The sequence below is a fragment of the Enterobacter sp. 50588862 genome (genome assembly GCF_001462935.1).
Taxonomy (GTDB): Bacteria; Pseudomonadota; Gammaproteobacteria; order Enterobacterales; family Enterobacteriaceae; genus Enterobacter; species Enterobacter bugandensis.
The window spans coordinates 1-461,373 of record NZ_LNHM01000007.1 but is presented as its reverse complement, the minus strand read 5'-3'; the positions used below and the strand labels follow the sequence as shown (position 1 = coordinate 461,373).

415 protein-coding genes, 8 tRNA genes, 11 pseudogenes, 1 riboswitch and 1 other annotated feature (1 of these 436 only partly in view) are annotated in these 461,373 nt (G+C 54.7%); of the genes and pseudogenes, 178 read left to right on the top strand and 256 right to left on the bottom strand.

What is annotated here, in order from left to right:
* Together rsmF and APT89_RS02640 are read left to right on the top strand one after the other, a co-directional pair.
* Positions 1-925, top strand: partial view of a 16S rRNA (cytosine(1407)-C(5))-methyltransferase RsmF gene (gene rsmF, locus APT89_RS02645; RefSeq protein WP_204376005.1) — the 3' portion only. The gene continues 524 nt to the left of window position 1, outside the view; the window shows 925 of its 1,449 coding nt (coding positions 525-1,449); its start codon lies off the left edge, out of view; it ends in the stop codon at positions 923-925.
* Positions 926-1,030: 105 nt separating this feature from the next.
* Positions 1,031-1,270, top strand: a complete 240-nt coding sequence (locus tag APT89_RS02640; protein ID WP_041909472.1) for a YebV family protein — start codon at positions 1,031-1,033, stop codon at positions 1,268-1,270.
* A 34-nt stretch (positions 1,271-1,304) separates the two neighbouring features.
* Here APT89_RS02640 and pphA read toward each other — a convergent pair whose 3' ends face one another.
* Positions 1,305-1,949: a protein-serine/threonine phosphatase gene (pphA, locus tag APT89_RS02635; RefSeq protein ID WP_041909471.1), complete on the bottom strand. Its 645-nt coding sequence runs from the start codon at positions 1,947-1,949 to the stop codon at positions 1,305-1,307.
* Positions 1,950-2,117: 168 nt separating this feature from the next.
* Between pphA and APT89_RS02630 the strand changes: the two genes are divergently transcribed.
* A complete protein-coding gene (locus APT89_RS02630; RefSeq protein ID WP_041909470.1) occupies positions 2,118-3,059 on the top strand; it encodes a VirK/YbjX family protein in 942 nt (313 codons plus the stop codon).
* 172 nt (positions 3,060-3,231) lie between these two features.
* Positions 3,232-4,103 (top strand): annotated as a pseudogene (locus tag APT89_RS24695) (benzoate transporter).
* Positions 4,104-4,544: 441 nt separating this feature from the next.
* Here APT89_RS24695 and APT89_RS02615 read toward each other — a convergent pair.
* Genes APT89_RS02615 through yobA form a run of 3 tightly spaced genes read right to left on the bottom strand, consistent with a single transcriptional unit; the run spans position 4,545 to position 6,142 of the window.
* Positions 4,545-4,883: a YebY family protein gene (locus tag APT89_RS02615; RefSeq protein WP_028013604.1), complete on the bottom strand. Its 339-nt coding sequence runs from the start codon at positions 4,881-4,883 to the stop codon at positions 4,545-4,547.
* A gap of 16 nt (positions 4,884-4,899) precedes the next feature.
* Positions 4,900-5,769, bottom strand: coding sequence for a copper homeostasis membrane protein CopD (gene copD / locus APT89_RS02610; RefSeq protein WP_041909468.1), 870 nt, complete (start codon positions 5,767-5,769; stop codon positions 4,900-4,902).
* Position 5,770: 1 nt separating this feature from the next.
* Complete coding sequence (yobA, locus tag APT89_RS02605; RefSeq protein WP_041909466.1) at positions 5,771-6,142, bottom strand: CopC domain-containing protein YobA; 372 nt, start codon at positions 6,140-6,142, stop codon at positions 5,771-5,773.
* A 136-nt stretch (positions 6,143-6,278) separates the two neighbouring features.
* Between yobA and APT89_RS02600 the strand changes: the two genes are divergently transcribed.
* From APT89_RS02600 to exoX, 3 genes are all read left to right on the top strand, one after another.
* Positions 6,279-6,509, top strand: coding sequence for a DNA polymerase III subunit theta (locus APT89_RS02600; protein ID WP_008500465.1), 231 nt, complete (start codon positions 6,279-6,281; stop codon positions 6,507-6,509).
* 110 nt (positions 6,510-6,619) lie between these two features.
* The gene (locus tag APT89_RS02595) at positions 6,620-7,270 is read left to right on the top strand and encodes a nitrilase-related carbon-nitrogen hydrolase (protein ID WP_041909464.1); all 651 of its coding nucleotides are present in this window, start codon (positions 6,620-6,622) and stop codon (positions 7,268-7,270) included.
* A 24-nt stretch (positions 7,271-7,294) separates the two neighbouring features.
* Positions 7,295-7,957 (top strand): exodeoxyribonuclease X, encoded by a 663-nt coding sequence (exoX, locus tag APT89_RS02590; RefSeq protein WP_025756911.1) that lies wholly within the window; start codon positions 7,295-7,297, stop codon positions 7,955-7,957.
* Here exoX and ptrB read toward each other — a convergent pair.
* Positions 7,954-10,014, bottom strand: a complete 2,061-nt coding sequence (gene ptrB / locus APT89_RS02585; RefSeq protein WP_041909462.1) for an oligopeptidase B — start codon at positions 10,012-10,014, stop codon at positions 7,954-7,956. The two genes, exoX and ptrB, sit on opposite strands and share 4 nt — an antisense overlap.
* Positions 10,015-10,099: 85 nt before the next feature.
* Positions 10,100-10,750, bottom strand: a complete 651-nt coding sequence (locus tag APT89_RS02580; RefSeq protein ID WP_041909460.1) for a tellurite resistance TerB family protein — start codon at positions 10,748-10,750, stop codon at positions 10,100-10,102.
* A 170-nt stretch (positions 10,751-10,920) separates the two neighbouring features.
* On the opposite strand from APT89_RS02580, the gene purT reads away from it, so the two are divergent.
* A complete protein-coding gene (purT, locus tag APT89_RS02575) occupies positions 10,921-12,099 on the top strand; it encodes a formate-dependent phosphoribosylglycinamide formyltransferase (protein WP_041909459.1) in 1,179 nt (392 codons plus the stop codon).
* A 41-nt stretch (positions 12,100-12,140) separates the two neighbouring features.
* Here the strand turns inward: purT and kdgA are convergent, their stop codons facing one another.
* The 3 genes from kdgA to zwf all read right to left on the bottom strand — a co-directional run bounded on the left by kdgA (position 12,141) and on the right by zwf (position 16,343).
* Complete coding sequence (gene kdgA, locus APT89_RS02570; protein WP_014884307.1) at positions 12,141-12,782, bottom strand: bifunctional 4-hydroxy-2-oxoglutarate aldolase/2-dehydro-3-deoxy-phosphogluconate aldolase; 642 nt, start codon at positions 12,780-12,782, stop codon at positions 12,141-12,143.
* A 39-nt stretch (positions 12,783-12,821) separates the two neighbouring features.
* Positions 12,822-14,633, bottom strand: coding sequence for a phosphogluconate dehydratase (edd, locus tag APT89_RS02565; RefSeq protein ID WP_041909456.1), 1,812 nt, complete (start codon positions 14,631-14,633; stop codon positions 12,822-12,824).
* Between the two features lie 234 nt (positions 14,634-14,867).
* Positions 14,868-16,343 carry a glucose-6-phosphate dehydrogenase gene (gene zwf / locus APT89_RS02560; RefSeq protein WP_028013613.1) on the bottom strand — a complete coding sequence of 492 codons (1,476 nt, stop codon included), beginning with the start codon at positions 16,341-16,343 and terminating at the stop codon, positions 14,868-14,870.
* A gap of 358 nt (positions 16,344-16,701) precedes the next feature.
* Here zwf and APT89_RS02555 point away from each other — a divergent pair, with 358 nt between their 5' ends.
* Together APT89_RS02555 and pyk are read left to right on the top strand one after the other, a co-directional pair.
* Positions 16,702-17,571, top strand: coding sequence for a MurR/RpiR family transcriptional regulator (locus APT89_RS02555; RefSeq protein ID WP_041909454.1), 870 nt, complete (start codon positions 16,702-16,704; stop codon positions 17,569-17,571).
* 139 nt (positions 17,572-17,710) lie between these two features.
* Positions 17,711-19,153, top strand: a complete 1,443-nt coding sequence (gene pyk, locus APT89_RS02550; protein WP_028013616.1) for a pyruvate kinase — start codon at positions 17,711-17,713, stop codon at positions 19,151-19,153.
* A 48-nt stretch (positions 19,154-19,201) separates the two neighbouring features.
* Here the strand turns inward: pyk and lpxM are convergent, their stop codons facing one another.
* From lpxM to znuA, 3 genes are all read right to left on the bottom strand, one after another.
* On the bottom strand, positions 19,202-20,173 hold the full coding sequence (gene lpxM, locus APT89_RS02545) for a lauroyl-Kdo(2)-lipid IV(A) myristoyltransferase (RefSeq protein WP_028013618.1): 972 nt from the start codon (positions 20,171-20,173) through the stop codon (positions 19,202-19,204).
* Between the two features lie 120 nt (positions 20,174-20,293).
* A complete protein-coding gene (mepM, locus tag APT89_RS02540) occupies positions 20,294-21,613 on the bottom strand; it encodes a murein DD-endopeptidase MepM (RefSeq protein WP_028013619.1) in 1,320 nt (439 codons plus the stop codon).
* Between the two features lie 15 nt (positions 21,614-21,628).
* A complete protein-coding gene (gene znuA, locus APT89_RS02535; RefSeq protein ID WP_041911996.1) occupies positions 21,629-22,573 on the bottom strand; it encodes a zinc ABC transporter substrate-binding protein ZnuA in 945 nt (314 codons plus the stop codon).
* Positions 22,574-22,650: 77 nt separating this feature from the next.
* Here znuA and znuC point away from each other — a divergent pair, with 77 nt between their 5' ends.
* Together znuC and znuB are read left to right on the top strand one after the other, a co-directional pair.
* Positions 22,651-23,406: a zinc ABC transporter ATP-binding protein ZnuC gene (gene znuC / locus APT89_RS02530; RefSeq protein ID WP_028013621.1), complete on the top strand. Its 756-nt coding sequence runs from the start codon at positions 22,651-22,653 to the stop codon at positions 23,404-23,406.
* Complete coding sequence (gene znuB, locus APT89_RS02525; protein WP_041909449.1) at positions 23,403-24,188, top strand: zinc ABC transporter permease subunit ZnuB; 786 nt, start codon at positions 23,403-23,405, stop codon at positions 24,186-24,188. Before znuC ends, znuB begins: the two co-directional genes overlap by 4 nt.
* 52 nt (positions 24,189-24,240) lie before the next feature.
* Here znuB and ruvB read toward each other — a convergent pair whose 3' ends face one another.
* The 6 genes from ruvB to aspS all read right to left on the bottom strand — a co-directional run bounded on the left by ruvB (position 24,241) and on the right by aspS (position 29,496).
* The gene (gene ruvB / locus APT89_RS02520; protein WP_028013623.1) at positions 24,241-25,251 is read right to left on the bottom strand and encodes a Holliday junction branch migration DNA helicase RuvB; all 1,011 of its coding nucleotides are present in this window, start codon (positions 25,249-25,251) and stop codon (positions 24,241-24,243) included.
* 8 nt (positions 25,252-25,259) lie between these two features.
* Entirely contained in the window at positions 25,260-25,874 is a 615-nt protein-coding gene (gene ruvA, locus APT89_RS02515; RefSeq protein WP_028013624.1) for a Holliday junction branch migration protein RuvA, read from the bottom strand.
* 80 nt (positions 25,875-25,954) lie between these two features.
* Positions 25,955-26,476, bottom strand: a complete 522-nt coding sequence (gene ruvC / locus APT89_RS02510) for a crossover junction endodeoxyribonuclease RuvC (RefSeq protein WP_060571705.1) — start codon at positions 26,474-26,476, stop codon at positions 25,955-25,957.
* A 34-nt stretch (positions 26,477-26,510) separates the two neighbouring features.
* Positions 26,511-27,251, bottom strand: a complete 741-nt coding sequence (locus APT89_RS02505; protein ID WP_003859747.1) for a YebC/PmpR family DNA-binding transcriptional regulator — start codon at positions 27,249-27,251, stop codon at positions 26,511-26,513.
* A 27-nt stretch (positions 27,252-27,278) separates the two neighbouring features.
* Positions 27,279-27,722, bottom strand: a complete 444-nt coding sequence (gene nudB, locus APT89_RS02500; protein ID WP_041909447.1) for a dihydroneopterin triphosphate diphosphatase — start codon at positions 27,720-27,722, stop codon at positions 27,279-27,281.
* A gap of 1 nt (position 27,723) precedes the next feature.
* Positions 27,724-29,496: an aspartate--tRNA ligase gene (gene aspS / locus APT89_RS02495; RefSeq protein ID WP_041909445.1), complete on the bottom strand. Its 1,773-nt coding sequence runs from the start codon at positions 29,494-29,496 to the stop codon at positions 27,724-27,726.
* 264 nt (positions 29,497-29,760) lie between these two features.
* On the opposite strand from aspS, the gene APT89_RS02490 reads away from it, so the two are divergent.
* Genes APT89_RS02490 through cmoB form a run of 5 tightly spaced genes read left to right on the top strand, consistent with a single transcriptional unit; the run spans position 29,761 to position 33,342 of the window.
* The gene (locus tag APT89_RS02490) at positions 29,761-30,327 is read left to right on the top strand and encodes a hydrolase (protein WP_041909443.1); all 567 of its coding nucleotides are present in this window, start codon (positions 29,761-29,763) and stop codon (positions 30,325-30,327) included.
* Entirely contained in the window at positions 30,324-31,142 is an 819-nt protein-coding gene (locus APT89_RS02485; protein WP_060571704.1) for a DUF72 domain-containing protein, read from the top strand. The genes APT89_RS02490 and APT89_RS02485 overlap by 4 nt, the downstream gene beginning before the upstream one ends.
* A 52-nt stretch (positions 31,143-31,194) precedes the next feature.
* A complete protein-coding gene (locus APT89_RS02480; RefSeq protein WP_028013630.1) occupies positions 31,195-31,590 on the top strand; it encodes an MAPEG family protein in 396 nt (131 codons plus the stop codon).
* 40 nt (positions 31,591-31,630) lie between these two features.
* Positions 31,631-32,374 (top strand): carboxy-S-adenosyl-L-methionine synthase CmoA, encoded by a 744-nt coding sequence (gene cmoA / locus APT89_RS02475; protein ID WP_041909439.1) that lies wholly within the window; start codon positions 31,631-31,633, stop codon positions 32,372-32,374.
* Positions 32,371-33,342 carry a tRNA 5-methoxyuridine(34)/uridine 5-oxyacetic acid(34) synthase CmoB gene (gene cmoB, locus APT89_RS02470; protein WP_028013632.1) on the top strand — a complete coding sequence of 324 codons (972 nt, stop codon included), beginning with the start codon at positions 32,371-32,373 and terminating at the stop codon, positions 33,340-33,342. Before cmoA ends, cmoB begins: the two co-directional genes overlap by 4 nt.
* Positions 33,343-33,462: 120 nt before the next feature.
* On the opposite strand, the gene cutC is transcribed toward cmoB, so the two are convergent.
* Together cutC and APT89_RS02460 are read right to left on the bottom strand one after the other, a co-directional pair.
* Positions 33,463-34,206 carry a copper homeostasis protein CutC gene (cutC, locus tag APT89_RS02465; protein ID WP_041909437.1) on the bottom strand — a complete coding sequence of 248 codons (744 nt, stop codon included), beginning with the start codon at positions 34,204-34,206 and terminating at the stop codon, positions 33,463-33,465.
* A gap of 78 nt (positions 34,207-34,284) precedes the next feature.
* The gene (locus tag APT89_RS02460) at positions 34,285-34,845 is read right to left on the bottom strand and encodes a VOC family protein (RefSeq protein WP_041909435.1); all 561 of its coding nucleotides are present in this window, start codon (positions 34,843-34,845) and stop codon (positions 34,285-34,287) included.
* 239 nt (positions 34,846-35,084) lie between these two features.
* Between APT89_RS02460 and argS the strand changes: the two genes are divergently transcribed.
* Complete coding sequence (argS, locus tag APT89_RS02455) at positions 35,085-36,818, top strand: arginine--tRNA ligase (RefSeq protein ID WP_028013635.1); 1,734 nt, start codon at positions 35,085-35,087, stop codon at positions 36,816-36,818.
* Between the two features lie 34 nt (positions 36,819-36,852).
* Here argS and bglB read toward each other — a convergent pair whose 3' ends face one another.
* The 16 genes from bglB to APT89_RS02375 all read right to left on the bottom strand — a co-directional run bounded on the left by bglB (position 36,853) and on the right by APT89_RS02375 (position 55,220).
* Positions 36,853-37,992, bottom strand: coding sequence for a beta-galactosidase BglB (gene bglB, locus APT89_RS02450; RefSeq protein ID WP_041911995.1), 1,140 nt, complete (start codon positions 37,990-37,992; stop codon positions 36,853-36,855).
* A gap of 4 nt (positions 37,993-37,996) precedes the next feature.
* Positions 37,997-39,580: an MFS transporter gene (locus tag APT89_RS02445; RefSeq protein WP_041909434.1), complete on the bottom strand. Its 1,584-nt coding sequence runs from the start codon at positions 39,578-39,580 to the stop codon at positions 37,997-37,999.
* Between the two features lie 263 nt (positions 39,581-39,843).
* Positions 39,844-40,236 (bottom strand): flagellar protein FlhE, encoded by a 393-nt coding sequence (flhE, locus tag APT89_RS02440; RefSeq protein WP_028013640.1) that lies wholly within the window; start codon positions 40,234-40,236, stop codon positions 39,844-39,846.
* Positions 40,233-42,311 carry a flagellar biosynthesis protein FlhA gene (flhA, locus tag APT89_RS02435; protein WP_045631222.1) on the bottom strand — a complete coding sequence of 693 codons (2,079 nt, stop codon included), beginning with the start codon at positions 42,309-42,311 and terminating at the stop codon, positions 40,233-40,235. Before flhA (APT89_RS02435) ends, flhE begins: the two co-directional genes overlap by 4 nt.
* Positions 42,304-43,452: a flagellar biosynthesis protein FlhB gene (flhB, locus tag APT89_RS02430; protein ID WP_041909432.1), complete on the bottom strand. Its 1,149-nt coding sequence runs from the start codon at positions 43,450-43,452 to the stop codon at positions 42,304-42,306. Before flhB (APT89_RS02430) ends, flhA (APT89_RS02435) begins: the two co-directional genes overlap by 8 nt.
* A gap of 148 nt (positions 43,453-43,600) precedes the next feature.
* Entirely contained in the window at positions 43,601-44,245 is a 645-nt protein-coding gene (cheZ, locus tag APT89_RS02425; RefSeq protein WP_028013643.1) for a protein phosphatase CheZ, read from the bottom strand.
* Positions 44,246-44,255: 10 nt separating this feature from the next.
* A complete protein-coding gene (cheY, locus tag APT89_RS02420; protein WP_008500431.1) occupies positions 44,256-44,645 on the bottom strand; it encodes a chemotaxis response regulator CheY in 390 nt (129 codons plus the stop codon).
* A 17-nt stretch (positions 44,646-44,662) separates the two neighbouring features.
* A complete protein-coding gene (locus tag APT89_RS02415; protein ID WP_014884341.1) occupies positions 44,663-45,712 on the bottom strand; it encodes a protein-glutamate methylesterase/protein-glutamine glutaminase in 1,050 nt (349 codons plus the stop codon).
* A complete protein-coding gene (cheR, locus tag APT89_RS02410; protein WP_014884342.1) occupies positions 45,709-46,575 on the bottom strand; it encodes a protein-glutamate O-methyltransferase CheR in 867 nt (288 codons plus the stop codon). The genes APT89_RS02415 and cheR overlap by 4 nt, the downstream gene beginning before the upstream one ends.
* 19 nt (positions 46,576-46,594) lie before the next feature.
* A complete protein-coding gene (gene tap / locus APT89_RS02405) occupies positions 46,595-48,196 on the bottom strand; it encodes a methyl-accepting chemotaxis protein IV (protein ID WP_060571703.1) in 1,602 nt (533 codons plus the stop codon).
* Positions 48,197-48,240: 44 nt separating this feature from the next.
* Positions 48,241-49,908, bottom strand: coding sequence for a methyl-accepting chemotaxis protein II (gene tar, locus APT89_RS02400; protein ID WP_060571702.1), 1,668 nt, complete (start codon positions 49,906-49,908; stop codon positions 48,241-48,243).
* 84 nt (positions 49,909-49,992) lie between these two features.
* A complete protein-coding gene (locus APT89_RS02395; protein ID WP_045631224.1) occupies positions 49,993-50,955 on the bottom strand; it encodes a Csu type fimbrial protein in 963 nt (320 codons plus the stop codon).
* Entirely contained in the window at positions 50,952-53,336 is a 2,385-nt protein-coding gene (locus APT89_RS02390) for a fimbria/pilus outer membrane usher protein (RefSeq protein WP_047362801.1), read from the bottom strand. The genes APT89_RS02395 and APT89_RS02390 overlap by 4 nt, the downstream gene beginning before the upstream one ends.
* Positions 53,312-54,073 carry a fimbrial biogenesis chaperone gene (locus tag APT89_RS02385; protein WP_045260435.1) on the bottom strand — a complete coding sequence of 254 codons (762 nt, stop codon included), beginning with the start codon at positions 54,071-54,073 and terminating at the stop codon, positions 53,312-53,314. Before APT89_RS02385 ends, APT89_RS02390 begins: the two co-directional genes overlap by 25 nt.
* 17 nt (positions 54,074-54,090) lie before the next feature.
* The gene (locus APT89_RS02380) at positions 54,091-54,639 is read right to left on the bottom strand and encodes a Csu type fimbrial protein (protein WP_028013649.1); all 549 of its coding nucleotides are present in this window, start codon (positions 54,637-54,639) and stop codon (positions 54,091-54,093) included.
* Between the two features lie 8 nt (positions 54,640-54,647).
* A complete protein-coding gene (locus tag APT89_RS02375) occupies positions 54,648-55,220 on the bottom strand; it encodes a Csu type fimbrial protein (RefSeq protein ID WP_028013650.1) in 573 nt (190 codons plus the stop codon).
* 432 nt (positions 55,221-55,652) lie between these two features.
* On the opposite strand from APT89_RS02375, the gene APT89_RS02370 reads away from it, so the two are divergent.
* Entirely contained in the window at positions 55,653-56,912 is a 1,260-nt protein-coding gene (locus APT89_RS02370) for a dicarboxylate/amino acid:cation symporter (protein ID WP_041909418.1), read from the top strand.
* 95 nt (positions 56,913-57,007) lie between these two features.
* On the opposite strand, the gene cheW is transcribed toward APT89_RS02370, so the two are convergent.
* The 6 genes from cheW to flhD (APT89_RS02340) all read right to left on the bottom strand — a co-directional run bounded on the left by cheW (position 57,008) and on the right by flhD (APT89_RS02340) (position 62,440).
* Entirely contained in the window at positions 57,008-57,511 is a 504-nt protein-coding gene (cheW, locus tag APT89_RS02365; protein ID WP_041909416.1) for a chemotaxis protein CheW, read from the bottom strand.
* 19 nt (positions 57,512-57,530) lie between these two features.
* A complete protein-coding gene (gene cheA / locus APT89_RS02360; protein WP_060571701.1) occupies positions 57,531-59,567 on the bottom strand; it encodes a chemotaxis protein CheA in 2,037 nt (678 codons plus the stop codon).
* A gap of 4 nt (positions 59,568-59,571) precedes the next feature.
* Positions 59,572-60,501, bottom strand: coding sequence for a flagellar motor protein MotB (gene motB / locus APT89_RS02355; protein ID WP_060571700.1), 930 nt, complete (start codon positions 60,499-60,501; stop codon positions 59,572-59,574).
* Positions 60,498-61,385, bottom strand: coding sequence for a flagellar motor stator protein MotA (gene motA, locus APT89_RS02350; protein ID WP_008500417.1), 888 nt, complete (start codon positions 61,383-61,385; stop codon positions 60,498-60,500). Before motA (APT89_RS02350) ends, motB (APT89_RS02355) begins: the two co-directional genes overlap by 4 nt.
* Positions 61,386-61,508: 123 nt before the next feature.
* Complete coding sequence (gene flhC, locus APT89_RS02345; protein ID WP_013096051.1) at positions 61,509-62,087, bottom strand: flagellar transcriptional regulator FlhC; 579 nt, start codon at positions 62,085-62,087, stop codon at positions 61,509-61,511.
* Between the two features lie 2 nt (positions 62,088-62,089).
* Positions 62,090-62,440 (bottom strand): flagellar transcriptional regulator FlhD, encoded by a 351-nt coding sequence (gene flhD, locus APT89_RS02340; protein ID WP_028013654.1) that lies wholly within the window; start codon positions 62,438-62,440, stop codon positions 62,090-62,092.
* A 795-nt stretch (positions 62,441-63,235) separates the two neighbouring features.
* Between flhD (APT89_RS02340) and uspC the strand changes: the two genes are divergently transcribed.
* Positions 63,236-63,664, top strand: coding sequence for a universal stress protein UspC (gene uspC, locus APT89_RS02335; protein ID WP_047362802.1), 429 nt, complete (start codon positions 63,236-63,238; stop codon positions 63,662-63,664).
* Positions 63,665-63,679: 15 nt separating this feature from the next.
* Here the strand turns inward: uspC and otsA are convergent, their stop codons facing one another.
* From otsA to araF, 5 genes are all read right to left on the bottom strand, one after another.
* Positions 63,680-65,104: an alpha,alpha-trehalose-phosphate synthase gene (otsA, locus tag APT89_RS02330; RefSeq protein ID WP_028013656.1), complete on the bottom strand. Its 1,425-nt coding sequence runs from the start codon at positions 65,102-65,104 to the stop codon at positions 63,680-63,682.
* The gene (gene otsB / locus APT89_RS02325; RefSeq protein ID WP_060571699.1) at positions 65,079-65,882 is read right to left on the bottom strand and encodes a trehalose-phosphatase; all 804 of its coding nucleotides are present in this window, start codon (positions 65,880-65,882) and stop codon (positions 65,079-65,081) included. Before otsB ends, otsA begins: the two co-directional genes overlap by 26 nt.
* 176 nt (positions 65,883-66,058) lie before the next feature.
* Entirely contained in the window at positions 66,059-67,039 is a 981-nt protein-coding gene (araH, locus tag APT89_RS02320) for an arabinose ABC transporter permease AraH (protein ID WP_032644894.1), read from the bottom strand.
* Between the two features lie 14 nt (positions 67,040-67,053).
* Positions 67,054-68,568, bottom strand: a complete 1,515-nt coding sequence (gene araG, locus APT89_RS02315) for an L-arabinose ABC transporter ATP-binding protein AraG (RefSeq protein ID WP_028013659.1) — start codon at positions 68,566-68,568, stop codon at positions 67,054-67,056.
* A 71-nt stretch (positions 68,569-68,639) separates the two neighbouring features.
* Entirely contained in the window at positions 68,640-69,629 is a 990-nt protein-coding gene (araF, locus tag APT89_RS02310; protein WP_008500409.1) for an arabinose ABC transporter substrate-binding protein AraF, read from the bottom strand.
* A 787-nt stretch (positions 69,630-70,416) separates the two neighbouring features.
* Here araF and APT89_RS02305 point away from each other — a divergent pair.
* Positions 70,417-70,920, top strand: a complete 504-nt coding sequence (locus APT89_RS02305) for a non-heme ferritin-like protein (protein WP_028013660.1) — start codon at positions 70,417-70,419, stop codon at positions 70,918-70,920.
* Positions 70,921-71,083: 163 nt separating this feature from the next.
* Positions 71,084-72,427, top strand: coding sequence for an anaerobic C4-dicarboxylate transporter (locus tag APT89_RS02300; protein ID WP_028013661.1), 1,344 nt, complete (start codon positions 71,084-71,086; stop codon positions 72,425-72,427).
* Between the two features lie 40 nt (positions 72,428-72,467).
* Here the strand turns inward: APT89_RS02300 and APT89_RS02295 are convergent, their stop codons facing one another.
* The 3 genes from APT89_RS02295 to APT89_RS02290 form a co-directional block, all read right to left on the bottom strand.
* Positions 72,468-72,719: a DUF2766 family protein gene (locus tag APT89_RS02295; protein WP_008500405.1), complete on the bottom strand. Its 252-nt coding sequence runs from the start codon at positions 72,717-72,719 to the stop codon at positions 72,468-72,470.
* A 110-nt stretch (positions 72,720-72,829) separates the two neighbouring features.
* Positions 72,830-72,913, bottom strand: coding sequence for a stress response protein AzuC (gene azuC / locus APT89_RS23935; protein ID WP_014884364.1), 84 nt, complete (start codon positions 72,911-72,913; stop codon positions 72,830-72,832).
* 118 nt (positions 72,914-73,031) lie between these two features.
* Complete coding sequence (locus tag APT89_RS02290) at positions 73,032-73,670, bottom strand: RpiB/LacA/LacB family sugar-phosphate isomerase (protein ID WP_060571698.1); 639 nt, start codon at positions 73,668-73,670, stop codon at positions 73,032-73,034.
* A gap of 254 nt (positions 73,671-73,924) precedes the next feature.
* On the opposite strand from APT89_RS02290, the gene yecR reads away from it, so the two are divergent.
* The 3 genes from yecR (at position 73,925) to tyrP (ending at position 76,421) form a co-directional block, all read left to right on the top strand.
* The gene (yecR, locus tag APT89_RS02285) at positions 73,925-74,263 is read left to right on the top strand and encodes a YecR family lipoprotein (protein ID WP_041909409.1); all 339 of its coding nucleotides are present in this window, start codon (positions 73,925-73,927) and stop codon (positions 74,261-74,263) included.
* 203 nt (positions 74,264-74,466) lie between these two features.
* Positions 74,467-74,964 carry a non-heme ferritin gene (gene ftnA, locus APT89_RS02280; RefSeq protein ID WP_028013664.1) on the top strand — a complete coding sequence of 166 codons (498 nt, stop codon included), beginning with the start codon at positions 74,467-74,469 and terminating at the stop codon, positions 74,962-74,964.
* A gap of 245 nt (positions 74,965-75,209) precedes the next feature.
* Positions 75,210-76,421 carry a tyrosine transporter TyrP gene (gene tyrP, locus APT89_RS02275; protein WP_060571697.1) on the top strand — a complete coding sequence of 404 codons (1,212 nt, stop codon included), beginning with the start codon at positions 75,210-75,212 and terminating at the stop codon, positions 76,419-76,421.
* A 34-nt stretch (positions 76,422-76,455) separates the two neighbouring features.
* Here the strand turns inward: tyrP and APT89_RS02270 are convergent, their stop codons facing one another.
* Positions 76,456-77,124 carry a YecA/YgfB family protein gene (locus tag APT89_RS02270; protein ID WP_049001195.1) on the bottom strand — a complete coding sequence of 223 codons (669 nt, stop codon included), beginning with the start codon at positions 77,122-77,124 and terminating at the stop codon, positions 76,456-76,458.
* Positions 77,125-77,539: 415 nt separating this feature from the next.
* On the opposite strand from APT89_RS02270, the gene APT89_RS02265 reads away from it, so the two are divergent.
* The 7 genes from APT89_RS02265 to APT89_RS02235 all read left to right on the top strand — a co-directional run bounded on the left by APT89_RS02265 (position 77,540) and on the right by APT89_RS02235 (position 83,522).
* Positions 77,540-78,661, top strand: a complete 1,122-nt coding sequence (locus tag APT89_RS02265; protein WP_028013667.1) for a branched-chain amino acid ABC transporter substrate-binding protein — start codon at positions 77,540-77,542, stop codon at positions 78,659-78,661.
* A gap of 100 nt (positions 78,662-78,761) precedes the next feature.
* Positions 78,762-79,676, top strand: coding sequence for an ABC transporter permease subunit (locus APT89_RS02260; protein WP_060571696.1), 915 nt, complete (start codon positions 78,762-78,764; stop codon positions 79,674-79,676).
* An 11-nt stretch (positions 79,677-79,687) separates the two neighbouring features.
* Positions 79,688-80,962, top strand: a complete 1,275-nt coding sequence (gene livM / locus APT89_RS02255) for a high-affinity branched-chain amino acid ABC transporter permease LivM (RefSeq protein WP_060571695.1) — start codon at positions 79,688-79,690, stop codon at positions 80,960-80,962.
* On the top strand, positions 80,959-81,834 hold the full coding sequence (locus APT89_RS02250; protein ID WP_048956507.1) for an ATP-binding cassette domain-containing protein: 876 nt from the start codon (positions 80,959-80,961) through the stop codon (positions 81,832-81,834). The genes livM and APT89_RS02250 overlap by 4 nt, the downstream gene beginning before the upstream one ends.
* Positions 81,831-82,547 (top strand): ABC transporter ATP-binding protein, encoded by a 717-nt coding sequence (locus APT89_RS02245; RefSeq protein WP_048956505.1) that lies wholly within the window; start codon positions 81,831-81,833, stop codon positions 82,545-82,547. The genes APT89_RS02250 and APT89_RS02245 overlap by 4 nt, the downstream gene beginning before the upstream one ends.
* A 161-nt stretch (positions 82,548-82,708) precedes the next feature.
* Positions 82,709-83,068: a hypothetical protein gene (locus tag APT89_RS02240; protein ID WP_060571694.1), complete on the top strand. Its 360-nt coding sequence runs from the start codon at positions 82,709-82,711 to the stop codon at positions 83,066-83,068.
* A gap of 1 nt (position 83,069) precedes the next feature.
* Complete coding sequence (locus APT89_RS02235; protein ID WP_028013673.1) at positions 83,070-83,522, top strand: DUF3828 domain-containing protein; 453 nt, start codon at positions 83,070-83,072, stop codon at positions 83,520-83,522.
* A gap of 280 nt (positions 83,523-83,802) precedes the next feature.
* Here APT89_RS02235 and APT89_RS02230 read toward each other — a convergent pair.
* The 6 genes from APT89_RS02230 to uvrY form a co-directional block, all read right to left on the bottom strand.
* Positions 83,803-83,889 (bottom strand) — tRNA-Leu (locus tag APT89_RS02230).
* Positions 83,890-83,901: 12 nt separating this feature from the next.
* Positions 83,902-83,975 (bottom strand) — tRNA-Cys (locus APT89_RS02225).
* A gap of 46 nt (positions 83,976-84,021) precedes the next feature.
* Positions 84,022-84,097, bottom strand: a tRNA-Gly gene (locus APT89_RS02220).
* A 152-nt stretch (positions 84,098-84,249) separates the two neighbouring features.
* Entirely contained in the window at positions 84,250-84,798 is a 549-nt protein-coding gene (gene pgsA, locus APT89_RS02215; protein ID WP_041909393.1) for a CDP-diacylglycerol--glycerol-3-phosphate 3-phosphatidyltransferase, read from the bottom strand.
* 56 nt (positions 84,799-84,854) lie between these two features.
* Positions 84,855-86,687 (bottom strand): excinuclease ABC subunit UvrC, encoded by a 1,833-nt coding sequence (gene uvrC, locus APT89_RS02210; protein ID WP_041909391.1) that lies wholly within the window; start codon positions 86,685-86,687, stop codon positions 84,855-84,857.
* Positions 86,684-87,340, bottom strand: a complete 657-nt coding sequence (gene uvrY, locus APT89_RS02205) for a UvrY/SirA/GacA family response regulator transcription factor (protein ID WP_013096026.1) — start codon at positions 87,338-87,340, stop codon at positions 86,684-86,686. Before uvrY ends, uvrC begins: the two co-directional genes overlap by 4 nt.
* A 370-nt stretch (positions 87,341-87,710) precedes the next feature.
* On the opposite strand from uvrY, the pseudogene APT89_RS24760 reads away from it, so the two are divergent.
* Both APT89_RS24760 and APT89_RS02200 read left to right on the top strand, forming a co-directional pair.
* Positions 87,711-87,779: pseudogene (locus APT89_RS24760) on the top strand (hypothetical protein); the annotation flags it as partial.
* A gap of 25 nt (positions 87,780-87,804) precedes the next feature.
* The gene (locus tag APT89_RS02200) at positions 87,805-88,029 is read left to right on the top strand and encodes a DUF2594 family protein (RefSeq protein ID WP_014832453.1); all 225 of its coding nucleotides are present in this window, start codon (positions 87,805-87,807) and stop codon (positions 88,027-88,029) included.
* Between the two features lie 66 nt (positions 88,030-88,095).
* Here APT89_RS02200 and sdiA read toward each other — a convergent pair whose 3' ends face one another.
* The 9 genes from sdiA to APT89_RS02155 form a co-directional block, all read right to left on the bottom strand.
* A complete protein-coding gene (sdiA, locus tag APT89_RS02195) occupies positions 88,096-88,818 on the bottom strand; it encodes a transcriptional regulator SdiA (protein WP_028013675.1) in 723 nt (240 codons plus the stop codon).
* A gap of 221 nt (positions 88,819-89,039) precedes the next feature.
* Positions 89,040-89,792 (bottom strand): L-cystine ABC transporter ATP-binding protein TcyN, encoded by a 753-nt coding sequence (gene tcyN, locus APT89_RS02190; RefSeq protein WP_028013676.1) that lies wholly within the window; start codon positions 89,790-89,792, stop codon positions 89,040-89,042.
* The gene (gene tcyL / locus APT89_RS02185; RefSeq protein ID WP_028013677.1) at positions 89,789-90,457 is read right to left on the bottom strand and encodes a cystine ABC transporter permease; all 669 of its coding nucleotides are present in this window, start codon (positions 90,455-90,457) and stop codon (positions 89,789-89,791) included. The genes tcyN and tcyL overlap by 4 nt, the downstream gene beginning before the upstream one ends.
* Positions 90,458-90,478: 21 nt before the next feature.
* Positions 90,479-91,465, bottom strand: a complete 987-nt coding sequence (gene dcyD / locus APT89_RS02180; RefSeq protein WP_060571693.1) for a D-cysteine desulfhydrase — start codon at positions 91,463-91,465, stop codon at positions 90,479-90,481.
* Positions 91,466-91,571: 106 nt separating this feature from the next.
* Positions 91,572-92,372: a cystine ABC transporter substrate-binding protein gene (gene tcyJ / locus APT89_RS02175; protein WP_028013679.1), complete on the bottom strand. Its 801-nt coding sequence runs from the start codon at positions 92,370-92,372 to the stop codon at positions 91,572-91,574.
* Positions 92,373-92,458: 86 nt separating this feature from the next.
* A complete protein-coding gene (fliZ, locus tag APT89_RS02170; protein WP_060571692.1) occupies positions 92,459-93,010 on the bottom strand; it encodes a flagella biosynthesis regulatory protein FliZ in 552 nt (183 codons plus the stop codon).
* A gap of 54 nt (positions 93,011-93,064) precedes the next feature.
* Positions 93,065-93,784 carry an RNA polymerase sigma factor FliA gene (locus APT89_RS02165; protein WP_014170714.1) on the bottom strand — a complete coding sequence of 240 codons (720 nt, stop codon included), beginning with the start codon at positions 93,782-93,784 and terminating at the stop codon, positions 93,065-93,067.
* A 129-nt stretch (positions 93,785-93,913) separates the two neighbouring features.
* On the bottom strand, positions 93,914-95,119 hold the full coding sequence (gene fliB, locus APT89_RS02160) for a flagellin lysine-N-methylase (protein WP_045631536.1): 1,206 nt from the start codon (positions 95,117-95,119) through the stop codon (positions 93,914-93,916).
* 62 nt (positions 95,120-95,181) lie between these two features.
* Positions 95,182-96,006 carry a flagellin N-terminal helical domain-containing protein gene (locus APT89_RS02155; protein ID WP_047362882.1) on the bottom strand — a complete coding sequence of 275 codons (825 nt, stop codon included), beginning with the start codon at positions 96,004-96,006 and terminating at the stop codon, positions 95,182-95,184.
* Positions 96,007-96,405: 399 nt separating this feature from the next.
* Here APT89_RS02155 and fliD (APT89_RS02150) point away from each other — a divergent pair, with 399 nt between their 5' ends.
* From fliD (APT89_RS02150) to amyA, 4 genes are read left to right on the top strand one after another with little or no spacing between them, the layout of a single operon-like run.
* Positions 96,406-97,830: a flagellar filament capping protein FliD gene (fliD, locus tag APT89_RS02150; protein WP_045631645.1), complete on the top strand. Its 1,425-nt coding sequence runs from the start codon at positions 96,406-96,408 to the stop codon at positions 97,828-97,830.
* A 21-nt stretch (positions 97,831-97,851) separates the two neighbouring features.
* Complete coding sequence (gene fliS / locus APT89_RS02145) at positions 97,852-98,256, top strand: flagellar export chaperone FliS (RefSeq protein WP_045260346.1); 405 nt, start codon at positions 97,852-97,854, stop codon at positions 98,254-98,256.
* 5 nt (positions 98,257-98,261) lie between these two features.
* On the top strand, positions 98,262-98,636 hold the full coding sequence (gene fliT, locus APT89_RS02140; protein WP_045260347.1) for a flagella biosynthesis regulatory protein FliT: 375 nt from the start codon (positions 98,262-98,264) through the stop codon (positions 98,634-98,636).
* Between the two features lie 52 nt (positions 98,637-98,688).
* A complete protein-coding gene (gene amyA, locus APT89_RS02135) occupies positions 98,689-100,176 on the top strand; it encodes an alpha-amylase (RefSeq protein ID WP_047367839.1) in 1,488 nt (495 codons plus the stop codon).
* 102 nt (positions 100,177-100,278) lie between these two features.
* Here the strand turns inward: amyA and yedD are convergent, their stop codons facing one another.
* Positions 100,279-100,692: a lipoprotein YedD gene (gene yedD, locus APT89_RS02130; RefSeq protein WP_045260349.1), complete on the bottom strand. Its 414-nt coding sequence runs from the start codon at positions 100,690-100,692 to the stop codon at positions 100,279-100,281.
* Between the two features lie 74 nt (positions 100,693-100,766).
* Positions 100,767-101,081, bottom strand: a complete 315-nt coding sequence (fliE, locus tag APT89_RS02125) for a flagellar hook-basal body complex protein FliE (RefSeq protein WP_013097729.1) — start codon at positions 101,079-101,081, stop codon at positions 100,767-100,769.
* A 228-nt stretch (positions 101,082-101,309) separates the two neighbouring features.
* On the opposite strand from fliE (APT89_RS02125), the gene fliF (APT89_RS02120) reads away from it, so the two are divergent.
* The 14 genes and pseudogenes from fliF (APT89_RS02120) (at position 101,310) to rcsA (ending at position 112,843) form a co-directional block, all read left to right on the top strand.
* Complete coding sequence (fliF, locus tag APT89_RS02120) at positions 101,310-102,989, top strand: flagellar basal-body MS-ring/collar protein FliF (protein WP_060571691.1); 1,680 nt, start codon at positions 101,310-101,312, stop codon at positions 102,987-102,989.
* A pseudogene (gene fliG, locus APT89_RS02115) lies at positions 102,982-103,979 on the top strand (flagellar motor switch protein FliG). Before fliF (APT89_RS02120) ends, fliG (APT89_RS02115) begins: the two are co-directional and overlap by 8 nt.
* Entirely contained in the window at positions 103,972-104,679 is a 708-nt protein-coding gene (fliH, locus tag APT89_RS02110) for a flagellar assembly protein FliH (RefSeq protein WP_060571690.1), read from the top strand. Before fliG (APT89_RS02115) ends, fliH begins: the two are co-directional and overlap by 8 nt.
* Complete coding sequence (gene fliI / locus APT89_RS02105; RefSeq protein ID WP_023330814.1) at positions 104,679-106,049, top strand: flagellar protein export ATPase FliI; 1,371 nt, start codon at positions 104,679-104,681, stop codon at positions 106,047-106,049. Before fliH ends, fliI (APT89_RS02105) begins: the two co-directional genes overlap by 1 nt.
* Positions 106,050-106,070: 21 nt before the next feature.
* Complete coding sequence (gene fliJ / locus APT89_RS02100) at positions 106,071-106,514, top strand: flagellar export protein FliJ (protein ID WP_006811155.1); 444 nt, start codon at positions 106,071-106,073, stop codon at positions 106,512-106,514.
* Positions 106,511-107,743 (top strand): flagellar hook length control protein FliK, encoded by a 1,233-nt coding sequence (gene fliK / locus APT89_RS02095; RefSeq protein WP_060571689.1) that lies wholly within the window; start codon positions 106,511-106,513, stop codon positions 107,741-107,743. Before fliJ (APT89_RS02100) ends, fliK begins: the two co-directional genes overlap by 4 nt.
* 106 nt (positions 107,744-107,849) lie before the next feature.
* Positions 107,850-108,320: a flagellar basal body-associated protein FliL gene (gene fliL, locus APT89_RS02090; RefSeq protein ID WP_021241388.1), complete on the top strand. Its 471-nt coding sequence runs from the start codon at positions 107,850-107,852 to the stop codon at positions 108,318-108,320.
* A gap of 4 nt (positions 108,321-108,324) precedes the next feature.
* Positions 108,325-109,329, top strand: coding sequence for a flagellar motor switch protein FliM (gene fliM, locus APT89_RS02085; protein ID WP_028013703.1), 1,005 nt, complete (start codon positions 108,325-108,327; stop codon positions 109,327-109,329).
* Complete coding sequence (gene fliN / locus APT89_RS02080) at positions 109,326-109,739, top strand: flagellar motor switch protein FliN (RefSeq protein ID WP_003859592.1); 414 nt, start codon at positions 109,326-109,328, stop codon at positions 109,737-109,739. Before fliM (APT89_RS02085) ends, fliN (APT89_RS02080) begins: the two co-directional genes overlap by 4 nt.
* 2 nt (positions 109,740-109,741) lie before the next feature.
* Positions 109,742-110,116, top strand: coding sequence for a flagellar biosynthetic protein FliO (gene fliO / locus APT89_RS02075; RefSeq protein WP_045260352.1), 375 nt, complete (start codon positions 109,742-109,744; stop codon positions 110,114-110,116).
* Positions 110,116-110,853, top strand: coding sequence for a flagellar type III secretion system pore protein FliP (gene fliP, locus APT89_RS02070; RefSeq protein ID WP_028013705.1), 738 nt, complete (start codon positions 110,116-110,118; stop codon positions 110,851-110,853). The genes fliO (APT89_RS02075) and fliP (APT89_RS02070) overlap by 1 nt, the downstream gene beginning before the upstream one ends.
* 9 nt (positions 110,854-110,862) lie before the next feature.
* Positions 110,863-111,132 carry a flagellar biosynthesis protein FliQ gene (gene fliQ / locus APT89_RS02065; protein ID WP_008500315.1) on the top strand — a complete coding sequence of 90 codons (270 nt, stop codon included), beginning with the start codon at positions 110,863-110,865 and terminating at the stop codon, positions 111,130-111,132.
* A 7-nt stretch (positions 111,133-111,139) separates the two neighbouring features.
* Positions 111,140-111,932 (top strand): annotated as a pseudogene (fliR, locus tag APT89_RS02060) (flagellar biosynthetic protein FliR); the annotation flags it as partial.
* Positions 111,933-112,219: 287 nt separating this feature from the next.
* Positions 112,220-112,843 carry a transcriptional regulator RcsA gene (gene rcsA, locus APT89_RS02055; RefSeq protein ID WP_013097740.1) on the top strand — a complete coding sequence of 208 codons (624 nt, stop codon included), beginning with the start codon at positions 112,220-112,222 and terminating at the stop codon, positions 112,841-112,843.
* 102 nt (positions 112,844-112,945) lie between these two features.
* On the opposite strand, the gene dsrB is transcribed toward rcsA, so the two are convergent.
* On the bottom strand, positions 112,946-113,134 hold the full coding sequence (gene dsrB / locus APT89_RS02050) for a protein DsrB (protein ID WP_013097741.1): 189 nt from the start codon (positions 113,132-113,134) through the stop codon (positions 112,946-112,948).
* 128 nt (positions 113,135-113,262) lie between these two features.
* Here dsrB and yodD point away from each other — a divergent pair, with 128 nt between their 5' ends.
* Both yodD and APT89_RS02040 read left to right on the top strand, forming a co-directional pair.
* The gene (gene yodD, locus APT89_RS02045; protein WP_028013707.1) at positions 113,263-113,490 is read left to right on the top strand and encodes a YodD family peroxide/acid resistance protein; all 228 of its coding nucleotides are present in this window, start codon (positions 113,263-113,265) and stop codon (positions 113,488-113,490) included.
* Positions 113,491-113,791: 301 nt separating this feature from the next.
* A complete protein-coding gene (locus tag APT89_RS02040) occupies positions 113,792-114,592 on the top strand; it encodes a mannosyl-3-phosphoglycerate phosphatase-related protein (RefSeq protein ID WP_045631638.1) in 801 nt (266 codons plus the stop codon).
* Here the strand turns inward: APT89_RS02040 and dgcQ are convergent.
* The 3 genes from dgcQ to APT89_RS02025 all read right to left on the bottom strand — a co-directional run bounded on the left by dgcQ (position 114,577) and on the right by APT89_RS02025 (position 117,526).
* Entirely contained in the window at positions 114,577-116,277 is a 1,701-nt protein-coding gene (dgcQ, locus tag APT89_RS02035; RefSeq protein ID WP_045631637.1) for a cellulose biosynthesis regulator diguanylate cyclase DgcQ, read from the bottom strand. The two genes, APT89_RS02040 and dgcQ, sit on opposite strands and share 16 nt — an antisense overlap.
* Before the next feature lie 73 nt (positions 116,278-116,350).
* Positions 116,351-116,533, bottom strand: coding sequence for a YodC family protein (locus APT89_RS02030; protein WP_028013710.1), 183 nt, complete (start codon positions 116,531-116,533; stop codon positions 116,351-116,353).
* 78 nt (positions 116,534-116,611) lie between these two features.
* Positions 116,612-117,526: a DUF808 domain-containing protein gene (locus APT89_RS02025; protein ID WP_169804339.1), complete on the bottom strand. Its 915-nt coding sequence runs from the start codon at positions 117,524-117,526 to the stop codon at positions 116,612-116,614.
* A 175-nt stretch (positions 117,527-117,701) separates the two neighbouring features.
* On the opposite strand from APT89_RS02025, the gene yedA reads away from it, so the two are divergent.
* Positions 117,702-118,616 carry a drug/metabolite exporter YedA gene (yedA, locus tag APT89_RS02020; protein WP_028013712.1) on the top strand — a complete coding sequence of 305 codons (915 nt, stop codon included), beginning with the start codon at positions 117,702-117,704 and terminating at the stop codon, positions 118,614-118,616.
* Here yedA and APT89_RS02015 read toward each other — a convergent pair.
* The 3 genes from APT89_RS02015 to APT89_RS02005 all read right to left on the bottom strand — a co-directional run bounded on the left by APT89_RS02015 (position 118,588) and on the right by APT89_RS02005 (position 121,238).
* Complete coding sequence (locus APT89_RS02015; RefSeq protein ID WP_060571688.1) at positions 118,588-119,079, bottom strand: very short patch repair endonuclease; 492 nt, start codon at positions 119,077-119,079, stop codon at positions 118,588-118,590. The genes yedA and APT89_RS02015 overlap by 29 nt on opposite strands.
* A complete protein-coding gene (locus APT89_RS02010) occupies positions 119,060-120,475 on the bottom strand; it encodes a DNA cytosine methyltransferase (protein ID WP_041909349.1) in 1,416 nt (471 codons plus the stop codon). Before APT89_RS02010 ends, APT89_RS02015 begins: the two co-directional genes overlap by 20 nt.
* 61 nt (positions 120,476-120,536) lie before the next feature.
* Positions 120,537-121,238 (bottom strand): phosphohydrolase, encoded by a 702-nt coding sequence (locus APT89_RS02005; RefSeq protein ID WP_060571687.1) that lies wholly within the window; start codon positions 121,236-121,238, stop codon positions 120,537-120,539.
* Between the two features lie 285 nt (positions 121,239-121,523).
* Between APT89_RS02005 and ompC the strand changes: the two genes are divergently transcribed.
* Entirely contained in the window at positions 121,524-122,690 is a 1,167-nt protein-coding gene (ompC, locus tag APT89_RS02000) for a porin OmpC (protein WP_048956479.1), read from the top strand.
* Positions 122,691-122,747: 57 nt separating this feature from the next.
* Here the strand turns inward: ompC and APT89_RS01995 are convergent, their stop codons facing one another.
* Positions 122,748-123,611: an N-acetylmuramic acid 6-phosphate etherase gene (locus APT89_RS01995; protein WP_060571686.1), complete on the bottom strand. Its 864-nt coding sequence runs from the start codon at positions 123,609-123,611 to the stop codon at positions 122,748-122,750.
* A 165-nt stretch (positions 123,612-123,776) separates the two neighbouring features.
* Here APT89_RS01995 and APT89_RS01990 point away from each other — a divergent pair, with 165 nt between their 5' ends.
* On the top strand, positions 123,777-125,393 hold the full coding sequence (locus APT89_RS01990; protein WP_060571685.1) for a sensor histidine kinase: 1,617 nt from the start codon (positions 123,777-123,779) through the stop codon (positions 125,391-125,393).
* On the top strand, positions 125,390-126,109 hold the full coding sequence (gene dcuR / locus APT89_RS01985; protein ID WP_060571684.1) for a two-component system response regulator DcuR: 720 nt from the start codon (positions 125,390-125,392) through the stop codon (positions 126,107-126,109). The genes APT89_RS01990 and dcuR overlap by 4 nt, the downstream gene beginning before the upstream one ends.
* Here dcuR and APT89_RS01980 read toward each other — a convergent pair.
* Entirely contained in the window at positions 126,090-127,052 is a 963-nt protein-coding gene (locus tag APT89_RS01980; RefSeq protein ID WP_060571683.1) for an FAD:protein FMN transferase, read from the bottom strand. The genes dcuR and APT89_RS01980 overlap by 20 nt on opposite strands.
* A gap of 58 nt (positions 127,053-127,110) precedes the next feature.
* On the bottom strand, positions 127,111-129,891 hold the full coding sequence (locus APT89_RS01975) for a flavocytochrome c (RefSeq protein WP_060571682.1): 2,781 nt from the start codon (positions 129,889-129,891) through the stop codon (positions 127,111-127,113).
* Positions 129,892-130,502: 611 nt separating this feature from the next.
* Here APT89_RS01975 and APT89_RS01970 point away from each other — a divergent pair.
* Entirely contained in the window at positions 130,503-132,011 is a 1,509-nt protein-coding gene (locus APT89_RS01970; RefSeq protein ID WP_023325580.1) for an anion permease, read from the top strand.
* 53 nt (positions 132,012-132,064) lie between these two features.
* Entirely contained in the window at positions 132,065-133,714 is a 1,650-nt protein-coding gene (fumA, locus tag APT89_RS01965) for a class I fumarate hydratase FumA (protein WP_060571681.1), read from the top strand.
* On the opposite strand, the gene APT89_RS01960 is transcribed toward fumA, so the two are convergent.
* Positions 133,703-134,596, bottom strand: a complete 894-nt coding sequence (locus APT89_RS01960; protein WP_072201647.1) for a LysR family transcriptional regulator — start codon at positions 134,594-134,596, stop codon at positions 133,703-133,705. The genes fumA and APT89_RS01960 overlap by 12 nt on opposite strands.
* A 107-nt stretch (positions 134,597-134,703) precedes the next feature.
* Here APT89_RS01960 and APT89_RS01955 point away from each other — a divergent pair, with 107 nt between their 5' ends.
* The 3 genes from APT89_RS01955 to APT89_RS01945 all read left to right on the top strand — a co-directional run bounded on the left by APT89_RS01955 (position 134,704) and on the right by APT89_RS01945 (position 138,363).
* Entirely contained in the window at positions 134,704-135,999 is a 1,296-nt protein-coding gene (locus APT89_RS01955; protein WP_060571679.1) for a serine hydrolase domain-containing protein, read from the top strand.
* A gap of 261 nt (positions 136,000-136,260) precedes the next feature.
* Positions 136,261-137,556, top strand: a complete 1,296-nt coding sequence (gene tcuC / locus APT89_RS01950; protein ID WP_060571678.1) for an MFS transporter — start codon at positions 136,261-136,263, stop codon at positions 137,554-137,556.
* Positions 137,557-137,571: 15 nt separating this feature from the next.
* Entirely contained in the window at positions 137,572-138,363 is a 792-nt protein-coding gene (locus APT89_RS01945) for a substrate-binding domain-containing protein (RefSeq protein WP_060571677.1), read from the top strand.
* On the opposite strand, the gene APT89_RS01940 is transcribed toward APT89_RS01945, so the two are convergent.
* The 20 genes from APT89_RS01940 to flgB all read right to left on the bottom strand — a co-directional run bounded on the left by APT89_RS01940 (position 138,338) and on the right by flgB (position 157,319).
* A complete protein-coding gene (locus APT89_RS01940; RefSeq protein WP_041909325.1) occupies positions 138,338-139,237 on the bottom strand; it encodes a LysR family transcriptional regulator in 900 nt (299 codons plus the stop codon). The genes APT89_RS01945 and APT89_RS01940 overlap by 26 nt on opposite strands.
* A gap of 100 nt (positions 139,238-139,337) precedes the next feature.
* On the bottom strand, positions 139,338-139,859 hold the full coding sequence (locus APT89_RS01935) for a chemotaxis protein CheW (protein WP_060571676.1): 522 nt from the start codon (positions 139,857-139,859) through the stop codon (positions 139,338-139,340).
* A complete protein-coding gene (cheA, locus tag APT89_RS01930) occupies positions 139,856-141,811 on the bottom strand; it encodes a chemotaxis protein CheA (protein ID WP_060571675.1) in 1,956 nt (651 codons plus the stop codon). The genes APT89_RS01935 and cheA (APT89_RS01930) overlap by 4 nt, the downstream gene beginning before the upstream one ends.
* Positions 141,798-142,703 carry a flagellar motor protein MotB gene (motB, locus tag APT89_RS01925; protein ID WP_060571674.1) on the bottom strand — a complete coding sequence of 302 codons (906 nt, stop codon included), beginning with the start codon at positions 142,701-142,703 and terminating at the stop codon, positions 141,798-141,800. The genes cheA (APT89_RS01930) and motB (APT89_RS01925) overlap by 14 nt, the downstream gene beginning before the upstream one ends.
* Positions 142,700-143,596 (bottom strand): flagellar motor stator protein MotA, encoded by an 897-nt coding sequence (gene motA / locus APT89_RS01920; protein ID WP_041909317.1) that lies wholly within the window; start codon positions 143,594-143,596, stop codon positions 142,700-142,702. The genes motB (APT89_RS01925) and motA (APT89_RS01920) overlap by 4 nt, the downstream gene beginning before the upstream one ends.
* An 84-nt stretch (positions 143,597-143,680) precedes the next feature.
* The gene (gene flhC / locus APT89_RS01915) at positions 143,681-144,256 is read right to left on the bottom strand and encodes a flagellar transcriptional regulator FlhC (RefSeq protein WP_041909315.1); all 576 of its coding nucleotides are present in this window, start codon (positions 144,254-144,256) and stop codon (positions 143,681-143,683) included.
* Positions 144,257-144,258: 2 nt separating this feature from the next.
* Entirely contained in the window at positions 144,259-144,609 is a 351-nt protein-coding gene (flhD, locus tag APT89_RS01910) for a flagellar transcriptional regulator FlhD (protein WP_041909314.1), read from the bottom strand.
* A 361-nt stretch (positions 144,610-144,970) separates the two neighbouring features.
* A complete protein-coding gene (gene fliA, locus APT89_RS01905; RefSeq protein WP_041909313.1) occupies positions 144,971-145,696 on the bottom strand; it encodes an RNA polymerase sigma factor FliA in 726 nt (241 codons plus the stop codon).
* A 158-nt stretch (positions 145,697-145,854) separates the two neighbouring features.
* A complete protein-coding gene (locus tag APT89_RS01900) occupies positions 145,855-147,480 on the bottom strand; it encodes a methyl-accepting chemotaxis protein (protein WP_041909311.1) in 1,626 nt (541 codons plus the stop codon).
* A 75-nt stretch (positions 147,481-147,555) separates the two neighbouring features.
* Complete coding sequence (gene flgL / locus APT89_RS01895) at positions 147,556-148,446, bottom strand: flagellar hook-associated protein FlgL (RefSeq protein ID WP_047362925.1); 891 nt, start codon at positions 148,444-148,446, stop codon at positions 147,556-147,558.
* Between the two features lie 10 nt (positions 148,447-148,456).
* Complete coding sequence (gene flgK / locus APT89_RS01890; protein ID WP_060571673.1) at positions 148,457-150,097, bottom strand: flagellar hook-associated protein FlgK; 1,641 nt, start codon at positions 150,095-150,097, stop codon at positions 148,457-148,459.
* A 107-nt stretch (positions 150,098-150,204) separates the two neighbouring features.
* Positions 150,205-151,125, bottom strand: a complete 921-nt coding sequence (gene flgJ / locus APT89_RS01885; protein ID WP_060571672.1) for a flagellar assembly peptidoglycan hydrolase FlgJ — start codon at positions 151,123-151,125, stop codon at positions 150,205-150,207.
* On the bottom strand, positions 151,125-152,252 hold the full coding sequence (locus APT89_RS01880; RefSeq protein ID WP_041909304.1) for a flagellar basal body P-ring protein FlgI: 1,128 nt from the start codon (positions 152,250-152,252) through the stop codon (positions 151,125-151,127). The genes flgJ and APT89_RS01880 overlap by 1 nt, the downstream gene beginning before the upstream one ends.
* A 1-nt stretch (position 152,253) precedes the next feature.
* Positions 152,254-152,940, bottom strand: coding sequence for a flagellar basal body L-ring protein FlgH (locus APT89_RS01875; protein WP_041909302.1), 687 nt, complete (start codon positions 152,938-152,940; stop codon positions 152,254-152,256).
* A 64-nt stretch (positions 152,941-153,004) separates the two neighbouring features.
* Entirely contained in the window at positions 153,005-153,787 is a 783-nt protein-coding gene (gene flgG / locus APT89_RS01870) for a flagellar basal-body rod protein FlgG (protein WP_060571671.1), read from the bottom strand.
* 21 nt (positions 153,788-153,808) lie between these two features.
* Positions 153,809-154,546 (bottom strand): flagellar basal body rod protein FlgF, encoded by a 738-nt coding sequence (locus tag APT89_RS01865; RefSeq protein ID WP_060571670.1) that lies wholly within the window; start codon positions 154,544-154,546, stop codon positions 153,809-153,811.
* A gap of 9 nt (positions 154,547-154,555) precedes the next feature.
* On the bottom strand, positions 154,556-155,758 hold the full coding sequence (gene flgE / locus APT89_RS01860; RefSeq protein WP_041909296.1) for a flagellar hook protein FlgE: 1,203 nt from the start codon (positions 155,756-155,758) through the stop codon (positions 154,556-154,558).
* A gap of 23 nt (positions 155,759-155,781) precedes the next feature.
* Positions 155,782-156,489, bottom strand: coding sequence for a flagellar hook assembly protein FlgD (locus APT89_RS01855; protein WP_041909293.1), 708 nt, complete (start codon positions 156,487-156,489; stop codon positions 155,782-155,784).
* 8 nt (positions 156,490-156,497) lie between these two features.
* Positions 156,498-156,902 carry a flagellar basal body rod protein FlgC gene (flgC, locus tag APT89_RS01850; RefSeq protein WP_041909291.1) on the bottom strand — a complete coding sequence of 135 codons (405 nt, stop codon included), beginning with the start codon at positions 156,900-156,902 and terminating at the stop codon, positions 156,498-156,500.
* Between the two features lie 6 nt (positions 156,903-156,908).
* Complete coding sequence (gene flgB / locus APT89_RS01845) at positions 156,909-157,319, bottom strand: flagellar basal body rod protein FlgB (protein ID WP_041909289.1); 411 nt, start codon at positions 157,317-157,319, stop codon at positions 156,909-156,911.
* 237 nt (positions 157,320-157,556) lie between these two features.
* Between flgB and flgA the strand changes: the two genes are divergently transcribed.
* The 3 genes from flgA (at position 157,557) to APT89_RS01830 (ending at position 159,082) form a co-directional block, all read left to right on the top strand.
* Complete coding sequence (flgA, locus tag APT89_RS01840) at positions 157,557-158,255, top strand: flagellar basal body P-ring formation chaperone FlgA (protein WP_041909287.1); 699 nt, start codon at positions 157,557-157,559, stop codon at positions 158,253-158,255.
* A 72-nt stretch (positions 158,256-158,327) separates the two neighbouring features.
* The gene (gene flgM / locus APT89_RS01835; protein WP_041909285.1) at positions 158,328-158,621 is read left to right on the top strand and encodes a flagellar biosynthesis anti-sigma factor FlgM; all 294 of its coding nucleotides are present in this window, start codon (positions 158,328-158,330) and stop codon (positions 158,619-158,621) included.
* A gap of 17 nt (positions 158,622-158,638) precedes the next feature.
* Positions 158,639-159,082 carry a flagella synthesis protein FlgN gene (locus tag APT89_RS01830; RefSeq protein ID WP_045629778.1) on the top strand — a complete coding sequence of 148 codons (444 nt, stop codon included), beginning with the start codon at positions 158,639-158,641 and terminating at the stop codon, positions 159,080-159,082.
* Positions 159,083-159,218: 136 nt separating this feature from the next.
* On the opposite strand, the gene fliT (APT89_RS01825) is transcribed toward APT89_RS01830, so the two are convergent.
* Genes fliT (APT89_RS01825) through fliD (APT89_RS01815) form a run of 3 tightly spaced genes read right to left on the bottom strand, consistent with a single transcriptional unit; the run spans position 159,219 to position 161,476 of the window.
* A complete protein-coding gene (gene fliT / locus APT89_RS01825) occupies positions 159,219-159,539 on the bottom strand; it encodes a flagellar protein FliT (protein ID WP_060571669.1) in 321 nt (106 codons plus the stop codon).
* Positions 159,532-159,939: a flagellar export chaperone FliS gene (gene fliS / locus APT89_RS01820; RefSeq protein WP_041909279.1), complete on the bottom strand. Its 408-nt coding sequence runs from the start codon at positions 159,937-159,939 to the stop codon at positions 159,532-159,534. Before fliS (APT89_RS01820) ends, fliT (APT89_RS01825) begins: the two co-directional genes overlap by 8 nt.
* Before the next feature lie 43 nt (positions 159,940-159,982).
* Positions 159,983-161,476 (bottom strand): flagellar filament capping protein FliD, encoded by a 1,494-nt coding sequence (gene fliD / locus APT89_RS01815; protein ID WP_060571668.1) that lies wholly within the window; start codon positions 161,474-161,476, stop codon positions 159,983-159,985.
* 300 nt (positions 161,477-161,776) lie between these two features.
* Between fliD (APT89_RS01815) and APT89_RS01810 the strand changes: the two genes are divergently transcribed.
* Positions 161,777-163,234 carry a flagellin N-terminal helical domain-containing protein gene (locus APT89_RS01810; protein WP_060571667.1) on the top strand — a complete coding sequence of 486 codons (1,458 nt, stop codon included), beginning with the start codon at positions 161,777-161,779 and terminating at the stop codon, positions 163,232-163,234.
* A 178-nt stretch (positions 163,235-163,412) separates the two neighbouring features.
* Here APT89_RS01810 and APT89_RS01805 read toward each other — a convergent pair whose 3' ends face one another.
* From APT89_RS01805 to APT89_RS01790, 4 genes are all read right to left on the bottom strand, one after another.
* Positions 163,413-163,862, bottom strand: a complete 450-nt coding sequence (locus tag APT89_RS01805; protein ID WP_045629782.1) for a hypothetical protein — start codon at positions 163,860-163,862, stop codon at positions 163,413-163,415.
* Between the two features lie 419 nt (positions 163,863-164,281).
* Positions 164,282-166,177 (bottom strand): methyl-accepting chemotaxis protein, encoded by a 1,896-nt coding sequence (locus tag APT89_RS01800; protein ID WP_045629783.1) that lies wholly within the window; start codon positions 166,175-166,177, stop codon positions 164,282-164,284.
* A 19-nt stretch (positions 166,178-166,196) separates the two neighbouring features.
* Positions 166,197-167,360, bottom strand: coding sequence for a methyl-accepting chemotaxis protein (locus APT89_RS01795; protein ID WP_060571666.1), 1,164 nt, complete (start codon positions 167,358-167,360; stop codon positions 166,197-166,199).
* A 113-nt stretch (positions 167,361-167,473) separates the two neighbouring features.
* Positions 167,474-167,965 carry a DoxX family protein gene (locus APT89_RS01790; RefSeq protein ID WP_045629785.1) on the bottom strand — a complete coding sequence of 164 codons (492 nt, stop codon included), beginning with the start codon at positions 167,963-167,965 and terminating at the stop codon, positions 167,474-167,476.
* Positions 167,966-168,420: 455 nt separating this feature from the next.
* Between APT89_RS01790 and APT89_RS01785 the strand changes: the two genes are divergently transcribed.
* On the top strand, positions 168,421-169,242 hold the full coding sequence (locus APT89_RS01785) for a winged helix-turn-helix domain-containing protein (RefSeq protein WP_045629786.1): 822 nt from the start codon (positions 168,421-168,423) through the stop codon (positions 169,240-169,242).
* On the top strand, positions 169,208-169,732 hold the full coding sequence (locus APT89_RS01780) for a hypothetical protein (protein ID WP_047362960.1): 525 nt from the start codon (positions 169,208-169,210) through the stop codon (positions 169,730-169,732). The genes APT89_RS01785 and APT89_RS01780 overlap by 35 nt, the downstream gene beginning before the upstream one ends.
* Positions 169,733-169,735: 3 nt before the next feature.
* On the opposite strand, the gene fliR (APT89_RS01775) is transcribed toward APT89_RS01780, so the two are convergent.
* From fliR (APT89_RS01775) to fliF (APT89_RS01715), 13 genes are all read right to left on the bottom strand, one after another.
* Positions 169,736-170,515 (bottom strand): flagellar biosynthetic protein FliR, encoded by a 780-nt coding sequence (gene fliR, locus APT89_RS01775; RefSeq protein WP_041909263.1) that lies wholly within the window; start codon positions 170,513-170,515, stop codon positions 169,736-169,738.
* Positions 170,515-170,784: a flagellar biosynthesis protein FliQ gene (gene fliQ, locus APT89_RS01770; RefSeq protein WP_041909262.1), complete on the bottom strand. Its 270-nt coding sequence runs from the start codon at positions 170,782-170,784 to the stop codon at positions 170,515-170,517. The genes fliR (APT89_RS01775) and fliQ (APT89_RS01770) overlap by 1 nt, the downstream gene beginning before the upstream one ends.
* Positions 170,785-170,793: 9 nt before the next feature.
* Positions 170,794-171,492 (bottom strand): flagellar type III secretion system pore protein FliP, encoded by a 699-nt coding sequence (gene fliP / locus APT89_RS01765; protein WP_047363020.1) that lies wholly within the window; start codon positions 171,490-171,492, stop codon positions 170,794-170,796.
* A 29-nt stretch (positions 171,493-171,521) separates the two neighbouring features.
* On the bottom strand, positions 171,522-171,890 hold the full coding sequence (gene fliO / locus APT89_RS01760; protein ID WP_041909258.1) for a flagellar biosynthetic protein FliO: 369 nt from the start codon (positions 171,888-171,890) through the stop codon (positions 171,522-171,524).
* The gene (gene fliN, locus APT89_RS01755; RefSeq protein ID WP_041909256.1) at positions 171,890-172,273 is read right to left on the bottom strand and encodes a flagellar motor switch protein FliN; all 384 of its coding nucleotides are present in this window, start codon (positions 172,271-172,273) and stop codon (positions 171,890-171,892) included. The genes fliO (APT89_RS01760) and fliN (APT89_RS01755) overlap by 1 nt, the downstream gene beginning before the upstream one ends.
* Before the next feature lie 7 nt (positions 172,274-172,280).
* Positions 172,281-173,273, bottom strand: a complete 993-nt coding sequence (gene fliM / locus APT89_RS01750) for a flagellar motor switch protein FliM (RefSeq protein ID WP_041909255.1) — start codon at positions 173,271-173,273, stop codon at positions 172,281-172,283.
* A gap of 5 nt (positions 173,274-173,278) precedes the next feature.
* The gene (locus APT89_RS01745; RefSeq protein ID WP_041909253.1) at positions 173,279-173,785 is read right to left on the bottom strand and encodes a flagellar basal body-associated FliL family protein; all 507 of its coding nucleotides are present in this window, start codon (positions 173,783-173,785) and stop codon (positions 173,279-173,281) included.
* A 129-nt stretch (positions 173,786-173,914) separates the two neighbouring features.
* Positions 173,915-174,964 (bottom strand): flagellar hook-length control protein FliK, encoded by a 1,050-nt coding sequence (locus APT89_RS01740; protein ID WP_060571665.1) that lies wholly within the window; start codon positions 174,962-174,964, stop codon positions 173,915-173,917.
* On the bottom strand, positions 174,961-175,410 hold the full coding sequence (gene fliJ, locus APT89_RS01735) for a flagellar export protein FliJ (protein WP_041909249.1): 450 nt from the start codon (positions 175,408-175,410) through the stop codon (positions 174,961-174,963). The genes APT89_RS01740 and fliJ (APT89_RS01735) overlap by 4 nt, the downstream gene beginning before the upstream one ends.
* Before the next feature lie 12 nt (positions 175,411-175,422).
* Positions 175,423-176,787: a flagellar protein export ATPase FliI gene (fliI, locus tag APT89_RS01730; RefSeq protein WP_060571664.1), complete on the bottom strand. Its 1,365-nt coding sequence runs from the start codon at positions 176,785-176,787 to the stop codon at positions 175,423-175,425.
* A complete protein-coding gene (locus tag APT89_RS01725) occupies positions 176,784-177,488 on the bottom strand; it encodes a flagellar assembly protein FliH (RefSeq protein ID WP_060571663.1) in 705 nt (234 codons plus the stop codon). The genes fliI (APT89_RS01730) and APT89_RS01725 overlap by 4 nt, the downstream gene beginning before the upstream one ends.
* On the bottom strand, positions 177,475-178,461 hold the full coding sequence (fliG, locus tag APT89_RS01720) for a flagellar motor switch protein FliG (protein WP_041909243.1): 987 nt from the start codon (positions 178,459-178,461) through the stop codon (positions 177,475-177,477). Before fliG (APT89_RS01720) ends, APT89_RS01725 begins: the two co-directional genes overlap by 14 nt.
* A complete protein-coding gene (gene fliF / locus APT89_RS01715; RefSeq protein ID WP_041909241.1) occupies positions 178,461-180,140 on the bottom strand; it encodes a flagellar basal-body MS-ring/collar protein FliF in 1,680 nt (559 codons plus the stop codon). Before fliF (APT89_RS01715) ends, fliG (APT89_RS01720) begins: the two co-directional genes overlap by 1 nt.
* A 263-nt stretch (positions 180,141-180,403) precedes the next feature.
* Between fliF (APT89_RS01715) and fliE (APT89_RS01710) the strand changes: the two genes are divergently transcribed.
* The 8 genes from fliE (APT89_RS01710) to APT89_RS01675 are packed head-to-tail and all read left to right on the top strand — an operon-like array spanning position 180,404 to position 187,354.
* On the top strand, positions 180,404-180,727 hold the full coding sequence (fliE, locus tag APT89_RS01710) for a flagellar hook-basal body complex protein FliE (RefSeq protein ID WP_041909239.1): 324 nt from the start codon (positions 180,404-180,406) through the stop codon (positions 180,725-180,727).
* A 16-nt stretch (positions 180,728-180,743) separates the two neighbouring features.
* Complete coding sequence (locus APT89_RS01705; RefSeq protein WP_041909237.1) at positions 180,744-181,598, top strand: CheR family methyltransferase; 855 nt, start codon at positions 180,744-180,746, stop codon at positions 181,596-181,598.
* Complete coding sequence (locus APT89_RS01700; protein ID WP_041909235.1) at positions 181,595-182,644, top strand: protein-glutamate methylesterase/protein-glutamine glutaminase; 1,050 nt, start codon at positions 181,595-181,597, stop codon at positions 182,642-182,644. Before APT89_RS01705 ends, APT89_RS01700 begins: the two co-directional genes overlap by 4 nt.
* Positions 182,645-182,662: 18 nt before the next feature.
* Positions 182,663-183,049, top strand: a complete 387-nt coding sequence (gene cheY, locus APT89_RS01695) for a chemotaxis response regulator CheY (RefSeq protein WP_041909233.1) — start codon at positions 182,663-182,665, stop codon at positions 183,047-183,049.
* Positions 183,050-183,054: 5 nt separating this feature from the next.
* A complete protein-coding gene (gene cheZ, locus APT89_RS01690; protein ID WP_041909231.1) occupies positions 183,055-183,693 on the top strand; it encodes a protein phosphatase CheZ in 639 nt (212 codons plus the stop codon).
* An 18-nt stretch (positions 183,694-183,711) separates the two neighbouring features.
* Complete coding sequence (flhB, locus tag APT89_RS01685) at positions 183,712-184,857, top strand: flagellar biosynthesis protein FlhB (RefSeq protein ID WP_060571662.1); 1,146 nt, start codon at positions 183,712-183,714, stop codon at positions 184,855-184,857.
* Complete coding sequence (gene flhA / locus APT89_RS01680; RefSeq protein WP_060571661.1) at positions 184,857-186,950, top strand: flagellar biosynthesis protein FlhA; 2,094 nt, start codon at positions 184,857-184,859, stop codon at positions 186,948-186,950. Before flhB (APT89_RS01685) ends, flhA (APT89_RS01680) begins: the two co-directional genes overlap by 1 nt.
* Entirely contained in the window at positions 186,947-187,354 is a 408-nt protein-coding gene (locus APT89_RS01675) for a flagellar protein FlhE (protein WP_041909225.1), read from the top strand. The genes flhA (APT89_RS01680) and APT89_RS01675 overlap by 4 nt, the downstream gene beginning before the upstream one ends.
* A 70-nt stretch (positions 187,355-187,424) precedes the next feature.
* Here the strand turns inward: APT89_RS01675 and APT89_RS01670 are convergent, their stop codons facing one another.
* Positions 187,425-188,102, bottom strand: coding sequence for a class I SAM-dependent methyltransferase (locus APT89_RS01670; RefSeq protein WP_060571660.1), 678 nt, complete (start codon positions 188,100-188,102; stop codon positions 187,425-187,427).
* Positions 188,103-188,417: 315 nt separating this feature from the next.
* Complete coding sequence (traF, locus tag APT89_RS01665; RefSeq protein ID WP_060571659.1) at positions 188,418-189,623, bottom strand: conjugal transfer protein TraF; 1,206 nt, start codon at positions 189,621-189,623, stop codon at positions 188,418-188,420.
* A 550-nt stretch (positions 189,624-190,173) separates the two neighbouring features.
* Between traF and mtfA the strand changes: the two genes are divergently transcribed.
* Positions 190,174-190,971 carry a DgsA anti-repressor MtfA gene (mtfA, locus tag APT89_RS01660; protein ID WP_041909219.1) on the top strand — a complete coding sequence of 266 codons (798 nt, stop codon included), beginning with the start codon at positions 190,174-190,176 and terminating at the stop codon, positions 190,969-190,971.
* Here mtfA and APT89_RS01655 read toward each other — a convergent pair.
* Entirely contained in the window at positions 190,968-192,179 is a 1,212-nt protein-coding gene (locus tag APT89_RS01655) for an MFS transporter (RefSeq protein WP_060571658.1), read from the bottom strand. The two genes, mtfA and APT89_RS01655, sit on opposite strands and share 4 nt — an antisense overlap.
* Positions 192,180-192,317: 138 nt before the next feature.
* On the opposite strand from APT89_RS01655, the gene APT89_RS01650 reads away from it, so the two are divergent.
* From APT89_RS01650 to APT89_RS01625, 6 genes are all read left to right on the top strand, one after another.
* Entirely contained in the window at positions 192,318-194,060 is a 1,743-nt protein-coding gene (locus tag APT89_RS01650; protein WP_060571657.1) for an IucA/IucC family protein, read from the top strand.
* A complete protein-coding gene (locus tag APT89_RS01645) occupies positions 194,060-195,007 on the top strand; it encodes a GNAT family N-acetyltransferase (RefSeq protein WP_060571656.1) in 948 nt (315 codons plus the stop codon). The genes APT89_RS01650 and APT89_RS01645 overlap by 1 nt, the downstream gene beginning before the upstream one ends.
* Positions 195,004-196,746, top strand: a complete 1,743-nt coding sequence (gene iucC, locus APT89_RS01640) for an IucA/IucC family protein (protein WP_060571655.1) — start codon at positions 195,004-195,006, stop codon at positions 196,744-196,746. Before APT89_RS01645 ends, iucC begins: the two co-directional genes overlap by 4 nt.
* Positions 196,743-198,068, top strand: coding sequence for a lysine N(6)-hydroxylase/L-ornithine N(5)-oxygenase family protein (locus tag APT89_RS01635; protein WP_060571654.1), 1,326 nt, complete (start codon positions 196,743-196,745; stop codon positions 198,066-198,068). The genes iucC and APT89_RS01635 overlap by 4 nt, the downstream gene beginning before the upstream one ends.
* Positions 198,069-198,094: 26 nt before the next feature.
* Positions 198,095-200,284, top strand: coding sequence for a TonB-dependent siderophore receptor (locus tag APT89_RS01630; RefSeq protein ID WP_060571653.1), 2,190 nt, complete (start codon positions 198,095-198,097; stop codon positions 200,282-200,284).
* Between the two features lie 164 nt (positions 200,285-200,448).
* A tRNA-Asn gene (locus APT89_RS01625) sits at positions 200,449-200,524 on the top strand.
* 54 nt (positions 200,525-200,578) lie between these two features.
* Here APT89_RS01625 and APT89_RS01620 read toward each other — a convergent pair.
* The 4 genes from APT89_RS01620 to APT89_RS01605 form a co-directional block, all read right to left on the bottom strand.
* The gene (locus APT89_RS01620; protein WP_045629798.1) at positions 200,579-200,911 is read right to left on the bottom strand and encodes a type II toxin-antitoxin system PemK/MazF family toxin; all 333 of its coding nucleotides are present in this window, start codon (positions 200,909-200,911) and stop codon (positions 200,579-200,581) included.
* Positions 200,912-201,169: an AbrB/MazE/SpoVT family DNA-binding domain-containing protein gene (locus APT89_RS01615; RefSeq protein WP_041909206.1), complete on the bottom strand. Its 258-nt coding sequence runs from the start codon at positions 201,167-201,169 to the stop codon at positions 200,912-200,914.
* Positions 201,170-201,445: 276 nt separating this feature from the next.
* Positions 201,446-202,405 carry a quinone oxidoreductase family protein gene (locus tag APT89_RS01610; protein ID WP_045629799.1) on the bottom strand — a complete coding sequence of 320 codons (960 nt, stop codon included), beginning with the start codon at positions 202,403-202,405 and terminating at the stop codon, positions 201,446-201,448.
* Positions 202,406-202,453: 48 nt separating this feature from the next.
* The gene (locus tag APT89_RS01605) at positions 202,454-202,843 is read right to left on the bottom strand and encodes a RidA family protein (RefSeq protein ID WP_045629800.1); all 390 of its coding nucleotides are present in this window, start codon (positions 202,841-202,843) and stop codon (positions 202,454-202,456) included.
* A 141-nt stretch (positions 202,844-202,984) separates the two neighbouring features.
* Here APT89_RS01605 and APT89_RS01600 point away from each other — a divergent pair, with 141 nt between their 5' ends.
* Positions 202,985-203,905: a LysR substrate-binding domain-containing protein gene (locus APT89_RS01600; protein WP_060571652.1), complete on the top strand. Its 921-nt coding sequence runs from the start codon at positions 202,985-202,987 to the stop codon at positions 203,903-203,905.
* A 48-nt stretch (positions 203,906-203,953) separates the two neighbouring features.
* Here APT89_RS01600 and cbl read toward each other — a convergent pair whose 3' ends face one another.
* On the bottom strand, positions 203,954-204,904 hold the full coding sequence (gene cbl, locus APT89_RS01595; protein WP_041909200.1) for an HTH-type transcriptional regulator Cbl: 951 nt from the start codon (positions 204,902-204,904) through the stop codon (positions 203,954-203,956).
* A 96-nt stretch (positions 204,905-205,000) separates the two neighbouring features.
* Entirely contained in the window at positions 205,001-205,918 is a 918-nt protein-coding gene (gene nac, locus APT89_RS01590) for a nitrogen assimilation transcriptional regulator NAC (RefSeq protein WP_060571651.1), read from the bottom strand.
* 320 nt (positions 205,919-206,238) lie between these two features.
* Here nac and APT89_RS01585 point away from each other — a divergent pair.
* A tRNA-Asn gene (locus tag APT89_RS01585) sits at positions 206,239-206,314 on the top strand.
* 134 nt (positions 206,315-206,448) lie between these two features.
* Here APT89_RS01585 and ldtA read toward each other — a convergent pair.
* From ldtA to APT89_RS01570, 3 genes are all read right to left on the bottom strand, one after another.
* Positions 206,449-207,345, bottom strand: a complete 897-nt coding sequence (ldtA, locus tag APT89_RS01580) for a L,D-transpeptidase (protein ID WP_060571650.1) — start codon at positions 207,343-207,345, stop codon at positions 206,449-206,451.
* Between the two features lie 61 nt (positions 207,346-207,406).
* On the bottom strand, positions 207,407-210,100 hold the full coding sequence (locus APT89_RS01575; protein WP_060571649.1) for a cation-transporting P-type ATPase: 2,694 nt from the start codon (positions 210,098-210,100) through the stop codon (positions 207,407-207,409).
* A gap of 47 nt (positions 210,101-210,147) precedes the next feature.
* Complete coding sequence (locus APT89_RS01570) at positions 210,148-210,579, bottom strand: universal stress protein (protein WP_045629804.1); 432 nt, start codon at positions 210,577-210,579, stop codon at positions 210,148-210,150.
* Positions 210,580-210,974: 395 nt separating this feature from the next.
* On the opposite strand from APT89_RS01570, the gene APT89_RS01565 reads away from it, so the two are divergent.
* Genes APT89_RS01565 through APT89_RS01555 form a run of 3 tightly spaced genes read left to right on the top strand, consistent with a single transcriptional unit; the run spans position 210,975 to position 216,084 of the window.
* Positions 210,975-212,060, top strand: a complete 1,086-nt coding sequence (locus tag APT89_RS01565) for an efflux RND transporter periplasmic adaptor subunit (protein ID WP_060571648.1) — start codon at positions 210,975-210,977, stop codon at positions 212,058-212,060.
* On the top strand, positions 212,060-215,122 hold the full coding sequence (locus tag APT89_RS01560; protein ID WP_060571647.1) for an efflux RND transporter permease subunit: 3,063 nt from the start codon (positions 212,060-212,062) through the stop codon (positions 215,120-215,122). The genes APT89_RS01565 and APT89_RS01560 overlap by 1 nt, the downstream gene beginning before the upstream one ends.
* The gene (locus tag APT89_RS01555; RefSeq protein ID WP_060571646.1) at positions 215,119-216,084 is read left to right on the top strand and encodes an acyltransferase; all 966 of its coding nucleotides are present in this window, start codon (positions 215,119-215,121) and stop codon (positions 216,082-216,084) included. The genes APT89_RS01560 and APT89_RS01555 overlap by 4 nt, the downstream gene beginning before the upstream one ends.
* Here the strand turns inward: APT89_RS01555 and pagP are convergent.
* Entirely contained in the window at positions 216,081-216,656 is a 576-nt protein-coding gene (pagP, locus tag APT89_RS01550; protein ID WP_041909188.1) for a lipid IV(A) palmitoyltransferase PagP, read from the bottom strand. The genes APT89_RS01555 and pagP overlap by 4 nt on opposite strands.
* Before the next feature lie 255 nt (positions 216,657-216,911).
* On the opposite strand from pagP, the gene shiA reads away from it, so the two are divergent.
* The 3 genes from shiA (at position 216,912) to APT89_RS01535 (ending at position 221,541) form a co-directional block, all read left to right on the top strand.
* Positions 216,912-218,228: a shikimate transporter gene (shiA, locus tag APT89_RS01545; RefSeq protein WP_060571645.1), complete on the top strand. Its 1,317-nt coding sequence runs from the start codon at positions 216,912-216,914 to the stop codon at positions 218,226-218,228.
* Positions 218,229-218,301: 73 nt separating this feature from the next.
* On the top strand, positions 218,302-219,756 hold the full coding sequence (locus APT89_RS01540; protein WP_041909184.1) for an AMP nucleosidase: 1,455 nt from the start codon (positions 218,302-218,304) through the stop codon (positions 219,754-219,756).
* A gap of 18 nt (positions 219,757-219,774) precedes the next feature.
* Entirely contained in the window at positions 219,775-221,541 is a 1,767-nt protein-coding gene (locus tag APT89_RS01535; RefSeq protein ID WP_060571644.1) for an aminopeptidase P family protein, read from the top strand.
* A 142-nt stretch (positions 221,542-221,683) separates the two neighbouring features.
* Here the strand turns inward: APT89_RS01535 and APT89_RS01530 are convergent.
* Both APT89_RS01530 and emmdR read right to left on the bottom strand, forming a co-directional pair.
* Positions 221,684-221,759, bottom strand: a tRNA-Asn gene (locus tag APT89_RS01530).
* Positions 221,760-221,862: 103 nt separating this feature from the next.
* Positions 221,863-223,317 carry a multidrug efflux MATE transporter EmmdR gene (gene emmdR / locus APT89_RS01525; protein WP_120787280.1) on the bottom strand — a complete coding sequence of 485 codons (1,455 nt, stop codon included), beginning with the start codon at positions 223,315-223,317 and terminating at the stop codon, positions 221,863-221,865.
* A gap of 161 nt (positions 223,318-223,478) precedes the next feature.
* Between emmdR and APT89_RS01520 the strand changes: the two genes are divergently transcribed.
* Positions 223,479-223,554, top strand: a tRNA-Asn gene (locus APT89_RS01520).
* Positions 223,555-223,717: 163 nt separating this feature from the next.
* On the opposite strand, the gene APT89_RS01515 is transcribed toward APT89_RS01520, so the two are convergent.
* The 4 genes from APT89_RS01515 to dacD form a co-directional block, all read right to left on the bottom strand.
* Positions 223,718-224,053 carry a DUF496 family protein gene (locus APT89_RS01515; RefSeq protein ID WP_028013754.1) on the bottom strand — a complete coding sequence of 112 codons (336 nt, stop codon included), beginning with the start codon at positions 224,051-224,053 and terminating at the stop codon, positions 223,718-223,720.
* Between the two features lie 159 nt (positions 224,054-224,212).
* Complete coding sequence (locus APT89_RS01510) at positions 224,213-225,271, bottom strand: FUSC family protein (protein WP_028013755.1); 1,059 nt, start codon at positions 225,269-225,271, stop codon at positions 224,213-224,215.
* A gap of 92 nt (positions 225,272-225,363) precedes the next feature.
* Entirely contained in the window at positions 225,364-225,837 is a 474-nt protein-coding gene (sbmC, locus tag APT89_RS01505; protein ID WP_041909176.1) for a DNA gyrase inhibitor SbmC, read from the bottom strand.
* A 119-nt stretch (positions 225,838-225,956) separates the two neighbouring features.
* Positions 225,957-227,123 (bottom strand): serine-type D-Ala-D-Ala carboxypeptidase DacD, encoded by a 1,167-nt coding sequence (dacD, locus tag APT89_RS01500; RefSeq protein ID WP_060571643.1) that lies wholly within the window; start codon positions 227,121-227,123, stop codon positions 225,957-225,959.
* Positions 227,124-227,321: 198 nt separating this feature from the next.
* Between dacD and sbcB the strand changes: the two genes are divergently transcribed.
* The gene (gene sbcB / locus APT89_RS01495) at positions 227,322-228,758 is read left to right on the top strand and encodes an exodeoxyribonuclease I (RefSeq protein WP_153656654.1); all 1,437 of its coding nucleotides are present in this window, start codon (positions 227,322-227,324) and stop codon (positions 228,756-228,758) included.
* Positions 228,759-228,817: 59 nt separating this feature from the next.
* Here the strand turns inward: sbcB and plaP are convergent, their stop codons facing one another.
* The 4 genes from plaP to APT89_RS01480 form a co-directional block, all read right to left on the bottom strand.
* Positions 228,818-230,176: a putrescine/proton symporter PlaP gene (gene plaP / locus APT89_RS01490; RefSeq protein ID WP_028013759.1), complete on the bottom strand. Its 1,359-nt coding sequence runs from the start codon at positions 230,174-230,176 to the stop codon at positions 228,818-228,820.
* Positions 230,166-230,228, bottom strand: a complete 63-nt coding sequence (gene yoeI, locus APT89_RS23930; RefSeq protein ID WP_099458931.1) for a membrane protein YoeI — start codon at positions 230,226-230,228, stop codon at positions 230,166-230,168. The genes plaP and yoeI overlap by 11 nt, the downstream gene beginning before the upstream one ends.
* Before the next feature lie 219 nt (positions 230,229-230,447).
* Positions 230,448-231,377 (bottom strand): LysR substrate-binding domain-containing protein, encoded by a 930-nt coding sequence (locus APT89_RS01485; RefSeq protein WP_045629811.1) that lies wholly within the window; start codon positions 231,375-231,377, stop codon positions 230,448-230,450.
* A 41-nt stretch (positions 231,378-231,418) separates the two neighbouring features.
* On the bottom strand, positions 231,419-232,243 hold the full coding sequence (locus APT89_RS01480; protein WP_028013761.1) for an SDR family oxidoreductase: 825 nt from the start codon (positions 232,241-232,243) through the stop codon (positions 231,419-231,421).
* A gap of 175 nt (positions 232,244-232,418) precedes the next feature.
* Between APT89_RS01480 and hisL the strand changes: the two genes are divergently transcribed.
* The 9 genes from hisL to hisIE all read left to right on the top strand — a co-directional run bounded on the left by hisL (position 232,419) and on the right by hisIE (position 239,635).
* On the top strand, positions 232,419-232,469 hold the full coding sequence (gene hisL / locus APT89_RS23925; protein WP_001364200.1) for a his operon leader peptide: 51 nt from the start codon (positions 232,419-232,421) through the stop codon (positions 232,467-232,469).
* Positions 232,445-232,568, top strand: a sequence feature (His leader region). It overlaps the preceding gene by 25 nt.
* 45 nt (positions 232,569-232,613) lie before the next feature.
* Positions 232,614-233,513 (top strand): ATP phosphoribosyltransferase, encoded by a 900-nt coding sequence (hisG, locus tag APT89_RS01475; RefSeq protein ID WP_000886595.1) that lies wholly within the window; start codon positions 232,614-232,616, stop codon positions 233,511-233,513.
* A gap of 5 nt (positions 233,514-233,518) precedes the next feature.
* On the top strand, positions 233,519-234,823 hold the full coding sequence (gene hisD, locus APT89_RS01470; protein WP_060571870.1) for a histidinol dehydrogenase: 1,305 nt from the start codon (positions 233,519-233,521) through the stop codon (positions 234,821-234,823).
* A complete protein-coding gene (gene hisC, locus APT89_RS01465) occupies positions 234,820-235,881 on the top strand; it encodes a histidinol-phosphate transaminase (protein WP_060571642.1) in 1,062 nt (353 codons plus the stop codon). The genes hisD and hisC overlap by 4 nt, the downstream gene beginning before the upstream one ends.
* Positions 235,878-236,945: a bifunctional histidinol-phosphatase/imidazoleglycerol-phosphate dehydratase HisB gene (hisB, locus tag APT89_RS01460; protein ID WP_028013764.1), complete on the top strand. Its 1,068-nt coding sequence runs from the start codon at positions 235,878-235,880 to the stop codon at positions 236,943-236,945. Before hisC ends, hisB begins: the two co-directional genes overlap by 4 nt.
* Entirely contained in the window at positions 236,945-237,535 is a 591-nt protein-coding gene (gene hisH / locus APT89_RS01455) for an imidazole glycerol phosphate synthase subunit HisH (protein ID WP_028013765.1), read from the top strand. Before hisB ends, hisH begins: the two co-directional genes overlap by 1 nt.
* On the top strand, positions 237,535-238,272 hold the full coding sequence (gene hisA / locus APT89_RS01450; RefSeq protein WP_060571641.1) for a 1-(5-phosphoribosyl)-5-[(5-phosphoribosylamino)methylideneamino]imidazole-4-carboxamide isomerase: 738 nt from the start codon (positions 237,535-237,537) through the stop codon (positions 238,270-238,272). Before hisH ends, hisA begins: the two co-directional genes overlap by 1 nt.
* Complete coding sequence (gene hisF, locus APT89_RS01445) at positions 238,254-239,030, top strand: imidazole glycerol phosphate synthase subunit HisF (protein ID WP_041909169.1); 777 nt, start codon at positions 238,254-238,256, stop codon at positions 239,028-239,030. The genes hisA and hisF overlap by 19 nt, the downstream gene beginning before the upstream one ends.
* The gene (hisIE, locus tag APT89_RS01440) at positions 239,024-239,635 is read left to right on the top strand and encodes a bifunctional phosphoribosyl-AMP cyclohydrolase/phosphoribosyl-ATP diphosphatase HisIE (RefSeq protein ID WP_045260396.1); all 612 of its coding nucleotides are present in this window, start codon (positions 239,024-239,026) and stop codon (positions 239,633-239,635) included. The genes hisF and hisIE overlap by 7 nt, the downstream gene beginning before the upstream one ends.
* Positions 239,636-239,675: 40 nt before the next feature.
* Here hisIE and wzzB read toward each other — a convergent pair whose 3' ends face one another.
* A complete protein-coding gene (wzzB, locus tag APT89_RS01435; RefSeq protein WP_060571640.1) occupies positions 239,676-240,656 on the bottom strand; it encodes an LPS O-antigen chain length determinant protein WzzB in 981 nt (326 codons plus the stop codon).
* 192 nt (positions 240,657-240,848) lie between these two features.
* On the opposite strand from wzzB, the gene APT89_RS01430 reads away from it, so the two are divergent.
* Positions 240,849-241,853, top strand: a complete 1,005-nt coding sequence (locus APT89_RS01430; protein ID WP_041909163.1) for an NAD-dependent epimerase — start codon at positions 240,849-240,851, stop codon at positions 241,851-241,853.
* A 51-nt stretch (positions 241,854-241,904) separates the two neighbouring features.
* On the opposite strand, the gene ugd is transcribed toward APT89_RS01430, so the two are convergent.
* From ugd to APT89_RS01255, 36 genes are all read right to left on the bottom strand, one after another.
* Positions 241,905-243,071, bottom strand: a complete 1,167-nt coding sequence (ugd, locus tag APT89_RS01425; protein WP_041909161.1) for a UDP-glucose 6-dehydrogenase — start codon at positions 243,069-243,071, stop codon at positions 241,905-241,907.
* Between the two features lie 225 nt (positions 243,072-243,296).
* Positions 243,297-244,703: an NADP-dependent phosphogluconate dehydrogenase gene (gndA, locus tag APT89_RS01420; RefSeq protein ID WP_028013772.1), complete on the bottom strand. Its 1,407-nt coding sequence runs from the start codon at positions 244,701-244,703 to the stop codon at positions 243,297-243,299.
* A 208-nt stretch (positions 244,704-244,911) separates the two neighbouring features.
* Entirely contained in the window at positions 244,912-246,024 is a 1,113-nt protein-coding gene (locus APT89_RS01415; RefSeq protein ID WP_041909159.1) for a glycosyltransferase family 4 protein, read from the bottom strand.
* Positions 246,025-246,098: 74 nt separating this feature from the next.
* Positions 246,099-246,968 (bottom strand): rhamnosyltransferase, encoded by an 870-nt coding sequence (locus APT89_RS01410; protein ID WP_060571639.1) that lies wholly within the window; start codon positions 246,966-246,968, stop codon positions 246,099-246,101.
* Positions 246,969-246,981: 13 nt separating this feature from the next.
* Positions 246,982-248,070, bottom strand: a complete 1,089-nt coding sequence (locus APT89_RS01405) for a glycosyltransferase WbsX family protein (RefSeq protein WP_041909156.1) — start codon at positions 248,068-248,070, stop codon at positions 246,982-246,984.
* Complete coding sequence (locus APT89_RS01400) at positions 248,067-249,233, bottom strand: O-antigen polymerase (protein WP_071993713.1); 1,167 nt, start codon at positions 249,231-249,233, stop codon at positions 248,067-248,069. The genes APT89_RS01405 and APT89_RS01400 overlap by 4 nt, the downstream gene beginning before the upstream one ends.
* On the bottom strand, positions 249,230-250,450 hold the full coding sequence (locus APT89_RS01395; RefSeq protein ID WP_041909152.1) for an oligosaccharide flippase family protein: 1,221 nt from the start codon (positions 250,448-250,450) through the stop codon (positions 249,230-249,232). The genes APT89_RS01400 and APT89_RS01395 overlap by 4 nt, the downstream gene beginning before the upstream one ends.
* A 62-nt stretch (positions 250,451-250,512) precedes the next feature.
* On the bottom strand, positions 250,513-251,061 hold the full coding sequence (gene rfbC / locus APT89_RS23080) for a dTDP-4-dehydrorhamnose 3,5-epimerase (protein ID WP_041909150.1): 549 nt from the start codon (positions 251,059-251,061) through the stop codon (positions 250,513-250,515).
* A 3-nt stretch (positions 251,062-251,064) separates the two neighbouring features.
* Complete coding sequence (gene rfbA / locus APT89_RS01390) at positions 251,065-251,943, bottom strand: glucose-1-phosphate thymidylyltransferase RfbA (protein ID WP_041909149.1); 879 nt, start codon at positions 251,941-251,943, stop codon at positions 251,065-251,067.
* Positions 251,944-251,995: 52 nt separating this feature from the next.
* Positions 251,996-252,895 (bottom strand): dTDP-4-dehydrorhamnose reductase, encoded by a 900-nt coding sequence (gene rfbD / locus APT89_RS01385; RefSeq protein WP_041909148.1) that lies wholly within the window; start codon positions 252,893-252,895, stop codon positions 251,996-251,998.
* A complete protein-coding gene (rfbB, locus tag APT89_RS01380; RefSeq protein ID WP_041909146.1) occupies positions 252,895-253,980 on the bottom strand; it encodes a dTDP-glucose 4,6-dehydratase in 1,086 nt (361 codons plus the stop codon). The genes rfbD and rfbB overlap by 1 nt, the downstream gene beginning before the upstream one ends.
* Positions 253,981-254,082: 102 nt before the next feature.
* Positions 254,083-255,969 (bottom strand): polysaccharide biosynthesis protein, encoded by a 1,887-nt coding sequence (locus APT89_RS01375; protein WP_041909144.1) that lies wholly within the window; start codon positions 255,967-255,969, stop codon positions 254,083-254,085.
* Positions 255,970-256,007: 38 nt separating this feature from the next.
* The gene (locus tag APT89_RS01370; protein WP_022648623.1) at positions 256,008-256,568 is read right to left on the bottom strand and encodes a PglD-related sugar-binding protein; all 561 of its coding nucleotides are present in this window, start codon (positions 256,566-256,568) and stop codon (positions 256,008-256,010) included.
* Positions 256,561-257,604 (bottom strand): MraY family glycosyltransferase, encoded by a 1,044-nt coding sequence (locus APT89_RS01365; RefSeq protein ID WP_041909140.1) that lies wholly within the window; start codon positions 257,602-257,604, stop codon positions 256,561-256,563. The genes APT89_RS01370 and APT89_RS01365 overlap by 8 nt, the downstream gene beginning before the upstream one ends.
* The gene (locus APT89_RS01360) at positions 257,604-258,554 is read right to left on the bottom strand and encodes an NAD-dependent epimerase/dehydratase family protein (protein WP_082632938.1); all 951 of its coding nucleotides are present in this window, start codon (positions 258,552-258,554) and stop codon (positions 257,604-257,606) included. The genes APT89_RS01365 and APT89_RS01360 overlap by 1 nt, the downstream gene beginning before the upstream one ends.
* 375 nt (positions 258,555-258,929) lie before the next feature.
* Positions 258,930-259,826 (bottom strand): GalU regulator GalF, encoded by an 897-nt coding sequence (gene galF, locus APT89_RS01355; RefSeq protein WP_041909139.1) that lies wholly within the window; start codon positions 259,824-259,826, stop codon positions 258,930-258,932.
* 176 nt (positions 259,827-260,002) lie between these two features.
* Entirely contained in the window at positions 260,003-261,394 is a 1,392-nt protein-coding gene (gene wcaM, locus APT89_RS01350; protein ID WP_041909137.1) for a colanic acid biosynthesis protein WcaM, read from the bottom strand.
* 12 nt (positions 261,395-261,406) lie between these two features.
* Entirely contained in the window at positions 261,407-262,627 is a 1,221-nt protein-coding gene (gene wcaL, locus APT89_RS01345) for a colanic acid biosynthesis glycosyltransferase WcaL (protein ID WP_060571638.1), read from the bottom strand.
* Positions 262,624-263,904, bottom strand: a complete 1,281-nt coding sequence (gene wcaK / locus APT89_RS01340; RefSeq protein ID WP_041909132.1) for a colanic acid biosynthesis pyruvyl transferase WcaK — start codon at positions 263,902-263,904, stop codon at positions 262,624-262,626. The genes wcaL and wcaK overlap by 4 nt, the downstream gene beginning before the upstream one ends.
* A 17-nt stretch (positions 263,905-263,921) precedes the next feature.
* Positions 263,922-265,400, bottom strand: a complete 1,479-nt coding sequence (gene wzxC, locus APT89_RS01335) for a colanic acid undecaprenyl disphosphate flippase WzxC (protein ID WP_041909130.1) — start codon at positions 265,398-265,400, stop codon at positions 263,922-263,924.
* A gap of 1 nt (position 265,401) precedes the next feature.
* A complete protein-coding gene (wcaJ, locus tag APT89_RS01330) occupies positions 265,402-266,796 on the bottom strand; it encodes an undecaprenyl-phosphate glucose phosphotransferase (protein WP_041909129.1) in 1,395 nt (464 codons plus the stop codon).
* Between the two features lie 46 nt (positions 266,797-266,842).
* Complete coding sequence (gene cpsG, locus APT89_RS01325) at positions 266,843-268,213, bottom strand: colanic acid biosynthesis phosphomannomutase CpsG (RefSeq protein ID WP_041909126.1); 1,371 nt, start codon at positions 268,211-268,213, stop codon at positions 266,843-266,845.
* 109 nt (positions 268,214-268,322) lie between these two features.
* Positions 268,323-269,759: a mannose-1-phosphate guanyltransferase gene (gene cpsB / locus APT89_RS01320; RefSeq protein ID WP_028013792.1), complete on the bottom strand. Its 1,437-nt coding sequence runs from the start codon at positions 269,757-269,759 to the stop codon at positions 268,323-268,325.
* 3 nt (positions 269,760-269,762) lie between these two features.
* Positions 269,763-270,986, bottom strand: coding sequence for a colanic acid biosynthesis fucosyltransferase WcaI (gene wcaI / locus APT89_RS01315; protein ID WP_045260413.1), 1,224 nt, complete (start codon positions 270,984-270,986; stop codon positions 269,763-269,765).
* The gene (locus APT89_RS01310) at positions 270,983-271,462 is read right to left on the bottom strand and encodes a GDP-mannose mannosyl hydrolase (protein ID WP_072201675.1); all 480 of its coding nucleotides are present in this window, start codon (positions 271,460-271,462) and stop codon (positions 270,983-270,985) included. Before APT89_RS01310 ends, wcaI begins: the two co-directional genes overlap by 4 nt.
* Positions 271,463-271,464: 2 nt before the next feature.
* On the bottom strand, positions 271,465-272,430 hold the full coding sequence (fcl, locus tag APT89_RS01305; protein WP_024908102.1) for a GDP-L-fucose synthase: 966 nt from the start codon (positions 272,428-272,430) through the stop codon (positions 271,465-271,467).
* A gap of 2 nt (positions 272,431-272,432) precedes the next feature.
* Complete coding sequence (gene gmd / locus APT89_RS01300; protein ID WP_003863514.1) at positions 272,433-273,554, bottom strand: GDP-mannose 4,6-dehydratase; 1,122 nt, start codon at positions 273,552-273,554, stop codon at positions 272,433-272,435.
* Positions 273,555-273,578: 24 nt separating this feature from the next.
* A complete protein-coding gene (gene wcaF, locus APT89_RS01295) occupies positions 273,579-274,127 on the bottom strand; it encodes a colanic acid biosynthesis acetyltransferase WcaF (RefSeq protein ID WP_041909117.1) in 549 nt (182 codons plus the stop codon).
* A 15-nt stretch (positions 274,128-274,142) separates the two neighbouring features.
* Positions 274,143-274,889, bottom strand: coding sequence for a colanic acid biosynthesis glycosyltransferase WcaE (wcaE, locus tag APT89_RS01290; RefSeq protein ID WP_041909116.1), 747 nt, complete (start codon positions 274,887-274,889; stop codon positions 274,143-274,145).
* A 16-nt stretch (positions 274,890-274,905) separates the two neighbouring features.
* Positions 274,906-276,126, bottom strand: a complete 1,221-nt coding sequence (wcaD, locus tag APT89_RS01285; protein WP_028013797.1) for a colanic acid polymerase WcaD — start codon at positions 276,124-276,126, stop codon at positions 274,906-274,908.
* Entirely contained in the window at positions 276,101-277,318 is a 1,218-nt protein-coding gene (gene wcaC, locus APT89_RS01280; RefSeq protein ID WP_045629829.1) for a colanic acid biosynthesis glycosyltransferase WcaC, read from the bottom strand. The genes wcaD and wcaC overlap by 26 nt, the downstream gene beginning before the upstream one ends.
* Entirely contained in the window at positions 277,315-277,806 is a 492-nt protein-coding gene (gene wcaB / locus APT89_RS01275) for a colanic acid biosynthesis acetyltransferase WcaB (protein ID WP_047363155.1), read from the bottom strand. Before wcaB ends, wcaC begins: the two co-directional genes overlap by 4 nt.
* On the bottom strand, positions 277,806-278,648 hold the full coding sequence (gene wcaA / locus APT89_RS01270) for a colanic acid biosynthesis glycosyltransferase WcaA (protein WP_060571637.1): 843 nt from the start codon (positions 278,646-278,648) through the stop codon (positions 277,806-277,808). The genes wcaB and wcaA overlap by 1 nt, the downstream gene beginning before the upstream one ends.
* A gap of 116 nt (positions 278,649-278,764) precedes the next feature.
* On the bottom strand, positions 278,765-280,927 hold the full coding sequence (gene wzc, locus APT89_RS01265) for a tyrosine-protein kinase Wzc (protein ID WP_041909110.1): 2,163 nt from the start codon (positions 280,925-280,927) through the stop codon (positions 278,765-278,767).
* A gap of 2 nt (positions 280,928-280,929) precedes the next feature.
* On the bottom strand, positions 280,930-281,373 hold the full coding sequence (wzb, locus tag APT89_RS01260; RefSeq protein ID WP_045629833.1) for a low molecular weight protein-tyrosine-phosphatase Wzb: 444 nt from the start codon (positions 281,371-281,373) through the stop codon (positions 280,930-280,932).
* 6 nt (positions 281,374-281,379) lie between these two features.
* Positions 281,380-282,519: a polysaccharide export protein gene (locus APT89_RS01255; RefSeq protein ID WP_014170829.1), complete on the bottom strand. Its 1,140-nt coding sequence runs from the start codon at positions 282,517-282,519 to the stop codon at positions 281,380-281,382.
* A 692-nt stretch (positions 282,520-283,211) separates the two neighbouring features.
* Between APT89_RS01255 and APT89_RS01250 the strand changes: the two genes are divergently transcribed.
* The gene (locus APT89_RS01250; RefSeq protein WP_041909106.1) at positions 283,212-284,795 is read left to right on the top strand and encodes a TerC family protein; all 1,584 of its coding nucleotides are present in this window, start codon (positions 283,212-283,214) and stop codon (positions 284,793-284,795) included.
* A gap of 92 nt (positions 284,796-284,887) precedes the next feature.
* Here APT89_RS01250 and asmA read toward each other — a convergent pair whose 3' ends face one another.
* The 3 genes from asmA to udk form a co-directional block, all read right to left on the bottom strand.
* A complete protein-coding gene (gene asmA / locus APT89_RS01245) occupies positions 284,888-286,738 on the bottom strand; it encodes an outer membrane assembly protein AsmA (RefSeq protein WP_060571636.1) in 1,851 nt (616 codons plus the stop codon).
* A 22-nt stretch (positions 286,739-286,760) separates the two neighbouring features.
* A complete protein-coding gene (dcd, locus tag APT89_RS01240; protein WP_028013805.1) occupies positions 286,761-287,342 on the bottom strand; it encodes a dCTP deaminase in 582 nt (193 codons plus the stop codon).
* A gap of 91 nt (positions 287,343-287,433) precedes the next feature.
* Positions 287,434-288,075 (bottom strand): uridine kinase, encoded by a 642-nt coding sequence (gene udk / locus APT89_RS01235; RefSeq protein WP_008500855.1) that lies wholly within the window; start codon positions 288,073-288,075, stop codon positions 287,434-287,436.
* A 343-nt stretch (positions 288,076-288,418) separates the two neighbouring features.
* Here udk and APT89_RS01230 point away from each other — a divergent pair, with 343 nt between their 5' ends.
* Positions 288,419-291,748: a diguanylate cyclase gene (locus APT89_RS01230; RefSeq protein WP_060571635.1), complete on the top strand. Its 3,330-nt coding sequence runs from the start codon at positions 288,419-288,421 to the stop codon at positions 291,746-291,748.
* On the opposite strand, the gene alkA is transcribed toward APT89_RS01230, so the two are convergent.
* Positions 291,713-292,585, bottom strand: a complete 873-nt coding sequence (gene alkA, locus APT89_RS01225) for a DNA-3-methyladenine glycosylase 2 (RefSeq protein ID WP_060571634.1) — start codon at positions 292,583-292,585, stop codon at positions 291,713-291,715. The two genes, APT89_RS01230 and alkA, sit on opposite strands and share 36 nt — an antisense overlap.
* Positions 292,586-292,715: 130 nt before the next feature.
* Here alkA and yegD point away from each other — a divergent pair, with 130 nt between their 5' ends.
* The 11 genes from yegD to yegS all read left to right on the top strand — a co-directional run bounded on the left by yegD (position 292,716) and on the right by yegS (position 309,749).
* A complete protein-coding gene (gene yegD, locus APT89_RS01220) occupies positions 292,716-294,068 on the top strand; it encodes a molecular chaperone (RefSeq protein WP_041909098.1) in 1,353 nt (450 codons plus the stop codon).
* A 159-nt stretch (positions 294,069-294,227) separates the two neighbouring features.
* Positions 294,228-295,430, top strand: coding sequence for an MdtA/MuxA family multidrug efflux RND transporter periplasmic adaptor subunit (locus tag APT89_RS01215; protein ID WP_041909096.1), 1,203 nt, complete (start codon positions 294,228-294,230; stop codon positions 295,428-295,430).
* Positions 295,430-298,552, top strand: coding sequence for an MdtB/MuxB family multidrug efflux RND transporter permease subunit (locus tag APT89_RS01210; RefSeq protein WP_060571633.1), 3,123 nt, complete (start codon positions 295,430-295,432; stop codon positions 298,550-298,552). The genes APT89_RS01215 and APT89_RS01210 overlap by 1 nt, the downstream gene beginning before the upstream one ends.
* The gene (gene mdtC / locus APT89_RS01205; RefSeq protein WP_060571632.1) at positions 298,553-301,630 is read left to right on the top strand and encodes a multidrug efflux RND transporter permease subunit MdtC; all 3,078 of its coding nucleotides are present in this window, start codon (positions 298,553-298,555) and stop codon (positions 301,628-301,630) included.
* Positions 301,631-303,046, top strand: coding sequence for an MFS transporter (gene mdtD / locus APT89_RS01200; protein ID WP_060571631.1), 1,416 nt, complete (start codon positions 301,631-301,633; stop codon positions 303,044-303,046).
* Complete coding sequence (baeS, locus tag APT89_RS01195; RefSeq protein WP_028013813.1) at positions 303,043-304,446, top strand: envelope stress sensor histidine kinase BaeS; 1,404 nt, start codon at positions 303,043-303,045, stop codon at positions 304,444-304,446. Before mdtD ends, baeS begins: the two co-directional genes overlap by 4 nt.
* On the top strand, positions 304,443-305,165 hold the full coding sequence (gene baeR, locus APT89_RS01190; RefSeq protein WP_047363139.1) for an envelope stress response regulator BaeR: 723 nt from the start codon (positions 304,443-304,445) through the stop codon (positions 305,163-305,165). The genes baeS and baeR overlap by 4 nt, the downstream gene beginning before the upstream one ends.
* A gap of 168 nt (positions 305,166-305,333) precedes the next feature.
* Positions 305,334-306,695, top strand: coding sequence for a prephenate-dependent tRNA uridine(34) hydroxylase TrhP (gene trhP, locus APT89_RS01185; protein ID WP_008500866.1), 1,362 nt, complete (start codon positions 305,334-305,336; stop codon positions 306,693-306,695).
* A 415-nt stretch (positions 306,696-307,110) separates the two neighbouring features.
* Positions 307,111-308,076 (top strand): hypothetical protein, encoded by a 966-nt coding sequence (locus tag APT89_RS24435; protein ID WP_060571630.1) that lies wholly within the window; start codon positions 307,111-307,113, stop codon positions 308,074-308,076.
* A 61-nt stretch (positions 308,077-308,137) separates the two neighbouring features.
* Positions 308,138-308,689, top strand: coding sequence for a hypothetical protein (locus APT89_RS01175; RefSeq protein ID WP_041911991.1), 552 nt, complete (start codon positions 308,138-308,140; stop codon positions 308,687-308,689).
* Positions 308,690-308,849: 160 nt separating this feature from the next.
* Positions 308,850-309,749: a lipid kinase YegS gene (gene yegS, locus APT89_RS01170; protein ID WP_060571629.1), complete on the top strand. Its 900-nt coding sequence runs from the start codon at positions 308,850-308,852 to the stop codon at positions 309,747-309,749.
* A gap of 68 nt (positions 309,750-309,817) precedes the next feature.
* On the opposite strand, the gene fbaB is transcribed toward yegS, so the two are convergent.
* Complete coding sequence (fbaB, locus tag APT89_RS01165) at positions 309,818-310,870, bottom strand: class I fructose-bisphosphate aldolase (RefSeq protein WP_008500869.1); 1,053 nt, start codon at positions 310,868-310,870, stop codon at positions 309,818-309,820.
* Positions 310,871-311,120: 250 nt separating this feature from the next.
* On the opposite strand from fbaB, the gene APT89_RS01160 reads away from it, so the two are divergent.
* From APT89_RS01160 to APT89_RS01150, 3 genes are read left to right on the top strand one after another with little or no spacing between them, the layout of a single operon-like run.
* Positions 311,121-312,398, top strand: a complete 1,278-nt coding sequence (locus APT89_RS01160; protein ID WP_060571628.1) for a nucleoside permease — start codon at positions 311,121-311,123, stop codon at positions 312,396-312,398.
* Positions 312,395-313,399: an ADP-ribosylglycohydrolase family protein gene (locus APT89_RS01155; RefSeq protein WP_041909084.1), complete on the top strand. Its 1,005-nt coding sequence runs from the start codon at positions 312,395-312,397 to the stop codon at positions 313,397-313,399. The genes APT89_RS01160 and APT89_RS01155 overlap by 4 nt, the downstream gene beginning before the upstream one ends.
* Entirely contained in the window at positions 313,396-314,349 is a 954-nt protein-coding gene (locus APT89_RS01150) for a PfkB family carbohydrate kinase (protein WP_060571627.1), read from the top strand. The genes APT89_RS01155 and APT89_RS01150 overlap by 4 nt, the downstream gene beginning before the upstream one ends.
* Here APT89_RS01150 and APT89_RS01145 read toward each other — a convergent pair.
* Genes APT89_RS01145 through thiM form a run of 3 tightly spaced genes read right to left on the bottom strand, consistent with a single transcriptional unit; the run spans position 314,323 to position 316,679 of the window.
* Positions 314,323-315,069, bottom strand: coding sequence for a GntR family transcriptional regulator (locus APT89_RS01145; RefSeq protein WP_060571626.1), 747 nt, complete (start codon positions 315,067-315,069; stop codon positions 314,323-314,325). The two genes, APT89_RS01150 and APT89_RS01145, sit on opposite strands and share 27 nt — an antisense overlap.
* A gap of 42 nt (positions 315,070-315,111) precedes the next feature.
* A complete protein-coding gene (gene thiD / locus APT89_RS01140; protein ID WP_060571625.1) occupies positions 315,112-315,912 on the bottom strand; it encodes a bifunctional hydroxymethylpyrimidine kinase/phosphomethylpyrimidine kinase in 801 nt (266 codons plus the stop codon).
* Positions 315,909-316,679: a hydroxyethylthiazole kinase gene (thiM, locus tag APT89_RS01135; protein ID WP_060571624.1), complete on the bottom strand. Its 771-nt coding sequence runs from the start codon at positions 316,677-316,679 to the stop codon at positions 315,909-315,911. The genes thiD and thiM overlap by 4 nt, the downstream gene beginning before the upstream one ends.
* A gap of 35 nt (positions 316,680-316,714) precedes the next feature.
* Positions 316,715-316,812: riboswitch (TPP riboswitch) on the bottom strand.
* Between the two features lie 640 nt (positions 316,813-317,452).
* Between thiM and APT89_RS24500 the strand changes: the two genes are divergently transcribed.
* The gene (locus APT89_RS24500; protein WP_239689077.1) at positions 317,453-318,532 is read left to right on the top strand and encodes a YadA C-terminal domain-containing protein; all 1,080 of its coding nucleotides are present in this window, start codon (positions 317,453-317,455) and stop codon (positions 318,530-318,532) included.
* Positions 318,533-318,691: 159 nt separating this feature from the next.
* On the top strand, positions 318,692-319,162 hold the full coding sequence (locus APT89_RS01125; protein ID WP_072201643.1) for a hypothetical protein: 471 nt from the start codon (positions 318,692-318,694) through the stop codon (positions 319,160-319,162).
* Between the two features lie 48 nt (positions 319,163-319,210).
* On the opposite strand, the gene APT89_RS01120 is transcribed toward APT89_RS01125, so the two are convergent.
* Together APT89_RS01120 and APT89_RS01115 are read right to left on the bottom strand one after the other, a co-directional pair.
* Positions 319,211-320,644: a glycoside hydrolase family 32 protein gene (locus APT89_RS01120; RefSeq protein ID WP_060571622.1), complete on the bottom strand. Its 1,434-nt coding sequence runs from the start codon at positions 320,642-320,644 to the stop codon at positions 319,211-319,213.
* A 17-nt stretch (positions 320,645-320,661) separates the two neighbouring features.
* A complete protein-coding gene (locus APT89_RS01115; RefSeq protein WP_060571621.1) occupies positions 320,662-321,903 on the bottom strand; it encodes an MFS transporter in 1,242 nt (413 codons plus the stop codon).
* Between the two features lie 237 nt (positions 321,904-322,140).
* Between APT89_RS01115 and APT89_RS01110 the strand changes: the two genes are divergently transcribed.
* The 3 genes from APT89_RS01110 to APT89_RS01100 all read left to right on the top strand — a co-directional run bounded on the left by APT89_RS01110 (position 322,141) and on the right by APT89_RS01100 (position 326,353).
* Positions 322,141-323,148, top strand: a complete 1,008-nt coding sequence (locus APT89_RS01110) for a LacI family DNA-binding transcriptional regulator (protein WP_041909071.1) — start codon at positions 322,141-322,143, stop codon at positions 323,146-323,148.
* Positions 323,149-323,491: 343 nt separating this feature from the next.
* Entirely contained in the window at positions 323,492-324,868 is a 1,377-nt protein-coding gene (locus APT89_RS01105; protein WP_014884533.1) for a diaminobutyrate--2-oxoglutarate transaminase, read from the top strand.
* A gap of 18 nt (positions 324,869-324,886) precedes the next feature.
* The gene (locus APT89_RS01100; RefSeq protein ID WP_028013828.1) at positions 324,887-326,353 is read left to right on the top strand and encodes a pyridoxal phosphate-dependent decarboxylase family protein; all 1,467 of its coding nucleotides are present in this window, start codon (positions 324,887-324,889) and stop codon (positions 326,351-326,353) included.
* Between the two features lie 36 nt (positions 326,354-326,389).
* Here APT89_RS01100 and APT89_RS01095 read toward each other — a convergent pair whose 3' ends face one another.
* The 4 genes from APT89_RS01095 to APT89_RS01080 form a co-directional block, all read right to left on the bottom strand.
* Positions 326,390-326,905, bottom strand: a complete 516-nt coding sequence (locus APT89_RS01095; protein WP_060571620.1) for a protein disulfide oxidoreductase — start codon at positions 326,903-326,905, stop codon at positions 326,390-326,392.
* A gap of 75 nt (positions 326,906-326,980) precedes the next feature.
* Positions 326,981-329,155, bottom strand: coding sequence for a polysaccharide biosynthesis tyrosine autokinase (locus APT89_RS01090; RefSeq protein WP_060571619.1), 2,175 nt, complete (start codon positions 329,153-329,155; stop codon positions 326,981-326,983).
* On the bottom strand, positions 329,155-329,604 hold the full coding sequence (locus APT89_RS01085; protein ID WP_028013831.1) for an arsenate reductase/protein-tyrosine-phosphatase family protein: 450 nt from the start codon (positions 329,602-329,604) through the stop codon (positions 329,155-329,157). Before APT89_RS01085 ends, APT89_RS01090 begins: the two co-directional genes overlap by 1 nt.
* Entirely contained in the window at positions 329,604-330,743 is a 1,140-nt protein-coding gene (locus APT89_RS01080; RefSeq protein ID WP_028013832.1) for a polysaccharide export protein, read from the bottom strand. The genes APT89_RS01085 and APT89_RS01080 overlap by 1 nt, the downstream gene beginning before the upstream one ends.
* Positions 330,744-331,218: 475 nt before the next feature.
* Here APT89_RS01080 and APT89_RS01075 point away from each other — a divergent pair, with 475 nt between their 5' ends.
* Both APT89_RS01075 and APT89_RS01070 read left to right on the top strand, forming a co-directional pair.
* Positions 331,219-331,551, top strand: a complete 333-nt coding sequence (locus APT89_RS01075; protein ID WP_008500887.1) for an RcnB family protein — start codon at positions 331,219-331,221, stop codon at positions 331,549-331,551.
* Positions 331,502-331,981, top strand: coding sequence for a GNAT family N-acetyltransferase (locus APT89_RS01070; RefSeq protein WP_045259769.1), 480 nt, complete (start codon positions 331,502-331,504; stop codon positions 331,979-331,981). Before APT89_RS01075 ends, APT89_RS01070 begins: the two co-directional genes overlap by 50 nt.
* 93 nt (positions 331,982-332,074) lie before the next feature.
* Here the strand turns inward: APT89_RS01070 and apbC are convergent, their stop codons facing one another.
* Positions 332,075-333,184: an iron-sulfur cluster carrier protein ApbC gene (gene apbC, locus APT89_RS01065; RefSeq protein WP_060571618.1), complete on the bottom strand. Its 1,110-nt coding sequence runs from the start codon at positions 333,182-333,184 to the stop codon at positions 332,075-332,077.
* A 137-nt stretch (positions 333,185-333,321) separates the two neighbouring features.
* On the opposite strand from apbC, the gene metG reads away from it, so the two are divergent.
* On the top strand, positions 333,322-335,355 hold the full coding sequence (gene metG / locus APT89_RS01060; protein WP_041909060.1) for a methionine--tRNA ligase: 2,034 nt from the start codon (positions 333,322-333,324) through the stop codon (positions 335,353-335,355).
* 30 nt (positions 335,356-335,385) lie between these two features.
* Here metG and APT89_RS01055 read toward each other — a convergent pair whose 3' ends face one another.
* The 3 genes from APT89_RS01055 to APT89_RS01045 are packed head-to-tail and all read right to left on the bottom strand — an operon-like array spanning position 335,386 to position 338,301.
* Positions 335,386-335,856, bottom strand: a complete 471-nt coding sequence (locus tag APT89_RS01055) for a DUF1456 family protein (RefSeq protein ID WP_041909058.1) — start codon at positions 335,854-335,856, stop codon at positions 335,386-335,388.
* Between the two features lie 46 nt (positions 335,857-335,902).
* The gene (gene btsR, locus APT89_RS01050; protein WP_023312443.1) at positions 335,903-336,622 is read right to left on the bottom strand and encodes a two-component system response regulator BtsR; all 720 of its coding nucleotides are present in this window, start codon (positions 336,620-336,622) and stop codon (positions 335,903-335,905) included.
* On the bottom strand, positions 336,616-338,301 hold the full coding sequence (locus APT89_RS01045; RefSeq protein WP_041909056.1) for a sensor histidine kinase: 1,686 nt from the start codon (positions 338,299-338,301) through the stop codon (positions 336,616-336,618). Before APT89_RS01045 ends, btsR begins: the two co-directional genes overlap by 7 nt.
* Positions 338,302-338,519: 218 nt before the next feature.
* Between APT89_RS01045 and mlrA the strand changes: the two genes are divergently transcribed.
* Both mlrA and APT89_RS23070 read left to right on the top strand, forming a co-directional pair.
* Positions 338,520-339,260 carry an HTH-type transcriptional regulator MlrA gene (mlrA, locus tag APT89_RS01040; RefSeq protein ID WP_041909054.1) on the top strand — a complete coding sequence of 247 codons (741 nt, stop codon included), beginning with the start codon at positions 338,520-338,522 and terminating at the stop codon, positions 339,258-339,260.
* Positions 339,261-339,329: 69 nt separating this feature from the next.
* Complete coding sequence (locus tag APT89_RS23070) at positions 339,330-339,443, top strand: protein YohO (protein ID WP_008500895.1); 114 nt, start codon at positions 339,330-339,332, stop codon at positions 339,441-339,443.
* On the opposite strand, the gene APT89_RS01035 is transcribed toward APT89_RS23070, so the two are convergent.
* From APT89_RS01035 to bglX, 5 genes are all read right to left on the bottom strand, one after another.
* On the bottom strand, positions 339,418-340,155 hold the full coding sequence (locus APT89_RS01035; protein WP_041909052.1) for an ABC transporter permease: 738 nt from the start codon (positions 340,153-340,155) through the stop codon (positions 339,418-339,420). The two genes, APT89_RS23070 and APT89_RS01035, sit on opposite strands and share 26 nt — an antisense overlap.
* Positions 340,139-341,089, bottom strand: a complete 951-nt coding sequence (locus APT89_RS01030) for an ABC transporter ATP-binding protein (RefSeq protein WP_041909050.1) — start codon at positions 341,087-341,089, stop codon at positions 340,139-340,141. The genes APT89_RS01035 and APT89_RS01030 overlap by 17 nt, the downstream gene beginning before the upstream one ends.
* Positions 341,082-342,239 carry an ABC transporter permease gene (locus APT89_RS01025; protein WP_041909048.1) on the bottom strand — a complete coding sequence of 386 codons (1,158 nt, stop codon included), beginning with the start codon at positions 342,237-342,239 and terminating at the stop codon, positions 341,082-341,084. Before APT89_RS01025 ends, APT89_RS01030 begins: the two co-directional genes overlap by 8 nt.
* Before the next feature lie 12 nt (positions 342,240-342,251).
* The gene (gene osmF, locus APT89_RS01020) at positions 342,252-343,169 is read right to left on the bottom strand and encodes a glycine betaine ABC transporter substrate-binding protein OsmF (RefSeq protein ID WP_041909045.1); all 918 of its coding nucleotides are present in this window, start codon (positions 343,167-343,169) and stop codon (positions 342,252-342,254) included.
* 146 nt (positions 343,170-343,315) lie between these two features.
* On the bottom strand, positions 343,316-345,613 hold the full coding sequence (gene bglX / locus APT89_RS01015) for a beta-glucosidase BglX (RefSeq protein WP_041909044.1): 2,298 nt from the start codon (positions 345,611-345,613) through the stop codon (positions 343,316-343,318).
* Between the two features lie 189 nt (positions 345,614-345,802).
* Here bglX and dld point away from each other — a divergent pair, with 189 nt between their 5' ends.
* Both dld and APT89_RS01005 read left to right on the top strand, forming a co-directional pair.
* Positions 345,803-347,551: a D-lactate dehydrogenase gene (dld, locus tag APT89_RS01010; protein WP_060571617.1), complete on the top strand. Its 1,749-nt coding sequence runs from the start codon at positions 345,803-345,805 to the stop codon at positions 347,549-347,551.
* A gap of 112 nt (positions 347,552-347,663) precedes the next feature.
* Complete coding sequence (locus tag APT89_RS01005; protein ID WP_028013845.1) at positions 347,664-348,218, top strand: GNAT family N-acetyltransferase; 555 nt, start codon at positions 347,664-347,666, stop codon at positions 348,216-348,218.
* Positions 348,219-348,311: 93 nt separating this feature from the next.
* On the opposite strand, the gene pbpG is transcribed toward APT89_RS01005, so the two are convergent.
* Together pbpG and APT89_RS00995 are read right to left on the bottom strand one after the other, a co-directional pair.
* Positions 348,312-349,235, bottom strand: coding sequence for a D-alanyl-D-alanine endopeptidase (gene pbpG / locus APT89_RS01000; protein WP_028013846.1), 924 nt, complete (start codon positions 349,233-349,235; stop codon positions 348,312-348,314).
* A 167-nt stretch (positions 349,236-349,402) separates the two neighbouring features.
* Positions 349,403-349,990 (bottom strand): Yip1 family protein, encoded by a 588-nt coding sequence (locus tag APT89_RS00995; RefSeq protein ID WP_028013847.1) that lies wholly within the window; start codon positions 349,988-349,990, stop codon positions 349,403-349,405.
* A 157-nt stretch (positions 349,991-350,147) separates the two neighbouring features.
* Here APT89_RS00995 and APT89_RS00990 point away from each other — a divergent pair, with 157 nt between their 5' ends.
* Positions 350,148-350,720: a DedA family protein gene (locus APT89_RS00990; RefSeq protein WP_028013848.1), complete on the top strand. Its 573-nt coding sequence runs from the start codon at positions 350,148-350,150 to the stop codon at positions 350,718-350,720.
* Positions 350,721-350,776: 56 nt separating this feature from the next.
* Here APT89_RS00990 and APT89_RS00985 read toward each other — a convergent pair whose 3' ends face one another.
* Positions 350,777-351,541, bottom strand: a complete 765-nt coding sequence (locus APT89_RS00985) for an SDR family oxidoreductase (protein WP_060571616.1) — start codon at positions 351,539-351,541, stop codon at positions 350,777-350,779.
* A gap of 50 nt (positions 351,542-351,591) precedes the next feature.
* Positions 351,592-353,010 carry a multidrug resistance outer membrane protein MdtQ gene (mdtQ, locus tag APT89_RS00980; protein WP_060571615.1) on the bottom strand — a complete coding sequence of 473 codons (1,419 nt, stop codon included), beginning with the start codon at positions 353,008-353,010 and terminating at the stop codon, positions 351,592-351,594.
* 123 nt (positions 353,011-353,133) lie between these two features.
* Between mdtQ and APT89_RS24755 the strand changes: the two genes are divergently transcribed.
* Entirely contained in the window at positions 353,134-353,298 is a 165-nt protein-coding gene (locus APT89_RS24755; RefSeq protein ID WP_446717758.1) for a hypothetical protein, read from the top strand.
* A gap of 39 nt (positions 353,299-353,337) precedes the next feature.
* Here the strand turns inward: APT89_RS24755 and APT89_RS00975 are convergent, their stop codons facing one another.
* The 5 genes and pseudogenes from APT89_RS00975 to dusC form a co-directional block, all read right to left on the bottom strand.
* The gene (locus APT89_RS00975) at positions 353,338-354,732 is read right to left on the bottom strand and encodes a glycoside hydrolase family 1 protein (RefSeq protein ID WP_060571614.1); all 1,395 of its coding nucleotides are present in this window, start codon (positions 354,730-354,732) and stop codon (positions 353,338-353,340) included.
* A gap of 12 nt (positions 354,733-354,744) precedes the next feature.
* A pseudogene (gene bglF, locus APT89_RS00970) lies at positions 354,745-356,710 on the bottom strand (PTS beta-glucoside transporter subunit IIABC).
* 24 nt (positions 356,711-356,734) lie between these two features.
* On the bottom strand, positions 356,735-357,568 hold the full coding sequence (gene licT, locus APT89_RS00965; RefSeq protein ID WP_041909031.1) for a BglG family transcription antiterminator LicT: 834 nt from the start codon (positions 357,566-357,568) through the stop codon (positions 356,735-356,737).
* A gap of 155 nt (positions 357,569-357,723) precedes the next feature.
* A complete protein-coding gene (locus tag APT89_RS00960; RefSeq protein ID WP_120787279.1) occupies positions 357,724-359,031 on the bottom strand; it encodes a carbohydrate porin in 1,308 nt (435 codons plus the stop codon).
* A 338-nt stretch (positions 359,032-359,369) separates the two neighbouring features.
* Positions 359,370-360,302, bottom strand: coding sequence for a tRNA dihydrouridine(16) synthase DusC (gene dusC, locus APT89_RS00955; RefSeq protein WP_060571613.1), 933 nt, complete (start codon positions 360,300-360,302; stop codon positions 359,370-359,372).
* Positions 360,303-360,469: 167 nt separating this feature from the next.
* On the opposite strand from dusC, the gene APT89_RS00950 reads away from it, so the two are divergent.
* The 5 genes from APT89_RS00950 (at position 360,470) to APT89_RS00930 (ending at position 364,927) form a co-directional block, all read left to right on the top strand.
* Positions 360,470-360,865 (top strand): CidA/LrgA family protein, encoded by a 396-nt coding sequence (locus APT89_RS00950; protein WP_060571612.1) that lies wholly within the window; start codon positions 360,470-360,472, stop codon positions 360,863-360,865.
* Positions 360,862-361,557 (top strand): CidB/LrgB family autolysis modulator, encoded by a 696-nt coding sequence (locus tag APT89_RS00945; protein WP_041909023.1) that lies wholly within the window; start codon positions 360,862-360,864, stop codon positions 361,555-361,557. Before APT89_RS00950 ends, APT89_RS00945 begins: the two co-directional genes overlap by 4 nt.
* A 129-nt stretch (positions 361,558-361,686) precedes the next feature.
* A complete protein-coding gene (cdd, locus tag APT89_RS00940; RefSeq protein ID WP_060571611.1) occupies positions 361,687-362,571 on the top strand; it encodes a cytidine deaminase in 885 nt (294 codons plus the stop codon).
* Positions 362,572-362,697: 126 nt separating this feature from the next.
* Entirely contained in the window at positions 362,698-363,417 is a 720-nt protein-coding gene (gene sanA / locus APT89_RS00935; protein ID WP_028013857.1) for an outer membrane permeability protein SanA, read from the top strand.
* Between the two features lie 121 nt (positions 363,418-363,538).
* Positions 363,539-364,927 carry a glutamine synthetase family protein gene (locus APT89_RS00930; protein WP_060571867.1) on the top strand — a complete coding sequence of 463 codons (1,389 nt, stop codon included), beginning with the start codon at positions 363,539-363,541 and terminating at the stop codon, positions 364,925-364,927.
* Between the two features lie 49 nt (positions 364,928-364,976).
* On the opposite strand, the gene mglC is transcribed toward APT89_RS00930, so the two are convergent.
* From mglC to APT89_RS00895, 7 genes are all read right to left on the bottom strand, one after another.
* Positions 364,977-365,987, bottom strand: a complete 1,011-nt coding sequence (mglC, locus tag APT89_RS00925) for a galactose/methyl galactoside ABC transporter permease MglC (RefSeq protein WP_013097952.1) — start codon at positions 365,985-365,987, stop codon at positions 364,977-364,979.
* A 15-nt stretch (positions 365,988-366,002) separates the two neighbouring features.
* Positions 366,003-367,523: a galactose/methyl galactoside ABC transporter ATP-binding protein MglA gene (gene mglA, locus APT89_RS00920; protein WP_028013859.1), complete on the bottom strand. Its 1,521-nt coding sequence runs from the start codon at positions 367,521-367,523 to the stop codon at positions 366,003-366,005.
* Between the two features lie 79 nt (positions 367,524-367,602).
* Positions 367,603-368,601 (bottom strand): galactose/glucose ABC transporter substrate-binding protein MglB, encoded by a 999-nt coding sequence (gene mglB / locus APT89_RS00915; protein WP_008500923.1) that lies wholly within the window; start codon positions 368,599-368,601, stop codon positions 367,603-367,605.
* Positions 368,602-368,895: 294 nt separating this feature from the next.
* Positions 368,896-369,918 carry an HTH-type transcriptional regulator GalS gene (gene galS / locus APT89_RS00910; protein ID WP_041909015.1) on the bottom strand — a complete coding sequence of 341 codons (1,023 nt, stop codon included), beginning with the start codon at positions 369,916-369,918 and terminating at the stop codon, positions 368,896-368,898.
* A gap of 155 nt (positions 369,919-370,073) precedes the next feature.
* Entirely contained in the window at positions 370,074-371,231 is a 1,158-nt protein-coding gene (yeiB, locus tag APT89_RS00905) for a DUF418 domain-containing protein YeiB (protein ID WP_060571610.1), read from the bottom strand.
* Positions 371,232-371,249: 18 nt separating this feature from the next.
* The gene (folE, locus tag APT89_RS00900; protein ID WP_047363083.1) at positions 371,250-371,918 is read right to left on the bottom strand and encodes a GTP cyclohydrolase I FolE; all 669 of its coding nucleotides are present in this window, start codon (positions 371,916-371,918) and stop codon (positions 371,250-371,252) included.
* Positions 371,919-372,020: 102 nt separating this feature from the next.
* Positions 372,021-373,169: a YbfB/YjiJ family MFS transporter gene (locus APT89_RS00895; RefSeq protein ID WP_041909011.1), complete on the bottom strand. Its 1,149-nt coding sequence runs from the start codon at positions 373,167-373,169 to the stop codon at positions 372,021-372,023.
* A gap of 138 nt (positions 373,170-373,307) precedes the next feature.
* Here APT89_RS00895 and fghA point away from each other — a divergent pair, with 138 nt between their 5' ends.
* Positions 373,308-374,135 carry an S-formylglutathione hydrolase gene (fghA, locus tag APT89_RS00890; RefSeq protein WP_060571609.1) on the top strand — a complete coding sequence of 276 codons (828 nt, stop codon included), beginning with the start codon at positions 373,308-373,310 and terminating at the stop codon, positions 374,133-374,135.
* Between the two features lie 99 nt (positions 374,136-374,234).
* Here fghA and cirA read toward each other — a convergent pair whose 3' ends face one another.
* The 3 genes from cirA to yieE all read right to left on the bottom strand — a co-directional run bounded on the left by cirA (position 374,235) and on the right by yieE (position 378,923).
* The gene (gene cirA, locus APT89_RS00885) at positions 374,235-376,205 is read right to left on the bottom strand and encodes a catecholate siderophore receptor CirA (RefSeq protein ID WP_060571608.1); all 1,971 of its coding nucleotides are present in this window, start codon (positions 376,203-376,205) and stop codon (positions 374,235-374,237) included.
* A gap of 225 nt (positions 376,206-376,430) precedes the next feature.
* A complete protein-coding gene (locus APT89_RS00880) occupies positions 376,431-377,900 on the bottom strand; it encodes an amino acid permease (RefSeq protein ID WP_028013865.1) in 1,470 nt (489 codons plus the stop codon).
* A 156-nt stretch (positions 377,901-378,056) separates the two neighbouring features.
* Positions 378,057-378,923, bottom strand: a complete 867-nt coding sequence (gene yieE, locus APT89_RS00875; protein ID WP_045629869.1) for a DNA-binding transcriptional regulator YeiE — start codon at positions 378,921-378,923, stop codon at positions 378,057-378,059.
* A gap of 97 nt (positions 378,924-379,020) precedes the next feature.
* On the opposite strand from yieE, the gene APT89_RS00870 reads away from it, so the two are divergent.
* Positions 379,021-380,067 (top strand): YeiH family protein, encoded by a 1,047-nt coding sequence (locus APT89_RS00870; RefSeq protein ID WP_028013867.1) that lies wholly within the window; start codon positions 379,021-379,023, stop codon positions 380,065-380,067.
* A 64-nt stretch (positions 380,068-380,131) separates the two neighbouring features.
* Positions 380,132-380,989, top strand: a complete 858-nt coding sequence (nfo, locus tag APT89_RS00865; protein WP_041909003.1) for a deoxyribonuclease IV — start codon at positions 380,132-380,134, stop codon at positions 380,987-380,989.
* 46 nt (positions 380,990-381,035) lie between these two features.
* Here the strand turns inward: nfo and fruA are convergent, their stop codons facing one another.
* The 3 genes from fruA to fruB are packed head-to-tail and all read right to left on the bottom strand — an operon-like array spanning position 381,036 to position 384,806.
* Positions 381,036-382,721, bottom strand: coding sequence for a PTS fructose transporter subunit IIBC (fruA, locus tag APT89_RS00860; RefSeq protein WP_060571607.1), 1,686 nt, complete (start codon positions 382,719-382,721; stop codon positions 381,036-381,038).
* Between the two features lie 16 nt (positions 382,722-382,737).
* Entirely contained in the window at positions 382,738-383,676 is a 939-nt protein-coding gene (gene fruK, locus APT89_RS00855) for a 1-phosphofructokinase (protein WP_010433510.1), read from the bottom strand.
* On the bottom strand, positions 383,676-384,806 hold the full coding sequence (gene fruB, locus APT89_RS00850; RefSeq protein ID WP_028013870.1) for a fused PTS fructose transporter subunit IIA/HPr protein: 1,131 nt from the start codon (positions 384,804-384,806) through the stop codon (positions 383,676-383,678). Before fruB ends, fruK begins: the two co-directional genes overlap by 1 nt.
* 361 nt (positions 384,807-385,167) lie before the next feature.
* Here fruB and setB point away from each other — a divergent pair, with 361 nt between their 5' ends.
* Positions 385,168-386,349 carry a sugar efflux transporter SetB gene (gene setB, locus APT89_RS00840; protein ID WP_045259727.1) on the top strand — a complete coding sequence of 394 codons (1,182 nt, stop codon included), beginning with the start codon at positions 385,168-385,170 and terminating at the stop codon, positions 386,347-386,349.
* On the opposite strand, the pseudogene APT89_RS23055 reads toward setB, so the two are convergent.
* Positions 386,346-386,525: pseudogene (locus tag APT89_RS23055) on the bottom strand (Fe-S-cluster oxidoreductase); the annotation flags it as partial. The gene setB and the pseudogene APT89_RS23055 sit on opposite strands and share 4 nt — an antisense overlap.
* 474 nt (positions 386,526-386,999) lie before the next feature.
* Positions 387,000-387,254 (bottom strand): DUF1471 domain-containing protein, encoded by a 255-nt coding sequence (locus tag APT89_RS00835; protein WP_060571606.1) that lies wholly within the window; start codon positions 387,252-387,254, stop codon positions 387,000-387,002.
* 403 nt (positions 387,255-387,657) lie between these two features.
* Here APT89_RS00835 and APT89_RS24310 point away from each other — a divergent pair, with 403 nt between their 5' ends.
* Positions 387,658-388,710 (top strand): hypothetical protein, encoded by a 1,053-nt coding sequence (locus APT89_RS24310; RefSeq protein WP_131728582.1) that lies wholly within the window; start codon positions 387,658-387,660, stop codon positions 388,708-388,710.
* A 269-nt stretch (positions 388,711-388,979) separates the two neighbouring features.
* Here the strand turns inward: APT89_RS24310 and APT89_RS23045 are convergent, their stop codons facing one another.
* Positions 388,980-389,717 carry an AAA family ATPase gene (locus APT89_RS23045; protein ID WP_072201641.1) on the bottom strand — a complete coding sequence of 246 codons (738 nt, stop codon included), beginning with the start codon at positions 389,715-389,717 and terminating at the stop codon, positions 388,980-388,982.
* A 266-nt stretch (positions 389,718-389,983) separates the two neighbouring features.
* Entirely contained in the window at positions 389,984-391,492 is a 1,509-nt protein-coding gene (locus tag APT89_RS00825; RefSeq protein ID WP_060571604.1) for an MFS transporter, read from the bottom strand.
* A 291-nt stretch (positions 391,493-391,783) separates the two neighbouring features.
* Between APT89_RS00825 and APT89_RS24305 the strand changes: the two genes are divergently transcribed.
* The gene (locus APT89_RS24305; protein WP_131728581.1) at positions 391,784-392,272 is read left to right on the top strand and encodes a hypothetical protein; all 489 of its coding nucleotides are present in this window, start codon (positions 391,784-391,786) and stop codon (positions 392,270-392,272) included.
* A 17-nt stretch (positions 392,273-392,289) separates the two neighbouring features.
* Here APT89_RS24305 and imiR read toward each other — a convergent pair whose 3' ends face one another.
* Entirely contained in the window at positions 392,290-393,177 is an 888-nt protein-coding gene (gene imiR, locus APT89_RS00820; protein WP_060571603.1) for a LysR family transcriptional regulator ImiR/NmcR, read from the bottom strand.
* Between the two features lie 141 nt (positions 393,178-393,318).
* Here imiR and APT89_RS00815 point away from each other — a divergent pair, with 141 nt between their 5' ends.
* Both APT89_RS00815 and APT89_RS23040 read left to right on the top strand, forming a co-directional pair.
* A complete protein-coding gene (locus APT89_RS00815; RefSeq protein ID WP_060571602.1) occupies positions 393,319-394,197 on the top strand; it encodes a carbapenem-hydrolyzing class A beta-lactamase IMI-9 in 879 nt (292 codons plus the stop codon).
* A 45-nt stretch (positions 394,198-394,242) separates the two neighbouring features.
* Positions 394,243-394,743, top strand: coding sequence for an Lcl domain-containing protein (locus APT89_RS23040; protein ID WP_082632936.1), 501 nt, complete (start codon positions 394,243-394,245; stop codon positions 394,741-394,743).
* 93 nt (positions 394,744-394,836) lie between these two features.
* Here APT89_RS23040 and APT89_RS00810 read toward each other — a convergent pair whose 3' ends face one another.
* Positions 394,837-395,193, bottom strand: a complete 357-nt coding sequence (locus APT89_RS00810; protein ID WP_060571601.1) for a DUF6404 family protein — start codon at positions 395,191-395,193, stop codon at positions 394,837-394,839.
* 392 nt (positions 395,194-395,585) lie between these two features.
* Here APT89_RS00810 and APT89_RS23035 point away from each other — a divergent pair, with 392 nt between their 5' ends.
* The gene (locus APT89_RS23035) at positions 395,586-395,879 is read left to right on the top strand and encodes a DUF4354 family protein (RefSeq protein WP_082632935.1); all 294 of its coding nucleotides are present in this window, start codon (positions 395,586-395,588) and stop codon (positions 395,877-395,879) included.
* 89 nt (positions 395,880-395,968) lie between these two features.
* On the opposite strand, the pseudogene APT89_RS23760 reads toward APT89_RS23035, so the two are convergent.
* Positions 395,969-397,116, bottom strand: a pseudogene (locus APT89_RS23760) (IS3 family transposase).
* 227 nt (positions 397,117-397,343) lie between these two features.
* Between APT89_RS23760 and APT89_RS00795 the strand changes: the two are divergent.
* The 4 genes from APT89_RS00795 to APT89_RS00775 all read left to right on the top strand — a co-directional run bounded on the left by APT89_RS00795 (position 397,344) and on the right by APT89_RS00775 (position 401,221).
* A complete protein-coding gene (locus tag APT89_RS00795) occupies positions 397,344-399,260 on the top strand; it encodes a recombinase family protein (protein WP_060571600.1) in 1,917 nt (638 codons plus the stop codon).
* Positions 399,261-399,518: 258 nt separating this feature from the next.
* A complete protein-coding gene (locus tag APT89_RS00785; RefSeq protein ID WP_192841519.1) occupies positions 399,519-400,283 on the top strand; it encodes a lysozyme inhibitor LprI family protein in 765 nt (254 codons plus the stop codon).
* Complete coding sequence (locus APT89_RS00780) at positions 400,273-400,641, top strand: hypothetical protein (RefSeq protein ID WP_060571599.1); 369 nt, start codon at positions 400,273-400,275, stop codon at positions 400,639-400,641. The genes APT89_RS00785 and APT89_RS00780 overlap by 11 nt, the downstream gene beginning before the upstream one ends.
* Positions 400,625-401,221 (top strand): hypothetical protein, encoded by a 597-nt coding sequence (locus APT89_RS00775; RefSeq protein ID WP_060571598.1) that lies wholly within the window; start codon positions 400,625-400,627, stop codon positions 401,219-401,221. Before APT89_RS00780 ends, APT89_RS00775 begins: the two co-directional genes overlap by 17 nt.
* A gap of 351 nt (positions 401,222-401,572) precedes the next feature.
* Here APT89_RS00775 and APT89_RS00770 read toward each other — a convergent pair whose 3' ends face one another.
* Together APT89_RS00770 and APT89_RS00765 are read right to left on the bottom strand one after the other, a co-directional pair.
* The gene (locus tag APT89_RS00770) at positions 401,573-402,520 is read right to left on the bottom strand and encodes a hypothetical protein (protein WP_060571597.1); all 948 of its coding nucleotides are present in this window, start codon (positions 402,518-402,520) and stop codon (positions 401,573-401,575) included.
* Complete coding sequence (locus tag APT89_RS00765; protein ID WP_192841518.1) at positions 402,517-403,620, bottom strand: hypothetical protein; 1,104 nt, start codon at positions 403,618-403,620, stop codon at positions 402,517-402,519. Before APT89_RS00765 ends, APT89_RS00770 begins: the two co-directional genes overlap by 4 nt.
* A gap of 315 nt (positions 403,621-403,935) precedes the next feature.
* On the opposite strand from APT89_RS00765, the gene APT89_RS00760 reads away from it, so the two are divergent.
* The 3 genes from APT89_RS00760 to APT89_RS00750 all read left to right on the top strand — a co-directional run bounded on the left by APT89_RS00760 (position 403,936) and on the right by APT89_RS00750 (position 405,603).
* Positions 403,936-404,550 (top strand): recombinase family protein, encoded by a 615-nt coding sequence (locus tag APT89_RS00760; protein ID WP_060571865.1) that lies wholly within the window; start codon positions 403,936-403,938, stop codon positions 404,548-404,550.
* 192 nt (positions 404,551-404,742) lie between these two features.
* Positions 404,743-405,084: a hypothetical protein gene (locus APT89_RS00755; protein WP_060571596.1), complete on the top strand. Its 342-nt coding sequence runs from the start codon at positions 404,743-404,745 to the stop codon at positions 405,082-405,084.
* Between the two features lie 144 nt (positions 405,085-405,228).
* A complete protein-coding gene (locus tag APT89_RS00750) occupies positions 405,229-405,603 on the top strand; it encodes a CDI toxin immunity protein (protein ID WP_048216548.1) in 375 nt (124 codons plus the stop codon).
* Between the two features lie 293 nt (positions 405,604-405,896).
* Here the strand turns inward: APT89_RS00750 and APT89_RS24300 are convergent, their stop codons facing one another.
* The 5 genes and pseudogenes from APT89_RS24300 to APT89_RS00725 form a co-directional block, all read right to left on the bottom strand.
* Positions 405,897-406,760, bottom strand: coding sequence for a DUF6602 domain-containing protein (locus tag APT89_RS24300; protein ID WP_131728580.1), 864 nt, complete (start codon positions 406,758-406,760; stop codon positions 405,897-405,899).
* A gap of 798 nt (positions 406,761-407,558) precedes the next feature.
* Positions 407,559-408,449 carry an SIR2 family protein gene (locus APT89_RS00740; RefSeq protein ID WP_060571595.1) on the bottom strand — a complete coding sequence of 297 codons (891 nt, stop codon included), beginning with the start codon at positions 408,447-408,449 and terminating at the stop codon, positions 407,559-407,561.
* 1,134 nt (positions 408,450-409,583) lie between these two features.
* Positions 409,584-409,817, bottom strand: a pseudogene (gene nadS / locus APT89_RS00735) (NadS family protein); the annotation flags it as partial.
* 45 nt (positions 409,818-409,862) lie between these two features.
* Positions 409,863-410,146: pseudogene (locus APT89_RS24495) on the bottom strand (type II toxin-antitoxin system RelE/ParE family toxin).
* 230 nt (positions 410,147-410,376) lie between these two features.
* A complete protein-coding gene (locus tag APT89_RS00725; protein ID WP_060571593.1) occupies positions 410,377-414,228 on the bottom strand; it encodes a hypothetical protein in 3,852 nt (1,283 codons plus the stop codon).
* 678 nt (positions 414,229-414,906) lie between these two features.
* Here APT89_RS00725 and APT89_RS00720 point away from each other — a divergent pair.
* Positions 414,907-416,067, top strand: coding sequence for a hypothetical protein (locus APT89_RS00720; protein WP_058671936.1), 1,161 nt, complete (start codon positions 414,907-414,909; stop codon positions 416,065-416,067).
* Positions 416,068-416,355: 288 nt separating this feature from the next.
* On the opposite strand, the gene APT89_RS00715 is transcribed toward APT89_RS00720, so the two are convergent.
* Together APT89_RS00715 and APT89_RS23015 are read right to left on the bottom strand one after the other, a co-directional pair.
* A complete protein-coding gene (locus tag APT89_RS00715) occupies positions 416,356-417,525 on the bottom strand; it encodes a hypothetical protein (RefSeq protein WP_060571592.1) in 1,170 nt (389 codons plus the stop codon).
* A gap of 693 nt (positions 417,526-418,218) precedes the next feature.
* Positions 418,219-418,659, bottom strand: a pseudogene (locus APT89_RS23015) (YagK/YfjJ domain-containing protein); the annotation flags it as partial.
* 707 nt (positions 418,660-419,366) lie between these two features.
* On the opposite strand from APT89_RS23015, the gene APT89_RS00705 reads away from it, so the two are divergent.
* On the top strand, positions 419,367-419,960 hold the full coding sequence (locus tag APT89_RS00705; protein WP_060571590.1) for a hypothetical protein: 594 nt from the start codon (positions 419,367-419,369) through the stop codon (positions 419,958-419,960).
* A 2-nt stretch (positions 419,961-419,962) separates the two neighbouring features.
* Here APT89_RS00705 and APT89_RS23010 read toward each other — a convergent pair whose 3' ends face one another.
* Complete coding sequence (locus APT89_RS23010) at positions 419,963-420,241, bottom strand: YkgJ family cysteine cluster protein (protein ID WP_072201639.1); 279 nt, start codon at positions 420,239-420,241, stop codon at positions 419,963-419,965.
* Between the two features lie 235 nt (positions 420,242-420,476).
* Here APT89_RS23010 and APT89_RS00700 point away from each other — a divergent pair, with 235 nt between their 5' ends.
* Positions 420,477-421,568: a DUF4236 domain-containing protein gene (locus tag APT89_RS00700; protein WP_060571589.1), complete on the top strand. Its 1,092-nt coding sequence runs from the start codon at positions 420,477-420,479 to the stop codon at positions 421,566-421,568.
* Between the two features lie 35 nt (positions 421,569-421,603).
* Here APT89_RS00700 and APT89_RS23895 read toward each other — a convergent pair.
* Positions 421,604-421,687: pseudogene (locus tag APT89_RS23895) on the bottom strand (YkgJ family cysteine cluster protein); the annotation flags it as partial.
* A gap of 162 nt (positions 421,688-421,849) precedes the next feature.
* Between APT89_RS23895 and yeiP the strand changes: the two are divergent.
* On the top strand, positions 421,850-422,422 hold the full coding sequence (yeiP, locus tag APT89_RS00695) for an elongation factor P-like protein YeiP (protein ID WP_008500940.1): 573 nt from the start codon (positions 421,850-421,852) through the stop codon (positions 422,420-422,422).
* Between the two features lie 45 nt (positions 422,423-422,467).
* Here the strand turns inward: yeiP and uxuA are convergent, their stop codons facing one another.
* Complete coding sequence (gene uxuA / locus APT89_RS00690; RefSeq protein ID WP_041908997.1) at positions 422,468-423,658, bottom strand: mannonate dehydratase; 1,191 nt, start codon at positions 423,656-423,658, stop codon at positions 422,468-422,470.
* 205 nt (positions 423,659-423,863) lie between these two features.
* Between uxuA and APT89_RS00685 the strand changes: the two genes are divergently transcribed.
* The 9 genes from APT89_RS00685 to yejF all read left to right on the top strand — a co-directional run bounded on the left by APT89_RS00685 (position 423,864) and on the right by yejF (position 435,456).
* The gene (locus tag APT89_RS00685; RefSeq protein ID WP_045629871.1) at positions 423,864-425,330 is read left to right on the top strand and encodes a mannitol dehydrogenase family protein; all 1,467 of its coding nucleotides are present in this window, start codon (positions 423,864-423,866) and stop codon (positions 425,328-425,330) included.
* 123 nt (positions 425,331-425,453) lie between these two features.
* Complete coding sequence (locus APT89_RS00680; protein ID WP_041908992.1) at positions 425,454-426,440, top strand: CobW family GTP-binding protein; 987 nt, start codon at positions 425,454-425,456, stop codon at positions 426,438-426,440.
* A 33-nt stretch (positions 426,441-426,473) separates the two neighbouring features.
* Complete coding sequence (locus APT89_RS00675; protein WP_082632933.1) at positions 426,474-427,187, top strand: phosphatase PAP2 family protein; 714 nt, start codon at positions 426,474-426,476, stop codon at positions 427,185-427,187.
* Between the two features lie 415 nt (positions 427,188-427,602).
* Positions 427,603-428,172 carry a bifunctional murein DD-endopeptidase/murein LD-carboxypeptidase gene (gene mepS / locus APT89_RS00670; protein WP_028013877.1) on the top strand — a complete coding sequence of 190 codons (570 nt, stop codon included), beginning with the start codon at positions 427,603-427,605 and terminating at the stop codon, positions 428,170-428,172.
* Between the two features lie 127 nt (positions 428,173-428,299).
* Complete coding sequence (locus APT89_RS00665; RefSeq protein ID WP_045629872.1) at positions 428,300-429,856, top strand: cyclic di-GMP phosphodiesterase; 1,557 nt, start codon at positions 428,300-428,302, stop codon at positions 429,854-429,856.
* A 74-nt stretch (positions 429,857-429,930) separates the two neighbouring features.
* Positions 429,931-431,736 carry an extracellular solute-binding protein gene (locus tag APT89_RS00660; protein ID WP_028013879.1) on the top strand — a complete coding sequence of 602 codons (1,806 nt, stop codon included), beginning with the start codon at positions 429,931-429,933 and terminating at the stop codon, positions 431,734-431,736.
* A gap of 9 nt (positions 431,737-431,745) precedes the next feature.
* Positions 431,746-432,840 carry a microcin C ABC transporter permease YejB gene (locus tag APT89_RS00655; RefSeq protein WP_028013880.1) on the top strand — a complete coding sequence of 365 codons (1,095 nt, stop codon included), beginning with the start codon at positions 431,746-431,748 and terminating at the stop codon, positions 432,838-432,840.
* Positions 432,840-433,865 carry an ABC transporter permease gene (locus APT89_RS00650; RefSeq protein WP_028013881.1) on the top strand — a complete coding sequence of 342 codons (1,026 nt, stop codon included), beginning with the start codon at positions 432,840-432,842 and terminating at the stop codon, positions 433,863-433,865. The genes APT89_RS00655 and APT89_RS00650 overlap by 1 nt, the downstream gene beginning before the upstream one ends.
* 1 nt (position 433,866) lies before the next feature.
* Complete coding sequence (yejF, locus tag APT89_RS00645) at positions 433,867-435,456, top strand: microcin C ABC transporter ATP-binding protein YejF (protein WP_060571587.1); 1,590 nt, start codon at positions 433,867-433,869, stop codon at positions 435,454-435,456.
* 3 nt (positions 435,457-435,459) lie between these two features.
* Here the strand turns inward: yejF and APT89_RS00640 are convergent, their stop codons facing one another.
* From APT89_RS00640 to rsuA, 3 genes are all read right to left on the bottom strand, one after another.
* Complete coding sequence (locus tag APT89_RS00640) at positions 435,460-435,804, bottom strand: YejG family protein (RefSeq protein WP_028013883.1); 345 nt, start codon at positions 435,802-435,804, stop codon at positions 435,460-435,462.
* A gap of 279 nt (positions 435,805-436,083) precedes the next feature.
* Positions 436,084-437,280 (bottom strand): Bcr/CflA family multidrug efflux MFS transporter, encoded by a 1,197-nt coding sequence (locus APT89_RS00635; protein WP_041908984.1) that lies wholly within the window; start codon positions 437,278-437,280, stop codon positions 436,084-436,086.
* Positions 437,281-437,295: 15 nt separating this feature from the next.
* A complete protein-coding gene (gene rsuA, locus APT89_RS00630) occupies positions 437,296-438,003 on the bottom strand; it encodes a 16S rRNA pseudouridine(516) synthase RsuA (protein ID WP_060571586.1) in 708 nt (235 codons plus the stop codon).
* A 152-nt stretch (positions 438,004-438,155) separates the two neighbouring features.
* On the opposite strand from rsuA, the gene APT89_RS00625 reads away from it, so the two are divergent.
* Both APT89_RS00625 and rplY read left to right on the top strand, forming a co-directional pair.
* Positions 438,156-439,916 carry a DEAD/DEAH box helicase gene (locus APT89_RS00625; protein WP_047363059.1) on the top strand — a complete coding sequence of 587 codons (1,761 nt, stop codon included), beginning with the start codon at positions 438,156-438,158 and terminating at the stop codon, positions 439,914-439,916.
* A 125-nt stretch (positions 439,917-440,041) separates the two neighbouring features.
* The gene (gene rplY / locus APT89_RS00620) at positions 440,042-440,326 is read left to right on the top strand and encodes a 50S ribosomal protein L25 (RefSeq protein WP_003859376.1); all 285 of its coding nucleotides are present in this window, start codon (positions 440,042-440,044) and stop codon (positions 440,324-440,326) included.
* 50 nt (positions 440,327-440,376) lie between these two features.
* Here rplY and yejK read toward each other — a convergent pair whose 3' ends face one another.
* Entirely contained in the window at positions 440,377-441,384 is a 1,008-nt protein-coding gene (yejK, locus tag APT89_RS00615; protein WP_008500957.1) for a nucleoid-associated protein YejK, read from the bottom strand.
* Between the two features lie 134 nt (positions 441,385-441,518).
* Between yejK and APT89_RS00610 the strand changes: the two genes are divergently transcribed.
* The 3 genes from APT89_RS00610 (at position 441,519) to APT89_RS00600 (ending at position 443,675) form a co-directional block, all read left to right on the top strand.
* Positions 441,519-441,746, top strand: coding sequence for a YejL family protein (locus tag APT89_RS00610; protein ID WP_014884596.1), 228 nt, complete (start codon positions 441,519-441,521; stop codon positions 441,744-441,746).
* A 19-nt stretch (positions 441,747-441,765) separates the two neighbouring features.
* On the top strand, positions 441,766-443,526 hold the full coding sequence (yejM, locus tag APT89_RS00605; protein ID WP_060571585.1) for an LPS biosynthesis-modulating metalloenzyme YejM: 1,761 nt from the start codon (positions 441,766-441,768) through the stop codon (positions 443,524-443,526).
* Between the two features lie 72 nt (positions 443,527-443,598).
* Positions 443,599-443,675 (top strand) — tRNA-Pro (locus APT89_RS00600).
* Between the two features lie 37 nt (positions 443,676-443,712).
* Here the strand turns inward: APT89_RS00600 and APT89_RS00595 are convergent.
* Together APT89_RS00595 and APT89_RS00590 are read right to left on the bottom strand one after the other, a co-directional pair.
* Positions 443,713-444,900 carry an MFS transporter gene (locus APT89_RS00595; protein WP_060571584.1) on the bottom strand — a complete coding sequence of 396 codons (1,188 nt, stop codon included), beginning with the start codon at positions 444,898-444,900 and terminating at the stop codon, positions 443,713-443,715.
* A 123-nt stretch (positions 444,901-445,023) separates the two neighbouring features.
* Positions 445,024-445,284, bottom strand: coding sequence for a DUF2534 family protein (locus tag APT89_RS00590; RefSeq protein ID WP_008500962.1), 261 nt, complete (start codon positions 445,282-445,284; stop codon positions 445,024-445,026).
* Positions 445,285-445,493: 209 nt separating this feature from the next.
* Between APT89_RS00590 and eco the strand changes: the two genes are divergently transcribed.
* Positions 445,494-445,997 (top strand): serine protease inhibitor ecotin, encoded by a 504-nt coding sequence (gene eco, locus APT89_RS00585; protein ID WP_028013891.1) that lies wholly within the window; start codon positions 445,494-445,496, stop codon positions 445,995-445,997.
* Positions 445,998-446,077: 80 nt separating this feature from the next.
* Here eco and mqo read toward each other — a convergent pair whose 3' ends face one another.
* A complete protein-coding gene (mqo, locus tag APT89_RS00580) occupies positions 446,078-447,727 on the bottom strand; it encodes a malate dehydrogenase (quinone) (RefSeq protein WP_060571583.1) in 1,650 nt (549 codons plus the stop codon).
* A 188-nt stretch (positions 447,728-447,915) separates the two neighbouring features.
* Here mqo and APT89_RS00575 point away from each other — a divergent pair, with 188 nt between their 5' ends.
* Complete coding sequence (locus APT89_RS00575; RefSeq protein ID WP_041911988.1) at positions 447,916-449,205, top strand: SulP family inorganic anion transporter; 1,290 nt, start codon at positions 447,916-447,918, stop codon at positions 449,203-449,205.
* Here APT89_RS00575 and mgtE read toward each other — a convergent pair.
* The 6 genes from mgtE to APT89_RS00545 form a co-directional block, all read right to left on the bottom strand.
* Complete coding sequence (mgtE, locus tag APT89_RS00570) at positions 449,168-450,604, bottom strand: magnesium transporter (RefSeq protein ID WP_028013894.1); 1,437 nt, start codon at positions 450,602-450,604, stop codon at positions 449,168-449,170. The genes APT89_RS00575 and mgtE overlap by 38 nt on opposite strands.
* A gap of 147 nt (positions 450,605-450,751) precedes the next feature.
* Positions 450,752-452,395, bottom strand: coding sequence for a multidrug ABC transporter permease/ATP-binding protein (locus APT89_RS00565; protein WP_045629903.1), 1,644 nt, complete (start codon positions 452,393-452,395; stop codon positions 450,752-450,754).
* Between the two features lie 69 nt (positions 452,396-452,464).
* Complete coding sequence (gene alkB / locus APT89_RS00560; protein WP_047363054.1) at positions 452,465-453,121, bottom strand: DNA oxidative demethylase AlkB; 657 nt, start codon at positions 453,119-453,121, stop codon at positions 452,465-452,467.
* Positions 453,121-454,179 carry a bifunctional DNA-binding transcriptional regulator/O6-methylguanine-DNA methyltransferase Ada gene (gene ada, locus APT89_RS00555; RefSeq protein ID WP_060571582.1) on the bottom strand — a complete coding sequence of 353 codons (1,059 nt, stop codon included), beginning with the start codon at positions 454,177-454,179 and terminating at the stop codon, positions 453,121-453,123. The genes alkB and ada overlap by 1 nt, the downstream gene beginning before the upstream one ends.
* Positions 454,180-454,251: 72 nt before the next feature.
* Complete coding sequence (apbE, locus tag APT89_RS00550) at positions 454,252-455,307, bottom strand: FAD:protein FMN transferase ApbE (protein WP_045629880.1); 1,056 nt, start codon at positions 455,305-455,307, stop codon at positions 454,252-454,254.
* A 114-nt stretch (positions 455,308-455,421) separates the two neighbouring features.
* On the bottom strand, positions 455,422-456,537 hold the full coding sequence (locus APT89_RS00545; protein WP_041908969.1) for a porin OmpC: 1,116 nt from the start codon (positions 456,535-456,537) through the stop codon (positions 455,422-455,424).
* Positions 456,538-457,280: 743 nt separating this feature from the next.
* Here APT89_RS00545 and rcsD point away from each other — a divergent pair.
* From rcsD to APT89_RS00530, 3 genes are all read left to right on the top strand, one after another.
* Complete coding sequence (rcsD, locus tag APT89_RS00540) at positions 457,281-459,953, top strand: phosphotransferase RcsD (protein WP_060571581.1); 2,673 nt, start codon at positions 457,281-457,283, stop codon at positions 459,951-459,953.
* 16 nt (positions 459,954-459,969) lie between these two features.
* On the top strand, positions 459,970-460,620 hold the full coding sequence (gene rcsB, locus APT89_RS00535) for a response regulator transcription factor RcsB (protein ID WP_006176468.1): 651 nt from the start codon (positions 459,970-459,972) through the stop codon (positions 460,618-460,620).
* Positions 460,621-460,757: 137 nt separating this feature from the next.
* On the top strand, positions 460,758-461,373 hold a 616-nt coding region (locus tag APT89_RS00530), incomplete at its 3' end, for a helix-turn-helix domain-containing protein (RefSeq protein ID WP_446717757.1).

Below are 461,373 nucleotides of genomic sequence, written 5' to 3'. Positions count from 1 at the left end.
GCACTTCGACGGTCGCGTCTTTGGCGCCGCCCTGCCGGAAATGTTTGATGCCATCCTGCTGGACGCCCCCTGCTCCGGTGAAGGGGTAGTGCGTAAAGATCCCGATGCGTTAAAGAACTGGTCCGTGGAGAGCAATCTTGAGATCGCCGCCACGCAGCGCGAGCTGATCGACAGCGCGTTCCACGCCCTGCGCCCCGGCGGCACGCTGGTCTATTCAACGTGTACCTTAAACCGCGATGAAAACGAAGACGTCTGCCTGTGGCTGAAAGCGCAATATCCGGATGCGGTCGAGTTCCTGCCGCTTAACGATCTGTTTTCCTCGGCACAGGAGGCGGTCACGCCGGAAGGTTTCCTCCACGTGTTCCCGCAGATTTACGACTGCGAAGGGTTCTTTGTGGCGCGTCTGCGTAAAACGCAGGCGGTTGCTCCCCTGCCCGCCCCCAAATTCAAGGTCGGCAACTTCCCGTTTGCGCCGCTTAAAGGCCGCGACGTCGCGCAGCTTGAAGCCGCAGCCAGCAAGGTCGGGTTGCAGTGGGATGAGAGCATGCATCTCTGGCAGCGGGACAAAGAGGTTTGGCTTTTCCCGGCGAATATCGAGCCACTGATTGGCAAAGTGCGTTTTTCCCGAATCGGGATCCGCCTGGCGGAAGTGCATAATAAAGGCTATCGCTGGCAGCATGAGGCCGTCATCGCGCTTGCCGGACACGAGAATACCTTTGCCCTGACGCATCAGGAAGCCGAAGAGTGGTACCGTGGCCGCGATGTTTATCCTGACAGCTCGCCTTCCGCAGATGAAGTGGTGGTGACCTATCAGGGATTCCCGCTGGGGCTGGCCAAAAAGGTCGGTTCAAGACTCAAAAACAGCTATCCACGCGAACTGGTCCGGGATGGCCGACTGTTTACCGGTAACGATCGCACCGCCTGAAAAAAGCGCATTTTTTTACTGGCGATTTTGCTCTCCTTGTCTACGATCAAAAATGGATCCCCATACTGGTCATACCAGATTTTGACAACCGACCCGGAGAGCACTATGACGAAAACCAGCGTGCGTATTGGCGCTTTTGAGATCGACGACGCAGAGCTGCGCGGCGAAGCACAAGGCGATCGAACGTTAAGTATTCCCTGCAAATCCGACCCGGATTTGTGCATGCAGCTCGATGCATGGGATGCAGACACCAGCGTCCCGGCAATACTTGATGGCGAACATTCTGTCCTTTACCGTGAGCATTACGATAGTAAAGCCGATGCCTGGGTCATGCGTCTTGCCTGACCTAAAGAGAACCCGCCCGAAGGCGGGTTATTTATTACTGCAGCTGCGCCAGCGTAAAGTAACCGTCAAATACGGCCCCCGTATCAATGTAGTGCAGATTGTCAAAATCATACCTTCTGTCGACGGGCGTATGTCCGAACCAGAAATGATCCGCCCCGCTAATACCCTGCCCTTTGCCCACCATAAACCCCATCAGGCGGTCGCGATCCCATAACACGCGCTGGGCGCTTACCGGTTTTTCCCAGCGGTATTCCTCCGCCGGGTAATCAGCATGAGCAATAACGTTCAATCCGTTCGCGCAGGTAATTTCGATAATATGCGGTAACGCACGACATGCGTTAAGTAACGAGCGCGCCCGCTGCTGCTCCTCATGCTCAAGCCGCGAAAACCACATTCCGCCATTCATTGTCCAGAGCGCAAAATCATTATTATCCAGGCTATCTATTGCCATTTGCTCATGATTGCCCCGCACTGCTCGAAACCATTTCTCATTGATGAGCTGCAATGATTTCACGCTGTCCGGACCACGATCGATCAGATCGCCAACGGAAATAAGTAAATCCTCATAAGGATTGAAATGACGGCGTTTCAGTTCCTCCATGAGCCTCTGGTAACAGCCGTGTATGTCGCTGACAACCCATACGTGACGCCACTCTCCACCTTCTATTCGCTGATACATAAGGCCTCCCTTTAACAGTATAGCCGCCGTCAAAAGCGCAAGAAGATCAGCGCAGCCCTTACAAAGTAAAACAAACGGTAAACCAAAGAGAAATAAAGATCCGCGCGCTCTTAATCCCTTTTTACTGGCTCCTTAGAATAAGGGGAGATAAAAACGAGAGGTCTTCACGTGTCTAATACACAGCTACATAACGATGTTTTCTATCCGCATCGCACGAATATTATTTCCGAGCTGGTGAACGGCAAACGCGTCCCGGGGCCAATCTGGCGGAAACGCGACTACCGACTGAAGTTCCTTTTACGTTCCCTGCTCTTTTGGTCTTCCACCCACCGTATGCTGGAAGCCCTCTCTGGCCGTGACGATTTCGACAAACTGCTGACATCGCAAATTACGTTGCCCAGCAAGACCCATCGGCAATACCTGATGCGTGGTCTGACGGCAAACGATCGCGCCGACGCTATCGTTAACCATTACTACTGGATCGATCGCCTGAAGGAGAGCCGTCTTGCCCAGGCTATGACCGGCGCGCAGGAACAACCTATCGCGCAGTTCCATGTCAAAGACGGCATGACCTACACGATTAATGCGTCCTCAGCTGGCAAAGCCGAGCGTGAAGGTGAGAGTACGCTCTGGCTGCGCGACAACGAGGATACGCTTCTGGCCAGCCTGACCTTTAGCGTCGCCCGCAGCAATGGCCAGCCCGTTATGGTCATTGGCGGACTTCAGGGCCCCCGTCGCTGCGTGTCACGAGATGCCATTAAACTGGCAACTCGCGCCTGCCATGGCCTGTTTCCCAAGCGCGTGCTGATGGAGGTACTTTTCCAGCTGGCAGCGCAGTCCTCTGTTCGGGCCATTTTTGCCGTCAGCGATGAGGGACACGTTTTCCGCGCGCTGCGCTATCGCCTCAGCAAAGGCCGTCATTTCCACGCCAGCTATGACGAATTCTGGGATTCTTTGGGTGGGAAAAAACTTTCCGCCTTCTGCTGGCAGCTGCCGCTGCAGATGGAGCGCAAATCCCTCGACGAGATAGCCAGTAAAAAACGCGCTGAATACCGTCGTCGCTTTGAACTGCTTGATGAAATTGAGGCGTCCGTTAAGTCCCATTTCTAATCGCGACAAGCGTTTTCGCTCTCAGCACAGAGAATGCACTCGGTTTGAGAAAGGAATGATAAAGCAGAGCACTCTTGCATATGCCAGGGGTGCTCAGTTAGCATTGCGCGAAATGAAAATAGCGAATGCGTTGGAAAAGCGCAGTGTAGACGCAAATTTAAGGACTTTAATGATGATTTACGACTGCTTCTTGTATTACGATGAAGATATGCTTCTTGATATCAGGCTGAATACGCTAGCGGACGTTATTGATCGGTTCGTTATCGTTGAGTCAACGCATACCTTTACCGGCAAAAAGCGGCAGCTTAACTTTGACATAAATACGGTCCTTTTAAAGATAAAATTATTTATGTTGTGCATGATGAAACACCTCTCATGAAAGCCTCTGACGGCGGCGATCAGCATCAGGACGGTCTGGTGGTGGATGCATGGGCGAATGAAGCCGCGCAGAGAAATGCCATCATGCAGGGCCTCAAAAGTGCTAAATATGATGATTTGATTTTAATTTCCGATGTGGACGAGATTTTTTCACCACAGGTTATCGGCTCTATCAACGCGAATAAACTCTGCACAACGCTTTATCAAAACTTTTATAATTATCAGTTTAATCTGCAGGTTTTTAATACAGATAACACCCCAAGAAAATGTAAACTGCCGAGAGCCACAAAATATAAAAACCTCGTTCATTTTTTTGGCGGCGAGCCTGAGTCGTTCAGAAATCTTAAACGCACCAGAAGCGTCAAAAACTGGTCCTGGCTCAAATGGAACTGGTTCAAACTTAACAATCGCATCATTGAAAATAGTGTCTGGCATTTCTCATGGGTTATGACCCCTGAACGCATATCAGAAAAAATGTCCACCATCTCCCACACGGAATACGATCTGCCTGAGTTCAATAACCCGGAACATATCATGAAGGTGATAAAAAACGCCGAAGATATCTGGGGACGAGACAGGAAGTTAATCAGGCAAGAGCTGTCGGCAGACAGTTTCCCCGAGTATATCGTTAACAACAAAGATAAATTCAGGGAATTCATTATTTAACTATCAGGCCGGGCCTTTACTTCACCGACGAAGATTCCACAGCGATCGCCAGGACACAATTTTTTAACAAAGATGCCAAAAAACCCTGGACGTACGCGGTCCTGAGTATGTTATGGTTTAGTCAGGATAGGGAACTGTCCAGCCATTCTCGGGGTTTTCGGTCCATAACCGAAGAAACCTTTTGAGAAACATAGAGATAAAAAGAGACCGAATACGATTCCTGTATTCGGTCCAGGGAAATGGCTCTTGGGAGAGAGCCGTGCGCTAAAAGTTGGCATTAATGCAGGCTAAGTCGCCTTGCCTTTTAAGAATAGATGACGACGCCAGGTTTTCCAGTCCACAGCAAAAGTGGCCTGAAAAAAAGCGTCAGAGCATCATTAAAAGTGAAAAACCGCAGTGCTTTGGCGAGCATCTGCGGTTTTTTTATTGGAAACCTGAACGTCAGCAGAGCTTGTCAGCGCGCTCGATAAACGGTGCCAGGCTCATCTTCTGCCCCGGGTTGGCCGGGTCATCAATCTGAATCACGCTGACTGGCTGACCGCTGCTCTTGCCGCTGGCGACCTGCTGCTCAGCGGTATCGTTGAGCGGGTACTGGACCAGCGTGCTCGGGTTGATCGCATACAGCGCATGGCCCGGACGGCAGGTCAGCATCACCTCTTCGCGATTAAAGGCCCATTTGTCTTTGCCCACTTCAAAGCGGCTTACGGTGATTACCTGCGGTGCCGCCAGAGCGCTTCCCGCGCAGGCCAGCAATAAGAGAGAAAGTACTGTCTTTTTCATTTAATAGTTAACCTTGTCAGAAGGGTTCCCAGGTAGCAAACAGACTGACCGTTGCCAGAACCAGCGCGCCCAGCACCACCTCTGCCTGTGTCATCCTGATAAACATCTGTTGTGCGCGCCCGGAATCCGGACGGAACCGTGGCACCAGAAAATACCGATTTGCCAGCGCAATTGCCACCATCAACGCCACGAGAGCACATTTGAACAACAAAAACTGCACGTAGCCAGCCTGCCAGGGAATATGGATGCCCAGAATCAACAGCGCATTCACTACGCCGGTAAGCAGCACGCCTGCGACGGCATAATGCCCCACGCGCGAGAAACGCATCATGGTATAGATGGCCGCGTTCTGCCAGCGTCCTTTCGCCAGACGCATGCAAAACAGCAGCGGCAGCAATCCACCCACCCAGGTTGCGGCACACAGCAGGTGAACAGCATGATTGATTCGCTGTATCGCCCCCATCGGGCCGTCGCTCATCGCCGCGTGCCCTACACCTGCCAGCAGGATAAGCTGGCCCATGGCGAGCAGCAGCAGGCGCGAGCCTTTCAGCGGCGCGAGCCACGCGACGACAACGGTGATGGCAGCGAGGATAATTTGCCACAACCAGACGCCACCAAACCGCGTTCCCAGCACGCTGTTCCAGATTTGCGGGTTAAACACATCGCCCCAGCCGTTGCCCATTAAGCCGCCCTGAAGCATAAACATCAGGATCGCAGCGGTCAGGCTGACGATGGATGCCACTCTCTGCTGGAGCTGGAAACGCCGGGCCATCAGGCGGTGCAGCCCGGAAGGCGCAAACCAGACGCTGTAAAGCGCGTTGCCAAAAACGAGCATTAGCGCCGCAAAATGGATAAAGCGCAATCCTACGTATAACAGTCCCAGCATGCTATTTCACGCTGAAGCGATAGCTGCCTTTGGTTTTATGGCCGTCGACGGAAACCACGTGCCAGTCCACCCGGTAAGCCCCCGGCGCCAGCGTCTGTTCCAGCGGAACGGTCAGCTGTGCTTTGTTCTTTTCGTCTCGCGTGGCGGTACCGGTTTTGATCACCTGATTTTGCGCATCCGTCACCACGACGCCGCTAAATCCGGGCTCGATACCTTCGGAGAAATTCAGCGTCAGCACCTGCGGTGACGCCACCTGGCTGTCCGCTGCCGGGCTCTGCTGCTCAAGATGCGCATGCGCCAGCACGGAGGGTGAGATTACCGTTGAGGCCAAAAAAACCAGTGCGCATACCGCGCGGGAAGCGGATAAACCCATCACAATCATTCCTTTTTGTTATGTCTGTATGCTAAAGAATAACGCTGTATAATAAACGAGTCGAGGATCATCCCGCTCTGCTTGTTATCGTCGCGCAATCGCGGTAACGTTGCCGCCGCAAAATAAGGAGAAGGTAATGAAGATTAATCTGGCCGCCCTTCCTCAGGACGAGATGGATAAAGTGAATGTCGATCTCGCTGCCGCTGGCGTCGCCTTTAAAGAGCGTTACAACATGCCCGTCGTGGCTGAAGTGGTGGAGCGAGAACAGCCCGCCCATCTGCGTGACTGGTTTCGCGAAAGGTTAATTGCCCACCGTCTCGCCTCGGTCAACCTCTCCCGCTTGCCGTACGAGCCGAAAGTTAAATAAGCTTAACGACTCGTTACACTTCCTTACGCGGAATCTGGCAGGATAAGAAAACCCTGATTAAATTAGGTGTACTCTTTAATCCCTGCGACTCTGTGTATAAGGAAGTCACGATGTCACATTGGAATATTGCGGCAGCCCAGTATGGCGGGCAGCATCACAGCGTAGATGACCATATTGCGCACCATCTCCACTTTATTGCCGAAGCAGCACAGCATCAGTGCGATTTGCTGGTTTTCCCGGAACTCTCATTAACCGGCCCGGGCGCGACGGCATTACCGCTCCCGCCCGAAGACGATCGACTACAGCCGTTGCTTGACGCCGCGCATTTTTACCGCATTACCCTCATTGCAGGTCTTCCCGTTGAACGAAACGGTCAGCGCCAGAAAGGCCTTGCGCTGTTTATCCCCTCTCGCGATCGTATTCTGCGTTACCCTCAGGGGAGCGGCGCCAGCCTGGTGCCGGGTGATAAACAACTCACGATTATCGATGGGCAAAGCGATTCACCGAATCTTGATCCGCAGGCAACACTCTTCACCAGCTGCCAGTCGGTGAGGGATTACCGCTGGCGACAGTCCATCAATACCCTGCAGCGCTTTGCGCACAGGTATGCCATCGCGGTGTTAATGGCAAATGCCGGCACGGGCAGCGCGTTATGGGATGAAAAAGGCCAGCTGATCGTTCGGGCAGATAAGGGTGAGCTCCTGTTGACCGGCACGCGCAACGGACAGGGTTGGCAAGGCGATATCATTCCTTTAGGCTAAGCGTTTTAAGCTCAGGAGATTTTCATGCTGCGCGTCATTGATACCGAAACTTGCGATCTTCAGGGCGGAATTGTGGAAGTGGCCTCGGTCGACGTGGTTGATGGAAAAATCGTCAACCCGATGAGCCATCTGGTGCGTCCCGATCGTCCTATTAGCCCACAGGCCATGGCTATCCATCGCATTACAGAATCAATGGTGGCGGATAAACCCTGGATAGAAGACGTTATCCCGCACTACTACGGCAGCCCATGGTACGTTGCCCACAACGCCAGCTTTGACCGTCGGGTACTCCCCGAAATGCCCGGGGAGTGGATTTGTACCATGAAGCTGGCGCGTCGCCTCTGGCCAGGGATCAAGTACAGCAATATGGCGCTGTATAAATCCCGCAAGCTCAGCGTCAGAACCCCTGAAGGGCTGCACCATCACCGCGCCCTGTATGACTGCTATATCACCGCTGCGCTACTCATAGATATTATGAACACATCGGGCTGGACGCCGGATGATATGGCAACGATCACCGGACGCCCTGCGCTGCTGACGACGTTCACCTTCGGCAAATACCGCGGGAGAGCGGTATCGGATATTGCGGATAAAGATCCGGGCTATCTGCGCTGGCTGTATAACAACCTCGACAAAATGAGCCCGGAGCTGCGCTTAACCCTGAAACACTATCTGGGTGAAGCTTAACGCTGTACACGGCCTGGCAACGTATCCTGCGCCAGGCCTATCAAAAAGGCATACTCAAGGGCCACCCCTTCGTAGGATTTGAATCGACCCGATTTCCCCCCGTGCCCGGAGTCCATATCGGTACAGAGCAGCAGCAGGTTGTCATCGGTTTTCAGCTCCCGCAGCTTTGCTACCCATTTTGCCGGTTCCCAGTATTGCACCTGTGAATCGTGCAAACCGGTCGTCACCAGCATGTGCGGGTACGCTTTCGCTTCCACGTTGTCATACGGGCTGTACTCTTTCATATAGCGATAATAGGTTTCATCCTGCGGGTTGCCCCACTCCTCAAACTCTCCGGTTGTCAAAGGGATGGACTCATCGAGCATAGTGGTAACCACATCGACAAACGGGACCTGCGCAACAATACCCTTAAAGCGTTCGGGCCGCTGATTGATGACCGCCCCCATCAGCATCCCCCCCGCGCTACCGCCCATGCCGAAGCAAAGCTGAGGATCGCCATAGCCTTGCTCAATCAGCGCATCGCAGACGTCGAGATAGTCGTTGAAGGTGTTTTTCTTTTTCAGGAATTTCCCGTCTTCATACCAGTGCTGCCCCAGCTCGCCGCCGCCGCGAATATGGGCAATGGCGAAAACAAAGCCGCGGTCGAGCAGGCTTAATCTGCTGCTGCTGAAGTCGGCATCCATGCTGGAGCCATAGGAGCCGTAGCCATAGACCAGGATCGGATTTTTACCCTTCTGGAAGTGCGCCTTGTGATAAACGAGCGAAACAGGCACCTCCACGCCATCGCGCGCGGTGACCCACAGGTGTTCGCTGCGGTAATTGTCGGAATCAAAGCCCTTCACTTCGGTTTGCTTAAGCACCTGGCGCTGTCCGGTATCCATATCCAGCTCGAAGAGCGTATCCGGCGTGGTCATGGACGAGTAACCGTAGCGCAGCCGGGACGATTCAGGTTCCGGGTTAAAGCCGATCCACGTGACGTAGGCCGGATCGTCGAACGCAATCCCTATCACCTCACGCGTTTTACGGTTGATCTGCCGGATACTGGTCAGCCCCCGCTGGCGCTCCTCCACCACCAGCCAGTCGGTAAACAGCGTGAACCCTTCCAGCATCACCTGATCCCGCGCGGGAATCAGCACCTCCCACTTGCGCTCGTCGCGCACCTTGGTTTTGTACAGACCAAAGTTCTTGCCTTCACGATTCGAACGCAGATAAAAGCTGTGCTGGAAGTGATCCAGGCTGTACTCGTGGTCCTTGCGGCGCGGCAGGAAACAGAGCGGCTGGGCGTCAGGCAGTTCGGCATCCAGGAGCAGCACTTCCGAGGTGGTGGCGCTGGCGAGGAAGATAATCACATAGTGGCGCGAGGAGGTTTTATGCAGGCTGACATAAAACGTTTCGTCTTTCTCTTCATAGACCAGCTCGTCATCGGCTGAGTCCGTGCCTACGGTATGGCGCCACACCTGATAAGGCAGCAGCGTGGAGGCGTGCTTTTTAACGTAGTAGACCGTCTCGGAATCGTTCGCCCAGACAAAATCCGGGGAGACGTTTTCCAGCATTTCCGGATACCAGTTGCCGGTTTCCAGATTGCGAAAACGCAGGCCGTACTGGCGCCGGGAGAGATAATCCTCCGCCAGCGCCATGATGGTGTTGTCCGGGGAGATGGACATACCGCCCAGGGTATAAAACTCGCTGTGGGCGGCACGCTGGTTCGCATCCAGCAAAATGTCCCATTCATCCCACTCGGCGCTTAATACCGACTGTCGTTGATAGATGGGATACTCGTTGCCCGGCTCATAGATATGGCGATAGCGATAGCCGTTTTTGGTCCAGGGCGCGGAGATGTCGCGCTGGGGAATACGCTGCACCATTTCATTCAGCAGCTGGTCCTGAAGCGCCTGCTGGCTGGCCATGACCCTGCGGCCATAGTCGTTTTCCTCGTGCAGGTAGTCGAGCACCTCTGGCCGGGAACGCGAATCGTCCCGCAGCCAGTAATAGTTGTCTATGCGCGTATCGCCATGCGTGACGATCGCATAAGGAGTACGTCGGGCTTTCGGTGGCATGTCATCATTCTTTTAAGTTTTACACCCTATAAGGTTGGCAAAACCCGCGCATGATGCAAGCGAAACATGACCACGGGGGCGCGAGTTAGCCCTGTAGCGCCAGTTTTTGTTCCCCGATATCTTTTTCAATCCCCTCGCGCACGTCCTGAGGGATCTTCAGCGCGTCGCCGAGGGCATTAAGGTAGCTACGCTCCATAAAGTGATCGATATCTATGGCGGCACAGCTGAGAAAATAGAGTTCCAGCGCCTCTTCCTCATTTTTCACGCTCAGTGCCAGACGCTGCGGATCGAGCGGCTGTTCAATGGCCTGCGCCACCAGCGTTCTGCCCTGTTCTTCAACACCCGCCTCGCGCAGCTGCTGTTCGATAGCCGCTCTTTCATTATCATCAATATGCCCGTCGCTTTTGGCGGCAAACACCAGCGCCAGGATGAGCCGCTCCGTGCGCAGATCCAGCGGAGAAGTATGCTCCCCATAGTGAGGTTCATCGCGGTGCGCCGCTCGCACCCTGTCCTTATATTTGTTCCACAGCACGGTGCCGGCGATAACGCCGCCCCCGGCCAGCAGCGCGCCGGTACCGTACTTCGCCAGCAGCTTGCGTGAGGATTTATTGGCAACCAGCAGCCCTGCCAGCCCACCGAGCGCCCCCGGTACCAGCAGTTTGCTCAGCCCCTGTTCGCCGGAACCAGACGTTTTCTGCCCTAACATGGATTGCAGTTGATTTAACCAGCCTGACATGGTTTCCCTCGCTTAACGGTTAACATGTTCTCCAGCGTAAGCGAGCAGGCGTCAGGAAATGTCCATCAAGCCTAAAGAAGCGCAAATTTCTGGTCTGCCCTTTTGCCGTGCGCAAGACAGACGCAAACGTTTTCGTTTATACTGCGCGCATCTTTTTCAGGGGGAATGTTATGACTCGTTTAGGAACCGCGCTGCGACCTGCGGCGACGCGCGTAATGCTGTTGGGATCGGGCGAACTGGGTAAAGAAGTCGCCATTGAGTGTCAGCGTTTAGGGGTGGAGGTGATTGCCGTAGACCGCTACGCCGACGCGCCCGCCATGCACGTCGCCCATCGTTCTTATGTGATTAACATGCTGGACGGTGATGCCCTGCGTACGCTTATTGCACGGGAGAAACCGGATTTTGTCGTGCCGGAAATTGAAGCTATCGCAACCGATACGCTGATCGCCCTTGAGCAGGCAGGCCAGCGCGTGGTGCCCTGCGCGAAAGCCGCAAAGCTGACCATGAACCGTGAAGGCATTCGCCGCCTGGCGGCGGAGGAGCTGGGGCTGCCTACTTCAAGCTACCGTTTTGCGGGTGACAAAGCCGCATTCCTGCAGGCCGTTGAAGAGATTGGCTACCCGTGCATCATTAAGCCGGTGATGAGCTCTTCGGGGAAAGGTCAGAGCTTTATTCGCGACAGCAGCGCGCTGGACAGCGCGTGGGATTATGCGCAACAGGGTGGCCGTGCCGGTGCCGGTCGCGTGATCGTCGAAGGCGTGGTGAAGTTTGATTTCGAAATCACTCTGCTCACCGTCAGTGCCGTGGACGGCGTCCATTTCTGCGACCCGATTGGCCACCGCCAGGAAGATGGCGATTATCGTGAATCCTGGCAGCCGCAGCAGATGAGCGACCTGGCGCTGGAGCGTGCCCGGGAGATTGCCCGTAAGACCGTTCTGGCCCTGGGCGGTTATGGCCTGTTCGGCGTGGAGCTGTTCGTCTGCGGTGACGAAGTGATCTTCAGCGAAGTCTCCCCTCGCCCGCACGACACCGGTATGGTCACGCTCATTTCGCAGGATCTCTCGGAGTTCGCCCTGCACGTGCGCGCCTTCCTCGGCCTGCCGGTTGGCGGCATCCGCCAGTACGGCCCGGCGGCGTCGGCGGTGATCCTTCCGCAGCTGACCAGCCAGAATGTGACGTTTGATAACGTCGAAGGCGCGGTGGGCGCAGGCCTGCAGGTCCGTCTGTTCGGCAAGCCGGAGATCGACGGTACGCGTCGTCTGGGCGTGGCGTTAGCCACCGGGGATAACGTTGACGAGGCCGTAGTAAGAGCAAAAGCGGCGGCTGCGAACGTTCAGGTAGCAGGATAAAAAAACGGGCCGAAAGGCCCGTTTTTCATGCTGCATATGGCTTACTGCTTCGCGCCTTCAACCGCTTCACGAGCCAGTTTCGTGATGCGATCCCAGTCGCCCGCTTCCAGCGCATCCGCCGGAACCAGCCATGAGCCGCCGATGCACAGCACGCTTTTCAGCGCCAGGTAGTCGCGGTAGTTAGCCGGGGAGATACCGCCCGTCGGGCAGAAGCGTACCTGAGAGAAGGGACCCGCAATTGCCTGCAGCGCTTTGGTGCCGCCGTTCGCTTCTGCCGGGAAGAATTTGAACTCTTTCAGACCGTAGTCCATGCCCAGCATCAGTTCAGAAACGGTGCTGATGCCCGGGATCAAGGGAATGGTGCCTTCGGTCGCGGCCTTCAGCAGCGGCTCGGTCAGGCCCGGGCTGATGGCAAACTGTGCGCCGGCTTCGGTCACTTCCGCCAGCTGCTGCGCGTTGAGAACGGTACCCGCACCGATGATGGCGTCCGGCACTTCTTTAGCGATGGCGCGGATGGCATCCATCGCGCAGGCGGTACGCAGGGTCACTTCCAGAACGCGAACGCCGCCCGCAACCAGCGCTTTCGCCATTGGCACAGCGTGCTCCAGCTTGTTTACCACGATAACCGGCACGACAGGGCCAGTGGTCAGGATTGCTTCTGCACTTGTTTTCCAGTTTTTCATCAGAGTTCTCTCTCGCCAGATCGTTAAAATCAAGTCGTCTTAAAACGTAATACAGGTTGCGCCCTGCTCCGCACCGGAGAGCTTCTCACGCAGCGCGCTGAACATTTCGCGTCCGGTTCCCACGCGCGATGCGCTCAGGTCAGGAATATGAGGCTGACGTGCCGCCAGCTCCGCGTCATCCACCAGCAGGGTTAACTCGCCAGTCTGGCCGTTCACGCGGATCATGTCGCCGTCGCGCACTTTCGCCAGCAAGCCGCCGTCGTAGGCTTCAGGCGTGACGTGGATGGCGGAAGGCACTTTGCCGGATGCGCCTGACAGGCGGCCATCGGTCACTAACGCAATTTTGAAACGGCGGTCCAATAATACACCAAGTGGTGGCATAAGTTTATGTAATTCTGGCATGCCGTTCGCTTTTGGCCCCTGATGACGCACGACCACCACGCAGTCTTTATCCAGCAGACCGGCGTCGAAGGCAGGCAACACGTCGTGCTGGCTTTCAAACACTACCGCCGGGGCCTCGATAACCTGGTTCTCTTCCGGCACGGCAGAGGTTTTCATCACCGCGCGGCCAAGGTTGCCGCTCAGCACTTTGGTACCGCCGTGGTGGGAGAACGGTTTGTCGATAGTGGCAATCACCTGCGGATCAAGAGACGCGGTTGCCCCGTCGCGCCAGTCCAGCTCGCCGTTGTTCAGCCACGGCTCCTGGGTGTAGCGCTGCAGACCAAATCCGGCTACGGTGTTCACGTCTTCATGCAGCAGACCGCCTTTCAGCAGCTCGCGCATCAGCAGCGGCACACCGCCCGCAGCCTGGAAGTGGTTGATGTCCGCCGGACCGTTCGGGTACAGACGCGCCATCAGCGGTACCACGGAGGAGATGTCGGAGAAGTCATCCCAGTTAATCAGGATACCCGCCGCGCGCGCCATGGCCACCAGGTGCATGGTGTGGTTAGTTGAACCGCCGGTCGCCAGCAGGGCGACGATACCGTTGACGATCACTTTTTCGTCGACCATTTTGCCCATCGGCATCCATTCATTGCCGTTTCCTGTCAGGCGCGTCACCTGACGGGCCGCGGCCTCGGTCAGCGCCTGGCGCAGCGGCGCGTCCGGCTGGATGAAGGACGAGCCCGGAAGCTGCATCCCCATAAACTCCACCACCATCTGGTTGGTGTTGGCCGTGCCGTAGAACGTACAGGTGCCCGGCGCATGGTAGGACGCGGCTTCGGCTTCCAGCAGCGCCTGACGATCGGCTTTGCCTTCCGCATACAGCTGGCGGATACGCACTTTTTCTTTATTCGGCAGACCGCTGGCCATCGGGCCGGACGGCACGAAAATCGCTGGCAGATGACCAAACGACAGCGCTGCCATCACCAGGCCCGGGACGATTTTGTCGCACACGCCGAGATACAGCGCACCATCAAACATGTTGTGTGACAGGCCCACAGCCGCAGACATCGCAATCACTTCGCGGCTCAGCAGCGACAGCTCCATACCATCCTGCCCCTGCGTCACGCCGTCGCACATGGCCGGGACGCCCCCCGCCACCTGCCCCACCGCGTTCACGCTGTGCAGCGCTTTACGAATGATGTTGGGATAGACCTCATACGGCTGGTGCGCGGAGAGCATATCGTTATAAGACGTGATGATAGCGATATTGTTACGCAACATGCTTTTCAGGGAGGCTTTGTCATCGGGCTGGCAGGCGGCGAAGCCGTGGGCCAGGTTACCGCAGGCCAGCTGGGAGCGGTGAACGGTGTTGCTTTTCGCCTGTTCAATGCGGGCGAGGTAGGCCGAACGGGTCTCTTTCGAGCGCTCGATAATGCGTTGTGTTACGCGTAACAATACAGGATTCATAAAAGCTCCTTTAATTTATCTGTCCGGGCTCGGGAGTTTACAAAGTCGCTGGCGGTTGTTAACAACGCTGAAACGCTTGCTGTCCGGAGCTCAGGGGCAAAATCACTTCCGGCAGTGTAATAAAAAAAGCCCCGCGGGTGAATCCACGCGGAGCTTAAAAGTATAAAAATTGTGCCACTAACTGTGTTAGATCATGTTACCGGTAAAATAACACTTTCGGGCTAGTGGATTATCCTACTCAAACTCGTTCCAGGAGCGGCCATCGCGGGTGATCATCGCCACCGACGCCACAGGCCCCCAGGTACCCGCCTGATACGGTTTTGGCGCATCCTGATCGGCAGCCCAGGCTTCGGTGATGGAATCGACCCATTTCCACGCCTCTTCCACTTCGTCGCGACGCACGAACAGCGCCTGGATACCGCGCATGGTTTCCAGCAGCAGACGCTCGTAAGCATCCGCAAGGTGCGTCTGGTTGAAGGTTTCGGAGTAGCTCAGATCCAGCTTGGTGGTCTGCAGGTTGTGCTTATGATCCAGGCCCGGCACTTTGTTGAGGATCTGGATATCCACCCCTTCGTCCGGCTGCAGACGGATGGTCAGCTTGTTCTGCGGCAGCTCCTGCCAGGACTCTTTGAACAGGTTCAGTTCCGGGTTCTTAAAGTAGACAACCACTTCGGAACACTTCGTCGGCAGACGCTTACCGGTGCGCAGGTAGAACGGCACGCCCGCCCAGCGCCAGTCGTCGATATCCACGCGGATGGCCACAAACGTCTCGGTATTGCTGGACTTGTTCGCGCCCTCTTCTTCCAGGTAGCCTGGCACTTTTTTACCTTGCGCAAACCCGGCAGTGTACTGGCCGCGAACGGTTTTCTCGCGCACGTTGGAGCGGTCGATGCGGCGCAGCGACTTCAGCACTTTCACTTTGGCATCGCGGATGCTGTCAGCCGTCAGGTCAGACGGTGGAGACATGGCAATCATGCACAGAATTTGCAGCAGGTGGTTCTGGATCATGTCGCGCATCTGGCCGGCCTGGTCAAAGTAACCCCAGCGACCTTCAATCCCCACCTCTTCCGCCACGGTAATTTCCACGTGGTCAATGGTACGGTTGTCCCAGTTATTCACAAACAGGGAGTTAGCGAAACGCAGCGCCAGCAGGTTCAGTACCGTCTCTTTACCGAGATAGTGGTCGATACGGTAGACCTGGCACTCTTCAAAGAACTCGCCCACCTGGTCGTTGATTTCACGGGAGGTAGCCAGCGACGTCCCCAGCGGCTTTTCCATCACCACGCGCGCCGGCTTGGCGTTCAGTTTGGCTTCGCCCAAACCTTTGCAGATGGCGCCAAAGGTGCTTGGCGGCATGGCGAAATAGTTAATGGTGACACGGTTTTTCTGATCCAGCATGGCACCCAGGCGGGAAAACGCGCTGACGTCATTAACGTCCAGGTTGCAGAAATCGAGACGACCGCTGAGGGTATCCCACAAACTTTCATCAATTTTTTCCTTCATGAAAGTTTCGAGCGCCTCGCGGACGACTTTGGTATAAGCGTCCTTGTCCCAGTCGGCGCGCCCAACACCCAGGATACGCGTATCCGGATGAATTTGGCCCGCTTTCTCCAGTTGATACAGGGAAGGCAGCAATTTCCGGCGTGCAAGATCGCCTTTCGCGCCGAAAATGACCAGGTCACATGCCTGGGCTGTTTGCGTTACCGCCATGTCATTCTCCTCAGTTGGATCACCTGGTGCTTCTGCCAGGTATCGTTGTAATTTTATTACAATGCACTGTACTGCTTTTACGTCATTCCCGAAACCATTAGCGCTTATCGTCTCGTGCGATACGGCGATTTTTCGCCATTTAGCCGATTATGGCGACGTAATGACGCAACAGCCGTCGATAATTTGCGCAACAGGGTCATAGCAAAACCCGACATCGATCAAGTAATGAAAAAAAACAACAACATTATCTTGTCGACTGTTACCCTTTAGGGAAGCCACAGGGGTAATATCGGCTAATCGAATCAAGATTTCATCAATGAGTGAAATCGTTTCCACCCCCATGAGCGCCTTGTTAACAATGAACATGCTTGAAAAAATCCAGTATCAACTGGAACACCTTAGCAAATCCGAGCGAAAAGTGGCTGAAGTCATTCTGGCCGCGCCCGGTCAGGCGATTCATTCAAGCATCGCCGCTCTGGCTCAGGAAGCGGGCGTCAGTGAACCGACGGTCAACCGGTTCTGCCGCAGCCTGGAAACGCGCGGCTTTCCTGATTTTAAACTGCATCTGGCACAAAGTCTGGCAAACGGCACCCCCTATGTTAATCGTAATGTGGATGAAGACGACAGCGTAGATGCCTATACGGCAAAAATATTTGAGTCGGCCATGGCCACGCTCGATCACGTTCGTCAAAGTCTGGATATGAGTTCAGTAAACCGCGCGGTGGATTTACTCACCCAGGCCAAACGCATTGCGTTCTTCGGTCTTGGCTCGTCAGCCGCCGTGGCGCACGACGCCATGAATAAATTCTTCCGCTTTAACGTGCCGGTTATTTATTCCGATGACATTGTGCTGCAACGCATGAGCTGTATGAATTGCAGTGAGGATGACGTCGTGGTACTGATTTCGCACACTGGCCGCACCAAAAGCCAGGTTGAGCTGGCGCAGCTGGCCCGTGAAAACGATGCCATGGTAATCGCCCTCACCACCGCCGGCACGCCGCTGGCGCGGGAGGCGACTCTCGCCATTACCCTGGACGTGCCTGAGGATACCGACATGTATATGCCAATGGTGTCTCGTCTGGCGCAGCTCACGGTAATCGACGTACTGGCGACCGGATTTACCTTACGCCGGGGCGCAAAATTCCGAGATAACTTGAAGCGAGTCAAGGAAGCGCTGAAGGAATCGCGTTTTGATAAAGAATTGCTTATAAAGAGCGATGTTCCCTGAAAGTAGATAACGAAGACGTAACCCATAATTAGATGTAACGATTTTCGGCATTCGGCCCCCTCTTTGCTGCCTTGCGGTAGATGAAGGCCGATTCAATGTTCACGCAACACCAAAGTTGTTTCAGTCAACGGAGTATTACATGTCCAGAAGGCTTCGCAGAACCAAGATCGTCACCACCTTAGGCCCGGCCACCGATCGCGATAATAACCTCGAAAAGATTATCGCCGCTGGCGCCAACGTGGTACGTATGAACTTCTCTCACGGTACGCCAGAAGACCATAAATTGCGTGCCGATAAAGTGCGTGAGATCGCCGCTAAGCTGGGCCGCCACGTCGCTATCCTCGGCGACCTGCAGGGTCCAAAAATTCGTGTATCAACCTTTAAAGAAGGTAAAGTTTTCCTCAATATCGGCGACAAATTCCTGCTGGATGCCAACCTCGGCAAAGGCGAAGGCGATAAAGAGAAAGTCGGGATCGACTATAAAGGCCTGCCGGCTGATGTGGTCCCTGGCGATATCCTGCTGCTCGACGACGGTCGCGTCCAGCTGAAGGTGCTGGAAGTTCAGGGGATGAAAGTGTTCACTGAAGTCACCGTCGGCGGCCCGCTCTCCAACAATAAAGGCATCAACAAACTGGGCGGCGGCCTCTCTGCGGAAGCCCTGACCGACAAAGACAAAGCGGATATCGTAACGGCGGCCCAGATCGGCGTTGACTATCTGGCGGTCTCCTTCCCACGCTGTGGCGAAGATCTGAACTATGCGCGCCGCCTGGCCCGTGACGCAGGCTGTGATGCCAAAATCGTCGCTAAGGTTGAACGCGCGGAAGCCGTGTGCGATCAGGATGCGATGGACGATGTGATCCTCGCCTCTGACGTGGTGATGGTTGCCCGTGGCGATCTGGGCGTGGAAATCGGCGACCCTGAACTGGTCGGTATCCAGAAAGCGCTGATTCGTCGCGCACGTCAGCTGAACCGCGCGGTGATCACCGCCACCCAGATGATGGAATCCATGATCACTAACCCAATGCCAACCCGTGCGGAAGTCATGGACGTCGCTAACGCCGTGCTGGACGGTACCGATGCGGTGATGCTGTCAGCGGAAACTGCGGCGGGCCAGTATCCGGCAGAAACCGTGGCCGCAATGGCGCGCGTCTGCCTGGGCGCGGAGAAGATCCCAAGCATTAACGTCTCCAAGCACCGCCTGGATATCCAGTTCGACAATGTGGAAGAAGCGATTGCGATGTCCGCCATGTATGCGGCCAACCATCTGAAAGGCGTTACGGCGATCATCACCATGACCGAATCTGGCCGCACCGCGCTGATGACCTCTCGCATCAGCTCCGGCCTGCCGATTTTCGCCATGTCACGCCACGAGCGTACGCTGAACCTGACGGCGCTGTACCGCGGTGTTACCCCGGTACACTTCGACAGCACCAATGACGGCGTAGCCGCGGCGCACGATGCCGTAAACCTGCTGCGCGATAAAGGTTACCTGGTGTCTGGTGATATCGTCATCGTGACGCAGGGTGACGTGATGAGCACCATCGGCTCAACCAATACCACGCGCGTACTGACTGTAGAGTAAGATCCGATCCCCTCTCCCCTAAGGGGAGAGGGACAAGGTGAAGGTTTTCTATTTCCTCGGGTAAAGCTCTTTACGCTTATAGGGCTCCGTCTCTCCCGGCTTCCGCGTTTTCAGCAGCTTCAGTATCCACGTGTACTGTTCGGTATGCGGCCCCACCAGCAGCTCCACCTCTTCGTTCATGCGGCGCGCGATGGTGCGATCGTCCGCAGTCAGCAGGTCGTCCATCGGCGGACGGACTTCAATGCTCAGACGATGCGTTTTACCGTCGTAAACCGGAAAGAGCGGGATCACGCGGGCACGGCAGACCTTCATCAGACGCCCAATCGCGGGGAGCGTGGCTTTATAGGTCGCAAAGAAGTCGACAAACTCGCTGTGCTCGGGTCCGTGGTCCTGGTCCGGCAGATAGTAGCCCCAGTACCCCTGACGTACCGACTGAATAAACGGCTTGATGCCGTCGTTACGCGCATGCAAACGTCCGCCAAAACGACGACGTACCGTATTCCAGACAAAATCGTAGATTTTATTGCCCTGGTTATGGAACATCGCCGCCATTTTCTGCCCCTGGGAAGCCATCAGCATTGCCGGGATATCCACGCCCCAGCCGTGCGGCACGAGGAAAATGACCTTCTCATCATTGCGACGCATTTCGTCGATGATTTCCAGCCCTTTCCAGTCAACGCGGTCGATGATTTTTTCCGGTCCTTTCAGCGCCAGCTCCGCCATCATCGCCATGGCCTGCGGTGCGGTGGTATACATCGCGTCGATGATGGCCTCGCGCTCGGCATCGCTTTTTTCAGGAAAACAGTAATAGAGGTTGATCTGCGCACGACGACGCGCGCTTTTACCTAAGCGTCCGGCCAGACGGCCAATTTTTCCCAGTACGGGATCGCGCAGCGCGGCAGGCAGCATAGCGATGCCCGCAAAGGTGTAAACCCCCAGCCAGGCGCCCCAGTTGCGCGGATGTCGAAAGGATTTTTCAAACTCAGGAATGTATTCAATATTATTTTTTTTTGTTTCCATGCTGGTTCCAGGGTCTGGTGACGCAAAAAATTATTCAGATAGTGTAGCGAGGCAGTCGCCCACGCACAAAAGAAAAAGCCGGCGCATGCTGACACCGGCTTTTTTCACAAAACAGAGAGCTTAGTTTAAGCTCAGCTGCGGTATCACCTCTCTCGCCTGCGCCAGGTAATCGGAACGATCTTTACCTGTCAGGCCTTCGGTGCGCGGCAGTTTGGCCGTCAGCGGGTTCACGGCCTGCTGGTTGATCCACACTTCATAGTGCAGATGCGGGCCAGTAGAGCGTCCGGTGTTGCCGGAGAGCGCGATACGGTCGCCGCGTTTCACTTTCTGCCCCGGTTTGACCAGCAGCTTGCGCAGGTGCATATAGCGGGTGGTATAGGTACGACCGTGACGGATAGCCACGTAATAGCCCGCAGCACCGCTGCGTTTTGCCATCACTACTTCGCCATCGCCAACGGACAGCACCGGCGTGCCCTGCGGCATCGCGAAGTCTACCCCGCGGTGAGGCGCAACGCGCCCGGTAACCGGGTTCAGACGACGCGGGTTAAAGTTAGAGGAGACGCGGAACTGTTTCGCCGTCGGGAAACGCAGGAAGCCTTTCGCAAGGCCCGTACCGCTGCGGTCATAGAACTTGCCATCTTCAGCGCGAATGGCGTAGTAATCTTTTCCCTCGGAGCGCAGACGCACCCCCAGCAGCTGGCTCTGCTCGCGCTTGCCGTCCAGCATTTCGCGGGACATCAGGACGGAAAACTCATCGCCTTTCTTCAGCTTACGGAAATCCATCTGCCACTGCATGGCTTTGATCACCGCGCTGATTTCACCGCTGGTCAGGCCCGCATCACGGGCGCTGGAAACAAAGCTTCCGCCCACGGTACCTTTCATCACGCTGTTAACCCAGTCGCCTTTCTGCATTTCACTGGTCATTTTGAAACCGTTTGCAGTGCGGTCATAGGTACGGGTTTCGCGGCGGGACATTTCCCAGGTCAAACGCTGAAGATCGCCATCCGCCGTTAATGTCCAGGAGAGCTGTTGCCCGATTTTCAGGTTACGCAGGTCTTTATCCGCAGCGGCCAGCTGGCTGATATTGCCCATGTCGATACCGTACTGGTTGAGCACGCTGCTCAGCGTGTCACCGGTAGAGACAACGTATTCGTGGATCCCCGCTTCGTTCTCGGTTTTATCGTCCAGTTCATCCTGAGGGATAGCTTCATCTTCCTGAGCGGCCTGGTCGATAGGCTCGCTGGCTTCAGGCAGCAAAGAGCGGATCTCGCTCTTTTCAAGCTCGATGGTTTTAATGATAGGGGCAGAACTCGGGTGGTAAACATAGGGCCGCCAGACGGCGACCGCTAGGGTGAGAACTGTAAGCGACCCCAGCATAACGCGGTGGGGTCGAGGCAGATTGTTAAATGCCAGGGCGACAGAGCGGGCTATCTGTTGCACGTATTCACTTCCTCGTTAATCTCCTTTCAGGCAGCTCGCATACTGGTTCGCCAGTTGGCTGAGGAACTGCGAATAGCTCGCTTTGCTCAACTGGATATTCGTACCTAGCGGGTCAAGGGTTCCCATGCGCACGGATGTTCCCCTGGCCACGGCTTCTACGACCGCTGGCCTGAACTGTGGCTCAGCAAAAACGCATGTCGCTTTCTGCTCAACCAACTGTGTTCTGATTTCATGTAAACGCTGCGCACCAGGTTGAATTTCAGGGTTGACGGTAAAGTGCCCAAGCGGGGTCAGGCCGTAGTGTTTTTCGTAGTAGCCGTAGGCGTCATGAAAAACGAAATACCCTTTTCCTTTCAACGGTGCGAGCTCATTACCTACCTGCTTATCGGTTGCGGCTAATTGTGCCTCAAAATCCTTCAGGTTGGCGTCTAGTTTGGCTCGACTTTGCGGCATAAGTTCCACTAATTTGTCATGGATTGCAACCGCTGAAAGCCGCGCTATCTCTGGGGATAGCCAGAGATGCATGTTGTACTCGCCGTGATGGTGATCTCCATCACCTTTTTCACCCTCTGCAGCGTGATGGTCATGTTCGTCACCGTCATCATCCGCCCCTTTCATGAGCAACGGTTTCACGCCGGAAAGCCCGGAAATCGCGACCTGTTTTTCATCAGCAACCTGTTTGGCGGATTTCTGCATGAATGCTTCCATCTCCGGACCAATCCAGACAACTAAGTCTGCGTTTTGTAAGCGTTTTACATCAGACGGACGCAGAGAATAGTCATGCTCTGAGGCCCCGTCAGGGAGCAGAACCTGGGTTTCCGTTACCCCATCGGCAATGGCCGACGCGATGAATCCAAGCGGTTTAAGCGAAGCAACAACGGCAGCGTTAACATCTTGTGCGGTTGTTCCCCAAAGGGCAGCGGATAATGCTGCGAAAAGAAGCGTATTTTTATGTAACATAATGCGACTAATCATCGTAGTGAATGCGTGGAATGTGATATTATAACATTCGTTGACTTCTTCAAGCTTAAATTGACATGACGACTCTGGTTTCTCTCGACAATATTTCGGTCTCCTTTGGCCAGCGCCGCGTCCTCTCTGACGTATCGCTGGATCTCAAGCCCGGAAAAATTCTGACGCTGCTCGGCCCCAATGGCGCAGGTAAATCCACTCTGGTGCGCGTGGTGCTGGGTCTGGTTACACCGGATGAAGGTGTAATTACGCGTGAGGAAAAATTGCGGATCGGCTATGTGCCGCAAAAATTACATCTGGACGCCACCCTGCCGCTGACGGTAAATCGTTTTCTGCGTCTGCGTCCCGGCACGCGAAAAGCCGATATTCTCCCGGCGCTGAAGCGCGTGCAGGCGGGCCACCTTATCGATGCGCCGTTGCAGAAGCTGTCCGGCGGTGAGACGCAGCGCGTTTTGCTGGCCCGTGCGCTGCTGAGCAGCCCGCAGCTGCTGGTGCTGGATGAGCCAACCCAGGGCGTGGACGTCAATGGTCAGGTCGCGCTTTATGATTTGATCGACCAGCTGCGCCGCGAACTGAACTGCGCCGTGCTGATGGTCTCCCATGACCTGCATCTGGTGATGGCGAAAACCGACGAAGTGCTGTGTCTCAACCATCACATTTGCTGTTCCGGCACGCCTGAAGTGGTCTCAATGCACCCGGAATTTATCTCCATGTTCGGCCCTCGCGGCGCTGAACAGCTTGGCATTTATCGCCATCATCATAATCACCGCCATGATTTGCAGGGACGAATCGTTCTGCGTCGGGGAAATGGACACTCATGATTGAACTGTTACTGCCCGGCTGGCTGGCCGGGGTTATGCTTGCCTGCGCCGCAGGCCCACTCGGCTCGTTTGTGGTGTGGCGCAGAATGTCTTACTTCGGTGATACCCTGGCGCATGCGTCGCTGCTGGGCGTTGCCTTTGGTTTGCTGCTGGATGTGAATCCCTTTTACGCGGTGATTGTGGTCACGCTGCTGCTGGCGGCCGGTCTGGTCTGGCTGGAGAAGCGTCCTCACCTCGCGATTGATACGCTGCTTGGCATCATGGCGCACAGCGCGCTGTCGCTGGGTCTGGTCGTTGTTAGCCTGATGTCAAATATCCGCGTTGACCTGATGGCCTACCTGTTCGGCGATCTGCTGGCCGTAACGCCTGACGATCTCATCGCGATCGCCATTGGCGTGGTGGTGGTACTGGGTATTCTGCTGTGGCAGTGGCGGAATTTACTGGCAATGACCGTCAGCCCGGATTTAGCCTTCGTCGACGGCGTGAAGCTGCAGCGCGTGAAGCTGCTACTGATGCTGGTTACGGCGTTAACGATTGGCGTGGCGATGAAGTTTGTCGGGGCACTGATCATCACGTCGCTGCTGATTATCCCTGCCGCCACGGCGCGCCGTTTTGCACGTACGCCAGAGCAAATGGCCGGTATCGCGGTGGTTATCGGGATGATCGCCGTCACGGGCGGGTTAACCTTTTCGGCGTTTTATGACACGCCAGCCGGACCGTCGGTGGTCTTGAGCGCGGCGGTGTTGTTTGTTTTCAGTATGATGAAAAAGACCGCGCAGTAGTGAGCATGTCCCCGGTGGCGCTTCGCTTACCGGGGCTACAATTTATTGCTACTTACGGCATCGCGGGCGGCGTAATACCGAAATGATTCCACGCCCGCACCGTCGCCATACGACCACGTGGGGTACGCTGTAAGAAGCCCTGCTGGATCAGATACGGCTCCAGCACATCTTCGATAGTCTCACGCTCTTCGCCAATTGCCGCCGCCAGGTTATCCAGCCCGACCGGCCCGCCAAAGAACTTGTCCAGCACCGCCAGCAGCAGTTTGCGGTCCATATAGTCAAAGCCTTCAGCATCGACGTTCAGCATATCCAGCGCCTGGGCGGCGATCTCGGCGGAAATCGAACCATCGTGCTTCACTTCAGCAAAGTCACGCACGCGGCGCAGCAGGCGGTTGGCAATACGCGGCGTACCGCGGGAACGCTTCGCCACTTCATATGCCCCCTCTTCGCTCATATCCAGCCCCATGTAGCGCGCGCTGCGCCCCACGATATGCTGAAGATCGGGTACCTGATAAAACTCCAGACGCTGAACGATGCCAAAGCGGTCGCGCAGCGGAGAGGTCAACGACCCGGCGCGGGTCGTGGCGCCAATCAGGGTAAACGGCGGCAGATCGATTTTGATGGAGCGCGCGGCCGGGCCTTCGCCGATCATGATATCCAGCTGGTAATCTTCCATCGCCGGATAGAGCACTTCCTCCACCACCGGTGACAGGCGGTGGATCTCATCGATAAACAGCACATCATGCGGTTCAAGGTTGGTCAGCATCGCCGCCAAATCGCCCGCTTTCTCCAGCACCGGGCCGGAGGTGGTACGCAGGTTGACGCCCATTTCATTGGCGACGATATTCGCCAGGGTAGTTTTCCCTAACCCCGGCGGGCCAAAAATCAGCAGGTGATCGAGCGCATCGCCGCGCAGCTTTGCCGCCTGGATGAAAATCTCCATCTGGGAACGTACCTGCGGCTGGCCGATGTACTCATCAAGCAGCTTCGGGCGGATCGCACGATCCACCACGTCTTCTGCCTGAAGGGTGCCTGCCGATACCAGGCGGTCTGCTTCAATCATCCTTTACCTCACAATGCAGCGCGCAGCGCTTCACGAATCAGAGTTTCACTGCTGGCGTCCGGTTTGGCAATTTTGCTCACCATCCGGCTGGCCTCCTGAGGTTTATAGCCCAGCGCCACCAGCGCGGCAACCGCTTCCTGCTCGGCGTCATCATCAGAGGCAGGCGCACCCGGAGCAGTCAGAACCAAATCGGCAGCCGGAGTGAACAGATCGCCGTGCAGACCTTTAAAGCGGTCTTTCATCTCAACAATCAGACGCTCTGCGGTTTTCTTACCAATGCCCGGAAGCTTAACCAGCGCCGCGGGATCTTCACGCTCAACGGCATTCACAAACTGCGGAGCGGACATGCCGGACAAAATCGCCAGCGCCAGCTTAGGCCCCACACCGTTGGTTTTAATCAGCTCGCGAAACAGGGTGCGTTCCTGCTTGTTGTTAAAGCCGTATAGCAGCTGAGCGTCTTCACGCACCACAAACTGGGTAAAGACAATCGCCTCTTTGCCCGCGTCCGGCAGCTCGTAGAAGCAGGTCATCGGCATATGGACTTCATAGCCCACGCCACCCACTTCCAGCAGCACTAACGGGGGTTGTTTTTCAATGATGATGCCTCTGAGTCTGCCTATCACGTGACGCTCCTGCGTTCTGGGAGAAATTAACTGCCGACATAATAAAAAAAGGCTGGATGTTTATCCAGCCTGATTTCTGATTATCGTAACCTGCCTCGCGCCAGATTGAGCCGCGACTCGCTCATTTGCATCGCGTTCTGGCTGACGTGGCAGTGGGTAATCGCAATCGCCAGCGCATCGGCGGCGTCGGCCTGCGGGTTCGCGGGAAGCTTCAGCAGGGTGCGCACCATGTGCTGCACCTGGCTCTTCTCCGCGCTACCGATGCCCACCACCGTCTGCTTAACCTGACGCGCGGCGTATTCGAACACCGGCAGATCCTGGTTCACCGCAGCCACGATGGCCACCCCACGCGCCTGACCGAGCTTAAGCGCCGAATCCGCGTTCTTCGCCATAAAGACCTGCTCAATGGCGAAATAGTTTGGCTGAAACTGGGTGATGATCTCCGATACGCCCGCATAAATAAGCTTGAGGCGCGACGGCAGATCGTCCACTTTGGTGCGAATGCATCCACTGCCGAGGTAGGTTAGCTGGCGTCCCACCTGACGGATAACGCCATACCCGGTGACGCGCGAGCCGGGGTCAATCCCGAGGATAATCGACATCACGCGTCTCCCGTAAATGGTTTACAGGCTCTCATCAGAGAGTCGCTGCAACCTCATCAGAGATTTCACCGTTGTGGTACACTTCCTGCACGTCGTCGCAGTCTTCGAGCATGTCGATCAGACGCAGCAGTTTCGGTGCGGTTTCTGCATCCATATCCGCTTTGGTGGACGGGATCATGGAGACTTCAGCGTTGTCCGCTTTCAGGCCCGCCGCTTCCAGCGCATCGCGCACGGCACCCATCTCTTCCCACGCGGTGTAGACGTCAATGGCACCATCATCGTAGGTCACCACGTCTTCCGCACCCGCTTCCAGCGCCGCTTCCATGATCGCATCTTCGTCGCCTTTCTCGAAAGAGATGACGCCTTTTTTGCTGAACAGGTAAGCTACGGAGCCGTCAGTGCCCAGGTTACCACCGGTTTTGGTGAACGCGTGGCGCACTTCCGCAACGGTACGGTTACGGTTGTCGGACAGGCATTCAACCATCACCGCAGTACCGCCAGGGCCGTAACCTTCATAAATGATGGTTTCCATGTTCGCGTCTTCATCACCGCCCACGCCGCGTGCGATAGCACGGTTCAGGGTGTCACGCGTCATGTTGTTAGACAGCGCTTTATCTACCGCCGCGCGCAGGCGTGGGTTAGAAGCCGGGTCGCCGCCGCCCAGACGCGCTGCTGTCACCAGCTCGCGAATGATTTTGGTAAAGATCTTACCGCGCTTGGCATCCTGTGCCGCTTTACGGTGTTTGGTGTTGGCCCACTTACTATGACCTGCCATAAAAAGTTCTCCAAAAATCGCGCCTTCTCAGGCCGCGTTAATTACAAATTCTTCAATCGCCTGCCGGTTGCTCCACGACTTGGTCAGTGCGGCGGCATCCGCCGCGTTCACCCAGCGGTAGTTCAGGTGTTCGGTAAACACGATCTCCCGCTCATGGGGGAGCGCGAGACAGAACCACGACTCCGTGTTGCGCTCAATGCCCGGCGCATAGCGATGACGTAAATGGCTAAAAATTTCAAACTCCACCGTGCGCTGACAGTCCTTCAGGGTCAGTTGCTCATGAGCAACGTCAATGGTGACCTCTTCCTTTACTTCACGCGCGGCGGCCTGCGGCGCGGTCTCCCCCTCTTCCAGGCTGCCGGTAACCGACTGCCAGAATTCAGGGTCATCGCGCCGCTGCAACATCAGCACCCGCTTCGTGTCTTCTGCATAAATGACCACCAGGACAGAAACGGGAAGCTTATATGCCATATCAGTTTTTCTCTTCCTTCTTCACCACTTCAATGCCCAGCTCGGCCAGCGCTGCCGGGTTGGCAAAGCTTGGCGCTTCGGTCATCAGACACGCTGCGGCAGTGGTTTTCGGGAAGGCGATAACGTCACGAATGTTATCGGTGCCGGTCAGCAGCATGGTCAGACGGTCGAGACCGAAGGCCAGACCCGCATGCGGCGGCGTGCCGTACTTCAGGGCGTCCAGCAGGAAGCCAAACTTCTCGCGCTGCTCCTGCTCGTTAATACCCAGAATGCCGAACACGGTCTGCTGCATTTCACCGCTGTGAATACGCACGGAGCCGCCGCCCACTTCATAGCCGTTGATAACCATGTCATAAGCGTTTGCCACTGCCTCTTCCGGCGCCGCTTTCAGCTCTGCCGCCGTCATCTCTTTTGGCGAGGTGAACGGGTGGTGCATCGCGGTCAGGCCGCCTTCACCGTCGTCTTCAAACATCGGGAAGTCGATAACCCACAGTGGCGCCCATTTGCTTTCATCGGTCAGGTTCAGGTCTTTGCCGAGCTTCAGACGCAGCGCGCCCATCGCATCCGCAACGACTTTCTTGTTGTCTGCGCCGAAGAAGATCATGTCGCCGTCCTGCGCACCGGTGCGCTCAAGGATCGCACCCACGATGTCCGCGTTCAGGAATTTCGCCACCGGGCTGGTGATCCCTTCCAGACCTTTCGCACGCTCGGTCACTTTAATATAGGCCAGACCTTTCGCGCCGTAGATCTTAATAAAGTTGCCGTAGTCATCAATCTGCTTACGGCTCAGCGCCGCGCCGCCCGGTACGCGCAGGGCAGCCACGCGGCCTTTCGGATCGTTAGCCGGTCCCGCGAATACCGCGAACTCAACGGATTTCACCAGGTCAGCCACGTCCACCAGCTCCATCGGGTTACGCAGGTCTGGTTTGTCGGAGCCGTAGCGACGTTCCGCTTCGGCGAAGGTCATGATCGGGAAATCGCCCAGCTCAACGCCCTTCACGTCGTTCCACAGGCTACGCACCAGGGCTTCCATCACTTCACGCACCTGTTCGGCGGTCATGAAGGAAGTTTCCACATCGATCTGGGTAAATTCTGGCTGACGGTCAGCGCGCAGGTCTTCGTCGCGGAAGCACTTAACGATTTGATAATAGCGGTCGAAGCCGGACATCATCAGCAGCTGTTTGAACAGCTGCGGTGACTGCGGCAGCGCGTAGAATTTGCCTTTGTGGACGCGGGATGGCACCAGGTAATCGCGCGCGCCTTCCGGCGTCGCTTTGGTCAGCATCGGGGTTTCAATATCGAGGAAACCGTGGTCATCCATAAAGCGACGCACCAGGCTGGTGATTTTCGCACGGGTTTTCAGGCGCTGTGCCATTTCCGGACGACGCAGATCCAGGTAGCGGTATTTCAGACGCGCTTCTTCAGTGTTGACGTGGTTGGAGTCCAGCGGCAGCGCTTCGGCACGGTTGATGATAACCAGATCGGACGCCAGCACTTCGATAGCGCCCGTCGCCATGTCTGCGTTAACGTTTTTCTCGTCACGCGCACGCACGGTGCCGGTGACCTGAATGCAGAACTCATTACGCAGCTCAGAGGCCAGCTTCAGCGCATCTGCGCGATCCGGGTCGAAGAACACCTGAACGATACCTTCACGGTCGCGCATATCGATGAAGATAAGGCTACCAAGATCACGACGACGGTTGACCCAACCACACAGGGTGACCTGCTGTCCGACGTGGGACTGACGCAGCTGCCCGCAATATTCTGTACGCATGAGATATCCCTTAATTAGCCGCAGGCTAAATGTCGCCTGGTATGCAGGCTACTATGTCGCAGCTTTCTGTATGTCACAACTGGATGAAAAAAGGCGGCTATTATACTGGAAATTCCGCCGGACGATAAGAGCGAACCACCGCCAGACGGTCGTTTGCTGCACTCTTATTGCGCATTCTCACAAAAATTAACAAAATTATCCGACCGATAACAGGTCATCACGTCGTAAGGTGTTACGGAAGTGATTAATTTACCTGGAGTGACGATGTTAACACTTGATGCCCGCAAAACCGCGCTTGTTGTGATTGATTTACAGGAAGGGATCCTGCCCTTCGCCGGTGGCCCACACGCAGCGGATGAAGTCGTCAGCCGCACCGCTCGCCTGGCCGAGAAGTGCCGCGCCAGCGGTGCCCCTGTGGTCATGGTACGCGTCGGCTGGTCCGCTGATTTCGCCGAGGCGTTAAAACAGCCCGTTGATGCCCAGGCGCCCGCACATGCCCTGCCGGAAAACTGGTGGACGTACCCGGTGTCGCTGGGCAAACGCGACAGCGATATCGAAGTAACTAAACGCCAGTGGGGCGCGTTCTACGGGACCGACCTTGAGCTGCAGCTTCGCCGCCGCGGTATCGACACCATTATTCTGTGCGGCATATCCACCAACATCGGCGTGGAATCGACAGCCCGTAACGCCTGGGAGCTGGGCTTTAATCTGGTAATTGCTGAAGATGCCTGCAGCGCGGCTTCCGCGGAACAGCATCAGGGCAGCATGACCCATATCTTCCCGCGCATCGGACGCGTGCGCAGCACGGATGAGATTTTAAGCGCGCTATGATGTACGTGGGCCTGCCCCAGTGGTCGCACCCGAAATGGGTGCGCCTGGGCATTACCAGCCTTGAAGAGTATGCCCGACACTTTAACTGCGTCGAGGGTAACACCACGCTGTATGCGCTGCCCAAAGCCGAGATAGTCGAACGCTGGCGGGAGCAAACAACGGACGATTTCCGTTTCTGCTTTAAGTTTCCGGCGACCATTTCCCACCAGGCCGCGCTGCGCAACTGCGGGGACTTAACGGAAGAATTTTTCACGCGCATGTCGCCGCTGGCGAACCGAATTGGACAATACTGGCTCCAGCTTCCCGCCACGTTTGGCCCGCGCGATTTGCCCGCCCTGTGGCAGTTCCTGGATGCCCTGCCCCGCGAATTCACCTACAGCGTGGAAGTCCGACACCAGGACTTCTTTGCGAAAGGCGAAGCCGAAAAAGCGCTCAACCGGGGCCTGCTGGATCGTTCCGTTAACCGGGTGATCCTCGACAGTCGTCCGGTGCACAGCGCGGTACCGCATAACGAGGCCATCGTTGATGCTCAGCGTAAAAAACCGAAAGTGCCGGTCCACGCCATCGTGACCGCACAGAACCCGATGGTCAGGTTCATCGGCAGCGACAATATGCAGCAAAATCAGGCGATGTTCGCCGTCTGGCTGCAAAAACTCGCGAGCTGGGAGCAAGCCACCACGCCGTACCTCTTTTTGCACACGCCGGATATTGCTCAGGCGCCCGAACTGGTCGATGCTCTGTGGCAGGCCTTGCAGGCCGCGGTGCCGTCCGTGGGCAGCGTCCCTTCCATCCCACAACAATCTTCTCTTTTCTGATATCACCCCCTATCATAGTGAAGTGCCATCTGCCAAAAAACAGGGAGTTAGTATGGTCAGCGCGCTGTATGCGGTGTTAGGTGCGTTACTGCTGATTAAATTTTCATTTGATGTTGTGCGCCTCAGGATGCAGTACCGCGTCTCTTACGGCGACGGCGGTTTCTCCGAACTGCAAAGCGCTATTCGCATTCACGGTAATGCGGTGGAATACATTCCCGTTGCTCTCATCCTGCTGCTGTTTATGGAGATGAATGGCGCGGAAACCTGGATGGTGCATATTTGTGGCCTGATGCTTATTGCTGGCCGGTTAATGCATTATTACGGCTTTCACCACCGTTTATTCCGCTGGCGTCGTTCCGGCATGAGCGCGACCTGGTGTTCGCTTTTGCTGATGGTGCTGGCTAACCTGTGGTATATGCCGTGGGAGTTGGTTTTCTCCCTCCATTAGCGCACAATACGCCACTTTATTTTTCCCGGATTTTTACGTTATGTCAGATCGCGACACGCTTTTTTCCGCGCCTATCGCCAGCCTGGGCGACTGGACCTTCGATGAACGGGTAGCCGAAGTCTTCCCGGATATGATCCAGCGCTCTGTTCCCGGTTATTCCAATATTATCTCTATGATCGGTATGCTGGCTGAGCGCTTCGTTCAACCCGGTACGCAGGTCTATGACCTGGGCTGCTCGCTCGGCGCGGCAACGCTGTCGGTACGTCGTAACATTCATCACGATGGCTGCCGAATCGTTGCCGTCGATAACTCCCCGGCCATGGTGGAACGCTGCCGTCGCCATATTGACGCGTACAAAGCCCCCGTTCCGGTGGACGTGGTGGAAGGCGATATCCGCGAGATCGAGATTAACAACGCCTCGATGGTAGTGCTGAATTTTACCCTGCAGTTCCTGGTGCCTGAAGACCGCCAGCTGCTGCTGGACAAAATTTACCAGGGGCTGAATCCCGGCGGCGCGCTGGTGCTTTCTGAGAAATTCAGCTTTGAGGATGCCAAAGTAGGCGAGCTGCTGTTCAACATGCACCACGATTTCAAACGGGCGAACGGCTACAGCGAGCTGGAGATCAGCCAGAAGCGCAGCATGCTGGAAAACGTGATGCTGACGGACTCCGTGGAAACCCATAAAGCGCGCCTGCACAAAGCCGGTTTTGAGCACAGCGAACTGTGGTTCCAGTGCTTTAACTTTGGCTCTCTGGTGGCGCTTAAAGCCGGGGATGCCGCATGATTGAATTCAGCAACTTTTATCAGCTGATTGCTAAAAACCATCTTTCCCACTGGCTGGAGACCCTGCCGGCGCAGATTGCCGCCTGGCAGCGCGATCAGCAGCACGGCCTGTTAAAGCAGTGGTCAAATGCCGTGGAGTATCTGCCGGAGCTGACGCCGCATCGTCTGGATTTACTGCACAGCGTGACGGCGGAAAGCGCAGAGCCGCTCCCTGCCGGGCAGATCAACCGCATCGAAACGCTGATGCGTAATTTAATGCCGTGGCGCAAAGGGCCGTTCTCGCTGTACGGCGTGAACATCAATACCGAGTGGCGCTCAGACTGGAAGTGGGATCGCGTACTGCCGCACCTTTCCGACCTGACCGGGCGCACCATTCTGGACGTAGGCTGCGGCAGCGGTTACCACATGTGGCGCATGATTGGCGCGGGAGCCCATTTGGCGGTCGGCATCGACCCGATGCAGCTCTTCCTGTGCCAGTTTGAGGCGGTGCGAAAACTGCTCGGCAACGACCAGCGCGCGCATCTGCTGCCGCTGGGCATAGAGCAGCTCCCTGCCCTGAAAGCGTTCGATACCGTCTTCTCGATGGGCGTGCTGTATCATCGTCGTTCCCCGCTTGAACACCTGTGGCAGCTCAAAGATCAGCTGGTCAGCGGCGGCGAGCTGGTGCTGGAGACGCTGGTGATTGAAGGCGATGAGCATGCGGTTCTGGTGCCGGGCGATCGCTACGCGCAGATGCGCAACGTTTACTTCATCCCGTCCGCGCTGGCGCTGAAAAACTGGCTGGAGAAATGCGGATTTGTGGATGTGCGCATTGCCGATGTTTGCGTAACGTCTATCGAAGAGCAGCGCCGCACCGACTGGATGATCACCGAATCGCTGGAGCAGTTCCTCGACCCGGCCGACCACAGCAAAACCGTTGAAGGCTATCCTGCACCGATGCGTGCGGTGTTGATTGCGACCAAGCCGTAGTTTTTCCCTCTCCTCTGTCGGGTGAGGGGATAAAAAAAGGCCCCTGTTGAAATTGCAGGGGCCTGGTACAAGCAAGCATCATATTGGGCGACATGATGCGCGGTAAAAATCGGTACGTTGCTACACGTGATGACGCTCAATCAGCGACTTCATTTCCGCAACCGACTCTCCCTCTACGCCGTAGCGAGAATATTCATCCGCTTCAGCATCCGTCGACATTGACAGCCCTGTATTGCGATAACGCATGGGTGAAGGTATCCATTTCCCCGCAGAGCTGTGAAGCTCTTCCACCCCGGCGTTTAAAAACCGTTCCAGATTGCTGGCACGGACTCCCGCACCCGCCATTATTATTGGAACACCGGAATGTGCTTTTAGTTCCGTAATTAATTGCAGACCTTTTTCCGCCGAAGACTGCTGTCCCGATGTCAGGACGCGCGCCACGCCAAGTTCTGCAAGCGTATCAAACGCTTGCAGGGGATCTTTGCACATATCAAACGCACGATGAAATGTGACGGCCATTCCTTTCGCGGCATCCATTACCAGGCGCATGCGCGGCAAGTCGACGTGACCATCCTCATCAAGCAGGCCGGTAACCAGCCCCGGGAAGCCCAGGTCACGAACCAGCGCGATATCTTCAAGCATGGCACTGAACTCGCCCGCCGTGTAACAAAAATCGCCGCCGCGAGGGCGAATAATCGGGTGGACCGGGATGGTGACGGCCTGGCGGGCAGACTTCAACACGCCGTATGAAGGCGTTAACCCCCCTTCTTTCGGGGCGGCGCATAGCTCAATACGGTCAGCTCCCATCTGTTGCGCCGTTACGGCACATTCCACGCTGTAACAACAAATCTCCAGCAGCGCCATCTGCTTCTCCTTAAAATCAGCTCAACGCGCCATCATTGCACGCCTCTCGTTTCGTGTCTCAGCGACGAATCACAACTCTCAGGCTTCGCTGGCAACAATCTGCTCAATGGTCCAGGGATGAAATTTCACGGTCACCTGCCCGTCCGTCACGGCCAGCGTTGGGTTAGGCAGACGCTCGCGCTCGCCTTTGGGTGAACTCGTCTTCACAACAATCCCCGGCTTGCTTAACCCGTCGTCTGACAGCAGGGCCAGGGCGCGCGCGTTCAACGTTTCCGGCTCACCCGGCAGGACGATTTCGATATGCTCCCAGCCTTCGTGCGGATAGCGTTTCTCGCCCGGCCACGGCAGTTCAACCACGGTGAACTGCCAGTGCGCCACGTTCACCGGCTCATGCAGTTTGAACAGACAAATGGGGCGTCCATTGATGATGTTTTCAGAGAGCAGCTCGCCGCACTGTTCAAACCCGCGACGCCAGCGCTCGGCGGTGGCATTCTGGTGGCAGCGCAAGGAAATGTGATCCGCCTCAAGCGGCACGATATCCAGACCAAGACGGGTGGCAAGTTCTGTGAACGCCTTTGTGAAGCGCGGTAAATCTGCGGAAATATCATGCAGTTCGTCAATGGATTGCCAGTTCGCCATAAGTCAGTCTCTTTTCGTGTCGCAAAGCCGCTAATTTACTCCGTTGCCCCGTTTTGACCAACCGCAGAATCCGGCTTTTTATGACTGCATGGTTATGCACGCTTTCTTAGCCTGGATTCTGAGCAATCTTCGGGCCCCGCAATGCTGACGCCAGAAGGCATTTGCAGTATACTCCCGCCCTAAATTCTTTAACTGGCGCGGGCGGTTGTAAGCCCGCATCAAAAACGTAAGGTATCCAGGTGAATATTCAGGCTCTTCTCTCCGAAAAAGTCAGTCAGGCACTGATTGCCGCAGGCGCACCTGCGGATTGCGAACCGCAGGTTCGTCAGTCAGCAAAAGTACAGTTTGGCGACTATCAGGCTAATGGCGTGATGGCAGTGGCTAAAAAACTGGGCATGCCGCCGCGACAGCTCGCTGAGCAGGTACTGACGCATCTGGATCTCTCCGGCATTGCCAGCAAAACCGAAATTGCTGGTCCGGGCTTTATCAATATTTTCCTTGAGCCTGCGTTCCTGGCGAGCCACGTTGACGCGGCGCTGAAATCTGACCGTCTGGGCGTTTCCCAGCCGGAAGCGCAGACCGTGGTGGTCGACTACTCAGCCCCGAACGTGGCGAAGGAGATGCACGTAGGCCACCTGCGCTCCACCATCATTGGTGACGCCGCGGTACGCACCCTTGAGTTCCTCGGTCACAAGGTGATCCGCGCGAACCACGTGGGCGACTGGGGCACCCAGTTCGGCATGCTGATTGCTTACCTGGAAAAACAGCAGCAGGAAAACGCGGGTGAAATGGCGCTGGCGGACCTGGAAGGGTTCTACCGCGAAGCCAAAAAGCACTATGACGAAGACGAAGCCTTTGCCGAGCGCGCCCGCAGCTACGTGGTGAAGCTGCAGGGCGGGGATCAATACTTCCTCGAGATGTGGCGCAAGCTGGTTGACATCACCATGTCCCAGAACCAGCTTACCTATAACCGTCTGAACGTGACCCTGACCCGCGACGACGTGATGGGTGAAAGCCTGTATAACCCGATGCTGCCAGGCATTGTGGCGGACCTGAAGGCCAAAAACCTGGCGGTGGAGAGCGAAGGCGCAACGGTAGTGTTCCTTGATGAGTACAAAAACAAGGAAGGCGAACCGATGGGCGTGATTATCCAGAAAAAGGATGGCGGCTATCTCTACACCACCACGGACATCGCGTGTGCGAAATACCGTTACGAAACCCTGCACGCCGACCGCGTGCTGTACTACATCGACTCCCGTCAGCACCAGCACCTGATGCAGGCGTGGACTATCGTGCGTAAAGCCGGTTACGTGCCGGACTGCGTGCCGCTGGAACACCACATGTTCGGCATGATGCTGGGTAAAGACGGCAAGCCGTTCAAAACCCGCGCGGGCGGTACCGTGAAGCTTTCCGATCTGCTGGACGAAGCGCTGGAGCGCGCCCGTCGCCTGGTGGCGGAGAAGAACCCGGACATGCCTGCTGACGAACTGGAAAAACTGGCCAACGCCGTCGGTATCGGCGCGGTGAAATACGCGGATCTTTCCAAGAACCGCACCACCGACTACATCTTCGACTGGGACAACATGCTGGCGTTTGAAGGCAACACGGCGCCGTACATGCAGTACGCCTATACCCGCGTGCTCTCCGTGTTCCGCAAGGCGAACATTGATGAAAGCGTGCTGGCGAATGCTACAGTGACCATCACGGAGGATCGTGAAGCACAGCTGGCGGCGCGTCTGCTGCAGTTCGAAGAGACGCTGACGGTTGTCGCGCGTGACGGCACGCCGCACGTGATGTGTGCTTACCTGTACGATCTGGCGGGTCTGTTCTCCGGCTTCTACGAGCACTGCCCTATTCTGTCTGCAGAAAATGAATCGGTGCGTAACAGCCGCCTGAAGCTGGCTCAGCTGACGGCGAAGACTCTGAAGCTGGGTCTGGATACCCTGGGTATCGAAACCGTAGAACGTATGTAAAAAAGAAACCCGGCAAACGCCGGGTTTTTTATTATCAGAAGTATTTCCGCAAATACTCTGTCAGACAGAGAATCGCCATCGCCTGGCCATACGGCATCGACGTCAGCGGGATCTGGCGATAAAACTCAAGATCGCTGCCCATTCCCGTCCCGAACGACGTTTGCAGCAGCTCCCCTTCCGGCGAGATATTTTTCACGATGCCGCGAATCGCTTTTTCAGCAACGTCAGCATATTCAGGCTCAACATAGCGCTTCCGCACCGCTTTCAGGATCCCGTAGGCAAACCCTGCCGTGGCGGATGCTTCCAGGTACGAGTTCGGATCGTCCAGCAGCGTATGCCACAACCCGCTTTCGTCCTGACATTTTGCCAGCGCGGCAACCTGCGCCTTCAGCACCTGCACCAGATAACGGCGCACGGCGTTGTTTTCCGGCAGATCCACCAGCTCAAGGAAGTCCGGGATCACGATGGTCAGCCAGCTGTTGCCGCGCGCCCAGCGGGCCCGGGCAAAGTTATGATTGCCGTCGTAGCTCCAGCCGTGGAACCACAGCCCCGTCTCCCGGTCCATCAGGTTCTGCACGTGGAGCAGGAACTGATAGATCGCCTCCTCTACGTACTCCGGCTTATTCAGCAGCCTGCCGATTTTCGCCAGCGGCAGCACCGTCATCATCAGCGTGTCGTCCCACATCTGCTGATGATTCTCTTCCGCCAGCGTGATGTGCTGCATACCGCCGTGTTCGGTGCGTGGCATCTCATTCATCGCCCACTCCGCCCAGCTTTCCAGCCACGGCAGCCAGGCCGGGTTTTTGCTCTCTTCGTAGCGATAGGCCAGCGTCAGAAACGGCGACATCGTATTGACGTTTTTGGTGGTGGCGCCTTCCGCAAAGCGGTCGGCAAACCAGCTGTCGATAATGTTGCGCATCCCTTCGTCACCGGTCTGGCAGTAGTACTGCCAGATGCCATACAGGCCGACGCCGTGCGTCCACTCCCATCCGGCCCAGCCTTTGGTGTCGATCACGCGCCCGTCGTCCAGCCGCAGCAAAAATTCACCCGTTTTATCGTGGATATTGACCAGGTTGTGCGTCACTTTTTGAATCAGCGATTTCAGCTCGTCCCGGGCGATAAAGCGCTCTGGCTGACGCAATAGCGGGCTATGTTTGACAGGCCAAACTTTCATCATCTTAACCTCTGTTGTATGTCGAATTGAGTACCGCGCGATCCTTCAGCGAAGATGCAGCTGGCTTATTGCGATTCAGATAACCGATGTTGTTATTGCCCCACAGTGACTCATAAGGCATACCGGCCAGCATCTCGACGGTGGCGCGGGCGTGTGGCGTCGCTGACTCCGGCATCGCATGACCACACTCACGCATTTTCGCGGTCTCCTCGCGCAGCGTGCGGTGGGTCTGCAAATTAAGCCTGAAGCGCAGGGAAACGAGGAAACCGCAGAACAGCACCAGGATGGTGCCCACGCTCAGGATCAGCAGAATGGTGTGGCTCACTTCAGCAGGCTGTACCTTCTGACCGCTGACAAAGCCGGACATTTGCATCACGATGCCCACCAGCATCACCGCACCGGCCTGTGACGCCTTACGGGTCAGGGTCATGATGCCGGCGAAAATCCCTTCCCGGCGCTGGCCGGTGATCGCTTCATCCACGTCAGCAATGTAGGTATAGGTATTCCATGGCACGTAGTTAATACCGCCGCGACCCAGCCCAGCCACCGCAGAGATCAGTAACAGCAGAGCGTAGACGTCGCTCAGATCGGCGTAATAGAGCATGGCGTAAGAGAGAGACGCCAGGCCAAACAGCACCACCACCATGCGGTAGGACGGCGCAGGTCCGAAGCGAATACACAGCGGGATCATCCCGATCACGGCGAGGAACTGGAAGATAGCCATCGTGCCCAGCAGGTTGGACGCCATTGACGCTTCCTGCATCAGCACAAACACCACGTAGTAGGTGAAGACTGCGTTAAATACGTCCTGTGCGATGTAGCCGCCGAGGTACATGCCGAGATGCTGGCGGAAAATCTTGATGCGCAGCGTAGAGCTTAATTCGACAAATAGACGATTGATGCTTTGCCCCAGCGTCAGTTTCTTCTTCTCTTCTTCGGCACGCAGCGCCGCTTCAGACCACTCCTCACGCGGGCGCTCCCAGGTAAAGAACCAGACAAAGGTAAGCATCAGGGCGCACAGCACGGAGAAAACCAGGCTTGCGTAAAAGAATGAGATGGCGTTGTCTTTACCGAAGTGGGTGAGCAGGATCCCCGGCAGGAAGGAGGCCAGAATCGCTGACATCTGCGCCATAGAAATACGCGCCCCGGAGAACTTGGTTTTCTGTTTGAAGTCGTCGGTCATTTCCGGCACCAGCGTCTCGTAAGGCACCAGAATCATGGTGTAGACAATATCAAACACCAGATAGGTCAGCAGGTAGTACCAGAAATTCATGTCCCCTACCCACATCAACGAGTAGCTGAACACGCACGGAATGCCTAGCAGGATAAAGAACTTACGGCGACCAAAGCGCTTTCCAGGCCAGGTCGTACCGAAGTTATCCGTCAAAAAGCCCATTAACGGGCTGACAACAGCATCCAGCACCCTCGCAGCGGCAAAGATGAAGGTTGCTTCAATCGGTGTGAGTCCACAGAAGGTGGTATAAAAATACAAAAGCCAGGCCGCCGTCAGGGCGGTCGTACCGGCCCCGAGAAAATCGCCTGCCCCGTAAGCAAGATAATTTGCGAGTCCAATTTTACGTGTTTTCATTGCCGTCAACCCTAAGCAAATTTGGGAGACTCCCTGCAAGTAAGGCTCATCGGGGAGTTTTTACACGGCTACAGTAAATGCAACGACGTCCTGATACCTTTCTGTTTCTGCCATCACGGGCAGGGTAAATGGCAAAAATGCAAAGAGTCGCGTCACGCGTGTCACTAATTTATAAAACAGCGTTTCTGTTGCATCAAAAGGTGAGGTCAATTTTGCGAGACAGCCATCAGAATTGACTGATGGCTGGTGACAAAGGCAGGCAGCTAGCGGTAGTTGACGATGACAGAATTGCTCTGCACCTTCAGCGCCGGGATCAAACGTCCTCCGCCTGGCACTTCCCAGATAAAACGTAAAGGTTCAATGGCCGGCACGCCGTTGAACGCCTGCGTTGTGCCATTTTCGCCGTCGATTTCCGTGCAGCGGGTCTGTGAGCAGAGGCGCACCCGCAGTCCGGCTGGCGTTGGGCCAATGAGCCTGTAGTTCCACACCACCATCCCCATCTGACCAGAAACCGTTTCAGAGGGCGACAGCGGATTAGAAGACATGGCGACACCCCGGTTGCTGAGGGTCACGCCCATGCTGCTTGCCTGCCAGGTCCCTTCCCCGGCAGCCTGAGCCGCCAGCGGGAAGAGCAAAATCCATAGCCATTTCATTATTTTCCTCCAATCGTTGCCGTCATACGGATATGGCGGTTATCCGACAGCTCCAGATTCGACAGCACAACAAGCTGATTCAGGCTGCGGCGCAGGAAGCGCGACAGCAGCGGACGCAGCGCGTGGTTGACCAGCAGCACCGGCGGCGCGCCCAGCATCTCCTGACGCGCCAGCGCCTCCTGAGTTTGCTCCAGCAGGCGATCCGCCAGGCCAGGCTCGAGGCCGCCGCCGCCCTGCAGGGCCTGCAGCAGCAGGCGTTCAAGCGGCGTATCGAGTCCAATCACCTGGACTTCGCCGGTCCCCGGGAACCACTGCTGGGTGATCGCACGCCCCAGCGCCACGCGCACCACCGCCGTCAGCTCGTGCGGATCGCTCTGCAGCGGCGCATGCTCGGCAAGGGTTTCCAGGATGGTACGCATATCGCGGATCGGCACTTTTTCCTCAAGCAGGTTTTGCAGCACCTTGTGCAGCGTAGTTAACGTCAGCACGCCCGGCACCAGGTCTTCCGTCAGCTTCGGCATCTCCTGCGTCACGCGATCGAGAAGCTGCTGCGCTTCCTGACGGCCAAACAGCTCGGCCGAGAATTGCCCAATCAGGTGATTAAGGTGGGTTGCCACCACGGTACTGGCTTCGACAACCGTATAACCCTGAATTTGCGCCTGCTCTTTCAGCGCGCTTTCAATCCAGATTGCCGCCAGGCCAAAGGCCGGATCGACGGTCTGCTCGCCCGGCAGCGTGCCTGCTGCAGTGCCAGGGTTAATCGCCAGCCAGCGTCCCGGGTAAGCATCGCCGCTGCCAATTTCAACACCCTTCATTAGAATACGATAGCGCGCAGGCGGCAGGTCCATATTGTCCTTGATATGCACCACCGGCGGCAGGAAGCCCATGTCCTGAGCGAATTTTTTACGGATGCTGCGGATGCGGCCAAGCAGCTCTCCATCCTGCTGGAAATCCACCATCGGGATCAGGCGATACCCCACTTCCATTCCCAGGGAATCTTCCAGCTGAACGTCGTTCCAGGTCGCTTCTACGGCCTGGGTGTTCTCCGGCATTTTCACCGGAACCGGTTCCGCAGCCGGCCTGGTCTCACGACCACGCATCCACCAGGCCAGCCCCAGCAGCCCCGCCGTAAACAGCAGGAACACGAGGTTTGGCATCCCCGGCACCAGGCCGAGCAGCCCGAGCACCGCAGCCGCCAGCAGCATCACGCGTGGGTTACTGAAGAGCTGGCCCACCATCTGCTCGCCAACGTCCTGATCGGTACTGACGCGGGTCACGATAACGCCCGCCGCAGTGGAGATAACCAGCGCCGGGATCTGTGCGACCAGACCGTCACCAATGGTCAGCAGCGTATAGCTTTCCGCCGCATGGCCCATGTCCATCCCGTGCTGCAGTACCCCCACCAGCAGGCCGCCGACCACGTTAATCACCATGATCAGGATGCCCGCGATGGCATCCCCGCGCACAAACTTACTCGCACCGTCCATGGAGCCGTAGAAGTCCGCCTCCTGGGTCACTTCCGCACGGCGTTTTTTGGCTTCATCTTCAGCGATAAGCCCGGCGTTCAGATCGGCGTCGATCGCCATCTGCTTGCCCGGCATCCCGTCCAGCACAAAACGGGCGCCCACTTCCGCAATACGCCCCGCACCTTTGGTGATAACCATAAAGTTGATGATCACGAGGATAACGAACACCACGATACCGATAGCGAAGTTCCCGCCCACCAGGAAGTGGCCGAAGGCCTCGACCACCTTACCCGCCGCTGCCGCGCCGGTGTGGCCCTCCATCAGGATGATACGCGTGGAGGCCACGTTCAGCGCCAGCCGCAGCAAGGTGGTAAACAGCAGAATGGTCGGGAACGCGGCGAACTCCAGCGTGCGCTGGGTGAACATCGCCACCAGCAGCACCATAATGGACAGCGCAATATTGAAGGTGAAAAGCAGATCGAGGATGAACGCCGGGAGCGGCAGTACCATCATCGACAGAATTAACAGGATGAGGATCGGCCCGGCAAGGATCTGCCATTGGGTCGATTTCAGGTTGCCGGGCAGGCGCAACATTGCCACCAGATTAGCCATCAGTGTCCTTCTCGTTCATAAAATCCAGCGCGGCAGGCACCGGAAGGTTCTCAGGTTTGACAGGCCGTTGACCGCCGGCCAGACGCCAGCGCTTCAACTGCCATACCCAGGCCAGCACTTCCGCCACCGCGGCGTAGAGCTGTCCAGGGATCTGTTGTCCGATATCCGCGTGGCGGTAAAGGGCTCGCGCCAGCGGAGGTGCTTCCAGGATCGGCACGCGGTTTTCGGTACCAATTTCCCTGATGCGCAATGCAATCAGCCCCGCCCCTTTTGCCACCACTTTCGGCGCGCTCATTTTGTTTTCGTCATAGCGCAGCGCCACGGAATAGTGCGTCGGGTTGGTAACGATGACGTCCGCCTTCGGCACATCTTCCATCATGCGGCGACGGGCGGCGGCACGCTGCATCTGCCGGATGCGCCCCTTCACGTGCGGGTCACCTTCCATCTGCTTATATTCGTCGCGGATGTCCTGACGTGACATTCGCAGTTTCTTGAAGTGGGAATAGAGCTGGAAGATAACGTCAAAACCCACCATCGGAATAATGCTGAGCACCACCAGCAGCGCGCAAAGCCCAACCAGGTTCAGCGCATTGCTCATCGCGGTAAGGGGCGACTCGCTGATAAGGCGCATCATTTCGGGCCAGTGGTACCAGAGGAAAAATCCTGCGGAACTGCCCATCAGCACCGATTTGAGAATAGCCTTGAGCAGCTCGGCCCCGGTCTGCGCCGAGAACATTTTCGCAATGCCCGGCAGCGGGTTCAGTTTTGAAAATTTAGGTTGCAGCGATTTTCCGCTAAAGACCAGCCCGCCCAGCATCACCGGGGAGACCAGCGCCACCAGCACCACGCCGGTAATCAGGGGCAGCAGCGCAACCATGGCCCCTTTTATCAGCTGAATAATCTGGCTGAGGATCAGATTCGGGTCGTTGACCATGCTGTGGTCAAAACGTAAGCCGGTGGAGAGCATCCCCGCCAGCTTGCGGGCGAGCGACTCCCCACCCCACCAGATAATGCACACGCCTACGATAAGGATCAGCAGGGAGGTCAATTCTCGGGATCGGGGGATCTGCCCTTCCTCACGCGCCTTTTCTAGTCGGTGGGGTGTGGGGGCTTCCGTTTTGTCGTCGTTCTCTTCTGCCACAGTGCATGCTCAGCCCATTACGTCACGGGTATCATGCCAGCGCAGCGGAAATCCAATGGCGGGAAAAGCCCGTTTATTCGGGCTCTTTTCGGTGATTTTGTCGTAAACCGCCTCAGGCGGCGTAACCCCCCTGAGGCGGAATGGACAATCAGAAGCCGAGGCTGTCCAGCAGGTCGTCCACCTGATCCTGGCTTGCCACGACGCCCGCCTTGCTGGCGTCGAGCTGCGGGCCATTGAGCAGGCTTTCGTTCTCGCGTTTTGGACGGGCAGCCGGTTCCGGGATGTTCTCCAGCAGCACCATCAGCAGCTGGCGCTCAATCTCCTGAATCACATCCATCATGCGCTTGATGACCTGACCGGTCAGATCCTGGAAATCCTGCGCCATCATAATGTCCAGCAGCTGGGCGTTGGTGAAGCTGGTGTGGCCCGGCACATCCCCCAGGAACTGACGGGTGTCAGTCACCAGTTCGCGGGCATCCGCCAGCTCGATGGGGTTCTCAAACCACTCATCCCAGCGTTGGGTCAGGGCTTTCGCGCCCTTTTCCATCGCATCCTGATGCGGCTGTGAGGCTTCAACGCTGTTCAGCGCACGCTCAGCTGCCTGAGCGGTCATCTGCACAACGTAGTCCAGACGGTCGCGGGCGTCCGGGATCGCTTCCGCCGCTTCGGCAATGGCCTGATCCAGCCCCAGTTCACGCAGGCTGTCACGCAGCATGCGCGTCAGGCTGCCGATGCGGACGATGATGTCGCTCGGCGAGTGTTCTTCAACGGGTTTCATTGCAGGTTGCATCATCACCAACACCTCACATGCCGAGTTTCTCGAAGATCTTACCGAGCTTCTCTTCCAGGGTCGCTGCGGTGAATGGCTTCACCACGTAGCCGCTTGCGCCCGCCTGTGCAGCGGCAATGATGTTCTCTTTTTTCGCTTCTGCAGTGACCATCAGCACCGGCATAGACGCCATGCCCGCGTCCGCACGAATAGTTTTCAGTAGCTCCAGACCGTCCATATTCGGCATGTTCCAGTCGGAGATGACAAAACCAAACCCGCCAGCCTGCAGTTTGTTCAGCGCATCCACGCCGTCTTCTGCTTCTTCAACGTTGTTGAAGCCCAGCTCTTTCAGCAGGTTGCGCACAATGCGACGCATGGTGGAAAAGTCATCCACAACCAAAAACTTAAGCTCTTTATCCGCCATAAAATAATACTCCTGAGTCAAATACGTATTGCCTGTCCGGCACTGATTTTCGCCAGCATCTGCTGGCTTACCTGGCTAAGATCGACCACTTCGCTCACGCCACCCATATTGATGGCCTCGCGCGGCATGCCGAACACCACACAACTTGCTTCATTCTGCGCAATCGTCCAGGCGCCAGCCTGGTGCATTGCAAGCATTCCGGCGGCACCGTCGTTGCCCATCCCCGTCAGGATCACCCCAACGGCGTTGCGCCCCGCATGTTTCGCCACCGAATGAAACAGCACATCCACCGACGGACGGTGCCGGTTAACCGGCGGTCCGTCATGAATTTTGATTTGATAGTTAGCGCCGCTGCGCGCCAGCTCCATATGCTTGTCCCCCGGCGCGATATACGCATGTCCCGGCAGCACGCGCTCGCCGTCTTCCGCCTCTTTCACGCTGATCTGGCACAGCTTGTTCAGACGTTCGGCGAAGGAGCGGGTAAAGCCAGGCGGCATATGCTGAGTGATCAGAATACCCGGACTTGAAAGCGGCAATGGCTGGAGTACATGGCGAATTGCCTCTGTTCCTCCGGTTGACGCCCCAATAACCAGCAGTTTTTCCGAGCTGAGTAACGGTCCGGCCTTCAGGGTTGCCGGCGCGGCCATCGGCTTGTGGGCCGCGAGCTTCGCGCGCGAGGCGGTGCGAATTTTCTCGGCGATCATCTCGCTGTACGCCAGCATCCCCTCGCGAATGCCGAGCTGCGGTTTGGTGACAAAATCCACCGCCCCCAGCTCCAGCGCGCGCAGAGTGATTTCCGAACCTTTCCCGGTCAGGGAGGAGACCATCACCACCGGCATGGGACGCAGGCGCATCAATTTCTCAAGGAAATCTATGCCATCCATGCGCGGCATCTCGACATCCAGCGTTAGCACGTCGGGGTTATATTTTTTAATTAAATCCCGCGCTACCAGCGGATCCGGCGCAGTGGCCACCATCTCCATGTCGCTGTGGCTATTGATGATTTCAGTCATGATCTGACGCATCAGCGCTGAATCATCGACAGACAATACCCTGATTTTACTCATGCTTTTTCCTTACTCAGCGCATATACCGTTTGCCCACGCAGGCTAAACTCACGCGCGAGGTTGCTGAAGTTTTCCGAATGCCCGGCAAACAGTAAACCGTCAGGCTTGAGCAACGGAACAAACCGACGCAGAATGTCCTGTTGCGTCGTTTTATCAAAATAGATCATGACGTTGCGGCAAAAAATGGCGTCGAAAGGCCCCGGCACGTTGTACTGCTTATCGAGCAGGTTAACGGGCGCGAATTCGACGCAGTTCGCCAGCTCCTGGCGTACGCGAACCAGGCCTTCATGCGGCCCCGTACCGCGCATGAAGTAACGCTGCAGCTGCTGCGGCGACAGCGTTTTCAGCTCGTCCTGGCGATACACGCCGTTACGCGCCTTCTCCAGCACCTCGGTGTCGATATCGCTGGCGTAGACTTTCCAGCGTCCCGGCGCCATGCCCAGCGTGTCTGCAAGGGTGATCGCCAGCGAGTACGGCTCTTCACCCGTTGAGGCGGCCGCACTCCATACGCGATACTCCCCGGTGCGACGGCGCGCGTGCTCGGCCAGAACCGGAAAGTGGTGGGCTTCACGGAAAAAGGCCGTCAGGTTGGTCGTGAGTGAGTTAATAAAAGCCTGCCACTCCGCGCTGTTCTGGTTCGCTTCGAGCATGCTCAGATAGCGGCCAAAATCATCCAGCCCCAGCGTACGCAAGCGCCGCACCAGTCGGTTGTAGACCATGTCCCGCTTATGATCCGCAAGCACGATCCCCGCACGCTGGTAGATTAACTGACATATCCGACGAAAATGCGCGTCGGACAGCGCGAGGCGCTGTGTCATCTGCAACAATAATGACGTTTGCCCAGGGGGCATTGGTGATGTCATAGCGCCTTCTTAATTACATTCAGGATACAACTGGCACGGCCTGCGACCGCCCGACTTCTGTTACTGCTTCAACGTGCTCTTTCACATTAAATACCGCGACCAGCCCGGTGAGACGATCCGCCTGGCTGGCCAGCTGATCGGTTGCCGCTGCCGCTTCCTCAACTAACGAGGCATTCTGTTGCGTCACCTGATCCATCTGGCTAACGGCCTGAGCCACCTGCTCTATCCCGCGACGCTGTTCGTCCGACGCCGAGGCAATTTCGCCCATGATGTCGTTAACCCGCGTCACTGAGGTGACGATCTCGTGCATGGTATGCGCCGCCGTATCCACCAGGGCAGACCCCTGCTGGACGCGAGAGACCGACTCTTCAATGAGGGACTTAATCTCTTTCGCCGCGTTGGCGCTGCGGCTCGCCAGGTTTCGCACTTCACCTGCCACCACCGCAAACCCACGTCCCTGCTCGCCGGCGCGCGCCGCTTCCACGGCGGCGTTCAGCGCCAGGATGTTGGTCTGAAACGCAATACCGTCAATCACGCTGATGATGTCGCCAATTTTCTGCGAACTGGTGGCAATCTCCTGCATGGTGCTGGCGACATGAGATGCCTGGTCGCCGCCCTTCTTCGCCGTCATCGCCGCCTGTTTTGACAGGTCAGACGCCTGACGCGCGTTATCGGCGTTCTGGCTTACCGTCGCGGTCAGCTGCTCCATACTGGCTGCCGTCTGCGCCAGCGAGGCCGCCTGCTGCTCGGTGCGGGACGAGAGATCGTTGTTACCCGCCGCAATCTCTGAGATCCCGGTGTGCATGGCATAACTGCCCTGACGCACGTCGGATACCGTTTCCCGCAGCGATCCCTGCATTGCCTTCAGGCTGGCAAAAATTGCCGAAATTTCGTTCTTGCCGAACACCGCCACCGGACGCGCCAGATCCCCCTTCGCAATACTTTCGAAGTGGCTGCTGATAATCGCCAGCGGCTGCACAATCATTCTGCGCGCCCAGAGCAGCGCCCCGCCGGTCAGCAGCCCCGCCAGAATCACAACGACGGCAAAGATAACGCCGGACATGTGATAGCTGGTGCGGCTTGCTTCACCGGCGCGCAGAACAGACTGATTGATTTCCTGCTGCCACGCGTCAAAGCTGCCGTCAAACGCCGCCTGAGACGCCTGGACCGGAGCGGTCATGAAGTCCGAAAGCTGGTTGTTCTCAAGCCAGGTCGCCTGGTGGTCCAGATCGCTGTACCACTGCTCAAAGTTCTTTTTCATGGCCGCCTTCAGCGCTTTCTCTTTCTCGCCGTCGGCCGCCTGCGCCGTGAAGGCCTTAAACTGTGCATCTGCCTGCTTCAGGCTGTCGCGCGCCGTTGCCATCAGCGCCTTAATGTCATCCGGCGGATAGCTGAGCGCGGTTAAGGTTCCTGCCTTGTTCAGCGCAGTGCTTGCCTGCAACAGCACGGCACGCGTTTGTGCCAGTGCGGAGCGCTGCTGATTACTCGCCTCAACGTCCTGCAAATTCTGATAGCCATCGCGAAACGCCCAAAAAGACAACCCGTTACTGCCAACCTGCAACACACCGCAAAGGATCAGAATCAAAAACAGTGTGGTCGAGATACGAATACGATTTAACATCCACGCTCCCATCAAGCGGCAAGCAGCCGCGGTTTAATTGTCAGTCAAAATGTTTCCCAGTTTTCATCTTGTCCGGTCGTTGCAGCACGCGTGCGGGTGACCGCCGTGTCGGCGGCTGGCGCGCGGTACGTAGCTTGCGCAGTGACCGTATTTCCAGCGAGTGAAGCGAGACGAAACGCCGAGACGGCCATCTTCAGACGGCTCGCCTGGTCTTCCAGCGCAGCGGCCGCCGCAGCGGACTCCTGCACCAGCGCTGCGTTTTGCTGTGTCACGCGGTCCATTTCCGATACCGCCAGGGCAACCTGGTCGATACCACGACTCTGCTCATCGGACGCAGAGGCGATTTCACCCATGATGTCCGTCACGCGGGTAACGGCATTCACGATGTCATTCATGGTCTCCCCGGCACTCTCCACCAGCACAGAGCCGGTATCCACGCGAGAGACGGAGTCTTCAATCAGGGATTTAATCTCTTTTGCCGCGTTGGCGCTGCGGCTGGCAAGGTTGCGCACTTCCCCGGCCACCACCCCAAAGCCGCGCCCCTGCTCGCCCGCGCGCGCCGCTTCCACGGCGGCGTTGAGCGCGAGGATGTTGGTCTGGAAGGCAATGCCGTCAATGACGCTGATGATGTCGGCGATTTTCTTCGAGCTGTCGGCGATTTCGTGCATGGTTTTCACCACGCCATCCACCACGCGACCGCCGCGCTGCGCGGTTTCGGAGGCGCTTTCCGCCAGCTGAGACGCCTGGCGGGCGTTATCGGCGTTCTGCTTCACGGTTGCGGTGAGCTGCTCCATGCTGGCGGCCGTCTCTTCCAGCGCCGACGCCTGCTGCTCGGTACGGGATGAGAGATCGTTATTCCCCATCGCGATTTCGCTGGTGCCGGTATAGATCGCCTCGGATCCGTTACGCACGTTGGCGACGGTCTCGATCAATGAACGCTGCATGTGGTCGACGCTGTTGGCCAGCTCGGTGATCTCGTTGCGTCCGGAAACGGTCAGCGTTTTGGTCAGATCGCCAGAGGCAATCTCGCGAATATGGGCAATCACGCGGCCGAGAGGGTTCAGCAGGATGTGGCGAATGCCGTACCACACAGCGAACAGCACAATGACCAGCGCCAGGGCCAACACCGCCATCTGCCATTTCGCAAAGCGGTAGTCATTCTGGCTTTCAGTAAAGGCCGAGTGATACAGATCCCCGCTGGCCTTCGCGTATTCCCCCAGCGCCGCGCCGAGTGCGTTTTGCATCCCTTGCGTCGGCTGTGCGAAGTAGGCATCCATGTTGCCGCTCTCCAGGAACTGGATCAGCTCAGTCAGCCCGGCATAGTAGGCGCTGTATTTTTCATCAATGTTCTGGCTCACCTGCGCCATAGCAGGCTGCGGTGCGATTTGCCTGAAGGCGGCGTAGTGTTTAGCCGCGTCGGCCAGCGTGGCCCGGGCATTTTTTAGCAGATCGGTTTTCGCGCTGCTCTGCTGATTGTTCGGATCCATCATCATGCGCGCGGACGAGCGGCTCAGGTTGATGCGCGTTTGCAGCATCAGATCCCACGTCGACGTGAGCTCACTCTGCTGCAGGCGGAGATCGTTCGAGGCGGCGAAGCTGTCCTGGTTCTGTTTTAACGACGAGAAAAAAAGCCCGCCGGAGATAAGCTGAAGTAGTGCGAAAATGACCAGCACCATCATTAGCATTGTGACAACGCGGATACGGTTCAACATACAACACCTTCTCATAGATTTATTAACGGTGTTATCGGCACAGGCCACAGGAACTTTACATTTGCGAAAGGGAAAAGCGCGGGGTTAAAACGCGACGTCAACAATCAGCGTATCGGTGTAGGTGCCGGCGGGCGGCGTGGCCTGACTGGTCAGAACTTTGGCGGTGTAGTTATAGGTACGCAGCAGGCCGTCGGCGCTGACCAGCGAGGAGGTCGCGCTGGTCCAGCGTTCGCTGCCGCTGCTGCCCCAGCGGTTAGTCGTGGCTTCTTTATAGATGTCATAACTCAGGTAGTTACTGCCGCTCACCATCCGGCGCACATTATTCAGCGCGTTGGCACCATTGTTAATCCCGATGGTATAGGTACTGCCTTTGGTACAGGTGACGGCAATCGCCTGCGAGACCGTGGGGAAATTTTGCACCAGCGGCGCACTGCTAAAGTTGACGTCCGGCGTGGTCATGGCGCTGCAGTCGTTGGTGACGGTCAGGTTAAGCAGAATACTGGTCGTCGCGGTTCCCGTTTGATTGATGGTGCAAATACCGAGCGCCCCCACGGAACAGACGCTGTAGTTAACGCTGAAGGTTAACTGCACCTGATACGGCCCGGCAGAGACGTTTTGTCCGGCGACGGTGCGGAAATAGAGCGGAATGTTGTACTGCTTTGACCCGAGCAATCCCAGCAAGGTATTTCCGCTCCAGGTATACGATTTACTTATCTGTACCTCACTGCTGCTCGCGCAACCCGAAAGTCCACACAGCCGGGTGGGGATCACGTCCGTGATGGCGGCATTATCGGTGCGTTTCAGGGTCGCACGACTGTTGGCCGATATCGTTGCTGCGGTGTAGTTCAGCGTCACCGAGTCGTTCGTCAGCAGGTTGAGTATCGCATCACACGCCACCACCAGCGTGCCGGTGGTCTCCACCTCCCCGGAGCCGCTCAGCGCAAACGACGTGACGCTGCCGAACGACGCATTGACCGTGCTGACGGTACAGGCCGCCCAGCTGCCGCCGGAGAGCAGCAGCAGGAGCAACATCACCCAGCGCTTCATGGCCCCTCCCGGCAGACCAGCGGGCCGTAGGTTTGCAGCCTGTGGTCCGGGTTCGCGCCGATGGTCAGCGTTGCCCTGCAGCGTTTGCCTGTCGGCGTCGTGACGTCGAGCAGATTGACGTCGCTGAGGTTTTCCAGCCAGGCAATCCCGTCATATCCCACCACCGCATTGCTGCGCGAGGCGCGTCGAACCTGGCTTCCCACCGGAATGGCCTCCCCCTGCGCGTCGTGCAGGATGACGCTCGCTACCCGCTCCTGTTCCATCGGGAAATCCACCAGATAACCGCTGTGGCGGCGGATCGCCACCCGCCGCTCGGTCTCTTTCAGCCGGGTGTCGGCAGGCAGGTTCAGGGTATTAATACTGTAGCTTGCCGGGTAATAGGCCGAGACGCCGCTCACCAGCAGATACCCGTTGCGGTTGGTTTTACCAACCGGCTGGTTTTCATAGCTGACGGGGACATCCGGCTGGCCATCGGTGCTGATGACCACAAACGCATCGTTGATTTTGTTTGCCGCAAACAGTTCGCCGTCCATCAGCACCAGGGAGCCCATCGCTTCGCTCCACCAGGTCATCATGCCCTTCTCGCCGTACCCGCCCCCCTGCAGCTCGATATTGTTATTGCGCCAGCCCACCGTTCCCTGCTGGTAGTTATTCGATCGCGACTGGTTCGCCCACGCCATATTCCAGCTGAAGCCGCCGTCGGAGGGCATCGAGTGGTTGTAGTTGATGCGCTGCGTGCTGCCTGCATCCGGGGTATTTTCCACGGTGAGCGCCGCGCTGTCGCGTTCGCCCAGCGGCACCTGGAATGACATCGCGACCGTCCAGTCGCCCCGCTGCTGGTCCCGGCTGGCGGCGAGGTAAATGCTGCTGGAGCCCCACAGATTTCGGCTCCAGGAGAGGTTAAGCAGCTCGGTTTTCTGGCTGTCAAAGCTCTCCACGCCGATCCAGGCCGCCCCGATGTTGCCGTATTCCCCCAGGTTGAAGGTCAGGGAATATTGATCGGTATTGCGGCTAAAGCTGGCGATGGGGCGGTCATTTTCGTCGTACACCGTCGGCTGGTCATACAGGGCCAGGTTACCAAAGCCGCGATCGCGGCGGGTATGCTGGGTGGCGAGGCTGAACTCGCTGGTGCTGTACTGGTAGCCCCAGTTGATTTGCCCGCCGTCATCTCCGCGCATCCGGCTCTGGCTGTACGAGGTATTTACCACGCCAAAACGCCCCAGCTTGACCACCGTCCCCGCACCGGCGAGCGCCAGTTCCTCCGCGCCTTCGGCGTGCCCCTCCAGCGTCAGCCAGTCCGTCAGGCCGTAGCGATACGATCCGCTCCCCGCCGCCGGGCCGTAGTCAAAATTCTTAATGCCGTAGTTGCGCCGCAGGCTCCCCAGGGTAACGGCCCCATCGCTCAGCCCTTCTTTCAGCAGATCGCTGGTGACGTAAAACGGCAGCGTGGTACTCACCTGGCGCCCCAGCGCATCGGTGGTGACCAGCACCGCATCCCCGGCGCCGTTAATGTAGGGCAGGTTCGTCAGGGTGAACGGCCCGGGCTGCAGCTGCGTGGACCCGGAGCGGTAGCCGTTGATGAAGAGGTCGACCGAGGTCGGCACCGCCGCTTCACCTGAAAATTCCGGCAGCGGCCAGGTCACCAGGTCCGGACGCAGGGAGAAATCACGCCCATAGCTGATCCCGCCCATGCGGACGCTGCTGCTCCAGCTCAGGGCATCGCTGATGACATCCCCGGCGGTCCAGGTGGTGGCGTCCTCCTCGTTGGTCACCAGCAGGGTGGTGTCATAGCGGACATAGCCCTCCTGCTGACCGTCGTTGCCGGTGAAATTTTCGCGGGCGTAGCCGGTGGAGGAGAATGAACCGTTTTCATTGAAGTAGCGGAATTCATGCCAGAGCGAGGCCTGCCCGCCGACGTGCTCGGTATGGTTGGTATAAAAATCGTAATTGAGCAGCGCGCCTCTGCCATAGTGAGGCTTACTCTGCGTCGGCTGGCCGCCAAACGGGGTGACGCGGGAGGTTATCCACTCACGGGGCACGGTCAGCAGCAGACGCTGGGCGGGACTGTCGTACTCCACCCGCACCGCCGGAAGCGTGCTGAGATTGACGTCGCCGTTGGGCACATGTTCAGGCGGAAGCCCGGCGCGCAGCAAATCGGCGCTGGAGATATAGTAAGCGCCGTCGCGTTGCGTCACGGGAACCACCAGCCCGGTGTCGTAGTGGTTCAGTACCAGGGCGAGCTGGAAAACCGCCTCCCCGCTTATCGCCTGCGCTTGCGGCGGCGGCGGTAAGCTGTCATCACCCGGTTCGGCCCAGGTACTGGTACTCACGCAAAGCAGGATCATCATTGCGGGCTTCAGTTGACGGGCGTCGACTGCCATTGTGCATCCCTGGCATTTATCTGCGCGCTGATCTGGCTGGGCTGGCGGATCCCGGCCGGAATCGGCCAGCTGCGGGTGCTGCCCGGCAGCACATAGCCCAGCAGGCCATCCGCAATCATGCGCTTTTGTCCCCCCTGCTCCAGCGCCACCTGGCTGAGCCTGACGTGAACATCGCCCTGATTGCGGACTTCAATGGCAGGCTGGCCCGCCACCTGCGTGACGCGCCAGCTCAGGTTACGGGTATCCACGAGGGCATGATGCGCCCCCTCTTTTATTGTCGGTATCCCCTGTCCGTAAACGAACAGGGGTATGGAATAGCGCATCTGCAGTTTAAGGCCGATGGCGGGGTCGGCCTTCGCGTCCGGCTGGGGAATTTCATCCACGATAATGCGATAGGCTTGTTCAACGCCCATCGGAACCGTACCCTGTTTGATCAGGCGGATCAGCTGTTTACTGCCTTTGCCGATGGTGACGATGGGCGGGCTGGCGACCACGTCCTGCTGGGCGGTATAGCGCTCAAAGCCCCCCTCCTGCTTCCAGCGCACAATGCGCACCTGCATCGTTGTAGCACTGTTTCCCTGATTCTGGATCCACAATTCAGTCGCTTTGCTGTCGGCCGACAGCCACGGATCGATGGGCCATAACAGAATGGTCGCCGCCGCCTGCGCCTGTCCTGCCGCCATGGCGGTCACGCCCAACATACTCACCAGGTACCAATGCCTGAATAGTGGCTTCATCGAATGTTCTCCCTTTTTCACCATGACAAGGTCACGGTGAGCTGATCGGAATAGGTGCCTGCCGGGCTAAATCCCGTCAGCAGCGCTACGCCAAAAAGTGGTAGTGCAATATTGTTGCTGTTGGTGTAGGTCACCGGGATGGCCTGGTTGACCCCAATCTCACTGTTCGCCGCCAGTGAACTGCTGCTGTAAAGCCGGTAGCCCACCACGTCGGTGCCGCCTGAACGCGTCATGCGGCGCACCGAGGCGTAGTTTTGCCCGCCGTTGATGCTCATGCTCAGCGCCACGCCCGGCGTGCAGGCGATGGACAGCGCCCCGTTGGGCACAAAGCTGGTGCTGACCGGGGCACTCTCCACGCCGGTATGGGTCCCAAAATCCAGCGTCCCGAAGATCCCGCCGGTCCCCGTCGTGACAGAACATCCCGGCACGACGGTCGCGCTCACCTTAAACGACTGCGACGTCACCGCGCCGGCCCCGGAAACCAGGGTCAGCCCCAGCGCTAGCGCAAAAAAAGGCTGCACGATCCCCTCTGCGCAAGCGCGCAGACTTAAAAAGGAGGCCTTCATGGCTGGAGCTAGTAGGTGACGCTGACGTTGATCGTGTCGGTATAAGTGCCCGGCACAACCGTGACGCTGTTACCACCGCCGGTGATGCGCCCGTAAAGGGTGTAGCTGTTGACCCCGCCCGCCGTCGACGCGACCGGCAGCGCCGCGTTGTTGGCGATGACGTTGTTAAATCCGCTGTCACTGTACAGACTGTAAGCCACGCCCTGCGCCGCATTGGCGGTATTGATCAGATAGCGCGCAGGCGTGCCCGGCGTGCCGACCACGGTACCGGGTGCGGTGGAGTTAGTGTTGCCGGTGATCGCCACCGTATAGCTGGCGGTGGTGCACTGAATGGTGAACGTATTCCCGCCGCTGGCGCCGGTGAGCTGGGTGGTCAGCGTGGAAAACGTGGCGGGATGGGTACCAAAATCGAGGGTCCCGAAGTTAATACCATTTTGCGTGGGCGATCCGTTAATCAGACACCCGTTTGTGAGGGTCAGCGTCGCACCGATGGTGCCGCTGCTGGTCACGGCCAGCGCAGGATGTACCGTTGTCGCCGCCAGTAACGCGCCAGCGCAGATTAAAAGGCGTTTTCTTTTCATTTTCCACCCTCCGGAAGTCAAACGCGTTCCCTTGCCACATTTTATTTATGCTGTTCAAGATGTTAGCCCCGCTTAAGGTTCCTCTGAGAGGGGTTAATGAGAATTTAGTTTACGGATATCGCTTCCACCACCCGCCCCAAAACGCATAATCCTTGAGTCCTATTGACTTAATATTCTTATAAATAACAATGAATTAAAATTATTTTGGCCGCATTTTTATTTTTTTTAGAAGAGAATATATCCCTTATAGTGTGATCACCATCACAATATATCGTTATGCCACCAACAACAAAATCAATAAAACTTAAAAACTTGTTGTAACCCCCTACGCTTTGCGTCAATTTATGTGCCGAATATTTTCCCGCGCAGTAATAAAAAATTTATATGTATCGGCGCGGGCGACATCTGATAGTGCATAGAGGGTCTTTTTTCGTGGCAAGTGCAAACAAACTTACACTCTTCATCGTGATATTCATGCTGGCGGGTATTCTTTCAGGGGCGGCAATTCACGAGTACGCATCTGCGGATGCCATCAAAGCCTGGTCGGATAATATTACCCTTCTGACCGATATTTTCCTCCGTCTGATCAAAATGGTTATTGCGCCGCTGGTCTTCAGCACGCTGACCGTGGGCATTATGAAGCTCGGAGAAACCTCCACCATAGGCCGGGTGGGCGGCAAAGCGATGGTATGGTTTATCAGCTCATCCGTGCTTTCTATTCTGGTCGGTCTGTTTATCGTCACGCTGGAGCGTCCGGGAAGCGGCCTGAACCTGACTATTCCAACCGAGGCGGTGGATACCGGTCTGGCCGTGGGCGGGATGACGTTGAAAGCGTTCCTGTCTCACACCATTCCCACCAGCATCGCGGGGGCGATGTCGAACAATGAAATCCTGCAGATTGTGGTGTTCTCGATGTTCTTCGGCATCGGCGGCGCGTCGCTGGGGCAGAAATTCAACGCGCCGCTGGTGGCCGCACTGGATGTGGTTTCCCATATCATGCTGAAGGTAACGGGGTACGTGATGTACGTTGCGCCGCTGGCCATCTTCGCGGCGATCTCCTCCGTCATTGCCACGCAGGGTCTGGGCATCCTGTTGAACTACGCCTCCTTTATTGGCGGCTACTACGTTGCCATTCTTCTTACCTGCATGGTGCTGCTGGCCGTGGGTTACATGGTGCTGAAAAAAGAGGTGTTTCGCCTGGTCAGCATGCTGAAAGATCCGGTGCTGGTCGCATTCACCACCAGCAGTTCTGAAGCGGCCTACCCTAAAACGCTGGAGCAGCTGGAGCGCTTTGGCTGCTCGCGCAATATCGCCTCTTTCGTTCTGCCGATTGGCTACTCCTTCAACCTCGTGGGGTCGATGGTGTACTGCTCGTTTGCCTCGATGTTTATTGCGCAGGCGTACAACATTCACCTGAGCTTCTCTGAGGTGACGGTGCTCATGCTGACCCTGATGCTGGCGTCGAAAGGCATTGCGGGCGTGCCGCGTTCTTCGCTGGTGGTGCTGGCCGCGACGATCCCGAGCTTTAACATTCCGGTGGCGGGGATCCTGCTGCTGATGGGTATCGACCACTTCCTGGATATGGGGCGTTCCGCGATTAACGTGCTGGGGAACGGCATTGCGACCGCGATGCTGTCGCAGAATGAAGGTGCGCGGGAAGCGGACGCTGAGCTGGTAAAGCAGGAAGCGTAAGGGTATGAAAAAGCCGGGTGGCGGCTTCGCCTTACCCGGCCTACAAATGGCTCGACACGTAGGCCGGGTAAGCGTCAGCGCCACCCGGCTTTGTTTTAGGCTACGTGACTCGCGGCGATATCCAGCAGCGCCATCTCTTCGCTGTTCAGCAGCTTTTCGATGTTCACCAGAATCAGCATACGCTCGCCGAGCGCCCCCAGGCCGGTCAGGTATTCGGTCGACAGCGTGACCGCAAACTCCGGCGCAGGACGAATCTGGTCAGAGGTCAGGGAAAGCACGTCAGATACGCCATCCACCACGATACCCACCACGCGCTGTCCCAGGTTGAGGACGATCACGACGGTATTGTCGTTGTAGTCAACGTCACCCTGGCTGAACTTCACGCGCAGATCCACGATTGGCACAATCACGCCGCGCAGGTTGGTGACGCCTTTAATAAACGCTGGCGTGTTAGCGATGCGGGTAACCTGGTCGTAACCACGAATTTCCTGCACTTTCAGGATATCGATGCCGTACTCCTCATCGCCCAAAGTGAATACCAGGAACTCCTGCCCTGATGGCTCGCCCGCCAGTTTCGTTACATTACTCATACCGGTCATGTTATTACCTTCTACTTAATCAGGCGGCTGTGTACGCCACACGTTGTTCACGATTTAATCCCTGAAGCGCCGACACGTCGACGATCAGCGCCACGCTACCATCCCCCAGAATGGTGGCAGCAGAAATACCCGGCACCTTGCGGTAGTTGCTTTCGAGGTTCTTCACCACCACCTGGTGCTGACCAATCAGCTGATCGACCAGCAGCGCGTAGCGACGGCCCGCGCTTTGCAGGATCACCACGATACCCTGCGTGGCCTCGGTCTTCGCCCCGTCCACTTCGAACACTTTCCACAGCTCAACCAGCGGCAGGTACTCACCGCGCACTTCGAGAACGCGCTCGCCGCCCGCCAGCGGATGCAGATCTTCTTCACGCGGCTGGAGGGATTCCATCACCGCGTTCAGCGGCAGAATGAAGACTTCGTCCGCGACTTTGACCGACATGCCGTCGAGGATCGCCAGCGTCAGCGGGAGCAGGATGCGGATGGTGGTGCCGGAGCCCTGTTTAGACTGGATCTCAACGTGGCCGCCCATCTCCTGAATGTTACGTTTCACCACGTCCATGCCGACGCCGCGTCCGGAAACGTCCGTCACCTGCTCGGCGGTCGAGAAGCCCGGCGCGAAGATCAGCATGCCCACTTCTTCATCGGTCATGTTTTCATTCACCGCCATCCCCTGTGAAATGGCTTTCGCCAGGATGCGCTCGCGGTTAAGGCCCGCGCCGTCGTCGGTCACTTCGATGCAGATGTTCCCGCCCTGATGTTCCGCAGAGAGGATCAGATTCCCGACCGGAGATTTCCCGGCGGCAATGCGGTTTTCCGGCAGTTCAATACCGTGGTCGAGGCTGTTACGCACCAGGTGCGTTAACGGGTCGATGATGCGCTCGATCAGGCTCTTATCCAGCTCCGTTGAGCTGCCCATCAGGGTCAGTTCAATCTGCTTATTCAGCTTGCTGGCAAGGTCGCGCACCAGGCGCGGGAAGCGGCTAAAGACATATTCCATCGGCATCATGCGGATGGACATGACCGATTCCTGCAGGTCGCGGGCATTACGCTGCAGCTGGCCCATGCTGGTGATCAGATCGCCGTGCGTGACCGGGTCCAGTTCGTTAGAACGCTGCGCCAGCATGGACTGGGTGATCACCAGTTCGCCAACCAGGTTAATCAGCTGGTCAACCTTCTCAACGGCAACGCGAATGCTGGTGGACTCACTGGAGCGCGCGGCCGGTTTTTCACCACGGCCAGGCGCCGCGGCCTCTTTTGGCACCGCCTTCAGCACCGGGGCCGCTGGGGCCACAGCCGGTGCGGCGGCCTGGGCGACAACAGCCACCTCTTCCGCAGCCGCAGGGGCGTCAACCGCGACAGTTTCGGTTTCGAAGGCGATTTGATCGGCTTCAATGACAAAGCACAGCACCGCCACGATATCGTCCTGACTGATACCGTCATCGAGGGTCGCTGCGAGGCTGTCTTTGCCTTTCACTACGTTACTTAATTTCGCCAGGTTACCCAGCTCTTCTTCCAGCAGGTTAACTTCGCTCTCTTTCAGGCGTGACAGCACAACGCGCAGCTTGCCCGCTTGCGCAGCGGCTGGCGCGGCCTCTTCAGCAGCAACCGCATCGACAACGCTCAGCTTTGCCGCAGGGACAACGGCTGCAGCGACCTCACCTTTTGCTTCCAGGGCGAGCTGGCGCAGCGCATTGCAGATGTATTCAAAGCTGGCGGCATCAGGCTCTGCCGAACTTTTATAGGCGTCGAGCTGTTCCTGCATAATATCTTTGGTTTCCAAAAACAGGTTGATAATGTCGGTATTGAGCTGCATCTCACCGCGTCGTGCTTCATCAAGCAGGTTTTCCATTAAATGGGTCGTTTCCTGCAGGATGGTAAATCCAAACGTTCCGGCTCCGCCTTTAATAGAATGCGCCGCGCGGAAGATGGCATTGAGCTGCTCGGAGTCCGGTGCTTCGGGCACCAGATCGAGCAAATGTTGCTCCATATCCGCCAACAGTTCGTCGGCTTCATCAAAGAATGTCTGGTAAAAATCGCTAATATCCATGCTCACGCTATCACCTCGGATTGGCTGGTGGCGATGTTGGAACGGCAGCCGCAGGGATGGCCCCAGGCTGTTTTAAATCGTCCAGTGACTCATTCTGACTTTCGGCGTTTTCGTGCAGGATGGCCTGCTCCGCCTGCTGGTTCAGCACTAAAAGACTGATACGACGGTTGATGGCGTCATCCGGCCCGCGGTCGGAGACCCGCATGGTTGCTGCCATGCCGACCACGCGCAGTACCTTGCCATCATCAAGCCCACCTGCCACCAGCTCGCGACGCGAGGCGTTGGCACGATCGGCAGAAAGCTCCCAGTTGCTGTATCCCTTCTCCCCACTGGCGTACGGGAAGTCATCCGTGTGGCCCGACAGGCTGATTCGGTTAGGAATACCGTTCAGCACCGGCGCAATGGCGCGTAAAATATCGCGCATGTACGGCTCAACTTCCGCACTCCCGGTTTTAAACATCGGGCGGTTCTGACTGTCGATAATCTGAATACGCAGCCCTTCCTGGACCAGATCGATTTTCAGGTGCGGCCGCAGAGCGCGCAGTTTAGGATCCGCTTCAATCAGCTGGTCGAGATCGCCACGCAGTTTTTTCAGACGCGCCTGCTCCATCTTGCGTTTCAGCTCGTCGATGTTCGGCTCTTTTTTCACCTCACCCTTCTGCTGAGTGTAATCATCGCCGCCGCCAGGGATCGGGCTTTCGCTGTTAGAGATACGCGGCCCACCGGTCACCGCCGTCGCCAGCGGGGTACGAAAATATTCGGCAATCTGGATAAGCTCCTTCGGGCTGGAGATAGAGATCAGCCACATCACCAGAAAGAACGCCATCATTGCGGTCATAAAGTCGGCGTACGCGATTTTCCAGGAGCCGTGGGAACCGTGTCCGCCGCCCTTGTGCTTGCGTTTTTTGACAATGACGATCGGATGGGACTGGTTTTTCATGCGTCCTCAGTTGTCGTCTGTTGGTTTGGGTTTTTCACCGCGCGCACGTGTTCTTCAAGCTCGATAAACGACGGACGCTCGCTGGAGTAAAGCGTTTTACGGCCAAATTCAACCGCGATCGGTGGCGCGTAACCGTTGAGGTTAGAGAGCAGCGTGATCTTCACGCACTGCATCATTTTGGTGGTTTCCGCGCTTTTCTGGCGCAGCACGCTTGCCAGCGGAGAGATAAAACCATAAGCCAGCAAAATACCGAGGAAGGTGCCCACCATCGCATGGGCAATCAGCGCGCCCAGTTCAGCCGCCGGACGGTCCGCCGAGGCCAGGGCGTGTACCACCCCCATGACCGCCGCCACGATACCAAACGCCGGAAGGGAGTCGCCCACCAGCGCCAGGCTGTTGGCCGGCACTTCAGATTCGCTTTCGTGGGTTTCGATCTCTTCGTCCATCAGCGCTTCGATTTCGAAGGTATTCATGTTGCCGCTGATGATGAGACGCAGGTAATCGACGATGAAATCCAGCATCATGGCGTCCGCCAGAATGCGCGGATAGCTGGCAAAAATTTCGCTCTCTTTCGGGTTTTCGATATCCCGTTCAAGCGAGAACATCCCCTGCTGACGCGACTTCGCCATCAGGCGATAGAGCAGCGCCAGCAGATCCATATACATGCTTTTGGTGTATTTCGAGCGACGGAACAGCAATGGAATTGCCTTCAACGTGCCCTTGATCGATTTACCGTTGTTGCCAACGATAAAAGCCCCTACCCCTGCGCCGCCGATGATAATAAGTTCAGCCGGTTGATAGAGTGCTCCAAGGTGCCCGCCGGTCATCATGTAACCGCCGAAAACTGTACCGAGAACTACCAGGTAACCTAATAAGATAAGCACGACATCATCCTTCCGCTAGTGACTATGGCAAGGACGTCCAGCTCGCAGCGTTTACCGTTTGCGGGGTAAAAAAAAGCAGCGGTAATGACTTACCGCTGCTGGAATCTTGCCCACACGTTCGGGTTAAACAGCTTGTTCGATCTGTTCATCCAGCAGTTGTGGAATAATATCGGCAGCATCCCGGGAAAGTTTACGTCTTTTTACTGCGCGGGACGGCGGCTGACATAAACTACAGGCGAAGCTGCCTGCAGGCTGATGAGCATGGGTAATAAAATTGCCGTCGCAGCAATTGCAGCGCGACAGTTCAAGCATTCCGCTCTCAACAAAACGCACCAGCGTCCATGCGCGGGTCAGCGCCAGCAGAGGGCCTTCTTCCTGCTGTGGGCATTGTTCAAGGTAAAGTTTGTACGCTTTGATCACGGCGTCTACGCCGCTACACAAACCGGTTTTGAGAAGATACTGCCAGGCATTACAGAACATGGAAGCGTGGATGTTCTGCTCCCAGGTCATAAACCAGTCCGTAGAAAACGGCAGCATGCCTTTCGGCGGGGGACTACCGCGTAACTCTTTATACAGTTTGATGAGGCGACCACGGCTCAGCTGAGTCTCGCTTTCCAGCATTTGTAAACGAGCACCCAGCGTAATCAGCTCCATGGCCAGCTGTATGTCACGCGCTTCCTGAACAATGCTTTTTTCGCTCATTGCTAGGCCCTTTTCTTACGGGCTGCGTCATCAGGCTGACTGATGTCGCTAAGCAAGCGAGTGGAGAGCAGGATACCGGTATGGATCTGTTGCAGATCGTCCACGCGGGATTCCTGCGTCAGACGCGTTATCGTCTGCGGATTATCAAAACGGAACTGGCACACCAGTTGATTCGTTTCCGCCAGTTTTACCATCTGCGGGAGGGTTAATCCACCCAGCATGGTTGCCATTTCTTCGTTAATACCCAGACGAAACATCGCGGACGCTTTGTCCTGACTAATTAAACGCTGCGCGAGCAGTAAATATGACAAATTGATGTCATAGATATGTTTTAGCAACTCGGATGTATGCATTGTTCCCATCCCGAATAACCAACTATTATTTTTATGCGGAAAGACCGCACCCCGTGATGTCGCCGGGAAATCACCCGGTATAAAAAAGAAAAGGCTAAATGCATAGTTGAATCTAGGTTTGTATTCATCCAAACGCGTAAGGGATGCAACGCGGTTACATCTCTTACAGGTTTTATCATTTCTTACAAATAACTAAGATTTTTCCTAATTCGACGCAAACTCTACTCGCCAGATTTGACACATACAATGCAGCCACCCTCAAATTTAAAAAAAATGTGATCCACGTCACACAATTTAAGTGAATGTTACCCATAAATCCATCAGTATGACTTCTAATTTGCTCATTTTTTAAGCAATCGGCACTGTTTTGTATTCTTAATCGACGAATACTCATGCATAAGCGTGAGAATAAGTGGCACGCAATGTGCTTTTACCCGTGCGTGCAGTATCAGCAATCGTTTACATCGCGTATGCGTCAGGGACACATTTTGATTACTTCGATAAAACATAGAGTTATGCATTTCTGGCAAAAAAATCATTTCATTGCGTGATCATTCGAAATGCGTTTATAACTTGTTAGAACGATTTAATAGTGAAAGCGAAGATTTGTGTGACTTACGTTAAGTTGTTAATTTTTTTCATTTAGGCGCATTTATCAGTTATTCTTCTTATAAGAATAATTAATGAATAATTATGATAAGCTTCACACTAATGTCGTATTCAAGTCTTGCGAAACCAGGAAATTCGCGGTAATGGTGATGAAACGCTGTCTGTCAGACATCTAAGGAGTGCGCCATGAGTTACTCCCATCTTCTTGTTTCTGTTGCCGTTTCCCCCGAAAGCCACCAGCTTGTCGCCCGGGCCGTTTCCATCGCCCGGCCGCATAATGCGCGCATCAGCCTCATTACCCTCGCGGCCGAGCCCGAGATGTACAATCAACTGGCGGCCCCGATGCTGGAAGATATTCGTGAGGTTTTGCAGGAGGAAACGCAGCAGTTTCTGCGAGAGCTTGTCGAAAAAGCAGAGTACCCCATTGATGAAACCGTTATTGCGACGGGGGAACTGAATGCCCATATTCTTGATATGTGCCGCAAGCAGAATATTGATTTAGTGATTTGCGGGAACCATAACCACAGCTTTATATCGAGGGCTACCTGCGCGGCAAAATCTATTATCGCCTCAAGCCAGGTTGACGTGCTGTTAGTGCCGCTTGGGGGGGCTTAACCCCCCAGAGGAATATCAGGCGAGTTTAGGGAAGGTCGCGATCTTTTTTTGCAGATCGCCTTCGTGACTTTGCGGGGCTATTTCGCGTAGATCCTGAATAAAACGCGCCTGCCAGTGATTTATATCGTTATTCCGGATCGTCTCCATCATTTCGGCATGGCGGGAAATTCGCTCCGTCAGCGGCATGGTCAGCGCGCGGTTGAGGGCATTTGCCACATCATCCCGATCGTAAGGGTTAACGAGCAGCGCTGAGGTCAGTTCGTTCGCTGCCCCGGCAAACTGGGAAAGCACCAGCACGCCCGGATCCGCCGGGTCCTGAGCCGCCACGTACTCTTTTGCCACCAGGTTCATCCCGTCACGCAGCGGCGTAACCAGGCCAACGTCGGCGTAGCGGAAAACCTTCATCAGGATCTTACGGTCAAAATGCTGATTCAGATAAAAGAGCGGCGTCCAGCCCAGCTGGCCGTAACGCCCGTTGATGCGCCCTGCTTCTGTCTCCAGTTGATGACGAATGTCCTGATAGGCCTGCACTTCCCCGCGCGACGTTGGCGCGATCTGGGTATAGCGGATTTTACCGTGGTGCTGAGGGTATTTATCCAGCAGCGTTTCATACGCCAGGAAGCGTTCCGGCAACCCTTTGGAATAATCCAGACGCTCTACCGAGAAGATATTCTTCACGTGCTTGAGTTCATTCTTAAGCTGGGCCAGCTTCGGCGGCAGCGGGCCCGAGGCCTGTTCCGCAATTTCGTCGGGTTCAATACCAATCGGATAGACCTCGGTGTGGAAGGTTTTTCCCCACGCCGTATGGGTTTTGCCGCCGTTGGTTACCAGGCGCGTTTTGCCTGACACGGAGTCCAGGAACGCGAGACGGTCATTTTCGGTCTGGAAGCCCAGCAGGTCATAATCACACAGCGCCTCCAGCAGTTCTTCATGCGGCGGCAGCGCGGTGAAAATTTCCGGCGTCGGGAACGGAATATGCAGGAAGAAGCCAATCCGGTTATTGACTCCCCTTTTACGCAGCTCTCTGGCGAAGGGGAGCAGATGATAATCGTGGATCCATAAAATATCGTCTTCCTCAATTAAAGGCAGCAGTTTATCCGCCAGCAGCGCATTCACCCGCGAGTAGCCCTCGAAGGATTCACGCTGGAATTTCACCAGGTCAAGACGATAGTGAAACGCAGGCCACAGGACCGCATTGGAGAACTGCGAGTAATACTCGTCATAGTCTTTCTCTTTGAGCGCAAATGATGCCCACGTAATGTTCCCGCGCGTCACCTTTTTAAGCGGTTTCTCTTGTTCATTGATTTCACCGCTCCAGCCAAACCACAGCCCGCCAGCAGCTTTTAAGGCACCTAATACCCCTACCGCCAGGCCACCTGCACTGGCTTTTTTATCATCAGGCGGTGCAATTCGGTTAGAGACGACGACTAAGCGACCCATAATGGTTTCCCCCTTTGTTTTGCGCTATTTGTTGTTGTTGCTGGTTAGCGATATCAGAAATCCACTGCCAGACGGCCTCGACATTCGCCAGACGCCACTCTGCGACAGTGTCACCAGGCCCTACCTTGACGGCGATCCCTCCGGCCTGTTTCACCACGCGAAAACCGGCCTCATCGGTCAGGTCATCGCCAAAAAATACCGGTGCACGTCCCTTAAATGGCGGTTCCGCCATAAACGCCGCAATAGCGGCCCCCTTATTGATGCCCTCAGGTTTTATCTCAACGACGCACTTCCCCGGCTGCAGCGCGAGCTGCGGATGTGCATCGGCCACGCTGCGGGCAATCGCAAAGATCGCCGCTTCGTGATGCGGAGCCTGCCGATAGTGCAAGGCGAACGCCATGCCTTTCGCTTCCAGTTCCGTGCCCGGGAGCGACGCCAGCGCCGAGGAGAGTTCAGAATGTAACGCCTGAATTAAGGTATCGGGGAGTGATACAACATGCAGTTGATCATGGATATCGCGGCGCTCCGCTCCGTGTACACCGGCCAGCGGAAAGTGGTAAGGACTGGCGAGCACGTCCAGCTCGGCCATTGAGCGCCCTGAAATCAATGCCAATGCGCCCTCGTTCAGTCGAGAGAGCTGCTGCAAATTCTCTAGCACCGTATCCGGTACGACCACGTCGTCAGGATGCGGCTGGATCCCGGCGAGCGTCCCGTCGAGGTCAAAAAAGAAAGCATATTTTCCGGGCAGTACAGGCGGTGCGGTTAACAAGTCAGCCACCCTAATCCTCCTTACGGTTTACGAGAGGTAAACGCCTTTACCTCTTTCATAGCCATGTAAGTATAGACAGTGTGATGGGCCTCGCCATTTGACAACCGCCCCGCCAGCAAAACTGGCGAGGCGGTTCAGGGGTCAACTATGGTTATTAGTTGAGCAATAAAAAGTCAGCGCTGGGGTTACACGGTACGCTTCGCTTTTTGCTTGTAACGGTCGAAAATCACGGCTGCCAGCAGGATCAGGCCGCGCACGACGTACTGAGAGAACGGCGAAATATTCAACAGGTTCATGGCGTTTTCCACCGTGCCCAAAATCAGGATACCGGCCACCACATATGAGATTTTTCCGATGCCTCCCTTGAGGGAAACGCCCCCTAAAACGCACGCCGAGATGACGATCAGCTCATAACCGATAGACGTCATTGGCTGGCCGCTGGTCATACGCGACGCCAGAATAATCCCCGCCGCGGCGGAGACCAGCCCGGAGAGCACGAAGATAATAATCTTGGTGCGTACAACCGGCACCCCTGCCAGACGGGCCGCTTCTTCATTGCCGCCGATCGCCAGCGTGTTACGACCAAAGGTGGTGCGGTTCAGCAGGAAGCCGAACAGGATCAGGCAGGCCACGGTGAGCCAGATAGGCGCAGGCAGGCCCAGCCAGTTGGCGTAGCCCAGCGTAAAGAAGCGCTCGTCTTCAATCCCTACCGCTTTACCGTCGGAAATGATATAGGCCAGACCACGGACTATCTGCATCGTTGCAAGCGTGGTAATCAGGGCATTAATCTTCAGGCGTGCGATAACAAAACCGTTCACCAGACCGCTGATCACGCCGAGCAACAGACCGGCAAAAACGCCAATCCACAGGCTTTCCGTCATGTTGATCACCACCGCCGTGGTGACGCCCGCGCAGGCGATAACCGAGGCCACCGACAGGTCGAAATCACCGGAGGCCAGACAGAAGAGCATGCCGCAGGCCACCATGCCGGACATGGAAATCGCCAGTCCCAGCCCTTTCATATTAATGAAGGTGGCAAAATTAGGGACGAAGATTGCACAGGCGATGAAGAGTGCGGCAAAGACCACCAGCATGCCGTACTGATCCCAGATGCGTCCAAAACTAAAAGCCGACTTCGGCGCTCCGGATGTAGTAACAGAGGACATCATTAACTCCTTACTCAGGCGACAGCCTGGCTGACTTTAGGCATGGCGAGGTTCAACGCCTGTTGTTCATTCGCCTGTTCATGAAGTAATTCACCGGCGATTTCGCCTTCGCGCATCACTACAATGCGGTCAGCAACGCCAAGCACCTCAGGCAGATCGCTGGAGGCGAACAGCACCGCCACGCCGCGTTTTGCCAGTTCATATATCACGTTGTAAATCTCGTGTTTTGCGCCCACATCGATACCGCGCGTCGGCTCGTCAAGCAGAATGACCTTCATATCCTCCGACAGCCAGCGGCCTAAAATGGCCTTCTGCTGGTTTCCTCCTGACAGATTCATAATCAGCTGTTCCGGTCCCGGCGTTTTGATATTCAGCGAGCGAATATGATGGTCGGCGTTGCTCGACTCCCAGCCGTCGTTAATCAGGCAACCCGCGCGGATAAATTTACGCCGGGCGGAAATGTTGATGTTGTCGCGCACCGAATGCACCGGAATGATCCCCTCCGCCTTGCGGTCTTCCGGGCAGAGCATCATCCCGGCCCTGATTGCGTGGGCGGGTTTCTGGATATCCACCTGCTCGCCGTCAATGGAGACCTGCCCTGCGGTAATGCGTGTACCGCCGAACAACCCTTTCATCAGCTCGCTGCGCCCCGCCCCAACAAGGCCAAACAGACCGACGATCTCACCGCTGCGTACGGATAACGAAACCGGCGTTCGCACGCCCGGCGCTTTGACGTTGTCCAGACGCAGGCGCTCGGGGCCGTACTCGCGCGGTTTCCAGTGATAGATATCGCCCAGATCGCGCCCGACCATCGCCTGAACAAGCTGGTCATGGTTAACCTGCTGCATATCGGTAAAGGTGCGCACATAGCGCCCATCCTTAAATACGGTGATGGCATCGCTCAGGGCAAATATCTCCTCCATGCGGTGCGACACGTACAAAATGGTGCGGCCTTCCTGCCGCAGCTCGCGGATCACGCGGAACAGGTTTTCAATTTCACGTGCGGAAAGCGAACTGGTGGGTTCATCAAAGGCAATAACCCTGGCGTTACGCGCCAGCGCCTTGGCAATTTCAACCATCTGCCACTGGCCGATGGAGAGGTATTTCAGCGGGGTCTGGGGATCGACGTCCAGACCAAGATGCTTAAGCTGCAGCCCCGCTTCATAATTAAGTAGCGAACGATTCACCACGCCGCTTTTGTGCGGAAGCTGGCCTAAATAGATATTTTCGGCCACGGTCATCTCAGGGATGAGGTGCAGTTCCTGATAGATAATGGCGACACCGGCGTTGAGCGCCGCCGTGGTATCGGCAAAGGCCACCTCTTCACCGCGAATGGCCAGCGTGCCGGTTGTTGGCGCGTAGTTGCCGCTGAGGATTTTTAGCAGCGTGGATTTCCCCGCTCCGTTTTCCCCCATCAGGGCATGAACCTGGCCGGCATAGCAGTCGAAGCTGATATCGGTCAGCGCGTTAACACCGGGAAACGTTTTCCCGATGCCGCGAAAAGAGAGATACGGATTAGACTGTTGCATAACGACTCCGTGATTCCTGTAGTGTGTACGTCTGGCCCCTTACGGCGAGTAAGGGGCACAATCACAGCGTATTACTTACCGCCCAATCCCTTTTTCGCCAGTTCCTCTTTGAAGTTGTCGCGGGTAATCAGCACCACGTCGGTCACTTCGGTAAATTTCGGCGGTTCAGCCCCTTTGGTTACCCAGTTGTAGAGCATTTCGCTGGATTTGTAGCCGTGAACGTCCGGGCTTGGCAGCAGAGAGCCGTAGAAGCCGGTGGCCTGCGCTTTGGACAGCTCGCTCACCGCATCCACGCCGTTGATGCCGATCCCGATAACGTCAGGCGCCTTGAAGCCCTGACCTTCCGTCGCGCGCACGCCGCCCAGCACGGTGTTGTCGTTCATGCCGACCACCAGCCAGTGCTTCACTTCCGGGTGCTGGACCAGCATAGAGTTCGCCGCGTCAAAGGCGCCCGGGATGTCGTTAGATTTGGTTGGCACTTTATAGATCTGTTTTTCAGGGAAGCCGGCCGCTTTCAGCGCGTCCATTGATCCGGTCGTACGACGACGCGCCGTGTCCAGCTCGTCTGCGGTGATGGCCATGACGGCGGTCTCTTTCACATCCCAGCCGCGTTTCTGCATCTCTTTATAAAGCTCCTGCCCCTGACGTTCACCAATTTTGGTCGCCGCCATCATGACCAGCGGAACGCTGTCCATCGGTTTGCCTTTGGCGTTAACGAACTGATCGTCAACCGCAATAACCTTCATGTCGTAACCGCGGGCTTTCGCCGCAATTGCCGATCCGAGTTTTGGATCCGGAGTGCAGATAACAAAGCCTTTCGCGCCGCTGGCCGCCAGGCTGTCGATGGCGTTCAGGGTTTTTTCACCGTCCGGCACGGCGATTTTAATCACTTCAAAACCTAAATCTTTTCCGGCTTTATCAGCGAATTTCCATTCGGTCTGGAACCAGGGTTCTTCCGGCTGTTTTACCAAAAAACCGAGTTTTAAATTCTCAGCGATAGCGGATTGTGACATAACGGCAGCCAGACCGATGGCCGCCAGCGCTTTAGTAAATTTGTGCATGGTAAACTCCAGCTTTAGCATTCTTTTCTGTAGGGAAGATTTGCGTGCTTCTTATTTAATCGGACTTAAAACAAGGCATTAGCGCTTACCTCGTCATAAGCGTTATTGCTGGTGATAGTTTTAGCGGGAAATTAATCATCCATAAGAGAGCCCCATCACACCGCAGAATTACAGTAATTGCGTACATAAATTCAGCGAAAAATGACATAAAAAAGGTAGGAATTGTCTGACAAATGAAAGCAGGGTAAGCAGAATTATCCATAAGATTAGCTAAGAAATCCCTGATGCCTTACGGCGGATGTCGCTGCGGCTCTCCCCTGACGGGGATCCATGCTTTTCATCAAAAAAACGAACGCATCATGAAAAGGCGTTATTCCGTTAAAATTGACTTAGCGCAAATTCAGCAACGCATCATATATTTGAAATGAATCATCTGTATTTATTTTTCTTACAGAGCATTATTCCGGCTAAATGTTCACGAAAGTAAATCAGTATCCCTCGAAAGATACTTAACCTTTAATATCAACAGGTTAATAAAATTTCATTTGGTGGCTATATATTTGTATTTTTGTACTATATTAAACTTTGTAATGTATGGTAAACACAGCCTAATTAAGAGTTTTCTTAATCATAAGACAAAGGTATGCTTATTTATATCGAACACAGGAAGTGAATTTTCGATCGATTTTAGTCACTGCAAAAATTGCAATTCTGTTTTTCTTCGTATTTGCCTGGCTGTCAGGTTAAGCAGCGGACATCACGTCCCACAGTCTATAAGGATATGAGTATGGCTACCCAAACGATGATGCAAAAACTTAACGCGCAGATGAACCTTGAGTTCTACGCCTCGAACCTGCACCTTCACCTAAGTGCATGGTGTTCTGAAAAAAGTCTCACGGGCTCTGCCACGTTCTTTCGTTCACAGGCACAAAGCAACGTCACCCATATGATGCGCGTCTTTAACTTCCTGAAGGCCGCGGGGGCTAACCCGGTTGTTAAAGCCCTTGATGGGATCAACGAAAATTACTCTTCTCTGGAAGAACTGTTCCAGAAAACGCTGGAAGAGCATGAGCAGCGCTGTACGACGCTCAACAAGCTGGCCGATGAAGCCAGAGCACAGCATGACATCATCACTCTTAAATTTTTACGCGATATGGATAAAGAACAGCAGCAGGACGGTATGCTGCTGAAAACGCTGGCGGATGAGATCCACAATGCGCGCCAGGCCGGTTTACGCCCGGAGCAAGCCGACCGCCACCTGCTCGATCTTGTGACGGTGCAGCACCACTAAGCGTTTAACCTGCCTTTGCCCTGGTTCAGGGAGGCAGGTTTCTTCTTATCTCCCCAACCCTCTGCTTTTGCTGAAATTTAACAAATCAGATCTCGCTCTCAATGATTAACCATACAAAATGTAATGATTTATTTAATTACATAATCATTGACGAGGGAAAAGCATGATCACCATTGAGTTTGTTGTCATTCTCCTCTGCCTGCTGACGGGAACACGTTTCGGCGGCATGGGGCTTGGGTTAATCAGCGGTATTGGCCTTTTTATTTTGTGTTTTGTCTTTGGGCTCCAGCCCGGCAAGCCTCCGGTTGACGTCATGTTAACCATTCTCGCGGTGATAGGCTGTGCCGCTACCCTGCAGACCGCGGGTGGCCTCAACGTCATGATGCAGTTTGCTGAACGCCTGCTGCGCAAACACCCGCAGCACATCACGCTTCTCGCCCCTTTTACCACCTGGATGCTGACCTTTCTGTGCGGCACCGGGCACGTGGTCTACACCATGTTCCCCATCATTGCGGATATCGCCCTGAAAAAAGGGATCCGCCCGGAACGCCCAATGGCGGTGGCATCGGTGGCATCCCAGATGGCGATCACCGCGTCTCCGGTTTCCGTCGCCGTTGTGTCGCTGGTCTCCATCCTGGCCGCACAGCATGGGATTGGGCACGCGTGGGGGATCCTGGAAATCCTCGCCGTATCGGTTCCCGCTTCGCTTTTCGGCGTCGCGATCGCGGCCCTGTGGAGTTTACGTCGGGGGAAAGATTTGGCTGACGACGGGGAGTTTCAGGAGAAACTGAAAGATCCCAAACAGCGCGAGTTTATCTATGGCGGCACGGAGACGTTAATGAACCAGCGTTTTCCGAAGCAGGCCTACTGGTCGACATGGATTTTCTTTGCCGGTATTGCGGTGGTAGTCCTGCTCGGGGCTTTCCCCGAACTGCGCCCGGCCTTCGAACTGAAAGGTAAAATGACGGCCCTGTCGATGAACCTCGTCATTCAGATGATGATGCTCATTGCCGGTGCCGTGATGCTGATGGCCTGCAAGGTCAATGCCTCAGCCATCTCAAACGGTGCGGTATTCAAGGCCGGTATGGTGGCGATCTTCTCGGTGTTCGGGGTGGCGTGGATGAGCGATACCTTTTTCCAGGCGCATCTCGATGAGTTAAAGCTGGCGCTGGAAGGGGTGGTGAAAAGCCATCCGTGGACGTATGCCATCGTGCTTTTCCTGGTGTCGAAGCTGGTAAACAGCCAGGCGGCGGCCCTGACGGCCGTGGCGCCGATGGGATTGATGTTGGGCATCGATCCAAAAATGCTGATCGCCTTCTTCCCGGCGTCCTACGGCTATTTTGTTCTGCCGACCTACCCGAGTGATTTAGCCTGCATCGGCTTTGACCGCTCGGGAACAACCCGCATAGGCAAATTCATCATTAACCACAGCTTTATTCTGCCGGGGCTAATTGGCGTGAGCTGCGCCTGCGCGGCGAGCTACCTGCTGGTCCAGACCTTCTTTTAACGTTTTCAACGGGCGACACGCGTGGTCGCCCGTTCGCGTTTTAATGAGACTCGCCCTGCGGCGTAAAACGCAGTTCAATCAGCGCGATGGCTTTCTGGATCGCGCGAAGCGTCACCGGGTCGGCAGCCGCGGGATGGCTGGCAAAATCGATGTTTTTCAGCTGCGTGGACATCTTCTCGCGCACTTCAACCGGTGCAATAACGTCCAGAACATCAAGTATTTGCTTGATAACCAGCTGACAGGCGACAACGTCAGAGACCAGTTCCTGATCGGCGCTCAGGTTTTGTGACATGGGGGTTTCTCCTTATTCAAAGGCCGCCATAGTATCAAAACGTGGCCCGTGACATCTGCCCTTCATTGCCGCAGGACACAAAAAAACCCGCCGAAGCAGGTTTTTTTTTATCAGAACATGGCGCCAGGCGGCACGTCTTTAAAGGTGCGGCAGTAATTGGCCCACATACTTTTCAGGATTTTGCGCAGTTTCATTGTGATGCTCCATTAACTTGTTATACAACTTTATTGTCAATGTTCCTATAATATGACCATCGTCACAAAAATCAATATTTTTGTGACGCATATCACAATTTAAACTGCGCAGTGCGCATTAACCCACGATACTGCGAACAAAATCCTCTATCGCCTTATCCTGGCAATTTTCAAAGAAGCACTGCTGGAAACGCGGGCCGGAAACAGCGGTCTTCACCAGCTCAGGATCGATGGCGCGCAGCGAGTCAAGATAGTTATCTTTTACCACGGCCGCTTTTACCTGGTTCAGAATACCGGCGTTACGCACCTGCGGCTCTTTACGCTCTGGAGGATAACCCTCCCCTTTTCGGCCGGTAAACGCCTTTTCAAAGATAAAGCGAACGTTTAGCTCCGCTCCCCAGCCAAACCCTTTGGCAAAAGGCAGCGAGAGCGCATTGCCGTTATTGATTTGCGCGAAGAGAAACGCGTCTGCGGGATCGATGCAGTAGCCGCATATCACGCCAGGGTGGATGTTTAACGACATCAGCGCCCCCTGCCCGGTGCCGCAGCCGGTGACCACGAAATCCACCGCTCTCGCATTCAGCAAAATGCTCGCCATAATGCCCAGGTGGATGTAGGTCAGGTGATGATCGTTTTCGTCGCTCATACCCACGTTGTAAACCGGGAACCCTTTTTCATCGGCTACCGTTTTCAGCTCTTTTAATATGACTGGGTTTTTAGCCGCCTGGCTGTTTTCCATCATCAGTGCAATTTTCATCGTGTCTCTCCAGAATGCGCTGCGGGCGCTCCCCGCCATGGATACCTGTTCCCGTTCATTCTGGCATCAAATAAACAGACTTTCAAAGTAAATGAAATGCAGTTTTAAAAACCAAATGAACGCTCACAATTTTGTGAAGGGGAGGATCTACGCCGTCCGTTGCAAAGAGTGAGGGTAGATCGTCCGGCTATTCCTGGCATTGCAGCGGGCATCTGCGGGTACGATAACGTATTTCCATCCACTCAGAGCGAACCATGAAAAGAGCCATCGTAGCCGCTACAGTCCTGCTGCTCGCGGGATGCAGCGTTAAACGCCAGGCGGAAATCAGCAGCCTCGACGCACCGAACGGCATTGTCCGCCTCGACTATGGCCAGGCCGTGCTGCAAAACGCCTGGTCCGATGAATATGTTAATAACGGTACCGCGGTAAAAGCCTGTCAGAACATGGGCTATGCCACCGCCTCTGCCTACGGGCAGCCGGTCAAAACCTGTACCCTGACAAGCGGCTCTTTGTGCCTGAACGAGAGCGTTACTATCCAGTATAAGTGCATGGGGTATGCCGTTAACCCTAAGGCAAATAATCCCTGGTATTAATCAAAGCTGCCAGCGTTTGCTGGCGCTTTATTTAACTAAGAACAAAAATAATTCGCATTAATAAAAATAAATATCGCCAATGCGTTTTATTCCCATTCGTATTTTAAACGAACAAATATTTAATTTTACGTTTTGCAAATAATTAAATAACAAATTATAGTGTCGCTCATTATGAACCCGTAATAATAATCCGGAGCGCCACCATGCTGAAAACTGAAATGATCGACAAGCTCAATGCACAAATGAACCTTGAGCTCTATTCATCCCTTCTCTACCAGCAGATGAGCGCCTGGTGCAGCTATCACAGCTTTGAAGGTGCGGCCGCGTTTCTGCGTCGTCACGCCCAGGAAGAGATGACCCACATGCAGCGCCTGTTTGATTATCTGACCGATACGGGCAGCCTGCCGCGCATTGAGAACGTGGCATCGCCTTTTGCTGAATATAATTCTCTCGACGAACTGTTCCGCGCCACCTACGAGCACGAACAGCTGATCACCCAGAAAATTAACGAACTGGTTCATGCGGCAATGATCGGCCAGGATTATCCAACCTTTAATTTCCTGCAGTGGTACGTTGCGGAACAACACGAAGAAGAGAAGCTGTTTAAATCCGTGCTGGATAAATTATCCCTGGTGGGTAAATCCGGCGAAGGACTTTACTTTATTGATAAAGAACTGTCGACTCTCGATACGCAGAATTAATATCAGCGCGGTGCCGGTTTCCGGCGCCGCGTTAATTTACCTTTCCCCTGCATTAAAACACGCATTTTATTCCCCGTACGCCTTACTTACGTCACGTCTGACCGTCGCCCCACTCAGGATGAGCAGTAGCGCAATACGTAAACCTTTCATTACACGCCTTGTAACGGTGGTTTGACGAATTACCGCTTTTGCCTTACTCTGCGCCGCAGATTTTGTTGCGGTTAAGCGTCGTTGTAGAGGAAAGCGTGAAGAACAGAACCCTGGGAAGTATTTTTATCGTCGCCGGAACGACGATTGGCGCAGGAATGCTGGCAATGCCTCTGGCTGCCGCGGGAGTGGGATTTGGGATGACCCTGCTGCTGCTTGGCACGCTCTGGGCATTAATGTGCTATACCGCACTGCTGCTGCTTGAGGTTTACCAGCATGTGCCCGCCGATACCGGGCTGGGTTCGCTGGCGGTGCGCTATCTGGGACGCTACGGCCAGTGGATCACCGGCTTTAGCATGATGTTCCTGATGTACGCCCTCACGGCCGCGTATATCAGCGGTGCCGGGGAGTTAATCGCCTCCAGCGTCAACGACTGGTTTGGCTCTGACATTACCCCTGCAACGGGGGCTATCTTCTTTGCGCTTATTGGCGGCGGCGTGGTCTGCGTGGGCACATCGCTGGTCGATCTCTTTAACCGCTTTCTGTTCAGCGCCAAAATTCTGTTTCTGGTTGTCATGCTGGCGCTGCTGGCACCGCACGTGCACAAGGTGAACCTGCTGACGCTGCCGCTGGAGCAAGGGCTGGCGCTTTCCGCCATCCCGGTCATTTTCACCTCGTTTGGCTTCCACGGCAGCGTGCCGAGCATCGTCAGCTATATGAACGGTGATGTCCGCAAGCTGCGTCGTGTGTTTGTTATCGGCAGCGCCATTCCGCTGATCGCCTACATTTTCTGGCAGCTGGTGACGCTGGGTAGCATTGACTCTTCAACCTTCGTCGGGCTGATGGCGCAGCACGCTGGCCTGAACGGTTTTCTGTTGTCGCTGCGCGAGGTGGTCACCTCGCCGCACGTGGAGCTGGCGGTTCACCTGTTCGCCGACCTGGCGCTCGCGACCTCGTTCCTGGGCGTAGCGCTCGGCCTGTTCGATTACCTGGCCGACCTGTTCCAGCGTCGCAATACTGCCGCCGGGCGGTTACAGACCGGAGCCATTACCTTCCTGCCGCCGCTGGCGTTTGCGCTGTTTTACCCTCGCGGGTTTGTGATGGCGCTGGGCTACGCGGGGGTGGCGCTCTCTGTCCTGGCCCTGCTGCTCCCTTCCCTGCTGGCGTGGAAAAGCCGTCAGCAGCATCCTCAGCAAGGATATCGCGTCGCGGGAGGAAAACCGCTGCTGTGCGTTGTGTTTGGCTGCGGGGTAATGATTATTCTGGTGCAGGTGTTGATTGCCGCCGGGATGCTGCCGGAAGTGGGTTAAAGATAAAAGGGGCTATCATCAGCCCCTTTTTTTATCAGTGCAGGCAGCAGCTCTTAAACTTCTTCCCGCTGCCGCAAGGACACGGATCGTTACGCCCCACTTTCGTGCCGTTCACGACAGGCTTCTTCGCTTCCGGCTGCTGCGGGTTCTCCACCCAGTAGTTGTATAAGCGCAGAGCCGCAGGCTGGATGCTCTCGATGCTGGCGATATACTCCTCTTCGGACAGTTCATCCAGCTTCTCGCTGTTCTCTTCCGTTCCGTGCAGGGCAATCACGTCGAGATCGGCCTTCAGGGTTTCCGGCAAGGCTGACCAGTCCGTCAGCGCCACGCCGCGCATGTAGCCATAGCACCACTCTTCGACCACGGTGTAACTCTCACCGTCAACGTCGTTATAGCCGAACAGCGGCTCAAACTGATCCGGGTATTCACTCAGGCGCTCGGCAATGTCGTTCATATGCTTAAAGCAGAGATCGATAAAACGGTTCATTTCACGATCGTTTTTCCAGCGCGGGATGTACTTCTCCCCGCCCCACACCGCCACCAGCCAGGCATCTGGCTCAACGACAACAGGGCCGGAAAGCACTGCAGTAAGCATGCCGTCCAGTTCGGACACGTCAATCACGGACGCATCGTCATGACCGTAAGACATTAATGTCTCTTCCAGCCACGCCATTTCGCTTTCATTTAATGGACCTTCCGTCATCGCGGACACTCCTGATAAAAAAGGAAAGGATCCTACCACAGATCGCACGCCTGCCCTGGCTGAAGTTTAGGTCTATATTGCTGCAAAAGTGTGCAAATCGTGACCGTTGCACAACTTATGGGCTTTATTGTTAACGATGTGTGATCTCCGCTGTAAATTCTTCTCCTGGCGCAGGGCGAGATAACGCGGCGCTCTATACTCAAACATGTCATAACCCCGTCAAGGGGTTAACCATTCTGGCAACGTTTTTGCTTGCTGTTCTTCGCGCGACGCTGCGCATGGAAACCTCGCCGTATCACGCAGGATGCCGTTCGTTTAGTGCATTTTGTTCTTGCTCGTGTTTTTGGATTGGCTGCGCCCTGGGCGTTCAGGCTTACGCCGTGGTGCAAAAACCTCTTTGCTAAGGAACATAATAATGTCGCTGAAATTTATCAAAACGCCTGTTTCTCTTGTGCTGGCCGGTTGTCTGGTAACGGCATTTTCCGCCCGGGCAGATATCGTGATCGGTGTCGCCGGACCGTTCACGGGCCCTAATGCCACCTACGGCGATCAGTACTGGCACGGCGCAACGCAGGCCGCCGAAGACATTAACGCCGCAGGCGGTATTAACGGTGAGAAGATCAAACTGGTTCAGGGGGATGACGCCTGCGAGCCTAAGCAGGCGGTGGCCGTCGCCAACCGCTTAGTCGACCAGGATAAGGTCAACGCCGTGGTCGGCCATTTCTGCTCCTCTTCCACCATGCCCGCCTCCGAGGTGTATAGCGACGCGGGCATCATCGCGATTACTCCTGGCTCAACTAACCCGCAGATCACCGAACGCGGCATGAGCGACATGTTCCGCATGTGCGGCCGCGACGACCAGCAGGGTCAGGTCGCCAGCGACTTCATCATCGACAAGCTGAAAGCCAAACGCGTGGTCATCATTCACGATAAAGACACCTATGGACAGGGACTGGCTGATGCCACTAAAGCGGCGCTGGCGAAGCGCGGGGTCAAGGATGTGATGTATGAAGGTTTATCCCGCGGTGAAAAAGACTTTAACGCGCTGGTGACGAAGATCGGCGCGCAAAAACCGGACGTGGTGTTCTTCGGCGGCTGTCACCCGGAAGCTGGCCCGCTGGTTCGCCAGATGCGTGAACAGGGGGTGCAGGCGAAATTCTTCTCCGGCGACTGCATTGTCAACGAAGAGATGGTGACGGCAGCGGGCGGCCCGCAATATACCAACGGCATTTACATGACCTTTGGTAAAGATCCGCGCCTGATCCCGGACGGTAAAGCGGTTATCGACAAATTCCGCGCCGGTAAATTCGAGCCGGAAGGTTATACCCTCTACTCCTATGCCTCCGTACAGGCCATTGCCGCAGCTTTCAAGGCCACCGGCGGCAAGGATTCCGCGAAAGCCAGCGAGTGGCTGAAAGCCAATTCCGTCGACACGGTGATGGGCAAAAAAGCCTGGGACAGCAAAGGCGACCTGAAAGTGTCTGACTACGTGGTTTACCAGTGGGACGACAAGGGAAAATATAAGGAAGTGCAGTAACGGGACGGAATCACGCTCAACGTCGGCGGGCTTGCCCGTCGGCGCGTAATAAACATCAGGCCTGCGCGCCTCGCGCAGCCTATAAAACGAGCGCGCTAAGATGAGTACATTCTTCCTGCAGCAGTTAGTCAATGGCTTAACGCTGGGCTCCGTCTACGGCCTGATCGCCATCGGCTACACCATGGTGTACGGCATTATCGGGATGATCAATTTCGCCCACGGCGAAGTGTATATGATTTCCGCCTATCTCTGCGCCATTGGTCTGGCGCTGCTCTCTTTCTTCGGGCTTGAGTCCTTCCCCCTGCTGATTCTGGGTACGCTGGTGTTCACCATCGCGGTAACTGGCGTGTACGGCTGGACTATCGAGCGTATCGCCTACAGGCCGCTGCGCAACTCCACGCGCCTGGCGCCACTTATCTCCGCCATCGGGATGTCGCTTATCCTGCAAAACTACGCCCAGCTGAGCCAGGGCCCGCGCCAGCAAGGGGTGCCGACCATGCTCGACGGCGTGATTCGACTGCATCTTGGCGACGGGTTCGTGCAGATAACCTACACCAAAGTGTTTATTCTGCTCGCCTCGTTTGCCGGCATGCTGGTGCTTACGTGGATAATCAACCATACCCGGCTGGGGCGGATGTGCCGCGCGGTTCAGCAGGATCGCAAAATGGCCTCTATTCTGGGGATCAACACCGACCGGATTATCTCCCTGGTCTTTGTTATCGGCGCGGCGATGGCCGGCCTGGCGGGCGTGCTCATCACCATGAATTACGGCACCTTTGATTTCTACGTCGGGTTTGTGATTGGCATTAAGGCCTTTACGGCGGCGGTGCTCGGCGGTATCGGTTCCCTGCCCGGCGCTATGCTCGGTGGCCTAATCCTGGGCGTCGCGGAAGCCCAGTTCTCGGGCATGGTGAACTCGGACTATAAAGATGTCTTCTCGTTTGGCCTGCTGGTCCTGATCCTGATTTTCCGGCCCCAGGGTCTGCTCGGGCGTCCGGTTGTGGCCAAAGTGTGAGGAAGAGAATGATGACATCGCACGGTTTTTCTCTAAAGCGCTGCGTTCTGGACGCGATTTTTTCCGGGCTGATTGCGCTGATTATCTTCGGCCCGATTGCTGGCGTGGTGCTGGACGGGTACAGCTTTAACTTTGCCGGACAACGGCTGGCCTGGATGGTCGGCATTGTAATGCTGGGGCGTTTTCTCTTGAGCGCTTTTTTGGGTACCCCCGCGGGCGCTCGTTTCCAGGCGCGCTTCGAAGCTGATAACGCGGGCGTCTATGTTAGGCCACCGGACTACAAAAGCCGCATGCGCTGGATTATTCCTCTGTTGATTGCGCTTGCGGTTTGCTTCCCGTTTGTCGCCACCAAGTATGTACTGACCGTCGCCATTCTCGGGCTGATCTACGTGCTTCTCGGTCTGGGGCTGAACATCGTCGTGGGGCTGGCCGGCCTGCTGGACCTGGGGTACGTCGCCTTCTACGCGATTGGCGCGTACGGTCTGGCGCTGGGGTATCAGTATCTGGGGTTAGGCTTCTGGAGCATGCTGCCGCTGGCGGCAATCATGGCCGCCGCCGCCGGTGCCCTGCTCGGTTTCCCGGTACTGCGCATGCACGGCGACTATCTGGCGATCGTCACCCTCGGGTTCGGGGAGATCATTCGCCTGATCCTGAACAACTGGCTGACCTTCACCGGCGGCCCCAACGGCGTGTCAGCCCCTCCCCCCACCTTTTTCGGCCTGGAATTTGGACGACGCGCGAAAGAAGGCGGCGTGCCTTTTCACGAGTTTTTCCACCTGACCTACAACCCGAACATGAAGTTTATTTTTATCTACGCGGTGCTGTTCCTGGTGGTGATGCTGGTGCTCTACGTCAAACACCGCCTGACGCGGATGCCGATTGGCCGGGCGTGGGAAGCCCTGCGAGAAGACGAAATTGCCTGCCGCTCGATGGGGTTGAATCACGTCCTGGTGAAGCTCTCCGCCTTTACGCTGGGCGCGTCGACCGCGGGGATTGCCGGGGTGTTCTTCGCAACCTATCAGGGGTTTGTGAATCCGACCTCCTTTACTTTCTTTGAATCCGCGCTGATCCTCGCCATCGTGGTGCTGGGCGGCATGGGCTCGACCCTTGGCGTGGTGCTGGCCGCCTTCGTGCTTACGGTAACGCCGGAGCTGCTGCGCAGTTTTGCGGAGTACCGCGTCCTGCTGTTTGGCATGCTGATGGTGGTGATGATGATCTGGCGTCCACGCGGCCTGATCCGCATTAACCGCAGCGGGTTTGCCGTGCGTAAGGGCGTGGCGCCATGAACGGGACGATATTGCGCGTGGAACATTTGATGATGCACTTCGGTGGGATTAAGGCGCTTAACGACGTTAATCTGGACGTGCAGCGCGGCTCCATTACCGCTCTTATCGGGCCAAACGGAGCGGGAAAAACAACCGTGTTTAACTGCCTGACGGGTTTCTATAAGGCCTCCGGCGGCAATATTTTATTTTCTACCCGCACTAAAACGACCAACGTTATTCAGGTCCTCGGACAAAAATTCCAGCCGGGCGACTGGATTAACCCCGCGCAGTTCGGGCAGCGCCTGTTCTACAAAATGTTTGGTGGAACGCACCTGGTGAACCGCGCCGGGCTGGCGCGCACCTTTCAGAACATCCGCCTTTTTCGCGAGATGTCTGTCGTGGAAAACCTGCTGGTTGCGCAGCATATGCGCGTTAACCGCAATCTGCTCGCCGGGATCTTAAACACGCCGGCATATCGGCGGGCGGAAAGCGATGCCCTGGACAGGGCCTTCTACTGGCTGGAGGTGGTGGACCTGGTGGAGTGCGCCAATCGCCTGGCGGGAGAGATGTCGTACGGGCAGCAGCGGCGACTGGAAATCGCCCGGGCAATGTGTACCGGGCCCGAGATGATCTGTCTCGATGAGCCCGCCGCCGGGCTTAACCCGGTCGAAACGCATAAGCTGAGCAGCATTATTCGTTTCCTGCGCGATCGTCATGACATCACGGTCTTACTGATTGAACATGATATGGGGATGGTGATGGAGATTTCGGACGACATTATCGTGCTCGACCACGGCGATGTCATTGCCAGAGGGAAACCCGAACAGATCCAGCATGATGAAAAAGTGATTGCTGCCTACCTGGGTACGGACGAAAGCGAGGTGTCCCTATGACCGAACCGCTGCTGGCATTTCGCGAGGTGGATGTGTTCTACGGTGCCATTCAGGCGCTGAAGCAGGTCTCCCTGGAGGTCAATAAAGGTGAGACCGTGGCGCTGATTGGCGCGAACGGCGCGGGTAAATCGACATTGCTGATGTCTATCTTTGGCCAGCCGCGCATCCGGAGCGGGCAGATTCTGTTCAGTGGTGACGACATTAGCCATCAATCCACCCACTATGTCGCCTCCGGCGGCATTGCGCAGGCGCCTGAAGGCCGGCGTGTCTTCCCGGATATGACCGTCGAAGAGAACCTGCTGATGGGAACTATCCCCATCGGCAACCGGTTTGCGGCTGAAGATATGCAAACCATGTTCGACCTGTTCCCTCGCCTCAAGGAGAGGCGCAAGCAGCGCGCGATGACCATGTCCGGCGGGGAACAGCAGATGCTGGCGATCGCCCGGGCGCTGATGAGCCGTCCCAGGCTGCTGTTGCTGGATGAACCGAGCCTGGGCTTAGCGCCGATAGTTGTGAAACAGATCTTCCAGACGCTGCGCGAGCTGGCCCGCAACGGCATGACCATTTTTCTGGTGGAGCAGAATGCGCACCATGCGTTGAAGCTTTCCGACCGCGGATATGTGATGGTTAACGGGCAGATCCGGTTGAGCGGCAGCGGCGAGGAGCTGCTGGGAAATCAGGAGGTGAGGAAGGCGTATTTGGGTGGATATTAAAACGCCCGCGATAGCGGGCATAAAGATGCCGTATGGATTAACCAAACACCATTATCCAAACAGATAGTGGTTTAATTCCGATCACCCTTATTTACAAAAAACTGCAACTTACAGGCGTAATGTTTCCCTTGTTAACCATTAAGTCTATAAGGGATTAAATTATGTGGAGTGCCCATAAAGCCGCAGTTTATGCCCGCCAGCATGCGGGCGAGCATAGCCAGAAAAGATGTGCAGAATTTGTTTCAAAAGCCATTCGCGCTGGCGATGCTAATCTGCAGAACACACATTATGCTAAGGATATGAAAAGCAATTTGATTTTGGCTGGCTTCCATCAGATTTACGGCGAGCCTGTTGAGGGTGACGTGGCAGTGATCCAGCCTACAGCCCACCACCCCTATGGCCATGCATGCATCTATGGCGGGAACGGCATCTGGTACTCTGATTTTGTTCAGCGAACAATGTATCCGGGAAAAGAATACCGGGAAGTAAAGCCAGCGTATGCAATATACAGGCATGACTAACATGAAAAAAATAATTCTTGCTGCCCTGCTTCTGCCCACTCTCGTATCAGCTGCACAGAAGCTACCCCCTGAGGCATCCGCCGCCCTTCAGTTTAATAAGTGGTACATCTCGCAGATTCTTAGTGGGAAAGAGCCAATAAAAAACTATGAAGCGCTGAGCCGATACGTTACCCGCGAAACAATCAGCAAGCTCAAAGCCATGGATAAGCTGGATCCGGATGAATATGACGTGCCTGACGTCGATATGTTCATAAAGGCCCAGGGATATGATGATGACTGGGGCATCGTCAGTGCGCGGGCATTAGATTACGATGCCGCATGCATGCAGGTGTATATATCATTCGGCAAAAAGCGGGATCACACCGTGATTGACTGCATGGTCAAAGAAAATGGCGCATGGAAAGTTCAGTCCGTGGCAAGCGTGAATATTTCTGACAACCTGAGCGCAGAATGATATCGGCGATATGACAGGGGTACTGATGCAATGCATCTTCGCGAATCCCTGTCGTATCGCCGACAAATACACCTTCGCTCTGGATAACTGAATAACTGAATAACTGAATAACTGAATAACTGAATAACTGAATAACTGAATAACTGAATAACTGAATAACTGAATAACTGAATAACTGAATAATACCAATGATGCAAGAAAGTGGATTTCAGGCACAAAAAAACCACCTTTCGGTGGTTTAACGACACTGCTTATTGCTTTGATTATTCTTTGTTTCCCATGGTACCCGGAGTGGGACTTGAACCCACACAGCGCGAACGCCGAGGGATTTTAAATCCCTTGTGTCTACCGATTCCACCATCCGGGCTCGGGAAGAAAGTGGAGGCGCGTTCCGGAGTCGAACCGGACTAGACGGATTTGCAATCCGCTACATAACCGCTTTGCTAACGCGCCGTAAAACTTTTCTAACTGACACCCGCAATTGCGCATGTCTTTAATCTGGAGCGGGAAACGAGACTCGAACTCGCGACCCCGACCTTGGCAAGGTCGTGCTCTACCAACTGAGCTATTCCCGCATGTTATCAAGTTAACAGCTAACCACTTGATTTCATTATCGTCCGGCTTGCTGTGCCGCCGTTCGATGCGTTGCATTCTACTGATATGACGTGATGAGTCAACGTTATTTTTTGCTTGTCTGGATTGTTTGCTGAAAATTACGGCGAAACGATCACTGATCAAGCAAATCCCCGCGCGCAGCGTTCAAATATTGCAGCATTGACCACAGCGTCAGCACCGCCGCGACCCACAGGAGACCGATGCCCGCCCACTCAACCCAGGCGTTCGGGCGCCAGAGCATCCACACCAGCGAGGCCATCTGCGCGGTGGTTTTCACTTTACCAATCCAGGATACCGCCACGCTGCTGCGTTTCCCCAGCTCCGCCATCCACTCACGCAGCGCAGAGATGATGATCTCACGGCCAATCATAGTTGCGGCGGGCAGCGTCACCCACCAGGTATGATAGTGCTCAGCCACCAGCACCATCGCGATCGCGACCATCACTTTATCCGCTACCGGATCGAGAAAGGCGCCGAAACGGGTGCTCTGGTTCCAGCGGCGCGCCAGATAGCCATCAAACCAGTCAGTTACCGCTGCAATAAGGAAGATCAATGCGCAGGCGAACGGTGCCCAGACGACCGGCAGGTAAAACGCCAGCACAAAGAACGGAATAAGTACAACACGAAAGAGAGTGAGCAACGTAGGGATATTATATTGCATAGTGACGGTAACTATTTGTTGTCAGTAAAATTTAGCTCTATGTTGCTACAGAGCCCTCAATGTTTCAACGAGTAGTAGATCTTTTCTGCCAGCCCTTGCGAAATACCCGGCACTTTTGCAATTTCCTCCATACTGGCGTTGAGTAATCCTTGCAATCCGCCCATATACTTCAGCAGCATCTGGCGGCGTTTTGGCCCAACGCCCTCAATAGTCTCAAGCGTGCTCGTGTTTTTGACCTTCGCCCGTTTTTTGCGGTGGCCGCTGATGGCATGGTCGTGCGACTCATCGCGAATATGCTGGATGACGTGCAGCGCCGGGGAGTCCGGCGGCAGGCTGAAACCCTCACCTTCCGGCTCAAAAAACAGCGTTTCCAGACCGGCCTTACGATCGGCCCCTTTTGCCACGCCTAACAGCAGCGGATGGTTTTTGTCCCACTCAACGTCGAGCGACTCGAATACCGCTTTCGCCTGACCTAGCTGCCCTTTCCCACCGTCGATAAGAATCACGTCCGGGATCTTGCTCTCTTCAATCGCTTTACCGTAGCGACGGCGCAGCACCTGATTCATGGCAGCATAGTCGTCACCCGGCGTGATGCCGGTGATGTTATAGCGGCGATACTCGGCGCGCAGCGGGCCGTTGGCGTCAAATACCACGCAGGACGCCACCGTCTGCTCACCCATCGTATGGCTGATATCGAAACATTCCATTCGCTTCACTTCCGGCAACTTCAGGAGCGTCGCCAGCGCGGTTAGACGCTGGCTAACCGTCGATTGCTGGGACAGTTTAGTGGTGAGCGCCGTCGCCGCGTTGGTCCGCGCCAGCTTCAGATAGCGTGCACGGTCGCCGCGCGGTTTGGTTTGAACATTGACCCGACGACCGGCCAGTTCGGAAAGCGAATCGGCCAGCAGGGTTTTGTCATCAAGGCTAAAATCGAGCAGGATCTCCGAGGGCAGCGTACGCATCTGGCTGCCCTGAAGATAAAACTGGCCAACAAAGGTTTCCACCACTTCACCCAGCTCGGTGCCGCCAGGCACCTTCGGGAAATAGCTGCGGCTGCCGAGCACTTTGCCCTGGCGAATAAACAGCACATGCACGCAGGCCATGCCGGCGTCGAAGGCCACGCCAATAACGTCGAGATCGTCGCCGGTATTTGAGACAAACTGTTTCTCAGTGACTCTGCGCACCGCCTGGATCTGGTCGCGGATCCGCGCAGCCTCTTCGAACTCAAGCGCGGCGCTGGCTTTTTCCATTCTGGCGATCAGCTGGGTTAAAACCTGATCGTCTTTGCCAGCTAAGAACAGACGTACGTATTCCACCTGCTGCGCATACTCGTCTTCACTGACCAGCCCGGCAACACAGGGGCCAAGGCAACGCCCAATCTGGTACTGTAAACACGGGCGCGAGCGGTTGCGGTAGACGCTGTTTTCACACTGGCGGATCGGGAAGATTTTTTGCAGCAGCGCCAGCGTCTCTCGCACGGCATAGCCATTCGGGAAGGGGCCGAAATATTCCCCTTTCGCGTGTTTTGCGCCGCGGTGCATCGCCAGGCGCGGATGGGTGTCACCACTCAGAAAGATAAACGGATAGGATTTGTCGTCCCGCAGCAGCACGTTATAGCGCGGCTGGTAGAGCTTAATATAGTTGTGCTCAAGCAGCAGCGCTTCCGTCTCCGTATGCGTCACGGTGACATCAATATTCTGAATGAGTGAGACCAGCGCTTCGGTCTTACGGGAGGCAAGGTTACTGCGGAAATAGCTGGAAAGACGCTTTTTAAGATCTTTGGCCTTCCCCACATAGATAACCGTACCGCCAGCGTCATACATCCGATAGACGCCTGGCTGGCTGGTTACGGTTTTCAGAAATGCTTTTGAATCGAATACATCACTCACTGACTTAACAACGTCTCCGCGTTACATAAACCGTGCCGGATGGCCAGATGAGTCAGTTCAACATCACCATGAATGTTCAGTTTACTGAACATACGATAACGATAGCTGTTGACCGTTTTCGGGCTTAGATTCAGCTGCTCTGAGATCTCATTCACTTTCTGACCCTTGGTGATCATCAGCATAATCTGCAATTCACGCTCAGACAAACTGGCAAACGGTGATTCCGTTTTCTCGGGTTCGATCTGGCTCAGAGCCATCTGCTGCGCAATGTCGGAGGCAATGTAACGCTGCCCGGCAAATACAGAACGGATAGCATTGACGACCTCCTGCGGTGCGGCGCCTTTGCTCAGGTAACCGGCTGCCCCCGCCTGCATCACCTTCGCGGGAAGCGGATTTTCAGTATGCACGGTCAGCATGATGACTTTTGTATCAACAAAGGTACGCGCGATTTTGCGTGTTGCCTCAAGGCCACCGATACCGGGCATATTCATATCCATCAGCACCACATCGGCCGAGTTTGTGCGGCACCATTTTACGGCATCTTCCCCACAGCACGCCTCACCGGCAACTTTAATACCTTTAATATCTTCAAGAATGCGTCGTATCCCTGCGCGCACCAGTTCGTGGTCATCAACAAGAAGGACGTTGATCAAAGGAAATGTCTCCAGAATAGGGATAACGCTACTGAGTGATAATTTGGCTTATATTAACGGTTTTCATCACAAGATTAAAACGTTAAAAAATCGGCTATTCGATTTTGCTCTCGTTTTTGGAAATTAGCCTGTACAGTCCATGGAAAGAGAGCCCTTGCCATCAGAGCTTTTGCGGCTTTTTTTAAGCATCTGTATTCAAAAAGTTACAAAAAGCTTGCACGCTTTCCTCGCGGAAAAACTGTTCTCAATTTTTGTAACAATAATTAACGGCAAGTAAACCAGGCGCAAACAATTAATAGCCGTACCAGAACATCAGTTTACCGGCTGGCTCTGTTTACGCAAATAAACACTGGCGTAAAAGTACGAAAAACAACCGCTGCATTTTTTGCTGCAGCTTGTGGTATACTCCGCCGCCTTGACTTTCGTCGTCGCGCTTTAGCGCCGTTTAATAATGAGGAAAATAAATGAGCACACCTGAATTTGCCACTGCGGAGAATAACCAGGAACTGGCACAGGAAGTAAACTGCCTGAAAGCGCTGCTAACGCTGATGCTGCAGGCGATGGGCCAGGCTGATGCTGGTCGTGTGATCATTAAAATGGAAAAACAAATCGCGCAGATGGAAGACCAGGCGGAATCGGCCGTATTTGCTAACACCGTTAAGCAAATCAAACAAGCGTACCGCCAGTAACAAAAAACGGCTGGATGCAGTGCATTCAGCCGTCCACTCGTCTGTCACGCAGAACGTACTCTCTAATCAGATCAGTCCCGTAGCCGCCGCATAACAGGCAATCTGCGTCTTGTTTGGCGCATTAAATTTTTTCTGCATATTCTTCTGATGGAAGTTAACCGTATTCTCTGAAATAGAGAGAATAATCGCTATTTCCGCCGACGTCTTCCCTTCCGCGGTCCATTTCAAAATTTCTCGTTCGCGTTTGCTGAATTTCATCTCAGGCGGCATAACCATCTTATCTTCAAAACGCAGCAGCGCGGTTAATGCCATTTGCACCAGCATCTGCAGCCGCAACTCTATTTCCTCGCCGGCAAACGGTCCTTCCTGCGCGCGAGTACGGGAAACTGAGAGGAAGCCGAGCGCATGATTAGGCAGCATCAGACACTGAGTTATTCCCGAACGTAGACCGAAGTCCTGCGCCCTATGCCATAATTCCTGAGCATCCGCAAATAATTCGTCCGTCCAGGGTAAATGCCCCTGAATGAAATTCTCCGGCTTTAGCACCGGATCGATGGTGAAATAGTTCTCTGATTGATATTGCGCCAGCCACTGTTGCGGATAAGTGGCATGCACAGCAATTTTAGGCCGCGTAAACGGCACCGGATGGCGCACACAGAGTGAGTAATAATCGAATTCCAGCGCCTGAGTTTGTCGCTGAAGTTCATGATATACCTCGGCGGCACAGGTCAATTCCTGAAACCGCAGGGAGCAATCCCGTCGCCAGGTGAAAAAGTCTGAATCCTTCATACTTACTAAAAGAAGCCTCTGAAAAGATAATCATTATTATGGTGAATATAACCTAACACATAAAACTTATTTCTAACTACAAAATATCGGCACTAGCACAATTAACTGTGCTATGGATAAGGATTATTCTGTTCGGGTAGAATAAAAGAACACCGTTTAAGGCGAAGAGCGAGAATAATTTGCTCCAGAAGAACTTTCTGGAGCAAATGAGTACATAAATGCTACTGCATAAGGAATTTTTCCAGGAACTGACGGGTTCGCGGCTGCTGGGGGTTAGCAAATAAGCTTTTCGCCGGTCCCTGCTCCACAATCCGCCCCTGGTCCATAAAGATGGCTCTGTCCGCCACGTCGCGCGCAAAGCTCATTTCATGGGTCACGATAACCATCGTGCGTTTTTCCTGCGCCAGCTGGCGGATGGTGTTCAGCACCTCACCCACCAGTTCTGGATCGAGCGCGGAGGTCGGTTCATCAAACAGGATCACGTCAGGGCGCATCGCCAGCGCGCGCGCGATGGCCACGCGCTGCTGCTGTCCGCCCGACAGGCGGCGCGGATAGCTGGTCTCTTTCCCTGCCAGCCCGACTTTGGCGAGCAACTCGCGGGCGCGTGCCGTCGCTTCCTCTTTGGGCTCACCTTTTACAATGACCGGTCCTTCAATAATATTTTCCAGCACCGTGCGGTGCGGGAATAGATTGAAGCTCTGGAACACAAAGCCAACATGCTGACGCAGGCGGCGAATCAACCCTTTCTGCTGGCTGATGGATTTACCGGCATCAATCGTTATCTCCCCAACCCGAATGGTGCCCCCTTCCGGCTGCTCAAGCAGGTTGATACTACGCAGCAGCGTGGTTTTCCCCGACCCGCTCGGCCCAATAATCGCCACGACTTCTCCCTGCTCAACTTCCAGGTCGATGCCGTGGAGCACCGTTTGCCCGTGGAATTTTTTCACCAGGTTTTTGACGTCAATTGCACTCATTTTGGATCACGCTCCTGGCGGTTAAGCTGGTTTTCAAAGTAGTTTTGCAGAGCAGACAACACCGTCGCCATCACCCAGTAGATCAGCGAGGCGGCCAGATACATGGTGAAAACTTCAAGGGTGCGCGAGGTAATGAGCTGCGCCTGACGGAACAGCTCCGGCACCTGAATGGTTGCCGCCAGAGAGGTATCTTTTACCAGGCTGATGAAGCTGTTGCTCAGCGGCGGAAGCGCTACCCGCGCCGCCTGCGGCAGAATGGCGCGTCGCAGCGTCTGCCACGGCGTCATCCCGATACTGGCCGCCGCTTCCCACTGGCCTTTATCAATCGACGAGATCGCCGCGCGCAGGGTTTCGGAGGTATAGGCCGCCGTGTTAAGCGACAGGCCAATCATCGCCGCCGGGATCGGATCCAGCTCGATGCCGAACTGCGGTAAACCGTAGTAGATCATAAAGAGCTGGGCGATAAGCGGCGTACCGCGAAACACGGAAATATAAAAGCGCGCCAGCCAGCGTACCGGCAGGATGGGCGACATGCGCATTAAGGCCAGTACAAAGCCCAGCACAAGACCGAAGAACATCCCGCCGATACTGAGCTGTAGCGTGAATACCGCACCTTTCAGCAGGAATGGCAGGGAATCAATAACCAGTTGAATACTTTCTTGCATTATTATTTTTCGACCTGATTTTTAGACATGAGGATGATAAGCAAACAGCGCGGGCGCCCCGCCGGTGTGCACAAATAAAATCGGCCCTTCATCCTTAAAGCGTTTCTGCGCAATGCCATCGATAAGCCCGGCCATCGCTTTACCCGTATAGACCGGATCGAGCAGTATACCTTCAAGGCGCGCCAGCAGCTTAACGGCTTCCATCCCCTCTTCATTAGGCGTGCCGTAGCCCGGCGCAAAATAGTCATCCCAGAGCAGGATCTCGGCCCTGGCCTTCAGCTCCAGTTGCTCTGCCATCGCCTGTTGCAGCGCCACTACTTTTGGCTTCTGGTCCGCGACGCTGCGGGAAACCGTCACGCCAATCAGCTCGACATCCGGCAGAAGCTGTTCCAGCCCCACCGCCAGCCCGGCATGCGTGCCCGCGCTTCCGGAGGCGACAACGACTGACGAGAGGCTAACGGCGCCCTCGCACTGCTGGGCGATTTCCAGCGCACTTTCCACATAGCCCAGCGCGCCCAGCGCGTTCGAACCGCCGACGGGAATAACGTAGGGGCGGAAACCCTGCGCTTCCAGACGCGTGGCCAGATCGTCGAGCTGCGCGGTCGGGTCGGTCAACGCATCCACCATCTCCACCTGCACGTTAAACAGGTCTAAAAGCAGGCGGTTACCGTTGGTGAGATAGTTTTCCGCCCGCGTGCCAATCGGGTTTTCCAGCAGAGCCACGCAGTGAAGACCGAGTTTTGCCGCCACGGCGGCCGTCTGACGAACATGGTTGGACTGAATGGCCCCGGCAGTAATAAGCGTATCCGCGCCTTCGCGCAGCGCGTCGGCCGCCAGAAACTCCAGCTTGCGCAGCTTATTGCCCCCCATCGCCATCGGCGTCACGTCATCGCGCTTAATAAAAATATCGCGTCCCAGATAATCAGAAAATCGCGGCAGGTACTCCAGCGGCGTCGGCGCGCCGATAAACTCCAGACGGGGAAAGCGCGTTAAATTCTGTAGTGACATGGACTCTCCGGTAACTCAGACAAAATGTGATATTTTTCATTATGCACGCAGACGCGTAAGAAATAAAAAAGGCGCTTTTAAAAGCGCCTTTTTCCAGGTCACCGACTTATTTGGTGACGTCTGCTCCGAACCACTTCTCAGACAGCGCCTTCAGGCTGCCGTCTTTCTGCATGTCAGCAATCGCGGAATCAATGGCTTTCACCAGATCCTCGTTGCCTTTACGGACGGCCACGCCGGATTCCTGACGAGAGAACGCATCACCCGCTACTGCCAGGGTATTATTGGTTTTCTTCACCAGATCCAAAGCGGCCAGACGGTCAACCAGAATGGCGTCGATACGGCCTACGCGCAGGTCCTGATATTTCGTCGGGTCATCATCATAGGTGCGGATGTCCACGCCCTGAACGTTCTGGCGCAGCCACTCTTCGTAGTTAGTTCCCAGACCGACGCCGACTTTTTTGCCTTTCAGATCGGCAGCGGATTTAATGGAGCCTTCGTTGCCTTTCTTCACCAGCGCCTGAATACCGGACACGGTGTACGGCGTGGAGAAGTCATACTTCTTCTTACGCTCGTCAGAAATGGTCACCTGGTTAATCACCACGTCAATGCGTTTTGAATCCAGCGAGGCCAGCATACCGTCCCATTTGGTCGGTTTCAGGGAGGCTTTAACGCCGAGGTGCTTCGCCAGTTCTTCTGCAAATTCCACTTCAAAACCGGTCAGCTTGCCGTCATCGCCCTGGAAGCTGAACGGAGGATAGGTTCCTTCCAGCCCGACCAGCAGCGTACCGCGCTCTTTTACTTTATTCAGCAGGTTTTCTGCAGCGAACGTTTTCACGCTCATGCCCGCAACCAGCGCGACAGCCATAACACCCATCAGCGCCTGACGACCCAGAAGTGCAAATTTCATAAATACCCCGATATAGTGGAATTTTTACGTAGTGTAGAGAAATCGCCTGCAACGTCAAAGGCGACTGCGCTACATCTTATTCTTTTTTAATATATATCAGAAGTTGTTCCGGCGAGCGCTTTCTGCTTCACGGAACCCGGCATTTGCACCTTATATTGCGCATACTTGCGCAGCGCAATACGGTAGTTGTTGGTGCTGGTTGCAGGCAGCCACGGCTCCAGATTTTCTTCCAGGTAACCGGTCTTCAGCAGATCGCGAGATATATTGTTAACGCTCAGATGCTGCCCAAGACGGCGCAGGCGAACCACATATTCGCGCACGGTGCCGTGGCTCATCTCCGTTTGTTCAAACAGGAATTGTTTGAAGCCGATGATATCGAAGAAGTCGCTTTGCTCTTTGCAGTGGAGATCGCCACAGAAACGGCAAAGCGCCACCCACTCTTTTTGCTCTTCGAGCCACGCGGCTTCATCCATTAACGTGTCGAGGCGAGAGATAGCGATTTTATTCACGATCTCGCCGCGGCGAACCAGCGTGATACGATCGAGTAATTTGTTACAGTGGGCGCAATGCGTCTGGCTGTGTTTAAAGTCTTTCAGGTAGCGGCTTAAAGGCCGTCTTTTAGATTGCTGCACCGTCATGATAACTCCTGGTTGTCAATACGTTGTGCGGCATTTTTCGGGTGATTGGATCACCTATAACTTACCCAGTTTGGTTCGTAAGCGTTTAATGGCCTGGCTGTGCAGCTGGCTAACCCGCGACTCCCCCACCTCCAGAACCGCGCCAATCTCTTTGAGATTAAGCTCTTCCTGGTAATAAAGGGTCAACACCAGCTGTTCGCGCTCGGGCAGAGCTTCAATCGCTTCCATTACGCGCTGGCGTAAATTCCCTTCCATTAAATGGTGTAACGGGTTTTCCTGCTGGTGCTCGTCCGTCACCAGCTCGATGCTATCGCCATGCTCTTCGCGCCACTCGTCATAGGAGAAGAGTTGGCTATTATTGGTATCGAGCAACATCTGACGATACTCTTCAACAGCAATGCCAAGACGTTCCGCCACTTCGGTTTCCGTTGCGTTGCGTCCCAGTTCCTGTTCCAGCTGCCCCATCGCATGCGCCACTTCGCGCGCGTTGCGGCGAACGCTGCGCGGCACCCAGTCGCGGCTGCGCAGCTCGTCCAGCATCGCACCACGAATACGCTGAACTGCGTAAGTCGTAAATGCCGTTCCTTGCAGAGCGTCGTATCGGTCAACTGCATTCAATAACCCGATACCGCCCGCCTGTAGCAGATCGTCAAGTTCCACGCTCGCCGGCAAACGCACCTGGAGGCGCAATGCTTCGTGACGCACCAGCGGGACATAACGCTGCCACAGCGAGTGTTTATCCATTACACCTTCAGCGGTATAGAGTGAATTCACGATAAACAGCCCTGCGTTAGTTGAGTTATCGGCATGATTATCCGATTCTGCAGGGCGTTCAATTGGATGAAAAAGGGGGATAAAGTGAGGTTATTCTGAGGTTGCCCGCAGCAGGGGCAACTTTTCTGACTAAATTAACAGTTGTAACAATGAAAGATCATCGCCCAATTTGACGCTATCTATATGTTGATGAAAGAGCTTTCCGGCTTCCTGATTATGCTGGCTCAGTGAGTGGAAGCTGTAAATAACGTCAATAATATTGTCTTGTTCAATTTTCCCCGCCGCGATGGCCTGACCGGCAAGCAGCGATTTGAGAAAATAGAACTCCGCAACGATTAAATAAAGATTATTCAGCATGCTGCGGCCATTGCTCTGCGGGAAGCCCTGCTCCCAGAGCTTGTATTTAAAAAAGTTCTTAAACAGGTGATCGTTTGCCGCTATGTAACCGCCCGCCACATCGCGCCAGACGGACTCGATGTTTTCCATGACCTTTTCTGCCGAAACGGTGTCATCGACAGATTCAAACTGTTTATAAAGCTGATCAAAATAACGGTTTAATACGGCGCCACCGCGGGCCGTCGCTTTCTTCGTAAAGTAGCTTTGGATGAGCGAGATTAACGCGAATTTCAGGCTGTAGTTCTGATTAAACCCGCCTAACTCCGTCTTGATTTTACCGCTCACCAGCTCGTTCACCAGCGAATAATAAACCGTTTCGAGCGTGCTGATATTCTCTTCCAGGTTTTCGAGCTTTTCAGCCACCATGAGGAATTTAACCACGGCATAAACTTGTTCTTCAACGCTCACCGCTTCAACGCTGAAGAGGTTCTGGCAGAAGAGATTGATGACCTTAATCTTCAAATCCATCGCTGGCGCATTATTCACGTCCTGCTGAACGCTGATGGATTCCATCATCGACATCGATGCCCGATCATTCAACAGCAGTCGAGTGACTTCCGGACACGAGAGATTAAGTGATTTTTCAATTTCATTTTTATAGACCCGGTTTGTCCGCGGGAACGTCGAACAGGTCGGGCTTAAGGCCTGAGCGCCCATGGCGCTATGAATAGAACAGAGCTTTTCCGTATCCATAAACGGGCAGTTTTTACTTTCCGTATGGAAAATCACTTCGCCCCAGTTGCCGTACTGTTTTTTTGTGACTTTTATCGCCGTTTTCGCAGTGTGACGAATGGCGGCATTTTTACTGTTCAGATAGCGGTTAACGGAGGATTTATCAAACGCGATGGTCCAGCCCTGACAACAATGTTCACGGCATTCCCCACCGACACAGGAAAAATCTGCGACCAGTTTAGGCTGGGTAATAACGATCTGTTTCACGGGCGGATCCTCAAAATTCAGAGACAAAAAAACCCCGCCGAAGCGGGGTTTGATGCGTAAAATTAACGCAGCAGAGACAGAACGGTCTGTGGAACCTGGTTTGCCTGGGACAGAACAGAAGTACCAGCCTGCTGCAGGATCTGCGCGCGAGACATGTTGGAAACTTCAGTTGCGTAGTCAGCGTCCTGGATACGGGACTGAGCAGCAGACAGGTTGTTAGAGGTGTTGTTCAGGTTGTTGATTGCAGAAGTGAAGCGGTTCTGCACAGCACCCAGACCGGAACGAGCGGTATCAACTTTAGCGATAGCTTTGTCAATGGTGTCCAGATCGGTCGCAGTCATTGCTTTCAGGTCGATAGCGTTCACGCCCAGAGTCGTGGTGTCAGCTTTAGCACCGCTCAGGTCCAGATCGATGGTGTCGCCGTCGTTCACGCCAACCTGAATTTTAACCACGCCAGCAGTACCTGCAGAACCGTCCAGCAGTTTGATGCCGTTGAAGTCAGTTTTGCTGGCAACACGGTTGATTTCAGCCAGACGAGCGGTAACTTCATCCTGCAGAGAAGCCAGGTCAGAGGTGCTGTTGGTGCCGTTGCTTGCCTGAACAGCCAGTTCACGAACGCGCTGCAGGTTGTTGTTGATTTCGTTCAGGGAACCTTCAGCAGTCTGCGCCATGGAGATACCGTCGTTGGCGTTACGTGCTGCCTGAGTCATGCCTTTGATCTGAGCGGTCATGCGGTTTGCAATCGCCTGGCCAGCGGCATCATCTTTCGCGCTGTTGATACGCAGACCTGAAGACAGACGCTCAATAGCAGTGCCCAGAGAAGACTGAGATTTGTTCAGGTTGTTCTGAGTAGTCAGGGACAACAGGTTAGTATTGATAACTGCCATAATTTTCTTTCCTTCAAAAATTGGGTTTTAGGTCCGGTGCCTAACACTCACAGCGTCTCTCACCGTCAACAAGGTTATCGACGGGTCCCGAAAAGACTTTAGAATCAATTTCGAAAAAATTATAACTCAATGATTATTAATGGTTTTATTTTTTAAAAATCAATTAAGGTTCATCATAAGGTTATTATTTACGGCTTTTTATTACGCGGGATATGCCAAAAATGGCACACACTTATCTGTGTTATTGACGAACTAAAAATCGTCCCAAAGTGCAATCGTTTCATTTAACGCGCCAGGACATGCCTATTCTTTGGATTATTTTTTTCTCACCATCGTAAACTTTTACTATTCGAGGCCGATAAGAGTCCTGAACTACTTTCGTATTTAAGGAAAATATGCATGGCTACTATCAGTAACCTCGGGATAGGTTCTGCAGGACTCGGGGAATTATATAATCAGTTGGATGCAGCAGAACGAACCAAGCTGACGACGATTACTACCCAGCAATCAACGTATAACGCACAGTTAAGCGCGTACGGCAAGCTGCAGAGTGCCATGACCTCGCTGCAGACTGCGACCGCTGCGCTGGGTAAAGCGACCACATGGAACTCAACCGCCGTAAGCAGCACCAACACGGCCTTTACGGCAACCACGACCGCAGACGCATCCGTCGGCTCTTATGTGGTTAATGTCAACCAGGTGGCAAAAGCACAGGCGCTCACGACGGGCTCCTATGCCACCAACACGGAGCTGCTGGGCGATACGACCGGCACGACGCGTAAAATTACGATTACCCAGCCGGGGACAAAAACGCCTTTAGAGGTGAACCTTGCCGATGGCGATACGTCGCTTGCCGGGATCGCGAGCGCGATTAATAAAGCGAACGGCAACGTCACCGCCAGCGTAATCAAGGCGAAAGACGGCGATTACCGCCTGATGCTCTCCTCGAAAACCACCGGTACGGATGGCGAGATGACCATCAGCGTCACCGGGGACGACAAGCTGCAAAGCGTAATCGGCTACGACTCAACCGCCAAAACCGGCGCGCTGGCGGTAAATACCGCGGCCCAGAACGCGATTGTCGTTGTGAACGACATCAAGATTGAGCGTCAATCGAACACCATTTCCGATGCGTTGCCGGGGATGACCTTCACCGTGAAGGCAGAAAGTAAAGCGGACGAAATGCTGGAAGTGACGCGCGCTACGGACGCAAACCAAAAAGCCGTAACGGACTGGGTAACCGCGTATAACTCGCTGCAGTCCACTATTAACAGCCTCACCAAATATGTGCCGGTCGACGCAGGTTCTGGCAGCCAGTCCACCAGCAACGGCGCGCTGGTGGGTGATGCAAACGTGCGCGGGATCCAGTCTCAGCTGCGCGGTCTGCTGACCGAAGTTCAGGCTGGCTCCGTTCAGATCATGGCTCAGCTGGGGATTACCCAGGATCCGGTGAAAGGTGCAGACGGTACGGTCGGTAACCTCAAAGTGGATTCCGATAAGCTGAAAAAAGCGCTGACCGACAACCCGACCGCCGTACAGCAGTACTTTATCGGTGACGGAAAGAAAACCGGTCTGGCGACCCAGATGAACAACACGCTGACCACCATGCTCAGCACCAGCACCGGCAGCGCGGGCGTGATCCAGAACGCAAAAGACGGTATCAACAAAACGCTGAAAACCCTGGGCGAACGTTACGACTCTATGGAAGCCTCTATTGATGCCACCATGGCGCGTTACAAAGCGCAGTTCACCAGCCTGGACGTATTAGTCACCAAAATGACCAGTACGGCCAACTATCTGACCCAACAGTTCTCACAAAAATAGTCGTAGCCTTCAGGAGTGGATATGTATAAGACCTCTGGTGTTCAATCCTATCAGCAGATAGGAGTAGAAAGCGCAGTTATGAATGCCAGTCCACACCAGCTGATTGTCATGTTGTTCGACGGGGCGCATAGCGCCCTCGTCCGCGCGCGTTTGTTCATGGAAGCCGGACAAATTCGTGAAAAAGGCGAAGCGTTATCGAAAGCCATTAACATCATCGACAACGGTTTAAAAGCAGGACTGAACATGGAGGTTGAGAGCGAGCTGTCCAGTAATCTTGCCTCCTTGTACGAATATATGGTTCGACGTTTATTACTGGCGAACGTCAGTAATGACGTAGACGCAATTGTTGAAGTCGAGGGTTTATTAAACAACATTGCGGATGCGTGGAAGCAAATCGGCCCCAATGCGTCCTCTATTTCAGGATAATTTTGATGAATAATCCCAGCGCAGCGCTTAGCCACTGGCAGGCGTTACATGCTCAGAGCATTGCTATGCTAAATCTCGCACATTCTGGTCAATGGGATGCGCTTATTGAGCAGGAAATGCATTACGTTCAACTGGTGGAAAGGATTTCGCAAACGCCCATCATGTCATGCCCCCCGGCTCAGGTTGAGCAAGCGCGTGCGCTGCTGGAGATGATCCTCGACAATGAGAATACGTTAAAGGCGCTGCTGAAAGTGCGGATGGACGAACTGCGTAATCTCATCGATCAGACCGGCAAACAGCAATCCATCACCTCTACCTATGGAAAGCTGTCAGGGAATATTCTTTATCCAGAAAGTGTTACCCGCGACACACAATTATGATTTCTTCATCCATACTCCAGAAGTCTGCCATATGGCTTCTGGAGCACGGACGATGAAAAACCCCACCCTGTTACAATGCTTTCACTGGTATTACCCCGCTGGCGGTGAATTGTGGCGAGAAGTCACGGCGTTAGCCCCCAATCTTAATGAAATCGGCATCAACATGATCTGGCTGCCGCCCGCGTATAAAGGGGCTTCCGGCGGGTATTCGGTTGGCTATGACTCTTACGATCTGTTTGACCTCGGCGAGTTTGACCAGAAAGGCAGTATCGCCACGAAATACGGTGACAAAGCGCAGCTGCTGGAAGCCATCGACGCCCTCAAAAGCAACGAGATTGCCGTCCTGCTGGACGTGGTGGTTAACCACAAAATGGGGGCAGATGAGAAAGAGCCTGTCCGCGTGCAGCGCGTGAACGAACAGGACCGTACACAAATTGATGATGAAATCATCGAGTGTGAGGCCTGGACTCGCTACACCTTCCCCGCCCGCGCCGGGCAATATTCGCAGTTTATCTGGGATTACAAGTGCTTCAGCGGCGTCGACCATATTGAAAACCCGGATGAAGACGGGATCTTTAAAATCGTCAACGACTACACCGGCGAAGGCTGGAACGATCAGGTTGATGATGAGATGGGTAACTTCGATTACCTGATGGGCGAAAACATCGACTTTCGCAATCACGCCGTCACCGAGGAGATCAAATACTGGGCCCGCTGGGTCATGGAACAGACCCGCTGCGACGGTTTTCGTCTGGACGCCGTCAAGCATATTCCCGCCTGGTTTTACAAAGAGTGGATTGAGCACGTTCAGGAAGTCGCCGAACAGCCGTTGTTTATCGTGGCGGAATACTGGTCTCATGAGGTGGATAAACTTCAGGCCTATATTGACCAGGTCGACGGTAAAACCATGCTGTTTGATGCCCCCCTGCAGATGAAATTCCACGAAGCGTCGCGCCAGGGACGAGATTACGACATGAGCCAGATCTTCACCGGTACGCTGGTGGAGGCCGACCCGTTTCATGCGGTTACCCTTGTGGCTAACCATGACACTCAGCCGTTGCAGGCGCTGGAGGCCCCGGTCGAAGCCTGGTTTAAACCGCTGGCGTACGCGCTGATCCTGCTGCGGGAAAACGGCGTGCCGAGCGTATTTTATCCGGATCTGTTCGGCGCAAGCTATGACGATACGGGAGGGGACGGTGAAACGTACCATATTGATATGCCGGTGATTGAGCAGCTTCACGAGCTGATCCTCGCCCGCCAGCGTTTTGCCCACGGCGTGCAGACGCTCTTTTTTGACCATCCTAACTGCATCGCCTTCAGCCGCAGCGGCACGGAAGACGATCCCGGCTGCGTGGTGGTGATGTCGAACGGCGACGATGGCGAGAAGGTGATTTGCCTGGGAGAAAACTACGGCAACAAAACGTGGCGTGATTTCCTCGGCAATCGTGAAGAAACGGTCACCACCGCGGCGGATGGCGAAGGCACCTTTACCTGTAAAGGGGGAAGCGTCAGCGTGTGGGTGATTGAGGATGCGTTGTAGAACGGGAAACGTGCGGCCTGATGCCCTCACCCCGTCCCTCTCCCACAGGGAGAGGGCGCAAACACCAAAAACGGCAACGGGGTTGCCGTTTTGCTTTTACCCTTAGGGCAGTTTACTCTCCAGCGGATTCTTGCTCAGGTAATCCGCACATTCCACCGTTGGTCGGTCAACCTTCTGCAGCTCCATCCCGTCATATTCAAGCGTAGCGCCGTCGCGATCCAGCGGATAGATATCCAGCTTGCGTGTGACGTTGTAATAGCTGTCTGAACGCAGCATGATCTTACCCGGTACGGCAATCACGCGCTGCCACTGGCGGCAGTCCAGCGTATCGCCCTCTTCCGTCACCACCAGTGTGGCAATCGCTTCAGGGCTGACCAGACTGCTCTGCGGCCCTTTCGACTGCCAGTATCCCGCCAGGTTCGCCGGGACGGGATGCTTGATCACGTCATTATAGTTATCGACCTGAACGCACCCGGTCAGTGCCAGCAGCGCGCCAGCAATTGCTATTTTTTTCATCATCTTTCCTGCATTCGAAGAAAAAAATATTGTGGCATTAAAGCGCTGAGGCTACCAGCGAAGATCGAGGGGGCTTAAACCTGCATCCCCATCACTTCCTGATACGCCGACACCAGTTTGTTACGCACCTGGATCCCCATCTGCAGGGAAACCGAGGCTTTTTGCAAATCGGTCATCACATCATTGAGCGCCACGCCCGGCTCGCCGAGGGTGAACTTCTCCGCCTGCGTACGCGCAGCGGTCTGGGTATCGCTGATACGGTCAAGAGCGGCATGCAGTTGCCCCGCAAAGCTGATGGTCGGCTGCTGTTCTGCCACATTCTGATTACGGGCCGTCATCGCCGTTGCCTGCAACTGACTGATGACCCCTTCAATGCCCTGTATAGCCATGACTCTCCCCTGGATGGTTTTTTACGCGGTCAAGACTAACAGCTTGTCAATAAGATAATGGCGGTAAATAGCGTGAAAAAACCAGGTTATTTGACGCATAGAAAATCCGGAATCGTCAAATAATGGCAGGGCCATCAATATGGAACTTTTGTCGTGTTTGCCGACCCGGGAGTCAGTTTTGTTTCTCTACACGAATAACGTAAACCACCAGGATTTAAGAGGTGCGCAATGAGTGCAACAGCATCGACAGCGCCACAAAATAAATCACTCGAGTGGATGAACCGCCTTCGCGCGAATCCTAAAATCCCGTTGATCGTGGCAGGCGCTGCCGCAATTGCGATCCTTGTAGCGATGGTCCTGTGGGCGAAAAGCCCTGATTACCGCACGCTCTACAGCAACCTTTCCGATCAGGATGGCGGCGCCATCGTCACCCAGCTTACCCAGATGAACATCCCGTATCGCTTTGCCGATAATGGCGGTGCGCTTGAGGTACCGGCGGATAAAGTGCACGAGCTGCGTCTGCGCCTGGCACAGCAGGGCCTGCCAAAGGGCGGTGCGGTCGGCTTTGAGCTGCTGGACCAGGAAAAATTCGGCATCAGCCAGTTCAGCGAGCAGGTGAACTACCAGCGTGCGCTGGAAGGCGAGCTGGCCCGCACCATTGAAACGTTAGGCCCGGTAAAGAGTGCCCGCGTGCACCTGGCAATGCCTAAACCCTCTTTATTTGTTCGGGAACAGAAATCCCCTTCAGCTTCCGTTACCGTGAACCTCGAGCCCGGCCGCGCGCTGGACGAAGGGCAAATCAGCGCGGTAACGCATCTCGTCTCCAGCGCCGTCGCCGGCCTGCCGCCGGGTAACGTGACGCTGGTGGATCAAAGCGGACACCTGCTGACGCAATCCAATACCGCCGGGCGTGACCTGAACGACGCGCAGCTGAAATACGCCGCCGACGTTGAAAGCCGTCTCCAGCGCCGTATCGAAGCGATCCTCGGCCCGGTGGTGGGCAACAGCAACGTGCACGCCCAGGTGACCGCGCAGATTGACTTCTCTAATAAAGAACAAACCGAAGAGCAGTACAGCCCGAACGGCGATGCGGCTCAGGCGGTCATGCGTTCGCGCCAGATCAACTCCAGCGAACAGATCGGCGGGGCCTATCCTGGCGGCGTGCCGGGCGCGCTCTCTAACCAGCCAGCGCCGGCCAACGCGGCGCCAATTTCCACGCCGCCGGCCAACCAGCAGAACGGTCAGCAAAATAATCAGCAGACCACCTCAACGACCAATAACGCCGGTCCGCGCTCCAGCAGCCGTAACGAAACCACGAACTATGAAGTGGACCGGACGATCCGCCACACTAAGCTGAACGTGGGCGATATTCAGCGTCTTTCCGTTGCGGTGGTGGTGAACTACAAAACCCTGCCGGACGGCAAACCGTTGCCGTTAACCTCCGAGCAGATGAAGCAGATTGAGAACCTGACCCGCGAAGCGATGGGCTACTCCGAGAAGCGCGGCGATACCCTCAACGTGGTGAACTCTCCGTTTAACTCGGTTGAAGAGACCGGCGGTGAACTGCCGTTCTGGCAACAGCAGGCGTTTATCGACCAGCTGATGTCCGCAGGCCGCTGGCTGCTGGTGCTGATTGTCGCGTGGCTGCTGTGGCGTAAGGGCGTTCGTCCTCAGCTCCAGCGTCGTGCGGAAGCCGAAAAAGCGGCGCGCGAGCAGATGAATACGCGTCAGGAAACGGAAGAAGCGGTTGAAGTTCGCCTCAGCAAAGATGAACAGATGCAGCAGCGTCGTGCTAACCAGCGCATGGGCGCTGAGGTGATGAGCCAGCGCATTCGCGAAATGTCAGATAACGATCCGCGCGTCGTGGCGCTGGTCATCCGCCAGTGGATGGGTAACGAACATGAGTAATACGCTTACGGGCACCGATAAAAGCGTCATCCTGCTGATGACCATTGGCGAAGATCGCGCGGCAGAGGTGTTTAAACACCTCTCCCAGCGAGAAGTGCAAATTCTCAGTGCGGCGATGGCCAACGTGCGTCAAATCTCCAACAAACAGCTGACCGAAGTGCTGTCAGAGTTTGAACAGGAAGCCGAACAGTTTGCCGCGCTGAACGTCAACGCCAACGACTACCTGCGCTCCGTGCTGGTCAAGGCGCTGGGCGAAGAGCGTGCCGCCAGCCTGCTGGAAGACATTCTGGAAACCCGCGATACCGCCAGCGGTATCGAAACGCTCAACTTTATGGAGCCGCAGAGCGCCGCAGACCTGATTCGCGACGAGCACCCGCAGATTATCGCCACCATCCTGGTTCACCTCAAACGTGGTCAGGCGGCCGATATTCTGGCCCTGTTCGAAGAGCGCCTGCGTCACGACGTGATGCTGCGTATCGCCACCTTCGGCGGCGTCCAGCCTGCCGCGCTGGCGGAGCTGACCGAAGTGCTAAACAACCTGCTCGACGGCCAGAACCTCAAGCGCAGCAAAATGGGCGGCGTGAGAACGGCGGCGGAAATTATCAACCTGATGAAAACGCAGCAGGAAGAAGCCGTCATTTCGGCGGTCGCGAATTCGACGGCGAGCTGGCGCAGAAAATCATCGACGAGATGTTCCTGTTCGAAAACCTCGTCGAAGTGGACGACCGCAGCATCCAGCGCCTGCTCCAGGAAGTGGATTCCGAGTCGCTGCTTATCGCCCTCAAAGGCGCCGAACAGCCGCTGCGCGAGAAGTTCCTGCGCAACATGTCCCAGCGTGCGGCCGATATCCTGCGCGACGACCTTGCCAACCGTGGCCCGGTGCGTCTGTCTCAGGTGGAAAACGAACAGAAAGCCATCCTGCTTATTGTTCGTCGTCTGGCGGAAACCGGCGAGATGGTGATTGGCAGCGGAGACGACACCTATGTCTAATGAGCTGTCGTGGAAGCGCTGGACGCCGGACGATCTGGCCCCTCCCCTTGCCGAATTCACGCCCGCGGTGGTCTCGCCCGCAGAACCCGACGCGGACATTGAACAGCCCGAGCTGAGCGAAGAGGAGCAGCAAGCGCAGATGCTGGCGCAGCTGCAAATGCAGGCGCACGAGCAGGGCTATAACGCCGGTCTGAACGAAGGCCGCCAGAAGGGGCACGATCTGGGGTACCAGGAAGGCCTGGCGAAAGGGTTAGAGCACGGCATCGATCAGGCGCGCCAGCAGCAGGCGCCGATCCATGCCCGCATGCAGCAGCTGGTCAGCGAGTTCCAGCACACGCTGGACGCGCTGGACAGCGTGATTGCCTCGCGTCTGATGCAGATGGCGCTGGAGGCGGCGCGTCAGGTTATCGGCCAGACGCCCGTGGTGGATAACACCGCGCTGATTAAACAAATTCAGGGTCTGCTTCAGCAGGAACCGCTGTTCAGCGGCAAACCGCAGCTGCGCGTCCACCCGGACGATCTGCAGCGCGTTGAAGAGAGCCTGGGCGCAACGCTTAGCCTGCACGGCTGGCGTCTGCGCGGCGACCCATCCTTACACCACGGCGGATGCAAAGTCTCTGCCGATGAAGGCGACCTGGATGCCAGCGTCGCCACCCGCTGGCAGGAACTGTGTCGCCTGGCGGCACCGGGAGTCGTCTGATGACCGCACGCCTTACCCGCTGGCTCACCACGCTCGACAACTTTGAGACGAAGATGGCGCAACTGCCATCTGTTCGTCGTTATGGGCGACTGACGCGCGCCACCGGTCTGGTACTGGAGGCCACCGGCCTGCAGCTTCCTCTGGGTGCGACCTGCGTCATTGAGCGCCAGGATGGGCAGGAAACGCGTGAAGTGGAAAGCGAAGTGGTCGGGTTTAACGGCCAGCGCCTGTTCCTGATGCCGCTTGAAGAGGTGGAAGGCATACTGCCCGGCGCGCGCGTTTACGCGAAAAACATCAGCGGCGACGGGCTGCAAAGCGGGAAACAGCTGCCGCTTGGCCCTGCCCTGCTCGGCCGCGTGCTGGACGGCAGCGGGAAGCCGCTGGATGGCCTGCCCGCGCCGGACACCACCGAAACCGGCGCGCTGATTACCCAGCCGTTCAACCCCCTGCAGCGTACCCCTATTGAGCACGTGCTGGATACCGGCGTGCGTCCGATTAACGCCCTGCTCACCGTAGGGCGCGGACAGCGCATGGGCCTGTTCGCCGGTTCCGGCGTCGGGAAATCCGTCCTGCTCGGCATGATGGCGCGCTATACCCAGGCCGACGTGATCGTCGTGGGGCTGATCGGCGAGCGTGGTCGCGAAGTAAAAGACTTTATTGAAAACATTCTGGGTGCGGAAGGCCGCGCCCGCTCGGTGGTGATCGCCGCGCCGGCGGACGTGTCGCCGCTGCTGCGTATGCAGGGTGCCGCCTACGCCACCCGTATCGCCGAAGATTTTCGTGACCGCGGCAAGCACGTGCTTCTGATCATGGACTCCCTCACCCGCTACGCGATGGCTCAGCGTGAAATCGCGCTGGCCATCGGCGAGCCGCCGGCCACCAAAGGCTATCCGCCTTCGGTCTTCGCCAAACTTCCGGCGCTGGTAGAGCGTGCGGGGAACGGCATCAGCGGCGGCGGCTCCATCACCGCGTTCTATACGGTGCTGACCGAGGGCGACGACCAGCAGGACCCGATTGCCGACTCCGCGCGCGCGATCCTGGACGGCCATATCGTGCTGTCGCGCCGCCTGGCCGAAGCCGGGCACTACCCGGCGATTGATATTGAAGCGTCCATCAGCCGTGCGATGACGGCATTGATTACCGAGAAGCACTACGCCCGCGTGCGTAACTTCAAACAACTGCTTTCCAGCTTCCAGCGCAACCGCGATCTGGTCAGCGTGGGGGCGTATGCCAAAGGCAGCGACCCGATGCTCGACAAGGCGATTAGCCTGTGGCCGCAGCTGGAGGCGTTTTTACAACAGGGCATTTTTGAGCGTGCCGACTGGGAAGATTCAATCCAGGCGCTGGAGCTGATTTTCCCGCAGGTGTAACACAGGTGGAGGGCGAAGGTCATGGCGCAAAACAGCGCGTTATCAACGCTGAAAGATCTGGCTGAAAAAGAAGTTGATGATGCCGCATTGCAGCTTGGCGCAATGCGACGCGGGTGCCAGCAGGCTGAAGAACAGTTGAAGATGTTAATCGACTATCAGCATGAATATCGCACCAACCTCAATACCGATATGACGCAGGGCATTGGCAGCCAGCGCTGGATTAACTATCAGCAGTTTATCCAGACGCTCGAGAAGGCGATAGAGCAGCACCGCCAGCAGCTAAACCAGTGGACCCAAAAAGTCGATACCGCGCTGAATTTCTGGCGCGAGAAAAAACAGCGGCTGCAGGCCTGGCAGACCTTACAGGACCGGCAGATTGCAGCCTCGACCCTGGCGGAAAACCGCCTGGACCAGAAGAAAATGGATGAGTTTGCCCAGCGCGCATCAATGAGGAAACCGGAATGATCACACTGCAACAACTGCTGATGAGCGACAGCGACCCGTCAGGCGGGATGCAAACAGGGAAAGGCACCGAGGGTGCACAGGACTTTCTCTCCCTGCTGGCGGGCGCCCTGACGGATGCAACGGGCAAGGGCAACGATGCGCCGCTCACCCTGGCGGATCTGAAAGCCGCCGGCAGCAAGCTGTCGAAAGTCGCGCAGGAGGCCAAAGGCGATACCGCTCTGCAGGCCAAAATTGCCGACCTGCTCTCGCGTCAGCCTGCGTTGAATGGCGTTGAAACGTCGGAGTCCGCGCCGCTTGAAACGTTGGTCTCCGGGCTGGTACCGCTGTCAAAGGGCGACGCGCTTAAGACGCTCACCGCGGCCAACGGTAAAGATGACGCTAAAACCGAGCTGAGCGAAGAAGAGCTGGCGGGGCTAAGCGCGCTGATGGCGATGCTGCCGCACCAGCAGACGACCACCTCTCGTGCGGCAGGCAGCGACGGCGTTCACGCCACCTCGGCGCTGAGTTCAGCAACGCTTTCGCAAAACGGTGCGGGACAGCCGCCGTCCCTGAACGCGCCAGCGGGAAGCCATGATAAAGCGCCGCTTTCTGCGTCCTATCAGAGCCAGGCGAAGAACAACGGTCCGGATCTCGCCGCCAACGCGCCAGCCACACCGGTCGTGGCCGCAGCCGCTGAGAAGCAGGACTTCGCCAGCGCCTCTTCGTCATCTTCGCCGACCGCTACCCTGGCGCCGATTATCTCCAGCCATGCGGCCAGCCAGCCTGCCGCTACCGTTGCCACCGCCCCGGTGCTAAGCCAGCCTCTGGGCACACATGAATGGCAGCAGTCCCTGAGCCAGCACATCACCCTGTTCACTAAGCAGGGCCAGCAGACGGCGGAGCTGCGCCTGCACCCGGAAGATCTGGGCCAGGTGCAAATCTCGCTCAAGCTGGACGATAACCAGGCACAGCTGCAGATGGTCTCTGCGCACAGTCACGTGCGCGCGGCGCTGGAAGCCGCGCTGCCGGTCCTGCGGACCTCGCTGGCGGAAAACGGCATTCAGCTTTCTCAAAGCAGCGTCAGCAGCGAGAGCTTTGCCGGGCAACAACAGTCTTCATCCCAGCAGCACCATGCTTCACGCCCGGGCCAGCACGGCGGTTTTAATGAAGAGAGCGATGAGCTCCTGCCGACCCCTGCCGCCCTGCAATCCGCGGCGCGCGGTAACGGTGCCGTAGACATCTTCGCCTAAACGCCAGAGGTAGCGTGATTATCCCCGTCTTTTCCACGCTTTGACGACGGCAGGACACGGGATAATCACCTTATTAAGCTGTACCGAAACAGGAAGCTCGTATCAGATGACAGACTCCGCTATCACCAAAAAAAGCAAGCGTTCCATCTGGATCCCGCTGCTGGTGTTGATCACGCTCGCCGCCTGCGCTACCGCGGGCTATAGTTACTGGCGTATGCAGCAGGAACCTTCAACCGCTGCGGCCAAAGCCGAACCTGCCCCACCGCCGGCGCCGGTCTTTTTCCCTCTGGACACCTTCACCGTTAACCTCGGTGATGCGGATCGCGTGCTGTATGTCGGTATTACGCTGCGCCTGAAGGACGAAGCAACCCGCGCGCGCCTGAACGATTATCTGCCGGAAGTGCGTAGCCGCCTTCTCCTGCTGTTTTCTCGTCAGGACGCCTCCGCGCTGGCTACCGACGTGGGTAAGCAAAAGCTGGTCGATGCCATCAAGCAGACGCTGGCCACCCCGCTGGTAAACGGTCAACCTAAGCAGGAAGTCACTGACGTTCTGTACACAGCCTTTATTCTGCGGTAACGACATGGGCGACAGTATTCTTTCTCAGGCAGAAATCGACGCGCTGCTTAACGGCGACAGCGATAAGAGTGACGACCCGCAACCGGGTCTCACCGGCGACGATAATATTCGTCCTTACGATCCCAATACCCAGCGTCGCGTGGTACGTGAACGTCTGCAGGCGCTGGAGATCATTAACGAACGTTTTGCACGTCAGTTCCGTATGGGGCTGTTTAACCTGCTGCGTCGTAGCCCGGATATCACGGTCGGTGCGATCCGCATCCAGCCGTATCATGAGTTTGCCCGCAACCTGCCGGTGCCAACCAACCTTAACCTGATTCATCTGAAGCCGCTGCGCGGCACCGGTCTGGTGGTGTTTTCCCCAAGCCTGGTGTTCATCGCGGTGGATAACCTGTTCGGCGGCGACGGGCGTTTTCCGACCAAAGTGGAAGGTCGTGAATTTACCCACACCGAGCAGCGCGTCATTAACCGCATGCTGAAGCTGGCGCTGGAATCCTACAGCGACGCGTGGAAAGCGATTAACCCGCTGGAAGTGGAGTACGTCCGTTCTGAGATGCAGGTGAAATTTACCAATATCACCACCTCCCCGAACGATATCGTCGTCAATACGCCGTTCCACGTGGAGATCGGTAACCTGACCGGTGAGTTCAACATCTGCCTGCCGTTCAGCATGATTGAACCGCTGCGCGAGCTGCTGGTTAACCCGCCGCTGGAGAACTCACGCAACGAAGATCAGAACTGGCGCGAAAACCTGGTGCGCCAGGTGCAGCACTCGCAGCTGGAGCTGGTGGCGAACTTCGCCGACATTTCGATGCGGTTATCCCAGATCCTGAAATTACAACCCGGCGACGTTTTGCCGATAGACAAACCCGACCGCATTATTGCCCACGTAGATGGTGTCCCCGTACTTACAAGCCAGTACGGCACGATTAACGGTCAGTATGCGTTACGCGTTGAGCACTTGATCAACCCGATTTTGAATTCGCTGAATGAGGAACAGCCCAAATGAGTGACATGAACAATCCGTCCGATGAAAACAGCGGAGCACTGGACGATCTGTGGGCTGACGCGTTAAACGAGCAAAAAACGACTCCGACAAAAAGCGCGGCGGACGCGGTATTCCAGCAGTTAGGCGGCGGCGACGTCAGCGGCACGCTGCAGGACATCGACCTGATTATGGACATCCCGGTTAAGCTGACCGTTGAACTGGGACGCACCCGGATGACCATTAAAGAGCTGCTGCGCCTCACGCAGGGTTCAGTTGTGGCCCTTGACGGCCTGGCCGGCGAGCCGCTGGATATTCTGATCAACGGTTATCTGATTGCCCAGGGTGAAGTGGTGGTGGTTGCCGATAAATACGGCGTGCGCATCACCGACATCATCACCCCGTCTGAACGCATGCGTCGTCTGAGCCGTTAAGCATGAAAACCCAGGCAACAATATCACAGCCTTCCGCCGTTCCCGGCTCCCCGCTGCTCCAGGTGAGCGGGGCGCTGTTCGGTATTATTGCCTTTATTCTTATCGCCGCCTGGCTGGCAAAGCGTTTTGGCCTGGCGGGTAAAACTGCCGGCACCCGCGGCCTGAAGGTCAGCGCCAGCACGACGCTTGGGCCGCGCGAACGCGTGGTTATCGTCGATGTGGAAGATGCGCGTCTGGTTCTGGGCGTAACCGGCTCAAACATCAACGTATTACATAAACTGCCGCCCGCCCCGGTCACGGTGGACGAGCGCGCACAAGCCCCTGCGGATTTTCAGTCCGTCATGAAGAGTTTGCTTAAGCGTTCCGGGAGAACCTGATGCGCCGTTTGTTATCCCTGACGCTTGCGGGCGTTGGCCTGTTTGCTCCTGCGGTTTATGCGCAGCTGCCCGGTCTGGTCTCCACGCCGATTGCGGGTGGCGGCCAGAGCTGGTCGCTCCCGGTTCAGACGCTGGTCTTCATCACCTCGCTGACCTTTATTCCGGCCATTCTGCTGATGATGACCAGCTTTACCCGCATCATCATCGTTTTTGGTCTGCTGCGAAACGCGCTGGGCACCCCTTCGGCGCCGCCAAACCAGGTGCTTCTGGGGCTGGCGCTGTTTTTGACCTTTTTCATCATGTCGCCGGTGATCGATAAGATTTATACCGACGCCTACCAGCCGTTCAGCGAAGACAAAATTTCGATGCAGGAGGCGCTGGAAAAAGGCGCCCAGCCGCTGCGGGAATTTATGCTGCGCCAGACGCGCGAGGCGGACCTGGCCCTCTTCGCCCGCCTGTCCAACACCGGCGAGCTGCAGGGCCCGGAAGCGGTACCGATGCGCATTCTGCTGCCCGCCTATGTCACCAGCGAGCTGAAAACCGCGTTCCAGATTGGCTTTACCATCTTTATCCCGTTTCTGATTATCGACCTGGTGATCGCCAGCGTCCTGATGGCGCTCGGGATGATGATGGTGCCGCCCGCCACCATTGCCCTGCCCTTTAAGATCATGCTTTTTGTGCTGGTCGACGGCTGGCAGCTGCTGGTCAGCTCGCTGGCGCAAAGTTTTTACAGTTAAGGAACGGCAATGACACCCGAATCGGTCATGATGATGGGCACGGAAGCGATGAAAATCGCCATTGCCGTTGCCGCGCCGCTGCTGCTTGTCGCGCTGGTTACCGGCCTGATTATCAGTATTCTTCAGGCCGCCACGCAGATTAACGAAATGACGCTGTCGTTCATCCCGAAAATCATCGCCGTGTTCGTGGCGATTATCGTGGCCGGGCCGTGGATGCTAAACCTGCTGCTGGACTATATGCGCAACCTGTTTACCAATCTGCCGTACATCATCGGCTGACCTGACGATGCTGCACTTCACCAGCGACCAGTGGGTTCAGTGGCTCGGCGTCTATTTCTGGCCGATGCTGCGCATTCTGGCGCTGATCTCCACCGCCCCCATTCTCAGCGAGAAATCGATCCCCAAGCGCGTTAAGGTGGGGCTGGGCATTATCATCACCATTATCGTCGCCCCTTCCCTGCCACCCGTGAATATTCCCATCTTCTCGGTTAACGCAATATGGGTCGCTTTACAGCAGGTGATGATTGGCGTCGCCGTGGGCTTTACCATGCAGCTCGCCTTCGCCGCCGTGCGCACGGCCGGTGAGTTGATTGGCCTGCAAATGGGATTATCGTTCGCCACGTTTGTCGATCCCGGCAGCCATCTCAACATGCCGGTGCTGGCTCGCATCATCGATCTGCTCGCCATGCTGCTGTTTCTGTCGCTCAACGGTCATCTGTGGCTCATCTCCATGCTGGTGGATACTTTCCATACGCTGCCGATCGGTGATAACCCGGTCAACAGCAATGCCTTCCTCGCGCTGACCCGCGCGGCGGGGCTGATCTTCCTCAACGGTCTGATGCTGGCTCTGCCGATCATCACGCTGCTGCTCACCGTCAACCTGGCATTAGGCTTGCTGAACAGAATGGCTCCGCAGCTCTCGGTGTTTGTGATTGGTTTTCCGCTAACGTTGACGGTCGGAATTTTATTAATGTCATTACTGATGCCCCTTATCGCCCCCTTCTGTGAACATTTATTCGGCGAGATATTCAATCTGTTAGCGGATATTGTCAGCGAATTGCCACGTAAATAATAGTCCTCACGATCGCTATTGTCTTTCTGAGGATATTCCTAAAATAAAACGCGAAAAACATCTTCCAGGATATATCTGACGCGGTTTAAATGTTTCTAACCACCTCACAATACTTAATATTTACTTTACTTTAAGAAGATTCCTGGCAAATTATACGTAACTTTACGGGATAGTGAGTCCGCCTGAAAGTCTTTGTCATGCTCACAGGTTTATTATTTTTTTCCATCCCGTATGGCTGTTTTGAGCTCTCAGGCAGATGGTGAATTATCGTTACGCATTGAGTGAGGGTATGCCATGTCAACGATCATTATGGATTTATGCAGCTACACCCGGCTAGGGTTAACCGGGTACCTGGCAAGCAGAGGGGTAAGAAAGAGAGACATCAACGATGCACACACCGTTGAAGAACTCGCAGCCGCTTGTGACGAACTCAAACCAGGCGTGGTGTTTATTAATGAGGACTGTTTCATTCACGATCCAGCCAACAGTCAGCACATTAAGCAAATCATTAATCAGCATCCAAAAACCCTGTTTATTGTTTTTATGGCGATCGCGAATATCCATTTCGATGAGTATTTGTTGGTCCGTAAAAATTTATTGATCAGTTCTAAGTCGATTAAACCCGAGTCGCTGGATGACATTCTGGGTGATTATTTGAATAAAGAAGTTAAAAATGTAGGAGCGGTTAACTTACCCACCCTTTCATTAAGCAGGACTGAATCAAGTATGCTGCGAATGTGGATGGCTGGACAAGGAACTATTCAGATCTCTGACCAGATGAATATTAAAGCGAAAACCGTTTCGTCACACAAAGGAAATATTAAAAGGAAAATTAAAACGCATAATAAGCAAGTGATCTATCACGTGGTACGTCTGACCGATAATGTGACGAACGGGATTTTCGTCAACATGCGTTAGTGGCTTAAACCCCTTTGCACCCTACCTTTGATCTCTGGCCTGGCCAGAGATTTTTGCTTTTGCGGACGTGGTCGGGCACGCGCAATGCTACCCGACGCCGTACTACTCCGCTTTCTCAACAAAAATGCCGTCCGGATGCCCCAGTTCGTTAAAAAACCAGATACCGAGCGGGTAGTCTTCCAGTGAGACCAGGTACATTGTGCCTTCACTAAACTCTTCAATTGCCAGCACCACCCCCGGGCGGCGCGGCCCACCGTCCGTTTTAACGGTTACCCGATCGTTGACCTTCATACATTCCTCCTCTGGTTTTGAGCCAGTGTAGAACAAAACGCAAAAACACACATCGCCGCACGGCGTGAATGGCGTTTTTATACACAGTCTATACTTACCGTGGACACGGTTTAATGAGGAGCCCCGTAATGAAGACCGATAAAGAGTACAGCGACACCATCAAACGCGAGGTCGAGGTGGATGTCGATGCCCTGCTGGCCGCCATCAATGAGATCAGTGAGTCAGAAGTCCGCCGCACAAACGATGGTTCGGACCACGTCATTGTTAACGGGAGGGATTATCACACCTACCGCGAGCTGGCGGAGGCCTTCGAGCTGGATATTCATGACTTTAGCGTGTCTGAAGCAAATCGTTAACACGAAAAAAATCCCGGTCATGGGGATGGCCGGGATCAAAACTTGCTTATGCAAGAAGCACTTGAAAATTCGTTACACCAGGAAATCTGATGTACAAACAACACTATCCCCAACGATTTTGCATGACAAGCATATATTCTTACGGCGAATATAATATTTTTAACATAATCGTTTTGGTTATGAGCAACAACATCCGCCGAATGCGGGTTTGGCTGGATCGGTTCTCCTCAATCCGGTTTAAGCCCAAATATTTTTTTAGGAATATTCTTAGATTAAGACTCATTCGTTTTCGGGAGTTACTATGCTTTCACTCCGGGGTCCCCTGCTGATTTTTTCCGATCTGGATGGATCGCTGCTGGATATTCATACCTATGAGTGGCAGCCCGCGATGCCATGGCTGGATAAACTGCAGGATAACCAGGTACCGGTGATTCTTTGCAGCAGCAAGAGCGCGGCAGAGATGCTGGATATTCAGCAGGATCTGGGTCTGGAAGGGTTACCGTTTATCGCTGAGAACGGCGCGGTGATTCAGCCTGACGTGCGCTGGGAAATGGGTCAGCGCCACATCAACGGCATGACGCACCGGGAGATTCGTCCGCTTATTGAGCAAATCCGCCAGCAGGCGGGCTTCAAATTCACCACCTTTGACGACGTGGACGAACGCGTCATTAGCGAATGGACGGGGGTGACCCGCTACCGGGCGGCGCTTGCCCGCAAGCATGACGCCTCCGTCACGCTCATCTGGCGTGATTCCGACGAAGCCATGGCCCGGTTTGAAGCGGCGCTGGCGCAACGCGGGCTGAAATGCCTGCAGGGTGCCCGTTTCTGGCATATTCTCGATGCCGGCTGCGGTAAGGACGTTGCGGCTAACTGGCTAATCGCGCAGTACCGTGAACGGGAAAATATTGAACCCACGACCCTGGGGCTCGGCGATGGGCCGAATGACGCGCCGCTGCTGGACAGCGTGGACTTCGCGGTGGTGATTAAGGGGATAAACCGGCAGGGTATTACGTTACGGGACGATAACCCCCGCCGGGTTTATCACACCCGGCAGGCGGGACCGCTCGGCTGGCAGGAGGGGCTGGATCACTTTTTGTCATGATCGTGCCAGACAACCCGGTTACGTCCGTCCTGTTTAGCTTTATATAACCGAGCATCCGCCACGGACTGCAGCTGTTCGAAATCGTAATTTCCGTTTTCCCGGGCGCTGCTGACGCCGAGTGACGCGCTGATACGCAGGGTCGTACTCTTCTTCACCAGAATCTCCTTGCTGTTGATTCGGCAGCGAATACGCTCCGCGACGCCTCTCGCCTCCTCAAGACCGAGCCCCGGCAGGACGATACAAAACTCTTCCCCGCCCACGCGTCCTGCCACGTCGTTTTTACGCAAGGCGCTGGAAATCAGCCCTGCAGAGTGGGAAAGCACCTTATCACCGGCCTGGTGACCGAACCGATCGTTGACGCTTTTAAAATGGTCGAGGTCTAACTGAATGACCGAGAACGGCAGCGACTGTTGATGACACTTCTTCGCCAGCAGTTTCGCGCGTTCGAACAGCGCGCCGCGATTATTCAGGCGGGTTAGCGGGTCGTGCCAGGCCTGCCACTTGAGCGAGTGCTGCAGCGTATACATATTGCTGACCATCCGGCGGATCACCAGCCACGAAATCAGCAGCATCGCGGTAAAGAGCGCCCACAGTAATGCCAGTACGATACTGATGCTGCCGAAGTCGCCCTGTACCCCTTCCTGCAGAGTATGGACACGCAAAACCAGGCCATCAAAATGATCGAGCCGCTGCCAACTGATGAAACGGCTGCCGAGGCGGATGCCACCACCAGTATCGTGCTCGATCGCCTGCGCTATCTGCGCGAGTTCGCGTTCATCGAAATGGTTCACCTGTTTATCTGTCTTTTCAGAGGAGGCAATCATATTGAGCCGGGAGTCGTACAGCTGATACTCCCCCTCCGTACGGTCGTCCGTCGCCTCTGCCAGCAGGCGTTGCATCGTATTCAGTGAGAAATCCATCGCCACCACGCCATACCAGTAGTGATTGAAATAGATGGGGACGCTGGCAGTGATCGTTCGCTCGTCACCGGTCCAGGATGACGGCGTGGAGATAAACCAGCGCACCGCACGGGAGCGATTGTTACGTTCCGACTGCTGGGTAAACCAGGACTGCGTGACCAGGTGATAATAGCGGGGGATAATATCGCTCGCCTCTGTTAGCGTATCCGTCGAAAGATAAAACCCGGCGCGTGAAACGTAGATCACCCGCGATTCACTATGCCTGCTCGACGTCGCCAGCCTGAGCAGATAACCCACCTCAAGCGCGGCTGAAATTTCATTGCTGATGCGTTCAGCGTCCCGGTTCAGAATCGACGTTTTTTCAACAAACGCATCCGAGACGCCGTTAATCGGAAGTGTGCGATTTCTATCAACGAGGAGCTGCCAGGTGGGACGCATGCGTAATGCGTTAAAGTGCGATACTGCATCGTGCAAAACATTGAAGGCCAGCGGCGTCTGTAGCGCATCGCGCATGCTCTGGCGAAATAACAGCATTTTATCCACGCTGTACTGCAGCTGCCTGTCCAGCGAGCTGGCCACGGTTTCCAGGTGGTTGCGCTGGCTGGAGATATACGCCTCTTCGAGGACCACCACTTCACGCCAGGTCAGGAGGGTTGAAAATACCAGAACAGTGATAAAACAGAGGTTAACAATCAAACCCGGATTGCTACGCTTATGCAGCCATTGCAGAAAGGATCGTCTTACAACAAAGGTATCGCGCTGCACACACACTCCCTGATTACTACCTTACACCCGGTACTTCAGTTAAAAACGCCCGGCAAAGCCGGGCGTTATGTGATTAAGCCTGATCGTGCTTGCGCTGGCCGTCACCCGGCTGAAGCTCATCTTCACGAAAGGCTTCCTGCTTAATGCTGTAGCCATCATGCCACCGACATTCCACCATTCCGCTGGAATACCCGGTGACAATCATGCGCGGGCCGCCCTTCTTAGGCTTAACTTCATCACTGACCAAAAAGACCATACCTGCCTCCTGTATCAGGGTGAAACTGTTTCAATTTAGACGAGGAATGGTCTTTTTGCACCCTGCGACGGGTAACAATTAGTGCGCCGTACCGCGCATTTTTTCGATCAGTTTCACCGCCGCCACCACGATAGCGCCAACGATAAAGCCCAGCACCAGATTAAGCAGCGTGGGCAGAATCGCTGCCACCACGCTCCCCTGCGCCGAGGCGAAATGTTCGATGGCATGGTGCAGCGGCGCAATGCCGTGGACCACAATGCCGCCGCCCACGAGGAACATCGCCAGGGTACCCACCACGGACAAGCTCTTCATCAGCCACGGCGCCAGCGTCAGTAAGCCTTTACCGATACCTTTAGCCACCGCGCTGGATTTCTCCTCCAGCCAGTAACCGATATCATCCAGCTTCACGATCAGCCCGACCAGGCCGTAAACGCCCACCGTGACCAGAATGGCGATCCCGGAGAGGATCAACACCTGATTCAGCAGCGGCGCATCGGAGACGATGCCCAGCGTAATGGCGACAATTTCAGCCGACAGAATAAAGTCGGTGCGAATGGCGCCTTTGATTTTATCGCGCTCGAAAACTTTCGGATCCTGCGCGGCAAGCGCTTCAAGGCGCTGCTGGCGCGCCTCCGGGGTATCCTTCTGCTTGCGCGAGCTCAAAGAGTGCAGGACCTTCTCCACGCCTTCGAAACACAAGAATGCCCCGCCAATCATCAGCAGCGGCGTGATGGCCCAGGGAATGAATGCGCTGATCAGCAGCGCCAGCGGCACCAGGATCACTTTGTTCAGAAACGAGCCTTTTGCCACGCCCCACACCACCGGCAGCTCACGGTTAGCCCGTACCCCGCTTACCTGTTGGGCGTTAAGCGAGAGATCATCCCCCAGCACCCCTGCGGTTTTCTTCGCCGCCAGTTTCCCCATCACGGAAATATCATCCAGTAAGGTGGCAATATCATCCAGCAATGTTAATAAGCTACTTCCTGCCAAAATGGTGATCCTTCTTTTTTTGGTAATTAAGTGAATAGTATGGAGCAAAAGCGCAATCGCGGAAACAGGCAGCTTTCGTCAACAAAAAATTCACATCAACTACACAATTAAAGGACTCGCCAGCGCGATAGTTTTCGCGTTTACTATCAGCGACCTTTTTATTTCGTCGTGAGGGATTATGCGTTTCCGGCAACTGCTTCCGCTTATCGGGGCACTTTTTTCGCTGTATATCATCTGGGGTTCAACCTATTTTGTCATTCGCATCGGCGTGGAAAGCTGGCCGCCGCTGATGATGGCGGGCATTCGCTTCCTCTCGGCGGGTGTGCTGCTGCTGGCCTTCCTGCTGCTGCGCGGGCATAAGCTTCCACCGCTCCGCCCAATGCTGAACGCCGCCCTGATAGGCCTGCTGCTGCTGGCGGTGGGGAATGGCTTTGTGACCATTGCCGAGCACCAGAACGTACCGTCTGGGATCGCCGCCGTAGTCGTTGCCACCGTACCGCTGTTTACCCTCTGCTTCAGCCGCCTTTTCGGCATCCGCACCCGCAAGCTGGAGTGGCTGGGGATTGGCATCGGCCTTGCCGGCATTATTCTGCTTAACAGCGGCGGTAACCTGAGCGGGAATCCGTGGGGCGCAGTGATTATCCTTATCGGCTCGATGAGCTGGGCGTTTGGCTCCGTATACGGTTCGCGTATCGAACTGCCGACCGGCATGATGGCGGGGGCAATAGAGATGCTTGCGGCTGGGATTGTGCTGCTGCTGGCCTCAGCCCTGACGGGAGAGGAGCTGACGACCCTGCCGCCGTTGTCGGGCTTCCTGGCGGTAGGCTATCTGGCGCTGTTTGGCTCCATCATCGCCATCAACGCCTACATGTTCCTGATCCGTAACGTCTCACCGGCGGTCGCCACCAGCTATGCCTACGTCAACCCGGTCGTGGCCGTGCTGCTCGGCACCGGGCTTGGCGGTGAAACGCTCTCTCCGGTTGAGTGGTTAGCTTTAGGGGTGATTGTTTTTGCCGTCGTGCTGGTGACTTTAGGCAAATATTTGCTGCCGGCAAAGCCCGTGGTTACGCCTTGCGAGGTGGAGAAACCGTAAGCGCGTGGATCCCCTGGGTGTCGATCTGCGCGGCCTGGCCGCCGCCGCAGATCCACTCTTCCAGCCGTTCGCTCAGATCGGCATCGTTCAGCTTTAACCGTCTTCTCAGCGCACACTCCCAGACGATCAGCACTCGCCAGCCCTGCGCGACAAGCGTGGCGAGATCCCGCGCATCTCTCTCAACGTTCTTGCCAATCTTTTCCAGCCAGAAATCGGTGCGCGTCGCCGGGACTTTAAACAGGTAGCAGTCGTGATGATGCCAGAAACAGCCGTGGGTGAAGATAATGCACCGATACGCGTCGATGACGAAATCCGGGCGACCCGCAAGTGCGGGATCCTGCACGCGAAAGTCGAAGCCCGCCTGCGTCAGAAGCCCGGCCAGACGCTTTTCTATCGCGGTGTCACGCGTGCCGATGGCACGCATGTTTTTGCTCCGCGTGGCCTTATCGTGAACGTCCGTCATTGACGGCCTCACCCTGGCGGAGCGCCACCGCCTGTCTGATGCGCGGGGCCAGCAGTTTTGCCACCGCCGCGAACGCGGGCACCACCACCGAGTTGCCAAACTGACGGTAAGCCTGGGTGTCCGAAACCGGAATACGAAAGCGGTAGCCCTGCGGCGTTTCAAAGCCCATCAACCGGGCGCACTCCCGCGGCGTGAGGCGCCGCGGACGGTGACGCTGGTTTTGCGGATCGTCGAAATCTTTCTCGCCCAGCGCTTTATCCCAGCCTCTGTCGATCAGGATTTCCGCGCCGTCTTTGTAGTAGCGAGCGGACAGCGTGCGGGTCACGCTGTGCGGATCGTTTGGGTTCACCATGCCAAACCCAAATCCGTTGCCTTTGGCCTGATGCTTTTTGGCATAGCGGTAGAGGTATTTCCACAGGATCGGGGTAAGGATAAATTTCGCGTCGACCACCGGCTCCAGCAAGTCGGCAATGGTTGGACGACGCTCGGGGTATAAGGAGGGAATATCCCGCAGGGTGAAATCCCCCTTCAGATTGAGATCGCGGCGGAAACCGACGAGCACAATGCGTTCGCGATGCTGGGGCAGGAAGTGTTTCCCGTCGATAATTTTCGGGTCATCCGCGCCCATGTCCTCGGAATCCGCCACGTCATAGCCCAGCTCGTCTAGCGTTTGCATGATAATGCGGAAGGTCTTTCCACCGTCATGGCTCTTTAAGTTCTTGACGTTTTCCAGCACGAATATGGCCGGGCGACGGGCGTCAATGATTCGGGCCACATCGAAAAACAGCGTTCCCTGCGTATCGCAGGCAAAACCGTGGGCACGCCCGAGGGCATTCTTTTTGGAGACGCCGGCCAGCGAGAAAGGCTGACACGGGAAGCCCGCCAGCAGCACGTCATGCGCCGGAATCGTCTGGCGAATGTGCTCGGCGGCTTGTTCATCCGTGACGCCGCTTTTATGGCTCAGGGTAACGTCGCGGATATCGGCGTTGAAATGATGTTCGTGCGGATCGCAGTACCAGTTCGCTTTATAGGTGCGTACCGCATGTTTGTTCCACTCGCTGGTAAACACGCACTGACCGCCGATAGCTTCAAAGCCGTGCCGGATGCCACCGATGCCGGCAAACAGATCGATAAAGCGGAAGGCATAGTTCGGGTGCGCGGCAGACGGCCGCGGAAGCAGATCTTGCAGATAACGAAACTCGCTTTCGCTCAGGCGGCGCCCTGCCCGATCGCTGGTCAGCAGTCGCTTAAGGATGGCCGGGCTCCAGTGGCTCTCGCCGTGCGCCACCAGCTGGTTTGCCAGCGTTTTAGCGTCATAAATATCCAGCAGCTGGCGCAGTAATGCCTGCACCGTTGCCGTTGACTTCTCAGCCTGCTCTGGCGCGGGCTCTGTCACTGATCGATTTTCCTGCATTCTTTTAACCGGGCAATAAAGACTGGAAACAGATTACCACAGTTCACTTTCGCAAACTGCGACGGAAGCGGTGTTGAAGCTGGCTATCCAGCCCGATGCAGTCGCCCTGTAATTCGGCACTGAGTTTCGCCATAAACTGAATCAGAAAATCGGCGTTGTGCTGCGCGAGCTCGCGCCCGACGTCGGTTTGCATTGTATCAGGCAAGCGCAGCAGCTTGGTCTGAAAATGATCGAGCGCAAACGCCCGGTCATCAAGCGGGCGCGCGTCGGCAAACGGATCGTCCGCGTCAAAAAGCGGTACGCCCAGCGCGCCTGACACGGCAAACACGCGCGCCAGGCCAATCGCCCCCAGTGCCTCCAGACGATCTGCATCCTGGACAATTTTGGCCTCAATCGTCTTCGGCGTCAGGCCGGCGCTGAAACTGTGCGCCTCGATGGCGTGCTCCACGGCGGCATAGCGATCGGACGGGAAGTCAGGGAAATTGCGGTGCAGAATGTCCCGCGTTCTGCGCGCAGCCAGACGCGACGACTGGCTGCGTTCAGGATGATTTTTCGGCAGGCTAACGATGTCGTGAAAATAGCAGGCGGTCAGGATCGTCAGCGGGTCGACGTGGTGATGAACCATGATTTTCTGCGCCGTCAGCCAGACGCGACGGAAGTGTGAAATATCGTGCGCGGTGTCGTCGGTCGCGTGATGTTCATCAAGCCAGGATTCAAAGCGCTGCTGCCACTGCATGAGTTCCATCATCCTTTCCTGTTACGAAAATGGGCACTGAATTATAACATAGCTAAATAAAATAAATTTAAAAATAGAACCCCGAAATACTTAATAATAATTACCTGCAATACTTTCAAGCGATTAATTCATTTGAAAAATAAAGAGATTTTTGGAAATATTTTGTAATATTTTCACTGGTTTAATTACATTTATTTTTGAACCAAATTCACGAGCCATAGAATAGTATCAGAAACGTAATTACGGAGGGTGATTACATATATTCATATAAATTATCTTTAAAGGGAATATATAATGAAAAGAAAAGTTCTGGCAATTCTTGTACCCGCATTATTAATGGCTGGCGCGGCAAACGCGGCTGAAATGTATAACAAAGACGGTAATAAAGTTGACCTGTACGGCAAGGTTGACGCGCGTCATACCTTCTCCGACAACGCGGGCGACGACGGCGACGAAACCTACGTGCAGATTGGTTTCAAAGGCGAAACGCAGATTACACGCGATCTGGTCGGTTACGGTCAGTGGGAATATAAAACCTACGCAAATGATACCGAAAACGCCGGGGACACCTCTTTTAACCGTCTGGCCTATGCGGGCCTGAAATATGGCGAATACGGTTCATTCGACTACGGCCGTAATTACGGCGTCGTGTATGACGTTGAAGCCTGGACCGATATGCTGCCGGTATTTGGTGGCGATTCCTACACCTGGACTGACAACTATATGGTTGGCCGTACCAACGGTGTTGCGACCTACCGTAATAATGATTTCTTCGGTCTGGTTGATGGACTGAACTTCGCGCTGCAGTATCAGGGTGCTAACGAAGGCGCAAACGCTAACGAAGATCAGGAAGGCACCAAAAACGGTCACGACGACGTACGCTTCCAGAACGGCGACGGCTTCGGTATGTCTACCACCTATGACTTCGACTTCGGCCTGACCCTGGGTGCGGCGTATTCTTCCTCTGACCGTACCAACGATCAGGTTGCTTATGGCGCGGGCAACTATAACCGCTTCAGCAAATACGCAGGCGGTGACCGTGCAGACGCATGGACCGTTGGCGCAAAATATGATGCTCAAGGCGTCTACCTGGCGATGATGTACGCGGAAACCCGCAACATGACGCCGTACGGCAGCGACGGCATCGCCAACAAAACGCAGAACTTTGAAGCCGTAGCGCAATACCAGTTTGACTTCGGTCTGCGCCCATCCCTGGCGTGGGTCTATTCCAAAGGCATCGATCTGGGCGGTAACGATTATCACCCACGCAATGGCTATGACTATGTAGACCAGGATCTGGTTAACTACATCGACCTGGGCATGACCTACAACTTCAACAAGAACTTCTCCACCTACGTTGATTATAAAATCAACCTGCTGGACGAAGATGACGCCTTCTACAATGACAACGGTATTGCAACCGACGACATCGTTGGCATCGGCATGATCTACCAGTTCTGATCCCTGAAAATACTAAAGCCCGCATTTGCGGGCTTTTTTGTTTCAAGGGACACTATTTTACGGCGATTCCTGCAGCGCCACGCGGATAAACCCGTTATTCTGCGCCAGCAGCTCATGGGCTTTCCACGCATCCAGACCGGTCAGCACCATCAACACCGCCGTTTTACAGTGGTGGTTACAGCTCTCCAGCGCGGCCTTTGCCTGCGCCCGGGTGCATCCCCCCGCCTCCATCACGATGGCGATCTGCCGTTCGGCCCATTTGGTACTGCTTGCCTCAAGATCCACGCGCAGGTTGCTGTAAACGCGCCCGGTGCGAACGGCCAGCGCGGTGGTAATCATCGAGAGGATCATTTTTTGCGCGATCCCCGCCCTGGTATTGCGATACCCGGCAACCACATCAGCCCCAAGCTCTGGGGCAATTACCATGCTTGCCAGCTGTGCTGCTTCACTTTGTGCATCACCGGTGATGACCGCAACCGGCGCTCCCAACGACCAAGCATGCCGCATTGCCCCCCAGACCCACGGCGTTTTTCCGCTGACGGTCACGGCAAGCATCATATCGTGTTCATCAAATTTAATGGCCTGCAGGTCAGCCACCCCGCGCTCGTAGCCCCCATCCCCCTCTTCTGCCGTCACGGCAATTACCGGCGTTTTACCCGGCGCATACTCATCTGCAGCCTGTTGTGCGATGCAGCCTGACGGGCCCGCGCCGACAATCACCAGACGGCCGCCGTGGTTGAGCGCCGAGGCGGCGTTATCCACCGCGCGGGCGATTGTCGTTAAGCAGGGGGTTATAGCAGCAGAAATGCGTGCATCTTCCTCGTGGATAACCTTCAGCATGTCCAGCGTGGACAATCTATCTATATTCATCGTGCTGGCGTGCCGTCTTTCCTTGACTGAACCGGTAAGCGTAATGCTCATAAACAGCCTCCTTATTATGAGTACCCACACACTATAAAGTGTTTTATATAGATGACCTGCGAGTGGGGTCACGAAAAGAAGAGTAAATCGACGCTTTTACATGGCTTTAAGAAAAGCCCATCATCAGCGATAATCACTCCCTTTCTTAGTCATCGCGGAGTGTTGATGAGCGATTTGCAGCCTTTCCCTCTGACGCGCAAGCGCCCCATGAAACTGTACACGCTGGTCACGTTGATGGTGTCCGCGATTATCGCCTCGGTGTTGCTGGTAGTTTTTGCGCTCTATTCCGTGCAGATCACCCGGGCGACCCGCGATGATGTAAAAGATACCGCTCTGGGCATCGCCCGCACGCTGGCCGACAGCCCGGAGATCCAGCGCGGCCTGATGCAGTCGCCGCAGGCCGACATCATTCAGCCCATCGCTAAAGCCGTCACCCAACGCAACGATCTGCTGCTTACCGTTGTGACCGACATGCGGGGGATTCGCTACTCGCACCCGAACGAGGCGCTCATCGGCCTGCATTTTATCGGCAACGATCTGGAACCCGCGCTGGAAGGCAAAGAGAATGTCTCGGTTAACCGTGGTGCCCTCGCCGAGGCGCTTCGCGTTTTCACGCCGGTCTATGACAGCCAGCACGATCAGATCGGGGTCGTCGTGGTCGGGATCTCCCTCAAAAAGGTGGAAGACCAGATAGCCCGCGGGCGGCTCAACGCGCTCTGGACGATTCTGTTCAGCATCTTTATGAGTTCGATGGCGATATGGGGTCTGGTACGGGTCCTGAAACGCATCCTGTTCGGGCTAGAACCCTATGAAATCTCCGCCCTGTTCGAACAGCGCCAGGCGATGCTGCAGTCGCTTCGCGAAGGGGTACTGGCCGTCGACATTCACGGCCGCGTGACGATGATTAACCACGCTGCCAGAGAGATATTACTTCTCCCCTCCGGCAAGCAGACCGAAAACACCAGCGAGCCGCTGCTGGCAAGCCTGCGTGAGGTATCGAAAACCGGGATTGCGCGTCAGGATCAGGAGATTAGCTGCAACGGACGACTGCTGCTCTGCAACATGGTGCCGGTCAAAAGCCAGAATCGGGTGATCGGGGCTATCAGCACCTTCCGCGATAAAACTGAAATCAGCCAGCTGATGCAGCGTATTGATGGCATGGTCAACTACGTCGACGCCCTGCGCAGCCACACGCACGAGTTTATGAATAAACTGCATGTGATCCTCGGCCTGCTGCACATGAAGCGTTACGACAAGCTGGAGGAGTATATCATCCAGACGGCGCATAATTACCAGACGGATATCGGTACGATACAGAGCAAGGTAAAGTCCCCGGTCGTTGCCGGGTTCCTGCTGGGCAAAATCAACCGGGCGAAAGAGGCCGGCATCACCCTGACGCTGGCGGATGAAAGCCTGATACCGGATACCGGCAGTGAAGAGCAGGTTGCGGTGCTGATCACCGCGCTGGGTAACTTAATCGAAAACGCGCTCGACGCGATGGCAGGACAGCAGGAAGGCGAGATTGGCCTGCTGCTGCATTATCAGAATGGCTGGCTCAGCTGCGAAGTCAGCGACGACGGCCCCGGCATTGATCCCACTCAGCTGGAGGCTATTTTTACTAAGGGGTTCTCAACAAAAGGTGAAAACCGCGGCGTTGGGCTGTTCCTTGCTCGCCAGCAGATCCAGAACCTGGGCGGCGATATCACCGTCGAGTCTGAGCCTGGCGTATTTACCCAATTTTTTGTTCACATCCCCTGGGATAGCGAGAGGAATATCGCGTGATAAATGTATTAATTGTCGATGATGACGCCATGGTAGCCGATCTCAACCGTCTGTACGTCAACCGTGTTGAAGGCTTCAGCTGCTGCGGCGTCGCCTCCACGCTCAATCAGGCCAGGGCCTTTATCAATAACCCCTGCCAGCCTGTCGATCTGGTGCTGCTGGACGTCTACATGCAGCAGGATAACGGGCTGGATCTGCTGCCCGATATTCGCGCGTCAGGCCGCCCGATTGATGTGATTATGATCTCCTCGGCCGCCGATGCCGCCACGATCCAGACCTCCATCCACTACGGCGTGGTGGATTATCTGATAAAGCCGTTCCAGTTCCCGCGCTTTGAAGAGGCGCTGAACGGCTGGAAGGCAAAGCACAGCCTGATGGGCTCGCACCAGTATTACGAGCAGGCGGACGTCGACAGGCTGATCCACGGCGGCGCGCCGGAGCTGGCGGACACTAAAAAATTGCCGAAGGGGTTAACGCCGCAAACGCTGCGCACGATTTGCCAGTGGATTGATGGCCACCCGGAGACGGAATTTTCCACCGACGATCTGGCTAACGCAGTCAATATCTCCCGCGTCTCCTGCCGTAAGTACCTGATTTGGCTTGCGCAGATCAACATTCTGTTCACCAGCATTCACTACGGCGCCACCGGGCGTCCGGTGTACCGCTACCGCTTACAGCCGGAACAGATCGGGCTGCTCAAACAGTACTGCCAATAACGCGGTAGCTCTCGTCCAGAAGGGTAAAACGGAAGTGGTGCATCGAGGAGATCACCACTTCTTTTGTTTTGGTCACAAAGATAGCTTCAATATCGGGGCGCGCACGCAGGGCGGCACAGCCCTTTTCTACCCCCATGCCGTACATCAGCGTGGTCCAGATGTCGCCATCAATGGAGTCTTTTGAAATGATAGTGACGCTCTCCAGCTCGTTGTCGAGCGGATACCCGGTGCGCGGATCGAGAATATGGTGATAGCGCTTGCCGTTCTGCTCGAAGTAGCGCTCGTACGTTCCCGAGGTCACCACGGAGAGGTTCTCCACCGTCATCGCACCGATAAGCGCGTCACCGGCAAACGGTTTTTTTAGCCCCACGCTCCAGCCACCTTCCGGCGAGCCTAACGTCTGGATGTTTCCGCCGAGGTTGATCAGCCCCAGCTCAGCGCCCTCTTTGCGCAGGTAGTCCCGCACCCGGTCGGCGATATAGCCTTTGGCGATGGCCCCCAGATCAATCTCCATCCCCGATCTGGTCAGAAACACGCTGGTCTGCGCCTCATCAAGGATGACCTCCTCGGGCCGGGTTATCGCCAGCAGGGACGCAATGTCATCGGCAGGCGGAACGCTGTCTCCCTGAAAGCCAATCTTCCAGCGCTTCACCAGCGGGCCGATAGCCAGGTTAAACGCGCTGTCTTTTAGCATGCTTGCCGCTTTGGCACAGCGGATCAGTTCAAACACCGGACGACTGACGGCAACCGGATGCTGGCCCGCCGCATGGTTGATGTCCATCACCTGGGAATGCGCCCGGTTAACGGTGAGGAGATCTTCGTACTGTTTGATCAGGCGGAAAACGCGGGACGCGAGGGCTTCGTCATGGGAGAAGAGCTTCAGGAGAATGGGCGAGCCCATCAGAACGGCGGTGTAGCTGTAAACGCGATGGCTATCAGGCATTGCATGTGTCCTCAGATGTAGCCCCGGCAGGCACCGCGCCGCCGGGGAGACAGGAGCCTTACGTTCTTTTTGAGCGCATCGCCGCCTGATGTCCTGCAAGGGTACCAAAAATAATGATATCCGCCACCGCGTTACCGCCGATACGGTTGCCGCCGTGGATCCCCCCGACCACTTCACCCGCCGCAAACGCCCCCGGCAGTACGTTGTGGTTGCTGTCCAGCACGCAGGTTTCGGTGTTGATGGTCACGCCGCCCATGGTGTGGTGCACGCCTGGCGCAATCTGAATAGCGTAGAAAGGCCCTTCGTTGATAGGCGCACGCAGCGCGGTGGTACGACCAAAATCGTCATCGTGCTGTTTTTCAACGAAACCGTTGTAACGTTCCAGGGTCGCGAGGAAAGCGTGGTGATCCATACCGAGCGCTTCCGCCAGCGCTTTTGGCGAGCTGGCGCTGGTCACGAAGCCTTTCGCAATATACTCATCCGCGGCTTTGTTTTTAGCACGTACGTGCTCGTCAAAGACGATGTACGCGTATTTCTCCGGCAGCGCGATGATTGACGCCGAGACTTTATCGCGGGTCGACATTTCGTTGTAGAAGCGCTCCCCTTTCTGGTTGACCAGAATCGCCCCGCCCCCGCGGATGGATTCGGAAATCAGGTACGAGGTGTTCTGCTCAACGGTGGGGTGAATTTGGATTTCGCCCATATCCACGGTGCCCGCCCCGATGCGCTCCAGCAGCGCGATGCCGCCGCCGGTTGCCCCTTTGTGGTTGGTGGTGACGAACCCTTCCAGATCCGGACGGTATTTGACGACCATCTGGCTGTTGGCGCTGAAGCCGCCCGTCGCCACGATCACGCTTTTCGCTGCCACGGTGACGGTTTCGTTCTCTTCGGTGGTCAGGCGAACCCCGGTCACTTCACCGTTCTCGAAGATAATGTCGCTGACGGAGGTATCCAGCATCACCTCGATGTTACGTTTGTTGACGTTACGCACCAGGCCGCTGATCAGGTAGCCCCCCACCGCAGAGCCGTCTTTTGGACGGTGAGTACGGTCGATGCTCATCCCACCGGTGGTGGTGATGTCGTTCAGCATGATGCCGCGCGTTGCCAGCCACTCAATCGCCTGCGGCGCGTTCTCGACAAAGCGGCGCAGCAGTTCAGGGTTGTTCTTGTTGCCGCCGCCTTTCAGGCTTTCCTGGTAGAACAGCTCTTTGCTGTCCTGAATGCCCTTCACGCGCTGGAAGCGGGTTTCGGCGGCATTCATACCGGCAGAGGCTTTAATGGTGTTCCCGCCGATGGTCGGCATCTTCTCAACAATCAGCACGCTCGCGCCTTCGTCGTGAGCCTGAATCGCCGCCGCCAGACCGGCGCCGCCGCTACCGACAACAACCACGTCCACGCTGCGGGTTTCGTTCGGGTCCACGCCCTCTTCCGCTGCCAGCGCTTTGCTGGATTTCAGCATCGCTTTAGAGACCGCTTTCTTCACCGCTTCACTCTGGCTGGTTGCACCGGTGATGGCATCCACGTGCGGGGTATTGGCGTCAAGAATGCGGGTACGGATCTCTTCAAAGCTGGTGACGAACTCAACGTCATCGCTCGGGCCAGAGGCCAGCTCGATGTCCGCAATGCGGTCGGTTTCCAGACTGACGTTAATCACCAGCTCGTTCGCGTCGTCCTGCACCTTCTCGGTGAACATGCCCGGTTTGAATTTCGATTCGCCCATGCTCATGTCGCGGATCATCGCTTCCACCAGCGAGAAGCGCCACAGCGGTTCAGGAATGCTCAGTTCCTCGCGTTTGGTGCTGTCCATAAACAGCTCAAGGCTTTCACCCGCCGCGATGCGGTCGGTCCAGTCCGGGTAGGCAATAGTGGCGCGGCCAACGGCAATCAGGTCGTAACCGTGGTCCAGCGCTTCATTCACGTCTGACGCATTCACCACGCCGCCCACGCCCATCACCGGAACCTGCGCCAGGGTTTCAGAGCGCATCGCGCAGTATTTTTCGATCAGCGGCGTCGGGTCCTGGGTGTCGACAATGGACGGACGCAGAGTCGCGCCGACGGAGAAGTGCAGGTAGTCCACGCCGCGCGCCGCCAGTTTCTCCAGCAGGTACATGGTGTCTTCAAAGCGGATGCCCGGCACTTCCAGCTCTTCAGGGGAGAAACGGTAGCCAATAATAAACGCGTCGTCCGCGTACTGGCGCACCATTTTGTGGGTGATGTCCAGCACCGCCAGCGGGAACTTCGCGCGGTTGTCGCGGCTGCCGCCCCACTCGTCGTCGCGCTGGTTAGAGTTTGGAGAGTAGAACTGCTGAATCAGGTAGGTGTTCGCCCCGTGGATTTCCACGCCGTCAAAACCGGCCTGGATGGCGCGGCGCACGGCTTCACCAAACTTGCCGATCATGCCTTCCACTTCTTCGGCGGTCAGGGCAACCGGCGTTGCGGCACCGTCACGCGGCGCGGCCACGGCGCTTGGGCCAACCGGGGTACGGCCACCGATCAGTTTCGGATCAACCATGCGGCCACCGTGGTAGATCTGCAGCAGGGCCTTAGATCCTTTGGATTTAATGGCCTCGGCGATTTTCGCCAGCCCGGCGATTTTCTCATCGTTATCAATACCAATTGCCCCCGGGAAGGCAAGGCCGAGATCGTCGACGAAGCAGCACTCCACGATGATGGTGCCAATGCTGCCGGAACGGGCCCGATAGTACTCCACCAGCTCGCTGGTGACGGTGCCGTCATAATAGCCGGTACAGGTGGTCATAGGGGCCATTAACAAACGGTTTTTCAGTTCAGTGCCATTCGGTAATGTGAAGGGGCTAAGAATGCGTTCGTTAGTGCTCATAATAGAAACTCCAAACTTTTAAAAATTGAGAATTCGTTATCGGATTGATTTTTTATTTCGTCGTTTTTTGCCGATGTCATGATATTAATATAATGATTTTTTTAGTTTCTAAAGTTATTACGTTAGTTAAAAAACTATTTAATCCCTGTGATAACACTAATAATACATTGGTGTTAGCGATTGTCATTCAGGCATTCACAATATTTTAAAATACGTTAAATAAAAAATGGTAAAACCATTTCGCCAAAAACCAAAAACACCCTTTAAAATCAACTGAATAGGAGTTATTAAAATTTCGAATTGTTACAGAAATGATAAAATAAACCCGCAAAAAAAGATAATAACCACATACGCCAGAGTGGTTATTAATAAAAGCATAAAAATAACGCTGCAATTCTGTTTTTTTGATCTCGATCAATAGTCATGGCATTTAAAAGCGCAATATAAAAACATCATCATTTTTTAATTTAACGCACACAAAAAAGCGTTAAATCGCTATTACTGAAAATACAAAAACGCACCTTTAATAACTAAAAAAAGCAAAGAAACTTAAGAAAGCAATTTTGACTTTTCAGTGCGACCGAATTTTTGACAACTTAAGACGTGAAACTATGAATACAAAAACTGCTGTAACGCCCCCTGTGGCGAACCAGGCATCAAATGGAAACGCAAAACGTCTGCTGATGATGGCACTGCCCGTCATCGTCGCCGTACTGCTGCTGTTTGTTCCGGTACCGGAAGGACTGCCTCCTTATGCATGGCACTACTTCGCCATCTTCGTCGGCGTGATCGTCGGTCTTATCTTCGAACCCCTGCCGGGCGCGGTGATCGGCCTGACCGGCGTGGTCGCCATTGCCCTGTGCAGCCAGTGGGTGCTGTTCAGCCCTGAACAGCTGGCTGACCCGAAATTCAAGCTGGCGGGCGCCTCCTTTAAATGGGCGGTGAGCGGGTTTGGTAACTCCACCGTCTGGCTGATTTTCGGTGCCTTTATGTTCGCCGCTGGCTATGACAAAACCCGCTTCGGCCGCCGTCTGGCGCTGATTCTGGTGAAGTATCTTGGCCGTCGCAGCCTGACGCTCGGTTACGCGATTACGTTTGCGGACCTGCTGCTGGCACCGTTCACTCCGTCCAACACCGCGCGCAGCGGCGGGACCATCTACCCGATTATCGCTAACCTGCCGCCGCTGTACGGTTCAAAACCGAACGACCCCAGCGCGCGTAAGATTGGTTCGTACCTGATGTGGGTGGCGATCACCGCGGCCTGTATCACCAGCTCAATGTTCCTCTCCGCCCTCGCGCCAAACCTGCTGGCCCTGGCGCTGGTGAAAAGTACGGTTGGGATCGACATTTCCTGGGGGACCTGGTTCCTCGCCTTCCTGCCGCTGGGCATCCTGCTGATCCTGACCATGCCGCTGCTGGCCTACTGGTTCTACCCACCTGAAGTCAAAGTGAATAACGAAGTGCCGCTGTGGGCGACCCGCGAGCTGGAAAAACTGGGCAAACTGTCGCGCAATGAGATCCTTCTGCTGGTGTTCGTATGCTGTGCGCTGTTGATGTGGATCTTCGCTGCCGCATGGATTGAGCCTGCCATGGCGGCCCTGCTCATCGTCGGCCTGATGCTGTGGACCGGCGTGCTGGAGTGGAACGATATCACCGGTAACAAAGCTGCATGGAACACCTTCGTCTGGTTCGCCACCCTGGTGGCGCTGGCGGATGGCCTCTCCTCTACCGGCTTTATCAGCTGGTTAGGTAAAGAAGGCGGCCTGCTGATGAGCGGTATCTCTCCGGGCGTGGCGACCATCGTCCTGCTGCTGGCGTTCTACCTGCTGCACTACCTGTTTGCCAGCACCACCGCGCACACCACGGCGCTGCTGCCAGCGATGCTGACCATCGCCTCCACCATTCCGGGCATGAATATGGAAGTGTTCGTTCTGCTGATGGTGACCTCGCTGGGCGTGATGGGGATCATCACTCCGTACGGTACTGGCCCAAGCCCGATTTACTACGGTAGCGGCTACCTGCCAACCAAAGACTACTGGCGCCTCGGCACCATCTTCGGTGCCATCTTCCTGGCGGCCCTGCTGCTGATTGGCTATCCGTGGATGTCCATGATGTTCTGATTCCTGACCGCCGGACTTCTCCTCCGGCGGTTTTATTTTTGTGGAGCAATACTATGTCAAACAAACCGTTTATCTACCAGAACCCCTTCCCTCTTTCGCATGACGACACCGAATACTACCTGCTGACCAACGAGCATGTCTCCATTGCCGAATTCGACGGCCAGGAAGTGCTGAAGGTGGAGCCCGAAGCCCTGACCCTGCTGGCGCAGCAGGCCTTCCACGACGCCGCATTTATGCTGCGTCCTTCCCATCAGAAGCAGGTCGCCGCCATTCTTAACGACCCGGAAGCCAGCGAGAACGATAAGTACGTGGCCCTGCAGTTCCTGCGCAACTCGGAAATTGCGGCGAAAGGCGTGCTGCCAACCTGCCAGGATACCGGCACGGCAATCATTATGGGTAAGAAAGGCCAGCGCGTCTGGACCGGCGGCGGTGACGAAGCGGCCCTGAGCCAGGGCGTGTATAACACCTATATTGAAGATAACCTGCGCTACTCCCAGAATGCGGCGCTGGATATGTATAAAGAAGTGAATACCGGCACCAACCTGCCCGCACAGATTGACCTCTACAGCGTCGACGGGGACGAATACAAATTCCTGTGCATGGCGAAGGGCGGCGGCTCTGCCAACAAAACCTATCTCTACCAGGAAACCAAAGCGCTGATTACCCCGGCGAAGCTGAAAAACTACCTGGTTGAGAAGATGCGTACCCTGGGTACCGCAGCCTGCCCGCCGTACCACATTGCCTTTGTTATCGGCGGAACCTCGGCGGAAGCCACGCTGAAAACCGTGAAGCTGGCTTCCACGCGCTACTACGACGCGCTGCCAACGGAAGGCAACGAACACGGTCAGGCGTTCCGCGATGTTCAGCTGGAACAGGAGCTGCTGCAGGAAGCACAGAACCTCGGCCTCGGCGCGCAGTTTGGCGGTAAATACTTCGCCCACGACATTCGCGTGATCCGCCTGCCGCGCCACGGTGCCTCCTGCCCAATCGGCATGGGGGTCTCCTGCTCCGCTGACCGCAACATCAAGGCGAAGATCAACCGCGACGGGATCTGGATTGAGAAGCTTGAGCACAACCCGGGTCAGTATATTCCGGAGTCACTGCGCCAGCAGGGCGAAGGCGACGTGGTGAGCATCAACCTGAACAAGCCGATGAACGAGATTCTGGCGCAGCTTTCCGCGCATCCGGTCTCTACCCGCCTGTCGCTGAACGGCACCATTATCGTGGCGCGCGACATTGCCCACGCGAAGCTTAAAGAGCTGCTGGATAACGGCGAAGCGCTGCCGCAGTACGTCAAAGATCATCCGATTTACTATGCGGGTCCGGCAAAAACCCCGGAAGGCTACGCGTCTGGCTCACTCGGCCCGACCACGGCGGGGCGCATGGACTCGTATGTCGACCTGCTGCAATCCCACGGCGCGAGCATGATCATGCTGGCGAAAGGCAACCGCAGCCAGCAGGTGACGGACGCCTGCCATAAGCACGGCGGCTTCTACCTCGGCAGCATCGGCGGCCCGGCGGCGGTGCTGGCGCAAAACAGCATTAAGAGCCTGGAGTGTGTGGCCTATCCTGAGCTGGGTATGGAAGCGATCTGGAAAATTGAGGTGGAGAACTTCCCGGCGTTTATTCTGGTGGATGATAAAGGCAACGACTTCTTCCAGCAGATCCAGAATAAACAGTGCAAAGGGTGTTCACAGCGCTGAGCGTTTCCATAACGCCGGAAGCAGCGACAGCGTATCGTTGATTAACCCGCGCTTGTCGCTGCCCGGCTTCCAGATGGTGACCATCGTCTGGCTTATCCCCTGGCTGCCCACTTCGGTGGGCAGCCTTTTTACGTTTTTCCACTGCGTTGCGTGAAGATGGGTCGGCAAAAACCCCCAGCCGCAGCCCTGCTCCAGCAGGCCGCGCAGCATCTCCAGTTCGTTAGTGAAAAGCGTGTGCCCTGAAATTTGCAGGCGACGGGCAACCGGCTCGTCTGATGCGGCATGCATAATCACCTGTGGGACCAGAGAGAGATCGAGCAGCGACACCGGCGACGCAACCTCCGCAAAAAGCGCCGTTGCGGCGTAAAAATCCATTTCGATCGCCCCCAGCGCCCGCCACTCCATCTCATTGCCCACGCTGCGGTTGCGCGCCTGGCAGATCCCCAGATCGGCCTGACCGTTTGCCAGCATCGCTTCCGCTTCATCGCGCGATGCGCTGGTCAGGCTCAGGCGGATCTTTTTCGTCGCCAGTGTGGCAATCAGCGCCTGTAAAAAGGCTCTGGGGGTGAACGGATCGTAAACGAGAGCAATGTCCTGCGTCGCGCTGTCCGGTACCGATCTGGCAAACGCCTCAAACGCTTTGACCTGCCGCATCAGCAGGTGCGCCTGCCGCTGAAGCTGCTCCCCCTCCGGCGTCAGGCGCAGGCTGCGCCCCTCCCGCAGGAACAGAGCGTAGCCCAGCCCATCCTCAAGAAAATCGATCAGATCCCTGAGGGTAGTGCGATCTTTGCCGAGTTTACTGGCCGCCTTCATCAGGCTGCCGTGCTCAGCAACGGCGGTGAACGCCTCAAGCTGGGCAAAGGAATAGATCGGTGATGCCATATCATTCTCCACGCGATTTTTCCGGGGGATTTTCCCCCATAACGCGTTTTTTATTATAGGCCGCAGGTTCTTAAACTGAAGTCCTTCCTGAGCCAAACGAGATAAATATGAAAATCAAAACAAACCGCACGCTGCTCGCGGCGCTGGTTGTCAGCAGCCTGCTCTCGCCCGCCGTTATGGCGGCCTGCAACGGTACCGACCTCACCACCTGTCCGGCGCCTTTCGATGCCAGACTCCCGGACGCGCATACCATGCTCACCTGGAGCCAGTCCGACCGCGTGGTGGGCTTCCGCAATGACTACCGCAACTATGCGGGCGATGTGTTCCGCCACGGCAACGCTACGCCGCTGCTGGCGGCAGACAAACCGCTCACCGATGCCCGCTACCAGGTTAACGGCAAGATTTACAATCTTCAGGATTACCTGAAACGGCAGAACGTCAGCGGCATGCTGGTGCTGAAAAATGGCAAAGTGGCCTATAAATACCTGGGAGAAGGCAATACCGACTCAACGCTCTGGACCTCACGTTCCGTGGGCAAATCCGTGGTCTCGGCGCTGGTTGGGGTCGCGATCAAAGAGGGCAAAATTCGCTCCCTTGATGACCTCATCACCCAATACGAACCGGATTTGAAAGCCACCGCATGGGACGGCGTGACGCTGAAACAGCTCATCACCCACACCTCCGGCGTGGCGTGGAATGAAGACTATACCGACCCGAAATCAGACTTCGCTCAGCTGACCCAATGTGAAGCGAAACCGGGTACCTATGACTGCGTGCGCACGCTGGTGAAAGGGTTACATCGCGAACACCCGGCGGGCGAAAACTGGTCATACTCCTCAGGTGGCGCATGGCTACTGGGGGACGTGCTTGAACGCGCCACCGGCATGACGCTTGCGGCGTATCTGGAGAAAAGCATCTGGCAACCGTACGGGATGGCGAGCGACGGCGTATGGCATGCCTACCGCAAGGGCCAGCACGACGTCGGCGCCCACGGCTTTAACGCCACGCTGGAAGACTGGGGGCGTTTCGGCGAATTTATCCTGCATAACGGTACGCTCCCCTCAGGCAAACAGATCCTGCCTGACGGCTGGGTGAAGCAGTCCGCAGACTGGACGCAGGCAACGGGATCGGTGTCAAAGGCGCACCCGAAAGGGTTGTACGGCTATCAGTGGTGGAATAACGAGGTGCCCGCTACGGCCACGGGGATTAAGCCAGCGGTGCAGGACTACCTGAAAGATTCACTCTGGGCGCTGGGTATTTTTGGCCAGATGATCATGGTTAACCAGAAAGAAAATCTGGTTATCGTCCAGTGGTCCACCTGGCCGCAGGCTGAGCCGTCATTCAGCGCCCAGCCGCTGGAAGCGTCGCTGATGTTTAGCGCGATAGCGAACGCGCTACGCTGAATAGAATAAGCCAGGCCCTGCCTGGCTTATCTTCTGCGCAATGTCACAAAAAAGGGATATCAGCCACTTAGCAGAATGCGGTGAATGAAAAATAAATGAATTGTTAAGTTATTGTTAGAACCGTAAATCCTGGTCAACGTCCTGTCATTGATGCACACCACGCATCAGTTCATGCGCGATTTGCGCTTATTAATTTCCGTTTAATGAGCCAGTTTTCAGAAACAGACGGACAACACGTCAATAATAAAACTGGAGACTACGATGATTTCCTCAACCCCACCTGCAACCGTTCGCGCAAGAGCGGGCGCGATACTTCGCGTCACCTCCGGCAACTTCCTTGAGCAATTCGATTTCTTCCTGTTCGGGTTTTATGCCACCTACATTGCGCATACCTTCTTCCCGGCGAGCAGTGAATTTGCCGCGCTGATGATGACCTTCGCCGTCTTCGGCGCGGGCTTTTTGATGCGCCCCATCGGGGCAATCGTGCTCGGCGCGTATATTGATAAGGTTGGCCGCCGCAAAGGGCTGATCGTCACGCTGTCGATTATGGCGGCGGGAACCTTCCTGATCGTGCTGATCCCTTCCTATGAAAGCATCGGCCTGTGGGCGCCGCTGCTGGTGCTGATGGGGCGCTTGCTGCAGGGCTTTTCCGCCGGGGCGGAGCTTGGCGGGGTGTCGGTCTATCTGGCAGAAATCGCCACGCCGGGCCGCAAGGGCTTTTATACCAGCTGGCAGTCCGGCAGCCAGCAGGTGGCGATTATGGTGGCGGCGGCAATGGGCTTTGCCCTGAACGCACTGATGGAAGAGAGTGCCATCCGCGAATGGGGCTGGCGCATTCCGTTCCTGTTTGGCTGCTTAATCGTGCCGTTTATCTTTATCCTGCGCCGCAGGCTTGAAGAGACGGAAGCGTTTCGCGCGCGCCGCCACACGCTGGTGATGCGTCAGGTCTTTACCACCCTGCTGGCGAACTGGCCGGTTGTGGTTGCAGGCATGCTGATGGTGGCGATGACCACCACGGCGTTCTATCTGATCACCGTCTACGCGCCGACCTTCGGCAAAAAAGTGCTGATGCTGAGCGCCTCTGACAGCCTGCTGGTCACGCTGCTGGTGGCGATCTCTAACTTTATCTGGCTGCCGGTGGGCGGCGCGCTGTCGGACCGCTTCGGACGCAAACCGGTACTGATTGCCATGACGCTTCTGGCGCTGGCGACCAGCTACCCGGCGCTGACGCTGCTGGCGCAGTCCCCAAGCTTCACCATGATGCTGAGCGTGCTGCTGTGGCTCTCTTTCCTGTACGGCCTGTATAACGGCGCGATGATCCCGGCGCTGACGGAGATCATGCCCGTTGAAGTGCGCGTGGCCGGTTTCTCGCTGGCGTACAGCCTGGCAACGGCGGTCTTTGGCGGTTTCACACCGGTGATTTCTACCGCCTTAATTGAGTACACCGGTGACAAAGCCTCCCCGGGGTACTGGATGAGCTTCGCCGCGGTCTGTGCCATGCTGGCAACGCTCTATCTCTACCGTCGCAGCGCGCTGCATCTGCAAACAGCCCGTTAATCCGGAGAGGATGATATGCACACATTTATACGTTCAGGACTGACCGGGCTGGTATTGCTGGCAACCAGCGCAGCGGCGCTGGCCCAGGAGGTGACCGTTATGATCTCGGGCGGTTTTAAAGCCGCCCTGGAAAAGCTCGCGCCAGAGTATGAAGCCAAAAGCGGTGACCGCATTGTGCTGATCCCGGGGCCGTCCATGGGACAAACGCCCCAGGCCATCCCCAACCGCCTGTCGCGCGGTGAAAAAGCGGACGTGGTGATTATGGTCGGGGATGCGCTGGCGCATCTGGCGAAGGACAGAATGGTCAAAGACGGCTCGCGCGTTGAGCTGGCGGATTCGCCCGTCGGCGTGGTGGTCAAAGCAGGCTCGCCGGTGCCGGATATCGCTACGGAGGCTACCCTGCGCCAGACCCTGCTGAAGGCGAACGCTATCGCCTACTCCGACAGCGCCAGCGGGCGGTATGTGCAAACTCAGCTGTTTAAAAAACTGGGAATTGAAGAGCAGGTTGCGGGAAAAGCGCACAAGGTTGAGCGGATCCCGGTCGCGTCTGAAGTGGCAAAAGGGAATTACAGCATCGGGCTCCAGCAGGTGAGCGAACTGCTGCCTGTTCCGGGGGTAACCTTTGTCGGCAAGCTCCCGAATAATCTGCAATACATTACTCGTTTTGCCGGTGCAGTGACGGCCCACGCGGATCATCCCTCAGAGGCGCAAGCGCTGCTGGATTACCTCGCGTCAGCCAGCTCGCGAGAGACCATTACCGCTACCGGGATGATCCCCGTCGCTACGCCGCACGATAGCGCGCGGTAATCAGCGTTTCCAGCTCGGCGGCAATCCATGACTGAATACGCCCGCTGCGCCGAATCAGCCCGACGGTGCGTTTGACTTCGGGTTCGGTCAGCGGGATCTGCGTCAGAATCGAATGTTCAGCGTGCGGCATTGACATCGCGGGGACGGCCGCAATGCCAATCCCCGCTTCCACCATCCCCAGCATCGTGGTCACGTGGCGCGTTTCACAGATCCCCGGACGCTCGGGCTTAATGTGGCCGAGCATCTGGTCGAGCAGGTTGCGGTTTCCGGAGGTGATATCCAGGCTGATGTAATCCTGCTGATAAAACGCCTGCCAGGTCAGATTCTTACGCCCCGCCAATGGATGATCGCGACGGCATGCGGCAACGTACACATCCTCCACCAGCGGAATAAACGTGATATCCGGCTGCAGGCTTCTCGCAAAACAGATCCCAAAATCCGCCTGACCGCTGGCCACTGCCTCTATGACATTCCCCGCGCTGCTGTCGATAAGCTTAATGCGCACGCGCGGAAAGCGGCTGTGGAACTGGCGGATGACCTCGGGCATAAAATGACAGGCAGCCGAAGGCACAGTGGCGACGGTGATCAGCCCGGTGCGCTCCTCGCTCACCTTGTCGATATCGGCCAGCATCGACTCCACGTTTTCCAGAAGCACCCCACAGCGCTCGGCAAAGGTTTGCCCGAAGAGCGTCAGCGTCACGCGTCGGGTGGTTCTGTCGAACAGTTTGGCCCCCACTGCCGCCTCCAGCTTTTCGATGCGGCGGCTTAAGGCAGACTGAGAAATGCAGATAGATTCTGCCGCAATACGGAAATTACCGTATTCCACCAGGGCTCTGAAGGCGTAAAGATCGTTGAGGTCGAAATTGACGGGCATACTTTCTGGCAATCCTTAGCGCTTCTGGAAACTCGAACATTCATAATAGCGAGTTATGAATCAGCGGCAACCTTCGCCGCTGATATGCGCCCGGAAAGTGCTATGCGCAACAGTGTTCGTCAATGTATGACTCGGCCGCCGACTCTACCAGCGCCATCTCCTCGCGGCTCAACAGCCTCTCAATATTCACCAGAATAATCATTCGGCTGTCGAGCACCCCCAGCCCAAGCAGGTAACGGCCGGAAAGTACCGAGGCCACGTCCGGGGTCGGCTTGATGTTATCCACGTGAATCGACAGCACGTCCGCCACGCCGTCAACCACAATGCCCACCACGCGGTCATTCAGATTAAGCACAATGACCACCGTTTTGTCGTCCTGCGACGGGTCAGGCAGTTCAAAGCGCACGCGCAGATCCACAATCGGCACTATCACGCCGCGCAGGTTAGTGACGCCGGTAATAAAGTTTGGCGCGTTCGGAATACGCGTCAGGCGGTCGCAGCCCCGGATCTCCTGCACTTTGAGAATATCAATGCCGTACTCTTCGTCGCCCAGGCGGAATACCAGGTACTCCTGCGCGGTAGCGTCAGCGGCGGTGGGTTTACTGGCGGTTGCTACAGTCATGCTATTACCCCCTCCCTCTGGGGTTGTGGAACGTTGAGCGTCGACAGCTCAACCACATCAAGGATCAGCGCCACGCTGCCATCCCCGAGGATGGTCGCTGCGGAGACGCCAGGCACTTTGCGGTAGTTATGTTCTAGATTCTTAACCACCACCTGCTGCTGGCCGATAAGCTGATCGACCCACAGCGCATAGCGGCAGCCCGCGCTTTGCACGATAACCACAATGCCGTCGTCGGCAGGCGCTTCGCCCGCTACCGAGAGGCGCTGGCGCAGCAGCACCAGCGGCAGATATTCCCCGCGCACCTGCAGGAGCCGCTCTTCACCCACAAAGCGGCACAGCATCTCGTCGGTTGGGCGCAGCGATTCCATCACCGCGCCCAGCGGCAGAACGTAAATCTCGTCCCCCACCTTCACCAGCATGCCGTCGAGGATCGCCAGCGTCAGCGGCAGGATAATGCGGATAGTTGTTCCGGCACCGGGCGTCGATAGCACGTCCACGTGGCCGCCCATCGCCAGAATATTGCGTCGGACCACGTCCATCCCCACGCCGCGCCCGGATACGTCCGTCACGCTCTCGGCGGTGGAAAAACCGGCGGCGAAGATCAGCATCCACACATCGTCATCGCTCATGGTGTCGCTGATCGCCATCCCCTGCGAACGGGCTTTGGCGAGGATTTTTTCCCGGTTAAGGCCAGCCCCATCGTCGCTGACTTCAATCACAATATTGCCGCCGTGGTGTTCAGCGGAGAGCGTCAGGTTTCCGGTCACCGGTTTCCCTTTGGCGACGCGCGCCTCTTTCTCTTCAATACCGTGGTCGAGGCTGTTACGCACCAGGTGGGTAAGCGGGTCGATAATGCGCTCGATCAGGCTCTTATCCAGCTCGGCGGACCCGCCTTTGAGCGTCAGTTCGACCTCTTTATTGAGACGGGAGCCCAGGTCGTGCACCAGCCGCGGGAAGCGGCTAAAGACGTAATCCATCGGCATCATACGAATGGACATCACCGACTCCTGCAACTCGCGAGTGTTTCGCTCCATCTGCGCCACGCAGCCCGACAGCAGATCGTAGCTGGCCGGATCGAGGGTTCTCGACAGCTGGGAGAGCATCGCCTGAGTGATGATCAGCTCGCCGACCTGGTTGATGATCTGATCAACTTTGCTCACCGCTACGCGAATGCTGCCCGACTCCTGATTCGCCGCCCGCGAGGCTGGCGACACTTTTTTGGCGACGGTCTCTGGCGCGGCAGCCGGTTTTTGGTCCGGCTCTGGCGCAGGTGCGGTCACGGGCTCTGCGGGGTTCACCGCAATTTGCTTACTGTCCACTACAAAGCAGAGTACGGCGGTGATATCGTCCCCCGAGGCGGTGGTCAGCAGCGTGACCGTCATGCTGTCCGGCGTCGTCTCGATTTGCGTAATCTCGCCCATATTGGTCAGCTCGTCGCGCAGCATCGTCTGCTCGCGCTCCCCGACGTTATGCAGGGTCACCACCAGCGAAGTTTCCGTCTCCTGCGCCGCGCTGACGGGCTGCGCTGCTGCGGGTTCAGGGGTTGCCGCTGGCGGCGCGGGCTGTTGGCCCTCAAGGGCAATCTCCCTCAGGGCTTCACAGATATAGCGATAACGGGCTTCATCAGGCTCCTGCGAAGACTGATAGGCTTCCAGCTGCGCTTGCATAATGTCCTTACATTCCAGAAAAAGGTTAATGATTGACCGACTGAGCGCCCTCTCCCCTGCCCGCGCCTGATCGAGGAGGTTTTCCAGCAGGTGGGTTGTCTCCTGTAATGCACTGAAGCCAAAGGTGGCCGCCCCCCCTTTCAGCGAGTGCGCCGCGCGAAAGATGGCGTTCAGCTGCTCCAGGTCCGGCGCCGCGACGTCAAGCTGCAGCAGCAGCTGTTCCATTTCGGCCAGCAACTCTTCCGCCTCGGTAAAAAAGATCTGCGAAAAATCATTCATGTCCATCGGTATAACCCTGCACGTTTTGCAGATTGATATCGTTCAGCACGCTGTCTGCGCGCTGGGACTGGGTATCCTCCAGGCGGATCTCTTGCTCTTTCGCGCGACTGAGGACCAGAATGCTGATGCGGCGGTTGACGGCGCTATCAGGCGACGAGTTGTCCAGCGGCATCCGGCTGGCGGTGCCGATCACGCGTAAAAAGCGCTCATCGCTTAGCCCGCCGCGGACCAGTACCCGGCGGGCGGCGTTGGCGCGCCCGGCGGAAAGCTCCCAGTTGCTGTAGCCGCCGTCGCCCCCGGCATACGGCAGCGAGTCGGTATGCCCCGTCAGGCTCAGCGCGTTGGGCAACTCCTGTAGCAGCGGCACCAGGGCCTGCAGAATGCCGTTCATATAGGACTCCGGCAGTTCGCTACCGACGCGGAACATCGGGCGGTCCTGCGAGTCGGTGATCTGGATCAGCAGGCCGTCGTTGGTGAGGTTCAGCAGAATGTTGGATTTAAAGTTGTTCAGCCGGGGATCGGTTTCGATCATCTTCTGCAGCTTCTCTTTCGCCTGCTTCAGGCTTTCAAAGCGCTTGTGCTTGTCAATCGCGTTGATTTGCCCTTTGAACACTTCGCCCTGCCGCTTGAGGATGTCATCCCCACCGCCGGGGATGACGCTATCGCTGAGGCTGGTTTTATCACCGTTCGCCATCGACGGCTTAAGCGGCATGCGGAAGTAATCCGCAATCAGCTCCCTTTCCATGTCCGTGGACTGGGAAAGCAGCCACATGACCAGAAAGAAGGCCATCATCGCGGTCATAAAATCGGCATAGGCAATCTTCCACGTCCCGCCGTGATGGGCATGTTTCTTCTTTTTACGCTTACGTGAAATGATGACAGGCGTGACGTTCTTCATGCGGCGCTGTCCGAGGCTTTGGTTTTCAGCGTGGCGTTAGATTTGACCTCGCGCACGTGCTCTTCCAGCTCTTCAAACGACGGACGTTCGCTGGTAAAGATAGTTTTACGACCAAACTCCACCGCAATCTGCGGGGCATAGCCGTTCAGGCTGGAGAGCAGCGTGACTTTGATACACTGAAGAATTTTGACCTGATCGGAGCTTTTCTGACGTAGCAGCGTCGCCAGCGGCAAAACAAAACCATAGGCAATAAGAATACCGAGGAAGGTGCCCACCAGCGCGTGGCCAATCAGCATGCCCAGCTCCGCCGCCGGGCGGTCAGCAGAGCCCAGCGCATTTACCACCCCCATCACCGCCGCCACAATACCGAAGGCCGGAAACGCATCGCCCACGGTATTCAGGCTGTGGGCCGGCACTTCCAGCTCTTCTTCGCAGGTTTCAATCTCTTCATCCATCAGGGCTTCGATTTCATGAGAATTCATGCTGCCGCCAATCATCAGGCGGAAGTAGTCGAGGATAAAGTTGGCGAGCATCGGGTCGCTCATCAGGCGGGGATAGGCGCTAAAAATATCGCTGTTCTGCGGATCTTCAATATCCTTTTCCAGCGACATCAGCCCGTGAACACGGCTTTGCGACAGCAGCAGGAACATCAGCGCCATCAGGTCCATATAGACCGCTTTGTTATAGCGCTTGCCCACGAAGACTTTCACCAGCGCTTTTCCGGTGGCCTTCAGGGATTTCACGTTGTTACCGACAATGAACGCCCCGACGCCAGCACCGCCGATAATCAGCAGCTCCAGCGGCTGAAACAGCGCCATCAGATTACCGCCGGACAGAATAAAGCCGCCAAAAACGGTTAGTATGACAACAAGATAGCCAACAATAACTAACACACTCTCTCCTTTTACTTTTTTGACCGATGCCAGTTGTCCCGGCATCAGGTAAACGCCATCTTGCGCACAGCTGTCCGTCAGGGATTACGCCGTCATGATTTCTGGCGAGATCGCGTTCCTTAATAATCCGGTGTTATTCACCTGGGATTTCTTCAGCGCACGCGACGGCGGGCTGCACAAGCTGCAGGTAAATGGGTTTTTAATAAACTCGGTGGTGACGACAAAACCTCCACCACACACGCTGCAGGCTTTACGCGAAATAATGCCGCAGTCGATGAAACGTAATAATGTCCAGGCACGCGTCAGCCCCAGTACCGGCTTCTCATCAGCACAGGTACTGCACTGCTCAAGATAAAGACGATAGGTCTTCATCAACATTTCAATCGAGCGCCCCTGCTCGGTCTTTTTTAAATACAGGTAAATGTTGTAGAACATAGAAGAATGAATATTCTGTTCCCACGACATAAACCAGTCTTCGGAAAATGGCAGCATGCCTTTCGGCGGTGGGCAGCCGCGTAATTCTTTGTATAAACGAAGCAGGCGACGACGGCTCAGCGACGTTTCCGACTCCAGTACCTGCATTCTTGCGCCAAGGGAAATTAAGCCCATGGCAATATTGACCTCATCAATTTCCTGCAGCAGACTTTTTTCACCACACATAATTATGCCCCCTCAGCGGTAATGGCTTCTTCTTCGCTTAAGGCGTTAAGAAGGTTGGTCGACAAAATAATGCCGGTATGAATTTGCTGCAGTGCTTCAATACGTGAATCTTTGGTCAGATTTTCAATCACCACTTCATCATCAACGCGCAATCGACAAATAAGCTGATTGGTGGCCGCCAGCTTCATTAACTGCGGTAACGACAGTTCTTTCAGGTTATCAATTGTCCCTTCAGATAATCCAAGGCGAAAACCCGCCGCAAATTTATCCTGGCGGATCAGCTGCTGGGCCAGCAGAAGATAGGACAGGTTAATATCATGAATATTTTGCAGGTACTCGTCGAAATTAGACACAGGCGAAAACTCCCAATGTTATATAGCCATCAACTGGCATGTCAGTTTAGTCAGATAACGTTTTCGAACTGATGCAGAGAGTCTTTTGGCATTGATATTCACTCAGGTAAGTCAATCTTCCTCAGTAAATGAATGACAATCATGTCAATGCCAAAGGAGGCTGCATCACAAAACTGGCAAAATCATAAACACTAAGTATTTTCCGAACAAGCGACAGAAATTTCTCCAAATTACTGAATCACTATTAACTCATTGATTTTAAAAATTAATAAAGAATTATTAAACCTTATTAAACCTTGATATTAATGATTAAACCTGCATTAAAAGCAGTATTAACAAGATTAATGTTAATGCCTTGTAATTATCTGTACGCCGATTCCATTCGACTGCGCAACCTTTTTAGCGCCAGACTGTGCAACTGACTCACGCGTGTTTCCGTAATGCCTAAAATCAATCCAATCTCTTTCATATTCAGATCCTGAAGATAATAAAGCTGCAGTAACTGCTGCTCTCTCTCGGGGATGAACTGAATATGCCCGGCGATCTGCCCCATCAAATTTTCCTTGATGGTGTCATTGAGCGGATTAAGCTGCTCATGATCGTCACCGCTTGTTTCCCAACTGTCAGCATAATTTTCCTGCAATTCGTCAACCGAGTACATCTGGCTGGTGTTATTATCCGCCAGCATCTGCTGAAATTCCTGCAACGACACGCCCATGCGCTCTGCAATTTCAGCTTCCGTCGCCTCCCCGCCTTTTTCCTGCTCTATTCTCTGAATAATGGCGACGATTTCACGCGTATGGGTTCGTACCCGCCGCGGAACCCAGTCGCTTTCCCTCAGCTCATCTAATAATGCCCATTTTACCCGCTGGGTGATCCACGCCGTGAGCGTCACCCCTTTTTTCGGGTCAAAACTTTCGACTGCGCTTAAAAAACCGATCGAACCCGCCTGAATTAAATCATCCAGCTCGACGCTGGCAGGAAGCCGCTTATGTAACCGCAACGCTTCCTGCCGCACCAGATAGTGATATTTAGACCAGACTACCGATTTATCTTCCAGCCCTTCGGCCGTGTAAATACCATCCACGATTGCATTCCACCTGCTATTCTCTGTGAGAATTATCCGGTGAAATGGCGCATTCAAATAGTGCAATAAGCCTTTATAAAAATGCGCATTCTGTTAATTCATTTGTATTATCGGGCTATTTTAAAAAACAGCGCTATTAATGATGGTAATTAATAAGATTAAAAGGTTTCCCACTGGGCCAGGTCAGGCTCTTTTTGACGCCGTGGTTTATTAGGCTCTTCAACCACGTTCACCATAGTGCTCTCCTGGTTCAGCCTGAACTGCGCTACCAGCCGCTCAAGCGCGTCGGACTGGGCTTCCAGATCGCCCGCCGCCATCGCCGCTTCTTCCACCATGGCCGCGTTCTGCTGGGTCACCAGATCCATTTCGTTAACCGCCTGCGAAATCTGGTTTATACCTGCGCTCTGCTCGTCCGAGGCCGACGTGATTTCACCCATGATCTGCGTCACCTGCGACACGGACGTCACGATCTCCTGCATCACGGTGCTGGCCTGCCCCACCTGACGCGAACCGATATCAATATTGCTCACGCTGGTGTTGATCAGCTGGTTAATCTCTTTCGCCGCATCGGCGCTGCGTTTTGCCAGGTTACGCACCTCTTCCGCGACGACCGCGAAGCCGCGGCCCTGCTCACCGGCGCGCGCCGCTTCCACCGCCGCGTTCAGGGCCAGGATGTTGGTCTGGTTGGCAATACTGTCAATCACGCCGTTGATGTCGGCAATCTGACGCGAGCTGGTGGTGATCTGCGCCATGATCTGCTCCAGGCTCTGCATCACTTCGCCGCCGTTATGGGCATTGTGGCTGGCGCTTTCCGCCAGCTCGCGGGCCGCGTGGGCGTTGTCGGCATTCTGGCGCACGGTGGTCTTGATCTGCTCCATGCTCGCCGCCGTCTCCTGCAGCGCCGCCGCCTGCTCTTCGGTGCGGGAAGAGAGATCGTTATTGCCGTGGGCAATTTCCTGGGCGTTGGTGTGGATACGCTGCACGCTGTCGCGGATCCCGAGGATCGTGCTGGTCAGGGAAGTACGCATGCTCTCCAGCTCGGTCAGCATATTACCGATTTCATTCTGGCTACCGCTTTCAATCTCCTGGCTGAGATCGCCCGCCGCCACGCGGCGCAGCATCTCTACCGTCGTCTCCATACGACGCACCAGGGTGTGGCGCAGCCAGAAACGAATGGCGAACAGCAGACCGACGGCCAGAACCATCACCACAATCCCAACGCCCAGCATGATCTGGTAGCCGCGCTCGGAAGCTTCAATATAGCTCTGGCTCAACCGGGCGCTGGCATCGCTGTACTGATCCACCTTATTACGCAGCGCGGTGCGCAGCTCCATATCATGTTCCAGCGAACCGGTATACCCTGCCGGGTTTTGCAGGTAGCCCAGCTTAATTTCGGCAACCTTATATACCTCGTTGAACGCGGTATTCACCTCGGCGGCCAGACGGCTCTCTTCCGGGGTATTGAACGGCGACGCCATAAAGGCATCCATATTACGGCGCGCAATTTTCACCACGTTCAGCGTGTGTTTGGCCACGTTCTCAGAGACCGGATTACCCAGCGCCGCCTGCAGCATCAGGCCGTTGGTATTGGCCATCACCGCGCTGATGTTATAGGCCGCATCGCGCATCTGATCGTTATTTTCAGAGGCCACGACTATACGTTTAAAATTGGTGTTATTAGAGACCGCGTCATAGACGGAATAGGCTGTTACGCCGAACAGTATCACCGCAAACAGGCCAATAATAAGGCTGATTGCGCTGTAAATTTTGAGTTTCGTTAACATAGTTTCTCACTCGCCGCGCACGGCTTAACCGTACGCGGTGACGCCTGAATAAAGGGAATTAAACGGGTTGGGACGTCACATATTAAACAGATTCATCTTCTGCATATTTTTGTAGACGTACATCGAGGCGTTAAACGCCAGCTCGGACATTTGCGACTCCGACACCAGCGACACCAGCATGCTGGTGTCGGCACCAATGGCATCCTGCACTTTGACAATGGTGTCGTTAATCAGCACGTCGCCGGTGAGATCCAGGGCGTCAAGCTGTTGCATGTTGGTGCCGAGCTCGGCCTGGGCTTTCCCAAGGCGGTCGATACCCGCGTCGATGCTTTGACTTGCGGCGGTGAGGGCAGCGTCAAAGCCCGCCGATTCCGATCCCGCCATCAAGGCCGCGACGGCATCATTCAATACCATAAAAATATCATCAAAAATTTCATCGCCGAGGTGGCCCGTTTGCATTTCCGTTCCATCGGCAACGGTCTGTTTACGCGCTTCATTACCTCCGCGATAATTGCCGACTTCGTCAAAAGCGGGCGTATCGGTGTTAAATCCGGAGAAAATATAGCGGCCGCTGCTGTCGCGGCTGTTTGCTAAATCCAGCAGATTTTCGCGGACCCCTTTTATCTCTTCGCCCAGTGCCTGGAGAGCTTCATCGGAATAAGCACCATTTCCGGCCGCCACTATTTTTTCCTTCAGGGTGGTGGTCATTAGATTACCCACGCCGTTCAGAATATGGTCCTGAAACTCCAGCGCGCCGCGCGCGCGGGAGCGCACGCTGCTGTACATCTCAAGCTTTGCCAGCGAGTCCTGATGTTTTACCGCATCGGTCGCGGCAGTCGGGTCGTCCGAGGCTTTGAGCAGCGTTTTACCCGCAGACATCCGCAGATAAGCCTCATTACTTTGGCTCATGCGTTTTGTCATCGCTTCCGAACTTTGCTTGTACATATAAAGCGTACTTAATCGCATCATCTTTTCCTTATCGGATGGCCAGCAGGGCATCAAACATGGCGGTCGCCGTTTTCAGCAGCTGCGCGCTGCCGTTGTAGTACTGGCGGAACATGTCCAGGTTGATATATTCCTCGTCCATGTTGACCCCGGAGAGCGCCTGTTTGGTGTCATATTTGGTGCGTAAATCGTTTTCGGCACTGGTGGCATAGGATTTCACCTCGCGCGCGCTTTCGCCGATTTTGCCTGCCAGGCTCGCGTAGGCCGCGCTCAGCGTGTCGTCACCAATGAGTTTTTCAGTCTGGATTTCCAGCATCTTTTCGAGGTTATTGTTATTCCCCTCTCCGCCCGTCAGGTCGGCAGCCGCAAAGTCCTGCGCACTGGTTATCTTACGGCTGATGCCTTCGGCTGCGCCCGCCATCGGGTTAAGCGTGAATTTATCCCCCGCAACGGCGGTGGAAGGGTTCGGAAGGGTAATTTCGATACCATCGAACCTTAACGTTCCTGGTGGTGCAGCGGGATCGAGAGGTACGGTACGACCATCGGCCCCTTTCACCACCCAGTTTGCGCCATCAAAGCTGATGTCATAGTTTTCCGACTTCACCTCTTTGAAATTGGTCACCGCGATCTGATCAAGCGCGTCGCCGCCTCTGTTTTTGGCGTTCGCGATAGCGTGGATATCCGGCAGAGAGAAGAGATCGCCACCAGGATCCCCCCCAGGCGTAAGCCCTTCGCCGTGCTGCTCGTTCATCCGGTGCGCCATCATAAAGGCCATCTGGTCCAGATCCTGACGCGCGACCACGAGGTCCTCGTTGCGGAATTTGAACAGCCCGCCCAGACGTCCTTTGGTGATGGCGTTTTCATCCAGAGGCGACGCTTTGCCGTTCGCATCCACGTACGACACAATCATCTTGTTGGGATCGGCATCCGACGGAGAGGTTTCCAGCTTATAGGCCGTGCCGCCAGAAACCAGCGGACGCCCATCGGGGAGCGTGACGCTCACGCGACCTGAAATCTGATCCTCGGTGACGGTGATCCCCAGCTGTTCGCTCAGCCCTTCCAGCAGCGCATCGCGCTGGTCGAGCAGATCGGCAGGCGGCGCGCCGTTCCCCTGCAGACGCTCCAGCTGTGTGTTCAGCTGTGCCAGCTGTTCGGTATAGCTATTGATCTCCTTGGCGCTGCGCTCAATCTGGGTATTGGTGCTCTTTTCAAGGCCGGAAAGACGTTTGGCGCTGGCGTTATAGCGGTTGGCCAGCACGTCAAGGGAAGTAAACACCGCCGCACGCGCCGGGCCATCCGCCGGGTCGCCGCTCAGCGTCGCCATATCCTTAAACAGCTTGCCCAGCGAAACGGAGACGTTATCCGATTCATCCGCGAGCATGTTATCGATATCCGCCAGCTGTTCCATCCGTCCGGTGAAGGAGGCGTAGCCGGAGAGCGAGTCCCGCAGCTGGTTGTTGGCGAAGGCATCGTAGGCACGCTCTACGCCGCTGGCGCGGGCGCCATAGCCGTAAAATCCCTGCGCGGTCGACATGCCGCCAAGCTCACCGATAATCAGACTGCGGCGGCTATAGTTGCCGGACATGCCGTTGGTCAGGTTATCACCGGTCACCCGGATCGCGGCCTGCGCCACGCTGATGCCGTTTCTGGCTAAATTAAATAGGTTATTCATACGTTCTGGATATTCCCTGATTGCGGGCCCGGGTTCGCATCCGGGCCAGAAAGTTCATGGCTCTTTTTATTTCATCGGTGATTCAAAAATTCTCTAAAACATCTTTGTCAGAAAATAGTGTCGATATCGTTTTTATAGGCATTCACGCCCTGCTGAATATCGCCTTTTACCTTCTGAATAATGGTGATGAGCTTTTTCGCGTAGGCCGGATCGGTCGCGTAGCCGCCCGCCTGCAGCGCTTTCGCCCCCTGCTCTGCTGAATCTGACTGCACCACGCCGCGATAGCGCGGGTTTTTTGTTAGCAGCTTTGCGTAGTCCGAGAGCGCATGTTCATAGGAGTCGTAGACGCGGAACGCGGCTTTCACCTTCTGCTTCACGCCGTTGATATATTCAGTGGTGGTGATTTCGGTGGTTTTGCCGCGCCAGTCGCCCGTGGCCTTAATGCCGAACAGGTTGTGGCTCGGGCTGCCGTCAGCGGCGGGGATTTCCCGTTTCCCCCAGCCGGACTCCAGCGCCGCCTGAGCCAGAATCAGATGCGGATGCAACCCGCTCTGCTGCGCAGCCGCCTGGGCCGGGCGCAGCAGACGGGATATAAACGGATGCGCCCCTTCGACCGGTTTGGCAAATGACACCGGCGCAGGCAGACGCAGCGGGCCGGTGGCGGGCGCAGACGGCAGCCCCGGGCGTAAAACATCGCGCCCCGGCGGGGTGACTACCGGGGCATCGCTTTCGCCCCCCAACTGGCGAACGATAAGATCGGCAAAGCCGAGCTGACCACTCCCGGCAATGTTTTGCGCGATCTGCTGATCGTGCATGGCGGTGTACATTTCCGAAGACTGGCTGCTCAGCAGATCGCTCTTGAAGCTGGCATCGCGCATGCTCTTCATCATCATTTGCACGAAAATACCCTCCATCTGCTTCGCCGCCGCCTTCAGCGCGCCGGGCGTCTGCCGCCCGGCCTCCCGTTTCAGCGTGTCCAGCGAGCGGACGTCAAAAGCGGGTTGATCGAACTTGTCGAAGGCGTTCATCAGTTCACCTCCAGCTTCGCCCGCAGACAGCCGGCGTTTTTCATCGCCTGCAGAACCGACATCAGCTCGTTTGGCGTCGCGCCCAGGCTGTTCAGGGCGCGGATCACCGCGTTCAGATCGGTACTGCTGCGCACGTGCTGCAGCGAGCCGCCGCTGTCGCGTACCGAGATATCCGTCTGCGGCACCACCACCGTCTCCCCGCCGCCAAACGGCGTATCCGGCTGGCTGATGATGTTGTTCTGCATCACTTCAACCGTCAGGGAGCCGTGCGCCACCGCGCAGGAATCGAGCGACACGTGGCGGTTCATCACCACCGAGCCGGTGCGCGAATTCACAATGACCTTCGCGTCCTGCACGTTCACCTTCACGGGGATGTCCTGAATGTTGGCGAGGAAACGCACGCGGGACGGGCCGTCCGGCGGTGCGAACAGACGCACGGTGCGGGCATCTTCCGGCAGCGCCGCCCCGCCGCTGTAGCGCTGGTTGATGGCGTCGCTGATCTGCTGCGCCAGCGAGAAATCGGTCTCGTTCAGCTGCAAACGCACGATGTTCTGGGTCGCGAAATCGTTCGGCACTTCACGCTCGACGGTTGCCCCACCGCTGATGCGCCCGCCGTTAAGCTGGTTCACCTGCACGCGGCTGCCGCCCGCCTGCGCGCCTGCGCCGGAGATCAAAATATTGCCCTGGGCGATGGCGTAGATCTGGTTATCCGCCCCTTTGAGCGGGGTCATCAGCAGCGTACCGCCGCGCAGGCTTTTGGCGTTACCGACCGAGGAGACCACAATGTCCAGCTTATCGCCGGGACGCGCAAAGGGAGGCAGCTCGGCGGTCACCATCACCGCCGCAATGTTTTTCAGCTGCATATTGGTGCCTGCGGGTACGGTGATCCCCAGCTGGGAGAGCATGTTATTCAGGCTCTGGCCGGTAAACGGCGCCTGCATGGTCTGGTCGCCCGTACCGTCAAGGCCGACAATCAGGCCGTAGCCCATCAAGGAGTTAGAACGCACGCCCTGCACCGTCGCCAGGTCGCGAATACGTTCCGCGTGTCCCACTTTAGGCACCGCCAGCGTCATGCCATACAGCAGGATGCTGAGAAAAAACAGGATAGATTCTTTTTTCATGGTCATATCAGAAAGGAGAAAGGTTGAGGAACAGGCGTTGCAGCCAGCCCATGTTCTGCGCTTCGTTGATGTAGCCGTTGCCGACGTACTCAATGCGCGCATCCGCCACCTGGGTGGAGGGCACGGTATTGCTGCCGCTGATGGTGCGCGGGTTCACCACGCCGGAGAAGCGGATGAATTCGGTGCCCTGGTTGATGGCGATCTGCTTCTCGCCCACCACGCTGAGGTTGCCGTTAGACAGCAGTTCTTTCACGGTCACGGTGATGGTGCCGGTAAAGGTGTTACGCGCCGCCGCGCCGCCTTTGCCTGCGAAGTCATTCGTGCCCTGGGCTTTGAAATCCGCCTTCCCGTCACCCAGCCAGCTATCGGCCCCCGTCGGCACGGCAAGCAATTCCATCCCGGCCGATCCATTACGGTTGGCACTGGCGGAGGAACTTTTGCTGGCGCTCACGTTCTCCTGCAGCAGGATGGTCAGCGTATCGCCCACGTTACGCGGTCGGCGGTCTTCGAACATCGGCTGGTAGCCGTAGTTCATTCCCTGCCCTGCCTGAAACAGTGAGCCGCCGGTCGCTGCCGGTGCCATCGGTAATGGTGTTGCCGTTGTCGGGCCTTCAACAAGGGGCTTTTGCATAATGTGCGCGCAGCCGCTAAGCAGCAGCGTGCTGGCCAGCAGCGCGGCTGCCGGAATGTGCATAGACAATATTTTCATTTCAGTGTCGATAAAAAGTCTGGCCGCGCGAGCGGCCAGAGAGAGGACATTACAGCTGGGAAAGGCGCTGCAGCATCTGATCGGATGCCGAGACCGCTTTGCTGTTGATTTCGTAGGCGCGCTGCACCTGAATCATGGTCACCAGCTCTTCCGCTACGTTGACGTTGGAGATCTCCACGTAGCTCTGCTTCAGCGTGCCCGCGCTCTCCATGCCGGGGTTCAGCTCGTTCGGCGCGCCGGAAGACTGGGTCTCTTTGTAGAGATTGCCGCCGATGCTTTCGAGCCCCGCGTTATTGACGAAGGTGGTCAGCGTCAGCTGCCCAATCTGCTGCTCTTCCGCCTGACCGGGCACCTTCACGCTGACGATACCGTCGCTGCCGATGTTCAGTTTGGTGGCATCCTGCGGTATCACGATGCCCGGCTGAATCGCATAGCCTTCGGCATTCACCAGCTGGCCGTCCGGGCTTTTGGCAAAGTGGCCGTCGCGGGTGTAGGCGGTGCTGCCGTCCGGCATCTGCACCTGGAAGAAACCTTCACCTTCGATAGCCACGTCGTACTCGTCGCCGGTCGGGTTCATACCGCCCTGCGTGTGTACCCGCTGGGTGGAGACCGGACGCACGCCGGTACCCAACTGCAGACCGCTCGGCAGGGTGTTCTGCTCGCTCGACTGGGCGCCTGGCTGGCGCATGTTCTGATAGAGCAGATCCTGAAACACGGCGCGCTGACGCTTAAAGCCGTTGGTGTTGACGTTCGCCAGGTTGTTGGAGATGACGTCCATATTGAGCTGCTGTGCTTCCAGCCCGGTTTTTGCGATCCATAAAGAACGAATCATGTTGTGGCTCCTTGCGCGAATTTAGCTCACGCTTAATAGCTGATTGGCCTTCTGGGCGTTCTCGTCGGCGGTGCGGATCACCTTCATGTTCATGTCAAAGCCGCGGGAGTTAGCGATCATCGCCGTCATGGCCTGCACCGGGCTGACGTTGCTGCCCTCGATGGCCTCCGGCGTCAGGCGCAGGGTTTCATCCTGAGCCAACATTACGCCGCTCGCCGGGCGGAACAGGCCGTCATCGCCGTGAACCATACTGTTCATCTCAGCGTTGACCAGCTTCAGGCGGCCAACGGGCACCAGCATCGTCGGGTCATCTCCCATGCCAAGCGCCGACACGGTGCCGTCGCTGCCGATGGTGACGTGAGACTGCGGCGGCACTTCCAGCGGCCCGCCGTCGCCCATCAGCGGACGGCCGTTGACGCTCAGCGCCCCGTCCTGATCCACCTCGATGGCGCCGTTGCGGGTATAGCCTTCGCTGCCGTCGTCCATCGCCACGGCCAGCCAGCCGTCCTGTGGCAAGGCCACGTCCAGGCTGCGCCCGGTGTGGGTGATCGGCCCCATGGTGGTGTCGTGGAACGGCGTGGACTCTGCCACCAGCGCGCGGGTGCGCAGGGTTTCCCCTTCAATGGGCACCGAGCGGAAGGCCGCCAGCTGGGCGCGAAAGCCCGCGGTGGAGCTGTTCGCCAGATTGTTAGAGGTGACCGCCTGGCGGTTGAGCGCCGCATTAGCGGCACTCATGGCGGTATAGATAGCGCGATCCATCATTCAGCCTTAACGCAGGTTAACCAGCGTCTGCAGGACTTCAGACTGGGTTTTGATGGTTTGCGAGTTGGACTGGTAGTTACGCTGGTAGACGATCATGTTGACCATTTCGTTGCCCAGTTCCACGTTGGAGGACTCCAGCATGCCGCCGGTGATATCCCCGAAACTGCCGGTGCCCGAGGTCCCCAGGAACGGCTGGCCGGACTGCACGGTTTCCGCCCACAGGTTGTTGCCCTGCTGCTCCAGGCCACCCGCATTGGCGAAATCGGCCAGCACCACCTGCGCCACGGTCTGACGTTTGCCGTTGCTGTAGATGGCAATCACCTCGCCCGTGTCGCTGACCTGATAGCTGTTAAATTTACCCGGTGCCTGACCGTCAATCTCGCCGAGCATCACCTGGGTATCGCTGGCGTTTTGGGTAATATTCAGATCAAGTGTCAGATCCAGCGCCGCTGAGCCGTTGTAAGGCTCTCCTTTGATGTTTATTGTCTTCGGCGTGGTGAGTTTGCCGTCAGGCCCAAACGTAAGCGTCTGCTCACTCCACTCATCCGCACCCGTGCCAGGCGCGGTAGAGTCCTGGGCATGAACCTTCCACTCACCTTCTGCGGTATGCACGTAGTACACCTTGATAGCGTGCTTATTCCCCAGGCTGTCGGTGGCGGTCACTTCGCTGACGTAGTTGTAGGTATCAGGGTTGTCAGGATCGAAGCCCGGCGCCGGCGGAATGATTTTATCATCGGACTTCAGATTGCCGGTCACGTCGCCTTTGGTTGACGCCGCCGGAGGCATGTCGTCCTTCGGAATGCGAATCGGTCCGACCTGCGCGCCCGGGTTAATCACCCCATCCGTCGCCTGATAGCCGGTTAAAAACAGCCCGTTGGTTTTGTTGACGATAAAGCCGTTCTGGTCCTGCTCAAACTGGCCGTTGCGTCCGTAGAACACGCTGCCCGCCTGGTCGACCATGCGGAAAAAGCCACGACCGGTAATCCCCATATCCAGCGCGGAGGTGCCGTTCATTAGGCTGCCGTCGCCCATATTCTGGTTGACGCCCGCCACCTGCACACCCATCCCCGTCGAACCGGCAAAGATATCGGCGAAGGAGACGGAGCCTGCTTTAAACCCGACCGTCTGGGAGTTGGCGATGTTGTTACCCACCACGTCCAGCGCTTTTGCTGCGGCACTCAGGCCGCTAAGACCTTGTGAAAAACCCATAATTAATTTCCAGAAAGTAATGACTATTTTTGAATGACAAAAACTTTACCCATGCCAATCGGATCGTTATTCAGCAGATGCAGAATCGGTCCGCTCGGGTCCATCGTGACGCCCTGAACCTGATCCTGAACCAGACCAAACACTTCCGGGTTTTCCCCCTCAGGATTGCTGGCTTCAAAGGAGAGGGTGTATTCCCTGTCGCGCGGCGGCCCCGGCTCCGGCTTGAAGTTTTCCAGGTCGTCGAGGTTGTAGGTATTCATGCCCTGCTTCACGTTCTTCAGCTCTGCGGTGTACGCCTTATCACCGTCGTGCAGGGTGACGGTTACCGTTTCGGCATCGCCTCCTAATACAAAGTGGAAGTCGTCCGAATTACCCGGCTGTTCCACGCCTTCCTGCATGATGCCGATCCCCGGCTCGCCAAAGGAGACCTTCGCCTCGCCTTCAATCAGCACGCTGCGCCCTACCCAGGAGGAGGCGCTCATGCTGCCAAGCTGGATCATCATCGCCTGCACGCCCGCGACGGAACTGTTGAGCTTCTCGACGCCCGCCGCCATGTTGAACTGCGCCAGCTGCGAGGTGAGCTGGTTGTTATCCATCGGATTGGTGGGATCCTGGTTTTTCATCTGCGCCACCAGCAGGTTCATAAACTGGTTTGACAGATCCGCCGCGCTGTTGCCGGTGCCGGTGCCACCCGCACCGCCGTTATTGTTGTTAATCGAAGAGACCGCCATATGCGTCCTTACTGACCAAGCGTTAATGTTTTCAGCATCAGGCTTTTGGCGGAATTCATCACTTCCACGTTGGCCTGGTAGCTGCGTGAGGCGGAAATGGTGTTCACCATCTCGTTGATGACGTTGACGTTGGGCATCCGCACGTAGCCCTGTTCATCAGCCAGCGGATTGCCCGGTTCATAAACCAGGCGGTCCGGCGCGCTGCTCTCGACTACGTCGCTAACCTGCACGCCGCCGATCTCCTGACCGACAGACGCGTCAACGGAAAAGACCACCTGACGCGCGCGGTAGGGTTGACCGTCCGGCCCCGCCACGCTGTCGGCGTTGGCCATGTTGCTGGCGCTGACGTTAAGGCGTCGGGACTGGGCCGCCATCGCCGAACCGGAAATATCAAATACGCTAAAGAGCGACATCGTTGATTACCCCTGACTGAGCACAGTCATCATTTTTTTAATATCCGCGCCAAGGAACGTCAGTCCCGACTGATATTTCACGGCGTTATCCGCAAAATTGACGCGCTCGCGATCCATATCCACGGTATTACCGTCGGCACTCGGCTGATCCGGTATGCGATACAGCACATTCGCATCGTCAAACGGCATCGCTTTACCTTCAATATGCTTCTGTGACGTTAATGCCAGTGATACGGGAGATTTCGCCATAGCGTTATTTTCCATGGCGGCTTTTAGCTGCTGAGTAAAATCAATATCGCGCGCCTTGTAGCCCGGCGTGTCGGCATTCGCAATATTTGAAGCCAATATATCCTGGCGGCGCGACAGCAAACCTAACGCCTGCTGTTGAAAGCGAAAGGCGTCATCAAGTTTATTCATGACAACAGCACTCCTGTCTTGCGTTAATTAAACTGCGATAGTGTAGTCAGCGCTGGTGAAATATCACACTGCGAAGACCCGACAGAAATAAGCCTATTTAGGGAAATAGAAATAATCCTAATAACGTTAACGCGACGATAGATTTAATTACCTTCAAAAGTGTCATTATTTGAAGCAATAAAACCCAGGTGCCTGCGTATATAATTTAGCCATCACAGATATGATTAAGGCAATACGATGAAGCTCCGAATAATCAGCACGGCGGTGGCCGCTTTGCTCTTTTCTGCATCCGCCGCAGCCAGCGTACCCTCTGACCAGACGGCAAAGCAGCGGCTGATGCTTAAACTGGATGCGCTGATCCCACAGCCTGAAGTCGGTAGCGACATCGTGCGCACCGTAACCCTGCTCGCCGCACCCGCGCAGCTGGCCGCCGTGTGCGATAACCCGGAGCTGAGCCTGGTGGGAAGCAACAGCCGTCTGACCGGCAAACGCACCGTGCTCGCGCAGTGCGGCGCGCGTCGCCATTTCCTGCCGGTTCGCATCAGCGCGCAGGGCACCTGGTGGGTGGCAAGCCAAAGCCTGCCCGGCGGGGCGATTGTCCAGCGCAGCGATATCGAGCCGGTTACCGGCAGTCTCGACCACCAGCCGGGGGGACTCATCTTTAACGCCGATGAGATTATTGGTCAGCGCCTGACCCGCGCCATCGACGCCGGTAAGCCGCTGTTAGAAAACCAGCTTCGCCAGCAGTGGCGTCTGCGCGCCGGACAGACGGTCGACCTGGTGACGACCGGTTCAGGCTTTCGTATTCGCAGCCAGGGCAAGGCGCTCAACAACGCCGCGGTGGATGACCTGCTCAAAGTCAAAACGGCAGGCGGGCGCACCGTGAGTGGAAAAGTGGGAGCTGACGGGCAGGTGATGATTATTTCACAACAATAAATTTTAGGTTTTCTGTGAATCACCGATGAAAACAATATTGAGTACAGAACATGTTTCCCTGAGAGGACCACCATGAGCATCAACAGCAGCCAGACCACCGCGCCGATTGCAAAAATCGCCCCAACTCAGGATCTGCGCGCCCGCACGCAGCCTCAGGAGAGTGACACTGCGGCAAAACGTTCGGACAAGCGCGACAACACCAACGTCACCCTGAGTGAAATGACCAAAAAGATCCAGACCGACGACAGCCGCGACGTGGACTACGCGCGCGTCTCCGAGCTTCGCGCCGCGCTGTCGGCAGGTACCCTGCGCATCGAGCCTGAGAAAATTGCTCAGGCGATGGTGCAGGACATGTTTCAGTTTTAACCGTAAGCAGGACCCCTATGGACAAGCTTTACCCGATACTCGCGCAGATGAAAACGTCTCTGGATGAGCTGGAGGCGATCATGATTGAAGAGGTCAATCAGCTCAACCGCACGCAGATCAACCCGGTGTCGCTGCAGGTATTGGCGGATAACAAAAACCAGCTGCTGTCGACCATTCAGTATTACGACGATATGCGCCGTCAGCAGGAGCAAAGCTGCGGCGCGGAAGCCCCCTACCCGGGGCTCGGCAAGCTGTTTGCCAGCTGGCAGCAGGTGCATGAGAAGGTGCGCAGCACAAAGTCGCTGAATCAAAAGGTGGAATCGCTGCTGCAAAGCCATATGAAGAAAAATCAGCATATCCGCAAGGCCATCGACCACGTGGGCCACGCTAGCACGCTCTATGGACCCGCGGGCGAATCCAGCCAGCTGCCCGCGGGCCGCAAGTACAACATCAGTATCTGATCGTTCCTCTCTGCGTTGTCCTCTTTTGCCCGCCTCTGGTGGGCTTTTTTTTTGCCCGGCGGCGCTTCGCTTGCGCGGGCCTACGGGCTGACAATCCCCTCTCCCTTACGGGGAGAGGGTTAGGGTGAGAGGTAAATTAAACAGCGGTGTAAGATTTTGCCACGCTGCTGGTTTTGCGCATCGCGGAGAGTTCTGTGCTGATGGTGCTCAGGCGCCCCTGAATGGCGCGCGTTAAGAGGGCATCGTTCTCAAGCAGGGTCGCCAGCCGGGCGCTGACCGACGTTTTATTGTGCTGTGCCAGCTGGCTTAAATCGATATCACACAGCGTTCTCATTCCCATGGTGTACGCCACGGACTCGTCAAGAAACACATCCCACTCGCCGGCATTGGCCTGCTGCCGCAGCTTCGCGTTGCTGATGAGCAACTCATCAATCAGCGCCATCACGTCGTTATCCATGTTTCACCTGCTTGTGCTGCGGGGCGATGGCCTGCCAGGTTTCCTGCATCCCCGTCATCAGGGCAATAAGGTGCGGCAGCTTTTCACCGGATTTGTTGAGATTCGCCTCCAGCAGCGTACGGGAAATATACTCGTACAGGCTCTCCAGCTCTTCGGCGATTTTTCCGCCCTTCTCGTGATCCAGCCCGGCGCGCAGGCCGTTGTCGATAATATTGATGGCGCGGGAGATCATCTCGCCGCGACGAGCAATATTGCCCGACTGGAAATAAATCTCTGCCCGCTTCATGGCGTTAATCGCCCCGTCATAGAGCAGGACGATAAGCTGATGCGGCGTCGCGCCAGCGATCTGGCTGTCGAGAGAGACAGCGGTGTAGGCACTTTTGCCCGTTTTGGTGTACATCGTCAAATCCTGCCGGGCAGCACACTGCCCGGGATAGTAGTGATTAAACCAGCCCCGCCAGCGACTGCTGTAGACGGGTACTCATGTTGTTCATATCGCTCATGGCCTTATCCAGGCGCTGATACTCTTTCTCCCTGCGCAGCATGGTCTCTTCAATGCGTCGTTCAATGGCCGTGATCTGCTTGCCGATGCGCTTTTCCTGATCGCGCAGGGAGTCCAGCGCGGTTTCGATCACGCCTTCTTTCTTCTCAATCGACTCTTTGTCACCAAGATAGGTATTAAAAATCCCTTCCATCCGGTCCTTAATTCCCTCTTTACCACCTTTACCGAGGAACAGCGCTTCAACCTCTTTCGGGTTGTCCTTCAGGGCGGCATCAAGTTTTTTGCTGTCGATGGTCAGGGTGCCGAGCGTACCGGTACGATCATCGCCGGTTTTACCGTCGAACGTGACGGTAATCCCTATTTTACCCAGCGTCTGAATGACATCCCCAACCTCGGGATAGCTGCCCGTCACGGTGGCTTTCAGCTCGCTGGTCAGTCGACGTAAAGACCCGTCACTGAACAACGCACCATTGGTCGGGTCGGATGTGGGGACCTCATCTTTTGCTAATTTGTCGCGATCGGGAGCGGTATATTTGGTCGCGCCAGCCACGGTGTTGAGGTAGTTGTTGTAATTTTTGACAAACTCCTCAATCAACGTTTTCACCTTTGAGGTGTCTTCGGTGATGGTCAGGGATTCGGTTTTGTAGTTTTCCGGATTGTTAGGGTCGGTCGGGTCAGCAGGAGGGTCCTTCATATCCGATACTTCCCGCAGTTCAAGCGTCACACCGGTGATCAAATCCTTTATGGTGTTAGCGCTGCGGGTGACAAGGTTACCGTTGAGAAATATTTCCGCATTTCGCGCTTCTGTTTCAGGTTTTGCGGCAGCATCTGCCAGCTTAGCTTCCAGCGCCGTATTGCCTGTCACTTTGATATCCATTTCCCCGGCTACACCGGTTTTTTTCGAGGTCAGCACCAGTTTGTGCTTCCCGCCCCCAATGGTTATCACTTCCGCTACGACATCGCCCTTCTGTTCATTGATCTTTTTGGCTATTTGCTCGAGAGAAGTTTCGTCTCTCTTGAGATCCAGCTCCATCGGTTTTTCACCCTCTTTCAGGGTGATGGTGACCTTCGCGGCACTGTCACCAATTTTTTGATCTCGCGTATCGTTCACTACTGCCAACTGATGGGCTTGCGCCAGCTGTTTAACAGCGATGGAATAGCTATTGGGAATCGCCCCTTCGCCCGCTGTGGCCTTAAAGGTTTTGTTGTCACTCACGCTGACGCCGTTAAATCCCTCATCTTCCAGCTTGCCGAGATTGTCCTTCATCGTGCTCAGCGCGCTGGAAATAGAGCCCCATGCAGAAATCTGCCCTTTATAGGTGGTTTGCTTCTGCAGATAAGGATTGAGTTTTTTCGTAATACCTTTGCGCTCATCTGCCAGCCACTGATCAAACGGCAGCCCGGACCCCACGCCTAAAAAATTCGTTCCAGCCATAATAATGTTCCTCCAGAAATGAAATAGTTCACACTCTTTTCATCGGATAATAGAGAAGGAAGTTTAATTTTTCACAGGGGGCACAACAATATGGAAGAAGGGTAAAGACAGTTTCGTGCGCTTATTACGTCATTACCCTTCGCCATTTAAATAATAGACGCCAAACCTGTCGCCATTTTTCGCCATCAATAAAAAAAGCAAAAAAATAATTCAGTCTTTTTTATTCCCCCCGATGAAAGAAGTATGCGCATCAACGAACGCATATCACTCACAGTCATTATTACTTAGAAGGATACAACAATGGCACAGGTCATTAATACCAACGCATTGAGCCTGATGGCTCAGAACAACCTGAACAAATCTCAGTCTGCCCTGGGCACCGCTATTCAGCGTCTCTCTTCCGGTATGCGTATCAACAGCGCGAAGGACGATGCAGCGGGTCTGGCCATCTCCAACCGCTTCACCTCTTCAATCCGCGGTATGACCCAGGCGGCACGTAACGCCAACGACGGTATCTCCCTGGCGCAGACCACTGAAGGCGCGCTGGAAGAAGTGACCGAAAACATGCAGCGTATCCGCGAGCTGACCGTGCAGGCGAAAAACGGCACCAACTCTGAAGATGACCGCAAATCCATCATGAAAGAGATCGGTTCCCGTCTGGAAGAAATTCAGCGCGTTGCCGACGTGACCAACTTCAACGGTGTGAAAGTGTTCGACGGTTCTAAGGATAAAATCACCATTCAGATCGGCGATAAAGATGGCGACACTATTGATATCAATCTGAACGAATTGAACCTCAAAGAACTGGGTCTGGAAAACTTCGGTAGCGACTTTGCTAAAATTACGGCGACGATAGACGATCCACAATTTAGCGGGAAAGGCGTTGTAGGTGCTAATGGTCAAAAATATGATACCCCCGTAGGCGAATACACTCTGACCACCACCGATATTACTGCTGTCCTGGCTAAATCAACTGTACCTGGTGCTGACAAATTACATACCTTTAAAGAGGATGATGGCACTGTACGCTTCTTTGCGGTTAACTCCACAACCCAGGAAGCACAAGAAATGAATATCAAATTTAAAGATAATGCTGGTAACGTTGAAATTGATGGTGATGCAACACCTGGTGCTGCACTTTCCAAGCTGGATGCCGATGTTCTGATTAACGGCCTGAGCACATTCACTCCAGTCGCGGTTAAAAACGACGATATTCTGAAAGATAATACTGGTGCAGCAACCGCATTTAAACTTTCAGATAAATTAGACGAAATTTCCGCGGCTGCATTCGGTGGTGCTGATGCCGCAACCTCTGGTATTCAGGTATTCTCTGGCGGCACGCCAAACAGTTACTATGCGGTCGACAATAATGGTGAAGTTAAGTCGTTCACCCTTAATGCTGCAGGGGCTGTGACTATTGGTGCCGATCCCGCTCCACGTGATGCCTACGTGTTCGCTAAAGCCGCTTCAGGCGCGGCTGGCGCAGATACTCTGATCGATCAGTTGGATAAAGCCATCACCAAAGTTGCCGATTTCCGTGCCGACCTGGGTGCCGTTCAGAACCGCTTCAGCTCCATCATTGCGAACCTGAATACCAACATCATCAACACCACCGAAGCGCGCTCCCGTATTCAGGATGCAGACTTCTCCGTGGAAGTGTCTGCTATGAGCCGCGCGAACATCCTCCAGCAGGCTGGCGTGTCCGTACTGGCCCAGGCGAACCAGGTTCCGCAGAACGTGCTGTCCCTGCTGCGTTAATCTGCTTAACCGCCTCAAACACTTACGCGCATGTCCTCCATGCGCGGTTGCCCTCCCTGGTGGAGGGCTTTTTTGTTTATGCATCATCTTCTTGCCTGGCGGCGCTCCGCTTGCACAGGCCTACAGGAAGCAACGTAAATGTAGGCCGGTCAGGCGAAGCCGCCACCCGACTTTATTTTTAAGCGTGCAGGTAAGGTTCCTTCACAAAATCGGCTAACAGATGCACCATGTCATGCAGTAATCCGGTCAATGCCTTATTCACACTCTGCGGCAGAGTATTACCCAGAATAGCCTGTGCCAGCGCTTGCGCATAACTAACCGGTGTGGCCGTATCCTGCCAGCTATCCGACATGCATGACGGCGCAGCGTCCCCTGCAATGAGCTGTTCAATCAAATGCGGTGGCAGATCATCGTCGCAACGATGCTCCAGCTCATCCAGAGCGTGTAGCAAGCGCCCGCAGAGCGCGTTGCGTTCGCGTATAGTGTCGACCTCAACCAACGCGCTCGCGAATGCCGCACAGATATCGGCCACATCAAAAAGGTCGGCAGAGGCCGGAAGCGGTAAGGCAATGAGCTGTTCGATAAAGTTAACGTGGGATGATTCAGAGAGTGTGGAAAGAATAGTCATATGAAAGTCTCCTTGTATATTCATACAACCACCACCGGAGTTCTCACGCTCAAAGGTGGTGGCGCTGACGGAGGTGAGAATCGACATACAAGGGAGCCGACCAACCTAACGGTTGCTCCGCCAGCGCCGCCATGATTGTAACGACGTGTGCGCATGTACGATACAAAAATGTATCGCCTTGTATTTTCAGGTTCTCACGCCCGGTTGCGGACGTTTCCGCAACACGGGCACTTTACGAAGTGATGAAAACAAAAAAAAGGGTAAACCCCGAATTACATAAGGTTACTTCCAGGATTACGAGGCGCCTTCCAGATTTGTGCCGGGTGGCGGCTTCGCCGTACCCGGCCTACATGTGCGTTGCTTCCTGTAGGCTCGTGCAAACGAAGCGCCGCCGGGCAAGACCGACAGCGCGCACCGCATCACACCCTAAACCGGTTCACCACGCTTTCCAGCTCCGCGGCCTGCTCCTCCATCGCCTTCGCCGCCGTCGACACGTCCGCCACCAGCGCGGCATTCTGCTGAGTGGCGCTTTCAAGCTGACATACCGCCACGTTCACCTGCTCAATACCGACGCTCTGCTCACGGCTGGCGGTTTTGACCTCTTCCATCAGCGTGGAGACCTCATTAACCGACGTCACCAGCGCGTTCATGATTTCCCCGACCTCCTGCACCAGACGGCTGCCGTCCTGCACGCCTATCACCGCGTCGTTAATCAGCTCGCGGATCTCCTTCGCCGAGCTGGAGGATCGCAGGGCCAGGCTTCGCACCTCTGCCGCCACCACGGCAAAACCGCGCCCCTGCTCGCCCGCTCGTGCCGCTTCAACCGCCGCATTTAACGCCAGAATGTTGGTCTGATACGCGATACCGTCGATCACCCCGACGATGTCGGTCACGCGCAGGGATGACGATTCAATATGACTCATCTTTTCCACCGCAGCATTCATCAGCGTCGCGCCCTGCTGCGCCACGGCGGCCGCCTGCGTGGCCAGCCTGTCGGCATCCGCCGCGTTGTCGGCGTTGTTGCCCACAATACCGGCAATCTGCTCCATCGACGCCGCCGTTTGCGTCAGAGAGGCGGACTGCTCTTCGGTGCGTGACGAGAGCGACACGTTGCCCTCTGCAATCTGATGAGAGGCTGCCGCAATCGTGCGCGTACTCGCTCCAACCTGCTGTATCAACCCCTGCAGATAGCGCATAAACGTATTCACGTTGTCGGCGATAGCGTTCAGCTCGCGCGTACGGCTCTGCGGCAGGCGCAGGGTCAGATCGGCCCCGCCCGCGGACAGCGCGGCCAGACGGTCGCTCACGGTCTGGAGGTTACGCATCATAAAGTGCACGGTCAGAATCAAAACCACTCCCAACAGCAGCAGCAGCGGGATCTGCACCATTCCCAAACGCAGCAGAATGCTGTGGGTCTGCTGGTTCAGCAAGCTACTTTGGGTATCAGTTGCCACAAACCACGGACTGCCGGCAATCGGAGAGAGGAAGATGGTATGTTCGCCATCGTCAGCCTCATAGGTGCGTTCGATGTAGCCACCGCTGCCCTGCGACAGCATCTCCTGCAGAAGGGCAATTTCATCTCCGGGCAGGTCGATAATATTTTTCAGCTGCGGCGTGGTGTCGCTGGCGCGGCTGTAGCCGATAATTTTACCGTTGGCCTCGACAATCAGCACGCCGCCCTGCAGCGGCTCGGCGATCTTGCGCGCAAGCTCATTGAAGAAGCCCAGCGTCACGTCCAGCGTCGCCACGCCCCACAGCTGACCGTCACGCCAGATCGGCATCGCACAGTTGGTTCGCGGCTGCGGGCTGGCGGCGTCCATATAGGCGTCGGCCCACGCACATTGCCCTTTTGCAGCACGCATCCCAGCCTTAAACCACGGCAGCTGCCAGTAAGCAGCCGCATCCGGCTGATTCCACGTACCGTTCAGCTGCAGCTGGTTCTGCTTGTCTCTGGCATAAAACGTGCTGTTTTTCTCCACGCCCGGCTCACGCTTCCCCGGCAGCGGCCACACGCCGCCGCCAAACAGGGTGCTGTCACCGTTCTGGTTCACCAGGGCAGGAAGCAGACGGTCGATTTGCGCGCTCTCGAGCTGCGCGACGGTTTCCGTCAATACGCGCTGCTGCGCCTGTACCCGCGACATCAGCTGCGTCACGGCGGCGGTGTGCTCGTTAATTTGATAGTGCACGCGCCGGTGCTCATCTTTCAGCAGCGCGGGCGCAATGAAGTGCATAACAACCCAGAGGGTAATGAGGGTCAGTAAAATAAAGAAAGCAGAGACCAGCATAATGGCCCTGCTTTGAAGGGAGGAAAACATAATATGAAATACTCGTAGATTATCCGCTCGTGCGGTGAATTAAGGTGTTCGCCACCGTGTAAACCTCTTCAATCAGCACGCTGTTATTTTGCGTCACCGAAGGTGCCCCGCTTTGCGCCTGCATCATCGCATCGTCAATCAGGGCCCGGAGTTCTTTCGACGAACGCGCGCAGCGGCTCGCCAGGTTGCGCGACTCCACGGCAAACACGCTCTCATCGTTATGAAGGGAATAGCTGTAGGCGCGACTGGCCAGCTGCACCAGCGTGCCGCTGCTGTCGGCAATGTGCAGCGCGGCGTCGTGTAGCGCGTTCATTGCCCGGATCGCGCCCGTGGCGCTTTCGCTCAACACGGCCAGCATATTGGCGTTCGCTTCGGGTACCCGCAGCAGACGTTCATTCTCCTCGGCAATCGTGCTGGCTGCCCTGGCAATCGCGCTCGCCTGCTCGCCAATCTCCTGCATCAGCGGCGGCAAATGCGCGCCCTGCTCGGTTTTCAGCTGCGACGGCAGCTCTTCGTTGAGGCGGGATAGATGCTGGTTCAGGCTGCGAAGCAGGGTCAACGTAGAGACCAGCAGCAAGGCCGCCAGCGGCCACGGCTTATGCAACATAATGCCCGGCCGCTCGCCCATTCGCCGGGTGGGCACGTCAAGGGCAAGCAGCCACGGCCTGTCGGGAATGGGCATCACCATCAGCGTATGCTCGCCGCTGGCGCTGCGAAAATGGGTATGACGCAACCCGCCATCCGACTGGGCCACCAGCGCACGCAACGGCACCGCCATCGGCAGGTTAATATCGTTGAGGGACTGTACCGTCGGCGCACCGGCGGCATCGCCGATGATGCGCCCGGTGTCGTCCACAATCCAGGCGCGACCGCCAAGACGTTCGCCCGTCTCTTTGACCAGTGCATTAAGAAATTGACGGCTGCTGCCCGTCTCTTCGGCACTATCCGTCTCGCCCGGCGCGCTTTTGTCCAGCGCGAAGCTTTTAAGGGTGACCACGCTTTCGGTCATTGAACGCTGCTGCGCTTCAACACGATCGAGCTGCTCGCGCAGCTGGGTCGCCAGGACATCAACCTGCGTGCGCAGGCGCTGCCCCTCCGTGCGAATAAACCACGGCATGACGCCAGCCTGCACCAGAATCACCAGGGTAATGAAAATAACGACCAGTATGACAATAAAAACCATAACATCAGCGCCTGTTCTTTTAACGGCAGCACAATGCTGCCTCTGCAGGGCTATTTTATTATGCAGGCATCAGGAAATATGCTCTTCAAACCGTTGATAACCGCGCACTTATGTTAACCCTCAACAAAAACAATTTTGCGGACCTTCTGCCAGCGTTTGACCAGCCAGCCGTCGAGGCTGCAAAGGGTGCCGCCCCAGGTCAACGGGAACAGGCAGAGCACCACATAGAGCGTCTCGGGCAGATAAAGCAGCCAGCTCAGCCATGAAATCAAATTCAGCCCGCGCGGAATGGTGTAAATCCCAATCGTGATCAGCGCCACGCTGCTGATGACCATTAATATCAGCGCGCTAACGCGGCTGAACAACCCCAGCGTCAACAGCAGACCCATACTGCATTCCAGGAACGCCACCACTACCGCCATAACAACCGGGAAAGGGATCCCCGCATCGTGCAGGGTATCCACCATCAGCAACTGGTTCTCAGGAACAAATAATTTATTAAACCCGGCAGAAAAGAAAAATACACCTGTCACCAGACGACAGATAAATACGGGAAACATGGCCGGCATATCGGACGTATGCATAAAACGCTTAAGAGAGAACATCGGTCATCCTTGTTAAGAAAATGAATACTGTTTAATAAATTCAATAACCTGCTTTTTACTCAGTATAAATTCGCAGACCTCGTGCGCAACCGCCGCCCCGCCATTTCCGGCACAATTAATAACTTTATTCATATTAAAAATGATTAATCAAAAGTGATAACAGCGTCTCATTATCAACGCTGCTGACGCCGCGCACGCGCAGTTAAAATGGTAACCAATTGGTTTTAATGTGATTAAAACGCAATCACTCATAACGTTATTTTTGGTGTGGTTAAAACACCGCAATTAATAACCTTAAAGGTGTTAAGGCTGCTTTTACATAATGGTTGCAAAAAGATGAAGTAAGACATAAAAAACATGTCGCTCTGGCTCCCGGCTAGCAATAACGTGCATTCATTACTATTAATTACATTAGCCAGAAGCGATACCCAATACACCAGAAGAATCAAATAACTATGCTAAACAATATCGCGATTGGATCGTTAGTGTCGCTGGATTTGCAAAGCCGTACGCTTGCCCGAACGGATACGCAAGAGACCGTCACGCTTCCCCAAAGCGCATGTCTGTGCCTTGCCGCGCTGGTGGAGGCGCATGGGGAAGTGCTTTCCCAGGAACAGCTGATGGAGATCGGCTGGCGCAGCGCCGGGGTGGAGGTCACCGACAACAGCGTGCGGGTGATGATCACCAAGTTACGCCGTGCGTTCGCTCAGCTAAACCTGCAGGAGGCCGTCACGCTCATCGCCGTAACGCGCAGCGGCTATCGCCTGCTGGTGCGGGAGAGCGGCAGCGAAGTGGCGCCTGCAACGCAGATACCAGATCTCCCGCAGCAGGAAGCCCCCGAACAGGCCGTTGCGCCAGAGGTACCGCCGACGGTCGAACCCGCCCCGCCGCGCGCCCGCAGCACGCTCATGCAAAAGAGCTGCGCCACGCTCAGCGGCGTGCTCGTTGGGCTGGTGATTGCGCTCCTCCTGCGCGGCATTTTAGATTTTAGCCCGCAGCCGGTGCACTTTGTGCGCTGGAATGGCCCCGGCGTGCCGCCCGGTACCGAGGTGATGGTTCAGCAGGACAAACAGTCGCAGACCGCGCTGATTGAATCCACGCTGCAAACCTATACCCGCCACGTTCTGGCGCGCCGTACCGACGAGAAGCCCGCTGCCGTACTGTATGTGACCACGGGCTCGGAAAAGATGAGTAAATTCCAGGGGCTTATTGCCTGCCAACAACCCTTTAAGGATTCAGGGAATGACTGCGAATCGTTCTATTTTCGCCATTATTAAATCGCCGCTCGCGCTGCTGTTTCTTGGCGGCGTTATTATCGGGACCGGCGCCATGGCGCTGTACGGGTTTTATACCTCGCCCTACAAGGGGGCCTGTATTGCGCCGACCTCGTATTACATTATTGAGGACGATAACAACGCGACGCTGGCGCGCGGTATCTACCGGTCTTACCGTGACGGCCTGTTCAACGGGCATACCACCTATATCGGCAGCATCAGTCACTTCAAAGACGGCAAGCGCGACGGGCTGCCGAAAGCCGTAAACCGCGAAGTGCGCTACGACATTGATATGTCGGGCAAGCGGCTCCATCTGACCGTCACCAGCCAGCATCGCAAGCTCGGCGGCCAGAGCTCGGATGAAGACGTGACCGATTATATCTTCCCGCAAATCAAACCGGGTGAAGAGGCGACCAGCACTGTCTACCTGCTGGACGACAAAGTCCTCGCCTCCGGCACGGAGACCGTCGCCCGTATCGCCTGCATGAATTGAGGGTCAGACCAGCGCCTGAATCAGGCCATCAAGGGTGTCAAACCCGAGGGCCATCAGGCGCTCAAAGAACGGTGCCAGCGTTTCGGCAATCAGGAAAAGCGCCAGCATGCCGAAGGTCAGCGTCAACGGGAAGCCAATCACAAAGATAGAGAGCTGCGGCGTCAGGCGGTTTAACAGCCCGAGGATGAAGTTAATGCACAGCAGCAGCGCAATCACGGGTAGCCCCAACATCAGCCCCTGACTAAAGATCATCCCCGCGTGGGTCACCAGATACATAAACCCGCCCGCGTGCAGCGGCGTGGCGTCAACCGGCAGCGTCTGGAAGGTTTCCGCCAGCAGCGCCAGCAGCCAGAGATGGCCGTTAAAGGCGAGGAACAGCAGCGTCACCAGCAGGTTGAGAAAACGCGAGATCACCGGGCTGTTGCCAGCGCCAGGGTCAAAGAAGGTGGCGAACGAGAGGCCCATCTGCATGCCGATGATTTCGCCGGACATGCGCACGGCGGCAAACAGCAACTGCAGCGTTAACCCCATCGCCGCGCCGATAATTACCTGTTTCGCCATCACCCAGACCCCTTCCCAGGAGTAGAGGCCAATCTGCGCATCAGGCAGCGTGCCGCCAATCAGGATCGCAATCAACAGCGCCAGGCCCGCGCGCAGACGGGCGCTGACCGCCTTCTCGCCGAAAATCGGCGCAACGTGCAGCAGCGCGGCAATGCGCACCATGATGAAAAAAGTGTGACTGACCAGCCCGTAGAGCTGGTCGAGAGGAAGTCCGAAGGCCATCAGCCAATCACGAAAGGAATGCTGGCGAACACCGCGCGGGTGTATTCAATAAAAATCTTCATCATCCACGGCCCCAGCGCCACCGCCACGCCAACGATGATCAGGATCTTCGGGATGAAGGTCATGGTCATTTCATTGACCTGGGTGGCGGCCTGCAAAATACTGATGATAAGACCGGTGACCAGCGCGGCCACCAGCAGCGGGGCTGACACCATTAGTCCCACCTTGATCGCCTGCATGCCAATCACCATTACGCTTTCCGGGGTCATGGGTCTCTCCTAACTGTAAAAGCTCTGGGCCAGCGATCCCACCAGCAGCTGCCAGCCGTCGACCAGCACAAACAGCATCAGCTTAAACGGCAGCGCAATGGTGGTGGGCGGCACCATCATCATCCCCAGCGCCATCAGAATGCTGGCGACTACCAGATCGATAATCAGGAACGGAATAAAGATGGTAAAGCCTATCTGGAAGGCGGTTTTCAGCTCGCTGGTGATAAACGCCGGTATCAGAATGCTGAGCGGCACCTCTTCCGGCGAGGCGATATCCGGGGTTTTGGCGATACGGGCAAACATCGCCAGATCGCTTTCGCGGGTCTGGTCGAGCATAAAGGCACGCAGCGGTTTCACCCCTTCCGTGAGGGCCACTTCCATGGTGATCTTGTTTTCCTGCAGCGGCTGCCAGGCTTTTTCATAGATCTGGCTGAACACCGGTGACATGACGAAAAAGGTCAAAAACAGCGACAGCCCCACCAGCACCTGATTTGGCGGCGCGGTGGGCGTGCCGAGGGCATTACGCATCAGCCCCAGCACAATGATGATGCGGGTAAAGCCGGTCATCATCAGCAGTACGGCAGGAATAAAGGTAAACCCGCTCAGCAGCAGCAGGGTTTGCACCGGCAGCGTCCAGCCCTCTTCCCCCGCCGGTTTACCGAGGGTGATATCACCGTTGGCCGCCAGCGCACCGGCGGCAGGCAACATCAGGACGAGCGCCAGCAGCAGGCGGCGGTTCACTGCTCACCTCCCGAACGGTATTTCTGGCGCAACTTTTCCAGCATCTGCGGGAAGGTCGCAGGCGCAGAGGTTTGCGGGGCGTGCTCCGGGCGCGCCTGCGTCGCAAGGCAGGTAATCTGCGAAGCGGTGACGCCCAGCACCAGCCGCTGCTCGCCCACGTCCACCAGCACCAGGCGCTCGCGCGGCCCCAGCGACTGGGTCGCCACCAGGGTCATGTTGCCCTGGGCATCGTTGAGCCGACGCGACAGCCCGCTGCGGCGGGCAGCCCAGGCCATCGCCACCATCAGCAGGATAATCAGGGCCAGCGCGCCGGTGACCGTCATCAGCACCGAGCCGGTCGCCGGGAGGGAGTCAGTGGCGTTCATTAGCGGCTCAGGCGGTGCATACGTTCAGACGGCGTGATGATATCCGTGATGCGGATGCCGAACTTATCGGAAACGACCACCACTTCACCCTGCGCAATCAGATAACCGTTGATCAGGATATCCAGCGGTTCCCCCGCCAGCCCGTCCAGCGACACCACCGAGCCCTGGCTCAGGCGCAGCAGCTCTTTGATGGTCATTTTGGTACGCCCCAGCTCCACGGTCATTTTTACCGGGATATCGAGGATCAGGTTCATCTCGTCAGAAAATTGCGGTGCAGCCATGGTGTCGGTAATTCCCGCCGCGTGCTGTTCGCTCATTGCATCACCCCAGAGATTATCAATGGACTGATCGTCAGAACCCGATGAGGTGTTCATATCGCTCATGGGGAAATTACTCCTTGTTTAATGATAGTAATGAAGGCTGAATCATCTGCTCGACCTTCAGGGCATATTGATTGTTAACTGCGCCGTAGCGGGCCGTGAAGACCGGTACGCCACCCACGCTGGCTTCGATAAACTCCTGCTTATCGAGCGCGATAATGTCGCCTTTCTTCATTTGCATCACGCGGGAGAGGCGGGTTCCGACATCCGCAAAGCGTGCCGTCAGCTCCAGCTCCGTTTCCCGCATCTGGCTCGCCAGCAGGCCACGCCACTGGGTATCTTCCTGCCGGGAGTTGTCCATCGGCGGATTACTTAGCAGCTCGCGCAGCGGTTCAATGGTGCTGAAGGGAATACAGATGTTGAATTCCCCGCGGTGCGAGCCGATCTCCACCGAAAACGGCGTGGTGACCACCACATCGTTGGGCGAGGAGGTGATGTTGGTGAACTTCACCTGGATTTCCGAACGGATGTACTCCGTTTTGATTTTATAGATTGAACTCCAGGCAAATTCGTACGCCTCGCGCGCCATCGACAGCATGCGATGGATCACGCGCTGTTCGGTTGGCGTAAATTCACGCCCGTCGGCCTTGGTCGGGAAACGACCGTCGCCGCCGAACAGGTTGTCTACGGCCATAAACACCAGCCCCGGCGAGAAGGCCATCAGCGAGGTGCCGCGCAGCGGGTTAAGGTGCAGCAGGTTCAGGTTTGTCGGCACCGGCAGGTTGCGGGCAAACTCGTGATACGGCTGGATCTTAATATTTCCCGCCGTAATATCCGGGCTACGGCGCAGCAGGTTAAACAGCCCCATACGGAACTGACGGGCAAAACGTTCGTTAATAATTTCCAGCGAATGCAGACGTTCACGAATAACCCGGCGTTGCGTATGCGGGTCGTAGGGTTTTATCCCTGCGTCTGTACGGCTGTTATTGAGATCGCTACTGCTCTCAGCATCGGCGTTCAGTAAACGGTCGATCTCATCCTGTGATAAAAAGCTGTCAGCCATAATTATTACCGCAGAATAAATTCGTTAATAAGGACGTCAGTGACGCGAATGGACTGGTTAAACGCCAGCGGTTTATCCAGCTCGCTCTTAATGTTGGTAATCAGGCGGCGTTTCCCCTCGTCAGTGGCTAAATCTTCATAGGTCTGGTGGGTGAGCAACATAAATAAACGGCTGCGGTATTCAGGCAAATATTTTTCCAGTACGGCAAGTGATTGCTGCTCTGCCACCCGAATAGATAAACCCAGGTACAATACCCGATCGGATTCATTCGCGGTCGGTTTCAGGCTCACGGTAAAGGTATTCATCGAGGCGTAAAGCGGCTCGACTTGCTCGGGCGCAGGCGCTGTTTTCACTTCCCCTTCCACCACCACGTCTGCCGGTTTGGCGAATTTCATTTCCCAGAACAGGTAGCCGGAAAACCCGCACGCCGCAACGGCAGTCAAAAACATGAACGTCATCAGAAGCGAGCGAGACCCTCCGCCGCTGGCGACCTTTTTATTTTTATCACTCATTGAACGTACACCTGATAAATAAGAGAAGGCAGCGTACTACCCTCGTGTCAATATGGCGGACATTGTAGTCCATTTAATCATCCTGATAATCAGGCGATAAAATTTCATTCCTGAAGCTAATTCGCCACTTCAGGCAAAGGTATTAATTCCGTATATATTTCCCGGCGTGGTGGTTAATAATGTCGGGACGCTGCCGTCATCGTCCGGCTGCCCTTCGCCCTCCAGCTGAGCCTGCTGCTCGCCCGGCGTATTGTTGCGCTGCTCACCTGCCGCAGCGTACTGTTGTCCCTCGGCGCTGACGTTCGCCTGACCGAGTTGAATCCCCGATTCCGCCATCGCGGCGCGCAGCTGCGGCATGGCCTGCTCCATAGCGTGGCGAATGTGAGAATGCTCGCTGACGATATGAATGTGCGCCTGATCCTGCTGAACGCGCAGGGAAATTTGCAGTGAACCTAGCTCCTCAGGGTGTAGGCGGATCTCGGCGCTGTGCAGGCCGTTGCGGCTAAAGATAGCGATATGCTGGCTTACCGACTGCTTCCACTCCGGCGTTTCCGGCGGGTGATTCACGGTAACCACCCGCTGCGGAGCAGGGGCAACGCTGGTGCGTACGGCGGCAGGTAGCGCCACGGCACTGACCGGCGCGGTTGATGACATCTCTGGCGTGGCGACCGTTTCGCTCGCGACCGGCGCAGACTGCGCCGTCAGAGGCGTCGTCGTCATCGCGGGTGATTTCTCCGTCACGCTAAGGGGGAGTAACGTTTTACCGCCCTGCGCGTCAGGCTTCTCGCCCACCGCAGGCTTGTCAGGTTCTGGCTTCGCCGCTGTCTCCGCGCCCGTCACGCTGCGGGTAATCAGCTGCTGTAGCTGCCACTGCGGGTTTTCTTCCCCTTCGACTTCTGTGATGGTCACACCCGTCAGCGCCTCCGCCAGTCCCGGCAGGGCCATCAGCAGCGTGTCAGCCATCTCCTCATCATTCCCCTCTGTCACCTCCGTGAGCTGTTCCGGCGGCATACCGGCGGGCAGCATCGCCTCCGGCAGCGGCTGCGGCTCCAGACCGGTAAACAGCTGCGCCAGCTTGCCCTCCAGTGCCGGGCCAAAATCCTCGTCAGACAGCAACCCGGCTTTCGGTTTGCTCTGCGCCCCGCCGCCCAGTAACAGGGCAGCAATTTCAATGTTCATAGCCTTTCTCTCTTTTGTCCGGCACGCTGCGCGAATTCATCCATCAGCTTTTGTTCATGTCGGCTCTGAACCAGCGCCTGCGCCGTCGCCCGGCGTTCAATCAGCGTTTCAAACGCGTTTAGACGCTGCTTGTTCTGCACCCAGTTCTGTTTCACCTTGTCGACTGCCTGCTCGCAGGCGCTGACGTGCCCTTCCTGCTGCTTCACCACCTGCTTCAACGACAAAATAAACGACTGATGATTAACCAGATCCGCCACCGACATGCCGTTGCCCATCATTCCCTGACGCAGGGACTGCTGATACTCCTGCTCGTAGTGCTGCAGCTGGTCATGCTGGGCGACTGCTTGCTGAAGCTGCTGCTGCGCGCCGCCCAGCGCGCGGGTGGTCTTTGTCAGCGCCTCCTCTGCCATGTCACGCAGCAGGGTCATTGGGTTGTTTACCTTCATTGCGCCTCCCGGTTAGTCCCTGACGTCCGGGAAGAGCCCGGACAGGGTGTGCACGGCGTCGTCATAACCGCTGCGTTCGTGGATCGCCTGGTGGAGGTACGCCTCCAGTGACGGGTATTTGTCGATCGCCAGATCCAGCATCGCGTCGCTGCCTTTAACGTATGCGCCCACGCTGACCAGATCGCGGTTGCGCTGATACGCAGAAAGCAGCTGTTTGAAACGCTGCACCTTGCGGTACTGGGCGTGCGGGATCAGCTCGGTCATGGCGCGGCTGATCGACGCTTCGATATCAATGGCCGGATAGTGGCCCGCTTCGGCAAGACGACGCGACAGGACGATATGTCCGTCGAGGATCGCCCGCGCGGAGTCGGCAATCGGATCCTGCTGGTCATCACCCTCCGTCAGCACGGTATAAAACGCGGTGATCGACCCGCCGCCCTTCACGCCGTTACCGGTCCGTTCTACCAGCGCAGGCAGGCGGGCAAAGACCGACGGCGGATAACCTTTGGTCGCGGGCGGTTCGCCGATGGCCAGCGCCACCTCGCGCTGCGCCATGGCGTAGCGCGTCAGGGAGTCCATGATCAGCAGCACGTTGAGGCCGCGATCGCGAAAATCTTCGGCGATGCGGGTGGCATAGACCGCCCCCTGCATACGCAAAATTGGCGAGACGTCGGCCGGCGCGGCAACCACCACCGCGCGCGCCAGCCCCTGCTCGCCGAGGATATTTTCAATAAAATCTTTGACTTCACGGCCGCGCTCGCCAATCAACCCCACCACGATGACATCGGCGGTGGTGAAGCGCGCCATCATGCCGAGCAGCACGCTTTTGCCCACACCGGACCCGGCAAACAGGCCCATGCGCTGGCCGCGCCCCACCGTCAACAGGCCGTTGATGGCGCGCACGCCGACATCCAGTACGTTTTTAATCGGGTCGCGATGGAGCGGGTTGAGGGTTGGCGTAAATAGCCCCGCCGACGGGTTCCCCGGCGCGGGACGACCATCCAGCGCTCGGCCCTGCGCATCCAGCACGCGGCCCAGCAGATGCGGGCCCACAGGCAGTTGTTTACCGGCATGGCTGTCGTTTTGCAGAGCGTAAATACGCGCCCCCGGCAGGATGCCGTCGACGTGCTCCAGCGGCATCAGAAACAGCGTCTGACCATTGAAGCCCACCACTTCGCTTTCAACCGGGATAATGCCCTGCTCCGTCTGGCGCTCCACGATGCACAACGCGCCAATAGGCAGCTTCAGCCCAACCGCCTCCATCACCAGGCCCGTGGCGCGCGTCAGCTTGCCGTACTGGCGAAAATCCGGCACCTGCGCCAGTCTCTCTTCCACCCGATCGAGGACGGATAGCCATTTTTTTAGCTGCGCGCTCATTGCGACAGTTCCTCGCGAGCCAGCTGGCAGAGCGCCTGCCAGCGCGTTTCCATACTGGCGTCCACCTCTGCATCAGGTGACACCACGCGGCAGCCGCCGGACGCCAGGTGCGCGTCCCGGTGCAGCTCCCAGCCCAGCGCCGTGAGCGTGTCACCCAGCGCCTGCTCAACCGAGGTAAACGCGTCCGGATTCACATACAGCTTAAAGGTACCGTGGAGCAGCACATCCTGTTTCATCAGGCTACGGATCTGGCTCACCAGGGCCTGGTTATCCACCACGCTGGCGTTGCCGTAAAGTTGCTGCACGGCGGTGAGCGCGAACTGCACCAGACGGCCAGGGATCAGGCTTTCGAGGTTCTCCAGCGCGAGCTTAAAGTGAGTGACCCACTGTTCCGCTTCACGCAGCACCGTCTGCTGATCCGCGCGCGCCTGCTCCATCCCCTTTGCAAAGCCCGCCTCACGGCCTTCTTTAAGGCCCGCCTCATAGCCCTGCTTGCGCCCCTCTTCCCGTCCCTGCTGCTGTCCCTGCGCAAAGCCCTGCTGCTCCGCCTGTTTTCGCAGGCGTGCCAGCTCGGCTTTCAGCTGCGCCTCGGACTGGGCGCTATCCAGCGTCGGCAGCGGCGTTTCAAGGGGTTCCCCGAGCAGATTTTCAGGCTGCCAGCTGTGCCACTCCTGGGCGTGGCTATCCTTAAACGTAGGCATCGTCGCTGCCTCCAATCAGGATCTCGCCAGACTCGGCCAGGCGACGAACAACGTTGAGGATCGTCTTCTGTTCGGCTTCGACCTGAGACAGACGAACCGGGCCACGGGAGGCCAGGTCGTCGGTCATCAGCTCGGCCTGACGACGGGACATGTTGCGGAAGAACTTCATGCGCAGCGGCTCGTCGGCCCCTTTCAGGGCGATGATCAGCGTCTCGCTCTCGATCTCCTGCAGCAGGCGCTGAATACTTCTGTCTTCCACTTCCACCAGGTTTTCGAACAGGAACATCTCGTCGATAATCTTCTGCGCCAGCTCGCCGTCGAATTCGCGTACCGCCTCGATGGCCGCCTCTTCCTGGTGAGACTTCATCAGGTTGAGGATCTCTGCCGCCGGACGCACGCCGCCCATCTTGCTGCGCTTCAGGTTTTGACCGTGGAGCAGGTTGTTCAACACTTCGGTGAGCTCCTGCAACGCGGCAGGCTGTACGCCACCAAAGGTGGCGATACGCAGCATAATGTCGTTACGCTCGCGGTCGTCAAATTTGCCCAGCACGTCCGCCGCCTGGTTACGCTTCAGATGCACCAGGATGGTGGCGATGATCTGCGGATGCTCCTCACGAATGAGATCGAATACCGATTGTGGCTCCATAAAGTTGAGCGTCTCGATGCCGTTGCCGCCCTGGTGGGTATCCAGCAGGTCTTCCAGCAGCGAGGAGGCGCGCTCTTCACCCAGCGCCTTCACCAGCACGCTGCGCAGATAATCGTTGGTATTGAGACTCAGTGCGGCATATTCGCTGGAGTCTTTCTTAAACTGTTCTAATACCATTGCCATCTGGTCATGGGTAAAGCCCGCCATATTGACCATTGAGCTACTGATCTGCTTCACCTCGTGGGCGTTGAGGTGCTTGAACACCTCCGCCGCCAGGACATCTCCCAGCGTCAGCATGACGATGGCGCTTTTTTCTGAGGCATTCATTATTTAGGCTCCTTACTCATCCACTGGCGGATAACGAGGGCGATAACGCGCGGCTCCTGCTCTGCCAGCTCACGCAGCTGTTGACCATTGAGTTCCGTATCCACCCGCTGCTGGGCACGGTCGCGGTTGTTTTTCTCCGCGGCACGTTTTTTCGCCGCGATCTCTTCCTCTCGCGCCTCTTTCTCCATCTCCAGACGACGGATTGTGGTCTCCTGGTGGCGGGTCCAGGCTGGCTGGACCAGCTTGCGCCACATCACCCAGGCGATAATCGCAATCACCAGGTAGCGAGCAATCGCCATCAGCAGGACGTAGAAACTTTCCTGCTTCCAGAACGGCGGTACCGGAGCTTCCACCACGCCGTTAAACGCGGAGTTGAGAATATTGACGCTGTCGCCGCGCGCGGCGTTGTAACCAATCGCCTCTTTCACCAGGGCGTTGATGCGGGTCAACTCCGCCTCACCGATCGGGCCGGGTTTACCCTCTTCCCCCTGCGGCAAATGGTTGATGACCACGGCCACCGAGAGACGTTGAATACGTCCCGTATTAGATTTGGTGTGGGTTAGCGTGCGATCCACCTCAAAGTTAGTGGTTTCATCACTGCGGTTGTTATAAGGCTGGGCTGGCTCGCGGTTGGCGCTGTTACCGGTGGTTTTCTCTTTATTGTCGTCCGCCGGGGTGTTGAGCGGCTGGGTCAGCGGTGCGGTGGCCGGTGCGGGTGGGGTATTGCTCAATGCCCCCGGCACGCCGCCTGCGCCGCGGCGGTTGCCCTGCTCGGAGAGGCTCGTCTGGCGGCTGCGGATCGCCATTTTTTCAGGCTCGCTGTTCGGCTGATACTGCTCCAGCGTCTGTTCCTGCTCGGTGAAGTCAATCTGCGCCGTGACCTGCGCGCGAATATTTTCGTCCCCCACCAGCGGGGCCAGAATGCGCTGAATACGCTGCTGGTAGTCACTCTCAATGTCGTTGGTGTATTTGAGATGCGCCGTTTGCAAGCCGCGCACGCCGCTTTGGGTCAGCAGATTACCGCGCTGATCGACAATGGTGACGCTCTCGGCAGAAAGCCCGGTGACGGCGCTGGAGATCAGATGGGTGATGGCCACCACCTGGCTGTCGTCAAGGGTGCGGCCCTGAAGCAGGTTCACGGTGACTGAGGCGGTCGGTTTTTTCTGTTCACGGACAAACATCGACGGTTTCGGCGTAGCCAGATGCACGCGCGCGCTCTGAATCGGCCCGAGATTTTCAATGGTGCGCGCCAGCTCGCCCTCCAGGGCGCGCTGGTAGTTCACCTGCTCGGTAAACTGGCTGACGCCGAACTTCTCCTGATCGAGCAGTTCAAAGCCCACCGAGCCGCCTTTCGGCAGCCCCTGTTGCGCCAGCTTCATACGCACTTCATGTACCTGGGATCCCGGTACCATGATGACGCCACCGGCGGTTTCAATACGATAAGGGACGTTGAGCTGCGAGAGCTGCGCAACAATCGCGCCGCCCTCTTCATCACTGATGTTGCTGAACAGCACCCGGTAGTCCGGCTCCTTTGCCCAGAACAGTAAGGCGATGATGACGGAAAGCGCCGCAGCGCCGCAAATCACCAGCAAAAGCTTCGGACTGCTGCGAAGTGAGGACAGTATTGATTTAATTCGCTCTGCCGGATTGTTGGTTAAATCATTTAGTGTGGCACTCATGCCGTATTCCTGTATGAAATAGCACGCATCGGCGATGCGCGTCAGCTCACGAAATTCGCGAGAGTGATGTCGACGATTTCAAAAATATAAGAATTTTTCAGGCGGGCATTATCGTCTGAAAGGCGTTTTTTTTAAGGATAAATAAGCTCAAAGTTCTGTCGGCTTATTGGATTTTCTGAGGTTTTTATTCGCGTGTTAAGCTGTCGACGTTTAAAAGATGTGCAACAAACAGCGCTTTTTATCTCATTTACCAGGAATTGAACATGTCAGCAACATTAATGCATGGCGTACTCGATCAAATTCAGCGTCAGGCGCAGCAGGTCGGCGGGGCGTCTACTCGCCTCCAGTCTCCGCGCGGCGACACGCCCTCTTTTTCTGACGTTTTATTTAACAGCATTAACGAAATAAATAAAACCCAGGTCGAGGCGAAGAGCAAAACACAGCAGTGGATGTCCGGAAGTCATGATATAGCCCTGAATGACGTGATGCTCGCGATGCAGAAGTCTTCTATTTCATTCAGCTTTGGTATGCAGGCGCGAAATAAAATGATCGGCGCGTATCAGGAAATAATGAATACACCGGTTTAAGGTCTGCTCCTATTCTATGAGTGAAATTATCAGCACTTCTGCACGCTTATCCCTGAATACGCTTTCTTTGACCGACAGCGAATTACAGCGTGTCGGGAAATTAATTTATAAGCGCGCCGGAATTGTCGTCAACGCGCAAAAGCGGGAGATGATTTTTAATCGTCTCTCCCGTCGCGTGCGCACGCTGGGTCTTGCCACGTTCAGCGACTATATCGGCCTTCTGGAGTCGCACTCAGAACACCCGGAATGGCAGAACTTCATTAACGCGCTGACGACCAACCTGACCTCCTTTTTCCGCGAGGCGTATCACTTCCCGATCCTCGCGGAACATGCGCGCCAGCGCGCGTCAGGCTATCGCGTCTGGTGTACCGCCGCGTCAACGGGCGAAGAGCCCTGCTCTATCGCGATGACGCTGCACGAGCTGTTAGGCGCGTCGGTGGCCGGACCGCGCATCTGGGCGTCGGATATCGACACGGAGGTGCTGGCAAAAGCGGAAGCGGGCGTTTACCGGCTGAGCGATCTGGACGCGCTGACGCTGGCGCAGAAGCGTCACTTCTTTCTGCGCGGCACAGGCGACAACAGCGAGTGGGTGAAAGCCAGACGGGAGCTGCTTTCCGCCATTCACTATCAGCAGCTTAATTTACTGGACGAGAAGTGGTCCGTACCCGGGCCGTTCGACGCCATTTTCTGTCGTAACGTGATGATTTATTTCGACGCGCCGACGCAGCAGCGCCTGTTGCAGCGCTTTGCGCGTCTGCTTAAGCCCGGCGGTCTGCTTTTTGTGGGCCACTCGGAACATTTTAACCACGCACATATTCCGCTGCGCCTGCGCGGGCAGTCGGTTTATGAACTGACGGAGGCCACACGGTGAAGGCGATTCGTGTGCTGGCGGTCGACGATTCAGCCCTGATGCGTAACATGCTCAGTGTGGTAGTCAATCAGCAGCCTGATATGGAAATGGTCGGCACGGCGCCGGACGCGTTTATTGCCCGCGAGCTGATTAAACAGCTCAACCCGGACGTGCTGACGCTGGATATCGACATGCCACGGATGGACGGGCTGGAGTTTCTCTCCCGCCTGATGCGCCTGCGCCCGATGCCGGTCATTATGATTTCCTCCCTGACCACCCGAGGTTCGAAAGCGACCATGAGCGCGCTGGAGCACGGCGCGGTCGATTTTCTGCCCAAGCCGGAACACCGCGGGGCAGAAAATATCGATACATGGAGCCAGCTGGTGGTGGAGAAGATCCGCGTCGCCGCTCGTGCAAAACTGGCAGCGCACAGCCCCGTCACCCGACCGGTTCTCGCCGGTATTCCCGTGCGTCAGCAGAGCATTATCGCCATTGGCTCTTCCACGGGCGGCACGGAGGCGCTGCGTCGGGTATTGATGCCTCTGCCGGTCAGCACGCCGGGGATTGTCATCGCCCAGCATATGCCTGCCGGTTTCACCCACTCTTTCGCCCAGCGTCTCGATTCGCTGTGCCAGATTACCGTGCGTGAAGCGCAGGATGGTGAACCGGTACGCCCGGGCTGCGCCCTGATAGCACCGGGTGACAGCCATATGGAGATCCTCGGCCACGACAACGGCTACCGGGTCAGGCTCAGCGATGCCCCACCGGTGAATCGCCATCGCCCCTCGGTGGATGTGCTCTTTGACTCGGTGGCACGTCAGGCCAGCAAACACGCCAGCGCCGCCCTGTTAACCGGCATGGGCGCTGACGGCGCGCGCGGCCTGCTGCACCTGCGCCAGACCGGCGCGTTTACCCTCGCACAGAGCGAAGCCACCTGCGTGGTTTTCGGCATGCCCCGGGAAGCCATTACCCTCGGTGCCGCGAAAAAGGTCGTCGATCTTGACGATATCAGCCAGTGCCTGCTGGACAGTTTTCACTATAAAAATTCATCTAAAACCGACTCATGACATTAAGGAGATTTCCCCATGTCGGATAAAAACTTGCGTTTTCTGGTGGTGGATGACTTCGCCACCATGCGGCGCATCGTACGAAACCTGCTGCAGGATCTGGGCTACAAGCACATTGACGAGGCCGAAGACGGTCAGGACGCGCTCAACAAACTGCGTGCAGGCGGCTTCGATTTCGTCGTCAGCGACTGGAATATGCCCAATGTCGACGGGCTAGAGCTGCTGAAAACCATCCGCAGCGACGCGGCCATGGCAAAAATGCCGGTGCTGATGGTGACCGCGGAAGCGAAGAAAGAGAACATCATCGCCGCTGCTCAGGCGGGTGCCAATGGTTACATCGTTAAGCCGTTCACCGCTGCCACGCTGGAAGAAAAGCTCGGCAAAATCTTTGAAAAACTCGGGTAACCCCTATGAACACCCCGTTAAACATGCAGGCGGATAACGCCACAGAGATTTTCGTTCGCATCGGGCAACTGACCCGCCTGCTGCGCGACAGCATGGCCAACCTCGGTCTGGAACAGGCCATTATGGAAGTGGCGGATGCATTTCCAAACACCCGCGACCGCCTGAACTACGTGGTCGGCAAGACCTCGCAGGCAGCCGACCGCGCGCTGACCAGCGTTGAAGTGGCGCGTCCCCTGCAGGAAGGGCTGAGCGATAGCGCCACCGCGCTGAGCACGCGCTGGGATGCCTGGTTCGAAAATCCGCAGCCGCTGGACGACGCCCGCGAGCTGGTCAAAGCCACCCGTACCTTTCTTCACCAGGTGCCGGAAGTGACCCAGCAAACCAACCGCCAGCTGACCGAAATCATGATGGCGCAGGATTTTCAGGATCTCACCGGGCAGGTGCTGCAGAGCCTGATGCACGTTATTGAGACCGTTGAGAAAGAGCTGATCAGCGTACTGGTGGAAAACATGAGCGAGCGCGATGCGATTGCCGAAACGGGCGATGCGCACCTGAAGAATGGTCCGCAAATCGATACCCGTGCCGAGGGGATCGTCGCTTCTCAGGAGCAGGTGGACGATCTGCTGGAGTCTCTCGGCTTCTAATCCCGCCGGGCGAAAGGTATGTCAGAACAAAACGACAGCGAAAAAACAGAAGACCCCACACCCCACCGAAAGCAAAAAGCGCGTGAAGAGGGACAGGTTCCGCGATCGCGCGAGCTGACGAGCCTCCTCATGCTGCTGGCAGGCTGGGGGTTAATCATGGGCGCGGGGAGCTGGCTGGCAAAACAGCTGCAGCGCCTGCTGCATAACGGTTTGACGTTTGATCGGCTGTTAGTCAGCGACCCGCAGCAGATGCTGCATCACGCCGCATCGCTGCTGGGGATCGCCTTCCTGGCGCTGCTGCCGTTCGTCGGCGGGCTGTTTCTCACCGCCGTCGCCACGCCGTCGCTCATTGGCGGCCTGAACATGAGCGCCAAAGCGCTGAAATTTAACCTGAAGAAGCTCAATCCGCTGAGCGGCATCAAGCGCCTGTTTTCCGGGCAAATGGTGTCGGAGATGGTGAAGAGCATTCTGAAGGTCACGCTGGCTGCGGTCGGCGGCGGGCTGTTCCTGTGGTTTAACAAAGCGAAGTTTATCAGCCTGATGTTTGAACCGCTCGGCATGGCATTGGGCGATATCAGCGCCCTGCTGCTGGGCTGCATGCTGGCCATTATTTTATCGCTGATCCCGATGGTGGCGTTCGACGTGGTTTACCAGCTCTGGAGCAACTTTAAAAAGCTGCGCATGAGCCTGAAGGAAATCAAAGACGAATTCAAAAACCAGGAAGGCGACCCGCTGATTAAAAGTAAGGTTCGCCAGCTTCAGCGTCGGATGGCGCAGCAGCGAATGATGAGCGATGTCCCCACCGCCGACGTGGTGGTGAATAACCCGACCCACTATTCGGTCGCCCTGAAGTATCAGGACGGCGCCATGGGCGCGCCGATGGTGGTTGCCAGCGGCAGCGGATTAATTGCCCTGCGCATCCGCGAGCTGGCCGAAGAGAACCGGGTCCCCATGCTTGAGGCGCCGCCGCTGGCGCGCGCCCTGTATCGCCATTGTGACCCCGGCACACCGGTTCCCGCCGAGCTGTACAGTGCGGTGGCGGAAGTGCTGGCCTGGGTTTATGGCCTTAAGCGCTGGCGTAAAGGCTATGGCTTACGTCCGCTGACACCTAAAGATCTTCCCGTTCCCGCGGGGATGGATTTTGCACAAGAGAGTAGAGAGTGATGGCCAATATCGCCACCAAATTACGATTACCCAACATGAAGGAAACCCAGTGGCAGGTGCTGGCCGGGCCGGTGCTGATCATGACCATCCTGGCGATGATGATCCTGCCGCTGCCGACCTTTGTGCTGGACCTGCTGTTTACCTTCAACATCGTGCTGTCGATCATGATTTTGCTGGTCGCCATGTTTACCCAAAATACGCTGGAGTTTTCGGCGTTTCCGACGGTGCTGCTGTTCTCCACCCTGCTGCGTCTGGCGCTGAACGTGGCCTCCACGCGCGTGATCCTGATGAACGGCCATACAGGCTCGGACGCGGCGGGCCAGGTAGTGGAGGCCTTTGGTCACTTCCTGGTTGGCGGAAATTTCGCCATCGGGATTATCGTCTTCGTCATCCTGATCATTATTAACTTTATGGTGATCACCAAGGGTGCGGGGCGTATTGCGGAAGTGGGCGCGCGTTTCTCCCTCGACGGCATGCCGGGCAAGCAGATGGCAATAGATGCCGACCTGAATGCCGGACTGATTGGCGAAGAAGAGGCAAAACGCCGCCGTAAAGAGGTGACGCAGGAAGCCGATTTCTACGGTTCGATGGACGGTGCCAGTAAGTTTGTGCGCGGCGATGCCATCGCCGGACTGCTGATTATGGCGATCAATATTATCGGTGGTCTGGTGATCGGCGTGATGCAGCACGACATGTCAGCGGGCGTGGCCGGGGAAACCTATACCCTGCTGACCATCGGTGACGGTCTGGTGGCGCAGATCCCGGGGCTGGTGATTTCTACCGCCGCCGGTGTGGTGGTCACCCGCGTCGCCAACGATCAGGATGTGGGCGAGCAGATGGTGGGCCAGCTGTTTACCTCTCCACGCGTGATTGTCCTGGCGGCGTGCGTGATTGGTCTGCTGGGTCTGATCCCCGGCATGCCAAATTTTGTTTTCCTGCTGTTTACTGTCGCCCTGCTGGGCGTCGCCTGGTGGCTGCGCGGTCGCGAAGGCGATGTGAAGAAGAGCGGTGGCGTGCAGGCCGATACCGATGCGGCGGAGGCCGAGGTCACGCCAATCAACGAGGCAACCTGGTCTGATGTTCAAATGGAAGATACGCTCGGCCTGGAAGTGGGCTACCGCCTGATCCCAATGGTGGATCATGAGCAACAGGGCCAGCTGTTGACCCGGGTGCGCGGTATTCGTAAGAAGTTCGCCCAGCAGATGGGTTTTCTTCCCCCTGCCGTGCATATTCGTGACAACCTGGATCTGGCTCCGACGCACTACCGCATCCTGCTTAAAGGGGTCACGATTGGTTCAGGCGACGTTCAGCCGGACCGCTGGATGGCAATCAACCCCGGCTGTGCAGAGGGTGAAGTTCCGGGTACACCGTGCACCGAGCCCACCTTTGGGCTGCCTGCCCTGTGGATTGACGAAGTTCACCGTGAACTGGCGCAGACGCTGGGCTACACGGTGGTTGATCCGAGTTCAGTGGTGGCAACGCATCTTAACCACCTTATCAGCACCCATACCGAAGAGCTGTTTGGCCGCCAGGAGGCGCAGCAGTTGCTCGATCAGATCACCAAACAGTCACCGAAACTGGTGGAGGATTTGATCCCGGCGGTTATCAGCCTGACCACCCTGCATAAGGTGCTGCAGAACCTGCTTGCCGAGCGTGTGCCGATCCGTGATATGCGGACCATCATCGATACGCTGGCAGAGTTTGCCACCGCCCAGAGCGATGCCGACGAGCTGACCACCCGCGTGCGCGTGCGTCTTTCCCGCGCCATTACTCAACAGTGGTTCCCGGGCGACGGGGATATTCAGCTGATTGGGCTGGATTTGTCGCTGGAGCAACTTCTGGTACAGGCAACCCAGAGCGGTAGCGCCATCGAACCGGGCATTGCGGAAAACCTGATGAAGCAGACCGAACAGGCGCTGCAGCATCAGGAGGGATTAGGCGCACCGCCGGTGCTGCTGGTCAATCCGGCCCTGCGTCTGATGCTGTCCCGCTACCTGCGTCGTATTTTCCCGCAGATGGCAGTGCTGTCCAGCCAGGAGATCAATACCTCGCGCAACGTGCGGATGACGTATCTGATTGGAGGAAAAGGATGAGGAAATTTGGGCTCGGGCTAATTCTGGCCTCGCCGTTGGCGATAGCGGCTGACGGCTCCTGGAGCAACCAGAGCTTTGGCGGCACAATTACGCGCGAGAATCAGACGCTCAAAAGCAAACCTGTACAAAGCCCCTCTCCCCTGTCTCCGGGCACGGTGGCGACACGCGTATACTGGAAAATTAACACCAGCGGCCCGACGCCAGCCGGGTTTCGGATCCGACTGTGCAGTGCGACGCGCTGTCTGAAACTGCCAGGATTAGCAGGTGAGATGGCTTTGTTTGCAGATATTCCCGCTGGTGGGCCTTTTCGGTTTGAATATGCCTCGCCCAAAGGGGGTACATTCAACTTTCCTCTGACCGTGATGAGCAATCAAATGACGGTGAGTTATTCCTCTCAACATTGAAAAAAGGCTTTGCCGGGATGCCGGCAAAGCCTTAAACGTATATATCTCTGGAAAGCGTATCTGCTAAAAATTAATCCACCAACTCAGGATTAGCTCGCTTTCTTTCCGCCTTAAAGAGCGCAATTTTTCCTTCCACTGTAATCTCCACCTCGTGAAAAGCGTCTGAAAGAATAGACCGTAAATTCCCCACGGTGTCGTTGCGGTTAGAAAAGATACCTTTTTTATTATAAACAGCCATAAGTTTGCGCCCAAAGGCATTATGGTTGACATCATCGCCCAGAATGGTTGCCCCATATAAACAGCCCTCTTTCGTTAACGCAGCGGCAGCATGGCGGATAACGACTGCCTTATCCTGCATTTCTCCAGGCAGACAGTGGAGAAGATAAAACATTGAAAGGGAATCAAACCGATCGTGCAAGTGAGTGGGATAAGGGTTGAAGACATCGTGCTGAATAGACGCTATGATGTTGTCTTTGCCAGCTCGTCTGCTCGCCGCACTGAGGCTTGAAGTATTTAGATCCATCAGCGAAACATTGCAAATATCCGGTATTGTCTTCAGATAGAACCCCGTTCCCACGCCGACGTCCAGATGATTACTTTTCATATTATTTCTGAAATGAGGAATAAGATAACGCTCTGTCGAGCATTTCCATGCGTACTGATTTGATATGCGTAGCACCCACCAGTCATACAATTTCAGTGTTAGCGGGGTATAAACTTTTATTCCATCGTGGGTTTTATTCATCATCTGAATCGCCTGAAGCATAAAATAAGAGAGAAAGGTCAGTCAGGATGACACAAATGCGATATCTTTCAACACCTCAATCACTCAATAAGATCGCACTATTGACGACATTTAATATCATTCCATACAAACCTATATCTGAAAATTTTCTTTAGTTTTCTTTACGAAGTAGCAGAGGTTATCATTACCCTGCAAAAAATTGCTCTAACCGATGCTGTATCAGCATTTCACCTGCCCCGGACGGCTTAACGTGTTCAACAGGTATAGAAAAAGACCCCTTACGTGCTGAAGGGGTCTTTCTTCATATCCTGACGGTGTTCAGAAACGGAACGTAAACTGCGCAATACCGCCAAGGGTACGGGTTCGTCCTGCCATTGCCGTTAAATCAAACTGCATTGATTCCCCGGCTGAAAGGCCCACCCCACCCGTCACAATGCGGTGATCGTTACCGCGCATGTCCACGCGATATCCAGCCCGTAGCTGCATCCAGTCGGTGGCCCGGAATTCGCCACCAAACGCCGCATACTGGTTTTTATCCGCATACTGGAAATCACTCACGGGTGTCAGATCGATATCGGTACTCAGGGTAACACGTTCTGTCGTCCATGCTGTCCCTGCCGTAACCTGAGGGCGAATGATAAACGCGGGCTGATAGCCGTTAATTTCCCGCGTTTTCACTTTATTCTCGAAGAGATTTTGTGCAGAGAGCGCAACCATCCACTCGGGAGTCAATGCGGCAAAAAAACCCGCATCAATATTGGCGCTCATGGTCTGGTGCTGCCAGTTCCCGTCACGCAGATCGGAAGAGTCATAATTATTGATGGCGACGTTATAATTCCAGGTTTCAATGCGCTGGATCTTCGGTGTGATCCCCACCCCGACCAGGGTGTCGCCAATCGAAAATGGATGGGCAATGGAAACACCGTATTCCGTCACCAGGGCCGCCATACCTTCCGCGCGAGACGTTAATTTATCAAGATCGTCTTTGCCCGGAATGATGGTGCCATTCGCCACACCGTCCAGATAATCCAGGTCAGCCTGGCTGATTAACGCACGCGCATGGCCTTTGGCCCAGCTGTTCACGGACAGCGCGATCGGAAGAGAATCATTCGGCACCGCCAGCATCATACTCAAACCGAGGTTCGCATTGGCCTTTTCGCCAGCGAGCCCGGAAACGACCTCCGCCAGTTTACCTGCCGCCTCCGCTTCGTTACCGCTGCCAAGGGCGTTTTCCAGATTATCCCACGCCGTGGTGACGTCATCGAACCCGTCAATCAGGTTTGCCGAATCGCTGGCCTGCGCGCCAATCGACGGCGCAATCAGGCTTAAACGATCTTCTCCGCGCGAGGTGGCAAGCAATGCCGGATTGGTTAAGGGAGCCGCACCAAAGTGCGCAGACGCCACGCCTACGCCCCCCATCGCGGTGCTACGGGCATCGAACCCATTTGTCGATGCGCTGGCGTAAGGCGCCAACACAACAACCCCTGCAGTAATCAGATAATATGTGCGTAATTTATATTTCATCATTCCGGATAGCATATTTATGCCCAGGTGCTGGGCTAGTGGAGTAATAACCTAATTGCTATGGTAGCAATGAGTTCATTATTTCAATTTTGAAATAATGCATCACTAGTGCGCGCTCATTACCGTAATGAAATATTGCCTTCCCGTGGAGGTTCTCCCCAGAGAATATAAGGTGCTTAAGCAATCCCAGCATTTTGCTGACAAGCAGATCTCCGCATTGGAAAAAACGCAATTCGCTTATTCATTTTTTGCTTTTCCACTTATTTGACTCGACGGATTAAAGTGACTTCGGCGGAAGGCGCATTTTCTGAAATTTTTATCTTTGACGATGCCAACAGGACAGGGCTGCGCATACCCGATCTTGCCTATGGGAGTTTTGTCACTGAAACAAAACGGCATAAATGTTTGAATAGCGGCCAGGAGAGGGGCCTGGAACGTGCGGAACATTCCCCTCTGCTCCGTTTTATTGTTGCCTTCATGCCGGGTTCTTTGGCATGTTAACAGCACATCACCTTTCCATTTTGTTCACGTGCGAGTAACGAGCAAAGCGATGATTAAGTGGCCCTGGAAAACGAACGAAGCTGGTCGAAATATGGCGCTGCCCTGGGATGAGGCGCTGGCGATCCCCGTGCTGGCGAATCTCTTGCCTGAAGAGCAATCAAAGCTGGTTCAACTGGCCGAGCGTTTTTTGCAGCAAAAACGCCTGGTGCCGCTGCAGGGGTTCGAGCTGGATCCGCTGAAAAATACGCGCATCGCCCTGCTTTTCTGCCTGCCGGTGCTGGAGCTCGGCATTGAGTGGCTGGACGGTTTTCATGAAGTGCTGATTTATCCTGCACCGTTCGTCGTCGATGACGAGTGGGAGGATGATATCGGGCTGGTACACAACCAGCGGGTGGTGCAGTCCGGGCAAAGCTGGCAGCAGGGGCCAATTATCCTCAACTGGCTCGACATTCAGGACTCGTTCGACGCCTCAGGCTTTAATCTGATTATTCACGAGGTGGCGCATAAGCTTGATACCCGCAACGGCGATCGCGCCAGCGGCGTGCCTTTTATTCCGCTACGTGAAGTCGCAGGATGGGAGCACGATCTGCACGCGGCGATGGATAACATCCAGGATGAGATAGACCTGGTGGGCGAAAGCGCGGCCAGCATTGATGCCTATGCGGCAACTGACCCCGCCGAGTGCTTTGCGGTGCTCTCGGAGTACTTCTTCAGCGCCCCCGAACTCTTCGCGCCCCGTTTCCCGGCGCTGTGGCAGCGTTTCAGCCAGTTTTATCAGCAGGATCCGCTCCAGCGCCTGCGGCAAAATGAGGGCGCTGGCGGCCCTTCACCCCACCACGTCCATTAATTTTTTTCGACAGGGGTACGCTCGGTTAACCGTACCCCGATGCTCAGCGCTAAAAACAGCGCTGCCACGCCAAAGGCCGCCGTCGTTAAATAGTGTTCGCCGAAAATGCGCGTCACAACGGGCACCAGCAGCGCGCTGACGCCATAGCCCAGCGTGTGGCTGGTCGCAATAGCGCCCGCCCCCTTCCCCGTGGTCAGGCGATCGTTCAGCAGCAGCTGATAGCCCGGCGTTGCCATTGCCGCGCCGAGCGAAGTGATAGCAATCCCCACGTAGAACAGCGCCAGTTCGGCGATACACATTAGCGCCAGCCCAGCCACCATCAGCACCGCCGCCATGCAAAGCAGGGTCAGCGGGCTGAAATGCTGCGGACGAACCACCAGGAACTGCGCCGCGAGCGTAGCCAGCGCGGCCAGGCTCAGCAGGAGCGCAACATGATGGCTGATATCCCGGGCGTTGCCGTCCAGCAAGGGGCTGAGGTGCGGTGACAGGCCGAGCTGCATCAGGCTCACCAGCGCCGCCAGCAGCATCGCCAGCAGCAGGAACGGCAGCATGGACATCTGCAGACGGGTCGCCTGATGTGCCACCGGCGGCAGCGGCGGATCCGCCACTTCGCGCAGCACCAGCAGCAGAGCGATTAACGGCGCGATCGCCATCAGCCAGAGCGGCGCGACCGGGTTAACGCTGAGCATCAGCGCCGCCAGCGGAGGCCCCAGCAGGCGGCCGCAGCTGAGGCCGGAACTGATGGTTGCCAGCGCCGCCATGCGTTTATCCAGGCCCGTACGCTGAATGGCCCACGTCTGCGCGGCAGGCACCATGCCCGACACCGTCAGGCCATACAGCAGACGCGAGAGGATCAGCCCCGCCAGCCCCCAGGTGCTTTCCAGCCTCCCTGCCGCCATCGCCCACACCACCAGCGCCATGACGCCAAAGCTGGCGAGATAGCCGCTGAGAGAGGCCACCATAACGACCTTACAGCCGCGGCGCTCGCTCTGGCGTCCCCACCAGGGGGACGCGGGTAAAAAAAGCATGGAGCCGAACATCAGCAGCCCGGCCCAGACCGAGAGTGAAAATCCGGTCAGGGTCACCAGCTGCGGAAGCATGACCAGCAAACCGTTTTGCCCGATGCCCAGCAGGCCCGCGCAGAGCGCCAGGGGCCAGTTGGCTTTGGAGGTGATGCTTTCGGTCAACGTTTCAGAATCAGCGCGCATGAGAATGTGAACATAGTGTCAATAAATGTGTGGAAATTATGAAGTTAATGAAAACAAATATTGCAAAAATAGTTGCGACTGTAAACAGAATGAATATCATAACGAGAATTATTATCAGTCATGGAATGAGGTACATCTATGCGTGCTCTGCCCCGCTCTGCCGGTACAGACGTTGCAGCCCAGTGTTTTTTAAACGCCCTGTTACGCGAAACGAAGGACTGGCGCTATCTCCCCGCAGCTGCAGCGGATGAGTTAGCGCACATTCATATTCCACTCTCTTCCTCCCAGGCCCTTCGGGTTCCGGTACGCTATTTCTCCCCAACCCAGCACCATCAGTACCGTTTCCCGGCAACGCTTATTCAGAGCGATAGCGACAGTGGTGACGCCGTCACTTTCACTCAACTGATTGATTTAATTCTTGAAAAACCCTCAGTAAAAGGCTCACTGGATGCCGATACGCTGACGCGTTTTAAACAGCGCGCGCTGGAAAGCCATACCCATACCTGGCAGGCGATTGATTTGCGTCACGGCTGGGCAACGCTACGCGACAAGCCGCTGACGTTTGCCGAAGCGGAACAGGCGCTGCTGGTGGGCCACGCGTTTCACCCTGCGCCAAAATCCCACGAGCCGTTCAACGAAACCGAGGCGCGCCGGTATCTGCCGGATTTCGGCTCCCGCTTCCCGCTGCGCTGGTTTGCCGTAGAGAGCACGCTCGTTGCCGGCGACAGCCTGAACGTATCTCTGCGCGAGCGTCTGCTGCGCTTCGCCGCCCAGAGCGCGCCCGTTCTGCTCGGCCACTTCACCGACACCCGCTGGCTGCTGCCGATGCATCCGTGGCAGGCCGACTATCTGCTGGAGCAGGACTGGTGTCAGCGTCTGGCGGCAAACGGTTCATTACAGGACCTTGGTGAAGCGGGCGCACAGTGGCTGCCCACCAGCTCCTCACGCTCGTTGTACAGCGAAACCAACAGCGACATGATCAAATTCTCCCTCAGCGTGCGCCTGACCAACTCCGTGCGCACGCTGTCGGTCAAAGAGGTTAAGCGCGGTATCCGCCTGGCGCGGCTGGCGAAAACAGAACGCTGGCAAGATTTACAGGCCCGCTACCCGACCATGCGCGTGATGCAGGAAGACGGCTGGGCGGGACTGCGTGATGAAAGCGGCGTCGTTCAGGAAGAGAGCCTGATGGCCCTGCGCGTTAACCTGCTGTTCGATACGCCAGACACCCAGACCAACGTGCTGGTCAGCCTGACCCAGGCCGCGCCTGACGGCGGTGACAGCCTGCTGGCCGCAGCGGTGCGCCGTCTTAGCCAGCGTCTGGATTTACCGCTCGCCCAGGCCGCCCGCTGCTGGCTGGACGCCTACTGCGACCGCGTGTTGCTTCCGCTGTTCAGCGCCGAGGCGGACTACGGTCTGGTGCTGCTGGCACACCAGCAAAATATCCTCGTTGAGATGCAGCAGGATTTCCCCGTCGGGCTGATCTACCGCGACTGCCAGGGCAGCGCCTGGACCGAAGGGGCCGACGCGTGGCTGAAAGAGGCGGGCGAAACCGACGTGGAAAACCGCTTCGGTGAAAGCCAGCTGCTGCGCTACTTCCCTTATTACCTGCTGCTGAACTCCACCCTTGCGGTCACCGCCGCTCTCGCCGCCGCCGGTTTCGACAGCGAAGAGCACCTGATGTCCCGCGTGCGTGACGCGCTGGCCGGGCTGCGCACGACGGCGAAGCAGACCCGCTGCCTCGACTACGTGCTCGACAGCCCGACCTGGAACTGCAAAGGCAACTTCTTCTGCTACCTGCACGATCGCAATGAGAACACCATCGTCGATCCGGCGGTGATCTATTTCGACTTTAGCAACCCGTTTTACAAGGAGAAGGCGTGATGGCCATCGCGAATATCGTCCATTCCGGCTACGGCTTTCGCTGCACCGCAACGGAACAAAATCTGCCGCTGACGCTGGGTCTTGACGGCAGCGCGGTGCTGGAGCGTCTTACCGGGATCCCGGACGGCTGGCTGGTGGAAGCCCTCGATCAGCTGTTTGTTGCCGCGCCGGCCCTGACCGGCATTACCCTGCCGTGGGCGGACTGGCAGGATGAACCCCAGGCGCAGGCGCTGTTTAGCCAGGCCCACGGGGATTATCTGGCGCGAGAAACCTTCTGGCAGCTGCCGCTGTGGCTGCAAGGCGAACGTCCGCAGGCAAGCGGCGGGATGCAGTTTGATGAGAGCCGCCAGCTGTACTTCCCGCTGCGTCCTCGTCGCCCGCAGGGCGAGGTGTATCGCCGTTACGATCCGCAAATCAAGCGCACTTTGAGCTTCCGCGTGGCGGACGTGGCGCTGGACGGCGAGCGTTTCACTCAATGGATGAATAACCCGCGCGTGAACGCCTTCTGGGAGATGGCGGGCCCGCAGGCCGAGCAGGAAAACTACCTGCGCCGCCAGCTTGACTCGACCTACTGCTACCCGGTTATCGGCTGCTTCGACGACCAGCCGTTTGGCTATTTTGAACTCTACTGGGCGGCAGAAGACCGCATTGGCCGCCACTACCGCTGGCAGCCGTTTGACCGCGGGCTGCACATGCTGGTGGGCGAAGAAAACTGGCGCGGCGCGCAGTACATCCGCAGCTGGCTGCGCGGCCTGAGCCACTATCTGTATCTCGATGAACCGCGCACCGCGCGCATCGTGGCCGAGCCGCGCTTCGACAACCAGCGCCTGTTCCGCCATCTGGCCTCCGCCGGTTTCGACACGGTGAAAGAGTTCGACTTCCCGCACAAGCGCTCGCGCCTCATCATGAGCCAGCGTCACCGCTTCTTCAGCGAGGTGGGCCTGTGAACGCGCTCTGGCAGAAAGTGAACCGCGAGATGGTGGGGAAGATCCTCGCGGAGCTGGAATACGAACGCACCCTGCGCGCTGAGCCCGTTTCATCGGACGGCTGGCGCATCGCTATGGGCGCCGAGTGCTGGCAGTTTCGCGCCGCGCGCGGGATCTGGGGCTGGCTGCATATCGACCCGGACAGCCTGACCACCGCCAGCGGCGCCGCCGTGGAAGCGGAAAGCGCGCTGCTGCAGCTGGCGACGGTGCTGGAGATGAGCGACGCGCAAACGGCGGAGCACATGGAAGATCTCTACGCCACGCTGCGCGGCGACATGCAGCTGCTGCAGGCGCGTGAAGCGCTGGACGCGGACGCGCTGATCCACCTCGACCCGGACGAATTACAGTGTCTGATGAGCGGCCACCCGAAGTTTATTTTCAACAAAGGCCGCCGCGGCTGGGGTCTGGACGCGCTGCGCCAGTACGCGCCGGAATACCGCGGGCGCTTCCGCCTGCACTGGGTCGCCGTCCAGCGTGAACATCTGGTCTGGAGCAGCGACGCCGATTGCGACACTCACGCTCTGCTGGCCAGCACCATGGACGATGCCGAGCGCGCCCGGTTTGACGCTCGCTGGCAGGCGCTGGGTCTCGACGACGGCTGGCTGCCCGTGCCGCTGCACCCGTGGCAGTGGCAGCAAAAAATTGCCATTCATTTTCTTGCGCAGCTGGCGCGCGGTGAAATGGTTGAGCTGGGCGAGTTTGGCGATGAGTATCTTGCCCAGCAGTCCCTGCGCACGCTCACCAACGCCAGCCGCCGCGCGCCGTATGACATCAAGCTGCCGCTGACCATCTACAACACCTCCTGCTATCGCGGCATTCCGGGCAAGTATATTGCCGCTGGGCCTCTGGCTTCGCGCTGGCTGCAGCAGCAGTTCGCCGCTGACGCCACGCTGATCCGCTCTGGCGCGCAGGTGCTGGGCGAACCCGCCGCCGGGTATCTGTCGCATCCGGGCTACGCGGCGCTGCCGAAAGCGCCCTACCGCTACCAGGAGATGCTGGGCGTGATCTGGCGCGAGAACCCATCCTGCTATTTACAGGACGGCGAACAGGCGGTGCTGATGGCGGCGCTAATGGAAACCGACAACGCCGGACGTCCGCTGATCGACGCGTGGATCACGCGCTCGGGGTTAAGCGCCGACGCGTGGCTGGAAAAGCTGTTTGAGGCAACGGTGATCCCGTTCTACCACCTGCTCTGCCGCTACGGCGTGGCGCTGATTGCCCACGGCCAGAACGTGACGCTGGTGATGAAGGACTACGTCCCGCAGCGCATCCTGCTGAAGGATTTCCAGGGCGATATGCGCCTGGTGGACGAGGATTTCCCACAGGCGCAGAGCCTGCCGGAGCAGGTAAAAGCGGTGACGGCGCGCCTGAGCGCGGATTACATCATTCACGACCTGCAGACCGGCAACTTTGTGACGGTGCTGCGCTTTATTTCGCGCCTCACGCTGCAAAGCGGCGTGAGCGAAAACCGCTTCTATCAGATCCTCGTCGGGGTGCTGCACCGCTATATGGCCGCGCACCCGGAGCTTGCGGAGCGCTTTGCGAAATTCGATCTGTTTAAGCCGCAGATTATTCGCGTGATCCTCAACCCGGTCAAACTGACCTTCTCCGAACACGACGGCGGCAGCCGCATGCTGCCGAACTACGTTACCGATCTTGATAACCCTCTTTTTCTGGCCTCCCGGGAGTCCGCGCAATGAAAACCTATGATTTCATCGGCATTGGTATTGGCCCGTTTAACCTCAGCGTCGCCGCCCTCGCAGAAGGTCTGGACGGCTTTAGCTCGCTGTTCCTTGAGCGTAAACCGCACTTCTCATGGCACCCGGGCATGATGGTGCCGGACTGCCACATGCAGACCAGCTTCCTGAAGGATCTGGTCAGCGCCGTGGAGCCGACCAACCGCCACAGCTTCCTGAACTACCTGGTGCAGCGCAAAAAGTTCTACCGCTTCCTGACCACCGAGCAGCGCACCGTCTCCCGCGAAGAGTTTGCGGACTACCTGTGCTGGGCGGCGGACAACCTCACCAACCTCGCCTTCAGCCAGCAGGTTCAGCAGGTGAGCTTTGATGAGCAACGCGGTCTGTTTGAGGTCGTGACCCAGCGTGACCGCTTCCTCGCGCGCCACGTCTGTGTGGGGATTGGCAAACAGATCAACCTGCCTGACTGCGTCACGGTGCAGGACGATACCTGCTTCCACGCCAGCGAGATGATGCTGCGCACGCCGGATCTCGCGGGTAAGCGCGTTACCGTCGTCGGCGGCGGCCAGAGCGGGGCCGACCTGTTCCTGAATATCTTCCGTGGAGAGTGGGGCCAGCCGCTGAGCCTGAACTGGGTCTCGCGCCGCAACAACTACAACGCGCTGGATGAAGCCGCCTTTGCTAACGAGTATTTCACGCCGGAGTATGTGGACAGCTTCTCCACGCTCGGTGAAGAGGCGCGTCGTCAGATGCTGCACGAGCAGAAGATGACCTCCGACGGCATCACCACCGAGTCACTGCTGGCGATTTACCGCGCCATGTACCACCGCTTCGAAGTGCTGCGTGAAAAACCCTGGGCGCACCTGATGCCGTCCCGCTCGGTGACAACCCTGACGCGTCAGGAAACCGGACATCGCCTGAGCATTCAGCATCACCTCGACGGCGGCCACGAGCAGCTGGAGAGCGACGTGGTGATTTTCGCCACCGGCTACCGCGCCGTGCAGCCCGCGTTCCTTGCGCCGCTGTCTCACCGCCTGCATCTGGATGCGGACGAAGCGTTCTGCATTAACAACGATTTCACCCTCGAATGGGACGGTCCGCAGAGCAACCGCCTGTTCGCCGTGAACGCCGGGATGCACCGTCTCGGCATTGCCGAACCCCAGCTCAGCCTGATGGCCTGGCGCGCGGCGCGAATTCTGAATCGCGCACATGCCGACGAGCCGTTTGAACTGGCCACCACCCCTGGCGTTATCCACTGGCGGAGCACCACCAGCCCGGAGAGCAGCCAGGTTTTTAAATCGTTAGCAAAAACCACTGAGTACTGACACACACAATCAGGATCAACATAACAATGAAACGTTCTCATCTTTGGGTTTTAAATCCTTGCTTGCTTGCAATGCTTTCTACCTCTGCGTGGGCGGAAGAACAAAAGGAAGAAAATATCGTGGTCTCTGCCAGCCGCGCGCACCGCAGCGTGGCCGAGATGGCGCAGACCACCTGGGTCATTGAACGCTCTGAGATCGAGCAGCAGGTTCAGGGCGGGAAAGAGATTAAAGAGGTGCTGGCGCAGCTGATCCCGGGTATGGACGTCAGCAGCCAGGGGCGTACCAATTACGGCATGAACCTGCGCGGCCGCTCCATGATGGTGATGGTGGACGGCGTACGCCTGAACTCGTCCCGCAGCGACAGCCGCCAGCTCGACTCCATCGACCCGTTCAACATTGACCGCATCGAAGTCATCTCCGGCGCCACGTCACTGTACGGCGGCGGCAGCACCGGCGGCCTGGTGAACATCGTCACCAAAAAGGGCCAGCCGGAGACCGAAGTTGAGTTCCAGACCGGAGCAAAAAGCGGGTTTAACAGCCACAATGACCACGATGAGAACGTGTCGGCTGCGGTCAGCGGCGGCAACGACAACGCCTCCGGTCGTCTGTCGGTGTCGTATCAGCGCTACGGCGGCTGGTATGACGGCAACGGCGACGAGGTGATCATCGACAACACCCAGACCGGCCTACAGTATTCCGACCGTATTGATGTGATGGGAACAGGCACTCTCAACATCGACGATCACCAGCAGCTGCAGCTCACTACCCAGTACTACAAGAGCGAATCCGACGGCAAGCATGGGCTGCATCTCGGGAAGAACTTCTCGGCGGTAACGGGCGATGCCACCGCGTACAACAAGGATAATCTCGACTCTGACCGCGTGCCGGGCACCGAGCGCCATCTGATTAACCTGCAGTACTCTAATACTGATTTCTGGGGCCAGGATCTGGTCGCGCAGATTTACTACCGTGACGAGAGCCTGACCTACTACCCGTTCCCGACCCTGACCAAAGGCGTGGTGAGCAGCATCGGCGCGTCGCAGCAGAAAACCGATTTTTACGGCGGCAAGCTGACGCTGAACAGCAAGCCGGTGGACGATTTGACGCTGACCTGGGGTGTCGATGCCGACCACGAAACGTTCGATGCCAACCAGCAGTTCTTTGACCTGAGCAAAGCGGCGGCGAGCGGCGGCATGGAGCTGGACAACGCCTACAACGTGGGCCGTTATCCGGGCTACAGCATCACCAATCTCGCTCCGTTCCTGCAGGCGAGCTATGACATTGACGCCATCACCCTGAGCGGCGGCGTGCGCTACCAGTACACCGAAAACAAGGTGGATGATTTTGTTGGCTACGCCCAGCAGCAAGCCATCGCCACCGGGAAAGCCACCTCCGCCGACGCGGTGCCGGGCGGGAAAACCGATTACAACAACTTCCTGTTTAACGCCGGGATCCTCGGTCGTCTGACCGAACAGCAGCAACTGTGGTTTAACTTTTCCCAGGGCTTTGAAATTCCTGACCTGGCGAAGTACTACGGCTCCGGCACCTACCAACTCAGCAACGGCCACTATCGCCTGCTGAACAGCGTGAACGTCAACGACTCAACGCTGGACGGCATCAAGGTCAACGCCTACGAGCTGGGCTGGCGCTTCACAGGTGACAACCTGCGCACGCAGGTCGCGGCGTATTACTCGCTCTCGGATAAAACCATCACCATCAACAAGACAGATATGACCATCAACCTGGAAGACGACAAGCGTCGTATCTACGGGATTGAAGGCCAGGTGGACTATTTCTTCACCGACAGCGACTGGAGCACCGGCGCGAACTTTAACGCCATCAAGTCTGAAACCCGTGAAAACGGGAAGTGGGAGAAGCTGACGGTCGACAGCGCCAGCCCGTCGAAAGCCAGCGCATGGGTGAACTGGGCGCCGGGCGACTGGACCCTGCGCGTGCAGAGCACGCAGACCTTTGACGTGTCTGACGCTGACGGCAAGAAGATCGATGGCTATAACACGGTCGACTTCCTGGGCAGCTACGCCCTGCCGGTGGGGAAAGTCAGCTTCAGCGTGGAAAACCTGCTGGACAAAGACTACACCACCGCCTGGGGCCAGCGCGCGCCGGGGCTGTATAGCCCAACCTACGGTGCACCGGGCCTGTACACCTATAAAGGCCGCGGACGGACGTTTGGTCTGAACTACTCCGTGCTGTTCTGATCCTTCGCGCCGCCTGCGGGCGGCGCATTTCGTTGCGTAATTTCAACGCGAATTTGCTATAAAATCAGCGATTTGCTGAAATAGTCGGCAAACGAACAAAAAGCGCGTTTTCACCCTTTGACAAGGCGTACCGAGGTCGATAATATGCGCCTCGTTCACACGATTCCTCTGTAGTTCAGTCGGTAGAACGGCGGACTGTTAATCCGTATGTCACTGGTTCGAGTCCAGTCAGAGGAGCCAAATTTGAAAAGCCTGCTTTTAAAGCAGGCTTTTTGCTTTTCTGCGTCTCTGATGCTAACTCAGAATTGCATCCAGCCTGGCAAGCACTTCATTTATAACAGCATCAGGTATGCGTTCCAGCCGCATGCCGTTTCGGGCAGCCATATCAATAGTTCTGGGCTGGTCGCAGCGAATAACACCCATCGTTTTTGTCCCCGCCCCTTCCAGTGAAACGGTGAAACCTGCCGTGCGAGCAAAGTTACCGCCGCTGGTGACGGGAACCACTACCGGTAGCCGGGTCAGCTTGTTAAACGATGCCTTCGACACGACGAGTACCGGACGTTTTCCACTTTGCTCGTGGCCTGCAATCGGATCCAGTGAAACAAGCCAGATTTCCCCTCTGTCCATTTACAGGATCTCCTTGCCCACCGCAGGCGCATCAATCCATTCCCGATCCTCTTCACTCATTTCAGCGTGCGGATCGCACTGCGCCAGCAGCTCCTCAAGCGAATAATGAGGCCGTTTTTGGGGTTCAATGATCAGGCAGCCATTGTTAATGGTCATGCCGACTTCGCTGTCCGTCGACAGCTCCAGCGTTTTCAACACGGCGGGAGGAACCGCCAACATGATGGATCCGCCGACCTTTTTCAGGCGAGTTTTATACATAGCGCACCTCCTAATATTATATTTTAATATAACATTTATGCCAGGAGATGCGCAGTTATTCATCAGATTCATGGTGATTTCCTTTTCGTAATTAAGTGGGCAGAGAGCCGTTATCCATCGAAGGGCAGCGCTGGTGGGAACGAATTGCGTCACTAAGAAGGCTGATAATAAAAAACTGTTTTTACGGTTAAAAGAATTATGGCGGATCGGATAAACGAAATGCGAGGCGGCTTCCGCATCGGGAGCATTGTGGGGGCAAGGCTAAGGTCAACCCCATCATGGCTTCATAACAATACGGCCAAGCGGTTTCGCTGTCTCGGCGTATTCATGGGCCGCGGCGGCGTCAGCCAGGGGGAAGATGCGGTCAATGACAACCCTGATGCGCCCTGCCGCTACAGCCTGCAACATCTCGTCCACGCTTGCCCGAACCTCGGGCCTTTCAAAAAGGGGGCCCATGAATACCCCCATAAGCGTCTGGTTAGACTGCATTGCCGGCCATAAGTCGGCTGTCAGGCTGCCACCGCCCGCATTACCGACGAAAACGAGACGCCCTTCCGGCGCGAGTGCAGAAAGCGACGCAGGCAACGTCGTCCCTACCGGATCGATGACGAGGTTAACACCGGTGCCACGAGTGACCTGTCGGACACTCTCCACGACGTTATTCTCTACACGATCCACAACATGATCGGCCCCCAGTTCCAGCAACCGGTTTTTTCGCTGCGTTCCGCTTGCCACGGCGATGACCGTCGCGCCAGCTTGTGAGGCAAGCTGAACGGCCGCGAGCCCCACGCCACCCGCTGCTGCCTGAATCAGAACGGTTTCTCCGTGCCGGAGCATGCCTCGTGTGAAGAGGCAGTGATATGCTGTTCCAAAGGAGATCGGTACCACCGCCGCTTCTGCTGCATCCACTCCGTCTGCTATAAGCCAGGTTCGTTCCGCAGGCACAGCCCAACGTTCCGCATGCGATCCCTGCATGCTAAAAGCAGTCACTCTGTCTCCAACCTTGCGGCTACGGACTTTCGACCCGACGGCAACCACCGTCCCCGCGGCCGCGTAGCCAACGATCCATGAAGGAAAAGGCGGCGGAGTTGAACGTCGGTTGATCAGATCTCCCCCTTCAATCGAGATAGCCTCGACAGAAATCAGCACATCGTCAGGCCCTGCGACCGGATCCGGAACATCGACATACTGCAGGACGCCGGGAGCGCCTTCCACGTCATAAACCGCTGCCTTCATAAATTTTCCTCTGACTTGCCTTTTGACCGTCGGAAAGATCCGTAACGCTCAGGGTAGCCTGGCAATCACTTTTATCTCAAACTGGAATCCGTACAGCCACGTCACTCCGATCCCGGTCAAGGTTGGGTAAGGTGCTTCCCCCCAGTATTCTGGCAGGACACTCCAGATAGCGTCGAGGTTTGACTCGGGATCGACAACAAAAAGGGTAACGTCAACCACGTCATCGAACGTGCAGCCCGCAGCCGTGAGAACAGCATTAAGGTTATCAAACGCCAGACGGATCTGCGCTTTAATATCCTCTTCAGGCGAACCATCTTCCCGGCTACCCACCTGCCCCGAAACAAACAAGAAGCCATCAGATTTGATGGCGGGTGAATAGCGATTGCGCTCATAGAGCGCCTGGCGCCCGAAGGGAAAAACGGCTTCGCGTGTTGTCATATTTGTACCTTTGTAATGGGGCGAACTCTGCCCGGTGAACGTAAAGAGACTTTACAGCTGCTGAAGCAGAGGGATAAACAGGCGACTTTGTCCATCATTGTTTGTAATATCCAAACAATCGGTGAAAAGAGAGGACATGGGATGGATCGTTTTGATGCGATGCGCGCCTTTGCTCGCGTGGTGGAGGCAGGCAGCTTCACAAAGGCTGCCCAAACGCTCCATATGAGCAAAACCACGGTGACGCAGCTTATTCAGCAGCTGGAAGCGCGCCTGCGCGTCAAGCTACTCCATCGCACCACCCGCAGGCTCGGCGTCACTCCCGATGGCGCGGTCTACTACGAGCGCGTCATCCGCCTGCTGGCGGACATGGAGGATGCTGAAAACAGCCTGTCCAATGCGGCGATGACGCCCAGGGGACGGTTAAGGGTGGATGTACCCACTCCTCTCGCCCGCCTTGTGCTGGTGCCCGCGCTACCGGCTTTTCACGCGCGCTACCCTGATATCCAGTTCGACATGGGCGTGAGTGACCGGGTGGTGGATCTGATCGGCGACAACGTGGATTGCGTCCTGCGGGGTGGCGAAATCAATGACCAGTCACTGATCGCGCGCCATGTTGGCGATTTGCAAATCGGTGTTTACGTTGCACCGAGTTATGTGGAACGCCTCGGCGCCCCCGCGCATCCGCGAGAGCTGGAAAACACGTACCATCGCATCGTGGGATTCTTGTCCTCACGCACCGGTAAGATTGATCCTCTGGTGCTGCACGGTGAGAGTGAACGTATTGAAATTACGGGCAACTATGTGCTTGCAGTGGATGATGGCAATGCTTACCTCGAAGCTGGACTAGCGGGATTGGGTGTGATTGCGCTGCCGGTCTATATGGCGGCAGCACATCAGGCTCGCGGTGCCTTGATTCCGTTATTTGAACGCTGGCGGATTGCTCCAATGCCCCTGTACCTGGCATTCCCGCCTAACCGCCACGTCAACGCTAAACTGCGCGTTTTTATTGACTGGATCGTTGAGTTGATGCAGCAGCATGTCCCCACAATTTACAATAAGTGACGACATCCCTGCCCCCTGATTCGGCAGCGCTACCTGGCAAGCCCGAACCTAAATCTGATAATCAATCGCCACTTCTTCCGGCTCCATGACCTGGCGTTTGATCTCGTCCACCGACAGCCCGGCATTGCACAGCTCGATAAAGCGCCACACATAGTTGCGCTGCAGCTGCCCGCGCTTCAGGCCCAGCCATACGGTGTTGGCGTCAAACAGATGACGCGTGTCAAGACGCACCAGGTTCCCGTCTTCGCGTTCGCCGCTGGACTGTTCCGCTACCAGGCCAATGCCCAGCCCAAGCTCGACGTAGGTTTTGATCACGTCAGAGTCCTGCGCGCTCAGCACGATGTCCGGCGTTAATCCTTTACGGTTGAAGGCCTCGTCTATGCGCGAGCGTCCGGTGATCCCCTGGCGGTAGGTAATCAGCGGCCATTTCGCAATGTCTTCCAGCGTCAGGGGAGAGACCTGATTCAGCGGATGATCGACCGGAAGCAACAGGCTGTGGTACCAGCGGAACCAGGGAAAGGCCACCAGCAGCGGGTCGTTGCTCAACCGCTCGCTGGCAATGCCGATATCTGCCCCACCGTTTTGCAGCAGCCCTTCAATTTCCTGTGGCGTGCCCTGGATAAGCTCCAGACGGACGTCAGGGAAAAGTTCGCGGAAGGCTTTGATCACCGGCGGCAGGCTGTAGCGCGCCTGGGTGTGGGTGGTGGCGATGGTGAGCACGCCGGAGGCATCGTTGGTGAAGAGATCCGCCAGGCGACGCACGTTGCTGGCTTCGTTGAGGATCCGCTCCGCGATGGTGAGCAATGCTTTACCCGGCTCCGTCATGCCGAGCAGCCGCTTGCCGCGACGGATAAAAATCTCTATGCCCAGCTCCTCTTCCAGCTCGCGGATATGGCGGCTGACGCCGGACTGAGAGGTATAAAGCATATTGGCGACCTCGGTCAGGTTGTAGTCCCGCCTGGCCGCCTCACGGATAATTTTAAGTTGCTGGAAATTCACGATTCACTCCGGCGCATCTGACATAGCTCTATTGTTAGAGTCAGCCGAGCTGCAGAACAAATAATAAAAACCAGCATCTTATGCTTTTATGGAATATCAGCTCACGAGCTGGAGCTCACGGTTCTCAAGCGACGGCTTGCTGACCAGCGACATTAAAATCTCTTTTACCGCCTGCGCCTGAGGCGACAGCGAGCCGCGAGCGGACATGTTCAGCGACAGCGGCAGGCTCATCGAAGGCGTGGTGATTCGCGCCATCCAGCCGTTTGCCGCACCGCACAGCGAGCGCGCGGCGGATTCCGGCAGTACGGTGACGCCCATTCCGCTGGCAATGGCTGCGGTCAGCGTGGAGATTGAGTCGATTTCGCCGATGATTTTGGCCGTCAGGCGGCGCAGGGAGAACGCTTCGTCCACTCGCACGCGCACGGCGCTGTAGTCGCGCGGCAGATAGAGGTTCATCTCTGCCACGGCGGTAAGATCGACGCTCTGGCCCGGACAGTCGCGGGTGCCCACGAGGTAGAGATCTTCCTTGAGCAGCGGCTGGCTGGTGATCCCGGCAACCGGGGAGCGATCGTAAAGGACCGCCATGTCCAGCTGGCCGTTGAGCAGCTTGTCATTCAGTACAAAACCACTGTTTTCATGCAGATAGACCAGCACTTCCGGCAGCTCGGCGCGCACGGCCTGCAGAAGCGGCATGGTGATAGAGGACGCCGCCGTTCCCGGCGCCAGCCCGATAGAAACGTGCCCGCTCAGGGTCTGGCCCACGTTGTTCACCGCCAGTTGCGCCTGTTCACACTGACGCAGGATAGTGCGGGCATGGGTATACAGGATCTTGCCTGCTTCCGTTGGCGTGACGCCGCGTTTGGTGCGGATCAGTAACTGCTGATCCATCTCGCCTTCCAGAGTAGCCACCTGCTGGCTCAGCGCAGGCTGCGCGATGTGCAGCACTTCTGCCGCTTGAGTCAGGCTGCCGATATCGACGATTTTTACGAAGTATTTCAGTCGTCTTAAGTTCATTTTGCCCCCTGTTCGAAATGCATTGCCGGAACCGGCTGTCGTTGTTGAACAGGTTTTGCAATATGAATGCCACTTTTATCGTGCGGTCTGAATTGTTCGCTAACCGCCTGAAAATAAGGAAACCTAATCATGGAGGGGTGATTTATTACTGAAACAGCAGTTTACGATCTGCCCCATTAGAGGTATATCCGCACCATTACGGTGCATTCCGCTGTCAAAAACATCATTTTGCCGATTTTGTCAGCAAACGATCAAAAGGCGTTGATCCACCCTTTGACAAGGCGAACGCAGGTCGATAATATGCGCCCCGTTCACACGATTCCTCTGTAGTTCAGTCGGTAGAACGGCGGACTGTTAATCCGTATGTCACTGGTTCGAGTCCAGTCAGAGGAGCCAAATTTGAAAAGCCTGCTTTTAAAGCAGGCTTTTTGCTTTTCTGCGTCGGGTAAAATTGTCGGGTGGCGGCTTCGCCTTACCCGACCTACGGGACTGTAGGCCCGGTAAGCGCAGCGCCACCGGGCGAAAGGGCTTCACATGCCGATTTTAACCGGCATCCCCGACCGCCGTTCCAGTTCAGCGCCCGCCCCCTCGTTTATCAACTGTGTCTGCTGTGCGGCGGAGATGGGCAGAGGCACTTTCCGGCTCGATTCAAATTCCGCCCGGTTACGTGACAGCGGTTCGTGAACCTCCACCCAGCGGCTGCCGTCCGGCTCCGTGGTCACCTTAACGGGCCGATCGATAAGCTGTACGCGGGTGCCCACGGGGACATTATCGAAAAGATATTTAATGTCGTTGTTACGCAGACGAATACAGCCCTGGCTCACCCGCAGCCCAATGCCGAAATTGGAGTTTGTGCCGTGTATGGCATATAGCCTGCCGATATATATCGCATACAGCCCCATCGGGTTATCCGGCCCGGCGGGCACGAAGGCGGGCAGCGTTTTCCCCTCTGCCGCATAGGCACGACGCGTGTTCGGCGTAGGTGACCAGGTGGGGCCCTCCTGCTTGCGCTCAACCGCCGTGACCCAGTTACGCGGGGTTTCGCGACCGGCCTGACCAATGCCGATGGGCAGTACTTCGACGGTATTGCTGCCCGGCGGATAATAGTAGAGACGCATTTCCGCCACGTTAACGACAATCCCCTCGCGCACGGTGTCGGGTAAAATCAGCTGCTGAGGAATGACCAGCCGGGTGCCGGATTTGGGCAAAAAAGGATCCACGCCCGGGTTCGCTTCCAGCATATTGCTGAGCCCCAGCCCGTGCTGTGCAGAAAAGGCCTCAAGCGGTAACGTATTGCGCTCGGGAACGGTGATGGTAATCGGGGTTCCCACCAGCCGACTGCCTTCCGGCGGTAAGGTATAGGTTACGGCAAACGCGCCGGGTACAGCGGCACACAGCGTAAGGACGAACCAGGTAAATCGCATCATAATTTCCTGTGCTCAAAAAAGAGAAAGCCTGGACTCAGGCAGGCTTTCTCAGTTTACGCTATTACGCCTCGGTTTTGCGCCATCTGCGCGTCAGCACTTTTTCCGCCTCGACAATAAGGAACATCACAAAACCAATCAGGAAGGTGATGACCCAGTAGCGGAACGGCAGCGCTTCGGTACCAAACAGCATCTGCATGAACGGGGCGTAAATGATAAGAAGCTGAAGCGCCAGCAGTACGCCGCTCACGATCCAAATCCCTTTATTCGCCAGCAGACCTTTGCTCAGCGAGAAGCCGTCATTAACGCGACAGTTGAGCATGTAGAACCACTGCGCGGTCACCAGGGTTTGCAGCAGCACGGTGCGGATGAATTCCGCCGAGTAGCCGCGCGGCTGTAGCCAGGCTTCCAGCACGAAGGCGCTAATGGCAATCATCAGACCGACAAACACCACGCGCCAGATGGCGTAGCCGTCCATCACATGCAGATTCGCCTTGCGCGGTGGCCGGTTCATGATGTCCTTCTCACCCGCTTCAAACGCCAGGCCAAACGACAGGGTTGCCGACGTCGCCATGTTCATCCACAGGATCAGGACCGGCGTCAGCGGAATCAGGTTCCCCGCCAGCAGCGCGATGATGATCAGCAGGGCCTGCGCGATGTTGCTCGGGATAACGAACAGAATCGTTTTTTTCAGGTTATCGTAAACCCGCCGTCCCTCGTGGACCGCACTGGCAATGGTGGCAAAGTTGTCATCCGTTAACACCATGTCGGCGGCTTCCTTGGTGACCTCAGTCCCCTTAATCCCCATGGCGATACCCACATCCGCCCGCTTGAGCGCCGGGGCATCGTTTACGCCATCCCCGGTCATGCCCACCACTTCCTGTTTACTTTGCAGGGCCTGCACGAGGCGGAATTTATCCTCCGGGCTGGTTCGGGCGAAAATATCGTACTGCTGCGCGGCGTCGCTCAGCTGACGGTCATCCATCGCCTCCAGCTCGCGTCCGGTGATCGCGCTTGCGGCGTTACCAATCCCCAGCATTTGCCCGATGCTCATGGCCGTTTGCGGGTGGTCGCCGGTGATCATTTTCACGCGAATCCCGGCCTGCAGACAGTCGGCAATCGCGGTAATGGCCTCCGGACGCGGCGGATCCATCATTCCTGCAATACCCAGCAGGATCACGCCATCATGGAGGTCCGGGTGATCCAGATCGCGCTGTCCCTCGCGGGCAGGTTTCCAGGCCGCCGCCACCATGCGCAGCCCTTCCCGGGCATACTCTTCAATCTTCCCTTCCCAGTAAGGTTGATCGAACGGCTGCAGTCCGTCATTCGTCTGCTGGTGCTGGCAGAGGCGGAACAGGACGTCCGGCGCGCCGGTGATTAAAATCGCCTCTTCTTCACCCAGTCGGTAGAGCGTGGACATGTATTTATACTGCGAATCAAACGGGATTTTACTGCGCATTTCCGTATCAAGCGGTGGGAGCGGGATTTTCGCCGCCAGCACCTTCAGGGCACCCTCGGTTGGTCCTCCGGTGATTTTCCACAGCCCCTGCTCGTCTTTGATCAGCTGGCTGTCATTGCAGAGGTCAATGGTGCGCAGGTAGCGTTCCAGCAGGGAACCCTGCGTCACGCTGACGGGCGTCGGGTCATCTACGGGGTGAATATTCCCCACCGGTTCGTAGCTGTCGCCCTCCACGCGATAGGTCGTGTCAGCGGTAATCACCGCTTTGACCGTCATTTCATTCATCGTCAGGGTGCCGGTTTTATCCGAGCAGATGACCGTCATTGCGCCCAGGGTTTCCACCGTGGGCAACTTGCGAATAATGGCCTTGCGACGCGCCATGGCCTGTACGCCAAGCGAAAGGATGATGGAAATGATGGCCGGCAGGCCTTCCGGCACGGCGGCAACGGCGAGGCTGATAAGCGACAGCACCAGTTCAGAAACCGGCATATCCCGGAACAGGAGGCTAAAGACGAACAGCGCTACCATCATCACCAGGATAGTGATGAAGATGGTCTTACCGAGCTTGTCCATCTGCACCATCAGCGGCGTGCGGTGCTTTTCAATGTCGGACATCATCTGATTGATGTGGCCAAGCTCGGTCTCGCCCCCGGTTGCCACCACCACGCCTTTACCGCCGCCGGAGCTGACGGTGGTGCCTGAGTAGAGCAGATTATAGCGATCGCCTAAGGGCAGTTCCCCGCTTAACGCATCGCTGTTTTTCTCAACAACGGTGGATTCGCCAGTCAGGATGGCCTCCTCCACGCGAAGGTTATGCGCCTCAATCACGCGCAGGTCCGCAGGGATACGATCCCCGGCGCGGATCACCACGATATCGCCCGGGACCAGCGCCGTAGTGGGGATCGTTTCATGATTCCCCTGTCGTACCACCACGGCTTCGCTGGAGAGCATATTGCGAATACTCTGCAACGATTTCTCAGCATTGCTCTCCTGGATATGGCCGATCAGCGCGTTAATGATGGCAACTCCGAGGATCACAAACATGTCTACCCAGTGGCCCATAAAGAGCTTAAGCAACGCGGCCACCAGCAGAACGTAAATCAGTACATCGTTAAAATGCGCCAGGAAGCGCAGCCAGGCGGGTTTACCCTTTTTTTGCGGTAACGCATTCTCACCATGCTGCTGAAGTCGGGCTGATGCCTCAGTGCCGCTAAGTCCTTCCAGAGTGGAGTGGATATTCGACAGGGTTTCATCAACGGTTTGTTGATAATACGGACGTTCAGGTTTTCCTGTTTTCATTGTTACTTCCTCAGGTTCTATTCAGAAATCACCTTGCTTTCATGAAATTAACGAATAACGAAAACAGGAACATGGGCGTAACGGACAATACTTGCCGCCTCCGATCCTAACAAATGGGTTTGAATATTTGGATTGCGGGAGCCGACGATAATCGCGCCAGCAGCAAGTTCATCTGCCAGCTTAATAACCTCATCACGAACATTTCCGCTACGAACATGGAGGTGAACGCGCTCTTCTGGCATATTCAATTTTTTGACCAGGTCAGACAGTTTTTCTTTTGAATTATTAATCATATATTCATCCATCTTTCGCGCATCTGAAATAAAACCGCGCGTCAGCTCGGCTGAAAATTTTGGCATGACGTGCAGCAAATGAATGTCACCCAATGCGCTTTGCGCCAGAAACTGTGCATGCTGCAACGCTTTATCCGCCAGGCTTGTCTCATAGACATCCACCGGAACGAGAATGTTTTTATACATATCGAGCATCCTTTTTATAACTAACACGAGAGTGAATGAAGCAAAAAATCGCATTAAATGCAGGGGGTTGCCCTTAATGCCAGTTACGGTAAAAGAGATGAATAATATTAAACGTAGCACAGGAATTTCAGGTTTAGCGCGTCCCCGCTGCTAATGGTTATTTAACATTTATCTTTTCGCCGACTATGCTCATAGTGAGTTACCGCTTCCGGCTCATGGAGGAATGTATGTATGGCATAAGCCTGATCCGACTGGGTATGTTTATTGCGCTTGCCATTATCGCCAGCACGGCGATTGGTTTATTTACCTATATGGTCGTCACTGTTCTGGCAGAATAGTGTCACCCCTGTCCAGGTTATGGAATAAATAAAACAGTTATTTATTAGGGGAATACAGTGAACCGCTACCTCTCTCTTTTACCGTTCGTTTTGTTAACGCTCACAGCGTGCGATCCTAAACCTGAACAAGCCTCCCCCCTGCCCAGAATGGTTAAAGTGGCGGAGGTGACGGTTCCCGGTCATGCCCAGCAGCGCGTTTTTCCCGCCCGCATTGAATCGGGCGATGCCACAGACCTTTCCTTCAAGCGCGCTGGTCAAATTGAAGCGCTCGATGTGCGTCAGGGCGCAGCCATCAAGCAGGGCCAACAGCTTGCAAGATTGAACGCCCGTGAAGCCCAGCAGCGGGTTAACGACAGGCAGACGGCGGCGACGCTGGCCCAGAGGCAGTTCGATCGCTTCCAGACGCTGGCGGGCCGCCAGGCGATTTCGAAAGCCGAAATGGACGTGCAGCGTGCGAACCGCGATTCGGCGAATGCGGCGCTGCAGATTGCCCGAGAAGAGTTGAATCAGATGACGCTCGTCGCCCCCTTCAGCGGGACGGCGGCCAGCGTACATGTCCGAAACCATCAGGTGGTGTCTGCCGGTCAGCCCATCGCGACGTTAACCCGCACCGATCTGCTTGACGTGGTGTTCAGCATCCCTGAAAACCTGTTTAAGACCTTTGATATCCGCAACGCGCAGTATCGTCCGGTAGTGAGAATTAACGCCATTCCGGATCGGGAATTTACCGCCGTCTACAAAGAGCACTCGGGCAGCAGCGACAGTAATACCCTGACCTGGCAGGTGATACTGACCATGCCGCGACCAGATGATTTTCCCGCCGTCGGTGGCGTAAGCGGTACGGTTACCATCAATTTAACCAACCTCCCGGCTGGCGCGGGCGCTCAGGCGCTGGTTGTACCGGTTGAGGCCGTCTTTAACCCGGACAACAGCCCACGCAATGAGCCGCACGTCTGGGTTGTGGCGGGAGAAGGCGACACGATCCATCTTGAAGACCGCAAGGTCAGCGTGGGGCAAGTGATAACCGAAGGCGTGACGATCACCAGCGGGCTTAAGGCGGGCGAGCGCGTGGTGGCCGCAGGCGTGGGAGAGCTCCATGCTAACCAGCCGGTGCGTATCTGGACGCGTGAGCGGGGACTGTAATGGATATCACTCGTCAATTTATTAATAACCCGGTTCGCGTCTGGCTAACGATTCTGCTGCTGGGCATTGGGGGGATTTTCGCCCTGTTGAATATCGGCAGGCTGGAAGATCCCGCCTTTACCATCAAAACCGCAGTGGTGATCACCCACTACCCCGGCGCATCCGCTCAGCAGGTTGAAGAAGAGGTGACGCTGCCGCTGGAGAATGCCCTTCAGCAGCTGCCTTATCTGGACAACGTGAGCTCCATCTCTTCAAACGGGCTGTCGCAAATCACCGTTAACATCGCTTCACGCTATCACTCGAACGAACTGCCGCAGATTTGGGATGAGCTGCGCCGCCGCGTGGGCGATGCCTCGCGTCAGTTCCCGCCCGGCGTCGTCACGCCCTTTGTGAATGACGATTTCGGCGACGTATTCGGCTTCTTCTTCGCCATTTCCGGGGATGAATTCAGTAATCCTGAACTGGTGAGATATGCGGAGCAGCTGCGCCGCGCGTTGATTCTGGTCCCCGGCGTCGCGAAGGTCGCCATCGGCGGGGCCATTAGCCAACAGATCAACATCGATATCTCTCTGACCAAAATGGCCGCGCGCGGCATTACGCTGAACCAGCTTTCCGCCCTGCTCAGCAGGCTCAACGTCGTTTCCAGCGCCGGAGAAATCACCTCGGGCAGCGAATCCATTCGTCTACACCCCACCGGTGAGTTCGAGAATCTTGATGAACTGGCGGATCTCATCATCACGCCTTCCGGTACCGGGGCGGCGACGCGCCTGCGGGATATCGCCACGCTGTCGCGCGGGCTGAACGAATCGCCCGCCAGTATCTACCATGCCAACGGCAAAAAAGCCGTCACCATGGGCGTCTCGTTTATTCCCGGCGTGAACGTGATCGACGTGGGCCACGCGCTTGAGGCGAAGCTAAACCAGATGTCGGCGGAAAAACCGGCAGGCATACAGATAGATCTGTTTTACGATCAGGCAGCCGAAGTGGGCCATTCTGTTAACGGTTTTATTATTAACTTCCTGATGGCGCTGGCGATTGTCATCGGCGTGCTGCTGATCTTTATGGGGGTACGCAGCGGGATCATCATCGCGGTTTCTCTCGCCCTTAACGTGCTGGGCACGCTGCTGATTATGTATCTGTTTGGCATTGAGCTACAGCGCATCTCGCTCGGGGCGCTGATTATCGCCCTCAGCATGCTGGTGGATAACGCCATCGTGATTGTCGAAGGGGTGTTGATTGCCCGGCAGCAGGGCTCCCCGCTGTTAACCGCCGTAAACAACATCATCCGCCGCTCCGCTCTGCCGCTGCTGGGGGCGACGGTGATCGCCATCCTTGCGTTTGCTCCTATCGGGTTATCGCAGGATTCCACCGGGGAATACTGTAAATCTCTGTTCCAGGTGCTGCTGATTTCCCTGATGCTGAGCTGGTTCTCGGCGCTCACCCTCACCCCGGTGCTGATTAAGTGGTGGTTGTTTAAAAACGACAGCGCACCGAACACTACTGACGAGTCAGATCCTTACGACAAACGTCTCTACCGCCTTTACCAGCACCTGCTGAACGCACTGCTGCACCATAAAGCGCCGACGCTGGTAGTGATGGCCGCCCTGCTGGCCGCGTCTGTCTGGGGGTTTGGCGCGGTGCGGCAAAACTTTTTCCCGTCGTCCAATACGCCGATTTTCTTTGTCGACCTCTGGTTACCCTACGGGACAGATATCAAATGGACCGAGAAAATGACCGGCGACATTGAGAAAACCATCAAGGGACGGCCCGGCGTGGAAACCACCGTCTCGACCATTGGTCAGGGGAGCATGCGCTTTATTCTGACCTACAGCGGACAGCGGCAGTACAGCAACTACGCGCAGATCATGGTGCGTATGGATGACCAGCGCAGCATCTCCGCGCTGACGCGCTACGTGGATGAGTACATCGCGCGTAACTACCCGCAGGTCAACGCCAGTACGAAACGGGTGATGTTTGGGCCCTCCGGCGACAGCGCCATTGAAGTGCGCATTAAAGGCCCGGATCCTGACAGGCTGCGTCTGATTGCCAGCCAGGTGGACGATATCCTGGCGCGCGACCCGGCCACGGGGAGCGTCCGAAACGACTGGCAAAACCGCAGCAAAGTGATCCGTCCGCAGTACGTCGCCGCGCTGGGACGCGAGCTTGGCGTGGATAAGCAGGACGTCGACAACGCGCTGGAGATGAATTTCTCCGGCAGCCGGGCGGGGTTGTATCGGGAAGGCAGTGACCTGCTGCCCGTGGTGGTGAGGCCTCCGGAAAGCGAAAGGCTGGACGCCAGCCACCTGAACAACGTGCTGGTGTGGAGCCATGCGCGGCAGCAGTATATCCCGCTGAGTAACGTCGTTAGCAGCTTCACGCTGGAGTGGGAAGATCCGCTCATCCTTCGACGCGACCGCTCGCGGGTACTGACGGTTCAGACGGATCCGGACCCGCTGAGCCAGCAAACCTCCGGTGATATTCTCGCCCGCGTGAAGCCGCAGGTGGATGCCCTTCCCCTGCCACACGGCTACAGCATCGAGTGGGGGGGCGACGCGGAAAACTCCAGCGAAGCGCAGCAAGGGCTGTTCACTACGCTACCTCTCGGGTATCTGGTGATGTTTGTTATTACGGTGCTGATGTTCAGCTCGGTAAAAAATGCCGTCGCGATCTGGCTGACCGTACCGCTGGCGTTGATTGGTGTCACGCCAGGATTTTTAATTACCGGCATTCCCTTTGGCTTTATGGCGCTGATTGGTCTGCTGAGCCTGAGCGGAATGCTCATCCGCAACGGCATCGTGCTGGTGGAAGAGATTGAACAGCAGAAAACGCACAAGGATCAGCACAGCGCGATCGTTTATGCCGCCACCTCGCGCCTGCGCCCTATCCTGCTCACCGCGTTCACGACCGTACTTGGCCTGGCACCGCTGCTGCTGGATGTTTTCTTCCAGAGCATGGCCGTTGTGATTATGTTTGGACTGGGGTTTGCTACAATCCTGACGCTACTGGTACTCCCCGTGATCTATGCGTGTTTCCATCGTAAGGACGAAGCCAAACAACAATGAATGCGACAGGGCTGAACATTATCAAGACGCTGGGCTGTATGACGGCGGTCACCTTCTTCACCATCTACAATACCTGGGATCATTATGACTATGACTATCACTGGATCCTGGGCTTTTTAACCTTTATCTCGACCATCGCCACGCCGCTGTTTTTTGTGGTGTCGGGCTATCTCGACGGGCAATCCCGGCACGGCACACGCTGGCAGCTGGGTAAAATAAAAAGTCTGGTGATTGTTTTTCTGTTCTGGATAACGATCTACTACCTCTGGGAGCCTTATCAGCGCGGGTATTTAATTCAGCCCTGGTTCATGTTCGCCTTTGTGGTGATTTACACCTTCCACCCGGCAGTGGAGTGGCTTAGCCAGCGGAGAGCGCTGTTCTGCGGCGCGATTGCTGCTCTGCTGTGCTTTTCCTACGGATACGATCTGCTATCGGCGCTTTATCCTGAAACGCACGTCCTTTCGCTTTCGCCGCAGTATCGGCTGTGGACATGGCTGCTGTTTTATCTGACCGGGCAGCTCTTCTGCGACCCAAAAGTGGCCGAGTGGATAAGCCGCAAAAATGTGGTCCGGGCGGCGGTTGTCGCCATCCCGTTTATCTATCTCTTCACCTGGTTTTACGAGCGCCACTTCTTTTTTGCCCTGTTTAAGGCCGACAGAAACGCCTTTATTCTCACCGGCTCGCAGATCTACATCCTGATTATTGCCCTGGTGATTGCGGCGAACGGCGTTCGCTTTCGCCGCAATGCTGAATTAAAGGAGTCCATTCTGGCCGCCATCAGCAAAACGATGACCGGCGTATATATTGTGCACTACTCGGTGTTTCATCTGCTGACGGCGCTGATACCGGTGACCTCTCTCGGTATGAAGCTGGCGCTGATTGTGCTTACGTTCGTCACCTCTGTTCTCTTCTCCATGCTGGTATTGTCTAACGCCGTGGCAAAAAAGGTGATCACCCTTTAAAAGCCTAAGCGCAGCCAGGCAAAGAGCACGTTGCCGTTGTTATACGTTCCGGGAATATAGGTGAACTGGACGGTAACGCGCTTATAGCCAGCTGAAAACAGCGGGAAGATGAACGGCAGAGGCACATAGTTTGCAAAATCATCTCGCGCCGTGATGCCCGCGGCGGCACCGAGCCCAAGGCGGAAATCTTTGGCATTATCCAGATACCAGCCCTTCTCCCAGCCATAGCCCATCGCGGGCTGCCATTCGTTGTGCGAGTCCTTGAACATCATTGCGAAAAGCGCGCTCCAGTTGCCCTCTTCGTTATAGCGGGACACGCCCAGGCCGCCGCCCCACGGCATTTCGTTGTACTCGTCGGTTTTTTCTTTGTCGTACATAAAGCGGGCGTGCCAGCTCAGAAACGGCAGGTACAGATCGTAACGTTGCGGCTCTTCCCAGGTCTGGGAGATATCATCCGTCAGCGCATTCCACCAGCCGCTAATACGCTGTTCGCCATAGACTTTCGGCTCGGCATGAAGCGGTGCGGCGAATAAAAACAGGACCATCCAGAATGCCGAAAAGTTACGTTGCATCGTTTTTCCCTCAGCTTTAGTCACGCAGCGGTATCTATTACTGTAATCCATTCAGCACGAACCGGAGCCAAACAGACTGATTTATCTCGAGGCAGGGGAAAATGAAATTTATTTATTCAGCGCCTTCCGGAAAGATAAAAACGTTTTCTCAGGCGTTTTGTCGCGGTAGTCTCATAGGTTCCGTTTATATGACGGCAGCTATGTGAGTGACCTTTTCTTATACCAATAATAAAAAACAGTACGGACAGGATAACTATGGACTCCACCCTCATCTCCGATCGTCCCAACGAGGAGACACCTTCGCTGAATCGCGCCCGCCGCGCTGCACTCGGCAGCTTCGCAGGTGCCGTCGTCGACTGGTATGATTTTCTGCTTTACGGCATTACCGCCGCGCTGGTGTTTAACCGCGAGTTTTTCCCTCAGGTTAGCCCCGCGATGGGCACCCTCGCCGCGTTTGCCACTTTCGGCGTTGGCTTTCTGTTTCGCCCGCTTGGCGGGGTGATTTTCGGCCACTTCGGCGACCGGCTTGGCCGCAAGCGGATGCTGATGCTTACCGTCTGGATGATGGGGATTGCCACCGCGCTGATTGGCATTCTCCCGTCGTTTTCCGCTATTGGCTGGTGGGCGCCTGTGCTGCTGGTGACGCTGCGCGCCATTCAGGGCTTCGCCGTGGGCGGCGAATGGGGCGGGGCGGCGCTGTTATCCGTTGAAAGTGCGCCAAAAAACAAGAAAGCGTTTTACAGCAGCGGCGTGCAGGTGGGGTACGGCGTCGGGCTGTTACTTTCTACAGGGCTGGTGTCGTTAATCAGCCAGCTCACCACCGACGCGCAGTTTCTGAGCTGGGGCTGGCGCATCCCGTTTATCTTCAGCATCGTGCTGGTGATTGCCGCGCTGTGGATCCGCAACGGGATGGATGAGTCGGCAGAGTTCGAACAGCAACAGCGTGAGGAGCCGTCCGTCAAAAAACGGCTGCCGGTGATGGAAGCCCTGATTCGGCACCCTGGCGCTTTTCTGAAAATCATCGCCCTGCGCCTGTGCGAACTGCTGACGATGTATATCGTTACCGCCTTTGCGCTGAATTACTCGACGCAGAATCTCGGCCTGCCGCGCGAACTGTTCCTGAATATTGGCCTGCTGGTCGGCGGAATCAGCTGTCTGACCATCCCCTGCTTCGCCTGGCTGGCGGACCGGTTTGGTCGCCGCCGCGTCTATATCACCGGGGCGCTGATTGGCACCCTCAGCGCCTGGCCGTTCTTTATGGCGCTGGAGGCTCAGTCTGTGTTCTGGATTGTCTTCTTCGCCATTATGCTCGCGAACATCGCCCACGATATGGTGGTCTGCGTGCAGCAGCCGATGTTTACCGAACTGTTCGGTGCCAGCTACCGCTACAGCGGCGCGGGCGTGGGCTACCAGGTGGCAAGCGTGGTCGGCGGCGGGTTTACGCCGTTTATCGCCGCCGCGCTGGTGACCTTCTCCGGCGGTAACTGGCACAGCGTGGCGATTTATCTGCTGGCCGGCTGCCTGCTGTCGGCAGCGACGGCGCTTCTGATGAAAGGGACGAGCCACGCCTGATCTCCCTTTTGTTTAACAGGCGTGTGACATACTATCGGGTAGAGTCGCACACCTGTGGAACAAGGAGACAGAGATGAATAATAAGGGCTCCAGCCTGACCCCGGCTCAGGCGCTGGAAAAACTCGACGCGCTGTATGAACAGTCCGTCAACGCGCTGCGCAGCGCCATCAGCGAATATATCGAAACGGGGAAACTTCCCGATCAAAAGGCCAGAAACGAAGGCCTTTTTGTTTATCCATCGCTCTCTGTGACCTGGGACGGCAGCGCAAGCACGACGCCGAAAACCCGCGCCTACGCCCGTTTTACCCACTCCGGCTGCTACAGCACCACCGTCACCCGCCCTGCACTGTTCCGCCCCTATCTGGAAGAGCAGCTAACGCTGTTGTATCAGGATTACGGCGCGCACATTGCCGTGGAGCCTTCACAGCATGAGATCCCGTACCCGTACGTGATTGACGGTTCGGCGCTAACTCTTGACCGCTCCATGAGCGCGGGACTGACCCGCCACTTCCCAACGACCGAGCTGTCACAGATTGGCGATGAGACGGCTGACGGGATTTATCACCCGGCAGAGTTTTCCCCCCTGTCGCACTTTGACGCCCGTCGGGTGGATTTCTCCCTGGCGCGCCTGCGCCACTACACCGGCACGCCCGCCGAGCATTTCCAGCCGTTTGTGCTGTTTACCAACTACACCCGCTACGTGGACGAGTTCGTTCGCTGGGGCTGTAGCCAGATCCTTGATCCGGACAGTCCATATATCGCCCTCTCCTGCGCGGGGGGGATCTGGATCACCGCTGAAACCGAAGCCCCCGAGCAGGCCATCTCCGATCTGGCGTGGAAAAAACACCAGATGCCCGCCTGGCACCTGATCACCGCCGATGGTCAGGGGATCACCCTGATCAACATCGGCGTCGGCCCGTCGAACGCCAAAACCATCTGTGACCATCTGGCGGTGCTGCGCCCCGACGTGTGGCTGATGATTGGCCACTGCGGCGGCCTGCGCGAAAGCCAGCTGATTGGCGATTACGTGCTGGCCCACGCTTATCTGCGCGACGACCACGTGCTGGATGCGGTACTGCCGCCGGATATCCCAATCCCGAGCATCGCCGAAGTACAGCGCGCGCTCTACGACGCCACCAAAGAGGTCAGCGGCATGCCGGGTGAAGAGGTCAAACAGCGCCTGCGTACCGGTACGGTAGTGACGACGGATGACCGCAATTGGGAGCTGCGTTACTCCGCCTCCGCGCTGCGCTTCAACCTGAGCCGAGCGGTGGCGATTGATATGGAGAGCGCCACCATCGCCGCCCAGGGGTATCGCTTCCGCGTTCCTTACGGCACGCTGCTGTGCGTGTCCGATAAGCCGCTGCACGGCGAAATTAAGCTGCCGGGTCAGGCCAACCGTTTCTATGAAGGGGCGATTTCCGAACATTTGCAGATCGGCATTCGCGCCATCGACCTGCTGCGGGCGGAAGGCGACCGACTGCATTCACGCAAGCTGCGCACCTTCAACGAGCCGCCGTTCCGCTAATAACAATAAGGAAAAACCATGCACACCCCTACTCCGCTCTCTGCCCTGCGTCAGTGGCTTCAGGAAAACAGCCTCGACGGGATGATCGTTCCGCGCACCGATGCCTGGCAAAGCGAGAATTGCGCGTCGAACGACGAAAGGCTGGCCTGGCTGACAGGCTTTAACGGCTCTGCTGGCGTCGCGCTGGTACTGAGGGATAAAGCGCTGCTGTTCGTCGACGGGCGCTATCAGGTGCAGGCCCGCGTTCAGGTGAATATGGATGAGGTTGAGATCCACCATCTGCACAACGAGCCGCTGGCAGACTGGCTGACAGCAAACGTCGCGGCGGGCACACGCATTGGTTTTGACCCAATGCTGATGACGAATACCGAGTTTACGCAGCTGTCTGCCACACCGTGCGCGCTCGTGCCGCTGAACGCGTCACCGTTTGACGCCTTATGGACCGATCGCCCTGCCGCACCGGCGGGGCTTATCCGTGAGATGCCGGTTGCGATAAGCGGTGAAAGCAGCGAAGACAAACGTCAGCGCGTTGCCGCCGTGCTGGCCGCGAACAACGCTGACTACCTGGCCGTTACGCTGCCGGATAACATTGCGTGGCTGCTCAACGTGCGCGGCTCAGATATCCCCACCAGTCCGGTACCGCTCTCATTTGCCCTGCTCGGTCGCGACGGCCGCGTTGAGTGGTTTGTTAACGACAATAAGCTCGCAGAACTCCCTGATGCAGTTCTGAACGCCTTCACGATTGCGCCACAGGACACCTTTATTGAACGCTGTCAGCAACTTGCTGAAGGGAAGCGGGTGATGGTTGATGCCGACTCCGCGCCGGTGGCCCTGCGCTTTGCCATTGAACCGCGCGGTGAAATTGTCTGGCGAACCGATCCCATTACCCTCATTAAGGCTACCAAAAACCCGGTCGAGCTGGCAGGATATCGCGAGTGCCATCTCCAGGACGGCGCCGCGTGGGTCAACTTCCTGGCCTGGCTGAGCCGCGAAGTGCCGCTGCGTGCGGCGGCGGGACAACCGCTAACGGAGCTGGAAGTGCAGGCGCAGCAGCTGGCATTTCGCAAACAGCAGCCCGGTTTTATCGAGCAGAGTTTCGCGACCATTTCCGCCTCTTCGAGCAATGCGGCGATGTGCCACTATCATTCAAGCGAGGCCAGCAACAAGCCCATCGGCCATAACCATTTTTACCTGAACGATTCGGGCGGTCAGTACGCTAACGGCACCACCGATGCCACGCGCACGCTGGCGTGGGGTAATGTCCCCTCGCAGCAGCGTCTGCACTACACCGCCGTGCTGAGAGGTTTTCTGTCGCTGATTACCCTGCAGTTCCCTTCCGGTACGCAGGGGCACCAGCTGGATGCTTTCGCGCGTCGTCCGCTGTGGGAGATGGGGCTGGATTACGATCACGGTACCGGGCACGGCGTGGGCCACCAGCTTCTGATCCACGAAAACCCGCATCGCATCGCCAAAAAGGTCAACCCGTGGCCGCTGGTGGCAGGCAATATCATGACGATTGAACCGGGATACTATCTGGGCGATAGCCACGGTATTCGTATTGAAAACCAAGTGGAGATAGTGGAGAGCCGTCCGGGGTTCTGCCGGTTCGCCTCGCTGACGCTGATCCCGATCGATCTAAGCCAAGTGGAATTGCAGCTGTTGAGCGAGCAGGAAAAGCAGTGGCTGGATGAGTATCACCAGCAGGTACGGGAGGCGCTGTCACCGCTGGTGAATAGCGAGGCGCGTTCGTGGCTCAAGGAGGCAACGGCGCCGGTTCGTGTGTAATTTCGTGCGGTATGATGCCCTCACCCCATCCCTCTCCCACGGGAGAGGGTGAAAACACTAAAAACGGCAACCTAGTTGCCGTTTTGCATTTACCTGACGCAGAAAAGCAAAAAGCCTGCTTCAAAAGCAGGCTTTTCAAATTTGGCTCCTCTGACTGGACTCGAACCAGTGACATACGGATTAACAGTCCGCCGTTCTACCGACTGAACTACAGAGGAATCGTGTGAACGGGGCGCATATTATCGATGCTCCCCGATGATGTCAAAGGCAGAATGCATATTTCCGATCGTTTGCCGAATTATTCTCCATTTCGCGCATTTGTCAGGCATTTTGTCGCGGATATTTCCACAGCCAGCGCCCACTGACCATGCGCCAGTAGAACAGCGCCCCGCGTACGGCCCAGTCAAGGAACATCCCCAGCCAGACGCCCACCACGCCCCAGCCCAGCACCACGCCCAGCGTATAGCCCGCCACAACGCGACACCCCCACATGCCAAGCATGGACACCCACATGGCAAAACGGGCATCGCGCGCCCCTTTCAGCCCGGCAGGCAACACCCAGGATGCCGCCCAGATGGGCATAAAGGCGGCGTTGAGCCAGATAAGGATCTTCACCACCTCTTTCACGTCATCTTCGTGGGTATAGAACGCGGCCATCAGCCCGGCAAACGGCGCGGTGCCCCAGGCGATCAGCGTCAGCCCAATCGTCGACAGCCAGAACACATGGCGCAGCTGCCGCTCCGCCTGGCCTATCTGCCCTTTCCCGAGCCGTTTCCCCGTGATGATGGTTGATGCCGACCCAAGGGCGTTACCCGGCAGGTTAATCAGCGAGGCAATGGAGAAGGCGATAAAGTTACCGGCGATAACGTCGGTGCCCATTCCGGCGACAAACATCTGCGTGAGCAGCTTCCCGCCGTTGAACAACACGGATTCAATGCTCGCGGGAATACCAATCCCCATCACTTCCCAGATAATGGCGAAATTAAAGGGCCGGAAATAGCTCTTAAGCGTAAGACGCAGCGAGGGGGTAATCCCCGTCATCAGCACCCCGATGATGGCCGCCGCACCGATATAGCGTGATATGGTTAATCCCAGCCCGGCCCCGACGAACCCCAGACCATCCCACGAGAACGCGCCGTAGATCAGCACGCTGCTGATGATGATATTCAGGATATTCATCCCACCGTTGATCAGCAGCGGGATTTTGGTGTTACCTGCCCCGCGCAGCGCGCCGCTGCCAATCAACGCGATGGCCGCCGCCGGATAGCTTAAGACGGTCATTTCGAGATAGGTCAGCGCCAGGTCTTTGACCTCGTTCGTGGCTTCCCCGGCGACAAAATCGATAATCTCTTTACCGAAATAGTGGATCACCGCCGCCAGAACAATCGAAAAGAGGGTCATGATCATCAGCGACTGACGTGCAGCCTCGCGCGCGCGTTTGGGATCCAGCTTGCCGAGACTAAAGGCCACCACAACCGTCGTCCCGAGATCGATGGCGGCAAAGAATGACATCACCACCATGTTAAAGCTGTCTGCCAGCCCGACCCCCGCCATCGCCTCTTTCCCCAGCCAGCTTACCAGGAAGGTGCTCAGCACTCCCATCAGCAGAACGCAGGTATTTTCCAGGAAAATAGGCACGGCAAGAGGGGTGATTTCACGCCAGAACAGAACACGATAGCTTTTACGTTTTGCGTACCATGGCGTGCGCACGATCGCCTGGCGCAGAGGGGCAGTGACGTTCAAAATGGACCTTAGCGAGAATAGTTGAAACTCCATTTCAAATGATGGGGGAGAAATGCTAATCCTGCAAAGTATTTTCCTGAAAAAGATGTGTGTATTTACAACAAACTGACGACAGAATCGGCAATCAGTCGATTTTCCCTAAGATCAGGTTTGACAAAAGTTTTTTCGCCGCTAAGATAAGCCTCCACAACGATTCCTCTGTAGTTCAGTCGGTAGAACGGCGGACTGTTAATCCGTATGTCACTGGTTCGAGTCCAGTCAGAGGAGCCAAATTTAAAAAGCCTGCTTTGTAGCAGGCTTTTTGCTTTTCTATAGTAGATAAAATTGTCGGCTGGCGGCCGCGCATGACCCGACCTACAAACCAGCGGACCGTTGATCGTCAAATAAAAAAGGCTCCCTGTCACCAGAGAGCCTTTTTCACAATTCGCTGCGATTATTCGCTTTTAGCTTCGGCGTTTTTGATTTCGCCCATCACTTTCAGCTTTTTGGAGATGTCGCGACGCTCTTTGGACAGCTCGGCATTTTTGATGATGTAATCATCAACGCGGTCTTCATAGTCGCTCTTCATGCTGGCGATGATGCCCTGAATAGCTTCAACGCTCATGCCCGGCTTGATGTAGTCGCTCAGGTTGTCGAGCAGCAGAACACGTTTCTGGTTGTCACGGATCTTCTTCTCAACGTCCTGGATTTCACGCTGCAGTTTGTTTTTGCGGCGGAACAGGCGGACGAATTCCAGAACATCCTGGAACGAAGGCTTGATAGTTTCCATTTTTTACACCCCTGATAATGTGAGATTCGGATTCGTTAAAGCAACCGCTGTAACAATAACCTTACTGACAGCGGCTGCGAATGACAATGGCTATATCGTTTAAAGCTATCATAACCCCAATTGCTGCTGAATCGAAGCAGCAGGCGTCACATCCGCGTTTTATTTGCGCAGCGCCCGACAAATCAGGTGCGATAGCAGCTCAAGCTGTCGCGCCAGCTCCAGGCTCAGCCAGACATAGCCGTGAATGGGCGTTTCCGCCACGTTATCGCCCTGCCGCTCGTTGATTAACTGCTTCAGTTCCGCCACGATTTCATTGAGCCGCTCGCTGTTCGCCAGCACGGGCTGCGGGTTGCCTTCATAGAGCGCATGGGCGATGGTCAGCAGGGTCTGCTGCGTCATCATCTGCGTCTCTTTGAGGGTCTGGGCGTTAAGCATCAACAGATGGCTGGGACGCGTGGCCCAGTGCGCGTTGATTTGCAGTTCAAGCATACACACCAGATTGCGGCTGACCGTCTGGATAGCTTCGAAAATCGCTTTCTGAATATGGGTCTCTTTACTGGCTGGTACTATCAGGCCGCGCATTTTGACCACGTCGTTGAGGATGGTTTGCAGATGCTTTTCCAGCCGGGGACGCTCAACCAGATTCGGTGAAAACCCCGCCTGGTAGACGCGGTTAAACGCCGTGACGTAGTTAGCCATCTGGATACGCCAGTGCAGAAAAGCCCGCTGCGGCCAGATGCCGGTAAACAGCATGGCGAGCAGCGAGCCCAGAATAACATCCCCGCTTCGCCACATCGCCGTGGTCATATCCCCTGCTGGCGCGCCGACCACGACCGCGAGAGTGATACCAATCAGCAGCGCCTGATAAGGCCGTTTGCCCAGCGCCAGCCAGCCGCACAGGAACATGGCGGCACCGCACCATGCCAGCATCACTGGAAATGAGATGAGCTCAAGCTTCAGGGCAATCAGCCCCAGGGCAGAGCCAAGCACGGTACCACCTATTCGCTCGAAGGCGCGCGGGACAACGTTTCCCCAAAATGAGATTGGCCCCATCACCACCACCAGCGTGATCAGCGGCCACGTTCCTTCCGGTATATCCAGCAACCTGACCAGTACAAAGGTCAACACGAACGCCAGCGCGATGCGACACCCGTGCACCACGCGGTAATGTTTATATAAGCGAATTTCAAAAGGGGTTAATGATTTGTCGGGACGCACACCCGCTCTCCAGCAACACGGCAAATCACAATTGTACTGTGTTTTCAGCCGGGCGGATCGCTCCCGGCTGAAAAACCCTTCATTGAGCAGGCTTAAACCGTTTTGTGCTCTACCGCGATAAACATTTCAATATCCCAGTAGCCGTCCGCGTTGCCATCATTGAGATAGCGCTCAAAGCAGGGCTTAAGCACCATCTGATATTTATTATCCTGCAGCAGGGAATTAAAGAACTGATACCACGGGGTTGCAAAGTCGTAGTTTTCCACGCGCGCCGTCGCCACGGCATAATCACCGGCCGCGATTTCGGTCATCATCACCCCTTCGCTGTTTTCCGGGATGACGAAATCATCCGGTACGGTAACGGCCGTATCGCAGCGCAGTTTTTCTGCCGGAACCTCATCGGGGTTATCGTAATAGACCGCCACCCACTCCAGCGGCTCAATGTGACGCCCGTCTACCCACATGACCAGCTGTTCAAAGCCCTGCTTGACCGTTTTTTCCCACGGCCCAACAAGATGAAAACCCGCAATCTTACGTTTCTGTTGCTGCTTGATGCTGTAGTCCATGCTGCCTCCGATTGGCACTGTATATTTATACACTATAAAGCAGAATTTCTATTATCGGCAAACGAGGAGTGTTTATTATGTGAGCAGACTCGCAACCCTGCCAGTCTGCCCATCAGCGGTTAAAGCGTGTGGTGAAGATAATCGCTCAGGCGTGAGAATACGCCTCCCTTATCAACGGCTTCCAGAGTGACCAGAGGCCAGTGCGCCACGACTTTGTCGCGGTCATAGAGCTGGATCTCCCCGACCCGCTGATGCGCGGCAATCGGTGCTTCCAGCTCTTTTTTATCCAGCACGTATTTGGCTTTGATGTTCGGTACTTCCGCTTTCGGCAGGGCCAGCCAGAAGTCCTGGGCGGTGCCCAGTTTCACCTGTTCTTTATCGCCGTACCAGATACGCTCTGTTCCGACTTTTTTACCGTTATGCAGGATCTGCACCGTATCGAAGTTCTGTTGTCCCCAGTGCAGGAGCTTACGCGCCTGGTCCTCGCGCCCTTTCGGGCTGTCCGCGCCCATCACCACCGCAATCAAACGACGCTGACCGTCCACCGCGGAGGCAATAAGGTTAAAGCCTGCTCCTGAGGTATGCCCCGTTTTCAGGCCGTCCACGTTCATGGTTTTATCCCATAGCAGGCCGTTACGGTTTTGCTGGGTGATGCCGTTCCAGGTGAGACTCTTTTCGCTGTACATATGATAAAACTCTGGCTCACCGTGAATGATGGCCCGGGAGAGCACGGCCAGGTCATAGGCCGAGCTGTGCTGGCCCGGCGCGTCCAGACCGTGGACGGTTTCAAAGTGCGTATCACGCAGGTTCAGCTTCTGCACGTAGTCGTTCATCATCTTCACAAACTGCGGCTGCCCGCCCGCCACGTGATCGGCCAGCGCCACGCAGGCATCGTTGCCGGAATCGACAATCAGACCGCGGCTTAAGTCACGCACGGTGACGCGATCGCCCTCTTTCAGAAACATCAGCGACGAACCGTCAAAAACCGGGTTGCCCTTTGCCCACGCGTCACGCCCTACGGTGACAATGTCATCCGGGGTAATGCGGTGGCTATCAATAGCCCGGTCGACCACATAGCCCGTCATCAGTTTGGTGAGGCTCGCCGGGTTACGTTGCTGATGTTCGTTGCCCGCCGTTAAAATTTGACCAGTCGTGTAATCCATCAGCACCCAGGAGCCAGCCTGGATGGCCGGAGGCTGCGGCGAAAAGTCCAGTGGTTCGGCCGCAAAAGCAGATGAGACACTCGATGCGAGTAAAGAAACAGCAATAAACAGACGGCGTTTCAACGGTATATCCTCAGGTCATTAAAAATCGATGACCTTTTTACGGGAGTTCTGATGTCGTTACCTGGCTTAATTGCAAAAAAATGTGACAGAACGCAGATTTTTCTCTGAAGCTGGCGCGCAAATTTGCGACGCGGCGGTGCTTTTTATTCGGTCTGACCCGCACGATCGTTTACCATAGTGACGTCATTTTTTAACAGGATGGTATTACTGGTGTCTGACTCTGCCGCTCGCCCGACTTTTTTATTTCATGACTACGAAACCTTTGGCACGCACCCGGCGCTGGACCGACCGGCGCAGTTTGCCGCCATCCGTACCGACGACGAATTCAACATCATAGGCGAGCCCGAGGTCTTTTACTGCAAGCCTGCGGACGACTACCTGCCGCAGCCCGGCGCGGTGATGGTCACCGGGATCACCCCGCAGGAAGCGCGGGAAAAAGGCGTTAACGAAGCAGAGTTCGCCCGCCGCATCCACGATCTGTTTACCGTGCCTAATACCTGCGTGGTCGGTTACAACAACATCCGCTTCGATGATGAAGTGACGCGCAATATCTTCTATCGCAACTTCTACGATCCGTACGCCTGGAGCTGGCAGAACCGCAATTCACGCTGGGATCTGCTCGACATCATGCGCGCCTGTTATGCCCTGCGCCCTGAAGGCATTAACTGGCCGGAAAATGAGGAAGGGCTGACCAGCTTCCGGCTGGAACACCTGACGCGCGCCAACGGCATCGAGCACAGCAATGCCCACGATGCGATGGCAGACGTTTATGCCACCATTGCCATGGCGAAGCTGGTGAAAACCGCACAGCCCCGGCTGTTTGAATATCTGCTGAGCCACCGAAGCAAACAGAAGCTCATGACCCTTATCGACGTACCGCAGATGAAGCCCCTGGTGCATATCTCCGGCATGTTTGGCGCCTGGCGCGGCAATACCAGCTGGGTTGCGCCGCTGGCGTGGCACCCGGATAACCGTAATGCGGTTATCATGGTGGACCTGGCGGGCGATATTTCGCCGCTGCTGGAGCTTGACAGCGATACCCTGCGCGAACGGCTTTACACCCCGAAAAATGAACTCGGAGATCTACCTGCGGTGCCGGTTAAGCTGGTGCATATCAATAAATGTCCGGTGCTGGCGCAGGCGAACACGCTGCGTCCGGAAGATGCCGACAGGCTGGGCATTAACCGTCAGCACTGCCTGGATAACCTGAAAGTGCTTCGCGATAACCCGCAGGTACGCGAGAAAGTGGTCGCCATCTTCGCCGAGGCGGAGCCGTTCGTGCCGTCCGAAAACGTGGATGCCCAGCTCTACAACGGCTTCTTCAGCGATGCCGACCGCGCAGCCATGAATATTGTTCTGCAAACCGAGCCGCGTAACTTACCTGCGCTGGACATCACCTTCGCCGATAAGCGCATCGAAAAGCTGATGTTTAACTACCGGGCGCGCAATTATCCCGGCACGCTGGATGAAGCAGAACAGGCGCGCTGGCTGCAGCACCGTCGAAACGTGTTTACGCCAGAGTATCTGCAGCATTACGCGCAGGAGCTTGAGTCGTTATACAACCAGTATGAAGGCAACGCAGAAAAACAGATCCTGTTAAAAGCCCTGTTCCAGTACGCGCAAGAGATAGTCTGAAGTGAGATATAAAAAAACCGGAGACAAGGGTCTCCGGTTTTTTTTTGATACGTTAAGACTTAAGCAACGTCTTCGTACTGAGGAACCGGGTTACGGAAGCTCTTCGTAACGCAGGCCAGGTAAACCAGGCCGATACCTGCCCAAATCAGGCCAAGCACCATCGAGCTCTCTTCCAGGTTAACCCACAGCGCGCCCACGGTCAGGGCACCGCACATCGGCAGGAACAGATACTGGAAGTGATCTTTCAGCGTCTTGTTACGCTTTTCACGGATCCAGAACTGAGAGATAACCGACAGGTTAACAAAGGTGAACGCCACCAGCGCACCGAAGTTAATCAGCGCCGTTGCCATCACCAGGTCAAAGTTAATCGCCAGAAGCGCGATCGCACCGACAAGGATAATGTTCATCGCCGGGGTACGCCAGGTTGGATGCACGTAGCCGAAGAAGCTTTTCGGGAATACGCCATCACGACCCATTACGTACATCAGACGCGCAACGCCTGCATGCGCGGCCATACCGGACGCCAGTACGGTGATGGTGGAGAAGATCAGCGCGCCGACCTGGAACGCTTTACCCGCCACATAGAGCATGATTTCCGGCTGAGACGCATCCGGATCCTTGAAGCGCGAGATATCCGGGAAGTACAGCTGCAGGAAATAGGTCGAGAAAATAAAGATCAAACCGCCAATCAGCGCCGTCAGGAAGATGGCACGCGGGATGACGCGCTCTGCATCCTTCGTTTCCTCAGACAGGTTGCTAATCCCGTCGAAACCGGTAAAGGAGAAGCACAGAATCGTCGCCCCGGTAATCATCGGGATCACATGCGCATCACCAGACCAGAACGGTTTGCTGCTCGCCAGGGTGCCCGCGCCTTCGCCGTGGAATACGCCATAGATCACCATGCCAAGAATCACGGCAATCAGGACAACCTGAAGCACAACGATAACGGAGTTAAAGTTGGCAACGGACTTGATGCTGCGCAGGTTAAAGGCCGTCATAAAGGCTACCAGCGCCACGACGAAGATCCACGAGGGAATCGATGGCACCAGCGCTTCAAAATAGATTTTTGCCAGCAGAATGTTGATCATCGGCGCGAACAGGTAGTCGAGCAGCGAAGACCAGCCCACCATAAAGCCAACCGTCGGGCTGATGGATTTCTGGGCATAGGTGTAGGCGGAACCTGCAGACGGATAGCGACGCACCAGTTTACCGTAGCTCAGCGCGGTAAAGAGGATCGCAATCAGCGCAAAGCCGTAAGCCGTCGGCACATGACCGTCAGTGAGGCCCGATACGATACCGAATGTATCGAACAGCGTCATCGGTTGCATATAGGCAAGGCCCATCATAACAACCGGAATCAACGTAAGCGTTTTACGTAATTCCACGCGAGAGGTGTTTGGAGTTGCGTTATGCGACATAGTTATTCTCCTTTACGGTGATAACCGCCACGTAAGCGAAAAATTGCCCCATTTCTTTCTTCCTCAGCGACAACAACTGTCGGATTTTAGTAAATATCTATCCGGTACGAAGCCCGGCCTCTTGGTTTTTAGTTTCGTTTCGTACATGCAAAAAAAAATAACCGACGCCTTTTATATCGTCGATTATTCATTTGGTTGCAGCGGCGGCATTTTGCCCCACATCGGATACAAAAGGCAATACTTTGCAACGCACCGGGTCATTTTCTTTTTTCTAACTGGCTGATTTCTCGGCGCTCCCCTGAGAGTAAACTGCAGCGATAGCACTATTTGCTAAAATTTCGTCCCGCCACCAGGCGCTGGCCAGCCCGGCGGTTTGTTCATTCCAGCCGACCCACACCGATTCGTTACTGCTTTGCGCAAGCACCTGTTTTTCAACAAGCGCACCGCTATCAATAAAGCGCTGCGCCAGATAGCGCGGCAAATAGCCGCAGCCCAGGCCGCTAATTTGCAGCTCCAGCTTGGTTTTAAAGTCAAAAACGGTAATGGCCTCCTGCTCATCCAGCAGCTGCGAGGAAACCGCACATTCGGGGCGCGAGCTGTCCCCGACTACTATTGCGCGGTACCCCTTAATAATGCGACGGTTAAGAGGATCAGGCTCCTGAGCCAGCGGATGATGGGGCGCCACGGCAAATACCTGCTCCAGCACGCCCAGGCGGGCAAAGCCAAAGTCACTCAACTGGGGAGGCTCATGCAGGGCACCGACAAAAATGTCCGCCCTGCCCTGGGTTAAGGCATCCCAGGAGCCGCCCAGCACGCCGTTGATGAAAATCAGCCGGGTGACGCTGTGATGCTGATAAAACGCTTCAATGAGCGGCGTCAGTAGAGAAAACGGAAAGGTATCATCCACGCCAATCACCAGCTCATTCTCCCATCCCTGATGGAGCTTAACGGCCTGCTTTTCCAGCTCGCGAACGGTATGAAGAACGTCACGGCCTTTTTCCAGCAGCATCTGCCCGGTGCGGGTAAACCGCGCGCGGTGCCCGGAGCGATCGAGGATCTGTATGTTAAGATCGCTTTCCAGTTTTTGAACGGTGTAGCTCAGGGCCGAAGGGGTTTTGTAAAGCTTTGCCGAGGCAGCCGCAAAGCTCCCCTCTTTTTCCAGTGCATCCAGAATAATAAGAACATCCAGCAGCGGTTTCATGCTCGCCCCCTTCTGGTGTGCGATTGTCTCCGCTGCGGGGCTTATTCCATGGGCATCACCAGCGGATCGGGATATTGATACTCAAACCCCAGCTCATGGCAAATGCGATTGCCATCAACAATTTTGCCTTTACTTTCGTTCTTTGCCTCACCAAAAACCGGCGGAGCCAACCCAAGCTGGCGTGCCATGAGCGGGTAAAACGTGCTGCGCGCCGGATGAGACGGTGCACATATATTATAGATGTGTCCGCCTTTTGGAGCCTGTAAGAGTAGCTCAATCGCGCCAATAACATCTTCAAGATGCACAAGATTCACGCCATGCTGACCGTCTGGTGCCGTCTTACCGGCAAAGAAGCGCCCCGGATGACGCCCCGGGCCAACCAGCCCCGCCAGACGAACGATATCGACCTGCGTGCCGGGAAGGTTATGCAGCCAGTCTTCCAGCTCTTTCAGGACCTGACCGCTCGCGGTTACGGGACGGCGCTCGGAACTCTCTTTCACCACGCCCTCAGCATCGCCATAGACCGACGTCGAGCTGGTAAAAATTATGCGCGGGACGTGATGCGCCAGCGCGCTGTCGACAATCTCCTGCATCGCCTGCAGGTAGAATGATTCGCCCGGGCCACTGCGCCGTGCGGGTAGCGTAATCACCAGCGCATCTACGTTCATCAGCGTGTCCAGATCGTCCGCATCACACACCAGTTCCGGCTCCAGACGCAGTTCAACGCCATCAATACCGCACATGCGCGCCGCTTCGACCCCATCCCGGGTGGTCTTGCTCCCGGTCACCTGCCAGCCTTTCGCGGCTAATGACATCGCCAGCGGCATTCCCAGCCATCCTAAACCGACAATCGCGACCTTTTTCATGCGAATTCTCCTGACTCTCACTCGTCTTTCATAAGGCTACGCCAGCCCGGCAGAACACACAATTCATAGCATCAATATGAAATGAATTAATGATCAAAAAAAGCCCTTGCAATATGTCGTACAACTGGTTTAGGTTAAAAGACATCAAATGAATAAGCATTCATCGAGAATTTATATGACACGCGTTCAATTTAAACACCACCATCATCACCATCATCCTGACTAGTCTTTCAGGCGATGTGTGCTGGAAGACGTTTGGATCTTCCAGTGGTGCATGAACGCATGAAAAAGCCCCCGGAAGATCTTCTTCCGGGGGCTTTTTTTTGGACCAAATTCAGACAGGTTAAAACAGGTTAACGAGGAATAAAGAATGTTAGATAACTCACGTTTACGCATAGCTATTCAAAAATCAGGCCGTTTGAGTGACGATTCACGCGAACTGTTGGCCCGCTGCGGGATTAAAATCAACCTGCACACCCAGCGCCTGATTGCTCTGGCTGAAAACATGCCCATCGACATTCTGCGCGTACGTGATGACGATATTCCCGGCCTTGTGATGGACGGCGTCGTTGACCTCGGCATCATCGGTGAAAACGTGCTGGAAGAAGAGCTGCTGACCCGCCGCGCGCAGGGTGAAGACCCGCGTTACTTCACCCTGCGTCGTCTGGACTTCGGCGGCTGCCGCCTGTCGCTGGCCACGCCGGTTGATGAAGCGTGGGACGGCCCGGCCGCGCTGAACGGCAAACGTATCGCCACCTCTTACCCTCACCTGTTGAAGCGTTATCTTGACCAGAAAGGCGTGCAGTTTAAATCCTGCCTGCTGAACGGCTCCGTTGAAGTGGCACCGCGTGCGGGTCTGGCGGACGCCATCTGTGACCTCGTCTCGACCGGCGCGACGCTGGAAGCGAACGGTCTTCGCGAAGTGGAAGTCATCTACCGCTCTAAAGCGTGCCTGATTCAGCGCGACGGCGAGATGGCCGACGCCAAACAGCAGCTGATCGACAAGCTGCTGACCCGTATTCAGGGCGTGATTCAGGCACGTGAGTCCAAATACATCATGATGCACGCCCCAACCGAGCGTCTGGATGAAGTCATCGCCCTGCTGCCGGGCGCTGAGCGACCAACCATCCTGCCGCTGGCGGGCGATCAGCAGCGCGTGGCGATGCACATGGTGAGCAGCGAAACCCTGTTCTGGGAAACCATGGAAAAACTGAAGGCGCTGGGCGCAAGCTCCATCCTGGTGCTGCCAATTGAGAAGATGATGGAGTAATGGCCATGAGCTTTAACACAATCATCGACTGGAATAATTGTAGCGACGAGCAACAGCGCGAGATGCTGATGCGCCCGGCAATTTCCGCCTCTGAGAGCATCTCCCGCACCGTGGCGGAGATCCTGGATAACGTCAAAGCCCATGGCGATGACGCGCTGCGTGAATACAGCGTGAAGTTTGATAAGACGGAAGTCGGCGCATTACAGGTTACTGAGCAGGAAATCATTGATGCCAGTAATCGTCTCGGTGACGATATCAAGCAGGCGATGGCCGTCGCGGTGAAAAACATTGATACCTTCCACACCGCGCAAAAGCTGCAGACCGTGGATGTGGAAACCCTGCCCGGCGTGCGTTGCCAGCAGGTGACGCGCCCGGTTGCGTCAGTGGGACTTTATATCCCTGGTGGTTCAGCGCCGCTGTTTTCGACCGTATTAATGCTCGCCACGCCGGCGCGTATCGCCGGATGCCAGAAAGTAGTGCTGTGCTCGCCGCCACCGATCGCCGATGAGATCCTCTACGCGGCAAAACTCTGCGGCGTGCAGGCGGTGTATAAAGTGGGCGGCGCACAGGCGATTTCCGCCCTGGCGTTCGGGACAGAGTCCATTCCTAAAGTCGACAAAATCTTTGGCCCGGGCAATGCGTATGTGACCGAAGCCAAGCGTCAGGTCAGCCAGCGTCTCGACGGCGCTGCCATCGATATGCCTGCCGGTCCGTCTGAAGTGCTGGTCATTGCCGACAGCGGCGCAACGCCGGACTTCGTGGCCTCCGACCTGCTTTCACAGGCAGAACACGGTCCGGACTCGCAGGTCATCCTGCTGACGCCAGATGCCGATATGGCGAAACGCGTGGGCGAAGCCGTTGAACGCCAGCTTGCCGACCTGCCCCGCGCCGACACGGCACGTCAGGCGTTAGCGGCCAGCCGCCTGATTGTGGCGCGCGATCTCGAGCAGTGCATTGCCATCTCCAACCAGTACGGCCCGGAGCACCTGATCATTCAGACCCGCAACGCGCGCGATCTGGTCGACAGCATCACCAGCGCGGGCTCGGTGTTCCTCGGCGACTGGTCACCGGAGTCCGCGGGGGATTACGCCTCCGGCACCAACCACGTGCTGCCAACGTATGGCTACACCTCTACCTGTTCCAGCCTCGGCCTGGCGGATTTCCAGAAACGCATGACCGTGCAGGAGCTGTCCCGCGAGGGGTTTGCTTCACTGGCTTCTACTATTGAAACCCTGGCCGCCGCCGAGCGTCTGACCGCCCACAAAAACGCCGTGACGCTGCGCGTTGCCGCCCTGAAGGAGCAAGCATGAACATTGAAGAATTAGCCCGCGAAAATGTCCGCCGCCTGACGCCTTACCAGTCTGCGCGTCGTCTGGGCGGAAACGGGGACGTCTGGCTGAACGCCAACGAATTCCCGACTGCGGTGCAGTTTGAGCTGTCGCAGCAAACGCTGAACCGCTATCCGGAGTGTCAGCCAAAAGCGGTGATTGAAAACTACGCCCAGTACGCGGGTGTGAAGCCGGAGCAGGTACTGGTCAGCCGCGGCGCGGATGAGGGCATTGAGCTGCTGATCCGCGCGTTCTGCGAGCCGGGCAAAGACGCGGTGATGTACTGCCAGCCCACGTACGGCATGTACAGCGTCAGCGCCGAAACCTTCGGCGTGGCGTGCCGCAACGTCCAGGCGCTGGAGAACTGGCAGCTCGATTTACAGGGCATTGCCGACAATCTCGACGGCGTGAAGGTCGTCTTCGTCTGCAGCCCAAATAACCCAACCGGGCAGATTATTAACCCGCAGGATATCCGCACCCTGCTGGAGATGACCCGTGGTAAAGCGCTGGTGGTGGCCGACGAAGCCTACATCGAGTTCTGCCCGCAGGCGACGCTGACGGCTTGGCTGGAAGAGTATCCGCATCTCGTTGTGCTGCGCACGTTGTCAAAAGCCTTCGCCCTCGCGGGCCTGCGCTGCGGGTTTACGCTGGCGAATAAAGAGGTTATCGACCTGCTGCTGAAAGTGATCGCCCCGTACCCGCTCTCAACGCCGGTTGCCGATATTGCGGCACAGGCGCTGACGCCTCAGGGTATCAACGCGATGCGCGAACGCGTGGCGCAGATCCTGGAGGAACGTCAGTACCTTGTCACCGCGCTGAAAGACATCCCTTGCGTCGAGCAGGTGTTCGACTCGGAAACCAACTACATCCTGGCGCGCTTCACCGCCTCCAGTGCCGTATTTAAATCTTTATGGGATCAGGGCATTATCTTACGAGACCAGAATAAACAACCTTCCCTGAGTGGCTGTTTACGTATCACCGTAGGCACCCGCGCAGAGAGCCAGCGCGTGATTGACGCCCTGAAAGCGGAGAAAGTATGACCCAGAAGATCCTTTTCATCGATCGTGACGGCACCCTTATTTCGGAGCCACCAGCTGATTTTCAGGTCGACCGATTCGACAAGCTGGCGTTTGAACCTGACGTGATCCCGGTGCTGCTCAAGCTGCAAAAAGCCGGATACAAGCTGGTGATGATCACCAACCAGGACGGTCTGGGTACGGACAGTTTCCCGCAGGCGGATTTTGACGGCCCGCATAATTTAATGATGCAGGTGCTGACCTCTCAGGGCGTGGTGTTTGATGAAGTGCTGATTTGCCCACACATGCCAGCCGACGAGTGCGACTGCCGTAAGCCTAAGGTGAAGCTGGTTGAGCGCTATCTGGCCGAAGATATGCTGGATAAAACCAACAGCTACGTCATCGGCGATCGCATCACCGATATTACGCTGGCGGAAAACATGGGCATCGCGGGGCTGCGCTACGATCGTAACGACCTTAACTGGGCAAAGATTGGCGAGCAACTGACAAAACGCGACCGCTATTCTCACGTTGAGCGTAACACCAAAGAGACGCAGATTGATGTAAAGGTATGGCTGGACCGTGAAGGCGGCAGCAAGATCCACACCGGCGTCGGTTTCTTTGACCACATGCTGGACCAGATTGCCACCCACGGCGGTTTCCGCATGGAGATCGCGGTAAAAGGCGACCTTTATATTGACGATCACCACACCGTGGAAGATACCGGCCTGGCGCTGGGTGAAGCCCTGAAGCTGGCGCTCGGCGACAAGCGCGGCATCAACCGTTTCGGCTTCGTCCTGCCGATGGACGAGTGCCTGGCGCGCTGCGCCATGGACATCTCGGGTCGTCCGCACCTGGAATACAAAGCTGATTTCACCTACCAGCGCGTCGGCGATCTCAGCACCGAAATGGTGGAGCACTTCTTCCGTTCCCTGTCCTACACCATGGGACTGACGCTGCACCTGAAAACCAAAGGCAAAAACGATCACCACCGCGTGGAGAGCCTGTTTAAAGCCTTTGGCCGTACGCTTCGCCAGGCGATCCGCGTGGAAGGCGATGCCCTGCCCTCGTCGAAAGGAGTGCTGTGATGAACGTGGTGATTCTGGATACCGGATGCGCCAACCTCAACTCCGTGAAATCGGCCATCGCGCGCCACGGCTATGAGCCGGTGGTGAGCCGCGATCCGGACATTGTATTGCGCGCTGACAAGCTTTTCCTGCCGGGCGTTGGCACCGCACAGGCGGCGATGGACCAGATTCGCGAACGCGATTTGGTCGATTTGATCAAAGCCTGTACCCAGCCGGTGCTGGGGATTTGCCTGGGCATGCAGCTTCTTGGCCGCCGCAGCGAAGAGAGCAACGGCGTTGACCTGCTGGGCATTATCGACGAAGACGTACCGAAAATGACCGACCACGGCCTGCCTCTGCCTCATATGGGCTGGAACCGGGTTTACGCCAAAGCGGGTGACCGTCTGTTTCGCGGCATCGAAGACGGCGCGTACTTTTACTTCGTGCACAGTTACGCTATGCCGGTGAACGTCAATACCATCGCCCAGTGCACTTACGGCGAGGCGTTTACCGCGGCGGTGCAGAAAGACAATTTCTTCGGCGTACAGTTCCACCCGGAACGCTCAGGCGCCGCTGGCGCGCAGCTGCTGAAAAACTTCCTGGAGATGTGATGATTATTCCCGCTTTAGATTTAATCGACGGCACGGTTGTCCGTCTTCATCAGGGCGATTACGGTCAACAGCGCGACTACGGAAAGGCCCCGCTACCGCGCCTGCAGGATTATGCCGCCCAGGGTGCACAGGTGCTGCATCTGGTGGATTTAACGGGCGCGAAAGATCCGGCGAAGCGCCAGATCCCGCTGCTGAAAAAACTGGTTGCTGGTGTTGACGTGCCCGTGCAGGTAGGCGGCGGCGTACGCACCGAAGACGACGTGGCAGCTCTGCTGGATGCGGGCGTGGCGCGCGTGGTGGTCGGTTCAACCGCCGTGAAAGATCCTGAGACGGTGAAAGGCTGGTTCCGCCGCTTTGGCGCCGACGCCCTGGTACTGGCGCTGGACGTGCGCATTGACGAGCAGGGTAATAAGCAGGTGGCGGTCAGCGGCTGGCAGGAAAATTCCGGCGTAACGCTGGAAGCGCTGGTCGAGACGTATCTCCCTGTGGGCCTGAAGCACGTGCTGTGCACGGACATCTCGCGCGACGGCACGCTGGCGGGTTCCAACGTTTCTTTATATGAAGAAGTTTGCGCCCGTTATCCGCAGGTGGCATTCCAGTCATCTGGTGGCATCGGTGACTTAGCCGATATCGCCGCGCTGCGCGGAACGGGGGTACAGGGCGTGATTGTGGGCCGGGCCCTGCTGGAAGGTAAATTTACGGTGACGGAGGCGATTCAATGCTGGCAAAACGGATAATTCCTTGTCTTGACGTGCGCGATGGTCAGGTTGTGAAAGGCGTGCAGTTCCGCAACCACGAGATCATTGGCGATATCGTCCCGCTGGCAAAACGCTATGCCGATGAAGGCGCTGACGAACTGGTCTTCTATGATATCACCGCCTCCAGCGATGGCCGCGTGGTCGATAAAAGCTGGGTCGCGCGCGTGGCGGAAGTGATTGATATTCCGTTCTGCGTGGCGGGCGGGATTAAGTCTGCTGATGACGCCGCCAAAATTCTCTCTTTTGGTGCCGACAAGATTTCCATCAACTCCCCTGCCCTGGCCGAGCCGGAACTGATTACCCGCCTGGCCGATCGCTTTGGTGTGCAGTGCATAGTGGTTGGGATTGATACCTGGTTCGACGCCGCAACCGGCAAATATCACGTTAACCAATATACCGGCGATGAAAGCCGGACGCGCGTGACGCAGTGGGAAACGCTCGACTGGGTAGAGGAAGTGCAGAAGCGCGGCGCAGGTGAGATTGTACTGAACATGATGAACCAGGACGGCGTGCGTAACGGTTACGATCTCGAGCAGCTGAAGAAAGTTCGCGCGGTGTGCCACGTTCCGCTGATTGCCTCCGGCGGCGCGGGCACCATGGAACACTTCCTGGAAGCCTTCCGCGATGCGAACGTCGACGGTGCCCTTGCCGCGTCCGTGTTCCACAAACAGATTATCAATATTGGCGAGTTAAAAACGTACCTGGCCGACCAGGGCGTGGAGATCAGGGTATGTTAACAGAGCAACAACAGGCGCAGCTGGACTGGGAAAAAACTGACGGATTACTGCCGGTGGTTGTACAGCATGCCGTCTCAGGCGAAGTGCTGATGCTGGGATACATGAACCAGGACGCGCTGGCAAAAACGATCGACAGCGGCAAAGTGACGTTTTTCTCGCGTACGAAGCAGCGCCTGTGGACCAAAGGGGAAACCTCGGGGCACTTCCTGAACGTGGTCAGCATGACGCCAGACTGCGATAACGACACCCTGCTGGTGCTGGTGAACCCAATCGGCCCAACCTGCCATAAAGGCACCAGCAGCTGCTTCGGCGAGGCGAGTCACCAGTGGCTGTTCCTGTATCAGCTTGAGCAACTCCTGGCGGAGCGTAAATCCGCGGATCCTGAGAGCTCCTATACCGCGAAGCTGTATGCCAGCGGGACTAAGCGTATTGCGCAGAAGGTGGGTGAAGAAGGCGTTGAGACGGCGCTGGCCGCGACCGTACACGACCGGGAAGAGTTGACGAATGAAGCGTCGGATTTGATGTATCACCTGCTGGTGCTGCTGCAGGATCAGGAACTGGATTTGACGGCGGTGATTGAGAATCTACGAAAGCGTCATAAATAAAAAAACCGGGGATTTTCCCCGGTTTTTTTTAATCTGCAAATCAGGCTTTTGGCTTATAGTTGCGTAATGCGTTACGCCCTAATACCACACCGGAACCAATCATTCCGCCCAGCAGCACGGCAAGGATCAGCACAATGGCTTTTTTCGGGCTATCGCGACGAACGGGCAGATCCGGTTTCATGACGTAACGGTAGACGTGGATAGTGTCCGGGTTTACGTTCAGATTTTGAATGTCCAGCAAGTTTTGCCTGGTCTGATAGTAAGCAGCAGAAAAGACCAGCGGACGAGAGGCTTCGTTTTGAATCATTGATTTCAGCCCCTCGCTTCCCAGCAGGAACATCGTCTCCTGAGTCACATCCTGGGTTTGCTGGAGCTGCGGCGAGGAGATTTTCGCCGCTTCAGCATTTTTCAGCGCCTCAGCAATCTGTTTGATACGCAGATCTTTTTGTTCCTGTGCGACCTTCTCCTGGTTTACCAGAGAATCGTTCAGGGTTTTAATCTGCTCTTTGATGCTGTTTTGCAGGTCAACCGTGAGCTCTTTGGAAGTTTGCTCATCAACCTGCTGGATATATTGCGCAAGCTGCTTCTGCGCCGCTTCTGCGGAAGTACTGGTATAGGAAACACTCAACGGGAGCGATTCCCCTTTAACAGCAGGCTCGATTGTCAGTTTTTCAGGTTCGTCCTGATTTTCCAGTGCCTGTGCCAATGCAGAGAAGGAAGAATTGAAACGACCAATAGCGCGTATTTGAACATCAAGCATTGAGGGTGCAGCACTACCGTAGAGGATATTCAACGCATTAGAATATGTTGCAATTTGAGCGACATCAGGTTGCGCAATAATTGCGCTTGAGGTCCACTTTTCTTTCGCGAAAGTAAGATAACCGACAGCAAGTGCAATAAAAACAACAACAAACGTTGCTATCATCCACTTCCCACGCCACAGCTGCAGCACTAAATCAAGTAAATCAATTTGCTCAGGGTCATTGCTTCGGATGACCTGGCTATTGTTGTTGTGCGTCATACATTCCCTAACAGATGAAAAAGGGCAAACATAATTGTGTTTTCATAGTTTATCTATTGCTGGGGATTTTTCTATAAGAATCCGATGAGTTATATCGGAAAGATGCGTTATGTAACTCGCCTCCTTCGCGCTATCATAGTCACTATGTGATGCGTTATCGCATCTGTAAGCGTTGGGTATTTGAGGAAAGATATGAAATTTCTGGTAACGGGCGCAGCTGGTTTTATCGGTTCTAATGTCAGTAAACGCCTGCTTGAAGCCGGCCATCAGGTTGTCGGTATTGATAACCTGAATGATTACTACGACGTCAATTTGAAGCTGGCGCGTCTTGAACGGCTACAATCTGAGCGATTCACCTTCCACAAGATGGAATTAGCTGACCGGGAAGGTATGGCTGCGCTTTTCGCTGACGAGAAGTTCGATCGCGTTATTCACCTGGCCGCACAGGCAGGCGTACGCTACTCCCTGGAAAATCCACACGCTTATGCGGATGCCAACTTAATTGGCCATCTCAACGTGCTGGAAGGTTGCCGCCACAATAATGTTCAACATTTGCTGTATGCTTCATCCAGCTCCGTATATGGCCTCAACCGTAAGATGCCCTTCTCCACTGACGATTCCGTAGATCACCCGGTTTCACTCTATGCCGCGACCAAAAAAGCCAATGAGCTGATGTCGCACACCTATTCGCATCTCTACAACCTGCCGACCACCGGACTGCGCTTCTTTACCGTATACGGTCCGTGGGGACGCCCGGACATGGCGCTGTTTAAGTTTACTAAGGCGATGATTGAAGGCAAAAGCATCGATGTCTATAACTACGGCAAGATGAAACGCGATTTCACCTACATCGATGATATCGCTGAAGCAATTATCCGCCTGCAGGATGTTATTCCCCATCCTGACGCAAACTGGACCGTCGAGACTGGCTCACCGGCAACCAGTTCAGCACCTTACCGCGTTTACAACATCGGTAACAGTTCGCCAGTAGAACTGATGGACTACATCACCGCGCTGGAAGAGGCGCTGGGTAAGAAAGCCGAGAAAAATATGTTGCCACTCCAGCCGGGCGACGTCCTGGAAACCAGCGCCGACACGAAAGCGCTCTATGACGTGATCGGTTTCAAACCGCAAACCTCGGTTAAAGACGGCGTGAAGAACTTCGTTGACTGGTACCGCGAGTTTTACAAGGTCTGAAAATAAAAAACCCGGCAAATCAGCCGGGTTTTTTATTTTAACGTAAGAGAATTAGTCGCTACCGAACAGATCGCGGGTATAGACTTTGTCAGCGACGTCAGCCAGCTCTTCGGCCATGCGGTTCGAGATGATGACATCCGCTTCCTTCTTAAAAGCATCCAGATCGCGGATCACGCGGGAATTGAAGAACTGATCTTCCTGCATGGCCGGTTCATAAATAATAACCTCAACGCCTTTCGCCTTGATGCGCTTCATGATCCCCTGAATGGAAGAGGCGCGGAAGTTATCGGAACCGCTCTTCATGATCAGACGGTACACGCCGACCACTTTCGGCTGGCGCGCAAGAATAGAATCGGAGATGAAATCTTTACGCGTACGGTTAGCGTCAACAATCGCCGATATCAGGTTATTCGGCACAGCCTGGTAGTTTGCCAGCAGCTGCTTGGTATCTTTTGGCAGGCAATAGCCACCGTAGCCAAATGACGGGTTGTTGTAGTGGTTACCAATACGCGGGTCGAGGCAAACCCCTTCAATAATCTGGCGGGTATTCAATCCAAGACTTTCTGCGTAGCTGTCGAGCTCATTGAAGTACGCGACTCGCATTGCCAGATAGGTATTCGCGAAAAGCTTAATCGCCTCTGCTTCGGTGGAGTCTGTGAAAAGCACCGGAATATCTTTCTTCACCGCGCCTTCCTGAAGCAGCGCAGCGAAACGTTCAGCGCGCTCAGAGCGTTCACCAATAACGATGCGGGAAGGATGCAGGTTATCATAAAGCGCTCTCCCCTCACGCAGGAACTCAGGCGAGAAGAAAATATTATCGATACCAAACTTTTCTTTGATGGATTTGGTAAAGCCGACAGGAATGGTTGATTTAATAACCATCACCGCATCAGGATTGACCGCAATAACATCTTTGATAACCGCTTCTACGGTTGAGGTGTTGAAATAGTTGGTTTTTGGATCGTAGTCAGTAGGCGTCGCAATGATGACGTAATCCGCATCGCGGTATGCATCTTCTTTATCTGTCGTGGCGCGGAAATTCAGCGGTTTGTTGCTGAGATAGTCCTGGATTTCTTTGTCGACAATCGGCGATTTCTTCTGATTGAGCATATCCACTTTGGCCTGCACGATATCCAGCGCAACCACTTCATGGTTCTGAGCAATCAGAATGCCGTTAGAAAGACCGACATACCCTGTTCCGGAAATTGTTATTTTCATTCGCTAATGACTTCTTTTAGTTAACTGTACTGATGGCCGGCAGACCATCGCGATAAACATAACTGATGGGCTTTGTACCTCCTGGCAAACAGCACTGTCAAGGCAAACCAGGAGTAATCACAACGAGGGGGATGAGATTCAGACTACTTCGAATAATGCGCGGCATTTTTTGCATAAAAAAACCCGGAGACAGGCTCCGGGTTTGATGATAGCGAGTAAGTTAACTTATTCCATCCATTCGGTGTGGAACACGCCTTCTTTATCCGTGCGCTTGTAAGTATGCGCGCCGAAATAGTCACGCTGTGCCTGAATCAGGTTGGCAGGCAGAACGGCAGCGCGGTAGCTATCGTAATACGCCACCGCAGCGGAGAAGGTTGGAACCGGGATACCGTTCTGTACAGCGTAGGCAACCACGTCACGCAGCGCCTGCTGGTACTCGTCTGCAATCTTCTTAAAGTACGGTGCCAGCAGAAGGTTAGCGATACCTGCGTTTTCAGCATAGGCATCGGTGATTTTCTGCAGGAACTGCGCACGAATGATGCAACCCGCGCGGAAAATCTTCGCGATCTCGCCGTAGTTCAGGTCCCAGTTATTCTCGTCTGACGCCGCACGCAGCTGAGAGAAGCCCTGCGCGTAGGAGACGATTTTACCCAGGTACAGGGCGCGACGAACTTTCTCGACGAACTCAGCTTTGTCACCGGCTGGTTTAGCCTGTGGGCCTGACAGCACTTTAGAAGCCGCAACGCGCTGCTCTTTCAGAGAAGAGATATAACGCGCAAAGACGGATTCGGTGATCAGAGACAGCGGCTCGCCCAGATCCAGAGAGCTCTGGCTGGTCCATTTACCGGTACCTTTGTTCGCTGCTTCATCCAGAATCACATCAACCAGGTATTTACCCTCTTCATCTTTTTTCGTGAAGATATCTTTGGTGATGTCGATCAGGTAGCTGTTCAGCTCGCCTTTGTTCCACTCGGTAAAGGTTTCAGCCAGTTCTTCATTAGAGAGATTCAGGCCGCCTTTCAGCAGGGAGTATGCTTCTGCGATCAGCTGCATATCGCCGTATTCGATGCCGTTGTGCACCATTTTTACATAGTGACCCGCACCGTCCGGACCGATATAAGTCACACACGGCTCGCCATCTTCCGCAACAGCAGCGATTTTAGTCAGAATAGGCGCAACCAGTTCGTACGCTTCTTTCTGGCCACCAGGCATGATAGATGGGCCTTTCAGCGCGCCCTCTTCACCACCGGAAACACCGGTACCGATGAAGTTGAAGCCTTCAGCGGACAATTCACGGTTACGACGAATGGTGTCCTGGAAGAAGGTGTTACCGCCATCAATGATGATGTCGCCTTTTTCGAGGTAAGGCTTCAGGGAGTCTATAGCTGCATCGGTACCTGCGCCCGCTTTCACCATTAGCAGGATTCGACGAGGCGTTTCCAGAGACTCAACAAATTCTTTTACCGTATAGAAAGGAACGAGTTTCTTGCCTGGGTTTTCGGCAATCACTTCTTCAGTCTTATCACGGGAGCGGTTGAAAACGGAGACGGTATAACCACGGCTTTCGATGTTGAGCGCCAGGTTGCGCCCCATCACTGCCATACCGACAACGCCGATCTGTTGCTTGGACATTACATACTCCTGTCAGGTGTGGTCACTGTCGGGTAACCCCGACAGATATAATTTGCAAGAATCTTAACTCATAAATCAGGGACAGAGGTAGGCATTTGTGGCCTTGATCACGCCAGACGACACAAAACGGGATATATCAAACCCCCACAAAAGGTGCAGGTATATTTTATTTATAAATGAACTAAATCACAACAGATAATAAATTCTCTTATTTATTATGTTTTTTATTAATTGCTTTTTGATAAAGTTCAACCGTTTTATTATACATTGCGTTGAATGAGAAGTTTTCAAGGAAAAATTCATTTCCTGACTTGCCTAATTCAACACGTAAAGCACTATCACTAATTAAGTCAGCGAGTCTGTTTTTAATGGCATCAATATCTGCACGAGGAACGAGATATCCCGTTTTGCCATCAATGACAGATTCAGAAACGCCACCAACGTCTGATGCTAAAACAGGCAAGCCTGCACGCATAGCCTCGAGAATACTGATAGGGAAACCTTCCCAGTTAGAAATTAACAGGAAAATATCACTGTCTGCCAGCAAGGCATCAACGTCTAAACGTTCGCCTGTAAACAGTACATTTTCGCTAATTCCAAGATCCTGTGAAAGCTGTTTCATCTCATCTAATCTGGGGCCTTTTCCTACCAGCGTCAACGCCCAGTTTCTTGTTTCTAATCGACTCAACGCTTTCAATAGGCTTTCATGATCTTTTTGTTCTGAAAAACGAGCTACCGAAATCAACTTCACTACGTCATGAGTATGGTAAACATGAGGAGCAGCACTTTTTAACGGCACGCCATTATGGATCACCGTTTGCTGACTGGCAGACGCAACGTTATGTTCGATTGCAAGTTGTTTATCTTGAGCAGAGACTGTGATTATTTCATCAGTAATTTTACTGAATAATCGTTCAATAACAATGTACAAGCGACGTTTCTTATCATGAACCCCATTTGCGAATGACCAACCGTGTACGGTGAAAACAACAGGAATTTTCAGGAAAAGAGCTGCCAACCTCCCTACAATTCCAGCTTTAGAAGAATGAAGTGCAATAACATCCGGAGAAAATTCTTTTATAATCTTGCGTATAATTAAAGCGCATTTAATATCTTTATAAGGCGATATTTCCCTTACCAGCTCAGGGATAATGTGAACTTTCACATTTAATGCGCGAACATCATCAACCAGAGCGCCTTGCTCTCCAACGATTAACTCAACTTGATGACCATCCTTTACTAAACCAGATGTCATATCACGCAAATGAGTCTGAGCCCCACCGATTTCATTCGCGCGTGTAATTATATAAAGAATTTTCATAGTTTTTGAAACAGTCCGATAAGTATATCGTTACTAACGCTCATTAACTTGCAACGAGACAGCTACACCTGGTATTAATGTCTTTTGAATGGTCCAAATCTTCCAGAAAGACCATCAGAAATACCGTAAAAGATCATCATCAATGTTTTCTTTTTTTCTTTATTAAGAATTAAAGATATTGCAGCACGAGCAAAATTAAGGAAAACCTCACGAACTTTATAACCCACTGGAATATATGACTTTCTGATCATAAAGAAGCTATTTCTGACCAAAAAGTAACGTCGCATCGGGCTATGAACAGATATTTTACGTCCTAACAGATTCAGCCTTGAATCACCAATCGTGTGAGCCATTGACGCCTGATTAGTCATTGCAACGCGATAACCTAATTTTTTAGCACGCAGGGCCCACTCCACATCAATATAATCCACGAACAATGCTTCTTCCATTTTACCAACTTTCTCGTAAATTTCAGAAGAAAAGAAAGAGCCAGATGCAATAACGTAGGTGACATCTGTTATTTCTTCTATTGGCGTTCGTTTAATAAATGGACCGATGTAATTAGTGCCCCAATAAAATTCGTTTGTGTGCGGATCATAAAAAGAAGGACCCAGGATACCAACGTTATTCTGGGTGTACATCTTGCTCATGGCACTGATGAAATTAGCACCTAATACACTGTCTTGATCAAGAAGTAATAAATATTCGGCACCGCGAGATATAGCATTTTCGATACCAATGTTTTGCGCATGCGAAAGACCCATATTCTCGGGCAAACTGATCATGACGAAATTAAATTTTTCTGCTAAATCTTTTATCTCTTCGTAATTTCGAGAGCCGTTATCTATTATAACAGCACTGTCTATTTGGCCTTGCAAAGAAAGAAATTGCTTTTCTAAGCAAAGTATATCAGGGTTAAATGTTACAGTTACAGAACTAATCACGACCTATCACCTATTAATTTTTTTTGTATTTTTTAACAGTATCTTTTACTGCATTCAAATAACCATATCCATTTTTTTTATCCGGCTCAAGATACGTACCCTCAGCCCATTCATTCCATGCATTTATGAATAAGAATGGAACATTAGCAGAAATAGATTTTTTATAAAGTTTATCGAAATTATTCTTAAATACCTGAGGATTACTTCCTTTCATCACGAGTGATTTAGTTTTTTTCCTTGGCGTATTATCCCAATCAACGAATGCACCTGAATAATGTGTTTCACTAAAATCCTTTTCAAGGATTTTATCCCAAATTGATTGATAAGATAATATCTGCTCAACGTAATTTGTTTTTAATTTTTCATTAGAAATACGTTTTATTCTTCCGATCACTTTTCGCAATATCGGTTTAAGTTTCCCCATATTGTGTTCAAAAGTACACATTGGTTCAAAATTTAACTCGGCATCAAAATCTAGCTTACGATGATCTTGAGCGAATGAGGTAAGTGTTGACACAAAATGTATATCACCGAAAGACGTTTCTTTTGCCAGTTTCCGCCAATACTGAATCCACTCATTACACTTTTCAAAGCTAGCAGAACGATATAATAGAAATACAGGCTTACCATTATGTTTAATGTATCTTTCGTCTTCGAAAAATGGCTTGAGATAGTTAAAGTGATTTAGCCAGTCTGATTCGTCACCATAACTTTGGGGCATGATAACATCTCGATGACTACCATCCCAACTACGCGTCCATGGCTCGTTAGCCCATGAAAAAAGGAACGGGAGATGTATATCTTTGTTCTCCAGTAAAAGTTCAGCTGGTTTGTCCAGTAAACGCTTACCATTAAACCAGTAATGATAAAAACAAAAACCATCAATATTATGCTTTTTTGCAAGTTCCGATTGCCATTTTAATGTTTCTACATCGAGCAAATTATAATAATAATCGTTCAGAGGTTCTCTGGGCTGGTTATGATTTTTAAAAAGAGGCGTAGCCTTTTTAACATTGACCCATTCGGTAAAACCCTCTCCCCACCATTTATTATTTTCTTCAATCTCATGAAATTGCGGAAGATAAAATGCTAACGTTTTCAAAAATTGCTCCTTATATTTCTATAACAAACTACAAACAAATGAACTGATAACGAAATCAGGAAATAATCCCAAAAGAAGGATAACTGCACCGGCAAAAACTGATGAGAAAAGAAAATAACAATCAAAGCAAACAGGGAGTTGAAGTTAAGGAATGAGTTCTTATTGATAAAGCAATTGTGATTTCTCGATACAATATATCCAAACAACATACTGAGTACAGCTAACCCTATACTACCGAAATACAGGAAGGGTAATAACAAGGATGTATAAAAGGCATTAAAATAACCAGCACTGCCTAGCAGAACGAAATCTTGGACTTTTGTGAAGAAAGCGCTTTGGTCGTAAAACTTAGCGCCTAGTATACCTAAGAATGAAAATGGACTAGAAAGCTCATACAAGATATCAGTATCACCGCTATCAATTGCATGAGTAAAAAGTGAGTAACCTGCAATCGCATAATTGCGAGTATTAATAAGACTTTGACTTAAGTCGCTATCACCTCTAAAAGTGAATATGGCTAATAACAAAATCAAAAATACACCCAGAGCAAAAATAACTTTCTTCAAAGTCATTTTTCTATCATAGCAATATAATATTAATATTGCTGCCAACACCGGAGCGAAAACATAGTATCTTGAAATCAAGATACTTTCTTTTCCTACCAACATTAAAAATGAGAAAAATAAGATTGCAGATTTATTTTTATTAATCTTCAAATACAAACCATAACTAATGCCAAAAAGCGGCACCAGGGTTGCAAATACAAATAAATAAGCTGCAAATGCTCCATAGTATTCTTTTATTGATTGATCTTTAAATAAACTTTCTCTGTATTCTGCGAACGAAATACCACTCGTCACAATATTTTTAAACAGGAACGCCAGATAAATCAATATGAAGAAGTTGATTACAAGTGAAATTTTTACCTGCAAGGAAATATTAAAGAGCGATTGATTATTTATTAGATTATCTTGCTGATGAAATCTTGTTGTTTTATTACCTATATAGCATCCTAAGAAAAAATATAAATAAGAAACAATTAGGATCATCAAACCAGAATCAAATGTGATGTAGAGGCTACTTTGTGAAACCCATAATACTAATGCAAAGACAACATACAGACATAAATAAAAAGATGGATTTCTAGGTCTTCGTTTAATCATCTTGAATTCTTTTCGCTATTAAAACTCACCAGGACAAAAATAGCCGAAACAATTATTTCTGTAATAATCACGCTAATTGTCACGCCATATGTTGGAGTCAGATGCATTAATAGTATAGAAACTATAATATGCATAAAACTCACAGCAAGATATGTTTTCCTGACAACTTTTGTGAAATGATTAGGTATTAACCACCATTGTCCATATACAACGCCCACTGAAACGATAAATGGCAAAGGAGACATCATCAACAATATCATCGACGATATTCGATATTCTTCACTGTAATAATAAAGTGATACAGGGTATCCTATGACAGCCATTGCGACCGATATTAACAATCCGAACGCAATAAACTTCTTACCATACAAGTGCCAGATTTCATTGAGTGTTTTTCCTTCACTAATCAATGAACTGACTCTTGGGAACATCGCTTGCTGAACAGGACTCATCAAACCTTGCGCTGCAGTTCGGATTTTATCTGCTGCTGAGAAATAACCTGCCAGCGTCGGGCCACCAAAATATCCTATAATTAATATATTTAAAGTCGTATAAAAACTTATAGTTATATTAGATACAAAAAGGTCAAATCCCTTAGATAAAACCGAATAGATTTCTTTTATTGAAACTCTTGTAAATTTGGCCAATTTTTGTTTTTTTATAAAGAAACAAGCCAAAATACCTGAGATAAACATCCCTGATGATTGGCTTATAACGGCCATATTCATATCTTCAGGCGTTTTTACTAAAAGGAAAATCAGAATAAGGGAGACGAATTTTGCAATGGTTGTACATATTGCAATACCCTGCATTTTTTCAATCCCTTGAAATAACCATACAGGGAATAAAACTGTACCTATTACGGATATCATCCCTAACAGGATCAGATAAGAGTATATACTCGTGCCATTGATAATTACATATAAAGCAAAAATACATGAAACTATCAGTAATAACGCTAACTTAGCAGCAGTTACTGCTGTATAAATAGAATCAATTTTGGATTGATTATTCTTATTAACTGAAACCAGTAACGTCGCACTAAAGTTAAAGCCATAATCAACAAAAATTATAATGTATTGTAGCCACGCCTGGACCATAGCTACAATTCCAAAATTTTCAGCCCCTAACACTCGCATTAAATATGGGAGGGTTAACAAAGGGAATAAATAGTTTGAAGCCTGAACAAAAAATAGCAGTATAATGTTTTTTTTCACTGGTATGATACACTCAGTAATGTGAAAAAAGCCTGTATGCTATTTACAGGCCTGAGTAGAAATTAATAGTCTGAATCTTTAAAAGCTTTACCAGCAAGATCTTTCGAAGACAAACTCGGTGAACAATCGTGGCTGACAGGCCATGCAATGTTCAGTTCGCTATCTGACCATAAGATTGAACGCTCATGTTCAGGAGAATAATAATTAGTTGTTTTATACACAAATTCTGCTGTATCGCTCAGAACATAAAATCCATGAGCAAATCCCTCAGGGATCCATAATTGTTTTTTATTTTCTGCAGATAAATGTACGCCAACCCATTTCCCATAATAGGGTGAGTCTTTACGAATATCGACAGCGACATCGAAAACTTCACCGACGACACAACGGACTAATTTACCTTGAGCATAGGGCTGTAGTTGGTAGTGCAAACCACGAAGTACATTTTTGCTGGATTTAGAGTGATTATCCTGAATAAAATTCACTTCTTTACCAACGGCTTCGTTGAAAATTCGCTGATTGAAACTTTCCATAAAGAAACCACGATCATCACCAAAAACTTTCGGCTCAAAAATTAGCACATCGGGTATTTCTGTTTTAATGATATTCATTAATTAATAACCTTTGATCATTTTCAGTAAATATTGTCCGTATTGGTTTTTTGACAACGGAGCAGCGAGTTTTTTAACCTGCTCATCATCAATAAATCCTTTGCGGTAAGCAATTTCTTCAGGACAAGCCACTTTCAGCCCCTGGCGCTCTTCAATAGTTGCAATGAAGTTACTCGCTTCAATCAGGCTCTGGTGAGTCCCTGTATCAAGCCAGGCAAAGCCACGGCCCATCATAGCCACGGAAAGCTTTCCTTGCTCCATGTAAATACGGTTAATATCCGTGATTTCCAGTTCACCACGTGCTGACGGTTTTAAATTCTTCGCCATCTCAACGACACTGTTATCGTAGAAATAGAGTCCCGTCACTGCATAATTACTCTTCGGTTCCAGCGGTTTTTCTTCGAGGCTGATGGCGGTACCATTTTTATCAAACTCGACAACACCGTAACGCTCAGGATCGTTCACGTGATAGGCAAAAACCGTTGCACCATTTTCTTTATTAACCGCTGCATCCATCAATTTAGGAAGGTCGTGACCATAGAAAATGTTATCCCCCAACACCAGGGCGCAATCATCGTTACCAATGAATTCTTCGCCAATAATGAAAGCCTGCGCCAGACCATCCGGGCTTGGCTGGACTTTATATTGCAGATTCAGCCCCCACTGGCTTCCATCACCCAGAAGCTGTTCAAAACGCGGTGTATCCTGCGGAGTACTAATAATTAAAATATCTCGAATACCAGCCAGCATCAGCGTTGAAAGCGGATAGTAAATCATCGGCTTATCATAAATAGGCAATAATTGTTTACTAACAGCCATTGTTACTGGATACAGACGAGTACCAGAGCCACCCGCCAGAATAATACCTTTACGCGTTTTCATTTCATCATCTCTATAGTCATAAGATGCCCACTCCCAGGCATCCCGATCATTATTAAATCGCTGTCGCTGTAAACCACTCAGTCAGCATACGCTTAACCCCCGCGTCCCACTGAGGCAGTACGAGGTTGAAATTCTGCTGGAACTTTAACGTATTGAGGCGCGAGTTTGCCGGACGTTTTGCAGGCGTTGGGTACGCACTGGTCGGCACGCCATGAAGCTGCTGTAATGCCAGTTCAATTCCGGCTTTGCGCGCTTCATCAAATACCAGAGAGGCATAGTCGTACCAGGTTGTTGTACCACTGGCAACCAGATGATAAGTTCCCGCCACTTCAGGTTTATTCAGGGCAACCCGAATAGCATGAGCCGTACAGTCTGCTAATAATTCAGCACCCGTAGGGGCCCCGAATTGGTCGTTAATAACAGACAGCTCAGAGCGCTCTTTTGCCAGTCGCAGCATGGTACGCGCAAAATTATTCCCTTTACCGGCATAAACCCAGCTAGTCCGGAAGATCAAATGGCGTGAGCAATTTTCACTTAAGGCTTTTTCACCCGCAAGTTTGGTCTCGCCATACACATTAAGCGGCGCTGTGGCGTCCGTCTCAAGCCACGGCGTATCGCCATTACCCGGGAATACGTAATCAGTAGAGTAGTGAACAACCCAGGCCCCCAATTTTTGGGCCTCTTTGGCAATCGCCTCGACACTCGTGGCATTCAGCAGCTGAGCAAATTCGGGTTCTGACTCGGCCTTATCGACGGCGGTATGCGCAGCCGCGTTGACGATGACATCAGGCTTAATGCGGCGCACCGTTTCTGCAATGCCTTCAGGGTTGCTGAAATCACCGCAATACTCCTGCGAATGGACGTCAACCGCAATCAAATTGCCCAGCGGTGCCAGAGCACGCTGTAGCTCCCAACCCACCTGACCGGTTTTACCGAACAGAAGAATATTCATCAGGCGCGATCTCCATAGTTTTCTTCAATCCAGGACTTGTAGCTGCCGCTTTTCACGTTCTCTACCCATTTTGTGTTCGCCAGGTACCATTCTACGGTTTTACGAATGCCACTTTCGAAAGTTTCCTGAGGCTTCCAGCCCAACTCCTGACCAATTTTCTCTGCATCAATCGCGTAGCGGCGATCGTGACCCGGGCGGTCAGCCACATACGTTATCTGGTCACGATAGGAACCTTCCTTCGGCACGATTTCATCCAGCAATGAGCAGATGGTATTTACCACATCAAGATTCTGCTTCTCATTGTGGCCGCCGATGTTATAGGTTTCGCCAATCTTGCCCTGGGTTACCACGGTGTATAACGCACGGGCGTGATCTTCTACGTACAGCCAGTCGCGGATTTGGTCTCCTTTACCGTAAACAGGCAGGGCTTTACCCTCCAACGCATTGAGAATGACCAGCGGGATAAGTTTTTCCGGGAAGTGATATGGACCGTAATTGTTAGAACAGTTAGTCACAATGGTAGGGAAACCATAGGTACGCAGCCAGGCACGGACCAAATGATCGCTGGATGCTTTAGAAGCAGAATAGGGACTGCTTGGGGCATAGGCCGTTTTTTCAGTAAACAGCGGCAGTTCAGCTCCCTTGGCCATTTCATCCGGATGCGGAAGATCGCCATAGACTTCATCTGTTGAGATATGGTGGAAACGGAAAGACGCTTTTTTATCAGCATCTAACGCTGACCAGTATTGGCGGCTTGCTTCCAGCAGTACATAGGTACCAACAATGTTAGTCTCAATAAAGGCTGCCGGGCCGGTGATCGAGCGATCAACGTGGCTTTCGGCCGCCAGGTGCATCACCGCATCCGGCTGGTGCTCTGCAAAAATACGCGCCATGGCATTGCTGTCGCAGATATCGGCATGTTCAAAATGATAGCGTTCGCTGTGCGAGACATCGGCCAGCGATTCAAGATTCCCTGCATAAGTCAGTTTATCGACGTTAATAACAGAATCTTGCGTATCATTAATAATGTGTCGTACCACCGCAGACCCAATAAAGCCTGCTCCACCAGTGACCAGAATTTTCACGTTTATTTCGCTCTTAATGTTATCAGAAACAATTAATTAGTTGCTGTCGCCCAGGTAACTATTGATAAGCTTCCAGGGCGGAGAAACTGACAATCTGCTATTTTAACTTACCTTTACATTCCAAAGTAAATCGCAGATACCGTCGGTTGGATTAAATGCTGCAGGTGCCTGTAAAAGTATCTCTCGCACGCGCTCGTAGTCGAACTGACAGCAGGCGTTGTCGAGGTCACGGAGAATAATGCTCATCTCACTCCACGGCAACATCACCTCGTTAGCAGTCCTGATACGCGGGTGCTGCGTAACGGATACATTGTCGCCGATAAGCAACTCTTCATACAGTTTCTCACCAGGCCGCAGACCCGTTGTTTTTATCGCGATATCACCATAAGGGTTTTTATCATCGCGAACGGTAAGCCCTTGCAACGTAATCATGCGGTGCGCAAGGTCGATGATCTTGACGGGTTCCCCCATATCCAGAACAAAAACATCGCCGCCCGTGCCCATGGCTCCCGCCTGGATAACCAATTGAGCCGCTTCAGGAATAGTCATAAAGTAACGCGTGATATCTTCGTGAGTCAGCGTCACCGGTCCACCTGCAGCAATCTGTTTTTCAAATAACGGCACAACTGAGCCTGATGAGCCTAACACGTTGCCGAAACGAACCATACTGAAGCAGGTTTTACTGGATTCCTTCGCCAGCGCTTGCAGCACCAGCTCCGCCATGCGCTTGGTCGCCCCCATGGTGTTGGTAGGGCGAACGGCTTTATCAGTCGAAATCAAGACAAAGTTTTCAACACCGCAACTTGCCGCGGCCTGAGCGCAACTCAACGTACCAAAGATATTATTGCGCACGCCATCAAGTACGTTGAACTCGACAAGCGGTACATGCTTGTACGCCGCAGCATGATAAATTGTGTCGACGTTGAATGCTCTGATTAACCTTTCGAGATGCTCTTTATCCTGAACGTTTCCGAGGATTGGATAGATTTTAACTTTAAAATCCTGACCCAGATTCAGGTTACGCAGTTCGGAATCAATGGAATAGAGGGAGAATTCGGACAGTTCGAACAGAATAAGCTGGTTTGGCTTATTTTTAATTATCTGTCGGCATAGTTCAGACCCTATAGACCCCCCTGCCCCGGTAACCATCACTGTTTTCCCGTTGATATTACGGGATATCAGTTCCGGAATGGGTGAGACAGGATCGCGGCCCAGCAGGTCTGTAATAACGACTTTCCGCAAGGAATCAATACTTGCCTTCCCCTCCACCAGATCGACCATTCCCGGGATCGAGAGCACTTCGCACGGCAGACCTTCCAGGGTTTTAATGACTTCGTTTTTTCTGGCCCGGCTTGCGCTTGGCATGGCCAGCAGAATTTTCTTCGCTTCGTATTTCTCAACCAGCCAGGGCAGTTTTTCTGGTGCGAAGACGCTTACTCCGTGAATCACCTGACCTTGCAGGGCGCGATTATCGTCGACAAAAGCAACGGGGTAGTATTCGTCCATCTGGCTCAGCGCAGGCAGTAATTGACGACCCGAAGCACCTGCACCATAAATAACTACCCGAGTGCCCAGATTCAACCCACGATTCACCAACATCCTCATTCCAAGCCGTGATCCGGCAATAAGCAGCAGACCGAATGAGAAATAGATAAAAGGAATCGTTCTCGGCAAATAGAGGTTGGTATAGAACGCTGCGATAATAAGCAAAATGGACGATATGACCATCCCCATCGTTACTACTAATAATATCTTGGCAGTAATGTAACGGATTACGGCCCGATATAGCCCTAATTTAACAAATATTGCCAGAGTAACTAAAATTATTGAGAAAATAAAAAGCCAATGCTCCGTACTATATATCGGAGTCATTGAATCAATACGCACCCAAAATGCAAACCAAAAAGCGGATAAGAGCAGTATAACATCTATGAAGAGAGTAATAATTCGCTTAATTGGTCTGGGTAAAGATATTAAATAATTTAGCATACTAAAAACTGGTCGCCTCACTAAAGCTTGCATTCAGTTTATAAAATAGTACCAGCAGGACACACTGAGTAATCGTCTACTTTAGTATTATAACCGCCCACTGTCCCCGCCTGGAGAAACGCTGCTTTCCCAATCACAGCGCTGCCCGCAAGATGGACACCAACACCTAAATGAGCGAAATCACCAAGAATGGCATCGTGATCTATTGTCGAGTGGCTATTCACAATCGTCGCCAAACCTAATTTTGCGTTGGCACCCACTACAGCTCCCGCTAACACAACAGTTCCCTCAGCAAGGGTCGCCGATGGACTGACAAATGCAAAGGGATGTATAAGCGTTACAGGATGAATACCTAAGCCGAGCAGTTGCTGATAGAGCTGCTCTCTGACTTTATTGTTTCCGATGCCAATAGCGACATGACTGACCTTACCAATATGTAACTGTAGTTCGGAAATTTTTCCAATAATGAGCTGATTAATTTCCTGGCAGGCAGAGGTATTATCGTCGAGGAAAACGATATCCTTATATCCCAGCAGTCTCGCTGTCTCGTACAGCGTACGGCCATGACCACCCGCGCCCAAAATCAATAAGTCATGCATTGACGTTGCTCTCTTTGTCTTTAACTCCTGCCCCACATTTCAGTGCAACAACGAGAAGCGGGAACCAGGCGATGAGCAGCCCCACAACACCATCAATTTTGCCTGAGGCAATAAAAAAGGCGAAGGGGAAAAGCCACAGCAGATTGACGGCAATTGCCAATGATGTCACCGGAACGTGGCTGCCATATTTTCTTGCTAGGATTTGGTAGCCATGGCTGGCATGTGCTTCATAGACCTTTTTACCTGCTACGAGCCTCCTCAATAGCGTTGTCGTGGCATCGACGATAAATATGCCCAGCAAGCATAATTCTGCAATAAAGAAGTGCGAGTCAACTTTCGCAATATGCAGGATCATCAGTCCGATTGTTATACCAAGAAAACCACTTCCGGCATCGCCCATGAAGATTTTCGCGACCGGGAAGTTCCAGACAAGAAAGCCAGCTCCGGCACCAATAAGGGCAAGCGTGAGAGGATAAAGAGAGCCTGGCGCGTCTGTATACGGGTTGATAGCCATCAATACCGCACTACATGCAGCAAAGGTGATGGCCTCCGAGCTAGCTAAGCCATTAATCCCATCCATAAAATTATATAAGTTAAGCATCCAGACCAGATAAACGCAGCCCAGAATCATACCAACCCAGGATAAGGAAACGTCATAACCAAACAGCGTAATGACAGGGAAAGAACCTAAGAAATAGATGCCGATTGCTGCCGCAAGGAAATGCATCAACAGACGCCAGCGTGCCGCGATATGGCCGTGATCGTCAAGGAAACCGATGATGGCAACAATCAATCCTGGAATAAATAAACCCAGGAAGCTATCCAGCGTCAGCGCGCGGCTGAAATAAAACCAGACTAACGCCGCCAGGAGCGTCAGAACGATAGCCACTCCGCCCCCTCGTGGGGTTGGTACCGAATGCGAACTTCGCTGGTTTGGACGGTCAATAACGTTATGCTTAATGGCATAACCACGTAGCCCCCAGGTCAGCGCGCATGATACTAAAAAAGCGAATATCACAATCCCAAAACTCATCATTATTTATTACCTTCGATATAATATTTCGCCGTTTTTTTCATCGTTTCAAAAAGGGTTATCGGGGGCGTCCAGTTTAAATGTTTCCGGGATTTAGAGGCATCGACTTCCAGATCGCCAAACAGCTGATCGTAAATACCTCGTTTACCAACTGAAGAAAGCAATAACCTGAAGAAACCCGTTGGAAATGAGACCAGTTTCGCTTTAATGCCCATTCCTGAGGCAAAGGCATTAATCATATCTTCGGTTGAAGGACGTTCTGCATCGGCGAGTAAATAGAGTTGATTTTTGGATTTCTCATTTACCACGCATTCGCTGATGAAACTGACGACATTATCCAGAGATACCAGCGCTCGCTTGTTCCTGACATTTTTAAATGGCAACGGTAGGTTTTTAGAAACCAGTTTTAAAAGGCGCTGTATATTACCCGGTGCATTTTCACCACAAATCAATGCCGGGCGAACAATGGTGATCGCCATATCGCTTTCTGCAAATTGATTAAGCAGACTCTGCTCGGCTTCTCGCTTAGAAATGGCGTAATCAGAAGTGGGTTGTGGCTCCGAGGCCTCAGTAAATGGGATCCCTGAGGTGGCATTACCGTTAACGCCGATTGAGCTTACAAAGATAAAATGTTTAACTCCGCTGGTCGCAGCATCGCTCGCTAATTTCATCGTTGCGTCGTGATTGACACGGCGAAATTCCGCTAAAGCGTCCTGAGCATCATCATTAAGGATATGCGCCCTTCCTGCGGTATGAATGACAGTGTCGCATCCTTGCAGGAGATTTAACCAGTTGGTATTGGCTGAGATATCACCCAGGTTGTAAATGCCCTGTTCAGGGTTCTCCTGCTTGCGCGTTGTTAATATCACCTCGTGTCCTGATGACTTCAACGCCTGGACTAAAGCAGTTCCAAGAAACCCGGTCCCGCCCGTCACCATTACTTTCATTGACATCCCCTATCCGCTCAATCTGATATTTACGCCCGCACGTAGTGCAGATTTGCGTGAAACTGTCTCGTTCACAACTGTTCGTTTAAAATTCAATTGTAAATGCCAGGCACGCTACCGCCCCTGGCTTAACAGCTACCAGTGCACTGAGCGATGTTTGATTAATGATTTTGCTTGTCTGGATACAGACAATAACAGGCGTTAATTGTCGTCCTAAACGACCAGAGAAACAAGCACAAATCGCTACAAAGCTGCTGAGATTTGAATCAGATAACCCTATGTAATCATTAAAATTAATAACAAAAAACGGCAGTTATCATTTTGGTTATGTCTCAACACCAAAAATGATAACTGCCGTTTGTTCTGGACGCGGAAGGAATATCAGTCGTTAGCCAACAGCTTCTCAATCCGGCTTCTGAACTTCGCCCCTTCCTTCAGGTTGCGCAGCCCATAGTTCACAAACGCCTGCATGTATCCCAGCTTCTTACCACAGTCGTAGCTGTCACCTGTCATCAGCATTGCGTCAACGGACTGTTTTTTCGCCAGTGCTGCAATTGCATCGGTCAACTGGATACGATCCCAGGCGCCTGGCTCAGTTTTTTCCAGCTCCGCCCAGATATCGGCATTCAGAACATAACGGCCAACCGCCATCAGATCCGAATCCAGCGTCTGCGGCTGATCGGGTTTTTCGATGAACTCAACGATGCGGCTCACCTGCCCTTCCGTCTCCAGCGCTTCTTTTGTCTGGATAACGGAGTACTCAGAAAGATCGCCCTTCATGCGTTTCGCCAGCACCTGGCTACGGCCGGTTTCATTGAAACGCGCCACCATTGCCGCCAGGTTGTAACGCAGCGGATCGGCTGAAGCGGTATCGATGATGATGTCCGGAAGAACAACGATGAATGGGTTATCACCCACTACCGGACGGGCACACAAAATCGAGTGACCCAGACCCAGCGGCTGTGCCTGACGCACGTTCATAATGGTTACGCCTGGCGGACAGATAGACTGCACTTCTGCCAGCAGCTGGCGTTTGACGCGCTGCTCAAGCAGCGCTTCGAGTTCGTAAGAGGTGTCGAAGTGGTTCTCAACCGCATTCTTGGACGAATGGGTAACCAGGACGATTTCTTTGATCCCCGCAGCAACAATCTCGTCGACGATGTATTGAATCATCGGTTTGTCGACGATCGGCAGCATCTCTTTAGGAATGGCTTTAGTGGCGGGCAGCATATGCATGCCCAGGCCTGCTACCGGAATGACTGCTTTCAAATTAATCATTATTTCTTCCACCTTAAAATGGTTGACGAATTATAGCTCTTAAACCTGTTTTCGCCAGCATGATTTGCCGTAATCCTCTGACAATGTTACGCCTTAGCCCCACGAATTTCTGTAGTTGTAATCTGAATAGATCACACTTCTGTGCCAGGAATAGTCTCAAAAAAGAAAGTTGTCGATTATCTGTGCGGAAGCGCAAAATTCAGCCTTTCCACATTCACTACCTGCTGATCCACCCGGTCAATATCCACCGAACTCTGCCCCTTCTCATTCACCGCTTTAATGTTCGCCAGCGACAGCAAGGTTTCGTCTTTGGCCATAAATTTACCCCGTACATCTTTACGCAGGTCGAAGTTGATCTTCAGCGCGGGGCCAATAGCTGCCTCCTGCATCACGTTGATATTACGTAAGAAAAGATGCTGCGGCTTATTGTGCAGCTCAAGCGTCGCCCGCTTCATCTCCACGTTGGTGATCGCTACAAAGGAGGTCGCATTACCGGATGAAATTTGAATTCCGCGCAGCTTATACGCAAGTTGGCGATTATCCAGGTGGATATTGTTGAGCTTGAAGTTCTGCGGGATGGACAAATAATCGCCTTTAATTACGCCATAGCCGATTAACATTCCGGCACTGTTGACCATGTCGACATTATCAATAATGAAATTATCACAGCCATAAATGGCGACCGTTGCGTTGTCTATACCCGCCTTTTTACTGAAATCGGGGGTAATATTTTTGGCCTTTATATTGCGGATAACAAAGTGTTTCCCGTTCTCAACGTGCACCAGCTGGCGACAGTTGCTGCCGGTGATATTTGCCACCACGAAGTTCTTCACGGTTTGCTTTTCCGGGTAGTCGTTATCGTAGGTGCTGCCGGCGAGGCCGATGCCGATGCCCCAGTTGATCTTGCCGTTGGTGCAGTTGATGTTATCGATCACATGATCGGAGATGAGGATATTGCGGTCATTGATGGCAACGTTCCACTCGATCGCATCGCCCTGCAGATGGCTGAATTTGCTGTTGGTGATCCGGGCGCCATCAACCTGATTGTGAAAGCCCTGGCGCAGGATGGCGTAGTTAGCCTGGCTCACGCTGATGTTATCAATCACCAGATTGCGCATCACGCGAGGTTTCTTGCCACCAATGTAAATCTGCGTCACCGGCCCAAATCCGCTCATTGCCAGCCCTTTGATCGCGCAGTCCGAGCCGCGAACATCGAGCGTGATGTTCTCCGTGCGCCCGCTGCCTTCACCGATCACTTTGCAGCCTTCCTGCAGCACAAAACGCCCACGTCCGTTGCCGGTCAACGCTCCGCGGATCAGCAGCGTTTTACCGTCGGGAATGAAAATGCCCGTATTGATGTTTTCGCAGGTAAGTCCGGCCGGGACAACGACGGTGTCACCGTCCTTAAACGCCTGCTTAAAAGCGGCGATCCAGTCGTTGTTATTGTACTGATTAATGGAGACCGTCTTTCCGCTTGCCGCCCGCGCCATGCGGGACGACAGCAGCGGCGAGGCCGCCAGAACAGACAGAGAAGAGACAAAGGTGCGTCGGGTAATCTTTTTCAGCATACAACCTCGGCGTTACAGCGTTTGCAGCAGGCTCGCTAACTGGCGATTGATTACCTGCTGGTTAAAATCGGTTTCAACTTTTTGTCGGGCATTCTGGAGCACAGGCTCCAGCGCCTGCTGGTCGATGTCGCTGAAGGCAGCCAATCGATCCGCAAGAGCCATCGCGTTATTCTCCGGCACCAGCCAGCCGGAATGATCAGATTTGATCAGCTCCGGGATCCCGCTGTGCAGCGTCGATACCACCGGGATCCCAACGGCCATCGCCTCCATCAGCGCCACCGGAATGCCTTCCATATCGCCATCGGCGCCCGTTACCGAAGGCAGCAGGAACACGTCAGCCTCATCGAGCATGGCTTTAACCTCATGGCTCGGCTTGAAGCCCGGCATCTCCACGACATCGTCCAGCTGATACTGTTCGATAAGCGTGCGCAGACGACGTTCCCACGGGCCAATGCCGAGAATGCGATAGTGGAACGCCACCCCGCGTGCCTTCAGCTGTCGGCAGGCTTCGATGGCCACGTGCAGACCTTTCTTCTCGGTCAGACGGGCTACGGAGATGATCTGCAGCGGTTTTCCCGGCACCTTAACCGGGCGGCGAGTGAAGCGCGTTAAATCCACGCCCATACGCGACACGGCAATTTTCTCCACCGGACAGCCCATGCTTTTCAGTCGTCCGGCCCACAGGTCGCTGATGGGCAGCATCATGTCGCCGCGGCGGAAAAGCTCCTGATACTCCGGCGTGTAGTGGTTCAGCACCTCGCGGCTGGAAATATCGATACCGTGGAAGATGGTCGCAATTTTGCCGTCAATTACGCCAAGCTCACGCAGTTTCGCGGCGGTGACCCCCGCCGGGCCAAAGTGGGCGATAAACACGTCGGCACGATACGGCTGCGCGGTTTGCCCGCAGATGGCCGACAGGATCAGATTGCGGGATTCCGCCCCATAGCGGGAAACGTTCAGCGCGCGCCACGTCGACGCGCGGTGGATCCCGCGTAACGTCTGGCTGGCCCGGTAGCGTAGCTTGCTCAGCTTCCCGGCCGGTTCGTCCTGCAGCCAGCGGGTCTTGGCCTCCAGCCCATACTGGGTATACGCCGCATGGGTATTTTTGGTGTCGCCCTTTTGCAGGGCGACGATCTCCACGTCATATCCCATATCGATAAACGCGGTAATTTGGTTCAGTACAAACGTTTCAGACGACAGCGGAAATTTCAGTAAGAAGAAACCAACCTTCATTTCCCCTCCCGCACGCGGTCAAGTACCGATTTCACCATCCCAATGCCCTTCTCGCGCTCGGCTTTCACCGCCACCGCCAGGCGTTCATTGATGGCGGGCAGTTGACCCAGGGTGTCCCCCACCATCGCACCGAGCGATCCGTCCAGCAGATGACGAATATCCACGGCCATCTCCGGCATGCCAAGCTGCTGCATAATCCCGGCGGACTTGTGCTCATAGTTAATGGCAATGGCCGGCGTGCCAAAGTTCATGGAGATAATCGCCGAGTGCAGACGGGTACCCACGGTCAGGTCGCAGGCTGCGAGCAGTTTGCCCATCTCCAGGTCGTTCAGCTCGTCCATCACCACGTGGTAGCGGGACGGGTCGTTCACCAGATTGCGCAGGTTCAGCGCTACCATGCGGTCATCTTTATTGTAGCTGTCGATGCCGGTACAGGTTGAGAGCGCCAGCACCTGGTAACCGCTGTCCAGCACGCGATTCACCACGTCGGCGAACGCTTTCTCATAGGCTGCCTGGGTGGTGCCAAGACGCTTATCGAACGGGGCGAGTTCACGCAGGGTAATCGCGACGGTCTTCTGTTTCGCCGTCACGTCGAGCCAGTGCTGCACCGCGTAACTCGGCTGGAAGTTATCGTCCTGGTGATCCACCAGCCAGGCGGTATCCACGCCGTGTTCTACTTTAGAGGTGTCAATTTCGCTACGCTTCATCATGTCGAGGCTGACCGATTCGCGCAGGATCAGCGCGTCGCAGTGGCCAAACACATAATTTGCCAGTTGGTTAAACTGCGGATCCTGGAACGGCCCGACGCTGTGGCCGATCATAAACAGCGGCTTTTTCGCCATGAACGTGCACAGCGCATGCTCAAACTGCGGCACGCCGTAGAGATCGACGAAGAACGAGCCGCCGACCTGAATAATGGCGTCATAGCCGGAAAGCAGACGCACGAAGTCCGTAAATCCCTGCGCGATCGCGATGTTGCGCAGCCTGCCGGTGTCGGTGACGCGGGAAAGCAGCACCTGATGCTGGTAGCGACGGCGCAGCACTTTCTTCACGCGCCCCATCACGCCCGCGGCGTTGTTGTGCTGTTTCATCTGGCTGTAGAGCGGGTCGCCCATCACCGGGCGGTTCAGTAACCAGGATGAGCTGACCGGATAACGGCTCATCACGTCTACTTCAGTCTCAGGCTTAAGGGTGTTAATTGCATCCAGTAAACCGCGCAGGATGGCGCTGTCGCCACGGTTGCCGCAGGTATGGTTGCCAAGAATTAATAATTTCATAATGGCCTCTTAAAGAACTAGCCTGCGCGAAGCAGCGTTTTCATTTTTTCGTTACGGCAAAACTGGCGCTTCATCTCTACCACCAGCGCGTTGCGCGACAGCACAATCATCACGCCAAACGCCAGCGCGCCCGCGGCAACCTGCACCGCCAGCAGCGCGGCCAGCGGCAGATGCCCGCTGAGGATAATGCCCAGACCGTAGCTCACCGCCAGGGTCGGCAATGAGAGATAGAACGGCAGCCACAGGCTCAGGATGTACTGACGGTAGCTGGAGCCCAGCACCGGTTTGATCATGATGAAGTAGCTCAGAACGGTATTAACGATCTGCACCAGCAGGAAGCCCAGCGTGACGCCGATGGCGCCCGCCATATGCCCGCCGATGATAATCGCCGGAATAAACAGGAAAGTTTTGAACACGTTGAACTTAAAGCTGATATCCACGCGCGCCTTCGCCATCAGCAGAGAACCAATCGGATTGCCCACGGAGCGCAGCAGCCCCACCACGCACAGCAGCTGCAGGATCGGGATAATGCCGTTCCACTTCTCGCCAAACACCAGCGGCACGAAGTTGCTGGAAACCACCATCAGCCCCAGCAGCACCGGGAAGTTGATAATCCCCACCACGGAAAGCAGCTTGTAGAAGTTGACGCGCAGCTTCTCGGTGTCGTCCTGAATCTTGGCGAACGCCGGGAACAGCACGCGAGTGATAATGGGGTTCAGCTTCATAGGAGGAACAACCGCAACGTTATAGGCCAGGTTGTAGCCCCCCGCCACGCTCGCGCCCAGGATGCGCGCCAGCACCAGCGTCGAGAGGTTGGTATTCACATAGTTAATAATGCTGTCCGCCGTCAGCCACGCGCCAAAGCGCAGGTTGGACGAGACGGACGCGAGAGAGAAGTGCAGTCCCGGACGGTAAATCTTGCGGCCAAAGTAGCCGAACAGCAGCGTACGCACGGCAGAGTTAACCAGGTAACCGAGGATGGCGGTCATCGCCAGCGGCCAGAAATGGGCGCTCACCACGGTAAAGGTAAAGCCCGCCAGCACGGCGCTGGTCTCGATCATGCCGATCTTGTTGAACTCCAGCTCTTTTTGCATCAGCGCGCGGAACTGCTGCCCGTGCGGGATCACCACAAAGGCAAACGATAGCGTGCGCATCAGCGGGGCGAGATCCGGGTTGTGCAGCACGCTGGCGATGGTGTCGCTCAGCAGGAACACCAGCACAAAGACGAAAATGCCCAGCCCCACGTTCAGCCAGTAGAGCGTGGTCAGCTCAAGATGGCTGATCTCTTTGCGCTGGATAATGGAGTTGGCGATACCAAAGTCAGACAGCGTGTCGGCCAGCGCGATAATCACCAGCGAGACGGTCAGCAGGCCGAACTGGTGATTATCGATAATGCGCGCCAGCACCGTCATCTGCACCAGGCCGAGGCCAATGATGACGATGGTCGCCATCGCTGACCACTTGGCGCCGCTGATGGTTTTTTCACGTAAGCTCATCTTAGTACGCCGCTTTGTTCACGAAACCTTTGAAGATGGTCAGAAAAACAATCTTGATATCGAACCAGAGGCTCCACTCGCGGATGTACTCCAGATCGAACTCGATGCGTTTTTCCATTTTTTCCAGCGTGTCGGTCTCGCCGCGCCAGCCGTTGATCTGCGCCCAGCCGGTGATGCCCGGCTTCACCTTATGGCGCAGCATGTAGCCTTCAATCAGCGAACGGTACTGCTCGTTATGCGCCACCGCGTGCGGACGCGGGCCAACAATCGACATGCCGCCGGTAAAGACGTTGATGAACTGCGGCAGCTCGTCAAGCGAAGTGCGGCGCAGGAAGTTCCCCACGCGGGTGACGCGCGGATCGTTCTGCGTCGCCTGGGTCACCACCTTGTCGTTCTCCATCACCTTCATGGAGCGGAATTTCCACACCATGATCGGTTTACCGTCCATGCCGTAGCGGGTCTGACGGAAGATAACCGGGCCGGGAGAGCTCAGCTTCACCGCCAGGGCGATGCAGCACAGCACCGGGGAAATGAGCAGTAAAATCAGGGAAGAGAGTACGATATCTTCCACGCGCTTGAGCACGCGGTTAATACCCGACAGCGGCGTGTCGTACAGCGGTACCACCGGTACGCCGTTCACCTCTTCAATGCGGGAGTGCAGAATGTTGAAGGTAAACACGTCCGGGATCAGGATCACCGAACAGGTGGTGTCCGCCAGCTCGCGCATCAGCTGCTTGATGCGGGTTTCGTCTTTCATCTGCATGGCGATATAGACGTTATGAATTTTTCCGGCCTTCGCGTCTTCAATAAGCTGCGCGTAATTGCCCGCCCAGTCCGCAGGCACGCCGCCCGGCTTCGCGTCGTGGTAAATCCCCACCACCTCAAAGCCTAACCACGGCTCTTTGCGGAAGCTGTCGAGCAGCACTCTCCCGACCGGTAAATCACCCGCTACGGCGACGAAACGACGGTTATAGCCGCGGTTACGCAGCCAGCCCGCGCCAAAGCGGATCAGGGAACGGCACACGACCATGCCGACGCTGGTTAACAGGTACCAGCAGAGATAGGTCACGAAGCGGTTGTCAAAATCATGGCTGAACGCCACCAGACCGGCGCTGAAGATCAGGCTCAGGGTCCAGTTCTGCAGCAGCAGCATCAGTTCGGTGGTCATTTTCACGCCGCGCCACGAGCGGTAGAAATCGGTCATTCCTCCGATCATCTGAAACACAACCAGCGCAATCAGGGCCATCAGAAGATGCATATATAAGAACGGCAGCCCGCTGATCCGACACACCGCCCACAATCCACCGACCATGATGGTGATATCAGAAAAACGCTGCACCATAGAGATTAACGATGCATTCGTTCTCGCTCGTTCGCGTTTTTTTAGATTCGTCATCGTTGTTCCTGTATTCGGTTCCCCCTCCCGCCGGGAGGGGCAATTGTTACTGATTCAACAGCGCCAGAATGTCCTTCGTTCGGGCTTCCATCAGCGCCGTATCAGCGCGGGATTCCACGTTCAGGCGCACCACCGGCTCGGTGTTGGACGAACGCAGGTTAAAGCGCCACTGCGGGAACGCCATGCTGATACCGTCCGTACGGTCAATCTCCAGCGCGTGAATCGCAAAGTGCTGTTCAACGCGGGCAATCGCCTCGGCCGGCTGCGCCAGCTTGCTGTTGATCTCCCCGCTCGCCGGGAAGGCCGCCATACGGTCGCGCACCAGCTCGCCCAGGCTCTGCCCCTTCAGGCACAGCAGCTCGGTCACCAGCAGCCACGGGATCATCCCGCTGTCGCAGTAGGCAAAATCACGGAAATAGTGGTGGGCGCTCATCTCGCCGCCGTAGATGGCGTCTTCTTCGCGCATGCGCTCTTTAATAAACGCGTGACCGGTTTTGGACATCACCGGCTCGCCGCCCGCGGCCTTCACCACGTCGACGGTGTTCCAGGAAAGACGCGGATCGTGAATGATCTTCGCGCCCGGATTTTTCTCGAGGAACGCTTCCGCCAGCAGGCCAACGATGTAGTAGCCTTCGATAAACTGCCCTTTCTCGTCGAACAGGAAGCAGCGATCGAAGTCGCCGTCGAAGGCGATGCCCATATCGGCACCGTGCTCAATCACCGCGTTACGGGTGTCGTCGCGGCACTCCGGCAGCAGCGGGTTAGGAATACCGTTCGGGAAGTTACCGTCCGGCGTGTTGTGTACCTTGACGAAGGTCACCGGCACGTTCAGCGCCTTAAAGCGTGCTTCCAGCGCATCGACAACCGGGCCTGCCGCGCCGTTACCGGAGTTGATGACCAGCTTCAGCGGCTTGAGGTTCGCCACGTTGATGTAGCCCAGCAGGTGGTCGATGTACTCTTTCTGCAGGTTAATCTGCTTGTAGCTGCCGCGCTTCGCGTCGTTCACCGGCGGGAAGTCGTTGGCTTCCGCAAGGCGCTGCACGTCGCGCAGACCGGTGTCGCCGCTAATCGGGCGCGCGCCCTTGCGCACCAGCTTCATGCCGTTGTAGTCCATCGGGTTGTGGCTGGCCGTTACTTCGATACCGCCGTCCACGCCGAGGTGGAAGGTGGCAAAATAGATCTCTTCGGTACCGGACAGGCCGATGTCCAGCACGTCCACGCCCGCGTCCTGCAGCCCTTTTGCCAGCGCCAGCTTCAGAGATTCACTGGTCAGACGCACGTCGCCGCCCAGCACGATGGTCTTAGGTTTTAAATATTCGCCGTACGCGCGACCGATGCGCCACGCGATGTCTTCATTCAGCTCTTCGCCCAGCTTGCCGCGAATATCGTAGGCTTTAAAACAGGTTAATTTTTCCATGATGACCCCTTTTTCAGGCAACAGTTGGCCCTGACCACTTAATGGCCAAATTTATTTTTGTCATTCGTAGGCCCGGCAGGCGCAGCGCCGCCGGGCATGATGCGGCGTGCTACACGCGCCCGTAGCGATCCTGGAAGCGCACAATATCGTCCTCTTCCAGATACGAGCCGGAGCGCACCTCAATTAAATCGAGAGGAATTTTTCCCGGGTTTTCCAGACAGTGCGTGGCGCCCAGCGGAATATAAATGGACTCGTTTTCACCCAGCAGCTTCACTTCGCCGTCAATGGTCACTTTGGCCGTACCCGCCACCACCACCCAGTGTTCAGCGCGGTGATGGTGCATCTGCACCGACAGCCCCTCGCCCGGCTTCACGGTGATGCGCTTCACCTGATAGCGGTCGCCCGCGTCGATGGAGTCATATTTGCCCCACGGACGGTACACTTCACGGTGAATGTGGTGTTCGTGACGGCCATCGGCCTTGATCTTCTCAACCACTTTTTTAACGTCCTGCACGGCGTTACGGTCGGCAATCAGCACCGCGTCTTTGGTCTGGACAACCACCAGATCCTTCACCCCGACGGTGGTGACGAGGCCAGACTCGGCGTAAACGTAGCTGTTTTCGGTTTTGTGGCTAATCACATCGCCGTGATGGACGTTACCCTCCGGGGTATGGGCGCTGATCTCCCACAGGGAGGACCAGGAGCCAACGTCGCTCCAGCCTGCATCCATCGGTACCACCACCGCGTCAGCCGTGCGTTCCATCACGGCGTAGTCGATAGACTCTTCCGGGCAGGCGAGGAACGCCTCTTCATCCACGCGGATAAAGTCGAGATCCGGGTCCACCACCGCCATCGCTTTTTCGCAGGCGTTCAGAATATCCGGGCGGTATTTGCGCAGCTCTTCGAGATAGCGTCCGGCGCGGAACAGGAACATCCCGCTGTTCCAGTAATATTCACCGCTGGCGACATAGGCCTGGGCGGTTTCGAGATTCGGTTTTTCGACAAACTGCGCCACGTCAAACGCCACGCTGTCGCCTTCACCCGGCGTTACGCTGCCGCGACGGATGTAGCCGTAGCCGGTTTCCGGCAGATCCGGCACGATGCCGAAGGTCACCAGCTTGCCGCTCTCGGCGTAAGGGATCGCGGCACGCACCGCGTCGCGGAATGCGTCTTCCTGCTGGATAACGTGATCTGCCGCCAGGACCAGCATCAGCGGGTCACAGTCAGGACTGCTGCGTTTTGCCGCCAGCGCCGCCAGGGCGATCGCGGGCGCGGTATTACGTCCGGCAGGCTCCAGGATGATGTTTTCCGTGAGCTTGTTCAGCTGGCGCAGCTGCTCGGCAACGATAAAGCGGTGCTGTTCGTTACAAATCACCACCGGGCTTTCACACTCCACGCCGTGCAGACGGTTTACCGTCGTCTGCAGCATGGTGAGATCCCCTTTCAGGCAGAGGAACTGTTTTGGATAGAGCACGCGGGACAGCGGCCACAACCGGCTACCAGAGCCACCAGCCATCACAACCGGATACAAAGTGGTTTGACTCATGATTTATCCCCGTATATCTGCAATAAATTGGCTCAGCACGTTCTCTTTCTCGAGCGTGCGTTCGGCATATTCACGTGCCACCGTGTTCACTTTTGGCATGGCGAGTGCCTGTTCAATGCCGGTGACCAGCGCCGGGACCGATTCCGGCTCCACGCACACGGCAATTCCCGGATAGCTGCCACACAGCTGGCCTAATTCTGTTTCGGCTTCCGCCGTAATCACCGCGTTACCGCCCACTGCCAGAATGTTGGTCAGCTTGGACGGCAGCACCGCATCCGCCGCGCCGCGTTTTTGCACGACCAGATGGCAATCCGCCATTTTCAGCAGCGCGGGCAGCGCGTCGTACGATTGCAGCGGGAAAAACTTCACGTTGGTCAGGCCGCGTTCACTGGCCATCTTCTCCAGCCGCGCTTTTCCCCCGCCCTGTCCGACAATCACAAACGTCCACGGCTGTTCGATCAGCAGCTGGGCCGCTTCAATAACGCTCTCCAGCCCCTGCTTTTCACCGATGTTGCCTGAGTAAAGAATGATTTTTTGGTCTTCAGGCAAACCGAGCCGGGCGCGCAGCGCCTGAGCCTCTTGCTCCGTCACGTCGCGAAAACGCGCCACTTCGGACCAGTTCGGGAAGAAGATCACCTTCTCCGCCGGGACGCCCTTCTCCTGCGCTTTGTTCATCATCGAGCGCGAGATCGTTGAGACGTAATCCACGTTATGCAGGCCGCTGCGCTCAAAGGCGCTGGCGAGCTTCGCCACCTTGCCGCCCTTGCCTTTCCCGGCCATACCCAGACCGAGCATGGCGTCCACTTCATAATCCTGAATGTGCAGCAGGGTGCGCGCGCCGGAGAGTTTTCCCAGCAGGCGCATGCCCGGCGTGCAGAACAGCGTCGGCACCACGCCGATAATGCGATCCGGCTTCCAGCGACGCTGCGCCATCAGCGGGAAGAAACTGCTGAGGGCAAAGCTGCCCAGATGAATTAAACGTTTCAGCGTCGAGGGCTGTTTCGGCACGTAGAGCGGGCAGCGCCAGACGGTCGCGGCCCCCTCTTCACGGCGATAGCGCCAGCTGGAATAGCGTTCGCCTACCTTCCACTCCGGGTAGTACGGCGGGGCAGTAATCACCCGCACGTCATGTCCCTGGCTCGCCATCCACTCCACCATCTCGCCGGTGTATTTCCCGATACCGGTTAATTCCGGCGAGTAGTTAATTCCGTAGACGAGGATTTTCATAGTCCTGGCACCTCGGCCTGACGTTCCGCGAGGAAGTACGCCCGACTGTTGTCATGGACGTTGTCGCTTGCCAGCAGCGCCTCTGGCGTTAGCCAGCGGTAATCGTCATGCTGAGAATCAGGCAGACGCAGGTCTGCCTCACTCACCTTCAGGCGGAACCCCAGCACGATGTAGTGCGTGGAGAACCCGGTGCCCGAAAAGTTATCGTCATAGAAGTGCTGCCAGACCCCGTAAAACTGGCTCGCTGCCATCGGCAGCTGCAGGCCCAGCTCCGCCAGAGTGAGACGCTCAAACGCATCAACCAGCGTCTCATCCTTCTGCACGCGCCCGCCGGGCACGAACCAGAAGCCCTGTGCAGGACGATTGGTTCGTTTCCCCAGCAAGAACTCGCCGCGTTCGTTCTCCACGATCAAATCAATCGAGATGAGCGGAGTGGAACGCACTACCGTGGCAAAATCTTCCTGACTTAAAAACATCATTACCCCCGGAAGCGGTGCTGGTTTTCCAGGAACCACTGGTAGGTGCTGGCCAGCCCCTGCTCCAGTGAAACCTCGTGATACCAGCCCAGCTGATGCAGACGGGTCACGTCCAGCAGCTTGCGCGGCGTGCCGTCCGGTTTGGTCGCGTCAAACACCACGCGGCCCTTGTAGCCCACCACCTGCGCGATGGTCTGCGCCAGCTCGCGGATGGTGCAGTCCACGCCGGTGCCCACGTTAATGTGCGACAGCATCGGCTCGGTGTTTTCCTGCCACACCTCGCGATCCAGCTCCATCACGTGAATGCTGGCTGCCGCCATGTCGTCCACGTGCAGGAACTCGCGCATTGGCGTCCCGCTGCCCCACACCACCACGTCCGGGGCGTTTTCGGCAGTCGCCTCGTGGAAGCGACGCAGCAGCGCCGGGATCACGTGCGAGTTGCTCGGGTGGAAGTTGTCGTGCGGTCCGTACAGGTTAGTCGGCATCACCGAGCGATAGTCGCGGTTGTACTGACGGTTGTAGGACTCGCACAGCTTGATCCCGGCAATTTTGGCAATTGCATACGGCTCGTTAGTGGCTTCAAGCGTGCCCTGCAACAGTTCGCTCTCGGCAATCGGCTGCTTCGCCATCTTCGGGTAGATACAGGATGAACCGAGGAACAGCAGCTTGTTCACGTTGTGCAGATGCGCCGCGTGAATGATGTTGCTCTCGATCATCATGTTCTCGTAGATGAAATCCGCCGGGTAGGTGTTATTAGCGACAATGCCGCCCACCTTCGCCGCCGCCAGATACACCTGGTCAATGCGTTCGTTGGCAAAGAAGTCCTGTACCGCACGGCTGTCGAGCAGGTTCAGCTCGTCACGGGTGCGGACAATCACCTCTACGTCACCGCGCTGTTCCAGCTGGCGGACAATCGCGGAACCCACCATTCCGCGATGACCGGCGACAAAAATACGTTGTTTTGTCATTCTCAGGACTCCAGCGCGATGGCAACCTCGTAGCCATGAGACTTGAGCAGGGAGTGTTTTTTCGCTGCTTCAAGATCTTTGGCCACCATCTCGGAAACCATCTCCTGCAGAGTGGTTTCTGGTTTCCAGCCCAGCTTCTCGTGCGCTTTGGTTGGGTCGCCCAGCAGGGTTTCCACTTCAGCAGGACGGAAGTAGCGCGGGTCAACCTGGACAATCACGTCGCCTGGCTTCACGCCCGGCGCGTCGTGGCCGGTCACGGATACAACGATACCCTTCTCTTCCACGCCGGTGCCTTCGAAGCGCAGCTTGATGCCCAGCTGCGCCGCAGCCATCTCAACGAACTGACGCACGGAGTACTGCACGCCGGTCGCGATAACGAAGTCTTCTGGCTGTTCCTGCTGCAGCATCATCCACTGCATTTTCACGTAGTCTTTGGCATGGCCCCAGTCACGCAGGGAGTCCATGTTGCCGAGGTGCAGGCAAGATTCCAGACCCTGAGCAATGTTGGCGATCGCGCGGGTGATTTTACGGGTCACGAAGGTTTCGCCGCGGCGCGGGGATTCGTGGTTGAACAGAATGCCGTTACAGGCGTACATACCGTAGGATTCACGGTAGTTCACGGTGATCCAGTAGGCGTACAGTTTCGCCACAGCGTACGGGGAACGCGGGTAGAACGGCGTGGTCTCTTTCTGTGGAATTTCCTGCACCAGGCCGTACAGCTCGGAGGTAGATGCCTGGTAGAAGCGGGTTTTCTTCTCAAGACCGAGGAAGCGAATCGCTTCCAGCAGACGCAGGGTACCCATGGCGTCAACGTCAGCGGTGTATTCCGGGGACTCGAAGGAGACCGCTACGTGGCTCATCGCCCCCAGGTTGTACACTTCATCCGGCTGTACTTCCTGCAGGATACGGGTCAGGTTGGAGGTATCGGTCAGGTCGCCGTAGTGCAGGTGGAATTTCGGGTTTGCCGCGTGAGGATCCTGATAGATGTGATCCACACGTTCGGTGTTGAAAGAAGACGCACGACGTTTAATACCGTGCACTTCATACCCTTTCTCCAGCAGCAGTTCTGCCAGGTAAGAACCATCCTGCCCGGTAACGCCGGTGATGAGAGCGACTTTAGACATGTTTATATTCCTCTACTTATGAATTTAATCAGTTTCAACGCGTTCGCGTATCACCACTGCGGGGTTGCCACGGCAAACTTTATTTGCCGGTAGCGATTTAAAAACGCTGCTGCGGGCACCGACTACCGTGCCATCGCCAACAGAAATACCTGGTGCAACAAAAACATCCGTTGCCAGCCAGCACTTTTCACCGATCACAATAGGCGAAGCGGTAATATCAAAATGCTGGCTCATAAAGTCGTGGCTGCCGGTGCACAAATAACACTTCTGTGAAACCACCGAATTTGCGCCAATCGTAATCTCGCCCAGGGTATATAACACCGCGTCATCCCCTACCCAGGCGTAATCCCCGAGGGTTAATTTCCAGGGGTAGGTAATCTTTACCGAAGGTCGAATAACTACGTTTTTTCCGATTTTTGCGCCAAACAGGCGCAATAAAAAGGCTCGCCAGCGGTACAGTATTTGCGGCGACCAGGCAAATAAGGTTGCCTGAACCGCCCACCATAGCTGTACCTTAATACCGTTCCCGCCCCGAAAACCTTTCGGCACGGAGAAACCTTTTAAATCCTGCATTGCTTTTCCTTATATTCAGGCTTTGTTATATAAGGTTTTCGTTTTACCTGTCGTACGCAGGCGTAATAAATAAGACAATTCCGCCCAGAATCCCGGCACGCGTAATATTTGACGCTGCACCTTTTTTGCATCCTGGCATAATTCCAGATTATTAGACGTTGACACGCCGCCCATCGAAAATTCAGACACCAGCCCTTTAATTCGACGGAACGGGTAACCTGATTTATACAGGCTGGCGGCCAGCGCATAATCGGATGACACCTTGTACTGCAAATCGTAAGGCTGTTTTTTCAGACCGTTTACCGGGAAGAAAATAGCCTGATGGCTGGCCGGCAGGCTGTGGTAGATATACCAGCCTGGCTTGGCGCTGCGGCAGACTTTATGCCCGTCGCCAAAATCGAGCAGCGCATCGCCAATATACATGGCATCCTCTTTCTGGCGCGCCAGCTGACGAGCAAACAGCGCCACGTCGTCGTGGAAAATATCGCCGGAGTTGAGGAAGATGGCATAACGGCCCTGGGCCATAGAAATGCCCTTGTTCATCGCATCGTAGATGCCTTTATCTTTCTCGCTGATGTAGCGTAAGTTGAACTCACCGTTGAGTTTTTCCAGAAACTCCGCCGTGCCATCGTTCGAGCCGCCGTCGACCACGATCCACTCAAAGGTGAGGCTTGGATCGCGCGCCAGGTTGCGCAGCGAGCGCCAAGTTTTTACCACCCCTTCGTAATTACGAAAAGCGACAGTAATGACGCTAAGAAACATAAATCACCTCATTTCGTCATACGTTCGTAATATTAAGCGCCTTACGCAAAATAAACGGACAGACAATCAAGAAAGCATATTCCGGGCTAAATATTGACCCGGTAAAAAACAGCGACACCGGCGTAAAAAGATAAAGCTGCACGCGAAAGTTCTGGTTATCACCAAACGCGTTGATCATCATTTTGAAAACTTTAAACAGATACCACAGCGTCAACAGTACGGCGAACCATGAAAAATAAATAATTAACAGATACAGACCATTGTCTATGGTTTTACCGACATCCGCACCGTTAAAGATTCCGAATGATGCAACATATTCGTAAAGTGAGCCGAATCTTACTACACCATCGATATGGGTTAAGGAATAACCCACCATCACCAGCGGACCAATGATGCGATAATAGGACGATGACCCTTCCGTTCCCAAATCACCCAGACGTTCTGAAATGTACGGAAACGCGAATATGACGCCCACTAAAAATACCGTCAGAGAGATTATCGCCAGCGGCAGTTTTTTCTTAATCGCATCTTTGTTCAGGTACTGGAACGCCCACTCCAGCAGGTAAAACAGGATAAATGTCATTACCCCTGAGAACGATCCAGACAGAACGATTCCTGCAAGAATCATAGCATCGGTCTTAGGCGTTTTGATACCAAACTGTTTGATGCTGAGCCAAATTGAGATTAACGCCAGAGCGAAAAACGCCGGTTCAAAATAGAGCGCCGTTGTACGCTTACCTCCAAACTTAATGAAGTTCAGTACATAGCTGTTACTGTAAATGAGATATTTCGAAATTATCTCCATCAGGCTGCTGCCACCGGTCAAAATAATCTGCGCCATTTCCAGTGCGGCAAGCACAACAATTAACGCAACGGCAATATAAAAGAACCTGAGGATTTTCCGATAATTGTGCGGTGAAATAGTTTTGAAGCGGATACTCCAGACCATGCCAATAATAATAACGATATAAACAAACAGCATGGTTGAAGTGACGTATTTACTGGCATCCAGCGACTGGCCAAAGATGTAGTTAAACAGCGTCAGGCCCGTGCCCAGCCCCAGGGCAATCATCAGCTTCTTCAGGTTGATTTTATCGACATACAGCAGAAGCAGAACGGGCAAAAAAGTCACGATGGTTATCGGGAAGCTTTCGCCGAGCTGGGCAATTTTGACGTTGACCAGCAGGTAGATCAGCGGCAGCAGAAGATAACTACAGATTCTGATAGAACGAGACATACTCCTCCAGCATCTGTTGTCCACTGTAGGCCTTGCGGCTGCGGTTGCGGAACGATTCCAGGTCAGTGCCAAAAACAGCCTCGGCGATCTGCGCCTTCGGCAGTTGCACCAGAGGCAGGACCTCGTGCCCGGCGAAGGTTTTTCCGCCGGATTTTTCCAGCACTTCGCGCGCTGCATCGCTGTGGGTGGCAATCACCGGCACGCCGATGGAGAGCGCCTCGCAGAGGATCAGTGGGTAATTATCCACGCGAGAGCTGAACACCAGCGCGTCCATACCATTCAGGGCGCTCATCAGCTTGCGCTTGTCGGTTTCAAACCCGTGATTCACCACGTTAGCGCCTTCGAACGGCGAGAATTTGCCAAAGGTATGCAGTTCAATTTTGTCGCCGAGCGCCATCATGTCGCGCACCAGCTGCTGGTTAGTTTTGCCGTCGTAGCGCAGATCGTGCGCAACGATGGCAATTTTCGGTTTGCCCGCGGTTTCCGCCACCGGCGTCAGCTCGGCCAGGATGGCTTCCGTCGCCACGTCGATACCGTTGTTGATAATCTGACAGCGCCCTGCCCCATACAGGCTGTTGAAGGCGTCGGCCACGTGCTGGCTCGGGGAGATAAACGTGCAGCCGAGCGAAAGCATGTCGCGGAACAACTGACGCTTTCCGTCTACCAGCTGATGCGCGCGATCCACCTTCACCGGCGGATAGTTGCTCAACGTCGGGCATTTCTGGCAGCTATCTTTCCAGCCTTCGCAGCCGTCGGTAAACGCGCAGCGTCCGGTTACGCTCCAGTGATCGTGCAGCGTCCAGACGAAGCGGGTGTCGGGCTTGTGGGCCTGCACCTTCTGACAAAACGCCACCACCTCTTCCAGATTCAGCCAGTAGCTGTGCAGCACGTGAAAATGCAGCACAACCGGGCCGGTAGTGCGGGTCACGGTGCGATAAAGACTGTTCAGGTTGCCAAACAGATCGCGGTTAAACAGGCGGAACAGCGCAATGTTGGCAACAGAGGTCAGACGCGGCGTGTGCTTGTGCACCTGCGGGAAGTTATCATGGCTGACGCTTTTCTTGCCGCCTTTGCCGTAGCCGTAAATAAACCGGGACTGAAGTCCTTTTTGCAGGGCACGCTGGTGCAGATCCAGCGCCACGCCTGCCGCTCCGCCTTCTGCGAGGCGTACGTTAAATTGCAGAATGTTCATTTAATCACCTTCACGCGGGCTTTCTCTCCCACCACCAGCGCGTTATCCGGAATGCTGTCCAGCACCACGCTGCCCGCCCCGATCGTCACGTTGTTACCTATCGTAATGTCGCCAATCATCACCACGTTCGCCCCCAGCTCGACGTTATTGCCGATCACCGGGCAGGCCAGGCTGTCCGGCCCGCGGTTGCCGATCGTCACCCCGTGGCGAATGGTGAAATCATCGCCCGCAACCACGAACTTGTTAATGACGACCGCATAGCCGTGGTGGATGGTAAAGCGGCGGCCAATGGTGGCAGCGGCCTGGATTTCATAGCCAAAAAAGCATTCGGTGATGATGCGGTACAGCACCAGTACAGGTGCCGCCCAGATATTGTTCAGTACGTTTTTCTTGCGCCACACCGAGCAAAAGTGCGCGATGCGGTACGCCAGAACCATGCAGCACGGGCGCAGGCTCCAGCTGTTTGCGCGGCAATCTTCCAGAAACATTATTTCCCCCGAAGCCCGTCAGCCAGACGCTTGCCGTTACGCACCGACAGCAGCGTCAGCAGCGTGCGCCAGTTCATGCGCTTATTGCGGATCTGATACAGGGTAAAGAGCTGATACTTGCGGCTGGCACGGTCAAACTTGTCCTTGTGCTTGCGGTAAAAATGGAAATAGCCTGAAAACTTCTTCGGTGAGGAGGTGATCTGCATCTCCCCGTGGTTGATGTGCAGGATCTGCGTGGCCTCTTCCACTTTCCACGGCTCGCCGTACTCCACCACCATCCGCAAGAAGATGTCGTAATCCTGCGCGGCCTTCAGCTCGGTATCGAACAGGCACTCCTTAAAGCGCCACGCCCAGGTAAAGACCTGATTACCGATAATGTTGCGCTTGTAGAACAGGCGACGAGAGTACGGTGATTTCGGATACAGCGGCAGGCTCGCGGGCTGCGAGTAAACCTCGCCCTGGCAGACATAGTCGTTGGCATACAGAAAAGCGTGCGTGACCAGCTGCTCTTTATGCGAAAGGAAGACGGACAGGCGGTTCGGCGTCCATTCGTCATCGTCGTCGATGCCGGTCAGATACTGCCCTTTGGCCTGCATAATCGCCTGATTACGCACCGCGCACGCCCCGGAGTTAATCGGGTTATGGGTGTACATCACGCGCGGATCGTTGAGTTCGGTGACAAATTTTTGCAGCTGTTCATACGAGGAAGAACAGTCATCCACGATGATCAGTTCCCAGTTATCGTAATCCTGACGCAAGACCGACTTAATAGCGCGGATCGCCAGCTGCTGACGGTTCCATGTCGGCATATAGATAGAAACTAAAGGGCGTTTTGTGGTCATCTTTTCCTCCTACCCCTCACCCCGGCCCTCTCTCCTGAGGGGAGAGGGTGAAAGGCGGCACCGGACAGTTCCCTCTCCCCTCAGGAGAGAGGGTTAGGGTGAGGGGGGGTGTTTTGTTATTTGCTGTCAGACTTGTATTCGTACTCGTAATAGCCGTAATCCTGGTACCCGGTCGCGCGGCGGAAGATGGAGTTCAGGATGACCCCTTTCACCTCAATGCCGTTCTGCTCGAAGCGGCTCAGGCTGGTTTCCACTTCCTTCAGGGTATTCACCGCATAGCGCGCCACCATCAGCGTGGTACCCGCATGACGGCCAACCACGGCAGCATCGGTCACGGCCAGAATTGGCGGCGTATCGATCAGCACCAGGTCATAGTTTTTGCTCGCCCACTCAATCAGCTGGGTGAAGCGTTCGCTCATCAGCAGTTCAGACGGGTTCGGCGGCACCTGACCACGCGGGATCAGGTCGAATCTCGGAATCGAGGTCGGCTTGGCGCTCTGGCTAATCTCTCCCTGACCCAGCAGGATTTCCGACAGACCGTTCACGTTGTTGGTGCCCAGCAGTTCGTGGGTATAACCCTTACGCATATCGCAGTCGATCAGCAGCACGCGCTTGTTGGTCTGGCTCACCACGGCCGCCAGGTTGGCACAGACAAAGGTCTTACCGATTGACGGGCTGACGCCGGTTAACATCAGGACATTGTTTTTAGCCTGCATCATGGCGAAGTGCAGACTGGTACGCAGGCTGCGGATCGCTTCAATCGCCAGGTCGGTTGGGTTACCCACGGCCAGCAGCTGGCTCTGTTTGTAACGCTTAACGCCCTTGATGGTCTTGACGCTGTCACGGGATTTTTGCCACTCAGACAGCGGAATGCTGGCATAGACGTTGATACCACTCTCTTCCAGCACCTGCGGGCTTTCGATGCCGCGGTTGAACAGCGAGCGCAGCAGGACGCCAACGATAGAAAGCATCAGGCCAAGAATAATGCTGCCGAGAATAATCAGCGCTTTCTTCGGCTTCAGTACGCCAGGCTGGGTAATGGCCGGGTCGACGATACGCACGTCACCCACGGTGCTGGCCTCGGTGATTTTCAGCTCCTGCTGTTTGTTCAGCAGCTGCATGTAAACCTGCTGTCCGGATTCAACGTCGCGGGTCAGGCGCACGATCTCCTGCTGCGTTTTCGGCATCGCGGTCACGCGGTCGTTCAGCTTCGCCTTCTCCTCTTCGAGAGTGCGGCGCTTCTCCAGCAGCGTGCGGTAGGCCGGGTGGCGTTTGGTGTAAAGCTTGGAAATCTCTGCCTCTTTGAAGGTCAGCTCGTTGAGCTGAGCATCAATATTCACCATCGAGTCGAGAACCGATTTCGCCTCCAGCGGCAGGTCGACGGAGTCTTTATCCTGACGGTAGGCGTTCAGCTTGTTCTCGGCATCATCCAGACGGGCACGCACTTCCGGGAGCTGTTTAGCGAGGAACGCTAGGCTTTTCGCCGCTTCCGCCGACTTGCGCTCGACGTTCTGCTCAAGGTAGTTGCGGGTAATGCTGTTCAGGATGTCGCGGATTTGATCCTTATCTTCACCGGTAAAGGTCATGCTCAGCACGCCGGTGTCCTTACCGTTTTCGGTGACGGTCAGGTTGTTCTGCAGATTGTTGATCATTCCCAGCGTGGAGAATTTGGTGACGGTGAATTCACCGCCCTCCTGGGCGTGGATCGCGCTAACCATCATGCTAACGCCGTCTTTGTTCAGCATCTGCCCCACTTCGCCGCGTGCGCTAAAGCCCGCATCGCTGGTCAGCTGATACTGTTTCGGACCCAGCACCGTCAGGGTAAAGGTTTGATCCCCCGCCCCTTTCGGCAGCACAAAGTCAGTGACCTTTACGGTGTCATTGCTGCGCCCCATCAGACGGTCCCAGCCGGCACCGAAGATCGGGAACGTATTTTTGGTGACGGAGATGTCGAGTCCGAGGTCGTGAACCGTTTTACCCAGCACCAGACGCGACTGGATCAGCTGAATTTCAGCGTCGGATGCTGGCGGTTTGTTCGCCAGCGCGGAGCCGATATCCTGCACCAGCGAGTTGCCGGTATTCTGCTCGATCTGCACCAGCGCGTCGGCGCTGTAGATAGGTGTGGCGAACAGCGTATACACGACGGCCGCTGCGGCAAACACGGCGGTAATGCCAAGCACCCACCACTTTGCCTCGATAACCGTGCCGACCAGGCGACCAATATCAATTTCATCACTGCCCGAAGTCGGGGCGGCAGAAGGTCTTGTTTTTTCTGTCATTGTTATCCCTGCTGAGCTTTCAGTGCCTGCGCCCACTGTTGGGCAGACTGGTCAAGTAAGGTGTAAACCGCCTCGAAGGCTTCATGGCTCTTGCGATACGGATCGGGGATTTCGCGTTCGTTGTCCCAGTGACCAAACAGCATCACCTTGCCGCGCATCTCCGGAGCGATATCGCATAGCGCATGAATATGGCGTTTTTCCATTGCCAGAATCAGGTCATACTCCCGGCACATGCGGCCGGTGACCTGGCGGGCGATATGCCCGTCAAGAGAGAGGTTGTGATCGCGGGCCACGCTCGTGGCGCGCTCGTCGGCACCTTTGCCCACCAGCGCGCCCAGCCCTGCGGACTCGACCGTTAACTCGGGCTGGTACTGTTTCAACAGCCGTTCAGCCGTGGGGGAACGGCAAATGTTCCCCACGCATACCACCAGAATTTTGTTAAACATCGCGGATTACCAGGTATGAATGTCGCGCGCCGTATCCGTCATGTAGCGAACGCCACTGATGGTTGGCAGCAACTGGTTGATCAGACGGTTCCAGCGGGCAACCGGCGCGGTGGTGACGTAAACCACATCGTATGGCTGGAGACGGAACTCCGTCGCCATCACCAGAGACGTCGCATCGGACATATCCAGCTGGTAGATGTTGGCAATCTTGCCCTTCGCGCTGCCTTCACCCTTCAGCGGACGGATGACGAAGATACCGGTCGCGTTAGAGGTGGTCAGATCGATACCTTCAGCATTGCCCAGCGCTTCGGTCAGGGTCATGCCGCTGAAGTCCATTTTGAGGGTGCTCTGTTTCTTCACTTCACCCATCACGAAGACTTTCAGATCGTCGTTGCGCGGTACGTAGAGAATATCGCCCGGATAGAGCAGGCGGTTCTGGGTCAGGTCGCCGTTTTGCATCAGCGCCTGCAGCGAAATGCGCTGCTCTTTGCCGTTGTGGGTCAGCACCACGTTGCGCCAGTCGGCGCCGTCAGTTAAGCCGCCCGCGGCGTTAATGGCGTCCAGAACGGTGAGCGGAACGTTGGTGATGGCCTGCTGGCCGGATTTGTTCACCTGACCGGAGATATAGGCTTTTTGCGAGCGGAATGCGGCGATATTAACGTCCACCTGCGGGTCGGCGATGTACTGCGCTAAGCGGCCGGTAATATCACTACGGATCTCGGCAAGCGTTTTCCCGGCGACATGTACTTTACCAATGTACGGATAGAACATGGTGCCATCTGACTGTACCCAGTTCCCGGTGTCGCTTGAGCTACGGTACTGGCCCGCTGGCGTGGTCAGTTCAGGGTGGTCCCAGACGGTCACGTTGATCACGTCGCCCGGCCCCACACGATACTGATAGGAGGCAATTTCCTGGTCCAGAGACATATTCGGCTGGGCAACATTCGGACGTGGACGTAATTGTTCGACCAGACGTGGCGTAAGTGGATAAACATTCACCATTTTGTCGAGATCAAAATCGGCATCCTGTTGCTTGATCACATCCTTACCCATTGTTGACATATTGCTGCCGGGAAAGACCGTGCAACCACTCATCAAGGTCACAGACACCAATAATGGCATCAATTTCATTTTGGATTTCATCATTGATTATTTATCACTTTGGCAGAGTAATTATCCTGTGCAATTTAAATAAGCCTGAGACGTATTGGGTTTCAGCATGCAGTTAATCAAATAGAAATATAACTGGCATCAGTCCTAAAAAAAGCTTATTCATCCATTGGCTATTGACAGAATAATCGAGGCTGATTCACACGCTTTCAGGCACGCTACCGCCCTTGGCTTTCAGTTACCAATCCACTGACTAAACAATGTGTTATGGATAGACACCCTCTTGAGTAAGGTCTTCTGGAAATATATCAGCCGCTTGAAATACACAACGGATAATGAATGACCATTCCGAAGACCAAAACAATAATAGCAACAACAAGATTTAACATTTGATGCTGGGAGAATTGTTGCAGCTAACCTAATAGCAGGCAAGGAGACAACTGTCCTAATATCTGTTTTTAAGATTAATATTAAGAGCAAAGTTTTGACCTTTTAGGATTTTCTTTATATTGACAAAGAGAGAGTAAAAACCATTATCTGCGATATATCCTAAAAAGCACTCAGAATAATAAAATATACGTATTTTGCTTATTTACACTCACCTGAGACTGCTCTCTTTTTTACGCATCGTATTAAGAGAAATCTCAGCCCGACATTGCATTTTCCCCCAGCTTTATCCATGATCGAAGTGTGACATTCGTCATATAACAGAAGGTATTGCTATTACTATGGAATGGATTGCCGATCCATCAATCTGGGCCGGGCTGGTGACGCTGGTCGTCATCGAATTAGTGCTCGGTATTGATAATCTGGTGTTTATCGCCATCCTCGCTGAAAAACTGCCCCCTTCCCAGCGCGACCGCGCGCGCGTGACGGGTCTGCTGCTGGCGATGGTGATGCGTTTACTGCTGCTGGCCTCTATCTCCTGGATGGTCACGCTCACTCAGCCTCTGTTCTCCGTTCGTGGCCTGAGCTTTAGCGCGCGCGACCTGATCATGCTCTTCGGCGGGCTGTTCCTGCTGTTCAAAGCCACGGTGGAGCTTAACGAGCGGCTCGAAGGCAAGGACAGCGAGAACCCGACCCAGCGACGCGGGGCGAGATTCTGGCCGGTGGTGGCGCAAATTGTGGTGCTCGATGCAGTCTTCTCCCTGGATTCGGTGATTACCGCCGTCGGGATGGTGGACCATCTCGCCGTCATGATGGCCGCGGTAATCATCGCCATCACGCTGATGGTGATGGCGAGCAAAGCACTGACCCGCTTTGTGAACAGCCACCCGACAATCGTGATCCTCTGCCTCAGCTTCCTGCTGATGATTGGCTTTAGCCTGGTCGCCGACGGTTTCGGCTTCCACATTCCGAAAGGCTACCTGTACGCCGCCATTGGCTTCTCCGTCATGATCGAAGCGCTCAACCAGCTGGCGATATTTAACCGCCGCCGGTTTCTCTCCGCGAATCAGACCCTGCGCCAGCGCACGGCCGACACCGTGATGCGCCTGTTGAGCGGCAGAAAAGAGGATGCCGAGCTGGACGCCGAATCCTCTGCCCTGCTGGCCGATCACAGCGACGGGCAAATCTTTAACACGCAGGAGCGGCTGATGATCGAGCGCGTGCTCAACCTGAATCAGCGCACGGTCAGCAGCATCATGACCTCCCGGCATGACATTGAGCATATTGACCTCACGGCACCAGAAGAGCAGATCCGCGCCCTGCTGGATAAAAACCAGCACACCCGGCTGGTGGTCACCGGCGGTGAAGAGGAAGAGGAGCTGCTGGGGGTGGTACACGTGATTGACCTGCTCCAGCAGCAGCTGCACGGCGAGCCGCTCAACCTGCGCGCGCTGGTACGCCAGCCGCTGGTCTTCCCGGAAGCGCTTCCGCTGCTCTCCGCGCTGGAGCAGTTCCGCAACGCGCGCACCCATTTCGCGTTTGTGGTGGATGAATTTGGTTCGGTGGAAGGGCTGGTCACGCTCAGCGACGTAATGGAAACCATCGCCGGTAATCTGCCAAACGAGGTGGATGAGATTGATGCCCGCCACGACATTCAGAAAAACGCTGACGGCTCGTGGACGGCCAACGGCCACATGCCGCTGGAAGACCTTGTGCAGTACGTGCCGCTACCGCTGGATGAAAAACGGGAATACCACACCATTGCCGGTCTGCTGATGGAGTATTTGCAGCGTATCCCACAGCCGGGAGAAGAGGTTCAGGTGGGCGACTATCTGCTTAAAACCCTGCAGATTGAAAACCATCGCGTGCAGAAAGTACAGCTTATTCCACTGCGGGATGAGGAAGAGCTGGATTTTGAGGTTTAGGTAAAACAAAACGGCAACCCCGTTGCCGTCTTAGTGTTTGCTCCCTCTCCCGTGGGAGAGGGTCTGGGTGAGGGCATCAGGCCGCACCGCCGTCAAAGCTTATCCAGAAGCTTCTTCACATCCTTGCCGTTCTGGGAATCTTTATTACGATCCGCCCAGCTGTTGAGCCGACGCTTCGCTTCATCCTGCAGATGCTTACGCAGGATCTGATCTACCTGAAGGCTGTAGTTCAGCGCCTGCCATTTGCCGTATACGCTAAGCGGAACCGGCGTCTCTTTGAGGAAGTCAATCAGCTTGCTTTCGCCCTGCCAGCCGAAAAGCACCCTGACGTTAAAGCGCGTGTCCGCCGTCTCTTTGACCAGATCCAGCGAGCCTTCTCCGGTTAACGACAGCATAGATGAAGTTCCCTGCATCCCGGCCAGCGTCAGCACCCCATTATCCAGCGTCAGGTCAGTGGTGAAGCTGTCGAGGCGCGTTGCGCTGTCGTAGTTTTCCTGGGCTTTAACATCGCTGCTGCGCTCCACCGCCTGCTGAACCAGCTGCTGAAAGTTGAGCCCTTCCATTCGCGAATCTTTCAGGTCAACATGCGCCTCGCCCTGCCACTCACGGCGGAAGGCGTTGGCATCAATTTTGGTGCCTGAGAAATCGCCCGCCAGCGTCAACTGACCCGTCAGGGATATCGGATAGTTAAAGGCTTTGAGGATGCTGCCAATCTCAACGTTGTCGAGACGCGGCTGGAATTCAGCGCTGGCAACGTCCTTACGCACGTCCAGCGTACCCGGAAGTGACAGGTGACCCGCCCCCATTTTGCCGCTCAGTTCTGAAATTACCAGCAACCCGTTGTGGTTGAACATCTGGCCGCTCACGTCGGTAAAATCAATACCGCGCCAGCGCACGCTGTTGGCTTTCAGCAGAATATCCGCCGTGAAGCCGCGCAGCACGTTATAGTCAGGCTGTTCAAGGTTGGATGAGATAACCGGACGCGACACCGGTGACTGGCTTTGCCCCGTCTGCACGGCATCGCTGTCCGTTGCGCTTGCCGGCACCGGTGGCAGGATGTTCTCCAGGTTGAGCTTGTCAAACTGCAGGTTCAGCACCCACTTCGGCTTATCGTCGAGCGTGACGCTCGCCTGCCCTTTCAGGTTGCTGTCGTTGGCCTGCAGGTTAAGGTTATCCAGCGCCAGCTGTTTTTGCTCTTCGCGCCATACGGCCTGCAGCGTCCCCTGCCCGGCGATCCCCTGGGTCGGGAGATCCGCTCCCGTCAGCTGCCAGCTAAGCTGCTTGATGTCGGCCGTCAACTGATGCGGGTAGTCCGACGCATTCACGTTTGCATTCAACGAGAGGGACAGATCGCGCTGGTCGCGGTTTATCCGTCCGCTAAATTCCAGCGACGCAAGATGGTGTTCATCCTGTTCCATCTGCAGGTTGATGTTGCGAACGGTGACCTGCTCCTGATCCTCATGCTGGAACACCAGCACGCTATCGGCCACTTTCAGTTTGCCTATATCAAAGGACCAGCCCGTATCGGACGGTTCATCCGGTAAGGTATTCTCGCGCGGCGCAACCGGCGCATTCGCGTCGCGCACGGCTTCGGTCTGCGGGGTAAGCTGAATGACCGCGCCCTTCAGCATCACCTGATTAACCTGCAGCTGATGGGAGAGGAGCGGGATCAGCGCCACATCGAGACGCATGTTGTCCGCAGAGACCAGCGGCTGTGCCGCGCCCGGCGCGGTTAACGACATGCGGCCAGAGAGAATGCTGAGCTGCGGCCAGACGTGCCAGCGCAGCGGCCCGTCAAGCTTCAGTTGGTAACCACTGCGTGCCTCGACCTGCCGCACCATGTAAGCGCGGAAATCATTCGGGTTAACCAGCAGAACCAACGCCGAAAGGCCAGCAACCAGCACTACCAGCAAAATCATCAGCGTTGTCAGAACTCTTCTCATGGCATCCTCAATGGACTAACGATCAGTCTTTATCAATACGGCTGGCAACCGCACCCTGCTGGTCGCGGTATTTTGCGTCCTGGCGGCGGTTATAAGGCCTGTCTGCCGGGCCTGTGAGCGGTTCAAAGCTTAACGCACCGATCATCATTCCGGGGCGCAGCGCCAGCGGCAGTTTACCGGCATTGAAGAACTCCAGCACGATACGGCCGGACCAGCCTGGGTCGATACGGTGCGCGGTCACGTGAACCATCAGCCCCAGGCGGGCCAGAGAAGAACGGCCATCAAGCCAGCCGACGAGATCCGCAGGCAGGGTCACGGATTCATACGTCACCGCCAGCGCCAGTTCACCCGGGTGCAGATAAAAAGCTTCACCTTCGTCAATGATGATTTCATCACTCATGACGCGATCGAGCGCGGCGCTGACTTCATCCTTCGGCCCGCTGAGGTCGATGAACGGCGCAGTATGGCCGCTAAAGGTGCGGAATTTATTCCCCAACCGCACATCAACGGTCACCCCATTGATACGCTCCACGGGGGGACGTGGGGTAATAGACAAGCGGCCTTCATCCAGCCAGGCTTCAATATCACGATCGCAAAGACGCATGGTACTTTCTCCTTTCATGCATCGTACCCTGAGCCGTTGAACGCTCAGGGTAAAACCAGGTTATCTCTGAACGGTACACAATTCGCGCGGCTTATTCAAAAAACTGGCTGATTTTCGCTTTTAAGATATCAATAGCAATGCGGTTTTTGCCCCCGCGAGGCACGATGATATCGGCGTATTGTTTGGATGGTTCAATAAACTGCAGGAACATCGGACGGACCGTTTTCTGGTATTGCGCCATGACGGAGTCCATCGAACGGCCGCGCTCGTTAACGTCACGCTTGATGCGGCGCATCAGGCAGATATCCAGCGGGGTATCGACGAAGATGGAGAAGTTCATGGATTCACGCAGGCGGGCATCGGTCAGGAGCAGGATGCCTTCAAGGATAATGACCTTCTTCGGCTCGATGCGGATCGTTTCCTGGGTACGGGTGTGTTCTACGTAACTGTAAACGGGCAGTTCGATCGCCTGGCCGCTCTTAAGCGCTTCTAAATGCTGGAACAGTAAACTGTGATCCATCGCATTCGGGTGGTCGTAGTTGGTTTTTACACGTTCTTCCATCGACAGATGGGATTGATCTTTGTAGTAGCTGTCTTCGGGAATGACGCCGATATGCTCATCACCTACCTGTTCACGCAGTTCGCGATAAAGCGTACTGGCAATTAGACTTTTACCTGAAGCCGATGCGCCGGCGATGCCTATAATGACGCACTGATGAGACTTATCAGTCATAAATTTAGCGACCTGAATAACCTGGATGTAAAGGAAGGACGACGCCGGAGCGTCAAACGCGGCAATTATAGGGATTTCGCGGGCGTGATACCAGTCGAATGCGCAGGTTCTGCGAGACGGGCTGAAAAGTGGCGCATTGCTCCCTGAGAGAAATTTTAATGACCGTTTTTTCAGCGTTTAACAGGGATTTTTTAGCGAGTAACTATTTAATAAGTCTATGATGTCAAATTATGAGCAGTCGCCATATGAATTGTAAATTGTTTGTACTAGCATAAACCAACTTATCAAATTCACTCGTGCGCACTTCTCTCCTGACGGCATGGCGTCTCTGGATAAAGCGGTAATGAATAAACAATACCAGCGGGTTTTGGTTACCACCCCACATCCTTTATTACGACTTGTCTGTCTGGGCCTGGTCACCTTTATCTTTACCTTATTTTCGCTGGAGCTTACCCGCTTCGGTACCCTGCTGGCGCCACTCTGGTTTCCTACCGCCATTATGATGGTGGCGTTTTACCGCCATGCAGGAAAAATGTGGCCCGGGATAGCCCTGGCCTGTTCATTTGGCAATATTCTGGCCTCGTGGATGGTGTTCTCCTGGGCGTCAATAAACCCCACCTACACCGCAATAAACGTTATTGAGGCCATCATCGGTGCCGTGTTACTGCGCAAGCTGCTTCCGTGGTACAACCCGCTGCAAAATCTAAACGACTGGATCCGCCTGGCAATAGGCAGCGCGCTGGTGCCGCCGCTGGTGGGCGGTATTCTGATGACGCTTCTGATCCCCGGCCCTGAGCCGCTGCGTAATTTCATCGTCTGGGTGCTATCTGAATCCATTGGCGCGCTGGCGCTGGTGCCGCTGGGGCTGCTGTTTAAATCCCATTACCTGCTCCGCCACCGTGACCCGAGATTGCTGCTGGAAACCCTGGTTACCATGGCCGTAACGCTGGCCCTCAGTTGGGCATCCATCACCTGGCTGCCGTGGCCCTTTACCTGCGTGATTGTCCTGCTGATGTGGAGCGCCGTGCGCTTGCCGCGGATGGAAGCGTTCATGGTGTTTCTGGTTACCGTGATGGTCGTTTCACTGATGATTGCCCATAACCCTTCGGCGCTGACCACCCAACATGCCGGGCCGATGATGAACGCGCCGTGGCTGCCGTTCCTGATGCTACTCCTCCCCGCTAACGTGATGACCATGGTGATGTATGCCTTCCGTGCCGAACGCAAACACATCACCGAGAGCGAAGAGCGCTTTCGTAATGCAATGGAGTATTCCGCCATCGGTATGGCGTTAGTCAGCATGGAGGGCCAGTGGCTTCAGGCCAACAAGGCGCTGTGCAATTTCCTCGGTTACAGCCAGACAGAGCTACAGTCGCTCACCTTCCAGCAGCTCACCTGGCCGGAAGATTTGCATACCGACCTGGAACAGCTGGAACAGCTGGTCAACGGCGAGATCAACACTTACACCCTTGAAAAGCGCTATTACACGCGCAACGGAGAGGTCGTCTGGGCGCTTTTGGCCGTCTCCGTCGTGCGCCATGCCGATGGCTCGCCGCTCTATTTCATCGCCCAGATTGAAGACATTAACGACCTGAAGCAGACCGAGTGGGTCAATAAGCGCCTGATGGAGCGCATTACGCTGGCCAACGAAGCGGGCGGCATCGGTATCTGGGAGTGGGATCTGGAGCCAGACATCATCAGCTGGGATAAGCGGATGTTTGAGCTGTATGAAATTCCGCCGCACATTAAGCCCACCTGGCAGCTCTGGCACGAAAGAATATTGCCGGAGGATCGCGCCCATGCGGAGCAGGTGCTGCGGGATTCACTGGTTTCGCGTCTGCCGTTTAAGCTTGAATTCCGTATCCGCGTGAAGGAAGGCGTGCGCCATATACGATCCCTGGCCAACCGGGTGCTGAATAAAGAGGGTGAAGTCGAACGTTTGCTCGGCATCAATATGGACATGACCGAGGTGAAGGAGCTTAACGAAGCGCTGTTTCAGGAAAAAGAGCGTCTGCACATCACGCTCGACTCCATCGGCGAAGCGGTGCTCTGTACCGATATCGACATGAACGTCACCTTTATGAACCCGGTCGCCGAGAAGATGAGCGGCTGGCTGCAGACCGAGGCCATCGGCCAGCCGATCCTGAAGGTGTTACACATCACCTTTGGGGAACGGGGCCCGCTGATGGAGAATATTCACAGCGGCGATATGTCACGCTCCGATATCGACCAGGATGTAGTGCTGAACTGCCGCACCGGCGGATCGTTTGATATCCACTACAGCATTACGCCACTCAGTACCCTTGATGGGCACAGTATTGGCTCGGTGATCGTTATTCAGGATGTCACCGAGTCGCGCAAAATGCTGCGTCAGCTAAGCTACAGTGCGTCGCACGATGCCCTCACCCACCTGGCAAATCGGGTCAGCTTCGAAAACCATCTCAAACGGCTTCTGCAAACCGTTCGCGAGACGCGTCAGCGTCATGCGCTGGTCTTTATCGATCTGGACCGCTTCAAAGCCGTCAATGATAGCGCAGGCCATGCGGCGGGAGATGCCCTGTTGCGGGAACTCTCTTCCATGATGTTAACCATGCTTCGATCCAGCGACGTGCTGGCGCGCCTGGGCGGCGACGAGTTTGGGCTGCTGCTGCCGGACTGCAATATTGAGAGCGCGCGCTATATCACTGGTCGTTTGATCCATACCATCAATGACTATCACTTTATGTGGGAAGGTCGCCTGCACCGGATTGGCGCCAGCGCAGGGATCACGCTGATTGATGAGCATAATAACCAGGCGTCAGAAGTGATGTCGCAGGCGGATATTGCCTGTTATGCCTCTAAAAACAGCGGCCGCGGCATCGTGACGGTGTACGAACCGCAGCAGGAGCGGGATCGGAGCGCGCGCAGCATGATGTCGCTGGACGAACAGTGGCATATGATCAAAGACAATCATCTGATGATGATAGCCCGCAGCGTCGCCTCCCCGCGCATACCGGAAAGCTGTAACTTCTGGCTGATTTCGCTACGCCTGTGGACCAGCCAGGGTGAAGTCCAGGAGGAGCACGCCTTCCGTTCTGGTCTGGCGGAGCCCGAACTGCTGCACGCCCTCGACAGACGTATCTTTGGTGAGTTTTTCCGTACCTCTGCCGCACAGGTCGCCCGTAAAGGGATGGGGGTAGCACTGCCCCTTTCTGCCGCCGGTTTAGCCAGCGTAACGCTGGTCGATGAACTCCTCAACCTGCTCGATAACAGCCCCATGCCGGGCCGTCTGCTGCATCTGGTTATCGCGAGCGACGTAGTGTGTAACCCGGATGAGAACCTGCAGCGAGGGCTGCAAAAGCTTCGCCAGGCGGGCTGCCGGGTGATCTTCAGCCAGATAGGGCGCGACATGAACGTCTTCAGCCACCTGAGCCCGAACATGGCCGATTATCTGATGCTGGACGCCGAGGTGGTGAGCAACGTGTATGGTAATCTGATGGATGAGATGATGGTGACCATCGTTCAGGGCCACGCCCAGCGTCTGGGGATGAAAACCATCGCGGGCCCCTGCAACCAGCCCATCATGATGGATACGCTTTCCGGCATCGGCATTGATTTTATCTATGGCGACACCATCGCCGAGCCGCAGCCGCTGGATCTACTGCTCAACACCAGTTATTTCGCCATCAACTGACGGCGTCCAGCCGTCGGTATACCAGATGTGCAGCAATGCGTAGGAGCGCCACGGCTGCCAGCGCTCGGCGTAACGACGGATCTGTGCGGGAGTCATCCCGGCGAAGCGTTGCTTAATCAGATAATCATCCGGCAGGAACACATCTTTCGCCTGCCAGCCTCTCAGGGCCAGGTAATTTGCCGTCCAGCGCCCGATGCCCGGCCGCTGCTGTAGCGCCTTCATTCCCGCCTCAACGTCCTCGGGCGGCGTCAACGGAAACGTCCCGTCAACAACCGACTGCGCCAGATGAATCAGCGCCTCCGCGCGTTTTACCGGCATCCCGAGCGCCTTGAGCGCCAGCGGATCGGCAGCGGCCAGCGCTTGCGGGGAGGGAAAGCAGACATAACCCGGTGCATCCTTCACCGGCTCACCGCACAGGGCGACAACGCGGGAAGCCAGTTTCGCCGCCATCGCCACGCTGACCAACTGCCCGAGAATGGCCCGTACGCCCTGCTCGTACGCATCCATCGCCCCCGGCAGACGCAAGCCGGGGCGGGCAGCGCCGAGATCCCCCAGCGTATCCGCGATGTGCTGCGGGTTACAGGCGAGATCGAACAGGCGCGCGATGCGTTCAAGACACGTCTGCGCAACCGGAACCACCCCCGGGCTGAGCGTCACAATCAGCGTATGGGTAGCGATATCCGGCGTCACGCGAAATATCCCCTGATGGCCGTCGCAGGCAAAGCTGCGCTCGTAGTAGTCGCTCGTGACGGTTTCAATGCCCGTCACCGCACGCGCGCCGAGAAAGCCAAACATCCACTGCCAGTCGTAAGGGGGTTGCCACGTCAGGGTATACATCGCTGCTCCTTTTTTATTTTTATCAGCATAAACGGAAAGACCTTGTTTTGCCTTGCTTTCATATTCCTGTTGTCGCGATGCAGACATTTCGTTAAAGTCTCGCCCCTTCTCACCGGCATGGGGATTAATCGTGTTTATTGGATTTGACTACGGTACGGCAAACTGCTCGGTTGCGATCATGCAAAACGGCCAACCGCAGCTTCTGAAAATGGAAAAAGAGAGCACGCTGCTGCCATCAATGCTCTGCGCGCCGACGCGCGAAGCGGTGAGCGAGTGGCTGTTCCGCCACCATCAGGTTCCGGCTACCGCGGCGGAGACCCAGGCGCTGCTGCGTCGGGCGGTCAGCTTTAACCGCGAGGAAGACATCGACGTTACCCCTTCCAGCGTGCAGTTTGGCCTCTCCTCGCTCGGGCATTACATTGAAGATCCGGAAGAGGTCTACTTCGTTAAATCGCCAAAGTCCTTCCTCGGCGCGAGCGGCCTGAAGCCGCAGCAGGTGGCGATGTTTGAAGATCTGGTGTGCGCCATGATGCTGCATATCCGCAATCAGGCGCAGTCGCAGGTGCCGGATACTATCACCCAGGCGGTGATTGGCCGCCCGATCAACTTCCAGGGGCTGGGCGGTGACGAAGCCAACCAGCAGGCGCAGGGGATCCTTGAACGTGCGGCGCACCGGGCGGGATTCCGCGACGTGGTGTTTCAGTACGAGCCGGTTGCGGCGGGGCTGGATTTTGAAGCCACGCTGACGGAAGAGAAGCGCGTGCTGGTCGTCGACATCGGGGGCGGTACAACGGACTGCTCGCTGCTGCTGATGGGGCCGCAGTGGCATCACCGTCGTGACCGCGAAAACAGCCTGCTCGGGCACAGCGGCTGCCGCGTAGGCGGCAACGATCTGGATATCGCCCTGGCCTTTAAGAGCCTGATGCCGCTGCTGGGCATGGGCGGGCAAACGGAAAAAGGCATTGCCCTGCCGATCCTGCCGTGGTGGAACGCGATTGCCATCAACGATGTTCCGGCGCAGAGTGATTTTTACAGCACCGCGAACGGGCGCTTCCTCAACGACCTGGTGCGCGACGCGCAGGATGCCGAGAAGGTCGCCCTGCTCTATAAAGTGTGGCGTCAGCGCCTGAGCTACCGCGTGGTGCGAACTGCGGAGGAGTGCAAAATCGCCCTTTCCGACCGTCCTGAACATGCGGTCTCCTTGCCGTTTATCAGCGAGGATCTGGCCACGGCGATTTCACAGGAGGGGCTGGAGACGGCGCTTGCTCAGCCGCTGCAGCGCATTCTGGAGCAGGTCCAGCTGGCGCTGGAGAACGGCAAAGAGAAGCCGGATGTGATCTACCTGACCGGCGGTAGCGCCCGTTCGCCGCTGATCAAGAAAGCGCTGGCGGAACAACTGCCGGGGATTCCGATTGCCGGTGGGGATGACTTTGGCTCCGTTACCGCAGGGCTGGCGCGCTGGGCGCAGGTGATGTTTAGCTAGTGCGGTTGTGCCGGGTGGCGGCTTCGCCTTACCCGGCTAAAACGATCGCCACACTCAGACCATTCCTGACAGTCTTCCATATTTCCTCCATTTTTCCGCTGTGTTAGCTGACTAAACTAGTATCATTCCCCGAAGTATTCAGGATGAGAACGTATAACGATGAAAGGCAGTAACAAATCCCGCTGGGCAATCGCCGCTGGCATCATTGTGGTGGTCCTTGCCGCCGCCTGGTACTGGCACAGTCAATCTGCGAACTCCGCCGCTCCCGCTGGCGCCAGCAGCCAGGCCCAGCGCCCGGCTGGCGGCGGCCGTCACGGCATGCGCGGCGGCGCGCTGGCACCGGTTCAGGCGGCGACGGCGGTGAGCAAAGCCGTTCCGCGTTATCTGACGGGGCTCGGAACCATTACCGCCGCCAACACCGCCACGGTGCGCAGCCGCGTTGACGGTCAGCTCATCGCAATCCACTTCCAGGAAGGTCAGCAGGTCAAAGCGGGCGATCTGCTGGCGGAAATCGACCCGAGCCAGTTTAAAGTCGCCCTCGCTCAGGCGCAGGGGCAGCTCGCGAAAGACAAAGCCACCCTCGCCAACGCCCGTCGCGATCTGGCGCGCTACCAGCAGCTGGTGAAAACCAACCTCGTTTCTCGTCAGGAGCTGGACACCCAGCAGTCGCTGGTCAGCGAAACGCAGGGCACCATCAAAGCCGACGAGGCCGCCGTCGCCAGCGCGCAGCTGCAGCTGGACTGGAGCCGCATCACCGCGCCGATTGACGGACGCGTGGGCCTGAAGCAGGTCGATATCGGTAACCAGATCTCCAGCGGCGACACCACGGGCATCGTGGTGATCACCCAGACCCACCCGATTGATTTAGTCTTTACCCTGCCGGAAAGCGATATCGCAACCGTCATGCAGGCGCAAAAAGCCGGTAAAGGCCTGGTGGTGGAAGCCTGGGACCGCACCAACAAGCAGAAGCTGAGCGAGGGTTCCCTGCTCAGTCTGGACAACCAGATCGATACCACCACCGGCACCATCAAGCTGAAGGCGCGCTTTAACAACCAGGACGATGCCCTCTTCCCGAACCAGTTCGTCAACGCGCGAATGCTGGTCGCTACCGAAGAGAACGCGGTAGTGATCCCTACCGCAGCGCTGCAGATGGGTAACGAAGGAAGCTTTGTCTGGGTGCTGAACAGCGACAATAAAGTGAGCAAACATCTGGTGAAAACCGGGATTCAGGACAGCCAGACGGTGGTCATCAGCGCCGGGCTCTCCGCCGGCGACCGCGTGGTCACCGACGGCATCGACCGTCTCACCGAAGGCGCGAAAGTTGAGGTGGTTGAACCTGCGAAACAGGGAGCGACCTCCTGATGCAGGTTATGCCCCCGAGCTCTACAGGTGGGCCGTCACGCCTGTTTATCCTCCGCCCTGTCGCCACCACGCTGTTGATGGTGGCGATCCTGCTGGCCGGGATTATTGGCTACCGCTTCCTGCCCGTGTCGGCGCTGCCGGAGGTGGATTATCCAACGATTCAGGTTGTCACTCTCTATCCTGGCGCCAGCCCGGACGTGGTGACGTCCGCCATTACCGCCCCGCTGGAGCGCCAGTTTGGCCAGATGTCCGGATTAAAACAGATGTCCTCCCAGAGTTCCGGCGGGGCATCCGTCGTGACGCTGCAGTTCCAGCTAACGCTGTCACTGGACGTCGCCGAGCAGGAAGTGCAGGCCGCCATCAACGCCGCCACCAACCTGCTGCCGTCGGACCTGCCTAACCCGCCGGTCTACAGCAAGGTGAACCCGGCGGATCCGCCGATCATGACGCTGGCCGTCACCTCCTCCGCCATGCCGATGACCCAGGTCGAAGACATGGTCGAAACCCGCGTGGCGCAGAAGATTTCACAGGTCTCCGGCGTCGGCCTCGTCACGCTGGCGGGCGGCCAGCGCCCGGCCGTGCGCGTCAAGCTTAACGCACAGGCGATTGCCGCGCTGGGACTGACCAGCGAAACCATCCGCACCGCCATCAGCAGTGCCAACGTCAACTCGGCGAAAGGCTCGCTGGACGGCCCGACCCGTGCGGTCACCCTCTCGGCAAACGACCAGATGCAGTCCGCCGACGAATACCGTCAGCTGATTGTGGCCTACCAGAACGGCGCGCCTATCCGCCTGGGCGATGTCGCCACCGTGGAACAAGGCGCGGAAAACAGCTGGCTCGGCGCGTGGGCGAACAAGCAGCAGGCGATCGTGATGAACGTGCAGCGCCAGCCGGGCGCCAACATCATCGAAACCGCCGACAGCATCCGCACCATGCTGCCGCAGCTGATTGAAAGCCTGCCGAAATCGGTCAGCGTAAAAGTCCTTTCCGACCGCACCACCAACATTCGTGCGTCGGTCACCGACACACAGTTCGAGCTGATGCTGGCGATTGCGCTGGTGGTAATGATCATTTACCTGTTCCTGCGCAACGTTCCGGCAACCATTATCCCCGCCGTCGCCGTGCCGCTCTCTCTGGTCGGGACCTTTGCGGTGATGGTGTTCCTCGACTTTTCGATTAACAACCTGACGCTGATGGCGCTGACCATCGCCACCGGGTTCGTGGTGGATGACGCCATCGTCGTTATCGAGAACATCTCGCGCTATATCGAGAAAGGTGAAAAGCCGCTGGCCGCCGCGCTGAAGGGCGCAGGGGAAATCGGCTTTACCATTATCTCGCTGACCTTCTCGCTGATTGCGGTGCTGATCCCGCTACTGTTTATGGGCGACATCGTCGGGCGGCTGTTCCGCGAGTTTGCCGTGACGCTGGCGGTCGCCATTTTGATCTCTGCCGTGGTGTCGCTGACCCTGACGCCGATGATGTGCGCCCGCATGCTGAGCCACGAGTCCCTGCGCAAGCAAAACCGCTTCTCCCGCGCCTCCGAGCGGATGTTCGAGCAAATTATTGCCGCCTACGGTCGCGTGCTGGCGAAAGTGCTGAACCATCCGTGGGCAACGCTTGGCGTGGCACTGGGCACGCTGGCGCTCAGCGTAATGCTGTGGATTTTTATTCCGAAAGGTTTCTTCCCCATCCAGGATAACGGCATTATTCAGGGCACGCTTCAGGCTCCGCAGTCGGTCTCCTTCGCGAACATGGCGCAGCGCCAGCAGCAGGTGTCTGAGATCATCATGAAAGACCCGGCGGTGGAGAGCCTGACGTCCTACGTGGGGGTGGATGGCACCAATCCGTCGCTCAACAGCGCGCGTCTGCAGATCAACCTCAAGCCGCTGGATGAGCGCGACGACCGCGTGAACGCCGTCATCGAGCGCCTGCAAAGCGCCGTGGCCCGCGTGCCGGGCGTTGAGCTTTACCTGCAGCCGATTCAGGATTTGACCATTGATACCCAGGTCAGCCGCACGCAGTATCAGTTCACGCTCCAGGCTACGTCGCTTGATGCCCTCAGCACCTGGGTGCCGCAGCTGGTTGAAAAACTTACCACCCTGCCGCAGCTCGCCGACGTCAGCAGCGACTGGCAGGACAAGGGGCTGGCGGCCTACGTCAACGTTAACCGCGACACCGCCAGCCGTCTGGGCATCACCATGTCTGATGTGGACAACGCCCTGTACAACGCCTTCGGGCAGCGCCTGATCTCCACCATCTACACCCAGGCGAACCAGTACCGCGTGGTGCTGGAGCACAACACCGAGCACACCCCCGGCCTGGCCGGCCTGGACTCGGTGCGCCTGACCAGCAAAGACGGCGGCATTGTGCCGCTGAGCGCCATCGCCACGGTGGAGGAGCGCTATACCCCGCTGTCGATTAACCACCTGGATCAGTTCCCGTCCACCACCATTTCCTTCAACGTGCCGGACGGTTACTCGCTGGGCGAGGCGGTGGAAGCCATCCAGGCTGCTGAAAAAGCGCTCAGCTTCCCGTCCGACATTCAGACCCAGTTCCAGGGCAGCACCCTGGCGTTCCAGGCCGCGCTGGGCAACACCGTCTGGCTGATCGTCGCGGCGGTCGTGGCGATGTACATCGTGCTCGGCGTGCTGTACGAAAGCTTTATCCACCCGATCACCATCCTCTCTACCCTGCCAACGGCGGGCGTGGGGGCGCTGCTGGCATTGATGCTGGCGGGCAGCGAGCTGGACGTTATTGCCATCATCGGCATCATCCTGCTTATCGGGATCGTGAAGAAAAACGCCATCATGATGATCGACTTTGCGCTGGCCGCCGAGCGCGAGCAGGGCATGTCGCCGCGCGATGCTATCTTCCAGGCCTGCCTGCTGCGTTTCCGCCCGATCCTGATGACCACGCTGGCCGCCCTGTTGGGCGCGCTGCCGCTGATGCTCAGCACCGGCGTCGGCGCGGAGCTGCGCCGCCCGCTGGGTATCGGTATGGTCGGGGGCCTGCTGGTGAGTCAGGTGCTGACGCTCTTCACCACGCCGGTGATCTATCTGCTGTTTGACCGCCTGGCGCTGTGGACCAAAAGCCGTTTCCCGAAACGTGAAGAGGAGGCGTAAGTGAAGTTTTTCGCCCTCTTCATTTACCGTCCGGTGGCGACGATTTTACTCTCCATCGCCATTACCCTGTGCGGCGTGCTGGGCTTCCGGCTGCTGCCAGTAGCCCCCCTGCCGCAGGTGGATTTCCCGGTGATCATGGTCAGCGCCTCGCTGCCGGGTGCGTCACCGGAGACCATGGCCTCGTCCGTTGCCACGCCGCTGGAGCGTTCTCTTGGGCGGATTGCGGGGGTCAACGAGATGACCTCCAGCAGCTCGCTGAGCAGCACGCGCATCATTCTGGAATTCAGCTTCGACCGAGATATTAACGGTGCCGCCCGTGACGTGCAGGCGGCCATTAACGCCGCGCAAAGCCTTCTGCCGAGCGGGATGCCGAGCCGTCCGACCTACCGCAAGGCCAATCCGTCCGACGCGCCAATCATGATCCTGACGCTGACCTCTGACACCTATTCTCAGGGGCAGCTGTACGATTTTGCGTCGACCCAGCTGGCGCAGACGATCTCACAAATCAACGGCGTGGGTGACGTGAGCGTTGGCGGCAGTTCTCTGCCCGCCGTGCGCGTGGGCCTGAACCCGCAGGCGCTGTTCAACCAGGGCGTGTCGCTGGACGACGTGCGCTCCGCCATCAGCAGCGCCAACGTGCGTAAACCGCAGGGGGCGATTGAGGACGGCAGCCACCGCTGGCAGATCCAGACCAACGACGAGCTAAAAACCGCCGCGGAATACCAGCCGCTGATTATTCACTACAACAACGGCGCGGCGGTACGCCTGAGCGACGTCGCCAGCGTCACCGACTCGGTGCAGGACGTGCGCAACGCCGGGATGACCAACGCTAAACCGGCCATCCTGCTGATGATCCGCAAGCTGCCGGAGGCGAACATTATTGAGACGGTGAACAGCATTCGCGCCCGTCTTCCGGACCTGCAGGAGACCATCCCGGCAGCAATCGATCTGCAAATTGCCCAGGATCGCTCCCCGACCATCCGCGCCTCGCTGGAAGAGGTGGAGCAAACGCTGATTATCTCCGTCGCGCTGGTGATCCTGGTGGTGTTCCTGTTCCTGCGCTCCGGCCGCGCGACGCTGATCCCGGCGGTGGCCGTGCCGGTGTCGCTGATTGGGACCTTTGCCGCCATGTACCTGTGCGGCTTTAGCCTTAACAACCTGTCGCTGATGGCCCTGACGATTGCGACGGGCTTCGTAGTGGATGACGCCATCGTGGTACTGGAGAATATTTCCCGCCACCTTGAAGCGGGCGTGAAACCGCTGCAGGCCGCGCTGCAGGGCACGCGCGAGGTGGGCTTTACGGTACTTTCCATGAGCCTGTCGCTGGTGGCGGTCTTCCTGCCGCTGCTGCTGATGGGCGGGCTGCCGGGCAGGCTGCTGCGGGAGTTTGCCGTCACGCTCTCGGTCGCCATCGGGATTTCGCTGGTGATTTCCCTGACGCTGACGCCGATGATGTGCGGCTGGATGCTCAAGCGCAGCAAGCCTCACTCGCAGCCGCGCCGCAAAGGCTTTGGTCGTTTTCTGATGGCGATGCAGGAAGGCTACGGCAAATCGCTGAAGTGGGTGCTGAACCACACGCGGCTGGTCGGTCTGGTGCTGATCGCCACCATTGGGCTCAACGTCTGGATGTACATCACCATCCCGAAAACCTTCTTCCCGGAGCAGGACACCGGCGTGCTGATGGGCGGCATTCAGGCGGACCAGAGCATTTCATTCCAGGCGATGCGCGGCAAGCTGCAGGACTTTATGAAGATCATTCGTGAGGATCCGGCTGTAGACAACGTCACTGGCTTTACCGGCGGCTCGCGCGTTAACAGCGGGATGATGTTCATTACCCTTAAGCCGCGCGGCGAGCGCAACGAAACCGCCCAGCAGGTGATTGACCGCCTGCGTGTGAAGCTCGCCAAAGAGCCGGGCGCCAACCTGTTTTTGATGGCCGTTCAGGATATCCGCGTCGGCGGGCGGCAGGCGAACGCCAGCTACCAGTACACGTTGCTCTCGGATGATTTAGCCGCCCTGCGCGAGTGGGAGCCGAAGATCCGTAAGGCGCTGGCCGCCCTGCCGGAGCTGGCGGACGTGAACTCCGATCAGCAGGACAACGGCGCGGAGATGGCCCTGACCTACGACCGTGAAACCATGTCGCGGCTGGGCATCAACGTTGAAGCCGCCAACAGCCTGCTAAATAACGCCTTCGGCCAGCGGGAGATCTCCACCATCTATCAGCCGATGAACCAGTACAAGGTGGTGATGGAGGTGGATCCGCGCTACACCCAGGACATCAGCGCGCTGGATAAAATGTTTGTGATTAACAGCGACGGCAAGGCGATACCGCTCTCGTACTTTGCCAGCTGGCGACCAGCCAACGCGCCGCTGTCGGTGAACCATCAGGGGCTGTCGGCGGCGTCGACCATCTCCTTTAACCTGCCCGCCGGTTCGTCGCTTTCCGAGGCCAGCGACGCGATCAACCGCGCGATGACCCAGCTTGGCGTGCCGTCCACCGTGCGCGGCAGCTTTGCCGGGACCGCGCAGGTGTTCCAGGAGACGATGAACTCGCAGGTGATTTTGATCCTGGCGGCCATTGCCACGGTCTATATTGTGCTGGGCGTCCTGTATGAGAGCTACGTTCACCCGCTGACCATCCTCTCTACGCTGCCGTCGGCGGGCGTGGGGGCGCTGCTTGCGCTGGAGCTGTTTGGCGCGCCATTCAGCCTGATCGCGCTTATCGGAATTATGCTGTTAATCGGCATCGTAAAGAAAAACGCCATCATGATGGTGGACTTTGCGCTGGACGCCCAGCGCAACGGCAACCTCTCGCCGGAAGAGGCCATTTTCCAGGCCTGCCTGCTGCGCTTCCGTCCAATCATGATGACCACCCTGGCGGCGCTGTTTGGCGCACTGCCGCTGGTTATCTCGGGCGGAGACGGCTCAGAGCTGCGCCAGCCGCTGGGGATCACCATCGTCGGCGGCCTGGTGATGAGCCAACTGCTGACGCTGTACACCACGCCGGTGGTCTATCTGTTCTTCGACCGCCTGCGGCTGCGCTTTTCGCGTAAAAACAGAGAAACGGTAAACGGGTAAATGACTGAGCTTCCCAGCAACGTTCGCTGGCAATTGTGGATAGTCGCCTTCGGCTTCTTTATGCAGTCGCTGGATACGACCATCGTTAACACCGCCCTCCCCTCGATGGCGAAAAGCCTGGGGGAGAGCCCGCTGCATATGCATATGGTAATTGTCGCCTACGTGCTGACGGTTGCGGTGATGCTGCCCGCCAGCGGCTGGCTGGCGGACAAAGTGGGCGTGCGGAATATCTTCTTTACCGCCATCGTGCTGTTTACCGCTGGCTCGCTGTTTTGCGCCCAGGCCAGCACCCTCGACCAGCTGGTGACGGCGCGCGTGCTGCAGGGCGTCGGCGGGGCGATGATGGTGCCCGTCGGGCGGTTAACGGTGATGAAGATTGTGCCACGCGAGCAGTACATGGCGGCGATGACCTTCGTCACCCTGCCCGGCCAGGTGGGGCCGCTGCTCGGCCCGGCGCTGGGCGGGATGCTGGTGGAGTACGCCTCCTGGCACTGGATCTTCTTGATCAATCTGCCGGTGGGCATCATCGGCGCCATCGCCACCCTGACGCTGATGCCGAACTACAAAATGCAGACCCGACGCTTTGATTTCTTCGGCTTTATTCTGCTGGCGGCGGGCATGGCTACGCTCACCCTGGCGCTCGACGGGCAAAAGGGGCTGGGCATTTCGTCCCTGACGCTCGGGTTGCTGGTGGTTATCGGCATCACCGCCATTCTGTGGTATCTGTGGCACGCTCGCGGGAATGATAAGGCGCTGTTCAGCCTGAACTTATTTAAAAATCCCACCTACCGCCTTGGCCTGTTCGGCAGCTTCGCCGGACGTATCGGCAGCGGCATGCTGCCGTTTATGACGCCCGTGTTTCTGCAAATTGGCATGGGGTTTTCGCCGTTTCACGCGGGCCTGATGATGATCCCGATGGTGCTCGGCAGCATGGGGATGAAGCGCATCGTGGTGCAGGTGGTGAACCGCTTTGGCTACCGTCACGTGCTGGTGGCCGCCACGCTGGGGCTGTCGCTGGTCAGCCTGCTGTTTATGACCGTGGCGCTGATGGGCTGGTACTACATCCTGCCGCTGGTGCTGTTCTGCCAGGGGATGGTCAACTCCATGCGCTTCTCGTCGATGAATACCCTCACGCTGAAAGACCTGCCGGACGATCTGGCGAGCAGCGGCAACAGCCTCCTGTCGATGATCATGCAGCTCTCCATGAGCGTCGGCGTGACCATCGCGGGTTTACTGCTCGGCATGTACGGCCAGCACCATCTCAGCGTCGACACGCCGGTGGCGCATCAGGTCTTTCTATATACCTATATCAGCATGGCGGTGATTATCGCCCTGCCCGCCGTCATCTTTGCCCGAGTGCCGGATGATACCAGCAAGAACGTCGTCATCAGGCGCGGCAAAAGGAGTGGCTCATGAAATTCTGGCGTCCGGGTATTACCGGCAAGCTCTTCGTGGCGATCTTCGCCACCTGTATCGTCCTGCTGATCACTATGCACTGGGCGGTGCGGATCAGCTTTGAGCGCGGTTTTATTGATTACATCAAGCATGGCAATGAACAGCGTTTACAGGGCTTAAGCGATGCGCTGAGTGAACAGTACGCCCAGCACGGCAACTGGCGTTTTCTGCGCAATAACGACCGCTTTATTTTCCAGATCCTGCGCTCGCTGGAGCACGATGCTGGCGACGATCGGCCTGGCCCGGGCATGCCGCCGCACGGCTGGCGCACCCAGTTCTGGGTAATCGATCAGGATATGCGCACGCTGGTTGGGCCGCGCGCGCCGATACCGCCGGACGGCACCCGCCGGGCGATTAAGGTGAATAACGCGACCGTCGGCTGGGTTATCGCCTCACCGGTGGAGCGCCTGACGCGCAACACCGATATCAACTTTGACCGCCAGCAGCGCCGGACCAGCTGGCTGATCGTCGCTCTCTCCACCCTGCTCGCCGCGCTCGCCACCTTCCCGCTGGCGCGCGGTCTGCTCGCGCCGGTGAAACGGCTGGTGGAAGGCACGCACAAGCTGGCCGCCGGGGATTTCACCACCCGCGTCGACACCCGCAGCCAGGACGAACTGGGCAAGCTGGCGCAGGACTTTAACCAACTCGCCAGCACGCTTGAGAAAAACCAGCAGATGCGCCGCGACTTTATGGCCGATATTTCCCACGAGCTGCGCACCCCGCTGGCGGTGCTGCGCGGCGAGCTGGAGGCGATTCAGGACGGCGTACGCCAGTTTACCCCCGAATCGGTGGCCTCTCTGCAGGCGGAGGTGGGCACGCTCACCAAGCTGGTGGATGACCTCCACCAGCTTTCCATGTCCGACGAAGGCGCGCTGGCCTACCAGAAGGCGCCCGTCGATGTCATTAACGTGCTCGAAGTTGCCAGCGGCGCCTTCCGGGAACGGTTTGCCAGCCGCAACCTGAAAATCGACCTCTCCCTGCCGGACAGCGCGGTGGTGTTTGGCGACAAAGACCGGCTGATGCAGCTGTTCAACAACCTGCTGGAGAACAGCCTGCGCTACACCGACAGCGGTGGCGGGCTGCATATCTCCGGCAGGCAGGACAACGGACGCTTCGCCCTCACCTTCGCCGATTCCGCCCCCGGCGTGCAGGACGCGCAGCTGGAAAAATTGTTCGAGCGCTTTTACCGCACCGAAGGCTCCCGCAACCGCGCCAGCGGCGGTTCCGGCCTGGGGCTGGCGATTTGCGTTAACATCGTCGAGGCGCATAATGGCACCATTCGCGCCGCCCATTCGCCTTTTGGCGGGGTTAGCATTACAGTAGAGTTACCTCTGGAACGGGATTTATCGAGAGAAGTATGACCGAGTTACCGATTGACGAAAACACGCCGCGCATTTTGATCGTCGAAGATGAACCCAAGCTGGGACAACTGCTGATCGACTATTTACGCGCGGCCAGCTATGCCCCGTCACTGATCAGCCACGGCGACCAGGTGCTGCCGTACGTGCGCCAGACTCCGCCGGATCTTATCCTGCTGGATTTAATGCTGCCTGGCGTTGATGGCCTGACCCTGTGCCGGGAAATTCGTCGCTTCTCCGACGTGCCTATCGTGATGGTTACCGCCAAAATTGAAGAGATTGACCGCCTGCTGGGGCTCGAAATTGGCGCGGACGACTACATCTGCAAGCCCTACAGCCCGCGTGAGGTAGTGGCCCGCGTGAAAACCATTCTGCGCCGCTGCAGGCCGCAGCGCGAGCTTCAGATGCTGGACGCCGAAAGCCCGCTGATTGTGGATGAGAGCCGCTTCCAGGCGAGCTGGCGCAGCAAGCTGCTGGACCTCACCCCTGCGGAGTTCCGCCTGCTGAAAACCCTCTCCCACGAGCCGGGAAAAGTCTTCTCCCGCGAACAGCTGTTGAACCACCTGTACGACGATTACCGCGTGGTGACCGACCGCACCATCGACAGCCACATCAAAAACCTGCGCCGCAAGCTGGAGGCGCTGGACGCCGAGCAGTCGTTTATTCGCGCGGTGTACGGCGTGGGATATCGCTGGGAAGCGGATGCGTGCAGGATTGCCTAGTTAGCCGCTGGTTAATCCAGGCCGGGTAAGGCGAAGCCGTCACCCGGCACAATAACTTTACCTCCCTGCCCCGCAGCGCTACAATGCCCGCCCTTAAAGTGGGGGATCTCCCCTTACCGCTGCACCTGGTGCATGCGGATCTGACCTGTCATCAGAACGAGAACAAACATGTTTAAACCGGAACTCCTTTCCCCGGCGGGAACGCTGCAAAATATGCGTTACGCTTTCGCCTATGGCGCCGACGCCGTGTATGCGGGCCAGCCACGCTACTCGCTGCGCGTGCGTAACAACGAATTCAACCACGAGAACCTGCAGCTCGGCATCAACGAGGCGCATGCTCTGGGTAAAAAATTCTACGTGGTGGTCAACATCGCGCCGCACAACGCCAAGCTGAAAACGTTCATCCGCGACCTGAAGCCGGTGGTGGATATGGGGCCGGACGCGCTGATCATGTCGGACCCGGGTTTAATCATGCTGGTTCGGGAGAACTTCCCGGAAATGGACATTCACCTCTCCGTGCAGGCCAACGCCGTCAACTGGGCGACGGTGAAGTTCTGGAAGCAGATGGGGCTGACCCGCGTCATTCTGTCCCGCGAGCTTTCCCTCGAAGAGATCGAAGAGATCCGCACCCAGGTGCCGGACATGGAAATTGAAATCTTCGTTCACGGCGCGCTGTGCATGGCCTACTCCGGCCGCTGCCTGCTCTCTGGCTATATCAACAAGCGCGACCCGAACCAGGGCACCTGCACCAACGCCTGCCGCTGGGAATATAACGTTCAGGAAGGCAAAGAGGATGACATCGGCAACATCGTCCACAAGCATGAGCCGATCCCGGTAACCAACGTTGAGCCAACGCTGGGCATCGGCGCGCCAACCGACAGCGTGTTTATGATTGAAGAAGCCAAACGTCCGGGCGAGTACATGACCGCCTTTGAAGACGAGCACGGCACCTACATCATGAACTCAAAAGATCTGCGCGCCATCGCCCACGTTGAGCGCCTGACGCAGATGGGCGTGCACTCCCTGAAGATCGAAGGCCGCACCAAATCCTATTACTACTGCGCGCGTACCGCGCAGGTGTACCGCAAAGCCATCGACGATGCGGCGGCCGGTAAACCGTTCGATACCAGCCTGCTGGAAACCCTGGAAGGCCTGGCGCACCGCGGCTATACCGAAGGCTTCCTGCGCCGCCATACCCACGACGACTACCAGAACTACGAGCATGGCTACTCCGTTTCCGAGCGCCAGCAGTTTGTCGGCGACTTCACCGGCGAGCGCAAAGGCGCGCTGGCGGCGGTGGCGGTGAAAAACAAGTTCACCAAAGGCGACAGCCTGGAGCTGATGACCCCGCAGGGCAACATGAACTTCACGCTGGAGCATCTGGAAAACGGCAAAGGCGAAGCGATTGAGGTTGCGCCGGGCGACGGGCATACCGTCTGGCTGCCGGTTCCGGAAGAAGTGGAGCTGAAGTTCGCGCTGCTGATGCGTAACTTCAACGGTGAAAGCACACGTAATCCACACGGCAAATAGTCAATCAGGGAAATTTTTTCGCGCTGGGATAATTCTTAGAATCGGATCACATACCGCTTCGTTCAATACGGGTATTATCCCCCCGCTGAAAAACATAACCCATAAATGCTAGCTGTACCAGGAACCACCTCCTTAGCCTGCGTAATCTCCCTTACGCGGGCTTATTTTTTGCCGCATTCAGTCCACTTATTAAAAATCAAATTGCGTAGACCCACCAATTGAAGGGTGTTGATTCGTGATAGCGTCTGCTGGAAGATCTTTTCGAGAATCGGGCAGGTATACGACATTCATCACAACTTTTAATGAATCTGGCGGGATGGCGCATTATTCGAATTATTCCTAATTCCGGTCTACAACATGCCCTTTACTCTTGATTTCTTGACGATATACGATTTCACATGGATGGAGAGACGACATGACATTTCCTGGTCAGATTTCAAAGGATTTTCCGGATTATGAACTCGCACGTAGTCTGGGTCTTGCCTCCGGCGGGGATATAAATTTCACCGCCCTTGCCAATCAGTTGGACTGTAGCCGTAACTTTAGCCAGGTTGGGATCATCTACTCAGACGGTGCGCGTCAGTGGTTAGTAAGACCCTCAAGGCGGATTGCGACACCAAACGAAAGCTCGGTAAGCCATGTCGTCATCACTAAAGTAAATGCCTCATCAAATAATCCCATCCAGGCAACGACGACGACGATTCAGTCACCGTCATTAGCGACTGAAATAGGTTCTACGGCGATTTCTTGCGGAGCCGCCATTCTTACTGTCGTCCTTGCTGCAGGCGCAGGTATGGCCATTCCTCTCACCGCAGGTTCTTCCGGTGCTGTTGCCGCTGTGATTGTCGCAGGCGGTGTAGCAACAGGAATTCAGTGTGCAAACGGGCTTGGCCGCTTGTCACTTATTGCCATGAATCATAATGACTATGTTGCCTGGATGGACTCCCAGGAGTGGTATACCGCAACCAATACTGCTCTGGATGCGATTTCACTTGCCGGGGCAGCTGCAGGTCTAAAAAGCGCTGTATTAACCTACCGCCTTCTTAATCGCTCGACGTCTGAAAGTTTACTCTCGTTATTACAAAAAATGAGCCGAGCGGACCGCACCCGGTTAACGGAGGAGATCATTCGTATCCGAAATCCCGGGATCTCGAATTCAGGGGTTAAGGCGGCAATGAAAGCTGGGGTTTACCCTAAACGTTATCCATCGGAAGCGCTGCAGTTGCTCTTACAGCGAGAGCTGTTGAATGCTATTTCAAACTCCTCAGCATTTGTTGGAAGTGCTCTCTCGGGTACAATCCGGAATCCTCAGAATATTACACAATCTGGTAAATACGTTTTTGGTCTGATTCAGTCTTTTTCATTTACAGGAAGTTATTGACCCGGACATGATAAATTACATCAAGAAGAGCCTTGCATTAAGTACTGTGATAACAGGTGAAATGGCGACTGACGATTGTCAACGGCTTGAATCATTGAAAGATCGCTTAAAAGATCAGCACGGTGTACCTGTGGGTGTACATATGACTGGCATACCCTTAGCAATAAGTACCTTACTCAGTATTTTTTGCTACGCTATGCTACAAGTTTCTGTCTGGATGTTGCTATTTCGCTTGATCGGCTTACCTGAATTTCAAGTAATGATGGGTGTATTCCTTGGAGCAGTGGTGTATTGCATGGTTGTGATGTGCACGATGTTTTTAACTGCCAGAGGGTCATTGACGGGATTTAAACTGCATATTTCTGTCATTACACTGACTGGCTTGATGAGCATCGTTTATTTTATCTGGACGTGGGTTTCGCTTTTATTCAGCTCTGTAGAGAATTACACACCGCAAATAACTTCATTATTAGGGTTGGGATTTTTCTGCTTGAATATCGTGTGGATGAATACATCGGTCTTTTACCGTTCAATTGCGCTAACGCTACATAATCGGGTGTGGCGTAAGCAGCTGAAAATTGAGAACAGGAACATGACAGGGCTCAAACGTTGACAGCAAGAGTCAATTGAGAGACCGGCCTATAAAAGGTAAACGCCTCAAAGGGGGATACCCCCCTTTCCGCAGCCATATTTTTGTCTTTCATCCTGTTCTTACCCGCTTTTTCCCTCTCTGCTATACACTCTTATTAACGCTAAAAAAGGGAGCAGCGAGGATGGCAACCTATCCAGACAGTTTATTGATTCTCAATGGCAAAAGTGCAGGCAACGATCCGTTGCGTCAGGCGATTATGGGTTTGCGTGACGACGGCGCACGTATCCACGTGCGCGTGACGTGGGAAAAAGGCGACGCGGCACGCTATATCAACGAAGGCTTAGCGTTAGGTATCAGCACCATCATTTCCGGCGGCGGCGACGGCACCATCAATGAGATCGCCTCTGCGATTATCGACCTGCCACCGTCAGATCGCCCGGTGATGGGCATATTACCGCTCGGCACCGCCAATGATTTTGCCACCAGCGCCGGGATCCCGGAAGATTTAGAGAAGGCGCTTCAGCTGGCGATCCTCGGCAAAGCCACCGCCGTGGATATCGCCCAGGTGAATGACAAAACCTGCTTTATCAATATGGCGACGGGTGGATTCGGCACGCGCATTACCAGCGAAACGCCGGAAAAACTGAAGGCGGCGCTGGGCGGCGTGTCGTACCTGATCCACGGATTGATGCGTATGGACACCCTCAAGCCGGACCGATGCGAAATTCGCGGTGAGGATTTTCAGTGGCAGGGCGACGCGCTGGTAATTGGGATTGGCAACGGACGTCAGGCAGGCGGCGGACAGCAGCTCTGCCCGGAGGCGCTGATTAACGATGGTCAGCTACAGCTGCGCATTTTCACCGGCGACGGTCTGCTGCCCGCGCTGTTTACCACGCTGACGCAGCCGGAAGAGAGCCCGAATATCATTGACGGTAAATCGGCGTGGTTCGAGGTGAATGCGCCGCACGGGATGACGTTTAACCTCGACGGAGAGCCGCTTAGCGGGACGCAGTTCCGCATTGAGGTATTACCCGGCGCGCTGCAGTGCAGGCTGCCGCCGGACTGTGTGCTTTTGCGCTGATGTTTCACACGGTGCGCGATGATGCCCTCACCCCAACCCTCTCCCACAGGGAGAGGGAGATGGAGACGTCAGGCAATTGTGACTTTACTGTCCAGATAGACGTCCTGAACCGCATTGATCAGCTTCACACCGTCGGCCATTGATTTCTTGAACGCCTTACGGCCAAGGATCAGCCCCATGCCGCCCGCGCGTTTGTTGATAACTGCCGTACGCACCGCGTCTGACAGGTCAGTATCGCCGCCCGCCGCGCCGCCGGAGTTAATCAGCCCTGCACGCCCCATATAGCAGTTCGCCAGTTGGTAGCGCACCAGGTCGATCGGGTTATCGCTGGTCAGCTTGCTGTAAACGCGATCGTCGGTGTAGCCAAAGTTCACCGCCTTATAGCCACCGTTATTCTCCGCCATTTTCTGCTTCACGATGTCCGCGCCGATGGTGGCCGCCAGATGGTTCGCCTGGCCGGTCAGGTCGGCGGAGACGTGATAATCCACCCCGTCTTTTTTGAACGCCGAGTTACGCAGGTACGCCCACAGCACGGTCACCATGCCCAGCTCGTGCGCGCGCTCAAACGCTGCGGAGATCTCTTCAATCTGACGACGGGACTGTTCAGAGCCGAAGTAAATCGTCGCCCCGACGGCCACCGCCCCCATGTTGAACGCCTGCTCGACGCTGGCGTAGAGGGTCTGGTCATACTCGGTGGGGTAGCTGAGAGTTTCGTTGTGATTCAGCTTCACGAGGAACGGAATGCGGTGGGCATAGCGACGCGAAACCGAAGCCAGCACGCCGTAGGTGGAGGCTACACAGTTACAGCCCGCTTCAATCGCCAGCTCAACAATGTTCTTCGGATCGAAGTAGAGCGGGTTCGCCGCGAAAGAGGCGCCCGCCGAGTGCTCAACGCCCTGGTCCACCGGCAGAATAGAGAGATACCCGGTACCGCCGAGCCGTCCGGTATTGTAGAGGGTCTGCATGTTTCGCAGAACCGCAGGCGGACGGTTGTTATCCACCATCACGCGGTCAACGTAGTCGTGACCAGGCAGGTAAAGCTGGTCGGCTGGAATGGTCATACAACGATGCTGTAAAAGGCTGTCGGCGTCTTTGCCAAGCAACTGCGCAATATCAGTCATGTGATACTCCCGTAAATCCGACGTCGTGTCGGTGTGTGTTTATCCAGTCCCATCTTTTATGGGCAGACTAAGCCTGGTACCGACTTAACAGATTTTCCACCATATGCATTTTTTTTCAGCACAATCTGCTGGCTCGATTCGTGTACAACAAAACTGTTACATTGATCAAACAATCGCCACAAAGGTATTTAAAAGGTATTATTGAGTGGTATGTTAAAGGCGTACCTTATCTGACATGCAGGATTAAAAAATGAAAACGAAAGTCCAACTGTCATTCATGATGTTTGTTGAATGGTTTATCTGGGGCGCGTGGTTTGTGCCATTGTGGCTGTGGCTGAGCAAAAGCGGGTTTACCGCCGGGGAAATTGGCTGGTCTTACGCCTGTACCGCGATTGCCGCGATCCTCTCTCCTATCCTGGTCGGCTCGCTGACGGACCGCTTCTTCGCCGCGCAGAAAGTGCTGTCGGTGCTGATGTTCGCCGGCGCGATCCTGATGTACTTCGCCGCGCAGCAAACCCAGTTCAGCACCTTCTTCCCGCTGCTGCTGGTCTATTCCCTGACCTATATGCCGACCATCGCGCTGACCAATAGCATTGCCTTCGCGAACGTGGACGACGTTGAGGCTGATTTCCCGCGTATCCGCGTGATGGGCACCATCGGCTGGATCGCCTCGGGGCTGGCGTGCGGGTTCCTGCCACAGATGCTCGGCTACAGCGATATTTCCGATACCAATATTCCGCTGCTGATGACCGCAGCCAGCTCCGGCCTGCTCGGCGTCTTTGCCCTGTTCCTGCCGAACACGCCACCGAAAAGTACCGGCAAGCTGGATTTCAAAGTGATGCTGGGGCTTGATGCGCTGGTCCTGCTGCGCGACAAAAACTTCCTGGTGTTCTTCTTCTGCTCGTTCCTGTTCGCCATGCCGCTGGCCTTCTACTACATCTTCGCCAACGGCTATCTCACCGAAGTGGGGATGAAAAACGCCACCGGCTGGATGACGCTCGGCCAGTTCTCTGAAATCTTCTTTATGCTCGCCCTGCCGTTCTTTACCAAACGCTTTGGTATTAAGAAGGTCTTGCTGCTGGGCCTGATTACCGCCGCCATCCGCTACGGCTTCTTCATGTACGGCGGTGCGGAGCAGTACTTCACCTACGCCCTGCTGTTCCTCGGCATCCTGCTGCACGGCGTGAGCTATGACTTCTACTACGTGACCGCGTACATCTACGTGGATAAAAAAGCGCCGGTGCACATGCGCACCGCCGCGCAAGGCCTAATTACGCTGTGCTGTCAGGGGTTTGGTAGCCTGCTGGGTTACCGCCTGGGCGGCGTGATGATGGAAAAAATGTTCGCTTACAAAGAGCCGGTGAATGGGCTGACCTTCAACTGGGCCGGAATGTGGACATTTGGTGCAGTCATGATTGCCGTGATTGCCGTGCTGTTTATGCTGTTTTTCCGCGAATCGGATAAAGAGATCACCGCAATTGAGGTGGTTGATGGCGATACCGCGCTGACACAAGGGGAAGTTAAATGAAACAAGACCGTATTCTCGGGGCCCTTTACGGCCAGGCGTTAGGGGATGCGATGGGCATGCCGTCGGAGCTGTGGCCGAGAAAGCGCGTCAAGGCGCACTTCGGCTGGATCGACCGCTTTTTACCCGGCCCGGCAGAGAATAACGCGGCCTGCTATTTCAAACAGGCAGAGTTCACCGATGACACCTCGATGGCGCTGTGCCTGGCCGATGCGATCATCGAGTGCGACGGGGAGATTAACGCAGACGTTATCGGCAAGCACATCCTGAACTGGGCGCTCGACTTCGACGCGTTCAACAAGAACGTGCTCGGCCCGACCTCGAAAATCGCGCTTAACGCGATTCGTGACGGGAAGCCGGTCAGCGAGCTGGACAACAACGGCGTGACTAACGGGGCGGCGATGCGCGCCTCCCCGCTGGGCTGCCTGCTCCCGGCGACGCGGCTGGAGCACTTTGTGGACCAGGTGGCGCAGGCCTCCAGCCCGACGCATAAATCGGATCTCGCCATTGCCGGCGCGGTGGTGATTGCCTGGGCGGTTTCCCGCGCCATCGATGGGGAACGCTGGCAGAACATCGTCGATGCCCTGCCGGGGATCGCCCGCTATGCGCAGGAGGCGAAAACCACCACCTTCAGCGCGTCGCTCGCGGCACGCATTGAGCTGGCGCTTAAAACCGTGCGGGACGCCAACGGCATCGACTCCGCCAGCGAGCAGATTTATCAGCTCACTGGCGCAGGTACCAGCACCATTGAGTCCGTTCCGGCAGCCATCGCGATGGTTGAGCTGGCGGGAACCGACCCGAACCGCTGCGCCATTTTATGCGCCAATCTGGGTGGCGATACCGACACCATTGGCGCGATGGCGACGGCCATCTGCGGCGCGCTCCACGGCGTGCAGGCCATTGACCCGGCGCTGAAGGCCGAGCTCGACGCCGTTAATCAGCTCGATTTCGGTCACTACTGTGAAAAACTGCTGCACTTCAGGGAGCAAAGGGAGGGCGTATGAATTCTTTTGCCCAACGTCTCGACACCCTGCACGCCACGCGCCCGGTGACGGTGCTGGGCGCGGCGGTGATTGACGTCATCGCCGACGCCTACGCCCTGCCCTGGCGCGGGTGCGATATCGAGCTTAAACAGCAGGGGGTAAATATTGGCGGCTGCGCGCTGAATATCGCCATCGCCCTGAAACGGCTCGGCATTGCGGCGCAAAACGCCCTTCCCGTCGGCCACGGCGTGTGGGCGGATATTATTCGTAACGCAATGGCGAAGCAGGATCTGCACAGCGCCGTGGAGGCTGAAACCGGCGACAACGGCTGGTGTCTGGCGCTGGTGGAGCCTGACGGCGAGCGCACCTTTATGTCCTTTAGCGGCGTCGAGAACCAGTGGCAGCAGCGCTGGCTTGACGAGCTAAACGTCCCGCAAAATAGCCTGGTTTATCTCTCCGGCTACCAGTTGGCCTCGCCGTGCGGCGAGCTGCTGACGGGCTGGCTTGAAGGGCTGGAGGACGTGACGGCGCTTATCGATTTCGGCCCACGCATCGCGGATATCCCCGACGCGCTGATGGCGCGGATTATGGCCTGCAGGCCGATCGTGTCGCTTAATCGCCAGGAAGCGGAGCTCGCTGCTGAAAGGCTGGGCGTTGAGGCTGAAAACCTGGGCGAGGAGTGGCAGCAGCGCTTCGGCGCCGCGCTGATTGTGCGGCATGATAAAGACGGGGCTGCCTGGTATGATGGCGAGGCATCGGGCGTTGTTCCGGCGTTTCCCGCCACGGTAGTGGACACCATTGGCGCTGGCGACAGCCACGCGGGCGGCACGCTTGCCGGGCTGGCGGCGGGATGGTCGCTGGCAGACGCCGTTCTGCTGGGGAATGCCGTGGCGTCCTGGGTGGTGAGCCATCGCGGCGGCGACTGCGCGCCCACTCGTGAGGAATTACTCCTCGCACACAAAGACGTATAGGTCGCTGCGACAGTAGCTGATGCTGTACTCAATCGGCCGGTGCTGCTGGTCAAGCGCAACCTGCTTGATCACCAGCACCGGTATTTTTTCGTCCATCTTAATGTGCGTCTGAAACTCGCTGTCCGGCATGCGGGCGCTGACCCGTGAACGGGTGCGCTGCGGGAAGATATTCTGACTGCGGAAGTAGTCGTACAGCGAAATCCCTATCGCATCCGGTTCGGGAATGAGCCCAACCGGCACCCAGGACTCTTCAATCGACACCGCATCGTCGTCCACATAGCGAATACGCTTCAGCAAAAAGACGTCGCTGTTCGGCTCCAGCGACAGGTGGCACGCCACCTCTTCCGGGCATTTCACCACGCGTTTATTGACCCACAGCGTATTAGGCGTTTTACCGCGCAGCACCACCTGCTGAGAGAACCCGCGCGCTTCCTTGAGCGAGTATTCGAAGATGTTGTTAATTTGCGTGCCGTAACCCCGGGCACGCGTGACAACGCCCTCGGCTTCCAGCGCCTGCATCGCTTTGCGCACGGTGATCCGCGACACGCCGGTTAACTGGCTCAGATCGCGCTCGCCGGGCAAAATGTTCCCGTGCTCCAGCACGCCGCTGCGCACCGCGTTTTTTACCGTTTCGGCAAATTTCAGGTACAGCGGCGTGTTGTCAGGCGCGGCGATCCGTTCAGTCAGTTGAGCAATTAACCGGGTATGCGCTTGTTCCATCTCTGTTTTCTCAGGCGTGGTGTTTCCTGCCAGTATACTGGGTTACCACCACGCATGAAAATGATGAACCGGCCCAATACCGTGACCGACTTCCAGAGTATCGGCTTTAGCCAGCGCCGCCGACAGCCAGATTTTCGCTTCTCGCACCGTATCAGCCCAGCCGTCATGCCGCGGGCGCAGCGCCGCCAGCGCGGCGGAGAGGGTGCACCCCGTGCCGTGGGTGTTTTTGGTCTGTACGCGCGGAGCCGTAAAACGTTGCTCGCCGTCGCGGGTAAAGAGCCAGTCCGGGCTTTCAGCGTCATCCAGATGACCGCCTTTCATCAGCACCGCCCCGCAGCCCATCGCCAGCAGCGCATACCCCTGCTCTTTCATTTCGCGTTCAGTTTGCGCGTGCGACGTGCCTAACAGCGCGGCGGCTTCCGGCAGATTGGGCGTGATGAGCGCCACCTGCGGCAGCAGCTTATTGCGCAGCGTCTCAACGGCGGAGGCGGAGAGCAGCGGATCGCCGCTTTTCGCCAGCATCACGGTATCCAGCACCACGTTTTGCACCTGATAGCGTTTAAGCCGCTCGGCCACCGCCTCCACAATGTCCGTTTCGGCCAGCATGCCGATCTTGGTGGTATCAATCCGCACGTCGCTGAACACCGAATCCAGCTGCGCGGCAACAAAATCCGGCTCGATACGGTAGACCGACTGCACGCCGCGCGTGTTTTGCGCTACCAGCGCGGTAATCACCGAGCAGCCATACGCGCCAAGGGCCGAGAAGGATTTCAAATCGGCCTGGATGCCTGCGCCGCCGCTGGGGTCGGTACCGGCAATGGTCAGGGCGTTAATCCGCTTCATGCCTGTTCCTCCAGCGTGTAGAGCGCATCCAGGAAGGCGCTGGCAAAACTGCCTGGCCCGCGCGAGCGCGCAACGGCTGCCGTTCCGGCGCGCTTCATCCATCCGCAGGCGGCGGCAACGTTATCCAGCCTGTCTCCCGGCAGCGAGCAGCTCGCCGCCACAACGGCAGAAAGCGCGCACCCGGTGCCCACTACGCGCGTCATTAACGGGTCTCCGCCCGTTACCGTTCGGGTCCGTTCTCCGTCAGTGATGTAGTCCACCTCGCCGGTGACCACCACAATGGCATGGGTCTGGCGGGCCAACGCCTGAGCGGCAGGCAACGCGCTGGCGGCGGTGTCGGTGGTATCAACGCCGCGCCCACCCGCGCTCATTCCGGCCAGAGCCAGGATTTCGGAGGCGTTGCCGCGAATGGTGGTCGGGTTCAGGGCCAAAATTTGATGGCAAAAACGGGTGCGGAACGTCAGGGCACCCACCGCAACCGGGTCCAGCGTCCAGGGCTTGCCTGCCGCCACCGCGCTTTCAATGGCACGACGCATCGACTGGGCGCGCGGTGCGGTCAGCGTGCCGACGTTGATTAACAGCGCATCGGCTATCGCGGCAAACTGTTCGGCCTCTTCGGCCTCAATCACCATCGCCGGGGATGCGCCAAGGGCCAGCAAAACGTTGGCCGTAAAGGTCTGTACGACGTCATTGGTCATGCAGTGGGTCAGCGGAGAACGGGTACGGAAGTGGTGTAAAACGTGTAAATCGAGCAGGTCAGGCTGCATGGGTTCGCTCCTGCCTTGCGTGAAGAAGCGATGACCGGGAGGGCATCTGACTTCCCTACGCTGGCATTATCCAGATCAGGTAATACGGGTATTTCTCAGCCTTCAACGAAGAAGGGCACCCCGAGTCATTTGGTAAGAATTGACTTACTTTTTGCCAGATTAGGGGAAGTTGCTGGCTGACGCAAGCGCCCTTGTGGGGATCGCATCTTCACGCAGGGTTGGTGCGAAAGAAAGGGCTGGCAGCGATAATTACAGAACAATATGCCACTTCTTTAAATCAATACCATTCGCTATAACATTTCCATTACGTCCAAAAAACATCCACTTTTTCAGGGTGTAAGAAACAGCTCTACCAACATAATTTTTTCCGCTTTCAGTTAGTCTATTTTATGTTTCATAAAGTATTAAATCTTATTTCGAATGAAATATAAAGTGAGTCCCAAACCGTTTAACCCCGCTAAACATTTAGCCTCTCTATCAAGGGGTTACTGCGAAACTCGCGGTTGCCCCCTTGCCTTATAAGTTAATGTAAACATTGAGATATTTTCCTTCACCTCTTAAAAAATCACTTTAGCTATTCATGCCATCTATGATTTAGATCAATATCCAAAAGCTCGCATTAATTGATAGTTACTGCACGTTACGAATTAAGTCATTTATTCAAAATTTAACGTAACTCCGTATTTAAATCGGGCGTAACCAGACGTTACATCAACACGCCAGGATAGCCAGCCTTGCCCTTTTTTACTTTTTAAATGAAGAGTGTTTTACAAATGAAAGTTGTTAAAAATGCCCGTACTGCTTTTGTATTTGGTGTTATTTTCACTGGCTCTATGAACGTAACTCAAGCAGCTGATGTAAACGTAAACCTTAACGATAACGTATTCAATTCAGGTACTTTTATTCAGATTCAGGGAACTGACAATACCGCTTATAATCTGGATGATATGAAAGCTGAGAATGTAAAACAAGACGGGCAGATCTATAACTTACAAGGCGATCGTGAGCGTATGCAAAACGAGATTGACGCTAGTAAAGGTAATATCAGCACTAACGCCAATAATATTTCCTCTCTTCACACTTCTGTTTCTGGTGTCGATCATGAAGCTAAATTAGCAGGCGCTCTTGCTGACACCGCTAATAAAAAAGGTGATGCGGCGTTACACGGCGTGCTGACTAACGGAACTGCAATTACTAATATTGAAACTGTTAACGCTGTCCAGGATAGCCGCCTTGCAACTGTTGAAACTACTAACGGTATACAAGATGACCGCCTGTTAGCTCTTGAGAATGCACCAAAACCAACTAACGGCGTTGATGGAAAAGACGGCGCTAAGGGTGAGAAAGGCGATACCGGCGCACAGGGCGTAGCCGGAATTAACGGACGTGACGGAGCGAATGGTAAAGACGGTAAAGACGGCAAAGATGGAAAAAATGGCGTGATGACCACTGTGACACGCACGCAGGTAGACACGACAACACAAGCTAAAGTCACTACTAATAGTCAGGCGGTTACGGCCGAGGTTCAGGAGCTGCAGGCGACCAAACAGACATTACAGGCTCTGAATAACAACGCTAACCAGCAATTTAAATCGCTGCGTGAGGAAGTCGATAATAACAAGGAAGAAGCAAACGCAGGTATCAGCGGCGCGATGGCGATGGCCGGTTTACCTCAGGTGCAAACAAATCAGCGCGTGATGTTCTCGGCTGGCGGTGCGACTTACAACGGTGAAAGCGCGTTAGCGGTTGGGGCGTCGGTTAACTTTAACGAACATATGGTTGGTAAAGTGAGCTTCTCTGATGACACAGCAAATAATATGGGGGCTTCAGTCGGCGTAGGGATTGGCTTTTAATAAATAACCAGTATGACAAAATACATTGTTATCTCTGTAATAGTGTACCTGATGCTTATTATCGTTGGCGCATGGTTAGGAATTATGTATCAGGCTTATTATATTTGCGGCCATTAAACCTTCTTCTATAGAATATATTTCACCAAAGATATCATCGTAATGATAAAGTCACTCTTAGCGGTATTAATAGCTGGTGCTGCCATCCTGCTTTCTGCGTGTACTTCAACTGCTCAGCGCATGGCCGAATGTGAGCGCCAGGGCATTAGCAAAGATACCTGCTACCTGGCTGAGCAAAATCGCCAGAATGCTTATAATGAAGCCGCACAAAATGCAACATGGGCGAACGCGCGTGATGCCGCAGCGGGTACGGGTATCTGGGCTAAAAAAGACGTGAAACAACATGCTCAGGCGGCCAAAGCGGTACACGCCTTTAAATGGGAAGGAATGAAGATCACAATTAAAGGCGAGATCCTGGATGTCGATGGCGTATTGGGCGCGCTGGATGAAAATGAGCCTCAGGCAAAAGTTTATTCACAAGGGCTATACACCTTCATTTACTATCCAGCTAAAGGCAAATTAGCGGTGAGTAAAGAAGGAAAGTTTGAAGGCTACGCAACAAAGATTAAATAGAAAAAGAGGCGACACCTGTCGCCTTTTTAATTTGCAGGCCTTAACGAATTACTCTAGCTGCCACGCCCCAGCATCAATAAGCGATGCGGTTCCCGTCCAGGCAAACATTGTCAGTTCGCGCGCCCCTTCATCAGGATAAATGCGGCTGCTCAGGCACGCCTCCCCTTCATTGACAAACACTTCCACTGACGAGCTGTCAACGAACAGGCGCAGGCTTAACGTGTCGTTCAGGTTCAGCGCGACGCTTCGGGTACCGCACAGGCCATACTGCGGATAATAACGCTCCAGCACCAGGCGCTGCATCTGCGCATCAACGTAGAGACGGAATCCGTCGCCAAGACGAATGCCGTACTGCTCCGCGCTGCTGTTAGCACAGTCCCACTGCAGAATGATCTCCATCGCATCGCAGCTTTCCACCTGAACGATCTGCTGATTGTTGAGCGTGCTCACCGGCCAGGGGAACCACGCTCCCCGCAAGCTTTCCACTTCTCTGGCTGGCCGCATCTGCAGGCGGTTATCCGCGCTTAGCGTCAGCTCGCGCGGTAAGGAGAGCATGCCAGCCCACCCGTCCTGCTGTTCCGGAAGGGGAGATTCCCACATGTCCAGCCAGCCGATAACGATGCGGCGGCCGTCAGGCGTCAGGAAGCTTTGTGGCGCATAGAAATCATGCCCGCTATCCATCTCCACAAACTCACCTTCACGCACGAAAGGTTGGCCGGGCTGCCACTCCCCCAGCAGGTAACCGCTCTGGAAAAGATTGCGATTTTTGAATCCCTCCGCAGCCAGCCCCTGAGGTGAAAACATCAGCACGCGTTTGCCGTTGAGGGTGAAAAAGTCCGGGCATTCCCACATATAACCCATCTCTTTTTCAGCCACCGCAAGCACGCCCATATCCTGCCATTCGCGCAGGTCGTCAGAACGGTAAACGCGCACCTGGCCCGTCTCGCCATCCCGCGCGCCGACAACCATGTACCAGCGCTCCCCTTCCCGCCACACTTTTGGATCGCGAAAGTGATGCAGCCCAGGCGGCGTGTCAACGATCGTTCCTTGCCGCGTAAAATGGACGCCATCACGGCTGGTTGCCAGGCACTGCACCTGGTAAAGGTTAGCCTCGTCATCCGGATCGCCGTGGAATTTGTGGCCGGTATAAATCAGCGCCAGCGTATCGCCATCCACCACCGCCGAGCCGGAAAAACAGCCGTCCTTATCCTCTGGCCCTTCCGGTGCCAGCACCACCGGGAGGTGTTCCCAGCGAACTAAATCCTTGCTGCGCGCATGGCCCCAGTGCATCGGCCCCCACTGGGTCGAGTACGGATGATGCTGGTAAAACGCGTGATACCAGCCGTCAAACCACACCAGACCATTCGGGTCGTTCATCCAGCCGGCACGCGCGGCGAGGTGGTAACGCGGATACCAGCGCAGGTTAAGATCGCCGCGTTTGGCCTGTAATGATTGTTCAGCTTTGGAAATGGAATACATCATTTGTTTACTCTTTTCAGTCAGATAGTGGAGGGTTGCGGCATGAGCGGGTCAGAAGAAGACTTACCCGAGCGCAACAGGAAGATGGAGATGAGCGTGGTGCTGAAAACTAACAGCCCCATAATGAGATAGGATTGGGCAAAGCCGTATTTCTCATAGCTGTAACCCGCCAGCGGCGACAGCACAGACGCAATCACCGAGCTTGTACAGGCAAAGCCCACCAGATAGAGCGTGGAAGAGAGCCGCTTATCAAAATGTAAGCTGTTGTATTTAAATATCGAGACCAGCAATACGGGCAGTTCTACCGCGTGCAGCAGCTTGGTAATGGAGATGAGCACCGGCCCCTCAACCAGACCGGATGCCACCATACGCATTGCCATCACCATTCCCGAGAATATCAGGCCGTTTTTCGCGCCGAGGCGGTTCACCAGCCACGGGGCGCAAAACATGCCCGCCGCCTCAAGGAAAACCTGGAAGGAGTTGAGATAGCCGTACATGGCGTTCCCTTCCTGCAACGTCGGGAACTGTGATGAGAAATAGACCGGGAACTGCTGATCGTAAACGCCGTAAATGCAGGTGCCGATAACGAAAAACACCAGCGCCCAGAAACGCGGCAGCGTCAGCAGGCGCAATGCGTCTTCCAGCGTCACCTTGCCACCGGACACCGCTTCCTGCATGGCGTGCGGTGCAGAAGAGACCCGCAGGCGCGCGAGCAAAACAAAAAACACCAGACCGGCGCCGCTCGCGACAGCGAAATTCAGCTTCGGATTGATGTTAAACAGGAGCCCCGCAAAAAAGGTTGCCGCCGCCCAGCCAAGCGATCCCCACATTCTCGCCTTGCCAAACTCAAACTGGCTCTGACGGGCCACGCGTTCGGTATAGGATTCCAGCACCCCAATCCCACCGTTAAACGTCAGGCCAATAAAAATCCCGCCGAAAATACTGCCCAGCAACACGTTAATTTGCAGCAGATAGCCAAACAGCAAAAAGGCCGGACCGGAAAGAATAAGCAGACTGGTCAGAAACCAGAGCAGGTTTTTGCGCAGGCCGAGTTTGTCCTGAATAAATCCATAGCAGATTTGAGCAAACAGCGCGGAGACGGAAAGCACGGCATAGATAACGCCCGTATCCCCCGCTTTTAACCCCACTTCCTGGTGGAGCCAGATAGAGAGCAACGAACCGGAAGATGACCAGGTGACAAAAAAGAAAAACAGTAATGCGCTCAGTAAGGGATAGCTGTGAGAGTGATGCGTTTTCATCATGGCATTCTCGTGTTGGAGTAATGACCCCAATGGTAACGTTAACATCCATGTTTTCTCATGCTGCCTGATTAAGATTTAAGATGTTAATCACGAAAGTTAACGTTAACATTAAGGAAGTGAGATCGCGATCATAAATTCATAACTGAGGTAAGCATGACTTAACCTGGTCATCAGCCTTCCTTTTACATCAGCGACTTAGTTGTATACCCTCTCACAGAGCATTAACGGAGTAAGAAAATGGCTTCCCTGAAGGACGTCGCAAAGCTGGCTAACGTATCGCTGATGACGGTTTCCCGCGCGCTTAACAGCCCGGAGCGGCTTAAACCGGAAACGCTGGCGCGCGTACAGTGGGCTATCGAGCAAACCAGCTACGTTCCCGATCTGTCCGCCAAGAAAATACGCGGCGCGAATGCTTCGCCTAAAACCATAGGCGTGCTGGCGCTCGATACGGTCACGACACCTTTTTCGGTGGAGATTACGCTGTCCATTGAAGAGACGGCCAGGATGCACGGCTGGAATAGCTTCGTCATGAATATGTTTGCTGACGACAATCCGGATGCCATTGTCGATCTTCTGCTCTCCCACCGGCCAGACGGGATTATCTACACCACGATGGGGTTACGTCAGGTTCCTCTTCCTGCCAAGCTGCTCACCCTCCCCTGCGTGCTGGCCAACTGTGAGAGTGTCGGTGAAAAGGTCGCCAGCTATATCCCGGATGATGAACAGGGGCAGTACGCCGCCGTCAGGGCATTACTCGCGGAAGGCTATCGGCAGCCCCTGTGTCTGCATTTACCTGTGGGCCATCTGGCCACAACCCGGCGCCGTCAGGGGCTTGAACGCGCCTGCCGTGAAGCCGGAATCGACCCGGACAGCCTGGAACATGCGTATATGGCGCACGGGGATGAGCATTATCGTGATATTCCGTCCGCATTGCTGGCGCGTATCCGGAACGGCATCCCGCGGTTTGATTCCGTTATCTGCGGTAACGATCGTATCGCGTTTATGGTGTACCAGACGCTGCTGGCGCAAGGGCTTCGCATCCCTGAAGATGTCGCGGTTATCGGCTATGACAATATGGTGGGCATTGGCGAGCTGTTTTTGCCGCCTCTTTCAACGGTTCAGTTGCCCCACTACGAAATTGGTCGCCTGAGCGCCCTGCACATTATTAACGGAGCACAACACCGGGAAACGACGCGCGTTGAAAGTCCATTTTTAATGCGTGATTCCATGGCGCGCGCCATGTGACTACCGCTTTTTGTCGTTGATGGAAAAAGAAGGGGGTATGAAGGCAGCATACCCCCTTCTTTTGTCAGCCAATGGCACGATTTGTCACACTCTTTTCTGTCATTTAACAACCCGAACAAATGCCGAATAAGTAATTGTTTTTATTGCCAATAAAGTGCAATTTTCTTTTTAAAAATGGTGATATTGCCTCTCCTGTGCTCCATGTCACAAAACAGTAAACAAATTAACCATTGAGCCCCGTGACAAAAGGCTCTATATTGGCGGCGTTTTTTTCAGGCCCCATCTGTTTTTTAACTTTTTATTCAATCGTGGCTCATAGCGAAGCGGCGGTTGTAGGAGTGATATGATGACGGATAAAGTCCGTATTGACACCGTAGATGCCCACAAAAGCAACGAAACCTATCTGGCCCGTCAGGCCGAGTTTGAATCTAACGTCAGGAGTTATCCGCGCAAACTGCCTTTAGCGATTACTAAAGCAGAAGGCGTGTGGATCACCGATGCAGATAATAAAGAATACCTTGACTGTTTAGCAGGCGCAGGGACCCTTGCGCTTGGCCATAACCATCCTGATGTGCTGAAAAGCATCCAAAATGTCATTACCAGCGGCTTGCCGTTACACACTCTGGATCTGACTACGCCTCTGAAAGACGCGTTTTCTGAATATCTGCTCTCTCTGCTGCCTGGTCAGGGCAAAGAATACTGCCTGCAGTTCACCGGTCCATCCGGTGCCGACGCCGTTGAAGCGGCGCTGAAGCTGGCGAAAAAAGTGACCGGCCGTAGCGGTATCATCAGCTTCTCTGGCGGTTACCACGGCATGACCCACGGCGCACTGTCCGTGACCGGTAACCTGTCTCCGAAAGAAGCTGTTGACGGTATGATGCCAGAAGTGCAGTTCATGCCTTACCCGCACGAGTACCGCTGCCCGCTGGGTATCGGTGGTGAAGCGGGCGTGAAAGCGCTGACTTACTACTTCGACAACCTGATCAACGACGTTGAAAGCGGCGTGCGTAAACCTGCCGCGGTGATCCTGGAAGCCGTTCAGGGCGAAGGCGGCGTGAACCCGGCTCCGGCTGAGTGGTTGCAGCGCATTCGTAAAGTGACTCAGGAACACGGCATTCTGCTGATCCTCGACGAAGTTCAGGCTGGCTTTGCCCGTACCGGTAAATTCTTCGCCTTCGAACACGCAGGCATCGAGCCAGACATCATCGTGATGTCTAAAGCGGTTGGTGGCGGTCTGCCGCTGGCCGTGCTCGGTATCAAAAAGCAGTTCGACGCATGGGCGCCAGGCCACCACACCGGTACTTTCCGCGGCAACCAGCTGGCAATGGCAACCGGCCTGACGACGCTGAAAATCCTGAAAGACCAGAACATCGCGGGCAAAGTGGCTGCACAAGGCGAATGGCTGAAAGGCCAGCTGAAAGAGATGGCAAAACGTTATCCGGTCATCGGTCACGTGCGCGGTCTGGGCATGATGATCGGTATCGAGATCGTTAAGCCACACGAAGCTGCTGACCATATGGGCTGCTTCCCTGGCGACGGCGAGCTGTCTGCGCTGATTCAGAAGAAGTGCTTTGAAGCCGGTCTGATTCTGGAGCGTGGTGGTCGTAACGGTATCGTTCTGCGCCTGCTGCCTTCCCTGCTGATCAGCGACGAAGAACTGAAAATCTTCCTGGATAAATTCGAGCAGGCACTGCTTGCTGCGGGCGTTCGCCCGGCGTAACCGGAGTAGTTGATTACGATGTCAGATTCAAACCCAATTTTGTTCTCCTCTGCGCAGAGCATTGAAGCTTACCAGCAGGCGATTGAACAAAGCACTCAGGCTGTGATGCAGTGGCTGAAGCAGCCTGAGATGTACCAGGGAAAAACGGTCGCGGAGCTGCGCGACCGTATTAAGCTGGATTTCAACCCGAAAGGGCTGGGCAACGAAGCGGCGATTGAACGCGCCGTGGAGTTCTTCCTGAAAGACAGCTTGTCCGTTCATCACCCGCAGTGTGTGGCGCACCTGCACTGCCCAAGCCTGGTGGTAAGCCAGGCGGCGGAAGTGCTGATCAACGCCACTAACCAGAGTATGGACTCCTGGGATCAAAGCCCGTCCGCAACCATTATTGAGATCAAACTGATCGAGTGGCTGCGTACCCGCGTGGGTTATCAGGCTGGCGACGCGGGTGTGTTCACCAGCGGCGGTACCCAGAGCAACCTGATGGGTCTGATGCTGGCGCGTGACGCATTCTTCGCGCGTCAGGGCCACTCCGTTCAGCAGGACGGTCTGGTGGGCGATCTGCGCAAAATTCGCGTGCTGTGCTCCGAAAACGCGCACTTCTCCGTGCAGAAAAACATGGCGCTGATGGGCCTGGGCTATCAGTCCGTAGTGCAGGTGAAAACCGACGAGTTCTCCCGCATGGATCTGACCGATCTGGCGGCGAAAATCGAGCAGTGCAACGCGAACGGGGAGCAGATTCTGGCCATCGTCGCGACGGCAGGTACTACCGATGCCGGTGCTATCGATCCGCTGCGTGCCATTGCTGAACTGGCGGCGAAGCAGAACATCTGGGTACACGTTGACGCGGCCTGGGGCGGCGCGCTGCTGATGTCCGATCAGTATCGTCACTACCTGGACGGCATCGAGCTGGTGGATTCCGTCACCCTGGACTTCCACAAGCAGTTCTTCCAGACCATCAGCTGCGGCGCGTTCTTGCTGAAAGAAGCGCGTCACTATGAGCTGATGCGCTATCAGGCGGCCTACCTGAACTCTGAGTTCGACGAAGAAGCGGGCGTGCCTAACCTGGTGTCCAAATCTCTGCAGACCACCCGTCGTTTCGACGCGCTGAAGCTGTGGATGAGCCTGGAAGCGCTGGGTCAGGAGCAATACGCGGCGATCATCGATCACGGCGTAACGCTGGCGCAGCAGGTTGCGGCCTACGTGAAAGAGCAGCCTGCTCTGGAACTGGTTATGCAGCCACAGCTGGCAAGCGTGCTGTTCCGCTTCCGTGGCCAGGTGCAGATGGACGACGCGGGCATCGCCCTGCTGAACCAGAAAATTGGTGATGCGCTGCTGGAATCCGGCCGTGCAAACGTCGGTGTGACCGAGCATAACGGCATCACCTGCCTGAAGCTGACTCTGCTGAACCCAACCGTGACGCTGGAGGATATCAAAATCCTGCTGTCGCTGGTTGAGCGCACCGCGCAGGAAGTTCTCGCGAAGTAATACAAAACCCCTCTTCCGACGGAAGAGGGGTTATCTTTATACGCCTGCCCACCACATTCTGATTTTCAATCCCCAGTAGCTCGTCAAGCCCGTTGTGGTACTGACTACTTTCCCCTTTGACACAATCACCAGCGTCGGCGTTACGCTCACCTGCCACTGCTGCGACACGGCACCGTTTGCATCGTTAATCACCGGCATACTCAGGTTTTTCTTTTCAACCCAGCGAGCGAGCTTTGCATCGTCACCGGAGCGCATGGCAATGCTTACGACGTTACCGCCCTCTTTTGCCAGCTTATCGACCGCAGGTGTCGTATAACGACAGATGCTGCACCAGGTTGCCCAGACGTAAATCAGCAGGGGGCGCTCCTTGCTGAGCGCCGCGATATCGTGAATGTTACCGTCGATGCTCTGCATAGGCGTTGCGCTAAAGCTGGCGGGTAATGACGGCTTTCGGTATTGATCCACGCCCCACATAACCGCCAGCGTAAGCAGAATGAGTATGATCCCTTCCCGCGCCCAGCGGCGCAGGCGACTCAATTTACGGTTATCCATTATGACCTCTCGATTTAACGGAGGTCATCTTAGCCGGCTATTCGGCGTCATGCTGTAAAGAAGTGTCGCGTCACTTTATTCCGGGGTATAGCCGTAGTTGTAATGGCTATAACCCGAGTGGTAATAGAACGCAGCGGATTTCACAATATCATTGAGAATCGCGCCTTCAACCTGGACGCCCATCTGCTGCAGACGCTTCCGACAGTTTTCGATCTCTTTGACGCTGGTTTTACCGAAACGGGCAACCAGCAATGTGGTTGCCGCGGCTCTGGCGACGAGTAACGCATCCGTTACGGCCAGCACCGGTGGCGTGTCAACAATCACGATGTCGTACTCTTTGTCTATTCGCGACATTACCGTCTGGAAGCGTTCATTCATGAGCAGCTCGACAGGATGTGAAGGCTGAGGCCCACAGGTCAAGACATCAAAGCCACCTTTCTCGGAGCGTTGAATCGCATCCTGCCACTCTACGCTTCCCCCCAGCACGCTGGACAAGCCATGCTGGTTGTTCAGTTTGAAAATATTGTGAACATATCCCTTGCGCATATCCGCATCAATAAACAGTACCCGTTGACCTGCCTGAGCGGCAATCGACGCCAGCGAGGTGCTCACCAAAGTCTTTCCGCAGTCCTGCGAAGGGCCTGAAATCACCACTATCCGATTAACGGCATTCATCATGGTAAAATGCAGACTGGTGCGTAACCCGCGAACCGCCTCGACAAATATATCCGCCGGACGGTCAACGGGCGGGAAAGGTACGTTTGACGTCCTGTGCTTCCAGTGGGAAGCAAACAGCGTCCTTCTGCGTAAATGCGTTTTTTTCCATAGCCACACTGAACGCGGGAGCGTAGCCAGAAGAGGCATTCCCTGCGCTTCCAGCTGTTCAGACGAGGTGATGCCCCGTTTAAACGCAGAGCGCACCAACACCGTTCCTGCAGAGAGCATCAATCCCACCAGCATACCGAACACAATGATAATCACTTTGTGCGGTTTGACGGGTCCAGGCTGCGTTACTGCAGGGTCAATGATCCGCACGTTTCCGATGGCGCTGGAGCGCGAGATATTCAGCTCCTGCTGACGCGTCAGCAGCTGCAGATAGATGGTGCGCCCGGACTCAACGTCACGGCTTAAACGCAAAATTTCCTGCTGTGTAGAAGGCATGGATGAGACGCGGTTATTCAGGCGCGTACGTTCCTGCTCCAGGGTCTGTTTTTTTTCCCGTAAGGCGCGGTAGGTTGGGTGATCCTTTTTGAAAAGCTGAGAAACTTCTGCTTCGCGGAACGTCAGCTCGTTAAGCTGATTTTCAACATTAACAACCTGATCGAGAACCGTCTTCGCCTCAAGGGATAGATCGACAGAATCGCGCTGCTCTCTGTAGGCGTTCAGTCGTGCTTCGGCTTCATCCAGTTCGCGCCTGATTTTAGGTAATTGGTCCTGTAAAAACGTCAGGCTGCGGGTATCTTTAGCTTCCTGGCGCGCAATATTCTGGCTGAGATAATTTTCAGCAATGGTGTTGAGCACCACGGCGATCTTGTCAGGGTCCTCGCCCGTCAGCGTTAAGCTGATAATTCCGCTCTGCTTCGCCGACTCAGAAACAATGAGTCGGCGCTGAAGGGCGTTAATTGCTTCAAGCTTTGTGACGGTTTTGAGGGCAAACCGGGTGCCTGGTGCCGCACTGAGCGAGGTGACAAGCAGCGTTACTCCGTCTTTAACCAGCGTTTTCCCAACAACGCCATCAGCCTCAAGCGTTTTTCCTTCGAGGTGATACCGGCCCTGCTCCTGAACGGTCAGTAAAAGTTCCTGTGGCTTGTCTTTCAGAAGAGGAAGGGTAAGCGCGCCAATTGTCAGTTCACCGGCTTTACGCCCTCGTTCCAGCAGCGGCCCAATGACGGGCAGCACGCGCCGTTTGACGCTGTACGTTAGCCCCAGCTTATCAACGGTCTCCCCCAGAATCATCCGCGACTTGAGCAGCAAGAGTTCGGGCGCAACATCAGGTGAAAGATCGGTACCAAACTGGCTTAAGCTTTTGAGCAACGAGTTGTCCTGCTTCGCTTCTATCTGCACAAGGGCATCAGCCTGATAGATTGGTGTGACGCTATACGCATAGATCCCGGCGCATACGGTGAACAGGAGCGTGATGCACGCTATCATTACCCGATGATCAAACATCTCAGCCAACAGCTGAATGAGATCAATTTCTTTATCATGCGGTGTCGCAGCACCAAATTTGTCTGATTTATGAGACGACATTACTGCTTCATTCCTTGTTGACGCAAACGACGAGCCCATTCCTGACTGGCTTTTCCTAACTGCTCGAAAACATATTCGAAGGCTTCCCGGCTTTTGCGATACGGGTCGGGAATGTCCTTTGTTTCCAGCCACTGACCAAACAACAGCGATTTCCCCCGATTCTCCGGCGCCACTGAGGCAATAAAACGGAGATGCTCTGGCTCCATCACCAGAATCAAATCGGATTTTTGTAACAGAAAACGTGTGACCTTACGCGCCACGTGACCTTCCAGCGAAACGCCATGACGTAAGGCGACTGCCTTTGCAGTCGCATCCGCCGGGCGTCCTTCAAGCCCGAAAATACCTGCCGAGGTCACCTGCGCGTCGGGTAGCTGCTGGCGCAACAGCCGCTCACCAATCGGTGAACGGCAAATATTGCCGGTGCAAACCACGAGAATTGAATTGAACATTATTGCGGCCACGACCTGATGTAACGGACGGTTTCGGTCAGGTCATGTACACCACTGATGGTGGGTACCAGCTGGGCGATCACACGATTCCAGCGTGAAAGCGGTGCCGTCGTGACATAGACAATGTCGTACGGTTCCAGCTCGAATTCTGTGCTCAGCACCATGGCTGAGGCATCTTCCGCATTGAGTTGATAGATGTTGGCGATTTTGTCTTTCTCGCCTTTTCGTGAAACCGGGCGAATAACAAAAATCCCGGTTGCATCGGCCATATTCTGGTTCAGCCCGCCTGCATTCCCCAGGGCTTCGGCCAGCGTCATGCCGCTACGATCCATCTTAAGGGTGCTCTGTTTAACCACCTCGCCCATCACAAACACTTTCAGCGCGTCGTTCCGGGGAACAAACAGGATATCGCCCGGATAAAGCAGCTTATTTTGGGTTAAATCGCCATGTTGCATCAGAGCATAGAGGGAAAGGCGCGAGTCCTGGCCATCATGCGTGAGCACGACGTTACGCCAGTCGGCATCCGCAGAGAGACCGCCCGCGGCGTTCACCGCATCCATTACCGTCAATGGAATATTGGTTATTGGCTGCTGGCCCGATTTCTCAACCTCTCCGGTGATATAGGCTTTTTGAGAACGGAAGGAGGCAACGCTGACGTCCACCTGAGGGCTCTCAATGACCTCATCCAGCCGCGCGGTGATCTCCTCACGTACCTGCGAAACCGTTTTGCCCGCCACTTTCAGCTTGCCGACGTAGGGGTAGAAAAGCGTACCATCGGCGTTAACCCAGTTACCCGCGTCGCTCGCGCTACGGTACTGCCCTGCGGGCGTCGTGAGTTCAGGGTGATCCCAGACGGTGACCGTCAAAATGTCCCCTGAGCCAATGCGGTATTCCCAGTTTTTGAGCTGCTCATCCAGAGTAGGATTTGCCTGAGATTTAGAAACGGGTGGGCGCAGTTTTTCAATCAATCCAGGGGTTAAAGGAAAAACTTCCACGCGTTTGTCCAGCGGATCGTTAATTTCCTCACCGGTAGTGACTTTTTTCCCGGAAAGACTTAAGTTCTGGCCTGGTGAAAATACACATCCTGTTAGCTGGCTGAGAGTCAGAAAGGACAGTAAAAGAGCAGTTGTATTTTTCATTTATATAAAATGTTGATTTATCGTTGCGCTGGGTAGTTAACTCGCAAAAGAAAGCAAGCAAGCCCTTGAAATATAGTTATTTATTATTTCACCGTGATACTGTAAAACACACGTTCGCTGTCGTTTAAAAAGTTAAAAAACAGCGCACAATTGCGCAAGAAAACGGAGAGTAATAATACTTTATGCGCCGCGATATTAAATGTTATCCCTTACGAAAGCATTCGCTTAACGGTGCTATTTTGACGTATAAACTTATTTTCAGAATAGATTAATAAAATAATAAAAATAACAAATATTCCGCACAATCAACATTCACCGCAATGATGAGCATCACCGCTATCGACTACCCAAACCCCTCCACTTTTGTTACATTTTTTATCAAACGCATCATGCTTTGATACTTAAAATAGACCGTCTGTCTTGTGCTGTGTGCCCTGCAGACGAAAGTCTCTGAAACAATATCACTGGAGAAAAAATGGCTAAGCGTAAATTGCTGCTTCTGGGTGTATTACTGTCTCTGGCGGGCTCCGCGTTTTCTGCCCCGCAAACCGCCGCTGCGCCATCGGGCATCAAGGCCTATGAAGAACAAGAGTTCATCGCCGATTTCACGAAGTTTAAAATCGGCGATACGGCACCGGCGCAATATCAAACGCCGGAGTACACCATTAAACAGTACCAGCTGCGTAACCTTCCGGCACCGGATGCCGGTACCCACTGGACCTACATGGGCGAAAACTACGTCCTGATTGGCGATGCGGATGGCAAAATCTACAAAGCCTACAATGGAGATATTTTCTATCATCGCTGATACGATCGTAATCCGTCCGTGGCAGGAGAGCGACCGCCCTTTCCTGCGTACGCTCTACCTCCACGCCCGGCGTGAAGCCTGGCCGTGGCTGGACAGTTCTGCGTGGCAGCTTGAAGATTTTGACGCGGCAACCCTGGACGAAGAGATTTGGGTGGCGGAGCAGGATGGGCACCGACTTGGCTTCGCCTCAGTCTGGACGAACGATAATTTTCTGCACAACCTGTTTGTCGACCCGCAGTATCAGAGCCTGGGCGTCGGACATGTGTTGCTTGAGCACGTACAGAAGACGTTTACCAGCACGGGCTCACTCAAGTGTCTGGTGAAAAATGCGCGGGCTATTACGTTTTACCAGCGGCACGGCTGGCACATTGAGGCGACGGGGAATTCTCCTGAGGGAGAGTACTATCTTATGCATTACCGGCTTGGGTAAAGTCAGGTGGCGCTTCGCTTACCTGACCTACAAAATCGTATTTCGTAGGCCGGGTAAGGCGAAACCGCCACCCGGCAATCCAGCGCTGGGGGGTTACACCGCGCGGAAGGCGATTTCACCCGGGATCACTTCACCCTGCCAGTAGAGCTGCGCCGCAACGCGCCCCGCCAGCTGGCGATACATCTTAGCGAACTCGCTGTCCGGACGGCTGACGACCGTCGGCTTCCCGCTGTCCAGATCTTCACGCAAGGAAATATGCAGCGGCATCTGCCCCAGCAGCTGGGTGTGATACTGCGCTGCCAGTTTTTCCGCCCCACCCGTACCAAAGATAGGCTCATGGTGTCCGCAGTTGCTGCAGATGTGCATGCTCATGTTCTCGACGATGCCGAGCACCGGCACTTCCACTTTCTCGAACATCACGATGCCTTTTTTGGCGTCGATCAGCGCGATATCCTGCGGCGTGGTGACCACAACGGCCCCCGTTACCGGGATGTTCTGCGCCAGCGTCAGCTGAATGTCACCGGTGCCCGGCGGCATGTCCAGCACCAGATAATCCAGATCCGGCCACATCGTTTCCTGCAGCATCTGCAGCAGCGCTTTGCTGGCCATCGGGCCGCGCCAGACCATGGCGTTATCGTCGGTCACCAGGTAACCGATGGAGTTGGTCGCCAGACCGTGCGCCACGATCGGCGCCATATGCGTGCCGTCCGGCGAGGTTGGACGCTGATTTTCCGCACCCAGCATGTTTGGAATAGACGGACCGTAGATATCGGCATCCAGAATACCGACCTTTGCCCCTTCCGCCGCCAGCGCGAGCGCGAGGTTGACGGCGGTAGAGGATTTACCCACCCCACCCTTACCTGAACTCACGGCGATGATGTTTTTCACCCCGTTGACGCCCGGCTGATTTTTCACACGCTTCAGCGTGGCAATGCTGTGGCTCAGCTTCCAGTCAATCGCTTTCGCACCGGTAATGCGCAGCAGCTCGGCGCTGGTCTGCTCTTTCAGCGCGTCAAAGGCGCTGGTCCAGACGAACGGCATCTGCACTTCAACGTGCAGCGTATCGTCCAGCCACGCGACGTGGTGCAACGCTTTCAGCGTAGTGAGGTTATGTTTCAGGGTTGGATGCTGAAAGTTAGCCAGCGTCCCGGCGACCATTGCTCGTAAGGCTTCCGGTGATTTGGCCTGGGATTGAGAACTCATCCCGACTCCTTTGTTCTTGTGAATAAGACCTTAGACAAACAAGTTTACCTGAAAGGCCGTGGTTTGTGCTTACTTAATAATGCCCCTTTTGGTAATATCGAAAACCCTTTTCACAGTTAAAAGAAGTAATGCCTACTATGACTCAAGTCGCGAAAAAAATTCTGGTAACGTGCGCCCTGCCGTACGCCAACGGCTCAATCCACCTCGGCCACATGCTGGAGCATATCCAGGCTGATGTCTGGGTCCGTTACCAGCGAATGCGCGGCCACGAGGTTAACTTCATCTGTGCGGACGATGCCCACGGCACGCCGATTATGCTGAAAGCGCAGCAGCTGGGGATTTCCCCGGAGCAGATGATTGCCGAAATGAGTCAGGAGCATCAGACCGATTTTGCTGGCTTTGACATCAGCTATGACAACTATCACTCCACGCACAGCGAAGAAAACCGCGAGCTGTCGGAGCTGATCTACACCCGTCTGAAAGAGAACGGTTTCATCAAAAACCGCACTATCTCTCAGCTGTACGATCCGGAAAAAGGCATGTTCCTGCCGGACCGTTTCGTCAAAGGCACCTGTCCAAAATGTAAATCCCCGGATCAGTACGGCGATAACTGCGAAGTCTGCGGCGCGACCTACAGCCCGACCGAACTGATTGAGCCCAAATCCGTGGTATCCGGCGCCACACCTGTGATGCGTGATTCCGAGCACTTCTTCTTCGACCTGCCGTCCTTCAGCGAAATGCTGCAGGCGTGGACCCGCAGTGGCGCGCTGCAGGAGCAGGTGGCGAACAAGATGCAGGAGTGGTTCGAATCCGGCCTGCAGCAGTGGGATATCTCCCGCGATGCGCCGTACTTTGGCTTCGAAATCCCGAATGCGCCGGGCAAATATTTCTACGTCTGGCTGGACGCGCCAATCGGCTACATGGGCTCCTTCAAGAACCTGTGCGACAAGCGGGGCGACACCGTCAGCTTCGACGAATACTGGAAGAAAGACTCTACCGCCGAGCTGTACCATTTCATCGGCAAAGACATCGTTTACTTCCACAGCCTGTTCTGGCCGGCCATGCTGGAAGGCAGCAACTTCCGCAAGCCGACCAACCTGTTCGTACACGGCTACGTCACGGTGAACGGCGCCAAGATGTCCAAGTCCCGCGGGACGTTCATCAAGGCCAGCACCTGGCTGAACCACTTCGACGCGGATAGCCTGCGCTACTACTACACCGCGAAGCTCTCTTCCCGCATCGACGATATCGACCTGAACCTGGAAGATTTCGTGCAGCGCGTGAACGCAGACATCGTCAACAAGGTGGTGAACCTGGCGTCCCGTAACGCGGGCTTTATCGCCAAGCGCTTTGACGGCGTAATGGCCGCTGAGCTGGCGGACCCTGCCCTGTACCAAACCTTCACCGACGCGGCAGCCACCATTGGCGAAGCCTGGGAAACGCGCGAGTTCGGTAAAGCAGTGCGTGAAATCATGGCGCTGGCTGACCTGGCTAACCGCTATGTGGACGAGCAGGCGCCGTGGGTTGTCGCTAAACAGGAAGGCCGCGATGCCGATCTGCAGGCCATCTGCTCCATGGGCATCAACCTGTTCCGCGTACTGATGACGTACCTGAAGCCAGTTCTGCCGCAGCTGGCAGCCCGCGCTGAAGCGTTCCTGAACACCGAACTGACCTGGGATGCAATGGCACAGCCGCTGCTCGGCCACAAGGTGAACACCTTTAAGGCGCTGTATAACCGCATCGAGATGAAGCAGGTTGAAGCGCTGGTCGAAGCCTCTAAAGAAGAGGTGAAAGCGGCTGCAGCACCGGTAACCGGCCCGCTGGCGGACGATCCGATTCAGGAAACCATCACTTTTGATGACTTTGCTAAAGTCGACCTGCGCGTGGCGCTGATTGAAAACGCAGAATTCGTGGAAGGCTCTGACAAGCTGCTGCGCCTGACGCTGGATCTCGGCGGCGAGAAGCGCAACGTCTTCTCCGGCATCCGTTCTGCCTACCCGGACCCGCAGGTGCTGATCGGCCGTCAAACCGTGATGGTCGCTAACCTGGCGCCGCGCAAAATGCGCTTCGGCATTTCCGAGGGGATGGTGATGGCAGCAGGCCCTGGCGGGAAGGATATCTTCCTGTTAAGCCCAGACGAAGGCGCGAAGCCGGGCCAGCAGGTGAAATAAAAAAAAAGCCGGAGATAATCTCCGGCTTTTTTATGGTTTCGGGTGATGCACCCGATGGGTCAGCCCGCGCAGGAAATTACGCAGAAACTGGTCGCCGCACTCGCGGTAATTTTTGTGGTCCGGCGCGCGCATCATGGCAGTGATTTCCGGCATCGACACGCGGTATTTCTGCTCGGTCATGATCGCCTGGATATCGTCCGTTTTCAACGAGAAGGCGATACGCAGCTTTTTCAGCACCGTGTTGTTGTTCACCCGACGCTCCAGCGCCAGCTCGGGCGCGGAGTCATCTTTTCCACGTTTATCGTAAATCAGCCCGTTCAGAAAACCCGACAGAATGATGTCCGGGCAGCGGACGAAGCCCTCTTCGTCCTCTTTGGTCATCCAGGTATCAAAATTTGCAGACGTGGATTCAATGTCGGACAGCGCAAGAATGCGCACCATGTCGTTATTGTTTGCTTTCAGGGTGTAGCGCAGGCTACGAAGAATATCGTTACTTAGCATAGAGCCTTCGAATGTCGATGATGCAATGGCGCGCAGTGTACCAGTTTTACAGGCCAATCGCCTCTTTCAAACTTTTCAGATAGCGGCGGCTGACGGGGACGGTCTGCCCGGCGCGCAGCACCAGCTCGGCCTGACCGTTATCTTCCAGACGGATCTCCTTCAGGTGTGCCATGTTCACCAGATACTGACGGTGACAGCGAATCAGCGGCGTACGGCTCTCCAGCGTGCGCAGGGTCAGCTCGGTAAACCCTTCGTTCCCTTCCGCGCTGGTGACAAACACCCCGCTCAGGCGGCTGCTGACAAACGCCACATCATCCATTTGCAGCAGATAAATCCGGCTGTGCCCGGTGCAAGGGATAAATTTCAGCGGCTGCTGGTTTTCCGGCAGCAGCGTAACGTCCTGGACGGTTCGCTCCTGGCGTAAGCGGGTGAGCGTTTTTTCCAGCCGCTTCTCTTCAATCGGCTTGAGTAAATAATCGAACGCGTGCTCCTCAAAAGCCTTAACGGCATATTCGTCGAACGCCGTCAGAAACACGATGTAGGGACGATGCGCCGGGTCGAGCATGCCGACCATCTCCAGCCCGCTGATGCGCGGCATCTGAATGTCGAGGAACAGCACGTCCGGGCGCAGCTTGTGCACCGCACCGATGGCCTCAATGGCGTTGGCGCACTCCCCCACAATCTCAATGTCTGGCTGCTCCTGCAGCAGAACGCGCAGGTTTTCCCGTGCCAGCGGCTCGTCATCCACAATCAGCACTCTTAACATGCGTTTTCCTCCAGCGGCAGTCGAACGGTAATACGGGTAAAACGGTCAGGCTCGCAGGCGACGGTAATGCCACAGTCGTCGCCAAAATGGGCGCGCAGACGTTTATCAACCAGGCTCATCCCTAATCCGCCCGAAGCGGAAGGCTGGTACAGCCCGGCGTTATCTTCAATATCCAGCACCAGATGGTGGTTAAAACGGCTGGCGGCAATGGTTATCTCCCCTCTCCCCAGCAGCTGCGAGGTACCGTGCTTGATGGCGTTCTCCACAATAGGCTGCAGGGTAAAGGCCGGAAGATGCTGATACGCCAGCTCGTCCGGAACGGAGAGCGACACCTGCAGGCGGGACTGAAACCGCGCCTGTTCAATTTGCAGATAGGCATTCACGTGCTCAATTTCATCGGCGAGGGTCACGATCTCTGACGGGCGCTTCAGGTTTTTACGGAAAAAGGTCGACAAAAACTGCACCAGCTGCGCGGCCTGATCGCTGTCGCGGCGAATCACCGCTTTGAGCGTGTTGAGGGCATTAAACAGGAAATGCGGATTGACCTGGGCATGCAGCAGCTTAATTTCAGACTGCGTCAGCAGGGCTTTCTGCCGTTCATACTGCCCGGCCAGAATTTGCGCGGAAAGAAGCTGGGCGATACCCTCCCCCAGCGTGCGGTTGATGGAGCTGAACAGACGGTTTTTCGCCTCATACAGCTTGATGGTGCCCATCACCCGCTGATTTTCCCCGCGCAGCGGAATGACGAGCGTGGAGCCCAGCTTGCACTGCGGATGCAGCGAGCAGCGGTAAGGCACTTCGTTACCGTCGGCATACACTACTTCGCCGGTTTCAATGGCGCGCAGCGTATAGGTCGACGAGATCGGTTTGCCCGGCAGGTGGTGATCGTCTCCGGTGCCGGTAAACGCCAGCAGCTTTTCGCGATCGGTAATGGCCACCGCGCCGATATCCAGCTCTTTATAGAGCACCTGCGCGACCTTCATGCTGTTCTCTTCGTTAAACCCCTGACGCAGGATCCCTTCGGTCGAGGCGGCAACCTTCAACGCCGTGGCGGAAAAGGCCGAGGTGTACTTCTCAAACATGGCGCGCTTGTCGAGCAGAATACGCATAAACAGCGCCGCGCCGACGGTGTTGGTCACCATCATCGGGGCGGCAATACTGCTGACCAGGTGCAGAGCATCCTCGAACGGGCGGGCAATCAGCAGAATGATCGCCATCTGCGCCATTTCAGCCACAAATGTGATGGCCCCGGCGGTAAGCGGGCTAAACACCTTGTCCGGGCGACCGCGCTTAATCATATAGCTGTGCACCAGGCCACCAAGCAGCCCTTCGACGATCGTCGAGATCATGCAGCTGAGCGCCGTCATCCCGCCCATGGAATAGCGATGCAGCCCACCGGTTAAACCGACAAGGCCACCGACGACCGGGCCGCCCAGCAGCCCGCCCATCACAGCGCCGATGGCACGCGTATTAGCAATAGAGTCTTCGATGTGGAGGCCGAAGTAGGTCCCCATGATGCAAAAAATAGAGAAGGTGACGTAGCAGAGCAGCTTGTGCGGCAGGCGTACGGTGACCTGCATCAGCGGAATGAAAAGACGCGTTTTGCTCATCAGCCAGGCAATGACCAGAAACACGCACATCTGCTGAAGCAACAGCAACACAAGGTTAAACTCGTACATACTCAAAACCGCACACGCTAAAAAACGCGTAACATACACGGATGCGGCTGAACTTTCTTTGAAGCGCCCCAAAAAAGCGTAAAATCGTGTCCGTTATCACATCTTTTTCTGCACATCGTGCATGGTTCGCATTATTTGTTTAAAAATTAATCAATTCTTCCTGGTTCGGCAAAGTGGGTCTACAGTTAAGCTGGGGACGCGTAAGCCAGGGGGCAAATATGGCGCTTTACACAATCGGTGAAGTGGCACTCCTTTGTGATATCAATCCCGTTACCCTACGGGCGTGGCAGCGACGGTATGGATTGCTCAAACCGCAGAGGACGGACGGTGGTCATCGCCTTTTCAACGATACCGATATCGACCGGATCCGTGAAATCAAAAGCTGGATCGACAACGGGGTGCAGGTCGGGAAAGTGAAGTCCCTGCTGAGCCACGACGACCCGGACACGCAACGCCTCTGGCGCGAGCAGCAGGAAACGCTGCTGCGGCTCCTGCAGGCCGGTAACCTGCAGCGACTGCGCGCCTGGATCAAAGAGCAGGGTCGCGATTATCCGGCGAAAACGCTTATCACCCATCTTTTCATTCCGCTCCGTCGGCGCCTGCAGTGCCAACAGTCTACCCTGCAGGCGCTGCTCAGCATGCTTGACGGGGTGCTGATCAACTATATTGCCGTCTGTCTTGCCTCGGCGAAGAACAAGGCAGGAAAAGATGCGCTGGTGGTCGGCTGGAACGTGCACGATACCACCCGTCTGTGGCTGGAAGCGTGGATCGCCACCCAAAAGGGCTGGCGCGTGGATGTCCTTGCGCACTCGCTGGGGCAGCTCAAACCCGAGTTTTTCGACGGCCAGACCCTGCTGGTCTGGTGTGGCGAAGTGCCGTCCGCCACGCAGCAACAGCTGCTGACGGAGTGGCGTGAGCATGGTTATCCGGTTTATTCCCTTGGCCCGGATGAGCCATAACGGCATTTAATGGTTCATTAACAGCTGCGCTTCACCGTATAATTGTTCCGTTAACAACAGGAGCACATGATGAAGGCAACCAAACTCGCCATTATTACCCTTTTTGTCCTGATGGCCGTAAGCGGTATCGGCGGCGTGATGCTTGCAGGATACTCGTTTATCGTTCGTGGCGGTGTCGGCTGAGGTATAGCGCCAGCCGCTCAAAAAGGCGATCGACGACGATGGCCGCCAGCGCGACCAGTACCGCCCCCTGCACAATATAAGCCGTATTAAACCCGCTTAAGCCGATGATGATCGGCGTTCCCAGCGTATTGGCACCGACCGTAGACGCAATGGTCGCCGTCCCGATGTTAATGATCACCGACGTGCGGATCCCGGCAATAATAACCGGTGCCGCAAGCGGCAGTTCTATCTTGCGCAGCCGCTGCCAGCGGCTCATCCCCATCCCTTCCGCCACGCTTAAAACAGACGCCGGGACCGCCGCAACGCCCGCCAGCGTGCCCTGCAGAACGGGCAACACGCCGTACAGAATCAGCGCAATAATCGCGGGCTGCTGACCAAAACCCATAACCGGCACCGCTATCGCCAGCACCGCCACCGGCGGAAACGTCTGTCCAATGGCCGCAACCGTCTCCACCAGCGGACGAAACTCCCGGCCCGCAGGTCGCGTGACCGCGATGCCCGCCCCTACTCCCAGCACCACCGCGATGACGCTTGAGAGCGCCACCAGACAGAGATGCGCCAGGGCAAGGTTAATAAAGCTCTCCTGCTGATACACCGGCCGCGGTAGCCCCGGAAAAAGAGTGTTAAACAGCGCCGCGCTGTGAGGCATCAGAAACAGTAAGGCGACAAAGAGCGCTACCAGCCAGAGGAGCGGATCACGCAGTGCCTTCACGCGTCACCTCCCCGGCCAGCAGATCGCGAAAATGCAGGCTGCCGCACGGCGCACCCCGGACATCCGCCACGGGCAGGACTTCGCACCGGCGCGCGACAAACGCGGAGAGGGCATCACGCAGGCTCATCTGCTCCTGTAGCGGTTCCCCGCCGGGCGGTGCATTCTCACGGCGCATATAGTCTCCGACCGTCCGCAGGGAGAGCAGCCTGACGCCCAGCTCGCTGCGGCCAAAAAACTCGCGTACAAAGTCATTCTTCGGGCTGGTCAGCAGCGCAAGCGGCGCGCCCTGCTGCACCACCTCGCCGTGGTCCATCAGCACCAGATGGTCGGCCAGGCGCAGGGCTTCATCGATATCGTGCGTCACGAGGACGATGGTTCGACCAAGAATGCGGTGAATGCGGGTCATCTCCGTTTGCAGCGCCCCGCGCGTAACGGGATCCAGCGCGCCAAAGGGTTCATCCATCAGCAGCACCTGCGGGTTAGCCGCCAGCGCGCGCGCCACGCCCACGCGCTGCTGTTGTCCACCGGAGAGCTGGTGAGGATAGCGGTTGCGCAACGCGGGCTCCAGCCCCAGCAGAGACATCAGTTCATCAACGCGGTCAGCGATTTTAGCCCGCGACCATTTCTCCAGCTGCAGCACGGTGGCGATGTTCTGTGCCACCGTCCAGTGCGGAAACAGGCCGATAGACTGAATGGCATAGCCCATTCGGCGGCGCAGCTCCAGCACCGGCAGGCTGCGGATCTCTTCCCCGGCAAAGCGAATTAACCCGCTGTCATGCTCCACCAACCGGTTGATCATCTTCAGCGTGGTGGATTTTCCCGAGCCCGAAGTGCCAATCAGCACGGAAAATGCCCCCTCGGCAAAGTTCAGGTTCAGATGGCTTGCCGCCGGGCGGCCGGCAAAGGTTTTACTCACATCATGAAATTCAATCATTGGCTCTTCTCCTGAGCAGCGCGAGCCATAAGGCAAACAGGGCGTCGACGACAACCGCCAGCGCAATGGTAGGGACTACGCCTAACAACACCAGATCGAGGGCGCTGCTCAGCAGCCCCTGGAACACCAGCGCGCCAAAGCCGCCCGCTCCAATCAGCGCGGCAATCACCGCCATGCCAACGGTCTGAACCGCTACCACCCGCAGGCTGCGCAGCAGCAGGGGCAGCGCCAGCGGGAGCTGTATCTTCCAGAAACACTGTCGCGCGCTCATCCCCATCGCGTGGGCGCTTTCCAGCACATCCGGCGCAACCTGGCTTAAGCCGGCGACTACGCCGCGCACCAGCGGGAGCAGCGCGTACAGCACCAGCGCAATCAGCGCGGGTGTTAACCCCGTTCCGGCGATACCCACCGCGCCCAGCGCGGGAAACGACTTCACCAGCCCGGCCAGGGGGGCAATCAGCAGGCCAAACAGCGCAACGGAGGGAATGGTCTGGATGACGTTGAGCACGGCAAAGATGCTACCCTGACGTGAGGGATGACGATAACACCACATGCCGAGCGGTATCCCGATCAGCAGCGCCGGGATCAGCGTGCCGAAAAGGATCGTCAGATGTTGCGCCAGAGCATCATTAAATACCTCCTGACGGTTGGCGTACTCTTTTAACAGCGAGAGGTTGTTCAGTTCACCGCTGAACAATAACAGCAGCGGAATAGACCATATCTGTGCATTAAGCACCCAGCGCCAGACAGAACTGGCGATGAGACGACGAATCGCATCGCTGCTGGCCAGTAAACACAAAGCCAGCCAGAGCCACAGGCCGCTGCCTGGCGTGGTTCTCGCCAGCGGACTTTCCGCCGAGGCCATATGCGTTGCCGCCAGCCCCGCGCTCCAGAACAGCGCGATAAAGAGACCTTCCGAGAGCAGCAGCGTTAGCCACTGCGCCGTTCGCCCTTGCCAGAGCGACAGTCCAACCCACGCGGCCAGCGCAGCCGCCAGCCACCACGGCGTGAACGACCATACGTCCCAGAGAGCACGCCCTTCCCCCGACATCAGGCGGTTAGGCGCGACGTTCACAAACGGTAACGCGACCGCCGCGATGGCCACGCAGGCCAACAGCAGCAGTACGCGGTTATGACATTTTATTGGCACAGCCCTTTCCCGTTACTTCACAAGCCCTTGTTGTTTCAGGAAGTCGGCGGCCACTTTTTTGGCATCCAGTCCCTCGACGGCAATGCTGGCGTTCAGCTGTTGCAGCGTTTTTTCATCCAGCTTTTCGAAGACCGGTTTGAGCCATTCAGCAATATCCGGGTAGGCTTTCAGTACCGCCTCACGCACAACCGGGGTTGGAGCGTAGATCGGCTGAACGCCTTTTGGATCGGTCAGGGTTTGTAGGCCCAGCGCCGCGACCGGGCCGTCGGTGCCGTAGGCCATCGCCGCGTTAACGCCGGAGGTTTGCTGCGCCGCCGCCTTAATGGTTACCGCCGTATCTCCGCCCGCCAGCGAGAGCAGTTGTGCCTGGTCGAGCTTGAAGTCGTAGGCTTTTTCAAACGCCGGCAGCGCGTCAGGACGCTCGATAAACTCCGCGGACGCCGCGAGCTTGAAGTCGCCCTTCTCTTTCAGGTAGCGGCTGAGATCCGCAAGCGAGGTGAGCTTCCCTTTCTCCGCCACGTCCTTACGCACGGCGATAGTCCAGGTATTGTTGGCCGGGGCCGGGGTCAGCCAGACCAGCTTGTTCTGTTCCGCGTCGAGTTTTTTGACTTTTTCATAGCCAGCTTTGGCGTTTTTCCATGCTGGATCGTTCTCTTCTTTAAAGAAGAACGCGCCGTTGCCGGTATATTCAGGATAGATATCCAGCTCGCCGGAGGTAATCGCGCCGCGCACGACGGGCGTGGTGCCCAGTTGAACTTTATTGACGGTTTTCACGCCGTGGCTTTCCAGCACCTGGAGAATAATATTCCCGAGCAGCGCGCCCTCGGTATCGATCTTTGAGCCCACTTTTACCGGCTCCGCCGCCTGTAACGGCAGGCTTAGCGCCGCGAGTAGCGCCGCAGAAACTACCATCCCCGATTTAATCGTCATTCCGCTATCCTCATTTTTTTGCTGCCTTTTTCAGAGGCTTGAGAGAAAAGCGTAGCTTAAAACGGCGGATTTACCCGGCAAAATGCCTTTTTAGCATAAGGTAAGACGCATCCCCCGATGGACGGGGGATGCAAAGGAGGGAAAGGTTACAGCAGCTCGAACTCGCCTTTATTTACGCGGGCGGAATCCACCCCGATAAAGACGTTAAACTTGCCCGGTTCCGCATCATATTTCATCTGCTGGTTCCAGAACTTCAGCGCATCCACGTCAATCGGGAAGCTGATGGTTTTGGTTTCGCCAGGCTTGAGATTGACCTTCTCAAAGCCGCGCAGCTGCTTCACAGGACGGCTCATCGAGGCGGTGACATCCTGCACGTACATCTGAATCACCGTTGCCCCTTCACGCTTGCCGGTGTTGGTCACCTCGACGCTGGCGGTGACCTTGCCGTCACGCTTCAGGCTCGGCGCCGACATTTTCACCTCAGAAACCTTGAAGGTGGTGTAGCTCAGGCCATAACCAAACGGATAGAGCGGGCCGTTAGCTTCGTCGAAGTAACGAGACGTGTATTTGTTCGGCTTGTCGGCGTTGTACGGGCGACCGGTGTTCAGGTGGCTGTAGTAAACCGGGATCTGCCCGACGGAGCGCGGGAAGGACATCGGCAGCTTGCCCGACGGGTTGTAATCGCCAAACAGCACGTCGGCGATGGCGTTACCGCCTTCGGTGCCGGCGAACCAGGTTTCCAGAATGGCGTCAGCCTGCTGGTCCTCTTTCACCAGCGCCAGCGGACGACCGTTCATCAGCACCAGCACCAGCGGCTTGCCGGTCGCTTTCAGGGCGGCGATCAGATCGCGCTGGCTCTGCGGGATGGTGATGTCGGTACGGCTGGAGGCTTCGTGCGCCATACCCTGCGCTTCCCCCACGACCGCGACAACGACGTCAGACTGCTTCGCCGCGTTGACCGCTTCGTCGATCATCTCCTTAGGCGTGCGCGGATCGACCTTCACCGCTTCCTCGTACTGGTTGAGGAAGGTGACGATGTCTTTATCGTCGGTGACGTTCGCCCCTTTGGCGTACACCACTTTGGCGTTTTCACCGACGGCGCTCTTGATGCCGGTCAGGACGGTAACGGACTGATCGGCCACGCCCGCAGCAGACCAGCTCCCCATCACGTCGCGCTTGCTGTCAGCCAGCGGGCCGACCACAGCAATAGTGCCGGATTTTTTCAGCGGCAGCGTGTCGAGGCGGTTCTTCAGCAGCACCAGACTTTCGCGCGCCACTTCACGCGCCTCTTTACGGTGCAGGCGACTTTCGGCGTTGGTATCCGCCGGGTCAGAATCTTTCGGCCCCAGGTGGCTGTACGGATCGTTAAACAGCCCCATGTCATATTTCACGTTCAGCACGTGGCGCGCGGCATCGTCCAGCTCCGCCATCGTTACCTTGCCGCTCTTCACCAGCCCCGGCAGGTATTTGCTGTAGTACTCGTCGCTCATGCTCATGTTGATGCCGGACTTGAGCGCCACGCGCACGGCGTCTTCCGGATCGGACGCCGTGCCGTGCTTGATCAACTCTTTAATCGCGCCGTGGTCGGAAACAGTGATGCCCTTAAAGCCCCACTGGTCGCGCAGGACGTCTTTCAGCAGCCAGGAATCGGAGGTCGCAGGCGTGCCGTTCAGCGAGTTCAGCGCCACCATCACCGCGCCGCTGCCCGCATCCAGCCCTGCTTTGTACGGCGGCATGTAGTCGTTAAACAGGCGCTGTGGGCTCATGTCGACGGTGTTGTACTCTTTACCGCCTTCCACGGCGCCGTAGGCCGCGAAGTGTTTAACGCTGGTCATCACCGAGTAGCGGTCCGCCGGGCTCTTGCCCTGCATCGCTTCCACCATGGTTTTGCCCATCGTGGCCGTTAAATAGGTATCTTCACCGAAGCCTTCCGAGGCGCGGCCCCAGCGCGGATCGCGCGAGACGTCCACCATCGGTGCCCAGGTCATGTTCAGGCCGTCGTCCGCCGCTTCATAGGCCGACACGCGCCCGACGGTTTTCACCGCGTCGAGGTTAAACGAGGAGGCTAAGCCGAGGCTGATCGGGAAGACGGTACGCTGGCCGTGCACCACGTCATAGGCAAAGAACAACGGGATTTTCAGACGGCTGAGCTGCATCACCTGATCCTGCATGGCGCGGATATCCTGGCGGGTGACGGTGTTAAAAATCGCGCCCACCTGGTTCTCTTTGATCATCTCGCGGATGGCCTCTTTCGGGTTATCCGGGCCAACGCTGATCAGACGCAGCTGGCCGATTTTTTCATCGACCGTCATCTTCTTAAGCAACTCCGTGACAAACGCGTCGCGGGCTTCAGGCGTGAGCGGGTGATTACCAAACAAATCCTCTGCCAGCGCAGGTTGCAGCGCCAGGCTGACGGCGACACCTACAGAACATAGCCATTTCATGTTGTTATTCTCTCTCATCAATAACCGTGGGAAGCACCCGGCCAGACCGTGCGAAAAGCGCAGTGTGCCATAAACCCTCTGAACGTTGCAGGGTTATTCTCTGATTTTTCTCGTGAATACTCGACCGCTGAACAGTTAATCGCGCTATGCTTTACAGCGAGAAATTTGCCCCACCACAAGGAGTGGAAGATGACTTCTGTTCGAACTGACGATAACAAAACATTTATTAACGAACTGTCGCGCCTGATTGGCTCCTCTCACCTGCTTACCGACCCGGCCAAAACCGCCCGCTACCGTAAGGGTTTCCGCTCCGGCCAGGGCGACGCGCTGGCGGTGGTCTTCCCCGGCACGCTGCTGGAGCTGTGGCGCGTGCTGAGCGCCTGCGTTGCGGCGGACAAGATTATTTTAATGCAGGCGGCCAACACCGGCCTGACCGAAGGTTCCACGCCGAACGGCAACGATTACGATCGCGATATCGTGATTATCAGCACCCTGCGCCTCGACAAGCTGCACCTGCTGGACAAAGGCGAGCAGGTGCTCGCGTTCCCGGGCACCACGCTGTACTCGCTGGAAAAAGCGCTTAAGCCGCTGGGCCGCGAGCCGCACTCGGTGATCGGCTCCTCCTGCATTGGCGCCTCGGTGGTCGGTGGGATTTGCAATAACTCCGGCGGTTCGCTGGTCCAGCGCGGCCCGGCCTACACCGAAATGTCACTTTTTGCCCGCATCGATGAAAACGGCAAGCTGACGCTGGTGAACCACCTGGGCATCGATCTGGGCGTGACGCCGGAACAGATCCTCAGCAAGCTCGACGACGACCGCGTGAGGGACGAAGACGTGCAGCACGATGGTCGCCACGCGCACGACCATGATTACATCACCCGCGTACGCGATATCGAGGCCGATACCCCGGCGCGCTACAACGCCGATCCGGATCGCCTGTTTGAATCGTCCGGCTGCGCGGGCAAGCTGGCCGTTTTTGCGGTGCGTCTCGACACCTTCCCGGCAGAGAAAAAGCAGCAAGTATTTTACATCGGCACCAATCAGCCTGAGGTCCTGACCGAAATTCGTCGCCATATTCTGGGCGAATTCACCCACCTGCCGGTGGCGGGCGAGTACATGCATCGGGATATTTACGACATCGCGGAGCGCTACGGGAAAGACACTTTCCTGATGATCGATAAGCTTGGCACCGACAAAATGCCGTTTTTCTTCACCATGAAGGGCCGCACCGACGCGATGCTGGAGAAAGTGTCGCTGTTCAAGCCCCACTTCACCGACCGCTTTATGCAGAAGCTGGGCAACGTTTTCCCTGCGCATCTGCCGGAGCGAATGAAAACCTGGCGTGATAAGTACGAACATCACCTGCTGCTGAAAATGGCCGGGGACGGGATCGCCGAAGCGCAGAGCTGGCTGACCGAGTTCTTCAGGACGGCTGAGGGTGATTTCTTTGCCTGCACGCCGGAAGAAGGCAGCAAAGCCTTCCTGCACCGCTTCGCCGCGGCGGGTGCCGCTATCCGTTACCAGGCGGTGCATTCCGAAGAAGTGGAAGATATTCTGGCGCTGGATATCGCCCTGCGACGCAACGACACCGAATGGTTTGAGCATCTGCCGCCGGAAATCGACAGCAAGCTGGTGCATAAGCTCTATTACGGCCACTTTATGTGCTACGTCTTCCATCAGGATTATATCGTCAAAAAAGGGGTAGATGCTCACGAACTGAAGGAGCAGATGCTCGCCCTGCTGCGCGAGCGTGGCGCACAATATCCTGCGGAACACAACGTCGGGCATCTTTATAAAGCCCCTGACGCCCTTAAGCAGTTTTATCGCGAGAATGACCCTACAAACAGCATGAATCCCGGCATAGGGAAAACAACGCGGAAGAAATACTGGAAAGAGAGTGCAGACGCGGAGCAGCGCATAACGCAAGCGTCTGATTAAACCCTACAGCCAAATTTGAGAGATTGTTTCGCGCGCCTTAATCGTAATAGAGTAGCGGTCTGTCGCCGGAGAAATGTTTCTCCGGCATTCTATAACGAGGAGCAGGCGCATCATGTCGGCTGTTGATGTTTTATCCGAAACCGAACTGGAAGTGCGCGACGCCCTTCCCGATGATGTGCATGCCATCGCCGCCATCTATGCCTGGCATGTGCTTCACGGACGCGCGTCATTCGAAGAAGTCCCCCCCACCATCGACGAAATGCGTCAGCGCATGAAAAGCGTGGCCGAGAACGGTTTACCGTGGCTCATCGCGCTCTATCGCGGCATCGTGGTGGGCTATTGTTACGCCACCCCTTACCGACCGCGTCAGGCCTATCGCTATACCCTGGAAGAGTCGATTTACGTGGATGCCAGCATCACCGGACGCGGTTTTGGCACCGCATTAATGAACGCGCTGATCGCGCGCTGCGAGCAGGGCCCGTGGCGGCAGATGATTGCCGTTGTGGGAGATGGCAATAATAATTCCGGCTCGTTACGGCTGCATAAAAAACACGGCTTTGAGATTGTCGGTCAGCTTCGCAGCGTGGGGTATAAGAAAGGCGACTGGCGGGATACGGTGATAATGCAGCGCCCGCTCAACGATGGGGACTGGACGCTGCCGGAATAAACGTAAAACGGTAACCTGGGTTACCGTTTTTAGTGTTTTCTCCCTCTCCCGTGGGAGAGGGTCGGGGTGAGGGCATCAACGCGCAGAGGGGAATTAATCGTTTTGCGCCGTCGCCATCTGCTCCGCTTTCTGCTTTTTATAGGTCAATGCCGCAGCCGGAACGGGCTGCACTTTCCCGGTCTCAATCCAGGTCCGCAGGCGGCTCGCATCCGCGAAGTGGGTATATTTCCCGAAGGCATCCATCACCACCAGCGCCACCGGCTTACCGTTAAACACGGTGCGCATCACCAGGCAGTGGCCTGCCGCATTGGTAAACCCGGTTTTGGTTAACTGAATATTCCAGTTCTCGCGGTACACCAGATGGTTCGTGTTGCGAAACGGCAGTGTGTAAGACGGATTCGAGAATGTCGCCATGTCCTCACGCGTGGTGCTGAGCTGGCCGAGCAGCGGGTACTGCTTGCTGGCAATCAGCAGTTTCGTCAGATCGCGGGCCGTGGAGACGTTGTTAATCGACAGACCCGTCGGTTCAACAAAATGAGTATTGCTCATCCCCAGCGCTTTGGCTTTGGCGTTCATCGCGCGGATAAAGGCATCGTAACCGCCAGGATAGTGGTGCGCCAGACTTGCCGCCGCACGGTTTTCGGACGACATCAGCGCCAGCAGCAGCATATTTTTACGGCTGATTTCACTGTTCAGGCGCACGCGAGAGTAGATCCCTTTCATCTCCGGCGTGTGGCTGATATCCACTTTCAGCTTTTCGTCCAGCGGCAGGCGAGCATCAAGCACCACCATCGCGGTCATTAATTTGGTTATTGAGGCGATCGGGCGCACCAGGTCCGGGTGGCTGGCGTAAATCACCTTATTGGTGTTGAGATCAACAATCATCGCGCTGCCGGACGCAATTTGCGGCTGAGCAGCAGCGGTGGTCACCGCGGGCGTTTTGGCGACGGCTGGCACGGCAGCGGACGCACCCAGCAGCAGCGCCAGGCTAAGTAAGGAGACACGAAATTTCAGCATGGTGAGACTTCTGATAATTATTCACGCACGTAATGACGTACACCGCCTGTGTCGACGGATAAACACAGGCTGGCTTCGGCATCATAGCGGTCACCGTGCTTTGTCGCCAGCGGATAATCGTGAACAGATGCTGCATTGCTGGCATTTACGCCAGCAATGCAGTGAGCTTAGAAGAGACGGTATCCATAACCCCAAAGAATAACCGTCAGTGCCAGTAACACCTCCAGTACCAGCACCCCGATGGCAAGCGTGGAGCCGGAGAAGCTCAGGCCCTCTTCTTTATTGATATTCAGGAAGGTTGGAACGCCCAGATACAGCAGATAACCGGTGTAAAAGAGCGCAACAGTACCGATCAGCGCGCACAGCCAGACCAGTGGATAGAGCGCAACAATACCGCTTAAGAACAGCGGGGTCGCGACGTATCCGGCGAAGACCATACAGTGTGCCAGCGATGGGCGCTGCGGGTAGTTACGCGCCATCCAGTGAATGACGCGCCCCATGACCGCCACCCCTGCCAGCATCAGGCCATAAAAAAGAATGGCCAGATAAAGCCCGGTAAACCAGGAGAGCTGAACCACGGTACCGTCACCGAAGTTCCAGCCGATTTGTGTTGTGCCAATAAACGCGCATATTACCGGCACCGCGGCCATCAGCAGCACGTGGTGAGTGTAATGATGCGATACCGTTTCGTTCTCACTTTTGATGACATGCATTTCACGATCGGGATGGGAGAAAAGTCCCCAGACATGGTTCATAGCGCCCCCTTGTTGTCGGCCCGTCAGCGATACCTTAAGTATAATGCAGGCTTTAGATTATTTTATGTACAGTGGGAAATTTCCGTTGATTGCCGCGCGGTTGATTCATGAGGTATATGATTAAACGAGGTACGCAGAGGGAGATAACCGTTACGTAATGGATATTAACGCACTCATTGAACAATATGGATATGCCGCGCTGGTCATCGGCAGCGTGGCGGAAGGTGAAACCATCACGCTGCTGGGCGGCGTCGCCGCGCATCAGGGATTACTCAAGTTTCCGCTGGTCGTCGCTGCGGTCGCGCTGGGCGGCATGATTGGCGATCAGTTGCTCTACTTCCTGGGGCTGCGCTTTGGGCCGACGCTGCTCAAGCGTTTCGTTAAACACAAAAAGAAAATCAACCGCGCGCAGCGCCTGATCCAGCGTCACCCTTATCTGTTCGTGATTGGCACCCGCTTTATGTACGGCTTCAGGATTATCGGGCCGATACTGATTGGTGCCAGCCGCCTGCCGCCAAAAATTTTCCTTCCGCTGAATATTGTTGGCGCGATAGCCTGGGCGCTGATCTTCACGACGCTTGGTTACGTGGGTGGCGAGGTGATTGGCCCGTGGCTGCATAACCTTGACCAGCACCTGAAGCACTGGGCGTGGTTGATTCTGGTGGTTGTGGCGGTGATTGGGGTCAGGCTGTGGATGCGGCACAGAGAGAAGAAGCGGGATGAGGAGTGAGTCAGCCTGGTGCCCCTCACCCCTTTGGGGAGAGGGATACATTGAGGGGAAACCTGTTACCCTTCCGGCTTAAACTGCGGGTTCGCCAGCATAAAGCCCCCGTCGACGATAAACGATTGCCCTGTGGTATAGCTGGCGTCGCTGTCACACAGCCACGCCACCAGGCTGGCGATTTCTTTGGTGTGGCCCGGCCTTGCCAGCGGAATTTCCGGCATTGCCCCTTCCTTCACTTCGCTGTCGTCCATATCGTTCATCGGCGTGGCAATGGCCCCCGGCGCGACGGCGTTCACCAGAATCTTGTGCTTCACCAGCTCCATCGCCATCGATTTGGTTAAGCCGCCGAGCGCATGTTTCGCAGCCGTGTAAGCGCTGGCATCAGGCAGCGGCGTGTGCTCATGCACCGAGGTGATGTTCACAATCCGCCCCCCTTCCCCCTGCTTCACCATCTGCCGTGCCGCAATCTGCGAGCAGAGAAACGCGCCGTCCACGTCGACGGTAAAAATGTTCCGCCAGTCGTCAAACGCCATCTCAAGAAATGGCGCTTTGGTCATCGCTCCGGCATTGTTAACCAGCACGTCCAGCCGGCCGAAACGTGCAATGAGCGTTTCAATGGCTTCAGCGCCGTCCGGGAGCGTGCCTAAATCAAGATGGATAGCCTCCGCGCGCTGCCCCCGCGCTTCGACTTCGCGGCAGGTTTCCAGCGCCCCTTTTTCATCCGAATGCCAGGTGACGCCAATATCAAACCCGCGCTCTGCCAGCATCAGCGCCGTGGTTTTACCGATCCCGGAATCCGATGCGGTTACAATCGCTACTCTGTTCATACTCACCTCCTGAAAATGTGCAAAGAGGTAAGTATAGATAATCACCCTTTTTAGCCGTGATGATAGCCACCGCCCAGCGCGGACGTCAGCTGTAGCGTGGCATCCAGGTACTGCCCTTTCAGGGTCAGTGCAGCGATATGTTCCTTGAGTGCCGGAATTTTGGCCTCGCTGACGCGGGAACCGGCAATAATCCCGACGCTAAAGCGCGCCTGTGCCAGTGCCACCACGCGCGCGGCATCTTTCTCGACCTGCTGCTGTTGCTGATTTTTTGCGGTCAGGGTTTCAACTTCGCTGGCCGTGCGCGCCACCTGATTAACGGCATCGACCACTGCCTTGTTGTAGTTAGCCACCGACAGATTGTTCTGCGCCTGGGCAATATCCAGATTCGCATTCAGCCTGCCGCTGTCGAAGATCGGCAGCGTCAGCCCGGCGGTGACGCCCATTTGCTGGGCGGAGGAACGGAACAGATCGCTCAGATGCAGGGCATCCTGCTGCAAGAATGCCATCAGATTCACGTCGGGATAGAAGGCGGCTTTGGCGGCATCCACTTCGCTCAGGGAAGCTTCAATGTACCAGTGCGCCTCCTGCAGATCCGGGCGGCGAGCCAGCAGCTCGTATCCCAGCGTGGTAGGCAACGCCGCTTCTGCTGCCGGTAAAGCATGGCGAGTCAGTTTCATTGAGGAGGTATTAGTCAGGGCCTGCAGACGTGCCTCAACGGCTTTCATTTTGCCTTTTACCCCGGCAATCTGCTCTTCGGTTTTACTGGCATTGATATCGGTTTCGACACCTTCTACCGAAGATGTGATCCCGTGCTGATACAGCTTGCGGTCGGCACCGATGATATTTTCCTGCTCGTGTTTAATCTGTGCGAGAACGTCCCCCACCGCGGCCTGGGTCTGCCACTCCCAGTAAAGCCGCGCGACGCTGCTGGCCAACAGCTGACGCGTCTGCTCCATCTCAGCTTTCTGGGCGTTGACCTTGCCGATACGGGCTTCAACCTGCGCGCGGTTTTTTCCCCACAAATCGAGATCCCAGCCCGCTGTCAGGCCAAAGGTACCGTTGGTATACCACGGCCCGGTGGTGCCCGCGGCCGGATCGGTAATGGCGAAGGGCCCCATCAGCCCTTCCGCAGACATCTTCTGCCGCTCCGCATCGGCGGAAAAATCCATCTGAGGGCCGTCTGCCGCCAGGGTGGCTTTCGCCTGCGCTTCCGCGAGCGTAATACGCTGTCGGGCGATTTGCATATCCGGCGCATCATTTAGCGCCTTCGCGATCAGAGAATTAAGCTGCGGATCGTTATAGTCTTTCCACCATTCGTTTTTCGGCCAGCTGGTTTGACTTAGCCGTGTATTCACCGACGCCGCAGCGGCTTGCGTTTTAATCGGCGACACGCTGGCATGTTCCTGCGCGCAGGCAGCCAGCATTAAGACAAGAGGAGCACTCAGAGATAAAATAAGAGAACGTTTCATTACGCCATAACTCAAAAAATTAAAGGCGCAAATTACGCTTGATGCCATTCCGTTTTTTAGTAACGCGTGGCAATCCGCAAATTGTCATACATTTTCATATTCGGCAATTTATTCCTAACCCCAATGAATAAATTCAACATATCCATTCCAATTATGAATTGGCTGCTACACTTATTCAGTGTCATACACGGGCAGGAGAAGGGAATGAAAATATTACTGTGGGTTATTTTAATTATATTTTTGATAGGGCTGTTAGTGGTTACCGGCGTATTCAAAATGATTTTCTGATTTATTTGCCCGGCACTGCGCCGGGCGACGTTATTCCTTTCAGGCTTTCAGCGATGCCCCCTTCGTGGCAATCACCTCTTTATACCAGTAAAAACTCTTTTTGCGGCTGCGGGCCAGAGTGCCTTTACCGCTGTCATCGCGGTCCACATAAATAAAGCCGTAGCGCTTGGACAGTTCCGCTTTGGAGGCGCTGACCAGGTCGATGGGCCCCCAGCTGGTGTATCCCATTACCTCAACGCCGTCGTCAATCGCCTCGCGCACCTGCACCAGGTGGTCGTTAAGGTAGCTGATGCGGTAATCATCCTGCACCACGCCGTCGGCGTCCGGTTTGTCCTTCGCGCCGAGGCCGTTCTCGACGATAAACAGCGGCTTCTGATAACGATCCCAGAGCACGTTCAGCAGCGTACGCAGGCCAACCGGATCGATCTGCCAGCCCCACTCTGAGCTTGCCAGATGCGGGTTTGGCACCATTCTCAGGATGTTGCCCCGCGCCTGCTGGTTCAACTCGTCATCGGTCGTCACGCAGCCGGTCATGTAATAGCTGAACGAGATAAAATCGACGGTGGATTTCAGCGCCTCGCGGTCGGCGTCGGTGATATCAATCTCAATTTCGCTGTCGCGGAAGAAGCGCAGCATATACCCCGGGTACGCCCCGCGGCACTGCACGTCGCCAAAGAACTGCCAGGCGCGGTTCTCCTGTAGCGCCTCCAGCACGTCTTCTGGCCTGCAGGTCAGCGGGTACATCAGGCCGCCCAGCAGCATGTTGCCAATTTTTGCATCCGGGATAATCTCGTGGCAGGCTTTCACCGCCAGCGCGCTGGCCACCAGCTGATGGTGGATCGCCTGATACACTTCCCCTTTGCTGCTGGTTTCCGGCAGGCCCACGCCAGTCATCGGCGCATGCAGGGACATGTTGATTTCGTTGAAGGTCAGCCACAGCTTCACCTTCTCCCTGTAGCGCGCAAAGACGGTTCGGGCGTAGCGCTCAAAGAAGCCGATAGTCTGACGACTGCCCCAGCCGCCGTACTGTTTCACCAGCCCCCACGGCATTTCGTAATGCGACAGCGTTACCAGCGGCGTGATGTCGTGCGCGGCCAGTTCGTCAAACAACCTGTCGTAAAACGCCAGACCCGCTTCGTTTGGCGTCTGCTCGTCGCCGTTCGGGAAGATACGCGTCCAGGCAATGGAGACGCGCAGGCAGCTAAAGCCCATTTCGGCAAAGAGTTTGATGTCTTCCGGGTAGCGGTGATAGAAATCTATCGCCACATCTTTAATCCCGCTGTCGCCCGCCATGCGCTCCACCACCGGGCCAAAGACCCCCTGCGGCTGGACGTCTGAGGTGGAAAGCCCTTTGCCATCCTCCAGATATGCGCCTTCTACCTGGTTCGCGGCAACCGCGCCGCCCCATAAAAAATCATCCGGGAAAGTTTTCATCACGTTCTCCTGTTATTGATGGCTTACGCTGAGCAGCGGTGCACCGGCGTTGACGGACGTTGCCGCCACGGTCGCCACCGCGCGATACTCGTCGCTGTTACTGATAATGATCGGCGTCGCCAGGTCGTATCCGGCATCGATAATCGCCTGACGATCAAACTCCAGCAGCAGGTCGCCCGGCTGCACCCTGTCGCCCACCTTCACATGGGCGGTAAACGGTTTACCATCGAGCTTCACGGTGTCGATCCCCACGTGGATTAACACTTCAATGCCGCTGTCGCTGAGCAGGCCGATGGCGTGTTTGGTCTGGAAAAGAGAGGCAACAACGCCCGCAAACGGGGCAACCACCCTGTTGTCGGAGGGAATGATGGCGGCACCGCTGCCCAGCAGGCCGCTGGCAAAGGTGGTATCAGGCACCTGATCGAGCGCCAGCACGGTACCGGTCATCGGTGCCAGCACATCGTTTTCACCCGCTGGCGCAACCGCCTCGGGCGCTGAGCGTGCTGGCATGCCCGCCACCAGCGTCAGGACGCAGCCCAGCACCAGCGCCACGACGGTGCCGATAATGCCGCCCCACAGGGTGGCGTCTACGCCGCCCGGCGGGATCATCTGGGCGATGGTAAAAATATTGGCAAAGCCGAACGAATAGACATGAGTGTCGCTAAAGCCGACTATCGCGCCGCCGACGGCACCCGCGACGCAGCCAAAGATAAACGGACGGCGCAGCGGCAGGTTAACCCCGTACACGGCCGGTTCGGTGATGCCAAAAATCCCCGCCGTCACGGACGAACCGGCCAGCATTTTCTGGCGCGCGTCGCGGGTGCGCAGGAAAATCCCCAGCGCCGCGCCCACCTGGCCAAACACCGCCGGGAGCAGCATCGGCAGCATGGAGTCATGGCCCAGCACCGCCAGGTTGTTAATCATCAGCGGCACCAGCCCCCAGTGCAGGCCGAAGATCACGCAGACCTGCCACAGCGCCCCCATTGCCGCGCCCGCCAGCCACGGTGCCAGGACATAAACCCACTGGTAGCCGTTGGCCAGCATCTGGCTGAGCCAGGTCGCCAGCGGGCCAATGACCAGGAAGGTCAGCGGCACGGTCACGCCTAAGCAAATCAGCGGCGCGAAGAAGTTCTTCATCGAGGACGGCAGCAGCCTGGTACTCTGTTTTTCCAGCCAGCAGCTTACCCACGCGGCGAGAATGATCGGGATCACCGACGAGCTGTAGTTAAACCATGTGATCGGTATACCAAGAAACGCATCGGTAAACGCCCCCGGCTGCTGGCTGGCATTGAACGCGGCGATCATCATCGGGTGCGTAAGGGCCCCGCCGATCACCATCGTAATAAACGGGTTGCCACCAAATTTTTTCCCCGCGGTATAGCCCAGCACCAGCGGGAAGAAGAAGAACAGCGCGTCGCTCGCGGCGAACCAGATTTTATAGGTGCCGCTTTCAGGAGTGAGCCAGTCGCAGACCACCGCCAGCGCCAGCAGCCCTTTCAGAATACCGGAGGCCGCCAGAATGCCGATAAACGGAGTGAAAATTCCGGAGACGATGTCGATCAGGCGGCCCAGCAGGTTGCCCTTCTCGCCCTTCTCCTCCACGGCCGGCGCGTCGTCGGTGAGCCCGGCCTCGCTACGTACCGCCTGCCAGACGTCGTGTACGTGGTTACCAATCACCACCTGGAACTGGCCGCCGCTTTCGACCACCATAATCACGCCCGGGTTTTTCTTCAGCCCTTCAGCGTCCGCTTTCTGTTTATCTTTCAGTTTAAAGCGAAGCCGGGTCGCACAGTGGACAAGGCTGACAATGTTCTCTTTTCCGCCAACGTGGCCGAGAATATCCTTTGCTAACGCCTGGTATTCCATCTCGATTTCCTTACATCCGATGCCCGCAGGCACGTGTTGACTGAGTATAAAAATAAAAAAACCCGAGAACGTCCTCCTTGCGGAGGCCGCGCCCAGGTTTTGCCTGCGTTATGCAGTAACAATCCAGATTTGAGGCTTAACGCCCCTCTTTTCTCACCCGTTCAATATGAATGGCGAGGAACATAATTTCTTCGGTCGTCAGCTCGCGCTGATAGCTTTTGTTCAGGTGCTGCGCGATTTTCTCGGCGCATTTCCACGCTTTCGCGTAGTTGTCCTTTACCGCGGTATGCAGCGAGACGTCGTCATCGTCCACCACGGTGCGGGTCAGCATCCGCTGGGCAAAAAACTTCAGATGCGTGACAAAACGCTGATAGCTGAGCGACTCTTCGTCGTACTCCAGCTGTAGCTGATACTTCACCAGCTGCAGGATCTCCTGCATCACTCTTGTTACGTGCATCACTTCCGGCATTTCGCTGTTCAACTGCGCGGTGACCAGATGCAGCGCGATAAACCCTGCTTCGTCCTCAGCCAGCTCGACGTTCAGGCGTTTGGCGATAATGGCCCTCGCCTCCTGCCCCAGCTCAAACTCCTTCGGATAGAGGCGCTTGATGTCCCACAGCAGCACGTTTTTAATCGCCAGCCCTTTCTTCTGGCGCTCAATCGCGAAGTAGCAGTGGTCGGTCAGGGTGATGTACAAACTTTCCTGCAATTTCCCCAGCCGTTGCGCCGCCAGCCCAATGATGCGGTCGCAGGTGGTCATCACCTCCAGCGGGATCTGGCTCAGCAGTTCACCGAGACGCTGCACCAGCTCATCGCTCTGTAACGCAAACACCTTTTCAATCAGCGCGGTATCCAGCGCTTCACCCACGCGCCTCTGAAAGGCCAGCCCGCGGCCCATCACCACCTGTTCGCGCCCGCGCTCATCCTGAACAACCACCACGTTATTATTGAGTATCTTGGCGATTTTCATCGGAACCCCAGAAACAAAAAAACCTGACCTCCGGCAGAAGCCAGAAAATCAGGTTTTGCCTGCCGAAGCAGTAACAATCCAGTTCTGGCACTCTATCAGTTTCATTCGTAGCCTCAATGCGTCACGGGTAAAAAACGTGACGCAGATCGACATTGCTAGAACGTCACGACGGTTTTCAGCTCCGTCACCCAGGCATCCTGCGTCCGGGATACGCCGCCCGGATGGTGCCAGTACTGAATGCCCGGCTGCAGCTCCAGCCACGACACCGGACGGAAGCGATAGTAAAACTCACCGTTCAGGGAGTGGCCCGGCACTGGATGGTACGCCGGATCGTTATAGTCCGACACGCCGCTCAGGCTGTTCATATAGCGCTGGTTGCGGGCGTACTGGCTGCTCATATCAATCCAGGTCAGCCCGAAGCCAATCCAGTCTTCCGGGCGAGCGTCAAACAGCCCGCGATAGCGCAGCGAGGCGGCGTAGACCTGATGCATGTAATTGCTGCGCTGATCCGCAAGGCTCATGCTGACCGAGGTGCTCAACCCGCGATTCGGATCGTCCTTGTGCTGCGTGATCTGCTGGTTAAGCCCGGCGTACATAAACCAGGTACGGTTATGCTTCTCGTAACCGTCCGGATCGGTGGCGCCCGCTCCGCCCGATGCACCGCTATAGAGATCGGTTTGCGGCGCGTTGGTAAACACCACGCCGAGGTTATAGGCGCCCGGCAGGCCGTTAATCAGCGGACGCGCTTCGATTTCGACCGGGAGCAAGATTCCTTTGCTGCCCTTCGTAGACCAGCTCCACGCGTGGCTGCGGCTGGAGGCGTCCGGGTTTTGCTCCATCACGCCGCCTTTTAAGGTGACGGTTGGCGTGAGCTTATACTCCAGCGTGGTGCCCCAGGTGTGAACGTTCCAGTTGTTCCAGGTCAGCGAGTTGGCCGATTTCCCACCGCACTGGGAGAGCATCTGGAAGTCGCACGGGATGATTTGATCGAAGGTCTGCACCTTGTTCATCATGCCGATACGCCAGGTGAGGCGTCGGTCGTCAAAGCTGCGGGCAAACGTCAGCCAGCCCAGACGGGTTATGGATTGCCCGCCCCAGCTTTCCTGGGTCAAATCGTTGAAGTTCACGCGCGGATCCTGCACGCGTTTAGTGGTGAGGTCGTCATTGTGGTTGCGGTTGACGATATTCCCCTCAATACGCGCATCCGGGATGCCCGTCCAGCGCGCCAGATCCTGGTTGAAGGTCAGCGCGAACTGGTCAATATAGGCCACGTGGGAGTCGTGGTTATATCCGCCGCCGCCGTTCCAGCCAATTTCATTGAGGTATCCGAGGTTATAGGTAAAACCGTTATCGTTAAGGATTTTGCGTATGCCGAGCATTTCGCCCAGAACAGGCTCCGGCGGGGCTTCAAACCCTAATACCGTTCCATTCCACTCCTGCGCCACTGTTAAAGGCGATATCATCAATAAAGCGAGGGCACAAAGATTATATTTATTTGTCATAATAGCAACCTGTAGCTGAGTATTAATGCGTAACCGTTCGCAGGAAATTTGTTATTTCCCGTCGTATTTTGATTATTCGTTCCAGCAAAAAGCGTTAGGCCAAATGGCCCTCCTTCGTGAATGACAGGCAAAAAAAAACCTAAGCGCTCCACAGCGGTTAATGCTGTGAAACGCTTAGGTTTTGCCTGTTAACCAGTAACAATCCTGCGTTGAAAACAGTGGCACCTTAACATCGTCGCGCCACCTTGAAAACCTGCATCGTTTTATATTTTAAAAAAGTGTGAGCAAATTAACGCTTATTATTTTGACTGGATGACACGCGCAATATCGGCAGAAATTTGTAAGGTGCGGATCTCCTGAAATAAATCCAACGCTTCGCTGTACTCTTTGCGTAAATAACTGAGCCACTGTTTGATGCGCGCGACGTGATACAAACCGGTGTCGCCCTGCTTTTCCAGACGGCTGTATTTTTGCAGCAACGTGACCACGTCTGCCCACGGCATGCGCGGTTCGTTATGTTTCACCACCCGGCTGAGGTTTGGCACGTTCAGCGCGCCGCGGCCTATCATCACCGCGTCGCAGCCCGTCTCTTTCATGCACGCCTGCGCGCTCTCGTAGTCCCAGATTTCACCGTTGGCGATAACCGGAATGCTGAGGCGTTTGCGGATCTCGCCAATCGCCTGCCAGTTAATGCGGTCCGCTTTATAGCCATCTTCTTTAGTACGTCCGTGCACCACCAGCTCGGTGGCCCCGGCCTGCTGCACCGCATCGGCAATTTCAAACTGTCGGGCGTCGCTGTCCCACCCCAGGCGCACCTTAACCGTCACCGGCAAATGCGAGGGCACGGCCTCACGCATGGCTTTCGCGCCGCGGTAAATCAGCTCAGGATCTTTCAGCAACGTCGCCCCGCCGCCGCTACCGTTCACCAGCTTCGACGGGCAGCCGCAGTTGAGATCCACCCCGTAAGAGCCAAGCGCTACCGCGCGGGCGGCATTTTCCGCCAGCCATTCAGGATACTGGCCGAGCAGCTGAATACGCACCAGCGTGCCGGAAGGGGTCCGGCTCTGGCGATGCAGTTCAGGGCAGAGACGATAGAATGACTTTTCTGGCAGCAACATATCGACCACGCGTAAAAACTCCGTCACGCAGAGATCGTAGTCGTTCACCTCGGTAAGCAGCTCGCGTACGAGAGAGTCGAGCACGCCTTCCATTGGGGCCAGTAAAACACGCATAACAGTACCTGTGAAAAAAGACGCGCTATAGTATCTGCTCTGTTTGTGTGTGGAAAGCCCGACGTTCCAATTCGGAATGTCTGGTATGCTCAAAATTCATGATGTGATCCGTGGCACATTTTCGGGTTTAATTGTATGATGAATGCGTTTCATCAAGGACTTTCACCATGAGCAAATCATTGAACATTATCTGGCAATATCTGCGCGCATTCGTCCTGATTTACGCCTGCCTGTATGCCGGCATTTTCATCGCGTCGCTGCTGCCTATCACCATTCCCGGCAGCATTATCGGTATGCTGATCCTCTTCGTTTTACTGGCGCTGCAAATTCTGCCTGCAAAGTGGGTCAATCCAGGCTGCTTCATTCTTATCCGCTACATGGCGCTGCTGTTCGTGCCTATCGGCGTGGGCGTCATGCAGTATTTTGATTTGCTCAAGGCGCAGTTCGGCCCGATTGTTGTCTCCTGCGCGGTCAGCACGCTGGTGGTTTTCCTGGTGGTGAGCTGGAGTTCTCATCTGATACATGGAGAACGTAACGTGGTCGGGGAGAAAACAAAAAAATGATGGCTAATATCTGGTGGTCACTGCCGTTAACCCTGCTGGTATTCTTCGCCGCGCGCAAGCTTGCCGCACGATTTAAAATGCCCTTGCTGAACCCCCTGCTGGTGGCGATGGTGGTGATTATTCCCTTCCTGCTGCTCACCGGCATTCCTTATGAGCGTTACTTTGCGGGCAGCAAAATTTTAAACGACCTCCTGCAGCCCGCCGTTGTCGCGCTTGCCTTTCCTTTATATGAGCAGCTGCACCAGATCCGCGCACGGTGGAAGTCCATCATTACTATCTGTTTTGTGGGAAGCCTGGTGGCGATGATTACCGGCACGTCGGTGGCGCTGTTGATGGGGGCCTCCCCGCAAATTGCCGCCTCTATCCTGCCTAAATCAGTGACCACGCCTATCGCAATGGCGGTAGGCGGCAGCCTCGGCGGTATTCCGGCCATAAGCGCGATGTGCGTGATTTTCGTCGGTATTCTCGGCGCGGTGTTTGGCCACACCCTGCTGAACGGGATGCGTATTCACACCAAAGCGGCGCGCGGGCTGTCGATGGGCACCGCCTCGCACGCGCTGGGTACCGCTCGCTGCGCGGAGCTGGACTATCAGGAAGGGGCGTTTAGCTCGCTTGCGCTGGTGATCTGCGGGATTATCACCTCCCTGCTCGCCCCGTTCATTTTCCCGCTGATTCTGGCGGTGATGGGCTAAAATTTGCGATGCGTCGTGCAAATTTCAGTTTGATTTCATAAGTTGCATACATAATGAGATTTGGATCACATATAAAGACCTTGCGGCTCCGTAAACTACCGATCCATTAACCTTTATGAGGCAAACGCCATGCACCCACGTTTTCAAGCTGCCTTCGCTCAGCTTGCAGAGAATTTGCAGTCAGCCCTCGCTCCCGTTCTGGCAGATGCACATTTCCCCGCCCTGCTGACGGCGGAGCAGGTCACGGTGCTTAAACAGGCAACCGGGCTGGATGAAGACGCGCTGGCTTTCGCACTGCTGCCCCTGGCTGCCGCCTGCGCCCGGGCCGATCTTTCCCACTTCAACGTCGGCGCCATCGCGCGCGGCGTCAGCGGAACCTGGTACTTCGGCGGGAACATGGAGTTCCTCGGCGCAACCATGCAGCAGACCGTTCACGCCGAGCAGAGCGCCATCAGCCACGCCTGGCTGCGCGGTGAGAAAGCCCTGAGCGCCATCACCGTAAACTACACTCCGTGCGGCCACTGCCGCCAGTTTATGAACGAGCTGAACAGCGGGCTGCAGCTGCGCATTAACCTGCCGGGCCGCGCGCCGCACACGCTGGGGGACTACCTGCCTGACGCCTTCGGCCCGAAAGATCTTGAGATTAAAACGCTGCTGATGGACGAGCAGGATCACGGTTTCGCCCTGTCCGGCGATGACCTGAACCAGGCGGCCATACGCGCGGCGAACAAGAGCCACACCCCCTACAGCAACTCCCCGAGCGGCGTGGCACTGCAGTGCCGCGAAGGCCGTATCTTCACCGGCAGCTATGCGGAAAACGCCGCGTTTAACCCAACGCTGCCGCCGCTGCAGGGCGCACTCAACCTGCTGAGCCTGAACGGCTACGATTATCCGGACATTCAGCGTGCCGTTCTGGCCGAAAAGGCCGATGCGCCGCTGATTCAGTGGGATGCCACCGCCGCAACGCTCAAGGCGTTAGGCTGCACGACAATCGACCGCGTCCTGCTGGCGTAAACCTTCCGGCGGACAGAAATGTCCGCCACGTTGCTGAAAAACCCCTCAGTTGAGTCGCTGTTTCTTGCGCTAACCAGGCGGGTAAAGTAGCCTGAGTTAAATTTCATCCACGAACGAGCCATCTTCATGTTAAAGCGCGTTTTTTACAGCCTGTCTGTCCTGGTCGGCATACTGCTGTTTATCGTGCTGGGTCTCGACCGCTGGATGAGCTGGAAAACGGCCCCCTACATCTTTGATGACCTGCAGGACCTGCCCTACCGTCAGGTGGGCGTGGTGCTCGGCACCGCCAAGTATTACCGCACAGGGGTGATCAACCAGTATTACCGCTACCGCATTCAGGGCGCGCTGAACGCCTACAACAGCGGCAAGGTAAACTACCTGCTGCTGAGCGGCGATAACGCGCTGCAAAGCTATAACGAGCCGGTGACGATGCGGAAGGATTTGATTGCCGCAGGCGTGGACCCTGCCGATATCGTGCTCGACTACGCCGGGTTCCGCACCCTGGACTCCATCGTGCGCACGCGCAAGGTCTTCGATACCAACGACTTCATCATCATCACGCAGCGCTTCCACTGCGAGCGCGCGCTGTTTATCGCCCTGCACATGGGCATTCAGGCCCAGTGCTACGCGGTGCCGTCGCCAAAAGATATGCTGAGCGTGCGCGTCCGCGAGTTTGGTGCCCGCTTTGGCGCCCTGGCCGATCTGTATATCTTCAAACGCGAACCGCGCTTTTTAGGCCCGCTGGTGCCGATCCCGGCAATGCACGAAGTGCCGGAAGACGCGCAGGGTTACCCGGCGGTGACGCCGGAGCAGCTGCTGGATATGCAGAAAAAAGAGAAAAAGTAGGCCTGCCTTTATACTTTCTTTACGCCGGCACTGACGCTTTTTATCCGCCCTTTACGCCAGCTCTTTTAACCTGAGTTCACTGCCGCTACGGCTTCATTGAAGAATGACTATGAACTCGATAATGAATGCGTTTTTCCTCAAAAGTCTCCGCCCTTACTTTAACTTTCCCGGATTATCACTCCCCGGCGCACTTAATTCTGGTCTCTGGCTGGATGAAAAAATTGACGCCCTGCAGCACAATGTTACCGTGGAAGTGGCCGACTATCTGGAACGCTACCCGCAGACGAAACACGTTGACGTTTACCTGAACGATATCAACGGCACGATGCGCGGCAAGCGCCTCACGGTGGAGAGCATGCTGAGTCTGGAAAAAGGCTGTTATTTTCCGCTTTCCGTCTACTCCATGGATCAGAAGGGAAAAATCGCCGCCCCGCTTTATGATGAACCCGACCGGCTGTGCCTCCCTGTCGCCGGCTCTCTGCGTCCCTGTCCGCAGGATCCGGAGCATACTGCGCAGATCCTGCTGACGATGAAGGATAGCGACGGTAACCCCTGCCCGCTTGAGCCACGCGCGATACTGCAGAACGTCGTGGCCCGCTTCCACCAGCACGGCCTTTTCCCGGTCATTGCCCCGGAAATAGAGTTTTACCTGACGGGACAGGGCGATCGCGATCCGCAAAATCAGGGCTGTTTTCACATAGACACCTCGTCGGCGCACGCGGCGCTTTTTGACGAGCTGGAACAGCTGGCGCACCTTCAGCGCATCCCGCTGTCAGGGGTGGTAGCGGAAGCCGAGTCCGGACAGTACGAATTAAACCTGAAGCACAGCCAGCGCGTCGTAGAGGTCTGTGATAACGTGCTGGCCCTGCGCCGCCTGACCCGCTATGTCGCTGAAAAGCACGGTCTTCAGGCTAACTTTATGGCTAAGCCCTTCAGCCAGCTCTCCGGCAGCGGTTTGCACATCCATTTCAGCCTGAACAACAGCCGTGGCGAGAACGTTTTTGCCTCGCCGGTGAACGCGCTGAGCAGCATGATGCGCTTGTGCATCGCGGGCCAGCTGGCGCTGATGCACGCCTCCGTCGCCATTCTTGCGCCGGGGGTCAACGCCTTTCGTCGCCTGCGAAAAAACCTGACGGAACCCGTCTTTAACTCGTGGGGCTATAACACCCGCTCCGCTGCCCTGCGCATTCCCTGCTCGGAAGAGAGCAACCGTCGTATCGAGTACCGACTGGCCGGAGCCGATGCGAATCCGTATCTGGTGGCGGCCACAATCCTGACCGGCATGCTGTACGGGCTGGAACATATCGACGAGGGGGAACTCCCGGAACCGCAGCAGGACCAACCGGAACTCCCGCTGTTCCAGCAGGAGGCGATTGAGGCCTTCGCCCGCTGTCAGTATCTCACCGACAGCCTGGGCGACGCCTTCTCCGAACAGTGGGTCGCCTGCAAGCTTTCTGAACTCGAGTGGTTTGAGCGCATTGTGACGCAAGAAGAGTCCCATCTGGCATAGGCCATAAAAAAGCCCGCTCGGTGAGCGGGCCGGGTATGGCGAGTGACGATTACTTCTTACGGGCGTACTTCAGTGAATCCAGCGCCACCGCGAAGATGATGATGGCGCCCTTGATGATGTACTGCCAGTACGGGTTCACGCCGATGTAGGTCAAACCGTAGTTGATGACGGTAAAGATGATCACACCGGTGACCACGCCGAGCACGGTACCCACCCCGCCGCTGAAGGAGACGCCGCCGACCACGCAGGCCGCAATCGCATCCAGCTCGTACATGAAGCCAAGGTTGTTCGTTGCGGAGCCGATACGGCCTGCTTCCAGCATCCCGCCGAAGGCGTAGAACACACCGGACAGCGCGTAAATCATCAGCAGGTTCAGGGCAACGTTTACCCCGGACACTTTCGCCGCTTCCGGGTTACCACCGATAGCGAAGATGTTTTTACCGAAGCGCGTTTTGTTCCACAGGATCCAGACGAACGCCACCGCAATCAGCGCATAGAAGGTAATGTACGACAGGCGGAAGCTGCCCAGCGCGATAAACCCCTGCGTGAAGGTGGAGAAGCCGCTGTCAAAGCCCGAAATCGGCGACGCGCCCACAAAGTCGTAGTACAGGGAGTTGATACCATAAACGATGATCATCGTACCCAGCGTAGTGATAAATGGCGTCACGTTCAGGTAAGCGATGATAATACCGTTGATCAGGCCAATCACCGCCCCGATGGCGCAGACAATCAGGATCACCACGAAAATCGGCATGGTCGCCATCTCCGGGAACACCTTGTTGGCGTTTTCCATCGACTGCAGCAGGGTTGCCGCAATAACCGCCGCCAGGCCGACCTGACGACCGGCAGAAAGGTCCGTCCCTTGGGTGACGATAAGGCCCGCCACGCCCAGCGCAATGATGATACGCACGGAGGACTGGGTCAGAATATTACTCAGGTTCAGCAGGCTTAAGAACGTAGGGTCCTGGAAAATAATAATGGCCAGCAGGACTAAAAGAACAACGTAAATACCGCCTTCTTTCAGGTAAGTGAGAAAACTTTTTTTATTTAACGCACTCATGAGGAGCCCCTGATCTTAAAGGTGCAAAGACGCAAGACGCAAAATTTCATTTTGCGTTGTCGTTTTGGTGTCAACAATACCGGCAACGAGACCATTGCTCATAACCAGAATACGGTCCGTGATCCCTAACAGTTCCGGCATTTCGGAAGAAATAATAATGATCCCTTTATTCTTTTTCGCCAGCTCGGCAATCAGCTGATAAATTTCAAACTTCGCGCCGACGTCAATACCCCGGGTCGGTTCATCCAGCATCAAAATTTCTGGCTGGGTTAATAACCAACGGCCAATAATAACTTTTTGCTGGTTACCACCGGAAAGCGAACCGATTTGGGTACGGTGGCCAGGCGTTTTCACGCGCATGGAGTCAATTACCCACTGGGTATCGCTCTTCATGCGGGAGTTATCCAGCAGCCCGACTTTATTTTTGTAATTGCGAATATTAGAGATTAACGAGTTAAAGTTAATATCCAGATAAGCATAAATACCGGTCGAGCGACGTTCTTCCGTCACCAGCGCAAAACCGTTATTAATGGCTTCGTTGGCATTATGGTTGTTAATTTTCTTCCCGTGCAGCGTGATGGTGCCGTCGGCCTTCTCGCGGATGCCAAACAGGGTTTCCACGATGTCGGTACGCTTTGCCCCTACCAGGCCAGCAATGCCAAGAATTTCGCCTTTGTGAAGGTCGAAAGAAACATCGCGGATGGACGGCTGGCGCAGCGAGGTCAGATTGCGTACTTCCAGAATTACTTCACCCGGCTTGTTCTCTTTGTCCGGGAAGCGCTGGTTCAGGGAACGGCCGACCATCATGGCGATGATCTTGTCCATGTCCAGCCCTTCAAGCGGCTGCGTGGCAATCCACTGGCCGTCGCGCAGGATGGTAATTTCATCGCACAGCTGGAAGATCTCTTCCATTTTGTGCGAGATGTACACAATGCCGCAGCCGCGTTCTTTCAGCTTACGAATAATGGTAAAAAGGTGATTAACCTCTTTTTCCGTTAATGACGAGGTGGGTTCATCCATGATGACGATTTTCGCATCATAGGAGAACGCTTTGGCAATTTCGATCATCTGCATCTGGGAAACGGATAATGTCCCCACGCGGGCGCGCGGATCGATATCAATATCCAGCTCATCGAAAATCGCTTTGGTGTCGCGATACATTTTGTCCTGATCGACAAACACACCTTTGGTTGGGTAACGTCCCAACCACATGTTATCCATTACCGAGCGTTGCAGTACCAGGTTTAATTCCTGGTGAACCATCGAGATACCGTTTTCCAGCGCTTCTTTCGCTGAATGGAAATCGATTTCTTTCCCCTGAAAAAGAATGCTGCCAGAATCTTTTTGATAGATCCCAAAAAGACATTTTAATAACGTTGATTTACCCGCACCGTTCTCCCCCATTAATGCATGAATAGAGTGAGGACGGACTTTTAAATTAACATTATCGAGTGCCTTAACACCGGGGAAGGACTTGTTGACGCCTGTCATTTCCAACAAGTATTCACCGGACGACTGAGTAGTTGTGCTGACCATAATTATACCTTGTTGGCCTCGCATATCGCGTTATAAAAGGGCGCAACGAATTGCGCCCAGTGAAGACAAAACGAAGATCTTATTTACCGATAAACTCAGCCAGGTTGGACTGGTCTACGCCCACGTAAGGCACGCGAACGATTTTGTTGTCAATTTTCCAGTTGGTGCCATCCGCCGCGCCTTTACCGTCGGCGAGGTTTTTCGCCAGATCGAAGGTCGCTTTCGCCTGGTTATTGGCATCGTTCAGAACGGTACCGGCCATCGCGCCAGATTTAACCAGCGCCAGCGCTTCCGGCAGGGCATCCACGCCAAATACCGGGATGGACGATTTATTGTGGGCTTTCAGCGCTTCAACCGCACCCATTGCCATCGCATCGTTGTTGGCAATGACCACTTCGATTTTGTTCGCGTTCGGGCCAGACAGCCACGCGTCCATCTTATCTTTCGCCTGAGCGGTGTCCCACATCGCGGTATCTAACGCCAGCTGCTGGGTTTTCAGGCCCTTGTCGTTCAGCTCTTTGATAACATAGGTGGTACGCGCTTCAGCATCCGGGTGGCCAGGTTCGCCTTTCAGCAGCACGAACTGGATCTGACCGTCTTTGTTCAGGTCCCAGTTCGGGTTCGCCGCCCAGTGCTTCGCGATCAGATCGCCCTGAATAATGCCGGACTCTTTAGAGTCAGTACCGACGTAATAGGCTTTGTCATAGCTGTCCAGCGCTTTACGGGAAGGTTCTTTGTTGAAGAAGACGATTGGCACGTTCTGGCCGCGCGCTTTCTCAATAACCGTGCCTGCTGCAGCCGGGTCAACCAGGTTGATCGCCAGGGCCTTAACGCCTTTAGCCAGCAGAACGTCGATCTGATCGTTCTGTTTGGACTGGTCGTTCTGGGAGTCATTCATCAGCAGCTGTACGTCTGGCGCTGCTTTCGCATCTTTCTCAATTGCTTTACGCACAACAGACATGAAGTTGTCGTCGTATTTATAGATGGTCACACCAATACGGGTATCCGCAGCGTGCGCTGCTGCACCAAAAAGCATGCTTGCCATTACAGCAGACAGGGTCAACACCTTCTTATTCATGGTATCTCCGGTTTTTTTATGCAGGGTAGTTCTTGTGAATAACGATCGGCAGGCAGGTGTTAATAAAACGTTACTGACAGCCGACGTTCACTTATAAAATTTCTATCTTCCGTGGTCGGTAACGCTCCAGAAATGCGTTTTATTCGTTGTTTGCGGCACATAGGCTATGGTGAAAGCGAATAATCACCGTTACATAGCGTTTCAGCCCCTAAAACGCTGACATCATAGTCAGCGCCTTGTTAAGATACTGTGAATTTACTCACAGATTGAAAACGGTTACATCACCTGGTGTAATCAGTTAGTGATCGGAACCACAATTTGCCGGGCGGCGACGGAATGACGACGCACCAGCGTCGGCATGAAGCAGTGAGTTGCCCCCGGATCCAGCAGCCCTGCCGCTCCCTGTAGCGCCAGCTCGGTCGCCAGTTTTGCCATAGAAGCAATGGGATAGCGTACCGTTGTCAGCTGCGGGTCGGTGTAACGGGCAATCGGAATATCATCGAAACCAATCAATGACAAATGCTGTGGCACCGCAATGCCGTTGTCCTTCAGCGCAGTCAGCGCGCCTGCCGCCATGCTGTCGTTATAGGCAAACACCGCAGAAAGCTGCAGATTGCGGCCCAGCAGTTCCACCATTGCCGCCTCACCGCCCTGCATATCCGGCGTGCCGGTGCCAATCCAGCTTTCTGATGGCGTAATACCGTGCTCTTTCAGGGCGTTTTGCCACCCCTCACGCCGCAGCTCGTCATCTTCAATGTGATGGCTGGAGGCCAGATAGCCGATCCGCTGATGGCCGTTATTGATGAGCATTTTGGTGGCCATCATGGCGCCGCTGACGTTATCCAGCCCGACACAGCGGTGGGCATAGCCCGGGACGATGCGGTTGATTAACACCATGCCCGGGATCTGCTCCATAAACCCGGCCAGCTCTTCATCGCTTAAGGCTTTTGAGTGAACAATCAGGGCGTTGCAGCGCTGGCGGATCAGCACTTCAATGGCATAGCGCTCCTTTTCCGCCTCGTGATAGCTGTTGCCAATCAGCACGTATTTCTGATGCTGCTGGGCGACCACATCGACCGCTTTCACCAGCGCACCGAAAAAGGCGTCCGAGACATCCATTACCACCACACCGATGGTATCGCTGACCTGTGTTGCCAGCGCCTGCGCGTTGGCATTTGGCCGGTACCCGAGCTGGGTCACGGCTTTCATTACGGTTTCACGGGTTTCAGGGCTGACCAGCGCGCTGTTGTTCAGCACGCGGGAGACGGTAGCCACAGAAACGCCCGCCAGACGGGCGACGTCACGAATGGTGATCATATTCACCATCCTTCAAAGAATTGCAGCAACTCACAGACACCCCCTGTGTTTAGCAAGGTGGCTATTTTGGCAGCGAGAGAAAGGGGACTACGTGAAGAAGGTCACACTCATGAAAACGCTTACATCCGTTTTGTTAATGATTGTGATCCAGATCGTTATCTGGATGTATTACTCAATGATACCCCTGAAGCATGTGCGGTTAACTGACGCCACACCCACTCCAGCGGTCCCTGGCGGAAATAACGCAGCCAGATGACAGAAAACGCCAGATTTAGTATCCAGACCGGAATAACAAACGCCAGCAGTCCGAGGCGGTCGAATTTCATAAACAGGCCAAAGCGATAGAAAAGCGTGGTGCAGACCAGCGTCTGCAGGAGGTAATTACTTAACGCCATCCGCCCAACGCAGGCTACGGCGCTGACGATCCACAGGCGAGAAAGCTGCGGCCAGAAACCATAGATCAGCGCCGCATAGCCGATGGTCTGGAACGGCGCGCTCAATTCACGCGGCGTCTGCAGCAGGAACGCGCACCAGCGGTAATCCCAGTGAAGGTGCCACTGCGCCATTACCGCCGGAAGGTTAATCAGCACGCCCAGCAGGACCAGCCCCGCGCCGGTGCGGCGGTAGTGCCGCAGGCTGAATTCCCCTTTCAGCCAGCCGGTGCGCATCAGTGACGCGCCCATCAGCATCATGCCCGCCAGCTGCCAGCCGTATTGCGCCCCCAGGGCAAGCAGATTGTCGCCCAGCATATCCGCACGGTTGCTTATCGCTTCCGTACCGCCCTTCAGCTTCCAGTACTGCTCGTACTGGAGGTTAGCGGCGTCCGGGATCCAGGAACGGTTTGTCGCGTCACCGGAGATCAGCCCCAGCAAAAGCAGGACGCCGAGCCCCATGAGATAGAGCATCACGCCGGTGTTAAACAGGCTTTTCACGCTGTGCGCGTCGCGAATCAGCCGCCAGCAGATTAGCCCGACTAACCCATAAGCAAGAAGAATATCACCATCCCAGAAGAACAGGCCGTGGATAAAGCCGAGAATTGCCAGCAGCGTTAAGCGCGACTGGATCCAGCGCGTGCCGCGTTTGAGCAGAAGCTGCAGGCCCGCGCCAAACAGCAGCGCAAACAGCGTGAGGAATTTAACCTGAGCAAACAGGTCGAGGATCGCCCACGTCCAGGCATCGCTTCGGGTGATGTCGCCGTACCAGGCGGGATTGAGGTAAGCGGCCTTCGGCAGACCGAAGGCGCTGATATTCAGCAGCAGGATACCCAGAATGGCGACGCCGCGAACAAAATCGAGCGTGACGTTTCGCTCCATGGTCCCTGCCCTGTCTGATTAGTTGTGGTGACGCACGGCGCGCAGGAACTCCTGGCGGGTGTTCTGGCTCGATTTAAACAGGCCGCCCAGCGAGGTGGTGGTGGTCGCACTGGTCGCATCACGCACGCCGCGCGCTTTCACGCAGTAGTGCACCGCATCAATTGAGACCGCCACGTTATTGGTACCCAGCAGCGTTTGCAGCGCGATCAGGATCTGCTGCGTCAGACGCTCCTGCACCTGAGGGCGCTGCGCGAAGAACTGCACAATACGGTTGATCTTCGACAGGCCAATCACCGTGTCTTTCGGGATATACGCCACGGTCGCTTTGCCGTCGATGGTCACGAAATGGTGCTCGCAGGTGCTGGTCAGCGTAATATCACGGACCGTCACCATCTCATCCACCTTCATCTTGTTTTCGATGACGGTAATTTTCGGGAAGTTGGCGTAATCCAGTCCGGAGAAAATTTCGTCAACGTACATTTTCGCGATACGCTTGGGCGTCTCCATCAGGCTGTCATCGCTCAGATCGAGATTCAGCAGTTGCATGATCTCGGTCATATGCCCGGAAATCAATCTTTTACGGGTTTCATTGTCCATATCCTGAACGGGCGGACGCAGTGGCGTTTCAAGACCGCGCGCGAGCAGGGCTTCGTGGACCAGGGCAGCTTCTTTACTGAGTGATGACATTTTGTTCTCCTGCAGGTGTGGCGTCTTTCGCCCTCGTTGTGGCAAAAGTATGCGCTCATTGTGCGTGAGGCGACGCACATAATCCAGTATTCACGACGATAATTATTGCAATTGCTGTTGCCTTTCAGCGTGGCGATTCCAGACCAGGGCACCCGCGACAAACAGCGCAACGCCAGCCAGCCCCAGCGCAGGCTCCAACCGGTGGGTTAGCCAGGTTGATAACGCCGAGGTCACCGGCCCCACCAATTGCCCGATGGCATACCCGGTGGTGAGCAGCCCCGCCATATAGCGCGTGTGGTTCGGTGCCAGCTCGCGGCCGTATAAAAGAGAGAGCTGCACCGCGCAGAGGAACCCGCCGCCGACCAGCAGCCCGCCCGTCAGCAAGCCGCCAATGCCCGGCAGCAGCCAGGCTGCCAGCACGCCCGCCCCCTGTAACCACAGCACTATCGCCAGCCTGCGGTTAGCCGTTGAGGTGTGGCGCAAAAGAATGCTGAGCGCAATCCCCACCACGGCCGCGGCACCAAAAATCGGCCAGACAAACTGGGCAAACAGGCTGCCGGGAAAACGCACCGCCGCCATTTGCGAAAGAAAGGTCGCCGGAAGGATATAGCCAAATCCCGCCAGGCTGTAGCTCCAGACCAGGCGCTTGAGATCCGTCGTCAGCACCAGCGGCTCTGGCGCGCTGCCGGGTCGATGAAGCTGTCCGGAACGCGGCAGATAGCGCGCCACCAGCGCGACCAATACCAGCGCCAGCACGCCGTAGATTTGCCATGCCGCACCGGCCGAAAGGGATTTAGCCTGAATATAGACCGCGAGCAGGCCGCTCAGGGCGATGCCCGCGCCTGGTCCTGCAAACACGGCGGCGCTGAGCCCCGGTTTACCCAGCTGCCCCAGCCGCTCGTTGCTCCAGGCGGCAATCAGCACCATTGACCAGCCGCTCATGCAGCCAATCACAAAGCGCAGCAGGCCGTGCACAACGGCGTTATCCGCGGCGGCGGAGAGCAGGGTCAGCGCAACCGCACCGGTGATGCCAAGCCAGAGTCGCGTTTCAACAAAGCGGTGCGCCCGCATGGCATCCCATGCGCCCACCAGATAGCCCAGATAATTCATCGCCGCCACCAGACCTGCGCTGGTGAGCGTGAGTTGCCCGGCGGCAATCATCAGTGGCACCTGAGGCGTAAAGGCGAAGCGCCCTATCCCCATCGCCACCACCAGAACGACAAACCCACTAAGCGCAATACGCAGCGCCATGACTGCTCCAATTGTTAAAGAAAAGTAAATTTATGATGCAGCATCTCGCCGCTCCGCGAAAGTGAAAGTTGCTCACAGGTAAATGAAAACGCTGTATTATGGCTCTAATGAATAGCTATTCTCATTAAGGAGCCCTGCATGGAACTGCTCGAAGAGCACCGTTGTTTTGAAGGTCGACAGCAGCGCTGGCGGCACGACTCCACCACGCTGAACTGCGCCATGACGTTCAGCATTTTCCTGCCGCCGACGGAAAATCCGCCGGTTCTGTTCTGGCTTTCAGGCCTGACGTGTAATGACGAAAACTTCACCACCAAAGCGGGCGCGCAGCGTATTGCGGCCGAGCTGGGCATTGCGCTGGTGATGCCCGACACCAGCCCGCGCGGCGATGATGTGGCGGACGATGCCGGGTACGACCTGGGCAAAGGTGCAGGATTTTATCTCAACGCCACCGAGCAGCCGTGGGCGAGCCATTACCGCATGTATGACTACATTCGCGACGAGCTGCCTGCGCTGATTAAGGCCGAATTTACGGTGAGCGACCGCTGCGCCATCAGCGGGCACTCCATGGGCGGGCACGGGGCGTTAATCATGGCGCTGAAAAACCCGGGGAAATACACCAGCGTCTCTGCGTTCGCGCCGATTGTGAACCCAACGCAGGTGCCGTGGGGACAAAAAGCTTTCACAAACTATCTGGGTAAAGATGAAGAGAAATGGCAGGAATGGGACAGCTGCGCGCTGATGCTGGCAAGCGATTCGGCGAACGCGCTCCCGATGCTTATCGATCAGGGCGATGCGGATCAGTTCCTCGCCGGACAGCTACAGCCTGCGGTGTTGGCTGAGGCGGCGCGCCAGAAGGACTGGCCGCTGACGTTGCGCATTCAGGCCGGGTATGACCACAGCTATTACTTTATGGCGTCCTTTATCGAGGATCATCTTCGCTTCCATGCGGAGCATTTGTTTGGGTAAGTGCGCGTTATTGCCGGGTGGCGGCTGCGCCTGACCCGGCCTACGTTCGCGGTTTTTGGATGCCCGGTAAGCGAAGCGCCACCGGGCATTCAGGTCACATCAGAACTTATAATCCACGCCCACAAAGTAGCGACGGCCATCTTCCGTGTAGCTGTAATCGTCGCGGCTCAGATCTTTATCCAGCAGGTTCTGCACGCCCGCGCGCAGCTTCACGCTTTTCGTCGCCTGCCACGCCGCGCCGGTATTCCAGATGACGTAGCCACCCGGCGTTGGTGCACTGCTGGTCAGCGCGCGCTTCTCGCCGGTGTAATTGCCCTGAACATAGAATGACCAGTCCTGCGTCGCCTTCCAGTCAACGGTCCCGTTGGCGGTGTGGAACGGCAGCTCGGACAGCGGTTTGTTGCCGCCGTTGCTGATATCGCGGCCGTCGTTATAGGTGTAGTTCAGCGTCACTTTCCAGTCTTCGGCCACCGGGAACTTCACTTCGGTCTCCACCCCACGGATGCGCGCCTTGTTGACGTTGTAGTAGCGGAAAATCGGTTCACCGTCCGCGTTCAGTCCAACGTAGTTAGGGTAGCTCTGCGCCTGCTTCACATTGGCCGTACGGCTGATGCTGATGCGGTCATCCACGTTATTCTGGAAGGTGGTGATGCTGGCCTGCACGCCCTCTAACCAGCCCTCCTCCCCACTATAGTAGAGACCAAATTCGAAGCTCTCGCTGATTTCCGGCTTCAGGTCCGGGTTACCAACAATCTCGCAGGCGCCGCGGCACGAGCCGGTAACCCAGTCCGGGCTCAGCTGCAGCAGCGACGGTGCTTTAAACGCGGTGGCCCAGCCCCCTTTCACCGTTACGGTATCGGTCGCGTTATAGACCAGATAAGCACGCGGGCTCCAGTGGTCGCCGTAGGTATCATGGTCGTCCATACGGATGCCGGTGGTCAGCGCCAGCGGCTCGAAGATACGCCATTCGTCTTCGAGGAACAGCGCGTACTGGCTTGTCGACGTACTGCTGCCGGAGCCTCCCGTCAGGTTGACCGGATCTTTCAGCTTATCGTGACGCCACTCGCCGCCAAAGGTCAGCAGTTGATTAATGTCGCCCAGCGGCAGCACGTATTTCCCGTCCACCGCGTTGCTCTCTGAGGTGATCGGATTGCTGTTGCCCGGATTTTTGTTATCCACTTTCTCACCGTAAACCTTCAGCTCGCTGTTGCCGACGCCCCAGCGGCCGTTATGGCTGAGAGAGTAGTTCTGACGCTCGAGGCGGTTTTTGTCGAGGGAGTCTGAATCGCGATCCTGGCGGTCAAAGCCGTAGCCCGCGGTGAAGTCGTGGTTTTCTGTTGGCGTCCAGGCGAATTCCACGTTGGCATCACGGCTGGTGAAGCCCTCAATGCGCGGCGTTTCACCGCTCGCCGTGGTGGAGGATTTCTGCTGCCCGTCTTTCTCACGCTTCGCGAGGCTGCCGTAGGCTTTCAGTCCCAGCAGGCCGTCCACCAGCGGACCGCTGGTATAAAACTGACCGTTATACGTATCGCCACGATCGCGGTGTTCCTGAAAGGTGGAATCCGCGCTCAGGGTGCCTGTCCACTTCTGGCCGATTTTTTTGGTGATAATGTTCACTACGCCGCCGAGAGCATCAGAGCCGTAGAGAGAAGACATTGGTCCGCGCACCACTTCAATGCGTTCGATGGCATCAACCGGCACCCAGTTGAGGTCGAAATCGTTATGGCGGAAGACCGCGTTGCGCGAGTTGACGCGCTTGCCGTCGATAAGGATGAGCGTATAGCTGCTGTCCAGACCGCGAATACTTACCCCTTTACGGTTGTCCCCTTCGCTCGTGAGCTGTACGCCCGGCACATCCCGTAACACATCTTTCAGGTTCTGAACGGGTTTGCGCTGCAAATCTTCCTGGGTAATTACGCTGATGCTTGCCGGTGCGTCTTTCAGGTTTTGCTCGGTCGCGGATGCCGTTACAACCATTGTGTCGCCAGATTCCGCTGCGATGACAGGCAGTGCCAGGGACATTGCGGACGCGCATAGCCCTCCCCTGACGACGGGATTCAACCTAAACATTCCATATCTCCATGAGGTAAATACAACTCAATCAAAAAATCATCGCTCACAGTGCCTTGTTGTCCGCCCACATCTGCGGTGGGTCGGCAGCACGCTTATTTTTTGATAACGATAAAGCAAACGATAATTATTATCAATTAAATTGTTAAAAAATATATCCGGAATGCATACTGTGGAGATAAAAAAGCCCGCTCGAGTGAGCGGGCTGAAAGAGAGGAAGCGCGGTTATTGTTTAAATCGTTCCGGGAAATCCATTTCACTGTAGCGAACGAAGCGGGTTCCTTTCGTCAGTTTGTAGCCAAACCAGATGATCAGGAACAGCGGAATACCAATGTAGGTCGCCGTGACGGCACCCCAGTCAATGGTGTCCGCAAGGAAGGCCTCATAGTTTTGACCCAGAGTAATGATCAGGCACAGAACGAAGGCGAAAATCGGCCCCAGCGGAAAGAACCCTGAACGGTACGGCAGGTTATTCAGGTCATGACCCTGCATGACGTAGCCGCGACGGAAACGGTAGTGGCTGATGGCAATGCCCAGCCAGGCGATAAAGCCCGTCATCCCGGAGGTGTTAAGCAGCCACAGGTACACCGTCTGGTTGCCGAACATGGAGGTCAGGAAGCACAGGCCGGCAATCACCGTGGTGGCATACAGCGCGTTGCGCGGTACGCCGCCGCGGGACAGTTTCGAGAAAATGCGCGGCGCTTTGCCGTCGCAGGCCAGGGTATAAAGCATACGGGTGGAGGCGTACATGCCGGAGTTACCCGCCGACAGCACCGCCGTCAGGATCACCGCATTCATTACCGCCGCCGCTGAGAGCAGGCCCGCGTGCTGGAAGACCAGGGTGAACGGGCTGACGCTGATGTCTTTCACGTCGTTACGCAGCAGGCTTGGATCGGTATACGGAATGATCAGGCTGATAATCAAAATAGCGAACACGTAGAACAGCAGAATACGCCAGAACACCTGACGCACCGCGCGCGGAATGTTCTTCTCCGGGTTTTCGGATTCACCGGCCGCGATACCAATCAGCTCCGTGCCCTGGAAGGAGAAGCCGACAATCATCGCCACGCCAATCATCGCCGAGAAGCCCCCGGCAAACGGCGCATCGCCGATGGTCCAGTTACTCCAGCCCGCAGGTTCAGCCCCTTTGAAAATACCCACGATCATCGCCACGCCGACGACGATAAAGATGATGACGGTGGCCACTTTGATCAAAGAGAACCAGTATTCCGCTTCGCCAAAGCCGCGCACGGAGATGTAGTTCAGCAGGAAGATGACGGCGAGGAACAGGGCGCTCCAGATCCAGCCCGGCGTGTCCGGGAACCACCAGGTCATCACCAGCTGCGCGGCGACGAGGTCCACGGCGATGGTGACGGCCCAGTTGTACCAGTAGTTCCAGCCCAGCGCGAAGCCGAAGCCTTCCTCAACGTATTTTTGTCCGTAGGTCGAAAACGAACCTGACACCGGCATGTATGCCGCCAGTTCGCCCAGGCTGGTCATCAGGAAATAAACCATCAGGCCAATCAGGATATAAGAGAATAATGCCCCACCCGGGCCGGCTGCCGAAATCGTTGCGCCAGAGGCAACGAAAAGACCTGTACCGATAGAGCCGCCAATGGCGATCATCGTCAGGTGACGCGCCTTGAGTTCACGACGTAGCGTGGGCGCTTCTGTGGTTTTAGTTTCTGAAACCATGTGAAAATGCTGTCCATTTAATAAATGAGGCGCGATTGTAGCAGACGATCTGCGTTCCTTCCGGCAGAAATACCCTGTTATAAGAGAGCTTCATGACGCGTCCAGGATTATAAGTAACGCATTATTTTTCCCTCTCCTTTGGGGTGAGGGGCGCTTTTACATCTCGCAGTAGCGCAGAAAACGCTGCAGCGAACTGGACAGGTGTTTCTGACGATGGTGGATGCACCACAGCGTGCGCACCAGTTTTGGCAGCGGAACAGGGATTTCCACCAGCGATCCGGTCTCCAGCTGTTCGGCAATCACCCGCCGGGAAAGACAGCTGATGCCCAGGCCATGACGCACCGCGTGCTTAATCGCCTCTGAGTTTCCAAGCTCCATTCCCAGCTGGAAATGCGGCAGATGCGACAGCAGCAGGTAGTCGACAATCTCACGCGTGCCGGAACCCTGCTCGCGGAGGATCCACTGCGCCTGCGCCAGCCGCTCCAGCGTCACCTCGCCCTGCAATAACGACGAGGCCGGAGACGCAAACACCACCAGCTCATCCTCCAGCCAGGGCTCGGCAATGATATCGACGTTGTGGCAAGGACCTTCGATAAGTCCGATATCCACGCGGAAATCAATCACCGCGTTGATCACGTCCTGGCTGTTACCCACGCTCATCTCCAGCGGCAGGGTCGGGAAATCCCGGCGGTAGCGGGCAATCACTTCCGGCAGGATGTAGTTGCCGATGGTGCTGCTGGCAAAAACGCGGATCGCGCCGTTGTCCTCGCGGAACAGCTGCTCGATTTCAATAGCCTGCTCCAGCAGCGCCAGCGCGCGCGGGTAAAGCAGGCGGCCATGTTCGTTGACCACCAGTCGCTTCCCTACCCTGTCAAACAGCTGGACGCCCAGCTGGCCTTCGAGATCGGTCAACGCCGCGCTGACGGCAGACTGCGAGAGCGCCAGCATTTGTGACGCCTGGGTCGTCGAGCCGCTTTTCAGCACCTCGGCAAACACTTCCAGCTGACGCAATGTAATGTGCATGGTTGCTTACCACTTATAAAGATTGATTATAAATATATAATCAATTTTATTTTTAAGCCAGCGCGCCGTAACCTTTAGCCAGACAAAGGAGAAGGTTATGTCAGAAATCACCTTACAACATCATCGTACAGTGTGGCACTTCGTGCCCGGCCTTGCGCTCAGCGCCGTCGTCACCGGCGTGGCCTTATGGGGCGGCAGTATTCCGGCAGTGGCCGGTGCAGGGTTCAGCGCGTTAACGCTGGCCATTTTGCTCGGCATGGTGGTCGGGAACACCGTTTACCCCCATATCTGGAAATCCTGCGACGGCGGCGTGATTTTCGCCAAGCAACATTTATTACGTCTCGGGATTATCCTTTACGGCTTCCGTCTCACCTTTTCGCAGATTGCGGACGTGGGCGTCAGCGGGATTGCCATTGACGTCCTGACGCTGACCAGCACCTTTTTACTGGCGTGCTTTATCGGTCAGAAAGTGTTTGGCCTGGATAAGCAAACCAGCTGGTTAATCGGCGCAGGCAGCAGCATCTGCGGCGCGGCGGCAGTGCTGGCAACAGAACCCGTCGTTAAAGCCGAAGCCAGTAAAGTGACGGTGGCGGTCGCGACGGTGGTTATCTTCGGTACGCTGGCGATCTTCCTGTATCCGGCCATGTACCCGCTGGTGGCGCACTGGTTTAGCCCGGAAACCTACGGAATCTATATTGGCTCAACCATGCACGAAGTGGCGCAGGTGGTGGCGGCAGGTCACGCCATTAACCCGGAAGCGGAAAACGCGGCGGTCATTGCCAAAATGCTGCGCGTGATGATGCTGGCCCCGTTCCTGATTTTCCTCGCGGCCCGTGTTAAACAGCTGGCACCGGCTGGCGGCAGCGAGAAGAGCAAAATCACCATTCCGTGGTTTGCGATCCTGTTCATCGTGGTCGCTATCTTTAACTCCTTCCACCTGCTGCCAAAAGCGGTAGTGGAGATGCTGGTGACGCTGGATACGGTGTTGCTGGCGATGGCGATGGCGGCGCTGGGGGTGACCACGCACGTCAGCGCGCTGAAAAAAGCCGGTGCAAAGCCGCTGCTGATGGCGCTGGTGCTCTTCATCTGGCTGATTGTTGGCGGCGGTGCGATTAACCTCGCCGTGCACAGCCTGATGGCATAAACCATCTCGTCCTTCTCCTGTTAACCCGCTATCATAAGCGTTTCGGGTTAACAGGAGTTTTTTTATGAAATACGTTGGAGCGCACGTCAGCGCTGCAGGTGGCCTGGCGAATGCAGCCATTCGCGCCGCCGAAATCGAGGCGACCGCTTTCGCCCTGTTCACCAAAAACCAGCGCCAGTGGCGCGCCGCGCCGCTCACCGCTGAGGTCATTGACGATTTCAAAGCCGCCTGTGAAAAATACCATTACGGGCCGGGCCAGATCCTTCCTCACGACAGCTATCTGATTAACCTCGGGCATCCGGTGCAGGAAGCGCTGGATAAGTCCCGCGAGGCGTTCCTTGATGAAGTGCAGCGCTGCGAACAGCTCGGGCTGACGCTGCTGAACTTCCATCCGGGTAGTCATCTGATGCAGATTGATGAAGATGCCTGTCTGGCGCGCATTGCCGAATCCATCAACATGACGCTGGATAAAACCAAAGGCGTCACCGCAGTGATTGAAAACACCGCTGGTCAGGGCAGCAACCTCGGCTTTAGGTTTGAACATCTGGCGGCAATCATTGACGGCGTGGAAGATAAGTCTCGCGTGGGCGTGTGCATTGATACCTGCCACGCGTTTGCCGCCGGGTATGACCTGCGCACAACCGAGGCCACGAAAAATACTTTCGAGGAGTTCGAGCGCGTTGTTGGCTTTAAATATCTTCGCGGTATGCACCTGAACGATGCGAAAAGCGCGTTCGGCAGCCGCGTTGACCGCCACCACAGCCTGGGAGAAGGCAATATCGGTCACGATGCCTTCCGCTTTATTATGCAGGACGCCCGCTTCGACGGTATTCCGATGGTGCTGGAAACCATCAATCCGGATATCTGGGCGGAAGAGATTGCCTGGCTGAAGGCACAGCAAACCGCAGAACAGGCGGCATAAAAAAAGCCGGGTTGCATTAGCACCCGGCTTTTTTATTGCTTACTGCTTACGCTGCTTTTGCCACAACTTCCGCTTCCGGACGTTTCAGCACCGCGTAAGACAGGCCTGCCACCAGCGTACCGGCAACAATCGCCAGCAGATAACCCAGTACCGGGGTGATGGCGCCAGGGATCAGCAGGACGAACAGACCGCCGTGCGGCGCCATCAGCTTCGCGCCAATCGCCATGGAGATGGCGCCCGTTACCGCGCCGCCGACGATACAGCACGGCAGAACACGCATTGGGTCACGCGCCGCGAACGGAATCGCACCTTCGGTGATGAAGCACAGGCCCAGCACCAGCGCCGCTTTACCGCCTTCCTGCTGCGCTTTGTCGAACTTACGACGGGCAATAATCGTCGCCAGGCCAAGCGCCAGCGGTGGCACCATACCGGCCGCCATGATCGCCGCCATCGGCGCGTAAGTCTGGGTACTCAGCAGGCCAACGCCAAAGGCGTATGCCGCTTTGTTCACCGGGCCACCCATGTCGGTACACATCATGCCGCCGAGGATTGCGCCCAGCAGCACCGCGTTCGCCGTGCCCATGGTTTGCAGCCAGTGGGTCAGGCCCGCCAGGATACCCGCAACCGGCTTACCAATCAGGTAGATCATCGCCAGACCGACCACCAGGCTGGAGATGAGCGGAATGATCAGGATTGGCTTCAGCGCCTCCATACTCTGCGGCAGCTTCAGCTTCGAGCTAATCAGCTTCGCGACGTAACCCGCGAGGAAACCGGCGATGATACCGCCAATAAAGCCGGAGCCGGTGCTCACCGCCAGCATACCGCCGATAAGACCCGGGGTCAGACCCGGACGGTCAGCAATGGAGAAGGCGATAAAGCCCGCCAGCACCGGCACCATCAGCGCGAACGCTGAACCGCCGCCGATCTGCATCAGCGCAGCCGCAAGCGTCCCTTCTTCTTTAAATGCCGTAATACCAAACGCGAACGACAGTGCGATACACAGGCCGCCCGCAACCACCATCGGTAGCATGTAGGACACGCCGGTCAGCAGGTGACGGTATGCGCCCGCAGACTCTTTTTTCCCTTCGGTCGGCGTTTTTGCTGCGCCGGTGGCCTGATACGGTTTGGCTTCTGCCAGGGCCTTATCAAACTCCTGCGCGGTCTTTTTCAGCGCCAGGCCGGTAGAGGTGCGGTACATCGGTTTGCCGGCAAATTTCGCCAGATCCACTTCGATATCTGCCGCCACAATCACCAGATCGGCCTCAGCGACCTCTTCCGGCGTAATGGCATTGCCCGCCCCCACGGAGCCACGGGTTTCAACCTTCACCCACCAGCCGCGTTTTTTCGCTTCGGTTTCAATGGCTTCAGCCGCCATAAAGGTGTGCGCCACGCCCGTCGGGCAGGCCGTGACCGCGACAACGCTTTTCGGACCCGAGGCCGCAGCAGGAGCCGCCGCGACAGGCGCGCTGTAGACGGTCGCGTGACCTTTCGCTTCGCTCAGGAACAGTTCCGGGTGTGCCACCGCGCGATTAATATCGCCCAGCCACACTTTTTTGCCGTTCAGCGCGCTGTCAGCGGGAATTTTATCGCCCAGGACAATCGCCAGTTCGGCATCGCCTGGGTTATCAATGATGTCCAGGTGTGCTTTTTGTGCCGCCGCGCCCAGCAGGGTCTTCGCCATGTAGGCGCGAGCCTGTCCGAGACCGGAGTCAATGATCAGCAGCGTTTTCATTATTCCTCTCCTGCTGTTAGTTAAAAGGTTTTAAGTCAACGCGCGCCATCATCGCGGCTAACTGGGTACGATCGGTAATACCGACATTGCTCTGGCTCACGGCCAGGGCTGCAACGGCGGTGGCAAGACGTAACGTATGTTCACTGGATTCACGCATCAGCAGGCCGTAAATCAGGCCGCCAACCATAGAATCCCCTGCGCCAACGGTGCTCACCACTTCCATTGACGGCGGTTTGGCAATCCATTCACCTGAAGCGTTAACCCATAACGCCCCTTCTGCACCCAGCGAGATCACCACGTGAGCAATACCCTGCTCGCGCAGCGCATGGGCGGCCTCAATCACATCTTTTAATTCCGGCAGCTTACGGCCTGCCCAGATCTCCAGCTCGCGGCGGTTTGGCTTCACCAGCCACGGAGAGGCTTTCAGACCCGCCACCAGCGCATCGCGGCTGCTGTCGAAGATAATGCACGGGCACTGGCTGCGCAGGCGCGTCATCCAGTCGGTAAACGCTTCCGGGCTGACGCCGGACGGCAGGCTGCCGCTGACGCACACCATGTCGAACTGGCCCAGCCAGGTCAGGGAGTCGGTCACAAAGCGCTCCCAGTCAGCTGGCGTCACTTCGAAACCGGAGAAGTTAAGATCGGTCACTTCGCCGTCTTTTTCCGTCAGCTTAACGTTGATGCGGGTACGGCCCTGCACAACCTGGAAACGGTTGGCAATGCCCAGCTCGCTGAACAGCTGCTGGAAGCCATCCTGGTTATCTTTACCGAGGAATCCGCCTACGGTGACGTCGATACCGAGATCCTTGAGCACCTTCGCGACGTTAATCCCTTTGCCCGCAGCATGCAGGCCAGTGGTACGCACGAGGTTAACTTCGCCGCGCTCAATTTCCGGGCAAAACCCCACCAGGTCATAAGCCGGGTTCAGCGTAATAGTCGCAACACGTCTGCTCATTATGCGCCCTCCCCCAGACCTGCCGCGATGGCGTCGCCAATTGCTTTCAGCGCCTGTTCAGCATCTGCGCCCTGCGCGGTGAAGCGCAGGCGATGGCCTTTCTTCACGCCCAGCGCGACGACTTTCATCAGGCTACGGCCGTTGGCCGGTTTGCCCGAACCATCCAGGTTGGTCACGGTAATCTCGCTTTCAAATTGTTTAATGGTGTTGACCAGCATGGTGCCCGGACGGGCATGCAGGCCGTGTTCGTTACGCACCACGAACTCGGCGTTCAGCACGTCGTCCGTTAGCGCGTCGTCGCTGGTCAGCAGCGCCAGCACGGTCGCCGCATCAGCGTTCAGCAGTTTTTCAGCTTTATTGTTCAGCAGCAGATCGCCCAGACGCTTCAGCACCGAAACCGGCTGCTCATCGTTCATCGCCACAGTCACCAGCATGGCTGCTGTCTCGCCCTCAACGTCGAACGCGGTGGCGGCGCGGCTCACTGCAATTGCGCTGCGCAGGTTGCCTTCAGCGCTGTCGTTCAGCCAGATGCCCTGGCCGAGATTCAGCGGTTTATCGTTAATCACGCGCGTCACAAAGGTGGCATCAGCGGCACCCGCTTCTTTCAGGCGACCCGCGTTCAGCGCCTGCAGCGTGACCAGATCGGAGGCCACAACATCCAGCGTCAGCGTGTCGTTATCCAGTTTCAGCGCTTCACTCTGTTTTTCGCCCATCAGCAACGCCCGCAGCTCTTCAGCGGTTGTTGCAGACTTCAGCTGTTCAGCCACGGAGTCATCGCTCAGGACATGCGTCAGCTGACGCAGCAGGCCTAAGTGTTCGTCGCTGCTCGCCGCGATACCGATAGCAACATAAGCCACCTGGCCGTCGCCCCAGAGCACGCCCTGCGGGAACTGATAGACCTTAACGCCGGTTTTCAGCACCTGGTCGCGGGTGTCAGTTGTGCCGTGCGGAATGGCAATGCCATTGCCGAGGAAGGTGGAGGTCTGCTGCTCGCGCGCCAGCATACCGTTTACGTAGCCGTCCGCGACGTTACCCGCCTGCACAAGGGCAGCGGCAACCTGACGAATAGCCTCTTCTTTATCCCCGGCCTGAGCGCCCGGGTGAATATCCTGAACAGATAACTGGAACATGGTTCTCCTCTCCTGCTGAAATTGAATCGTTTCAGCTTACATGAGAAAAAATGCGCTAGCCTGCTCCGTTTGTTAAAACAAGATAGCGCTGAAACGTTTCAAAAAGTCTTGCGCTTTCTGCAATGGCTTGCAAGAAATGTCGTATTTCCGATATCAGAATTTAGAGATACTGCACATTTCTTCTGCGTTCAGCTAAATTTTGCTGAACTTCAGCAAACCAGTTTCAGCTAAGTTCAGCCAGGTGGGGAGTAAGTTGAAATGCCATTTTGATTTTTCGTGGGGTAATTGACTTCACCCACTGTTTATTTTTTAACTGACGGCGTAAACTCCGCCCCTCTCTGTTACTCGCTAATTATAAAACATGCATAACACCCCTGCGGCCACCGCGCCGAAGCCCTTTGATTTGACGTCAACGGCGTTCCTGATTGTTGCCTTCTTTACGGGCATCGCCGGTGCGTTGCAAACCCCGACGCTGAGCCTGTTCCTGACCAACGAAGTTCACGCCCGTCCGGCGATGGTTGGCTTCTTTTTTACCGGAAGCGCCATCATCGGCATTCTCGTCAGCCAGTTTCTCGCCGGTCGTTCCGACCGCAAAGGCGATCGTAAAAGCCTGATCGTTTTCTGCTGTCTGCTGGGGGTGCTGGCCTGCGTCCTGTTTGCCTGGAACCGTAACTATTTCATTCTGCTGTTCATCGGCGTTTTTCTGAGCAGCTTTGGCTCAACCGCCAACCCGCAGCTGTTTGCCCTTGCCCGCGAACATGCCGACCATACCGGGCGGGAAGCGGTGATGTTCAGCTCGATATTGCGCGCTCAGGTGTCGCTGGCATGGGTAATTGGCCCGCCGCTGGCCTACGCGCTGGCGATGGGGTTTGGCTTTACGGTGATGTACCTGAGCGCGGCGGTCGCGTTTGTGGCGTGCGGCGCAATGGTATGGTTTTTTCTGCCGTCAATGCGCAAAGAGCCCAAAGTGGCAACGGGCGTGCTGGAAGCGCCGCGTCGTAACCGCCGCGATGCCCTGCTCCTGTTTGTTATCTGCACGCTGATGTGGGGCACCAACAGCCTGTATATCATTAACATGCCGCTGTTTATTATTGATGAGCTACACCTGCCGGAGAAGCTGGCCGGCATTATGATGGGCACCGCCGCGGGTCTTGAGATCCCGACCATGCTGATTGCAGGCTATTATGCGAAGCGTTTTGGAAAGCGTTTTTTAATGCGCATCGCGGCCGTCGCCGGGCTGCTATTCTACGTTGGCATGCTGACGGTCCATACGCCAGCCCTGCTTCTTGCTTTACAGCTGCTGAACGCCGTGTATATCGGCATCCTGGCGGGGATTGGCATGCTCTACTTCCAGGATCTGATGCCGGGGCAGGCAGGTGCCGCCACCACCCTTTATACTAATACCACCCGCGTGGGCTGGATTATTGCGGGCTCGATGGCCGGTATCGTTGCCGAGATCTGGAACTACCACACGGTGTTCTGGATTGCACTGGTGATGTGTACGCTGACGATTGGCTGTCTGGCGAGGATCAAAGACGTTTAAGGCGCAGTGAGCGCTTCCAGCTCCAGCAGCCATGTCATTGCCTGCGCGCGCGTGCTGCCGCACATTTCAGCTGATGGCTGAAGCCCGGAACAGACCTTCGGGCGCAGGGGAGACTCAAAGATCATACACAGGTTGGATTCAGAGAGCTGAACGCAGCGGGTATTGGCGGGCTTGCCTAATGAACCATTATTCTTAGTTTATGATTAACATTGCTGCAGTTCATATCTGATTTAATTAATCTATTCTATGCCACGCTAAGTTGATCGTATTGTATGTTTCCCAGCCTTTATTCGGCTGTAACTTACTAATTTATCGAAATATATCAAGTCAACCTAATCGAACATCAACTCCGTTTGAATCTTAAATTCCAAAACAACATAAAGTTCTTACAACCATGTACCACATTCTTAGTATTTTTAGCATACACAGGAAAAACAGTTTGATTGGAAGCAACAATTTAAGAACTAAAAAAATAACAAAAACAACATTAATCATTTAATCATTTGACAAACAATTAGAAAGCTCAAATAAAATACAAACATTCACACGATGCCGCACAAAACGCAAAAAAATATAAAATTGGAATTGGTTAATTCATTTTTTAAGACTATCAATGAAGGTGGCAAAAACAATCGCCACCTTCTAAGGCATCACTTGTAAATGTCAGCGTTAATAGTCTTATGCTCTTCTTTTCCTTCCTTCGAAGTAATAACGTAGTACTTTCCTCCCTTTTCATCAACCTTTTGCGAAAGATCATCGTCAGACATTGTAAAACCATCTTCACTCACTGATAACGTTCCAATTTTGGTATATTTACTTGCATTTTCCGCATCAATTTCCTCAGCAGCAAATACAGTAGTATTAAACATTACCATAAAACAGCAGAAATATTTTGCGAGTTTCATTCGATTACTCCAAGTATTGTAGTAGTATGTAATTATTTCATAGAAGAAAAATCGGTACTTTAAACTTTACGGGTTACGGGTTACGGGTTACGGGTTACGGGTTAGACCAAACTATTTTTTATTCGACAGAAACTAACACTTGCACAGTATTAGTTTCAGTAATATTAAATTTTAGTTATTAGTACTATTATGTCAAGACGCAGCTAAAAAATTACATTGTATAATCAAAAAATCAGATCGAGATCACACATACTTTGTTTTTTGAATTTCTCTGGAAAAAAATTAGATGTCTGCTACTTTGAATATTTGTATAGGATAAGAATATTTAAAAAGGACGCGATATATCATACATAATACATGGTACAAATTTCACGTTTTTTCTGAATCTTTATAGGCCGTTAACATGCAAATACACCCAATAGCGATAAAAGTAAACATCCTAGCCATTATTTGTCTAATTCTTCCGTTTGGAATAGCTTCTTATGCTGCAGTATCTGAAGCAGAAATAAGTAAGCCGATTTATTCAGAAAACAATGATTCAGTATATTTAAAATTTATAAACAACGACAATTTAAGTGGTGATGAGACTACGCCGAAGTTGTTTGTCTCATTTCCTGACGGTGCTGAACGAGAGGTAGTAGTTGATACTGGCTCTACAGGTTTAGTGATTTCATCTTCAGCAATACCAAATGCAAATAATTTATCAGCTAGACCAGGTAAAATCACGTACAATAGTTCCGGACGTATTATGTTAGGTTCTTGGCTCAATACTACTCTCACAATTGGTGATGGGGAAAAATTCATATCTACGAATATTATCCCAGTATTGGCTGTTAACGAAATCCAGTGCCTTGCTAAGGCAAGAAATTGTAAACCTGAACTAAACCCTGAGCATGTGTCAATGATGGGCATTGGTTTTGATCGAGAAAGTAGCTTGCAGAGCGAAAGCACTCCAAATACAAACCCCCTTTTAAATACAAAATCAGGAAGCAACAATGGATATACACTAACGCGCAACGGCATATATGTTGGAATTAATAAGGATACAGCCAAAGGATTTTCATTTATTAAATTACAACCTTCAAATGAAAATAAACACGAATGGATCGCACCGCCAGCTTGTATCAAAATAACTGGTTGGCAAGGGTATCAATGTGGTACGGTCCTTATTGACACAGGAGTAACAAGTATGTTTTTAACAATACCTAACTATAGTGTTAATGGTGAGCAATTACCTAACGGAACAATATTAAATATTAAACTAGCAGAAGGAATAGAATATGAAATTATTACCGGAGCACACAAAACAAACATTTCTCCCAAAGAGATATTTTTAAACACGACAAGGCAACAAATATTCGTTAATACAGGATTCAATTTTTTAAATAGATATGACATTTTGTATGATTATGAAAATGGTTATTTTGGATATAAAGATAACATATCCCTCCCGTAATTTATCATTTATAAAATAACGACACAAAAATAGGAATAGGAATAGGAATAGGAATAGGAATAGGAATAGGAATGATGGTTAATTAACTCCGTGTTCAAAACATAAGAAAACAGCTGTCATAAATAACGATAAAAAAGAATTCGAGAAGAGCAATCGTATTCAATTAGTAATTATCTCTATTTACCAATATTATATTGTTAATTTACAGTTAAAAAAACACAATAAAAGGTACTAAGCAATTGTTTATGTTCCTTTTCAACAAAGGCTTTTTAATCATAGTCTAAGAGCTCATTTAAGATAGCTTGAGGGTTATTTACAAACCGACGAGTCACAATGTAATGCTCTGTATTCTCTAATTTAATAGATTCAATCCCGTTTTCACTAAAATGCAATATTTTCGAATCTGGATATGACATTAGTATAGGAGAATGGGTTGCTATTATAAATTGTGAATTGCTCTGAGCCAAGCGATGGATATGAGCGAGCGCAGCCATTTGTCTGGTAGGTGATAAAGCTGCCTCAGGTTCATCTAAAATATACAGGCCATTCGGTGCAAAGCGGTTCAATAATAATGACATAAAAGATTCCCCGTGCGATTGTTCGTGAAGGGAACGTCCACCATAGGCTCCTTGCACACCTAAACTATCAATCTCTGTTGCAACATTATAAAAACTTTCAGCTCTGAAAAAGAATCCATCTTTTGGTCGCCTTACTCCTCTTACTAGTCGAATTGCATGATGAAGTGAAGAATGACTTTCATTTGAATGAAAGTTAAAATTACGTGACCCTCCTTCTGCATTATATCCTGCGGCTATTGCAATAGCTTCAACCAAAGTTGATTTTCCACTACCATTTTCTCCCATGAGAAAAGTTACCCGCGGATGCAGATCCAAACAATGAAAATTTTTCAAAGCTGGAATGTTATAGGGGTATTGTTCCCTTTCATAATCTGTGATTCTTTCTTTCTGCAATAACACTGTTCGGAGATATTGTTCAAGAATATGCATGATGTAATACCAAACCATTAGTTTATAATTAGCGAATAAAAATTAAGTAAAGCATAGCTTAAGTTAGTCAACAACAGCTAATAATTAACATCTTAAAACCGATAAAATACTAATCAAACCGATATTGTTAGAACTTAGTCGAGATGAATGTCTAACTAAATTGGCTTTGATATTAGATGTACCCCTATGCATTGGAAGTTCTCAATAAAACATTTCAATCTCTTAGCTAATGTACGCATATAATGATTAATGAAGTACATAAAATACTATTCATTTGTGTCAGAGTACTCTTTAAGTAAATGTGAAATAATAAATGATAATAAAATTAACAAAATCGCTGCAACAAGCATTACATTAACGTGAGAATTTAAAAAGGCATTTTTTGAAGCATGAATTAATTCTTGTCCTTGCCAGCTAGGTAATAAATCTGCAATACTGAACGCCTCACTTAATGATAATGGAGGAGCTTGTTTGATATCAGCAAGAAAATCAACAGACAGATTGGCTGTGAATGAAGCCGACATAATCATTCCGAATAATATGATACCAGTTCCTGCTCCAAGTTCATACGCCATTCCCTCAATTGCTCCAGCTTCCCCCGCTTTCTCTTTTTTTGCGGCATTCATAATTACATATGTAGAGGATATTAGAGCTGCTTCTATACAAAACCCTAATATAATCATTGCAACCCAAACCTCCCATCCATTAGAACTAAAGTCCATAAACGCCATGAAAAAGAAACATAACGAACTTAATAAAACACCATAAAATCCAATTTTTTTAACTCCTAACCATGTAAGTGTGAAACCAACGAAAGGACCAGATATAGAGCTCGCTATAATAAATGGAAATAGAAATAATCCAGCTTGAAAAGGTGATAACCCAAATGCTAATTGTAATTCCTGAGAAACAAAAAATTCGAACCCAACCAGGGTGGCCATAGCGATAAACGCAAGTATTAGCCCCGCTAATATAGGCTTATGTTTGAAGAGCTCAATATCAATCATTGGATGAACATGCTTTATCTGCCTTTTCCAAAATATCATTAGCAAAACTAGTCCCAAAATAATGAATGATAAATACTTTATAAACTCATCAGAAGCCCCTAAGTTTTTAACACCTAACACAATCATTAATATAGAAAACATCAAAAGCAAAGGATCTAGTAAATTAATAATTTTAGAAGTGCCTAATACTTTATATTCCCTAAGACTCCCTAACATAAAAAAAACAATGAAGCAAATAGGGATATTGATAAAAAAGACTGAGTTCCACGAATAATTTTCTATTAAAAGCCCACCTACAAATGGACCGAATGCAGCGCCACCAGTGCCTATAGCGGACCATACGCCGAGTGCAACAGCACGCTCTTTTGGCTTAACGAAAGATAGTCTTAATGCCAAGAGGGTTGCTGGAATGATCATTGCAGCCCCAATGGCCAAAAAAGTTCTTGCGCAAATTAACATGATGGTATTAGAAGATATATATGCTAAACATGATGCAACACAAAATAATAACACGCCAATCAGAGATATCTTTTTGAAACCAATTTTATCTGCTAATACACCCATTGGCAGCAAAAGACATGCCATAACCAACGAATAGATATCTATAATCCATAAAACTTCTTTTGAAGAAGCTTTAAGATCTAAAGCTAAAGATGGCGTTGCAACATGTAGAATAGTAGCATCTAAAGAAACGGGTAGATACATTAAAATAACTGTAATAAGAATAAAATTCTTATGATTAAAAAAAACGTTCTTCTTTTCTAACATAGCATTATCTTTAAAAGTTTATGATATACACATTTTATTAAAAACAATTTTCCCTTGAAGCATCATAAACAAAAAGTTAAAAACTGCAATTAATTGTTATGCAATAATGCATTCGTTTAGCAAGCGTTTAACATTTAATGGTTTTGAATAATAAATTTAATGATAGCATCATAAAACAAAAGTTATAAAATTCACAAGGAGCATTTCACTCGCAAAAATTTTACTTGTAATTTACACAAACTGAAAAAATTTACACAACCTATAAATAATCTATTTAGCTTACAAATTTACATGAACAATAAACAAAACTTAATTTTAATCTTTAGTGAGAACAGCTATTTATCATTGGGTGTATACAATGGAATATCGCGTAGCGATGCATTAGTTTATACAAAAGAGGAGTTTATTGACTTTATAGATATTTTATCTATTTCAACACACTATAAACTAATTGTAATTTATGATAAAAAATATCGTGACTTGATTTCATTAATGTTTAATGAAGCCTCTACGTTTCACTTTCAAAGTGAAACCTTGTCTATAGATAACGTTTTAAGTAGTTTATATGTTGAATCATTTATGAGATATAAAAAACATCATTTCTTAGGATTAAAAGTTCTTTATTACTATTTTTACTTACAGCTTGATTATTATCAGGTTAGTGAAATCTTAAACATTGATTCAAAAAAAATTAGCCGGCATATCATCAGATGTCTTACAACAGTCAATTATAAAGGTAAGAGAAGTTTTTGGTACGATTACTTAAATAATAAGCATTGATATATCTTTAGCAGAGATTAGGATTTGAGTACAAACTCTCTGCTATGCTCGATAATCCATTCCTTAAAAACATTAAGTGCTTCACTATTATGATTAACCCTAGATTTCTGTAAAGTCAGCCAATAACCGCCAAGCGTGGCATAAATTTCAAAAGGTTTTGCTACGGAGCGCTCATTTAATTCTTTTTGAAACATATGATAAGGAACTAATGCTGCATAATCACCTAATTTTACAGCATCTATCATATGTCTGGTAGAATCAAAGATAGGCCCGTTAACAGTCCAAGGGTCGATCCCAGCAGCTTTAAACCAATTATTCCATTCATCCTTTCGATAGGAGCGCAGTAAGCAAACTTTTTTTAAGTCTGATGGAATGCTCAGTTTCTTGGATGTTTCTGGGGAACATAATACTGTATGCGGCGCCTGAAAGAGTAAAATATTTTCCGTATTAATCCAGCCGCCTGATCCAAATCTAATAGATGCATCAATACCTTCTGCAGCAAGATTGACAACGTTATTATGCGTTAAAATTCTAATATCAATCCATGGATTTTCATTAAGGAACTCAGTAATCCGAGGAAGAAGCCAACCTATTGCAAAAGTCCCAACGACAGCAATAGTAAGCACTTCTTTAATCTTACCTTCATGGAATTTATCCATGGCAGAACTCATCATCTGCAAAGCTTCTGTAATCGAAGGCAACAGATGCAAGCCTTCGTCTGTCAACTGTAACCCACGCGGTACTCTTGTAAAAAGGGCCACACCAAGCATCTGTTCAAGTGTTCTTACCTGCTGGCTTACGGCGGCCTGACTTACATGAAGCTCTAGTCCGGCTTTAGTAAAATTTAGATATCTTGCAGAAGCTTCAAAAGCTCGTAATGCATTTAAAGGTAATCTGGCACGCATAGTAACCCAAAGAAAAAGTTATGGCTGTATAAAAATTATATTGCTTCAAAGAAAAAATAACAACTGTATAATCGCCCTCTGTTGAAAGTTAATACCCGCTATGTCCTAGTTAATATAGAAAATTGTATATAAGGTAAAACCATGTCACTTAATGTAAAACCAAGTAGAATAGCCATCTTGTTTAGCTCTTGTTTAGTTTCAATATCATTTTTCTCACAGGCCAATACAAAGGGCATCGATGAGATTAAAAACCTTGAAACAGATTTCAATGGTAGAATTGGTGTCTACGCTTTAGACACTGGCTCAGGTAAATCATTTTCATACAAAGCAAATGAACGATTTCCATTATGTAGTTCTTTCAAAGGTTTTTTAGCTGCTGCTGTATTAAAAGGCTCTCAAGATAATCAACTAAATCTTAATCAGATCGTGAATTACAATACAAGAAGTTTAGAGTTCCATTCACCCATCACAACTAAATATAAAGATAATGGAATGTCATTAGGTGATATGGCTGCTGCCGCTTTACAATATAGCGACAATGGTGCTACTAATATTATTCTTGAACGATATATCGGTGGTCCTGAGGGTATGACTAAATTCATGCGGTCGATTGGAGATAAAGATTTTAGACTCGATCGTTGGGAGTTAGATCTAAACACAGCTATTCCTGGCGATGAACGTGACACATCTACACCTGCAGCAGTAGCTAAGAGCGTGAAAACCCTTGCTCTGGGTAACATACTTAATGAGCGTGAAAAGGAAACCTATCAGACATGGTTAAAGGGTAACACAACCGGTGCAGCACGTATTCGTGCTAGCGTACCAAGCGATTGGGTAGTTGGCGATAAAACTGGTAGTTGCGGAGCATACGGTACGGCAAATGATTATGCGGTAGTCTGGCCAAAGAACCGAGCTCCTCTTATAATTTCTGTATACACTACAAAAAACGAAAAAGAAGCCAAGCATGACGATAAAGTAATCGCAGAAGCTTCAAGAATCGCAATTGATAACCTTAAATAAACCTAACTGTAGCCATCACTTCATTGTGATGGCTTAAATTTCATCATGAAAACAATGAAAATCTTCATCTATTTATCATTAGCTATGAGTAGTTTGTCTACATATGCTCAGTGTGATTTCATCACCAAAAATTCGACAGTGATAGATATCAAAAACAACCTAGAATGGCAGGCTTGCACTTTCGGCATGCAATGGAATAAAGAAAATGGATGTACTGGAGAACCAACTCCCCTTACTTTGAGTGCAGCTTTTGGTGAAGCAACAAAACAAGGGAATGGGTGGAGACTGCCAAGTATCGAGGAATTATCTTTACTATCTTCAAAAAGCTGTCTTAAAAATGACCTTTTCAAATCATATTTTGACATACCCCAAGATAATGGTGAAGGAGCATCGCCTTATTGGAGTTCAACGCAAATTCAAAGCATACCTTACTTGTATTATACATTTGACATGATCAATCATTATATTGATGGCCATAGTATTGAAATGACTTATCCTGTTCGATTTGTCAGAGAAGTAATGGTCGACGATGATTTAATATTATAAAAAAGTTAAATACAAGTTATTGGTTTAAAAAAGGATATGCAGTGTATTTTCGCTACCTAAGTAACTGCATATCCAAATATTATCTACAATCCATTATAAATCGTCCCATTCAGGCAATTGATTTACCACTCTGCGCCATAAATGGTAAATACTCATTGATATACCAAAAAGAATACCGGCCGAGACAGAATACATTAGAAATATTTTAATCTCGAAGATATCAAGTAATAATAGCAAGGCTAACAAAAGCCCACCCCATACAATCGAAAAATACAACCCAAATATTAATGTATTTAGCCATACGGATGCAAATGGAGGTGGCGGGATTTGATAACCTTTTTTCCATAACCTTTTATATAATGGTGGTGCATAGTTTAACTCCCACATGTTTCTTTCCTTCATAAGTGACAATGATTTCTCAAGCTTTTCTTCAAAATGGATTTTATTCATTGTATCCCTTTTTTATTACGCAGTAGTTTTATAAACCAATTATAATTATAGCACTTAATCTCAAAAAATCATTATCGACATTATAATAAAACAGTTTACTAAATAAACCACACAAAGTAAATTTTATCGTGGCACTAAAATCTCATTGTTCAAATACATGTGAACAACACAATATTTCCTTCATCATGGCTTTTAAAGCAGTGTCCTTTTTCTTCATTCAATCTACCTATCACCGCTCAATTACGAAAATCTAAATATGCAAATCCTTCAGATGTTTTTCGTTATTATTTTTTGCAAGAAGTATTCTATTTAACTTTAGTTTAACTATGAACTTGTACTATAAAAATAACAAGAACAGTACATAACCCACTATCACTATATGCTTAAATAGAATGATGAAATTATATGCATTTCTATTTATAAATATATTATCCATGGTCAGCTTGCCTATTCAAGCCAATAACTTAGACTCTGTTGCTATTCATGCAACTGAAAAGTCCCGATGGGCTATAACAGTAGGAGATAAACATTTATTTATAAAAAGTTTTGAATTGATAGTTACACAGCTCAGTAAGGACTCTATAGATTTATCTGAACACTGCTCTAAAGCTTATACAACGGATCAAAACCAATATGACCTTGATTCAGTTGACGAAGTGTTAAGCACTGGTGTTCTTATTTTTTGAAAATCAATTAGAGGAGTAGTTTCATTTTCATCGGATGAAGAACATATTCATAAAGCATTGCTTGTAAGAATTGAATCGCCACGGATAATCTAGACACTTCCGAGCCGTTGATAATACTGATTTTCATATTCTGTCGGTGACATCTGATTGCTCGAACCATGCCGACGCTTACTGTTATAAAACATTTCGATGTAATCAAAAATATCGCTGCGGGCTTCTTCCCGCGTTCCGTAGATCTTTTTCTTTATGCGCTCTCGTTTCAGTAACTGGAAAAAGCTTTCTGCAACCGCGTTATCGTGACAGTTACCGCGACGGCTCATACTCCCTTCCAGGCCGTGTGATTTGAGGAATGACTGCCACTCATGGCTTGTATACTGACTGCCCTGGTCCGAGTGGACCAGCACCTTTCTTTGCGGATTACGCCGCCATACAGCCATCAGCAGTGCGTTCAGGACAATGTCCTTTGTCATCCGGGATTGCATTGACTAGCCGATAATTTTGCGTGAGAACAGGTCAACAACCACGGCCAGATACAGCCAGCCCTCGTGAGTCCTGATGTAGGTTATGTCCGTTACTCAACGCTCATCCGTAGCATCCGGATTGAACTGTCGCTGGAGCTTGTTGGGCGACACGATACTGGCCTCGCCTTTGTGTGCCCGCGGGCTCCGGTACCCGACCTGGGCCTTTATCCCGACACGCATCATCAGTCACCAGACTCTGTTCACTACGCACTGTTGCCCGCTATCCCGCAAGTCCACATGGATCTTGCAATAACCATAAACGCAACCGGACTCCAGCCAGAACTGTTTAATCTGTCTCGTCAGTCTCAGATCTACCTGGTGGCGCTTAGAATGCGGCTGCTGAAGCCAGGCGTAAAAGCCACTGGGATGAACATCCAGCATCCGACAGAGCAGACGAACAGGCCAGCAACTGCTGTTGTCACGGATAAAGGCGTACCTCCGTCGGACAGCTTTGCGAAGTACGCCGCGGCTTTTTTTAATATGTCCCGTTCGTCGGTAACCCGCTTCAGCTCCTTCTGGAGCCGGCGGATTTCGGCCTGAGCATCTGACTGTTCTTTATTAGTGGATGAGTCCGGACCGTACTTCTTTATCCAGGCGTAAAGGCTGTGGGTGGTGATATCGAGACGTGTTGCAACGCTGGCAACTGAATAACCGCGACCTACAACCTGTTTGACTGCTTCAATTTTAAACTCTTCGGGATAACGCTTACCGCTCATGGGCACCTCTCTTTAAGCCATCTTAAATGACTCGGAGGTGTCTGTTAAAGCCGTGGCGATTCAGTTGGATCCAAAAATCTTACATAAATTATCGTTAGATAACCGAACACACCTTACATTTGCAGGCTTGCCTAACATATAATTATTCACTGTTTAAAATTCACATTCCTGCTGTTAGCATCAGGTCTATCTGATCAATCAATACCATCCGAAGGGAATCACACTCAATGAAACCCAAGCTGTATTCGTACGTGCGTTTTTCATCTATGAAACAACGGGAAGGTAACTCCCTGGAGCGTCAGCAAGATACCGCTCTAAAAATTGCGGCCCGTTATAATCTCGAACTTGATACAACGGCTTTCCACGATCTCGGCATGTCTGCGTTCAAAGGAAAAAATGCTCATGAAGGGAAGTTATCGGAGTTCATCAAGCAGATTGGGGCTAAGGTTCCCGTTGGCTCGTGGTTAGTCGTCGAAAATCTTGACCGCATTAGTCGTGATGATGCCTGGAGCGCTTTGGATATATTCAAGAACATACTTAGCAGGGGGATAGTCGTTGTTACTGGCATGGATGAAAAGGTCTATAAGTACGCGGACGTAAAGAATAATCCAACCGATTTAATCATTTCATTGTTGATGTTCACACGCGCCCACGACGAGTCGTTGACAAAAAAGAATCGAGTTGAAGCCCAGGCCCGTTCGTTGATACGACACAACCTGACAAGAGAATCGGGAACACCAGCAAAAGCAATAGAATCCGTCGGTCAGAATGTTTGGTGGGTAGATACAAAATCAGGATACGTTACTCCACATCCTCTATATTTTACCGCAGCTCAGAAGATTATCGAACTTAAACAAAACGGTGAAACTCTTCTTGGAATCCAACGATATCTTAACGAACATTACCCTGCCCCTAAAAAGAGGGTTTATAAAGACCAGACAGGTCAAGCGCTGACACCCAAAACTGAACAATGGGGTAAACATTTGATCAGGACATTTTTGAACCCCACTGTTCACGGACAAAAAACCTTTACGCTGGATAAACGCGATGAATCAGGTGTCATCATATACGATTCCGAATCAGATGAGCCGTTAAAAGAAACATTCATTATCCCTGATTACTACCCTGCTCTTATGTCGGAGGTGGACTACTTGACACTTTCGAAATTAGATCGACACCGCGCCATTACTCGTAATTCATCAAAATATCCAGCAGGTAATCCTGAACCAGAAATCCCGCTACTCTCAGGTATCGGTATTCTTTTTTGCGGAAAATGTGGTTCTTTCATGTTCAAATCTGGTTCAAGTGAAAACAAGTACCGTTATATATGTGGTTCAAAAATCGTTCAGGGTAAACCTTGCGGTAAAAAAGGTTTTACGTCATACCAGCTTGAGCACACTGTTTTGCAACTAATCGCTGATCACGTCTGGAACAACCACCAAGAAGATAAAACGGCTTGGTACGAATCTGAGATTGAAAAGGCATCTGAAACTGTTAAAAAGCTGCTAAAGCTGGCAACTTTGATAGATGACCTCGAAGAATTGGCAGATCAGATTAATGCCAATAAACAGAAAAAAATAACGCTTGAGCGAGAATATCAACAGTACAAAATCAGCCGCTCAGAAATTCAAACTACTGGCTGGGATCAATTCCGAAATTTCGATGTTCATGACACTAAAAACCCTGATCGTAAGCGAATTAGGCTGAAGATAAAGCAAGCTATCAAACGTATTGATTGCTATGACATTGATGGGCGGTATGGTCATTTTGAAGTAACCTTCGCCGACGAGACAAAACAGAGAATCGTGATTAAGTTCAATCGAAACCGATCACCTGGTGTTTCGTATGTAGAAGCACAGACAGTAAATGATCATGACTTACTAAAAATGCAAGGACTTGTGTTGCACTCCTTTATTGATGAACTGATTTCACCTGAAAAATTTGCACAGCATATTAAGGACAAGCATGAAGTCAGCATTCTAAACCCGACGTTTATAACCAAGCTGGAGGATGGTGTAAACCAAAACGAAGGTAATGGATTGGCTATCAAGGTAGCTAGCACTACAAGTAAATCGTATGTAACTGTCAACGGTATTAAATACGAGATTAACTCGCTGGAAGACTTAGAAAAACTGTTACAGTAAATCACTCTCCCCTTGCATACCTATCAAGGGGAAGCCTACCAACGCCCCCAATAGCCATGTCTCCGTTTCCGTTACATCAAAGCAATCTCGGAATTATACACACCTCAATCGATCGTTTTTATAGATCAATTTTACTTTATTGATAGATTTTATAGATCAATGTAAGATCATGATTCTTCGAGTAGTGTTTCTCACTAGCAAGACTCACGGGATGGTGATCTGCCCCCGATGGAGTGCAATAGAAAGAAGGTATCCAGAATGACTACCCTTATAAAAACGTTAAAAATCATGGCATCAGGCGTTGTTCTCATTTCAGCTATAACCGCCGCCTCCAGTACCGTCTATTTCTTGCCAGAGGCGAAATCAGCAGGTGTCGCCAGCAACGACAAAAACGCCCTGATGTTTCTCGGAATGGACAGGGATGTAAATCTGAAGGGAATATGCTTCGCGATAACAAAGCAATCATCTTCGATCGTGCCGCTGGTAGATATCACTGCTACAACTGATAACGGCAGATTCACGATGCACGGACTACGCCCAAAGAATAACGACGATACGAAGGAATTAGTCTGTTCACTTGGTTCAGAAGCTGGGGATTTCTTGACTGGCATTGCGAAGTCAACCACCGTCAACGTGAAACTAGATTTCAATGGCGAGATCCGCAGTTACAGTTTCAACACTACAGAGTTCAGAAAAATACTGACTGCCAATGGTCAAGGTGTGTGGGACAAAGCAGCTAAAGACTACGCTCAGGGAGTTCGCGCCCCCATTTTCTATAATAACAACCGCGAAGCCACCAAAAACAATGCAGTAACCTCAAATGCCGATACACACAGTTATAAAGCAAGCGATGAGAAACTAAATTCGGTCTGGAAAAACCTTAGCCCTGAAACTAGAAAACGATTACTCCCTTCCCAAAGAGAATGGATAAAGCAAAAATCCGGTTGCAATAATGAACAGAAATGTCTTACCGACATGACGAATAACCGTATTCTTGAACTAGAGTCTGAAAATGAAAAATAATGCACTGACTTTGGTTTTAAAAAACGACTGGATAACTTCGTCTTCTAGTCAAACCTATAACGGGAAATACATGGTTGGACATTTTCACTTGACAGATACGTTTATCGTTGAATATATGAAGCTGATACATGGAGTCGAAATACCTGTTTCATGGATAAGCAGCTGCTTCACTAATACATCAGATACCAATACCCGTAAGGTTATGTATATGGAAGGCTGCGGTATGTTATCTAACGATACAATGAATGAGATCCGTAATGCAGTTAAGTCCCCAACTGACAACGTGAAAATATACCGCAATGGGGAACATATTGTTAAGATAGAAGTTATGGAAAAGCAAAATGAGAGCACACTCTAAACGTCACTTTAAAAAATCGATTGCAACTGTCGCCATCTCCTTCGGGCTTTATGTGTTGAACGGATTATTAATAACACCATGCCAAGCCAGTACATCCGAATCAATACAGGTATCAAACGAAGGCTCAACTTATTTTCAACAAAAACAACAACCATCCAAACCATCAATAATCGATATACTTCCAAGGGCGTATACTACCGGGGAGGTTTATGCGCGGTTTAAAGAACACGAATTCAGGGCAACGAATGATTTCAAGAAGTGTCGTTTGATGGTGATTGGTAAAATTAAAAGCATCGGTACAGCTACTTTCAGCAAAAAACCGTTAGTAACGTTATATGTCCCTGATTCGAATGAAGGATTAAAATTCATTTTCGAAAATACGGATTATGATAACGATAAAGTTTCTGCGTTAAACGTGGGAGATACTGTGATTATTGCCGGAAGGAATGCACGCCCTGGAACATTTGAAGGTATTTTTTTAGATGGCTCGCAAATCATGACGGGTATGATTTCAAAGAAGAAAAGGCAAATGCTGGCTGTAAATGGTGGAGTCTATGACCGGGAAATTTGCCATAAGTAACGTTCTATAGGATTTTCAAATGCAGGGGCGAATCCCCCCTGCATTACTTGCCAACGGATTAAGTTATTTAATCAATACATGTTCTGCTGTTTAGGATTCGATAAAAAAGTATACCCGACCGATAAGTCAGCTTTGTATCCCATTTCATCAGGCACCAGGGGCGGTGGAATGCGGGTTGTTGCCCACAATGTATCCCATTCTGTATCTCATTTGTAGTAGGTGTGTATTTGCTTCTGATCTGACTAACCATTAACAAGTTTCTTGCACATCTACAGCAATGTAACTGGAACAAGTTTACGGGACATTTTGTGTCACGAGAGTCATACTTAACACTAAGATTACGCTTCTCTATTAGTCAAACCATGACTTGAACGTGTACTTGTCCCGCGCTTCCTGCTCTGACATCCCTGTGTAAGCAAAGAACTTTTTAAAGTCTGGTTTCTTAATTGGTTCTATACACTTCAAAAACGCCGCTTGTTTGTTCTCATAAGTCGGCACACCTCCCCATTCCCTGACTCGACTTAACTCAATGTTGCTTTCTGCGATAGCAGGAAACTCAGAAAGAAAGTGATAAAGTTCAACGATTACATGATCTATCAGCGCGATAGAGGTTTCAGTGATGTCAATGAAGCCCCCACAAAGTTTTTTTCCAAGCGTCTGTTGGACATGTTCGAGCGTCAGAATGTCACCATACATCGAAATCTTATCTTTAACTTGTTCGTTCAACTCGTTTCTGTATCTGAGTAAACCCATTGCCTCGTTGTAGTTTCCGAACATAGCCCCTACTCTGACACTGTTTCGCCAGGTTCCCCTTAGCTCTTCAGATGACGGGGTTCTAATCTTCATTCGTAAAATACGATGCTTAATTTTCCATACGACTGACTCATACAGTTTTTTGTTCGCGGTCGGTATTGGACGTATAAAATACAAGCTGTTTGTACTAAATGTTACATCATCAAACTTTGTGATTATCGTTGTAAAAGCACCAGCCCTTACAAGTGGCTCATCACTGTCTATCTTAAGGTAATTGGTTTTGATGGCAACTAGGTTACTCAAGCAATCTTGTGCTAGCGCTACAGCTTGTATGGAAGTAATCAGATTATCTCTAGCGATTTTTTGTTGCTCTTGTCTTTTGTTGATATAGACCGCTGACACCCCTCCCAGAAAGGCTGAAGCAAATGCCATCGTAACAGGGAAGATGTAATCTTTCACATAATCTGTTGTTGGTCGTAATGACTCAATGGCTTTAGATATATCGCTGGTGTGCTGGTTTAGAATTAGCCAGTCAGTGAATGTCATGATTTATCCACCGTGTACTTGTAATGCATTTTCTCCTCAGACCCTATTTTGAAATCAGGATTTGCTTGCATAATGAAACACCACAAACCAAGAGCCTTACCTTTGTAATCCTTGGGAATCTCAACAGAGAATACGTCAGGGTCAGCTTTCGGAGTTATAGCAGTCACTTCTTGCTCATATACGGTATGCTCGTTGTATGCTTCAGTTATCATCGAACTGAGGCTACCAAACATGGCAAAACCGTTGCGTTCAAAGTCCTCTAATGATTCAGGGTTAAACGTGAAGCGCACGCTGTGAAGTTTCCCGTTTTCATCCATTTCTCCCTCTGGTTCGCCACATTCCCAGCGACCAAACCGCATCAGGTAGAAAGCAATATTCTTCTCATCGTGATCTTCAATCTCTTTCTCGGCACAGTACATCTTCACGTCACCGCAAATGAAACTTGCACGATTTTCTTCATCGACAGAGGCATCTTTACTATTGTCAGCTACCAGTTCGAAAACAAGAGGGGGCTTAGTCCCGACGTTCACGTCACCGAGCATCGCCATTTCATTGTTTGCAAGTGAATGTATCGGTGTTGTTTCGTACTTGTGTTTCAGTTCAATAAATGAATTCACAGGCAGCAATGTCCACATCCTGAGACAACGGTAATAGATTGCAAAATACAATGGAACACCATTTAGCTCACTATAGCGTTGTAGTTTTGCTACGTAGTCCTTTCTCAGTAGGTATGTTGATGTTGGGTTTGGGACACTAGTATTTTTCACCTCAACGAATATCTGCCGACCGTCCTTCAGGACGAGTCTATAGTCAGGTAGTAAAATATCAGCATCATCAGAAATGACGTCACCAGTGTCTTCAATTTTTATCAGGCGACACCCTTGTAGTCCGGCGGCAACTTGACCAAAACACGCTTCCATGCGTTTCCCGTGAAGTAGTATCTGATTTTCCTGTGAAGCTTTGAGCGATTCGCCAAACTGTTCAAGAAATTTTTCAGTGTCCTCTGGTGATTTTAGTTTGTAGTCATGTTCACGGCTAAATGCTGTAAATACTTCCAGAGCTTCAAATTTTCCAGGATTTCTTACGAGGCGTTTCATCATTTGATGTTCTGTGTTTTTAGGAGGTTACCTAAAATTACACCTGAACAATGATGATGCGCAACAACACTTACAAGGAAGCCCATTTAGGGGCGCGATTGGAGAATGAATTTAGCCTAGATTTTTTGACTACCCTGTTTTGTACCATCAAGCCCCCAAATATCCGCAAGGGAAATTGCTGATAAGATATCTCTTTTGGGTATACCTGATAAAGACCATGACATAAAGTCTCAATAGGGTTTAATTTAACTCTATTGACAACAAAACAATGTGATGTATCATATGGGTATTAAATTGATATTTAAAAGAGAATCCATAATGAATGTCCGTATCTACTGTCGCGCATCTACTGAAGGCCAACATGCTGATCGTGCATTAGTTAGCCTGCGCGAATTTGCGCGAAGCAAAAACTGGTTGATTGCCGGAGAATACATTGAGAATGCAAGTGGTGCGAAGCTGGAGCGTATGGAACTGATGCGCCTACTTGCGGAAGCACAGCCTGGCGATTTGCTTCTAATTGAAGCGATTGACCGTCTCAGTCGTCTTCACCATGAAGAATGGGCTGAACTCAAAGCTACGCTGAACAGTAAAGGACTGGTTATTGTATCAATTGACTTACCGACCAGTTGGCAGATAGTTGAAATGTCCGGTAACAACCTTACCAACGGCATTCTGAGAGCAGTCAATGCCATGCTGATCGATATCCTCGCAACAATGGCACGACAAGATTATGAAACCCGTCGTAAACGCCAGGCACAGGGGATCGCGAAAGCAAAACAGGCAGGTTTGTATACGGGGAAAGAAAAGGATATGCAAGCCCGTGAAGTGGTACGCGAAATGTTGGCACAGAACGTTAAACCAGCCCACATAATGAAAGCTGCTGATATAAGTCGTGCAACGTTCTACAGGATCAAAAAGGAATTGGTAAGCTAGTTCAAATAAGTGTATCAGCTCGGACTCGAACTGACAGTTACCGCAGAAAGAGTACAATCAAATCTGACTGTCCGCTCTGAGCGAAGAGCAGACATATCGTTCAAGTCAATAGACTCTGTAGTGTTAATCACCTCGGTTTTAATAAATCACTATGCTAGTTTTTGAAGTCTATACCAGCGTTAAGGAGATGCTATGGGTGTTGAATTGCACATAACGAGAGCCGAATTTTGGGCAGATAATGAGGATGCGCAGATAACCGCTGATGAATGGCTTAACTACATAAATAACGATAATGAATTAAGCAGATATATTATAAACGGCGATTACAACGCCTTGTGGTTAGGGCACTCTTTGTACGAAGAACCATGGCTTGACTGGAGCGCAGGTAATATTTATACCACATGGCCCGATACATACCTATACAGAAAAATGTTACGGATCGCAAGACACCTTAATGCCCAAGTAATGGATGATGATGGTACGATTTACAGTGACGAATCGCAGTGGGATTATGATCCGTCAACTAACGCTTAACGTCTGCTGTTGGCTCGCAGAGGCTAGGCTGCCTGGTCCTCAGGTCTGCTTTGAGCGATCAGAGGACGTTCCTAATTCCTTTAAACAATCATCCAGGGAGGATATGATAAGAATATTCAGCTATAAAGCCTAAAGGGAATGGACATGACATTGTTTGAGGAATGTAAGGACCTTCTCAAGACAGATTTTAATGTTATGGAAGGGGATGATTTGAGTGCGGTAATGGATATTTTTCTTCAATATCCATGGTATAGCGGTGATCTCAAATGGTCGGAAATGGACTTTAGCGATTATGAACCTAGTCATGAGATGTTTAACGTGAGCGACTTAGGCAATGAAACTGTATTTGTCGTAGCGGATGATGCGAATGTGCCCGTGTTCAGAACCCATCTACAACTCATTGTCGATAATATCTACGATGTCATCGCCCTGTCACCTAAACTATTTATTTTTAACGATAAGATAATGATTAAGCCTTTATTCCCTCATGATCTTATAAGGGTTGGTCTGCGAAAGTGATGAGTAAAAATGCTAACCAGCTCCCCGTTGCTCAACTAAGACTGTTGTTCTCCACGTCCGCTCCTGCTATGGAGCGGACTAACTGACTGAGCAAAAGTTCCGCTGTGAGCGAGCCGCGGGGTTCGCAATGCATACTTATAACAAAATGCCTTGAGACATAGAGAGCTGGCCACCTAATTACAAACCAGGACTAGTCAGGTATGATGATTTTAATTATGTCTTCGTGCTAAATTAAATTATATTGCAAAAAGACAACTTAAGTAACTGGTGTTTGTAAATATAAGTACTTTTACCTAGTCATAATCATATGGAATTGTACCAATTTTGGGAGAATCGGCAAATGTATTTTTTTCGAAAGATACAAATCCTGGTCTATTAATTGTACTACCTCTAGAGGTATCATAGTGAACCGATAATATGCTTTGAAGTATTCTCTGCAACGTGATATGAGGTCTTTTTGTACAATCCACACCCACATATTGAGCATGACCTTCTACAGTCGTGTTGTCCTTTCTAAGTTTAAATATACAAGTCTTATTTGCAACTATAACTTCGTTAATAAGAGTGGAAAAAGACCCTCCATTCTCCTTTGAAATGCTTGAGAATATTTTCGCATTGAGACCTCTCAATGTTTTGATGTCACTATCAAAAGAAAAAATAGCTGTGTGAGGCGTTCTTTTTTTATTTCCAGAGCATAAGGTGGCAGCATCTCTTAATGCTTTAACCTCATGGTGAATGTCATTTGTCTTTAATTTCTTTTTTACGGATATTATACTCACAACACCTTCAGGTGGGACAATACAGAATTCTTCAAATCTTTCATAGATTGGATAATTGGCAACATCATACACTATAATATCTAATTGCCTTGAATGACGATCTGGAAAGTTTTCAACACGAGTATTATCCTCTATTCCTGTTTTAGTTGAGGGGCTAAGAATAAATCCAGACATGGCTTTTAGATTAGAGGGAAGATGGCTATTAAGAAACGATCTTAACAAGGATTCAATATAACGTCCTTCCTCACCTCGGTGATAAGCGCCTTTGGAATTTGTATTAGGCAATAAAGTTTCTATCACACGATATCTTTCCATGATTTCTTTAGCTTCAATATCAAAAAAATTACGAACTCTTAGACCTTTGCTATTTTTTTCCACAGTGTGTTACTCCTTTCAAAAAAGTGGTTAATAATATCAAATTATAAATCGTCCATTTCACTCAATGTGACTATACAAAGAGTGGGATACGAAAGCAATAATCATTCAAATTGATTCGTATAAAATATAAATCCCCAGACATAACTTAGATGGTTTTGCCTTTATTAATAATATTGACCTTCTCCCCTTAGATTGACACAGTATAGAGTTAGAACATCAGCTTCTGGCACAAAGCGGATGGACATATGTGGAATGTTCGCTATGAGTGGAGTGAGGGAAAAGTTGATGCTGCGCAACATATCATCCCATAATGATTGAAAGGTAACGACACCAGGCGTATCAAAAGAGACGGCAACTTTGCCATTCTTTAAGGAAACAGATATATGGCGGACAGAAGACCTCTTAATCCAGGCGTAGTTGTTCCTAAACCCGGCGGTGGTACGCAGCCCCGTGATCGTAACAATGATGGTAGAGTTCGAGAAAAACGCTCGGATGCCGGGAAGCCGCGCAAATAATGACAAGCCGCCTCAGGGCGGCTTAATCCGCCATACCGTGTTGTCTAACCGGTGCCTGTCGCACCAGTAGGCTCTGAACGTTTTGAGATAACAACACCTAACTTTGCAGATACGCATCGTCAGTTCAGTAATGAGCGTCCAGAAGACATTCATAATTAGGTCGCCATGGATGTCGATAACATCGCCGTGTGTCAATCAACGGAGAACAGGTCAGGCGCGCTATGTTATTTTTGCTATAAGTGAATATTTCCTTATTTAGTTCCTTTCAATACAATACGTTAAGTCAGTTTTCTGTATCTCGATTGAGGTTATTTTTTATTTTCTTTATAGCAGACCAATACATACCCTCAAAGTTATCATCAATCACATCAATTGTAATAACCTCAACACCGAATGCCTCAAGCAGTCCTTTTTTTTCATCACTGATAGTATGAGTGTAAAAATATATTTTGTTATTAATTGTTGCTTCAGATGAAAAACGGGCTCGCTTATTTAGCACCCACCATATGTCAGTCTCGCTATAGTCTAATGAAAAGCCGATAATGTGTACATTGCTTGAGAAAAATAGATCCACCCATGATGTGTGACAAAATGAAGCATCTCTAAGTTTTTCTAACATCGGTTTAACAGAAACGTCAGCGCCATTAACTTTATGTGAGTAGTTGCCTTTAACATAAGCATCGATTTTGCTCACTGAACCACAATAATGATCTAAACCAAGCATAATAGATTTGGGGTTGTCTATTTCACCATGTATATTCCACAGGAATTTTGAATTATTCTGTGATTCATACATTCGTTTTCTTCTCAAGCTATAAATTTCCTCTGAACTTAGCTTTACTGGCGAAATATCAAGCGCCTTTTCTAAGGCGTAATCATAATTAGTAGTAAGATAATGCTTAAAAGGTAGCGATGCTAACTCCTCAAGAACATCATTTGATCCTTGCTCTCGTAGTTCGTTAGCTATAACATTTTTTATTTCAAGCTCATCTTTTTTTTCGCTTCTATCTGGCGCATGTTTTTCTAGATAGATTCGCTCATACACCATAGTGTTTGGCAACTGGCCGCTTTCGAACTTATTGATACCTTTTATGTTATCGAGTAAATTACTCCAGGTGACGTGATTTTCAGAAAGTCTGTTTATTCCATTACCAAAAAAAAGAGTGTTTGTCATATGTACCATTTGATTTTAACTCGTAAAATATATTGTTGATTTTTTGTGCTAAACTCATTCACGATCATTGTTGCTCCTTTGTCGAGTGAAGAGTTCAAGTGCTCGTTCGTAATTAATTTTATGTTTTCCGTGTGGTGTCGCCTCGATGAACATCCGCATCTCCTGAGGAGAGAAAGAGAATTTCCTCGGCAGTTTTAGCTTTCTTTTTACTGTTCCATCCGCAGAATTACACTGACCACAAATTAGTGTTTCAGGAAACCGAGGCTCTCCTAAGTTCATGTAATCATTAGAATGGTCGTGATGTTTGTGCAATGCGGCAACCCAATCCATAAAGGCGTCAGGCGTATTCGGGAACCGGAGGGTCCATCTCATGATCTGAAATTTGCTGCGTCCACATCCTGGGCAGATCCAAGAGTCTCCCGTTGCTTTCCAGAGTTTATGATAATGGAGTCCTGTATGGTTCAGATATTCTTCATATGTAGGCGTTTTTTTCATGAAAATTTCACGTGCTCCACTCTACGGCACTTCTGCAGTTAGGGTGCTATTCAGGATGGCTTAATCTATATCAATAGCCCATATGTGAACACAATTATGACGACTCCAGAACCGTCCTAATTTATCATCTATTATGGCTATACACTCGATGACATCGAGCAAGACGGGCCTCTTTGCTACCAATAGAAACCCACAAGACTATAAATTGCAGCTCTTTCCGGGCAAGGATTTGTCCCGGGTTAACAATACGCATCCTACTAGTCAGTGGGTTTTTCACATAGGTAGCGAATAGGTATAGCAAAATTTTATGTTGGTTTCACTATAGCTATACAAATCGACCACTGAAACAATCGCATCTGTATTGGACGCGCTTGCAAAGGCAGCTTCCCTTACCAACAACCATACCGTTTGCCCTGGAGGCAGCGCGGGTGTAAAACATGGCGCACTTTAAACAGCTATGTTTCGGAAACAGCCCCATCACTCCCTGCATATGTGCTCTTTGTAAAGCAAACCATGTGTCCATCTGAAAAAATCGGTGTGCACCTGCCTGAATGATTCGCTAGCGAAAAATTAAACGCGAATACCACGAAGTACATTAAGCAGAGCGGGCTCACGCTCAATAAGCCACAGCATTTTTTATGCAATACCCGAGGGTACGCGCCGCTGTTGGTCCCAGCTACGAATCAAATCGACACTGGTCCCCACAACCTCAGCAAATTCTGCCTGCTTCATCCCCGCATGTTTGCGGATAGCCTTCACGTCCGGCAGGGGGTGACGGTGAACATTTTCAGCGGCAGGCTGGATCTGACCGCTTTCTATGGCCACCATTTCCTCCATGCTGTTGATCAAGGCGTCAAAAAGTTTCTTTTCCATAAATTTATCCTCGTTACGGAGAGGCCTGCCATCGCAGGGTTACGACTATTTCAGTTGCTGCATTAGTGCCTTCATCGCAGCTTTTTCATTCTCGCTAAGATCGTCTTTAGCGTTCTTTGGATATATCAGCAACAGGTATAACCTGCCGCTGGCAAGGCTAAGGTAGAAATAACCCTTACCCCACCCCGCTTGCCCATTCCCGGGCGACTCCAGCGGATCTTTCTGCATCCCCCGGTATGACTGATTGTGTCTCCACGCTCATGAGCTTCCAGCAAATATGTCTGCAACTCCCGGAATTCATCATCATCCATGAGATCCTTACGCAACATTCTTGTAGGTTTTTCATCTGTCCCGGTAAGCGACTGTTGCCAGGTCCCGAAGTTCCGCCATCATCATTAAGGGTTTTTGCATCAGGATATCTGGCGAGGCACTGCTGGCGAACTGCGGCTACCTCGCCGTTTACCCGGACTAGGGCTGATGGAAAACACCACATTCTTTAAAACACATGATTCTGAAGCGTGAAACGCCGTGCCGGTCTGCGGACGCCGATTAAATGTCTTCACTCAAATCGCTGTTCACCTTTACGATCTTCAAGCTGTTCCCGATCCCGTTGATGCTCTATCATAAGCATTAAGCTTTCATGGATGTCTCTTGCAGCCTTTGAAATATCAGCCCGCTGGTGGTGGATGAGTTCACCGAAAGCGTCAGCCCGTGCCTGCAATATATTTGCAATATGGCCAGTACGTCCAATACTACTTGTCGGACTCGTTAAGTCAGCAAAAGATTCCAGGACCACGGAAGGGTCAGGTGCCGCCTCAAGTAACTTGACTGCATTTTTATGTAAGACCGTCCCGCTTGAGTCAGAAACACTTACCCAGAGTTCTAATCCCTGCGGTACAGATGCCCACAAGCCCGGATCGTCACTGCAGGAGCACCAGTTAATGAGGGTTTCGATGTCAACGCCTGAAAGCAGCGGAGTATCCCCAAGGCTTCCTCGCATAAAGAACAAGCGCATAACCCTTAGGTCTTCAGAACCGGTAAAGAGACGGGAGAGAAACGCTTCAGGGATAAGTTCCACGGTTGTCTGTATTGTTTTACGATAATCATGCATAAAGCCGTAGTGCCTATCAATCGCAGAGAAGACAGCATCCAGCCACTGATGTTTGAGCCCGTCGCGATCATCTGACTGCAGTGCCGCCGCCACGACCGATTCCATAAAGTCATCAACGAGGTTACCCCGGAGGTCAGTCTCTTTCTGTAAAACCTGAATGGCCGCCCTGAGACCGATGTGAAGAAGTTCGGGACCAGGCATGTCCTCTGACGTCTTTTTGCCATGTAGCCTCATACCGAGCCCATTCAGGACCACTTCCTCGCCGCTTTGCAGGACTAAGAGTCGTTCGGCCAGTTCGAGCACCCGAGAGGCTGGCAGATGCCGGCATTTTTTATCCCACAAAAAGGTGTCAAACATAAACGGGCGGATATCCGGTTTATCCAGAAGCGACATGCATCGATTCAAATCCGTTTCGGTAAAATCGCGCTGAGGATGAATTTTAACCAGGACCCGACTCAGTGATGGATGCACTGCGCACTGATCCAGAAACTCATGGACCAGGGGTTCATTAATACGATCCACACCGTCGATAAAGCCCAGAAATACCGAAAAATCCTTATTTTCAGTAGTGTCCTGGTCCAGCTCGCTTAAAAGTAAATGCCAGTGCTCACGAGGATCCACAGCGCCCTGAGCCAGCCCCTGCCCGAATGCGCGCCGGTAAGGCATCCACTCAGAAGAAAACAGATTAGGTCTCAGATCAGAAAGACAAAGCCTTGATGCGGCAAACTCACGCCCCAGTTGCTCTGCTCTGGCCGTCAGTCGCTGCTCTGCCTCAGCGTATCGGTCATGGCCATGTCGGTTAAATTCGTCATCAAGCACCCAGTTGTGCTGGCCTTTGCTCAGGACATAAAGCCGTATGCCAGAAAGCAAATCATTCGGCCTGAGCTCCTTTTCAAGTGCATCAAGCGTGTCCAGCAACAGGTGCGAGACCTGAGGATCCTTTCGCAGAAAGTGCAGTCGGGTCCGAATCGCCTTCCAGCCCTCTCCCCAGGGAAGACGGGCATGCAGTGCACGGGCGGCATCAACCAGCACGGAGCCCATCTTCTTGTCGCTCCACAGGCCGCTGAGTGAATTTGCCAGAATAGTCCGTGCACCGCTGGCAAGATGATTCTCGCTGTCGTTTCCTGCGCGAACGGCAATCGCAATGAACGCACGTCGCCACGTTATCAACGCCTCATAGTCTGGTTCTGCCCCGTAATCCCTCGGGCGGGCACCAAACTCACAGATCCCCGAGCCTGTCCACGTCGAACCGCTAAGTCCGGCAGAAAGCATTCTCAGTCCAAGCGCCCGACGCTGTGGCATACCTGATGAGAGACATTTTTCCAGAAGCGTAATCCGCTGTTCAAGAGACGCGTGTGTACCCGACAGGTAGGGCTGACAGAACAGAGTCAGTATCTCCCGTGCATTCTGCTGACCAGGTTTATCCGTTTCGTTATCGGCGATGTGCAGAAGAAGGCTGGCGCAACGGTCAAAGTATGATGCCTCCCACGCAAGAACCTGCAAAAGATTGAGGATAGTGCTCCAGCGCGGATCGTAATGTCTCTCCCGGCTTTTAAAGTCTGAGATCCTGAGGACCGCGTCAATCCTGTTAAGCAGAACGTCCGGCACCACCGGCGCAATGTACTCCAGCATACGAACCGGCTCATCCCCTAAGCCCAGCAGATTACCCAACACCCCTTCCGACTGAAGCCACGCGGCAGAAATCGCCTTTGCCACCGGATGATCGTGTAAAAGCCCCAGCCGGTGAGCAAAGGACATAAGCAGGCGCTCGCGTCCCGGCGCTTCAAAGGCAGACCTGAGACACGCGACCGGAAAGCTGTCCAGCGCCGAGGCGGCCAGCCTGTTCGCAATAGCATGCGGTAAGATGGCCCGCCAGTGCGACCTGGCCTGAAGAATGTGGCGATAGGTCAGCTTGTTAAGCGTCCGGTAGAGCTGGTGATATGAATAACCCGCGAGCGAGCCCAGGATCCCCAGCTCACTGTCGCTGGCTTCAGAAACGTCACTCGAAAATGAGTAGACCAGCGAAAGGAGTTCGGCCTGCTCCCGTAATCCCTCGTCCGGTCCGTGGCGCTGTTCAAAAAGCCGGTTGAAGAGTTGTGCATCAGACAGAACGGCCAGCGACTCCCCGTCCTCCACTCTCTCGGCGATAGCCAGTGAGACTCTGGCATTCCCGTCAGCGAATTGCGCGATCCGACGGGCGTTAAACTGTCCGATACCGGGGAAACGGCGCAGCAGAAGTTTTTCCGCAACGTCCGGCCCTACCGCCTCGATGTGGATCACCTCAGTGGTCTGGGGTTTGTCTTCCCGAATATCATACTCAACGGTGATAAGTTTGATCATGCTTCCGTGAGAGGTGACTTTTGCCGCGAGGGAGGCATGAATTTCAGGCGGGCAGTTATCGAGAACCATTATTGCGCTGCGCTGGTCAGCGATGAGGCGTTCCAGCATGGCTGCGGCAGAAGGGTTCGGATCGTCACCGGTATCGGCATACACCGCCAGGGTGCGGTCCAGGGCATCAGTACCGATGGATCTCTCAAACAAGGCCTGAACGATCCTCGTTTTACCCACGCCCGATAAACCGGTAACACGCACGGCTTTCCGGGTGGTCCGGATAAGCTGGCGTATCGGCCCGATGGCATCCTGAATACTCATGGGGCGAGCTTGCTCCGACGGAAGTGAGATCCTGATACCGGAGGCGGTAATCAGGGTATCGTCCGCCCCCTCAGGAGGGCAACTCCATGCGCCATAGGGCTGCCAGCCGGAATATCCCCGCCCCAGTATTCTGTTCACCCAGAGCATCACCGACGGATATTGACGTATCCACTGCGCGAGTTTAGCGCGATCATAGAAGGCCAGATGAAGATCTGCATGACAGGGATCGTGCCTGACAGCCTCCTGCATCGCTCTGACGCGTTCGGCAAGCATGGAGGGGGAGCAGTCCTCGTCCAGACTGACAATGATATAGCTTCCCCCCTTTGCGGCCTGTACGGATACCATGGAAGAAAGGACGCCAGAAGGTGCCATCTCTCGCAGAATATCTGCCCTTCGCATCTTATGCTTTTTGGCCTGGAAGACGGTATCCGGTCGTTCTATATATCCGGAGATGAATTGTTCGACCGGCAGCTGCACGTGGACATCCACTCCCCCATCAGGTGCATTGATCGATCCTGCCCAGCGCACCCGCGCCGGGCTGTGACCGCAGGCCGCCACGTCGGCCTCAGAAAGGCGAGCAATTAACTCTTCGAGAAGAGTATCCGAAAGTCCGAGTAATTCATCTTTTTCGATATCAAAGATCGCCATAGCGCATCGTCCTGAGAAACAGTCAAATGATTTACATCCGTTGTTCAGGATATTATGCAATCTGAGCCAGATTGTCCCGGACTAGCCGCCCGTTAGCATAAGCCAGGCGCGAGTCTTCTCTGGTTTGGATACCGTGCCTTTTGCGTTGTTCCGGGAGGCCATCACTGATTTGTGCAATTTATTCTTCCAGACGACTCCAGTCAGGGCCGATGACAGCCAGCTGAATCGCCACGGGTTTAACAGATACCTCAGAGTCAATTAAGATGACTTAAAGAGAGGTTACCATGAGTGGTTAGCGTTATACCGAAGAGTTTAAAATCGCAGCAGTCATACAGGTTGTTGATTGCTGTCATTCTGTTTCCAGCGCTGAAACACATCTCGATATGGCCATCCACAGCCTTTACGCATGGTTATCCGGTTCGATAATGCGTCAGCTTTTATTAAGAGCTGGCTTCTGAATCGTCCGCTTTTGGCACAGAGCGGACAAGTTCACTGGACTGAAGGTCTGCGGTGAACGAGGAGCGGAGGCTAGCAGTTGAGCTCGTAGCCAAATAGTCGCATTACTAACATTGCGACGTGTTAATCAACGCGGAGCAGATCACGCTGGAATGATATTCCTGTCGCAAGGCTCTAGATAATCCGTATATAATCATTATTCGAATCTTCGATGGAATGAATATGATGACAGAACCTTTAAGTTGGGAGTGCTGGCGCAAGGTTTACTTGAACAAGAAAAACAAAAAAAGAGCCTCGCTTGAACGGTGGGGGCTACGAAACCTACATTCTGTAGAAACTCTTGATCACATTGTTTCTGAAGTTAAAAAAACATACTTAAACAACAATCCATACATTAAAGTCAGCGCAAACTCAGTTTGGGTTGATGGGACACCTCAGGCAAAGTTTACCGTAAGCAAGCACGAAAATGTGAAAAACTCCTCTACGAGTTACGGCAACACGAATCAGGTAAGTCTTAAAGCTAGGAAAGATGAAGTCCTTAACTGCGAACTAGCAGACCTTTTGTTTATCTTCAATGAATTTAACAGCCAAAATGGTTTTAAAAAAGTCCGTGCCGTTTTATTACAGGGCAAGTGCTCAGAAAAAAACAATTTATTGCCGGATGGACCTTCAACAGAAAAAGAAAGGAAGTTACTTGAATCGGTTAACCGGGAAGAATTGCTGACCTTATATCCTGGTACTAAAGCATCTGGTAATGAAATAGGGACGTACAAACTTGGTGGATATCAACCGGGACTCGCTGATTGCGCCAAGTATCTGATGATGCCGAAATATGAAGCGTGGAACTACAAATCTCCTGAAAATACAGGACCTTACGTGATAGGTTGGCCAGAAAATTCGTCAAGTAAAAGTCTCGGTGTAACAAAAAATTACTTAGATGCAATCATCGATGAAATGCTCAAATTTCAAACCATGGGAAGAGAGGTTAAATTCAAAAATGGCGATATAGACAGGACATGCGAATGGTCAAAAATGATAGATGACTTGCTGACAAGTTATCATGGCGTAACTATGAAGGGCTATGATCGTCAAAGGCGTTTCTATAAGTCATCTGGATATATTCCTAGCCATATTCAAAACCTTGGTTTGATGACCGATGATGTCAGTCTTTTGAGCCTCTTACAAATAGATTATGATGATTTTGTCTGGTATTATCGCACTCGTTATGATTATTTTCTAAAAAAATATGGCATTCAGGTTGCAAAGTTAATACAACATAAGTTTGAGCAATATTTAAATTTACTTATTTCAGAGCAGGGACCTATAATTCCGACGATAATTATAAACATTGATTATAATGAAGGTGAATTTTTCCGAGGTTAAATTATCATCAGGCGGAAAATAAAAAACCCTGTTTATACAGGGTTTCTCTTTTCTGCTCTAGTATCCATTTGAACCCCGCATTTATCACAGGGAAATTTCCGATTTATTTTTTCTTATTTCATAAGATTTGTAAAAAGGACATTGTTATGGCTTATATCATGTGCTCCCAGCTAACTAATTTAGCATGGTGTTAGCAAGTTCCGCTTATGGCACGGAGCGGACTGTCAGATTAAGTCCGGCCCTGCGCCACACCTCAGTCAGGCCAAATCTGAGCTAATACAAATAAAGTTATCGTTTGACGGTCGCTGAAAGAACCTCATCCTGTGCCAGTAAAGTAATCACATCTCCGGCGATATCCGGTCTTATGCCAGGCGTTTTGTAAGTCGCATACACCGCAACCGATAATGGACTCCAATTGTGCTTCTCAGCAATACGTTTTACCTCATCGATAACCTTAAACGTATCGTTTTCCAAAGCCAGTCCTAAACGAGCTGTATCCAGATAAACGCGCTGAACTGCGGAGATATACGCGAGCTTTTTAAGTTCTGCGGTAATAATGCGCTGCGCTTCCACACCGATAGAGGAGCCCCCCTCAACGACCCCTGTCAATCCAACAAGCTTACCACCATCACTACGAGTATTGTCATCTTTGTCTCTGTGGAGCGGTACTAAGGCATTCAACTCTACATCCTGTTGAAGTAACTCCAGCAGTTCGGTCAAAAGCTCAGTTTTGATGACACCTTTTAAAGCGGCTGCTCTTTTAGCCAAGCTAATAGGTGACTGCCCCAACCGAGCCGACATTGAAATAAGGCAACTAGCGATTATGAAAATATCGTTTTCCCCGACTAGAGGGGCACACTCGGCACGAAAGGATTGCTCGTCACGAAGGAGAGGATTTGCTTTTTCAGGCTTCCTAACTTTTGATTTTGGCTGCTTCTTGCTATAGCCACGCAAGGCATCCTGTGCGCTTCGGGTTAGAATGCTGATACTTTTAATCAGACCCTCATTACCCTTGAGGTTGGCAATCATTTGCTGCATATTTTCGAGCCTGCCAAGCATCTCGGGAACAGCTTTACCCGCAGCGATCTTCTCACTGATATCATTAAGATTTCTTAAAACACCAGTAACAAGCTGCGAGGGAGCATGAACCGAGGCATGCAGTTGATGGCTTTTTTTGATTTCTTTTTCCATCAACTGGATCGCATGCTTCCAGTCGGTTTGCACACCAGCTTTAAGGGTTCCAAGATTAAGAATAGCGGTTCGAAGACTTTCGCATTTATCTAACGGAATAGGTTCACCATTCTGTTTACCTGTTTTCAGCCAGTAAACTAAGGATACAAAGTCAGCTTTAGCCGTCGCAACAAGTCCATTGATAACACGCTGCCTCGCTTCAGGGGTAAAGTGATTTATTCTCGGCGCTGGCAGACGATCATTTTTGTGCGCTATTGCTCTCTTCATATTGGATATCTCAAGTTGGCTCCATCAACGATAAATCCCGTCTGGGTTCCTGGCAGCAATCAATCCCTCTTACATATCATGTTTTAAGGTAGTGATACCCGCTGCATCATCAAAATATTGTTATATTTTGATCGCTCAGATGGTTGTTCAACTTCCGCTTCTGGCACGGGGCGGAGTGTCAAATTGGGAGAGGATCTGCGCCAAAGCAGTGTCAGGCCAAATCTAATACTTTTTCTTCGATTCTGACCGGACAATGATCATTGAACAAAACGTTCTGCCACTTGTGAAAACATAAACACTCGCTTCAACTTTTGAAGTTATGTCCTGAATTACGAGCGAAGCGAGTTCCGTCAAGCGAAGCGAAGACGGACAGTGAATACTGGTTAAGAAATAGTCAAAAAACTACATTTTTCTCTATATATAAAATATAAAAATTTAAAAGTGTAGTTATGTAGTTAGACACTCACTACGTTCGCGTCCCTCGCTTCGCTCGGAATCTTGAAGTAATGTATGATTCTCTAAGCAAAGCAATTATCGGTGAGCTATCAAGCCACTGATCGAAGCATACAGTTAATCAGGTACAAATCATGCTTTAAAACGCCCTGTGCGAGGCTGCAAGCGATTTTTATGATATGGGCAATGGGATTGCACGTCCTGGAAAGAAAAGCGCTCTACGGGCTTCCTGTTCGACATTTACGAATTCAGTGCTTTACTACTTAATTTCGATGTTGAGTACATGCGTGTTCCCTTCCCTGTTTGCAACTTACCGCGTTCTTTTGCCAGGTAAGAAAGCCAGAATATCGGACCTTCAAGTGATGAAGGATATTCACGATGAATGACGTAGTGATCGGGATAGTCCTTCGTAGCTTTAGACAAGTTTACCAGCGTTGCTTTTCCACCTGTCAGTTTCATCCAGATTTCCGTAATAATACCAGCGATCCCTCTTTCAGGAGTTCCAAACCACCTTACCGAACGATGTGGAAGTGCAATCCAGCAATGGTAATGGGGCTGTGATGCCTTTTCCTGTCCGCAAACCCAACCGTAAGCAAAATCGATAATAGGTTCCGATAAACCGTTGTTCCCTGACTCCAGGCGGGCACGTAATCGTTTGAACAGTTTGCGTATGTATTCGTTAGAGCGAAAAGGTTGAGCCAATCGAAGACTGTATCCTCTTTGAAATTGGGGAGCACAGCAATGAAACGATACAGGAAAACCAGTGTGTAAGATCTGGAAGGATGATGAATCACGAACGAAGAACATTACAGCTTTAAACAAATACAATTAACGTATATTCAGATCACTGTCTTTTACCTTACCAAATCTACCGACTTAATTATTACCGACGAGTCGCGTAGCGACGAAGTTTCACGAGGCGAAGCCGAAGTGACACACAGCATTTTTGAATGTTGACAGTAAGACTATCACTTGTTCGCTTCGCTCACTGCGTGATACTTCGTCGCTACGCGACTCGTAGTAGTTATATTATGTTATTAAAAGTTCTGATTAAGCTGATCCCTGTCATCCGTTCGCTACACTCACGTCTGAACTCGCTTCGCTCGAGTTCTTTCAGAATTATTGCTTGGGTATGATTTCAACGAGGCGCAGCCGAAGTTGCTATATATTATAACGCAAAATTAAGATTTAAAAAAACAATAACATACAAAAATAGATGTCCTTTGCATGTCTCATTCGAGGATTTTAACGCAAATAAAAAACCATATATATCAATAAGTTATAAATACATGTCTTTATATGTCACGACTTATGGGACATACAAATTTTGATTGTCCGTGAAAGATGATAAATAATGGCATCAACAACAAATCCAAATGGATGTAACCATGAAATTGTACTTTACAATCTTTCCCAAAAGAACAGAAAGCGAATCTTATTTTCTTCGCGATTCCAACGTAAAACTGAACCGGGTTGACAATAAAGAAGTTGATTTACATCTCGATTTTGAGCGTTCTTTCTCAACCATAGCCCAAAGGCGGGGACTCGATAAAAGCGAAGTAGATCGAGTTAGAAAGATTAAACAACGTCTTCCTCAGCACAAACACATAGGCGTTGCTCGCCTGAGCATAACTATATTAAAAAATCGCCAATCAGCGTTGTGTTATCTTTTCGTCTGTGAAGGCAACGTAGCATACCTGTCAGCACCTGAAATGGTTTTCTGTGGCGATTCTATGTTCATAAGCTCAACAAAAAGATGCTCGGTTTATGAAACGACCTACAAGGTCACCAAACCCGATTCGAAGCATAGTTACGTTAACCTGCGTTTTGATTCTGAATATAAACTTGTCACGAAAAGACGTGGGCCATCGAAGATTGAAAAATCGTCGCTAACTGCAGCTTCCGACGCCTCCTTATTAGAGGAAGTTAAAACTTTGCGCAAAGAAAATGAGAGGTTAAAAAAACAAAACAATGTCACTTAAAATTATAGGTGGACGCCGTTCTCATCCGAAGGCGCTGTTGCCTCTTCCAACTGTATAAGGTAAATCATAGCCTCATCGCGGTTCGTAGCACACATTTCTATTGATGGTTTAAGACTACTGCATATTTTTGGGCGTAGGGGCGACCCAAAGATGCAACACAGGTTATCTTCAGATAAATGAACACATCTTACATTAGCAGGCTTACCCTGCGACATTCCTGGGATTGGGCTTGAAATCGATGGGGCAGTACAACAAGCCCCACAATCGGTACGACATTTCATTACTGATTCCTTGCTCATCGTCCATTGGTCATTGACAGTAACAGAATGTCTTACTGGCTGATAGTCTGCCGTATATGTCCACATTTTAAAGTAATGTGACTATTCATCTTCAATGTATTGAAAATATGGGAATAGAAGCATAAATACCCCCATATGCTTTTCTTAACCTCTTCATTTTTTCAGTGTAAAATCTTGCTCAGATGCATTTTCATGCAACTTATTACAAGGAGTTACTATGGGCTTTTATGTTAAGAAGAGCATTCGCGTTGGACCGATGAGATTCAACCTATCCAAATCAGGAGTCGGTGCATCTATTGGTATAAAAGGGCTGAGGTTTGGTACTGGCCCAAGAGGAAATTACATCCACATCGGCGCTGGCGGGGTCTATTATCGTGCTTCGCTTTCACCAAGCCTGGTCCCACAGAACAGAAAGAAGGTTCAACATTTACCAGACGACTCCCCAATAGAACATGCCACTACACATGCACCTCTTGAGGAAATCGAGTCATCCCATATCTCGGAAATCGTTGATTCAAGTTCCCGAGAACTTCTTGAAGAGTTGAACAACAAACGTAAGAAGTCACAAATATGGCCCTTGGTCATGTGCCTTTCGATTGCGCTGTTACTTTACGGTTTTTCACAGGCATGGCCTGAGTGGTGCATCGCTATAGGATTTATCGCAGGGGTAGCAATCTCTGTTTTTGCTTACATGTACGATCAGCTAAGAAAGACTACTGTGCTTTTTTATGACTTTGATGATCAAATGATGGCATGTTACCAGCAACTTCATGATAGTGGAGCAAAGCTCGCAAGCTGCTCAAAAGTATGGCATATAGAGGCTTCTGGAGCCGTTTATGACCCCAAGTATCATGCCGGAGCTGGTAACTTACTACGCAGAAAAGTAACCTCTATCAGCAAATCAAAGCCTCCCTTTGTTAAAACAAATATTGAGACGATTGCTATCAATGTTGGTCGCCAAACATTACATTTTTTTCCAGATAGAGTACTCGTTTATGACCGTGAAGGTGTAGGCGCTGTTGCTTATAACCAGCTATTCGTTAATGTTGGTGATAGCCGATTCATTGAAAGCGAAGGTGTACCTGGAGATGCCATAGTCGTTGGCAGGACATGGAAGTATGTGAACAAGTCTGGAGGCCCAGACAGAAGATTTAAAGACAATTCAGAACTTCCTATATGTCTGTATGAAAACCTTTCGTTTACAAGTAATTCTGGACTAAATGAGTTATTACAACTGTCTAAAACTGGCTATGGAGAAAGCTTTTCACATTCAATCGAAACTCTTAGCAAAAAAGTCATTTCTGCTTAGCTATGTCATTTTTATACTGCGAATAATTGACTATTAGGCTTGCCTTCAGGCATGCCTGGAATGGGGCTTGAAATGGACGGAGCGGTACAGCACGCGCCGCAATCTGGACGACAATCCATACATGCTCTCTCGGTGGCGAACACCCGTACAGTCGGGCATCGGGCGCACAGTAACACCTTTTGCGTATTGATAGCAAAAGCCACGAATTCCACTTGCCTGAAAGGCCGCGCGCGAGTAATTTGGCGCGATATTTTTTACCTCCCGTAGACAGGATTACTGCAATGCCAAGAGCGAACGAAATTAAGAAAGGTATGGTACTGAATTACAACGGCAAATTGCTGATTGTGAAAGACATCGACATTCAGGCACCAAGCGCCCGTGGTGCAGCGACGCTGTACAAAATGCGTTTCGCCGATGTGCGTACCGGCCTGAAGGTGGAAGAACGTTTTAAAGGTGACGATATCGTTGATACCGTGACTCTGACCCGTCGCTACGTTGATTTCTCCTACATCGACGGCAACGAATACGTGTTCATGGATAAAGAAGATTACACCCCGTACATCTTCACCAAAGATCAGATCGAAGAAGAGCTGCTGTTCATTCCTGAAGGCGGTATGCCAGACATGCAGGTGCTGACCTGGGACGGCGTGCTGCTGGCGCTTGAACTGCCGCAGACCGTGGATCTGGAAATCGTTGAAACCGCGCCGGGCATCAAAGGCGCGTCAGCAAGTGCGCGCAACAAACCAGCGACCCTGACTACCGGGCTGGTTGTGCAGGTGCCGGAATATCTCTCCGCTGGCGAGAAGATCCGCATCCATATTGAAGAAAAACGCTATATGGGTCGTGCTGACTGATTATGGCATTTGTCGGGTGGCGGCTTCGCCACCCGACAATTCCGGTTACAGAAGCTCCGGATACTTCGTCATCTTCAGCGCCAGCTCGACCCCTCGCACTTCCGCCATCCCCTTCAGGCGGCCAATCGCCGAATAGCCCGGGTTGGTTTTCTTACGCAGATCGTCCAGCATCTGGTGTCCGTGATCCGGACGGAACGGAATAGGACGCACATCGCCCGCCTGCTTGCGACGCGCCTCTTCAGCCAGAATAGCGTCCACCACCGCCACCATATTCACATCACCGCCAAGGTGCGCCGCCTCATGGAAGGTTTTTGGGTTCTCTTCACGGCAGGTCGCACGCAGATGCGTAAAGTGAATGCGATCGCCAAAGGTTTCTATCATCCGCACGAGGTCATTATCAGCGCGCACGCCGTAGGAGCCGGTACACATGGTAAAGCCGTTATAGATGCTGTCGACCGTCTCTTTCAGCCATTGCATATCTTCAATCGTAGACACGATACGCGGCAGGCCGAGGATAGGACGCGGCGGATCGTCCGGGTGTACCGCCAGACGCACGCCGGCTTCTTCCGCAACCGGAACGATAGCGCGCAGGAAATACGCCATGTTTTCACGCAGCTGCTGCTTATCAATATTGCCGTATTCCGCCAGACGCGCGCGGAACTGGTCCAGCGTGTACCCCTCTTCCGCACCCGGCAGGCCAGCAATGATATTGCGGGTCAGCTTCTCAACGTCCGCTTCACTGGCGGCATTGAACCATTCAAGGGCCTGCTGCTGCTCTTCAGCGGTGTAATCCGCTTCGGCGCCCGGGCGTTTCAGAATGTGCAGCTCAAACGCCGCAAAGGCAATCTGGTCAAAACGCAGCGCTTTCGAGCCGTCCGGCATCTGATATTCCAGGTCGGTACGCGTCCAGTCCAGAATCGGCATGAAGTTATAGCAGACCGTATCAATGCCGCAGGCCGCCAGGTTGCGAATGCTCTGCTGATAGTTTGCAATCCAGGTCCGGTATTCCCCGGAATGGGTTTTGATATCTTCGTGAACCGGAATGCTTTCTACCACAGACCAGGTTAACCCCTTCTCCGCCAGCAGCGCCTGACGCTGTTGAATCTCCTCAACTGGCCATACCTGGCCGTTAGGAATGTGATGCAGCGCCGTGACGACACCCGTTGCGCCAGCCTGACGCACATCATCAAGAGAAACCGGATCGTTCGGCCCGTACCAACGCCAGGTTTGTTCCATTGCCTCATCCTCTCAAGTTGTTATACCAATATGGGTTACTGCAATGACGACTACCATACATGTTTACTGTGAAGGGTCAACACGCCGCCACACATTGATTGATCAAACTCACAGAACGGGGATATTTACGGCTTACCAATTTTATTTGCTGTCATATAACTTTAGACTGGCATTGTTAATTAATGGTTAATCAGGTGTGTATTTCATGAAGACAATTGCCTCAACCGCCCTTCCAGCCCAGGTTCAACAACCGCGCTACGATCGTCATCAACTGCGCTCCCGCATCGTCCATTTCGGCTTCGGTGCGTTTCACCGCGCGCATCAGGCATTGTTAACAAACCGGGTGCTGAATGAAAAAGGCGGCGACTGGGGAATTTGTGAGATTAGCCTGTTCAGCGGCGACGTGCTGATGAGCCAGCTGCGCGCGCAGGATCACCTGTTTACCGTGCTGGAGAAAGGTGCTGAAGGAAATCAGCCGATTATTGTCGGGGCCGTACATGAATGCCTGAATGCAAAGCTGGACTCTCTGCCCGCGATAATAGAGAAGTTTTGCGAGCCGCAGGTGGCGATTGTGTCGCTCACCATTACGGAGAAAGGCTACTGCATCGATCCCGCGACCGGTAAGCTGGATTTACAAAACGCCCGGATCGTCCACGATCTGGAAAATCCCGCTGAGCCGCATTCCGCGCCGGGGATCCTGGTCGAAGCCCTTAATCGCCGCCGCGAGCGCGGCTTGCCTGCGTTTACCGTGCTTTCCTGCGACAACATTCCGGACAACGGCCACGTGGTGAAAAATGCGGTGCTTGGCATGGCGCAAAAGCGCTCCCCGGCGCTGGCGGAGTGGATCGAGGGCCACGTGAGTTTTCCGGGAACGATGGTCGACAGAATTGTTCCCGCCGCGACGGAGGCCTCGCTTGCGGAGATCGCCGACGCGCTCGGCGTTGACGATCCGTGCGCCATAAGCTGCGAGCCGTTTATTCAGTGGGTAGTGGAAGATAATTTTGTCGCCGGGCGTCCGGAGTGGGAAGTGGCGGGCGTTCAGATGGTGCAGGACGTTCTGCCCTGGGAGCAGATGAAATTACGCATGCTTAACGGCAGCCACTCTTTCCTGGCGTATCTGGGGTATCTCGCCGGGTACGCGCATATTAATGAATGCATGGAGGACGCCACCTTCCGCGAAGCCGCCCGGCGGCTAATGCTGGATGAACAGGCGCCTACGCTGCGTATAAAGGATGTCGACCTGACTGCCTATGCCGACAGCCTGATCGATCGCTTTGCTAACCCGGCGCTGCAGCACCGTACCTGGCAAATCGCGATGGACGGTAGCCAGAAGCTGCCGCAGCGAATGCTGGATGGCATCCGCGTCCACCTTGAGCGTAAAACAGAATGGCCGCTGCTGGCGCTGGGCGTCGCTGGCTGGATACGCTACGTCAGCGGGTTCGACGAACGCGGCAACGCGATTGACGTTCGCGATCCCCTCAGCGATAAAATCCGCACGATTGTCGAGGCCAGCAGCGATGCCGACCGCGTCAATGCGCTGCTGGGGCTGAGCGAGGTCTTCGGTCACGATCTCGCGCAAAATAGCGTTTTCGCTGAGGCTGTTAGCCAGGCCTACCAGCGCATCACCCGCCGTGGCGCACGCCAGGCTGTTATTGAAACGTTAAATCTTTAGCGATTATTGCGCTTAATGCGAACGGACATTGCCTCCGTTCGCCCTCCCCCTTCTCATTGCGCCCGTTTTTCGCCAGGATAAGAGCATAGTGTTATAGCATCACAATTCTCTTGCGGAGCGCACGTGACCAAAACCAACCTCATCACCGGTTTTCTCGGCAGCGGTAAAACCACCTCTATTCTTCATCTGCTGGCGAATAAAGATCCCGCCGAGAAATGGGCCGTGCTGGTCAATGAATTCGGCGAAGTGGGCATTGATGGCGCGTTGCTGTCATCCAGCGGCGCAATGATTAAAGAGATCCCAGGCGGATGCATGTGCTGCGTAAACGGCTTACCGATGCAGGTAGGCCTCAATACGCTGCTGCGTCAGGGCAAACCGGACCGCCTGCTGATTGAACCTACCGGTCTGGGCCACCCGAAGCAGATCCTCGATTTACTGACCGCCCCGGTTTACGAGCCGTGGATCGATCTTCGCGCCACGCTGTGCCTGCTCGATCCGCGTCAGCTTCTGGATGAAAAAGCGGTGGCCAATGAGAACTTTCGCGATCAGCTCGCCGCAGCAGACGTTATTGTCGCCAATAAAGAAGATCGCGCCACGGCGGAAAGCCGGGCCGCGCTGGACGCGTGGTGGCAGCATTTCGGCGGCAATCGGACGCGGGTGCAGGCCACTCAGGGGAATATTGATAGCGCCCTGCTGGATCTTCCCCGCCTGAACCTGGCGCAACTCCCGGTCAGCGCAGAGCATGCGCATCACCATTCTGCGAAGCAGGGTCTGGCCGCGCTTAGCCTGCCGGAACACCAGCGCTGGCGTCGTAACCTTAACAGCGGTCAGGGGTATCAGGCCTGCGGATGGATTTTCGATGCCGACACCGTTTTCGACACCATCGGGATCCTTGAGTGGGCCAGGCTTGCGCCGGTCGACCGCGTGAAAGGGATCATGCGCACGCCAGACGGGCTGGTGCGGATCAACCGCCAGGGCGACGATTTCTTTATCGAAACGCAAAACGTCGCGCCACCTGACAGCCGTATAGAGTTAATTAGTGCGGTTAACGCCGACTGGAATGCCCTGCAGTCCAGCCTGTTGAAGCTTCGTTTAAGTTCGGGCGGCTAACGTTGCCCCAGTTTTCACTCAATGCAGAACGTTATGACGACTCGAATTCCCCAGATACTACTGCTTAATGTCGCCGGTCTGGCGCTCTTTTTCTCCTGGTATATCCCGGTGAATCACGGTTTCTGGTTCCCGCTGGATTCATCCCTGTTTCATTTCTTCAACCAGGGGCTGGTGAAGAGTGACGCCTTTCTGTGGCTGGTGGCAATTACCAATAACCGCGCCTTCGACGGCTTTTCCCTGCTGGCCATGGGCTGCCTGATGCTCTCTTTCTGGCTCAAAGAGGATGACACGGGGCGTCGCCGCATCCTGATTATCGGACTGGTGATGCTTCTGGCTGCGGTGATCATTAATCAGCTGGCGCAACATCTGATGCCGGTAAAACGTGCAAGTCCTTCGCTCTTTTTCCCGAATATTTATCGCGTGAGTGAACTGCTGCATATTCCAACAAAAGATGCCTCGAAGGACAGTTTCCCGGGCGATCACGGCATGATGCTGCTTATTTTTTCTGGGTTCATGCTGCGCTATTTCGGTAAGAAGGCGTTCGCAATCGCCCTGCTTATTGTGGTGATATTTGCCTTCCCACGCGTGATGATTGGCGCGCACTGGCTGACGGATATTGTCGTGGGTTCCCTTTCCGCGGTGCTGATTGGTCTGCCGTGGGTTCTGATTACGCCTTTGAGCGATCGCCTAATTACCCTTTTCGATCGCTATCTTCCGCGTAGAAAGCAACAAAAATTGAACAAATAATTACCGTTTTTTAACGTAAACTATCGGGGATCATCACGATCCCTAATAACGCCCTTCCCGCGATCTTTCTGCGCTGTCATATTCTTGTCATCACATTCGTGATAAAAATGAAGCAATTGCACGATTACGCGGCGGATCTGCCGCTATTTTGTGCAATGACAAATTTTTACTTTCTGTATCACAATTTCTTATAAAAAAAAGGCTCTTTTTACTCGCAATAGCCCTGGCAATCGGTTAATCTCGAACTCGTTTTGCCCCATGGAGATAATTATTTCGATGGTGAATAATTTTGTGCGCTGCACCACAAATGTCACCAGAAACAATTGTCTCAATGTGAACAGATAATTAGTCTCGTCACGTTTGGCATTTTTATAACGATATTTGTCGTTAAGGACTTCAAGGGAAAATAAACAAAATGGTCAAATCTCAACCGTTTCTGAGATATATCTTACGGGGGATCCCGGCGATAGCAGTCGCGGTACTGTTATCTGCATGTAGTACATCGAACACCGCAAAGAATATGCATCCTGAGACGCGTGTTGTGGGAATGGAAGATTCCTCTTCACTGCAAGCCTCTCAGGATGAATTTGAAAATATGGTACGTAATCTGGACGTGAAGTCCCGCATTATGGACCAGTATGCTGACTGGAAAGGCGTGCGTTACCGTCTTGGCGGCAGCACTAAAAAAGGCATTGATTGTTCCGGCTTTGTACAGCGTACCTTCCGCGAGCAATTTGGGTTAGATCTTCCGCGTTCGACCTACGAACAGCAGGAGATGGGCAAGTCGATTTCACGTACCAAACTGCGCACCGGCGATTTAGTGCTGTTCCGTGCAGGCTCTACCGGTCGACATGTGGGCATCTACATTGGTAATGACCAGTTTGTACATGCCTCCACCAGTAGCGGTGTGACCATTTCCAGCATGAATGAACCGTACTGGAAGAAGCGCTACAACGAAGCGCGCCGCGTACTGACCCGCAGTTAATATGATAATTGTATCGTTGGTTATCCCTTGGCTGGCGATACAATAAAAAAAAGCACTGCTTCGGCGGTGTTTTTTTTTGCCCGTTACAATGAATACAATCAGCGGCAATTCAGGAACCACGACGTTTATGCTCACCCGCTACTTCTCCAGTCAAAGAAAGATACTGATCCTCAGCATTATTACCGGCCTGGTCGCAGCCCTGCTCCTGGGTTCCCTGCAGTTTTTCTGGAGCTACCACAAGCGGGAAGTCCGGTTCGATACGCTGATTAAGGACGTGCGCATCTACATGGAGAACTATTTCGAGGAGCTGAAAACCTCTATCGATGTGCTCCAGCCGCTCACGCTAAATAATTGCCAGGACGTTAACGCGGAGTTGACCTCGCGTGCAGCCTTCAGCATCAACGTGCGCGCCTTCCTGCTGGTCAGAAACAAACTGGCCTTCTGCTCGTCAGCCACAGGGCCAATGAATACCCCGATGGAGGAGCTGATACCCGAACTGCACATCAACAAGCCGCTTGATATCGCACTTCTGCCCGGCACGCCCATGCTGCCCCATAGACCTGCCATTGCCATCTGGTATCGTAATCCTTTAGTAAAAGACGGCGGCGTGTTCACCTCTGTGAATCTCAACCTGACGCCGTACCTGCTTTATACCGCACGCCAGGACGAGTTTGCCGGCATCGCGATTATCATCGGCGACAAGGCATTATCCACCTCGTCGAGCAACATTGTCAGGGCGAGTGATTTACATCAAACGCCAGCGCGAACCGCGACGCTCAAAGAAGTCCCTCTGACCATCAAACTGTACGCCAGGGAGTGGACAAGCGCGGAGATCCTTTTTGCCCTGTTCTTCGGGCTATTATGCGGCATTGCGGCTGGGTCGCTTAACTTCTATATCCTCACCCTGCGTCTCAACCCGGGTAAAGAAATTTTAAGCGCCATCAAGCGTGGTCAGTTTTATGTGGTCTATCAGCCCGTCGTCGATGCCAAATCGCTCAGGATGACCGGGCTTGAAGTCCTGATGCGCTGGAAACACCCGACAATGGGAGAAATTCCGCCGGACGCGTTTATTAATTTTGCCGAAGCGCAGAAGCTAATTGTCCCGCTGACGCTGCATCTCTTTGATCTTATCATTCACGACGCTCCTGTATTACAAACGCTGTTACCTCCGGGCGCAAAGGTGGGCATCAACATAGCGCCGGGGCATCTGCATGCGGAAAGCTTCAAAGACGATATGCGCACCTTCAAAGCCCTGCTGCCGCCTGATTACTTCCAGATCGTACTGGAAATTACCGAGCGCGATATGCTGAACCATCGGGAAGCTAACAGCCTCTTCGAATGGCTGCATAACGAAGGGTTTGAAATTGCCATCGACGATTTCGGCACCGGCCACAGCGCGCTGATTTATCTTGAACATTTCACCATGGACTACCTGAAAATCGACCGCGGTTTTGTCAACGCCATTGGCACAGAAACCGTGACCTCCCCGGTGCTGGATGCCGTACTGACGCTGGCAAGACGACTTAATATGTCGACCGTTGCGGAAGGGGTGGAGACACCGGAACAGGCGGCCTGGCTGCGCGAGCATGGGGTTAATTACCTGCAGGGTTACTGGATTAGCCGCCCGATGCCGCTGGAGCAGTTCCGCACGTGGCAAAATACAGTGTCGCCTGACGGGGAATAATTTCACATTGCCCGTGGCGTCACTTATTATTCAGCTTAACTGAGCCGGTCTGTAAAAGAGGGAGCCGCCGCGAGATGTTTATGCGCTTTATGTTGCTTTGGTTGGCAGTCGTGAGCCTGTCCAGCCAGGCGCAAACCATCAAAGAGAACATCGCGTTCGCCGTGATTGGCGAGCCAAAATACGCGGTCAATTTTACGCACTTCGATTACGTCAATCCTGCCGCCCCTAAGGGTGGAAAGGTCACGCTCTCGGCTACGGGAACGTTCGACAACTTTAACCGCTTCGCCCTGCGCGGCGTGGCCGCGGCGCGAACGGAATCGCTTTATGACACGCTTTTTGTCACGTCGGATGATGAACCCGGCAGCTATTACCCGCTGATTGCCGATAACGTGCGCTACGCGGATAACTTCGCCTGGGCTGAAATTACCCTAAACCCCCGGGCCCGCTTTCACGACGGCACGCCGGTCAAGGCCAGCGACGTCGCTTTTACGTTTCATAAATTTATGACCGAAGGCGTGCCTCAGTTCCGCATTGTGTATAAAGGCGCAACGGTGCGCGCCATTGCGCCACTCACCGTACGCATTGAGCTGAGCGAACCGAACAAAGAAAATATGCTTAGCCTGTTCTCGCTGCCGGTGATGCCTGAATCGTTCTGGAAAAACCATAAGTTAAGCGACCCGCTCTCCACGCCGCCGCTGGCCGGTGGCCCTTACCGCATTACCGACTGGCGCATGGGGCAGTACGTGGTCTATTCCCGCGTGAAAGATTACTGGGCGGCTAACCTGCCGGTAAACCGCGGGCGCTGGAATTTCGACACCCTTCGCTATGACTACTATCTCGACGATAACGTGGCGTTTGAAGCGTTCAAGGCCGGCGCCTTCGATTTACGCGTGGAGAACAGCGCCAAAAACTGGGCGACCCGCTATATCGGCAAAAACTTCACGAAAGGCTACATCGTCAAAGACGAGCACAAAAACGAATCCGCCCAGGACACGCGCTGGCTGGCGTTTAATATTCAGCGCCCGGTATTTACCGACCGCCGCGTTCGGGAAGCCATTTCCCTGGCCTTCGATTTTGAATGGATGAACAAAGCCCTGTTTTACGGGGCGTACAGCCGCGCGAACAGCTATTTCCAGAACACCGAATATGCCGCGCGCGACTACCCTAAAGCCGACGAACTGCTCCTGCTGGCGCCGCTGAAAGCGGAAGTGCCGCCGGAGGTGTTTACCACGGTATTTCAGCCGCCCGCTTCAAAGGGTGACGGCTACGACCGCGACAACCTGCTGAAGGCCAGCAAGCTGCTGGATGAGGCAGGCTGGCAGCTGAAGAACCAGAAACGCGTCAATGCGAAAACCGGCAAGCCTTTAAGCTTTGAACTGCTGCTCTCCTCCGGCGGCAACGATCAGTGGGTGCTGCCGTTTAAGCACAACCTTGCGCGGCTGGGGATCACCATGAACATTCGCCAGGTCGATAACGCGCAGATCACCAACCGCATGCGCAGCCGTGATTACGACATGATGCAACGCCTGTGGCCCGCACAGCCGTGGCCCAGCTCGGATCTGCAAATCTCCTGGGCCTCCAGCTACATCGACTCCTCGTACAATGCGCCAGGCGTAAAAAGCCCGGCGATTGATGCCCTGATTGCGAAAATTGTGGCGGCGCAAGGCGATAAAGATAAGCTCTTGCCGCTTGGTCGCGCCCTCGACAGGGTGTTAACCTGGAACTACTACATGCTGCCCATGTGGTATATGGGCGAAGACCGCCTTGCGCGCTGGGACAAGTTCTCCGTGCCTGCCGTGCGCCCTGTCTATTCTCTGGGCTTTGACACCTGGTGGTATGACGTGAATAAAGCCGCCAGACTGCCCGCCGAGCGGCGATAAGGAATTATCATGGGTGCCTATTTAATACGCCGTCTTCTGCTGGTCATTCCCACGCTGTGGGCCATTATCACCATTAACTTTTTTATCGTGCAAATTGCCCCGGGCGGGCCGGTCGACCAGGCCATTGCCGCCATTGAGTTTGGCAACAGCGGCGGCATGCCCGGCGGCGGCGGAGAAGGCATGGGCGCCAGCCATGCGCGAACCGGCGTGGGGAATATCAGTGAAAGCCACTACCGCGGCGGGCGCGGGCTGGATCCTGAAGTGATCGCCGAGATCACCCATCGCTACGGCTTTGATAAGCCGATACACGAGCGCTATTTCAAGATGCTCTGGGATTATATCCGCTTTGATTTTGGCGATAGCCTGTTCCGCAGTGCGTCCGTATTAACGTTGATCAAGCAAAGCCTGCCGGTTTCGGTCACGCTGGGGCTGTGGGGGACGCTGATTATCTATCTGGTCTCTATACCGCTCGGGATCCGAAAAGCGGTGCATAACGGCAGCCGCTTCGATATCTGGAGCAGCACCTTCATCATCATCGGCTATGCTATTCCGGCGTTTCTGTTTGCCGTTCTGCTGATTGTCTTCTTTGCCGGCGGCAGCTATTTCGACATCTTCCCGCTGCGGGGGCTGGTCTCCGCCGATTTCAGCACGCTGCCGTGGTACCAGAAAATCACCGACTATCTCTGGCATATCACGCTGCCGGTGCTGGCGACGGTGATCGGCGGGTTTGCCGCCCTGACCATGTTGACCAAAAACGCCTTTCTCGATGAGATCCGCAAGCAGTATGTCGTCACCGCCCGCGCCAAAGGGGTCAGCGAAAAACAGATCATGTGGAAACATGTCTTCCGCAACGCCATGCTGCTGGTGATTGCCGGGTTTCCGGCCACGTTCATCAGTATGTTTTTTACCGGCTCGCTGCTGATTGAGGTGATGTTCTCGCTCAACGGTCTGGGCCTGCTGGGCTACGAAGCCACCGTATCGCGCGATTATCCGGTAATGTTTGGCACGCTCTATATTTTCACCCTGATTGGCCTGCTGCTGAATATCATCAGCGATATCAGCTATACGCTGGTCGATCCCCGAATTGATTTTGAGGGCCGCTGATGCCGCGTTTAAGCCCCGTTAACCAGGCCCGCTGGGCCCGTTTTCGCCATAACCGCCGCGGCTACTGGTCGCTGTGGATTTTTGCTGTCCTGTTTGTCCTGAGCATGTGTTCGGAGCTGATCGCCAACGACAAACCGTTGCTGGTGCACTTTAACGACCGCTGGTACGTGCCGGTACTGGCTAACTACAGTGAAAGCGACTTCGGCGGCCCGTTTGCCACCCCGGCGGAGTACCAGGATCCGTGGCTGCGCCAGCAGATCGAACAGCACGGCTGGGCCCTCTGGGCTCCGGTACGCTTTGGCGCCAACAGCATTAACTTCGCGACCACAACCCCCTTCCCTTCTCCGCCCTCTGCGCAAAACTGGCTGGGAACAGATGCCAACGGCGGCGACGTGCTGGCGCGCATCCTGTACGGTACGCGGATTTCTATTCTCTTTGGACTGATGCTGACCGTCTTCTCCAGCGTAATGGGCGTAGTGGCCGGCGCCGTTCAGGGCTACTACGGCGGAAAAATTGACCTGTGGGGGCAGCGTATCATCGAAGTCTGGTCCGGTATGCCAACGCTGTTTCTGATCATTCTGCTTTCCAGCGTGGTACAGCCGGGCTTCTGGTGGCTGCTGGGCATCACCGTTCTGTTCGGCTGGATGGCGCTGGTGGGCGTGGTGCGGGCAGAGTTTCTGCGCACCCGTAATTTCGACTATATTCGCGCCGCGCAGGCGTTAGGCGTGAGCGATCGCGCAATCATCTTCCGCCATATGCTTCCCAATGCGGTGGTGGCGACCCTCACCTTCCTGCCCTTTATTCTGTGCAGCTCCATCACCACCCTCACCTCGCTGGACTTTCTGGGCTTCGGCCTGCCGCTGGGGTCGCCGTCGCTCGGCGAACTGCTGCTGCAGGGCAAGAACAACCTGCAGGCGCCGTGGCTGGGCATCACCGCCTTTCTTTCCGTGGCCGTGCTGCTTTCGCTGCTGATTTTTATTGGCGAAGCCGTGCGCGATGCCTTCGATCCCAACAAGGCGGTATAAGATGACGCAGCCTCTTCTCAGTATTGATCGCCTGTCGATTGCCTTCTCGAAGCAGGGCGAGACCCGTACCGTGGTCACCGACCTGTCGCTGCAGATCCAGCGCGGTGAAACGCTGGCGCTGGTGGGTGAATCCGGTTCGGGCAAGAGCGTCTCGGCGCTCTCCATCCTGCGTCTGCTGCCCTCCCCGCCCGTGAGCTATCCGCAAGGGGATATTCTGTTCCACGGCAGTTCGCTGCTGCACGCTGATGAACATACCCTGCGCGGTATTCGCGGCAATAAGATTGCCATGATCTTCCAGGAGCCGATGGTGTCGCTCAACCCACTGCATACGCTGGAAAAACAGCTCTATGAAGTGCTGTCACTTCATCGGGGGATGCGCAAAGAGGCCGCGCGGGGCGAAATTCTGGATTGTCTGGAACGTACAGGCATACGCAACGCGGCCAAACGGCTGAATGATTTTCCGCATCAGCTCTCCGGCGGCGAACGCCAGCGGGTAATGATTGCCATGGCCCTGCTCACGCGCCCCGAACTGTTGATTGCCGACGAGCCGACGACGGCGCTGGACGTCACGGTGCAGGCGCAAATTCTGACGCTCTTGAGGGAGCTGCGTGACGAGCTGGACATGAGCCTGCTGTTTATCACGCACAACCTGAGCATCGTGAAAAAGCTGGCCGACAGCGTCGCGGTCATGCAAAACGGGCGCTGCGTTGAACAGAATACCGCGTCCACGCTGCTGAACGCGCCGCAGCATCCCTATACGCAGCGCCTGCTCGACAGCGAACCTTCCGGCGACCCGGTGCCTCTCACGGCAGACAGCACACCGCTGCTGCGCGTCGATAATTTATCCGTCTCGTTCCCGATCCGCAAAGGCGTTCTGCGGCGCATCGTTGACCAGAACCCGGTGCTGAAAAATATCCGCTTCTCGCTGCGACCGGGTGAATCCCTGGGGCTGGTGGGCGAATCCGGTTCGGGGAAAAGCACTACCGGTCTGGCGCTGCTGCGCTTAATTGCCTCTCAGGGCGAGATCCTGTTTGACGATATGCCGTTGCACCGCTGGAACCGCCGCCAGATGCTGCCCGTGCGGCCCCGCATGCAGGTGGTATTTCAGGATCCCAACTCCTCGCTTAACCCGCGCCTCAGCGTGTTGCAGATTATCGAAGAGGGCCTGCGCGTTCACCAGCCTGACCTGAGTGCGCAACAGCGGGAACAGGAGGTCATGCGGGTGATGGCGGAAGTGGGCTTAGATCCCGACACTCGCCACCGCTACCCTGCGGAATTTTCCGGCGGACAGCGCCAGCGTATCGCCATCGCCCGCGCGCTGATCCTGAAACCGGAGCTGATTATTCTGGATGAACCGACCTCGTCTCTGGACAGAACCGTACAGGCGCAGATCCTGGCACTGCTCAAAGGGCTACAGGAAAAGCACCGGCTGGCCTATATCTTTATCAGCCATGATCTACAGGTGGTTCGGGCGCTATGCCATCAGGTGATTGTGCTACGACAGGGTGAGGTGGTCGAACAGGGTGATTGCCAGCGCGTATTTACTGCGCCAACGCAGAGCTACACGCGCCAGCTGCTCGCGGCAGACTAGCGCTTAAAACGGATACTGGCCGGAGAAAGGTTCAGCAATCGCAACGCCAAAATTTTTCAGGCGGCAGGTCGCGGCGAATTCGTCCTGGCTTTTGACAAACAGGCACGGCTCCCCTTCGCACTCCAGTACGGAGCTGTCCACTTCGATATCCGTCAGGGCCTGGCTGAGACGCTCCATCACCCGCCACGCATTTTCGTCGCTCGGGCTCAGCAGCTTGAGCGCCACCAGGCAATTCTCACAGCCCGCGACGCTTTGCGGAATCGGTTCAACTTTCGAGCCTGCAAAACCCGCCGACCAGCGATAGCTCTGGGGCAAGCGATGGACAATGGAGAGTTGTAATGTATTCACGTTCGTTCCCCGGAAGCAAAATTTACTTCACAATTTATTTACATTTATAGTAACACATCATCGCCAACCTGCACTATTCAGCGCTTTTTTATCGGTATCAAGGCTCGCGTCGGCGCTATATGTACCCGTTTCTGCGATCTAACTCAACCTTTTTGAATACAATGATGTGACTTTTTACATAAATAGATTTTACATAAAATAAACAAACACGGAATAAACGAACGCGAGTTTGGTTGATATGCGTCAACAAAAAAGGCCCTTTCGGGCCTTATCTGCGCGTTAGTGCGCCGCTTTTCGCGGCCGGCTGGCGTAAAGACAGAAAAGCACAGAGCTGGTTGCGCAAAAAGCCATCGCCCACAGCATAGGCCAGGCCGTAGTAAAGGTCGCCATAGAGAGTAACGCCCCGACGATGGCACCAATCCCGAAGCGGAAGGTTCCCGCCAGTGACGATGCGGTTCCCGCCATGTGCGGGAATTCGTCGAGGATCACCGCCATCGCATTGGACGAGATCATCGACACGCAGCCGACAAAGGCCGCCACGCCGATCACCAGCGCCCAGAAGCCCACGTCCAGAAACGCGCTCACCACCAGCCAGACCGCCATCACAAACTGGATCCACAGCCCGGCGCGGAACATGTTCAGCGCGCCCACCCGCCGGACAAAGCGGCTGTTAATGATGGTCAGGACAAACAGGAAGACGATATTGAGCGCAAAATAATAGCCAAAGTGCTGCGGCGAAACGTGGTTCAGCTCGATATAGACAAACGGCCCGGCACTCAGGAAGGAGAACATTCCGGCGAAGCTGAACCCGCTCGCCAGCATGTAGCTCAGCACCCGCTTGTGGCGAAACAGCGAGGCAAAGTTGCCTATCGTGGTTCGAATATGAAATTTCTGGCGGCGCTCGACGGGCAGCGTTTCATCAATAAAGAAGAAAATCATCGCCGAGGCCAGCAGCGCGGCCAGCGCCAGGATCCAGAAAATCGCGTGCCAGCTAAACCACACCAGCACCGCACCACCGGCCATCGGTGCCACCAGCGGCGCAATCGTCGTCACCAGCATGACGAACGACATCATGCGGGAGAACTCTTCTTTCGGGTAGATATCACGCATCAGGGCGTTGATCACCACGCTCGCGGCAGCGGCGGCCAACCCGTGCAGGAAGCGCATGATAATCAGCTGATCGATACTCTGCGCCAGCGCACAGGCGACCGCTGCGGCCGCAAAGACCAGCGTCCCGCCAAGAATAACCGGCTTACGCCCCAGGCTGTCGGCCATTGGGCCATACAGCAGCTGTCCGAGCGCGAAACCGAGAATATAGGTGCTGAGAGTCATCTGCGCGCTGCCTGCCGGTACGCCAAACTGGGCGGAAATCACCGGCAGCGCAGGCAGATACATGTCGATAGACAGCGGCATCAGCATCGCCAGCAGGCCAAGAATGAAGACAATTTTGAACGACGAGTGTGGCCTGGTGGTCACAGGGTTCTCCTGAAATTAGTGCGAAGGCAGACCGACGCTGGCAATCTCTTCTTCCGTCAGCGGACGATATTCACCGGGCGCCAGGTCGGTATCGAGCGCAATCGCACCGATGCGTTCACGGTGCAGGCCCACAACGTGGTTACCCACGGCGGCAAACATGCGTTTCACCTGATGGTAGCGCCCTTCGCTGATGGTCAAACGGACCTCCGTCGGGGTGATGACCTCAAGCACGGCGGGTTTGGTCAGATCCTTTTCATTATGCAGCTGAACGCCTTTCGCGAATTGCTCTGCCGTGTCATCCGCAACCGGTGACTCCAGCGTGACCAGATAGGTTTTCTCGCAGTGGTGGCGCGGGGAAGTGATGCGATGCGACCACTGACCGTCGTCGGTCATCAGCACCAGACCGGTGGTGTCGATGTCGAGGCGGCCCGCGGCGTGCAGCTTATGCGCCACCGGTTCGTCGAGGAAATAGAGCACAGTTGGGTGATCCGGATCGTCCGTTGAGCAGACATAGCCTTCCGGCTTATTGAGCATGAAATAGCGGGGACCGTGCTGCTGGGTCAGCGGATTGCCGTCGTACTCAACCTGATGGTCAGGCTGCAGTTTGAACGCGCTGTCTCGCACAATGTCGCCATCCACGGTAACGCGGTTGGCGCGAATTTCGCGCCCGGCAATAGCGCGGCTTACGCCGAGTTGCTGAGCGATAAACTTATCAAGTCGCATGAAATCTTTTTAGCCTTAATGGTGCTGGATGTCGGACCGTGCGTCCGAAAAAAGAAGCAGTCAGGAACGGTTCAGTATAATGGTCTGGTTGCGCCACTCAAGGGAAAAAGTTTCGTGGCATACTATATGCGGATTAACGAAACCGAGACCCCATGACTTTTACACTTCGTCCCTATCAGCAGGAAGCCGTTGACGCGACGCTCGCCTGGTTCCGTAAACACCGGGAACCGGCGGCCATTGTCCTCCCGACCGGTGCAGGCAAGAGCCTGGTCATTGCCGAACTGGCGCGCCTGGCGCGCGGTCGCGTGCTGGTATTGGCCCACGTCAAAGAGCTGGTGGCGCAAAACCATGCCAAATATTGTGCGCTGGGGCTGGAAGCCGACATTTTCGCCGCCGGGCTGAAGCGCAAAGAGAGCCACGGCAAAGTGGTTTTCGGCAGCGTACAGTCGGTGGCCCGCAACCTGGATCTGTTCCGCAGCGAGTTTTCGTTGCTGATTGTCGACGAATGTCACCGCATCAGCGATGACGACGACAGCCAGTATCAGCAAATCCTCACTCACCTTAAAGAGGTGAACCCTCACTTACGCCTGCTCGGCCTGACGGCAACCCCGTTTCGTCTGGGCAAAGGCTGGATCTACCGCTTTCATTATCACGGCATGGTGCGCGGCGACGAGAAAGCGCTGTTCAGCGACTGTATCTATGAACTTCCGCTGCGCTACATGATTAAGCACGGCTACCTGACGCCGCCCGAGCGGCTGGATATGCCGGTCGTGCAGTACGATTTCAGCCGCTTACAGGCGCAGAGCAACGGGCTGTTCAGCGAGGCGGATCTTAACCATGAACTGAAAAAACAGAAGCGGATCACGCCGCATATCATCAGCCAGATTGAAGAGTTCGCGCAAACGCGTAAAGGGGTGATGATTTTTGCTGCCACCGTCGAACACGCGCGCGAAATCACCGGCCTGCTACCCGCTGACGACGCAGCGCTGATCACTGGCGAAACGCCCGGCCCGGAGCGCGACAGGCTGATTGAGGCTTTCAAAGCCCAGCAGTTCCGCTACCTGGTGAATGTCTCCGTATTAACCACCGGGTTTGACGCCCCACACGTCGATCTGATTGCGATTCTGCGCCCGACGGAATCCGTCAGCCTGTATCAGCAGATTGTCGGCCGTGGCCTGCGCCTGGCGCCGGGCAAAACCGACTGCCTGATACTGGATTACGCCGGCAACCCGCACGATCTGTACTCCCCGGAAGTGGGCGCGCCAAAAGGCAAAAGCGACAACGTGCCGGTACAGGTGTTTTGCCCGGCCTGCGGCTTTGCCAACACCTTCTGGGGAAAAACCACCGCCGACGGCACGCTGATTGAACACTTTGGCCGCCGCTGTCAGGGCTGGTTTGAAGATGATGAGGGGCATCGCGAGCAGTGCGATTTCCGCTTCCGCTTCAAAAACTGCCCGCAGTGCAACGCCGAAAATGACATCGCCGCTCGCCGTTGCCGCGAGTGCGACACGGTGCTGGTGGACCCGGACGACATGCTGAAAGCGGCGCTGAAGCTGAAAGATGCGCTGGTGCTGCGCTGCTCCGGCATGGCGCTGCAGCCCGGCGCGGATGAAAAAGGCGAATGGCTGAAAATCACCTATTACGATGAGGATGGCGCTGACGTCAGCGAACGGTTCAGGGTTCAGACGCCTGCCCAGCGCACGGCATTTGAGCAGCTGTTTATCCGGCCGCATACCCGTACGCCTGGCGTGCCGCTGCGCTGGATAACCGTGGCGGATATCGTGCATCAGCAGGCGCTGCTGCGCCACCCCGACTTCGTGGTCGCCCGCAAGAAAGGCCAGTTCTGGCAGGTTCGCGAGAAGGTCTTTGACTATGAAGGTCGCTTCCGTAGGGCAAATGAATTGCGCGGTTAACGGGACTTTTCATTGATGTGCGGGGCATTTGAGTATAAAATGCCGCCCGCTTCACATCCGTGGGGCAGAACACTCACCTGCTGCTGGGTCGCCTGTAGTAGGGTTTTAAATACAGAGAGAAATCAATGTTCACTATCGAAGCAGAAGTACGTAACGTGCAGGGTAAGGGTGCGAGCCGCCGCCTGCGTACCGCAAACAAGTTCCCGGCTATCGTTTACGGTGGCGAAGCTGCTCCAGTTGCTATTGAACTGGATCACGACAAAGTATGGAACATGCAGACCAAAGCTGAATTCTACAGCGAAGTTCTGACCATCGTTGTTGGCGGTAAAGAAGAAAAAGTGAAAGTTCAGGCTGTTCAGCGTCACGCGTTCAAGCCAAAACTGACTCACATCGACTTCGTTCGCGCGTAATCGCAAACCTGTCGAGAAAACCCCGCTTCGGCGGGGTTTTTTTATGGCTGCTATTTACCGCCAGACGTGCGGCGCTGAAGCTGATCGCGCAGGTTCGGCGGCGTACCTTTTATGGTCAGGGTATCGGTGGCCGGATCCCAGAAGATGCGTTCCCCCAACAGCATGGCGTCAAAGTTGATGGTTAACCCACCGCCGCTGCCGGCAAATTTGGTTAACTGACGCAGCGTGCTGCGATCCGCCGGGAAGCTCTCCTCAAGCTCATAGCCCTTCTCCGCGGTGAATTCCTGGAAGCTCACTTCGCTGACGCCCGCCAGCTCTTTTGACAGGGACTCCAGTTCAATCTCTTCCCCGGCCTGCAACTGCTCGTTGCAGTAGCTGTAAACCTGCTGACGCACGGTCTGGCGTTCAGATTTATCGAGCTGCGCTTCCGCCGTGAAGTCATCAACGGCCTGCAGCAGCCCTTTGTTCTGCGCTTTGGCGTTCAGGCCTTCGCTGGCACCGAGGAAGTCCATAAAGAAATCCGCCACTTTGCGGCCCACCCGCCCCTTCAGGAAGGTGAGGTAGCGGGTCGACTCCGGGTTAGTTTCCCACTCGGTCAAATCAATACGCGCCACAATATCCGCATGGTTGATATCCAGATAGTGCGTTGAGCTGATGTCCAGCTGCTCGTTCACGCGCATGCTGCTTAAGTTATTCAGCACGGTAACCAGCAGGTACTCGACCGCCAGGTAACGATAGTGGCAGAACAGGACAATACCGCCGTCGGCGAACGGATATTTCGCCAGCTCGTCGCGCAGACGCCCGGTTGCCGCGCGGCTAAACGCCAGGAAATCCTCCTCGCCCTGACGCTGCAGGCGCAGGCTATCGGCCAGCTCACTCTCTTCACTGAACAGACCATAGGCTTTATTTTTAGCGCTGTAGACGCGATGTAGCTCTGCCATCATTTCCACAACGGTTGCCGTGGGTTCCAGTAACGAATCGCGTAGCACCACTTCAAGGGTTTGCTCATCACGCTTGATAAGCTGGTGCAAGGCAATCTGGTTGATTTCCAGACTCATGATAAACTCTCCTTTTAGACCGGGCGGTATTCAACCACCACCAGGACATGTGTGCAACAACAGATAAAAAAGGGGAAAAAAAGCTGTTGCTACGGTAATATGTTGCCCTTTCATCAACAAACTGATTTTGATTTATGCCACAACATTCCCGCTACAGTGATGAACACGTTGAACAACTGCTCAGTGAGCTGGTCAACGTACTGGAAAAACATAAAACGCCGACCGATCTCTCCCTGATGGTTTTGGGAAATATGGTCACCAACCTTATCAACACCAGCGTTGCTCCGGCTCAGCGTCAGGCGATCGCCAAATCTTTCGCCCAGGCGTTACAGTCATCCGTCAGCAACGACCAGGCCCATTAAGGGAAACGAACAACAGTTTATGGTGACGAATCGTCAGCGCTACCGTGAAAAAGTCTCCCAGATGGTCAGCTGGGGACACTGGTTTGCCCTGTTCAACATTCTGCTGGCGACGGTAATTGGCTGTCGTTATCTGTTTGTCGCAGACTGGCCCACAACGCTAACCGGGCGTATCTACTCCTGGATAAGCGTTGTTGGTCACTTTAGCTTTTTGGTATTCGCCACCTATCTGCTGATCCTGTTTCCTCTGACGTTTATCGTCATGTCGCAGCGTTTGATGCGGTTCTTGTCCGCAATCCTTGCCACGGTGGGGATGACGCTGCTGCTTATCGACAGTGAAGTGTTCACCCGCTTCCACCTGCATCTCAACCCTATCGTCTGGGAATTGGTGATCAACCCCGACCAGAACGAAACGGCCCGCGACTGGCAACTGATGTTCATCAGCGTCCCGGTGATCCTGTTGATCGAGATGCTGTTTGCCACCTGGAGCTGGCAAAAGCTCCGCAGCCTGACCCGACGCCGCCATTACGCGAAGCCCGTCGCCGCGCTCTTTTTCGTCTCATTTATCAGTTCGCACCTCATGTATATCTGGGCGGATGCGAACTTCTATCGCCCTATTACCATGCAGCGCGCTAACCTGCCGCTCTCTTATCCGATGACGGCCCGTCGTTTCCTTGAGAAACATGGCCTGCTTGATGCCCAGGAGTACCAGCGCCGTCTGGTCGAACAGGGTAATCCGGAAGCGGTTAGCGTGCAGTATCCACTGAGCGATCTGCGCTATCGCGATATGGGTCGCGGGCAAAACGTCCTGCTGATTACCGTCGATGGCCTCAACTATTCTCGTTACGAGAAGCAGATGCCTGCGCTGGCCGATTTCGCGAGTCAGAACGTATCGTTTACCCAACATATGAGTTCAGGTAACTCAACCGATGCGGGTATCTTTGGCCTGTTCTATGGCATTTCTGCCGGATACATGGACGGCGTGCTGTCTGCGCGCATTCCTGCGGCGCTGATCACCGGGCTTAATCAGCAGGGCTATCAGTTAGGGCTGTTCTCATCGGACGGCTTCAACAGTTCACTGTACCGCCAGGCGCTGCTCTCTGATTTCTCACTGCCTCCCGCGCAGAGCCAGTCTGATGCCCAGACCGCAAACCAGTGGATAAACTGGCTGCAGCGCTACGCGCAGGAAGATAACCGCTGGTTCTCGTGGGTGGCCTTTAACGGCACAACGCTTAACGACAGCAACCAGGCTGGCTTTGCGCGCCGCTACGGCCGCGCGGCCAGCGATGTTGACGCACAGATTGGCCGCGTGCTTGACGCGCTACGTGAATCAGGCAAGCTTGATAACACGGTCGTGATCGTGACCGCGGGGCATGGCGTACCGTTAGGCGACGAGACGAAGAGCATGAGCTGGTCACGTCCAAACCTGCATGTTCCGCTGGTGATCCACTGGCCGGGAACGCCGGCGCAGCGCATCAATATGCTCACAGAACATAAAGACGTCATGACGACCCTGATGCAGCGCCTGCTGCACGTCAGTACGCCAGCAAACGAGTATTCGCAGGGGCAGGATCTCTTCAGCGCCACGCGCCGCCATAACTGGGTGACTGCAGCCGACGGCAACACGCTGGTGGTGACCACGCCGAAGCTGACGCTGGTGCTGAATAGCAACGGGAACTATCAGACCTATAATCTGCAGGGTGAACGGCTGAAGGACCAGAAACCACAGCTTAGCCTGCTGTTACAGGTTCTGACGGATGAGAAGCGCTTCATCGCTAACTGATTAATAATAAACCAGTTAGCGACGGATTCCCTTGCATTCGAAACGGAATCGAGTAGTATTCTTTCTATGCGTCGGCACGTAGCGCAGCCTGGTAGCGCACCGTCATGGGGTGTCGGGGGTCGGAGGTTCAAATCCTCTCGTGCCGACCAAAAACACATTGAAAACCAGCCTCTTACCGCTGGTTTTTTATTTCGCCTCGTCCGGTGTTTTGCGCAGGTACATCAGCGTAACCAGACAAATCACGGCTCCGGCATAAAACGTATATTCCGCGCCAAACGTTTCCCAGATGGCCCCGGCGCCCAGGCTGGCGACTAACAATCCCACGCCGCTAACCAGACTAAAAATGCCGTAGGCGGTACCGCGCAGATCCGCAGGTGCTGTTTTTGCGATCATTGCCGCCAGCAGCCCCTGCGTCATCCCCATATGCACTCCCCAAAGCGCAACGCCCAGAAGCATTCCAGCCCAGTGGGTGCTTAGCGCCAGCACAATATCTGCCCCAATCAGCATCACCAGGCCCCACCGCAGTAGTCGGGTGTGGCTCATCCCGTCCGATAACTTGCCAAACGGATAGGCTGAAAGGAAATAGAGCAAATTCATGGCCACCATCACCAGCGGGATCAGCGCCAGCGGCACCCCCGACTGCTGTGCGCGCAGGACAAGAAAGGCTTCACTGAAACGTGCGAGCGTGAAGATGGCGCCCAGGCCAATAACCCACCAGCAGCCTTTCCCGAGACGCCTGAGGTTCTCTTTTTTGATGGGGTTCGTGCGTTTATGTTCGACGGGCGTTTTCGGCTCATGCAGGCCGAAAAAAAGCAGTGCCACGGCGAGGACGCCGGGGATCACCGCAATCCAGAAAATCGTGCGGAAATCATCGTTCCACAGCAGCATTAAGCCTACGGCCAGCAGCGGCCCGAGAAATGCGCCGATGGTATCCATCGACTGACGCAGCCCAAAGGCCGCGCCGCGAAGTTCCGGCGGCGTAACGTCAGCGACCAGCGCATCGCGCGGCGCGCCCCGGATCCCCTTCCCTACCCGGTCGATTAAGCGTGCCCCCAGAATCATGCCCGACGAAGAGGCGATAGCGAAAAGCGGCTTACTCAGCGCGCCAAGACCGTAGCCCAGCACCGCCAGTCCTTTACGTTTACCCAGGTAGTCACTGATGGCACCGGAAAAAACTTTGATAAACAGCGCGGTGGCTTCAGCCAGGCCTTCAATCAAGCCAATGAAAATCACGCTGGCTCCCAGCGTCGTGACCATAAAGAGCGGCAGCAGGCTGTGAATGATCTCCGAGGAGATATCCATCAGCATACTGACCCCACCCACAACCCAGACGCCTTTCGGGATCCGGCTGAGCGTTGCAAACCGGGATAACATTGAACATCTCCTGCTTTATGTCGAACGACCTTGTTCGACACAGAATACCCTGGAAATGCGAATAAATATCATCACACATAAAAAAGCCAGCCCGCAGGCTGGCTTCTTATAGCAGGTGAATGCTCAGTGTTTTTCACGTCCGCCCAGGAAGAAAATGCCCAGCGGAATGGCCAGCAGAACGGTGAAGACAAGGCTGTAAACGAAGATCATCGCCGACTGCAGCACATACATGCTGGTGGTCCAGGCGGAGAGAGGAATGTTGTACTGTTCAATGACGCCAACAATGGTGGCCCGCCCGACGCACGCGGCAGCAATCATAAACACGACGAGTAGCGCCAGGAGGAACTTGCGGCCTTCAGGTGTTTTCAGTTTTGCACGAACCATCTCTCTTCCCTTTCACAGATGAATAACATTATCGATGGACTAAAATAACACGAACGCCCGTCACACTCCACACCAGTACAAACACCTGCCAAAAAGGTTAATTCTAAGTTTATTACGCTGCATATAATGAAAATGTAAGTAAATCACACCAATCATTCATGCTCATTATGTTAGTCTGTTCAGGACCGTTTTGACATAAAGGAATGACAATGAAAAACGCACCTAAATTTGCCATCGCGCTTCTCGCCGCCGCGTGCGTCAGCACCAGCGCTTTCGCCAGCGACGCCCAAAAAGCGCAGCCGCTGGAAAAAGTTGCACCCTATCCGCAAGCGGAAAAAGGCATGAAGCGTCAGGTGATTCAACTGCCGGTTCAGCAGGACGAAGCGAATTACAAAGTCGAACTGTTAATTGGCAAGACGCTGGAAGTGGACTGCAATCAGCATCGTCTGGGCGGCCAGCTGGAAAGCAAAACCCTGGAAGGCTGGGGTTATGACTATTACGTCTTTGATAAAGTGACCTCTCCGGTCTCTACCATGATGGCCTGCCCGGACGGCAAGAAAGAGAAGAAATTTGTGACGGCCTATCTGGGCGACAACAGCCTGCTGCGCTACAACAGCAAGTTGCCGATCGTGGTATATACGCCTGAAAACGTGGAAGTAAAATATCGCGTGTGGAAGGCAGAAGAGACGGTCGGACAAGCGGTAGTACGTTAAAAACAAGTCGGGTGGCGGCTTCGCCTTACCCGACCTGCTAAACTAAAAACGGTAACAGATGTTACCGTTTTGCTTTTACCTTACAGCGCGATATCCGCAACCGGCTTGTTTACCGGCTGAGGCTTCAGCTCCGCCTTCGGCGCAGCATCCGCAGCCTGCGGCTTCACGTACTGTAGCTGCAGCACGCGACTGGTGTACTCCAGCTCTTGTTCCGTCGCATCCACGTTACCGTTCAGCTTCGTGCCGTAGGATGGAATAATGGTTTTCAGCTTCGCCTGCCATTCCGGGCTGGCAACTTTGTCTTTAAACACTTTTTCCATCAGATGCAGCATAATTGGCGCAGCGGTAGATGCACCTGGTGACGCACCCAGCAGCGCGGCAATCGTGCCATCCTTATCGCTCACCACTTCGGTCCCCAGACGCAGCACGCCGCCCTCTTTCGGATCGCGCTTGATGATCTGCACGCGCTGACCCGCCTGCCACAGACGCCAGTCTTCTTTCTTCGCCTGCGGATAGTACTCTTTCAGCGCCTCGAAGCGTTCTTCATCAGAAAGCATCACCTGGCTAATCAGGTATTTCACCAGGTCGAAATTATCCAGGCCCACGTCCATCATCGGTTTGACGTTAGAGGTGGTGGTCGCGCTCAGCAGATCCCAGAGGGAGCCGTTTTTCAGGAACTTGGTTGAGAAGGTCGCGAACGGTCCGAACAGCACCACGCGTTTACCGTCAAGCATACGGGTATCGATATGCGGGACGGACATCGGTGGCGCACCGACGGAAGCCTGACCGTACACTTTTGCCAGGTGACGGTTCACCACTTCCGGGTTCTCGGACACCAGGAACTGGCCGCCGACCGGGAAGCCCGCGTAGTCGTCAGCTTCAGGAATACCGGACTCCTGCAGCAGCTTCAGCGCCGCGCCGCCCGCACCGATGAAGACAAATTTCGCCTTAATGACGTGCTCGGCTTCGTTGTTTTTCAGATCGGCAACGGTCACGCTCCAGCTGTTGTCCGCATTGCGCTTAAAGCCGCGCACTTCGGTGCTGAGCTGCAAATTGAAGTTATCTTTCTTCTTCAGGGACGCCACCAGCTGACGGGTAATTTCGCCGTAGTTCACGTCGGTGCCAATTTCGGTACGGGTCGCCGCCACTTTCTGGTTCGGGTCACGGCCTTCCATGACCAGCGGCGCCCACTCTTTAATCTGCGCGTGGTCTTCGGAGTATTTCATCCCGCGGAACAGGGTGCTCTGCTGCAGCGCAGCGTAGCGCGCGCGCAGGAAATTCACGTTTTGCTCGCCCCACACAAAGCTCATGTGCGGCACGGTATTGATGAAGGAGTGCGGGTCGTGCATCACGCCGCTGTTGACCTGGTGGGACCAGAACTGACGCGAGATCTGGAACGCTTCGTTGATCTCTACCGCCTTCTCGATACTAATGGAACCGTCCTTTTTCTGCGGCGTATAGTTCAGTTCCATGAGTGCCGAATGGCCCGTACCAGCGTTATTCCAGCCGTTCGAACTCTCCTGCGCCACGCCATCGAGGCGCTCGACCATGGTCATGGACCAGTCCGGCTGCAGTTCTTGCAGATAGGTTCCCAGCGTGGCGCTCATGATGCCGCCACCAATTAAAAGGACGTCCGTTTCCTGCTCTTTTGGTGCGTCTGCTTTCGCTGCCATTGAGACGGCGTTGAGCCCGACAGCCAGAGAAAAGAGCATGGCAGTCATTTTTTTCATAATTTATGCCTTAGTGTAAAAGTGCTTGATGCGTGGAAATTGCAGGTGAAAAAAGCTGCGTGGGCACGGTAACAACTTTTAAATATTATTTAAAGGTTACGAAATTATTGTAATTGTGAAATTTAATGATGGATTGTTTGTAGGGGATTGCGGCGCGCAACTGGTATAAGGAGGAATTTATGGCTACTATGCTGCACTTTGTGATCGCGCGCACGGAAGCCTGCCCTAACCAGCGAACTGTTATGTCCTTACCTCATTCTGCCGTATCCCCTGAAGACAGTGTAGCCAGCGTGCTGCACTCCCCTAAACAACTGGCGCGTGAAACGCTGGCGGGCGTGATTACCGCTCTGGCGCTGATCCCCGAAGTGATCTCATTTTCCGTGGTGGCGGGCGTTGACCCGAAGGTCAGCCTGATCGCCTCCGTGGTGCTGTGTCTTGCTCTCTCCGTGCTGGGCGGTCGTCCGGCGATGGTCACGGCTGCGGCCGGTTCCGTAGCGCTGGTGATTGGCCCGATGGTGCATCAGCACGGGGTACAGTACATTCTTCCCGCCGTGCTGATGGCTGGCGTGATCCAGATTCTGTTTGGCGTGCTGGGCATGGCAAGGCTGATGCGCTTTATTCCCCAGTCGGTGATGACCGGATTTGTTAACGCCCTTGGCATTTTGATTTTCTTCGCTCAGGTGCCGCATTTCTGGAGCCGAAGCCCGCTGATTGTGGGCCTGTTCGTGCTGACGCTGCTGATTGTGCTGTGGGTGCCGCGCTATATTAAAAGCGTCCCTTCCCCGCTGATTGCGATTGTGCTGTTAACCCTTTTCACCGTCACCACCGGTCAGATCCTGCCGACTGTCGGTGATGAAGGCTCAATGACTGGCGGTCTGCCTGGATTTACCGAGCTGCTGGTGCCGCTTAATTTACAGACGCTGAACATTATCTGGCCGTGCGCGTTGAGTATTGCCTTCGTCGGTCTGCTGGAGTCCCTGCTGACGGCAAAACTGGTGGATGAACTGACGGTTACGCCCTCCAGCAAGCGTCGCGAGAGCATCGGGCTGGGCGTGGGGAATATCATGGCCGGGCTCTACGGTGGCATTGCGGGCTGCGCGATGATCGGACAAACCATCGTTAACGTGGAGATGGGGAAAGGACGAAGCCGCATTTCAACCATTGCGGCGGGCATCGTGCTGCTGCTCCTGGTAACGGCGCTCAGCGAAGTGATGGCCAAAATCCCGATGGCGGTGCTGGCGGGGATTATGGCGATTGTTGCCGTCAAAACCTTCAGCTGGCACAGCCTTCAGCCCGCCACGATAAAAAAAGCCCCGATTGCCGAAACGGTGGTGATGCTGGTGACGGTAGCCGCCACGGTATCAACCGGCAATCTGGCGGTTGGCGTGCTGGGCGGGATTATCGTCATGGCACTGATCCCCGCCCGCATTAAGCGTCGGGTTAAAGCAGAAAAATCGTTGCCAGCCCAAGAAAAATAAAGAAACCGCCGGTATCGGTGATGGCGGTGATCATCACGCTCGACCCCACCGCGGGGTCGCGCCCCAGTTTGGTCATCGTCAGCGGGATAATGACGCCCATCATCGATGCCACCAGCAAATTCAGCACCATCGCCAGCATCATCACGCCGCCTAAGGCCATATCGTCATACAGCCACCACGTGATGCCGCCCATAATGCCGCCCCATACCAGGCCGTTAATCAGCGCCACGCCCATTTCCCTGAAGATCAGAAAGGCGAAGTTACCGGGCTGAATATTTTCCAGCGCCAGCGCGCGGACGATCATGGTGATGGTCTGGTTTCCGGTGTTGCCGCCAATTCCGGCCACAATCGGCATCAGCGAGGCCAGCGCCACCAGCTGCGAGATGGTGTGTTCAAAGCCGTCAATCACACGGGAAGCGATGAAGGCGGTACACAGGTTAATAGCCAGCCAGGCCCAGCGGGTTTTCACCGCCTTACCGACGGAGGCGTGGACGTCATCTTCGGCGCTAATCCCGCCTAGCGCGCGCAGGTCGTTATCGGTCTCTTCATAAACCACGTCAACGATTTCATCGATGGTCAGACGGCCCATCAGCTTGCCAACGGAGTCTACGACCGCCGCACTCACAAGGTCATCACGTTCAAAGGTACGCGCCGCTTTTTCCGCATCGTCTTCCGGGGAGAAGACCATCGGCTCGTTTTCCATCACCTCGCTCACCCGCTGCTGGGCGCTGTTGAGCAGGATGGTTTTCAGCTCCAGCTCGCCGAGCAGGGTTTTATCCCGCGAGGTGACAAACAGCTTATCGGTGTTGTCCGGCATTTTGCCCAGGCGGCGCAGGTAGCGCTGCACGGTACCGAGCGTGACGTCCGGACGTACCGTGATAACGCCGAACTCCATGATCGCGCCGACGCTGTTTTTCTCGTAGTGCATCACCTGACGCACACGCGCACGTTCATCGGCAGGTAGAGAGGCCAGCAGGCGGCCGGTCAGGTTACGCGGCAGATGCTGTACAAGGTAAATCTGCTCGTCGATATCCAGGGTTTGCAGGGCGTCGAGGATATCCCGATCGCTCATCTCGTCGATCAGGTCATCCCAGACGTTTTCGGAGGCTTCAAGCAGAACCTGGCCGCGCTCGTGATCCTGTACCAGGCGCCAGAGGGCGTGACGCTCTTCCGAAGGAAGCGCTTCCAGGGTATCCGCCAGATCCGGCGGCGGTAAATGAGCAACCAGCGCACCTACCTCAGCAATATCGTCGGCCAAGGTGCCGACATCATATTGCTCAGCCAGGGTCAGTTTGCCTAATAGCGTAGACGTGACCGCTTTATCGGTCGTGAGAAGCCAGATGAGTCGCGCACGTTCCTGGTCACGCTGCCTGGCGCTGTTTTTCTTTAATACCGACATCAATCATAAATCCATTAAATGAGTTGAGACTAAGCATAGCGCGAGGATATGTAAATAAGAATAAACAGCGAGGCGGGATGGAGAAAAAAGCGGCATTACGGCCACGATTATCCCCTCTCCCTGTGGGAGAGGGTTAGGGTGAGGACATCAGGCCGTGCGCGCCACCGCGTCACGCGACGCCGCATCGCGCTCGTCGCCGGTCAGCTCGCTCAGCCTGCCGTCGCGCATCTCCAGCAGACGGTCGGCGTGAATGAAGTAATGATCGTCGTGGCTGATGGCGAAAATGGTCTTGCCCATCTCCTGCATCAGCGGCAGCAGCACCTGATAAAACTCGCGACGGAAGTGCGGGTCCTGATCCGCCGCCCATTCATCCAGCAGGATGATGTCACGCTCTTCCGCCAGCGCCAGCAGCAGCGCCACGCGCTTCTTCTGCCCCTTAGAGAGCTTGAGGTTCAGGATTTTGCCGTCCTGGAGCTCCAGCTTGTGCGACATCTGCAGCTGCGCAAGCCATTTCTCAACCAGCGCCGGATTGGCCTGCTGCCCTTCCGGCCCCAGCAGCTGGTCAAACAGCCAGACATCGGTGAATACCGCTGAGAAAAGCTTGCGGTAATCCTCAGGTTTCTCCGCGCTCAGCGCCTTACCGTCCAGCAGGATCTCGCCCGACTGCGGCTGGTAAAGTCCGGTGAGCAACATCGCCAGCGTGGATTTTCCGCTACCGTTGCCGCCGATGAGGAACAGCAGTTCGCCGCGGTGAATCGTCAGGTTGACCGGTCCCACGGAGAAGGCATTGTCCTGATAGCGGAACGTCACGTCGCGCAGCTCCAGGGTCTGCCAGTTCGGGAAGGCCTGCGGGCGCGGGAATTCAGCCTTAAATGGCGCCAGATCGAACTTCTTAAGCTTGTTAAACGCCACCTGCGCGCTTAGCAAGGTGGGCAATGCGCCGACGGCCGAGAGCAGCGGCGTACGCAGGAACAGCAGGGTCAGCGAGTAGGTCGCCGCCACGTTGGTGTCCGCCCAGCCCAGGCTGTTCGCCATCCAGAATACCAGGCCAATGGCGCCCAGCATCATAATGTTGGACCAGTTCACCGCGCTCAGGTGGAAGGTATCGGCGCGAATAATGTGGTGCCGGTATTCGCGCGCGTCCGGGACATAGAGGTTATTAAAGATATGCTCGGCACGCTCGCGGTTGAGGGTCAGCTCTTTGCGCCCTTCCAGCACCGTCTGGTAATCGTTATAGAGCTTATCTTCCGTTTCGCGCAGGACCGCCATGTGTTTATAGACGCGCGACACCAGCACGAAACCGCCCCAGATGGTGATGGCAATCCACACCGCGGTCACCGCCAGCATTTTGGTCGAAAGCCAGGCGAGATAGGCCGCCGAGCCAAAGGTCAGGATGATCCCCTGCACCAGCTCCGGCAGGCGGACAAACGCGATGGTAATCGCGCGCACGTCGCTGGTCAGCCCCGCCAGCAGGGAGGCGCTGCCGAGCTGCTCCACGCGCTCAACCTGCGTGTCGAGGATCCGCTTGATGAACTCGCTGCGCAGGCGGAAAACGAAATGGTGGCCGAGCGCGGTCAGCGCCAGCTGAGAGCCGAGCGTAACCGCCATCAACAGCAGCAGCAGGCCGAGAAACTCCGGCAGAACCGAGAGTGAGGTATCGACCATTTCGATCAGCCGCACGTTTATAAACGCGATCAGGCCAATACCCAGCGCCGCGCTGGCAAGGCTTAAGGCCATTACGGCAATGAAGGGCCAGCGGTACTGACGCCAGACAAGAAGAAGTAGTTGCATGCAGGCAATCCGGACAATAAAAATCAGCCAGCAGTGTAAACTGCCCTGAGCGGACATCAAGAATAATTCTTATTTTTGTTTGCTCAAACCCGCCTGACGGAAAGTCAGATTATAGCGGTACTCGCCAGTGAGGGGATGAACCCCTGGCTTCAGGGGCTGAATGCCGTGATAGTACAGCCGTGACTCCCTGCCCCACACCACCACGTCGCCGTGCTCCAGCATAATGCGCCTGAGCGGATCGTTGCGGCGCAATCCGCCAAACTGGAAGACGGCGGGCAGACCCAACGATACCGAGACGATGGGCGCGCGCAGATCGGGTTCATCCTTATCCTGATGCAGGGAGAGCTTCGCACCGATGGCGTAGCGGTTAATCAGGCAGGCATCCGGCCGGAAGTCAGGGTAATCTGCTGCAACGGCAGCCTCGTGACAAAGCGCCTGAAACACCGCAGGCATGGGAGGCCACGGCCGGCCGGTCGTGGGATCGTTCGGGGCATACACATACCCCCGTTCGTTCGTCGCCCACCCCAGTTCGCCGCAGTTGGCCATGGCCACCGACATGGTGTAGCCGCCCGGCGTCACCATATGGCGAAACGGTGAAACCGCCGTGACCTCTTCAATACCGGCAAGCAATGCCGCCGCACGGGAGAGTGCAAAGCGGCGCAGGATCACTGCCCCGGGCGCAAGCGGCTCCTGCCACGGTTCAGCATCTGCAAAAAGATCGAGCATTATCCCTCCCGGCGTTTCGCCTCACGTTTCAGTAATAGCGCTTTTCGCGCCGCCCCCCAGCGATAGCCCGACAGCGCGCCGTCGTTGCGGACCACGCGGTGACAGGGGATCACAATCGCCAGCCTGTTTGCCGCACAGGCTCCCGCGACGGCACGCACCGCGTTGGGCTGGCCAATCGTCTTCGCCACCTGCTGATAGCTGGCCGTTTCCCCGCAGGGGATGTCACGAAGGGCCTGCCAGACCCGCTGCTGGAACGCGGTGCCGCGTATATCCAGCGGCAGCGCCAGCGGCACCGCGTGGTTATCAATACTGGCAATGACCTGGCTGATACGCTGGGCAAAGGCATCTTCCTGCGGGGCATGCTCCGCGTTTGGAAACAGCGTCGCAAATTCTTCTGCCAGTTTGGTATCGTTGTCGCCCAGCAGTATCGCGCAAATCCCCCGCTCGCTTTCCGCAACCAGGCAGCGTCCCAGCGAACAGTCGCCGATGGCGTAACGCACCGCCACCTCGCCTTTGCGGTACTGCTTCGCCGTCATGCCCAGCGCATCGTTGGCTTTGCGGTAATAGCTGCTGCTGTCGGGAAAACCTGCCGCCAGCACGGCATCGGTAATTTTGTTTCCCTGTGCAAGCGCCGCGCGCAGACGCTGCCCCCGCGCCGCCTGCTGCCAGGCTTTTGGCGTCATCCCGGTGACGGACTTAAACAGCCGGTGGAAATGGAAAGGACTCATGGCGACCTGCTGCGCCAGACCTTCAAGCGTCAGCGCGGGATCCTGCTCCAGAAGGCGACAGGCGTGCTCCACTTTCGCCAGCTTTTGCTGATTCGGATCGCGTTTGTCCGGCATGCAGCGCTTGCACGGGCGAAACCCTGCCTGAACGGCATGCTGGACATCGGGATAAAAGCAGACGTTTTTACGCAGCGCGTGACGGGCGCGGCATGACGGGCGGCAGAAAATCCCCGTCGTCTGCACGGCAAAGACAAACCGATCGTCAGCGCGCGGATCGCGAGCCAGAACGGCCTGCCAGCGATCCTCATCATTCATATAGGTTGGATTTTTCATCATCAGCTCCTCTTACAAGCATACCTTTAGCGTGCCCGAGTGCCAGTGATAAAAAACCCGCAACCTTGCTTTTTAATTTTTGTCGCTCACCAGGAAGCTGTTGAACTGCGGCGAGCTCCAGGTTTTGAACCCGTCGCCCTCTTTAGTGATCATATAAACCGCCAGCCCTTCCTGACGAACCACCTCTTTGGCTTTTTCCGGGCCGAGAACCATTAATCCGGTATCCCAGGCGTCGGCTTCCAGCGCAGTCGGCGCAATCACGGTCACCGAGACCAGGTTATGCGTGATGGGACGTCCGGTCAGCGGATCGATCACGTGCGAAATACGCTTCCCGTCGAGTTCGTAATAATTACGGTAGCTCCCGGAAGTGCTGATGCCGTGCCCGTTAATATCCACAATGGCCTGTACGGCGTTTTGCCGATCGGTCGGTTTTTGAATCGCCACGCGCCACGGTTTACCGCTGGCGTTCATGCCCCGGCTGACTAACGCGCCGCCCACGGAGACCAGGTAGCGCGATATCCCTTCCTGCGTCATCAGCGCGGCAAGGTGATCCGCCGCGTAACCTTCACCTACCGTCGACAGATCGACAAACAGATCGGGGATGTCTTTCTGCAGATACTGCTGGCCGTACTGGTTGATCACCGTCAGATGCTTTAGCCCTGTCCGGGCGCGGGCATCATCAATGGCCGCCTGATCGGGTGTGGTATCCGGCTGTTTGTTCGGGCCAAATCCCCAGAGATTGACCAGAGGCCCGACGGTGACATCCATCGCGCCGTTGGTTTTATATCCCACGCGCATTGATTCGGTGACGATATCGGCCATCGCTTCGCTCACCGGCCACAGGGAGGTACTGGTGGAAAGATTGAAGCGCATCAGCGCCGAGTCATTTTTATAGGTTGAGAGCAGCTGGTCGTCGGCGTCCAGCTGAGACTGGATTTTACCGCGAAGTTCATCAGCGCGCGTTTTATCCAGGCCCATCACGCTGACGCGCCAGAAGGTGCCCATCGTTTTGCCTTCGAGCACCGTCGCGGCGGGTGCATCGGTTTTCGCCACGGGCGCGGAATCGTCACACGCGGTCAGGAAAAAAAGCATAGCCAGAAAGCTGGCGCGTAAAAAAGTCATGTCCATTCATTATTATCCTCATGCCAGGGCGGCAAGAGTACACCAAAACGGTTGCGTTGTGAGGCCAAAAAAAAGCACAAAAAAGGGGCCTTCAGGCCCCTTAGTCACACGATGACGCGATTAGAACTGGTAAACCAGACCCAGCGCGACGATATCATCAGTGCCGATACCGGCCTGACGGGTGAACTCATTTTCATCAACCAGGTTGATTTTGTAATCCACGTAGGTGGACATGTTTTTGTTGAAGTAGTAAGTCGCACCCACATCAACATATTTCAGCAGATCCTGATCGCCGTAACCTTCGATGTCTTTACCTTTGGACTGCAGGTAAGCCACGGATGGACGCAGGCCGAAGTCGAATTGGTACTGAGCAACCACTTCGAAGTTCTGCGCTTTGTTAGCAAAACCGTAAATGTCGCTGCTGCTCTGAGAGTTGCCGAAACGCGTTGCGTTGTAGGTCTGTGAGTATTGTGCCGCCAGGTAGATATTGTTGGCGTCGTATTTCAGACCACCAGAATATACTTCAGCGCGATCGCCTTCGCCTTTCAGCGCCGGGTTAGCGGTGTTGTTCTGGTCAGCGGTACGTTTGGAAGAAGACATTGCACCACCGATGCTGAAGCCTTCACCCAGGTTATAGGTCAGGGACGCGCCGTAGCCGTCGCCGTTCTGTTTCAGGGTGCTACGACCAGTGTCGTTTTCGCCGCTTACGCTACCGTTTTTACCCTGATACTGCAGCGCAAAGTTCAGGCCATCCACCAGACCAAAGAAGTCCTGGTTACGATAGGTCGCCACGCCGTTAGCACGAGACTGCAGGAAGTTGTCTGAGCCGTAGGTATCGCCGCCAAATTCTGGCAGAACGTCAGTCCAGGAAGTTACGTCGTAGATCACGCCGTAGTTACGACCGTAATCGAAAGAGCCCGCTTCAGCGAATTTCAGACCAGCAAACGCCACACGTGTCCAGGACTGGTTATCGCTTTCAGTCGTGTTGCCCTGGATCTGGTATTCCCACTGGCCGTAACCGGTCAGTTGATCGTTAACCTGAGTTTCGCCTTTGAAGCCAAGACGCATGTAGGTCTGGTCGCCGTCAGCACTCTTGTCGTCAGAGAAATAGTGCAGACCATCAACTTTGCCGTACAGATCTAATTTGTTGCCATCTTTATTATAAATTTCGGCCGCATTTGCTGCGCCTGCTACCAGCAGTGCTGGTACCAGGAGGGACAGTACTTTAACTTTCATTTTATTAACCCTCTGTTATATGCCTTATAATTGCCACTGCTTACTGGTTAACCCTCATTAACCAGTCGGCAAATTCATTCTCCGCAAAATTACAGAATAATCCAATGCGAATATGATACGAAAACTTTGAAGATGTTTCATTTATCCATCAACATGTTTCAAAATGTAAATGAAAAGGAACTTTTACAAAGCACAAAAAGCTTAGAAATTTAGCACTTATAATCAAAACGAAAAATGACCCAATACATATCAAAGAGTTAAAATAAAAAACGTTACCGCACTGAATGACAAAACAAGATCGACTCCAGTCTCTAAAATAACTCTCGCTATCATCATTAACTTTATTTATTACCGTCATTCAGCTTTGAATGTCTGTTTATCCCTAATTCAACCGGATGCATCGCATTCGGTTTTTTTTTACCCTTCTTTACGTAACTTTTCCTTTTTTGTGCTACCGCCGCGTAATTGTAACGACTATTAACTAAATTCACGCTCGCCCCTGTGCATAATGGGAAAATTCGCTCAAAACTTAATTTCTTGTTAATTCGTGCTATTTTCTGACGAAATGCATTTTTTATTTGTACATACATTATGTTCTTGTACACATTTAAGACGTCCTTTCTCTCTCGCACGGGCCATCGAAAAAGTCGCTTGTTCAAGGACAGTGGCGCTGGAAATTCAGTTATTACCCTTTATACTGCCCTATCGCCACAGAGCACGACCATCACGGGTTAAAGATATCAATGAGTCAGACTGAAACTACCGCCCAAAGCAAATTCTCCCTTCTGCCCGGGAGCATCACCCGTTTCTTTCTTCTTTTGATCGTGGTGCTGTTAGTCACAATGGGCGTGATGGTGCAGAGCGCGGTTAACGCCTGGCTGAAGGATAAGAGCTATCAGGTGATGGATATTACCCACGCCGTACACAAGCGTATTGATACCTGGCGCTACGCCACCTGGCAGATTTACGACAACATTGCGGCAGCGCCTGCCAGCTCATCCGGAGATGGGCTTCAGGAGACGCGGCTTAAGCAGGATGTCTACTATCTCGAAAAACCGCAGCGTAAGACTGAAGCGCTTATCTTTGGCTCTCACGACAGCGCGACCCTTGAGATGACGCAGCGTATTTCGACCTACCTGGATACCCTCTGGGGCGCCGAAACGGTGCCGTGGTCGATGTACTATCTGAACGGTCAGGACAACAGCATGATCCTGATCTCGACGCTGCCGTTGAAAGATCTCTCTTCCGGATTTAAAGAGACGACGGTCGGCAGCATTGTCGACTCCCGCCGGGCAGAAATGCTGCAGCAGGCCAATGCCCTTGATGAACGTGAGAGCTTCTCATCGCTGCGCCGATTGGCCTGGCAGAATGGTCACTATTTTACCCTGCGTACCACCTTTAACCAGCCGGGTCATCTGGCGACGGTCGTGGCCTTCGATTTACCCATTAATGATTTGATCCCGCCGGATATGCCGCTCGACAGCTTCCGTCTGGAGCCTGACAGCAGCACCCAGAACATGCGTGCGGCGTCCGACAAAGAGGCCGCAGAGAGCGTCACCATCTCCTTTAACGGCTCGAAAATTGAAATTGCCTCGTCGCTGAACTCAACCGGCATGCGTCTGGTGTGGCAGGTACCGTTCGGCACGCTGCTGCTTGATACCCTGCAAAATATTCTGCTGCCGCTGCTGCTGAATATTGGTCTGCTGGCGCTGGCCCTGTTTGGCTACAGCACCTTCCGCTTCCAGCCGGGACGCCAGAGCGACGCGTCTGCGGTCTCCGCGGGCAATACCAACGAGCTGCGCGTATTGCGCGCGCTCAATGAAGAGATTGTCTCCGTGCTGCCGCTAGGGGTGTTAGTTCACGATCAGGAAGCGAATCGCACGGTGATGAGCAATAAAATTGCTGATCATCTGCTGCCGCACCTTAATCTGCAGAACATCACCACTATGGCGGATCAGCACCAGGGGGTTATTCAGGCCACGATTAATAATGAACTTTACGAGATCCGTCAGTTCCGCAGCCAGGTGGCACCGCGTACGCAAATCTTCATCATTCGCGATCAGGATCGCGAAGTGCTGGTGAATAAAAAGCTCAAGCAGGCGCAAAGGCTGTATGAGAAGAACCAGCAGGGGCGCGCGGCATTCATGCAGAATATTGGCGATGCCTTCAAGCAGCCGTTAAAAACGCTGGCGACCCAGGCGGCAGCGTTAAACACGTCTGAAAGCCACCAGCTCGCCTGCCAGGCCGACTCGCTGGTCCGCATGGTGGATGAGATCCAGCTGGCAAACATGCTGGAGAATGATTTCTGGAAAGGCACCCCTTCTCTCTTCTCCATTCAGGATCTGATCGATGAAGTGGTTCCGGAAGTCCTGCCCGTCATTAAGCGCAAAGGGCTGCAGCTGCTAATCAACAACCATTTACCCGCCAATGACGAACGTCACGGCGACCGCGAGGCGCTGCGTCGTATTCTGCTGATGATTATTCAGTACGCCGTGACCACCACGCAGATCGGCAAGATCACCCTTGAAGTGAGCACCGACGAGTCGGCGGAAGATCGCCTGACGTTCCGCATTCTGGACACCGGGGAAGGCGTGACGGCGAGTGAAATTGATAATCTGCACTTCCCGTTCCTGAATGACACGCAAAGCGATCATTACGGCAAGGCTAACGCCCTGACCTTCTGGCTGTGCGATCAGCTGGCGCGTAAGCTCGGCGGCCATCTGAATATCAAGGCCCGTGAATCACTGGGTACGCGTTACTCTCTGCACGTGAAAATGGCCGCCAATCCGCAGGAAGAAGATGAAGAACGCCTGCTGGATGACGTCGTGGTGATGGTGGATGTGACCTCAAACGAGATCCGCAATATTGTGGTTCGTCAGCTCGAAAACTGGGGCGCGGCCTGCATCACGCCGGATGAAAGGCTGGCAAGTCAAGAATTTGATCTGTTTTTAACTGATAATCCGTCTAATCTTACTGCCTCGGGCTTGCTTTTAAGCGATGATGAGTCACGCGTGCGGAAAATCGGCCCTGGCCAGCTGCGCGTCAACTTTAATATAAGCAATGCGATGCAGGAAGCTGTACTACAACTAATAGAAGAGCAGCTGGCGCAGGAAGAGATAACGGAATCCCCGTTAGGCGGTAATGAAAATGCCGAGCTTCACGCCAGCGGATACTATTCCCTCTTTGTTGATACAGTACCAGATGATGTGAAGCGGTTGTATACTGAGTCCGCTGCGAATGATTTTGCAGCGCTGGCACAGACAGCACACCGGCTTAAAGGGGTGTTTGCCATGCTTAATCTGGTTCCCGGCAAGCAGTTATGTGAAACGCTGGAACATCTAATTCGTGAGAAAGATGCCTCTGGCATTGAAAAATACATCAGCGACATTGACGCCTACGTCAAAAGCTTGCTGTAGCAAGGTAGCCTTATACATGAACAATATGAACGTAATTATTGCCGATGACCATCCGATTGTACTGTTCGGTATTCGCAAATCACTTGAACAGATCGAGTGGGTGAATGTAGTCGGTGAATTTGAAGACTCTACAGCACTGATCAATAACCTCCCAAAGCTTGATGCGCACGTGCTCATTACCGATCTCTCTATGCCTGGAGACAAATACGGTGATGGGATCACGCTCATCAAATATATTAAACGTCACTTCCCGGACATCTCGATTATTGTTCTGACCATGAACAACAACCCGGCGATCCTGAGCGCCGTGCTGGATCTGGACATCGAAGGGATTGTGCTGAAGCAAGGCGCCCCGACCGATCTGCCAAAAGCGCTGGCTGCGCTGCAGAAAGGCAAGAAGTTCACGCCTGAGAGCGTCTCTCGTCTGCTGGAAAAAATCAGCGCGGGTGGCTACGGTGACAAACGCCTGTCGCCGAAAGAGAGCGAAGTTCTGCGCCTGTTCGCCGAAGGTTTCCTGGTGACCGAGATTGCCAAGAAGCTGAACCGCAGCATTAAAACCATCAGCAGCCAGAAAAAATCAGCAATGATGAAGCTGGGCGTGGACAACGATATTGCCCTGCTGAACTATCTCTCCTCCGTTACGCTGAGCGCATCGGATAAGGATTGATCCCAGGCGGGTGTGCGGCCTGATGCCCTCACCCCGCCCCTCTCCCACTGTACGGTCCGGGGACATAGTGAACACTTGTTCGGGGACATGGTAGACACTTACAACTGAGGCATAAGAACCCGTTTATGGAGTCGCTTATGCCCTGGGATGCGAGAGATACCATGTCATTACGTACCGAGTTTGTGCTGTTCGCCTCGCAGGACGGGGCGAACATCCGTTTCCTCTGCCGTCAGTTCGGCATTTCTCCTGCCACCGGCTACAAGTGGCTTCAGCGCTGGGCTGAGGAAGGTGCCTCCGGTCTTCGGGACCGCTCCCGCGCACCTCATCATTCCCCGAACCGCTCATCTGACGACATCACCGCCCTGCTGCGCATGGCCCATGAGCGCCATGAACGCTGGGGCGCACGCAAGATTAAGCGCTGGCTCGAAGACCAGGGGCACCGTATGCCCGCCTTCAGCACCGTCCATAATCTGATGGCCCGTCACGGTCTGCTGCCGGGCGCATCACCGGGCGTTCCGGCTACGGGACGGTTCGAACACGACGCGCCGAATCGCCTCTGGCAGATGGATTTTAAGGGCCACTTTCCCTTTGGCGGTGGCCGCTGCCATCCGCTCACCCTGCTGGATGACCACTCCCGTTTTTCCCTGTGCCTGGCGCACTGTACCGATGAACGGCGCGAGACCGTGCAGCAGCAGCTGGTCAGCGTGTTTGAACGCTACGGCCTGCCGGACAGGATGACGATGGACAACGGCT

What these genes read in the sequence shown, in the direction of transcription:
- APT89_RS02640 (WP_041909472.1), top strand. Translation starts at nt 1,031, where the DNA reads ATGACGAAAACCAGCGTGCGTATTGGCGCTTTTGAGATCGACGACGCA.
- pphA (WP_041909471.1), bottom strand. Translation starts at nt 1,949, where the DNA reads ATGTATCAGCGAATAGAAGGTGGAGAGTGGCGTCACGTATGGGTTGTC.
- APT89_RS02615 (WP_028013604.1), bottom strand. Translation starts at nt 4,883, where the DNA reads ATGAAAAAGACAGTACTTTCTCTCTTATTGCTGGCCTGCGCGGGAAGC.
- copD (WP_041909468.1), bottom strand. Translation starts at nt 5,769, where the DNA reads ATGCTGGGACTGTTATACGTAGGATTGCGCTTTATCCATTTTGCGGCG.
- yobA (WP_041909466.1), bottom strand. Translation starts at nt 6,142, where the DNA reads ATGGGTTTATCCGCTTCCCGCGCGGTATGCGCACTGGTTTTTTTGGCC.
- APT89_RS02600 (WP_008500465.1), top strand. Translation starts at nt 6,279, where the DNA reads ATGAAGATTAATCTGGCCGCCCTTCCTCAGGACGAGATGGATAAAGTG.
- APT89_RS02595 (WP_041909464.1), top strand. Translation starts at nt 6,620, where the DNA reads ATGTCACATTGGAATATTGCGGCAGCCCAGTATGGCGGGCAGCATCAC.
- exoX (WP_025756911.1), top strand. Translation starts at nt 7,295, where the DNA reads ATGCTGCGCGTCATTGATACCGAAACTTGCGATCTTCAGGGCGGAATT.
- ptrB (WP_041909462.1), bottom strand. Translation starts at nt 10,014, where the DNA reads ATGCCACCGAAAGCCCGACGTACTCCTTATGCGATCGTCACGCATGGC.
- APT89_RS02580 (WP_041909460.1), bottom strand. Translation starts at nt 10,750, where the DNA reads ATGTCAGGCTGGTTAAATCAACTGCAATCCATGTTAGGGCAGAAAACG.
- purT (WP_041909459.1), top strand. Translation starts at nt 10,921, where the DNA reads ATGACTCGTTTAGGAACCGCGCTGCGACCTGCGGCGACGCGCGTAATG.
- kdgA (WP_014884307.1), bottom strand. Translation starts at nt 12,782, where the DNA reads ATGAAAAACTGGAAAACAAGTGCAGAAGCAATCCTGACCACTGGCCCT.
- edd (WP_041909456.1), bottom strand. Translation starts at nt 14,633, where the DNA reads ATGAATCCTGTATTGTTACGCGTAACACAACGCATTATCGAGCGCTCG.
- zwf (WP_028013613.1), bottom strand. Translation starts at nt 16,343, where the DNA reads ATGGCGGTAACGCAAACAGCCCAGGCATGTGACCTGGTCATTTTCGGC.
- APT89_RS02555 (WP_041909454.1), top strand. Translation starts at nt 16,702, where the DNA reads ATGAACATGCTTGAAAAAATCCAGTATCAACTGGAACACCTTAGCAAA.
- pyk (WP_028013616.1), top strand. Translation starts at nt 17,711, where the DNA reads ATGTCCAGAAGGCTTCGCAGAACCAAGATCGTCACCACCTTAGGCCCG.
- lpxM (WP_028013618.1), bottom strand. Translation starts at nt 20,173, where the DNA reads ATGGAAACAAAAAAAAATAATATTGAATACATTCCTGAGTTTGAAAAA.
- znuA (WP_041911996.1), bottom strand. Translation starts at nt 22,573, where the DNA reads ATGTTACATAAAAATACGCTTCTTTTCGCAGCATTATCCGCTGCCCTT.
- znuC (WP_028013621.1), top strand. Translation starts at nt 22,651, where the DNA reads ATGACGACTCTGGTTTCTCTCGACAATATTTCGGTCTCCTTTGGCCAG.
- znuB (WP_041909449.1), top strand. Translation starts at nt 23,403, where the DNA reads ATGATTGAACTGTTACTGCCCGGCTGGCTGGCCGGGGTTATGCTTGCC.
- ruvB (WP_028013623.1), bottom strand. Translation starts at nt 25,251, where the DNA reads ATGATTGAAGCAGACCGCCTGGTATCGGCAGGCACCCTTCAGGCAGAA.
- ruvC (WP_060571705.1), bottom strand. Translation starts at nt 26,476, where the DNA reads ATGTCGATTATCCTCGGGATTGACCCCGGCTCGCGCGTCACCGGGTAT.
- APT89_RS02505 (WP_003859747.1), bottom strand. Translation starts at nt 27,251, where the DNA reads ATGGCAGGTCATAGTAAGTGGGCCAACACCAAACACCGTAAAGCGGCA.
- nudB (WP_041909447.1), bottom strand. Translation starts at nt 27,722, where the DNA reads ATGGCATATAAGCTTCCCGTTTCTGTCCTGGTGGTCATTTATGCAGAA.
- aspS (WP_041909445.1), bottom strand. Translation starts at nt 29,496, where the DNA reads ATGCGTACAGAATATTGCGGGCAGCTGCGTCAGTCCCACGTCGGACAG.
- APT89_RS02490 (WP_041909443.1), top strand. Translation starts at nt 29,761, where the DNA reads ATGTTAACACTTGATGCCCGCAAAACCGCGCTTGTTGTGATTGATTTA.
- APT89_RS02485 (WP_060571704.1), top strand. Translation starts at nt 30,324, where the DNA reads ATGATGTACGTGGGCCTGCCCCAGTGGTCGCACCCGAAATGGGTGCGC.
- APT89_RS02480 (WP_028013630.1), top strand. Translation starts at nt 31,195, where the DNA reads ATGGTCAGCGCGCTGTATGCGGTGTTAGGTGCGTTACTGCTGATTAAA.
- cmoA (WP_041909439.1), top strand. Translation starts at nt 31,631, where the DNA reads ATGTCAGATCGCGACACGCTTTTTTCCGCGCCTATCGCCAGCCTGGGC.
- cmoB (WP_028013632.1), top strand. Translation starts at nt 32,371, where the DNA reads ATGATTGAATTCAGCAACTTTTATCAGCTGATTGCTAAAAACCATCTT.
- cutC (WP_041909437.1), bottom strand. Translation starts at nt 34,206, where the DNA reads ATGGCGCTGCTGGAGATTTGTTGTTACAGCGTGGAATGTGCCGTAACG.
- APT89_RS02460 (WP_041909435.1), bottom strand. Translation starts at nt 34,845, where the DNA reads ATGGCGAACTGGCAATCCATTGACGAACTGCATGATATTTCCGCAGAT.
- bglB (WP_041911995.1), bottom strand. Translation starts at nt 37,992, where the DNA reads ATGAAAGTTTGGCCTGTCAAACATAGCCCGCTATTGCGTCAGCCAGAG.
- APT89_RS02445 (WP_041909434.1), bottom strand. Translation starts at nt 39,580, where the DNA reads ATGAAAACACGTAAAATTGGACTCGCAAATTATCTTGCTTACGGGGCA.
- flhA (WP_045631222.1), bottom strand. Translation starts at nt 42,311, where the DNA reads ATGGCTAATCTGGTGGCAATGTTGCGCCTGCCCGGCAACCTGAAATCG.
- cheZ (WP_028013643.1), bottom strand. Translation starts at nt 44,245, where the DNA reads ATGATGCAACCTGCAATGAAACCCGTTGAAGAACACTCGCCGAGCGAC.
- cheY (WP_008500431.1), bottom strand. Translation starts at nt 44,645, where the DNA reads ATGGCGGATAAAGAGCTTAAGTTTTTGGTTGTGGATGACTTTTCCACC.
- APT89_RS02415 (WP_014884341.1), bottom strand. Translation starts at nt 45,712, where the DNA reads ATGAGTAAAATCAGGGTATTGTCTGTCGATGATTCAGCGCTGATGCGT.
- cheR (WP_014884342.1), bottom strand. Translation starts at nt 46,575, where the DNA reads ATGACATCACCAATGCCCCCTGGGCAAACGTCATTATTGTTGCAGATG.
- tap (WP_060571703.1), bottom strand. Translation starts at nt 48,196, where the DNA reads ATGTTAAATCGTATTCGTATCTCGACCACACTGTTTTTGATTCTGATC.
- tar (WP_060571702.1), bottom strand. Translation starts at nt 49,908, where the DNA reads ATGTTGAACCGTATCCGCGTTGTCACAATGCTAATGATGGTGCTGGTC.
- APT89_RS02395 (WP_045631224.1), bottom strand. Translation starts at nt 50,955, where the DNA reads ATGAAGCGCTGGGTGATGTTGCTCCTGCTGCTGCTCTCCGGCGGCAGC.
- APT89_RS02390 (WP_047362801.1), bottom strand. Translation starts at nt 53,336, where the DNA reads ATGGCAGTCGACGCCCGTCAACTGAAGCCCGCAATGATGATCCTGCTT.
- APT89_RS02385 (WP_045260435.1), bottom strand. Translation starts at nt 54,073, where the DNA reads ATGAAGCCACTATTCAGGCATTGGTACCTGGTGAGTATGTTGGGCGTG.
- APT89_RS02380 (WP_028013649.1), bottom strand. Translation starts at nt 54,639, where the DNA reads ATGAAGGCCTCCTTTTTAAGTCTGCGCGCTTGCGCAGAGGGGATCGTG.
- APT89_RS02375 (WP_028013650.1), bottom strand. Translation starts at nt 55,220, where the DNA reads ATGAAAAGAAAACGCCTTTTAATCTGCGCTGGCGCGTTACTGGCGGCG.
- cheW (WP_041909416.1), bottom strand. Translation starts at nt 57,511, where the DNA reads ATGACCGGTATGAGTAATGTAACGAAACTGGCGGGCGAGCCATCAGGG.
- motB (WP_060571700.1), bottom strand. Translation starts at nt 60,501, where the DNA reads ATGAAAAACCAGTCCCATCCGATCGTCATTGTCAAAAAACGCAAGCAC.
- flhC (WP_013096051.1), bottom strand. Translation starts at nt 62,087, where the DNA reads ATGAGCGAAAAAAGCATTGTTCAGGAAGCGCGTGACATACAGCTGGCC.
- flhD (WP_028013654.1), bottom strand. Translation starts at nt 62,440, where the DNA reads ATGCATACATCCGAGTTGCTAAAACATATCTATGACATCAATTTGTCA.
- uspC (WP_047362802.1), top strand. Translation starts at nt 63,236, where the DNA reads ATGAGTTACTCCCATCTTCTTGTTTCTGTTGCCGTTTCCCCCGAAAGC.
- otsA (WP_028013656.1), bottom strand. Translation starts at nt 65,104, where the DNA reads ATGGGTCGCTTAGTCGTCGTCTCTAACCGAATTGCACCGCCTGATGAT.
- araH (WP_032644894.1), bottom strand. Translation starts at nt 67,039, where the DNA reads ATGTCCTCTGTTACTACATCCGGAGCGCCGAAGTCGGCTTTTAGTTTT.
- araG (WP_028013659.1), bottom strand. Translation starts at nt 68,568, where the DNA reads ATGCAACAGTCTAATCCGTATCTCTCTTTTCGCGGCATCGGGAAAACG.
- araF (WP_008500409.1), bottom strand. Translation starts at nt 69,629, where the DNA reads ATGCACAAATTTACTAAAGCGCTGGCGGCCATCGGTCTGGCTGCCGTT.
- APT89_RS02305 (WP_028013660.1), top strand. Translation starts at nt 70,417, where the DNA reads ATGGCTACCCAAACGATGATGCAAAAACTTAACGCGCAGATGAACCTT.
- APT89_RS02300 (WP_028013661.1), top strand. Translation starts at nt 71,084, where the DNA reads ATGATCACCATTGAGTTTGTTGTCATTCTCCTCTGCCTGCTGACGGGA.
- APT89_RS02295 (WP_008500405.1), bottom strand. Translation starts at nt 72,719, where the DNA reads ATGTCACAAAACCTGAGCGCCGATCAGGAACTGGTCTCTGACGTTGTC.
- azuC (WP_014884364.1), bottom strand. Translation starts at nt 72,913, where the DNA reads ATGAAACTGCGCAAAATCCTGAAAAGTATGTGGGCCAATTACTGCCGC.
- APT89_RS02290 (WP_060571698.1), bottom strand. Translation starts at nt 73,670, where the DNA reads ATGAAAATTGCACTGATGATGGAAAACAGCCAGGCGGCTAAAAACCCA.
- yecR (WP_041909409.1), top strand. Translation starts at nt 73,925, where the DNA reads ATGAAAAGAGCCATCGTAGCCGCTACAGTCCTGCTGCTCGCGGGATGC.
- ftnA (WP_028013664.1), top strand. Translation starts at nt 74,467, where the DNA reads ATGCTGAAAACTGAAATGATCGACAAGCTCAATGCACAAATGAACCTT.
- APT89_RS02270 (WP_049001195.1), bottom strand. Translation starts at nt 77,124, where the DNA reads ATGACGGAAGGTCCATTAAATGAAAGCGAAATGGCGTGGCTGGAAGAG.
- APT89_RS02265 (WP_028013667.1), top strand. Translation starts at nt 77,540, where the DNA reads ATGTCGCTGAAATTTATCAAAACGCCTGTTTCTCTTGTGCTGGCCGGT.
- APT89_RS02260 (WP_060571696.1), top strand. Translation starts at nt 78,762, where the DNA reads ATGAGTACATTCTTCCTGCAGCAGTTAGTCAATGGCTTAACGCTGGGC.
- livM (WP_060571695.1), top strand. Translation starts at nt 79,688, where the DNA reads ATGACATCGCACGGTTTTTCTCTAAAGCGCTGCGTTCTGGACGCGATT.
- APT89_RS02250 (WP_048956507.1), top strand. Translation starts at nt 80,959, where the DNA reads ATGAACGGGACGATATTGCGCGTGGAACATTTGATGATGCACTTCGGT.
- APT89_RS02245 (WP_048956505.1), top strand. Translation starts at nt 81,831, where the DNA reads ATGACCGAACCGCTGCTGGCATTTCGCGAGGTGGATGTGTTCTACGGT.
- APT89_RS02240 (WP_060571694.1), top strand. Translation starts at nt 82,709, where the DNA reads ATGTGGAGTGCCCATAAAGCCGCAGTTTATGCCCGCCAGCATGCGGGC.
- APT89_RS02235 (WP_028013673.1), top strand. Translation starts at nt 83,070, where the DNA reads ATGAAAAAAATAATTCTTGCTGCCCTGCTTCTGCCCACTCTCGTATCA.
- pgsA (WP_041909393.1), bottom strand. Translation starts at nt 84,798, where the DNA reads ATGCAATATAATATCCCTACGTTGCTCACTCTCTTTCGTGTTGTACTT.
- APT89_RS02200 (WP_014832453.1), top strand. Translation starts at nt 87,805, where the DNA reads ATGAGCACACCTGAATTTGCCACTGCGGAGAATAACCAGGAACTGGCA.
- sdiA (WP_028013675.1), bottom strand. Translation starts at nt 88,818, where the DNA reads ATGAAGGATTCAGACTTTTTCACCTGGCGACGGGATTGCTCCCTGCGG.
- tcyN (WP_028013676.1), bottom strand. Translation starts at nt 89,792, where the DNA reads ATGAGTGCAATTGACGTCAAAAACCTGGTGAAAAAATTCCACGGGCAA.
- tcyL (WP_028013677.1), bottom strand. Translation starts at nt 90,457, where the DNA reads ATGCAAGAAAGTATTCAACTGGTTATTGATTCCCTGCCATTCCTGCTG.
- dcyD (WP_060571693.1), bottom strand. Translation starts at nt 91,465, where the DNA reads ATGTCACTACAGAATTTAACGCGCTTTCCCCGTCTGGAGTTTATCGGC.
- tcyJ (WP_028013679.1), bottom strand. Translation starts at nt 92,372, where the DNA reads ATGAAATTTGCACTTCTGGGTCGTCAGGCGCTGATGGGTGTTATGGCT.
- fliZ (WP_060571692.1), bottom strand. Translation starts at nt 93,010, where the DNA reads ATGACGGTGCAGCAATCTAAAAGACGGCCTTTAAGCCGCTACCTGAAA.
- APT89_RS02155 (WP_047362882.1), bottom strand. Translation starts at nt 96,006, where the DNA reads ATGGCAGTTATCAATACTAACCTGTTGTCCCTGACTACTCAGAACAAC.
- fliD (WP_045631645.1), top strand. Translation starts at nt 96,406, where the DNA reads ATGGCTACTATCAGTAACCTCGGGATAGGTTCTGCAGGACTCGGGGAA.
- fliS (WP_045260346.1), top strand. Translation starts at nt 97,852, where the DNA reads ATGTATAAGACCTCTGGTGTTCAATCCTATCAGCAGATAGGAGTAGAA.
- fliT (WP_045260347.1), top strand. Translation starts at nt 98,262, where the DNA reads ATGAATAATCCCAGCGCAGCGCTTAGCCACTGGCAGGCGTTACATGCT.
- amyA (WP_047367839.1), top strand. Translation starts at nt 98,689, where the DNA reads ATGAAAAACCCCACCCTGTTACAATGCTTTCACTGGTATTACCCCGCT.
- yedD (WP_045260349.1), bottom strand. Translation starts at nt 100,692, where the DNA reads ATGAAAAAAATAGCAATTGCTGGCGCGCTGCTGGCACTGACCGGGTGC.
- fliE (WP_013097729.1), bottom strand. Translation starts at nt 101,081, where the DNA reads ATGGCTATACAGGGCATTGAAGGGGTCATCAGTCAGTTGCAGGCAACG.
- fliF (WP_060571691.1), top strand. Translation starts at nt 101,310, where the DNA reads ATGAGTGCAACAGCATCGACAGCGCCACAAAATAAATCACTCGAGTGG.
- fliH (WP_060571690.1), top strand. Translation starts at nt 103,972, where the DNA reads ATGTCTAATGAGCTGTCGTGGAAGCGCTGGACGCCGGACGATCTGGCC.
- fliI (WP_023330814.1), top strand. Translation starts at nt 104,679, where the DNA reads ATGACCGCACGCCTTACCCGCTGGCTCACCACGCTCGACAACTTTGAG.
- fliJ (WP_006811155.1), top strand. Translation starts at nt 106,071, where the DNA reads ATGGCGCAAAACAGCGCGTTATCAACGCTGAAAGATCTGGCTGAAAAA.
- fliK (WP_060571689.1), top strand. Translation starts at nt 106,511, where the DNA reads ATGATCACACTGCAACAACTGCTGATGAGCGACAGCGACCCGTCAGGC.
- fliL (WP_021241388.1), top strand. Translation starts at nt 107,850, where the DNA reads ATGACAGACTCCGCTATCACCAAAAAAAGCAAGCGTTCCATCTGGATC.
- fliM (WP_028013703.1), top strand. Translation starts at nt 108,325, where the DNA reads ATGGGCGACAGTATTCTTTCTCAGGCAGAAATCGACGCGCTGCTTAAC.
- fliN (WP_003859592.1), top strand. Translation starts at nt 109,326, where the DNA reads ATGAGTGACATGAACAATCCGTCCGATGAAAACAGCGGAGCACTGGAC.
- fliO (WP_045260352.1), top strand. Translation starts at nt 109,742, where the DNA reads ATGAAAACCCAGGCAACAATATCACAGCCTTCCGCCGTTCCCGGCTCC.
- fliP (WP_028013705.1), top strand. Translation starts at nt 110,116, where the DNA reads ATGCGCCGTTTGTTATCCCTGACGCTTGCGGGCGTTGGCCTGTTTGCT.
- fliQ (WP_008500315.1), top strand. Translation starts at nt 110,863, where the DNA reads ATGACACCCGAATCGGTCATGATGATGGGCACGGAAGCGATGAAAATC.
- rcsA (WP_013097740.1), top strand. Translation starts at nt 112,220, where the DNA reads ATGTCAACGATCATTATGGATTTATGCAGCTACACCCGGCTAGGGTTA.
- dsrB (WP_013097741.1), bottom strand. Translation starts at nt 113,134, where the DNA reads ATGAAGGTCAACGATCGGGTAACCGTTAAAACGGACGGTGGGCCGCGC.
- yodD (WP_028013707.1), top strand. Translation starts at nt 113,263, where the DNA reads ATGAAGACCGATAAAGAGTACAGCGACACCATCAAACGCGAGGTCGAG.
- APT89_RS02040 (WP_045631638.1), top strand. Translation starts at nt 113,792, where the DNA reads ATGCTTTCACTCCGGGGTCCCCTGCTGATTTTTTCCGATCTGGATGGA.
- APT89_RS02030 (WP_028013710.1), bottom strand. Translation starts at nt 116,533, where the DNA reads ATGGTCTTTTTGGTCAGTGATGAAGTTAAGCCTAAGAAGGGCGGCCCG.
- yedA (WP_028013712.1), top strand. Translation starts at nt 117,702, where the DNA reads ATGCGTTTCCGGCAACTGCTTCCGCTTATCGGGGCACTTTTTTCGCTG.
- APT89_RS02015 (WP_060571688.1), bottom strand. Translation starts at nt 119,079, where the DNA reads ATGACGGACGTTCACGATAAGGCCACGCGGAGCAAAAACATGCGTGCC.
- APT89_RS02005 (WP_060571687.1), bottom strand. Translation starts at nt 121,238, where the DNA reads ATGGAACTCATGCAGTGGCAGCAGCGCTTTGAATCCTGGCTTGATGAA.
- ompC (WP_048956479.1), top strand. Translation starts at nt 121,524, where the DNA reads ATGAAAAGAAAAGTTCTGGCAATTCTTGTACCCGCATTATTAATGGCT.
- APT89_RS01995 (WP_060571686.1), bottom strand. Translation starts at nt 123,611, where the DNA reads ATGAGCATTACGCTTACCGGTTCAGTCAAGGAAAGACGGCACGCCAGC.
- APT89_RS01990 (WP_060571685.1), top strand. Translation starts at nt 123,777, where the DNA reads ATGAGCGATTTGCAGCCTTTCCCTCTGACGCGCAAGCGCCCCATGAAA.
- APT89_RS01980 (WP_060571683.1), bottom strand. Translation starts at nt 127,052, where the DNA reads ATGCCTGATAGCCATCGCGTTTACAGCTACACCGCCGTTCTGATGGGC.
- APT89_RS01975 (WP_060571682.1), bottom strand. Translation starts at nt 129,891, where the DNA reads ATGAGCACTAACGAACGCATTCTTAGCCCCTTCACATTACCGAATGGC.
- APT89_RS01970 (WP_023325580.1), top strand. Translation starts at nt 130,503, where the DNA reads ATGAATACAAAAACTGCTGTAACGCCCCCTGTGGCGAACCAGGCATCA.
- fumA (WP_060571681.1), top strand. Translation starts at nt 132,065, where the DNA reads ATGTCAAACAAACCGTTTATCTACCAGAACCCCTTCCCTCTTTCGCAT.
- APT89_RS01960 (WP_072201647.1), bottom strand. Translation starts at nt 134,596, where the DNA reads ATGGCATCACCGATCTATTCCTTTGCCCAGCTTGAGGCGTTCACCGCC.
- APT89_RS01955 (WP_060571679.1), top strand. Translation starts at nt 134,704, where the DNA reads ATGAAAATCAAAACAAACCGCACGCTGCTCGCGGCGCTGGTTGTCAGC.
- tcuC (WP_060571678.1), top strand. Translation starts at nt 136,261, where the DNA reads ATGATTTCCTCAACCCCACCTGCAACCGTTCGCGCAAGAGCGGGCGCG.
- APT89_RS01945 (WP_060571677.1), top strand. Translation starts at nt 137,572, where the DNA reads ATGCACACATTTATACGTTCAGGACTGACCGGGCTGGTATTGCTGGCA.
- APT89_RS01940 (WP_041909325.1), bottom strand. Translation starts at nt 139,237, where the DNA reads ATGCCCGTCAATTTCGACCTCAACGATCTTTACGCCTTCAGAGCCCTG.
- APT89_RS01935 (WP_060571676.1), bottom strand. Translation starts at nt 139,859, where the DNA reads ATGACTGTAGCAACCGCCAGTAAACCCACCGCCGCTGACGCTACCGCG.
- cheA (WP_060571675.1), bottom strand. Translation starts at nt 141,811, where the DNA reads ATGGACATGAATGATTTTTCGCAGATCTTTTTTACCGAGGCGGAAGAG.
- motB (WP_060571674.1), bottom strand. Translation starts at nt 142,703, where the DNA reads ATGAAGAACGTCACGCCTGTCATCATTTCACGTAAGCGTAAAAAGAAG.
- flhC (WP_041909315.1), bottom strand. Translation starts at nt 144,256, where the DNA reads ATGTGTGGTGAAAAAAGTCTGCTGCAGGAAATTGATGAGGTCAATATT.
- APT89_RS01900 (WP_041909311.1), bottom strand. Translation starts at nt 147,480, where the DNA reads ATGTTAACGAAACTCAAAATTTACAGCGCAATCAGCCTTATTATTGGC.
- flgL (WP_047362925.1), bottom strand. Translation starts at nt 148,446, where the DNA reads ATGCGATTAAGTACGCTTTATATGTACAAGCAAAGTTCGGAAGCGATG.
- flgK (WP_060571673.1), bottom strand. Translation starts at nt 150,097, where the DNA reads ATGAATAACCTATTTAATTTAGCCAGAAACGGCATCAGCGTGGCGCAG.
- flgJ (WP_060571672.1), bottom strand. Translation starts at nt 151,125, where the DNA reads ATGAACGCCTTCGACAAGTTCGATCAACCCGCTTTTGACGTCCGCTCG.
- APT89_RS01880 (WP_041909304.1), bottom strand. Translation starts at nt 152,252, where the DNA reads ATGACCATGAAAAAAGAATCTATCCTGTTTTTTCTCAGCATCCTGCTG.
- APT89_RS01875 (WP_041909302.1), bottom strand. Translation starts at nt 152,940, where the DNA reads ATGCACATTCCGGCAGCCGCGCTGCTGGCCAGCACGCTGCTGCTTAGC.
- flgG (WP_060571671.1), bottom strand. Translation starts at nt 153,787, where the DNA reads ATGATTCGTTCTTTATGGATCGCAAAAACCGGGCTGGAAGCACAGCAG.
- APT89_RS01865 (WP_060571670.1), bottom strand. Translation starts at nt 154,546, where the DNA reads ATGGATCGCGCTATCTATACCGCCATGAGTGCCGCTAATGCGGCGCTC.
- flgE (WP_041909296.1), bottom strand. Translation starts at nt 155,758, where the DNA reads ATGGGTTTTTCACAAGGTCTTAGCGGCCTGAGTGCCGCAGCAAAAGCG.
- APT89_RS01855 (WP_041909293.1), bottom strand. Translation starts at nt 156,489, where the DNA reads ATGGCGGTCTCTTCGATTAACAACAATAACGGCGGTGCGGGTGGCACC.
- flgC (WP_041909291.1), bottom strand. Translation starts at nt 156,902, where the DNA reads ATGTCGCTCTTTAGCGTATTTGATATTTCCGGTTCGGCGATGGCGGCC.
- flgB (WP_041909289.1), bottom strand. Translation starts at nt 157,319, where the DNA reads ATGAATAAACTTGATGACGCCTTTCGCTTTCAACAGCAGGCGTTAGGT.
- flgA (WP_041909287.1), top strand. Translation starts at nt 157,557, where the DNA reads ATGAAGCTCCGAATAATCAGCACGGCGGTGGCCGCTTTGCTCTTTTCT.
- flgM (WP_041909285.1), top strand. Translation starts at nt 158,328, where the DNA reads ATGAGCATCAACAGCAGCCAGACCACCGCGCCGATTGCAAAAATCGCC.
- APT89_RS01830 (WP_045629778.1), top strand. Translation starts at nt 158,639, where the DNA reads ATGGACAAGCTTTACCCGATACTCGCGCAGATGAAAACGTCTCTGGAT.
- fliT (WP_060571669.1), bottom strand. Translation starts at nt 159,539, where the DNA reads ATGGATAACGACGTGATGGCGCTGATTGATGAGTTGCTCATCAGCAAC.
- fliS (WP_041909279.1), bottom strand. Translation starts at nt 159,939, where the DNA reads ATGTACACCAAAACGGGCAAAAGTGCCTACACCGCTGTCTCTCTCGAC.
- fliD (WP_060571668.1), bottom strand. Translation starts at nt 161,476, where the DNA reads ATGGCTGGAACGAATTTTTTAGGCGTGGGGTCCGGGCTGCCGTTTGAT.
- APT89_RS01810 (WP_060571667.1), top strand. Translation starts at nt 161,777, where the DNA reads ATGGCACAGGTCATTAATACCAACGCATTGAGCCTGATGGCTCAGAAC.
- APT89_RS01805 (WP_045629782.1), bottom strand. Translation starts at nt 163,862, where the DNA reads ATGACTATTCTTTCCACACTCTCTGAATCATCCCACGTTAACTTTATC.
- APT89_RS01800 (WP_045629783.1), bottom strand. Translation starts at nt 166,177, where the DNA reads ATGTTTTCCTCCCTTCAAAGCAGGGCCATTATGCTGGTCTCTGCTTTC.
- APT89_RS01795 (WP_060571666.1), bottom strand. Translation starts at nt 167,360, where the DNA reads ATGGTTTTTATTGTCATACTGGTCGTTATTTTCATTACCCTGGTGATT.
- APT89_RS01790 (WP_045629785.1), bottom strand. Translation starts at nt 167,965, where the DNA reads ATGTTCTCTCTTAAGCGTTTTATGCATACGTCCGATATGCCGGCCATG.
- APT89_RS01785 (WP_045629786.1), top strand. Translation starts at nt 168,421, where the DNA reads ATGCTAAACAATATCGCGATTGGATCGTTAGTGTCGCTGGATTTGCAA.
- APT89_RS01780 (WP_047362960.1), top strand. Translation starts at nt 169,208, where the DNA reads ATGACTGCGAATCGTTCTATTTTCGCCATTATTAAATCGCCGCTCGCG.
- fliR (WP_041909263.1), bottom strand. Translation starts at nt 170,515, where the DNA reads ATGGCCTTCGGACTTCCTCTCGACCAGCTCTACGGGCTGGTCAGTCAC.
- fliQ (WP_041909262.1), bottom strand. Translation starts at nt 170,784, where the DNA reads ATGACCCCGGAAAGCGTAATGGTGATTGGCATGCAGGCGATCAAGGTG.
- fliP (WP_047363020.1), bottom strand. Translation starts at nt 171,492, where the DNA reads ATGTTGCCTGCCGCCGGTGCGCTGGCGGCCAACGGTGATATCACCCTC.
- fliO (WP_041909258.1), bottom strand. Translation starts at nt 171,890, where the DNA reads ATGAACGCCACTGACTCCCTCCCGGCGACCGGCTCGGTGCTGATGACG.
- fliN (WP_041909256.1), bottom strand. Translation starts at nt 172,273, where the DNA reads ATGAGCGATATGAACACCTCATCGGGTTCTGACGATCAGTCCATTGAT.
- fliM (WP_041909255.1), bottom strand. Translation starts at nt 173,273, where the DNA reads ATGGCTGACAGCTTTTTATCACAGGATGAGATCGACCGTTTACTGAAC.
- APT89_RS01745 (WP_041909253.1), bottom strand. Translation starts at nt 173,785, where the DNA reads ATGAGTGATAAAAATAAAAAGGTCGCCAGCGGCGGAGGGTCTCGCTCG.
- APT89_RS01740 (WP_060571665.1), bottom strand. Translation starts at nt 174,964, where the DNA reads ATGAACATTGAAATTGCTGCCCTGTTACTGGGCGGCGGGGCGCAGAGC.
- fliJ (WP_041909249.1), bottom strand. Translation starts at nt 175,410, where the DNA reads ATGAAGGTAAACAACCCAATGACCCTGCTGCGTGACATGGCAGAGGAG.
- fliI (WP_060571664.1), bottom strand. Translation starts at nt 176,787, where the DNA reads ATGAGCGCGCAGCTAAAAAAATGGCTATCCGTCCTCGATCGGGTGGAA.
- APT89_RS01725 (WP_060571663.1), bottom strand. Translation starts at nt 177,488, where the DNA reads ATGCCTACGTTTAAGGATAGCCACGCCCAGGAGTGGCACAGCTGGCAG.
- fliG (WP_041909243.1), bottom strand. Translation starts at nt 178,461, where the DNA reads ATGAATGCCTCAGAAAAAAGCGCCATCGTCATGCTGACGCTGGGAGAT.
- fliF (WP_041909241.1), bottom strand. Translation starts at nt 180,140, where the DNA reads ATGAGTGCCACACTAAATGATTTAACCAACAATCCGGCAGAGCGAATT.
- fliE (WP_041909239.1), top strand. Translation starts at nt 180,404, where the DNA reads ATGTCAGCAACATTAATGCATGGCGTACTCGATCAAATTCAGCGTCAG.
- APT89_RS01705 (WP_041909237.1), top strand. Translation starts at nt 180,744, where the DNA reads ATGAGTGAAATTATCAGCACTTCTGCACGCTTATCCCTGAATACGCTT.
- cheY (WP_041909233.1), top strand. Translation starts at nt 182,663, where the DNA reads ATGTCGGATAAAAACTTGCGTTTTCTGGTGGTGGATGACTTCGCCACC.
- cheZ (WP_041909231.1), top strand. Translation starts at nt 183,055, where the DNA reads ATGAACACCCCGTTAAACATGCAGGCGGATAACGCCACAGAGATTTTC.
- flhB (WP_060571662.1), top strand. Translation starts at nt 183,712, where the DNA reads ATGTCAGAACAAAACGACAGCGAAAAAACAGAAGACCCCACACCCCAC.
- flhA (WP_060571661.1), top strand. Translation starts at nt 184,857, where the DNA reads ATGGCCAATATCGCCACCAAATTACGATTACCCAACATGAAGGAAACC.
- APT89_RS01675 (WP_041909225.1), top strand. Translation starts at nt 186,947, where the DNA reads ATGAGGAAATTTGGGCTCGGGCTAATTCTGGCCTCGCCGTTGGCGATA.
- APT89_RS01670 (WP_060571660.1), bottom strand. Translation starts at nt 188,102, where the DNA reads ATGATGAATAAAACCCACGATGGAATAAAAGTTTATACCCCGCTAACA.
- traF (WP_060571659.1), bottom strand. Translation starts at nt 189,623, where the DNA reads ATGAAATATAAATTACGCACATATTATCTGATTACTGCAGGGGTTGTT.
- mtfA (WP_041909219.1), top strand. Translation starts at nt 190,174, where the DNA reads ATGATTAAGTGGCCCTGGAAAACGAACGAAGCTGGTCGAAATATGGCG.
- APT89_RS01655 (WP_060571658.1), bottom strand. Translation starts at nt 192,179, where the DNA reads ATGCGCGCTGATTCTGAAACGTTGACCGAAAGCATCACCTCCAAAGCC.
- APT89_RS01650 (WP_060571657.1), top strand. Translation starts at nt 192,318, where the DNA reads ATGCGTGCTCTGCCCCGCTCTGCCGGTACAGACGTTGCAGCCCAGTGT.
- APT89_RS01645 (WP_060571656.1), top strand. Translation starts at nt 194,060, where the DNA reads ATGGCCATCGCGAATATCGTCCATTCCGGCTACGGCTTTCGCTGCACC.
- APT89_RS01635 (WP_060571654.1), top strand. Translation starts at nt 196,743, where the DNA reads ATGAAAACCTATGATTTCATCGGCATTGGTATTGGCCCGTTTAACCTC.
- APT89_RS01630 (WP_060571653.1), top strand. Translation starts at nt 198,095, where the DNA reads ATGAAACGTTCTCATCTTTGGGTTTTAAATCCTTGCTTGCTTGCAATG.
- APT89_RS01620 (WP_045629798.1), bottom strand. Translation starts at nt 200,911, where the DNA reads ATGGACAGAGGGGAAATCTGGCTTGTTTCACTGGATCCGATTGCAGGC.
- APT89_RS01615 (WP_041909206.1), bottom strand. Translation starts at nt 201,169, where the DNA reads ATGTATAAAACTCGCCTGAAAAAGGTCGGCGGATCCATCATGTTGGCG.
- APT89_RS01610 (WP_045629799.1), bottom strand. Translation starts at nt 202,405, where the DNA reads ATGAAGGCAGCGGTTTATGACGTGGAAGGCGCTCCCGGCGTCCTGCAG.
- APT89_RS01605 (WP_045629800.1), bottom strand. Translation starts at nt 202,843, where the DNA reads ATGACAACACGCGAAGCCGTTTTTCCCTTCGGGCGCCAGGCGCTCTAT.
- APT89_RS01600 (WP_060571652.1), top strand. Translation starts at nt 202,985, where the DNA reads ATGGATCGTTTTGATGCGATGCGCGCCTTTGCTCGCGTGGTGGAGGCA.
- nac (WP_060571651.1), bottom strand. Translation starts at nt 205,918, where the DNA reads ATGAACTTAAGACGACTGAAATACTTCGTAAAAATCGTCGATATCGGC.
- ldtA (WP_060571650.1), bottom strand. Translation starts at nt 207,345, where the DNA reads ATGATGCGATTTACCTGGTTCGTCCTTACGCTGTGTGCCGCTGTACCC.
- APT89_RS01575 (WP_060571649.1), bottom strand. Translation starts at nt 210,100, where the DNA reads ATGAAAACAGGAAAACCTGAACGTCCGTATTATCAACAAACCGTTGAT.
- APT89_RS01570 (WP_045629804.1), bottom strand. Translation starts at nt 210,579, where the DNA reads ATGTATAAAAACATTCTCGTTCCGGTGGATGTCTATGAGACAAGCCTG.
- APT89_RS01560 (WP_060571647.1), top strand. Translation starts at nt 212,060, where the DNA reads ATGGATATCACTCGTCAATTTATTAATAACCCGGTTCGCGTCTGGCTA.
- APT89_RS01555 (WP_060571646.1), top strand. Translation starts at nt 215,119, where the DNA reads ATGAATGCGACAGGGCTGAACATTATCAAGACGCTGGGCTGTATGACG.
- pagP (WP_041909188.1), bottom strand. Translation starts at nt 216,656, where the DNA reads ATGCAACGTAACTTTTCGGCATTCTGGATGGTCCTGTTTTTATTCGCC.
- shiA (WP_060571645.1), top strand. Translation starts at nt 216,912, where the DNA reads ATGGACTCCACCCTCATCTCCGATCGTCCCAACGAGGAGACACCTTCG.
- APT89_RS01540 (WP_041909184.1), top strand. Translation starts at nt 218,302, where the DNA reads ATGAATAATAAGGGCTCCAGCCTGACCCCGGCTCAGGCGCTGGAAAAA.
- APT89_RS01535 (WP_060571644.1), top strand. Translation starts at nt 219,775, where the DNA reads ATGCACACCCCTACTCCGCTCTCTGCCCTGCGTCAGTGGCTTCAGGAA.
- emmdR (WP_120787280.1), bottom strand. Translation starts at nt 223,317, where the DNA reads ATGGAGTTTCAACTATTCTCGCTAAGGTCCATTTTGAACGTCACTGCC.
- APT89_RS01515 (WP_028013754.1), bottom strand. Translation starts at nt 224,053, where the DNA reads ATGGAAACTATCAAGCCTTCGTTCCAGGATGTTCTGGAATTCGTCCGC.
- sbmC (WP_041909176.1), bottom strand. Translation starts at nt 225,837, where the DNA reads ATGGACTACAGCATCAAGCAGCAACAGAAACGTAAGATTGCGGGTTTT.
- sbcB (WP_153656654.1), top strand. Translation starts at nt 227,322, where the DNA reads ATGGTATTACTGGTGTCTGACTCTGCCGCTCGCCCGACTTTTTTATTT.
- plaP (WP_028013759.1), bottom strand. Translation starts at nt 230,176, where the DNA reads ATGTCGCATAACGCAACTCCAAACACCTCTCGCGTGGAATTACGTAAA.
- APT89_RS01485 (WP_045629811.1), bottom strand. Translation starts at nt 231,377, where the DNA reads ATGAAACCGCTGCTGGATGTTCTTATTATTCTGGATGCACTGGAAAAA.
- APT89_RS01480 (WP_028013761.1), bottom strand. Translation starts at nt 232,243, where the DNA reads ATGAAAAAGGTCGCGATTGTCGGTTTAGGATGGCTGGGAATGCCGCTG.
- hisG (WP_000886595.1), top strand. Translation starts at nt 232,614, where the DNA reads ATGTTAGATAACTCACGTTTACGCATAGCTATTCAAAAATCAGGCCGT.
- hisD (WP_060571870.1), top strand. Translation starts at nt 233,519, where the DNA reads ATGAGCTTTAACACAATCATCGACTGGAATAATTGTAGCGACGAGCAA.
- hisC (WP_060571642.1), top strand. Translation starts at nt 234,820, where the DNA reads ATGAACATTGAAGAATTAGCCCGCGAAAATGTCCGCCGCCTGACGCCT.
- hisB (WP_028013764.1), top strand. Translation starts at nt 235,878, where the DNA reads ATGACCCAGAAGATCCTTTTCATCGATCGTGACGGCACCCTTATTTCG.
- hisH (WP_028013765.1), top strand. Translation starts at nt 236,945, where the DNA reads ATGAACGTGGTGATTCTGGATACCGGATGCGCCAACCTCAACTCCGTG.
- hisA (WP_060571641.1), top strand. Translation starts at nt 237,535, where the DNA reads ATGATTATTCCCGCTTTAGATTTAATCGACGGCACGGTTGTCCGTCTT.
- hisF (WP_041909169.1), top strand. Translation starts at nt 238,254, where the DNA reads ATGCTGGCAAAACGGATAATTCCTTGTCTTGACGTGCGCGATGGTCAG.
- hisIE (WP_045260396.1), top strand. Translation starts at nt 239,024, where the DNA reads ATGTTAACAGAGCAACAACAGGCGCAGCTGGACTGGGAAAAAACTGAC.
- wzzB (WP_060571640.1), bottom strand. Translation starts at nt 240,656, where the DNA reads ATGACGCACAACAACAATAGCCAGGTCATCCGAAGCAATGACCCTGAG.
- APT89_RS01430 (WP_041909163.1), top strand. Translation starts at nt 240,849, where the DNA reads ATGAAATTTCTGGTAACGGGCGCAGCTGGTTTTATCGGTTCTAATGTC.
- ugd (WP_041909161.1), bottom strand. Translation starts at nt 243,071, where the DNA reads ATGAAAATAACAATTTCCGGAACAGGGTATGTCGGTCTTTCTAACGGC.
- gndA (WP_028013772.1), bottom strand. Translation starts at nt 244,703, where the DNA reads ATGTCCAAGCAACAGATCGGCGTTGTCGGTATGGCAGTGATGGGGCGC.
- APT89_RS01415 (WP_041909159.1), bottom strand. Translation starts at nt 246,024, where the DNA reads ATGAAAATTCTTTATATAATTACACGCGCGAATGAAATCGGTGGGGCT.
- APT89_RS01400 (WP_071993713.1), bottom strand. Translation starts at nt 249,233, where the DNA reads ATGATTAAACGAAGACCTAGAAATCCATCTTTTTATTTATGTCTGTAT.
- rfbC (WP_041909150.1), bottom strand. Translation starts at nt 251,061, where the DNA reads ATGAATATCATTAAAACAGAAATACCCGATGTGCTAATTTTTGAGCCG.
- rfbA (WP_041909149.1), bottom strand. Translation starts at nt 251,943, where the DNA reads ATGAAAACGCGTAAAGGTATTATTCTGGCGGGTGGCTCTGGTACTCGT.
- rfbD (WP_041909148.1), bottom strand. Translation starts at nt 252,895, where the DNA reads ATGAATATTCTTCTGTTCGGTAAAACCGGTCAGGTGGGTTGGGAGCTA.
- APT89_RS01375 (WP_041909144.1), bottom strand. Translation starts at nt 255,969, where the DNA reads ATGCTAAATTATTTAATATCTTTACCCAGACCAATTAAGCGAATTATT.
- APT89_RS01370 (WP_022648623.1), bottom strand. Translation starts at nt 256,568, where the DNA reads ATGCATGACTTATTGATTTTGGGCGCGGGTGGTCATGGCCGTACGCTG.
- APT89_RS01365 (WP_041909140.1), bottom strand. Translation starts at nt 257,604, where the DNA reads ATGATGAGTTTTGGGATTGTGATATTCGCTTTTTTAGTATCATGCGCG.
- APT89_RS01360 (WP_082632938.1), bottom strand. Translation starts at nt 258,554, where the DNA reads ATGTCAATGAAAGTAATGGTGACGGGCGGGACCGGGTTTCTTGGAACT.
- galF (WP_041909139.1), bottom strand. Translation starts at nt 259,826, where the DNA reads ATGATTAATTTGAAAGCAGTCATTCCGGTAGCAGGCCTGGGCATGCAT.
- wcaM (WP_041909137.1), bottom strand. Translation starts at nt 261,394, where the DNA reads ATGCTGAAAAAGATTACCCGACGCACCTTTGTCTCTTCTCTGTCTGTT.
- wcaL (WP_060571638.1), bottom strand. Translation starts at nt 262,627, where the DNA reads ATGAAGGTTGGTTTCTTCTTACTGAAATTTCCGCTGTCGTCTGAAACG.
- wcaK (WP_041909132.1), bottom strand. Translation starts at nt 263,904, where the DNA reads ATGAAATTATTAATTCTTGGCAACCATACCTGCGGCAACCGTGGCGAC.
- wzxC (WP_041909130.1), bottom strand. Translation starts at nt 265,400, where the DNA reads ATGAGCTTACGTGAAAAAACCATCAGCGGCGCCAAGTGGTCAGCGATG.
- wcaJ (WP_041909129.1), bottom strand. Translation starts at nt 266,796, where the DNA reads ATGACGAATCTAAAAAAACGCGAACGAGCGAGAACGAATGCATCGTTA.
- cpsG (WP_041909126.1), bottom strand. Translation starts at nt 268,213, where the DNA reads ATGGAAAAATTAACCTGTTTTAAAGCCTACGATATTCGCGGCAAGCTG.
- cpsB (WP_028013792.1), bottom strand. Translation starts at nt 269,759, where the DNA reads ATGAGTCAAACCACTTTGTATCCGGTTGTGATGGCTGGTGGCTCTGGT.
- wcaI (WP_045260413.1), bottom strand. Translation starts at nt 270,986, where the DNA reads ATGAAAATCCTCGTCTACGGAATTAACTACTCGCCGGAATTAACCGGT.
- APT89_RS01310 (WP_072201675.1), bottom strand. Translation starts at nt 271,462, where the DNA reads ATGTTTTTAAGTCAGGAAGATTTTGCCACGGTAGTGCGTTCCACTCCG.
- fcl (WP_024908102.1), bottom strand. Translation starts at nt 272,430, where the DNA reads ATGACAAAACAACGTATTTTTGTCGCCGGTCATCGCGGAATGGTGGGT.
- gmd (WP_003863514.1), bottom strand. Translation starts at nt 273,554, where the DNA reads ATGTCTAAAGTCGCTCTCATCACCGGCGTTACCGGGCAGGATGGTTCT.
- wcaF (WP_041909117.1), bottom strand. Translation starts at nt 274,127, where the DNA reads ATGCAGGATTTAAAAGGTTTCTCCGTGCCGAAAGGTTTTCGGGGCGGG.
- wcaE (WP_041909116.1), bottom strand. Translation starts at nt 274,889, where the DNA reads ATGTTTCTTAGCGTCATTACTGTCGCTTTTCGTAATTACGAAGGGGTG.
- wcaD (WP_028013797.1), bottom strand. Translation starts at nt 276,126, where the DNA reads ATGTCTCGTTCTATCAGAATCTGTAGTTATCTTCTGCTGCCGCTGATC.
- wcaC (WP_045629829.1), bottom strand. Translation starts at nt 277,318, where the DNA reads ATGAACATTCTGCAATTTAACGTACGCCTCGCAGAAGGCGGAGCGGCA.
- wcaB (WP_047363155.1), bottom strand. Translation starts at nt 277,806, where the DNA reads ATGTTTCTGGAAGATTGCCGCGCAAACAGCTGGAGCCTGCGCCCGTGC.
- wcaA (WP_060571637.1), bottom strand. Translation starts at nt 278,648, where the DNA reads ATGACCACAAAACGCCCTTTAGTTTCTATCTATATGCCGACATGGAAC.
- wzc (WP_041909110.1), bottom strand. Translation starts at nt 280,927, where the DNA reads ATGACAGAAAAAACAAGACCTTCTGCCGCCCCGACTTCGGGCAGTGAT.
- wzb (WP_045629833.1), bottom strand. Translation starts at nt 281,373, where the DNA reads ATGTTTAACAAAATTCTGGTGGTATGCGTGGGGAACATTTGCCGTTCC.
- APT89_RS01255 (WP_014170829.1), bottom strand. Translation starts at nt 282,519, where the DNA reads ATGATGAAATCCAAAATGAAATTGATGCCATTATTGGTGTCTGTGACC.
- APT89_RS01250 (WP_041909106.1), top strand. Translation starts at nt 283,212, where the DNA reads ATGGAATGGATTGCCGATCCATCAATCTGGGCCGGGCTGGTGACGCTG.
- asmA (WP_060571636.1), bottom strand. Translation starts at nt 286,738, where the DNA reads ATGAGAAGAGTTCTGACAACGCTGATGATTTTGCTGGTAGTGCTGGTT.
- dcd (WP_028013805.1), bottom strand. Translation starts at nt 287,342, where the DNA reads ATGCGTCTTTGCGATCGTGATATTGAAGCCTGGCTGGATGAAGGCCGC.
- udk (WP_008500855.1), bottom strand. Translation starts at nt 288,075, where the DNA reads ATGACTGATAAGTCTCATCAGTGCGTCATTATAGGCATCGCCGGCGCA.
- APT89_RS01230 (WP_060571635.1), top strand. Translation starts at nt 288,419, where the DNA reads ATGAATAAACAATACCAGCGGGTTTTGGTTACCACCCCACATCCTTTA.
- alkA (WP_060571634.1), bottom strand. Translation starts at nt 292,585, where the DNA reads ATGTATACCCTGACGTGGCAACCCCCTTACGACTGGCAGTGGATGTTT.
- APT89_RS01215 (WP_041909096.1), top strand. Translation starts at nt 294,228, where the DNA reads ATGAAAGGCAGTAACAAATCCCGCTGGGCAATCGCCGCTGGCATCATT.
- APT89_RS01210 (WP_060571633.1), top strand. Translation starts at nt 295,430, where the DNA reads ATGCAGGTTATGCCCCCGAGCTCTACAGGTGGGCCGTCACGCCTGTTT.
- mdtD (WP_060571631.1), top strand. Translation starts at nt 301,631, where the DNA reads ATGACTGAGCTTCCCAGCAACGTTCGCTGGCAATTGTGGATAGTCGCC.
- baeS (WP_028013813.1), top strand. Translation starts at nt 303,043, where the DNA reads ATGAAATTCTGGCGTCCGGGTATTACCGGCAAGCTCTTCGTGGCGATC.
- baeR (WP_047363139.1), top strand. Translation starts at nt 304,443, where the DNA reads ATGACCGAGTTACCGATTGACGAAAACACGCCGCGCATTTTGATCGTC.
- trhP (WP_008500866.1), top strand. Translation starts at nt 305,334, where the DNA reads ATGTTTAAACCGGAACTCCTTTCCCCGGCGGGAACGCTGCAAAATATG.
- APT89_RS24435 (WP_060571630.1), top strand. Translation starts at nt 307,111, where the DNA reads ATGACATTTCCTGGTCAGATTTCAAAGGATTTTCCGGATTATGAACTC.
- APT89_RS01175 (WP_041911991.1), top strand. Translation starts at nt 308,138, where the DNA reads ATGGCGACTGACGATTGTCAACGGCTTGAATCATTGAAAGATCGCTTA.
- yegS (WP_060571629.1), top strand. Translation starts at nt 308,850, where the DNA reads ATGGCAACCTATCCAGACAGTTTATTGATTCTCAATGGCAAAAGTGCA.
- fbaB (WP_008500869.1), bottom strand. Translation starts at nt 310,870, where the DNA reads ATGACTGATATTGCGCAGTTGCTTGGCAAAGACGCCGACAGCCTTTTA.
- APT89_RS01160 (WP_060571628.1), top strand. Translation starts at nt 311,121, where the DNA reads ATGAAAACGAAAGTCCAACTGTCATTCATGATGTTTGTTGAATGGTTT.
- APT89_RS01155 (WP_041909084.1), top strand. Translation starts at nt 312,395, where the DNA reads ATGAAACAAGACCGTATTCTCGGGGCCCTTTACGGCCAGGCGTTAGGG.
- APT89_RS01150 (WP_060571627.1), top strand. Translation starts at nt 313,396, where the DNA reads ATGAATTCTTTTGCCCAACGTCTCGACACCCTGCACGCCACGCGCCCG.
- APT89_RS01145 (WP_060571626.1), bottom strand. Translation starts at nt 315,069, where the DNA reads ATGGAACAAGCGCATACCCGGTTAATTGCTCAACTGACTGAACGGATC.
- thiD (WP_060571625.1), bottom strand. Translation starts at nt 315,912, where the DNA reads ATGAAGCGGATTAACGCCCTGACCATTGCCGGTACCGACCCCAGCGGC.
- thiM (WP_060571624.1), bottom strand. Translation starts at nt 316,679, where the DNA reads ATGCAGCCTGACCTGCTCGATTTACACGTTTTACACCACTTCCGTACC.
- APT89_RS24500 (WP_239689077.1), top strand. Translation starts at nt 317,453, where the DNA reads ATGAAAGTTGTTAAAAATGCCCGTACTGCTTTTGTATTTGGTGTTATT.
- APT89_RS01125 (WP_072201643.1), top strand. Translation starts at nt 318,692, where the DNA reads ATGATAAAGTCACTCTTAGCGGTATTAATAGCTGGTGCTGCCATCCTG.
- APT89_RS01120 (WP_060571622.1), bottom strand. Translation starts at nt 320,644, where the DNA reads ATGATGTATTCCATTTCCAAAGCTGAACAATCATTACAGGCCAAACGC.
- APT89_RS01115 (WP_060571621.1), bottom strand. Translation starts at nt 321,903, where the DNA reads ATGATGAAAACGCATCACTCTCACAGCTATCCCTTACTGAGCGCATTA.
- APT89_RS01110 (WP_041909071.1), top strand. Translation starts at nt 322,141, where the DNA reads ATGGCTTCCCTGAAGGACGTCGCAAAGCTGGCTAACGTATCGCTGATG.
- APT89_RS01105 (WP_014884533.1), top strand. Translation starts at nt 323,492, where the DNA reads ATGATGACGGATAAAGTCCGTATTGACACCGTAGATGCCCACAAAAGC.
- APT89_RS01100 (WP_028013828.1), top strand. Translation starts at nt 324,887, where the DNA reads ATGTCAGATTCAAACCCAATTTTGTTCTCCTCTGCGCAGAGCATTGAA.
- APT89_RS01095 (WP_060571620.1), bottom strand. Translation starts at nt 326,905, where the DNA reads ATGGATAACCGTAAATTGAGTCGCCTGCGCCGCTGGGCGCGGGAAGGG.
- APT89_RS01090 (WP_060571619.1), bottom strand. Translation starts at nt 329,155, where the DNA reads ATGTCGTCTCATAAATCAGACAAATTTGGTGCTGCGACACCGCATGAT.
- APT89_RS01085 (WP_028013831.1), bottom strand. Translation starts at nt 329,604, where the DNA reads ATGTTCAATTCAATTCTCGTGGTTTGCACCGGCAATATTTGCCGTTCA.
- APT89_RS01080 (WP_028013832.1), bottom strand. Translation starts at nt 330,743, where the DNA reads ATGAAAAATACAACTGCTCTTTTACTGTCCTTTCTGACTCTCAGCCAG.
- APT89_RS01075 (WP_008500887.1), top strand. Translation starts at nt 331,219, where the DNA reads ATGGCTAAGCGTAAATTGCTGCTTCTGGGTGTATTACTGTCTCTGGCG.
- APT89_RS01070 (WP_045259769.1), top strand. Translation starts at nt 331,502, where the DNA reads ATGGCAAAATCTACAAAGCCTACAATGGAGATATTTTCTATCATCGCT.
- apbC (WP_060571618.1), bottom strand. Translation starts at nt 333,184, where the DNA reads ATGAGTTCTCAATCCCAGGCCAAATCACCGGAAGCCTTACGAGCAATG.
- metG (WP_041909060.1), top strand. Translation starts at nt 333,322, where the DNA reads ATGACTCAAGTCGCGAAAAAAATTCTGGTAACGTGCGCCCTGCCGTAC.
- APT89_RS01055 (WP_041909058.1), bottom strand. Translation starts at nt 335,856, where the DNA reads ATGCTAAGTAACGATATTCTTCGTAGCCTGCGCTACACCCTGAAAGCA.
- btsR (WP_023312443.1), bottom strand. Translation starts at nt 336,622, where the DNA reads ATGTTAAGAGTGCTGATTGTGGATGACGAGCCGCTGGCACGGGAAAAC.
- APT89_RS01045 (WP_041909056.1), bottom strand. Translation starts at nt 338,301, where the DNA reads ATGTACGAGTTTAACCTTGTGTTGCTGTTGCTTCAGCAGATGTGCGTG.
- mlrA (WP_041909054.1), top strand. Translation starts at nt 338,520, where the DNA reads ATGGCGCTTTACACAATCGGTGAAGTGGCACTCCTTTGTGATATCAAT.
- APT89_RS23070 (WP_008500895.1), top strand. Translation starts at nt 339,330, where the DNA reads ATGAAGGCAACCAAACTCGCCATTATTACCCTTTTTGTCCTGATGGCC.
- APT89_RS01030 (WP_041909050.1), bottom strand. Translation starts at nt 341,089, where the DNA reads ATGATTGAATTTCATGATGTGAGTAAAACCTTTGCCGGCCGCCCGGCG.
- osmF (WP_041909045.1), bottom strand. Translation starts at nt 343,169, where the DNA reads ATGACGATTAAATCGGGGATGGTAGTTTCTGCGGCGCTACTCGCGGCG.
- bglX (WP_041909044.1), bottom strand. Translation starts at nt 345,613, where the DNA reads ATGAAATGGCTATGTTCTGTAGGTGTCGCCGTCAGCCTGGCGCTGCAA.
- dld (WP_060571617.1), top strand. Translation starts at nt 345,803, where the DNA reads ATGACTTCTGTTCGAACTGACGATAACAAAACATTTATTAACGAACTG.
- APT89_RS01005 (WP_028013845.1), top strand. Translation starts at nt 347,664, where the DNA reads ATGTCGGCTGTTGATGTTTTATCCGAAACCGAACTGGAAGTGCGCGAC.
- pbpG (WP_028013846.1), bottom strand. Translation starts at nt 349,235, where the DNA reads ATGCTGAAATTTCGTGTCTCCTTACTTAGCCTGGCGCTGCTGCTGGGT.
- APT89_RS00995 (WP_028013847.1), bottom strand. Translation starts at nt 349,990, where the DNA reads ATGAACCATGTCTGGGGACTTTTCTCCCATCCCGATCGTGAAATGCAT.
- APT89_RS00990 (WP_028013848.1), top strand. Translation starts at nt 350,148, where the DNA reads ATGGATATTAACGCACTCATTGAACAATATGGATATGCCGCGCTGGTC.
- APT89_RS00985 (WP_060571616.1), bottom strand. Translation starts at nt 351,541, where the DNA reads ATGAACAGAGTAGCGATTGTAACCGCATCGGATTCCGGGATCGGTAAA.
- mdtQ (WP_060571615.1), bottom strand. Translation starts at nt 353,010, where the DNA reads ATGAAACGTTCTCTTATTTTATCTCTGAGTGCTCCTCTTGTCTTAATG.
- APT89_RS24755 (WP_446717758.1), top strand. Translation starts at nt 353,134, where the DNA reads ATGAATAAATTCAACATATCCATTCCAATTATGAATTGGCTGCTACAC.
- APT89_RS00975 (WP_060571614.1), bottom strand. Translation starts at nt 354,732, where the DNA reads ATGAAAACTTTCCCGGATGATTTTTTATGGGGCGGCGCGGTTGCCGCG.
- licT (WP_041909031.1), bottom strand. Translation starts at nt 357,568, where the DNA reads ATGAAAATCGCCAAGATACTCAATAATAACGTGGTGGTTGTTCAGGAT.
- APT89_RS00960 (WP_120787279.1), bottom strand. Translation starts at nt 359,031, where the DNA reads ATGATATCGCCTTTAACAGTGGCGCAGGAGTGGAATGGAACGGTATTA.
- dusC (WP_060571613.1), bottom strand. Translation starts at nt 360,302, where the DNA reads ATGCGTGTTTTACTGGCCCCAATGGAAGGCGTGCTCGACTCTCTCGTA.
- APT89_RS00950 (WP_060571612.1), top strand. Translation starts at nt 360,470, where the DNA reads ATGAGCAAATCATTGAACATTATCTGGCAATATCTGCGCGCATTCGTC.
- APT89_RS00945 (WP_041909023.1), top strand. Translation starts at nt 360,862, where the DNA reads ATGATGGCTAATATCTGGTGGTCACTGCCGTTAACCCTGCTGGTATTC.
- cdd (WP_060571611.1), top strand. Translation starts at nt 361,687, where the DNA reads ATGCACCCACGTTTTCAAGCTGCCTTCGCTCAGCTTGCAGAGAATTTG.
- sanA (WP_028013857.1), top strand. Translation starts at nt 362,698, where the DNA reads ATGTTAAAGCGCGTTTTTTACAGCCTGTCTGTCCTGGTCGGCATACTG.
- APT89_RS00930 (WP_060571867.1), top strand. Translation starts at nt 363,539, where the DNA reads ATGAATGCGTTTTTCCTCAAAAGTCTCCGCCCTTACTTTAACTTTCCC.
- mglC (WP_013097952.1), bottom strand. Translation starts at nt 365,987, where the DNA reads ATGAGTGCGTTAAATAAAAAAAGTTTTCTCACTTACCTGAAAGAAGGC.
- mglA (WP_028013859.1), bottom strand. Translation starts at nt 367,523, where the DNA reads ATGGTCAGCACAACTACTCAGTCGTCCGGTGAATACTTGTTGGAAATG.
- mglB (WP_008500923.1), bottom strand. Translation starts at nt 368,601, where the DNA reads ATGAATAAGAAGGTGTTGACCCTGTCTGCTGTAATGGCAAGCATGCTT.
- galS (WP_041909015.1), bottom strand. Translation starts at nt 369,918, where the DNA reads ATGATCACCATTCGTGACGTCGCCCGTCTGGCGGGCGTTTCTGTGGCT.
- yeiB (WP_060571610.1), bottom strand. Translation starts at nt 371,231, where the DNA reads ATGGAGCGAAACGTCACGCTCGATTTTGTTCGCGGCGTCGCCATTCTG.
- folE (WP_047363083.1), bottom strand. Translation starts at nt 371,918, where the DNA reads ATGTCATCACTCAGTAAAGAAGCTGCCCTGGTCCACGAAGCCCTGCTC.
- APT89_RS00895 (WP_041909011.1), bottom strand. Translation starts at nt 373,169, where the DNA reads ATGGCGCTGCGTATTGCGCTTAGTGGGTTTGTCGTTCTGGTGGTGGCG.
- fghA (WP_060571609.1), top strand. Translation starts at nt 373,308, where the DNA reads ATGGAACTGCTCGAAGAGCACCGTTGTTTTGAAGGTCGACAGCAGCGC.
- cirA (WP_060571608.1), bottom strand. Translation starts at nt 376,205, where the DNA reads ATGTTTAGGTTGAATCCCGTCGTCAGGGGAGGGCTATGCGCGTCCGCA.
- APT89_RS00880 (WP_028013865.1), bottom strand. Translation starts at nt 377,900, where the DNA reads ATGGTTTCAGAAACTAAAACCACAGAAGCGCCCACGCTACGTCGTGAA.
- yieE (WP_045629869.1), bottom strand. Translation starts at nt 378,923, where the DNA reads ATGCACATTACATTGCGTCAGCTGGAAGTGTTTGCCGAGGTGCTGAAA.
- APT89_RS00870 (WP_028013867.1), top strand. Translation starts at nt 379,021, where the DNA reads ATGTCAGAAATCACCTTACAACATCATCGTACAGTGTGGCACTTCGTG.
- nfo (WP_041909003.1), top strand. Translation starts at nt 380,132, where the DNA reads ATGAAATACGTTGGAGCGCACGTCAGCGCTGCAGGTGGCCTGGCGAAT.
- fruA (WP_060571607.1), bottom strand. Translation starts at nt 382,721, where the DNA reads ATGAAAACGCTGCTGATCATTGACTCCGGTCTCGGACAGGCTCGCGCC.
- fruK (WP_010433510.1), bottom strand. Translation starts at nt 383,676, where the DNA reads ATGAGCAGACGTGTTGCGACTATTACGCTGAACCCGGCTTATGACCTG.
- fruB (WP_028013870.1), bottom strand. Translation starts at nt 384,806, where the DNA reads ATGTTCCAGTTATCTGTTCAGGATATTCACCCGGGCGCTCAGGCCGGG.
- setB (WP_045259727.1), top strand. Translation starts at nt 385,168, where the DNA reads ATGCATAACACCCCTGCGGCCACCGCGCCGAAGCCCTTTGATTTGACG.
- APT89_RS00835 (WP_060571606.1), bottom strand. Translation starts at nt 387,254, where the DNA reads ATGAAACTCGCAAAATATTTCTGCTGTTTTATGGTAATGTTTAATACT.
- APT89_RS24310 (WP_131728582.1), top strand. Translation starts at nt 387,658, where the DNA reads ATGCAAATACACCCAATAGCGATAAAAGTAAACATCCTAGCCATTATT.
- APT89_RS23045 (WP_072201641.1), bottom strand. Translation starts at nt 389,717, where the DNA reads ATGCATATTCTTGAACAATATCTCCGAACAGTGTTATTGCAGAAAGAA.
- APT89_RS00825 (WP_060571604.1), bottom strand. Translation starts at nt 391,492, where the DNA reads ATGTTAGAAAAGAAGAACGTTTTTTTTAATCATAAGAATTTTATTCTT.
- APT89_RS24305 (WP_131728581.1), top strand. Translation starts at nt 391,784, where the DNA reads ATGAACAATAAACAAAACTTAATTTTAATCTTTAGTGAGAACAGCTAT.
- imiR (WP_060571603.1), bottom strand. Translation starts at nt 393,177, where the DNA reads ATGCGTGCCAGATTACCTTTAAATGCATTACGAGCTTTTGAAGCTTCT.
- APT89_RS00815 (WP_060571602.1), top strand. Translation starts at nt 393,319, where the DNA reads ATGTCACTTAATGTAAAACCAAGTAGAATAGCCATCTTGTTTAGCTCT.
- APT89_RS23040 (WP_082632936.1), top strand. Translation starts at nt 394,243, where the DNA reads ATGAAAACAATGAAAATCTTCATCTATTTATCATTAGCTATGAGTAGT.
- APT89_RS00810 (WP_060571601.1), bottom strand. Translation starts at nt 395,193, where the DNA reads ATGAATAAAATCCATTTTGAAGAAAAGCTTGAGAAATCATTGTCACTT.
- APT89_RS23035 (WP_082632935.1), top strand. Translation starts at nt 395,586, where the DNA reads ATGATGAAATTATATGCATTTCTATTTATAAATATATTATCCATGGTC.
- APT89_RS00795 (WP_060571600.1), top strand. Translation starts at nt 397,344, where the DNA reads ATGAAACCCAAGCTGTATTCGTACGTGCGTTTTTCATCTATGAAACAA.
- APT89_RS00785 (WP_192841519.1), top strand. Translation starts at nt 399,519, where the DNA reads ATGACTACCCTTATAAAAACGTTAAAAATCATGGCATCAGGCGTTGTT.
- APT89_RS00780 (WP_060571599.1), top strand. Translation starts at nt 400,273, where the DNA reads ATGAAAAATAATGCACTGACTTTGGTTTTAAAAAACGACTGGATAACT.
- APT89_RS00775 (WP_060571598.1), top strand. Translation starts at nt 400,625, where the DNA reads ATGAGAGCACACTCTAAACGTCACTTTAAAAAATCGATTGCAACTGTC.
- APT89_RS00770 (WP_060571597.1), bottom strand. Translation starts at nt 402,520, where the DNA reads ATGACATTCACTGACTGGCTAATTCTAAACCAGCACACCAGCGATATA.
- APT89_RS00765 (WP_192841518.1), bottom strand. Translation starts at nt 403,620, where the DNA reads ATGATGAAACGCCTCGTAAGAAATCCTGGAAAATTTGAAGCTCTGGAA.
- APT89_RS00760 (WP_060571865.1), top strand. Translation starts at nt 403,936, where the DNA reads ATGAATGTCCGTATCTACTGTCGCGCATCTACTGAAGGCCAACATGCT.
- APT89_RS00755 (WP_060571596.1), top strand. Translation starts at nt 404,743, where the DNA reads ATGGGTGTTGAATTGCACATAACGAGAGCCGAATTTTGGGCAGATAAT.
- APT89_RS00750 (WP_048216548.1), top strand. Translation starts at nt 405,229, where the DNA reads ATGACATTGTTTGAGGAATGTAAGGACCTTCTCAAGACAGATTTTAAT.
- APT89_RS00740 (WP_060571595.1), bottom strand. Translation starts at nt 408,449, where the DNA reads ATGACAAACACTCTTTTTTTTGGTAATGGAATAAACAGACTTTCTGAA.
- APT89_RS00725 (WP_060571593.1), bottom strand. Translation starts at nt 414,228, where the DNA reads ATGGCGATCTTTGATATCGAAAAAGATGAATTACTCGGACTTTCGGAT.
- APT89_RS00720 (WP_058671936.1), top strand. Translation starts at nt 414,907, where the DNA reads ATGATGACAGAACCTTTAAGTTGGGAGTGCTGGCGCAAGGTTTACTTG.
- APT89_RS00715 (WP_060571592.1), bottom strand. Translation starts at nt 417,525, where the DNA reads ATGAAGAGAGCAATAGCGCACAAAAATGATCGTCTGCCAGCGCCGAGA.
- APT89_RS00705 (WP_060571590.1), top strand. Translation starts at nt 419,367, where the DNA reads ATGAAATTGTACTTTACAATCTTTCCCAAAAGAACAGAAAGCGAATCT.
- APT89_RS23010 (WP_072201639.1), bottom strand. Translation starts at nt 420,241, where the DNA reads ATGAAATGTCGTACCGATTGTGGGGCTTGTTGTACTGCCCCATCGATT.
- APT89_RS00700 (WP_060571589.1), top strand. Translation starts at nt 420,477, where the DNA reads ATGGGCTTTTATGTTAAGAAGAGCATTCGCGTTGGACCGATGAGATTC.
- yeiP (WP_008500940.1), top strand. Translation starts at nt 421,850, where the DNA reads ATGCCAAGAGCGAACGAAATTAAGAAAGGTATGGTACTGAATTACAAC.
- uxuA (WP_041908997.1), bottom strand. Translation starts at nt 423,658, where the DNA reads ATGGAACAAACCTGGCGTTGGTACGGGCCGAACGATCCGGTTTCTCTT.
- APT89_RS00685 (WP_045629871.1), top strand. Translation starts at nt 423,864, where the DNA reads ATGAAGACAATTGCCTCAACCGCCCTTCCAGCCCAGGTTCAACAACCG.
- APT89_RS00675 (WP_082632933.1), top strand. Translation starts at nt 426,474, where the DNA reads ATGACGACTCGAATTCCCCAGATACTACTGCTTAATGTCGCCGGTCTG.
- mepS (WP_028013877.1), top strand. Translation starts at nt 427,603, where the DNA reads ATGGTCAAATCTCAACCGTTTCTGAGATATATCTTACGGGGGATCCCG.
- APT89_RS00665 (WP_045629872.1), top strand. Translation starts at nt 428,300, where the DNA reads ATGCTCACCCGCTACTTCTCCAGTCAAAGAAAGATACTGATCCTCAGC.
- APT89_RS00660 (WP_028013879.1), top strand. Translation starts at nt 429,931, where the DNA reads ATGTTTATGCGCTTTATGTTGCTTTGGTTGGCAGTCGTGAGCCTGTCC.
- APT89_RS00655 (WP_028013880.1), top strand. Translation starts at nt 431,746, where the DNA reads ATGGGTGCCTATTTAATACGCCGTCTTCTGCTGGTCATTCCCACGCTG.
- APT89_RS00650 (WP_028013881.1), top strand. Translation starts at nt 432,840, where the DNA reads ATGCCGCGTTTAAGCCCCGTTAACCAGGCCCGCTGGGCCCGTTTTCGC.
- yejF (WP_060571587.1), top strand. Translation starts at nt 433,867, where the DNA reads ATGACGCAGCCTCTTCTCAGTATTGATCGCCTGTCGATTGCCTTCTCG.
- rsuA (WP_060571586.1), bottom strand. Translation starts at nt 438,003, where the DNA reads ATGCGACTTGATAAGTTTATCGCTCAGCAACTCGGCGTAAGCCGCGCT.
- APT89_RS00625 (WP_047363059.1), top strand. Translation starts at nt 438,156, where the DNA reads ATGACTTTTACACTTCGTCCCTATCAGCAGGAAGCCGTTGACGCGACG.
- rplY (WP_003859376.1), top strand. Translation starts at nt 440,042, where the DNA reads ATGTTCACTATCGAAGCAGAAGTACGTAACGTGCAGGGTAAGGGTGCG.
- yejK (WP_008500957.1), bottom strand. Translation starts at nt 441,384, where the DNA reads ATGAGTCTGGAAATCAACCAGATTGCCTTGCACCAGCTTATCAAGCGT.
- APT89_RS00610 (WP_014884596.1), top strand. Translation starts at nt 441,519, where the DNA reads ATGCCACAACATTCCCGCTACAGTGATGAACACGTTGAACAACTGCTC.
- yejM (WP_060571585.1), top strand. Translation starts at nt 441,766, where the DNA reads ATGGTGACGAATCGTCAGCGCTACCGTGAAAAAGTCTCCCAGATGGTC.
- APT89_RS00595 (WP_060571584.1), bottom strand. Translation starts at nt 444,900, where the DNA reads ATGTTATCCCGGTTTGCAACGCTCAGCCGGATCCCGAAAGGCGTCTGG.
- APT89_RS00590 (WP_008500962.1), bottom strand. Translation starts at nt 445,284, where the DNA reads ATGGTTCGTGCAAAACTGAAAACACCTGAAGGCCGCAAGTTCCTCCTG.
- eco (WP_028013891.1), top strand. Translation starts at nt 445,494, where the DNA reads ATGAAAAACGCACCTAAATTTGCCATCGCGCTTCTCGCCGCCGCGTGC.
- mqo (WP_060571583.1), bottom strand. Translation starts at nt 447,727, where the DNA reads ATGAAAAAAATGACTGCCATGCTCTTTTCTCTGGCTGTCGGGCTCAAC.
- APT89_RS00575 (WP_041911988.1), top strand. Translation starts at nt 447,916, where the DNA reads ATGCTGCACTTTGTGATCGCGCGCACGGAAGCCTGCCCTAACCAGCGA.
- mgtE (WP_028013894.1), bottom strand. Translation starts at nt 450,604, where the DNA reads ATGTCGGTATTAAAGAAAAACAGCGCCAGGCAGCGTGACCAGGAACGT.
- APT89_RS00565 (WP_045629903.1), bottom strand. Translation starts at nt 452,395, where the DNA reads ATGCAACTACTTCTTCTTGTCTGGCGTCAGTACCGCTGGCCCTTCATT.
- alkB (WP_047363054.1), bottom strand. Translation starts at nt 453,121, where the DNA reads ATGCTCGATCTTTTTGCAGATGCTGAACCGTGGCAGGAGCCGCTTGCG.
- ada (WP_060571582.1), bottom strand. Translation starts at nt 454,179, where the DNA reads ATGAAAAATCCAACCTATATGAATGATGAGGATCGCTGGCAGGCCGTT.
- apbE (WP_045629880.1), bottom strand. Translation starts at nt 455,307, where the DNA reads ATGGACATGACTTTTTTACGCGCCAGCTTTCTGGCTATGCTTTTTTTC.
- APT89_RS00545 (WP_041908969.1), bottom strand. Translation starts at nt 456,537, where the DNA reads ATGAAAGTTAAAGTACTGTCCCTCCTGGTACCAGCACTGCTGGTAGCA.
- rcsD (WP_060571581.1), top strand. Translation starts at nt 457,281, where the DNA reads ATGAGTCAGACTGAAACTACCGCCCAAAGCAAATTCTCCCTTCTGCCC.
- rcsB (WP_006176468.1), top strand. Translation starts at nt 459,970, where the DNA reads ATGAACAATATGAACGTAATTATTGCCGATGACCATCCGATTGTACTG.